Raw genomic sequence first — 346829 nt, 5'->3', positions numbered from 1 at the left:
GTAAGGACATTGCGGCTCATGCTGCCACCTAAGCCCTTCCAGATAATCTATACAGACTTCCTGACTCGGAAATCTTGTAAATACTTCTCCTACATTCATTTACCTTAAATATACACATTTTTTATGTCTATTCATGGGCTATTACTCTCGCAAGGGCATAAGGTTCTATCAATTATATCGATTTCGTCCAATCCGTATGCCCAGGAAAACCATAAAGATCATTAACAATGCCTGTACGCCACCTGTCATTAAAGATACCATCGGCGATTCCCCATAAAAAAGGCCGGTGACAGGCGGAGACTCTGTGCTTTGTATTGTCGACGTTATCGAAGGTGTTGGTTTATCGGGCGGAAATTCGAAAGTCGATAAATTTACGGTTGTTCTTTGTAAGCTAAAGATAATCAATATGCAGCAGGCAGCCAGAATGTATAGCGTGTAGTTATTACGGAACCTCGTGATGATAGCCCTTATTGAAAATACTACAAAAACCAGTTTTACCCAGGCTGAGAAAATAGTTGTGGATATAGAAGGCCAGCCGCCAATATAATAAGTGTCGTGCGCATTGATATCGTCTATCATGAGTTTGTCGCGCACAAAAACGTAGATGCCGGCCAACAATAGAAGAGCACCCAGCCAGTAGATTTCTTTTATGATGCTGCTTTTCATTTCGACGAATTAATGCGGGTTAAAAAATCAAAGCGGCAATAGGTTCTTTAAACAAATATAGTATAGTGACGATTAATCCTGTTATGACGTATGATTTCGCCCTGGCGAAATCTTTCTTCCTGACGTTCAGGCCGGTGAGTACGGCGATAATCAAGAGCGCCAGGATTAGTGCGCCGTATTGAAAGAGGAAAGCATTCAAGGGCTCTTCGGCGATACGATCGCCAACGGCCCCTTCGCCAAGTATGCTCCAGTAAATAAGTGGCACCACGAATATATAACCTAAGCCAACGCAAAAGCAAAACAGCACCAGCCTGATGACCAGGTGCCAGTACAGCGTTTTGGCAGCGAATATGCTTTTTACGGTGTGCATTGGGTTTATTTGAAAAAACTCGTCATTGCGAGGAACGAAGCAATCTCTACACAGGCAGAGCCACTGAGCATGTCGATTCTCCTATCGGGAGATTGCTTCGTGCCTCGCAATGACGCGGTGGAGAGTTTCTTCTGTCTTGTCTCTTGATTCTAATCTCTTACTTCTTACCTCACTTCATCTCATTCAGCACCGCAAACATCTTCGCCCTGATGCCGCTGCCCGAGCCGTTGTAATTGTTCACCATAATAGAGAAGCAAAGTTCGCGGCCCTTATTGGTTTGGAAACCGGCATAGGCTTGTACGCCGCTGATGCTGCCGCTTTTCATCTTCATGTCGTTGTAAACGGGCAGGCTCTCGTAAAAATCGCCGAACCATTTTTCCTGATGGGCGGCCTGCAAAATGTGGGCGATGGTAGATGAGGTTATCCTGTCCTCGGGCGAGAGGCCGCTGCCATCGTAAATGTTCATAGCGCGGTGGTCTATGCCTTTGGCCTCCCAAAAATCCTGCATGGCTTCTACGCCGTCGCCGGTAACTGAGCCTTTGCCCAATTTAGTGGATATGGTGGCCAGCAATTGCTCGGCATACAGATTTACACTTTTTTGGTTAAGCCAGTAAACAATTTTGCTTAGCTCGGGCGATTTAATAACGGTTAAGCTGCCGGTGGCAGCAGGCACAACTAATGATTTTTCCTTTAAGGATAAGGAGGAAGCCGGTTCGGTACTTACTGTTATGCCTATCTTCTTTAGGGTATCGCTCAGGCGCAGGGCCGCATCGTACGCAGGGTCGGGGATGGCGGCAGAGATAGTTTTCTTGCTTTGATCGATAGCGTAGGTGCCGCGCAGGTACATGGTTTTGCTGTTGAAGCCCGGCAGGTAGGGGTAAGCCAGGTCGCCGGTGTGGGCTGCGCCGGTGGTGAGTTCGCTTTTGTATTGCAGGTAATAAGTATCTGGAACGGTGCCTGCAACGGTAATGGCTTCGCCAACGCTGCCGGTGTTCAGCTTAATGTCGAACTGGTTCTCGCGCCAGCAGAGGCCTGCAATGCCTGCGCCATAGTAGGTACCCAGGTCCTGCCATATCCAACCATCGGGGATGCTTTGGTGGTTGAATTGGCCGTCGTCGCCGATGATCTTGCCCTGTATTTTTTTGATGCCTGCCTTTTTGATGGCCTCCACCATGCAGTTCAAAACATAGCCCTCTTTGGTAGTGGCATAGCGCCAGCTACCCAGGGTAGGGTCGCCGCTGCCTTTGATGATGATATCGCCGGTGAGGGTGCCTTTATTATCGATGCTGCCGGTGTAGCCTACAGTAGTCTCGAACTGGAAATCCTTCCCCAGAACAAAAAATGAGGTGATGCTGGTAACCGTTTTTAAGGTAGAGCCGGGTGCCAGGCCCATATCCGGGTTGGCGGCGAACACCTGCTCGCCGGTTTTGGCATCAAGCACGGTTAGAGACAGCGTGGCGTATTTGCACTGGCTATCCTGCTGCAGCTTGTTAAATGCGGTTTGCAGTTTTTGCTGAAGGGTTTGGGCATGAAGCTGACCGGCTACGGCAAGCAGGCCAAATATTGCCAGTGTTTTTATTTTCCTATTCAAATCGTCGATTTTTTTTGCACGCAAAGGCGCTAAGCCGCAAAGAACAAAACTTTACATCTTAGCGCCTTCGCGGCTTTGCGTGAAACATAGTATTCTATTAAACTACTGCGTCGCGCTCGGGTTTAACACCGGCCTGCGATATAAAGTAAATAGGTATGCCTATCAGCACGATAATTAAACCGTAAACCGGGTATTGCCATTTGTAAATGCAAAGCAGCACACAAAATGCAGCACCCATTAATATATATATAGCGGGCAGCACCGGGTAACCGAAAGCTTTGTATGGCCGCTCGGCATTGGGCAGTTTGCGGCGCAGGATGTAGATGCCCCCAATGGTCATGATATAAAATATCACCACCACAAAGGATATCATATCCAGCAGGTCTCCGTAACGACCGCTCAGGCAAAGCAGCGAGGCTACTACAGCCTGTATCCATAGGCCAAACTCCGGCACGGCGTTTTTATTTAAAGTACCTGTGCGTTTAAAGAACAAACCATCCTTGGCCATGGTATGGTAAACCCTTGCACCTGCCATAATGAGGCCATTGTTGCAGCCAAAGGTAGATATCATGATCATCACGGCGATGATGATGGTGCCTTCCTTACCAAATATTACGCTGGAAGCTGCCACGGCAACACGGTCTTTTTCGGCGGTAGCAATATCATGCAGCGAGAGCACGCCTGTGTAAACCACGTTGGCAGACACATAAATAATGGTAACGATTATGGTACCCAGGGCCAGGCTCAGTGCCACGTCGCGTTTAGGGTTTTTCATTTCGCCGGCTATAAAGGTAACGCTGTTCCACGAATCGCTGCTGAAGATAGAACCCACCATCGCGATAGATATAGCACCCAGGGCCGCAATCATGGTATAATTAGTACCGGTGCTTACACCTTCGGCAGTCAGTTGGTGCAGGTTCCAGGCATCTGTCCAGTTGGCGCTCCATATTTCGGGTTTGAATGCTAAAAATCCAAAAACTATCAGGCCGAATAAACTCAGCAGCTTAGTTAACGTAAAAGTGGTTTGTATAATTTTGCCGCTTTTTACGCCTTTTGTATTTACAAAGGTCAGGAAGAAGATGAGCACGATAGAAACCACCTGGGCTGCGCTGATGCTCAAAGTTTCGCGTACCTCGCCTTTTGCCAGGTAATGGTTGTAAGGGAAGAGGATATGGTCTTCGCTGACGGGCTTATATAAATAAGCCGCAAATTTCGAGAACGCCACACCCACGGCAGCTATAGTACCCGTTTGTATAACCGCAAAGAAGCTCCATCCGTATAAGAAAGCCACTAGTTTGTTGTACGATTCTTTTAGGTACACATATTGTCCGCCCGCTTTGGGGAACATGCCGCTGAGTTCGCCGTAGCTGAGGGCCGCGGTAAGCGTCATGAAACCGGTGATGAGCCAAACGGCTATCAGCCAGCCGGCCGAGCCTACGTTGCGGGTAATATCCGCGCTTACGATAAATATACCGGAACCGATCATAGAGCCCGCTACCAGCATGGTGCCGTCGAGCAGGCTCAGTTCGTGTTTCATTTTAGGTTGGGAAGTATCAGATGCCATTAAGATTTGGTTTAAGGGCTTAAAATAGGAATAATTATTATTATTGACAATGCAATTCATCAAACTTAACTCCGATTTGAATGCATAGCCAAACTTACCGGAAGAGAAGATAGAGATAGCTGACGATATTGATTTTACCTCAATTGCTTTGTGTATAACGGGCTTAAGAAAGTGCTAAAAAGGGAGGCTAACTTTCAGGGGATGCCATATCCGCTTAAGTCGCATGCGAAGCCGGCGGGCTAATGAGCAAACAAATAGGCAGGTAACAAACCCTACTTTCAATTCAATGATTTGTAGTACTTGTTACAAAGTTCTAAAGCTTCCGCATCGTCATTAATCACAGTTACCCAGTGTTTGCAAGCCTCTTTTATGTTTCCCGCCTCAAAATAGATAAGCGCCGAATTCATTACTGCTTTTACGTTGGTTTTTTTAATAAAATCGGATGCTACGAAATCAAGTGAGGGGTTATATGTCTCCGTCGAGGCTATACAATTAAAGAGCCGCGCGCACTCTTTGTAGTATATAAGTGCTTTGCTTTTATCTCCCGATTTATGATAATCACTGCCCATTGTGAATAGTGCCGTAAGTAATTCCTGGTAGTTCTTTGCTTTTAAACTCCGGGCAAATGCCGACATCCTATAAATGTCCAATTCTACTTTCATCTTCTTTTTTACGCCATTCAATTTTCCCGGTCTCCACTTTTTTGCAGTTGCCAAAACCAAAACTTCAATTGCCTTATATACTGAATCATGTATGGTGATATTTTTAACAACCATGCTGTCAAGCCCTCCGGTTTCATCAATTCTAAAAGAAACCCGATAAGTTTCCGAGGTGTCATTTGCCGGAAAGGACAACAAAGCTTTATCAATGGATTCCCGCAAATTACCTTTAAAAACGGGCGGCTCGAGGCGTTTGGGACTTACATCTTTTAAACTTTTTACGCTTTGTATTTTAGTGAAAAGATAACTCTTCCCTCCAGATGTTAAACCAAGCTGTGTATCGGTCAATAAGGTTATTGCATACGCCTTTGAAAAAAAGTTATTTTGGATGCGCAGCGTACTATCTTTTATCTCGTATTTATCATCTTTAAAACGTATGTCTCCGTTAATAATAAACCATTCGTACGCCCTTACAGTGGAATCGTTGGAATTGCTGAACTCTAACCGGGAATATCCCATGTCATACCTCATAGGAATCCCTGAAATAGACTTTGTTTCAACCGGTATCCAAATGCCTTCTACACTTAACGTGCCTTGGCTATATGAACGAAATGCGAAGAAGAGAGGTAATAAGAATAGGATTTTTAACTTCATGTTTAAAATGCTGATAATAGTTTAGGAATTAGGCTGAAGATTTAAGAGACTTGATAATATGGCACTTCGAATCAGGTGCTCAGTTCGTGTTTCATTTTAGGTTGAGAAGTATCAGATGCCATTAATTTTAGTTTGTGGTTAATATAGGGGAATAATCGTTAATTTAGAAATTAAATAAATCTAAGCATCTACCGCCAAAAGTAATAACCTTTTACAATGCGTAATAAAATTATCACATTCCTGTTGGTTTTCTCATCGTCGGTCGTTTTAGCACAAAATCTCGAAATTGACATCCATGGGCGTAAATTAGGCTATTTTATAATGATAGAAAATAAGCTGAAAAGCGAAGTTTTTACGAGCCGGCATCCTTTTTCTTCAGACCCCGATTTGCCGCCGCCGGTGATCTATAGGCGGAAAGAGAAAAACATCCCCGATCTTTTAGTTTATTATTTTTACAACGGAGCAGATTCTACCATCAATCGAATTATTTATGTATGGGACACAAATAATTTCCCTACTGATAATCTAACTGATAAAAAGATTGCGCCAAAAAGTAGAGCGGCACTGGTGGAGCGATACAGGCGAATTTGCAGGCAAGTCGAGCTCAAATATGGAGCAAGTAAAAGTAGCGGGAATGTTAAAGACTTATCAAAAGTTAATTTAACATCCGCGTCTCGGTCGGACGATTGGCTTCCGACTGATTATACACGGATAACAGCATACCTCCACCTATCAGATGAGGACGAAAAGCATGGCAGCATTACTATCCCCGCAGCAAATAACGTAAGGCTTTTTGTTTATGACTTTACGCCTTAACGTCTACAGGTTTTTAAACCCGGCAAAGGCAGTAGCAAGGTAGCCGACGGCTTGTTAAAAACATTGGTAAAAGCGCTCCAAGCGGGCGATTTTGCCTCCAACAGGATATTATCGGTGCAACGAATCAGGCCCTGACAGGAGCTTTAAATCCAGCTTAAAACTTTATAATAATACATTCTATTGTAAAGAAATTAATTTTACTATTTTGCGCTAACCAATTATAGCACGTCCCCGCGTGTAATTTTAAAAAGCACACTTATAACCAACTATTGAATATGGATTTTTTGAACAATTACTTAATTTATTTAATTCCCGTTTTTGGCCTTGTGGGGATACTCGTTATGGCCATTAAATCGGCCTGGGTAACCAAACAGGAAACCGGCGACGCATCTATGAACGAGCTGGCGGGCTACATTGCCGATGGGGCAATGGCATTCTTACGCGCCGAATGGAAGATACTGGGCTACTTTGTAGTAGTAGCGGCCATATTGCTGGCCTGGAGCGGCACCACAGTGGCCACATCCGACCCGATTATTGCGATTTCGTTTTTAATCGGTGCGTTCCTCTCGGCATTTGCCGGGTATCTGGGCATGCGCATAGCAACTAAATCTAACGTACGTACTACGCAGGCCGCCAAAACAAGTCTGGCGCAGGCGCTTAAAGTATCGTTTACAGGCGGTACGGTGATGGGCCTTGGCGTTGCCGGTTTGGCCATCATAGGCTTAGGTTCGTTATTTATCGTTTTTTATACTTTGTATGTTAAAAACGTTGTAGGTGCCGATGTAAACGGCGAAGCTATGGCGAAAGCGCTTGATGTATTGGCGGGCTTTTCGCTGGGTGCAGAGTCGATAGCTTTATTTGCACGCGTTGGCGGCGGTATATACACCAAAGCGGCCGACGTAGGCGCGGATTTAGTGGGTAAAGTTGAAGCAGGCATCCCCGAGGATGACGTACGCAACCCGGCTACCATTGCCGATAACGTGGGCGATAACGTAGGCGACGTGGCCGGTATGGGTGCCGATTTGTTCGGCTCTTACGTGGCAACGATGCTGGCTACCATGGTTTTGGGTAGAGAAATCGTATCGCATGATGCATTCGGTGGCATAGCGCCGGTATTATTGCCGATGGTGATAGCCGGTTTAGGTTTGATATTTTCTATTGTAGGCGCTTCGCTTGTTAAAATCAAAAACGAAACCGATAGCGTGCAAAAAGCACTGAACATAGGCAACTGGGCTTCCATCGTATTAACGGCCATAGCTACTTACTTTTTAGTACAATGGATGCTGCCAAACGATAGTTTCCACATGCTACGCGATGAAGATGCCGACCATGCTGTTAAGGCAGGTTCGTTGGTGTTTACCAAAAACGGCGTTTTTGGGTCGATAATGGTAGGCTTGGTTGTAGGTACTTTAATGAGTATCATCACCGAGTACTATACCGCTATGGGCAAACGCCCGGTAATGAGCATTATCAGGCAGTCAGCAACAGGGCATGCTACCAATATCATCGGCGGTTTGGCCGTGGGTATGGAATCGACCGTATTGCCAATTTTGGTGTTAGCTGCCGGTATTTATGGTTCTTACTTTTTTGCAGGTTTATACGGCGTGGCTATTGCCGCGGCTGGTATGATGGCTACTACGGCTATGCAGTTGGCTATCGACGCTTTCGGCCCTATTGCCGATAACGCCGGCGGTATTGCCGAAATGAGCCGCCTACCCGAAGAAGTGCGCCACCGTACCGATAACCTGGATGCAGTGGGTAACACAACTGCCGCAACCGGTAAAGGTTTCGCTATTGCTTCTGCAGCGTTGACTTCGCTGGCCTTGTTCGCTGCCTTTGTGGGCGTAGCAGGCATCGAGCATATTGATATTTATAAGGCTAACGTACTTGCGGGCTTATTTGTGGGTGGTATGATACCATTCATCTTCTCGGCATTGTGTATATCGGCAGTGGGCCGTGCAGCAATGGCGATGGTAGAGGAAGTTCGCCGCCAGTTCCGCGAGATACCGGGCATTATGGAATACAAAGCCCGCCCCGAGTATGAGAAATGCGTAGAGATATCTACCAAGGCTTCTATTCGCGAGATGGTTGCACCGGGACTTATCGCTTTGATTACGCCAATTATTATCGGCTTTGTTTTCGGTCCCGAAGTATTGGGTGGTTTATTGGCCGGTGTTACCGTAAGCGGTGTGCTGATGGGTATATTCCAGAGCAACGCAGGCGGTGCGTGGGATAACGCCAAGAAATCGTTCGAGAAAGGCGTAGAGATAAACGGCGAGATCTATTACAAAAAATCAGAACCGCACAAAGCATCCGTAACCGGCGATACCGTAGGCGATCCGTTCAAGGATACCTCCGGCCCGTCGATGAACATCCTCATCAAACTGATGTCTATCGTGTCGTTGGTTATCGCACCGCATTTAAATGTGAACCACGGAGGCGTTAAGACGGCTCAGCATCAGGATAAAGCAAAGACTATCACCGTACAGGTGGATAAGAAATTGTAATTGAACTTTTGAGTTTTGAAAAGCCTTCTGATGAAAATTGGGAGGCTTTTTTATTTTCGGAAGATATAAGTAGCTTTATAGCCATGCGTCGGCTTGTTACCTTAACCATCCTCTATATCCTCTGCCTGTACGATATTTATTTATACCTGCCCGATGTGCTGGGCCTGTTCCATATAGATTTTTACCCGCCCGATCCGGATGTGCTCACTTACTTCGATGCCGCTATGATGCTCTTCGGCGGTATAGCGCTGGGTGTTTTCCTGCAAAAGACCGGCGGGAAGTTCAACAAGGCCTTAAGCATCCTGATGATACTATTGAACATGGTGCTTACCCCGCTGTTTTTGTATAAAGCTCTACCATGATGAAGCACTGTTGTTTATCGAAAATGCGAATTGTAAATTTGTTATATGAAGGTATCAGTTACTCCACAGAATTGGCTTAGGCTCCAAGTTTTATAATGCGGTTACTGGCAAGTTAAACCGGATTGAAACTAATCCATTGCATTACAACGTGAGATTCTCTGAAATTTATCGTGTTGCTAAAGTTAAAGGCTTTCCTTATCTGATAGTGTGCAGGGTGAATCAAAGAACGAAGTTTGTTTACGTGATTTCAATTTTCCATACAAGCCGAAATCCCTGCGAGATTTTAATACAGAACTATGCTACCCGTACATCCACAATATCTAAAAGATAGCGACGGTAATAACTCGTTTGTAGTACTTACTTTTGATGAGTTTGAGGCTATAGTGGAAAAGCTGGAGGATTTGGAAGATGTGCGCCTTTACGACGAAGCAAAAGAGAAGACGATGGCGAACGAATTTCTATGGAGGACGCTTTTAGGATGATTGAAGCAAAGCGAAAGCCTTGAGTGTTTGAAATACGTCCGTAAGTCCGCGTCACGAGTCGACTCCCCCGGTCTTTGCTATGCTCGCCCCCCTGCTCTGCGCAAAGAAGGAGAGAAATTGAGCTTATTTCTTTATATATTTTCTTCACCCTCTTTGCGAAGCAGAGAGGTTCGACGCACGCGCATGCGGGCCGTCGGGGTGAGTCAAATCGCCACGCGGAATATCCACAAATCCCTCCCCCCGTCCAAAATTCCCACAGAATTGTATTACACCTTTACGCCCATAGCACATGAGGCAAAAGCCGTATATTTTATATTAAATGAAACACCTACTCTACCTGTTTGCTTTCCTTGCCATCGGCAGTAGCTGTTTCGGGCAAACCAAAACGCTGGATGGGTACCTGCAGCAAGCGCTTAAGAATAGTCCGCTGATCAAAGACCTCAACAACCAGGTACTCTCGGCACAGATAGATAGCGTACGCATCCGGGCGGGCTTTAAACCGCAGGTTTCCCTGAATGCGGGCGGACTCTACGCCCCCGTTATAAAAGGCTACGGCTATGCCCCGGCCATCACTAACGAACATTCGCTCAACGGCCTGCTCACGGTCAGCAAAACGTTCATAGGTAAAGATTATCTCGGCAGCCAGTTCGCAGCTATCGGCCTCAGCCAGGATTCGTTGCGAAACAGCATCAAACTATCCGAGCAGGATCTGCGGCGCACCATCATCGGCCAGTACATCACCGCTTACGGCAGCCTGCAACAGCAGCAATTCAACCAGGAAGTGGTAGACCTGCTCAAGGGCGAAGAGGACCTGCTTAAAAAACTCACCCGCAACAACGTGTACCGCCAAACCGATTACCTGGCCTTTTTGGTAACGCTGAAGGGTGCGCAGTTGCAGCTATCGCAAAGCAAGCTGCAGTACAAAACAGATTATGCTACGCTTAACTACCTCAGCGGTATTGCCGATACCACCATCACCGGGATTGCCAAACCCGAGCTGCAGCGAGCTGTAATTTACGACCGCAGCAATAGCATTTTCTTCAAACAATACCAGTTGGATAGCCTTCGCCTGGCCAATAGCCGTAAACTTATCGATTATAGTTATCGCCCCAAACTAAGCGCCTTTGCCGACGGGGGCTACAACTCTGATCTGACCAGCCAGTACTACAAAAACCTGGGCGCCAGCGTGGGCTTTAGCCTTACCATGCCTATTTATGATGGGGGGCAAAAAAAGCTGGCCTACAAAAAGCTGGCGCTGGAGCAGGAAACGCAGCAGGTGTACAAAGCGTTTTACTTTAACCAATACCGGCAGCAGATAAACCAGCTTAACCAGCAGATTGACGAATACGACAAACTGATTACCGAGATAAACGAACAATTCAAATACGCCGAGAGCCTGATCAAAGTAAACACCCAGCTAATGCAAACCGGCGACCTGAAAATTGCCGACCTGATACTGGCCATAAACAGCTACCTCAGCATAAAAAACCAGCTGGCGCAAAACGTGATAAGTCGGCTGCAACTTATAAACCAACTCAATTACTGGAGCAGATGATGATGAAACGATATTTAAAACCCATTACCGTTTTACTGGCCTGCGTGGTAGCCATGGCGGCATACAGCTGCGGCGGCGGTGCCCCGGCAGACGATGAAGAGGAGGTTGCCAACCCCCAAACACCCGTAACCGTTACCACCGTCGCCAACAGCGCCCTGGCCGATTCTATCGAATTGAACGCTACCTCTACCTTTATGCAAAAGAATTACGTAAAGGCCAACGCCATCGGTTACATACAGCAGGTTGCCATACAGCCGGGGCATTATGTAGAAAAAGGGCAGCTGATGTTCGTGATAAAAACCAAGGAGGCGCAAAGCATAGGCAACACCATCAACGTGCTGGATACCACTTTCCATTTCTCAGGCATCAACCGTATCAGGGCATCGCGCAGTGGCTATGTAACCGATTTAACGCACCAGGTAGGCGATTACGTGCAGGATGGCGAACAACTGGCCACCATCAGCGACAAGGAGAGTTTCGCCTTCGTGATGCAGTTGCCTTACGAGCTTAAGCGTGTAATGGCAGCCAATCAAACGCTTACGCTAACCTTGCCCGACGGCGAAAAACTGATTGGGCACGTAGCATCTTCCATGCCATCGGTAGATACCCTTTCGCAAACGCAGGGCATCGTCATAAAAGTTGGCAGCAGCCACCCCATCCCCGAGAATTTGGTGGCCCGCGCGCTCATCATCAAAACCGCCAAAAGCAGCGCACCGGCCCTACCCAAATCGGCCATCCTTTCCAACGAAACGCAGGACGAGTTTTGGGTGATGAAGCTGATTAACGATACCACCGCCGTAAAAACAATGGTTAAAAAAGGCATCGAATCGGGCGGCAGGGTAGAGATACTCTCGCCCAGGTTCAACACTAACGACAGGATAGCCGTTACTGGCAATTATGGTTTGGCCGATACCGCGAAGGTTAAAATAGTAAAACCATGAACGAGCTGGAAAACTACTTCATCACCCATAAAAAGCCCATAAGCCTGGTGCTCTTTATTGTGCTGCTGGGCGGTATATTTTCCTACTCGCGCCTGCAAACCTCGCTCTTCCCCGAGATTACTTTCCCCAAGATAAAAATCATTGCCGATGCGGGCCTGCAGCCGGTGAACAAGATGATGGTAACGGTGACCAAGCCGCTGGAGAACGCCATTAAACAAGTGCCCGATCTGCATTACGTGCGCAGCACCACCAGCCGAGGCAGCTGCGAAATATCGGCCTATATGAACTGGGATGCCGATATCGACCTGAGCCAGCAACGCATAGAAAGTCGCATAGCACAGATAAAAAACGATATGCCTCCCGATGTAAACGTTTCGGTGGAGAAGATGAACCCATCGATACTACCCGTAAGCGGCTACACTTTGGAGAGCCATAACCTATCGCCCATAGAACTGAAGCAACTGGCCACCTATACTGTAAAACCCTTCCTTTCGCAGGTGGATGGGGTATCGGAGATTAGGGTGATAGGTGGCAAAACCAAAGAATACTGGCTGGTGCTTGACAGGCAGAAAATGAGCGCGCTTGGCCTTACGCCCGATATGATCAGCAACACGCTTACGCAAACGGCGTTCATCAAATCTAACGGGTACCTGGCCGATTATAAGATGCTGTACCTTACCGTTACCGATGCCAGCGTAAACACAAGCGAACAATTGCAGAACCTGGTGCTGAGCAATAACCGCAAGCGGGTAATACAACTGAAAGATATCGCCGAGATACAGATAAACCCCGGCGTAGAATACACCAAAATAAACGCCAATGGCCATGAGGGGGTGCTGATAGCGGTTATTAAACAGCCCAACTCCAACCTGGTGGATTTATCTGCCGCCATGACTGCCAAGGTGGCCGAGCTGCAAAAGGTGCTGCCCAAAGGCGTAAGCCTTAAGCCTTATTACGTACAGGCCGACTTCGTGAACGAATCGGTAAAGAGCGTAAGCGACAGCCTGTGGATAGGCCTGGCACTGGCCATCATCGTGGCCATCATCTTCCTGCGTTCGCTCAAGGCCAGCGCTACGATACTCATCACCATCCCCATAACGCTTTGCCTTACGCTGGTGGTGCTGTATGCCTGGGGCTATACGCTCAACATCATGACGCTGGGTGCCATAGCGGCGGCAATCGGTTTGATTATAGATGATGCGATAGTAGTGGTAGAACAGATACACCGCACTCACGAGGAGCACCCCGAAGAGCCGACCCTCACCTTGCTGAAAAAAGCTATCGACTATCTGTTGCCGGCCATGATAGGCTCGTCTATCAGCACCATCGTAATATTTATCCCTTTCCTGATGATGACAGGTGTTGCCGGCGCCTACTTTAAGGTGATGACCAACACCATGATCATTACCCTCGCCTGTTCCTTTTTGGTAACCTGGGTGGGCCTGCCGGTGATATACCTGCTGCTTACTAAAGAAAAACCCGCAAATAAACAGGCCAAAGAAGAAGCACACGAGGTAAAGCAGCAACGCTGGGTATCGTTCTTCATCCTCAATCCCCTAATCAGCATTATTCTGATTGCGGGCCTGGTGCTGGTTATCGTATTCATCCCCGGCAAACTGGAGACCGGCTTTTTGCCCGATATGGACGAGGGCAGCATCGTGCTGGATTATACCTCCCCTCCCGGCACCTCCCTGGAAGAAACCGACCGGATGCTGCGCGAGATCGAAAAACTCATTATCAAAGAACCGGATGTGGCCGCCTACTCGCGCCGCACGGGTACCCAAATGGGCTTCTTTATTACCGAACCGAACACCGGCGATTACCTTATCCAGTTGAAAAAGGGCCATGAGAAAACGTCTGAAGAAGTAATAAGCGATTTGCGCCTACAGATAGAAGCATCGCAGCCCGCCCTGCGGGTTGATTTTGGGCAGGTAATTGGCGATATGCTGGGCGATTTGATGACCTCTACCCAACCTATCGAAATAAAGGTTTTTGGGGATGACCAGGCAAAACTGCAAGGCCTTGCCAAACAGATAGCCGATATTACCACCAATGTAAAAGGCACTGCGGATGTGTTCGACGGCATAGTGATAGCGGGGCCATCGGTAAACATCGTGCCCGATTATAGTAAGTTGGCGCAATACAACCTTACGCCCGCTGCCCTGCAAACACAAGTACAATCCGCCCTGGAAGGGAACGTCATTGGTAACCTGTTCGAGCGGGAGCAGCAGTCGCCCATACGCATGGTGTACCCGGGCAGCCGCCTGCAGGATGTGGCGGGCATCAAAAATCTCAACGTATTTCTGGCGGATGGCCGGCTGGTACCGATTACCTCGCTGGCCACAGTAGAGTTGCACCCAGGCGATGCCGAGGTGGAACGCGAAAACCTGCAGGCTATGGGCGTTATCAGCGCCCGTTTAGAAAATGCCGATCTGGGCAGCGTGATGCCCGCCATACAAAAAGGCATCCGCGATAAGGTGAACCTGCCGCCCGGATATCATGTGGAATATGGCGGCGCCTACGCCGAGCAGCAGCAATCGTTCAAAGAGTTGCTGATGATATTGATTACCTCCAGCCTTTTGGTGTTCGGGGTGATACTATTCCTGTTCCGGCAATTCAGGATAGCCTTGCTGATTTTGGTGGTAGCGGTGCTGGGCATCGGCGGCAGCATGCTGGCCCTATACCTTACCCAAACCCCGCTGAATGTGGGCAGCTACACCGGGCTTATCATGATCGTGGGTATCATTGGCGAGAATGCCATCTTCACTTTCTGGCAATTCCGCGAGAGCGCAAAAAACAGCAGCATAGATGATGCGATCGTGTACTCCATCTCCACCCGGCTCCGCCCCAAACTGATGACCGCCCTGGGTGCCATTATTGCCCTGGCTCCGCTGGCCCTCGGGATAGGTGCGGGAGCGCAGTTGCACCAGCCATTGGCCATCGCCGTTATCGGTGGTTTCCTGGCTGCGCTGCCTTTGTTGCTCATCGTTTTGCCCAGCATGATCCGCGTTTTTTACCGAAATCACTCGTTCGCCAAAAAAGCCTAAAAACAGGCGCAAAAAATGGCGCTGAAAACATAAAAACGCCCCCTTTTTTGCGCCATTGTAGCAAAAACACGGAAGTTTTCGCAAGTAATTTTGCGTGTTTTAAGGGATTTAGTCTACGCCGTCGGCCTTTAATTTATTCAACAATTCGTCGAGGGATACCTCCGCAAAAGCGGTCGAGGAATCGGATACGCCGTATGGGATGATGAGCTTGTTGTTATGTACGATAGCCCCGCAGGAGTACAGCACGTTGGGTACGTAGCCCTCTCGCTCGTCGCTATTGGGAATCAGTAAAGGCTCTTTCAGGCGGCCGATTTCTATGGTCGGGTCATCAAGCTGTAACAAGCTGGCACCCAACACATAACGCCGCATTGGACCCACGCCGTGAGTAATCATCAGCCAGCCCTCGCTGGTCTCTATGGGCGATCCGCAATTGCCTATCTGTATAAATTCCCAGGTAAACTTGGGTTGCTGCAGCAGCACGGGTTTTTCCCAAATGTTTATCTTATCCGAGTACATGATGTAGTTATTGCATCCGTCTATCCGACTGATCATCACATATTTACCATTCACCTTACGCGGGAAGAGCGCCAGGTTCTTGTTCTGGGCACCCGCACCGTACAGGGGCATTATCTTAAAGTTATAGAAATCGTTGGTTTGCAGCAGCTTAGGCATAATCAGCGCACCATCGTAAGCCGTATAGGTGGCATAATAAACCGAAGTACCATCCTCGTTTACGAACTGTACAAAACGGGCATCCTCTATGCCTTTGCGCTCATACTCCGAGATGGGGAAGATAACCCTGTCGGAGATGTCGGTATCCAGCGAAAACACGATCTCGTAGTACGAATCGGCCAGCCAAAGCACTTTATCGTACTCCAGTTTCTTCATATCGCTCTCCTGCAGCCGTTGCGAATCGAGGATGATGCGGCGAAGGTTAGAGTATTCAAAATGATGATCCAGCTTGCTTTCCAGCTCGTGCAATACATCGATGTTGATTTGGGTGATGGCCGCCTTATCGAAAAAAAGCTTTTTGTTATAAACGGCGTTGCGCACGATCTCGGCTTCGTCGATGTAATTACCGGCTGGTAAAACACTGATATTGTTGTACTTATCTATCAATGCCCGACGAAAGGTGATGGAGGAGATGTGCCCCTCGCCCACCGCCCTGAAGCTGATGATTACGCGGCGTTGCCCGTCTTCCATCTCGGTTTGGTCGGGATCCGCTACGATGGAAGGGTTAAAAAACGCAGCAGACTCGATAGAATATTCGTGCGTAAAATACGACCCGATGAGCAGTTTGCGATAGACGGTAAGGCTATCAAAATCTATCCCCAACTCCTCAAAAAGTGGCTTAAGCTTACTGCAATGGCGGTTAAGTACCCGGGTAATATTGCGGTGGCGTTTAGAATACTCTTGCAACAGGGGCGATACAATGCCGAATGCTTCCTCCTCTGTGATAGCCATTACGCGCTGTAAAACTTCCTTAGCCCTGTCGTTCCCGTTAAAAAAGAACCTTGCGATAACGCGCCTCGGGTCCGGATTCACTCTTATTGGTTTTCGCTCTATCGAAAGTCTCATCTATGGATATTTTATAATTAACACCTGTGCTGTTAAAATGATTTGGGCAATTCAACAAAAGCCGCAAGGCCCTATAACGGGCAAGGCCGGGCGATATTGCCGCGGCGAAACTCTTAATAAAAGCGTTAGAACCGCGAATTGTTTAGTAAATGTGAATTTCCCAGGGCTTACAGCATGCGGTTGCGTTTGATGAGGTACTCGTTCAGGATACCGTTGTAACCCTGCGCAATATCGGCATCCACCAGGTCGATGTGGTACTGGGCGCATTTAAGTTTCAGTTGGTGGCGGTACTCGTTAAGCGAGGCGATATAGCTATCGCGGATCTTGTTGGGGTGCACGCGCACCTCCTCGCCGGTTTCCATATCTACGAAATGGTGCGGTCGGTTATCGAAATCAAAGTCGACCTCCTCTTGCTTGCTGGTGATGTTGAAGATAACTACCTCGTGCTTTTTATACTTAAGGTGCTGTATAGCTGCAAAAAGCTCCTGCATTTTTTGCGGGTTGAGGCTGTTCTCCAGCATATCGCTAAAGATGATAACCATCGAGCGCTGGTGTATCTCGCCCGCCAAATGGTGCAGCACGCCCGATATATTAGTGGCCATATTGGCCTTCGGGTTATTATAGGCTTTCTCCAGCTGGGCGTACAGGTAAAACAAGTGTGCCGAGGTAGAGCGCGCCGGACTCATCCAGTCCATCGTGTCCGAGAACAAGCAAAGCCCGAACGCATCGCGCTGTTTTTTGAACAGGTACATGAGCGAGGCGATAGCATATACCGAAAACTGCAACTTATTAGTACCCTCTGCCGGGAAATTCATGGAGGAGGAAGTATCCAGCAGCAGGTAACAGCGCAGGTTGGTTTCTTCCTCAAATTGCTTTACGAACAACTTATCGGTCCGCGCCAACAGTTTCCAGTCGATATTCTTTACCGATTCGCCGTTGTTGTACAGCCTGTGTTCCGCAAATTCTACCGAAAAACCGTGGAAGGGGCTTTGGTGCAATCCGGTGATAAAGCCCTCAACAACCTGCCTGGCAAGCAGTTCCAGATTGGCCAGCTGGCGCACATGTTGGTTGTTGTTTAATTGAGGCATAGGGCAAGGTAGTAATTAGATATTGGTGTAACGGCTAATCATTCTCTTTTAATATAAGATCAGCCGGAATTTTCATCTGCTTTTTTTTGTAATTAAACTCATGTTCGGTTAACGGCCCTAACACAACATTATCTTTCTTAATGATAATCCAATAATTAACACTGTTCTTAAGGTCATACTTAAAATATGGGTCGTTTTTTACCAAACTGTCTGCAATTAAATCCATCTTTTCAAAACTTGTTTGGTTGTCCGGGAGCATCACTTTGATCACGTTCCGGTGAATGTTAGTATCCATCCACAGGTGTGAATTCAAAAATCTAACTTCATCAATACCGTGAGGGTACTTTCGTGTTGTATCAAGCATTTGGTTATACCGTTCTCTTAAGTCCTGCGCTAATAATCTACGATAACCTTTAAGAGTGGGCCGTTGCAGCGCAATTATGAACTTATTATCAAACGCATAGTTAATTATGTTAGGATATATGCCATTTTTCATAATGTAATCGGCCCTTATCCATGCATCACCACCGTCTACCTCAAAAAAATATCCGTCACCTAAATCAGTCGTGCTATCGCCTAAATTGGCACAAGAGTTAAATAGTAAAAAAAATGCTAACACCAATATATTATTATTTTTCACGAAGCAATATATCTAAAACCTCGTATAAAAAGCTGTTTGCACAACATGGTTCACCGTGTAGGTAGTTGCCTGCTTACTGTATTGGTTAAGGTAACCAACCTCGGCATCGAACTTTTTGCTGAAACGGAAGCCGATAGCACCGTAAACACGGTTCTGGTCGAAGAAGTGCTTATTCACTTTATTCTTGTTCTGAATATTCACGAAAATTTCGTTCTGCAAAGCCAGGAAGGGGCCTTTCTTGAATACCGAATCGCTTTTGAATGGAATAACCGACCGGGCAAAATAACGCAGGCGCTGCGCAAAATAATGGTCATTAGCCGTTGATGAGGTGTTGCCCAAAAAGCGCTGTTCTAATCTGAAACGGTGCTGCAGAGTAGTGCTGCGGCTTATTTTATGATTGTAGATGAACTGTTCCCATATCCGGCTCTCGGGGCGGAAGGTTGATGCCCCGCTTGCTGAACGGCCATTGGTAGCCACATAAGCATACCCCAATGCGCCTATTTTGTTATTGGCGAAGTAATAATTAACCGCCGGGCGCAGCAGTACGTTGCGCAAATAATCGAACTCATCTGCCGAGCGCAATTGCCCATCGAACGATATGCCCCAATGCTGCGAGAACCTTTGCGTGTGAAACAGTGCCGCCCAGCCCGAGAATTGATTATCCTGCGCCAACAGTTTGCAAGGCGCCAAAAAAGTTGAAAGCAGCAAAAGCTGAAAGATTTTTTTCTTCATAAATGATAGCTATGCACTATAAAGTGCGTTAATGAAAATGGTCAGCCTGAGCGTGGGGGGCACAGCTTTTTGGTGGCTAACGGGGCAAAAATAGCATTTTTGGTGTTAATTGGTCTTTAAATTTTGAGGAGGTTTTGTGGCGGAATTCATAACCCGCTATAGGATTTTTAGAATTTTACAGTAGAACGCGGCAAGAAAAAACCCTTGATGCAATTCGGGTTCCTTATGCAAATCTGCACATGGTTTTTCTCTCTAAACCCTGCATTTGGATAAGGAAATTCTCCCTCGGTAAACATCCCTCTTACAGAATCATAACGATTAGCAAGTTCATTATTATTATGAATGGTTTCTATTACTGCACAATCCAAATGCCGCATCAGTAATTCATTCGATTTCCCTATCTTAAGGTTTTCAGGCAGTTGCAAGCCTTCAGTATCCAACAATTCCTTTAATGTCTCGTATCCGCTTTTTAAAATTTGGAGGTTTGAAAATTCAGTAAGGTCAAGGCAGTGTTTTAAATCGATAATTGCCCCAAGAACAGCGGGCGTTTTGATTTTTTGAGTACGTTTTGTTGAATTTCTCTGCAAATCTTCCGCAAAGTCAAGTGCCCTGTTGGGACTGTTTTCCCAAAAATAGATACCATTTCCCAGCCAGTCGTAAGAGTTAGTGCTTCGCTTAAGTTGTTCTGTCCCTAAAATAACTTTGTCTCTTAACTCAATGTCGCAGCCGTGAAAACCAAATACTAATCCTGGCCTATCGGAATACATACTTCTTTATATGCATTTGAAACATTCCCGGATTTGGTTAAAATGCCTAATTTTTTTAGAAAAGCCGTCGTTTTAGATTTATCCTTTGAAATCTCTTTACCATTCTTCCTTATAGACAGAGCTACTGTTTTTATTTCTTTATCACTCATTGTGGAAGTTTATTTATCGTAATACACAAATATAAAGATATTAAACAATAATCAACGGGATTGATTAGGCTACTCCTTAAATTTTGCTATCCGTTTCCGGCCCAAATCATACATCAACCTAAAAGCTTCCTGATTGCTGCCGCTGTTGAGGGGCGTCTGGTGGAAACTGAGGACAAACTGCCCCGTCAGGCCCTTGTATAAGAAAGGGGTGTAAATAATATCCAACCTGTTGTAGGTTTTGTATTGGTAATAAGCATCGCCGTAGGTTACATTGTGCCCATCGCCTTTGTAAAATTCATCGTACAGGGCAAAGCGTTTGTAGCTTAAAAAGGCATTGGCTACAAAGCCCGTGGGCTTCTTAAAGCCTGAAACATTACGCTCCCGTTCGAAGGACATCATACCGCCCGCCTCGATGCTCAACGAATCGAGAAAGGTTTTGTGGCTGAAATTAGCGCCAAGCTTTACCTGAATCGCACCATTGTCGCGAATGTGGTCGTCGGGGATGGGGATAGCCGGCCCGGCATCGTGCAGCAAAAAGAAATAGTGCGAAAGGTAGAACGGCCCCTTTTCAAATGGCTGATATTTACCCGAAAAGCCGAACAAAAACTGCTCGCGCTCGGTATCGGTTTGGCGGCTTGTCCAATCAATCCAAACGGTTTCGTTAAAGTTATCGGTATGGTATTTGGCCAGTAAACCCTCTATGTTTGGGCGGAAATAACGGAGCGTATCGTTCAGCAAAGCGCGGGGGTAATCCGTCAACAAGCCCTCTCGTGGGAACTCGCCCGCGTTGAACAGCCAGCGTTTGCCGGTGTGGTTAAAATAAGCCACGGGGTTCACCTTTAAAAAGTATGGCTTGGCACCAAATTCATGCAGGCCGTTGGCCCCAACGATGAATCGGTTGGCACTATCCAGGTTCAAACCAAAATCTAAAGCCAGGCGGGTGCCGGAGTAAGTGCGCGAGCGTATCAACGATTCCTTGTACTCCCGGTTATCAAAAAACACCGACCCGTTAAAATGCGTATCTATGGTTTGGGCAGCGGCAGCGCGGGCAATTAAAACAGTAATCAGGAACAGGTATATCTTTTTGTGCATCGTATCCAATTATTATTCCACTTTAAATTTTATCAAACGGCTGTTCTTGCTCCCACGGAAAGGTTCGGTACGTATGGAGAACATCAGGTAATAAGTGCGTTTCTCTTTCGGTGCGGTCACTTCTGTATTGTAAGCCGTGCTTTCGCCGGATTGCAGGCTGATTTTATTAAAACCTGTACCTGCCTGTTGCACTTCCGCAATATCCGTGGGCCCGGTAAAAAAGCAGCTTTCTAAATACACAGGGTGCTTATAGCCAACGTTGGTAAAATTAACATCGTATGTGTAAGGGTTGGTTATATTCAGGTCAAATTGTATTTTTTGTCCGGGATGCGCAGTAACCGCAGTTGTTTTGGTTTCGATGGCGATTTTTTGATAGGTACGCGCATCTTCTACCCAGGTGCCATACCAATCGCCCTGCTCGTTTTTGATGGTATCGCTTTTATAGCCCTGCAGCGGTTCGCTAAGCAGCAGGTACACTTTTTTGTGCTGGAGGCTATCCTCCATGGGCCAGATATCGAACATGGTGCGCCCGTAATACCGCGAATCGTAAGCGAAACCCTTCAGCGTATGGTTATAAAAATCATATTTGGATGGATTCTGGAAGCCATCGTCCATCATCATCCAGGCATCGCCAGCTTTCTCATGCACTTTGGCAGCCCAATCGCGGAAGCCGAAGTAGGTGCGCAAGGCAATAACTTTTTTAACGAAGGGCAGGCCAAGCGCGAGGGACAGCCGCAATATCAATATCAGCACGACATTGGCAATGCCCAGGCGGAAAAGCCAGCGTGGGTAATTATTATTCCGCTGCAGGTTGATGAGTACAAGCGCAACCAATGGTATAAAAGCAATGAGCGTATAATGCGGCTGCACATTGGCAAAGCCGGTATTCACCAAAAAGAAGCCGAAGGTACCGATGGCGTTGAACACCAGCGCACGCGTAAACACATCGGTAATTTTGGTTGTAAATCCTTTATAAAACAGGTACCAGCTGATAAGCACGCCGCCCAGCAATAACTGCCCCGATAGGTATTCAATAGTGGCCGAAATGCTGTAAATCTTATCAGACGAACGTTCGAACAGTTGGTAATTTACCGCCGGGAAGCCATGCTGCGATTGCCATAGGATGTGCGGTACATAACAAATAAACCCAACGATAATAGCCACGTAAAACGATGGCCGCGTAAACAATTTTGGGTTGGATAATATGGTGAAACCCACCAGCAGCACCCCGTGATACTTACTGTATAGCAAGCAGGCGACCACCAAACCAATGATAAAACCCATGCGCCAGCTATCTTGCCCGGCGTACTTTTGGTAGCAATAATAAAACAGCACGGCAAAGAAAAACAGCGGTGCATCGGGCGTGGTCGTAAAACCGTACACATGGAAAACCAACACGCCGGATACCAGCAATATGAACCATTTGGCACTAACTGCGTATTTTTTGAGGATGAGCCACAACAGGTAAATTGCCAGGCCATTGGTAAGCACGGTAACCAGCCTTGCGCCAAGCTCGTTTTGGAAAAGCGCATACCCGATTTTGATGAACACAGCCATCATGGGCGGGTGATAAAAATACCCCCAATCGGGCTTTTGGGCGTATAGCCAGTAGTAAGCCTCGTCGCCATGCAGCTCAAGTAGGTAGGCTTGCAGCAGGTTCAACACCGTCCAGCAGGCTATGAAATACCAGATGGGTTTGTCGGTTTGCGCGGGCTTGCTTATCGTGTTGGCCATTTAATAATCAAAGCTGCAAAGGTATGATAAAAGCATTAAGGCACACCTTGCGGGCAGGCATCATTATTTTGAGAAAGCCCCATGTAATTCACGTAAAATTTGAATATTTGATCCATGATAGCCAAACAAATAGAAATTATGCGGCAGCCCCGCATCAAGATATTGAGCGTACTGGAAGCGTTCAGCCTAGATCAGTTGAACACCATTCCTGCCGGGTTCAATAACAACATTTTGTGGAACCTCGGCCACATGATAGCCGCCCAACAAGGTGTTTGCTACAAACGCGCCGGTTTAGATACATGGGTTGCCGAGAGCTTTTTTCAGGCGTATAAACCTGATACCAAGCCCGAAGGTTACATTGGCCAGGAGCAATTAGACGAAATAAAGGAATTGCTGATGACCAGCCTGGACCAATTACAAGCCGACCTGCATGCCGGCATTTTTACCAACTACCCCGCCTGGACAACCCGCTACGGCGCAGAGATACGCGATATTAACGATGCCATTGCGTTTTTGCCATTTCACGAGGGGCTGCATGTGGGGTATATCATGGGTTTGAGGAAGTTGGTGTAAACTTGCCCCTAACCCCCTGAAGTTTAAATTTGTTGAGTAGTTGTTATGAGAAAGCTGCTTTTACTGATGATGATTATTCTCGCATCCTGCGATTACCCGCAGGCAAAGTTTAATAAAGCCACTTGGCAAGAGAAAATAGACTGGGATTATCCATATCGAAAATTTATTCTTAAAGATTTGTTGGAGCATCATCAAATTAAAGGTTTAACCAAAAAACAACTTATCGATTCTCTCGGAACGCCCGCTAATTGGGGCAATCCCAATATTATGCCTTATGAAATACTTACTGATTTTGGAAGTGATGTAGACCCAGTGTACACAAAAACTTTAGTTATTTCTTTAAACAAGGATTCTATTGCAACCGGATTTAAGGTTGTTGAGTGGAAAAAATAGCTTAAACGTGCTCCAACTCCCTTGCAATGGCTAAATCATAAGCAGATTGCAGGCCCAACCAGTATTCAGCACTAATCTCCAATACCTTTTCAATTTTAACTGCAATGCGGGCGTTAATGTGCCTTTTGCCTTTAAATAAGTCACTTAAATTACCGGGCAATAAACCGATGCTTTTTGCAAATTCGGCTTTTTTTAAACCCCTTTCTTCTATTTCTTCCAAAAGGAATTCACCAGGATGGAACGCAACAGGCGTTCTTAACTCATTTCTTTCTTTATCAAATACGTTTCCCATAATGCGTTATTTAGCGTAGTGGTTATTCATTTCTTCAATAGCAATTATTTCGATGCGCTTATCTATACCGTCATTTTCTATCCTGAAAATCAACCTAAAACCATCCTTTACCCTAATAGAATATTTCCCTTTTAAATCGCCTTTAAGTAATTCAAGATGAAGCGATTTGATTTGGCGCAAAGTATTCGTGTTAGGCGCTTGTTCAATTTGAACTACTCTTCTTATGAAAGACTGCTCTATTTGATTGCCATACTTAGGCTTTCCAGGACTCTTTCCTTTGTAATATAAATCTGCGAGGTAGGCGTCCTCAATAATAACTTGCATTAATTACGTTGATTATATAATCAAAAGTAAACAATCGAAATAGAATTACCAAATTTTGATAATAAAAGTAGTGATTCTTGCTTATCCCAACCACCACATCTTAATCTCTCCGCAGCCTGTACGCCTCAACAATCCGCACATCTGAAATCTGCACATCTTCATATCCGCACATTTGCATATCTTAGCATCCTTTTATTAAAGCTATGAACAGATTTTACGGGACAGGGGTAGCAATGGTGACTCCTTTTCAGCCCGACGGCGAGGTAGATTACCCTGCGCTCGAGAGGCTCATCAACCACCTCATTAATGGTGGTGTGGAATATTTAGTGTCGTTAGGCACAACCGGCGAAAGCGCTACTTTGAGTAAGGACGAGAAGAAGCAGGTATTTGCCTTTACCGCCAAAACCGTAAATAAACGCGTGGCCCTGGTGGCCGGCATAGCTGGCAATAACACTTTAGAGGTTGTTGCCGAAATTAAAGCATTCGATACCGATGGCTACGATGCCATTCTATCGGCAAGCCCGCATTACAATAAACCAACGCAGGAAGGTATTTATCAGCATTATAAAGCTATAGCAGAGGCATCGCCCCTGCCAATAATTCTGTATAACGTACCCAGCCGTACCGGTAGCACAGTAAGTGCCGAAACCACCGTAAGGTTGGCGAACGATTTCAAGAATATCATCGGCATCAAAGAAGCATCGGGCAATTTCGATTTAATGAACCAACTGATGCGCGATAAGCCGGAGGATTTCCTGCTGATTTCCGGCGACGACCCTATTACGCTGCCCATGATAGCCATGGGTGCCGTGGGCGTTATCTCGGTAATAGGCAACGCATTGCCGCGCCAATTATCAGATATGGTGAGGTTATGCCTGCAAGGCGACTTTAAGGCGGCCCTACCCTCCAATTACAGCCTGATAGAGTTTACCCGCCTGATGTTTGCCGAGGGCAGCCCGGCAGGCGTGAAAACAGCTTTGAAGCAATTAGATATTTGCGGCGATACGCTGCGCTTGCCGCTGGTGCAGGTTAGTGAAAGCACTGCGGAGAAGATAAAGGAGCAGATAGGGGTAATTGGATAAACCCTTATCCCACAACGTCATTGCGAGGCACGAAGCAATCTCTAAGTAGGCAGAGCGACTTTGCAAATCCGCCCTGCTGATAGGGAGATTGCTTCGTTCCTCGCAACGACGCGGGTATAAAAATGGCAATGGTTTAAAATGTACCCCAACAAAAAACCCGGTGTGGCTGCACCGGGTTTTTTAATGAAGTAAATAATTTTGCCCTGGGGACTTACTCTTTGTTTTTGGCTTCCTGAACTTCCAGGCGGATGGCTTGCGCTAAATTTTTAAGGTCTTGCATACCTTTACGGACACGGGTGCCGGCGGCACTATTGCCCTTGTTGTAAAATTTGTCGGCGTCGGCTTCCAGCGATGCGATCAGTTCCTTTACTTCAGTAAATTTTTTCATTGTGAACTTTTTTTAGTTTATTGAGGCTTATTGTTTTAATTAAAGCTAATCTAACTTGTTTTTTTTTAATTAAGAACTTTTAAATAACAAAAAAAGTGGCTTTAAACTGGTTTTTTTCCACATTTTCGCCATCTAAGTTTTAAAAATCCAGGCAACTCACAAACGAAGAAATTAGTCGTTTTTAGTATTTAGTTAATAATTAAATCACATTTAATTCAAACGACTCGAAATCATTCATTATTTCAACAATATTGCCGTCGCTATGCCTTATCCACTTGCTATAGCTACGGGCATAAAATAAAACGAAAAAGCCCCACGGTGTCCGCAGGGCTCATCTATGGCGAAAAATCCGTTTGCCTATTGCTTAGGCAATCGCCATTTTTTGCTCTTTATAGTAACCGGCTTTCAGTTTTTCGGCTACCTCACTAAAGGCATCCAGCGTAAGTGCTACATCCTCCAGGGTGTGCACGGCGGTAGGTATCAACCTAAGCTCTATCAGGCCTTTAGGGATAACCGGGTAAACTACGATAGAGCAAAATATGCTGTAATTCTCGCGCAGGTCCGTAGTAAGGCTGGTAGCTTCGTTCAGCTCGCCTTTCAGGAAAACCGGGGTAACCATGGTATCGGTAATGCCTATATCAAAACCATGCTCAACCAGTCCGTTCTGCAGGGCTTTGGCAATTACCCATAATTGCTCGCGCAGCTCTGGATTTGACTTTAGCAGTTCGAAACGTTTCTTTAGTCCCAGCACCATCGGCATAGGTAACGCTTTGGCGAAGGTTTGCGATCGCATATTGTAGCGCAGGTAATTGATGATTTCGTTATCCGATGCCACGAAAGCGCCTATCCCCGCCATCGATTTGGCAAAGGTACCGAAGTACACATCCACCCCCTCGATGCAGTTCTGCTCTTCGTGCGTACCGGCGCCGGTTGGGCCCATGGTACCAAAACCATGCGCATCATCTATTAATAATCGGAAGTTATATTTTTCTTTAAGTGCAATAATTTCTTTTAGCTTGCCCTGCGCGCCCGACATGCCGAAAACGCCCTCCGTAATCAGCAATATGCCGCCACCGGTTTGCTCGGTTAGCTTTGCAGCGCGTTCCAGCTGTTTCTCGCAGCTTTCAATATCGTTGTGCTGGTAAACAAAACGCTTGCCCATGTGCAGGCGCACGCCATCTACTATACACGCATGCGATTCGGCATCGTAAACAATCACGTCGTTCCTGTCAACCAGTGCATCTATGATCGATACCATGCCCTGGTAGCCGTAGTTCAATAAAAAGGCGGCATCTTTTCCCACGAATTCGGCCAGGCCGTTTTCCAGTTCTTCGTGATGTTTGGTGTTGCCGCTCATCATGCGGGCACCCATAGGGTAAGCCATGCCGTAATCGGCAGCAGCTTGCGCATCGGCTTCGCGTACTTCGGGGTGGTTGGCCAAGCCGAGGTAATTGTTAAGGCTCCAAACCAAATGCTCTTTACCGTTGAACATCATATGCGGATGAATCTCCCCCTCAAGGCGCGGGAATGAAAAATACCCGTGCGACCATTTCTGGTGCTGCCCTATAGGGCCGCCCATATTCTTATTTATTTTATCAAACAGATCCAAATTGCAAATCTTTTAATGTTCGTGATAGATTATTGCAAATATACCTATAAAACGACCCCCAACAAACGTTATTACTTTTTATGATAGTTTATAACAAGGAGTAGTTAATGGTTCATAGATAATAGTTCATAGTAAGAACTGCAGATAAAATTTAAATGGCTCGGGCACCTCAAATAAAAAGAGGCGCGAATTTCGCACCTCTCTCGTTTTACTATGAACCATCAACTATGATCCATGAACTAAACTCAATCTACATTATCGTGCAAAAACGAGTTGTTGTTCTTTATTTCTGTTTTGCCGTCGCTATCTATAGTCAAAGAGAATTTCGATATCTGGCTCTCGTCCGACTGTGGAGTTTGCTGCAACGCTACTTCCTTACGTTTGTAAGCCGGTACGTTCTCCATCTCCTGTATGTTGCCGTTGCGCAGTTTCATACTCAAATCCTTCAATCGCATAATGCGCTCACGCGATTTACGCAATTGCTCTTCTATAGATTCGTCGGTTTTGTTTTCGTCCGCATTCACTATCGGTTCCGGTTCGGGTAGTTTTGCTTCAACAACCGGTGGCGGGGTAAAATCCATTATGGTTTCGCTCACCTTGAATACGAAACCGCCATCATCTTCGGGTTCTTCCTCCACCTTAGGCTCCTCTTCGGTTAAGTTGAAACGCACCACTTCGCGCTGTTCGGCTTTGTCTTGCTCCTCTGCCTTGGCAAACAAATCGAACAAGCCGGTTTGTTTGGGCGCTTCCTTCATTTTGATATAAGGCTGCGTAGTCATGCCTGCATCAGGTTTCACCGCATTGATGAACTCGTTCACCGGCTTTACCATGGGAGCCGGCTCGGGCATAAGCATGCTTACTACCTTTTTGTTGCTGTGCTCTTTTTCTCGCTCGTCTTTAGTTTGGAACCCGGTAGCAATAATGGTTACCGATAGTCCCTCGCCCAGGTTTTCATCCTTACAATTACCCCATATCAGGTCGGCAGCCAGGCCGGCTTCTTCCTGTATGTAATCTGTAATTACGGTTACCTCATCCATGGTTACCTCGTTCTCGCCCGAAGTGATGTTCAGCAGGATATAGCGTGCGCCTTCAATCTCGTTATCTTTCAACAATGGCGATGCCAGTGCGCCTTCCACCGCTTTTAAAGCGCGGTTGTCGCCTTCGGCGGTGCTGCTGCCCATTATACATACGCCGCTATCTTTCATAACGGTGCGTACATCTTTAAAATCTACGTTTATATAGCCTGGTAAGGTGATAATTTCCGCGATGCCTTTTGCAGCTGTGGTTAAAATATCATCGGCCTGCCCAAATGCCGAACTCATGGTTAAATTTCCGAATATCTGGCGCAGCCTGTCGTTAGAGATTACCAGGAACGAGTCTACGTATTTCTTCAGTTCTTCCATGCCTTCCTCAGCCTGCATACGGCGGCGTTTGCCTTCGAATGAGAACGGCGTGGTAATGATGCCTACAGTCAGGATATCCAGTTCGCGCGCAGCTTTGGCTATGATGGGGCTTGCGCCTGTACCTGTACCGCCACCCATACCTGCCGTAATGAACAGCATTTTGGTGTTTGCGCCCAGCATTTGTTTTATATCGTCGATATTCTCGATAGCCGAGTTTTTGCCCACTTCGGGTATAGAGCCTGCGCCCATACCTTCGGTTAAGCTGGCACCCAATTGCACCTTGTTGGGGATTGGGCTAAGCTCCAATGCCTGCGCATCGGTATTACATATAATAAAGTCGACACCCTTGATACCTTGCCTGTACATGTGGTTTACCGCGTTGCCGCCACCACCGCCAACACCAATTACCTTGATGATTGCCGATTTTTCTTTTAACATCTCAAACTGCATAATCCTTGTTTTTCAGTTGTTTGTGGTTTGATGATTAGATAGATTTCACTAATGTAATAATAGGGGTTTTTCCACATAGTTTATCCACATTTGTGTATAATGTGGATAAGTTAACTCATGTGAATAAAAATTAACTGGCCTCACCCCAAACCCCTCTCCAAAGGAGAGGGGCTGTAAAAGCGCATTGCTACCCTCTCCCTTGGAGAGGGTAGGGTGAGGCTTCCTTCCCCCTATTTCAAATAATCCTCATCTTTTATATCATCCTTAATAAATTTCTTGCCCGATTCCAGTATCTTGCCCAACAGGCCAAACTTACGGTCGTCGGTATATTTGGCTTTCTCTATTTTGGCGGGCACCGGCGCTGCCTGCGTTAAGCCGTTGTATTCTGCCTTTTGTATCCCTTTTATCAGCAAGCCTATACCTGTTGCGTAGGTTGGGCTTTGCAGGTCCTCGTAAACAGCCTTCGGCAGGGTTTCGTTCTTGGCCAGGTGCTCGTTGGGGTAACCAATGCGGCAATCCAAGCCGGTTACGAATTCTATCAGCTGGGTTAAGTGCTTTAACTGCGCACCGCCGCCGGTTACTACTATGCCACCTATCAGCTTCTTTTCGTAGCCCGATGATTTTATTTCGTAGTAAACATGCTCTATGATCTCCTCCATACGAGCCTGTATTACGAAGGCCAGGTTCTTAACCGATATTTCTTTTGGTTCGCGGCCGCGCAAACCGGGCACGCAAACTATCTCGTTCTCTTTGTTCTCTTCTGCCAGTGCCGAACCGAACCTTACTTTCAGTTGCTCTGCAATGTTGCGCATCACCGAACAGCCTTCGCGGATATCCTCAGTAACGCTGTTGCCACCGAAAGGGATAACCGCCGTATGGCGGATGATGCCTTCGTGGAAGATGGCCACATCGGTAGTACCGCCGCCGATATCAACCAGTACGATGCCGGCTTCTTTCTCTTCCTCGCTCAGTACCGATTCTGAGGATGCCAATGGCTCCAGTATCAGTTCCTGGCTTTCCAGCTGCGCCTTGGTTACGCATTTTACGATGTTTTTGATCGCCGTAACCTGGCCCGATATGATATGGAAGTTGGCTTCTAAACGCACGCCTGCCATGCCTATTGGGTCTTTGATGCCCGGCTCGCTATCCACAGTGAACTCCTGTGGCAACACGTGAATTATCTCCTCACCCGGAGGCATCACCAGGTTGTACATATCCTCAACCAGTTTATCTATATCCTTGCGGCCTATTTCGCTGTTCAGATCCTTACGGGTTATCAGCCCGCGGTGCTGCAGGCTTTTGATGTGCTGCCCGGCTATGCCTACGTTTACTATCCTTATCTCTACGTTTGATTGCGCGCCGGCTACATCTACCGCCTGCGTAATGCCCTGCACGGTTTTATCAATATTTGATACCACCCCGCGCGTTACCCCTGCCGATTCGGCCTTGCCTATACCCAGCACTTCAATCTTGCCGTTTTTGCTTCGGCGGCCAACAATAGCACAAATTTTTGTTGTGCCAATATCCAGCCCCACTACAATTGGCGAACTTTTTTCTTGTGTTGAACTTTTGTCCATATCCCTTGATTTTAATAGATGTCTCTTCCCCTTATTTCTTCTTCTTCTCTGCCTGTTTCTTGCCGGCAGTTTTTTTGTTAGCCGCCGGTTTTGCCGGAGGCTTGCCCGTTTTCAGCTTTTTATCGGCCGTTTTGTTTGCGGCCCCTGTGTGTGCCGCCTTTTTGTTGACAACGTATCCGGCTATAACATCTTCCGGCGTTGGCTTATGTGCCGCAGGCTTAACCACTGCACGCACGGTTGGCTTCGCGGTAACCGGCTTTGCTATAAGCAGTTTTACCGCCTGGGGCTTTGCCGCTTGAGGCTTCGCAACCGTAGGCTTTACTACCACCGGGTGCTCGTCAATCGGCCTTTCTGCATCATCTGTTATGGCGGGCGCGGCTGTCGAATCGCGGCGCACCCTGGTGGTGCCTGCTGCAAGCGCCGAATCTGCCGCCGCCTTTTTTGCCTGGGCTTTCACTGCAGCCAACGAATCGACCAGGCTTTGGTTTTTTACGCCGATTACCTGGTTGCCATATTTGATGTTGATTACCTTATAAGCATCCCAACCAACCAACGGCAGGGCTTTTTTGTAAAAAGCCTTCAAGTTGCTGAAACGCAGATCGAGCGAGTCGGCGTTGCCCAGCAATATCCGCTGGCTGCCTACGCGTGGTATCAATTCTATCTCGTGCGCCTGGTTTACGTATATCTGCGATATCTGCGCGTCCCATAGCGAATCGTTGCGGATATAGTCGGCCGTTTTGTATAAATCAATGGCCAGCGCATTATGCAAAGAGTCTACCCGGTTGGCAAAAAGTTCGTCGATAAAGCCATTGGCCACAATTACCCTTGCGGTAAAACTCTGTGATAGCGGCATCTTGAGGCCGTGCTGATCCACATAAAAATCCTGCCCGAAACGGTTCATCACCCGCAATATGGGCTGGCGCTGGCTCACTTCTACCTGTATTACACCATCCATATCGGCATATACATTGGCCGATTCGATGAACGGGTTATTCTTTAGACGCCGCTCCAGGGCATACAAGTCTATATTTTCTATGCGGCGGCCAATCAGCGTGTGGCTGTCCATCTGCAAAATATGATCAACTTCTTGCCTGTCTATAAAATAATGGCTGCCGGGTATATACACCTTGATGGCTGTACACACTACCTCAGATTTTTTTATGGATATGAAACTCATCAGCACCACCAAACCGGCCAGGCTGATGGTCCAGCCTAATCCAATTAACAATGGTTTCCAAATGCGTTTCTTAAACATGCTCCAATATCTCTTTAAGCGGGTTCACTAATGTATCTATGTCGCCTGCGCCAACGGTTAGCAACAGTTCCGGCTTTTCGGCCTTAACTATTTCCAGGGCCTGTTGTTTACCAACCAGGCGCTTGTTTTCCAGTTTCATCAGGTTCAGCACCATATTGCTATCTACCCCCGGTATCGGCAACTCGCGGGCGGGATATATTTCCAACATCAACAGTTCATCAGCCATATCCAGCACTTCGGCAAAGCCATCCACAAAATCGCGGGTGCGGGTAAACAAATGGGGCTGAAACATCACCGTGAGTTTCTTATCCGGATAAAGCCTTTTTACCGATGTAATGGCGGCCCGCAACTCTTCGGGGTGGTGCGCATAATCATCGATGTATATATGCCCGGTATTCTTTACGATATACTCGAACCTGCGCTTTACACCTTTAAAAGAACCCAGCGCTTCGCGGATGGCATCTGCGGAAATCTCCAGCCTTAACGAAGCTTCGATAGCTGCAACGGCATTCTCTATATTGTGCAACCCTGCTATGCCCATCCGAATGTTGGGGATGGCTGTCGAACCGTTATCGAAATCGAAATGAAAGTTGCCATCTTCGATACGAATATTGCTACCCATTGCGCCTGCTTCGCCATTTACCGTGTAGGTAAAACCCTCGGCCAGCGGCAAACCTTTTTTGTATATCAATATGCCGCCCTGCTTTATCTGCGAGGCAAACAAACGGAACGATTCCTCCAGGTGCGAGTGGTCGCCGTAGATATCCAGGTGATCTGCATCCATGGAGGTGATGATAGCCGTATCGGGGTTCAGCGTTAGGAACGAGCGATCGTACTCGTCAGCTTCTACCACCACGATATCGTTTTTGCCATACAGCACATTGGTTTGGTAATTGGATGATATACCGCCCAAAAATGCAGAGCAATCTTTGCCCGAATCTTTCAGGATATGCGCTATCATGCACGAGGTGGTGGTTTTGCCATGCGTGCCCGCCACCGCAATGGTGAACATGCCGCGACTGATGATACCCAGCACCTGCGAGCGTTTTTGCAAATCGAACCCTTTGTTTTTAAAGTAATTCAAAATAGCCGAATCCTTGGGGATGGCAGGCGTAAAAATCACCAGCGTACCGTCGCCCGGCTGCTGGAAACTCATGGGAATCCAGTCTGTACGGTCTTCAAACACCACGCGGATGCCTTCGTTGTGCAAAGCATCGGTTAAAGGCGTGCTCGTTTTATCGTATCCACACACCACGCAACCCAAATGATGGAAATAACGCGCCAGGCCGCTCATGCCTATGCCGCCTATGCCTACCAGGTAAACCCGCTGTATGTTCTTTAGTTCCATTGTCTTCATTTAAAAAAAGGCTATCCCCGCGTTCTGCGGGGATTAGCCGATTTAACTGTTGTTTGTTATTTGGATAACCTCTTTCGCTATAACTTCATCGGCATTGGGCATGGCCAGCTTGCCTATGTTATCGCTTAATTTCTTTTTCAAATCTTTATCGTTCAATAGCTCTATCGCTTTATCAACCAGTTTGGCCTCGGCATCGCGGTCGGCTACGAACAGGGCCGCGTTCTCTGTTACCAGGGCCAGCGCGTTTTTGGTCTGATGGTCCTCGGCCACGTTTGGCGATGGCACCAGTATTACCGGTTTCTTTATCACACAGAGCTCGGCAATAGTACCGGCACCTGCGCGGGAAATAATCACATCTGCAGCGGCAAAGGCCAAATCCATACGGCTTATGAACTCTACCACGCACACATTAGGGTGTATGTTATCGCCCAGTTGCTCCATTATGCTTTTGTAATAGAACTTGCCTGTTTGCCAAATCACCTGCACATCAGCTGCTATTATTTTATCCAGACCGGCCAGCAGGCTTTTATTCAAAGTACCCGCACCAAGGCTGCCGCCGGTTACCAGTATAGTTTTCTTACGCGATGATAACTTATACAGCTCCAGCGCCTGCATCTGCTTGCCTGCTATATCTACCGACTCCTTGCGTATCGGGTTCCCGGTTTTGATTATCCTGGCCTTGGGGAAGAATTTATCCATCCCATCGAAGGCCACGCATATCTTTTTTGCCTTTTTGCCCAGCCATTTATTTGTTACTCCCGCATAGGAGTTTTGCTCCTGTATTAATGTGGGTATGCCCATTACACCAGCTGCGTACAACAGGGGGCCGCTTGCATAGCCACCCACGCCCACGCAGGCATCGGGCTTAAAATCTTTGATAATCTTGACGGCCTTGCGCACGCTGCCCAGCAGTTTAATGGGGAACATCAGGTTTTTCATGATGGATTTACGCTGGATGCCCTGTATATCCAAACCGATGATCTCATAACCTGCTGCGGGCACTTTTTCCATTTCCATACGGCCGCTGGCGCCCACGAACAATATTTCGGTAGCAGGATTTAGCTTCTTTAAAGCATTGGCAATAGCAATAGCCGGGAAGATATGCCCCCCCGTGCCGCCACCGCTGATAATGATGCGCGGCTCCCTGGCCCCCTTAAGGGAGAACTTAACATCTTTAACACCCTGGAGGGGGAGTTTTGGATTGGCTGCTATGTCTTGGTTCCTGCTCACGATATTTATTTTATTTCACCGATTTCATTGATTAAAATGATTGCAGCGATTTATTTTTTTTGTCTTGCTTCTAACTCCTGCTCCCCCTTCAGGGGCCTGCCTGCCGGTAGGCAGGGCCAGGGGGCTTCGCTATTCAGTTATCTCCCCTACCATCACTTTCTTCGGTTCATCAATATCGCGGCTTACGGATAGGATAATGCCGAACGCAATGCTGGTAAACAATATAGATGTACCGCCCATGCTTATCAGCGGCAACGGTACGCCCGTTACCGGGCCAAGGCCCACCGCCACCGCCATATTGGCAAAGGCTTGTATGGTGAGGCTAAAGCTTAGCCCCGCCGCCAGCAGCGCCCCGAACGCTTTCGGCGCTTTGGTTACTATCTTGATGCACCTGTACAACAGGAAAAGGTAAATACTGATCACTACTATGCCGCCAAACAGGCCATATTCTTCTACTATGATGGCGAATATCTCATCCGAGAATGCCTCGGGCAGGTAGTTACGCTCTGTACTGCGGCCGGGGCCTTTGCCAAAGAAGCCGCCTGATGCTATAGCTATCTTAGCGTGGTTGCCCTGAAAAAGCTTATCCTGATCTGCCAGCTCGGGGTGGAAGAATGCTTTCACCCTGGAGATATGCGTTGCCCGCCTCCCGCCTAAAAACAGCATGCCCGCCAGCAAAACAGCGCCGATAAGGCATACTACCGATATCTGCTTTACGCTGATACGGCCCATAATGAGCAACAAAATGCTTACGCCGAAGAGCATCAGCCCGGTTGATAAGTTGGCCGGACCGATGAGCGCGAACACCAGGCATACAGAGCCCATGATGGGTATAAACGATTCCTTTACATCCTTTATATTCTCCTGCTTGCGCGATAGGATGCGTGCCAGGTAAGTTATCAAAGCCAGCTTAGCCAAATCCGACGTTTGGAAGCTTAGGCCTGTACCCGGGATGGCTATCCACCTGCTTGCGTGGTTGATGTGCGAACCAAAGAACAGCGTGTATATCAACAAGGGGATGGTGATTATCATCAGCAGTTTTGATATGCCGGCGTAATACCGGTAATCTAAACGATGCGAAATGTACATCAGCCCTATACCCATCACAATCATGAACACATGCTTGGCCAGGATAGATTCTACCCCTACGCCCCTGGTGTAAGCCAAAGTACCTATAGAGCTATACACGGCCAACGTAGATATCACCGAAAGCATAATCACAATCAGCCATATCCAGCGATCGCCTTTCACGTTGGCAAGCAGCGCGCGAGCCCCCCCCGCCCCCTGAAGGGGCAGCTTTTGAGTAGCTGTATTGTTTGATTCCGTTTCCATGTTTTCTATGATTTCACCGATTTTCACCGATTACTTCTTTTGTCTCTTTTTATTCACCATTTGCACATCTGCATATTTGCGTGCTGCACATTTTTTTAAAGTTCTTTAACGGCTTCTTTGAACTGACGACCACGGTCCTCATAATTCTTAAACAAGTCGAAACTTGCACAAGCCGGTGATAGCAATACCGTATCGCCTTTTGTGGCCAGGTGGTAAGCTACCTGGGCAGCTTCTGCAGCCGAGCCTGTATTTACGATGATTTCGGTATCATTCTCAAATGCATCGTGTATGCGCTTGTTGTCTTTACCTAAACATACAATTGCTTTTACTTTTTGCCGTACCAGCTCGTTTAGCATGGTATAGTCGTTGCCTTTGTCTACGCCGCCCAATATCAATACCACCGGCGTGCTCATGCTTTCCAGTGCATACCAGGTGGAGTTTACGTTGGTAGCCTTAGAATCGTTGATGAAGGCGATCCCCGATATCTTGGCCACGAACTCCAGCCGGTGCTCGATGCTGGGGAAGGTACCCATACTCTCGCGCATGGTTTCGTTACGCAGCTCCAGCACTTTAGCCACGATACCTGATGCCATTGAATTGTAAATGTTGTGTTTACCCTGCAGGGCCAGTTCGGTGATCGACATTGTAAAATGTTGTTGGTGTATGTTTATGACAATATTGTCTTTATCGAGATATGCTCCCGTTTCAATCGTTTTTTCTATAGAGAACGGCAGCTGCTGCGCGGCTAGCGTTTTGCCTTCCATTATCTTAAGGGTTTCGGCATCATCGGCACAGTAGATAAAATAATCGCCTGCGGTTTGGTTCTGCGTAATCCTGTATTTAGAGGCTGCGTAGTTCTCCAGTTTATAATCGTACCTATCCAGGTGGTCGGGCGTAATATTTAGCAACACGCCTATATCTGCCTTAAATTGGTACATGTTATCCAGCATAAAGCTGCTGATCTCCAGTACGTAATAATCATAGTTTTCGGTAGCTACCTGGTAAGCAAAGCTTTTGCCTATGTTGCCTGCCAGCCCCACGTTCAGCCCCGCATTCTTCAATATGAAGTAGGTAAGGCTGGTGGTAGTCGTTTTACCATTGCTGCCCGTAATGCATATCATTTTAGCTTTAGTGTAACGGCCTGCAAACTCAATCTCGGATATTACCGGGATATTGGCCTCTACCAGCTTCTTCACTACCGGTGCCTTATCGGGTATGCCGGGGCTTTTCACCACCTCTGCTGCTTTCAGTATTTCCTCGTAGGTATGCCCGTTTTCTTCAAAGCGGATACCCCAATCCTGCAGTTGCTTCTTATAATGATCGGCAATCGCCCCAAAATCCGACACGAAAACATCGTAGCCCTGCTGCTGCGCCAGGTATGCCGCACCCACACCGCTCTCGCCTGCGCCAAGAATGGCGAGCCTTTGGGTTGATATGTTATCCTGTTCAGTCACTTTAATTTTCTGTCTTTATTCTTTTGTCTTGTCTCTTGATTCTAATTTCTTTCCTCTATCTCAGCTTCAGCGTTATCACCGTTATAATGGCCAGCATAATACAGATGATATAAAACCTGGTCACAATCTTCGATTCGTGGAAGCCTTTCTTTTGGTAGTGGTGATGCAGTGGTGCCATCAAAAATACTCTGCGCCCCTCGCCGAAGCGTTTCTTGGTCCATTTGAACCAGCCCACCTGTATAATTACCGACATGTTCTCTACCACGAAAATGCCGCACAGCACCGGTATTAGTAATTCCTTGCGTATCATGATCGCAAATACCGCAATGATGCCACCGATGGCCAAACTGCCGGTATCGCCCATAAAAACCTGAGCCGGGTAAGCGTTGTACCATAAGAACCCTACGCAGGCCCCAACAAACGCACCGGCAAAAATCACCAGCTCGCCCGAGTCGGGGATGTACATGATGTTGAGGTAATCGGCAATGAGCGTGTTACCCGATACATAGGCCAAAATGGCCAGCGTAAGCCCGATAATGGCCGATGTACCCGTCGCCAACCCGTCTATGCCATCCGTTATATTCGCCCCGTTGGAGATAAACGTAATAATGATAATGGTAAAGAACATGAATACTACAAGCGCATAATACTCGTAACCCGGACCAATAAATTTCAACACCTTGCCGTAATCGAACTCGTTGTTTTTATAGAACGGCATGGTGGTTTTGGTAGATTTGATATCCTGCGTAAGCACCTGCTTATCGCCACGTAGATGATAATTAACGCGCCCATCATATAATTTAGCCGGCGTTACTTCCTGCCGTATGGTAATGCTGGTGTTGAAGTACATCGTCCACCCAATGAAAAGTGCCAGCCCTACCTGCCCGGTTATCTTGAACCTGCCCGCCAGTCCTTCTTTGTTCTTTTTGAATACCTTGATATAATCATCCAGGAAACCTATGGCACCCAGCCAAACGGTGGTTACCAGCATCATGATGATGTAGATGTTTTCCAGCTTAGCAAATAACAGCGTCGGTACCAGTATGCCCAGCAATATGATGATGCCGCCCATAGTAGGCGTGCCCGATTTTTGCATCTGGCCTTCCAGCCCCAGGTTGCGCACGGTTTCGCCTACCTGTTTAAAACGCAGGTAATCTATCAGCCGCCGGCCGTAAACGGTGGTAATCAACAACGATACAATTACCGCCATAGCCATCCGGAAGGTGATGTACTGGAACACACCTGTACCAGGGATACTGTAATTTTTATTTAAATAGCTAAACAGGTAATATAACATGCGCTTCGCTTGATGTGCAGATATGCAGATGTGCGGATGTGCAGATGAGGAAGATAGATTCCAGATGTGCAGATTGCAGATGTGCAGATTTGCTGTTTATGTTTTAATTATTCTTGTTTATATTAATCGGTTATCCTATTCTTAGTCTTTTTCCTTTGCACTTTTAACTCAATTCTTTGAATTGGGTTAAAATCTCTTCCATATCATCAAAATGGTTCTTTACACCACCGATGTCCTGGTACTTCTCGTGGCCTTTGCCTGCCAGCAGAATGATGTCTCCGGGCTGGGCAAACATACAGGCGGTTTTTATCGCTTCGCGCCTGTCGGCTATGCTTACGCAATGGCGTTTGAAGGCCGGGTCGATACCTGCTTCCATATCTTTGATGATCTGGGCGGGGTCCTCGGTGCGCGGGTTGTCTGATGTCAGTATCACCTTATCGCTCCACTCGCTCGCAACTTTTGCCATTACGGGGCGTTTGGTTTTATCCCTGTCGCCGCCGCAGCCTATCACCGTTATTACCTTTTCTTTGCCCTTGCGTATATCGTGTATGGTGCTCAGCACATTCTGTACAGCATCGGGCGTGTGCGCATAATCAACAATGCCAATTACCTTGTTCGGCGAAACGATGTACTCGAAACGGCCTTCGGCACCTGTCAATTTGCTCAGGCTGATAAGTACTTTACTCCTGTCTTGCTCCAGCAATAATGCAGCAGCATAAACCGCCAGCAGGTTGTAAGCATTGAAAGTACCCACCAGCTTAAACCAAACCTCTTCGTTATCTATATTCAGCAGCAAGCCGCCAAACTGATTTTCTATGATGCGTGCCCGGTAATCGGCCATGCTTTTTAAACCGTAGTTCTTTTTATGCGCCGCGGTATTCTGCAGCATCACGCTGCCGTTCTTATCGTCGGCATTGGTTAGCGCAAAGGCACTTTTCGGCAGGTTATCGAAGAAAGTCTTCTTGGCTTTCAGGTAGCTGTCGAAAGTTTTATGATAATCCAGGTGGTCGTGTGTAAGGTTGGAGAATATCCCGCCCGAGAACTTCAGCCCCTCTATCCTGTATTGCGCTATAGCATGCGAACTTACCTCCATAAAGCAATAATCGCAGCCCTCTTCTACCATATCGGCCAGCAGCTTGTTCAGCGCCACCGGATCAGGTGTGGTATGGGTTGATGGTATAATGCGACCATTCACCTGGTTTTCTACCGTAGAGAGCAGCCCGCATTTATAGCCCAGATCCCTAAACAGCTTGTAAAGCAGCGTAGCGATGGTTGTTTTGCCGTTGGTGCCGGTAACCCCAACCAGTTTTAAGTTGGATGACGGGTTCTCGTAAAAATTAGCGGCAAGCGTGCCCAAAGCTTTTGCAGAATTGTTCACCATCAAAAAATCTACCTCGCCGGTAACATGGGCGGGCAGTTCTTCGCATATAACCGCAATAGCACCGTCTTTTACGGCTTGCTCTATATAATCGTGGCCGTCTACCACGGTACCCTTAAGTGCTACGAATAACGAACCCGGCACTACCTGCCGCGAATCGAACACGATGGCAGATATCTCCACATCGGCACTACCCTGTAATTCGGTAAATGCTACTCCCTCCAATATATCGCTCAGGTATCTCATTCCAGTTCTATTGTTATTTTTGATCCTTTTGGTATCAGGCTGCCGCCTGTAACGCTTTGGCTGCTCACTGTGCCACTGCCATGCACCGTAACCTTATACCCCGCATTACCCATAAAATACAAAGCATCATTAAGGCCCATGCCTACTACGTTTGGCACTGTACCGGCCTTTGTTTTATTATCCTCAAAAGCAATGCCGCTACTGGTATCTACGCTGTTATTCAGGGATGCGTATAATGGCTTAAGGCTAAGCTGTCCATACACCTGTTTAAGCGCCTTGATGTTCCCCACCTTTGTTTTGGGCAGGGTAGTGTTACCTACGTAGCGCACCGGCGCGCGGTCTATACCCAATGTGCTGGCGTAAACCTTATCGGCAATTTCTTTGAAGGCCGGGCCCGCTACCTGCGCACCGTAGTAACCGTTCTTGGGGTCGTTGATTACCACAATGAGCGAATACTTTGGATGATCTGCCGGGAAGTACCCGCAAAACGACGCCTGGTATTGTTTTTTGGCAGTTTTATAGCCTCCATTATTATCTGCCACTTGCGCGGTGCCGGTTTTGCCCGCAATTTTGTACACATCGCTGCGGATGATGTTTTTGCCGGTACCCTCGCTTACAACGCCTTCCAGCATCTCGTGCATTTTTTTGAGGGTGAGGTCTGAGCATATCTTATCGCTGATGGTGCGCGCATGGAAACGCTCTATGGTATTGCCTAAACGCCTTATCTCTGTCACGAAAATGGGCGATATGTATCTGCCATTGTTGGCTATAGCGTTGTAGAAACTCAGCATCTTCAAAGGCGTCATCTGCATTTCGTATCCATAGGCCATCTGCGGCAGCGTAAGGTTTTTGTTCCAGCTGGCGTTTTTTGGGTTTTTTATTACCGGTGTTGCCTCGCCGGGTATCTGCAGGCCCATCGGTTCGTTCAGGTGCCAGTTGTACAAGTGATTAGTAAACCTCGCCTGGTTACCGGTATAGGCTCTATTTACCAGGAAAGCAACCGCCGCGTTTGACGATTCTTCGAACGCCCTTTTTACCGTAACCACCCCAATGCTGCCGTGCGAGTCTTTTATGACATGGCTATTGCCGGGCACTTTATATTCGCCTGTATTTACCAGGGTGTTGGTATCAACCATCCTATCCTCCAGCAGCGCCATGTACGATGCCACCTTGAAGGTAGACCCCGGATCCTGGTTGCCGGCTATGGCGTAGTTGTACTTCTCTTTAAAAGTACCATCGGGCATGCGGGTAAAATTGGCGACTGCCTTAACAGCGCCGGTTTGCACTTCCATCAAAATAACGGTACCATGCTCGGCATCGGCTTTTATCAACTGTTTTTTGAGGGCGTTCTGCGCCACATCCTGAAAATTAATATCGATGGTGGATATGATATCCGCACCCTCCTTTGGCTGTACGTCCTGGTCCTCGTCTACTGGTATCCAAACGCCGCCGGCCAATCGTTGCTCCAGCCGCTTGCCGCTTTCGCCTTTTATATAGTTGGCGTATGCCCCTTCAAGCCCTACCGGGTTCTTGATATTCTCGTTATGATAGCCAATGGTACGCGCAGCCAGCGAACGGTATGGCAGTATGCGGTTGTTATGCAGATCTACTATCAAACCGCCCTTATACCTGCCCAAACTAAACACGGGGAACTTGCGTATAGCCGCCAGATCCTGGAAACTAACATTTCGCCTAACTAACTGGTAACGCGATTTTTCTTTACGTGCCTGGCGGAATATGCGCGAATATGCGCTGGCCGGTTGATCTTTGAAGAATTTGGACATCTGTGCCGATAACAGCTCAATCTGCTCGTCGAAAGTCTTATCATCGGCAATGCCTGCGGCCATCATATCCATATGCAGTTCATACTCGGGCACCGATGTTGCCAGCAAGCTGCCATCAGCAGAGAATATGTTCCCCCTGTCGGCCTCTATGATTTTTACGCGGGTAGAGTTCTCGTGCGCCATGGCCTTCCACTTATCGCCCTGCACCAGCTGCACGCGGCAAAGCTGCACCACCACTGCGCCGGCGAACAAAAGGATGAACCCGAAAGCGATGTACACATTTAACAGTATGCTTTTCTTTATACTCATTGCTCATCCCCCTCCTTTACTGTAATTTTCTGCGGCGGCTGCTCAGATGCGTGTATGCCCAGCGAATCCGTCTCGGCCTGCTTGGCTACCTCGCTAAGCGTTGTTTTAAACGCCATCGCGGCTTGTATGCTTTTATATTCGGCACTCAGTTTCTTCACTTCGTTGCCCACCTTGTCTATCTCGCGGATGTTGTTATCAGTTAAGTGCCTGGCACCTATATACACCATGCACAAAAAAGCGATGTAAAAAACAAAAGGTAACGCACTTATAGCGTCATCTGAAGTGATGACCCCATTTCTCAGGAACCTGGTAAAGAAGTTATCGGGCAAACCCTGTGCGGGTTTGTCGTCAACGATAAGCTCCTTCTCAGCTTCTTCTTCCTGAATTTCTGTGCGGAAACGGTTGCTCATTTTTTTACAGCTATCCTTAATTTGGCACTACGTGCCCTGTTGTTATTTGCTATCTCTTCTGGCGATGCAATGATAGCCCCACGGCTCACCGCATCCAGCGGTTTGTTATCGTTACCATAAAGATCTTTCTCCACTTCGCCGCTAAACTTGCCTTTGGCGATGAAGTTTTTCACCAGCCTGTCTTCCAGCGAGTGGTAGCTCATTACTACCAGCCTGCCCCCTACCGCCAGCACCTCTGCCGATTGTACAAGGAAATCTTTCAAGGCTTCCAGCTCCTGGTTCACCTCTATCCGAAGCGCCTGGAAAACCTGCGCCAGGTATTTATTCTCTTTCCCTTTGGGGATGCGGTTGCTGATGGCGTTCTTCAGATCGGCCACGGTTACGATGGGGCCATTGAGCCTTGCGGTTACGATGGTATTGGCCAACGATTTGGCATTCTGTATCTCGCCATACATGCCGAATATGCGGTGCAGATCAGCCTCGCTGTAGGTATTTACTACCTCTTTGGCGCTCAGGTCCGATTGCTGGTTCATGCGCATGTCCAATTCGGCATCGAAACGGATAGAAAAACCGCGTTCGGCCTGGTCGAACTGGTAGGACGACACCCCCAGATCTGCCAATATGCCATCCACAGGTATAGCCCCGTGCAGGCGGCAAAAATTCTTCAGGTAACGGAAGTTCTGATCGATGAAGGTAAACCTGTCATCATCTATCTTGTTCTGCTGCGCATCGGCATCCTGATCGAAGGCCAGCAGTTGCCCATCCTCGCCCAGGTGCTTCATAATTTCGCGCGAATGCCCGCCACCGCCAAAAGTTACGTCTACATAAGTACCGCCGGGCTTTATCTCTAAAGCCTCGATACATTCCTGCAGCATAACGGGGGTATGGTAATTACTCATCTACGCGCTTTTTTTAGTACCCATTACTTCCTCGGCCAATTCGGCAAAATTCTCTGGCTCGTTGGCTATCATCACTTTGTGCGCTTTAGCGTCCCAAACCTCTATCTTATTCAGCATGCAGGTAAGCACTATATCGGTGCTGATGCCGGCATGCTCAAACAAATTCTTCGGCAGGTTCACCCTCCCTGCGCTATCCGGCATCATTACCGTAGCGCCCGCCGTGAAATAACGCACGAACTGGATGCTTTTCCTGTCGAATTGATTAAGTTTGCTTAGTTCATCCAATTTATTGTCCCATTCTTTTTTGGTGTATATCACAAGATAGTTCTCCAGGCCGCGATTGATCACAAGGCCCTCAGCATCAGCTTCGGGAAGCTGCTTTTTGAGGCCCGCAGGGATCATCAGCCGCCCTTTGGCGTCTAACTTGCATTCGTACTCACCTGTTAAATAGGACATTCTTATTGGTAAACTATTTTAGTAATGTAAAAGTAGAGTTTTCTCCACTTCTTAACACTTTTTCCCACCAAAAAGTTTTCAACATTTTCGTGGCCTTTTTTTGCCTATATTTGAGTTTATGAAACCTAAATCGATATGAATAAAAGACTAATACTAAGCGTTTTAGCAATTACCCTGCTTAGCACCTGTAAAAAAGAGAAAACCGCTGAAATTGATGCAGTTGGCACCTATACATTATCTTCCTATCAGACCATTGGCGCGAGTGCTTTCACTACTGCAATCAATCCCTGCCTGGCAGATAATCTATTGATTTTAAAGGCTGATAACGCCTCCTGGGCCTTTTATAAAGGCTCATCTCCTTGCACTTTATCAAGCGGCGTAATCATGGGCACTGCGGATACCATAAAATCCACCTGGAGCATCAAAAACAACAAGTTCTACTTCCGTGGCAAGCAAAACGGCGAGGTTGCCACTGTTGATGGGAAACTGCAGCTAACGCTAAGGGATACCATAACCCTGGGTGGAAGCGCTATCACGGTAAAGGTTTTTAAAAAGCAATAGGTCCGGGTTATTTCGGCAGGTGGGAGATAGTGGGAGGGATTTGGCGATTTGGACACGGTTTTATCGATTTTATGGAGCGGCAGCATAATTTAGCTGTGATAACAATTCCATTAATCCCAAAAAATAGCGTAATTCGGAGCGGGCAGGATAAGGCGGGGCGGCTTAATTAAAGTAGACTCTTAAATGATCATAGTAATACAATGCACCGACCGCATAGGGTTGGTGGCGGCCATATCGGGCCTGCTTTCGCAAAAAGCTTTCAATATCATCTCTATGCAGGAGCATGTGGACAAGAGCGAGCAACTCTTTTTCATGCGCATAGAAGTCGACCGTACCGATGATACCATCGAACTGGAAAATGATTTGCGGGATTTATTGCCCGATGGTGCCATCATCAAGATAAACCCCGATGCAGAGAAGAAGATCATCGTGCTGGTTACCAAAGAGTACCACTGCCTCGCCGATATACTGGTACGCAACTATTTCAAAACCCTTGGCGCCAGCGTGCAATGCGTAATTGGCAACCATACCATCCTGCAGGATATCTGCCTCCGTTTCGATATCCCGTTCATCTACATTCCCTTTGTTGGCGATAACCAGGGCTTTGAGGAAAGCATGCTCGATTGTATTGCGGACTATGAATATGATTACCTGGTGCTGGCGAAATTCATGCGGATACTCTCGGCGGGTTTCGTGGGCAGGTTCGATAAGAAGATCATCAATATCCACCATTCGTTTTTGCCCGCATTCGCAGGTGCCAGCCCCTACCGGCAGGCGCACGAGCGCGGCGTAAAGCTGATAGGCGCAACCGCCCATTACGTAACCGATCAACTGGACGAAGGCCCCATCATAGCCCAACAAATTATCCCGGCCAGCCACTCGCATACCGTGCAGGACATGGTAAAAGCCGGTAAAGAAATAGAAACAGCCGTATTAGCTAAAGCCCTTAAGCTGGTATTCGACGATAGGGTGTTTGTTTACAAGAATAGGACGGTGGTGTTAGAGTAAACTAAGAACAGGGGGCACCTACGGAGCCAAAATTTCTATTTTTTATACCTATAAACAGGATACTCCTAACGGAGTGTTCAGAAATCATCGCGTTTCGGCTCCAACGGAACCCCCTGTTTATAGAAAACCTACAACAAATTCCGGGCTCCGTAGGTGCCTCCTTATCACACTAAACTCAGCTACCAAATCGATTTCAGCGGCGTTATCTTGACATCTTTTATTTCCCCTTTTACGGTTAGGATGCTGAGGTGATTGTACGGCTTGGTGGCAAAATAGGTGCTGGTAAGCACGCTCAAACCGCCATCGGCAAATAATTCCACGGATGATGCGTCTACTATCAACTCTACCGAAGAGCCTTTACCTGCGGCTAACCTCGGCGCGAAGCTCCATTTGGCAAATTCCTTGTTAAAATCCACCTTGCCCGATTTTTCGCGGTTGATGAAGTAGCGGTCGGCTTTTTTGTTGTAGCCTATCACCAGCGATTCGCCGGTATCGTTATTCAGGGTAATGAAATAGTCCTCCGCAACATCCATCTTGAATTTAAGGCTGTAAAGCGCCGGGAGTTTAATAGATGAGGCAATATCCCTGCCGCCTTTTAAGGCCGCTGCGGGCACATCGATAGCTTTCGCAGCAATACCCGATAACTCTTTAACGGGTGTAGAAGCCAGGTATATATCGCCATTAACTTGTTTCAGGGCCAGGTCTCGCGGGATGGTGGTGGCGCTGCGCCAGGTTGCCGTTGGCACCTGGTTGGCATACTGCCAGTTGGCCATCCAACCCAAAAATATCTTACGCGCCCCGGTGTTAGACCAGGTGATACCGGCGTAATCATCGGGCCCTTGATCTATCCAGCGGGTTTTATCGTCTATTGCGGTAAAAGCATTGCCATTGAATTGCCCTATGAAATACTGTGTACCCGAGCCGCCGTTCGGCGCACCGGAACCAATGCTTACAATGAGCACCCAATACTCCTTACCATTCAGTTTTAGCGGGAATAGATCCGGGCATTCCCAAACGCCGCCATGGCTGCCTTGTTTTTCGCCAAACTCGCTTTCCTTTTTCCAGTCCTTTAAGTTAGGCGAACTGTAAAACGTTATGCGGTCTTTGGTGGCCAGGGTCATCACCCATTTATGTTGCGCGGCATACCAGCTCACTTTCGGGTCGCGGAAATCGCGGATACCGGGGTTCTTCACTACGGGGTTACCTGCGTACTTGGTCCAGGTCTTTCCTTCGTCCAGACTGTAGGCAACGCTTTGGTTCTGGAAGTTATCGGTATTGGCTTTCTCTCCCACCGGATCATGATGCGTAAATATAGCCACCATGGGCACCTGCCCTTTTTTGCCGAAGCCCGAGGTGTTGTTTACATCAACCACGGCGCTTCCGCTGAATATGTAGCCCAGTTTATCGGGATAAAGAGCAATAGGCTGTTGTTTCCAATGGATAAGATCCTTGCTGGTGGCGTGGCCCCAGTGCATAGGCCCCCAAACGATGTCCTTTGGGTAATACTGGAAGAACAAATGGTAGGTGCCTTTATAATACACCATGCCGTTAGGATCATTCATCCATTTGGCGGCCGGCGAAAAATGGAATTGCGGGCGGTATGGTTCGTGGTATAGTTTTGATTTTTGCGCGTCGGCAGTAAGACCTGCCAAAATACAGCAGGCAATAAGCATTCCTTTAAAAGTACTCATGAATAGCGGTTTACTATGGTAATGTTACGGTTTAACAATTAAACCACAAAAAGGATTGCGCATTTTATTAAGCGCACGCCACCATTTACTCGAACACGATATTATCCGCCCCGGATACTTTACCCACGTGGCAATTGCACCCGCCGGATACTTTGATGATTGCGGTTACCATTTTGTTGGTGGCCGCATTGGTAGCGGTTATCCTGAGGTCGTCGCCCTCAGTGCTTAATTGTTTTTTGTTGGCATCGGTAACAAAGGTGTATTTGCCGGGCTGGCTCACCATGCTACCCATCCCCTGCGCTAAAATTGCCACGTTGGTGCGCAGGTTGAGCACCTTTACATCTTTTACCGTAACGGGGTTCCCGGCCTTATCCACAAAATTCACGCTGAGCGTGGTAAATATCATGGTACATACCTGATCGGTAGGGCAACCAGCCGGTTTAAGCTTTTTGCTGCAGGCTGTAAAGCCTGCTACAATAATTATTGCTGCAAGTATTTTTAGGCAGAGGGTGCGTTTCATGGGCATCGGCTTTTTAGGCACAACACCAAAACACGGCAATTGTTGGCGGCACCGCGCCGCTTAATCAAAAACAATACTATCCGGGCCGGATATTTTGTTAACGTGGCAATTGCAGCCACCGGATATTTTTACCACAGCCGATTTAACCTGCCCTGTAGTGCTATTGGTTGCGGTAATGCGAATATCATCTCCATCGGTAGAAAATTCGCTTTTGGTATCATCAGAGGCAATCATCGTGAAGCCTGCAAAAAATTCGACACCCGGTGGATAAGGCGGCGAGGGGATTTCTTTGTTGGTGCGCAGGTTTAGCAGTTTCACATCTTTAACGGGTGCGAAACTTCCGCTTGCATCCTGAAACTGAACGCCAACGTAGGCATATACCGCGGTGCAGCTTTGCGTGCCGCAAGCAGAGGTGCTATTTTTTTCGCAGGCGGAGAAACTCGCAGCGACTAATAATAGCAATATCAGGGGTATTTTTTTTAGCATAACAAAGGAGTTTACAGATATTACGATTGGGCTATCGATAACGATACAGAACGCCGAAAATGTTGGAGCTAAATACGAGCCCGTCAGAATACTATTTTATCCGGACCTGATATTTTGCTCATGTGGCAATTGCAGCTTCCGCCACTGATTTTAACAATGGCGAATGCCGTTTTATTGGTAGCAGTGCTGGTAGCCGTTATCTTCACCTCATCGCCTTCGGCAGAAAAATCGTCCTTATTGCTATCGGTGGCAACAAAATAAATATTTGGCGAGAAGCCGGGGTCGAGCACGTTCCTGGCCACAACCGGTTTGTTTGTGCGTAAGTTGACAACAGTAACATCCTTTACTGCAACGTTATCGCCTGCACTATTAACAAATTGGATTCCGAATGACCTAAATTCCTCGGTGCAGGCCTGTTGGATATTGCAAGCGGTATTTTTGCTATTTTTGGTGCAGGCGGCTATGCCAAAGGTCGATAAGCATAGCAGCAGGGTTACTTTCTTAAGCATACAATCTATTTTATTATCATTACGCTGCAGCCTGGCAAAGTGCTACATCCGCCCGCTATTAAAGCTGCTACAATACCTGGTTAAACTCCAGCCGCTCGCCATCGGGCCCGGTGATGTTGAAATACTTGCAGCCCCGCTCCCAAAATTGCAGGAAAACGGGTTCCGGCTCGATGATGTTGAAACCTGCCTGTTTAATGACTGCGTATGTTGCGTCGATATCCGATACATCGAATGCCACATGGTCGATATGGCCGTTGCTCCTTGTTTTTATCTCTGCCAATTCGGTTTCGGGCAATTGGTAAAGTTCTATCACCATGCTTTCGCGCTTCATCATTACACAAGTACCGCGTGCGCCTTCAGTACCAAAGCCAGCCTGCATTACATTGGCAAAGCCAAGGCGCTCATAGAAAGTCTGCGAGTTGGCAATATCAGTTACCGGGATGCCGACGTGCTGGATAGCATTGATTTTTAGGTTGGTGGCTGTTTGCATAATGATGAATAATAAAGGTTAGCCTATTTTTATAACTTAGGCAAATAAACCCAAACGTATGAAACTTATTGCACAGATACTGATAAGCCTGGTAGCCATAGAGCACATTTATATTTTATGGATAGAAATGTTCGCGTGGACCACCAAGGGCAAAGCCACCTTTAAAAGCTTCCCCGAGGATTTGTTCGAACCTACCAAAACGCTGGCCGCCAACCAGGGACTTTACAATGGCTTTTTAGCGGCAGGCTTGATATGGTCGTTGCTAATAGGAGATGTCGTTTGGAGTAAAAATGTGGCCCTGTTCTTTTTAGGATGCGTAGTCGTGGCCGGCTTGTATGGCGGACTAACCGCAAGCAAAGGAATTTTAATGAAGCAATTTTTGCCTGCGGCGACTGCTTTGGTGGCGTTGTTGGTGTGGATGTAGGATGCAAAAGTTGAGGGTTGAAGCAGCAACCTTTTTGCGCCAATGTAGCAGATAGTAACCGCAGTAGTGGTGGCAGTATTTTGACACCACTTTAAAATCTACAAAAACCTGATTACTAACTATTTGCAAACGTTCACGATGTTCACGCGCCACACCGTGAACACTTGCCGGGGCTTTGGCGCGTTGCAGGCAGCCAAAAAAAGGAACAAAAGGGGCAGTATTGTAAACCCTTACATCACCCGCACCTTCAAAAAGCTTGGATGCGCTTTGGAGGTGTACAGCCGGTGCGTCTGTTTGGTAAAGTCGGTGTCCTTGGCTTTCATAATATCCTGGAACTGCTGGGTGTTCCGGTCTATCAGCGGGAACCAGGTGCTTTGTACCTGTATCATTATACGGTGTCCCTTTTTAAAGGTATGCAGTACATCCTGCAGCTCAAAGTTTACCGGGGTTACCTTGCCGGGCACGAATGGCTCAGGTTTCGAAAAATCATTACGATACTTACCACGGATAGGTTCGCTGCGCACCATTTGCTCATAACCGGCCATGTTTACATCCTTGCCCGTGAACTGGTTGGCGGCGGCGGTATCGGGGTACACATCCAATACTTTCACCACCAAATCAGCATCGGTACCTGTGGTGCTAAATTTAAGGTTCGCCCATATGTTGCCGGCGATGGTAACATCGGCATCCAGCACATCGGTTTTATAAGTAAGCACATCCGGGCGGCGTTCGGCGAAGCGCTGGTCGGCTGTCATGTACTCGCGCTTCATGTCGAAATCGACACCATCGATGAAGGGTACCGGGTTCATGGGGTCTGATACCCATTCCTTGTAATCATCCGAGGCAGCCGTTGGTGCCGTAAAAGACAACTTGCCACCCGGCAACAGGTACAGGTTCTTGTCCTCTGCCTCTTTTGGTGGCCAGGTGTTAAAGCTTTTCCATTGGTTGGTGCCGGTTTGGAAGGTAGATACCTTAGGGATATCCAGCGGCGTACCTTTTAGATAATGGCTAAAAAACGCGAATTCAATTTTGTCCCTATAATACGGTCCGGTTGGCCCGCCGAAGCTGACGTCGCCCAAGTGGTCGCCATTGCCGCGTGCCCAGCCGCCGTGCACCCATGGGCCCATGGCAAAGTAAACAGGTGTTTTGGGGTTCTTTTGGGCCAGTGTTTTATAAGTATTTATAGCTCCGTACAAGTCTTCGGCATCGTACCAGCCGCCGGTTACCAGCACGGCGGTCTTAATATCGTGCAGATGGGGCAATACGTTGCGGTCTTTCCAATGCTGGTCGTAATCGGGGTGGTCCATCATCTCGTTCCACAGGCGGATGGTGTCCTTAAAATATTTATCGTTTGTGTTTTTCATGGAGCCCATATCCATAAAAAACTTAAAGCCATCATTGGTGCCAGGGTTAAAACGGCCGCCGCGGCGTTGGGTGGGTTTATCGTCCTGCCGGTTGGTAAAGCCGGGGTAAAAGCCAAAGTTGGCCACCAGGAAAAACGCGCCGTTGTGCCAGCCATCGTCGCGCCACAGGTCGGCAATGGGGGCCTGCGGCGATGCTGCTACCAGCGCAGGGTGGCGACTAAGCAATGCCGTAGTGGTATAAAAACCGGGATAGGATATGCCCCACACCCCTACTTTACCATTATTTTGGGGCAGGTTCTTCAGTAACCAGTCGATAGTGTCGTAGGTGTCGGTACCTTCGTCTACATCCTTATTCGTTTTGTGCACCTCCTTTTCGGGCATCATTTCTTCATACATCCCCTCGCTCATCCAGCGGCCGCGCACGTCCTGGTAAACAAAAATATAGCCATCTTTCAAAAAAGCCGGAGAGGGGCCAAGGCTTGTTTTATATTTATCTGCCCCATATGGTGCCACGCTGTAAGGCGTGCGGTCCATCATAATGGGATATTTCCTGGCTTGATCCTTCGGCACGTATACCGAGGTGAACAGCTTTACGCCGTCGCGCATGGGTACCTGGTACTCATACTTGGTGTAGTTGTCTTTTATGTATGCTGCGTCGCCTTGCGCAAAGACGGATAAGGCAGACAGGGTAAAGCATAAAGCTATGAGGGCGTATTTTTTCATCAGGTGCAAAATTTCGACGCTTTAAAAGTAAGCAATAAAATAAAAAAGCCCCTTAAACATTGGGGCTGATATAAATATGTTACGTTGGGGTGGTTACGGCCTTATTGGCTGATATAGTTGCAAGCCCTTTATAAATTTATAATCTTTTACGTTGTAGGTGAATAAAGGAAACCCGGTATACAGGGCAGTGGCAGCAATGAAAGCATCCGGGAGCGCAAGGCCATGACTGAGGTTGTAAGTTTCAATACATTCTATGGTTAGTGTAGTGATCTCTGTTTTAATTAATAACAGTCCAAATCCGACAAGATTTTTATTTACTGTACGTAAGTCGGACTTATTTGTGGCACCAGCTATCAATTCAATTTTTGTGATTGCCGAAAGGAGGACGTTGTCCAAACCTATCTGCTCTTCAATAATTTGTTTCGTTAATTCATGACGACTATTTTTTTCATCCAAATAATCTATCATTGCATCTGTGTCACAAATTACTTTTTGCGCTGCCACAATTCGCTCCTTAATTTCTTTGCATCAATATTTTTACCGGTAAATACGCTATGCAACGCCGATATATCTGCATTCTTATCTCCGGGAATTAAAATATCATCAAAAGATTTATTTTCTTTTGATTTATTGGATACCTTAAAATCAAAATACTTTGCCAGCCCTTTCAATACTTTCAGGGTCTCGGGCTTCTTGTATGTAATCGTTACCTCGGGCATGTTTTTATTTTTATATAAAGTTACATATTTCCCCAACAAAAAGGTGCCAACAATTATGCCGGAGATGGCAGTTGCGGATTGTAAGATTTACTTCCATTCCCAATCCAAGTCCCTGATGAGGACAATTTCCGGCCTATCAAATATTGCCAGCAACTCTTCTCCAAAGTCGGGATTATCAACTGCGGTTTTGGGGATGATTAAACCATCATCGCTCTGTAGTTTTACGAAGTAATGGGTGTTGATTTCAATTATCTCTGCAACCTCGCTAACGTTGAACTTGCTCTCCCCGGTAACATCTTTTGTTTCGATAACATCGCTGCCGAAATCGATAGTGCTTTCTTTGCCGATGCGATAAGACAGATTATCTGCTACGAATTTGCGATAATGTTTCTTGTAAGTATATCGCTGGTAAAGCGGGTACAGAAATAAATTCAATACCGCTAAGCCAAAAAAACAGTAACTGTAAAAGCTATCTTTTCCGTAAAAAAAGTAGCCGATTACCAAAAATGCCCCTGTTATAACCAACCAGGACCGCCTTCGATTGGCCCTGCTGCGTTTACTTCTCGATGCCGAATATAGCAGGTAGGTTAAGTAATCTTCCTCCTGCAAAACTGTTTGTACTATCATTCTCAATTTAGCCCGCCTGGTTTGGTTACTGCGCGATGTTTGTACCGTGTTTTACGTCGAACACCGAGGCATCTGTTTTTTGGTTGATCAGCCAATCTACCACTTTCGATTTCATCGTCCGCCCCTCACCCATATCGGCTATCATTACCATAGGTATCAGGCAGCCATTAAAAGGTTTGTAATCGTCCATATAATGTTTGTGTCCCTTTTTATCGATAATTTTCAGCAAGCCGGTTGCTTTTTCATAGTAATTGATATTTTGTGAACCATTTTTTGAGGTAAGCACCACCACATAATATTCCACCCCGTTTATAGTATCTATGCCAAACATCTCCCGCTTATAATTCAGCAGTGCGTAACTCATATCCGGCAATATTTGCGATTGAAGTTCGTAATGATCCAATTGCTCTATGTCGGTTACTTCCTCTTGCTTGCCATTGATAATATTGTAAGCCTTGCCATTATTATAAACCTCTTTTATCTCTATGCCGCTACCAATAAGGCTTTGGTAATATTTCCCGGGACCCAGTTTTATTACCAGTATGTCCAACGGCTGCCCTTCAAACGTTGTCTTTACATGAAACTCCGATGTTTTTATGGCCGCCCAACGGGCTTTGCCGCCTATTACTTCAACATACCTGGCTAAAACGGAATCTGCCGAAGGGAAATCCTGCGCAACAGCCGGGGCCGATAACAGGCAGGTAAAAAAACAAAGCAGCTTGCATAAATTTTTCATCGTTTAATATTGTGCCCTCAATATAAACAAAAAAGCGGCAGGTAAAACCCACCGCTCCTTTATTACAAAGAATAATTTCTTATTCGTTTATCGCCTTTACCCCCGGTAGTTCTTTGCCTTCCATGTACTCCAGCAATGCACCGCCACCGGTAGATACGTAGCTTACATCCTCTGTCATGCCAAATTTGGCAACTGCTGCTGCTGAGTCGCCACCGCCTATTAGCGAGAATGCACCATTATCAGTAGCCTTGGCCACCGCTTCAGCAACAGCTTTGGTACCGATCAGGAATTTCTCCATCTCGAATACGCCCATGGGGCCGTTCCAAAGGATGGTTTTCGATTCCTCTACTACCTTGCTAAATAACTTCACAGTCTCGGGGCCGATATCCAGACCCATCCAGTTGTCAGGAATTTCGCCGGTTTTGGCTATATCGGTATTGGCATCATTGCCGAATTTATCGGCAATAACGTTATCAATCGGCAATAACAGGTTTACGCCTTTATCTTTTGCCTTTTGGCGCAGGCTAAGCGCAAGTTCCAGTTTATCGGCCTCAACAAGCGAGGTACCTATGCTGCCGCCATCGGCCTTGGCAAAGGTGTAAGCCATGCCGCCGCCTATAATCAGGTTATCTACCTTATCCAGTAGTTTTTCTATCAGTTCTATCTTATCAGACACCTTAGAGCCGCCCATAATAGCCGTGAAAGGCTTAGGTGCATTATTCAGTATCTTTTCGGCATTAGTTAACTCTGCGGCCATCAGGTAGCCAAAGTATTTTGCATCGGGGAAAAACTGTGCGATGATAGCGGTAGATGCGTGGGCACGGTGAGCGGTACCGAATGCATCGTTCACATAGATATCGCCCAGTTTGGACAGTTTCTCGGCAAATGCAACATCGCCTTTTTCTTCTTCTTTGTAAAAACGCAGGTTTTCTAACAATAAAACCTCTCCTTTATCCAGAGCCTTTGCTTTTTCAACAGCCTCTGCACCGATGCAGTCATCAGCAAACTGAACCTGTTGACCCAGCAAATCTGACAGATGGGGCACGATATGTTTCAAAGAGAATTCTTCGGTAGGGCCATTTTTGGGCCTTCCCAGGTGCGACATCAATATCACGGCGCCACCATCGGTCAAAATCTTTTTGATGGTTGGCAAGGCTGCGGTCATCCGGTTATCATCGGTAATGGTATAGTCTTTATCCAAAGGGACGTTAAAATCTACGCGAATAAGGGCTTTTTTACCGTTGAATGTTATCTGATCTACTGTTTTCATATTGTTAAAGTATGATTTGATGAATGGGGCGCAAATTGAACATTTTTATTAGAAATGCCAACCTCAAAGTTAAAAAGGCGTGCGCGTCAGCTTAAAACTTCATTGTATCTTAACATACATTACATAATGCGGCCCTATGCCGGGCACATCAAACACAGGTGATATCACCTCGAAACCGGTGCCCATATAAAATGGTACGGCTACTTTACGCGCATTGCACCACATGTAATTTACCTTTTGCCCCCGCAGGTAGGTAATGGCAAAGTTGACCACCATATTGCCCATTCCCTTGCCACGGTGCTGCGCAGCAGTGGCCATGCCGCGCAGTTGGTAGGCTTTGCCCTCATACCCTTCGTAACCTTTAGGGTGGAACGATGCTACGCAAGCCAATTCTTCCCCCGCGTAATAACCCAAGTGGAAAGCTTCTTCGGCATCATCATTTGGGAAACGGCATTCGTTAAGCGTAAGCGTGCCTTCGCGCAATACCTCGTTGCGTAACGGCAACACATCATCGGCGGTTATAAATTTTATCATTTGGGCAAAAGGCTGATTTTTTCTACCAAATCGGCCAGGCGGGCCGAGTAACCGCTCTCGTTATCGTACCAGCCAACCACTTTTACCAACCCGCCTACAATAGAAGTTAGCTGCGCATCAAATATGCAACTATGCGGATTATCCAATATATCAACAGACACGATGGGGTCCTCTGTGTACTCTAAAATGGTTTTCATTGGGCCATCAGCAGCTGCTTTAAAGGCCGTGTTTATTTCTTCCACAGTAGGTAATTTCTTCAAGCTGCAAGTAAAATCGGTAAGCGAGCCGTTCAGTACCGGTACGCGTATGCCTGCCCCTCCCAGCCGGCCCTCCAAATGCGGAAATATGTTCGTAATAGCCTTTGCCGCCCCGGTTGTGGTTGGGATGATAGATGCGGATGCCGCCCTTGCCCGCCGCAGATCTTTATGTGGGGCATCGTGCAGATTCTGGTCGCCCGTCATAGAGTGTACGGTGGTAATGTAGCCATCGGCTATCCCCCAGTTGTCATCCAATATCTTTACCATGGCGGCCACGTTGTTGGTGGTGCAGGAGGCGTTGGAGAGGATGGGCGAGCGCAAATCAACTTCGCCATCGTTAACGCCCAACACTACTGTAGGCACGCTCCTATCGGCAGGCGGGGCAGATATGACAACCTGCTTTGCACCAGCTTGAAGGTGCTTGCCGGCACCCTCGGCAGAAATAAACTTACCTGTAGATTCTATAACCAAATCCACTCCAAGTTGCGCCCAGGGCAAGTTTACCGGGTTTTTTTCCTGATAAATTTTTATCGCATTGCCGTTTATGGTAAGGGTATCTGCGGCAGATGTAACCGTTCCCTTAAAGCCAGCGTGAACAGAATCGTATTTAAAAAGATGCGCGAGGGTTGGGGTATCGGCAAGGTCGTTTATGGCTACAACCTCTATATTTTGTTTCTGGAGTACGGCTCTTAAAAAAACACGGCCAATACGGCCAAAACCGTTAATTGCTATCCTCATAATTGTATGACTAGGAATGCAAAACTAAGCAAAATTAAAACGAGGAAAATCGGGCGAATGCCATTTTAGGCAAACAGGTTACGTAGGGCGAAGCCTTCGCGTTCTTTGCTGCGCAGGCAGATGGTTATGCCCCAGTTAAATACCAGCGAGTTCAGCAATATCAAGGTCATCAACACAAAATTGCCCATGCTGGTAAAAAACAGCACAATAACGATAGTCAGAATATTGACGCCCACCAATATCAAGGTAGTTTGCAAATGCGTAAAACCTAAGCGCAATACGCGGTGGTGTATGTGGTTGCGGTCGGCTGTAAAGGGCGATACCCCTTTCATGATGCGCAGGATAAAAACCCTCAAAGTATCAAATATCGGCCCGATGAGGATTGCAAACGTTAAGGCCGGGGCCGAGTAGACAGCTAAGTTGTTGTGCGTAGTTATTTTGTTTACTTCTATAAACCTAACCGCCATAATAGCCGATATAAGGCCGATGAGCAGCGAGCCTGTATCGCCCATGAATATTTTGGCGGGTGTAATATTGTAGCGCAAAAAACCTATTACTGCGCCCACTATCGCCAGCGAAATAGCCGCTAATTCATAATGCTTAATGTAGATAAACAAGATTGTAAACGTGCCATTCACCACTATGCAGGTGGTACCGGCGAGGCCATCTATACCGTCTATTAAATTGAAAGCGTTTACGATGAGCACAATGAATAAGATAGATATAATGGCGCTTGCTACGTAGCTGATATCGTACACGCCAAAAATGCCATACATACTGGTAAAGCGAATATCGCCCAGCAGCACCAATATGGCTGCTACAAAAAATTGTATTAAAAATTTGGTGCTTGAGTTAACGCCCGAAAGATCGTCTTTAAGCCCCATTGCAAATAGTACGATACTGGAAGTGAGCAAATCGCTAAGCGGCAGGCTTTTATCAATCATGCTAAATAGCAAGAGGGTGATGGTAAAACTGGCAAATATGGCTACGCCGCCCAAACGCGGGATACCATGATCATGTTGCTTGCGGAAATGGCCCACATCGTCATACAAATGGCGGGTGCGCGCAACATGTAAAATTGAGGGGATTGACAGCCATGTTATCAAAATTGAGAACAAGATTATCAAAGCGTAATAAATAAAATATGTATTTATATATTCTGGCATGTATAGTTAGTGAGGGGGCACTTAATTATCGCTGCATTGCTGCAAATATCATTATATATCCTATAAATTAGAAAAATTGCTTAATTTTTTTTAACCGTTTGTAAATCAAAGCGATAATTGGAAAATCTATCTGGCTTTCTCGCATCGCCTTCAAATCCAAAAATAATACTTTAGCACGCCCGATAAGGCTATTATTACTAACACCGCCCGCAAACATGTTAACAACTACCTTTTTCAGGTAAAAAACGTTCGCTTTGTTTACATGTATAAACCTAAGCATCAACTCGTAGTCGGCAGCTGTACCATATTCGAGGCTATAATCCCCAAAACGGCCAAACAAGCCTCTCTTGCAATAAAAGGTAGGGTGAGGGGGCATCCAACCTTTATTAAACATCCCGTGTTTGTAAACCCCTGACCTCCATTTACGTAAAATATCCTTATTTTGTTTCAAATAATCGAGGTCGGCATATAAAATATCTGTTTTATGTTCTTCGAATGCGGCCGCTATCTCGCTTATTACCCATTCGCCGGCAAACACGTCATCAGCATTCAACATTCCCACCACATCGCCCGTTGCCAGGGCAATTCCCTTGTTCATGGCATCGTATATCCCGTGGTCGGGCTCAGAAACCAAAATGTTGATTTTGTGTTTGAAACTATTGATAATAGTTAACGAATCGTCGGTAGACCCTCCGTCGATTACGATGTATTCGATGTTATTGTACGATTGGCTGATAACCGATTTTATGCAGCGCTCTACAGTGTCTGCGGCGTTGTAGCAAACCGTTATGATTGATATTTTTAATTCGCCCACTTTGGAAAAAAACAATTATTTAAGCGCAAAATATGTATTTTTGACATCGTCGTCTAATATATCAATAACATTGGCGGCAATGTGTATGCGTGTAATATATTCTGTTTGCATAGTTGTTTTACTGTTTTTTGCTTCCTCGTGCTCGTATAAGCAAAGCCATATGCTTTTTAAAAACGCAAAGGTAACCAGTGCAGCTACAGATACCGCCATTTTAAAAAACTTCCCGGTTGCAAGTACCTATCGCATACAGCCAAGGGATGTACTGCAAATACGCAACCTGCAAAACATTAAATATATAGTTGATGAAGTGCCTGCTTCGGCAGCAGGTTCGGGCGGTGGCTCGCAAGGGGGGTCGCAAGGGCAAACCTTTGAGGTTGACGAAGATGGCACTGTGGCCCTGCCGGCTTTAGGTCACATACCCATTGCAGGCCTCACCCGCCCCGAGGCCGCGAAAAAAATCGAAGGCCTTTACCGCTCCACATTACTGAAAGACCCCATATTTGACATAAAGGTGGTGAACTTAAAGGTGACACTTTTTGGCGAGGCCGCATCGCAAGGCAATTTTCCGCTATTGAAAGATAATACCACCCTGATTGAGCTTATTGGCCAGGCAGGTGGGCTTACCGCTGGTGCTAACGAAACAAACATCAAGATCATCAGAACCAATGGCACGCAAAAAACCGTAATTGAAGTTGACTTGGGCGATGTAAATTCAATAACAGACCCACGCGCCATACTACAAAATGGCGACGTGATATACGTTGCCCAAAATAAACGAGCCATTCGCGCTGATAAGCTTCAAAATTTAAATACGATAATACAGCCGGCCTTAATTGTACTGAATACGGCGTTAATTTTACTTACGCTTAGCAGGTTATAATGGAAGAAACAGAAAATCTCCAGAAAAAACTTCCTAACCAGGAAGTGGATTATTTCAAGATTGGCAAGATATTAATAAGCAGGTGGTATTGGGTGGCTGGCTCGCTGGCCGTTTTTGTTTTATGGTCGTACATTTATGTCTGGTACACCCCAAAAACTTTTGCTACAGGCGGTATCATGAAGCTGGAGGAGAAGAAATCAGAAATTGCGGACCTTTCGAACGTGCTGGCCACGTCAGACAGGGGACCCTCACGTATACAAAGCGAAACGTCTGTTTTGCAAAGCCCTGCCGTTATCTTAAACGCCGTAAACGACCTTAATTACCCTATCAGCTTTTTTGTAGAAGGCCGTGTGCGCACCAGTGAGCTCTATCCGCAAAAACCGCTCGATATAGAAAAAGTTGATTTCGACAGCCTTAATTTTTACCGCGACATCATATCGTATAAGCCTTTGAACCAAAATAATTTTTCGCTTACCTACAAAATAGCGGGGAAAGAAACAGTAAAAAATTGCAGTTATAATAAGCCCATAACCCTGGGGCCTACTACTTTCATGATAAGGTACCCGGGCGATATCAATAAAAGTTCGGTTATCCTGTTCAAATTTAATGCGCCCGAAGATTTTGTATGGCGGATACGCGGCGGCCTGCGCGTTGCAGAAACCGCAAAAAACTCAAACGTATTGGCTATACAAGTTACCGACGCCAACCCCCAATTTGCTGCAGATGCACTAAACGCGGTTATGAATGAGTATTTGATATACGATCGCAACCGCAAAACGCAATCTGCCACGCAGATGATCGATTTTATAGACAGCCAGCTAAAATACCTTTCTGAACAAGTAAAAGGCTCAGAAAAATCGATAGAGATTTTCAGGCAGAAAAACAAGCTGATGGAAGTAAACGCCGCTGCCGATGCCGCCCTTACCAAGGCAAAAGAGCTGGAAGCCCAGCAATCCATCCTGAAGCTGCAATTAATAGCCATAAACGACGTAAAAGACAAAATAAGCAAGGAAAAAAACAACCTGAACCTGAATTTCGATGCCGGTGGCGGGCAGGTAGACCCCAACTTAGCGGCGTTAATTACCAAATTAGATAATTTGTTGAACGCGCGCACCGACTTATTAAAAACTTATACGTACAATTCTCAGCCTATACAAGCTATCAACAAAAACATCCTGGAGATAAAATCGTCGGCCCTAAACAGCCTTACTAATACTTACACTACCGTTAAGCGGAATATGGACTTCCTTTCCTCGCAGCTTGCCGTGGTAAACAAACAAATATCCATGTTTCCAGGTGCCGAGCGCGACATGATTAGCTTAAGGCGCGATTTTGAGATAAGCGAAAAGGTGTATTCTTTTTTATCCGAGAAAAAGTTGGAGGCGCAGATAACAAGATCGGGCATATTGCCGGGAGCAACTATCATCGAGAGAGCGCAACCTAATTTCTCGCCGGTATCTCCGGACGAGCACGATATCCACCGCACGGCCATCATTTTTGGTTTAGCAGTGGGCCTGGGCCTTATTATCCTGATTAGGGTATTAAACCCTTACATCTACGATAAAGAAACCATAGAGAGCCTTACCGCCATACCCATCATCGGCGTAATAAGGAGATTCCCCGACACATTAGACGAAGATAATACACAAGTGCTGGCTATAAGCAAGCCCAAATCGATATTTGCGGAATCTGTACGTTCGGTGCGCACCAACCTTAGTTTTATCGCGTCCGAAAAGAAAAGTAAAATTATCTGCATCACATCAGAAGTAGCGGGCGAAGGGAAATCTTTCGTGGCGGTAAATTTATCCAGTACGCTATCGCTTATAGATAAGAAAGTTATTTTGATAGCCGGCGATTTGCGCCGCTCTAAACTGCACCGCACCTTTGGGGTACCCAATGATACCGGGCTTAGCAGTTATCTTGCGCACCAAACTGCTTTGGAAGATATTATTTCCCATTCCGAACAGGAGAACCTCGATTTCATTGTATCGGGGCCTGTGCCGCCAAACCCATCAGAATTGCTGCATTCCGAACGGATGAAAGAAATGATTACCGCGCTACACCTGAAGTATGATATTATCATGATAGATACGGCTCCTATCGGCCTGGTTTCAGATTCTATCCCGCTTATCCGTATGAGCGATATTAATATATTCGTAATACGTTCCGGCAAATCTAAATACTACTCGGCAACTATACCGCAACGCATTGCGCAAGAGTATCACCTGGATAACACGGTAATTGTTTTGAATGCTTTTGCCGAAGATTTGCTGCACTCCCGGTATTACACCACCAGGTTCACCGGCGACTACAGCAACCGTTATTACTATTACTCAGACTATAGCGGCAATTACGAATCTTCGGGCTACTACATAGATGATGAAAAGAAAAAATGGTGGAATATAAAACGTTGGTTTAAATAAATATTTCGTTTTTTTACACGCATGGTTTTAAATAACGATGCCGGAAAGCAACGATGGTTCCCGGTGTACACAAACCCCCGGGCAGAAAAAAAAGCCTACGCTTCTCTAATAAGCAAAGGTGTAGAAGCTTATCTGCCGCTGCAGAAACGCTTAAAGCAGTGGAGCGATCGCAAGAAGTGGGTGGAGGAGCCACTGCTAAAATCTTACCTATTTGTACATATTGCAGAAAACCAGCAAGCCGAAGTTTTGATGACAAAAGGCGTAGCTCGTTTTATTTATTTTTCGGGCCGGGTAAGCGCCATGCCCGATAAGCAAATTGAAGACCTGAAGTTATTGCTGGCAAGCGCCTTAGAACTGGAAGTAACCGAAGAGCATTTGCAACCCGGAGAAAAAATAAGGATAAAGGCGGGCCCCCTAAAAGGCCTAGCCGGCGAGATGATTGCCTACCGCTCGCAAAAGCAGTTATTGCTTCGGTTAGAAAGCCTGGGCTGCTCCATAGTAGTAAACATGGCAGCCTCTTTCGTTAACAGGGCGTAGAGACGTAAGCAACAATAGCGTGCAAGTTTGATAGTGCACAATAAATAAAACAATAAATATCAATAAGTTACAAATAAATAATGTGACTTACGGGGCGAAGCTGTGCCCGACCGGATAAAATATGTGCCGTATAGCAGGAATAGTTTCAACCAAGGCCGGTAAAGGGCAATCAAAAGCACTGGTAAACACCATGTGCAACGCCATGCAACACGGCGGGCCCGATGATGCAGGCATTTTTGAGGATGAAAATGCAAGCCTGGTTTTTGGGCACCGCAGGCTTTCGATAATAGACTTAAGCAAGAATGGCCACCAGCCAATGGCCGATAGCGCCAAAAAAGCCTGGATAGCCTTTAACGGAGAAATTTACAACTACCCGGAGCTGAAGCAGGAGCTTAAAAAGTTAGGCGCCCAATTTAACTCCGAAACGGATACAGAGGTTATCATACAAGCTTATTTATATTGGGGCGTATCCGCTTTCGATAAATTAAGGGGCATGTTCGCGTTCGCTTTGTATGATACCGCCGGGGAAGAGGTTTTCCTGGTGCGCGATTCGGGCGGGATAAAACCGCTCTACTATTCCACCATAAACGAAAGCCTGGCATTCGCATCAGAAATAAGAGCATTTAAGGCAGCCGGCATAGCGCCAGAAACAGACCTGAGATGGCCTGTTTGGCTGTTGGCCTATGGGCATATACCAGAGCCACATACAACCTTAAAAGAGGTATCAAGCCTGCCAAAAGGGCATTACCTGCACAGAAAAAAAAATGGCAACTATACCCTACACAAATTTGTTGCAGATAAGCCCGCCTTTAGCATAACAGACAGACACGCTGCGGAGGAAGGCATTTACCAAAATTTACAAAGTGCGGTTAAAAGGCAGCTGATAGCCGATGCTCCTCTCGGTGTTTTCTTAAGCGGCGGTATCGATTCTGCCATCATCGCATTGCTGGCCAACTCGCAAAAACAGGAGCTTAAAACCATTTCGATATTCTTCGACGAAAAATCTTACGATGAGCGCTTGTATCAAAACACGGTAGTAAACCATCTCAATGGGGAGAACTTTAACCATCTGGTTAAAAAACAGGATTTTGAAGAACATTTCCCCAATATCCTTACGGCAATGGATATGCCTACTACCGATGGCATCAATTCGTGGTTCATCAGTAAATACGCACACGACAACGGGTTGAAAGCCGTACTATCCGGCGTGGGGGCCGACGAGCTTTACGGGGGGTACCCGTCTTTCGAAAGGATAAAATGGATAAGATACCTTAGGATGCTTCCCAAAGCCGTGCTAGCCAAAGCAAGCCATATCCCGGCAAATAATTACAAACGACTGGCGTATTTGGCGCACGAACACCCGGCAGCAGATTACCTGTTCCTGCGCGGACTTTATACTACGGCAGATATTGCGCAAATACTCAACATGAGCGAAGGGCAGGTAAACACCATTTTATTCGGTTCAAGCCCATTACCTGCTATCGGCAAATACGATGGCTTGCATGCGTCGTGGTTTGAAACCAACATGTATATGCAAAACCAACTACTGCGGGATACCGATGTAATGAGCATGAGCCACGGGCTGGAAGTTAGGGTGCCTTTCCTGGATGAGGACCTGGGTATTTTTACACAGCAGATAAACCCTGAATTACGTTTTGCGGGAGATAGGCCGAAAAAGATATTGATTGATAGTTTTAAAGCGCTATTGCCCGAGCCCGTGTGGAACAGGCCGAAAATGGGTTTTACCTTCCCGCTGCAGCAGTGGATGAAAAATAATCGGTATATTGCGGATGAAAGTTCTTATCAAGGCAAATTCGCCAAAGCAATAATCAACAATTTCAAACAAGGTAAGGGGCATTGGTCAAAGGCATACGCTCTTTATCAAATACAAAAGAATGCCTAAAAACATCCACCTTTTAACTTTACAAACTTTTAGCGCCACGGGCGGCATACAAAAAATGGCCCGCACACTTGCTTTTTCGCTGCAGCATATATGCCAAAAAAATAGTTGGGGCCTAAAACTCCACTCGCTTTACGATGCAGATGCCGATTTGCAACGGCAATATATCCGGGCCGAAAACTTCAAGGGTTTTGATAAAAACAAAGCTTCTTTTGTTTTAAGCGCCTTGCTTGATGCCGGCAAGAACGATACGGTTATTTTGAGCCATATAAACTTTGCTGTAATTGGGTTGCTTATAAAAACCCTAAAACCTAAATGCCAGATTTGGTTGATAGCCCATGGCATAGAGGTTTGGCGCCCGCTTGGTTTCCATAAAAAATTGCTCTTGAAGCATTGCGATAAGATAATTTGCGTAAGCCAGTTTACCAAAGATAAATTGATAAGCCTGCATGGTGCCGATGGCAGCAAATGCGAGGTATTGAATAACGCTATAGACCCTTTTATAGAATTGCCCGCCAACCTGGCTAAGCCCGATAGCCTGTTAAAACGCTACGGACTTACCCATGCAACCCCCGTTATTTTTACGCTGACACGCCTGGCATCTACTGAAAAATATAAGGGATACGATAACGTAATTATTACAGTAGCAAAACTGAAACATCGGTTCCCCAGCATTAAGTACATCATCTCCGGCAAGTACGATGAATTTGAAGGCCGGCGCGTTAAACGCCTAATTGAGGCAAACGGCGTTACTGACAATGTGATACTCACCGGTTTTATAGACGAAGCAGAATTGGCGAATCATTTCCTGCTGGCCGATCTGTTTGTTTTGCCAAGCAAAAAGGAAGGTTTCGGCATAGTGTTCATCGAAGCTCTTGCCTGCGGCCTCCCTGTGATATGTGGCAATGCGGATGGCAGCGTGGATGCCGTTAAAAACGGCGAACTGGGCACCGCGATAGACCCCGATGACAACCTGGAGCTTGAAAAGCAAATAGCAGAGCATTTATTGCAGCCCTTAACGGTGGCTGCCCGCAAGGCACTTCAGCAAAAATGCCTGCAATATTTCAATGAGCAAGCTTATGCAGAAAACCTGCAAAAATTACTGTCAGATTGATGGCATACACAACTATTCAAAAACATAACGGATGCCAAAGGTAATACAGGTAGAGAACTTATCTAAAGCCTACCAGTTAGGCACTTTCGGCACAGGGACCATATCACACGACTTGGAGCGCTATTGGGCGCGCCTGCGCGGCAAAGAAGACCCATTTTTAAAAGTGGGTGAAGTAAACGACAGGACCCAAAAAGGCACCAGCAATATCGTTTGGAGCCTTAAAGATATCAACTTTGAAATTGAGCAAGGCGATGCCGTGGGCATAATTGGCCGTAACGGGGCGGGAAAAAGCACGTTGCTTAAGATACTGAGCCGCACCACCTCGCCTACCACCGGCAAAATAAAAATGAAAGGCCGGGTTGCCAGCCTACTGGAGGTAGGCACCGGCTTCCATCCGGAGCTCTCGGGTCGCGAAAATATTTTCCTTAACGGTGCCATTTTGGGGATGCGCAAGGCAGAGATAAAGCGAAAATTCGATGAGATAGTAGATTTTTCAGGCGTGGAACGGTACATTGATACCCCTGTAAAAAGATACTCATCAGGCATGTACGTGCGACTGGCCTTCGGCGTTGCGGCATACCTGGAGAGCGAGATATTGATAGTAGATGAAGTGTTGGCCGTAGGCGATGCAGAGTTCCAGAAAAAATGCCTCGGCAAGATGAACGAAGTAAGCAAGGGCCAAGGCAAAACGGTGTTATTTGTAAGCCACAATATGGGCGCTGTGCAAAAACTATGCAAAACGGGGATATATTTAGATCAGGGGGTTATAAGTTCAGTTGGTGCCACACAATATATCATATCAAAATATCTTCAAAACTCCAATTCCAAACAAGCAGTGTTCAATCTTGATGCTCCGCACAACGCCGATAGCATCGATGCCTATGCCACCAAAATACGAATAGAAGATATTGGTGGAAATTTGACCCATGAAATGCCTGTTGGGACCCCCTGGAACATAAGGGTGTCTTTTAAACTAAATAAACCAGTAAAGCGGTTTATTATTGGAATGGGAATGACCAGTTCTACTGAAACGCCGATTAGAACGACCTGGAGTAATGAAACAGATTTAAACGCCGGTTATTATGAAGCAGTATTTCAAGAAAGCACACTCATATTTTCTCCCGGTTCCTATAATGTGATAATTGGCCTATCCAGTTATGATAGGTCTATTCAATATATCGACAATGCAGCATGTTTTAATATATCCGAAATAACTGCCCCAACCCTCGACAAATCTATATTAGTTATCAACAATGTGGGGCTGCTACTCAATCCAATGCCTGTGAAAATTAAAAGTATATAATGTTGATTATCGCTAATACGGAATGAGTAACTCAACACGGCAAGCTTCAAATTATTAACCCGACAATTAATAAATGAATCGCGACAATTATATACTTGAATCTATCCCGATTGAAAAAGAATTAGAAATCTTGTTTAGGCAAAAAGCAGACATCACAATTTTTGAAATTGGGGCGTGCGAAGGCGAAGACTCGATCAGGTATTCAAATTTATTCCCGCAAGCGCGCATTTATGCATTCGAACCATTACCTTATAATATTGAAAGAATCCACAACAATATAAAGAAATACAACAAGCAGAATATTGCGGTTCATCAGTGCGCACTTAGCAACTTTGTTGGCTCATCGATGTTTCATGTTTCGTCAGGAGCCCCTGAAGGAATAGGAACCAGCGATGATTGGGATTACGGAAATAAATCCAGTTCGCTTTTACCACCAGATAAGCATCTCGAGATGTTTAGTTTTATCTCTTTTGATAAACAAATCACAGTCAATACGTCAACAGTCGATGTATTTTGTAAAGAAAAAGGCATCACCGCTATTGATTTTGTTCATTTGGATGTACAAGGCGCAGAATTGATGGTCTTAAATGGTACTCATGACCTGTTGCCAACTATTAAAGCAATATGGTTAGAAGTATCTAAAGTAACATTCTATAAAGACCAACCATTAATTGACGAGGTTGATGAGTTTATGCTTGTAAACAACTTTGTTCTGGTAAAAGATGCCACAAACGCAGTCACCGGAGATCGTTTGTATGTTTCAAACCTGCATTATTCAGATCCCAAAAAGCTTCTTGCCAATAAAAAAAAGGAGACGATGTTTGACTGGCTCATTGGAAAATTGAAAAAATAGTTGATCATATTAAAGCTATTCGGAGGATTAGGCAACCAAATGTTTCAATATGCATTTGGAAAAAAAATGGCGTTGCTGAACAACACCACGCTTAAATTCGACTTATCTCTTTTTCAGGAAGAGATATCTTACAGGAAATATGAACTTAACCATTTTGAGATACTTCCACAAATTGCAACAGCGCAAGAAATTGAATTGCTATTAAGTAAGGAACAATCACTGTTCCATAAACTGAAAAAAAAAACTTTCAACGCCAAATCATACTACATACACGAGGGTTCACTAGCGTTTGACAAACGGAATTTTCACTTAAAAAAAGATGCGTATATAGATGGTTACTGGCAATCTGAAAAGTATTTTATCGATTCGGCTTTACAAATCCGGAAAGATTTTCAATTCCCGGAAGAATCAGACGCATCCAACCTTGCGTTGCTATCTGTAATTGATTCGGATAATTCGATAAGCATTCATATCCGGCGGGGCGATTACGTGCAAGACGACGCTATAAATCAAGTACATGGCACCTGTTCGTTAAGTTATTATGAAAATGCCATTCGGTTCATAGCGGGTAAAATCAGCAGCCCTGTTTTCTACATTTTTTCCGACGATATCATGTGGACGCAGCAAAACCTCTCCATCAGTTTCGCACATCATTTTGTTCATATCAATAATCAATCGTCGGCGTTTAAGGATATGAATTTGATGAGCCATTGCAAACACCACATTATAGCAAACAGTTCTTTCAGTTGGTGGGGCGCCTGGTTAAACCCACGGGAAGATAAAATTGTAATCGCCCCAAAAAAATGGTTTAAAAACGAAGAGTTGAACTCCAAAGCAAAAAATATCACTCCTGCAAATTGGATAAAACTGTAATAACGCCATCTATAAGCGTTATCATGCCGGTTTTTAATTGTGCAGGTTTTATTGCCGACGCTGTAACAAGTATCCTTGATCAAACTTATGCCGATTTTGAGTTTATGATTATTGATGATTGCTCTACAGATGATACCTGCGCTATTGTAGAACGCTACGATGACAAAAGGATAACGCTCATAAAAAAAGAAACGCATTCCGGCCTCATCAACAGCCTAAACTTAGGCCTTAGCATGGCAAAGGGTGAATATATTGCAAGGATGGACGGCGATGACATCAGTTATAAAACGAGGTTCGAAAAACAGGTTGCTTTTTTAAATCAAAACCAAAATATAGCCCTGTGCGGTACCTGGTATCGTTTCATGCACTCCCCTGATATATTGGAATACCCGGTCAGCAATGGCGACATTAAAATCGCGCTATTAGATTACTGTTGTTTTAGCCATCCTACCATGATGATCAGGAACAGCTTTATTAAAAAGCACAAATTTAGCTTTGATGCCGCCTTTATATCCTGCGAAGATTATGACATGTGGACAAAAATGGCGCCTATAGGAGAACTAGCCAATATTCCCGAATGTTTACTCACCTACCGTCTTCACGCAAACCAAATAACTGCAAAAGATCAGTTTAATCAGGTAAAAAATTCCAACCTGTGCCGTGTACGCATGATGTGTTACCCGCTAAAAAAAGTAACAGAATTTGACAAAGAGATTTGCACCATAATCGTTGAAAAAAAAGCTGCAAAAGATATATTGGCCTTAAAAAAAACACTTTATTGGCTCGACGGGCTATCATCAGCCAATCAGGAAACTTCGTTTTACCCGCAAGCGCAACTCGACAATTATATCTTCAATAAAAAATTAATTATTGCCAGGCGCTTTTACTTAAACGAAACGGTTTACAATCCGCAGGTATTATTCGGTTTTACCAAATCGTTCAGGTACCTGAAAATATACTTCAACCCAACTGAGCGCAGCAAACTGGCTTTGAAATGTTTGTTTTTTTGGAACGTTCGTAAACGGATTGAGGATTGAAAAAACACATCGTTATTGCCAAACTATTTGATTCGGGCGGCAGCAACGAACATCTTAAAACACTGATAAAATACCTGGGGGAAGATAATGTCATCCTGATCCTCGAAGATTCGCAGCAACTAACATATTTCAACAAAATTGATACGGGGAATTCGTATAAGGTGAAAGTAAAGCAGGATTTACTTTCTTATGCTCATTTAAATTATAGGTTTACCACCAATGTAAAAGAGTTGTTTTTTGTACTAAAATCGCTTCTTTACATATTACTGTTAAGCTTGCGGTTTGGTGCAGCGCCTGTTACCGTCTCAGTTGTTGAGCCCGAAAAATTCCTGTACCTGCTGTGGTTACCCTTTATAAAGGTAGTTTACATATTACACACGCAGCCGCACCCGGCAATGAGCACATTTACACCATTTACATGTAACAGCGTACTCGGCAAAACAAAAAAAATCATTACGGTTTCGCAATCGATGCAGGAGATAATCGTCCGGAATTGGGCTTTAAAACCTGCTAAGTCGCGGTATGTAATAGTCATTCACAACAGCATTGCAGAAGATAAATACAACACGTCTGAACCACCAACCGGCTTTGGCAAAAAACAGTTAGTTACCACTGCGGGCCATGTAGCCGACCGTAAAAACCCTCATATTTGGTTACGGGTGGCAAAAATCATTACCGCTACGCGAAGCGATGTAGAATTTTTATGGTTAGGGAACGGCCCTTTGCTCGAAAAATTTACCGAAAACACCATTAACGAACCATCAATCACCTTTTATGGTATAACCGACAACTGCCAGTCGTTTTTACGAAAAACTTCGATTTATTACCAGCCAAGCATTGTAGAGCCGCACGGAATTGCGGTACTGGAAGCGATGTACAATGGTATCCCCTGCGTTGTATCTAATGTGGGCGGTTTAACTGAATCGGTAAAAAACGATTACAATGGCTTGTGGGTTGACCCTAATGACGCCAATGAGCATGTTAGAGCAATCAGCAAACTTCTGGATAACAAAAAAGAAAGAGAGCTATACGGCCAGAACTCGCTCAAAAGGTATAACGACTTATTTACTTACGATGCCTTTAAACGCAAAATGGACGAAGCATATGCGTAATCCATCCTCCTCGAAATGGCAATAGGCGTATCTATAATCATTTGCTGTTACAACAGCGCCGAACGGCTACCCGAAACTTTAAAGCATCTGGCAGCGCAGCAAGTGCCGGCAAATATCCAATGGGAAGTTATTGTGGTTGATAACGCTTCTTCCGATCAAACCTCCGATAAAGCAATTGAGGTATGGGAGACAAATAATATCCCCAAGGTTGGGTATTCGGTTTTGCAGGAGAAGTTACCGGGTAAAAACAATGCGCTCAAAACGGGCATTGCGGCAGCACGATACGAATACCTGATCATATGCGACGACGACAACTGGCTAAACCCAAATTACATCGCTACGGCATTTAATGCCATGAACGCCGATAGCTTAGTTGGCATCATAGGCGGCTGCGGCTCGTTTGAGCCCGAGCTACCTATTAAACAGGCAATAGAAAACCTTAAGGAATATTACATCAATGGCCCGCAACACTGGGCCGAAGAACAACATTGGGTTTATGGCGCCGGAGCAGTTTACCGTAAATCAGTCTTCAGCCTGTTCGCCAATGGCAAATGGCCGCTTATTACCCCGGGTAGGGTTGGCGGCAAACTGAACGGCGGCGAAGATGCAGAGATGTGTTTTATAGCTTACCTGTGCGGCTATAAGGTAATCGCAAACGACGCACTTACTTTTAAGCACTTCGTACCGGCAAAAAGGCAAAATTTAGAATATATACTTGATATAAGATATTGGATGAGTTATAGCAACGTGTTGTTGTACAGTTATTTTGCCATCATCAACAACGAGCAAAAGCCAATCGAAAATGTATTAAGCGGCTGGCGCACTTCCATTAGCAAAACCCTGCTTAAACAAAGTCTTTTACTTAGCTTTCGCACTTTAAAAGGTTTAAAGATGCCTGCGCTGGAGCAGAAACTTTCTTTAAGGGCTAACCTGGGGACTTTTTATTCGTTATTACATAATAGCAGGAAAATAGCAAAGCACCACTATAGCATCAAAGCAGCATTATCTCAAATAAGCAAGCCGCAACATCCCATTATACAGGTACAGTAATTGCAAACGTCAGTCCTTTTTTTGGTATTCAACCGTCCTGAGCTTACTCAACAGGTGTTCGATGTAATGAGGCAGGCTAAACCTACGCAGCTCTACATAGCTGCCGACGGGCCAAGGGCAGCAAACCCGACAGATGTCGCATTATGCAACCAGGTTCGGGCCGTAGTAGGCAGAATAGACTGGGATTGCGAAGTTAAAACCCTTTTCAGGGATGAAAATCTGGGCTGTAAAACTGCAGTAAGTAAAGCCATCGACTGGTTTTTTGAACATGTAGAAGAAGGTATAATACTTGAAGACGATTGCCTGCCCGATATTAGTTTTTTCGATTATTGTACTGAACTGCTGAGTCGCTATCGCGATGATGAAAAGGTGATGTCTGTTTCGGGCTCTAACCTGCTGGGCAGGCCCTGGAAATACGACTCACAATCTTACTTTTTTGCTCACGGCGGCATATGGGGTTGGGCAACATGGAAACGCGCCTGGATACTTTATGATGAGGGCATGAAAGACTGGCCGCTGGCCGAAACTAAAAAAGCAATCAGGCAAAACATACAAACACAAGATTGGTATGGCTTTTATCTGCCTATGTTCGAGGCATCGCATAACGGCACGCTGGATACCTGGGATATCCAATGGTTTTATACTATCCTTATCAATAATGGACTGGCGATAAATCCGGCGGTAAATCTGGTGAGGAATATCGGCTTTGCAAGCGGCACGCATCTCAATTCTGACGATAACGCCATTGCAAGGTTGGGGAGCCAACCGATAGCCTTCCCATTGGTGCCCCCCGTTGAACAAAAAGCGGATATAGCATACCTGAAACTGATTTATAAAGTGGTTGCAGGAAGCCCGGCTGCGCAAAGTTTTTTGCCGGGCAGGATAGTCCGTTACCTGCTTAGGGCCTTCACGCGTAAAAAAACAACACCGGCACAATCATGAAAAAGCTTATAAAGGCAATACTAGTTTGGTTTGTTGATAAAACCAACCTGCATCATATTATTGAGCAGGTTAAAGAAGCCAAACAGGTACAAAATATCCAATACAATATCACCAACAATGGTGCTACCTTTTACCCCGAAGCAACAGTGGTAAACGGGCAGGACAAAACTAAAATCGTAGTTGGCAGCAATACGCACGTACGCGGTATGCTCAATGTTTTTAAGTACGGCGGCAAGATAACTATAGGCGAAAATTGCTACGTTGGCGATCATTCGCGCATATGGTCGGGCGAATCGATTACTATCGGTAACTTCGTGCAGATATCACATAACGTGAATATCATAGATACCAACGCGCACGAATTGGATGCCCTGGAGCGGGCAGAGCGGTACGTAGACCTGATGCAGCACGGGGCCTGGGCCGACAAAGGCAATGTGCTCACCGCCCCAATTATTATACACGATTATGCCTGGGTAAGCTTCAACGCCACGATTTTAAAAGGCGTTACCATTGGCGAAGGAGCCGTTGTAGGTGCCTGCGCCGTTGTTACCAAAGACGTACCTGCATATACCCTGGTAGCCGGAAACCCGGCAAAGGTTATCAAAACCCTCAATAAATAATGAAGATACTGGTAATAGGCAGCATGGGGTTCATCGGCAAAGCCTGCGCAGATTTCCTGAGGAAACAGCCCGGCGCGGATGTTTACGGAGCCGACGTAACAACAGTGTATGATGACGACAAATATTTCCTGATTGATGCCAGCAATGCCGATTTCAAATCGATATTCGGCGAGCATCAATTCGATTGGTGCATTAACTGCGCCGGCGCCGCCTCCGTGCCCGATTCTTTTAAGCATCCACTTAGGGATTACCTGCTTAACGTGCACCTTGTAGTAACGCTGTTGAACGCCATAAAAGACGATGCCCCTACCTGCAAATTCGTCCAGCTATCCAGCGCGGCTGTCTACGGTAACCCGCAGGCGCTACCTATTTTGGAAGACCACACGCTTGCCCCGCTTTCGCCCTATGGTATCCATAAAAAACAAGCAGAAGAATTGTGCGCATTGTATCACCAATACTTCAGCATAGATACTTACGTACTGCGCCTGTTTTCTGCATACGGTCGAGGGCTTAAAAAACAACTATTTTGGGATCTGCACAAAAAATCGGCAGCAACGCAAAACCTGGTACTGTTCGGCACGGGCAACGAAACACGCGAGTTTATACACGTGCAGGATATTGCCAACGCTATTTGGGCCTTGATTACATATCCACAACCTGCGCAACGGATTTTTAACGTTGCAAACGGCAGGGCTACTACCATAAAATACGCCGCCGAATTGTTCCTGCAAAACATGGGGTTCGGCGGCACGCTAAACTTTAGCGGCCAAAACCGCGAAGGCGACCCACTTTATTGGCAGGCCGATACCACATTATTGAACAACCTGGGCTATCATCAAACCATTAGTTTTGAAGATGGCCTTACAGATTATTGCAATTGGCTGAAAGAATAAGGATAGCTTTAAGTTACACCTACAACGAGCTTTGGATAGGCGGATCCTACTATATCGAGAACTTAATTAGCGCGTTAGATACGCTCCCTGATACGGAAAAGCCACATCTGGCAATACTGGTGAGCGGCGAGGCTGATGCACGCGTGGCAAAAAACAAGCTGACCTATCCGTATATCAGTTTCCAATTAAGTTCCGGCGAAAGCAACAGATTTTTCAGGTTTATGAATAAGGTTACGGGCAGGTTGCTCAGGAAAACCATATTCAATCAAAAGATAAAACGGCTCGATGCCGCTTTTCCTTATTACGATTGTGTGCAGCAATCGCTAGCTGCAAAAAAAATATACTGGATTGCCGATTTTCAGGAAAGCTTCGCGCCTGAGTTTTTCACGCCCGAAGCAATAGGTACCATTAAAAAACATCAGCACACCATACAATCCTCGGCAGAAACTTTAATTCTGAGCAGCAACGATGCATTGGCTCACTTTAAGGCGCTGTACCCTGCCCATAAGGTAACGTTGCACGTATTGCCGTTTGCGGTAACCCATCCGCCTTACCGGCAATTAGATATTCTATCGCTGCTTAATAAGCACCAATTGCCCGCTCGATTTTTCATCTGCCCCAACCAATTCTGGAAACATAAAAACCATCTTACGGTACTTAAGGCCGTAAATAAGCTTAAACAACAAGGCACAGAAATTACGGTTGCCTTCACCGGCAAAACCAGCGATTACCGCCATCCTGATTATTTTGTTTCCTTAGAAAAATACGTGGCCGATAATGATTTGGGAGGCAACATCAAATTCCTGGGCTTTATCGATAGGAAGGAGCAACTGAAACTGATGACGGAATCAATCGCCATCATCCAGCCGTCCTTTTTCGAAGGCTGGAGCACCGTTGTAGAAGATGCCAAAGCCATGAACAAAGCGCTGATAGCATCAGCCATCAACGTGCACCAGGAACAGCTTGCCGGCAGCAGTGCGCAACTCTTCAGTCCTAACGACACGGATGAACTGGCCGCCTTGCTTAACAAGGCAGCCAATAAAGCAGCCTTGGCCCCATTATACATAAGCGATGCATACCAAAGCTATATCGAAAAGTTCGGTCGCGATTTCTTAACCATCTGCAAATCATGACCCTGCCAAACCTTAAATTATACCGACAGGAGTTTGCGGATAAAGGGGTTGATTATCCCCTGCCTGCTTCGCCCGCTGCGGCTGAAGGGCTGTTGGCCCGATTGCCAAAAGCAGCGGGAAAAGGCTGGCCTTTCGATTCGGAGACCAGTCCCGAAGTGTACAGCAAGGATATCGATTGGCCTAAAATCACTATCGTTACGCCATCTTATAACCAGGCGGCGTATCTCGAAAAAACCATCCGCTCGGTATTGCTGCAAAATTACCCCAACCTGGAGTATATCATTATCGATGGTGGAAGCACTGACGATAGCCCGTCCATCATCAAAAAATACAGCCCCTGGCTAAGCTATTGCCAAAGCAAACCCGACCGCGGCCAAAGCCATGCCATCAACATGGGTTTCAGCCTCGCGTCCGGCGAATATTACGCCTGGATAAACAGCGATGATTATTACCTGAAGGGTGTGTTCCATTTGATAGCCACCACTTTCGGCGGCAGCGAAAAGCCCGCTTTTGTTTATGGATATGCCTACGATTTGGACGAGCGCCAAAACCTCAGCTTAATAAAAGTGGCCCCCTTCCCCGATTATTTTATCAAGATACCTACGCTTGCCCAGCCATCGTGCTTTTGGCGTGCAGCCATCCATCAGCCCATATGGGAAGAAATGCATTGCGCGCTCGATTACGAGCTTTGGCTACGGTTGGTAAAGGGCCACAAACGCAGTAGGCTTAGGCAGCCGCTATCGGTAGCGCACGTACATCAAAATGCAAAAACAACCAACCCTGCCATGGCGGCTAAATGGCAGGAAGACCATGTAAAAATGTGGTCGGCCGATGCCCACGGGCCGGTGCACGAGTGGAAAAGAATCAACTTCCTCAACCGCATCCGCATGAAATTATATCGCCTGTTAAAACTTATCTAATCACATCTGAACAAATAAATGAAACAATTAATCAGAAAAGCCTTCAACTTACTGGGCTACTCGCTGGTAAAGGACATTAAACCCATTACAGAGGGCACTACTACCGTAAAAGTGGGCAAGTTTGAGGTGCGGATATTCAACCGCAGCGGCCTCAAAGAGTGTTACCTGTATTTTAAGGAATACGGCGCATCGCTTACCCGGCTTACCACCGTATTAAGCAAACACTATCCCGATCTTTCGGCTATAGATATCGGTGCCAACCAGGGCGATAGCGTGGCCCTGATAAAATCGGGCGCAGACATACCGGTGATAAGCGTAGAAGGCGATGGCACGCTGGCCGAACTTTACGCCAGCAATATTGCACAGTTTAAAAATGTACAGTTGATAAAAACCTTCTTGTCTGACCAGGACGTGGAAATGGATTGCACTTTCACAAAAGTAGGGCATAACCTAACCATTATCCCAACCAAAAAAAGCAATAGCTCTACCCTCACCAAGTTTTCCAGCATCGACCACCTGTACAAAAACAAGGTTTTGAACGATACCTGCAAACTATTGAAGATAGACACCGAAGGTTTCGATTTAAAGATTATACGTGGCGGGGATAAGTTCATCGCTGCAGTAAAACCGGCGATCCTTTTTGAATTTAACCGCGAAAACCTGGAAGCCGTAGAAACCGATCCGTTCAGCATTTTCCCATGGTTGCTTAACAAGGGATATAATACCATCCTGTTTTATGAAAGTGACGGCCGTTTTATGTTTTCATCTACGCTGAGTAACCAAAAATTCATGAAACAGCTATTTGATTATGTAGATGGCAAAAACGCCAAAGTTTATTACCTGGATATCATCGCGTTCCACTCAGATGACGACATTGCCGCCGATGCGCTGGTAACGGTAGAAGAGGAGCACAGGTTAGTTGCCAATTAAATTGATAGGCGAAACACCAAGGCTTCAGTATATCGATTCGTTACGCGGGATAGCCATCCTGATGGTTATTATGCACCATTCTCACCCTTATTATGCTTCTTTAGGCAACTACAGCTTGCCGCCAGTTATAGATACCCTATTGGAAAACGGCGACAAAGGCGTTACACTGTTTTTTTTGATGAGCGCATTTACCCTGTGCATCTCCTTAAACAGTAAACAAAAAACAGAACACCGCCCGATACGAAACTATTTTGTCCGCAGGTTTTTCAGGATAGCCCCTTTGTATATTTTCATCATAGGGCTAATCTTGCTTTCGGGGATAAATTCACCAACTGCAGCTTCTATCGTGGCAAATTTGTTCTTTGTGCATGGGTTAAATGCCAACTGGGTAAACTCCACGGTACCCGGCGGCTGGTCGGTTGGTATTGAAGTGTTGTTCTATCTCATATTCCCTATCCTGTTTTTCAGGGTCAAATCGGTTTATAACGCTATCAATATCACCTTGGTTTGCATGGTGATAGCTAAGGTTTTTACCGGCTTTATGTTTAAGCACCCGCTAATAAACGACGGTATTTTATGGGGTGTTTATACTTATGAAAACATCGTATCGCAACTGCCAGTATTTTTAATTGGCGTATGCCTTTTCCACCTGCAATACACCGAAACGGACCCGGCAAAACGAAAGCAATTATACCGCTGCTGTTACTATATAGCCGGGGTAACAACAGTACATCTATTAGGCGGCAATATCTTTAAACCGCACTACCTGTTTGCCATAGCCTTTGCTGTACTTGCCTACGCGTTGGCACACGTGCCCATCAAATTATTGGTGAACCGGGTAACTTTATGGGTTGGGCGTATAAGTTATAGTTTATACCTGATGCACTTATTGGTAGCCAATATGCTGGTTAAATACCACCTGAATATGTATAGCGCAAATCCGTTGGTAGATATTGCTGCCAGGTTTTGCATCATATTAGCCATAAGCGCTCCGCTAGCTTATTTAACTTACCGGTTAATAGAGCTGCCTTCCCAGCGGTTCGGCAAGCGATTAATCACCCGGTTAGATACCAGCCCGCAGCTTTAACAGGGCCGGGCATTGCCCTTACTAACGTTACCCTTCCATTTTGCTTACAGCTATAAAAACGATTTTATCTACCACAAAAAAGCTGTTTCGCTATGGCATACCCTCTCATATACTATCCTTTGGCGATTCGCTCGGAGATAACCTGCTGCTTACTACGTTGGCAGCATCGTTGCACCAAAACGGCCACCAAAACATCTGGATAAAATGCAATCATCATTCCCTTTTTGCCGGCTGCCCTTACGTAAAACTGGTGCTGCCGTACAATACACTGTTATCTACCACCATACTTAAAGCGTTTAAGGTGCGGTTTGTGCGCCCTCAGTACACCAACTACGATAAAGAAACCGACGGGGACGATATGCCCGAAAAACACATCATCCTTAAAATGGCCGATTGCCTGCCATTAAAAGGCCCTATAAGCAACAAACCCACTTTAGTTTTAACGGCAGAGGAAATAGCAAAGGCTGGTTTTGCCAAAAACCATATCGTGATTACCTGTTCTACATCGGGCGCGGTAGTGCCCATGGGCAACAAAGAGTGGATTACAGAACGTTACCAACAAGTGGTAGATTTGCTGCATGGCGATTATCAATTCATCCAGCTTGGCACCAAAAACGACCCGCTGCTGAATAACGTCACCGACCTGCGGGGCAAGCTATCCGTTAGGGAGAGTGCAGCCATCTTAAAAAACGCCTTGATGGCCATAACGCATGTAGGCTTTACGATGCATTTGGCGCGGGCTGTAGATTGTAGGGCGGTCATTATTTACGGCGGCCGCGAAACGCCTGCACAATCGGGTTATAGTTGTTTCAACAATATTTATAGTGCGGTGCCGTGCTCGCCCTGCTGGCTACACAACAGGTGCGATTACGATAAACGATGCATGACAGAAATTACCGCCGAAATGGTGAAGGATGCCGTGCTGGAAGAGGTGAGGCTTTACGGCCAACTTTTAAATGTAGATGTTTTAGACAATGCCTGATAAGCTATCGGTAATTATTGCTACCTATAATCCTGACAAAGACAGGCTGAATAAAACGCTGGATGCTCTGCAACAACAAACCCCGCCACTAAACCAATGGGAGCTCATTATCGTCGACAATAATTCTACGCAGCCTATAGACGCTGATTTGGGTTGGCAGCCGAATAGCGTGGTGGTACACGAAGCCCGGCAGGGTCTCACCTATGCGCGCCTCAAGGGTTTCGCTACGGCAAACAACGATATCGTTGTTTTAGTAGATGATGATAACGTGCTGGATGCGGCATACCTGCAAAATGTGTTGCAGATTTTCGGGCAACATCCGGCTTTGGGTGCCATCGGCGGTAAATCGTTGCCTTTGTTCGAGCCCCCCCCTCCATCCTGGCTCAACGAGTTTTATGGCAGCCTGGCCCTGCGCGATATGGGCGACGAAACGCAGATACAGGCTTGGGAAAACAACTACCCGCAATATGCGCCCATCGGAGCGGGCATGGCCATCCGTAAGCAAGCCCTTGCATCGTATATTAAAAAAGCGAAAAGCCAACAAAATATGATTGCCGACCGCACCGGCACTTCGCTGGCATCGGGCGGGGATAACGATATTGTTTTAGAGATACTGAAAAGCGGCTGGCAGGTGGGGTACTTCCCGCAATTAACCTTGCAGCACATTATCCCGCAGGAGCGCATGCAGGTAGCTTACATGGCGCGTCTACAAAATAGCAGCAACAACTCCTGGGTAAAGTTGCTACATAGCCATGGAATATGCCCCTGGAAAAAAATTGCCCCATGGACGCTCCCGCTGCGCAAAGCAAAAGCATGGTTTAGCTTTAAAGCTGCGCTGAACCAAAGCGGTTATATCAAATGGCGCGGATACTGCGGTATGGTTGACGCTTTAGCAGAAATTGACAAATGATAACCATTGAGCCGACAGGCGGGCTGGCCAACCGGATGCGCGTAATTGCCTCCGGCATATGGCTTAAGGACCAACTGAGCACCGGCCTTACCGTAGTTTGGAATTTAAACGATGAGCTTAATTGCCCTTTCGGGGATTTGTTCGAGCCTCTGACCGGCGTTAGCATAATCGCCAAACCAACCAAATACTATCGCCTCAGGCGCAGCAATCAACCGACCGGGTTCGCCCAATCGAAAACAAAAGCGATAAATGCCTTGCTGGGCATTGATTACTGTATACAAGAAATAGATTTCCATGAATTGATTTGGCCCGGTAAGCTGGATATATTGGAAACGGCAAAAAAAAACAAGCACCTCTACATACAAACCTGCCAGGAATTCGGCGATAATTTATACGCATTTAAACTGTTCAAGCCCATCTCCCAGCTTTTGGCGGGCATACAAAAAACCACCGCGAGTTTTGGGCCGGATGCTGTGGGCGTGCATATCCGCCGAACGGATAATACTTTCTCGATACAGCATAGCCCGCTAGATCTTTTTACAGAAGCGATGCAGCAAGCGATAGATGTCAGACCGGAAACCACCTTCTACCTTAGTTCCGATGATGCCGAGACCAAAGCAACGCTTATCGAAATTTTTGGTGAACGCATTATCACACAAAACAAAAAAACCGACAGGAAATCCGTAGCAGGCGTGCAGGATGCCATTTTAGATATGTACTGCCTGGCAGCAACGCAGAGCATATTAGGCTCGTACTGGAGCTCATTCTCAGATGTTGCCGCACGGATAAATAATATCCCCCTCCGGGTGATGAAATCAGAAGCATAATGTTGCAGCAAATCATCAATATAGTTTACCGTTACCCTAAATCGAGGCTTAAAACCTACAAGCGTTTTGGGGGCTACCTTAACTATCGCTCGGTAATGCACAACAGCAAAAGCATGGCAAAAGCATCATTGCAATTGCCTCCCGTGCAATCGTATGCCGATGGCTTACCCGTTTACTTCCTTACAGGAGTGAAATACCTATACCAAACACTGTTCTGCATCCAATCGCTGGCGAAGGCAAGCACCCGTAAGTTTCGGTTTATATTGGTAGATGATGGCAGTTTCGACGATGCCCTTATCACCCAAATCAGCAAAAGCTTGCCTGGCGCCGATATTGTTACCCAGGCGCAAATAGAACAAAACCTTAGTGATTTATTGCCTGCTCTGCGATATCCCGTGTTACATCACAAACGCAAGGTTTACCCACATATCAAAAAATTGACGGATGTGCACACCATCCCGGGCAATAACTGGAAACTGGTATTAGATTCGGATATGTTGTTTTGGCACGAACCAACGGCCCTTATCCAATGGCTCGAAACCCCGGATAAGCCCATCAATATGCTCGATTGCGTGCCTTCTTATGGCTACTCCACGGCCCTAATGGAAGATCTTTGCGGCAGCAGCGTACAGCCACTATTAAATGTTGGCGCAATCGGCCTCCACAGCGGGGCTATCGACTGGGATAACCTGGAAGCCTGGACCAAAACCCTCGAGGAAAAAGAAGGCGCAAGCTATTACCTGGAGCAGGCATTAAGCGCCATGCTTATAGGTAATAAACCAACTATCGTATTAGCGGCCGACAGTTACATCGTAAACCCGGGCCTTGCGCTTGTTAAAGAGCGCAAAGGGATGTTGCATCATTATGTAGACCTTTCGAAGGAAATCTACTTCAAATCGGCCTGGAAACATTTCGTTAATAAGCTTTGAGCAAAAAACCCGAACTCAAAATAAACTTTAGCGGCTTTTGGTGGTCGCTGGATAAAACGGATAACCTCTTTTATCACCTGCTTTCGAGGCGCTATGAGGTAACTATTTCCGAAGAGCCCGATTTACTATTTTATTCAACCGGCGGTGCCGACCATAGTAAGTATCGCTGCACCAAAATATTTTATACCGGCGAAAACGCGACGCCCGATTTTATGCTGTGCGATTTTGCTTTCAGTTACCAATACAATACTGCGCGCAACTATCGTTTGCCCTTGTACGCTTTGTGGGAAAACGTGCTCACTTTAACCAACCGTAAAATAGATGCACGGAAAATATTGGATGCTAAAACGGGTTTCTGCTGCGTTGTAGTGAGTAATGGCGCATGCACAATCCGCAACGATTTCTTCGAAGCACTTTCCAAATACAAACGCGTCGACTCGGGCGGGCGGTTCATGAATAATATCGGCCACGCTGTCGACAATAAATACGATTTTATCCGCAATTATAAATTCGTGATAGCATTCGAAAACACCTCTTTCCCAGGCTACACTACCGAGAAAATATACGAACCTTTTGTACAACATTGCGTGCCCATTTACTGGGGCGACCCAAACGTTTGCAAAGATTTCAACACCAGAGCATTCATCAACAGCCACGATTACCCTTCCTTCGAAAAAGTGATAGAACACATTATCGAGGTGGATAATAACGACGCGCTTTACATGCAATATCTGCAACAGCCTGTTTTTACGAACGACGAGCCCAACGAATGGGTAGATGAGCAAAACATCCTTAAACGGTTGGACGAGATTGTAGCTTACCATTTCAACGGGAAGCGTAAACTGCGGCAAGCTATCCGGCCGCTGTATTACCGGTTTTTATTAGCCTTTGATGCGGCAAAAGCAACAACGCGCCGCGTGTCCCGCATACCGGCAGCTGTTATTCGGAGATTGAAGAAACAAAAGCAAAATGGATAGTATGCCCCTGGTTTCCGTTTGCATGCCTGCTTACAATGCCGAAAGGTATATCATCGCGGCGATAGAATCGGTATTGGGGCAAACCTACCCGCATATCGAGCTCATTGTGATGAACGACGGCTCTACAGATGGCACGGCAGCTGAGCTGGAGAAGATGGCCGATAGCAGGCTGAAGGTGCTTCATCAGCAAAACAAAGGGCAATGCGCAGCTGCCAATGCGGCCTTCCGGGCATCTACGGGAGACCTGATAAAGTTCATGGACGCGGACGACCTTATTTCGCCCGGGTTTATGGCGGCACAGATAAACCGCCTCGGCAGCCGTACCGATGCCGTAGCTTCGGCCGCCTGGGGAAGGTTCTATGACGACGACCTGGCCACCTTTAGTTTGCGGCGCGACAAAACCTGGCGCGATTTGCCCGCAACCGAATGGCTAGTACAATCATGGGACGATGGTAGCTCGATGATGCAATGTGCTCTCTGGCTCATCCCGCGTGGGGTGCTGGCCAAATCCGGCCTGTGGGACGAGAGCCTGAACCTGATAAACGATCTTGATTTTTTTACGCGTGTACTGCTAAGCGCCGGTGATGTATTGTTTGCAGGCGATGCCGTGTTATACTACCGCTCGGGCATCAGCGGGAGCTTGTCGGACACCAAATCTGATGAAGCGCTCGATTCGGCTTTCCGCTCGATGGATAGCGCCCTCCGTAATTTGCTTGCGGCGGCAAATACCCCGCAAACGAGGTTGGCCTGCGCCAATATGTGGCAAAATTTTATTTACATGCTTTATCCCCGGCAGCCGGCGATGATTGAATACGCCGAACGGCACATAAAAGACTGGGGCGGTGCAAACATCCCATTCCCCGCCGGGGGCATAACCCGGGCTTTACTGCCATTTTTGGGCTGGAAACTTATCAAAAGGGTAAAAAAAACATATTTCGATTTCCGTAAAGCGTAACCCAGATTTGAAAATCCTCCTCTCCTTTTTGCAGGATACCGGCCAACAGCCCCATGATATACCGGCCTATCGTTTTTGGCAATACTATATCAAAAACGGTATAGAAGAGGCGGGCATGCAATGGTTGGAGGTGCCGGATGCAGACTGGGCGGAAGGCTTGGTGCATGCCAAAGGCTCTTCAGGGCTAAAGGATTGGAACAGCCGCACATGGGATGCCACCCTGGCCTTCGTTAAAAACAACCTGCACCGCATCGATATTTTCCTGTGTTATTTATACCCGAGGCAAATAAATACCGCCGCTATCAGGGACATACAAGCCCTGGGCATTCCCTGCATAAATTTCTATTGCGACAATGTGAGGCAGTTTACCAAAGTGCCGAGCGAATTTAAAGTATTCGATTGGGTTTGGGTGCCCGAGTACGAGGCCCTCATGATGTATAAACAAGCCGGCATAAACTACATCAATTTACCAATGCCCATGTGGGTAGAGAAACAGTCCCGCGAACGCATCATCCACGAGCATCCGAATCTGGTCACATTCATCGGTTCAAAAGATGTCCTGCGCCAAAACTTATTGGGCGAAGCCATAAGCAAGGGGCTTGATATTACCGTACGCGGTGCCGGATGGCTACCCCAACCCTCAACGCAAGCGGCTGCTCGAAGCACGCTATCAGAAAAAATTGCTAACCAATTCAGTTTTATAGAGCAGCATGGCTTAAGGGACTATGCCATCAAAAATCTACAGCAATTTAGCCGCCCAACCTCCTACGAAATTGATGCAGCGCACATACAACCAAAACCCGGCCCCGAGGAGTATATTCAAATTACCCAAGGCAGTGCGATAACATTGGGCATAAACCGGGTGCCTACTTTTAAGCGGCTCGATACCAACCCGCTTACCTATTCGCGCTTGCGCGATATTGAGGCCCCCATGCTGGGCGCCTGTTACTTAACAGAGCATTGCGAAGGCTTGGATTTGTTGTACGAGCCTGAAAAAGAAATCTACACGTATAAAACAGCCGACGAGCTGGTGCACCAGGCCAAACGCCTGCTAGCCGACAAACCCACGCGCGATGCGCTAAGGGCTGCCGGCCAAAAAAGGGCCTTAACAGAACATTCGATACCCGCGTCGCTGCAAAAACTTAAAGCCACTATTTTCAAATAACCGCTTTGGAGACTTCCAAACCACGCATCTGCATCATTACCCAATCGCATCTTTGCCGCAACCCAAGGGTATTGAAGGAGGCGGTGACTTTGGCACAAAATGGCTACGATGTACATATATTAACCTCCATTTATTCAGGCACTTTACTGGAGCAGGATAAACTGGCCATTACCAACACGGGCATAAACCTACATATCATTGCCGATAATTCGCGAAGCGATATGCCGTCGCTCATTCATCGCGCTGTCAACAGGGCTGCTAAATTATTGGTAAAGTACGGGCTGATGCAAATAGCCCAGGCATTGGGCCATGGTTACTGGCAGTATATCAAAAAAAGCAAGGAGCTTGACGCAGCCTTGTATATATGCCACCAGGAAATGGCTACCTGCGTAGGTGCAGTTTTGCTAAATCAAGGCTACAAAGTGGCCTTCGATTTGGAAGATTGGTATTCGGAGGACTTACTGCCCGAGGCGCGGCAGAAACGCCCCATACAGCTATTGAAACAGGTTGAAAAGATAGCGTTGGATAAAGGGGCATACGTGGTTACTACCTCCCACGCACTTGCAGGTGCCTTGTACCAAAATTATGGTGGCCGCAAGCCGCAGGTAATTTATAACGTATTCCCATCGCCAAACCTGCCCCTTGCCGAAAAAGCTTTTACCGCTCCCGTGAAACTGTTCTGGTTTTCGCAAACCATCGGGCCGGGCCGCGGGCTCGAGGCATTTATCGCCTTAATTGCCGGGTTCAAAACAGGGCTCGAACTCCATTTGTTAGGTGCGGTGACGGCAACATATCAGGCACATTTGAGCAATCTGCTGGCGGTGCAGCATAAATTGTACTTCCATTCTCTGGTTCCCGAGAATGAACTGATAGGGAAAATCGCCAGGTACGATATAGGGCTGGCGCTGGAAGACTCCCAACCGCCAAGCCGCAACTACACCGTCACCAATAAATTCTTCCAATACTTACAGGCGGGCCTGCCTGTAATAGCTACCGACACCGCAGGGCAGCGCGAGGCTTTCGCGGAATTCGGTCCGGGTATTATGCTTGATGAGCAAACCTTGGCGAACAACGCGTCTGCCTTGGAATTATGGTTGAACAACCCCGCCGGGCTGGCTGCCGCCGCTCAAAAAGCCCGTGAAGCGGCCTCAAAGTACAATTGGAAAACCGAATCGGTAAAATTATTGAAATTCGTTGCCGATGCCATCAAGTAATAAAGTAAGCCTGCAAATCAACCTAGCCCCGTGCGATTATCCGCATGCAAGGCACATCCTCCCCCATCAGCTTAAGGTACTGGCGGGCCAGGTAGATGAGATATTGCTAATTATAGATACTAAGGCAAGCAAAGGCCGGTTCGCAGCCAATTGGGAAGAAAACAAGGGCTTGATGGATGAGCTGTTGCAAGAGATAAAACAAGCCTATCCGGTAAAGATAATCCCTGTTGATTATAGCACAGCGGTTAAACAGCAAGTTGCCGATTACTTTTTCGGTGGGCTACATATCCCGGATAAGGACTACCGGGGCGGGCCGTTCTACGCGTATTTCTTCGGGTTGTTTATGGCCAAAAACAACTACGTTTTTCATCTGGATTCGGATATATTCCTCGGCGGCAGCAGTAACACCTGGGTGGCAGAATCGGTTGATATGTTTCAGAAATACCCGGACTGTCTAGTCACTTCGCCCCTGCCTGGGCCACCTCACCCGCAGGAAACCTTGCTTGGACAGCACATCATCAAAAAAATATCGCCGTATGCCTATCAACTAGAAGGCATGAGCACGCGTTTATTTATGATGGATAAGGCAAAGTTTCAATCGAAGAAATTGGCGCTAACGAAGCCTAACTTACGCAACCAGCTAAAAGCGATAGTACAGGGCAACGCCAACGCTCAACTGCCCGAGATTTTAATAGCCGATTACATGCAGCAGAATAGCTTGATTAGAATAGATTTCCTTGGCAGCGGGCAAGGCATGTGGTCCTTGCATCCGCCGTATCGCACCGATAATTTTTACGAGGACTTACCTCAATTGATAAAAAAAATAGAGCGTAACGACCTACCGCAACAGCAGCAAGGCTTTTATGATATTATAGACGAAGTTTGCGACTGGACAGAAGCCCGCGAAAAACTAAGGACAAACAGATGGTGGAAAATGAAAAACAGTTGGTAACAGTCGGCGGGGATAAAGACACCATCGTTTTGATGGTATCCATAGGAAACAGGAACCATCTAACGGCCTATGGGCAGCTATCCTAAATTCTTTGCCGGCATCCATAAATAACGTGAAAAAGCTGCTCATCATATCGCCCTACTTCCCACCGGTAAACGCTGCAGACATGCATCGCGTACGTACCAGCCTGCGATATTTTATCGAAGAGGGCTGGGAAGTAGAGGTAGTGACCGTTGACCCGGCATACGCGGATATGGGCCGCGACGAACTATTGCTACAAAGCATCCCGCAAGGCATCAAGATACATCAGGTTAAAGCGTTCAGCAAAAGGCTCACCGCCAAAATCGGTTTGGGCAGCATCGCCCTGCGTTCGCTTTGGTATTACCGCAGGTACGTGGACAAGCTTTTGGCCGGGCAGCGTTTCGATTTGATTTACTTCTCTACCACCCAGTTCCCGGTTTTGGTCCTCGGCGCACACTGGAAGAAAAAGCATGGCGTGCCCTACGTAATAGATATGCAGGATCCCTGGCATTCTGATTACTATCTCGACAAACCCAAAGCCCAGCAGCCGCCCAAATATTGGTTCTCCTACCGCCTCAACAAATACCTCGAACCTATAGCGCTTAAAAAAGCTTCAGGCATCATCAGCGTATCGCAGGATTATATAAACGACCTTAAAGCCCGTTACCCGGTAATACAAAACATCCCGGCCGCTACCATCACCTTCGGCATGTTTGCGCCGGATATGGATATTGCGGCGGATCACCAAAGCGAATTTGCGCAAATACTGAACCCCGGCTTTACCAATATCGTTTACATTGGCCGTGGCGGCAGTGATATGCATAAAGCTATTGCGCCGGTATTCGAGGCCCTGAAAGCTATGCCTAATGAAGGTGCCATCAACAAAAAACAGCTTAAATTCTACTTCATCGGCACAAGTTATGCACCACAGGGGCAGGGCAAAGCCAGCATCATGCCATTGGCAGAACAATACGGCCTGCCGGATTTAGTAACCGAGATAACCGACCGTATTAGTTATTATCATACCCTGGCGACGCTGATGCGGGCAGATGCACTGTTCATCCCCGGATCCGACGATGCCAAATACACCGCATCAAAAATTTACCCTTACATCCTCACCGGGAAACCTTTGCTGGGCATATTCAACCCCAAAAGTTCGGCAATAGATATCATCAAAGAATTCGGCATCGATACCGTTTACGGGTACGATGCGGTAACCGCAGCTGATATCCATCGGTTTATAGTGGGCGTAATCGATAAAACATCGGTAACGCCTGCATTATCGCCACATGCCATGGCAAAGCATTCGGCACAAACAAAAACAGGCTTGCAATGCAGCATTTTTAACCAGGCCATACAATATGAAAAGTCATAAAATGCGCAGGTTGGCTATCATAACCACTCACCCCATACAATACTACGCGCCGCTGTTCCAGTTGCTGCAGCAGCGCAACCATGTTGCCATAAAAGTTTTCTACACATGGGGGCAGTCCGCACTGCCAAAGCACGACCCTGGTTTTGGCAAAGCAATAGAATGGGATATCCCCTTGTTGGATGGCTACCCCTATGAGTTCATAGAAAACACTTCTGCACAACCCGGCTCTCACCATGGCAAGGGAATCGTCAATCCAATGTTGATACCCAGGATAAGCGAATGGCAGCCGGATGCAGTGCTGGTATTCGGCTGGCTGTATGATAGCCACCTGAAAGTCATGCGCCATTTTAAAAATAAGATACCGGTACTCTTCCGCGGCGACTCTACCCTTCTGGATGAGAAGCCAGGCATCAAAAGCATGCTACGTTTTTTGTTTTTGCGATGGGTGTACCGCTTTGCAGATTACGCTCTTTATCCGGGCAGTAACAACAAGGCTTATTTTAAAAAATACGGCTTTAGCGAAGAACAGCTTGTTTTTGCGCCGCACGCCGTAGATAACGAACGTTTTGCAGCAAGCCGTGCCGATGAGGCGCAATTGCTAAGGTCCCGGCTAGGATTAACAGCGAATGATGTGCTGATACTTTATGCAGGTAAGTTCGAAGAAAAAAAGGCTCCGGCGCTGCTGGTGGATGCGTTTATCGAATTACAAAACCCGAACTGCCATTTATTGATGGCAGGCAACGGCGAGTTGGAAACGATTTTGAAACAAAGCGCAGCCGGTAACCCCAACATCCATTTTATGGATTTCCAGAACCAAACCTATATGCCGGTACTTTACCAGGCCTGCGATTTGTTTTGCCTGCCCAGCAAAGGCCCCAACGAAACCTGGGGCCTTGCCGTAAACGAAGCAATGGCCAGCAGCAAGGCTGTCTTAGTATCAAACAAAGTAGGCTGCGCAGCCGATTTGGTGCATCCCGGCCAAAACGGCGCCATTTTTAAAAGCGGCGATAAGAGCTCGCTGTTAAATACCCTGAAAGCGCTCACCCGGCAAAAAATAACATTAACTGTATTGGGCAAAAATTCCGGCGAAAAAATAAAAGACTGGAATTTTACGAAAATTGCCGAAGCGATAGAATACCTTGCGGCAAAACCAAAAAATTAATGCAAAAGCATGAACGAAAATAAGGGCTTAGAACGATTTATAGTCCTGTTTATCCCCTGGATATTGGCAAGCATACTCCAGTCGGATGCGCTACTGTCTTATTGGGTGGCCTGGGGTGGCTCGTTGCTTATATTTTTCCTTACGCTTACCGGCTGGGTTAAGTCGATACCAACCGACAGACCCATGACCGAGCAGTTGATGCGGCCCATGTTTATCATGCACATTATTTTTGCGGGCTACATGGCGTGTACATCGGTATTTTACATGCTGAATGCGCTAGGTTACGAAAACTTCGTCAGATCGCCGGTAACCCTGATAGACGCGCAAAAAATAGCGGCTATAGCACAGTGCCAGCGTTATTATTGCCTTGGCCATGCGGCATTCATAACCGGCGTACTGATTTTCATGAAATACCCTGCCAAAAAGAAATACCGTATAGAAAATACCGTACTGGCCGATTTGCTGATGAAAGTTGCCTTGATTTCTTTGCCGGTTTCCAATATACTCATGCGCACTCCGGGGCTTTCGCAGCTTTCATTTCAACTAAGTTCGCTTAGCTTTATAGCAGGTACATTGGCCCTCGCGTTTGCCATACCGCTAAAAAAGCCGGCGAATACTATTATTTGCAGCCTGCTGTACGCCTTTAACTTTTACTCGGCCCTAACATCGGGCTTTAAGGAACCTATTATCATCAGTATATTGGTATTGGGCCTCTTTTTATATCCAAACTACAAGAAATTCGTACTCATTACATTTGCCCCTCTGCTGTTTTTCTGCTTTATGGTGCTTCCTGCATATGTGAATAGCTTTAGGGCGGTTGCCTGGTCAGACGATCTGGATGCCGATGCGGCGGCACAACAATCCCTGGACGTTGCCCTTGATGGCGAAAACGACAACTGGGACTTCCTCACGTTGCGCTTAAGCGAGATAGATATGTTCATCACGTTTACGCAATCTACCCCCTCAACCATACCCTACTACGGCACCAAATTGCTCGGCCAATCGCTCATTGTGGTGATACCCCGTATATTTTGGCCCAACAAGCCGATTACCGAAGCCCTGGTTATGGAGCGGGTGTACGATGCGGGCGTAGTAAACCGCCTTTCCAACGTATCGGCCAAGCCGGCATATATCGTAGATGCCTACCTGTCCGGCGGCGTGCCGGGTATTTTCATAGCCTTATTTGCATACGGCGCGATAGCGCAACTCATATCTATAAAAGCCGAGGAACTCTTCGGCGGGTATATATTGGGCACAGCTTTGATATTCAGTGGTTTGTTTCAGATATTCTGGCGCGGGCTTAGCTTCGAGTTTATCATCAACGCCGTATTCTGGAGCTACATAAGCATGCTCATCATTTTCGCGATACTTAAAAAACAACGCATATTAAAACCGGTTTAAAAATACTGCACATTACCCCGGCTTATAAGCCTGCCTACATTTACGGCGGGCCAACCATGTCTGTAGCTACCTTGTGCGAAGAGCTGGCCAAAGCAGGTGTAGTTATAGAAGTTTTTACCACCACTGCAAACGGTGCCCAAGAACTCCCTGTAGTGCCTGATACTGCATTAATGGTGGATGGCGTTCAAGTTACGTATTTTAAGCGCATCACTAAAGACCATACGCATTTTTCGCCGGCCTTGCTCAAAGCGGTGTGGAAACAGGTGCGGGCTCACGATGCGGTACATATACACGCCTGGTGGAATTTGGTATCCCTGCTGTCCGCAGCCATTGCTATTGCGCGTAAGGTACCGGTAATCATTTCTCCACGCGGGATGCTTAGCCCCTACTCGTTCAACAACAAGAATATCGGTGCAAAAAACATCATCCATAAAGTCTTCGGAAAACGCCTGCTGCAAAAAAGCCATATCCATACCACATCGGCGCACGAGAGCCGGGCGGTTACACAGCTGGTGCAGCCGCTTGGTATAACGGCGGTCCCCAATTTCGTGAAACTGGAGACCGCAGGCATTAAAGGCAAGCCTCCACGTGGCCAAGTCCTGAAAGTGCTATTCTTTTCACGCATCGAAGAGAAAAAGGGGCTGGATATATTGATAGAGGCCCTTCGGTTGCTCACAGTGCCCTTCCATTTAACCATTGCTGGCAGCGGTGCGGATGGTTATATCGGCCAATTAAAATCGCTGGCTGTTGGTCTGGAGGACAAGATTACCTGGGCCGGTTTTTATGGCGACGATAAATTTATCCTGCTGCAACAGCATGATGTAATGGTGCTGCCCTCGCACGATGAGAACTTTGGCAACGTAGTAATAGAAAGCCTGAGCGTAGGCACCGCGGTACTGATTAGCGAACACGTTGGCCTGGCCGATTACGTACGCGATAACGGCTTCGGCTGGATATGCCAAACCAACGCTGCATCGGTCGCGGATGCCATAACTGCCATAAGCCTGGAAGATACCGGCCGGTTGGAAAAAATAACGGAAACGGCTCCGGCTGTCATAAGGCACGATTTTACCGGATACGCATTAACGCAAAAATACATTAACCTTTACCGGCAAATAATAAACGCATGAGCGATTATAAAGAGTACAACTACCAAAGCAGCGCCATAACGCATAACTTTAAGTATATGCTGCAACCGCTGCTCAGCATGCTGGATAAGGATAAGAACCGCTGCATCCTGGACTTGGGCTGCGGCAACGGCTACCTGGTAAACCACCTGATATCCTTAGGTTACAACGCTTACGGTACCGACGCATCTGAAAAAGGCATTGCCATTGCCCGCGAGCAAAACCCGGGCAGTTTCTTCATGCAGGACCTTTCTACCGATAAACTGCCCGAAGGGCTGCAGGGGCTATCTTTCGATACGGTTATCTCTACCGAGGTGATAGAGCACCTTTACGACCCGGAGGGCTTCATAGATTTTTGCAGGCAGGCACTTGCACCCGGCGGGGAAATCATTATCTCTACCCCTTACCATGGCTACCTTAAAAACCTGCTCATCAGCCTGGGCAATAAATGGGATACGCACCTGAACCCTGTTTGGTTGGGTGGGCATATCAAAATGTGGTCGGCCAAAACGTTGAGCGGCCTACTCACTGCAAAAGGCTTCACTGTAACCCGGTTTGAAGGCTGCGGGCGCATTCCGTATCTTTGGAAATCGATGATTGTTAAAGCAACGCTTAATTGAATACCCAATATTCGTTTATCGTACTCACTTTTAATGAAGAAATTCATTTACCCCGGCTGCTGGCTTCTATTGCCGGACTGGATGCAGCCGTTTTTGTTTTGGACTCTTTCAGTACAGATGGGACCGTTAACCTAGCCGAATCGGCAGGGGCTGTAATTTTGCAGAATTCCTTCGAAAACCACCCAAAACAATGGGATTTTGCCCTGAAAAACTTCGATATTAAAACGCCATGGATAATTTGCCTGGATGCCGATCAGGTGGTAACGCCTGAGTTGTTTGCACAGCTGCAAAAATTCGATACCAACGATTACGATGGAATCGACGGTATTTACTTCAACCGCAAGAACTTTTTTAAAGGGCGATGGATAAAACATGGTGGATACTACCCGTTCTATCTGTTAAAGATGATACGCTATGGCAAAGGCTACTCGGACCTGAACGAGAATATGGACCACCGCTTCATCGTACCGGGCAATACCCTAATCTGGAAAAAGGCGCATATCATAGAAGAGAATCTCAAGGAAAACAACATCCGTTTCTGGATAGAGAAGCACAACAAATACAGCGACCAGCTTGCCGTAGAAGAAACGGAGCGCATACTGGGCATACGCAATCAAACCATTAAACCGCGATTTTGGGGCTCGCCCGATGAACGTACTGCCTGGCTGAAACAATTATGGTGGCGTTTGCCGCGTTATGTTAGGCCGATGCTGTATTTTACGTACCGCATGCTATTTAAACTGGGGATACTGGATGGCCGCACCGGAGTGATATTCCATTTTTTACAGGCCTTTTGGTTCAGGCTGGTTGTGGACATCAAAATAGACGAGATTATTAAACAACGGGATGATGCTAAATAAGCTTAGGGAAAATACCGCCTTGTGGTTCAGCATTAAGTTTGCGGGCTTGTTCCTGCTGTTTTATTATTTCAATATATTCTATTTCGGCCTTATCACGCCCGCTAATAACTACAGTGCGTTCTTAGACCATCACCTCAATTATATCGAGTGGCTGCGCTGGCTGCTCTTGCACACCAGCAGCACCATCCTCAATGCGTTGGGCTTCACTTCCATAGTGGGCAACAACCAATTACTGGTAGCGGGTCATGGCATCATCGATCTGATATACACTTGCCTGGGGCTGGGCGTAATGAGCTTCTTCGCGGCGTTCGTAATCGCCTATCCTAAAAAACTGAAGCCTAAGCTGATATTCCTGTTCGCGGGGCTTTTGGGCATACAAGTGCTTAACATCATTCGGCTGATGCTACTGGCATTGTATTGGAACAAAAGCCGCAACCGCATCATCGATCATCATATTATCTTTGATGTAATTATTTATATAGTTATCATTTTCGCCCTGTACAAATGGGTAAACAATAAAGCCACCAATACCGATGCCGCAAACTAACCTGGCCGTATATAACAATCATCCTTACCACCCCGGGGGCAATGCGTTTAAACGGCTGCTTTGGTATTATGTGAATGCCGTGGTTTTCAAAAGTGCCTTGTTCCCCATCAATGGCTTAAAAAGCGGCTTGCTGAAGTTATTCGGCGCGCAGCTGGGTAAGGGAGTGGTGGTAAAACCCGCGGTAAATATCAAATCGCCCTGGTTTTTAACCATAGGCAACCATACCTGGCTAGGCGAAAACGTATGGATAGATAACCTGGTGATGGTAAACATAGGCAGCAACGTGTGCCTTTCGCAAGGGGCTATATTACAAACCGGCAGCCATAATTATAAAAAGAGTACGTTCGATTTGATTACCGGCAGCATCGTACTGGAAGATGGCGTATGGATTGGCTGCGGGGCTATCATAAACCAGGGCGTTACAGTGGGCAGCCATGCGGTACTTACCAGTGGCTCGGTTGCTACAAAAAATTTAGACGCATATAGCATTTACCAGGGTAACCCTGCAGTAAAAGTGCGCAGCAGAGAAATTGACGAATGATGTTGAAGAATACTTTTTTACCCTTGTGGATTTTTGCATTGATGGCCGCTTTTTTGATTGCAGGCTGCAAAAATAAAACCGTTACCAGCAACGCCGACCCACGGGAGGCTAACAGGGTAATAGATAGCCCAAGCATGGCCTATATCAAAAAGTTAGATAAAGAAAATAAGGGGGTGGTATTCGTATTCACCAAAGATTATCCCGAGTTTAAGAAACTCAGCAACCGTAGCATCATCCTGAAGGCCCTAAACCAAGACCTCAGCATCGATTTGAACGAGTACCAGCATAAAGATTTTATGGGCCCCGTTTACATCCTGCTACCTGCCTACTACGTAGGTATCAGGGCATCAGTCATACTCAAATGTTTCCCGGCGTATAAGGGTTTTACCTTTACACAGCCGAGCGACGAGTACGTGGTGTATCACACCAATACGAAACGGTAGGTATTACCGGTTTATCTCTTTCCAAAGCAGGTCCTTCAGTTCGGTAACGTTCTTCTGCGCTACCGACGAAATGAACACGTAAGGGATGCCCTCAGGCACTTCCTTCTCCATCTCTGCCTGCAATTCCTCATCCAGTAAATCGCTTTTGGTAATGGCCAGCACACGTGGTTTGTGCATCAGTTCCTCGTTGTATTCGCTCAATTCATTCAGCAGGATTTCGTATTCTTCTTTTATCGTCCTTGCTGTATCGGCAGGCACCATAAATAAAAGTACCGAGTTGCGTTCGATATGGCGAAGGAAACGGATTCCCAATCCCTTGCCTTGCGATGCACCCTCTATAATACCCGGTATATCGGCCATCACAAACGATTGATTGCCGCGGTAACCAACGATACCTAAATTAGGCACAAGCGTTGTAAAGGCGTAATCTGCTATCTCCGGCTTAGCGGCAGATACAACCGACAGCAGTGTTGATTTCCCCGCATTTGGGAAGCCTACCAAACCTACATCGGCCAGTATTTTTAGTTCGAGGATGTTCCAGTCTTCCTGGCCGTCTTCGCCTGGTTGGGCAAAGCGGGGGGTTTGCCTGGTTGCCGTTTTAAAATGCCAGTTACCTAAACCGCCACGGCCACCATTAGCCAATATTTTAGTTTCACCATCGTGGGTTATCTCGAAAAGGGTTTCACCGGTTTCCGCATTTTTGGCGATTGTACCAATAGGCACTTCCAGTATTTCGTCGCGCCCGGTTTTGCCGCTACGCTGCGAGCTGCCACCGGCATCGCCATCGCCGGCTATAACATGTTTGCGGAACTTAAGGTGAAGCAGTGTCCACAACTGGGCGTTACCTTTAACAATCACGTGGCCGCCACGGCCGCCGTCGCCGCCATCGGGGCCGCCCATCGAGGTTAAGATATCCCTGTGCAGATGCGAAGAACCTGCCCCCCCGTGGCCGGAACGGCAGCATATCTTTACGTAATCAACAAAATTCGAACCCTGCGACATAATCTTTCCTTTAAACAGAAAGTCCGAAGCTTAGGGTTTTGACGCTCCTAACCTGCGGACTTTACAAACTTACACTTTTATAAATTACTGAATTTATCAGTCTTTATTTACTTTTTCAGCCACTTTTCTATAATGGCACATATCTGAGCAAAAATCTCGTCCACCGAGCCAATGCCATTGATGCTTTCGAACTTACCCTGGCCTTTGTAAAAACCAGCTACGGCAGCCGTTTTATCATTGTATTCTTTTATCCTTTTACGGATAACTTCTTCGTTCGCATCGTCAGGGCGACCTGAATCTTTGCCGCGAAGCAATAAGCGACGCAGCAATTCGTCATCGTTTACTTCAAGCGCAACCATGCCTGATATAGCGGATTCCTTCGACTCTAACAAAGCATCTAAAGCCTCGGCTTGCACCACTGTGCGCGGGAAACCATCGAAAATAAAGCCTTTGGCATCTTTGTTGGCATCCAGCTTGTTGCTTATCATTCCTATCACAACGGCATCGGGCACTAATTTGCCATCGTCCATCAATTTCTTTGCTTCCAGACCCAATTCGGTACCTTGTGCAATTTCGCCACGCAGCAAATCACCTGTAGAAAGATGAATTAACCCGAACTTCTCGATAAGTTTTTGTGATTGGGTACCCTTCCCTGCTCCGGGGGGACCAAACAGTACTAAGTTAAGCATCCCTTATTATTAAAAATTAAAAAAGCCCATGAACACTATACTCAAAGGCTTAATTTTTGGGCACCTGGCGGATGTCGCAGTTCCGGGACAAGTGGTTGAAATATGTGCACTTGTAGGGATTCGAACCCCAAACCTTCTCATCCGTAGTGAGATGCTCTATCCAATTGAGCTACAAGTGCATTTTCCGTATCGGGTTTTGTATATCGAAACCGATATAATCCCCTTTTTTAACGGACTGCAAAAATAGAACTTTCTTTTTAATTCGCCTACTTTTTTTGAAAAAAATAGGCGGACAATCTTCGGCCTCGCCCCTAATCAAAACAATTCAAACAGATTAGACGCTTTTTTATACCTTTAAAGGTTTAATAATTATTGGTTTGATGAAGCTTTTTAGCGCCGAAAGCCTTTTTTCCGAAATAAAATCCGTCCCTGATGTGCTGGCGCAAAAAACCTTCCCAAGCCTTAACGGCCTGCGGGGTATATCCATCCTTATGGTTGTGGCTTATCATATTGTAGACCTATATAACATTCCCGTTTATGGCAACCTGGGCTTTATGGGCCCGCTTGGCGTGGATATATTCTTTGTTATCAGTGGCTTTCTAATTACCACCCTGTGTGTAAAAGAAAAGGTAAAGTACGGGTCTATATCCCTTAAAGCGTTTTATATGAGGCGTGTTTTGCGGATCGTGCCGGTTGCTTACCTTTACATTATCTCACTCATTATACTCAACCATTTCTATCACCTCAATATATTCCCGGTTACATTTTTGGCTTCGTTCTTATTCATCATGAACTTATCCATCTCGCGCCTGTCGCAGGCTAGCTGGTACCTGGGCCATTATTGGTCGCTCTCGGTAGAAGAGCAGTTCTACCTTTTTTTCCCCGTGCTGCTCAACAAAAGCTGGAAGCTGTTCATAGCCGGTTTGCTCTTTACCATATTTGTAGTCCCCATTATTTACTATTTCCAGATAAACTCGGGCTTCTTAAACTATGGCTTGTGTACTGCGGCAATCCGTTATTTTATCAAGTTCCAGGGCATAGCCATCGGCTGCCTGTATTCAGTAATGCTTTTTAAAGGTTATTTCAACTTCGGCAAGCTCAAATTGCCCATAACGCTGCTATCCATTTTCGTTATGTTTTATCTCAAATACAGCCAATGGCTAAACCCGACCGCGATAAGCACCAACCTCATTATTTCTTTGTTCCTGGGCTTTATTGTGGTGAATAACCTCCGTCAATCCAAAAATGTGATTTTCAAGCTATTGAACACCAAAGCACTTAGCTTCATCGGCATACTGTCGTACAGTATTTATATCTGGCAGCAGGTGTTTTTATCCAACGATCCAAATTTACCTTTAAGCAAGATGCCTATCAACCTGCTGTTCCTGGTAGTTGTGCCGCTATTGTCGTACTTCTTCTTCGAAAAGTTCTTCCTCAAATTCAAGAAAAAATTCCAACGCATCAAGGATACTAATAACCCTGCATAGCAGATATTACTTCACCACTTCTGCAATCGCTGCAAAATCGGGCAGGTCGCCGGCATTTTCAAGCACTTCTGCATAGATGATATTTTGCGCTTCATCTATCACAAAAGCAGCGCGTTTAGACACGCCTTTCATGCCGAAGGCAAAGGTTTCATATAAGGCACCGTAAGCTTCAGAAACATCTTTGTTGAAATCAGATAGCAGCGGGAACTGGTAAGCGTTCTCTTCTTTAAACTTACCCAGGGTGAAAGGCGAATCTACCGAGATGCCCAATATCTGCGCGTTTAACCCATCGTAATAGCCAAAGCTATCGCGCATGGTGCAAAGCTGCGTGGTGCAAACACCGGTAAAAGCCAAAGGGAAAAAGTGTAACACCACTTTCTTGCCTTTAAAATCGGCTAAGGAAACTTCTTTAAGGTCTGACGAAGTGAGTTTGAATTGCGGGGCGGCTGTGCCGGTTGTTAAAGCCATGTTGTTTGTTTTTGTGCAAATGAATGACATTTTACGGAAAGTCTGTTACTCACCGATTGAAAAGGTGAAATTTTACAAAAAAATAATTATCCAAAAATTTGGATATTACAAACATACAGCTACATTTGTAGTGTACTACTTAACTAATACACTATGATACAATTCAACAATTTGTCTTTTGGTTATTCGCGCAAAAAGTTGCTGTACAAAAACCTTTCTCTTTCCATCGAAAATGGAAGCATCTACGGCCTGCTTGGGAAAAATGGTGCCGGTAAGAGTACCCTTCTCAAAAATATGGTAGGCACGCTGTTCCCGGTTGAAGGCAATGTATTTATAGACGGCATGGAACCTAAAAGCCGCAAGCCATCGTTCCTGCAAACCATTTACTACATCGCCGAAGATGTGTATGTTCCTGCGCTTACAATTAAGCAGTACCAAAACCTGTTTGCGCCTTTTTATCCGCAGTTTAATAAGGAAAGCTTTTATAAATACCTGCTAGAGCTTGAGGTAAGCGTAGATGGCAAGCTGAATAAACTATCCTTTGGGCAGCAAAAAAAGTTTGTGATAGCTTTTGCGCTGGCCTGCAATACCAAGGTGTTACTAATGGATGAGCCCACAAACGGGCTTGATATACCATCCAAAGCTCAGTTCAGAAAGCTTATCGCTTCAGTGATGAACGACGAGCGCATCATCTTTATCTCCACCCACCAGATCCGCGACCTGGAGAATATGATAGATAAGGTAATGATTGTAGATAACGGCAACCTGTTGCTGCACTCTTCAATTGCAGATATCGCCGAAAAGCTTTGCTTTAAAACCGTAACCGAAATACCTGCAGGCGTAAAAGTGCTTTACTCCGAAAAAATGCTGCGCGGCACATCGGTTATTATAGAGAATGTAGATGGTGAAGACTCGGCGCTTAACCTGGAGCACCTTTTTAACGGCATTACCGAAAACCCGGCAATGGCCAAACAATTATTCCCGATAAATTAATACTAATTACCATGAATGATACCTTTAGCCTCAGCAGATTTGTGCTGCTATTAAAGAAAACCATATTCGAGCGCTCGATGCAACTAATTGGCGCACTTGTAGCTGTAATGGCATTTACATTTTTACTTTATACGCTTGTGCTTTATGCATTGGATTGGGGGCCAGCCCAAAACCTGTCATTTATTTGGGGCTTTATTGGTGGCGGGGTGGTTTTATCTTCGGTAGTATTTAGCTACTTTACTACTAATGCGGGTGGGGCAGCCTATCTTACATTGCCTGCCTCCTCGCTGGAGAAATGGCTCTGCGGTATATTGATATCGGGCTTGTTATTTTGCATTGTTTTTTTAGGCTTTTTCCGGCTTATGGATTACACCTTTGTAACGGCCTATCATAACGGATTAGACCGAACCAGCCCGCTGTACCATGCCTTGTACAACCATGTGTACTTGTACGCATTTGAAGATAATAATGTATTTGTTAAGGCAACAATATTGTACACCAACTTTGTTGGAGCCATGATGGTAGGCACGTTATACTTCAACCGGGTTGCTCTTGTAAAGGTGGCGCTGGTGGTTTGCGGTGTGCTGGCTGTTATCTATTTTTTAAATCTGGCCATTGTTAGCCTATTATTTTCTAATGTCGATATTGCGTTCCCGTACTTTACGGTATTGATAAAAGTAGATTCTGAAGTTGGGAATATCGAGCTTCCGCATTACGCTTATGCTATCGCAAATAATTTTCTTCAGTACATATTGCCGGGCACTTTGTGGATAACAGCTTATGTAAGGTTAAGGGAAAAAGAAATTTAGAATGGAGTTTAGAGAAAAACAAGCAATTTATTTACAAATAGCAGAATACGTTTGCGAGCAAATATTGCTTAAGCAATGGCCGCTGGAAACAAAAATATTAAGCATTCGCGACTTGGCGGTAGCAATGCAGGTGAACCCTAATACGGTTCAGCGCGCCTACGACTTTTTGCAGCAACGCGAAATTATTACCAATAAGCGCGGCGTGGGTTATTTTGTAGAGAATGAAGCTATGCATAGAGTAGTTGCCTTCAGGAAAGAGCAGTTTTTAGAAAATGAATTGCCCCTATTTTTAAGAAGCATGTATTTGCTGGATATTCCGATGGAAGAAATTGAAATACGCTACATGAAATTTATTGATGAAACTTTTAAAGAGAAAAAATATGAAGACTAAAACAAGTACAATTATACTGAGGATTTTATTCGCCGTGATGTTGTTAGGTGTCGTAGTATCCGATCTGGCATTTAAAAACGTTTACGACAAAGTTGATAAAAGCGATACCTATTGGAATTACAACAAGGTGCTGGAACAGCCTTTTAAATACCTGAAGATTGAGGGTGGCAATATCACGCAAATAGTTTTTCAACAAAGTAAACACGCATCGGTAAGGGTGCTCAACTATTGGGACGCCTATAAAAAAGATGTAACGTTTAAGGCCTATGTAAAAAACGATACGCTGCACTTAGTGTTTCCTAACAAATACAAAAATGAGGGCGAAAAAAACTGGATGCAAAACCGGGTGCTGGTGCGGTTGTTTGCTCCCGAACTGTTATCTGTAGATGGTGCCGATACCAACTTTGAGCTACAGAAATTAAGGCAGGCAAACATATCTGTAAATTTAAAAGGGAAATCGCGACTGGAAGTAGAAAGTTATAATCAAAGTTTCGACACACTTCGGATAACACAGGCAGATTCAAGCCAGGTTTTATTTGAAATGGCACCAGAATTAAAGGGATCTAAAAATATGCACTTTGGCTACGTAGCAGCAAATCTTAAAGATTATACCATACTAGACATTGGCCACGGCTTTGCTGAAAAGGCTGATTTAGCTATTGCTGATAGCTCGGCTATAATTCTTTCAGGGAAATCTTTAAAGGCAATGCATCAGTAAAAGGCAATAGGCGTTTGAAATAACTAAATATTTAGTTATACATTTACTTATTCTTCAACAACAAGTAAATTGATATAACATGATAAAGAATTTGATCAAAACGGCTTTCCGCAGCCTGTTAAAAAACAAAGGGTTTACGTTCATCAATATCATCGGGCTGGCACTGGGCTTGGCTACCTGCCTGCTGATCATGCTCTATGTGGTTGATGAGTTGAGTTACGATAAATTCAACACCAATCACCAGCGCATCTACCGCGTAAATACCGACCTTAACTACGGCGGCACGTTATCATCCTTTGCCATTGCTGCCCCACCAGTTGCAGGCGCTTTAAAGGCCGAATTGCCGGAAGTGGAAAATGCGGTGAGGTTATCCGCGGCACAAAATATCCGCCTTAAAAAAGGCGAGGAGGTAATTAATGAGAAGGATGTTTTCTATTGCGATTCGTCCATATTTGCTATTTTCACTCTGCCGCTTATAGAGGGCGATGCCAAAACCGCTTTAACCACACCCAACAGCATCGTCATATCCGCCGCCGCTGCCAAAAAGTATTTTAATACCACAGCCGCGCTGGGTAAAACCTTAACCATCCCCAACGACAGCGTTCCCCGCCGAATTACCGGTGTAATGCAGGATATGCCAGCCCAATCGCACTTTAAGGCAGATTTCCTGATGCCGCTATCTGCCGAACGCGATAATAACTGGGCACGCTTTACCTTTAACACCTATATCCTGCTAAAGCTAGCTGCAAATACCGCCGGGCTGGAAGCAAAAATGAACGCCTTGCTGGTTAAAAACATTAATTCTGCGGCTTTTAACTATCAAAAGTTTGCAGCGGGTGGTAACTACATTAAACTTAACCTCACGCCCTTAACGGGCATCCACCTAACTTCCAACCGCCAACGCGAACTTGGGCCAAATGGCAACATCCAGTACGTTTACATTTTTATGGGGATAGCCGGCTTTGTCCTACTGTTGGCGTGCATCAACTTCATGAATTTATCCACCGCGCGTTCTACAAACCGTGCGCGGGAGGTTGGCGTGCGCAAAGTTTTAGGCGCCAAACGCAGGTTCATCATTGCCCAGTTTCTGGCCGAGTCGGTATTGGTTACGCTGGTAGCTACCCTGGTTGCTGCTTTTGCGGGATGGGCCTTACTATCGCTGTTCAACCAAATTTCGGGCAAGGTCTTATCTGTTAGCTGGCAAAACCTTAAATGGGTATTACCTACGCTGTTGCTTATTGTTTTTTCGGTTGGGCTGCTGGCCGGCTCGTACCCTGCCTTTTTCCTGTCGCGGTTTAAACCTATCCAGGTATTAAAGGGCAAGCTGTCGGTGGGTTTTAAGGGCGGCGCCTTGCGTAACGCTTTAGTGATTTTCCAGTTCGCCATTTCGATATTTCTCATCATAGGCACATTGGTGGTATACAACCAGCTTAATTACATCCAAAATAAAGACCTTGGCTTTAATCGCAACCAGGTATTGGTGCTAAAGAACGTTTCCACAATAAGCAACCCTGTATTGCTAAAGCAATCTGTTCAACAGCTGCCGGGCGTGGTTGATGCAACGCTTAGCAGTTACCTGCCCACCGGCACTACCCGCTGGCCGAATAACATCACTGCGGCCGACGGTAAATCGTTACAAACGGAACTTTGGCCGGTAGATGCCGGTTATCTGCACACTATGGGCATGCAGCTGAAAAGCGGCCGTGATTTTTCGGAGAGCAACCTTTCCGATTCCTCTTCTATCATTATCAACCAAACGGCAGCCAATATGCTTGGCTACACAGGCGGCGCTTTCGAGAAAATAAAAAACGGCGGGCGGGAATACACGGTGATAGGCGTCGTAAGGGATTTTAATTTTAGTTCCTTGCGGGATAATATCAGTCCGCTGGTGCTGGTCATGAACCGGGATTTCATGGCCTCGCTCAGCATCAGGGTAAATACCAAAAACCTTGCAGGCATAATGGCGCAGATAGAAAGCAAATGGAAAGCCCTCTCGCCAAACCAAAAGATGGAATACACTTTTATGGATGAAGATTTTAACGCCATATACAGCAACGAACAACGCATGAGCAAACTGTTCGTGCTGTTCACCGCGCTCGCCATTATTATTGCCTGCCTTGGGCTGTTTGGGCTGGCTGCCTATGCGGCAGAACAGCGGAGCAGGGAAATAGGCATCCGCAAAGTGCTGGGCGCAGATGTATCGAGGATTGTTGCTATGCTCTCTGCCGATTTTGTAAAACTGGTGGCCATTGCCGTAGCTATAGCATCGCCGTTGGCATGGCTGGCCATGCACAAATGGCTGGATGCCTTTGCATACCGCGATAGCATCCATTGGTGGGTATTTGTGTTGGCCGCCGCAGCGGCGTTGGCTGTTGCGTTGCTAACTGTTAGTTATCAGTCTATAAAGGCAGCTATCATTAACCCGGTGGAAAGTTTGAGGAGCGAGTAGTTGGCGTAAAGCAAAACATCCCCAACCAATTAAGGTTATTTATGCTGATATTACCAATAATGAAAGCCATCATCATCACCCACCCCGGCGCCCCCGATGTATTACAATTTGCAGAGCGCCCTATACCCACTTACGCAACTGGCGAGGTTTTGATAAAAGTAATGGCTGCCGGCATAAACCGCCCGGATGTATTCCAGCGGAAAGGCAATTACCCGCCTCCTGATGGTGCACCAAAAGACATCCCCGGACTTGAACTTGCCGGCATAATAGCCGAGGTTGGTGCTGACGTTAGCCGATGGAAAATAGGTGATAAGGTTTGCGCACTAGTTATCGGTGGCGCATACGCCGAATACTGCGCCGCTCCTGAAGGGCAGTGCCTGCCCGTTCCCGGTAACTTAAGCTTTGCCGAAGCTGCCTCCCTCCCCGAAACCTTCTTTACTGTTTGGAGCAATGTGTTCGACCGTGCAAACCTGCTACCCGGCGAAACCTTGCTAGTGCATGGCGGCAGCAGCGGCATAGGGGTTACAGCTATACAAATGGCAAAAGCTTTAGGCAGCAAAGTTTATGTAACTGCAGGGAGTGATGAGAAGTGCAAATTCTGCGAGGCATTGGGCGCAGATAAGGCCATCGATTATAATAAAGAAAATTTCGGCGACACCATCCATCAGCTTACCAATGGCAAAGGCGTAGATGTGATACTGGATATGATAGGCGGCGATTACACCGCCAAAAACATACAGTGCCTGGCAAACGATGGTAGGCTGGTGATGATAAATGCCATGAAAGGCAACAAGGTAGAAATCAACCTATCCGAAGTAATGCGCAAGCGCCTCGTGATAACCGGTTCGATGCTACGTTCGCGCGAGGTTGCATTCAAGAGTGCTATCGCCCAAAAACTGGAAGAGCACGTTTGGCCGTTGCTTGCTTCCGGGCAAATAAAGCCCGTTATCTACAAAATATTCCCCGCCGCCGAAGCCTCCAAAGCCCATGAGCTGATGGAAACCAGCGAGCATATGGGGAAGATCGTAATCAGTTGGCAGTAGGTAGTTTGCATACTTCGAAGCCTCACCCTACCCTCTCCAAAGGAGAGGGTTCTAAAAATATTAAAAGTCCTCTCCTTTGGAGAGGATTTAGGTGAGGCTCTGTGCAAACCGCAAACCGCCCACTGCTAACTGGTTAAGGGAACTTCACCCCGTTATAAGCCGATACGTTCGCCTTAGGGATATTTGATCCGTATTTCGCGTTGATGGCTTTAATAAATTCGTTGGCTACAATAGCATAGCCCCTTGGCGTTAGGTGGATGCCATCCAGCGAAAATACTCCCCCGCTAATGTAGTTTGAGCTTAGGCTTACTCCATCTATCACTAAACCATTTGCCTTTAAATTATTAAGGAAGGTAAAGGCATCAAACACCGCTAAGCCTTTTGATGCAGCTGCCGCTTTGATGGTGGCATTGTACGAATTTACGCAACCTTTGGTTAAAGCTATTTCATTAGCATCCAGCACATACTGGTTTTCGATAGGCGCGTATGGCGTTAAGCCGTAAGGCACGGTACCAGCCGGCGAACTTACAGGCTGGCCTATTTTGCTGGTAGGGAAAGTCAGTACCACCAAATCAGCTGCGGTAGCAGCACGTGCAGCATAAGTTGTGGTTAAAGTATCGACACGTGCATTGATATATAAAGCGGCAACCGCAGGATTAGCCTTTTGCACACCTGCTAAAATAGCGCCAACAGTTACGGTAGTAAAGTAAGGCACCGAAGTAACATCGGGTACGGTAGCTACGGCACCTTTTTGGCCAGCTGCAGTTAGTTTCGATATCGAAAGGTTGTATAGAGCTGTAAATGTTGCCTTATCTGTAAGTACATCTCCGGCACCACCTGTCGAAGCATATAGCAAGGCATCATTACTGCCCAGCCAGTTGGTAAAGAAGGTAAAAGGCTTGGCTGTGGCAAAATCTATATATGTAGTAGAATTTGTACCTGCGTTGCCCGGCAACATCCTTTCAAAATAGCCGTTCAGGTTACCGTAAGGTGCATATGTTATTTGCTGTATTTTAACGCCCGGCACACCATAGTTGTTTATTTCGCCGGTGTATTTGGTGTATAAAACCACCGTACCGAAACCCGGTATGGTGGCCGTCCCTCTCACCGCAAGGTTGGTCGTAACCGGCGCGGTAATGGGCGAGCCGGTGGCAGTAAAGCCCGTTAGTTTGATGTAACCCGAACCATTCGATTGATCGGCGTTGAACAATGGCTGCGCAAAGGCACCGCCGCCCACCTGTGCCATTTGCTTGGCAATGATGCTTGGATATGAATTTAGTTGCCCTTCCAGATATAACCCCCCATCGGCGTAACCTGCGGTTAAGGAGTTACCTACAGAAATATAACGGCTAAAATCTGCCGCGCCTGACGTTGGTTTGGGAACGTCTACTGATGGTTTGCAGGAAGCCAGCAACAGCAAGCCCGCAGATATGTATATGTAATTTTTTATCGATTTCATGTGCTTAAATACTATAGGTTACCAATGATAAGAAAGGGCCACGCCTGGGATGTACACATTGCTGTGGAACGTTCCGGATAACTGCGTTTCGATATTTGTTTGGGTGCGGGTAAACAAGTGCTCAAACTCAAAGGAAAGGTCTATATCTAAACGTTTGGCCAGTTTGTAACCCAGGCCGCCGGTTAAGTAATAACGGTTGGCATCCGGCACCTCGGGGGTTACATAGCCATCCTTAACAGGCGTAGTAGCATAGCCGCCGCCGAAACGCAGGGCCAGTTTATTGTTGTATTTATACTCCGCACCGGTACGCAGCGCAAACGCGTTCTCGTAGTTACGTGGCGAATAAGTGTCTGCAAGTGTTGAAGTGTTGGCAGCATAATCAAATTCCAGCGCTTTAAAGCTGCTCCAGCCAACAAAGTTCGCGTCGAAGCCAACGGTCCATTTTTGGGTTGGATAAAAGCCGAGGCCCAATGAGAATGTTCCCGGCAACGGTATGCCCGAGCTAAAGGTATTTGGCTGCGGGAAGTTTGCCTGTACCGATGATGGCACGGTAAATATCGCGTCGCCGTTTTTTAGTTTGGTATTCACCTTAGAGCGGTAATCAAGCCCCGCGGTAAACGATTTTGTTTTCAGGAAGATGCCGGCGTTCCAGCCGTAGCCTTTGCCTGTACCTTCCAGTTTCGCTTGGCCGGGGTTTCCGTTAGCATCTGCCAATGGTATCGCCCTCCTCAAGTCCACGCTGGCATGGTTGTAAACAAAGCCTGCGCCGATGCTTAAAGCATTAGTTAATTTGTAGCTAAAAGTTGGTTGGATAAATATTGCTTTCAGGTCCAGGCTCTGCACCGAATATTTACCGGCCCAGGTGGTACCCCAATCGGTAAGGCCGCCAAATGGCGTATAAACGCCAAGGCCAAATTTCCAGTTAGCCGATTTTGGCCCCCAAACCGCGTAAGCCTGTATAGGCGTTGCTACGCGATTTGCTGTAAAATACTTGTCATTGGTACCCGATGGGTTGAAGCCGGATTTAAACCACAGCGGGCTGATACCGGCAGAAACTGAATTTTGGGGCAACATAGCAACCGCGCCGGGGTTAAAGAAAATAGAGGCCCCATCCTGCAGCAGCCCGGTGCCCGTATGGCCCATGCCTATTTGTTTCTGGCCGCCCAGGTTAACCTGGAAACCCTGCGAATAAGCAAAAACAGGGGCACACCACATCAATAGCAGTAAAAGTTTTTTCATTAATTAAGAATTTGCGTACAGAAAATTTGGTTTATAATTGGGCGTCAAACTTACAGAAATTGTATTAATAAAAACGCCAAAAAAATCTTACCATAACTATTTAAATATTTGGCAATAAACCTTAACTTTGCGCCTCTGAAATAGTGCCTTTACTTTAAAACAAAGGTTCCGTTTCATTTTAAATTTCTTTAAAACACCAGGTAATATATGCCAAACATTGGAAAAATATCAAGGATCATCGGTCCGGTAGTTGACGTAAGTTTCGCTAATGACGCACATCTTCCTAAGATTTACGATGCGCTTGAGATCACTAAAGACAACGGACAAAAAATCATTTTAGAAGTTCAGCAGCACTTAGGCGAAGACCGTGTGCGCGCGATAGCGATGGACTCTACCGACGGTTTACTGCGCGGAATGAATGTTTTAGATACCGAAGCTGCTATCAAAATGCCGGTTGGCGATGCCATTAAAGGCCGTGTATTTAACGTAGTTGGTGATGCTATCGATGGTATCCCTAACCTTGATAAAACCAATGGTCGCCCTATTCACAACACGCCTCCGCGTTTTGAGGACCTATCAACCGAAACTGAGGCCCTGTTTACAGGTATCAAAGTTATCGACCTTTTGGAGCCTTATGTAAAAGGTGGTAAAATTGGTTTGTTTGGTGGTGCCGGTGTAGGTAAAACAGTATTAATTCAAGAGCTGATCAACAACATCGCGAAAGCTTATGCAGGTTTATCTGTATTTGCAGGCGTAGGCGAGCGTACCCGTGAAGGTAACGACTTACTGCGCGAGATGCTTGAATCGGGCATTATAAAATATGGCGATGCATTTATGCACTCCATGGAAGCTGGCGGCTGGGATTTGACAAAAATCGACGCTGAAGCTTTGAAAGAATCAAAAGCAACCTTCGTTTTCGGCCAGATGAACGAGCCTCCCGGTGCACGTGCACGTGTGGCATTATCAGGTCTTACCCTTGCAGAGTACTTCCGCGATGGTGACGAAGAAGGCAAAGGCCGCGATATCCTTTTCTTTATCGATAACATCTTCCGCTTTACCCAGGCAGGTTCTGAGGTATCGGCATTGTTAGGCCGTATGCCATCTGCGGTAGGTTACCAGCCGACTTTGGCAACAGAGATGGGTACCATGCAGGAGCGTATTACTTCTACAAAACGTGGTTCTATCACATCTGTACAGGCCGTTTACGTACCTGCGGATGACTTGACTGACCCTGCACCGGCAACAACATTTGCCCACTTAGATGCTACAACCGTACTTTCGCGTAAAATTGCCGAGTTGGGTATATACCCTGCGGTGGATCCACTGGATTCTACCTCACGTATCCTTAGCGCAGCTATCCTGGGCGATGAGCACTACAACACCGCTCAACGCGTTAAAGAAACTTTACAGCGCTACAAAGAACTTCAGGATATCATCGCCATCTTAGGTATGGACGAGCTTTCTGAGGAAGATAAGTTAACCGTATCGCGCGCACGCCGTGTTCAGCGTTTCCTTTCTCAGCCATTCTTCGTGGCAGAGCAGTTCACCGGTTTACAAGGTGTATTGGTTGATATCAAAGATACCATCAAAGGTTTCAACATGATTATGGATGGCGAAGTAGATGAATACCCAGAGGCAGCATTCAACCTTGTGGGCAGCATTGAAGACGCTATTGAAAAAGGCAAGAAATTATTGGCAGAAGCTAATAATTAAGATATGAGATTTGAGATATGAGATTTGAGACAGCTCAAATTTCATATCTCATGTTAAAACGGAGAGGTTGTAGGTTTGACAATGAGTTAATCTCATATCTCACATCTCACATCTCAAATCTAAAAGAACATGACATTAGAAATCCTTACTCCTGATAAAAAAGTTTTCGAAGGCGAAGCTACTTCGGTAAGCCTGCCTGGTACTTTAGGTTCTTTCGAGATCCTGAATAACCATGCGCCTATCATCTCTACCCTTAACGACGGCAAGCTGGTTGTAAGGGAAGGCGGTAAAGAAGATACCTTTTTTATTAAAGGCGGCGTGGTGGAAGCTTTAAACAATAAAGTAACCGTACTGGCAGAAGGCATTACCCACAAGTAACAGCTTTTTGTACGATATTGAAGAGGCCCGAGCAGCGATGTTCGGGCCTCTTTTGTGAGTATCAGTGCTGCCATCCAGCATTCTAAGAATCATAAATGTCACCTACAGAGGGCATCTGCTTTTTCTGGAATTACACCAGCGCGTAAATTGCCAATAGCAATAGAACGAACATCAACCCTGCCATTTGCTGTCCTGCCCGCTCCATGCCTTTTTTGAATTCATCCTCCTTGTCATACTCCATATAGTAAATATTTCTGAAAGAATAGGCTTTTGCCTCCGGGTGGGTTATTTGCTTGAAGTATCCCAATGTAAAAAGCACGCAAACACCTATAAGCCTAAAGAGGCCTGCTATCCAGCTATCTAAAATCAGGTGTAGCATACTGTCAGTATTATTGAATGATTGCCATCTTTATCAACTCGTATGGTCACACACAATCTTCCACTGACCATCAATCTTTCTGAACCACAGGGTAAAATAACCTCCTGGTGCGTCTTTCTCTCGTTTGAGGCTCCAGGCGCCCATTACAAAGGCATCGTTCTTGCCCAGCAGTTCTATTTTATCTAACCTAAAGGTAAGCTCGCCCATGGCGGCTTTATCCGGGTAGCCTTTTTTATAATTATCCAGGGTAACCTGCCAGCCGTAAGCCGGCCCACGCTTGCCGATGAACATTAGTGAATCAGACTTCCAGTAGCCTTGCATAAAGCCCTCCAAGTCGCCTTTGCTCCAGGCGATTTGCTGGTCGGCCATGAGTTTTGCTATGGCTTGCTTGTCTTTGTCTTGCGCTATAGCGAAGCAGGAACACAGAAGCAGGAGAAAAGAGAAGAGAATTTGCTTTTTCATTCAACTAATATAACGCTTCCGAACCATGATTAAAAGATAACACGATTAAAGGATTTAAGGATTAACAGGATTAAAATCAATCCAGCTATCCTTTTCTGAACCATGATTTGCCTGTTTAAAGGATACCCCGATAATATTTCGCAATTGGAATAGTCCTATAATCCGGTAATCAAGCAAATCATGGTTCAGACAATTAAAAAAATCCTGTCAAATCCTTCAATCGCTAAATCGTGTCAAAAAATATTTTAGCTTTATCCTTTCATCAATCAGCTCAAAAACCAATTTATGAACAAACAAATCTTGTGCTTCGGCGAAGTTTTATGGGATGCCTTTGGCGATGTTAAAAAAGCGGGCGGCGCGCCCATGAACGTAGCTCGCCACCTGGTGCAGCAGGGCAACAATGTATTGTTTGCCAGCAGCGTAGGTACCGACGCGTCCGGTGTGGAGCTCACCGGCTTCCTGCAGGAGAACGGCCTTCACAGCGAGTTGATACAGCGCGACGAAAAGCTGCCTACCTGTGAAGTAACTGTACAACTGGATGAAAATAACACCGCCACGTACATTATACCGCAACCTGTATCCTGGGATAATATAGGCTTTACCGAACCTTTAGAAGCTACATCAAAAAAAGTAGGCGCCATCGTTTTTGGCAGCCTGGCCTGCCGCGAGCAAGCTTCTTTCGAAACCCTGCTAAACGTGCTTGATGAAAGCGACGCGCTTAAAATATTCGATGTGAACCTGCGCCCGCCACATTTTACCATGAACACCATCGAAACGCTGGCTGCCCGTGCCGACGTAATAAAGATGAACGAAGAAGAAGCTGAGTTGCTTATACACGGCAGCAGCGGCGACCTGAAACAAAAGATAGAAGAGTTCCAAAGCAAGTTCCACACCAAAATCATCTGCGTAACCCGCGGCGAGCATGGTGCCATCATTTGGAACGATTACCAATATTACGAGCACCCCGGTTGCAAAGTTTGCGTGGTGGATACTGTTGGCGCGGGCGATTCGTTCCTGGCAACGTTTATTACGGGCTTGCTTAACGGCACCCCCATGCAAGCCCTGCTGGAAAAATCCTGCGCGGTAGGCGCTTATGTAACCACCCAGCGCGGCGCTAACCCGGTTTATAATGTTGATGAAGTGGTGGCACAGTTTTCATAACGTGTGGGCTTGATACAATATAAGTCATTTTATATTTTGATTTTCAGTTAGTTACAGATTTATCTGAGATAAATAATAAAATCTATAGGAATTGTAGTTTTTATACCTACTTTTGTGATGTAATCGTTCTTTAAAAATACTTATCCAGAAAGACAGAGGGAAAGGCCCTATGATGTCTTAGCAACCTGTACCGGCTTCGCGCCTGGTGTAAGGTGCTAATTCCTGCTCCGCCAATGCGGAGACAGATAAGCTGATTTAAAAGACAAACGGCGTTCGTAATGATGCCGTTATCTGCCGGCGGCTCCCCTTTCTTCCTCAAATTTTATTGGATAAGTTTTACTATTGATTAACCGATAGCGTAATATTGCTATAAAAATATTAAAATTAAAACTTACAACTATGAGCTTACGAATTGGCGATGAGGCCCCAAACTTTAAAGCACAAACATCCCTTGGCGACATTGATTTTTACGAATACCTGGGCGATAGCTGGGGCGTATTATTCTCCCACCCTGCAGATTACACCCCTGTTTGCACAACCGAACTAGGCAAAACGGCTTCCCTGAAGGATGAGTTCGAGAAGCGAAACGTAAAGGTTATTGCGCTGAGCACGGATAACACCGAATCGCACAAGGGGTGGATAAACGATATCAACGAAACCCAGGGCGTGGAAGTAACCTTCCCAATTATTGGCGACGAAAGCCGCGAGATATCCCTCGCTTATGACATGATACACCCCAACGCATCGCTTACGGCTACCGTGCGCTCGTTGTTCATCATCGGCCCCGATAAAAAGATAAAACTGATCATCAGCTACCCCGCATCAACCGGCCGCAACTTCCAGGAGATACTGCGCGTGATCGATTCATTGCAGCTTACTGCTTACCACAGTGTAGCCACCCCGGCCGATTGGAAAGACGGCGAGCAGGTAGTGGTGCTGCCATCCATCAAAACAGAGGATATCCCAGCCAAGTTCCCCAAGGGCTTTGTAGAGGTGAAACCCTACTTACGCTTAACACCACAGCCGAATAAATAACAGGAAAAGCATAAAGTCGCGTGGCCGAGAGGATAGGCATAGGTCTGCAAAACCTTCAACGGTAGTTCGAATCTACCCGCGGCGTCAAATAAAAAGTGGCTAATTTAATTTTCAGAAAGCGACGGGCTGGGGAGCCTGTCGCTTTTTTATGTTTGCCTCGCCAAACTTGATTTAAAGCTGGCAATACCCAAAATTGAAGCATCGGTAACACACCAAACCATGGCAATAGAAATACGCAAAGCTACACCCGCAGATGATGACGGCATCTGGGAGATATTTTCGACCGTAATAAAATCCGGCGATACCTACGCGTTTGACCCGGCAACCACACGCAAAGGCATGATGGAATACTGGCTCGCACCCAATATGGAAACCTTTGTAGCTATTGAAGATGGCAGGGTTGTGGGGACTTACTACCTTAAGCCTAACCAGCCTGGCCTGGGCAACCATATGGGCAATTGCGGTTATATGGTGCATCCCGGCGCAAGGGGAAAAGGCGTAGGCAGCATGCTTTGCCGGCATTCTGTAGACACGGCCACGGAAGCGGGGTACGTGGGTATCCAGTTCAACTTCGTGGTATCAACCAATGCAACAGCGGTAAAGCTTTGGCAAAAACAGGGGTTTTCCATCATCGGAACAACGCCAAACGGTTTTCGGCATCAGCAATTAGGTTTGGTAGATACCTATATCATGTATCGAGCGCTATAAGATATGTGCATCACCTGCATCATTTTTCCTTACGCACCAGGTGGTCATGCATCGCAGGTTTTGTACGTTGGTGGTTTTTATCGGCTCGAATAGCTTCCCGCCGAGTACCTGGGTGTATTCCAATAATATTTGTTCATTTACCAGGAAACGCTCGCTGCCATCGGGCAGCAGATAGCGGCTATTGCCCTGCGATATAACCAAGGTTTCTATACCTATATCCGATGCCAGTCGCGCAAACAAGTAACCGCCGGGCCTTAGCACACGCCACATGGAACGTAGCATGGCATCGAAATGGTTGCTATCCTGCGCAAAGTGCAAAACCGCGCTGCTGATAACTAAATCGAATGAACCATCGCCGAAGGGCAAGTCCTCAGCCGGGAAGCAGGTAAAATTCCCTGCGGAATTAGCCGGGGCAAGCTTTTCAGATAAGGCGCGCGTCTCGGCCAGGGCATTGGGGTTCGGGTCGACACCGTAAACCTCGAAGCCGTTCTGCAAAAAGTAAACAATGTTGCGCCCGCCACCGCAACCTATATCCAGCACCTTATGGCAGTTATCGAACCGGCCCTTCAGTAGCTGGTCGAACAGATAGATATCGATATTGCCGTATAGTTGTTGCAGGTTGTTTTGCATAAGGTAAAGGTAGCGGATTTTGTCTGAACTCAAATTGAACGAATTTAAGGAATGGGCAGAATTAATCTATAGCAGTTCAAATTCTGCGCATTCAATTAATTCCTTAAAATTCGAGTTCAGAAAACGCGCCAGGGATTGTAAGGGTTTAGCCCGAAGGGCCGGAGCGATCCCGACAGTCGTTGGGACTGAAAAGCCCGGCCTACCTGCCGGCAGGCAGGCCCGCTGGGGGCGCCATAGTTGTTTGTCTGAACTCGAATTTTAAGGAATTTAAGAATTCAACAGAATTTCAAAACGAACCAGACCGCGCCCCGAAGACATTGCTCTTCCAACTTTTCTAACCCTTTTAACTATTCTAACCTTTTTAACTTCTACCAACCCCTCCAATCTTTCTTTTCCAACCACTCACCCATTCAACCACTCACCATTTACCACTCAATAAACCACAATCCCTACCAAACTAACCGTCATTTTTATTATTTTCGTGCCCGCACATGCGCAATTAATAAAATGGACTATCAATTTAAGGAAATAGAGAAAAAGTGGCAACAGTTTTGGGCCGATAACCACACCTTTAAGGCCGAAAATAAAACCAACAAACCCAAGTACTACGTGCTGGATATGTTCCCTTACCCGAGCGGTGCGGGCCTTCATGTTGGGCACCCGCTGGGCTATATAGCTTCTGATATTTTTGCGCGTTACAAACGCCTTAAAGGTTTCAACGTATTGCATCCTATGGGATACGATAGCTTCGGCCTGCCGGCCGAGCAATACGCCATACAAACCGGGCAGCACCCGGCAGTGACCACCGAGGCAAATATTGCCACCTACCGCCGCCAGCTGGACCAGATAGGCTTCTCGTTCGACTGGAGCCGCGAGGTGCGCACCAGCGAAGCCGGTTATTATAAATGGACGCAGTGGATATTTATGCAGCTGTTTAACAGCTGGTATAATAAAGATGCGGATAAGGCAGTGGCTATTGCCGACCTGGTTGCTCATTTTGAAAGTAAAGGTAGCGCGGGTATCAACGCCGTATGCGATGAGGAAATATTAAGCTTTACCGCCGACGAGTGGAAAGCATTCACCGCACAGGAGCAGCAAGCCGAATTGTTGAAATACCGCCTCACTTACCTGCGCGAAAGTACCGTAAACTGGTGCGCCGCCCTGGGTACAGTATTGGCTAACGACGAGGTAAAAGACGGCTTTAGCGAGCGCGGCGGCTACCCTGTAGAGCAAAAGAAAATGATGCAGTGGAGCATGCGCATCACCGCATACGCACAGCGTTTATTGGATGGTTTAGATACCATTGACTGGCCCGAGCCTTTAAAGGAAATGCAGCGCAACTGGATAGGCAAAAGCGTTGGGGCGAGTGTGAAGTTCCCATTGGATAAATCAACTCACCTTGCTGGCTTAAGTGCCGACTATATCGAAGTTTTCACTACCAGGGTTGACACCATTTTCGGTGTAACTTTTATGGCGATAGCACCCGAGCATGAATTGGTTGCTGATTTGACCACGCCGGAGCAGAAAAAGGATATAGAAGAATATATTGCCAAAACCAAAAAGAAAAGTGAACTGGACCGAATGGCTGATACTAAAACAGTATCGGGAGCTTTTACTGGCAGTTACATATTGAATCCAATCACGAAAGTCAAAGTTCCTATTTGGATTGCAGATTATGTATTAGCAGGATACGGAACGGGTGCCGTTATGGCCGTGCCTTCTGGAGACCAAAGAGACTATTTATTTGCAAAGCATTACAGCTTACCAATAATTCAAATACTCGATACGCAGAACATAGAAGTCGAAGCTGACCCTACAAAAGAAGGCAAATACGTTAATTCTGATTTTATAGATGGCCATGAATATAAAGATGCCACCTATATGGTTGTTAAAGTATTAGAAGGAATTGGCGCGGGTAAAGCCAAAGTGAACTTCAGGATGCGGGATGCTATTTTTGGTCGCCAACGCTACTGGGGCGAACCGGTACCGGTTTACTTTAAGGATGGCCTGCCCTACTTAATTGATGAAAGCGAGTTGCCATTGATATTGCCCGAGATTGATAAATACTTACCGACTGAAACAGGAGAGCCGCCTTTGGCGAGGGCAACGGATTGGAGCTACAAGAATCAAGAATCAAGAGACAAGAATCAAGAAGAAGGCTTTTCTTACGAACTCTCCACCATGCCCGGTTGGGCGGGTAGCAGCTGGTACTGGTACCGCTACATGGATGCCAACAACAACGAAGAGTTTGCATCTGAAGAAGCGATTGAATACTGGAAAGCGGTTGACCTGTACATCGGTGGCAGCGAACATGCTACCGGCCACTTGTTGTACAGCCGTTTCTGGAACAAGTTTTTGAAGGATATCGGCAAAACGCCCGAAGAAGAGCCTTTTAAGAAATTGATAAACCAGGGGATGATACAGGGGAGGAGTAATTTTGTGTATCGCCTGATTGACGAAGAAGGCAAAGGCACCAACACCTTTGTATCTCATGGTTTAATTAAACAATACAATACTTCGCCTATACATGTCGACGTGAACATTGTAGAAAACGATGTACTTAACTTAAACAAGTTTAAAGAGTGGAGGCCTGATTTTGCTGAAGCCGAATTTATCCTCGAGAATGGCAAATACGTATGCGGTGTTGAGATAGAGAAAATGTCTAAACGCTACTATAACGTGGTGAATCCGGATGACCTTGCCCAGCGCTACGGCGCAGATACACTGCGTATGTATGAGATGTTCCTTGGTCCACTGGAGCAAAGCAAGCCATGGAATACCAACGGCATTGAGGGCGTGTTTAAATTCCTGCGTAAATTCTGGAGGCTTTTCCATGATGCCGATTGGAACTTTAACGTAAGCCAGGCCGAGCCAAGCAAGGCCGAGTTGAAATCGCTGCACAAAATCATCCAGAAGGTGGAACAGGATGTGGAACGTTTCTCGTTCAATACTTCTGTGTCTAGTTTTATGATAGCGGTAAATGAATTAACCGACCTGAAATGTAACAAACGCGCCATCCTGCAAGATTTGGTGATCACGCTGGAACCATACGCTCCGCATATTTGCGAAGAGCTTTGGGTATTGCTGGGCAACCCGGCAGGTACCATATCCTACGCCGCGTACCCTAAATTCAACCCCGCCTATTTGGTAGAGGATGAATTTAGCTACCCTATCTCTATCAACGGTAAAATGAAAACCAATATCCCGCTATCGTTAAGCCTCGGCAACGAGGAGATTGAAGCCACCATACGCGCCCATGCCGATGTACTAAAGTACCTGGATGGCAAAGAGCCTAAAAAGGTAATCGTAGTAAAAGGCAGGATAGTGAATATCGTGGCATAAAAGCTTCTGAACCGGGATTATACGAATTTAGAAAAGTGCCTGCGTCGCGAGTCGACTCACCCCCCGCCCCCTCTCTGCTGCGCAAAGAAGGGGAGACATTGGCGCGATTTTTTCTATTTTTTATTCTTCACCCTCTTTGCGGAGCAGAGAGGGTCGGGCAGCGAAGCGTACCCGGGGCGAGTCAAATATGCGAGCGACAGAAACCGTCTCAATATTTAGTGAATTAACAGAATTAAAAGCATTCTGTTAATTCGGCAAATTCGCCTAAAATTCGAGTTCAGACAAAATCAAGGTTCAGAAAATTCATACAGCCCCGTAACCGTTTGCATCAGCAAACAGTTATGGGGCTGTTTGCTGTCCGGTCCGCATGCCATTACCCGCAGCCTTTGCGTATTCAATACACTAAGTAACCTATGCCCGCACCTGTCACCACCCCACTGAGGGCCTTTTTACTTGTCGTTTATACAGCCATTTTTACGCCCTGCTTATTTCATCGCCTTTTATCAAAAAAAAGCTACCAAGTTCTAAAAATCAGTTCAAAACACTAATAACGGGCCTTTTTATAGCTGAAATTAATCTATTATTTATTTTTTATTAATGAACGCCTATTCTTTTGTAGCATAATATTAAACCAATTATCGCGCTTGCAGCCCCACCATTGGCAGCAGGCGATGTATCAAACCAACTATACAACTATGTACAATTACGACCTTAACCCCCCGTAAGTAAATTGCTGCACGCACAATTTATTGCCCCAGCCAGGCAAACCAACCCAATCAATCCTAAACATTAACGAGAAAAATATGAAAAAATTAAAATACTTAATTGTACTTCTCCTCCTTTCACCGCTTAGTTTGTTAGCCCAGCAAACTACTATTAGCGGGAAAGTGACAGACCTTGCCGACGGGGCCACACTTCCGGGGGTAAGTGTAAAAGTAAAGGGCACCACAACAGGTATCGTTACCGATGTGAATGGTAAATATACCATCACCGTGCCCAGCACCAGTGCAGTGCTACAGTTTACTTATATAGGTTACACCACCCAGGAGATTCGGGTAAGCGACCTCAAAGACGGATCGGTTGCACTAAAAACCAGCAACAATAACCTCGATGAGGTTGTTGTGGTGGGTTACGCCACACAAAAACGCGAAACCATCACCGGTTCGGTATCTACCCTAAAAAGCAAAGAACTGGTACTTACCAAAAACGAAAGCGTTGTAAACATGCTTAGCGGTAAAATACCTGGCGTACGTATTGTACAACGCACATCAGAGCCCGGCGGTTATGCCAACAACTTAAACATCCGCGGCTTTCAAACAGCGCCTTTAATCGTAATAGACGGGGTGATCAGCGGAAACGATCAGGCAATTTTAGGCCGTATGGACCCTAACGAGATAGAGAACTTATCGGTACTGAAAGATGCTGCGGCCTCTATTTACGGTATCCGTGCATCGGGTGGTGTTATTTTGGTTACAACCAAAAAAGGCAACAAATCGGGCAAATTCGATCTTAACTATTCGGTTAACCAGCAATACCAACAATTCGTTGGCATGCCAGAAGGCGTTGGCGCGGTCGATTTTATGCTGCTCACCAACGAAAAAGGTAAACACAACTTTGATAACAACTTTGTAAGTGTTGCCCCCCCGGTTTATTCATACGCCGATATTCAACCATACCTGGATGGCACCCGCAAATCATCAGACTGGATAGGCCTGGCTTTTAAAGAATGGGCGCCGCAAATACAGCATAACCTCAACATCAACGGTGGCACCGAAAAGATAAGCTACTTTTTCAACTTCGGTTACCAGAAACAGGATGGCGTGTTTAAATCGGGCGATATTAATTATAACAAATACAACTTCCGCTCAAACGTTACCATGAATATTGCCAAAGGCCTAACCGGCCAGGTGCTTGCCAGTGGCTGGATGGACGAGAAAAACCAACCCTACCAGGATCAATGGACCATCTACAAATATGCATGGAACCAAATCCCTATCAAGCAGATATTCGCTAACGATAACCCCTTGTACCCTGCTGTTATAGACGATAACATGAACCCTGGTGTAGTAACTGATTCAGATAAGGGCGGCTTCCGCAAGTTCAAGAAAAAGAACTTTACCGGCCAGATGAACCTGCAGTACCAGATACCCGGCGTTCCCGGCTTATCCGCCAAAGCGTTGTTCAACCTTGATTATGGTAACGATGACAATAACATCATCCGCCGTTCGTACACGCTTTATACCTACAAAGCCGATAACGACAGCTACATACCAACCATAGCACAGAGCCCATCGCAAATACACCGCGAGTACTACACCAGGCAAAACACGCAAAGCCAATTATCATTAAACTATGTAAACACATTTTTTACAGATCATAACGTATCGGCTGCCTTAGTTTACGAACAAAGCCACCAAACAGGTGACGACTTTTACGCACAGCGCGATACCGAGCTCCCTATCGATTACCTTTTTGGCGGTTTAGCCAACAACGCCCAGCAAGGCGGTATGTACACCGGCGGCTTGTATGATATTGGCACCCGCAGTATCATAGGTCGTTTTAATTACGATTACAAAGGAAAGTACCTGGCCGAATTCATCTTCCGTCGTGATGGTTCTAACAAATACCAGCCTGGGCCAGATCAGTGGGGATTTTTCCCTGGCGTATCACTGGGTTGGGTTGTTACCAAAGACCCGTTCTTTCGCCAACTGGTATCAGAAAACATAATTACGAGCTTAAAGTTAAGAGCATCATGGGGCCAAACCGGTGATGAGCGCGGTAACCCTTTCAACTATGTTAACGGGTACAACTACCCGGTAGGCTCTTATATATTTGGCAGTGGCGCGGTTAACGGCGCTACACAAAAATTGGGCAACGCCGGTCTAAGCTGGGCTGTAAACACCAAAAAGAACATCGCGGTAGACTTTACCTTGTTCGGAGGTTCTGTTGATGGCAGCTTCGAAGTATTCCGCAGCGACCGTACCGGCTTAGAGGCTACCCCTGCTACCGCCCTGCCTGGTACCGTAGGTGCCGATGTACCACAAATAAACTTTAACAGCGATAGGGTACAGGGTTTAGATTTCAACATTGCTTACCACCAAAAATTTGGCCAGGTAGGATTGAACCTTGCCGCTAACGTGAGCGCCACCCGCGGCCAGCGTCGCACCATTTTACAGGGCAACTTTGGCAATGCTTACGAAAACTGGAAAAACAACCAGGCAAACCGGTACACCAATATATGGTGGGGCCCTACTTACGAAGGCCAGTTCACCAACTACGATCAAATTTACAACTACCCTGTAAACACCGGCGGTGGCAACAACGGCGTAGTCCCCGGCGATTACTATTACCAGGACTGGAACGAAGATGGCCAGATAGATGGCAAAGATGATCACCCAATAGCTACACAGGATATCCCGCTTTATAACTACGGCCTAAACATTGGCGTAAACTACAAAAGTTTCGATATCAATGTTCTTTTGCAAGGTGCCAGTGGCATATACGTGCAATATGGCGAACAATTTGCATCTCCGCTGATGTACAACCGCAGCGCGCTTACCCGTTTCCTGGATAGCTGGCACACTGCCGACCCAACAGCCAACATTTACGACCCTAACACCGTTTGGGTATCCGGTTTTTACCCTGCAATGGGTTCGCCTGATGCAAAAGGCACCAAGGCGATACAGAATGCCAGTTACCTGCGTGTAAAATCGCTTGAGCTGGGTTACACCCTGCCAACAAACCTTTTGAAACGCGTAGGTGTGAAAAGGCTGAGGGTTTATGCAAACAGCTACAACCTGTTCACCTTTACCGGCCTTAAAAACTACGACCCTGAGCACCAGGGACCAAGGCCGGGCGAAGATTTCGGCGTAGCCTTAGGCGGGTACACCTACCCAATGAACAGAACATTTAACCTGGGCGCAAACATCTCTTTTTAAATTATTTGACATATGAAAATTATACATAAAATAATCACAGCGGTAGCTATCTGCGCGGGGGTGTCAGTAACCTCATGCCAAAAGTTAGATATACCGCCCACCAACATCGTGGGCTCTGATGTTATTTTCGGCAGCGAAGCGGGTGTGAGTTCAGCCTTGGCCAGCATCTACAGTGGCCTGCCTATCGAAGATTTTAAATACCGCCCCGATGGTGGTTTCCGCACAGGCGGCAACGATTGGGAGAACTTTTACAATTCCGCTTCGGTAACCGGCGAAGAAGTTGGGCCATTCGGTGGTTTCGACATTGGCGGCGGCTTCGGCTACTGGCCATACGGCGATATCCGCAAGGTAAACACTCTGCTGAAAGAAATCCCCGATCATGCCGGCGAACTTACCCAAACCCGTGTAGACCAAATCATCGGCGAAGGCCACTTTTTAAGGGCTTACTACTACTTCGGCCTGGCCAAACGCTACGGTGGCGTACCTATCATCACCGAGCCGCAAGACCCCGGCGCACCGCTGGAAGAATTACAGGTACACCGCAACACGGAAGAACAAGTTTGGGATTTCATTGGTGCCGAGCTTGATTTAGGCTACCAGATGATGGCCGAAACCAGCGTTGCCGGCCGCGCAAACAAATATGTTGCTGCTGCCTTAAAATCACGTGCCATGCTTTATGCGGCTACGATAGCCAAATACGGCTCGGTAAACTTTGTTGATGGCGCAGCACGCTCAGGCGGTTATGTAGGCATAGATGCAGGCAAGGCAAACGGTTACTTCACCAAAGCTTTCGAGGCAGCCAAGCTATTAGAAGGGCATTACTCGCTTTACAACAAAAACCCAGATAAAGTTCAAAACTACATCGACCTGTTCCTGAAAACCAGCGACAGCCCCGAGGCTATCTTCGTAAAGCAATACTCTATCGCTACCAACACCGCGCACAGCTGGGACGCTACCATGTCGCCCCGGTATATGACGGCTAACGCGCTTTCACGCTCCTACCCTACGCTTGATCTGGTTTCGCTTTGGGGCGACCTGCCTATTACCAACGGTGATGGCACGCCAAAACGCTTCAACGATCGCGCCGAACTGATGGCCGGGCTCGAGCCACGCTTATTGGCTACTGTATATTTCCCTGGCGCTACACTACGTGGCTTAACCTTCGATATGCAGCGCGGTATCTACCCATCGTTCAGCGGCACATCTGCTGCAGAGGTGGCAAAAGCTACCAATTCTCGTAGCTACATCCTATCTGGCGATACCAAAACCCTTTATAATGGCAAACAGGTTATCGGCTTCACAGGCTTATGGACAGGCGGCGACGAGCTTACCCGTACCGGCTTTTACGTAAGGAAATACGTAGATTACTCCAAAGCACAGGCCGCTGTAGACCTTAACCGCAGCGAGCAGCCATGGATGGACCTGCGCTACGCCGAAGTATTGCTTAACCGCGCCGAAGCAGCCATAGAGCTGGGCAACGCCGGCGACGCATTGACTTCTATCAACCTCATCAGATCAAGGGCCGGCGCAACAACTTATGGTTCTATCGATCTGGAGAAAGTGCGCAAGGAACGCCGCATGGAGCTTGCGTTCGAGAACCAGTACTATTGGGATCTGAAAAGGTGGAGGATTGCCGACGTAGTGCTGAACAACGCCCGTTTCAAAGGCCTGATGCCTTACTACGTTTTCAACGAGAACAAGTACATCTTTTTGGCCGAGCCGGAACTTTACCAGCGCAACTACAACTTTGATAAGCGCTTCTATTATGAGCCTATCCCGGGCGGCGAGCTGGGCAAAAACCCCAACCTGTACCCTAATAACCCTAATTACTAACGCTTAAAATTGATAGATATGAAAAAACTGATCAGTAGGATGTTGTTAGGCTTAACCGTAGTGGCGGCCACAGCATGTACTAAAATTGATAATTACGACGGGCCGGATGCCTCTTTAGAGGGCAATATCATATCATCCGAAGGGGGCAATTTGCTTACCTCGCAGGGCAGCACCCAAATAAGGCTGGAGCAGATCAGCTGGAGCGCTACGCCATCGCCGCAGGAGATACCTAGCAAATTCGATGGTACGTTTAAGGATACCAAACTGTTCAAAGGCAAGTACAAGATTATACCCAAGGGCGGCGCGTTCTGGCCAATTTATGATACCCTTACTGTGGATATCAACAAAGGCACCAGGCAGGATTTTACCGTTACGCCGTACATCGTGATCAAAAACTTCACGGCTACGCTAAACGGTACCACTTTAACCTTAAAGTATGATATCACAGCGCCGATCGGTGCAGGTATGCCCACCATTATAGAAACGCAACCATATATCAATACCACCAAGCTGGTGGGCGCGGGTGCTTCTATCAGGGACTACTCTGATGTGTACAAAAAGAGCATCAATAAAGAGTGGGCCGATATGACGGCGGCGGATAAGTCGATTACGATAGAAGTGCCAAACCTGGTACCAGGTCGAAAATTCTTCGCGAGGGTAGGCCTTCGTGTGAACGACAGCTTCAAAAGCTCGAATTTTTCGGACATCATAGAAATAAACGTTCCGCAATAATTAAAAGCAAACAGGCATGCCAAAACGCATGCCTGTTTTATAAACCTTTTGCCAAATACATATTGTAAGGGATGAAGAAGTTCAGCATAATATTCTCGGTAATAGCCATAGCGGTTGCTGTATCAGCATGCTCAAAAAAGAGCACGCCGGATGAAACCGGACCGGTTACGCCACCTGTTACCAATACCGATAAGGTTTATGACCTTACCGGTCTGCAATACAAGAGCTATACAGGTTTGGTAATGGCCGGCTACCAGGGTTGGTTTGCCGCCGAGGGCGACGACTCGCACCGCGGCTGGTATCATTACCAGGGCAACGGCGGCTTTTTCCCGGGCAATACCAATGTAGATTTCTGGCCGGATATTACCGAGTACACCAAACGTTACAAATCGCCATTCAAATTTGCCGATGGCTCGGATGCTTACCTGTACAGCCCCTACGACGAAGAAAGCGTAGACCTGCACTTTAAGTGGATGAAAGATTACGGTATAGATGGCGTGCATATGCAACGTTTTGTGGGCGAGATAAAACCCTCCAATGCAGCAGGCAAAAGGCATTTTAACAAAGTGTTGGCCAATGCACTGAAGGCAGCCAAGAAATACGGCCGCGCCATAAGCGTAATGTACGACCTGAGCGGATGCAGCAGCGCCGACGTTGCCTACGTGGAGCAGGACTGGAACGAATTGCTGACGACCTTTAAACTGGCCGACAACAAGGAAAACCCAACCTACCTGTATCACAACGGCAGGCCTATGCTTACCATATGGGGCGTAGGTTTCAACGATGGCCGCAGCTACACTATTGATGACGTAAGCAAGCTGGTTGGCAAGCTGAAGGGCAGCGACAACAAGTTCTCGGCAATGCTGGGCGTGCCTTATTACTGGCGCACCCTGGGCGACGATACCGAAAAATCGGCCGCGCTGCACACCCTCATCAAAAAATGCGATGTGGTGATGCCCTGGGCCGTTGGCCGCTTCAATTCGGCAGGCTACAAGGCGCAGAACGTTTACGATGATATCCAGTGGTGCAAAGCCAACAAAGTAGATTACGTGCCGCTGGTGTTCCCCGGTTTTACCTGGGGCAACATGCACAAGGATCCGAGTATCTACTACGCCATCCCGCGCTTAAAAGGCGATTTTTTATGGCAGCAGATAGCCGGGGCAAAAAACACCGGGGCAAAATCCTTGTACGTAGCCATGTTTGATGAGATAGACGAAGGCACCGCCATTTTTAAGGCAGCCAGGGAAGCCGATGTGCCGCTTAACGGCAGCACGGGGTTAAAATTCGTAGGCATAGAGAACGAGCTTGCCTCTGATTATTACCTGTGGTTAACCGGGCAGGGAGCAAAATGGTTCCATGGCGAGGGTACGTACACCGGCGCTAAGCCGGCGAGGTAGCAGCGCTAAGTAAAAGAACAACAGGCATGCCTGCATAACAACAGGCCGGCCTTAACCAATTTTTAAACTTTAAAACTTAAAGGAAATGAAACTAATAAAAACTACGATGGCATGCGCCATCTTTGTTATGGGGCTTGGGGTAACAGGCTGCCAAAAAGAGAAGTTTACATCAAGGGATACCTCGGGTGTGGTGCCGCCGCCGCCGCCACCACCGCCGCCTGTAGTACCGGTAGACCCTTCATTACTACAATATACAGCTGTAGATGCTAAGGACGGCTGGCAAACCGTTGGCGACCCGGTTATCGAAACCACTGGCCAAAAAGAAGGTACCGGTTACCTGAAGAACAGCATCAAAAACGGCGACGATTTTATGCAGTTTATCTACAAACCTGCTGCCGCGTTCGATACCAAATTAACGGCAACAAACGGCCAGTTTATGTTTTGGTGGTATTTATCAGACCCGTCTTTACTTAAAGCCGATGGCCAGATAGAAATTAACAGCGTTGGCGATTTTGATCACGAAGAGTACGGCTGGTCTATTGCCGCTTTAAAACCAACCCTAAAATCGGGCTGGAACGAAATCCTGCTTAACTTTAACAAGGCCGATAAGGCCGGCGGCGACTTTAACCCCGCCAGCCTGAAACAATTCCGTATATTCTTCTTTACAGATGGCAAAGACCACGCAGAGCTGGTTTCTGGCGTAGATGACCTGCGCTTCCGCATAGCACCGCCTGCACCGGCAGTTTCTTTCGACCATGCCGACGAGCCTGCGGGCTGGGAAACCGTTGGTACGCCTTTCTTCGAAACTTCGGGCAAGAAAGAAGGCACCGGTTACCTGAAGAACACCATCAAAAACGGCGACGATTTTATGCAGTTCATCAAACAACAGGCAACGCCAATCAACACCACCTTTACCGAATCGAGCGGCAGGTTCAAATTCTGGTGGTACATCTCCGATGTTTCCTTGCTGAAAGAAGATGGCTCGATAGAGATTACCAGCTCGGGTAAATCAGACGATCACGAATCGGCATGGGATGTAGCGCCTTTGATCCCCAGCTTAAAGAACGGTTGGAACGAGATATCGCTCGATTTCGATAAATCGAACAAAACGGGCGATGGCGGTGCCGATTATAAGGCTATCGACCACTTCCGCATATTCTTCTTCACCAAAACAAAAGACCACGCCGACCTGGTTACGGGGATAGACGATCTGCGTTTCGAAGAGAAAAGATAACCTTACCCAAACCTTAATACTAATCCTTTTAAACAAAAGCAGGGGAGAGCAACCCTCCCCCTGCTTTTTAATAAACCATAGTATCATGACTACTCCTATCCTATTAAAAGCATCGCCGCAAAAAGGCAAGTGGCTTAAAGCAGCCGCCCTTGCCGCATGCTTCGGCATCATATCTACCGTAAATTGCTTGGCCCAGCAAGAAACCGCGGCGGCCGTGGGCAACCCTTTCGCAACCGATATGTACACCGCAGATCCATCGGCCCATGTATGGAAAGATGGCCGCCTGTATGTTTATCCATCGCACGATATTTTCCCCGCACGCGGCTGCGACCTGATGGATCAGTACCACGTATATTCTACCGACGATATGGTGCATTGGAAAGACCATGGCGAAGTCCTTCGCGCCAGCGATGTAGACTGGGGCCGCAAGGAAGGCGGCTTTATGTGGGCGCCGGATGCTGCTTACAAAAACGGCATTTATTACTTCTACTTCCCCCACCCTAGCGGCACCGAATGGAACGCTACCTGGAAAATAGGCGTGGCCACCAGCAAAAGCCCGATTGGCCCCTTTAAATCGCAGGGCTACATCAAAGGCCTCGAATCGTTGATAGACCCCTGCGTTTTTGTTGACGACGACGGGCAGGCTTACTTCTATTACGGTGGCGGCGGCACCAGCAAAGGCGGCAAGCTGAAAGCTAATATGATGGAAATAGATGGCGAGATGCGCAAAATGGAAGGCCTGGAAGATTTCCACGAGGCAACCTGGGTGCATAAGAAAGATGGGGTGTATTACCTCTCCTACTCAGATAATCATGATGTAGATGGCAAGCACAATCAAATGCGCTATGCCACCAGCAAAAGCCCGCTAGGCCCCTGGGCGTATCAAGGCATTTACATGGACCCAACCGATAGCTACACCAACCACGGCTCTATCGTAAAATTCAAAGGGCAATGGTATTCGTTTTACCACAACAGCGCAATCTCGGGCGAGGATTGGCTGCGTTCGATATGCGTAGACAAGCTTTACTACAATGCCGATGGCACCATACAAAAAGTAGTGCCCAGCCCTTATAAAAAAGTTATAGCTGATATTAAGGTCAACTAAAAAACCATGAATGAGTCTCCGCAGGGTCTCTTTGAAAAAGGACCCTGCGGCAGCTTGCAGAGCGGATATGCCAGGCGGATATGCTGAGCGGGAATGTCCTCGTGCCGCAGGGTCCTTTTTCAAAGAGACCCCGCGGGAACGGAACCAAACGTTCCGATGGAACGTCGTCGGGTTATTGTGTTTTCTACCAACCAAACATCCCGATGGGATGAGGAAAGCAATTGCGTTCCATAGGAACGTCTGGTTGGTAGCAGGAATAAAAAAGGGCTTTTACGTTCCATCGGAACGTTTGGTGATTTTGCCTAATGATAGGCTATTACGCTGTGAGGGATAAAAATTAAGACGCTACAGCCAAAAAAAATAAAAATGAACAAGAAACTCATCAACGCCCTGCTTTTGGCGGCCCTTGCCTTAGGTGCCTGCTCTAAAAAAGGCGGAACAGATAATAAACCCATAGCGCCGGTGGTGGTAGAGGATCCTAAGGGAGATGGCCTCAAAAACCCCTTCGTTACCGATATTTTCACTGCCGACCCATCCGCACACGTATGGGCCGACGGTCGGTTATACGTGTACCCCTCTCATGATATCGCCCCGCCCCGCGGCTGCGATCTGATGGACCAGTACCATGTGTACTCCACCGCTGATATGCTTACCTGGCGAGATGAAGGCGAGATATTCCGCGCTACGGATGCAGAATGGGGCCGTAAAGATGGCGGCTTTATGTGGGCACCTGATGCAGCCTATAAAAACGGCACTTACTACTTTTACTACCCGCACCCCAGCGGCGACGAGTGGAACACAACCTGGAAAATAGGCGTAGCCACCAGCAAAAGCCCCGCAAAGGATTTTAAATCGCAGGGCTACATCAAAGGCCTCGAATCGTTGATAGACCCTTGCGTGTTTGTAGACGACGACGGACAGGCCTACTTCTACTACGGCGGCGGCAACATCTGCAAAGGCGGCAAGCTGAAGGATAACATGATGGAGATAGATGGCGAAATGAAAACCATGCAGGGCCTCAACGATTTCCACGAGGCCAGTTGGGTGCATAAAAAGGATGGGGTTTATTACCTCTCCTACGCCGACAACTTCAACGAGGCCGGCAAGCATAACCGCCTGCGTTACGCCACCAGCAACAGCCCCCTTGGCCCATGGACCTATCGCGGCATCTACATCGACCCTACGGATAGCTTTACCAACCATGGCTCCATTGTGGAATTCAAAGGCCAGTGGTATGCCTTTTATCACAATAGCTCGCTATCGGGCAACGATTGGCTGCGCTCCATCTGTGTAAACAAACTATACTATAATGCCGATGGCAGCATCCGCAAGGTGATACAAACCAACCTTACGGGCGCAAAAAAATAACCGGAAAGCAATCATGAAACGCTATATAACCCTTTTTGTAATTGTTTCGCAGGTGATTGCCACGCAGGTGATTGCGCAGAAATTATCGGGCAAGCCAACGGCACTTTTAACAGCCGACTTAAAATACTGGGATACCTTTTTAGGCGTACCGCACACCAGCGTTGCTTTAGACGGCTACCCCAAGGGCGATGGCATGAACGGCACGCCGATAGGCTTGAATAAAGACCCGCTGCACGTATTCACGGTAGAAATGATAGACGGGCAGCCGGTATTGCACATTAGCGGGCAGATGTACGGCGGCCTAAGCACTAAGCAAGAGTTTGAAAACTATCACCTTAAGGTAGAATTTAAATGGGGAGAGCAAAAATACGAACCCCGTTTGAAAGATAAACGCGACAACGGCATTATTTACCACGCCATCGGGCCGCACGGCCAGTTTTGGAATGTTTGGATGCGCGGGCACGAATTCCAGGTGCAGGAAGGCGATATGGGCGATTACTACTCGCTGGCGGGCGTGGGCATGGATATCAACGCAAGCATAAAACCAAATCCTGCTAAAAAGGAGTGGGTTTATGACCCTGCCGGTCCGCCGGTGCAATTCACGTCTAACCGTACGCCTGCAAGCACCTGTTTGCACAGCGGTAATTACGAAAAGCCAAACGGCGAGTGGAACACCCTGGAGCTGTATTGCTATGGCGATAAAAGCATCCATGTGGTTAATGGGCATGTGGTTTTGGTATTACAAAACTCGCGCTTATCGCCAAATGAAGGGCCTGAAAGCGGCTATTCGAAAGGTAAAATACAGATACAATCAGAAGGCGCCGAGGCATACTACCGCAACATCACCATAACCAGGTTAACTAGCCTGCCCGCGCTTTAGCAATACACCAATTAGCCAAATCATCAACCAAAATATAAATAAGCAACCATGAGAAAAAGCACATTCAATACCCTGATACTGGCCGGCCTTATAGCCGCCGTAAGCAGCTGCTCTAAAGGCAGCAAGCCCGATCCTACGCCAACCCCGCCTAAGGACACCACCAAGGCAGATATTACCCCATCGCCTCCGGGCGACGTGGTGGGCAAGGTAATCGTTGGTTACCAGGGCTGGTTCGCCGCCATTGGCGACGGCTCGCCCATCAACCGTTATTGGCACTGGAGCAACACCTGGGAAGAGCAGCCTTCAACAACCAATAAGGCTATTTCGGCCTGGCCCGATGTGCGCGACTATACCAGCACCTTCCCTACCAAGTTTGGCAATTTGGGCAATGGGCAGCCGGCTACGCTGTTCTCGTCGTTTAGCGATCAAACCATCAATACGCAGTTTAAATGGATGAAGGATTATGGCATTGATGGCGCGGCACTGCAGCGTTTTAACCCAAGCGGTTTGGAAGGCCCCGTACGCGATGCCATGGCCGCCAAAACCAGGATTGCCGCCGAAGCAAATGGCGTTAAGTTTTACATCATGTACGATGTAAGCGGCTGGAACAGTATGCAAACCGACCTGAAAACAGATTGGACCAACAAGATGTCGGCCTTAACGGCCTCGCCTATGTATGCCAAGCAGAACGGCAAACCCGTGGTATGTATATGGGGTTTCGGCTTTAACGATAGCAACCACGCTTTCTCAGCTGCGCAATGTATCGATGTAATCAAATGGTTTCAAAGCAAAGGCTGTTATGTAATTGGCGGCGTGCCAACCAACTGGTTAAAGCAGGAAAGCGATTCGCGTCCATTGTTCCTGAGTGCTTATAAGCAATTCGATATGCTGTCACCATGGATGGTGGGAAGGATTGGCAACGCCAACCAGTCCGACGGTTTCTATTCAAACATCAACCGGGCCGACCAGGGTTATTGCAACGCCAACGGTATAGATTACCAGCCCTGCGTATTACCCGGCGACCTATCGGCCCGCCAGCGCGCGCACGGCGACTTTATGTGGCGCCAGTTTTACAACATGACGCGCCTTGGTGCACAAGGCATCTACATATCGATGTTTGATGAATACAACGAGGGTAACCAGATAGCCAAAACAGCCGAAAGCCAGGCATTTGTACCAACAGGCTCCGGCTTTCAATCGCTCGACGAGGATGGCACCCCCTGCTCTTCAGATTACTACCTGCGCCTTACCGGCGATGGTGCCAAAATGTTCAAGAAAATAACGCCGCTAACGGCAACCCGGCCAACCAAGCCCGTGGAATAAAGAGCCTGTGCTTCACAGTTAATTGGTTATACTTTTGAGAGAGAGGGGTAAGTCGAGAGGCTTGCCCCTTGTTTTTTCGGGTCCCGTATAAGATTTTTCGCTATCGCTCAAGAGATAGTTTCTCTCCGCCCCGCCCCCTTTCACGAGCAATAGCCCATCACAGACAGAATCACCAAACGTTCCTATGGAACGTAAGCAAACCGACATTTTTTATTTCTACCAACCACACGTTCCTATGGAACGAAATTGCTTTCCTCATCCCTTCGGGATGTTTGGTCGGTAGAAAAACGCCAAAACCCGATTACGTTCCATAGGAACGTTTGGTGATTCATCGGCCTGTTAATTCATGGGCCATTACCCTGTCACGGCCCTCCCTTCTGTTCGTAGACATGGGTTTATACCGGTTGCACGCAGAAGCTTTCTCCTCGCCCTCTTTCACTGCCCCACGCTTCCGGTTCGTCGAGATAACAAAATATTTAATTAGCAAACGCCAAATTAAACGCCACCAGCATCACATACTGCAGCACCAACACACCATCCAGGTAAAAGAAATAGTAGTACTCGTTGCGCTCCCATTTAGAACGGAAGATGAGCCAGCCCATGAGGATGGCTGTAATGGTGAGCGCAAAGAAATCAATACTGAAGCCGTTGTTACGGAACATGAACAGCAGCACCACATAGCCGGCAAGCAATACCTGGCAAAACAGGTAGGCGTTCCGTTCGCCCCAGGCAACAGGGATAGTTTTAAGGCCCGATTGCCTGTCGTGAAACAAATCGCGGATATCGAATGGTACCGTAAGCGCACCGATAAACAACGACCGTTTGGCAATAAGAATCATCGTATCACGCAGGGACACATCGGCAAGGTGCAGGTTTTCGGCTTCCAAAATCGGCAATAAAACGCAGCTCAACGCCCACACCAATGTAATGAGGATGGGCTTTAGCCCGGGGATATTGCGTAAGCCGAACTTATGCTCGCCTATAGTAAAAAGCGGGATGCTGTAGCAAAACGACAGGATGGAAAGGAATACCAGCAATATCCTGGCTTCCATCGATAACAAGAAGAACAAAGGGATAAGCGACAGCAACGATACGATGGTGAAAGTCACCATCAGCCGGTAATGCGCAAAAAACCAGCGTACGCGGCGGTAGGGAGAAGCCTCGGGTTTAGCGGGTTTGGTAAGCAGTATGCTGAAATTGTAGATGCCCAATGTGGAGGTAAACAACAGCCAGGCCACAGCCGGTATAGGTTTTGAACCAATCAAGTGGAAGGTTACCATCGCCTGCGCCACCGCACAAAGCGACATGAACAGGTTACTGAACAGTAAGAAATCGAATACAGAACGGGCAATGTTTTTCATTGGCAACCATTGAGGCCAGGCCCTGGGGTAGTTCTTAGGCTTTTAAAGATGGATCGGCCCCGACTTTTAATGTAAAAATAGTAATCTCCGGCAATATTCCAATCCGGCCGGGGTAGCCTAAAAAGCCATAACCCACGTTTACGTAGATCTGCTGATGCGCTTCGCGGTACAGGCCGGCCCATTCGGTGTACACATATTCTATCGGGCTCCACTGGAAATCGGGCGTGCGCACACCAAACTGCATGCCGTGGGTATGCCCGCTGAACATGGCATCTATCTGCGGATACTTGGGTATTACCTCAGCCCGCCAATGCGAAGGATCGTGCGAGAGCAGCAGTTTTACCGGTAAATCGTCGGTGTTGACAACGGCTTTTTCCATATGTCCGTATTTTGGGAAGCGGCTCATCTCGCCCCAGTTGCCTATCCCCAGAATACCGATTTCTTCGTTGCCTATTTTAAGGCGGCGGTTTACATCAACCAGTAAATCCCAGCCCAGTTCTTTGTGGGCGGCTATCATATCGGCGTTATTTTTGACTTTATCGGCAGGGCTTGGCCATTGGCCGTAGTCGCCATAATCGTGATTACCCAAAATGGAATACACGCCCAGCGGCGCACGTACTTTGTTAAACACGTCTATGTAGTGCTTAACCTCCCAGGTTTGGCTGTTCACCAAATCGCCGGTAAAGAATATCACATCGGCTTTTTGTTTCAGCAGCATTTCTACCCCGGCTTTCATTTGCCATTTGCTATGGAAGCTACCCGAGTGTATGTCTGATATCTGCCCTATGCGCATGCCATCGAAAGCTTTGGGCAGGTTGGGCAGGTAAAGATCTACGTTTTGCAGCTGGTAATCGTACAGCCCCTTGCTCATATTGTGCTTGATGCCATACAAGGGTATAGCGCCCGCAAGCAGACCCGCTTTCATCAGAAACTCCGAACGTGGGATGGATTTGAATGTGGGCTCTTCGGGTGTGGCAGTAGCAGTTGCAGGAGCGGTAGCAGTTGCAGCGGCTTCGTTAGTGGCAGTAACGGTAGCAGTGGCAGTATCAGGGGAGGCGGTAGTGGTATCCTGTCTTTTGTTTTGGCGAATGAGGTAGACCACAAACCTGCGTACATCGTCAACCAAAATAAACAGCACGTAAAATATCTTGAAGATAAAGGTGATGAAGAACAGGAAGAGTAAGGCACCCCGCAAGCCAACCCCGCCCATCTGTACGTAAATAGCAGAGAACAGTGCCGTAACCAAAAATATCGACGAGCCCCAGTAGAAACGGTTAAACCACCTCTTGTGGATAAATTTTGTTTTCTTGAACGCCGTTTGCAGCCCCCGCAAGATGTAATAGTCGATGGCTAAAAGAACGATGATAATCAGAATGGTAATAATCGGGCCCTGCATTAATTTAAAGCTGGTAAACAGTCGGGTTAGTAGCGGTCATCGTCGATATCCAAATCGTCGTCGGGCTGCAAGTTAAACAAGCTATTGAACATATCCGAGAAAGCAAAGCCATTATCTAAAAATCCTTTGTTTAGCTGCGAAAACTCGGCCAGGCCATGCAGAATAAATTCTTGTAAAAGTAATGATTGGTTCTCGCTAAGGCCCGGGTGGAATTTCTTCACGATATCCTTCAAGCCAGGCACAGCGTTCAGCAGTTTTTTGTATTCCTGTGCGGGCAGGCCATCCACTAAGGCAATGCTGTTACCATCGCCAAACCAGTTGATAATTTCGGCGTAAGGGTTTGGTGCCTTTGCTTTCTTGGTCTTCTCCGGATCGGGGAAGAACTGCAGCAGCAACGTTTTGATGGCCTTGCCGATAAGGATATTGGCCACTTTGCCCGGGCCTTCCAGCTCGCCCTCGTAAACCAGTTCTATCTTACCCGTTATTGCCGGGATAACGCCCAGGAAATCGGATATCCTCACGAAGGTCGATTTTTCGCCATTGATAATCATCCGGCGCTCGGCGTTGCTGATGAGGTTCTCGTAAGCCGATATAGTTAAACGCGCAGATACCCCCGATTTCTTATCGATGTATTCTGATGCGCGGGCTTCAAAAGCTATTTGCTCTACCAAATCTTTCACCAGCCCATCAGCCTCCACATTACTGCGCTGCTCTTTGGTAAGCATGGCTTCCTGCTGGGTTATCTTGCGCGATATTTCTACCGTGCGCGGGTAATGGGTAAGTATCTGGCTCTCTATACGGTCTTTCAACGGCGTAACAATGGAACCACGGTTGGTGTAATCCTCGGGGTTGGCCGTGAATACAAATTGCAGATCTAGCGGCAGGCGCAGCTTAAAGCCACGTATCTGTATGTCCCGCTCCTGCAAAATATTGAACAGCGATACTTGGATGCGAGCCTGCAAATCGGGCAATTCGTTTATCACGAAGATGCCGCGGTGCGCGCGGGGTATCAAACCGAAGTGGATAACGCGCTCATCCGAGTAAGTCAGCTTCATAGTAGCGGCTTTGATGGGGTCCACATCGCCAATCAAATCGGCAACGGTAACATCGGGCGTGGCTAGCTTTTCAGTATAGCGTTCGCTGCGGTGTACCCAGGCTATAGGGGTATCATCGCCTTTCTCTTCAATCACATTATGGCCGTACCAACTGATAGGCGCCAACGGGTCGTCGAACAATTCGGAGCCTGCTATATACGGCACGTACTCATCCAACAGGTTCACCAGTAGTCGCGCGATGCGCGTTTTTGCCTGCCCGCGCAAACCAAGCAACAATATGTTGTGGCGCGAAAGGATGGCCGTCTGCAAATCGGGGATAACCGTATCCTCAAAACCTACAATGCCTTCAAAACCGCCTTCTTTATTTTGCAGCTGGGTAATCAGGTTAGCCCGCAATTCATCCTTAACCGACCGGCTCACGTAGCCCGATTGCTTTAGCTGTCCAAGTGTTGTTATATCTTTTTTACTCATTCTTCGTTTTGTAATTTCACCGATTACTTTTTGATTTCACCGATAACACCGATTCTTTTTGATTTTATTGTCACCGATTACATTTGATTAAAATGATTTCACCGATGGGTGTGATTTCTTGTCTCTTGATTCTTGTCTCTTGCCTCTCGAGCTTACCTCACATTCTTCCTTCTGTTCTTCGCGTAGTCCTCAAAAATGTATTCGCCAAGATTATTCAGCGAGCTGTAAAAGGCCTTGCCGCCGTTGGTTTCGGTAAATTTGCGTACGAACTGCTGCAGGTAGGGGTCCTTCGCTATCATAAACGTGGTGATAGGGATCTTTAGCCTTTTGCATTGCGCCGCCATGTTCAGGGTTTTGTTAACCACCTTCCTGTCCAGCCCGATGCTGTTCTTATAATACTTGGTGCCCTCCTTTAAGCAGGTGGGCTTGCCATCGGTTATCATAAATATTTGCTTGTTGTGCGTTTTACGGCGGCGGAGCATATCGGTGGCCAACTCCAGGCCTGCGTGGGTGTTGGTATGGTAAGGGCCAACTTGTAAGTAAGGCAAATCCTGCAAAGTAATGGGCCAGGCATCATTGCCGAATACCACGATGTCTAAAGTGTCTTTAGGATATTTGGTGCGGATAAGCTCAGCCAGGGCCATCGCCACCTTTTTGGCAGGGGTTATACGGTCCTCGCCGTAAAGGATCATCGAGTGCGAAATATCGATCATCAGCACGGTAGAGGTGAGGGTTTTGTAATCCATTTCCTCCACTTCCAGGTCGCGCTCCGTCATCATAAAATCGTTGCCGATGCCATGGTTCACCTGCGCATTCTGGATAGATTGCGTCATGTCTATCTGGTCCAGGCTGTCGCCGAATTCAAATTCGCGGCGTTCGGCGTTCTTTTCGTCGCCCTGCCCGCTTTGCGGCGAGCGGTGGTTACCCTTGCCCGATTTTTTCAGCTTGCCGAAGATTTCTTCCAGGGCAGATTGACGTATGCTTTGCTCCGTTTTGGCTGTGATCTTGAACTCGCCGTTCTGGTTGTCCTCATTCAGATAGCCTTTTTGCTTCAACTCGTCGATAAAATCGCCCATGCCATACTCATCGTTGGTGAGGTTGTATTGCTTGTCGAGCTCATTAAGCCAAGCCAAAGCTTCGCCGGCATCACCGGCGGTGTAGTTAAGCAATTCTAAAAATAACTTCAGTAATTCTTCAAACCCGCCTTTGGGGATTTGGTTGGGCGTGAACTTCGAAAATCCGTAACCGCGCATGTTTTACCCTTTCTTGAATATAAAGTAACGGATAATTTAATTCAAAAGTTTAGGCGCGGCGGCATTTAAGCGCAATTGTTATGCTGATATGACAAACACTTGTTGGTAAGGAGAAAGCCATGATATTTGTGTGTGTGCATACCGGCCATTGCTTTATTAACCGGCACACGCGCATTTATCGATCAGCCTGGCGCCCCCTTTGGGCCTTTCTGCCGACATGCAGGCCGGGCTTTCCGTTTATACGCCTGCAGGCTTTACGCGCAATGGCTCCCCACAGCTGTGGGGACTGCAATCCCTGGCGCACTGTCTGAACCATGATTCATCGGATTAAACGATGAGCTTGATTTTGAAATTCCAAAGCTGGAAATTCCTGGAAACCTATAGCTAAAATCAGCGCAAAAGCTGGAAAAAGCTGGAAATTGAGATCTTGCCTGATAAATAACAACTTATTGAAAATCAGTCATTTGAAAAAATAATGGCATTTTCTACCCCTTTCCGAAAAAAGTTCGAAAAACTAAGAAAAACACCGAAAAACCAAAGAAAAACTACGATTTTTAAAGGTTTTTTGGCAAAATCAAGCATCCTTGCACGTTGCTTGATTTTTAGAATTTCTATAAAATAAAAACTGGACAAAATCTACCACCTCAATCCGGCGTTCAGCTACTCTGTAACCGTTAGGTTGGCAAACTCCCCGTCGGAGGTATTGCCCACCCAAAGGCCCAGCTTGCCGGTTTTGGCGGTACCGAGCATCTTTACAGAAAGGCTTGGCCGGGTGTTGCCGTTTACATAAACGCTTACCTGCGGGTATGCCACTACAATTTTCGCATGGAACCATTCATCGGCTTTAGGCGCGGGTTCTATCCCTTTTTCGTATTGGCCGTTGGAGTTCTCGCGCAGGTACTCCCAATCGTATTTTGGTAACGATACATATTGCACGGCATGTATCTTCCGCACCGGGTCGGCAGCCCTAAAGTTGAACGGGCGGAAGTAGATAACCTCCGCAAGGTGCCCCGTATCTGCGCCATGGAAGGCTATACCTACAAAGCTATGCTGCAATACATCCTTACCTTTAATATCCAGCTCTATGGTGCCATCGGCAAAGCTTACACCATCCAGCCAGGCAAAGCCATCATCGTCGCGGGCAGATAACTTTATGCCGGTTTTAATGCCATCCACAACAGCAGATGCCTCCCGGTTAACTACGTTGATTTTCTTATCCGCAAGCAGCCGTAGCAAATCGTACTTTACTGTTTTTTGCTGCGCCAAGGCGTATTCCCCGGCGCAGATCAAGATAAAGCAAACCAATAACCTCTTCATAGCGTTTTATTTGGCGTTCAGTTTTTTAATCAGGTCAACCTCTTCCTGGCGGTAAGGCGTTCCGTCTTTCCTAAAGATATCGTGGAACCATTCTTTCGGTTCGCTGCCATTGGGGATGGGGTTGTCCCAGGCGTATATGGTGTTGGTTTTACCCATCACAAAACCCCAGTTCAGCGCGCCGACGTTTTCTGTCTTTAGCATAGGCATCACGTTGGCAAATTTGCTGCCGCGGGTGCGGGCCATATATTCGGTGCAAATGAGCGGTTTTCCGTGGCTTTTAAGCAACTGTATAGTTTTAAGGTGCGATTTCTCGTCGGTATAATCATGATAGGTAATCACATCCGAGTTAAGGGCCTGGTAGGCATTCAACTTCTCGTAGCTCCAATCCCACAAGCCGGCAGATACTGGCTGATCAGGGTTTACCGCACGCGCCCAGGCAAATACCTTAACCAGCAAAGGCATCGATGCCTCGCGCTTGCCGGAGTTGCCCGGCTCGTTGAACAAATCCCAAAGCAGTATGCGTTTATCGTGTTTAAAGGTGGTCATTATGTCTTTCACGTACGCTTCCAGTTCGGGGAATATCCCTGCGTCTTTAATCCTGTTGCCGGGATCCTGCAGCCAGCCCGAATTGTGGATGCCGGTTTTTGGAGCAGGCTGCTTGCCAATTTTGGCATCGGCGTTCCAGCAATCGTCAAAAAAAACGAACATGGTTTGAATATGGTGCTTATTGGCAATAGCCAGATATTGATCCATGCGCTTTTTAAAGCCCGGTTTATCTTGTTTCCACGCAAGGCTGTAGAGAAACACCCTCATGGTGTTGAAGCCAAGGCCTTCGGCGTAGCCCAGCTCTTTATCTATGGTAGCCGCGTCGAAGGTATCGGCCTGCCACATTTCCAGTTGGTTGATAGCAGTACTCGGGATAAAATCGCTGCCGCTCATCCATTTATGCTGCGCATACCAGGCATTGGCCTTAGCGGGTGTCCATATTTTTCCGGCGGGCGCTTTTTGCGCGAAAGCTGCAACAGAAGTTAGGGCGGCAATAAACAATGCCGAGAGGAATTTATAGTGTATCTTTTTCATAAAATATAATTGGCACCGCTAAATATATAATTTTAGTTGAGAGTTAACTTCGCGTTATAGTCTCATTTTTAAAAACGATACAAATACGCTAACAGATATACGGGAGCCCCTACTGCTGCCGGTGTTGCCCTGCTTTTAAATATGTTAATTACGCGGCAAATATTTAACCATTTGGCAATGGAACATTGCCTATGGGTACCACTCATAATAATTACAACTCTTATTACTTTCCGCCGTATAAGTGTTTTACATACTTTTTAAAGTATGTTTATATTTAGTGATATAATGCTAATAATAAGGCATATAAATTATGATATAATTGATAATTTAGCAGCCCTATAAGTATCATACCAATTAAAGTAAAGTCTATATTACATAAAGAGATTGCAACAACGCTGAGTTGTATTGAGGGCTAAGGCCCTTTTTTGGCATGTTTATTCGTATTAATGCTATTGATTTTAAACAGAACAGGGAACTAAGTACAGATGAGTTTTTTTGAGTGTCATAATTTCTTTGGAGAAAGCCCGGCTCATCTTGCGCGTTTAATAAACAATATTAATACCGGCGTATGGGAGTATAACACCGTTACCAAAAAAGCAAAATGGTCTGACGGGTTCTACGCTATTTTAGGATACGCCCCCGGAGAAATCGAATGCTCATACCACAACTTCTTCGAGAACATCCTTTACTACCACGATAAGCAAACCTTTTTAAAAGCCACCCATTACACCGGCCCCGGCCCTACCCCAATTGCGCATATCAGGCTGCTTACTAAAGCGCAGGGCTACCAATGGTTCGAAAGCTCGGCCCTTAAGCACGATGAGGGCGACGGCCAGTTTGTGTACGGCGTGTTGAATAACATCAATAACTACAAGGTTGCAGAATTTAAGGCTGCGCAAGCCGAATTCATGTGCTCTGAAACGGGCCGCATTGCCCGCCTGGGCGGCTGGGAGATAGATGTATCTACCATGGCACTGCATTTATCGCGCGAGATATATAATATTTACGAGCTTTATGGCGACGTGAAACTGGATATAGAGGAAGCCCTTAGCTTTTTTGAACCGCAGTATCGCCCCGTTGTGGCCAAAGCTATTGAGGATGCTATACACCTAAGCAAACCTTACGATTTGGAGGTGCTTTTCAAAACGGCCAAAAACAATGTTATTTGGGTGCGTACCAAAGGCTTGCCTGTTATTGATAACTACGGCAAATGCATTGCCGTAAGGGGGATTTTCCAGGATATAGATATCATCAAGAAAAGCGGGCTAAGCATGCAATCATCCATCAACCTGTTGGATGACCAGAACAAACGCCTGCAAAACTTCGCCTACATCGTTTCGCACAACCTGCGCTCGCATGCTGGCAACCTTAAGTTTATGGTAAACCTGTTCGAAGAAACCAGGCTGGAGAATGATAAGCAGGAGATATTTTCGCACATCAAAACCATAAGCGATAGCCTCAGCGCCACGATGGGCCACCTGGATGAGATTGTGAAGATACAATCTGAAATTGGCAAAGAACGCAAACTGGTAGCGTTCCGTACCATCTTCGATAATGTTAAAGCCATCTTAAGAGCAAATATCGATGCCACGAATGCGCAAATAACCGCAGATTTCAGCGATGCGCCGGAGGTAAGCTATATCCCGGCCTACCTGGAGAGCGTTTTTCAGAACCTGCTTACCAACGCCATAAAATATAAACATCCCGACCGCCCCCCTATAGTAAACTGCTACACGCAAAGAGACGATAAACACACATACCTGATATTTGAAGACAACGGCATTGGCATTGACCTGAAACGCCATGGCGACCAGCTATTTGGCATGTACCGCACCTTCCATCAAAACAAAGATGCCAAGGGCATTGGTCTTTTTATTACCCGTAACCAGATTGAGGCCCTCGGTGGCACCATCGACATAGACAGTACTGTAAATATTGGCACAAAATTTACTATAAGGCTGGTATAAAATTTATATAACGGATGATTTTTGAACGACAAATGGTGACGGCCTGTATAATTGATGACGACGATATTTTCATTTACGGCTTCAAAAAATTCATAGAAATAAAGGGTGTTTTTGCGCATATCCTTCATTTCAGTAATGGCAAGGAGGCCATAGACTACCTTAAAGACCCAAGCTACTCCGGCAGCCTGCCCGATGTAATATTCGTGGATATCAATATGCCGGTGATGGATGGTTGGGAGTTTACCCAAAATTTTGAGGAAATAAAATCCCTAATCGGGAAAAAAATCTCCGTGTACGCAATAAGTTCTTCGGTAGACATTAAAGATATTAACCGAGCCAAAAATAATCCGGCGATAAAAGATTATATCCTGAAGCCGATAAGCGAATCGCACGTTGCAGAAATTATCAACTCTTATCAGCCCAGGCCTGGATTCGGTGGTTTAAACTAATTTTGTTTTGGGTGCTCCCCAACCCAAACAAAAAAAGACGCGGGGTTAGCGCGTCTCCGTAAAGTGATGAGAAGCAAGCGCGCAGGCGCTTGCCATTAAGCCAATTTATTCAATATAACTTTCCAGTATCTTGAAGCCGGTAGTGGTTGTAAGTTCTACCGTATCTATAGTTTTTGGTAACAGTATGCACTCGCCCATTTTTACCGGATATGCGGCACCTTCATGCGTAATGGTGTACTCGCCTGCCACGCAAACGTGTATCACGAATGAATCGAGGAAGGAGTAATCTTTTGTTACCCCCTCAGTGAAATCCATGATGTTAGTAGTAAAATACGGGCAGCTTACTGCGCGCACCGTTTCGTCTTTCTGGGGAATGTAAAGCGTTTTGTACTCGTCGTAATGCTTATAGTCGATTGCTGCTAATGCTTCCTGCGTGTGCAACTCGCGTTTGTTGCCCTTATCATCTACCCTATCAAAATCGTAAATGCGATAGGTGATATCAGATGTTTGCTGTATTTCGGCAATAAGCAAGCCTTTGCCAATGGTGTGCACGCGGCCGGCGGGTAAAAAGTAAACATCACCCGCAGCGACCTCTTCTTTGTTGAGTATATCCATAATGTGGCCGCTGTTTAAGGCATCCATATACTCCTGCTCGGTCATTTCGCGGTTAAAGCCGGTAATGAGGGTGCTGCCAGGGTCGGCTTCAATCACATACCACATCTCAGTTTTACCGAAAGAGTTGTGGCGTTCTTTGGCCAACTCGTCATTAGGGTGCACCTGTACGCTCAGGTCGTCGGCAGCATCTATAAATTTAACCAGCAGCGGGAAGATGTTGCCGAAATGCGCATACACCTTATCGCCCACCAACTGGCCCTGGTATTGCTCCAGCAAGGCAGCCAGCGATTGGCCCTCGAGCGCTCCGCCATCCACTACAGATACATCGGACTTTACGCCCGATATTTCCCAGGTTTCGCCGCAATTTGGCAAATTACCAATATCTTTATGCAGGTAGGTTTGTATTTTGTGGCCACCCCAAATTTTGTCTTTGTAGATGGTTTTGAATTTTAGCGGATATAATGCTGACATGGGTATGCTTTGTTAGTGACGGCTAAGTTAAAGATTTTGATGAAGCCCCAAACAAGGTTTTTCTAAAAACCAACACAACAACAGCCATCAACGCTGTGTGCAGGTAAATAAAATCGGCTATGCCTAAAAGGTGGGCCTGCGGAAGCACTCCGGCCTTTATTACCTTACCCAACAAAATAAATTCATACAGCATCATGATAATTAATGGCAACACGCAAAATGCAGCCAAAACCCAAACGCGATGTCTATCTGCCAGCCTTTTATAAACCATGTACAGTGGCGGAAAAGCAAGAGAGAAAACGAGTGCAAAACCAAGCCCTTTTATAAGCCACATCGACTGTCCGCTCAGCAAAACCTTCAATACCGTGGTTTCATCTCCCCCACCCATGCCTGCAGTAAGTATGCGTGCAAAGGCTACGTTACCAATAACCAAAGCAAAAGCAGTTGGCCAAAGGTTTTTGTTATCAGACCGTAACATAAAAAACCCTACCCACATACATAGGTAGCTAAATACCGGGCCAAATATGGTTGGTAGGTAGGCTGACGGTGAACCTTCGCAATCCTTGCTCAAGGTCCATAAGTTAAAATCGAGTTGTATGCCTGGCTTGCTGCAAACCCAATAGGCGGCGGTTAGGTGTGCTATTTCGTGCAATTGTCCAAACACAAAAACAAAAGCCATAAAGGCAAGGCAATATTGCCAGATAAAGGGAATTTTCATGCCGGCTGAGACGTAGGAGGTTAAAGGCAGGTTACAACCAAAAAAAGCCCATCCTTTTTCAAGGACAGGCTTCCAAATATTTAAAGCGGATAATTACTTACCCAGCTTCTTTTTCAAATTTTCGTCGATAGCTTCCAAAAACTCTTCGGTGTACAGGTAATCGGTACCGTGTTCAACCTTTGGTTTTATGGTGATGGCCAAATCTTTGGTCATTTTGCCGCTTTCTACGGTTTCTATACAAACTTCTTCCAAAGCCTTGCAGAAATCAATCAGTTCCTGGTTGCCATCCAATATACCGCGGAACTCTAAGCCGCGTGTCCATGCAAAAATAGATGCAATTGGGTTGGTAGATGTTGGCCGACCGGCCTGGTGCTCGCGGTAGTGGCGGGTTACGGTGCCGTGCGCTGCTTCTGCTTCCATTACGGTTCCGTCAGGAGTAACCAGGGTAGAGGTCATTAAACCGAGTGAACCAAAACCTTGCGCAACGGTGTCTGATTGTACGTCGCCATCGTAGTTTTTACAAGCCCATACAAAGTTGCCGTTCCATTTAAGGGCCGATGCAACCATGTCGTCGATAAGGCGGTGCTCGTAAGTGATGCCTGCTTCGGTAAACTTAGTTTTGTAATCTGCCTGGTATATCTCTTCGAAGATATCTTTAAAACGGCCATCGTATTTTTTAAGGATGGTGTTTTTGGTAGACAAGTATAACGGCCAGCCCTTCATCAACGCCTGGTTAAAGCAAGCGTGCGCAAAGCCAATAATAGATTCGTCGGTGTTGTACATGGTTAAAGCCACGCCATCGCCTTTGAAGTTGAACACCTCGAACGATTGCTCGGGGCTGCCGTCCTCGGGCGTAAACTTAACGGTAAGCTTACCTTTGCCTTTAGTTAAAAAGTCGGTAGCGCGGTACTGATCGCCAAAAGCGTGGCGGCCAATGCATATAGGGGCGGTCCAGTTAGGTACTAAACGCGGCACGTTGCTCATCACTATCGGCTCGCGGAAAACGGTACCATCTAATATATTACGGATAGTGCCGTTAGGCGATTTCCACATCTGTTTAAGGCTAAATTCTTTCACTCGATCTTCATCGGGCGTAATGGTGGCGCATTTTATGCCCACACCATATTGTTTAATGGCGTTTGCAGCATCGATGGTAACCTGGTCATCTGTCTCGTCGCGATACTCGATACCCAGATCGTAATATTTTATATCCACATCCAGATAAGGGATAATCAATTTATCTTTTATGAATTTCCAGATGATGCGTGTCATTTCATCACCATCCAGCTCAACTACCGGGTTTTGTACTTTAATTTTAGACATACCTTACTATGGTTATTATTTTGATTTAACGGTTTCAAACTTACATAAAATTTTATTTGTAAATTTTCACAATACCGCCATAATTTTAAAAAAGCCGCGCTATGTAGGGGCTTTGTTTAAATTATTTGCAATTGCCCGGGGTGAAAATTCGTTTTCCCGATAAGCAAACAATAAAATAAATAGTGTATTTTAACCCCGGCAATTAATTTAGTGGCGGTGTTGCCATATAAGTTGTAGCCGCTAAGTTTTATAAAAAATTTATTATCCGCTATTTTACCTGTAGCATTGCTGTTATATTATGATGAAGTTGCTTTTCAAAACAACATTTTTTACGCTTTTATTAACCTCTTTCGCGCTACTGTCTAAAGCTCAAATTGGCTACGATTATGCCCAGTACGATTTTAGCCTGGGCGGTTCGGTCAACAAAGTTTATGGCGATGCAGAAACCCTTAAAAACAAAGTGGGCATAAATGTTGGCTTCACTTACAACGCAACCCCATTCGTAAATTACATTGTAGAGATACAGGTCGGGAACCTGGAAGGCGGCGATCCGATAACGAAATCGGGCAGGTATTTCAAAAACAGCTACACTGCTTTTTTATTCAGGGGCCAATTACAGGCAGGTGAACTGATAGATTATTCGCGCAGCGGTTTTATGAACGCCGTCAAAAACCTTTATATATCGGGCGGGCTGGGTTATATCATGAACGATATTAAGGATATCCACCGTACATCTGAAATCACCCCCGGTTTTTTTACCGATGGCCTGGATAAAAGCAACGAACTGTTGATGCCTTTGAGGCTGGGTTACGAACTGAAATTCTTTAGCCAATACAACGAGCCATCGTTTAAGGTGGATATTGGCGCATCGTACATTCACGATTTTGGCGATAATATGGACGGCTTCGCCGCCGGCAAAAGCAAAGACTTGTTGATACAATACAGCGTATCTCTTAAATTTGCAATAGGCGGCGTTACCTCATACCGCAAACAAATACGTTATTGATCCCTGCGTTGTAAACACGGGCTTTTTGGCAGGGTTTTTAATGTATAATAGTGTACAAAACAAAAACCTATGATAGCCAACGACGAAAACAACGGACAGAAAACCGACCCTGAATACAGGGACGAAGACCTGGAAAACAACGCAGAGGATACCGCCGATAGCGACGACCTTAATTTTAACGAAGCCGAGGACAGCTTTGAATACGATGTAAAAGGCGACGACCCGGATTACGACCACCCCGACCCCTACGACACAGCCGTAAAAAACGGCGACGATATCAACTCCAGCTACGACGAGGCAAACCCTTACGATACCAAGGGCGAATATGATGCCGTACGATCTATAGAGACGGACGCTGAAAGCCTCGGAATGCATATAGACAGCGGCAAAATAGTAGAAATAAGCCAGTTGGATGCCAAACTCGCCCACACGCCAGAAGATGATCGCGACGACCTGGACGAAGAAGGTTACCCTAAGAATGATAAGTAAGTTAGGGGAAGGTTGAAGAAGTTAGAAAGGTTGCCAATCAAAAATACGAGAACAAAAGGGATGGCTTTTATGAGAGCCGTCCCTTTTGCTTAATTCGCGCCAACCTAATCGAAATCTAAATTAAACTTATTCTTCAGATCCATCAGCTGCGGGTTTTTGGCAGCCATGTGCTGAAATTTCTCCAGCGAGGTGTAAGGTTTACGCACTACCGTTGTTTCTTCTACACGGGCGTTTACCTCTATATCGAAGTTGCGCAGCGTGGTACGTAAAAAGTTAAGCACGTTGGGCCGCTCGTCCCTAAAATCTTTTTCCTGTACTTTATTGGATACAAGCACCTCAAAATTCCCGGGCGATAGCACCCTGGGGGTAACCGATGTAAAAATATTATACAAACTGGCCGATTTACCCTCCGCTTTCAGCTTTGCGCCGTGGTTGGTCCATAGCTGCAAAAACTCGTCGATGGTGAAAGGTTCCTTGTCCTCCCCTTTTAAGTAAGGGTCCTCTTCTATCGCCAGGGCCTCTTCTACCTGTTTACCCAACTCTTTAAAATTGGGTATTTTGGTGGTTGCCCCCCCTGCATTAAGATTGGCCATAAGAGATACTTTGGCTTTCCCGGCTAATGGGGCAGTCTCTATCGGTGCGGCAGCAACCGATGCCTTAGCGGTTTCCTGCGGCGGCATACGGTTAAAAACAGCGGGGGTATCGCGCAGCAAAGGTACCTCATCGGTGTTTGCAGGCGGTAAAGTATCGCTTTTTGTTACTGTATCAGGTTTTTTTTTTAGCTCCCCTTGCGGGGCAGCTACTGCCTGTGGCATTGGCGCAGTGGCCAAATTGAATACCGAGAGCAGGTGGCACATCTTCAACAACGCCAGCTCTACCTGCAAACGTTGGTTTTTGCTTTGCTTGTAACCAATATCGCACTGGTTGGCGATATTCATGGCCGAGAGCAGGAAAGAAACAGATGCCGCCTGCGATTGCTGCAGGTAACGCGCTTTTATAGTTTCGCTCACCTCAAGCAATTTGATAGTAGCAGTATCCTTGCCCACCAGCAGGTTGCGGAAATGCTCAGAAAGGCCGGATATAAAATGCGCACCATCAAATCCTTTAGATAATATCTCATCAAAAAGCAGCAGGGTTTGGGCGTTATCCTCGCCCAGCAGCCTATCAGTTATGCTGAAATAATAATCGTAATCAAGTATGTTGAGGTTATCAATAACCGAGCGGTAGGTAACATTGCCACCGCTGAAGCTCACGATTTGGTCGAACATGGAGAGCGCATCCCGCAAGCCGCCATCTGCCTTTTGGGCGATGATGTGCAGGCCGTCGTTTTCGTAGCTGATGCTTTCTTTTTGCGCGATGTTGGCCAGGTGCCCGGCCATATCCTCTACCCGTATGCGGTTAAAATCGAATATCTGGCAGCGCGAAAGGATGGTTGGCAGTATCTTATGCTTCTCGGTAGTGGCTAATATAAATATAGCGTAATTAGGTGGTTCTTCCAGCGTTTTCAGGAAAGCGTTGAACGCCGCCTGCGATAGCATGTGCACCTCATCTATAATATAAACCTTGTAACGTGCAGCTTGTGGCGGTATGCGTACCTGCTCTATCAGGCTGCGGATATCATCTACCGAGTTGTTTGATGCGGCATCCAGTTCGTGAACGTTAAATGAGTTTCCGTTGGTAAAAGCGCGGCAGCTATCGCAAGTGCCGCAGGCTTCGCCATTGGGTTGCAGGTTGGTGCAGTTGATGGTTTTTGCCAGGATACGCGCACAGGTAGTTTTACCCACGCCCCTTGGCCCGCAGAACAAAAACGCCTGCGCCAGCTGGTTATTTTTGATGGCGTTTTTTAACGTATTGGTGATATGTTGCTGACCAACAACCGTTTCAAAAGTAGCCGGGCGGTATTTGCGTGCCGAAACAATAAAATTATCCACAGGTATAAAGGTAGCAAGAATTGGGCATTAAAAAATAGGGAAATTCACTTTCCGGGATGATGCGGGGAACAGTATTTGTTTTCAAACGCTTATATTTGAAAATAACATTTGCCAACGATGCAGCTATCAGATTTAGATATCAACAAAACTTATACTTATGCCGACTACCTTAAATGGACATTTGATGAGCGATTAGAACTGATTAAGGGTAAAATATTTAAAATGAGCCCTGCACCAAGTTCTGTACATCAAATTATTTTTGGTGCGGTATTTAATTCCTTATACAATCACCTAAAGGGCAAACCGTGTAAGGTTTTTTCAGCACCTTTTGACGTTCGATTGAAGAAACGCTCTTCAGACAATAAGGATATTACAACAGTAGTTCAGCCCGATGTTTGCGTGGTTTGCGACCCCGAGAAAATAGATATCCGCGGATGCCTGGGTGCACCGGATATTATGGTTGAGATACTATCGCCGGGCAATAACAAAAAAGAACTCCAAAATAAATATGAAGTGTATGAAGAAGCGGGGGTATCTGAATATTGGATTATCCACCCCGAAGAAAAAACATTTCTGAAGTACACCCTCATCGACGCTAAATATCAGGCATCAAAACTACTTACCATAGGCGACGAAATAACAACGCCGATATTGCCTGGCTTTGTTTTAACGCTTGATGAGGTTTTTGCCGAAGTTTGATATTTACCCCACTAAAACCTACTGCAAATCATCATCCGGCAGGTGATCGTCATCTTCCGGGTCGGGTTCGCGCACGTCATCGCCTACGCGTATCTCGCGCAAATCGTTCTTGCTTTCAATCTCATCGTCAAAGTCTTCGTCCTCTTCATCATTCCAGTCGCCTTCTAAAACTTCATCGTCTTCGTTTGGGTTTTGTAAGAAAAGCCTATCGTACATAAACCCCAATGTACCTGCATGCTGGTACCTGCTTTCTGAGAATTCCATAGTTGAAACTGCTTATAATATAGATACGCTTAAACGGGCGATAAGTTTTTTTGAAGCACGTATAAAAGCGTTAACAATTGTTAAAAAACCTTCAACTTGAAGAAAGAAGCCCTGCAACGGCGAAAATGCTGAAACGAGGCATTAATAATCATATAAATTACCTTATGGCATTACTTGCATAAGTACATTATTCTCACTACATTTGCAGCCCCGTAATAGCGGGTATTTAATTAAAAATCAAAGTATAACAATGCAACAGTACGAAATCGTGATCGTTCTAACCCCGTTGTTGTCAACAGAAACAGCTACTGAGGCTATTGCCAAATACAGCAAAATTCTAACTGACAACGGAGCCGAAATTGTCCAGGAGGATAATTGGGGTTTGAAGAAACTTGCGTACCCTATTCAAAAGAAGACTACAGGGTACTATCACTTAACTGAATTCAAGGCTCCCGGTGAAGTAATTAACAAAGTGGAAGTTGAATTAAGGCGCGATGAGCGTGTTTTGCGCTTCCTTACCATTGCTCTGGATAAACATGCAGTAGCATACAACGAGAAAAAACGCAGCGGCGCTTTCAACAAAAAGCCTGCAGCTAAAGTGGAGGAAAGCAAATAATGGCAAACGACCAAATTAAATACGTTACCGCTCCAAAGGTGGAGGATAACCGTAAGAAATACTGCCGTTTCAAAAAGAACGGTATCAAGTATATCGATTACAAAGACGCTAACTTTTTATTGAAATTCATCAACGATCAGGGTAAAGTATTACCACGCCGCTTAACCGGTACTTCGTTGAAATTTCAGCGTAAAGTGGCCCAAGCCGTTAAACGTGCACGCCACATTGGTTTATTACCTTACGTTACAGACTCATTAAAATAATCGGGAGGTTTACAAAATGGAAGTTATTTTAAAACAAGACGTTAAAAACCTGGGCGATAAAGACGATGTAGTAAACGTTAAACCAGGTTATGGCCGTAATTTCCTTATCCCTAAGGGTTATGCCATATTAGCCACAGAATCTGCACGTAAAGTATTGGCAGAGAACCTGAAACAGGCTCAATTCAAACAAGAGAAAATACGCAAAGATGCTGACGCTATTGCTGCACGTTTGGAAGGCGTTAAGCTTACCATTGGTGCTAAAGCAGGCGAAACCGGCAAAATCTTCGGTGCTATCAATACCATACAGGTAGCTGATGCCTTGAAGAAAGAAGGTTTCGAAGTTGACCGTCGCCGTATCACTTTCGATCAGGAACCAAAATTCGTTGGCGAGTACATTGCAAACGTAAACCTGCATAAAGAAGTAAAAGTTCAGGTACCTTTCGAGGTAGTAGCTGAGTAATTCTCGATTCCGATTTCGGATTTGAAGATATAAAAAGGTGTTTTGCATTTGCAGAACACCTTTTTTGTTTCATAGCTTTACGGCATAATGGCCCTTAATACCCGCTCTGCGAAAAATAAAACCCCTAAATCGAAGTTTCGGGCTCCGAAATCCAAATATGGAGGCGTGCTGCGCCTGGTACTCCGCATCGTAAAACTCTTATTTATAGCGTTTATAGGCCTAAGTCTTTTCGGCGTATTGCTTTTCCGTTTCGTAAATCCGCCGTTTACCTGGCTCATGGTACAACGTGGTTTTGAACAAAAAGCCGCCGGAAAACCATGGAAGGTTGACAAGGAATGGGTTGATTTTGAGGACATTGCCGACCCGATGAAACGCGCCGCCGTTGCCGCAGAAGACCAAACCTTTTTAGAGAACCACGGCTTCGATTTCAACGCCATACAAAAGGCAATCCAAAAAAACGCCAAAAGCAAAAAGCTTATCGGTGGCAGCACCATCACCCAGCAAACAGCTAAGAATGTTTTCCTTTACCCGGGTCGCTCGTTCATACGCAAGGGCCTGGAGGCATGGTTCACGGTGCTGATAGAGGCTTTCTGGAGCAAGAAACGCACCATGGAAGTTTATTTGAACGTAATAGAAATGGGCGACGGCATCTACGGTATCGAAGCAGCCTCGCAGGCTTATTTCCATAAACCGGCATCGCAACTTAACGCGCGCGAAGCAGCGGCCATAGCGGTAATATTCCCAAGCCCGCTCAGATGGTCGGCAACCAACCCGAGTACTTATTTAAAGCACCGGCAATACCTCATCAGACAAAATATGCGGAGGCTTGGGCCGCTGGAATTTTAATGTCGATTTTCGCAAAATTCACCTTCGGAAATCTCCGTGTTTTTACCACAATAGCATCAAAAAAGGTCACTTTTTTTGTTTTGTGGTTCCCGAATGATGCTTATTTCGAGCAGAAAAAAAACCAGGGATTCTATGCTGCGTGTCTACGCCTATCCGCGCAATCCCATAAGCATTTTTCTTCAACTTAATGGTGACAGTGTTTTGCTACTTATATTTCCAGTGCCTCGTCTTCCCCTCACTTATCCATTCCAGCCCTTCCTTCAAACGCTTCTCGCGCGTGGCTTCGCTTTTGGCATCTTCAAACCAGGTGATGTATTCCTTCTTTTGCGATGGGCTGAACTTTTCGAAGTGTTCTTTGGCGGCGGGGGTTTGGTCGAGCAGTTCGGCAAGGTAGGCCGGGGTATCCATGGCTACGGCTACAGTCTTGGCCGCAACCTTTTTTACCGCTGCGGGTTTGGCAGCCTTTAACGTGCCCTTTTGCGCTATGGCCTGGCGGATGTACCAGATCAGGATATCATCATCGGGCAAATCGGCAAGGGTGGTGAGCTTGCCTATGCTGCCAGCCGATTCGCCACCTTCGGTGTGGAGTATCTGGTGCGGGTCGGGCAACAGGTCCGCTTTCCAGAAACCGAAGCCGGCGTGTTGCTTAAAGGCCATCATAAAGCAAAGCACCCCGTTATACTCAAAAAACGGCGCACTCCATTTCATGGTTTCGGTAATCTCGGGCGAGGCGCGGTGCACCAGCTCGCGCAGGTGTTTTAAAATGGGTTTTGCAAAATCTGCCGATTTCTCAATATAGGCATCAACGCGGCTGTCGTACTTTTCCATATTGCAAGTTAACTACAAAATTGCAATTGCAAAGCTAAATACTGGCAAAACGGGTGATGAAGAATAGGAATTAGCTGGGATTTATGATAGCTGTATAAAGCGCGAAGAGTAAATTATCTTATGAGGCATTAGATATCTTTAAGGCTTAGCGGCTTAAGGCTACCTTCCTGCATCTGCTTAACTTCCTTTAACGCATCAATTATTTCTAAAGTAAGTTCGCTTTCTTTGGGAGCTTCGATTACTTTAGCTTTAAACTTCTTCAAAATAGTTAATATCAACTCGGCGTCGCTATCTTTTACTTGTGCGGTGAAAGTTGTCATAAACAAATTTAATAACTGTTACGCCACCACCAAATCGCCAAACAACTGCTTATGCCAGCTATCTTTAAAAGGAACTTCCCATTTGGTTTGCAGGTCGGCAATGGTTTGGGCCAGGTTGTTGAAAACGATGGTTTCTGAGGTAATTTTCCCTTGCTTCAGCAGCTCTTCAAACTGATTGCGGGGCACTGATAATATTTCTTCGCCGTTGCGGTAAGCCAGGTTGAACCTGTCGAAAAGGTTGATGCCGAACTGCTGCTCCATCTGTTTCATAAAGTTTACCGATTTATCTATCGAGCATCCGCTTGCGCCTGCCTGGCTTTCGTCTACAAACAAAATCAGGAAGCGATTGTACTTGATTTCGGCTTTGGCTTTCAGTTGGTTGCTATGGGCCGTCCATACGGTGGTGAAATTATCCAGCAATACCTGTATTTGCAGGGTTTCGGCATCGGTTAGTTTACGGTCGGACTGGTACACCCAAACCCTCGAATGTGAAGAAAATTCCATAAAGCAAATTTATTCAATTTATTAACTTGGGGATAGTGTTTGTTGTCATGCTAAGATCACTTCTACCAAAGATGAAAAAAGCATCCTTTATTGCCACCGCATTGCTCATAATGCCCCTGCTGTACGGCTTTGCGGCCATTATGGACGAGCAGGCATGGGTGAACTGGAGCAACAGGGCCTTAACGGAGGCCTATAATCCATCAGGCGAGCCGAACATAGCCCATTGGGAAATAACCCTCACTACCGACCATTTTATCCGCATCCGGAAAACTTATCAACAGGGCAACCAGGAGTATTATTCCTTCAATATCAAACGCGTCAAAGGGATAGATTATCAGCGCGCCGCTGCCGATACTTTGGCCGACAGCCTCCAGATTCGCACCCTTACCGATGATATCATCATCCAAACGTTTGATGACCCTAATGGCGATTTGGATTCGGTAGCCACATCGCTCAAAATCCCGGTAAGCAAATTTGCGCCCGGGAGATTGGATAGTTTGAAAGAAGCGATTACTTTTTTGAAGAGGAAAGCGTTATAAGGACGAATTAGCTCACCACCGCGTCATTGAGGTACGAAGCAATCTCCCGATAAGCATGGCGGCTATGCATGACCACTTGTCCTACGTAGAGATTGCTTCGTTCCTCGCAATGACGTTGGGGTGAGGCTGTGGTGGTAAGTTCCCCCTTACAACCCATTAGCCCTAACCGTTATCTCTGCAATATCCAGCACTTTTATTTCCTGCTCTTTATCCATGTGCTTTACGCCATCGCTTAGCATCGTCATGCAGAAGGGGCAGCCTGAGGCAATGACATCGGCTTTAGCCTCTAGCACATCAAGCATGCGCTCGTCGTTGATGTCTTTGTTGCCTTTTTCGGGTTCCTTGAACATTTGGGCACCGCCGGCGCCGCAGCAAAGGCCGTTGCTTTTGCAGCGTTTCATTTCTACCAGTTCGGTATCCAAAATCTCTAAAGCTGCGCGGGGTGCTTCATAAACGCCGTTTCCCCGGCCCAGGTAACATGGGTCGTGGAAGGTAATGCGGCGGCCTTTGAAGCTTTCGCCGCCTTCGGCTTTCAGCTTGCCTTCGTCAATAAGGCCCTGTATCAGCTGGGTATGGTGTATCACCTCATATTTGCCGCCAAGGCCGGGGTATTCGTTGGCAATGGTGTTGAAGCAATGCGGGCAGCCGGTTACAATCTTTTTAACCTCATAAGCATTCAGCAGCTCTATATTGGTCATAGCCTGCATCTGGAACAGGAACTCGTTGCCTGCCCGCTTGGCCGGGTCGCCGGTGCAGCTTTCTTCGGTGCCCAATACGGCGTAGCTTATGCCGGTATGCTGCAATATCTTGCAGATATCGCGGGTAATCTTCTGCGCCCGCTCGTCGAAACTACCTGCGCAGCCTACCCAAAAAAGTATTTCGGGCGTTTTGCCTTCGGCAGCCATTTGGGCCATGGTAGGCACAGTTAATATTTCGGATTTCGAAATTTCGATTTCGGATTTATTTGGGGTTTCTTCCATCTTCTATTTTAAAACTGCAAACTGGCAATCGATTACTCTTCTTCCTTTATATCGGCAATAAACTCGTTGATGCTGCTGTAGCTACTAAATTTTATGGCCGAATTGATTACGTTTAGCTGGTTGAGGATATCCAGCGCAATTTGTAGCGCCTGGGCCTCCTGTCCTATCATCCTTGGGTCCCAATTAGTCCCTATCAGCGTATCGTTCTCGGCCATGCCCACGCACCACTCCTCCAGGAAAAAAGCCAGGGGAATTTCCGTCGGCGTATAATCCTTCCAATCGTCGCGCGCGCTAGCCTTAGCATACGCCCGCTCCGACCAAAACGGTATCACATCCACCTCTTCATCCTCCGCCGACGATGAATTCGCCCAGCCCTTCTTATCCTTTAAACCCCAAACCAATTTAGAGGCTGCCACTTTTTCGATAAACAATTCGTAACCTTTTTCCATTTTAAAATTTCTTTATCAATTCTTTATTTGCATATCGTAAACTTAAGCTGCTTAGAAGCCTCACCTAAATCCTCTCCAAAGGAGAGGACTTTAATATTCTTAGCCCCTCTCCCTTGGAGAGGGGCTGGGGTGAGGCTACAGAGCGGGCCAACTCCTAAGTAAACGACATTAATCTGCACATCTGAAATCTGCACATCTGCACATCAACTTTTTTCCGCCCAGTTCAACCTATCAGCCTGGCTGTACTTCCAGGGGGCGCCATTATTCTCCATATTGCCGAACATGTTGTTGAGGCTGGCCGACGCCTGCGATTCTTCCATCACCACGTAGCGACGCATCTCGGTAATAATCTCCAGCGGGTTTATGTTTACCGGGCAAGCCTCTACGCAGGCATTACAGGTGGTGCAGGCCCATAACTCCTCGCGGGTGATGTAATTATCCAGCAGGGTTTTATCGTCGGTGTAATCCTTGCCGTGCTTATCTATATTATTGCCTACTTCGGTTAGCCTGTCGCGGGTATCCATCATAATCTTGCGGGGCGATAACAGCTTGCCGGTGATGTTTGCCGGGCAAACAGACGTGCACCTGCCGCATTCGGTGCAGGTGTAGGCCTCCATCAGATTTTTCCAGGTAAGGTCAGTAACATCCTTTACGCCGAAGCGGCTCACCTCGGTAGCTTCGGGCACAAAGGATGGATCGAGCATGGCCTTTACCTCGTTGGTTACCGATGCCATATTGCTAAACTCGCCCTTGGGCTTTAAATTGGAGTAATATACATTGGGGAATGCCAAAAGGATATGGAAATGCTTGGAATAGGGCAGGTAATTGAGGAATGCCAGTATCCCCACGATGTGGAACCACCAGCAACCGCGTTCGATGAATTCGAGCGGCGCCGCACCTGCGGGTAGCAAGGGCGCTATAAGGCCACTCACCGGAAAATTGCCCGCAGCAACGTAATGCCCAATGTGTAAAGCCTGCAGTTTATAGTCGGCAGCATTCATGGTAAGGAAGGCCGTCATCAGCAGGATCTCTGTAATGAGAATATAGTTGGCATCAGATTTTGGCCAGGCCGTCATCTCCGTGCCGCTGAAGCGTTTTAATTTGATGATGTTGCGCCTCGCCAAAAACACCACGCAAGATACCAGCACCAGCAAAGCCAACACCTCGAAACTGCCAATCAGCAGTCCGTACAAGCTGCCCAGCGGCCCGGAGAATACCCGGTGCGAGCCGAAGACACCATCAATCATAATCTCCAGCACTTCCAGGTTGATAATAACGAAGCCCACGTATATGAAAAAGTGCATCACCGCAGCCGTGGGGCGCTTTACCATTTTGGTTTGGCCAAGGGCTACTTTGGCCATAATGCGCCAGCGGGCCGCAGGGTTATCGCTGCGGTCGGCATCCCTGCCTAACAATATATTGCGCCTTACCTTTGCAACATTCTTACCAAACAGGTAAGCGGCGGCCAGTAGTATGATGATGAAAATCGCTTGTCCAATCATTATGCATGCATAGTATTAAAGGCTAAAGTATAAATTAGTTTGTGAAGATTGTTTAAATGTTGAAAGGTTGCAAGGTTTAAATGTTAAAAAAGTTATGAGAGGTTGGAAAAGTTAAAAGGGTTAAAGATGTTGAAAGGTTGGGGCGTTGTAAAGTTGAAAGATTAAAAAAAAGGAAGAACTCACACCGATAAATCCCTGAAAACCAACCTTGCAACCTTCCAACCTTCTAACCTTCCAACTCCTCCCCCAACAAAATTGAAAAAAAACTTTACAGGAATAAAAAAAACGCTACATTTGCAAACCTTAAACGGAACGCGGTACCATAGCTCAGATGGTAGAGCAATGGACTGAAAATCCATGTGTCACTGGTTCGATCCCAGTTGGTACCACAGAAAAAGTAGAAAGCCTCTTAGAGAAATCTGAGAGGCTTTTTTGTTAGCAGAGCAACAAGCATTTGTTGTGCTTTTTTTGTAAATTTGGTATAACCGTAATATCCTATGAAGCTTAACCGTAAGATTGCCATGGTAGCAAACCATGTAAAAATGGAAGATGAGGATACGCTCGACGTAACCTTTTGGTTAGCGCAAACGCCCGCCGCTAGACTGGCCGAAGTTTTCAGGCTACGCAAAAACTATTTTACATGGGCCAATGGTTCGTTCCCTCAAAAAATGGATAAAGTTGCTAGCCAAAGAAAAATGTAATGTTCGAACAGGATTTTATAGACTTTATTGCGCTCTTAAATCAACACTCGGTAGACTACATGGTAGTTGGTGCCCATGCTCTGGCTTTCCACGGTAGACCAAGGCATACCGGCGACCTGGACATTTGGATTAAACCAAGTGAGCAAAATGCAGCCAAATTAGTCGATGTATTAAAGGATTTTGGTTTTGCATCGTTAGGCCTTACAGAGGCAGATTTTTTGAAAGATAATTACGTTACGCAATTAGGGTACCCGCCATTGCGGATAGATATTTTAAATTCCATCTCAGGAGTTGACTTTGATGATGCATACACAAATAAAATCGAAGGAGAAGTAGATGGGCTTGATGTGAAATTCATCAACGTTTCAGAGTTTATCAAGAACAAGGAGGCTTCGGGACGACAAAAAGATTTAAGTGACATCGAGTCTCTCCAAAAGAAAAAATAAAATCCTTGCGTCGCTGGTTCGATCCCAGTACCACAAAAAAAATCGAAAGCCTCTTAGAGAAATCTGAGTGGCTTTTTTATGCGTTAAAGTGCCCTTAGAAGCTAAAAATGCAGTTTTTAATAAATTTGATGGTTAACCGGAAAAACCAATCAGATTGCAGCTTAACTGGGTATCAGCCATGAGTTTGTAGGCAAAACAAGAAAAAAACTCATCCACAACAAATAAAGCAAATTCCATTTATTGAACTTGTTCAATGTTTTTACGCATTGGGTAGTCGCACCTTTGCACAATCAGCTATTGCGGAATTCTTCAGAATTGAAAATAACAAAATAGCTGAACATTGGGACGTAATACAGGCTGCTCCTGATACTTCGGCCAACCCACACCCCATGTTTTAAAAACTAAATATCTACATAGAAAATTAAAGCTTTGAAAAGAAAACATTTTTTAACGAAAAGTCTTTGGGGGTTAGGCTCTATTATAGCATTACCTACTGTTATTTCGTCTTGTTCAAAAGATGATGATGCAACTGATCCGGCTACTTCGGGTGGTGGTAATTGTACTATTTCGCCAACCGAAACCAAAGGGCCATTCCCCATACAAACTCCAGCTCAATATGTAAGAGCAAGTATCATTGGAGACAGAACAGGTATTGCTCTTTTAATGACCCTAACTATACATGACCAAAGCAATGGTTGTGCTCCGCTTGCAAACGTACTTGTGGATGTTTGGCAATGTGATAAAGACGGATTATACTCTCAATATGCAACTCAAACTAGTGCGAATTATTTACGCGGCAGGCAAACCACCAATACAAATGGACAGGTGTCGTTCCTGAGCATATTCCCCGGTTGGTATCCGGGCAGAGCACCACACATTCATGTTGAAATATTAACACCGGGCGGAAGCTCACTTTTAGTAACGCAAATTGCCTTTCCGGTTTCCACTTACACGGCGGTTTATGCAACAAATGGTTACAACGGAGCTCCCGATACCTCAAACACGCAGGACAGTATATTTTCAGATAGCCTAAACGGAAACATGGCAGATTCAATTACAGGAAATAATACCGATGGCTACACCTTATTTAAAACAATTACAGTAGCATAGTTAAAACAAAAGTGACGCAGACTATTTCAACAAAACATCGGAAGCGCTGATAGCCGCGTTAACAGGTATGAGTAGAAAGTGATCTGGATAAAGGATCGATATTTTACTTTACACTGCATTTACCGGAATATAAAGCCTCTTAGAGAAATCTGAGAGGCTTTTTTATTTTTTTGCCTACAGCATTAGTTGCCGCTAATGAACAATAAGGCCAATCAGCCACACTTGCCTTAGCTGGTTTTTAACCAAAGGTTTTTAAAAACCAACCCATAACTTGATAACCTGGAATAGTGAAACACCGATTACCACTGTTACAACGATATATCTGAACAGCGTTTCGGAAGTATATTTTAAAATGACTTTTCCAATGTAACTACCTATTAAACTAATAACTATTAAGAAAGGTATTAATATCCAGTAAGATTGATGGAAGTAACCGTTACTAAGGTAAATCACTGCGCGACTGCTATCAACGCCAAGGTCGATAAGAGCAGATGTTGCTATAAAGATTGATTTGGGTAAATGAAATGCTGCCAGTGTAATTCCCCTGATTGCTCCGCCGGTTCCTGATAAGCCAGCCAAAAAGCCCGATGCGGCGCCACCGGTATATAGGTTAGCGTTAGTTTGTTTAATACGGCGATTAAAATTGCGTAAAAGGTAAATTGACAAACATACGAGCGCCGTGTTCATCAATATCTCCATCGGCTTTACAGGAATATAGGTAGTTAACCACGCACCAAGAATCACGAATAAAATAGCCGGGATTCCGAGCCTGAGTGCTATGTTCTTATTAACGCCATCGCGGAAAAGAAAGATTTTGGAGATGTTGCTAAAAACGTGGAAGATTGCTGTAATACCCAACACAGTTTTAAAATCGAAGAAAAAAGTGGCTAAGGGCACAAAGAGTATGGACGAGCCAAAGCCGGAAACCGTACCGATAATTTCAGATATCAGTGCCAAAAACATAAATAGGGAATACTTCTCCAACATGTTAAAGGTAATTTGCCCAATAATGCCCCGTGGAGATGTGCATCATTAATATTTATGATCTTCGGCATAAAAACATTAACTGCAATGATCTTCTACTTTTGTTGATGTTATCACCAACAAGTTATTGCGATAATATATCAAGGCTAAAAATGCCGCAAAAGTCAAAAACCTCTTAGAGAAATCTGAGAGGCTCTTTTTGTGCTTGATCCGTGATAACCCCGGTGGCTTGGTTTTATAAATCAATCTGGTGTAAACCAACCCTATTTCTCTATAAATACAGCGTCAAAAATAGCACCCACAGTTTCATTGATTCGATTAGTTCGATGTTCTAATCCGTCAAAATCGTTTTTTTGGGGCCTCATTAACCCAACCCTGCCATATCGATCCTTTGTACTTTAGCGATCATTTTTTCAAGTGCATCTATATCGAAAGGCTTCGCCAGGTAAGCATCAGCACCAGCACATTGAGCCAATATTTCAATGTCGCTGTTGGCAGAAAAGTAAACTACCGGCGTATCCCTAAAATCGGCAGAACCCTTTAGCACGCGTGTTGCTACGATCCCACCCTCATCGGGTATCCAATTATCCATAAAGATAACGCCGGGGCGAACACCGGCCAGTTTGTTTAAAATATCGTTGCAATCATTAAAAGCGTGCACTGTCCAACCCTGTTCGGTCAGGATATAGGAACAGACCGCGAGTATATCTTCATCATCGTCGAAAATCGCAACCGTTCTGTTTTGAAAATGCGTCATAAACTAAACATCATTAATGATAAAGCGTCTTTTACCTCATTTTTGGCATTGTGAAACGGAAACAAGTTCCTTTCTTCAATTCGCTGTCAACCCGGATCATGCCACCATGCGTGTAAACAAAATCTTTAACCAGTAATAGCCCAAGCCCACTGCCCCTTTCTTTAGCAGTACCTAACAGCGAAGCGGCGCTGGCATTTCCAAAAAGCATCGCCCGGGTTTGTTGCGTCATACCCACTCCGGTATCTTCTACACATATCTCCACCATGCCATCGGCTACGGAAGCGCTTACTGATACCACTCCGCCAGCCGGGGTGTATTTAATGGCGTTAGTAACCAGGTTTTGTAAGATAGAGCGGAACATCAGTGCATCAGCGTGAATATACAGTTCATCTGACGTCTGATTTTCCAGGCTTAATTCCTTTTGCTGCGCATTTTCCCGGAGCAGATCCAACGATTCATTGATGCATCGGCGAAGGTGCAGTTCCTGGGGGTCAAAATTTACCTTCTCGCGTTGCTCCTTAGCCCATTCCACCAATTCATTCAACTGGTCTAATATTTTATGGGATGTTCGCTGTATAATACCCGCGAACATCCTGATCTTCTCGGGCTGCAATGTTTCAGCATTCCTGGTTAGATTTTCTGAGGAGGCCAGCAGCGCTGTGAGCGGGTTACGCAGATCATGCGAGATCACCGACAAAAATTTATCCTTAGACAAGTTTAGTGCCTTTAACTCCTGGTTGAGGCCCTCCAACTCGAGCGTACGCTCCAAAACCCGCTGTTCCAAACCCTGGTTTAATTGGATCAGGTCCTGGTTTATTGCCTGCATTTTTTCCTCCTGCCTTTGCAGCAATTGGTTTTTACGATAGAGGTCGGTAAAAACAGCCGCCTTCGACCGCAACATTTCAGGATTAAAGGGTTTACGGATAAAATCCACCGCACCAGCCTTGTAGCCTTTAAATATGGCGGCTTCCTCGTAATCATGCGCGGTAATAAAAATAATCGGGATATGCCGCAACTTATCCCGTTGATAGATTAGTTCGGCAGTTTCGTAGCCATCCATGATCGGCATCTTTACATCCAACAGAATCAAGCTAAAATCATCGTCCTTCAATAATATCCGCAGCGCTTCCCTACCGGAAGTAGCTTTAGAAAAAGCATACTTTTCCTTTTCAAGCACAACCTCCATAGAAAGCAGGTTATTCTCATTGTCATCTACCAGGAGTATCTTAATCACAGGTTCTTCTCGCATTGTGCATTAGACTATGTGTAATGTTACTTGATCAGCCAAACCCGCATCAGGGCTAATAACTGGTCTGTTTTTACTGGCTTGGTGATATAATCGGAAGCACCGGATGAGATACATTTCTGCCGGTCGCCGATCATCGCCTTGGCGGTTACAGCAATAATGGGCAGGCTTTTATTTCGCTGTTCCTTCCTTATCATCTGAATCGTTTCATAACCATCCATCTCGGGCATCATGATATCCATCAACACGATATCAATGCTTTTATCCTTGTTCAGTATCTCCAGCGCCTCGCGGCCACTTTCTGCGGTTATTACATCGATCTTTGACCGTTCAAAAACGGCTGTGAGGGCGAACAGATTTCGGACATCGTCGTCCACAACGAGCACCTTTTTATTGTCGAGAACATCTTTGGTATCCCGCACACTGTTAATCATCTTCAGCTTACTTTCGCTGATATATTTTTTATCGATATGCAGCAACACGAGAATCTCTTCGAGGAGGTAGAGGTGGGATGAAGCCGTTTTGGTAATGATCTTATGATTCAACCGTTTCAGCTGGATTAGTTCGTCCTGGGTAAAATCACGCGCGGAATGCAGTAAGATCTTGGTTTGCGACTGTTTCAGCGAATTAATCTTATGCAGCAGTTCCATGCCGTTGGCATCCGGCAGTACATAATCCAGCACGATACAATCAAACAAGTCTTTTTTCAGTACCGACAGCGCTTTTTTGGCGGTAGTTGCACTAAATATTTCTATCTGGTCGTTAGTCAATAGTTCTGATACGCGCTTTAGTTCTTCTTCGTTATCCTCTATAACCAATACTTTTCTCTTGGCTTGCTGGTGGAAGTTAACGATTCCGGAAATCAGTTCATCCAGCGAAGTATTGGACAGCGGTTTGAGACTGAATGATCTGGCCCCCGACTTCAAAGCCATGAGCTTATTATCTTCGCCCGATATGATATGTACGGGGATGTGCCTCAAATTAATGTCTGCTTTAATAAGCTTCAGTATCTTCCAGCCGTTTGATTCGGGCATATTCACATCCAGCGTAATTGCAACCGGGTTATACTTAATGATACTATCGAATATTTCCAGATAGCTGATCGCAACCACCACCTTCAGGTTAAGATCATGCGCCTTATCGATCAGGATCTTGGTAAAGCGCAGGTCATCCTCTATCACCAACAGTACTTTGTCTTCCGCCACAATGTTATGACGGTCATCGTCAATGGCCAGTTCAGCACTATCAATCAGGTTGGTTCGTATATGCGCCGCGTGGTAAACATCTTTTACTTTAACCGGCACCGATTTTTCTTCTTTATATTTGAGCGGCAGGAAGAGCGTAAAGGTACTGCCCTTGCCCAGTTCGCTACCTACTGTAATGGTACCACCTAACAGCTCGGCAAAGCCTTTGCTGATAGACAGCCCCAGGCCGGTACCACCATATTTCCGGCTGGTAGAACCTTCGGCCTGCTGAAAGGCTTCGAAGATAATACCCTGCGTATTTTTGGAAATGCCGATACCTGAGTCTTCGATAGAAAAGGCAATGACAGAGTCATTCGGGCTAAGCGGATTTTCCTGCCCGGGTGCCGGCCTGAAAATACCCAGCTTCACCCGCCCTTTTTCGGTAAACTTGAACGCATTAGACAGCAGGTTCTTCAATATTTGGTTCAGGCGCTGCATATCCGTCTCCATCAGTTCGGGCAATCCATCCTCCATCTCAATCTCGAATTTAAGATTCTTGGCTTCAGAAATCGGTTTAAAGGTAGATTCGGCAAAAGCGGTGATCTCTTTAAAACTAACCGGCATAACATCTGCCGCAATCACGCCCGACTCTATTTTGGATAAGTCGAGGATATCGTTGATCAACTGGATCAGGTCATCCCCGCAGGAATGGATGGTTTTGGCAAACATCCGTTGCTTCTCGGTCAGGTTACCTTCCGGATTTTCAAAAAGCTGCTGTGCCAGTATCAGTAAACTATTCAGGGGTGTACGCAATTCATGCGACATATTAGCCAGGAATTCCGATTTATATTTAGAGGTGAGGGTTAGCTGCTCCGCTTTTTCTTCCAAAGAGCGGCCTTTATCATGCAATTCGTCATTCGCACGTCTTAACTCTTCCTGCTGAGACGAGAGCTCACTGGCCAGTGATTGCGATTGTGCCAACAGCTCTTCGGTGCGGGTATTGGTTTCGATGTTGTTCAATACGATACCAATACTTTCGGTCAGCTGGTCCAAAAAGTCGATGTGGGTGTCGCTAAAATTCTCAAAGGAAGCCAGCTCAATAACTGCCTTGATATTGTTTTCAAACAATACCGGCAAGATCACCAGATCAATTGGCGCAGCACTGCCGATGCCCGAACTGATCTGCAGGTATTCGTTCGGTACATTAGATAGCCTGATACGTTCCTTATCGGTGGCACATTGCCCTACCAGCCCCTCATTGAGCGAAAACTCCTGATCAATCAGCTTCCGGCTTTTTTGCGCGTAACCGGCAAATAATTTCAATTTTGGTTCATCCGATAGTTCAGGTTGCTCTAAGATGTAGAAAGCGCCGTATCGGGCATTTACCAGTTCGGCCAATTCAGATAATACCTTATTGGCCACCGCATTCCGGTCGCGCTGGCCCTGTAACATCTGTGCAAATTTGGCCAGATTGGATTTGAGCCAATCCTGTTCGTGGTTACGCAAAGTAGTGCCTTTCAGATTGGCAATCATCTGGTTAATGGTATCTTTTAAAGCCTCCAGCTCACCTTTTGCATCCACACGGATAGTACGGGTTAAATCGCCTTTGGTTACCGCCGAGGCCACTTCGGATATTGAACGTACCTGTACCGTTAGGTTTTGCGCCAGCTGGTTCACATTCTCCGTTAAATCCTTCCAGGTGCCTGAAGCGCCCGGTACGCTGGCCTGGCCGCCTAAGCGCCCTTGTACACCAACCTCACGCGCCACCGTGGTTACCTCATCCGCAAATACCGCCAGCGTATCAATCATTTCATTAATCGTATCCGTTAACTGGGCTACCTCACCCAAAGCATTAATTGATAAGCGCTGTTTCAAATTACCTTTGGCGATACCTGTGGCTACTTTCGCGATACCACGAATCTGCCCGGTTAAATTGGAGGCCATCTGGTTTACCGAATCCGTTAAGTCCTTCCAGGTACCACCTACACCTTTTACGTGCGCCTGGCCGCCCAACTTGCCTTCGGTACCCACTTCACGCGCTACACGGGTTACTTCTGATGCGAAGGAATTCAGCTGATCCACCATCGTATTAATGGTGTTCTTCAAATCCATTATCTCCCCCTTTACATCGATGATTACCGTTTTTGAAAGGTCACCGCTCGCTACCGCTTTCGTTACTTCAGCAATGTTTCGTACCTGCGATGTAAGATTACTCGACATCTGGTTTACTGAATCTGTTAAATCCTTCCAGGTGCCGGCAACACCCGGCACAAATGCCTGCCCGCCAAGGTTACCATCGGTACCTACTTCACGTGCCACACGCGTTACCTCAGATGCAAAACCGCGCAGCTGATCCACCATCGTATTAATGGTTTCCTTCAATTGAAGGATCTCGCCACGCACATCCACCGTGATTTTTTTGGATAAGTCTCCATTCGCTATCGCGATGGATACATCAGCAATATTTCTTAATTGGGCGGTTAAGTTACCGGCCATTTTATTTACCGAGTCGGTCAAATCCTTCCAGGTACCATCTACACCCGGTACATTCGCCTGGCCGCCCAATTGCCCTTCTGAACCCACCTCACGCGCCACACGGGTAACTTCGGAGGCAAAACCCCTCAACTGATCCACCATGGTGTTGATTGTATCCTTCAATTCCAGCAATTCGCCTTTGGCATTTACCGTGATCTTTCGGGAAAGGTCGCCTTTGGCTACTGCGGTAGTTACTTCTGCTATATTACGCACCTGCGATGTCAGGTTATCCGCCATTTTGTTTACAGAGTCGGTTAAATCCTTCCAGGTACCCCCTACGCCAGGTACATTTGCCTGGCCGCCCAGCTGCCCTTCAGAACCCACCTCACGCGCCACGCGGGTTACTTCCGAGCCAAAGGAATTCAGCTGATCAACCATGGTATTGATGGTGATCTTGAGTTCAAGCATTTCGCCCTGTACATCCACTGTGATTTTCTTAGACAAGTCTCCCTTCGCCACTGCCGTAGTTACTTCGGCGATGTTACGCACCTGACCGGTGAGATTACCTGCCATCTGGTTCACAGAGTCGGTCAAATCCTTCCAGGTGCCACCCACACCCGGCACATTCGCCTGGCCGCCTAACTGCCCTTCCGAACCCACCTCGCGCGCCACACGGGTTACTTCAAAAGAAAACGAGTTGAGCTGGTCAACCATAGTATTGATGGTGTTCTTTAACTCCAATAACTCACCTTTAGCATCTACCGTGATCTTTCGGGAAAGATCCCCCTTAGCCACCGCCGTTGTTACCCAGGCAATATTTCGTACCTGGTCGGTGAGGTTACTGCCCATCTGATTTACCGAGTCGGTGAGGTCTTTCCACACACCGCCTACCCCTTTCACCCGCGCCTGTCCGCCCAGTTTACCTTCAGTACCTACTTCCAGCGCCACACGCGTTACTTCCGAAGCGAAGGAGTTGAGCTGATCAACCATGGTATTGATCGTTTTCTTCAGCTCCAGCATTTCGCCTTTTACATCCACGGTGATTTTTTTGGATAAGTCTCCGTTTGCCACTGCCGTAGTTACGCCAGCTATATTCCGCACCTGCGAAGTTAAGTTACCCGCCATCCTATTTACCGAGTCCGTTAAATCCTTCCACGTGCCCGCAACGCCCGGCACTTTGGCCTGCCCCCCCAGCTTACCTTCGGTGCCTACTTCTAGCGCCACACGCGTTACTTCCGAAGAAAAAGAGTTTAGCTGATCTACCATTGTATTAATGGTGTTCTTGAGTTCCAATATCTCGCCTTTGGCCTCTACCGTGATTTTACGCGAAAGGTCGCCTTTGGCTACGGCAGTAGTTACTGCCGCTACGTTTCGCACCTGGGCGGTCAGGTTGCCTGCCATTTGGTTCACCGAGTCTGTTAATTCAGCCCATACGCCGGCCACGCCTTTTATTTTGGCTTGTTCGCCCAGCTTGCCTTCCGAACCTACCTGCCGTGCCACGCGCGTTACCTCCATCGAAAACAATTGCAGTTTGGATAGCATCTGGTTAGATTCTTTAGCAATGCGCAGGAATTCTCCTTTTAGCGGGTGTCCCTTAATCTCCAGGGGAATATGTTTGGATAAATCGCCGTTTGCTACCGAGTTGATCATGCCGGCGATCTCCAGCGTTGGTGAAGTGAGGTCTTCTATCAGGTTGTTTAGCGAACTGACGCCATTAGCCCATTCACCTTTGGCATCGGAAAGTTCAATGCGCTTAGACAGATTACCGCGCTTACCGATAGTTCTTTCTGCCGAAGATATCTCGGCAACAAAACGCTCGTTCATGTCAATAATATCGTTCAGCACTTCGCAGATCCGGCCGTTGATGCCCGCCTGCGTAACCGGCATTCGAACATCCAATCTGCCATTTTTGACAAGAGACAATACCTTGAGCAATTCTTTGACATCAATCGCATCGGTCTGGTGCTCATTAATCACCCGGGTACCGGCAAGAACTTCATTTAAAAGATCTTCTTTCATACAGTTAGGTTTATAAATTGTGATAGTAAAGTTTTTTCAATAAAGCAGATACTAAGCGTTAAAATTAAACAGCAAGAGCGCTAACATACCATTTCATGGTTGTGCCTAAATTATAAATTTAATTATATATTTACTTATAAGAAAATATGCGTTGTCCAGGGAGTTTCAGCAAGATAATGTTTCTTCAAACAATGTGTGTTTGAAAATGTTTAGAAAAAAAACTTTTTTTCTAAGGTAAAATACGATTCCGGTAATTACCTGTTGAACGCTGTTGGTGCCACTAAATCTACACCCTTGTCATGAGGCATCTTTGCTGCTGTTCAATGGGTATCACCGTCATAATAACCGATCCATAGCGAGACCGACCGAACAATGGGCAATTATTAAATAGACTTTATGTAATAAGCAAAATATCATTGTTTAACCTTTAATTTATGACATGAGTTTTATAGTATCCTCCCAATGTTGGAATGAAATTTATAAATCCAAATCGGCAATTAAACGCAAATCAGACCGAAAATAGTTCGAGACTTGCACAGTCGCCACCACAAAAAGAAGCCTCTTAGAGAAATCTGAGAGGTTTTTTGTTTTGGCCTCTATTCAACCGGCATCGTCCTGTAAAACCAAACTGTACAAGGGTGGCTTGGTTTTGCTTCGCTGTATAAGGTGCCGGGCTTCCAGATCGAGTTTAACGGTTTCGCCGTACCAATGCGCGTTCCCTAAAAAATGCCCCTTTACACGCTGGTAGATTGCTTGCATAAGCTCCGTATGATTTACCGGGCCTTGTTGCAGGATACCCAAAATAGCAGACCTGATTACCTCATATTTCTCCAGCGAAATAAGCTTGTTGGTTTTATCGGCATCGGGATGTAGAGTTTGGATTTTAGTGTCTTTCATGCTTTTGAAAACGGTTGTAAAACAAACAGGAAGTTCGGCAAATAAGCGAATACTTGCAAATGAATGGATAAACGGTTATTTACCCCCCGTCCGGATTGCGAGAGGTTCTCTGCGACACATTGGCTACATAATTCCTGACGACCATATTCCTACCCGCACTAACTAGCTCATGCGCAATCGCGTGCGCAACGCTTCGCGGTAACTGCTACCAATTGGGATCTTTTCGCCGCCCGCAATCAATTGGTGTACCTCTATCATGGTGATGTGACTGATGGCTACCACATATGATTTATGCACCCTCAAAAAGTCCGCGACAGGCACCATGTCAAAAATATTGTTCATGTTTTCGCGGATGAGGATCTGCTTATCCTTGAGATGGACGGTAAGGTAATTACCATCTTTTTCAAAATAAAGGATATCCGCCACTTTCACCTGGTGGGTTTGCGGCCCACTTTTAAAAAAGATGGTACTTCCCTCGGAAGAAAGGACCGCCGCAGCTTTATTTATGGCGATGAGGAAACGTTCGAAAGTGATGGGCTTGAGCAGATAGTCAAGCGCGTTCAACTCATAGCTTTCCACCGCATAATGGCTATAGGCAGTGGTAAAAATCACCATCGGCTTTGATGATAAGGTTTGGAGCAAAGCCATGCCGCTGATGTCGGGCATGTTGATATCCAGGAAAATCAAATCCACCTTTTCTCGCTGCAGGAACTCGATTGCCTTTACCGGTTCGCGGAACGAGGCCTTCAGGCTAACCTGGCTGGTTTTACCGCAATACCGCTCAATCACTTCCAGCGCCTTTGGCTCATCGTCAATAGCAATACAGCTGATCATCCAAGGGTAATTTCAAGGTTCACACCAAATTTTTCCTCCGTTTCCGAAAGGTGCAGCCGATGCTTGCCGGGGTACAACAATTCGAGCCGCCGTTTTACATTTCCCAACCCGATACCACTTTTTTCTCCATCCATTTTCCTGATTGCGTTATGGTTTGTGTTCTCGCAGGTAAATATCAGCGTTTTTCCGGATAACTGTATAGAGATGATTATGGCCGTGGTTTGCCCAATAGCTACCCCATGTTTGAAAGCATTTTCCACGAACGGGACGAACAGCATCGGCGCGATTCTGATGCCAACGACCTGCACAGGATAATCGAACCTTACGGTAGCCTCTTCATCGGCATAACGCAGTTTGTTCAGCGTAATACATTCCTCCAGGTACGTAATCTCTGTACCGAGTAAAACGCTTTCTGCATTACTGTCATAAAGCATATAGCGCATCATGCCCGAAAGCTTGGAAATGCCATCGGCCAGTTCATCGTTCCCTTTGGCCTGTGCCATCGAGAACAGGTTATTGAGCGTATTGAACAGGAAGTGCGGATTCACCTGCGAGCGGAGGAACTTGTTTTCGGTGCTCAACTGGATAATCTCGCTTTTGGCCCATTGCTTCAGGAAGAAGTAGGCGAATGATATCCCCAATATCACCAGGAAAGCAATAAGGATAACCGATTGCAGGTGCTGCCAGTCGCGGATCATGAAGTTGATTGTGCCGACACTATTCGGATCGGGCCCACGGGGAATATCTCGTCTTATCTGAGGGTCGAGCTTAGGGTGGTATTGTTTTTCAAGGATCTCGCGGATGGCTCGGGGTGGAGGTTCGACAGTCGGGTTAGCCTGATCGAACAAGGGGCCAACCGCAAGGTAATTGGCACCAAAAACCAGGATGAACCATGCGGCGCAAATAGCCACGCGAACAACGGCGCGTTTATATTTAATCGCTTTGGGGAATACCCAAAAGATATTGCCATAAAAAAGCACGGCAAGGAACACCCATATCATATACACGTAGGAAGAGATGTCGGTTGCATCAAACTGATCGCTGACCATACGCGCCGTTTTAGCCCATATATGTATGTGCGAACTATTCAATGAGGTAAGCACATAAAAAACACCCACCCAAAACAACAGGTGCAGCGGTATTTCTATCCAAAGTCTCTTTTTAAGCATAGAACAAATATAGCGGGCTGTCGCTCCCGTGGAAATATTTGGTATGAACGCGGGATTTTTGAAATCCCGGGATAACAAATAACCCCGCTTTGGCCACACTTAACCCTTGTTGGCACCAAAGTTTTCAGGAAGTGCTGTACCGAAAATAGTATTGCATAAAAATCAAGAATGATGAAGAAGCAATTACTACTGGCCACCACCTTGTTATTGGTATTTATGGCCGCCAAAGCCCAAAAATCCGATACGGCGCGGGTGCTGGTCCATTACAAGTTTACGCATATCGGTGACACTACCGACCGGGCGCATCCCTACACCGAAAACATGGCCTTGTTCGTTGGTAAAACGGCCAGTGCCTACAAAAGCTATGACGGGATGCTTGCAGATCAGCAGTTCAGGAATGCCTGGGCCGCCGCTGTAGCCAGCAGTCCGGACGGGCAACCGCGTATAAACCGACGCGGCGTAGGCTCGCGCACGCAATATTACCAATACCCCAATGCCAAAAAAATGTTAACCAAGGATAACCTGGCTATTAATGAGTACCTGGTTGACGGCCCTATGCCAGCGATTAGCTGGCAGATAAGCAGCGACACGGCATCATTCGGCGGTTTGCATTGCCAGAAAGCTACCGGCCATTTTAAGGGCCGTGATTACATCGTATGGTTTTGCCCTGATTTGCCGCTACCCGCCGGCCCCTGGAAACTGAACGGCCTGCCGGGCGTAATAGTAGATGCCCACGACACCAAAAACGAAGTGATATTTCAGTTTGATGGTTTAGAGAAAGTGGTTTTTGCAGAGGTAAAACCCATAGGCGGCGCGGGTGTCCCCGATAAAGATCTGCCGCCGATATTGCGGGGTTTGGATGATAACCCCAGCCTGATAGCGCCGCCGGCCAGAGCTATCAAAGCCACACAAAAAGAATTCGACGAACTACAGGCAGCCATTAAGAAGAACCCGAATGCCGTAGGGCAAGCGATGGTGGCGGGCAATCGCGCGGCCGGCGTTAAGACTGACAACATCAGGATTGCGCCAGGCCCTGGCCGTCGCGGACCGGTAACTAATAACCCGATAGAACTACCGGAAAAGAAATGAGGAAGCTGTTGCTCATGCTGACAGTGCTCCTATTTAGCGTCGGCATTTACGGCCAAACAATTAGGGGTACAGTGAAGGATACCGCTGGTAAGGTGGTTCCTTTCGCCACTGTAAACCTAAAGCGCAGCACCGCTATAGTGGCCTATACGCAAACCGACAGCAAAGGCGGCTTTATGTTGCAAGTACCTGCAGGCGTTAAGGACAGCTTAACCATCGAGGTGCGCAGCTTCGGATATCAGGCAGCAATCAAAAATATTGTTGGGTTAAATTCGGCTGTGGATTTCACGTTGTCGGCTGCAATGAACGAACTGAAGGAAGTGGTAATCAAAAGCAACCGCCCGTTTTTAAAGACCAATGGCGATACGCTCAGCTACAAAGTATCTGAGTTCGCCAACCCGCAGGATCGTACGATAGGCGAGGTTATCAGGAGGCTACCGGGCGTATCTGTTGCCGCCAACGGCACCATCAGTTATAATAATAAGCCCATCTCGGCTTTGTATATCGACGGCGATAACCTGCTCGATGATAAATACAGCATTGCCACCAACAGCGTTCCGCAAGGCGCAGTAAACCAGGTGCAGGTGCTCCAAAATAACCAGCCGATCAGGGTATTGCAAAACAAGGTGCCCAGCGAAGATGTAGCGCTGAACCTTACTTTTAAAAAGGGCGCAAAGCTGCATGTGATGGGCCAGGAAAGCATCGGCGCCGGGCTGCCGGGCAATTACGACGTGAATTTGAACGCCATGATGTTTAAGCATAATTATAAAGCGATCAATTACCTGGCGGGCAATAATACCGGTTATGATGTGCAGCAGGACCTGGCATCGCATAACCTGAGCGAATACAACCGACAGATAGATAATGCATTGCCTGCAACGTTGCTTTCGCTGGGTGCCGTAAACACGCCGCAACTTGCTCAAAACCGGTATTTTTTCGACCGCTCGGGCATCCTCAATATCAACAACCTCGTCAACCTCAAAAACGATGTGCAGTTAAGGGTTAATGCCTATTACATGCACGACACGCAAAAGCAGGAGTATAGCCAGCAAAGCACCATATACGTGCCCGGCGATACCATCAGGTACAACGAGGTACAGCACAACCGCAACGTGCCCGATATCTTTCATACCCAGCTTACGCTGAATATGAACCGCCCTAAATATTACCTGAACGATGCCTTGCTGCTGGATCATCAGAATACCACCGGTTACTCGGCACTAAATACAAACAACACCGCCGTTAACCAGCTATTTCAGGATCATTTATTAAACTTTTCAAATGAGCTCAATTTGATTAAAGCCTTAAAGTCGGGCCATATGATCCAGGCATATTCATATATCAGCCATTCTGCTGAGCCGGAAAAGCTGTCGATCGATCCGGGGTATAATGCGGCTATATTCAATAACAATGTGCCGTATGCCCAACTGGTTCAAAAGGTTAATATACCCAGTTGGTACACCAACAATTATATGGCGTTCCGGCTCCCGTCGCGCCTGTTCACCCAAAGCTACCGCACAGGCTTTAGCATGCAATCGCAAAAACTGACGTCTGAACTGAACGTGGTACAAAACAATAACAGCGTCAACTTACTTTCGGATAGCGCGCGGAACCGATTCGACTGGGTCCGGAAAAAAGTCTATGCCGAAGCATCGTACGATTTCCCCGGAGAGTTTTTAAAAGCGCACCTGGCTATACCGTTTACGTACCAGCAGATCGATTATTCAGGCAAGAACCTAAAACGCTATTACATAGACCCACAGCTTAGCGTGAAATACCAGGTAAGCGCAGAAAACTACCTCAACTTTAATTACAGTTATCGCAATATCATCGGTACTATCGCAGATGTTTACCCGGGCTATATCCTTACCGATTACCGCACGCTGCAAGCCAACAATGCCCCCTTAAACGAAAAGCAGATGCAGCAGATTGGCGGTAGCTTTAGCTACCGCAAAGCCATAACCCTGTTATTTTGGAGCGTGGGCGCGCTCTACAGCCATACGGCGTCTAACAACATCGCATCGAGCATAATCACCAATAACCTGCAGCAAGGGGTTATGCTCCCTTACCCTAACAGTACCGATTCCTGGATACTGAGCGGCTCCATCAGCAAATATTCATTTGCGCTGAGTACTACCTTCAGCAGCGCCATAACCTGGCAAAGCAGCCGCTCCGTACTCTTGCAGAATAATGTGTTGCTACCCTTCAACAGCACAACCGAAACATTTAATGCGAGTGCCGACACCAAGCTAAGCGGCACAGTAAATTTTAGCTACAAAGCCACCCTAACCCAAATGGCCAGTCATTCTTCAGTGGCGGCATCGGCTCATCGCATACAGCAGCTATTACAGCAAGCATCTATTAACTACGACCCTTCAGATGCCCTGCAATTCAGGTTATCCGGAGAACATTATTTTACCCGCCAGCAGGGCAACCCCAATCTGAAATATTTTTTTGCAGATGCATACGTAAAATTCAGGTCGATGAAATGGAAAACTGATTTCGAACTCAGCGCTGTAAATTTCGGGAACGTAAAAACTTACAACGCGCTTTACCTTTCTGCCAATGCCCTAATAGCCAGCTCATATACGCTGCCGGGGCGAATTATTATGATCAAAGCACTGTTCAACATCTGATCGGTTAACAAATTGTGCATGTGTTGCGTAAATTAAATCGGATTTTCACGATACATATTCGAAGCTTTTTGCACTTTTAGCTACACACAATATTTGTTGGGTATGGCTAAAGGTTTCATTACGTTAGAAAATGGCAAAGACTTCTCGGTCAGGTGGACCGGCTACGACGAAGTCATCAGAATTGCCATAATGGAATTGGATAAACTGGATGGCGGCATGGCTTTGCAGGCATGGCTAAAAACGCGCGTACCTAACGAAAGCGACCACGAGGGAGGTGCCTTATTCTACAACAAAAGCGGAGAAATGATTTTAAGGAGTATCGACTTGCGCGGCCTGACTCAACTTAACCGTCAACTTTTTTGGGCAGCGTTAGAAATGGGAGCCATCGCACTTCTAAAATTGGGGCGCGAATACAATGTATTAAACCCCATTGTATTAACCGATTTGCTGGAGATGCACCGCAATATTGCCGATACCATCCAAATTGTCGAACAAGACGAGCATTACATCGTTACCAACGATGATGTGATAGAAAAAACAGGCCCGGGCTGGGCAACCTGAACATCGCCGCTCCTAGTACCGCCAGCTCTTTAAATCTGCGCCCTTGGGTGCCCGCGATGCAATTTCGCTTACCCATTTCTTAATAAACATTTGATGATAACGCAGGCGGCTGATATAATTGGGCTGGGTATGGTCGCCGTTCCAGCAGTGCTCGGCGCGGTCGCCGTAATCTACCTGGCAGCCGCAATCGGGGTTGCTTAGCTTCTTCAGCATATCTTCGGCTGTATAAACTGCGTTGTTGAGGTAATAGCTGTCCATGTCGCCTACGTAGATGTGTATTTTCCCTTTAAGTTTATTGCCTATTTTGGGCCAATCGCGCTTAATGATGTGGGTAAGGTCGAAGTTATCCCTCCAATAAGCAGCTACAGCGGTATCTATAGCCCCGGTGTACTTATCGTAGATACGTTTGGGGTAGCCATCCTTATCCATGGGCGAAAACACGGCCTCCCAAATATCGAACTGGTCGCCGCTACGGCTGCGGGTGCCGAGGGCCAGTTCGCGCTGGTTTATCTCCTGCAGCGTGGCCGATACATGCCCAAGGTAATCGCGCATGCCGGGGCGCGGCGTTTTCTTAAAGACGCTGGTGGGGAAATAAGCATTCTTATCCTCGTAGATGTTCATGGTGGTGTAATGGTGAAAATCTACCGGGTCGGGGCAGGCGGCGTAGCTGCCGTTATACTCATCGGGGTAAAGCACTTGCACGGCCAGGGCTTCCCAGCCGCCGGTAGAGCCGCCGTAAACAAATCTTGCCCAACCCTTGCCTATGCCTCTGAAACGTTTTTCTATCTCGGGTATCAATTCATACGTAATAGCATCTCCGTATGGACCGAGATTCGCTGAGTTTACGGCGTACGAATCATCGTAGTACGGATTGGCGTGCTGTATCTCCACTGCAAGCACCCGCGGAAATTTCGGGCCGGTCCACTGCCTGTAAAAATCGTAGGCTTCTTGTTGTTCTATACGGTTGTAACCCGTGATATGGAACCGGGCCGAGGTATCGGGCTTTAAATTAGCATCCGGCACTTCGGTACGGAAGCCCTCGAAATCAGCCGGGAAATGCCCGTGGAAAATAGCCAGCGGGTATTTCACTTTAGGGTGCTCGTCGAAACCGCCGGGCAGCAAAATATTAGCGCCGATATACATCGGCCTGCCCCAAAATTCGGTAAGCAGCTTGCTTTGTATGCGGATGTGTTTGATGTATTTGGTATCGGCAGGTTGGGTAATCGGCGGGATGATCTTATCGATGGTGAGGGCAATTTCATTATTGTCCATCGGGTCGATATGGATTTTTACGGGCAGCGAATAAATGTTGCCCGGGGCAATATTCCAGTGCTGGCCCTCGCCCCTATCCATGGGCAGCTTTACGATTTGGCCGGTTTTAAGGTGGAAGGTTTCGTATTTGTGCAGCAATACCTGTACGTAATAATCGCCGGCGGGCATATCTTTCAACCGCTCTACGGGGTAACCAAAGGCCTGCACATCTACCAATTGGCTGGTACCGGGCTGCCAATTCTCTACATCCACGCCAAAAACCTGCTGGGTTTGCGCGTTATCGCCAATCTGGAAACGGGGTTCGGCTTTGTTATTATTCGAGAGCAGCAGCAATAGGCGGCCATCGAGCACGGCCTCTTTCAAAGACGGGTTTATGGTAACCCTGAATGTTTGGGCATGGGCGGAAACGGTGAAGAGCAACAGCAGGTAAAGCAGCTTTTTCATGATGGGCGGTTTTACCAAATATAATAATTGCGGGCTTGTTAAACCTTCGGCCCTAAAAATATTCCTACTGATATAAACACCACAATAATATATGAAACGAATTCTATCTATCGTGTGCCTGGCAATCGTTGTATTGACGGCATCATCCTGCGTTAAGGAAAACACAGTTGCACCCAACAATAACCTTACCATCCAAACAAGCGTAACCACCAGCGGCTGGATAACCCTTGATAACGGCAAAACCTGGAAACAATCTATCAGCGTACCAGAACTGGACAGCTACGCCAACGATAATGCCGGCGTGCTGGTTTACCTATCCTTCACCAATGGTGTTTACGAACAGATACCCGAGGTATTCAACGGCGTAAGCTACAGCTACATACATGAGCGCGGCTTGCTTACCATTTACGCCCAGGCCTACAGCGGCAATTTAACCACCCCTAACCCCGGCAGCGGCAACGTAAAAATCGTATTGGTTGATTCTAATCCCTGAGGCTCCACCAGTCTCCTATCGACGGAGGCTTCTATATATATGTTCAATAATTTTCAAAAAGGAAAAGGCGCCGGTTGGGCGCCTTTTCTGTGAGCCAGCCCCCTCTAAATCACCCCCGGTAGGGGAGACTTTTAAGAGCCGCTTATTCTTAAAGCCCTCCCTTCCGGGGAGGGTTGGGTGGGGCTTATTTTTCCATCTGCTCTATCACCGCCTGGGTAACACCGGTGTAAGAGAAACCACCATCGTGGAACAGGTTCTGCATGGTAACCATACGGGTAAGGTCGCTAAACAGCGTTACCACGTAATCTGCGCATTGGTCGGCATCAGCGTTACCAAGCGGGCTCATTTTTTCGGCGTAGTTTACAAAACCATCAAAGCCTTTAACACCGTTACCAGCAGTAGTACGGGTTGGCGATTGCGAAATGGTGTTTACACGCACGTGTTTTTTAACGCCGTACTGGTAGCCAAAGTTGCGGGCAATACTCTCCAGGTAAGCCTTGTTATCGGCCATATCGTTATAATCAGGGAATACGCGTTGGGCAGCAATGTAAGTCAGGGCTATTATAGATCCCCACTCGTTTACGGCATCATGTTTCATAGCTATCTGCATTACACGGTGAAAGCTCAGTGCAGATATATCAAGCCCTTTGTGGGTAAATTCGTAGTTATTGTCGGTATAAGGGATGTTCTTGCGCACATTTACACTCATGCCTATCGAGTGTAGGATAAAATCCACACCGCCGCCAAAATGCTCCATGCTTTTAACGATAAGGTTGGTAACATCCTCGTTGCTGGTAACGTCAGCCGGTATAACAGGGGCATTACATTCCTCTGCAAGTTTATTCAGTTCGCCCATGCGCAGTGCCAGCGGCGAATTAGTCAGAACTATTTCGGCACCTTCGGCCACGCAGCGCTGAGCCACCTTCCAGGCTATCGACTGCTCATTAAGCGCACCGAAAATAATCCCTTTTTTACCTTTTAATAAATTGTAAGCCATTGTTTTTGGATTTTTTAATGGGGCAAAGTTATAGTTTTTTGTTGGAAGTTTACATTATCTCCACATCGTCATTGCGAGCCGAAGCGGGGGGCGGTGTAAGGAGCGGCGTAGCAATCCCCGGCATGCAGGGCGGACTGGCAAGGCTTCTCTGCTTAGATATTGTTTCAGGGCTTGGACCAATTAATTTTTTATTCAGACAAAAAATTTGGGCGTTGCCTTCGGCCCGGGCTATGCGCTGCAACTCCTCATTCCGTGCTGCTGATAGAAGCAGCACTCCATTCCGGGGTTTCCGCTCCTATCCCTAACGCGGGCATCCGTACCTCGAAGGCATCCGTTCACGCGTATTCTCCGACGCTTGATGAGCTTGATTAACAAAGGCTGCCGCGAGATTAGCGAAAGCGTATCTCCTGGTACCGCATGCCGAAAGCATCCTGCTTTCGACAAATAGCAGCTAAAAGCTACGGTTTAGTTGAGTTTTATCTCAATTTTATTGTACCCCAAATATTGCGCGGGTACGTTAAAAGATACGTCATTGCCGACAACTGCCAAATGTGGGTCCATCCCAAAGCCTTTCATATCATCTTTAAAACTACTTGTCTTTTGCCCTACTTCGCTTTGGAACAACCGGCCTGCTATTACATCATAATCATAAATGCTGCTCCCGGCCGGGCGGCCCACCCTATTTTCCTTTGGGTAAATTTGTATATAATGCATCATACCATATTTGTCGAACTTTTTTAGGCTTAACACATAGCCATCATTGCCGTTTTTATAAACCAATATGCTATTGTCGGTACGGCCGTCGGTATAAACACTGGCGGGAATCGGCTTACCCAAACTCCTTGCAGTGCCGGTTGCCCATTTTAATGCTATTGGGTGGGTATTGTAAATCAATATCAACCCTCCCGTAATTATAGCGGCAATAACCGTGGATATGATAAGTAACTTGCGCATAACTGCTTATAAATGTAACAATTAATTTCCCAGGGCTTTTCCGTCGGACTAAATATATAGAAAACATCCCAGATAGAATAGCAACTGAAAGCTGCCACCATGCTATACCACGAGTTGAAAACTCGCGGCAGCGGAACTAAAAAATCATCTCTGCCGCGAGATTAGCGCAGCGTATCTCGTGGCGCGCATGGCGAAAGCATCCTGCTTTCGGCGTAATAACAACTGTAAACCTACTGCCCGAATAGACCAATTTTTACGCCCAACAGCTCCCTTGCATTTTGCAGTGCGCTTTCGCCCGGTTTATCGCCGCTGAGCATTTTGGCAATCTCCAGCACGCGTTCGTCATCGTTTAGTTTTTTGATGCGGGTTTTGGTAGCTACATCTGTATCGTCTTTATAAACAAAGTAATGGCTTTTGCCTTTGCCGGCAATTTGCGGCAGGTGGGTTATGGTAATTACCTGCAGGTTTTGCGCAAGGCGCTCCATCACCTGCCCTACTTTGTTGGCCACCTCGCCGCTCACACCGGTATCTATCTCATCGAATATGATAGTAGGTAAGGCGGTATATTCTGCAATAATCGATTTGATGCTGAGCATCAACCGGCTCAACTCGCCGCCCGAAGCCACCTTGCTCATATCCGCAAGGGCATGGCCTTTATTGGCGGAGAAAAGGAAGCGGATGCTATCGATACCATTAGGCCCAAGTGCCGTTCCAACCCCTGCTCCTACTTTAGGGGGCTGGGGGGCCAGGCTTTGCTGCTCAATCTCCAATACAGAGTTCCCCATACCCATTTCGGTAAGGTTGGCCAGCACTTTTTGGATAATAACCGGGATGGCCTTTTTGCGATTGGCGGATAGTTCGGCTGCTAGTTTTTCTAACTCCTGTTGTGCAGCGGCTATTTGTTTTTGCAGTTTCTCTACCGCCTCGTCGCCAAAAACCGCCTGGGCTATTTTCTCTGACAGGTCGGCTTGTATGGCGAGTAACTCCTCATTGCTGTTTACACGGTGTTTTTTCTGCAGGTTATACAGCAGGCTGAGGCGGGTGTTCACTTCTTCGGCGCGGGCATCGTTGGTAACGGTTCGCTGCTCGATGATTTCTATCTCGGCGGCAATATCCTTAAGTTCTATCAGCGTGCTTTTGAGTCGCTGGTGCAGCTCTTCCACCTCACTATCGTATTTTTCTACAATGGATAATTGCTGCCCGGCTTCGCGCAGTTGGATAATGGCTGATGCCTCGCCCTCGTGCATGAGGTAGTGCGCCCCAAGCAGGTTACGTTTTATTTCTTCGGCGTTATTAAGCGCGTAAAGCTCTTTCTCCAGGCCCTCCTGCTCGTCGCCAGCCAGGCCGGCTTTCTCCAGTTCATCAAATTGGAACTGGTAGTAATCCAGGTCGGCTTTGGCTTTATCGCTTTGCTCTATCAGTTGCTGTAATGCTGTGAGCGATTTACGGTAGGCTTTGTATTTGGTTTGATAACCGGCCAGCAACTCGTGGTGCCCGGCTACGCCGTCTACAACAAGCAATTGAAAGTCAGGGTCGTTTATTTCCTGTGTGGCATGCTGCGAGTGGATATCGATGAGCTTCTCACCGAACTGCTTCAGCAGGGTAAGGTTAACGGGGGTATCGTTGATAAACGCCCGCGATTTACCATCGCTCGAGATTTCGCGGCGCAAAACAGTATCGTCCTCATGGTCGAGGTCGTTATCTTCGAAAAAGGAGTTGAGGTGAAAACCCGTTATTTTGAACGAGCCTTCTATCACGCATTTTTTTTGCTGATTAAAAAAATAACGGCTCTCTGCCCGCTGCCCTAATATGAGCGATAACGCGCCCAGGATGATGGATTTACCCGCCCCGGTTTCGCCCGTAAGGATGTTGAGGCCCTTATCAAACCTGATTTCAAGGTTGTCTATCAGCGCGTAGTTTTGTATGGTGAGCTTTTGAAGCATAAAAAAGTACCCTTTTTTGGCAGCACTAAATTACGAAAAGATACTTAGCTACGCACTCATGCATTAAAATTACTAAAAATAATAGTAATAATATTCGAAAGAAGTTCTTACTTCCTGGCCAGGCGTTTCATGTATGCCCAGTTTACGGCTATCACCACAATCAAAATTACCAGGCCGAAGAATTCGCGGCTTTCTTCTATCCAGGGTTTTTCGGCTTTCATGGTTTGAACCATGCTTTCATGGTGATGTTCCTTAATCCAATCAATAACGCCGGTTTTATCAAAAAACAAGTAAGCCGCGTATGCGCCATAAACGATAACGCCGGCGAGGTACGCCTTAGGGTAGAATTTCTTTTGCGATGCGAAGTAGCAAAGCGCCGCGCTGTACAGGTAGATAGGCATCCAAATGTAAGGGTCCGGGTCGTTATATTGCAGGGCTGCAAAAACGATGAATATGAAAACGAATACGAGGTTAAAGATTTTCATTTTGATTTGGGGGCTTGTGGGTTTAATCTAGTTATCGGGAACGAATTTCGATAATTATGGCTGATTTATGCAAATAATAAAGCGGTGTTCACCGTGGTAATTTTCTTACAGTTTTTTGTAAATTCGGATATGGGGTACGGTAGACTATTCGGATTTGCAAAATCACGCTGAAGATGGTGATTGGGGCGGGCTTTCGGAACAAGAAATCGAAGGCATCAACGCAGGCCTAAAAGACGTAGCTGAAGGTCGGTTGCACACGCACGAAGACGCGATGCGCCGGATAACTGAGAAGCTAAAAATGTGCACTAAATAACCCCTACCCCTCCCTTAACTTCTTTTTCTCCCGCAACATCATCCCGTAATCCATCCTCCGCAGTGCAGCATTAACGGTGCTCGCTATCCTGTTAGTGCGGGTTTCTTCTGTTTTGGCATCGTTTATCCATTTTATAAAATACCCCTGGTGCGATTTGGTGAGGCTATTGAAATAATCTGCCGCCTCGGGTTCAAATTCGAAACATTCCTGCAGCTCTTCGGGCACCTCGAGCTTAAAATCGGGGTCGAATTCCAGGCGTACCCGCAGCATCGCCCCCCTGCTTTTACGGAAGCCCTTGCGCATTCCCTCGTTCAACGGCAATATAAAAGCACCATCGCCATGCGGCAGCAAGGATTTACCAACAATGGCAAATTCATCTAAAAACCCCCGCACCCTAAACGAGCGTTTATCGTTAGGTTTTAGCTGCATCGCAATATCGGGAGGGATGATAATGTAGGTCCACCCGGTTTTATCGCCGTAATCGCCAAACTGCAGGATGAGGGCACTAAAATCAACCATAGCCAAATATAGCGGATAGAAGGTGAAATTATCGGGGAATCGGGGTTTAAAAAAATGATGTGCGGCGGGAGCTTCGTTTGCTTAAGCTATTTAGTAGCCTCACCTAAATCCTCTCCAAAGGAGAGGACTTTTAGCCCCTCTCCTTTGGAGAGGGGTTGGGGTGAGGCTTCGACGGCAATTGTTAAATGTTTGTTAAATGGAATAATTTAACACTTGGAGGTGTAACACTTCGGTTGCTGGCAGCATCTTATGAGTATAAAATCAACCAAATAAATAGAAATCATGAAAAACCTAAAATCAATCGTACTCGGCTTAGCCCTTTTATTAATATGTGGTGCCGTTAACGCAAACCCAATCAACGAAAACGACAACCTTACTGCAACCCACGCCATAAATACCTATGTTGACGCCATCACCCGCGGCAAACTAAACGGACTTAACGACGTGCTTGACCAGTCGGTAAAGTTCAGTATGCTGCGCGGCACCAAAGTATTAAGCTTTGATAAGAAGCAGATGATGGAATTTTTTAAAGGCGATAAAAACGTAGAGCAGGCCTGCACCACCAGCACCGAAATTGTTACAAGCAATGCCGACGTGAAAGTGGTAAAGGTAGACATGAAATTCGACGGCTTTACCCGCAGCAATTACGTAACCGTTGCAAACACCGGCGATGGCTGGAAGATTACCAACGTGTACAGCGTTTTTAAATAATTTATTAGTTTAGTTTAGTGTTTAAGTGTGAGGCCCCGCAGTAATTGCGGGGCTTTATTATTTTACGTAGGGCTGCAATACGGCCTGCCATTTATCGTAACCGGTTTTGTTGAGATGCAGCAAATCGCTTTCAAACAGTGAGCTATCAGGCTGCATGGTTGTAGGCTTCAATATTGCCGATGCCACGTCGATATAATGGCCCTTCTTTTTGCCGGCCAAAAACGTCTTTATCTGTGCGTTGGCAATATTTACTTCGCTTAGGTATTTGGCCCGGCTTGGGCTGGGTTTAATAGCCATAAAATAAACCTCGGTATTGGGCAATTTACTGCTGATGATGGCCCAAAGTTTGGTAAACTCAGTGGCCACGAAGGCGCCCGATTTATCGGAGGCGATATCGTTCTCGCCCGCGTAAACGAATATCTTCTTTGGCTGATAAGGCAGCAATATATAAGGCGTGTAATAATCTACCAGCTGCTCCAGCGTGCAGCCGCCCACGCCACGGCGGATGATGGGCTTATCGCTAAAGCGTTGCTCCAGATCGGTCCATTTACGGATAGATGAGCTACCGATGAACAAGATTCCTCCTTTCGGCGGGAATTTGAGGCTGTCCTGATGTTTGAAATCGCGTATCTCGTTATCGAAGGGAAAACCGGTTTGCGCCCGGGCAATGCCTGTGGCCGCCAAAATAAAAAGTACTATGATCTTCATTTTCATACTGCCTGTGATAATCTATCCTCAAAAAACATGAAAGGCATCAGGCTGTGTACGCCATCTATGGCCCAAACCGGGCCGCCGATGCAATATAACAACATTTTAAAAGGGCTGTTTTGGCGTTTTTCGCATTCGGCCATTACCTGCAGGCATGCCCCGCACGAGGTTACGGGCTTAAGCAGTTCAAACTCGTCTGTCTTTGCGGTAACGGCCATAGCAACAATGGGGTCATCGGCATGTGCGGCACCCCAATGGAACAGGGCCACGCGCTCGGCGCACAGGCCGCTTGGATAGGCAACGTTCTCCTGGTTGCTGGCCTGGATAACTTTGCCGCTCTTAAGCAGCAAAGCGGCTCCCACCCTGAATTTTGAATACGGCGAATGCGACGAGGCCAGGGCTTTTACGGCTTCCAGGCAAAGGTTGTGGTCATCGGCGTTCAGCTCCTCAACCGTATCGTATTCTTTAAAGGCTATTTTTATTTCGTGTTCTGTCATCTTAGTAGCCCGTCTGAAAAAGAGGGGGATACAAGATAAGAAAAAAAACTAACGTTCAAAATATTGGGCTAATAGTAATATATTTAATTCCAATATGAAAAACCTCAAACCATTCGCAATCGCCGTTACAGTACTGTTGCTATTTTCCTGCCAGTTTAATAGCTCCTACGTTAATAGGGTAGAAGACAAAGACGCTGCGGAAAAAATAACGAACCAATATTTCGACCTGCTTAAAGCAAAAAAATACGACGAATCGTTCGCATTGTTTAGCGACAAGTTTTGGACAGTAACCTCGAAAGAAAAAACCAAAGAAATATTTACAGTAACGAACAAAAAACTTGGCGCATTGGTAGATATCAAACTAGACCATTGGGAAACAAGGCGAGTAGAAGGCACGAATCCGTCGGCGGAATATATTTTGTATTACGTAAATAAATATGAAAAATACGATGCAAAGGAAACGCTAAGCCTAACCAGAGAAAGCGATGGAAAAATAAAAATTATTGCTTTTAATATTAATTCTGAGGGCTTTTTCAAGTAGCTGATTAGTTTTTGAGATTGCAAAAACCAATCAGCTATATTCATTCTTAACTCGCTACCGGCAATTCACTGCTGTCCAAATGCCCGGCCACCAGCGGGTTTACGCTTTCGTCATCTTTCTCTACCCGCAGGTTGTTTACGATATGCATTTGGCGCGCCGGGGTATTCTTGCCCATAAAATATTCCAGCAGGGCCTTGATGTTGGCATCCTTTAGAAACACCGGATCCAGCCGGATATCCTTACCGATGAACAAGCCGAACTCATCGGGCGATATCTCGCCCAAGCCTTTAAAGCGGGTTATCTCTGGCTTATTACCAAGTTTGGCAATGGCGTTGCGGCGCTCTTCGTCGCTATAACAGTAAATGGTTTCTTTTTTATTGCGCACGCGGAACAGGGGCGTTTGTAGGATAGATACGTGGCCGGCCTTCACCAGATCCGGGAAGAACTGCAAAAAGAAGGTCATCAGCAGCAGGCGGATGTGCATCCCATCCACATCGGCATCGGTAGCAATTACGATGTTGTTGTAGCGCAGGTTATCTATGCCATCCTCTATATTCAGCGCATGCTGCAGCAGGTTGAATTCCTCGTTCTCGTAAACGACTTTTTTTGTCAAGCCGAAACAGTTAAGCGGCTTACCTTTCAAGCTGAACACCGCCTGAGTTTGCACATCGCGCGATTTGGTGATGCTCCCGCTGGCCGAATCGCCCTCGGTGATGAATAGCGTGGTATCTTGCTTACGCTCGTGGTTATCGTCGAAATGCAGTTTGCAATCGCGCAGCTTGCGGTTATGCAGCGATGCTTTCTTGGCGCGGTCGTTGGCCAGTTTCTTGATGCCGGCTATATCCTTGCGCTCGCGTTCAGATTGCAATATCCTTGCCTTTAATGCATCGGCCGTAGCCGGGTTTTTGTGCAGGTAGTTATCCAGTTCGCGTTTTACGAAATCGCCGATGAATGTACGTACCGATGGCCCATCCGGCCCAACATTTTGCGAGCCCAGCTTGGTTTTGGTCTGCGATTCAAAAACCGGCTCCTGTACCTTTATAGCAATAGCGGCAACAATGGATGCCCGGATATCCGAAGCCTCGAAATCCTTACCATAAAATTCTTTCACGGTTTTCACCACCGCTTCGCGGAAGGCAGCCTGGTGGGTACCGCCCTGCGTCGTGTTCTGGCCATTCACGAAAGAATAGTACTCCTCGCCGTACGATTGCCCGTGCGTCATGGCTATTTCGATATCGTGCCCCTTCAGGTGTATGATGGGGTAACGCAGGTTCTCGGCATCCGCGTTGCGTACCAGCAGATCGTAAAGCCCGCGTTCCGAAAGATACTTTTTGCCGTTGAAGTTTATGGTAAGCCCGGAGTTGAGGAACACGTAGTTCCATATCATATTCTCCACAAACTCCGGGATGAAGCGGTAATGGCGGAAGATGGTATCATCGGGCACGAAGTTGATGGCCGTGCCATTGCGTTGCGCAGTTTCTTTTTCAGGCTCGTCGCGTGTTAGCTCGCCTTTCTCAAATTCGGCAATCTTAGTGCGCCCGTCGCGATAGCTCTGTACGGTGAAGAAGTTAGATAGCGCATTCACCGCCTTGGTACCCACGCCGTTCAAACCTACCGATTTCTGGAAGGCCTTGCTATCGTACTTACCGCCGGTATTTATCTTAGATACGCAATCGATTACTTTGCCCAGGGGAATGCCGCGACCAAAATCGCGCACGGATACCTTATGCTCGCCCATGTTTATCTCGATGGTTTTGCCCGAGCCCATCACAAACTCGTCTATCGAGTTATCCACGATTTCTTTTAGCAATACGTACACGCCATCGTCATACGCCGAGCCGTCGCCCAGCTTACCGATGTACATGCCGGGGCGTAAGCGGATATGTTCTTTCCAGTCGAGCGACCGGATGCTGTCGTCATTATAATTACTCTCTGCCATAAATCTCTTTAAAAATCGGCGTGCGGACGCGCCTGTTGCAAAAATAAACGTCCCGCATTTAAATCCGTATCAAAATGCGCTAACTTATCAACATTCGTGTTACTTGAGGTTGAACTTGATGCAGTTACTGGCCCTATCAATGTTCTTGAAAAACTCCGGGCCTTTATCGTTGGTAAAGCACACGGCTATGATGGTGCCGGTATGGGCTTTTTGCAGGGTAATAAGCAAACCGTATTTGTAGTGTTTTGTGACGGCCATATCCTGCAGGTTGAGCAGGTACGATCGGCCTGCATCGGCACGATAGCGAGCCAAATACGACGCCGGGATGCTCTTCTGGAAGTAGCCGTTTTTATCGCCGGTGAAGCCCATGGCCTGCGCGGTGCCCATGCCCTGGTATAACGAATCGGGGTTATCCTGCCCGCTTTGCTTGCTGCCTATATTGCGCAGGTACGATGCATAGTTCTCTTTTTGCGATTTCACCTGGAACCATATCTCGAACTCCTTGCCCGGCAGTTCCATAGCGTAATCGAAAGAAAAATCTTCGTCATCGGGTGCGGGTATCTCCCTGAAGCCTTTCGGGAAAGTAAAAACCGCATTGGCGCGCCTGGCTATCTCCTTAAAATTCCTCAACTGGGGGCTCTCATATTGCCGTTTTGGGGCAACAGCAGTTTTTTGTTTGCCGATGGGATGCTTGTTGCCCTGTGCAATTGCGGGCGCAATGCAAAACAACAAGATGCCGATAAGCAATATTTGTTTAATTTGCCTCAAAATAGTTCAATCAAGCGGGTAACACAAAAAATCAACCAACGAATTTAATCGAATTTAAGCAGTATTTACAATTTACTTATAATATAAATTTAAAAAATAAACGATTAGATAAATGAGCATAAAGCCCAAATTGAGCCGCTTCGACCTTACCATGATCGTGATAAGCCTGGTAATTGGCATGGGCATCTTTGGCACGCCCAGCGATGTTGCCGTTAAAGCGGGCAGTACCTGGGTATTCTTCGGTGCATGGATATTCGGTGGCATCGTGAGCCTTTGCGGTGCCCTCACCTTTGCCGAAATCGGTGCCCGCTACCCCACTACCGGCGGTTTTTACAAGGTGTTTTCTTACTGCTACCACCCTGCGTTCGCATTTATGATCAACTGGGTGCTGGTTATCAGCAACGCGGCGTCGGTGGCGGCCGTGGCTCTTTTGGGTGCCGAATATATTAACCCCATCCTGCTGCCTGCGAGCCTGCAAAACAGCCTGGGTACCAAACTCACCACCATACTTACGGTGTTGATGCTATATGGGATTAACTTTTTGGGTATAAAATTAAGCGCGCGTACCCAAAATGTGCTTACCATATTTAAGGTGGGGATGATATTGGTGCTATGCGCCGCCATCTTCAAAAGCGATAATGTACCTGCGTGGTGGGCCACAACCGTTACTAAGCCACAAGATAACATCGTCACTGCTTTCGGCTTAAGCCTTGTGGCTGTGTTTTTCACCTATACGGGTTATGCGCAAACTATCAATTTTGGGGGCGATATCATCAATCCCAAAAAGAATATCCCGCGTTCGATTTTTATCGGCATTGGGGTGGTAATTGTGTTATACCTTACCATTAATTACGCGTATTATAAAGTATTAGGTATTGAAGGATTACAGCACACCCACACGTTGGCGGCGCGTATGGCGGGCATCATATTTGGCCCCCTTGGTTCCAAAATCACATCTATACTGATGTTTCTTTCGGTAGTGGCTTATGTAAATGTGAACATCCTATCCAGTCCGCGGGTGTATTACGCCATGGCCGAGGATGGCATGCTACCGGCTATTTTTAAACGGATAAACCCTAAAACACAGGTGCAGGAGTTCGGCATGAGCTTTTTCGTGTTGGCTATTCTGGTTATCCTGTTCTTCGTGGGCACGTTCAGCGATATGCTGCGGTATGTGATGTTTTTCGAGACCATCGGCGTATCCATTGCCGCAATGGCCATTTTTATCCTCCGCAAAAAAACAAAAGACCTGGACACCGCGGGCATTTACACCATCAAATGGTTCCCGTTGGTGGTGCCTGTGCTTTTTATACTGGCTTACTGGTTCGTTACCATCAACATCTTCGTTTCTTTTAAAGAAAACCCTTACGCCGCGCTATTTTGTCTGGCGGCTTATGCGCTGGGACTGGGGATATACTACATTAGCGTAAAAAAGAAACGGGAAGCGGCTTAAAGGGCATAAGGGTTTGCTATCTCTAAGCCTTTAACCCTGTCAAAATCTTTAACATTACGGCTTAGGATAGCCAAGCCATTGGCTAAGGCGGTAGCTGCAATTATTGCGTCAGGGGTTTTTAAGTTTGTGTGAAGCCGGATATCGATAGTTTTGTTTACAATTTCCGGGGTAAGGTAGTCGTAGACGGTTGCTGATTTAACAAAACTTTTTAGCTGTAATAATTCTGCTTCAGAAGCATTTTTACTACTGAACAATTCGATATGCGTAATAACCGAAATTATGGGTTCAATAGAAAATAATAGACTTTTGGCATCTTCCGGCAACCGTCCATTAAAAAAATCAATCAATACGTTTGTATCAATTAAATATCTCTGTCCCATTCGTTACGGCCTTTTTCTACTTGCTTATGTAATTCGTTAGCTGTTTCATCGCTAATGATTCCCCAAAAATTCGCCATTCCGCTTTTCTTTGGTTCCTCATCAATCAGCTCGTCAACAGCATACACCAGCACTTCCAACTTCTTGCCAACATACTTTTCAGGCACAGATATACTGATATCTGTTTGCTGTGGGGTGATGCTTGTTTTAACCATGGTTCTAATATACCATATAAAGATAAGTAATTAAAAAATGGTTTGGATTGATTGGCACAGCACAATTTAAATCTTTTTAAATTATTTTAATAAGTATTTTGTTTTTACAAATTAACTTTAGTAAGTTTGTAACAATGATGAATATCCTATCATTAAATATCGCGTACTACTGTTCCTCGTTAAGGGAATTAAATTTTATAGTTAATTGGTTGGTAAATCCCCGCTTCGGTGGGGATTTTTTTTGTGCCAATTTTTTGGGAGTAAAACACAAGCAAAATATATCGGAATTTTTATGGCAAGATTAAATTTACTGGAAGAGACACGGTACGAGAAGCTGCCGGTTAGCGTTTATGCCGACCAGAAAGCGGCATCGCTGGCGGTAGCGGCGAGGATAGCGGCTTTGATTCGCGGCAAGCAGGCTTTGGGGCAACAAACCGTTTTGGGTTTGGCCACCGGCGTTACGCCTATCGGCGTTTATGCCGAGCTCATCCGCCTGCATAAGGAAGAAGGGCTTTCTTTTAAGGATGTGATCACCTTCAACCTTGATGAGTACTACCCGATGAAGCCTGATGCCGCCCAAAGCTACGTCACTTTCATGAATGAGAACCTCTTCGACCATATTGATATCGATAAAAACCTGGTACATATTCCCGATGGCACTTTGGCACAGGAAGACGTCGCCGCTTTCTGTTTGGATTACGAAAGGCAGTTGTCGGAACTTGGCGGCCTGGATTTGCAATTACTGGGCATCGGCCGTACCGGCCACATCGGCTTCAACGAGCCGGGCTCCGCGCCTAACTCGGGCACGCGTTTGGTGACGCTGGACGACCTTACCCGCCGCGATGCTTCGCGCGATTTCGGCGGCAAGCAGAACGTGCCTACCAAAGCCATCACCATGGGCGTTGGCACCATATTCAAGGCAAGGGAGATCATCCTGATGGCCTGGAGCGCGAAGAAAGCATCCATTATACGTAAGGCCGTAGAAGGGGAAATTTCCGGTGATGTCCCTGCGACCTTCTTGCAACTATCCGACCATGTGGAGTTCGTGCTGGACGAAGGTGCAGCATCGGGTTTAACCCGCTTCGATACGCCATGGTTGGTGAAAGATTGCGTTTGGGACAACAGTTTGAAGAAGAAAGCAGTGATTTGGCTATCCTGCACCGTAGGCAAGCCGATACTGAAGCTGACCGAAGAAGATTACAACAACCATGGCATGGCGCAGCTGGCCGTAGAGCAGGGGCCTGTTTACGATATCAACATCGATATCTTTAACCAGATACAGCATACCATCACCGGCTGGCCGGGCGGCAAGCCGGGTGCAGATGACAGTCAAAGGCCGGAGCGTGCAGAACCGGCACGCAAGCGTTCTATCGTGTTCTCCCCACACCCGGATGATGATGTGATATCTATGGGCGGCACTTTTATTAGGCTTGTAGACCAGGGGCACGATGTGCATGTAGCTTACCAGACATCGGGCAATACCGCCGTTTGGGATGATGACGTACTGCGCTACGTAGAGTTTGCCATCGATTTCAAAGAAAGCGTTGGCGAGGATGCATCGGAACTGAAGAAATTATATGGCGAGATGCGCCACTTCATCGAGAACAAACTGCCCAACCAGATAGATACCCAGGAGATACGCAACGTGAAGGGTTTCATCCGCAAGACGGAGGCCATCGCCGGCGCAAGGTTCGCGGGCGTGCCCGACAGCAATATCCATTTCCAGGCTTTGCCTTTCTACGAAACGGGAAAGACCAAAAAGAACGCTGTTGGCGAAGAGGATATCCTATTAACCATGGAACTTTTGCAAAAAGTAAAACCCCAGCAGGTATTCGCCGCAGGCGATTTCGCCGACCCGAACGGGACGCATATCGTTTGCTTCAACATCATCCTGGCTGCTTTGACCCGCCTCAAAGAAACCGAGGACTGGGTAAAAGATTGCTGGATGTGGCTGTACCGCGGCGCATGGCACGAGTTCGCTACCCACGAAATTGAGATGGCGGTGCCACTTTCGCCTGCAGAGGTATTGCGCAAGCGCGATGCCATCTTCAAGCACCAATCGCAAAAGGACCGCCCCGTGTTCCCCGGCGATGATGCCCGCGAGTTTTGGGTGCGCGCCGAAGACCGCAACCGCGAAACTGCCGTTAATTACGACAAACTCGGCATGGCGGAATATGCAGCCATGGAGGCGTTTGTGAGGTATCATTACTAAGGAGAAATCAACTAAATCTCACATATATCCAAAGAGGCACGGGCAACCGTGCCTCTTTTTTGTTTTCCTAGAGACGCAATATTTTGCATCTCTACCTTTAAACCACCGTGTCATTGCGAGCGATAGCGCGGCAACCTCATAGGACATTCCGGCCTGCAAAGTTTGCCACCTGTCTTATGAGGTTGCTTCGTGCCCCGCAATGACATGGTTAAAAAATATTTATTGAAGACACAAAATATTGCGCCTCTACAAACCTATCTTCTCATTAACCAACCGAATTATTTCTGCCTCGGCAGCAATGGCCTGTTGCTCCAGATGCTCTCCCTTATTCAAAATATCATCCACGAATGCCTTATCCTTATAACCCGAAGCATTTATCTTTACATTCATAAAGGCACCCAATACTGCCGAACGGGCGCAAAGGGCGGCCACACCCGCATCGCTAACAGAATTTGGGTTACCTGTTTCTACCATTGCCTTTATCAGCGTCAAACTTTCAAACGCGGTTTGCATTACCTTAAAAGGTATTTCTATGGCATATTTGGTAGCATCCTGTATAGCTCTATCGCGGGTTGCCTTTTCTTCATCAGTACCTTTCGAGAGGCTGAATGCTTCCATAATTTTATTGAACGCCGCAGTATCCAGGTCAACCAGTCTTAACAATTCGTCTTTATAAACCTGCCCCTGCTCCGCCCAGTTGCTAAACTCTTCCCAGCGGTTATCCCAGCCTTTTTTGTGCGACGACAGGTTGGCCACCATCGTAGCCAGCGAAGCCCCCAACGCCCCCATATAAGCCGAAATGGAACCACCGCCCGGTGCTGGGCTTTCGCTCGCGGTTTCGTCGGCGAACGCAGTTAAGGTCATGCCTACTAATTTGCCCGCTCCGGCATCCTGCAATAAGTATTCAATAATACGCTCGCCCGGATTAAATGGCCCCAACTCATCCAGCCCCATCGATTTAATGGCTATCTTGATCAGTTCCGCCTCGCTCACCCCTACCGAGCGCTGTTGCTTCCGCAGGAAATATTTACCGGCATCCAGCATGGCCTTCAATGGGATCAGCCCCACCAGTTCGCTGCCGGTTACACGGATGCCGCGTTCATTTGCTTTTTTGCAAACTTCATCAAAGGCGATATGTATGGGTGTAACCTCGATATTGGTAAGGTTCATGGAGATCTGGGCCACGCCATATTCCTCAATATACCAGCCTATGGCTTTTACGCTTTTTAGCGAGCCGGGGATGCTTTTCGGCTTACCGTTCTCATCGCTCACAACCTTGCCGCCTTCCTGCATTACACGACCGGCTTCGCGCACGTCAAAGGCAATGGCATTTGCCCTGCGGGTGCTGGTGGTATTCAGGTTTACGTTATAGGCTATCAGAAATTCGCGTGCGCCAATTACGGTTGCACCCCGTTTTACATCATTCTCTGCCGGGCCAAAATCCGGTTTCCATTGCGGCAGTTTTATCTTCTTAAAAAAACCTTCGTACTCACCCGCCCTGATGATCGATAGGTTGCTGCGGCTTTTATCCGGCTGTGCATACTCATACAAATACGCCGGTATCTGCAATTCCTCACCCACTCGTTTGGCCAGTTGCCTGGCGTATTCGGCCGTTTCCTCCATCGTAATGTTGGCAATGGGTATCAGCGGACAAACATCCGTAGCGCCCATCCTGGGATGTTCGCCTTTCTGCTTGCTCATATCAATAAGCTCGCCGGCCTTTTTAATCGCCAAAAACGCAGCCTGTATCACCACCGATGGTTCGCCTACAAAGGTTACTACGGTACGGTTTGTGGCCTTACCGGGGTCAACATTCAGCAGGCGAACGCCCTCTACCGATTCAACCTCGTCGGTTATTTGTTTGATGATAGCCAGGTTTACGCCTTCGCTAAAATTGGGTACGCATTCTATTAGTTTATTCATTGGGTCATTGAGTCATTGGGTCATTGCTGCTGGTCCATACTGTGGACGGTTTCAATTTCCCCTGGTAATATAGTATTTCGCGGTAGTCGGCACAGGGGTAGGCTTGCATATCGGCAAGCATTCCTGGTGCTAATATACCACGGTTTGTTATTTTTAAAGCTGCGGCAGCGCGATAGGTTAATCCCGCAAATACTTCGGCTGTTGTTAATTTTTCGGAGGCGCTCATTATGGCCGCCTGCATCAGCAAGTCGCCCATCGGGGCCGAGCCGGGGTTCCAGTCGCTGGCTATGGCAAGGCAGGCACCGGCATCCAGCAGTTTGCGGGCGGGTGCGTACTGCATCCCCAACCCTAAGGATGCGCCGGGCAAAGTTACCGCAACGGTATTGGAATTGGCCAATTGTTTTATTTCGGCTTCGCCGGATGCTTCCAAATGGTCGGCAGATAGTGCACCGGTTTCAACAGCTACCCTGCTGCCGCCTGCTGTAAACTGGTCGGCATGCACGGTGATATCAAAACCCATATCTTTGGTTTTATTCAGGTAAAACAAAGAATTTTCTGCGCCAAAAGCGCTTTTTTCAATAAATATATCTACCCTCCCGGCAAGGTTTTCCAACTTTATTATAGGTAGTAATTCATTCAGCACATATTCCAAATACTCGCTTTGCGACCCATTAAAATCTTTCGGCACCATGTGTGCGGCCAGGCAGGTGGGAACCAACTTTGCTTTGGTTTTTAAAGACGCCGCCTTTATCGCACGCAACTGCTTTAGCTCTTCTGCCAAACTTAAACCGTAGCCGCTTTTTACTTCGATGGTGGTTACGCCTTCTGCCAGATGGCGGTTTACGCGTTGCGCCAATGAATCTTCCAGTTCGCATTCCGTTGCCAGCCGCGTTTGCCCAACTGTATCCCATATCCCCCCGCCGCTTTGAGCTATTTCCAAATAGGTTTTACCTGCTATCCGCATAGCGTAATCCTTCGCACGGTTACCGCCGAAACAAATGTGCGTATGGCAATCTATAAAGCCCGGGAGTAACACTTGCTGGATGATAATTTCTTCTATTTCTGCCCCGGGGTTTTGTTGCCGCAGCTGTTCAAAATCGCCAATTGCTAATATCCGCCCACCCTCCGTCAGCACACCACCGTTGCTGATAATATGCAATTGCTCATCCTTCAGCGCGCCTTTTAAAGGCATGCCGGTTAAGGGAAGTATTTGGGTAAATGGGCCTATTAGTTTTTTCATTTGTTATTCCTTTTCTCCGCACAGCGATGGGTTTGAAATCCATCGTTATGTTAATCAGCGTTATAACCACGCGTCATTGCGAGGTACGAAGCAATCTCTACGCAGCACCGTCCACTATGCAAGTCGCTCTTCTAATCGGGAGATTGCTTCGTACCTCGCAATGACGTAATGGCAAGTTCCGTCTTACGGACTTTCGGACTTCACACTTTCGGACTCTCAAATCACCACACCTTCAACCCAAACCTGTCTGCCCATTCGCTGGCTTTATCGTAACCTGCATCGGTATGGCGGAAGATACCCATCGCCGGGTCATTATGCAAAACGCGTTTCAGGCAGGTTGCGGCGCGGTCGGTGCCATCGGCAACTACTACCATGCCCGCGTGTTGCGAGTAGCCCATGCCTACCCCGCCGCCGTGATGGAATGACACCCAGGTTGCCCCGCCCGAGGTGTTCGCCATCAGGTTGAGCAACGGCCAGTCGGACACCGCGTCCGAACCATCTTTCATCGACTCCGTTTCGCGGTTGGGCGATGCTACCGAGCCGCAATCCAAATGGTCGCGGCCAATAACTATAGGGGCTTTTACTTTACCTGTCGCCACTAAATCATTCAGTATCAGCCCAGCCTTTTCTCGTTCGCCCATGCCCAGCCAGCAAATACGGGCGGGTAAGCCCTGGAAGGCGATTTGTTTTTGCGCCTTCTCCAGCCAGTTGATCAGCGGCTTATTTTCGGGGAAGGCTTCCATCAAGGCCCTGTCTGTTGTATAAATATCTTCCGGGTCTCCGCTGAGAGCAACCCACCTGAATGGCCCTTTCCCTTCGCAAAAAAGCGGACGGATAAATGCCGGCGTAAACCCGGGGAAATTAAAGGCATCCGGCTCGCCGCCCTGCCGGGCAAACTCGCGCAGGTTGTTGCCATAATCAAAGGTGATAGCGCCCTGCCTTTGCAGTTCCAGCATAAACCCTACGTGGCGGGCCATGCTTTTCAGCGAGAGACGTTTGTATTGCTCCGCGTCTGCTTTGCGCAGGTCCAGCGCTTCATCCAAACGTAAACCGTTAGGGATATAACCATTCAATGGGTCGTGTGCGGAGGTTTGGTCGGTAAGCATATCGGGCACGATGCCGTCTTTTATCAAATGCTCCAGCATATCGCCGGCATCGCTCACCAAGCCAACCGAAAGCGTTTCGCCTTTGGCCATGGCATCCTGTACCCAGGCAATTGCCTCGTCGTAGGAGTAGGTCAGTCGATCTATGTATTTACTATCTATTCGTTTTTGGATGCGGGTTACATCTACATCGGCACCTAAAAATACCGCACCCGCCATGGTGGCAGCCAGCGGTTGCGCGCCACCCATGCCGCCAATGCCGGCGCTTACAATAAGTTTGCCGGTTAGGTCACCGCCAAAATGCTGTCGGCCTGCTTCCACAAAGGTTTCGTAAGTGCCTTGTAAAATACCTTGTGTGCCTATGTATATCCAGCTGCCGGCGGTCATTTGCCCGTACATCATCAGCCCATCCGCACGCAGTTTATTAAAATGCTCCCAGGTTGCCCAGGCGGGTACCAGGTTGCTGTTGGCTATCAAAACCCTAGGCGCCTGCGGATGGCTACGGATGATACCCACCGGCTTGCCCGATTGTACCAACAAGGAATGCTCCTCGTCCAGTTCCAGCAAAAGTTCGATGATTTTCCTCAACGATTCGGGGTTGCGGGCCGCCTGGCCAATGCCACCGTACACCACCAGTTCGTCGGGGTTTTCGGCTACCTGTCCGTCGAGGTTGTTTAGCAGCATACGCAAGGGAGCTTCCGTTTGCCAGCTTTTGGCGTGCAGTTGGTTGCCTACCGGTGCTTTGTACACCGGGTGACTGGCGTATGTTTTAATAAATTCCGAACTCGTCATCGTTATTTAAATTGATGTTATGTTTTTTGGCTGCATCGTCGGCAACTGCCTGAAATTCGCCGCTTATAATGAGTTTGTGCAGGGCATTAATGTCCTCCGCAAAAATGCGGTCTTCGTTGATAAAGGGCACATGCTTGCGTACTAGCTGGTGGCAAGCCTCGATAACAGGAGTTGATAAAAGCGGCCTGCGGAAATCCAGTGCCTGCGATGCGTAAAGCAGCTCGATTGCCTGGATGTATTCGATATTATCCAGCACCATATGCAGTTTGCGCCCGCTGATGGAGCCCATGGAAACATGGTCTTCCTGCCCCAATGAGGTAGGCACACTATCGGCACTGGCCGGGAAACAAAGGGTTTTATTTTCGGTAACCAGCGCGGCGGTGGTGTACTGGGGTATCATCAGCCCAGAATTAAGCCCGGCGCCGTTGGTCAATAATTTTGGCAAACCGTAGCGGCCTTCGCTCATGAGGTAGCAGCGGCGGTCTGCTATGTTGCCTAACTCAGCAGCGGCTACGGTGGCATAATCCAACGGTAAAGCCAAGGGCTGCCCGTGGAAGTTGCCACCGCTGATGGTATCCTCCGCAGAAAAAACAACCGGGTTATCGGTAACGGAGTTGAGTTCTATCTCCGTCAATTCCTTTAAGTGGAGCCATGCATTGCGCGATGCGCCATGTACCTGCGGCATGCAGCGCAGCGAGTAAGGGTCCTGCACGCGGTTGCAATTAATATGATCCTTGTTAATAGCCGAGCCATCCAAGAGGGAGGCTAATCGTTGTGCTACATATTTTGTCCCTTTATACGGACGAATAGCATGCAGCCTCGCATCAAAAGGTCTCGACGAACCCATCAGCCCCTCCAGCGACATGGCACCTATCAGGTCGGCAACGTTTAAAGCATTGTTAAGGCGTTCCACCGCTTTAATGGCGAACGATAATATAAACTGCGTGCCATTGATAAGCGCGAGGCCTTCCTTCGGGCCTAAAATAAGCGGCTCTAAGTTATGCTGCTGCAGTATTTTGCCTGCGGGATGCTTTTCGTCGTCTACAAAAACCTCCCCCAAGCCCAAGAGGGGCAAAAACAAATGTGCCAGGGGTGCGAGGTCGCCCGAGGCACCTACCGACCCTTTTTCGGGTACTACAGGTATCGCATCGTTATCGATGTGCCATATCACCCGCTCCAAAGTTTTTGGGGAGATGCCCGAATAACCCTGCGCCAATGCCTGCACCTTGGTGATAAGCATTAGTTTGGCTATTTCCTTTGGGATGGGTTTCCCTACGCCTACGCTATGGCTTTTGAGGATATTGCTTTGCAGCAGGCTAGTGTCTTTTTCTGATATGCTGGTATCGCAAAGCGGGCCAAAGCCCGTGTTGATGCCGTAAACAGGCTTTTGTGCCTGGACTATCTTTTCTACTTCCTTCCACGACCCTGCGATTCGTTCCGCCGCTTCGTTATTAATAACGCCCTTCACTTTTCCCGAAGCGATATCAAGGGCTGTACCTATCGATAGGTGCGCAACGCCATAATTAAATTCATCCATGGCTTACGGGGTTTAAATTCAATTTTTCGCTTACAGTGTTCGCGAAATCTGCCGAACGGAATAAGTTTTCCATAGCGGAGATTGCAGGCAGCAACTGCACAGCGACGGCATCACTTTCTGCAAGTTCCATCATACTCGTATTAATAGCTTCCCAAATAGGGAGTATTTGATTAAGAATGGCCTTCCCTTTTTCGGTAAATTGCACCAACTGCCTGCGGCCGTCATCGGTACAAACCGAGGTTTCCACGATATTTTTATTCTTCAGGTTGGTAATCAGCTGGCTTGCCGCCGGGTGCGATACCTCGGTTTGCTCGCTTAATTCTTTGATGGAAAGCGACTCGTTCTTCGACAGTAAGTAAAACACCGGGAACCAGCTTGCCTCAAACTCGATTCCCTCGTTTTGATAAATACGGTTTATTTCCGCCAAAAAAGTTTCACTCATCCGCCGTAAGCGACTGCCTAAAACCAGGTATCCTAAGCTTTGGTACAAATTCATGATGCAATTTATATAAGTACTTATATAAATGCAAGGATTATTTATTAACAGCACGGTTAAATGTCTTAAATCAACCGTAAGAGGCTGCATTTACCCCACATCACCTAATCAATTAAATTGCATCTTTGTTATAATCAATTAAAATTCAACCTATGGAAAAGCTGACATTCGACGTTGAGATAAACGCCTTGCCTCAAAAAATTTGGGACGTACTTTTTACTGATGAGAACTATCCAAAATGGACCGAAGTTTTTTGTGAGGGCTCGCGCGCTGTTACCGACTGGCAACAAGGCAGCAAAGTACTGTTCCTGGATAATAAAGGCAGCGGCATGATTGCCATAATAGAAAAAAGCGAACCCGGTAAGCTGATGGTATTTAAATGCACCGGCGAAGTAAAGAATGGCGAGGAAAGCTATGATAGCGAATTCGCACAAATGGTGAACGGTGCAACGGAAAGCTACACACTGGAAAACCACGACGGCACAACCCTGCTCACCGTAGAATTGGCCGGCGGCAGCTTCCCAACGGGGGTGATGGATTTTTTCCGTGATGCTTGGCCAAAGGCGCTGGAAAAGGTGAAAGAGCTGGCGAGCCCCCCAACCCCTGAAGGAGGAGCTTTTGATTAGCAGTGAGCAAAAGCACTCACCAAATCGTCCTTGCGAGCGATAGCGCGGCAATCTTCGGCAAGCAGAGTCCTTTGCAAATCCGCCCTGCTTGCCGAGGATTGCCACGTCGCCCCTTCACCACAGCCCCCATCGCGACTCGCAATGACGTTGGGGTAAATGAGAAAGGCTTCGCGAATCGCGAAGCCTTTCTCATGAATCTTATAAACGTTCACCTATCAACCACCCAGTGCTGCTGCACCGCTTACAATTTCGGTAAGCTCGGTGGTGATGGCTGCCTGGCGGGCCTGGTTGTATGAAAGTTTTAGGGCTTTCAGCAAGTCGCCGGCGTTTTCGGTTGCCTTGTCCATCGCGGTCATACGTGCGCCGTGTTCAGATGCGTTAGAATCCAATACTGCGCGGTACAACTGTATTTTTATGTTTTTAGGTATCAACTGCTCTACTATCTCTTCTTGCGAAGGTTCCAGTATATAGTCAACCTGTGCCTCTATCTTGGCATCTTTTGTTTTCAGTACTTCTTCCTTCTTTGCTTCTGGTTTTGGTACAGGCAACAATTGCTCGGCTATCAGGTATTGCACGGCTGCGTTGCGGAAGTGGTTATACACCAATTCTACGCGGTCGTAATCGCCATTGATAAAACCTTGCATTATCGATTCTGTAATCTTCGATGCGTTGATGAAGTTCAAATCCAGGTACAAGTCGTTATTGTTGCCGATAACGTTGTACTTGCGACGCTGATAGTATTCCTGGCTTTTTTTACCGATAGCTACGATAGATACGTTGCCCGCTTTAAGCTGTTCGCTGTATTTCTCTGCTATCAGGTTATTGGCGGTTTTGATAACGTTGGTGTTGAACGCACCCGCCAAACCACGGTTTGATGATACAACCACAACCAATACACGTACCGGCTCGCGTTCCTGCAGGTATGGCGATGCACCATCCTCTAAACTTGCCGATAAGTTCGCTAACAAATCTTTCAACTTATTAGCGTATGGGCGCAATTGTACGATAGCATTGGTTGCCCTTTTCAGCTTTGCTGCCGAAACCATTTTCATGGCTTTGGTAATCTGCTGCGTAGAGCTTACCGATGATATCCTGTTTCTTACTTCTTTTAAATTAGCCATTCTTTTACGATGTGCAAATTTTAGATGTGCAGATGTGCAGATGAATGCAGCATTACACGATTTATTTAATGTGCAAATTTCAGGCGCGCATCATTTGCACATCTGAAATCTGCACATCTGAAATTAATACTTACCTGCCAGTTCTTTAGCTACTGTTTCCAGTACGCCTGTCAACTGCTCGTCGAATTTACCTGCTTTAAGGGCAGCCAACACTTCCGGGTGGCGCGCCTCTAACTGACTGGTGTATTCGCTTTCGAATTCTTTGATTTTATTAACCGGTACGTTACGCATCAGGTTTTTTGTACCTAAGTAGATTATCGCAACCTGCTTCTCAACCGTTACCGGTGAGTACTGCGCCTGCTTTAAGATCTCTACGTTACGTGCACCTTTATCGATTACGTTTTTGGTAGAAGCATCTAAGTCCGAACCGAATTTAGAGAACGCTTCCAACTCGCGGTATTGAGCCTGGTCAAGTTTCAAGGTACCGGCAACTTTCTTCATCGATTTGATCTGCGCGTTACCACCCACACGAGATACCGAGATACCTACGTTAATTGCGGGACGGATACCTGCTAAGAACAAGTTCGACTCCAGGAATATCTGCCCATCAGTAATCGAGATTACGTTAGTTGGAATATATGCTGATACGTCACCTGCCTGTGTTTCGATAATCGGCAATGCGGTTAATGAACCACCACCTTTTACGATGTGCCTGATCGACTCAGGTAAATCGTTCATTTGCTGAGCAATGTTATCATTAGCATTTACCTTTGCAGCACGCTCTAATAAACGGCTGTGCAGGTAAAACACGTCACCAGGATAAGCCTCACGGCCCGGTGGACGACGAAGTAACAAAGATACCTCGCGGTAAGCAACAGCTTGCTTAGAAAGATCATCATAGATGATCAAAGCAGGGCGACCTGTATCGCGGAAGTACTCGCCAATTGCAGCACCTGCAAACGGCGCAAAGAATTGCATGGTAGCAGAATCCGAAGCGTTAGCCGCAACGATGATAGAGTATGGCATAGCGCCGTTCTCTTCAAGCGTGCGTACAATGTTTGCAACGGTAGAGGCTTTTTGGCCGCAAGCTACATATATACAAGTTACCGGCTTGCCGGCATCATAAAACTCTTTTTGGTTGATGATGGTATCGATACAAACCGCAGTTTTACCTGTTTGGCGGTCACCAATAACCAACTCACGCTGGCCACGGCCGATAGGGATCATTGCGTCGATAGCTTTGATACCTGTTTGCAGAGGCTCGGTTACCGGCTGGCGATAGATAACACCCGGAGCTTTACGCTCTAAAGGCATTTCGTAAGTTTCGCCAAGGATCGGGCCTTTACCATCAATAGGGTTACCTAAAGTATCCACAACACGGCCAAGCATACCTTCACCTACGTTGATAGATGCAATACGATTGGTACGTTTTACGTTATCGCCTTCTTTGATATCGTCAGACCTTCCCAGCAATACCACACCCACGTTATCTTCTTCAAGGTTCAAAACGATACCTTGCAAACCGTTATCAAATTCAACCAGCTCACCTGATTGTACTTTAGTTAGTCCGTAAACACGTGCAATACCGTCACCCACCTGGAGTACGGTACCCACTTCTTCTAATTCAGATTCTGACTTGAAGCCTGCTAATTGCTGACGCAAAATTGCCGATACTTCGTCTGGCCTTACCTCTACCATTTTTCGAATTTATTTTAGAGTTTTAATTTAATATTATTTAGTTGCAGCTTGTGCAAAGTCTTTCTTCAATTTCTTTAAGCTGGTGGCAATGCTGGTATCAACCTGCCTGTCGCCAACCGTAAGCACAAAACCGCCTATTAGTTTAGGGTCAACCTTATCGGTTAACTTAACAGTACCGCCAATGGCTGCTTGTACATCGGCCAACATTTTAGCTTTGTTGGCTGCTGATAACGGCGATGCGGTGGTAACCCTTGCATTGGTAATGTGGTGTTTCACATCGTAAAGGCCAATAAATTCGGTAGCGGTAGTGTATAACACTTCGCCACGGCCTTTATTCACCATGATATTTAAAAACGCGATAGTTACCTTGCTAACTTTAGGGCCAAACACTGCGGCCAGTATGCTTACCTTTTTGCTGTGCGAGATGATAGGGTTAGCTAAAACAGCACCCAACTCGGGGTTTGCCTTTACGGTTTTCAGGAACAGCTCCATATCGCCCTTAACCGCTTCAACAGAATTCTGCTCTGCGGCTAAGTCAATCAATGCTTTTGCGTACCTTAATGCTACTGTTACTTCTGACATATTCTTTATTGAGATGTGAGACGTGAGATTTGAGATTTGAGACCAGAGATTAATTTCTTATCTCAAATCTCACATCTAATATCTCATATCTAACTATAATTTCACTTCCTTCAACAACTCGGCAACCAGGGCATCCTGTTTGCTGGCATCTTCGAATTGCTTGCGCAATATCTTCTCGGCAATATCCAACGACAAAGTTGCAACCTGATTTTTAACATCAGCCATTGCAATAGCTTTCTGGTTGTTGATTTCTATACGGGCAAGCTCTATCTGGCGGGCACCTTCTTTATGCGCAGCATCTTTAGCTTCGCTGATGATGCTGTCTTTTACCTTTTTAGCTTCTGCAAGGATGGCGTCGCGCTCGATACGGGCTTGTTTCAGCAATGCATCGTTCTCGCTGGTCAAACGGGCCATTTCGTCCTTAGCGGCTTCGGCTTTAGAAAGCGAATCTTCTATGAAACGCTCGCGCTCGTCGATAGCGCCCATAATAGGCTTCCATGCAAATTTGGATAATAGCCAAAACAATACCGCGAAAGATACCGTGGTCCAAACTACGAGGCCAAAATCAGGGGTTACTAATGGATTCATTTTTATATATAAAATGTTAAACTTTCAGTTCTTTTAAATTAACCGTAGCTGCGGCCAATCGCAACAGGCTACGGTTAAAGATTTTTCCTTTACGGGGTTGATTATTTCAAGCCCAGGAAAGATACAACCACACCGAACAAAGCAGCACCCTCAACAAGGGCAGCAGCAATGATCATGGCAGTTTGGATCTTTGAAGCAGCTTCGGGCTGACGGGCGATACCTTCTACGGCTTTACCACCGATTTGACCGATACCGATACCTGCTCCGATTACTGATAAACCTGCACCAAGTGCAGCGATACTTCCAATCATTGTATTAAAATTAAAGTGAATATATAGTATATAATTATTTACAAAATTAGTGGTGATGCTCTTCAATTGCGCCGCCGATGAATAAGGCAGTAAGCAAGGTAAAGATGAACGCTTGCAATGCTGCTACCAGCAACTCCAGCACATCCATAAAAATCACGAAAGCAACCGATACAGGCGCGATGTACACCGATTTGAACACGAATATCAGCGATATTAAGCTCAGTACGATAATGTGGCCCGCTGTGATGTTGGCAAACAAACGTATCATCAATGCGAAGGGCTTTGATATGATGCCCACCAGCTCGATAACCCACCATAAAGGCCAGATCCAAACAGGCACATCGGCCGGAATGAAGATGTGCGCCCAGTAATGTTTGTTGCCGTTTAAGTTTACTACCACCAAGGTGATAACAGACAGCACCAGCGTTACCGCTATATTACCGGTAAGGTTTGCACCACCCGGAAAGAAAGGCACCAGGCCTATCAGGTTGTTTATCCATATAAAGAAGAACACGGTAAGCAGCAGCGGCATAAAGCGCTGGTATTTGTAACCGATGTTTGGGCGTGCAATATCGTCGCGGACGAAAAGGATAAGCGGCTCCATAAAAGATTGCAAGCCTTTTGGCGCTTTGCCCGCACGTTTTTTGTATGCCGATGATACGCTGAAGAAAATAACCAAAAGTATGATAATACCCATCCACATACTTACTACGTTGCGGGTGATAGATAAATCATAAAGTTTGGCGGTGGCGGCTTCGTCAACCTCGCCGGCTTCGGTAGCTATCTTAATCTTATCTTTAATCAGTGCATATTTGTAATTTTTACCCTGGTATAAAGCAGCGCCCTCTTCGGCACCTTCGGCATGCTCGAATTTGGATGACATGAAAACTTCTACGCCTTTATCAGTATAAACAATTACAGGCAGCGGCAGGTGGGTATGGCCTATGATATGCAGGGAGTGCGAATCGGCAATGTGCTCTAAAATAACTTCACTTGGCTCAAACGGCTTTTCGGTGCCTTCAGCGTGGTTTTCTTCAGAAAATGCCGGTATCGAAAATGCGGTCAGTGTTAAAAAAACGGCACAAATTCGTAAAAGTGTAAATATTTTTATTTTCAAAATCGAGCTATTATACATCAAAATAAACTTTTCTACTTCAAATTTTGGTTGCGCAAGTTACGCAATAACACAGAAACTTCAAAGGCTGTATTTAAGAAATATAGGTAAAAGAAATCGCCCACAAAAACAGCCTTGTTTACCTTGATTTTCATGATAAAAACCACCATGAATGCCAGGACGGCGAGCAGCTTAAAAACGGTTGTTGCTAAAAAAGTCTGGGCGTAATTTTCGGGGTTTACTTGTTTGGTAATGATAATAGCCACCATCACCAAAAAGGTAAGCCCGGTGATAAAGGCATACAACAGCCAGAAATAGGGCACCAATAAATTGGCATGGCCTCCAAACTGAAGCCCTACGGCAGGGAGGGCCAATAATATGGCAAATATGATAAATGCTATGATTGCGGTTTGGGTCTTCATTTTCTAACGGATCTGATAACTAAAAATAAGGCGATAAATACGCCGGTGAGGGAGAGTACAGCGGTTACCCATTTGGTTGCGTGGCCAGCACTTTCGTCAATCTTGTACCCCGCGAAGGTAAACACGCCGATGACAACGATCATCTGGAAAGCGAGTCCTGTGTATTTGGCGTAAGAACCGGCCTCTTTAGCGCCTTCTTCTACGTCGTTCGGTTCATTTTGTGCCATGGCGCAAATTTATTAATCCTATTGCATACTATTTAGTAAATTAGCGATGCTTTTTATATTACTTGGTTTACGAGCAAATAACCTGGATTGACTGCTAAATAATTTCTCGTAAAGCCGCCAAGGCACATAGGGATATGAAAGGGAAACTGTTGCGCTTTTGTGGGAAAATCAAACTCGAAGTGTATTATTATAGCGTTTATTCGTTATAAGTTGGAAATATCGATACTTTAATGAAATCTAAACCATTAACAAAAGCCGACGTTAAGTTCCTTAAAGAACTAAAGCAGGCTGTCAAAGAAGTTAATCTATATAAAACTGGCAAACTTAAGGGCAAGCCGTTGAATACCTTACTGAACCAATTATAATCTATCTATAAACATCATCCTTTGAGGCGTACACCTACCTATATCTTATCAAAACGAAGCATCCTTGCCCTGTTTGCTCTTGCCCTTTTCGTCGCCGGCTGCACGCTTGAAAAGAAGAGCGCGGTTAACCGTGCCTTGCAAAACCTCACCGCTCATTATAATATCCTCTTTAACGCGCGCCAGATACTACGGGAAAAACAAGCGGGCTATGCTGCTGCTTTCGTAGATAATTACGCCGAACTGCTGGCCGTTTACCAGGATACCGTTGCCGGAGGCGGCGCGCCGGATAAAGACCTTGATGCCGCCAAACAAAAGGCCAACGCCATCATCAGCATAAAAGAGCAAAGCCATTACATACCCGATGCATATTTGGTGCTGGGTCAGGCCAATTACCTCAACAACAACTATTTCGATGCGGTAGAGTATTTCAACTACGTAGTGCTTACCGCCCGCCCCAAGCAAACCCAACTGAAGCAGGAGGCATTGGTTTGGAAAGCGCGCGCGCTGCTATACCTTAATAAAACCGCCGAAGCCAAATTGATTATCGATACCGCAATCCAAAGCATCAACCCCAAGAAAAGGGCGCCGGCCGATATTTATGCTACCCTGCTGCAGTATTGTATCAATATACAGGAATACCCCGCAGCCGAAGAAGCCGCCATAAACGCTATCAAATACAGCAGCGACAACCTGCAGCGCATGCGCTGGACTTTTATACTGGGCCAATTGCAGGAATTGAACGGCAAACCTGCCGATGCCGCCACCAGCTACGCCCGGGTAGCCAAAAGCAACGTAACTTTCGATATGGCCTTCAATGCCGACCTTAACCGCATCCGCATCGAGGACAGTCGCGATGGGGTAAAGATAAGTCGGCTCGACCGCCTGCGCTCCCTGCTTAAAAATCAGAACAATGCGGAGTTTACCGACCAGATCTACTACCAAATAGCCCAGTTGCAATACTCCGACCGTAAAACAGACGATGCCATAAAAAGCTACAAACAATCTACCGGTTACAGCCAGCGCAATCAAAACCAAAAAGGCTTATCGTACCTCCGGCTGGCCGATATTTATTTTAAGGACAAAGCCGATTATACCCAGTCCAAAACTTATTACGATAGCACCCTGGCTACCCTGCCACCCACCTATCCGGGTTACATCACCATACAGAAAAAAGCTGATAACCTGCAACTGCTAACTGATAACCTTAAGGTTATAGCCCGAGAGGATACTCTACAGATGCTGGCCGGTATGGACGAACCCAGCCGTATTAAACGAATTGACGAGATGGCCAAACGCCAGGCCATTCAAAAACAAGCAGCTGCTGCGCCTGTGGTAAATAATGGCGCAACCAATACCCTTGGCGATCCCTTTGCCGATACGCCTTCGCCGCAGGCCAGCGTACCCAATGGGGGCAACTTCTATTTTTACAATACCAACGCGGTAAGCCAGGGCTATACCGACTTCAAACGCGTTTGGGGCAATCGCAAGCTGGAAGATAACTGGCGGCGCAGCAACCGCCAGGGCAGCGACCTCACCACCAACACCCTCAACACCGCCAAAAACGTGGATGTAAATGCCCTGCCCGATTCTATGCAGCGCAGCCCCGCCGAGGTGGAAGCCAATAATTTCAAGCAGGATTTGCTACAGAATCTGCCGCTCACGCCGCCACAGCTGGCACAATCCAACATCAAACGCTATGATGCCTACCTGGCTATGGCCAATTTTTACCGTGATGTGCTGGATGATAAAAAGGAGGCCGCAGCAGCCTACGAAAAGATACTTGAGCTGTTTCCGAATAACGACAGCAAGGCAGCCATTTATTATAACCTGTACCGCTTATACAGCGAAAGCAACGTGGCTTTATCCGATAAATATAAGGCCCTGGTTTTGAAAGAATACCCCGAAACGGCATTCGCCAAAACCATCCTCGACCCTGATTATGGCAAACGCCTCAACGATGCCGATACCGGCTTCGGCGTGCTGTACAACCAGGTGTATGACCTTTATGCCGCAAAAAAATACGCCGAGGTAGTTACCTCTGCCGATGGCTTATTGCAAACTTATCCTAATAACAAGTATGCATCGCAATTGGCTTATTTAAGGGCCTTCGCTGCCGGCCACCGTGAAAAACTGGCCCCGTTTAAAGCCGAACTGCAGCAAATAGCTGCAAAATATCCCGATGACCAGTTGATAACGCCGCTGATAAAACAGCACCTGGCCTACACAGATGCCAACCAAACTGAACTGGCTGCCCGCACTTTCATGATAACGGATAAGGACATTAACGAAGGGTTATTTACCATACCTATAGTGTATCAGCAGGAAAGCCCTTACCGCGTGCCTTATACCGGTGGCCCTATTGCTATAGTGCCCGATGTGCGCAAGCCCGAGAAAAAACCGGTAGCGGCTCCCTTGGTAGTTGCTCAGCCTTTACCGCCCACCGTTAAGAAACCGGATACCGTTGCAAAGGTGGCGGTGCAGCAACCTGTTAAAGAGCCGGTAATCATTCAGCCGAAAACTGATACGGTAAAGGCTCAGCCGGTGGTTACGCAGGCAAAACCCGATACGGTGAAGGCCCAGCCGGTGGTTACGCAGGCAGCTCCTCCCATACAGGAGCCTGTAACGCCGGTTACGCAACCTGTTATTAAAAAGCCATCTATTTTTAGCCTGCGCGATAGTTCGCACTATTTCTTTGCCGTAAATGTAAATTCGGGTACAACTAACCTGGCTTCCTCACGTTTTGGTTTTGGGCAATTCAACAGGGTGCAGTACCAGGGGCCGGCTATCAACCACAAGTTAAAAAGTGTGGGTAACGCTAACCAACTGATATACGTTGGCAGTTTTGCCAGCCTCGAAAAAGCTAAGGAATACGCACGAAGTATTGTGCCGCTGTTGCCCAATATTATGAAGGTGCCGCAGGATAAATACAGCTTTTTTATTATTACCGGGGAAAATCTGGATAAATTAGCCGACTCAAAAACATTGGATAGCTATATAGAATTCTATCAGCAAAACTATTAAGGTAAAATGATCATCACCAACAATAACCGCAACAATAAAAACAAGCTTACTACGCAGGATATAAAACGTTACAACTGGTATATATGGCGTTTCATTATCGGCTGTTTCGCAATGTTCGTCATCCTTATATTGCTTGTTGCCTTCCAGATATTCGGGCCGTTGCCATCGTTCCGCGAATTGGAGAACCCTAAGAGCGATCAGGCTTCGCAGGTAATTTCTTCAGATAGCCAGGTAATAGGCAACTACTATGTAAAAAACCGCACCAGCGTTACTTACAGGCAACTATCGCCAAACGTTATCAACGCGCTGGTTGCTACAGAAGATGCCCGCTTTTACGAGCATTCGGGTATCGATTTCAAGCGCACGTTCAGCATCATACTTTATAACCTGATAGGCAAAAAGCAGGGCGGCAGTACTATAACCCAGCAATTAGCGCTCAACCTGTTCTCTGAGCGCTCGCACAACCCTGTAAAGCGCATCATCCAAAAACTGCAGGAATGGATAACCGCCGTAAAACTCGAGCGCAATTACACCAAGGAAGAAATCATCACCCTATATATGAATACGGTAGATTTTGGCGCTTATAACACTTACGGCATTAGCGCGGCATCACGCACCTATTTCAATACCACGCCAGATAAGCTTACGCCAGATCAGGCTGCACTGCTGATGGGCATGATAAACGGCCCCGGCATCTACAGCCCAATCAATCACCCCGATAACGCCATCAAACGCCGCAATTTCGTACTGCGCCGCATGTACGAGGAAAATTACCTGAGCCAGGGGCAGGCCGAAGAATTCAAAAGGAAACCCCTTGGCCTATCCTTTAAAATAACCGACCATAACGAGGGCATGGCCACCTACTTCAGGGCCGTATTGAAAAAAGAGGTGCAGAAGATATTGGTAGATAAATCTATCCTGAAACCGGATGGTGTTACCCCTTACGACCTCGACCGGGACGGTTTGAAGATATACACCACCATTAATGCCACCATGCAGCAATATGCCGAAGACGCGCAACAAGAATACATGCGTGATCTGCAAAACCAGTTCAACACCCACTGGAAAGGCATAAACAAGTATAAAGCTATCCCAACTTTCAAAAGTTTGTTGGATAAGGGCATGCATCGGTCTGACCGATACCTGAGCCTAAAGCAGCAGAATAAAACAGATGAGGAGATAAGGGAAGACTTCAACACCCCAGCCAAAATGAATATCTTCACCTGGCATGGCGATATAGATACGTTGATGAAACCCATCGACTCCATCGTTTATTGCAAAATGATGCTGCGGAATGCTCTGATGAGCATGGACCCAACCACCGGTTACATTAAAGCCTGGGTAGGCGGTACCAACTTCGAGCACTTTAAATACGACCAGGTAAAAATGGGTACGCGGCAGGTAGGCTCAACAGCTAAGCCATTTACCTACACGGTAGCTATAGAAAATGGCTTTTCGCCTTGCATGCAGGTAAACAACGTCCCCATCACCATCACCGGTTATGGTGATGATTGGTCGCCGCGATCTTCGCCATCAGAAACCGTACCGGGGGTTATTACGCTGCGCACAGCATTGGCCCGGTCGCAAAACTGGGTTACGGCTTATGTAATGAACGAGGTAAAGCCACAGCCGGTGGCTGATCTGATTAAAAAAATGGGCATAACCAGCACTGTGCCGCCCTACCCTTCAATATGCCTCGGCACCTTTGATGCATCGGTTTTTGATATGACGGGAGCTTACAGTGCTTTCGCCAACGAAGGTATATGGACTGAGCCCACCTTCCTGCTGCGTATAGAAGATAAAAACGGCAACGTTCTTTATACTAATACACCGCGCGTGGTGCAGGCCCTAAACCCGCAAACCGCGTACGTGATGACCTATATGCTTAAGGGCGTTATACAGGAAGGTACCGGTTACCGCCTGCAATCAAAATACAAATTGACCAACCCTATAGGCGGCAAAACCGGCACTACCAACGATAACTCTGATGGCTGGTTCATAGGCATAACCCCGCAACTGGTTACCGGCGTATGGACAGGCTGCGAAGACCGCGACGTACACTTCCGCAGCACACGGCTGGGCGAAGGTGCCAACACCGCGTTGCCTATATTTGCCGGCTACATGAAACGCGTTTACGCCAACAATAAACTCGGCATAAAAACCAACGTAGATTTCGTTCCGCCGAAAACCGGCGCAGCCATTACCTTAGATTGCGGTGCTTATAGCCAACAGCAAAAAGGCACCAACGAGGTGGATAAGAAGTTAGATTTTTAGCCGCCTAACCCCCTGAAGGGGGAACAATTATGGAGGCTATTTAATAATGATGAAAAGAATTCCCCCTTCAGGGGGTTAGGGGGCTAATGGACAAATTCGATTACCGCGAAGCTTTAAAAAATATACCGCATAAACCCGGCGTTTACCAGTACTGGGACGTTGCGGACGAGCTGATATACATTGGCAAAGCTAAAGACCTGCGCAATCGTGTGGGATCGTACTTTAATAAGGATACCCAGATAAATGCCAAAACGCGCGTGCTGGTATCAAAAATACGCAAGATAACTTTTACCATAGTTGATACCGAAGTAGATGCATGGCTGCTGGAGAACAGCATGATAAAAAAGCATCAGCCGCGCTACAATGTGATGCTGAAGGATGATAAAACCTACCCCTGGATCATCATCAAGAACGAGAATTACCCCCGCATTTACTGGACGCGCCGCATCATACGCGATGGCTCAAAATACCTTGGCCCCTACGCCTCGGTAAGTATGATGCATACCATATTGGGGCTGATAAAGGAGACTTACCCCCTGCGAACCTGCAGCCTTAACCTTACCCGCGAAAACATTGAGAAGGGTAAATTTAAGGTTTGCCTGGAATACCAATTGGGCAACTGCAAAGGCCCCTGCCAGGATTACCAGTCTGAAGCAGACTATGATAACAGCATCAACGAAATTAAAGACATCCTTAGCGGCAAGATAGGTGCCGTAGTGCGCAATTTAAAAGGCGACCTGGAAAAGGCCGTCAGCGAACTGAACTTTGAGCACGCGCACCGGCTTAAACGCAAATCAGAATTACTGGAGAACTACCAGAGTAAATCTACCGTAGTAAACTCCTCTATTACCGATGTGGACGTCTTCAGCATCGCATCCGAAGAGAAATACGCCTTCGTAAACTACCTTAAAGTGATGAACGGCACCATCACCCAAACCCAAACCATCGAACTGAAAAAACGGCTGGACGAAACCGACGAAGAACTGCTCACCATAGCCATCACAGAGTTCCGCACCCGGTACGAAAGCGATTCCAAAGAGATTATCGTTCCATTCGAGATAGACGTAGAAGATTCGAAAATAAAATTCACCGTACCTAAGCTGGGCGAGAAACGCAAACTGCTCGACCTTTCGCAAAAGAACGTGATGTTCTTTAAGAAAGAGAAGATAGATCAGTACGAAAAGCTGAACCCTGATGTGCGTACAGACAGGCTGATGGAACTAATGATGAAGGACCTGCGCATGAACCGGCAGCCCCGCCATATCGAATGTTTCGATAACTCCAACTTCCAGGGCAAGTACCCGGTATCGGCTATAGTGGTGTTTAAAGATGGTAAGCCATCCAAGAAGGATTACCGCCACTTTAATGTGAAAACCGTAGTAGGCCCGGATGATTTTGCTACCATGGAGGAGGCCGTACATCGGCGCTACCGCCGCTTGCTTGACGAAGGCACGGAGCTGCCGCAGCTAATTATTATCGATGGCGGCAAAGGGCAGCTATCTTCGGCTATGAAGAGTCTGAAATTGCTGGGTATAGAAAAGCAGGTTACCATTATCGGCATTGCCAAAAGGCTCGAAGAGCTCTTTTACCCTGGCGACCAGTACCCCATGTACCTGGATAAACGCTCGGAAACCCTCAAAATAATACAGCAGCTGCGCGATGAGGCCCACCGTTTCGGCATCACGTTCCACCGCAAAAAACGCGATAAGGGCACCCTGGCCACCGAACTGGAACTGATAGAAGGCATAGGCAAAACCACCGCCGAGAAACTACTGAAATACTTCAAATCGGTAAAAAAAATACGCGAAGCCAGCGAAGAAACCCTGCAGGAAGTAGTAAACCTTAAGCAAGCCAAAGCTATCACCCAATATTTTAATCCCGCTGTGAGCGATATTGGTGCTTAAGTTTGCGTAACTTGACACTATGTTAAGGCACTTGGGTACCAAACGCACATATGCGCATAATTTCAAACTAGCCTCCCTTTTAGGAATGACGGCCGGTTTTGTAAATGCAGCAGGTTTTTTGGCTTTCGGTGTATTAACTACCAACGTTACAGGGCACGCTGCGTTGTTTGCAGAGCGCATTGCGTTGCGCGACTGGACAACCGCCCGCGTTGTTGCGCTATGGATGTTTTTATTTTTAGCAGGGGCGTTTGTTTCCGGCGTATTTGTTTCGCGCGTGGGCCGTAATCAGCGTTATTCTTACGTTGTACCTATCGTAATAGAAATTTTAATTTTAACGGTAGTTGCAACCGGCGGTTTTCGCTACGATGGAACACTAATAGCAAAAGAGCTTTTCGCCGGAAGCTTGTTATTTGCTATGGGCCTGCAAAACGCGCTGGTTTCTATGGTTTCCGGTTCTGTTGTGAGGACCACGCATCTTACCGGTACGTTTACCGATTTGGGTATAGAGCTTGCCCACATCCTAAAAAAAAGCGATGCAGACAAGACTGTTATCAGAACCAGGATAAAATTACGGGTAGCCATTATCCTGTTTTTCATGGCCGGTGCCTTGGGCGGTGCGTACCTTTTTGGTTATTTCGGGCTACATTCTTTTTTTGTTCCTTGCGCACTGCTGCTATTTACGCTTGTATATGATATTTTCCGAATAAAAGTTGCACGCTATTACCGGCAACTCCAAAATCCGTTCAAAAAATCCCGGGAGCAAGTATAGCTCGACAACCACCCCGGCGGATATGGCAAATGCCTTAAAAAACAAAGCCCTCACAAGTAAAATTTGCAAGGGCTTCTATTTTTTTCGGCGCGTTAACTAATCTCTAATTAACCAACCGCTATTCTCTAAATTAGTAGCTCCACAGGTTGAGTTCCCAATCCATCAGTTTCTTTTTGATGTTTTCAGATTCGTATAGCTTATCTATGCCTTGTGCATAATCGCGGATACGCTCGTCTTTATCGTTAGATTGTTTTACGATATAGCTCGTAAACAGGCGTTTCATAAATACGTCGTCAAAGCTTAGGCCTGTTGCATCGTTGTTGCGGCTCACGGCTTCTTTAACGGCCAGTACTTGCCTTGCATCAGGGAAGTATATCCAAAATGCGGGTTGGTATTCGTTATTTACAACGCCGCCAGCAACTTTTACTTTAACCAATGGCGCTATGCCGATAATGCGTGGTTCGAAAATAGAACGCTGCTTGTCGAACACCCAATCCTCTTTAAGGCGGAACTTGATGAGGCTATCGGCTAAAAACTCGCCAGGCACTACTTTAGAACCTACTTTATCGCCTGTTTTTTTGTCGAGGCTATCGATAATGGTGGGTTCGGCAAGTTTGCCATGCGCCTGCGCGGCTGTCAATGGTTTAGAAAAACTATCGCCGTTAGGGTCGTCTACGGTACCACCTGTAGGGTCGAAGGCAGTTAGCTCGCCATTATCTATAGCTGCCAGCAAAACATCTATAAGGCGTTGTTTTGGGGAGTTGAGATATTGATTCATCTTCTCGCGCATGTCTATTTCGCGCCATATGCGTTTCGCAAAAGCTACGTCAGATTCGCGGAGGTTGGCATAAGGAGTAACCTTTGCACTCTGGATGTTGGTTTTTTTGTAGTAACCATCCAATGGCCTGTCAAAAGGCTTCACCGGGCCTGCTACCACTTTCTTGGTGGTATCAAGCACAGATGGTTGTTGCGAGCCACCGGCACCTGCGCCTGCTGTAAGGGTAGTGTTTGGTTTACGGCCTGGGGCGGGCTTCTTGTTAGCTGTCCTGACCGGCGCTTTTTTCTTAGGCGCGGTTTTTTTGTTCTGTGCGAATGATATGCTGCAAAGCAGGCAAAGCACGATAACTAAAAATCTTGTTTTCATCTTCTAATCCTTAATTAGCCGTTAATACTATTGCGTCCAGGCTACGCTGCGAGCCATCTGGCCCAACAGCCAAAATATTCTGTATTACTACCGTAGTGCCCGGCGTTACGCTATTCATTGCCGTGCGCATCTGAGGTGTCAACTCTGCGCTTGTTGAAGTGTAGCTTACTACATCCTGGCGCGGTTTCAGTATAATCAACGTAAACCTTATTACATCAAAAGTTGCATCGAATTCAAAATTCTCTAATTTGGCATACACCTTACTCTGAGACCTAAGGTTAGCAGCGCCGGTGCTACCGCTGCTGCGGGCAGCAAATTGCGGCTTAGGATCTGGTATACGTTTTACGCGAAATAAAGTTGAGCCTAATACCTGGCTTTTTCCGGGTGCCAATTCGCCGGAAACGGAAACCGTTGCCGTACCTGCGGTACTAACTGTAGCGGTGTACTTACCTCCACTACCGCTAACGCTGCCGCTAGAGATACTCACATGTAATTTCTCTTTGGCAATACCGGGCGCGGAAACCGAAATTGGGTTTGGCACGCCGATGTACAATACATTCATCTTATCCGGAGATACCACAGCCGATGGGCGTGCTACCTGGTAAGTTTGTGTTGGCGTATCGTATGTTTTTGTGCTGCCATCGGCCTGTTTTACCGTTACGTGGCCAACCCAGGTAAATATACCTTCGGCACCTGTATTTACCGAGTATTTACCCTTTCCATCAGACACCTGCAAGTTAGAGCCGTTTGCAGTTATGGTAGGTGTTGATTTTGAATCAGATGCCGTTAAAAAAACTTCTGCTGTATAAGGCTGGCCTGCTATTACATAGCTCGACGGCGCAACAGCAACCGCACTAAATTTATCAAGGTTAACTACGGCCTGGTCTACTTCTCCCAATATCTTCTTAACAATTTCGCTTTCGGCATTTTTTGTATCTGCCTTAATCTTGGCAAGGGTGGTTAACGTAGCACCCAATGGTATACCATCACCAAAATAGGCCTGCTGCCATGTTTTCTGGCCATCGCGACCAGGTTTAGGGTCCTCTGCAGTAAGCGAAAGATTAACGCCTTTGCGCTCTTTGTCGCTTAACAAAGCCATTAATTGGGTGCGGGCGATATCTATTTTCGCGCGCAGCTTATCGGCAGCGCCATTAGCAATCATTATATGCGGCGAAATGTCCAGATTATCCCTACCGTCTACATCTTGTATCTCAGGGTTAATGCCACCGCCGGCATCAATTAGCGTTTTAGTAAGCTCATCTATATAGTCTGTTAGGTCCTTCGATAACTTGCTTGCTTTTAATGCTTTTTCGTAAACAGGCTTTGCTCTTTCGGGCTGCTCTTTAAGTTTTGTTTTTTCGAACGCCGAGTAGGTATTATCGATACCTGTAGTTACGTTCTTGGTAGACGTATTTAAACTATTAGTAATATTCTTGAATGCATCGAGCAAACTATCCGGCACGTTTAAGGCAATAAGGCCTAAAAGCACCAGGTATAGGATACCTATCATTCGCTGTCTTGGGGTTTCTTTACCTCCGGCCATGCTCTTTTATCTATCTTATTCGGTATTATTAATAATATTGATTAACCGCGTGGCTGGTTCATGGCGCTAAGCATATTGCCGTAAACTGAATTCAGCGAAGCCAAATTCTTAGCCAAACGCCCAACCTCGTCTTTGAACTGGCGCGAATCGTCTAACGATTCGTTGAAGTTGTTCATGGTAGCCGACAGGTTTTTGTAGAAACTGTTCATGGCTTTTAGGTGCGCGCTCGAATCCTGCAACTCCAGTTCGTAAACGCCATTCAGTTCCGAAAGATTCATTGCCAGTTTGTTTACCTGATCGTGGTACGCTTTAGCATCGGTGTTCGAATCTGCCATCTCTGTGAGGTTAGCCGAAGCTTTATCGAAAGCTGTGCTTAAATTATCGTAGCTTGTAGTTGCTGCCTTAACTTTATTGGTAAAAGCAACGGTTGCTTCACCAGCATCAGTTACGCGTGATATAGCGTGTACTTTGTCGCCGAAATTCCTTAAGCCTTCTCCCAGGCTGCTGATCAGTTCGGGGCCTATCTTGGCTTCTTCCATCATCTTATCAAGCGCGGCGGTATTTGAGAAGCCATTGGTGGCCAGTGCCGGTTTTGCAGATGATTTTGGCAAGTCACCCGCAAAATCTTCGTCCAGCTCAGGGTAAACGCGTACCCAATTGATATCTTTATCCTCGCGTTGGAAACCCAGCATAAAGAAAAGCAAAGCCTCTGCCGATAGCCCCACTGTAATGAACTCGGTAGCGAATTTCCAGTGCTGTATCTTAAACAAAAGACCTATAATAACCACGGTAGCTCCCCATGACACTATGTTACTTATTCCGTAAGGTTTTTTCTTCCCAGCCATAAATTTTTAGTAAAGTAAATTTTAATGATTCTATAGTTTTTTTGATTAGCGCTTATCCCTGATGTCGCGGCCCAAATAATGGGTTACGCAACGGAAGCCAATGTAAGATTTTGCTGTATCCTGATACTCGTAAGTGCGGGTGGAGTTCTGGAGGAAATAACCGATATCTTTCCATGAGCCGCCACGCACAACCTTGCGTTTCAAAACTTCAGGGTCGTTTGGTTTAGCTTCGTAATTAAATGTAGGGGAAAGATCGTGTACGAATGTGGTAGCAGATTCGTCGTAGGCAGACATGGTCCACTCGGCTACGTTGCCGGCCATATTATATAAACCGAAATCGTTAGGGAAATACGAGCGCACATTTACCGTGTAAGCGCCGCCGTCATCCGTGTAGTTACCACGGCCCGGTTTAAAGTTGGCCATCAGGCATCCTTTTGCGTTTTTAATGTAAGGGCCACCCCAAGGGTAATCGGTACCAATCCTGCCGCCACGGGCAGCATATTCAAATTCGCCATCTGTAGGCAATTCAAATGGCAGGTTGGCATCCTCGCCGCGGGCATGTTTGGCACCTTCGCTAAGGCGGGTACGCCATGCGCTGAAGGCTCTTGCCTGGCGCCAGCTAACACCTACAACAGGGTAGTTGCGGTACGCAGGGTGCGAAAAATACCCTTCAACCATCGGCTCGTTAGCAGCGTATGAAAAATCGCTCAGCCAAACCAGGGTATCAGGATAAATAGGCACGGTATCGCGCAGGATGAAATCCGAGCGTTTTTTTGATTTGTCGTTTTTGTAGTTGGCAGCATCGCGAAGCACTACCATAGAGAAGTTGTATTTCAATAAGCGTACGTCGATCTCGTTGCGATCGAAAACGCGGTCGTCGCCCTGGTAGTACAATCCCTGCAATTTCTGCGCATTGGCGGCAGCGTTTTTGCCGCGCCGGCTGAAGATCGGGTTGCTGCGTACGTAGTTCCAGTTGATGTATTTTTTGGCGTTAGGATCTGGCGCTACGCCTTTTTTAGGCTGCAGGTAATATTTTTGGTCGCTGAGGTAGTTGCTGATGGCTATCGAGTCGCGCACCCACAGCACGAATTGCTTATATTTGGTGTTAGACAACTCGGTCTCATCCATAAAAAACGGAGATACAGTAACCTGTTTGGTTTGAGAGGTTTGCGAGAAGGTAACATCCTGATCAGTTTGGCCCATCAGGAAAGTGCCACCTTTAATATACACCATGTTTAATGGCGTTGTTGCCCTAAAAGCACGCTGGCGCACGCCAACAACCTCGCCGTTACCGCCACCACCGGTACTGCATCCTGCTAAAACGGAACCCGCTAAAACTACTATCAGAAAGTATAATTGCTTCATTTTTTATTAAAAATCGTTTACCTGCTATGAATTCAATGCATCGCAACGCACCTCCGAATATATTAAATATACTTCATTCCAATGCAAAAATGTTTTAATTAACCAAATTACAACCGTTTTTAATTAAAAAATTGGCAATAATCAGTCAATTATTTACGCGTCAATTAACATGCCGCAACACTTATTTATTTGTTAAATATTAGGGTGTTATACGCTAAAACTGAAATTTTGTTGCAGAGTGGATGCGGATTAAAAGAATTTATTTATTCACCTGTTTTACATACTGTTCTATCGCCATTGTCATGGATGGGGCGGCCGGGGTTGGCGCCGGGATATCTAGTATTAAGCCCGCTGCCAGTACGGCTTTGTGGGTGGTAGCCCCAAAAGCGGCGATACGGGTGTTGTTTTGCTTAAAATCGGGGAAGTTTTGGTAAAGCGACTGAATGCTGGACGGGCTGAAGAACGCAATAACGTCGTAAAACACTTCGGCCAGATCGCTAAGGTCGCTGCACACGGTACGGAACAGCACCGCAGGCGTAAAGTTATAGCCATTATCCAGCAAAAACTTCTGTGTTTCTTCGGCTGCTACGTCTGAACAGGGATATAGGAATTTCTCGCCCGAGTGCTTCTTAAGCACCTCGGCCAGGTCGGCAGCAGTTTGCTTGCCGAAGAATATCTTGCGCTTACGGTATTGAATATACTTTTGCAGGTAAAGGGCAATGGTTTCTGAAAGGCAAAAGTATTTCATCTCTACCGGCACCTCGAAACGCATTTCCTCGCATATGCGGAAAAAGTGATCGGCAGAGTTGCGGCTGGTGAAGATAACGGCAGTAAAATCGGCCAGGTTTATCTTCTCCTTACGGAAATCTTTCGCGGGCACGCCTTCAACATGAATAAACGACCGGAAGTCGATCTTCAAATTCAGCTTTTTAGCCAGTTCAGCGTACGGATTTTTATCATTCTCAGGTTTTGGCAAAGTAACTAATATGCTCTTAACCTTTTTCTTTCTGTCTTCCAATGCTATACGTTATAAAACCAACTACTTGAAACCTATATTAAGTGCCTTTACCAATATCAATATCGGGCAAATTTCGAGGGCACAAAGATACGTAAATAAATAAAATTTATGAAATCGAAAATTTGAAATAATACCCACGCTGCTTCGCAGATACTGCCATATAAAAATTATCACCGTTAATAACAGCGTAATGGCCAGCAGGTAAGGAAAAAACTTATCGGCAATTAAGCTAAAACACAAGGCCACAGGCAAAAAAACAAAGGTGATATTAAAATAAGTTAACGATAATGCTTTGATATACTCGCTCACCACCTTATTGATATCGAATACGAAGCCCAGGAATTTCAACACCATGAATTTCACTGCAAACAAGCCTATGATAGCGGCTGATAAGGTACCAAACAGCTGGAAACCGCTTATGGGGTAATAAACTTTATAGTAGCCAGTGGTAAGCAGGTACAAAAATATACCTAAAGTAAACCCGAAGAGCAGGAACAAGCCGATGAACGTCCAGGCGTTTATAGGGCTATCCTCCTTGCCGGCCTGGGTGTTGGTGCGTTTGTAGTAAAAGGCTAAAAACACGTTGCTCATATCCTTTGCCGAATAGATATTAAGCACCGGCACGAACAAAATTAGCACCACGATGACGGCAATAACCCATGGATCGCGCGAGGGCCGCACATGGCCATAGCCTTTTATACTGGGTTTGGTTTTTGAGGCTGATGCCAGATCGAGGTAATGGTTGCCATTGTAAACGGCACTTCTTAATATGCTATCTACGAATAAGTTGGTACTGTTGCTATCCGGCCGGCGCAGGTATGCCATAGAAAGCGAATCGCCGACGAATTTCTCTTCAAGGGCCATGGCGTGGGCTACGGAATCGAGCACCGTCATGGGCCGGGGCGTGCGGATATAATGCCGCGGGGTATCAGCGGGCGTGCTGGTGCTGTCCTGCTGTGCAAAAACGGCGGCGCATCCGGCAAAAAAAAGAAATATCGTACAAATAAACCCGCGCATGATATATCGCCTTGTTAAGGTGGTGCAAATTTACCTTATTAATTGGCGCTTATGCAAAGGTTATGTTAAATGTTTAAACAATTAAGCCTGGCATATTTGCTTAAGCGTTAAACTGGCGCAGGTGATGGTCGATGTGTTTATAGGCGAGCTGGCTAATTTGCTGATGTGTCATTTTACCGAAGAAAGGATGCACAATATCATTTAGAGGATTTGCAGCATTATAATTTACAAGTTCGATAAATCTGGCTTTTTCGGCGGCAAAATCCCCGGATGCGTCGTGTATTATCGTCTCCGGTGCCGATGGAGAGTTTCGCCTTATGGGCTCCTCATCTTTTAGCACAGCCTTTAATATTAGCTTTCCAATTATCCGCCCAATAAATATTCGCCTGGCCGGCAAAGTTCCGTTTGCTAACTCTTCCCAATATCTCAGATGCTTCATCATTTGATAGGCGTTCATTTTACCCCATTGGGCCGGGCTATTTTCGTTGAGCGTGTTGATGCGTTTGATTAAGTCATCTCTCGTTGCTTTATCAAGTGTGGTCTTCATTTATTGGTGGCGATTTAATTTGCTTAAGCAAAGCTACGGCATTGTACCGATTGCCGCACGCAGTAATACGACAACATAAGGGGGTAAATGCGGCAAAAATAATTTTTTAAGCGGCGATGATTTTCGATGCTAGGCTTATTACCTTGTGCTGCAGTAAACTATTAATTGCTAAATGTTTTACAGCCAACTGCCGTCGGCTTTCCTTGCCGAACACGAATCATAAATTAAAATGAACCACCCATCACGATTGAATATTGGCATTTTTACTTACGGCACCCGGGGCGATGTACAGCCTTACATCGCTTTGGCGCTTGGGCTAATGCAGAACGGCCACCAGGTTACCATTGCCGCCCCCGAAAATTTCAAAGAGCTGGTTGAGGGTTATGGGATAGCCTTCCATCCGCTATACGGCAATGCCGAAACCATGATGAATTCGCCCGAAGGGCAACGCGTTTTGCAAACGGAGAACACCATCAAACTGATGCAATACTTTTTTAAGGTATTGCATGATATCAGGGTGCCGTTACGCGAAAGCTACAAAGCAGGCTTCGATAAGGTAGATTATATCATTGCTAACGCAGCCACGCTGCCTGTTACCAGCGCACTTGCCGAAAAACAAAATAAAAAAATGGCGCTCACTTATTTTATGCCGCCGGTGGTGCCTACAGCCGAGTTCCCGCTGGGCGATTTTGATTTCCTCGATTTTCCCTGGTACAATAAACTCACATACAAGCTGGCGCATGGTTTCTTCTGGAAATTCGTAAAGCAGGAGGCCAACGAATTCAGACAAGAATTAGGCCTGCCCCTATTAAACGAAAACCTGCTGACCTACGTAGACAAACAAAAGCCAATCGATTTATATTGCATCAGCCCGACGCTTATCCCCCAGCCTAAAGACTGGGAAAGCCACCATAAAATAACAGGCTTCTTAACCGTGCCCGAGCAGGCGGCCACAATTGCGGATGATAACCTAAACAATTGGCTAAGTGAAGGGCCACCGCCCGTTTATATCGGCTTCGGTAGCAACGGCGTGGGCAATACCGGAAAGTTTGTGGCCATTATCAACGACATACTGCACAGGACTACCGAGCGGGTACTGTTTTGCACCGGCTGGTCGGTTTTTGAAGATTTGCCCCGACACCCCAACCTATTCATGACGAAGTATGTCGATCACGCCCAGGTATTACCACAATGCAAGCTGGGCATATTTCATGGTGGGGCGGGAACATTGAATACGATGCTAAGGCACAAACTGCCGGTAATCATCATATCGTTTTATACCGACCAGCCAACCTGGGGCAAAATTATCGAACGCAAACAATTGGGGGTACATATCCCGGTGAAGAAGCTGACGGCGGATAAGCTGATCGCCGCTATTGCAAAAGTACAATCGAGTGAAATAAAAGACAATGCTGCAGTTATAGGTGAGCAAATAAGAGATGAGAACGGGCTGGAGAGAGCGGTTAAAGAAATTGAAGCATTTTTTAGTTCTACCTCAAATTCTACCCCCTGATAGCCCAAAAACAGTGAAACGATTACCGTATCTCAGAAGTTCAAACCCTGATGAATCATCCTTAAACCACGCATCTTTTAACCAATTTGAACATTTCGCACTCTATTCGTTAACGTTTGTACCCCTTAACTCATTCCTTACTTCTATAGCTTTGCCTCCCAACCAAAAAACCAAAATTGTTAAATTTATCAGCGGCTAAGTTTTTGGCTTTTTTAACTACCGAATCAAAACTTTATAAGAAAATTAAAATGAAAAGCCTTTTTTTAGTTTTAAGCCTTTTTTTCAGCTGCGTGGGTTACGCCCAGGAAGTTATATCTCCTAATAAAAAAATTAAGATTGTTGTAAAAATGCAGTCCGTTGGCCCGAAAGGCTTAGGCCAGGCTTATTTTAAAGTGCTGTATAAAAGCAATGGAACCTACGTTGAAGTGTTGCCGGCTTCGCCGCTAGGTATTTTAAGGGAGGATCAGCAATTCGTATCAAATCTCAAATTAGTTGGCGGGAGCAGGTCTACCGCAGTTCATACCAAATATGAAATGGTAACCGGAAAACGGAAGTTTTGCGAAAATTTTGGTACCGAAAAAACATTCCACTATCAGAATGCCTCAAAACAGCCCATGGATATCACTTTCAGGGTTTATAATGATGGGATCGCGTTTAGGTACGCTTTCCCCAATCGCCCGGACTCCAATTTAAGCATCAAGGGTGAAGCCACCAGCTACGTTATACCTGAGGGTACATCCAGATGGATGCAGCCCTTTGCTTCAGCCTATGAAAATTTTTATTCGCTTAACACCGGTGCACATAATGAAAAAAATATTGGCGAATGGGCGTATCCTGCCTTGTACAAGGTTAATGACCAGCCTTTATGGGTACTTATCTCGGAAGCAGGTATCACCCGGCAAAACTGCGCGGCCCGGCTTAGCTATAAGCAAGGCTCAAACCAGTACCAGGTGATTTACCCTCCGGCAAAAAAAGGCTGGCATAGTGGTGCTGTTTCAAGTTTGCCCTGGAAATCGCAATGGCATGTTATGATAGTGGGCAAACTATCTGATCTGGTGGAAAGTACACTGATTACCGATGTAAGCCCCCCTTCTACCATTAAGAACACGAAATGGATTGAGCCGGGAAGCGTGGCCTGGGTATATTGGGCAAATAATCACGGCTCGAAGGATTATCAGAAAGTGATAGAATACGTTGACCTGGCCGTAAAAATGCATTGGCCTTATGTGCTTATTGATTGGGAATGGGATGTAATGGCAAACGGTGGTACACTAAAGGACGCGCTGGCCTACGCTAAAAGTAAAGGGATAAAAGCGCTTTTATGGTACAACTCTGGCACCGATTGGCTCGACCCTACACCGGTAGACAGGCTGTTGACGCACGAGAAAAGAGAAAAGGAGTTTTCGTGGCTGAATGAGATAGGCGTATCGGGCATCAAGGTTGATTTTTTTGCGGGAGACCAGCAGGGTATGATGCAATATTATATAGACATTCTGGAAGACGCATCAAAATACCATCTTTTGGTAAACTTTCACGGAGCTACTGTACCTCGCGGCTGGGCGCGTACCTACCCTAATTTGATGAGTACCGAAGCGGTGTACGGTGCCGAATGGTATAATAACGACGGCATTTTAACCAATATGGCTGCTTCGCATAACACAACTCTTCCGTTTACACGGAACATCATAGGTTCTATGGATTATACACCAGTAACGTTTTCCAATTCGCAGCACGAGCATAAAACCTCCTTCGCTCACGAGTTGGCATTGGCCGTGGTGTTTGAATCGGGATTACAGCATTTTGCAGACAGGCCCTCTGCCTATTATGACCTGGCCGACGAGCCTCGAAAATTCCTAACGGACTTCCCTACAACCTGGGATGAAACGAAACTAATAAACGGCTATCCGGGCGAAATGGTTGTGATAGCCCGAAGAAAAGGTAAGCTATGGTATGTTGCCGGGCTTAATGGAAAAGACACCTCGCAAACACTCGATCTTAGTTTTAATTTCCTGGGCAACTCAGCCTATTCTTTCCAAATATTTAAAGACGGGGCAGATACGAAGTCTATTACAAGCGACACCAGAAGTGTCAGAAGATCGGGCACGCTACAGATCCAATGCCTGCCCAGGGGCGGCTTTGCAGGAGTTATCAAAGAGGAGTAAGTAACACGATAGAAAACTCAGGTTTTAAAAACGGGCCATCCAAAATCTGCAAAACGTTACCGGCAAACAAATTAAAACATTCAACAGGTATTTAACTGATAGGCCGGGAAGGTTCGATGGCAATCAGCCTATAAACTGCGCCTTTTTTATACTATAGGCTTCCTCAAAAATGGATACTAAAATATCTAATTTCATAGGTTTTGATATATAGCTGTCCATACCCTCGCTTATGCAAATATCACGGTCTTCCGAAAGGGCATTTGCAGTCATGGCGACAATATATGGCTGTTGAATGTTGAGATTCCGAATATTTCTTGTGGCTTCCAATCCATCCATTTCGGGCATTTGAATATCCATCAATATCACGTCGAACGATTTTTCGCTTATCTTCTGCAATGCCTCACGCCCGTTGTTAGTAATATCTGCATTATATCCCAATTTAGACAATATGCGTTCAATCAATTTTTGATTAATCGGATTATCTTCGGCTACCAGAATGTTCATTGGATGTAACAAAGCGAAACCGGCATCAAGCGCATTACGCTGCTTTTCCTCAACCTTTTCAATTTTTGTGCGGTTTCCAAGCTCGGCACAAATACTCTTTAACAGCTGATTTTGCTTAGTCGGTTTGATCAATATCGCCGAAAACAATGCAGGGTACTTTTTCCTGCTTGTATCACCTATTGAACTTAAAAGAATTACCGGAACGGGATTTGGCCCGTTTTTTATTACCTGTGCTAAACCGGCGCCATCCATTCCGGGCATTTCCATATCAGAAATTACCAGGTTAAACCCCTTATCCGACGATAAAATTTCCAATGCCTTTTGTGCAGACGAACAGGTTACTGTTGCAAGGTTCCATCGCTCCAGCTGAGCTTTTAAAATAATGAGGTTTGTTTTATTGTCATCAACCAGCAATACCTTTTTACCATCCAGGTTCGAGATGCCTGGTAATAACGGGGGCGTTTCGGGTTGTTTACTGCTGTTTTTGGTTTTTATAGTAAAATTGAAGGTTGATCCCTCGCCAAGACAACTCTCAACCCATAATTTTCCGCCCATTAATTTAACAAGCCGCTCGCTGATGATGAGCCCTAAACCGGTGCCGCCGTATTTACGTGTGGTAGAGGAGTCGACTTGTGAAAATGCTTTGAACAAACTAGAGAGTTTATCGCCCGGTATGCCTATTCCGGTATCCTTCACACTAAAGCCGATCTCCAGTTCACTATCAGAAATTGCCTGCGAAAGAAATATCTTAATAAACACCTCGCCTTTAGCGGTAAACTTTATCGCATTATTAATAAGGTTAATGATTACCTGTTTAAGGCGCAGGCTGTCACCCACCAAATTACCGGGGAGGTTAAAATCTATCTCGTAAACTAATTCAAGGCCTTGTTCTGCCGCTCTGTGTGAGAACATGTCCATTATTTCCTCGATACTTTGGCGCAAATCAAAGTCTTCCTCTTCAATATCCATTTTGCCGGATTCTATTTTGGAAAAGTCGAGAATGTCGTTGATCACATTCATCAGGCTGTCGCCACAGTTTATTATCGTTTCCGCGTATTCATGCTGCTCATCGCTCAAATCGGTTTCTGCAAGCAGGGAGGCCATGCCAATAACGCCGTTCATAGGTGTTCTTATTTCATGGCTCATGGTTGCAAGAAAAATACTTTTAGCCTGGTTTGCTTTATCTGCTTCCTGGCGTGCAAGGTGTTCCTGGTTCTTTTGTTCTTCTAATTCTTCTGATTGCGCCTGCAGTTCTTCATTTATTGCCTGCAATTCATCCGATTGACGCATCACTTCTTCCGTGCGCTCCTTTACTTCGCGCTCTAATAATACCTTTTGATTAATGATACTATTAACCCTGAAACGGTATATGCCGTAAACACAGCCTGCAATAAAAATAATCAAAAGCGACCTGAACCACCAGGTTAGCCAATACGGCGGAACAATAATGACTTCTAAACTTAGAATATGGGGTGACCATACCCCTGCGCTATTCTGGCTTTTTACTTTAAAAACATAGTTGCCCGGCGGAATATTGGTATAAACAGCCGTGTTTTTATCCTCAACATAATTCCAACCTTTATCAAAGTCTTCCATTATGTAGGCATATCTCTTTTTATCCGGTGATAAATAATCCAGCGAAGCATATTCAAGTGATATAACCGATTGATCATGAGATAATGTTATCGATCTTGTTTCAGAAATATCTTGTTTTAACGGAGACGGATCCGTGCTGTTTTCCGCAACCTGCACATTTTTATTAAACAACTGAAAGTTTGTCAAAATCATGGGAGGATCGTAAGGTGCCCGTAATATCTGATCCGGAGAGAAAGAATTAAAGCCGTTTACCCCGCCAAAATAAAAAATGCCACTACGGCTTTTAACAGCCGAATGAGCTTTAAACGCGTCGGCCTGCAGGCCATCTTCGGTTGTAAAGTTTTTGAATTTTTTTGTTTGTGGGTCATACATCGAAATCCCCTTATTGGTACTTATCCATAAATGCCCTTTATCATCTTCCAGGATGGCTTGTGTATAATCGTTTGGCAAACCATCATTAGTTTTAAAAACTGTAAAACGACGGGTTGTTGGGTCAAAAAAATTCAGGCCGCCCAATGTGCATATCCAAATGTTGCCAAGATGATCCTCAAGCAGGTTTAGAACGGTATTATGACTGATGCTGTTTTTTTTGTTATCATCGTGTATGAACCGGGTGAAACTGTTCGTTTTCGGATCGAAAAGATTTAGTCCCGCATCATTGGTGCCTACCCATAAGTTCCCTTTGCTATCGCTCAGGAGCGAGTTTATTCTGTTGCTGCTGAGGCTTTTAGTGTCGTTTACATTATTTTTGTGATGTATAAAGCTATTTGATTTTGGCTCATACAAGTCAAGCCCGTCGCCAAAGGTTCCAATCCATATCTTTTTATCGCGGCCAAGTGTAATGGCGTAAATATTATCTCCGCAAAGGCTTGTGGCATCGGATGGATCATGTTTGAAAGACCTGAAGATGCCGGTTTTGGGGTTCATTACACTAATTCCGTTACCCCATGTGCCAATCCAAAGATTCTTTTGCGCGTCTTCTTTAATATCTAATACGTTATCGCCGCTTATGCTGTTTTTATTGGACTCCTGATGTTTGTATGTAGAAAACTTCCCTGTTTTTATGTTGAACAGGTTCAGGCCGCCGCCGTCTGTCCCCACCCAAATATTGTTACGGCTATCTTCGAAAAGACAGAGAACAAAGTCGTTAGAGAGGCTATTTGCCGACGAATTATGCTTGTAACGAGCGAAGTTACTTTTTGCTTTTTTATACAAATTTATACCGCCGCCAAACGACCCCAACCACATATTGCCTACATTATCTTTTGATATTACGTCAACAGAATTGCCGCTTAAGCTGCTGTTATCCATATCGTCGCGGGTATAGTTGTCAAACTCCCCGCTCAAAAAATTGTAGATGCTTAAGCCCCCGTTTTCTGTCCCTATCCATAAATTATGGTCAGCATCCCCGGCAATGCTCTGGATACTGTTGCCCGCCAGCGACTTACCGTTGCCGGGGTCATTCTTAAAATGCCTGAACGTACCTAACTTACTATTAAAAAGGTTCAGCCCATCCTGCCGCGTACCAATCCATAACCGGTGCTCGTTATCTTCAAAAATAGAAGTAACCCAATTGCCCGAAAGTGATTCGCCGGCGTTTTCGAGGTGTTTAAAATTTGTGAAGTTGTTGTTTTTACGGTCAAATAAACTCAGTCCGCCATTCACCGTTCCAATCCAGATGTTATTCCTGCTGTCTTTATAAATTGTGGCTATGTCATTATCGCCAATACTGCCCGGATGACGGGCATTGTACAAATAATGTGTCCAGCGTCCGGTTTGGGGGTCAAACAGATCCAAGCCTTTTTTTTCTGTGCCTACCCAAATTTTCCCGGAACTTTCAAAAACAATTTTATTCACAAAACTGCTCGAAATACTATTCCCGTTTTTTTCATGATGGATATAGCGGTGGAAACGATTGGTTTTCCTGTCTAACCTGTTTAGCCCACCGCCGGCTGTTGCTACCCATATATTCCCATTCTTATCTTCTGCTATATCCCGGATGTAACTGTTGCCAATACTCGTAGTATCCTTAACATCATTTCTGAATATTTTAAATTTGTAACCGTCATACCTGTTTAATCCATCCTGGGTACCAATCCAAATAAACCCACGGCTATCCTGTAATATACAGTTAGGGCTAAGCTCAGAAAGGCCGTCTGCGGTGCCAAGATGGTCAAAATGCAATTGCCGGGTTTGGGCTAATAAACTGAAGGATATCGCCAGCAATAGGATGGTTAAGGAATATTTTGGAGATCTAGGTATCACAAATCCGCTTATTTATTTATTTTAAGAGTAATTTAAGAATACACTTCTCAATAGCAGTTTATTGAGATGCCTGTACATCATGGCCTTATCAATTTCCTTATACGCAAGCTGCTTTTTTTTGTTTTGAATCTCGTGGAGTTAAATTCGTGCTCTAAACAAAGCTTAGCTTACCTTTGCCCCATGGCCGGCATCTACCTACATATCCCTTTCTGCAAACAGGCTTGCCATTATTGCGATTTCCATTTCAGCACCTCGTTGAAGTATAAGGATGAGATGCTGCAGGCCCTACTCAAAGAAATTACCCTCCAAAAAGATTACCTGGCAGGAGAAACGATTGAAACCATTTATTTTGGTGGCGGTACGCCATCGGTTTTAGCGCCCGGCGAAATAAACCGGCTGATAGATGCCATTACCGGCCTGCACACCGTAGCCGCCGATGCCGAGGTTACCCTTGAGGCCAACCCCGACGACCTCGACGGAGCTAAACTTAGCGGTCTAAGGGCTACACCTGTAAACCGCTTCAGCATAGGCATACAATCTTTTTATGACGAGGATTTGCAGTGGATGAATCGTGTACACCGCGCCGCCGAAGCCGAAACATCGGTAATGCGCGCGCAGGATGCCGGCTTCGAGAACATCACCATCGACCTCATTTACGGCTACCCCCTGCTTACGGATGCTAAGTGGAAGCATAACCTCGGCAAAGCATTCGAATTGCAGGTGCCGCACATATCGGCCTATAGTATGACGGTTGAGCCTCAAACCGCGCTGGCGGCTTTCATCAGCAAAAAAAAGCAGCCGCCCATGAGCGAGCAGCAAAGCGCCGGGCAGTTTACCCTGATGACGGATGCCATGCAACTCAATGGTTTCGAACAATACGAAATATCCAACTTTTGCAAACCGGGGCATTACTCGCGCCATAACTCCAATTACTGGCGGGGCGTAAAATACCTCGGGCTCGGCCCATCGGCGCACTCTTTCAATGGCGATACCCGGCAATGGAACATCGCCAATAATGCTAAATACATGGCCTCGGTTTTGCAGGATGGCCAACTGCCTGCCGAGGTAGAGCAGCTTAGCGAAGAGAACCGGCTTAACGAATACATCATGACCTCGCTGCGTACCGCCTGGGGCCTGGATACCAACAAGCTCGAGGCCATTGTCGGGGGCGCTGCCGCCATCCTGCTAAAGGCAGCGGAACCTTACTTCGCCGATGGCAAGGTACAACAAACGGATAGCATCATCACCCTTACCCAAAAGGGCAAACTGTATGCAGATAACATCGCCGCCGGGTTGTTTTTTTAACTTGCAGCGGGTGGCTGGCAGCCGTACTGACAGGATTTTGTCAGCATTCGCAAATTCTCAAATGACTTATAATAAGCACATTAATTATGTTCACGGTGTTCACGCGGCGGCGCGTGAACAGAACAAGGCGATATTTAGTAAAAAAACGGGGCCACAAACTGCATACTGCCCCCCGCAAACTTCAAACTTTTTTACCCGTGCCTGTGCCCAAACGTAAAGCCGTGCGATATCCTTAGGGCTATGATACTGAGCGAGGGATTGCCTGCACCCACAAAAACATGCTCGGCACGCAAGCTGATATTAAACTGCACGCTGCCCGATGGCTCGAACAAATAACCGAAGCCTATACCGCCTATGGGGCCCTTCACGCTTTGGTCTACCTGGCTGCCATCGGCTTTATACAAGGCGTTGCCGTTAGCATCCAACTTTTGTATATCCGTACCGCCGAAAGTATAGCCGGCTACTGGTTCGGCATAAAAACCAAAATCGTCCTGACCGAAAAACTGGCGGTAGCCGCCCAGCACCGGCGCAACGGCCATGTGGTAATCGTCTTTACTAAAAATGTAAACCCCGGCCTCTACAACGGCGGCACTGTTATCTGTTACAGGAATGCTGAAATTGAGGAACCCGCCGAAACCGAAGGGCGAGAAACCCTTGCTCGATAATTTGGCTACTTCTATCTGCGCGTGCGCGGCGGCATAAATAAACAAGGCTACACTAAGCAGCAGGATTTTTTTAATTGTGGGCATAACGGCTACGGTTTTTTTGTTACAATCAAATTTAAGATTTTATAGCATTAGGCAATAGGAAGTTCCGTTTTTAACAATTTCGTTACTTAAATAGCCGCATTATTTCGTTATTTTGTAAATTCGGGTATTGGTTACGGCCTGGTTGTAGCCATTTAACTACCCGATAGGTTACGATATGAGTTTTAAGCTAAGCCCGATTGATACGGTTGATACCATCTCTCCAGAAGATTTCCGCGAGAAGTACTTAAAGCCGCGCCGTCCGCTGGTGATAAAAGGCCTCACCAAAAGCTGGCCCGCCCGCGAGAAATGGACACCCGAATACCTCAAAGAAGTGGTTGGCAACAAAGTGGTGCCGCTGTATGATAACTCCAAAGCCGACCCATCTAAACCTATCAATTCATCGGCGAAGGAAATGCCCTTCAACGAGTATATCGACCTGATACGCAGCACCCCTACCGAACTCCGCATCTTCTTCTTCAACATATTCAAACAAGCCCCACAACTGCTGGATGATGTTGTTTTGCCAAAAGACTTAATGGGCGGTTTCCTGGAAAGCATGCCCGCTATGTTTTTCGGCGGCTCTAACTCGGTTACTTTCCTGCATTACGATATCGACCTGCCGCATATCTTCCATACTCATTTCGGCGGCCGCAAGCATGTGATACTGTTCGAGAATAAATGGAAACGCCGCTTGTACTGCATACCCAACGCCACTTACGCTTTGGAAGATTATGATGTACAGAACCCCGACGTAAAGAAATTCCCGGCGCTTGATGGCGTGGAAGGTATAGAAGTGTTCCTGGAACATGGCGACACCCTGTTTATGCCTACCGGTTACTGGCATTGGATGAAGTATATAGATGGCTCGTACTCACTTAGCCTGCGCGCCTGGGATGCCAGCATTACCCGCAAAGCGGCCAGCCTTTATAACCTGGCTATAAAAGGCGGCGTTGATAGCCTGCTGAAGATGGCCTTTAAAGGCAAGTACGCCAAATACCGCGAAGCCCTGGCTATAAAATGGGCCGAAAAGGAACTGGCAGAGGGGAAACCTTTGTAGGAGGGAAGTAATAAGCCGAAGCAAGAATAATAAGCGCAGGGTCATCCTGAGCCTGTCGAAGGGCGCGAGTAAAGGCCCGCCCGCTATGGTTCGACAAGCTCACCATGACCCATCGCACAAGACACGTCATTCTTGTTTCAGAACCCCATCATAAAAGTGGCCAAAAAATCAAATCGCATTGCATAATAGTAATCCTGCCGTGTGGGGTGCCGWAATAAATCGATATCATAGAATAGGGCAATAAAGTGCTTACGCGAGTGCCATCATCGTCTCCTTATTGGGGCCTCATATTGCTTCGGGACTTTGGAGGTTGTATTTCTTTTCCTTAAAAAACAGTGCATTTTTTTTTAAAAAAGTGAAATAACTATCATAACACCGTGGTATATTTAAGCTGATTTACATAAAGCCTATGCCGCGCCAGCTTATCACATTTATTTGGTTGTTATTTTTTTTACCCGGTTGCACAAGGCATAGCCAAACTGCTGTTAAGGAAAAAAATATTTACCGCGATACAAAGAATCCAGACAATTATAACGTTAGGATAAAAATTCCCGATGCCTGGATTGAGAAAGTTCGCCGGTTTAATTACAGCCGGAACACTCAAACTATAATACGTGAATTTGAAGGTTTTATAAAACCCGATACCATCCACAATCCGCATTCGCGACACATTGAGGAAGGGTATGGCCGTGTGCTCGACCCGATGTTTATGGACCTTGATGGCATCCCAGGGGAAGAAATGATATGTTTAATAGGCTGGGATGTAAGCTCGCCTTATCTTGGAGTGTTTAAACAAATCAATAGTCAATGGTACCTGTTGTACCTCGAAGACATTTGGGTGTTTAATGAAGGCACAGAGCTATCTGTGGCCAACAATTTTGCTGCAAACAAAGTTTTTTATTGCAGACATTTATATGCCAGAGGCACTTGTACCTATAACGATGGTTATACTTTTTATAAATTAATTAACGACAAGGTTTATCCCTGCCTCAAATTAGCAAACAAAATAAACTCTTGCGGTTGGTCGCCCTACCCAAACCAGGAAGTACAAACTACTTTCTATTTTGGCGGAGATGATGCGGACGAGATTGGAGTGGATTATGTTTATAATTTCTCTTATACCCCTAAACTTCGACGCGAAGCACCAGAAAATGAGGACGATTCCATTATAAAAGGGGAAGATTATGTTACTTACACATGGGATGCGAAAAGCCTTTCTTACAAACTAAATATACCCCACTTTAAAAAGGGGCCAGCGGATTTAACGGCAGAGAAAATCGCCTGTTTCGGCGTATTCGATAATACCCGGTTCGTAAAAGCTTTCCGCAGCGAAATTAATGACATTCTTAAAACCGGAACAACCCGGCAAAAAATTGCCTTAAAAGAAATTTCCGATAACGCGAATGAAGATAACAGGAAGTAATGTAGTATCTGTCGCAGTCACTTTATTGCAGCTTAGCCTATACGCTAAACTCTTGCTTAGCCAGCTGGCTTACCACTTCGTTGCGGTTTTTGCCATCTATCAACATCAGAAATTCTACCGGGCCACCTTCTGCGCCACAGCCCATACATTTAAAGTAATTACTCTGAGCAATAATCATCAGCGATGTAGTTTCATCGTTATGAAAGGGGCAGCGGCCTTTGAGTGCTTTGCGGCTTTGCTGTAACAGGATATGTTTGGAAGCGATTTCGACGAGGTCCATAGCCTGCAAACTTAAACACTGTGGTTTTGCCCTGCAATGGGTGTGGATAAGTTTAGGGGGGGATTACGGTGATATTAAAAATTGAAAAGCTTCTTTAAAAGACTACGGAAAGTGTTTTTATTTAACCCTTCTTCTTTTGGCAAAGATTGACCGATTGCTCCTTTAAATACTGACCACGATGTTCTTTCAAAATTTTCATCTGTCGCTACCCGCCCACCAAAAGAAGTTAAAAGATCTGCTATTTCAACTAAGCAGAAGTCAACTGCACTCCATTTGGGTGTTATTCCATCTGATGATAACACATTGGGATTAGCATTAGCTTTGAGCAACAATTCCACGGTTTCGATGTCGCCTCTCATAACCGCCCAATGCAAAGGAGAATTTCCAAGATTGTCCAGTTCATCTAAATCACAACCTTGAGTGATAGCATCTTTAATACCGTCTAGATCGGATCTTAAAACATGGTCATGTAGCAGATATTTCATTTAGTGTGATCCATTTGTGTGAATCGATTTCCTCTTACCCCAGCACCATCACCGCAGTATTGATAATATCATCGAAAACGGCCCTGTCGCAGGTTGATTTGGCCGTTACCTGTATGCCTTTGATGGTATTGAACATAAAGCGTGCAATGGCCCGTGCGTCTTGCTGGTTGCCTATCTCGCCGTTCTCCTGCCCTTTTTTGATGACGAGGTAAAAGGTTTCTTCCAGTTGCTGGTCGTTCTTTTGTATCATCCCGCTTACTTCCTTATCGTGCAGGGCCACCTCAACCTCGGCGTTTACCATAAAGCAACCCTTCTGGAATTTGTCATTCAGCAGGTTATCCACCACGAAACTCAGTAGATTTCTTATGACGGCTTTTGCAGATTTATCAGCATTGATAATTTCTACGAACATGCCCGAATTGGCGCACTGGTAACTCGCCAGGGCTTTCATAAACAGCGCATGCTTATCCCCATAGGTATCGTACAGACTGGAGCGGCTGATGCCCAGCCCGTCTACCAGGTCCTGCATCGAGGTGGCGCTATATCCTTTGAGCCAGAATATATCCACCGCCTTTTTCAGCACTTCATTTTCGTCGAAATCTTTTGTCCTTGCCATAACTGCGGATAGCCTTGCTTAATAATAAGCAAAGCTATCCATTTTTTTAATGTTTATTAAGCAGCTCTGATTACCCTGGGGGACTTTGCTTCTTTGGGATAATGCTAGGGGCCTGTGCGATTCCCCTCTTGAGAGGGGTGGAGGGGTGTGTTTGTACGTTATGCATACGTTATCGCATGACCGCGAACACACCCCTCCCCCGCTCGGTCCGCCCCGCCCCCTCTCAAGAGGGGAACCAGAAAACTAAAAGCGATTCCTTTTGATTACCTCACGCCACCACCTGCAAGCAGAGTTTCGTTGGTTAACCAACGCGAATCTTCAGATGCCAGGAACACCGCTATCAGCGCGATATCTTCCGGCTGGCCAATACGGCCAAGCGGGGTAGTTTTTACGGCTTCGTGATGGAAATCGCTGCCGATGAAACCCGCGGTGTGCGTGCCTTCGGTTTCTACCATACCCGGGTTAATAGAGTTCACCCTGATGTTTTTGGGGCCAAGTTCTTTTGCCAATACGTGAGTAATGGCATCAACAGCACCTTTAGTAGCACTATAAACCGCGCTGCCCACAGGCGTAATGTTACTTACTACCGAACCAATATTGATGATACTGCCACCGTTAGGATTAAAGCTGGCTACCGCACCCTGTGTAGCCAACAGCAAACCAAGCACGTTGGTATCAAACTGTTTGTGGAAATGTTCTTCGCTGATCTGCTCTATCTGGCCAAATTCATACACGCCTGCATTGTTTACCAATACATCTACCGGGCCAAAGGCTTTTGTTGTTTCTTCGAACAAGCGTGTAACATCCGCCGTGCTTGATACACTGCCTTGTACCGCAATGGCTTTGCCACCTGCGGCTACAATTTCTTCAACCACCTTATCGGCACCGGCTTTTGATGATGCATAATTTACTACCACCGATGCACCTGCTTCGGCAAGGCTTTTTGCAATACCGGCACCAATACCTTTTGATGCGCCTGTTACTACTGCTACTTTATCTGCTAACTTTTTCATTTCGTTTTTTTGATTAATTTTGTTTATTGGAATAATCGTTCCACAAATGTACAATCAAAATGGAACGAACGTTCCGTTATTTGAAATTATTAGTTATAAATGACAAAAGGAAAAGCTTTCGACTTTTCCTTTTTATTTTAAAATACTGAATATTAATTATTTACTTACTTCTTCCCGAAAGTGCTGTACTGCCAGCTATCCGTACGGAAAGGCGATGCAGGCAACCCGGCCCCGTTATACAGATTGCAAACCGGGTTATTGGCCCAGGCGTAGCGTACGGCTACGGGGTTTTTCACGTTCGGGCTACTCACGGTTACCTTATTGCCGTTTACCACGGCATCGGCCCAGTAGAACTTCTGGTCGGCACCCGCTATAGCGAAGCCGGTAAGTGCGCCGTCCTTAGCCTTCAGGCCATCCGCGTGCTTGAATTTTACGGCGATAGCATCGCCATTGATTTTAAAGGATTTATAAACCGGGCCTGAATAGGCATCCGCCTGCCCGTAATTTTTGGCCAGGGCAATCAGCGCAAGTCTGCGGCCTACCTCCTGCTTGTTTTTTGGGTGGATATCCAGGGCCTCGCCTACGTCTATCGCAACGGCCATGCCGGTGTAAGGCAGGGCTAAAGTGGCGGCCTGCACATCGCGCAATTCGGCCCAGGCCGATGGTACGGGTTGCGGACTAACCGGCATAAAATTGGCCAGCTGCACAAAATAGAAAGCCATTTTGGGGTTGTTCCAGTCGCGGCGCCAATCGTTTATTAATGCGGGGAACAGTTCGCCGTACTGCTGTGCACGGTCTGCATTTGCTTCGCCCTGATACCATATGGCGCCTTTTACTGCGTATTGGGTAAACGGGTTTATCATGGCGTTGTACAGCACCGAGGGTCGGTTTGGCCCATCGTTTAGCACAGGCGCTGGGAAGCCTTTTAAATCAACCGCTGCATTATACTGCCATGGCCCGTCTAACGGAATGCGTTCGCCGGTTTTGCTTTGCAAAAACATTACGTCTTTTTTACCCATGAAACCGCCGCCGCCGCCGGTATCAACAACGCGTACGGTTATAACCAACTGGCCTGCTTTTACTTTTTCTCCCGGGATAATGTAATTACGGGGCGCGGCATAATTGTTGGTCTCCCCAATTTTTTCACCGTTAACGAAAGTGATATCGTTATCATCAATAGCGCCAAGGCTAAGCGTAAGTTCCTTCCCTGCCATTGCATCGGGCACATTTATTGTTTTACGAAACCAAACAATACCATCAAAATTGGGCAGTGCAGCTGTTTCCCAGGCACCGGGTAATTGTATGGTTTTCCAGCCTGTCGAATCAATATTTGGCGCCGCCCAAACGGGTACGCCGTTTTGGTAGCCGCCATCCTTCGCTATAACCGCCGCTTGCCAGGCCGCCATTTCGGTGTTATACAGGGCGAGGCTCTGCTCTTTGTTCAGGCTTTTCATCGTGTGGTAAGCTTTGGCCAGGTCGGGCAATTGCTTCACGGTGTTCTCGCTGGTCCAGGCCTCTACAATAGTGCCGCCCCATGAGGAGTGTATCAAACCAATGGGAATGCCCGTTTTTTTGTAAATATCCCTTGCAAAAAAGTAAGCCACAGCAGAAAACTTTGCTACTGTTTGCGGGGTACAGGGCTGCCAACCGCCGCCGGTAATTTTGGCGTCATCAAGGGCAACGTTGCTGTTGGCCTGCTCTACCTGTAACAGGCGGATATTGGGGTACTGCGCATCGGCCAGCTCCTGCTGGTAATTAATCACCTGAAACCAGCCCGATACCGGGAACTCCATGTTAGATTGCCCGGACGCTACCCAAACCTCGCCTATCAGCACGTTTTTAAGGGTGATAGCTTCGCCATCGCTTACCGTAATATCATATGGGCCGCCATAGCTTGGTGTGGCCAGCATTATCTTCCATTTACCATCGGCACCGGCAATAGCTGTGTATTTTTTTGTACTCCAGGTAGTGCTAACCGACACGGTTTTGCCCGGTTCGGCTTTGCCCCAAATGGCAGCTTTTGTTTTTTGTTGCAGCACCATATTATCGCTAAAGGTGGAGGATAAAACAACTTTTGCATCGGCACAAAGGGCAGCGGCCAACAGCGTGATAAGGAGGAGGGTACGAAGGATTTTCATATATTTAAGGTTAGGGCAAATATTGGTTTTTATTTGATGAAATAAAAGGGCATTTCTATTGAGGAGAATCGTAATTGCTCCAGAGGAGTCACCTGTTTAAAGTAACTTCCCTGACAGATTTAATGAACCTATTAACCCACCAAAACAAATATGCTTAAACTCCTCGGCCCATGCGCGCCAAGCACTAAAGACTGCTCGATATCTGCAGTTTTTGATGGGCCGGCGATGAATGCGGCAAAGCCATGATCGCTGCCCTGGGTGCGGAGGTAAGCGGCATGCATATCGGGCACGATATCCGTAGCTTTTACAACCAATGCCAAATGCTGACAGATAAAAGGCAGCACGCGGGTGCCCATTTGTTTCTCGGTTACCCAGAGCGCACTGTTCTCAGCAACACCGAACTCCGCCTGCAAAATAGCCAGCTCGACGTTTTCCATTTCGTGCGGGGCATTATTGGCAAACAGGGCGGCATCTTTGGCTATATCCAGCAATTCGGGCAGGGAGGTTAATACCCGCGAACCCGGGGTAATTACCAGATGAGATTTCAAATCAGCGATACTATCAACCAGCACCAGCCTGCTGCCTACGTTACCGGCAACGGTTGCGAAAGTTTCCAGCAATGCGCCTTTAGCCTGGGCTTTACCTTCCCAAACGGCAATATCCGGCGCAGCTACCAATGGTGGCTGGTTGCGGCGTACGTCTGCTAATATTTTATCACGGGTGGTCATTTTATTAATATCGAATGTTCGATGTCGAATTTATTTATGTCTTGATTCTTGTCTCTTGATTCTTGATTCTTGTCTCTTGATTCTTGTCTCTTGTCTCTTGTCTCTTATTTCTTGGTTCTATTCTTAAGGTACCACTCCCCGAATGATTCCTTCGGCGCATCGGGCATATCCCGTTGTTTGTACCAAGGATTCAACGGATTGTTTACCGCGAAAGGCGCATGTTTGATTACCCAGCGGCCTGCTTTGCCTGCCAACCGGTAAACCTTTGGCGAGGACAGCGTATAGGCCATCGCCTGCATAGCAGCGGCTTTCTTTTTATCGCCGTACCCCTCTTTTACAATTACCTGCCGCCATTTATACAACTGCTCGTGGATATCGATCTTCACCGGACAAACGTTGCTGCACGATCCGCAGAGCGTAGAGGCGAAGGGCAAATCCGCGTATTGCCTCATGTCCAGATTTGGGGCCAAAATAGAGCCTATCGGACCAGCAACTGCCGTGTGATAGCTATGCCCGCCGCTGCGGCGGTAAACCGGGCAGGTGTTCATGCAGGCGCCGCAACGGATGCATTTTAGCGAGTTGCGGAAATCTTCGCGACCCAACTGTACACTGCGGCCGTTATCCACAAGTACGATGTGCATCTCCTGCCCCGGCCTTGGCCTTTTAAAATGACTGCTATATGTGGTAATGGGTTGGCCCGTTGCACTGCGGGTAAGCAGGCGCAGAAACACGCCAAGGTCTTTACGTTTAGGGATTAGTTTCTCTATCCCCATGCTGGCGATGTGTACATCAGAAAGATGCGCGCCCATATCGGCGTTACCCTCGTTGGTGCACACCACAAATTCGCCGGTTTCTGCTACCGCGAAGTTTACGCCGGTTAGGGCAGCCCTGCGCGACAAAAAGGTATTGCGTAGGTGGATGCGGGCCGTTTCGGTAAGTACCTGCGGGTCGGCTTCGCCTTTGGCGCTGCCCAAATGCTCGTGGAATATATCGCCTATTTCTTCCTTTTTTTTGTGGATGCAGGGCAGTACGATATGGCTCGGCGGTTCTTTGGCCAGTTGAACGATCAGTTCGCCCAAATCGGAATCCACCACGCTAATGCCCTGCTCTTCGAGGTAATGGTTCAGGTGGCATTCCTCGGTAAGCATAGATTTGCTTTTCACCATCTGGCTGATGCCATGGCGTCTGAGAATACTGTGAACTATTTGGTTATGCTCCTGGGCATCTGCCGCCCAATGCACGCGAATACCATTATTGTTGGCCTGCCGCTCAAACTGCTCCAGATAGTCCGCGAGGTTGGATAATACGTTGTGCTTTATTTGCGAAGCGGCTTCGCGCAGTTCCTCCCAGTCGGGGATCTGGTGCGAGGCTTTATCGCGTTTTTGGCGCACAAACCACAGGGTTTCGTCGTGCCAGTTTACGCGCTGCTCGTCTTTATTAAATACTTCAGAGAGTTCGGCGTGATCCTTCATGCTACAGGCTCCTTTACGCCATTTAGTATCTCGGCAATGTGTATCACCTTTACATTACTTTTTTGTCGCTTGAGGATGCCCTCCATGTGCATCAGGCAGCTCAGGTCGGCAGCGGTGATGTATTCCGCGCCGGCGTGGATATGATCTGCAACGCGGTCCTTACCCATCTTAGCCGATACAGCCTCCTCTGCTACGCAAAAAGTACCGCCGAAGCCGCAGCACTCATCGCTACGGGTTAAGGGTACCAGCTCCACTCCTTCTACCATCCCCAACAAGCTGCCGGGTTTGGAGTAGGGCGCGGCGGTCAATTCCGTCATTTGCGCCAATTTTAATCCGCGCTGGCCGTGGCAGCTTTGGTGCAGGCCAACACGGTGCGGAAATTTGGCTTCCAGCTTCTCAACCTTTAAAACATCGGTTAAAAACTCTGTAAGCTCGTATATTTTCTTGCGGATGCCGGTTGCGGCTTCCTCGTTATCGTGTGAATGTAAGTGCTCCTTAATGTGCAGGGCGCAGCTACCCGATGGCGATACCACGTAATCGTATTCTGCAAAATTATCCACAAAAAGGTCGTTACATCCCCCGGTTAAATGTTCGTAACCCGAATTGGCCATGGGCTGCCCGCAGCAGGTTTGCTGCGGCGGGTAACCTACCTCTACCCCAAGCTTTTCCAGCAACTCCAACGTCGCAATAGCCGCGTTGGGGTAAAACTGGTCGACGTAACAGGGGATAAACAAGCCTACTTTCATGTTACAAATCTGCAGTATATGTATATATTAACTGTCCTCTACTGTATGATTTATGCTTTTGCGTAAGCCACTACTTCCTGCCTCGAAGTTCCTAAACCGTCGATGCCCAATTCAACCACGTCGCCAGGTTTAAGGTACACGGGCGGTTTAAAGCCCAGGCCTACGCCTGCAGGTGTGCCGGTAGAAATCACGTCGCCCGGAAGCAAGGTCATAAATTGGCTGATATAGGAAATCACAAATGGCACTTTAAAGATGAAGTTAGAAGTGTTGCCATCCTGCATTTTAGTGCCATTTACAGTTAACCAAAGGCGCAGCGCATCTACGTCGCCGGCCTCATCCGGCGTTACCAAATAAGGACCCATCGGCGCGAAGGTATCACAGCCTTTGCCTTTGTCCCAGGTACCGTTACGCTCCAACTGGAACTCGCGTTCGGATACATCGTTGTGCAGCACATAGCCTGCAATGTAATCCGCAGCTTCGCTTTCATCCACATAAGAGGCTTTTTTGCCGATTACCACTGCAAGCTCTACCTCCCAATCGGTTTTTACCGAATTGCGGGGGATCATGATCTCATCATTTGGGCCTACCAGCGAGGTGGTGCTTTTCATGAAGATAATGGGTTCTGATGGCGTTGCCGCGTTGGTTTCTTTAGCGTGGTCGGCGTAGTTAAGGCCGATACATACGATTTTTGACGGCCTGGCTATGGGGCTGCCTAAACGCGTTCCTTCAGGAATCGGCTTTAGTTCGCTTTGGTGCGCTTTTAAGTAAGCTTCCAATTCGGCAACACCGCCGCGTTCAAAGAATTTCTCATCGTAATCGCTGTTCAAAAAAGAGGCATCGTAGTTAACGCCATTAATATGTATGCCTGTTTTCTCTTCGCCGGCGTTGCCAAATCTTATTAGTTTCATTTGCTGTTAGTTGTTTAAAGTAATAAAGCCACCATCGATAGGGTAATCGGTACCGGTGATAAATCCGGCTTCGTCTGAACATAGGTACAAGGCCAGCGAAGCTACTTCATCCGGTTTGCCCATGCGCCCAATGGGCTGGCTTTTGGATAGCTTCTCGAATATTTCCGCCTCTTTGCCGGCATAATTCTTTGCAATAAAGCCATCCACGAATGGCGTATGCACACGCGCTGGCGATATGCTGTTGCAGCGGATATTATCGGCCATATAATCGCGCGCTACAGAAAGCGTCATGGCGAAAATGGCGCCTTTGCTCATGCTGTAGGCAAACCTATCGGTAATACCCACGTGCGCCGCAATGGATGCCATGTTGAGGATAACACCGCCGCCATGTTGTTTCATGGATGGTACGGCGGCAAAAAGGCAGTTATAGGCGCCCTTTACGTTTACATTGTATATACGGTCCAGGTCGGCTTCGCCGGTGTTCAGCAGGCTGCCTACGTGGGCAATGCCCGCGTTGTTCACCAGGATATCTACCTTGCCTATCTTACCGAATACGCCTAATACCGCCTGCTGATCGGCCACATTGGCGGCGTGCGATTCAGCTTTACCGCCTGCAGTAGCAATCTCTTCCACTACGCCGGTTGCCGCATCGGCATTCAATTCGATGATGTGTACGGTTGCTCCTTGTTGGGCAAACAGCAAGGCGATGGCTTTACCTATGCCGCTGCCGCCGCCGGTAATGACGGCTATCTTATTTGCTAAGCTGAACATGCTTTATCTTAAGTTTATAATGAAACGCCTCTCTTCCAGGGAATGAAGTCGTCCTGACCCAATTGCACTGCCTTCGGCCTGATGTTGCCGCTGGCCACCTCCACCACGTAATCCAGCAATCGGTGCGTTGCTTGTTCTATAGTTTCTTCGCCCTCTATGATGGTACCACAGTTAAAATCGATGATATCGGGCATGCGATTATGTAATTTGGTATTGGTTGATAGCTTTACTACAGGCGCAATCGGGTTCCCGGTTGGCGTACCTAAACCTGTTGTAAATAGCACAATGTTTGTGCCCGAACCCACTACTGCCGTGGTGCTTTCCACGTCGCTTCCTGGGGTGCACAAAAGGTTGAGGCCTGGTTTGGTCACTTTTTCCGGGTAATCCAGCACGGCCGCCACGGGAGAGGTGCCGCCTTTTTTTGCCGCCCCGGCAGATTTGATGGCATCGGTGATCAGCCCGTCGCGGATGTTGCCGGGCGATGGGTTGGCGTAAAAGCCCGAGCCGTCTGCCTCGGCCCTGGCGGCATAAGTGGTCATCAGGCTCATGAATTTCTGTGCCGTTGGTTCGTCTATACAGCGGTCACTAAGTTCCTGCTCGACGCCGCAAAGCTCGGGGAACTCGGCCAGTACCACGCTGCCCCCAAGGGTTACCAGTATATCCGACAGATAGCCCAGCACCGGGTTAGCCGAGATCCCGGAAAACCCATCCGAGCCGCCACATTCCAAACCGATATTCAGTTTATTTAAGGCTGCAGGTTCGCGCTGTTGTTTATTCACTTCTATTAGCCCGGCAAAAGTTTGTTTCAAAGCTTCGTGTAGTAAACGGCTTTCGGTGCCCAGCTTTTGCTGCTCTAAAATCACTAAGGGCTTTGAGAAATTGGGGTCGCGTTTTTTTATCTCATCCTGCAAAATGCTGGCCTGTGCATGCTGGCAGCCCAGGCTCAATACGGTCGCGCCCGCCACGTTGGGATGCGTAATATAGCCCGCCAATAATCCGCAAAGCGCATCAGAATCTGTACGTGTGCCGCCGCAGCCCATATCGTGGTTCAGGAATTTGATACCATCTACGTTAGCGAATACTTTCCTCGATGATTCGCCTTGGGCCGTCATCTTTAAATCCGCCTGTAAAATCTCCTGAACTGATTTGCCCGTTTGCAGCATATCTATCAATTGGTCCACCTCGTCTTCGTAGCCGCGGGGCTTAGCGAAGCCCAGTTTTTCCAGCATGGCATCCTTCAATACATTGATGTTGCGGTTCTCGCAAAACACCAGCGGTATTACCAGCCAGTAATTGGCCGTGCCCACGCTGCCATCGGTACGATGGTAGCCCATAAAGGTCCTATCCGCGTAAGCGCTTACATCGGGCTGGTGCCATTGCGTTTTGCGGCTGCCCAGCTTAAAACCGTCGGCGGCGTGCAGGATATTTTCGGTAGTAATTGCTCCGCCCTGCGGTATGTGCTGACTGGCCTTGCCTACCAATACGCCATACATGTGTATCTCGTCGCCCGGCTGCAATGCCTCAAGGGTAAATTTGTGCTTACCGGCTACATCATTGGCCAATACCAGGCTGGTATTTCCGTGCTGTATAGACGTGCCTTTTGGCAAATCGGTAAGGGCCACCAATACGTTATCGGCAGGGTGTATCTGCAGGAAGGTAAGTTTCTCTTTTGTTACCATGGTAGTATTATTGGTTTGCTGCTATCGGATGGGGCTTATATTATCGGCACGTAAAATTAACCACCCGCTCTTTGTTTAAAATGGATAATATCCAAAAAAAGATGGACGATATCGCTATCCGATAAGCTGAGTGTTTTATAATTATTTATATTAAATTTAACATGGCTGGCTGACCCGAACCTATGAGAAGACTTACGCACAAAATAGGCCATTCCGAAAATACGCCAATCCGCATGCCTTACCCTTCCCGTTGCAAGGAATGAAATCGCCACAAGCCGCATTATCGCACGCTAACATAAGTAGCTTACAAAGGAAAGGCATGCATCTTAACAATGCTTAACCTTTATATGCCAACTATTAAGCGATATTGGGATAGTTATTAAGCTAAAACCTCATCTGCATTTTACCGGACAAGTTAAAACAAATCCCCGGTGTTTCCCATTTACTATCAGGCTACATATTAGCTACCCGGCATTTTTATGAACAACACACGCGTCGCTATAATTGGAGGGGGCCCAAGCGGGCTATTTATGTTTAAACGATTGGTTGATACCAGCGGTACCGGCATCAACATAACCATATTCGAGCGCAAAAAACAGCTTGGCGCGGGCATGCCTTACAGCCTCGAGGGCGCGAACGACGAGCATATCACTAATGTATCGGGCAATGAGATACCTGATTTGGTAACTCCCGTTGCCGATTGGATTGCCGCGGCACCGAAGGATTTGCTGGATCATTATCAAATCACCCCGCAAAGCTATAACGACTACAAAGTGCTGCCGCGCCTGCTTTTCGGGCAATACTTGTCGGCCCAGTACGATTTGTTGATGCAACAGGCCCTGAAGCTTAGCATAAACGTAGATGTTTATTTTGATAGCACGGTTACCGATATTATCGACAAACCGGACGAAAAGCAAGTTGCAGTAGAAGTGAATGGCAATCGCCTGCAACATTTCGATACTGTAATTATCTGCACAGGGCACAATTGGCCAAAAAAATACGAAGACAAGGTGCCGGGTTATTTTGATTCGCCGTATCCCCCTGCGAAGCTATGCATCAAAACAAACCATGCGGTTGCCATCAAGGGCTCGTCGCTTACTGCGGTGGATGCGATACGCACACTGGCACGTGGAAATGGGAAATTCTCGATTGAAAAAGACGGCACGCGTGTTTATCATCTGGGTGCCGATAGCCCTGACTTTAAAATCATCCTGCATTCACGCAACGGACTGCTGCCTGCAGTACGGTTTCATTTAGATAACCCGCACCTGGAGAATGATTCCATATTGAGTGAGGAAGAAGTAGATGAACACATCAAACACAATGATGGCTTTCTGTCGCTGGATTATATTTTCGAGAAGGACTTCAAAGAACCTATCCGCGAAAAGCAACCTGATTTTTATGCCCACATCAAGGATATGAGCATGGAGGAGTTTGTTACAGAGATGATGGAAAAGCGAGAGGAACAAGATGCCTTTGAGTTGCTGAAAGCTGAATATGTAGAAGCAGAACGTTCCATAAAAGCAAACAAATCTGTTTACTGGAAGGAAATGCTGGGCGTATTAAGCTTCGCGATGAATTACCCCGCAAAGCATTTATCTGCCGAGGATATGCAACGGCTGCAAAAAGTATTACAGCCGCTCATCTCTGTGGTGATCGCTTATATTCCGCAAAGCTCCTGCGAGGAACTGATGGCTATGCACGATGCTGGGATATTGGAAATTGTTTCAGTTGGAGAAGATAGCGAGGTAAAACCCGGACAACCGGTTGGTGCGATATATGAGTACACAGATGATACCGGTAAAAAAAACGCCGATCATTTTGAAACCTTTATAGATTCTGTAGGGCAGCCACACTTAGCCTATGACGACCTGCCTTATCCAAGCCTCATCAAAAACAAATCGGTAACACCTGCCACGCTGAAGTTCAGGGATGCGGAAAAGGGTAAGCAGGCAATAGAAAAAGACGCGAGGAAAGTTAAAACAGATGGTAAAGGCAATTATTATTTGATCGTACCGGGCATTGCCGTAAACGATAACTTCCAGGTAATAGATGAACGTGGCGCACACAACGACCGTATTTATATGATGGCCGTGCCGTATATTGGCGGCTACAATCCCGATTACTCGGGACTTGATTTTTGCGAAGCAGCATCAGGGCTAGTTATGGAAGCCTTGCTTAAAATCAAAGTATGAGCGCACAAACATCAACCGAAATGAAACTATACATGCTGCTACTTGGCTCTAAAGCGCCCGGCAGACATGTGGAGCAGCACGACTTTTTCTTTGGGATAGCCGCATCGTTAAAAGAACTGGTGCCCGATATCAAAACCTTCTGGAAAAACACCGGCAGCACCCTGCATGTAGATGGCTGGCGCGAAGTGGGCCATGTGGACGGCTACCGCATTAAGGTTATTTTGAAGGAAGAAGCAAACGTGCTTACCGAACACCGCCTGTTCTTCATTAACCTGGGCGGTTACCAATCTGGAAAACTGGAAGAGCAGCATTATACCATCTTAACCGTACAAACCGAACGCGCAGCCGCCATACAGCAATCCAAGAAAACGGTATTCTTCCGCAACAATACCATCGCCGGCATGAAGGGGGCTAACTCCCATATTGATGATAAGTACGGGATCGATGTGGATGATATCTATAATATCGAGGATATGCTATCATCCGAATTAAAAGAGAAATACCACATCGAGATAACACCCGCCGAGGGGTTGCCCGAGGATGAAGTACATTTAGGGTATTTTAGATTAGAGAAATTATGACCCGCCCAGCCAAACCGGCCGATGCTCCTGCCATCTCCCAACTCATACAATTGGCTATGGGTATGCCACTTGCAGGCAAATTCGCAAATAGTAACGACCCGCTAATTATCGATGCGCTTTTCACGCGCTTCGCTGGGTTAAAGGCCAACCAATACAGCTACGAGAACATTTTGCTCTATGAAGAAAACAACGCCATTTGTGGGGCAATAGTGGCTTATGATGGCGGCAAGCTTGACGAATTGCGCACCCCGTTTTTAACCTATACCCGCGCCGAACTCGGCTTCAGCGGCACACCCGAGGATGAAACCCAACCAGGCGAATATTATATTGATTGCCTGGCGGTGTTCCCGCAGTACCAGGGCAAGGGCATTGCTAAAAGCTTGATAAAAGCATTGTTTGAGCGCGCCGCTTCGTTAGGGCACCGTACCGTGGGCCTGCTGGTAAGCAAGGGAAACGAGAAAGCGCAAAAGCTCTATACGGGACTGGGCTTCGAGGTTGTGGGCGAGAAAGGACTGCTTGGGGGCAGGCATTATCATTTGCAAAAGCAATTAATATAGAAATTAATAACCCCGTCATGCTATCCTTAGGTCTCCCCCGAATGGCAAGACGGGCTATCAACGATTATCTATTTAACTGCCAATACTTGGTACGTAGCACCTTTCTTTGATATGAAGGTAAGCAGATAGCTGCCGCCATCGGGTTTAGACGTACCTACACCCGCAATTTTTACCGGCCAGTTACTGCGCAATTGACATTGCCCGCCTACTACCGATGTAACGGTGGCAGCTGTTAATTTATGCGCCTTCCAACTGATGCCCACCTCAAAGTTGCCGCGTGCCTTAAGGCCTTTCACGGTACCGCTCTCCCAGGTATCGGGCAGGGCGGGCAGCAGGTAAACATCGCCGGTTTGGCTTTGCAGCAGCATTTCGGCAATGCCCGCTGTGGCCCCAAAGTTGCCGTCTATCTGGAACGGCGGGTGCGCATCGAACAAATTGGCATAGGTGCCGCCGCCCTGAGCGTAGTCGGTTCCTTCTTCTCCGGTGAGGTGCAGCAGGTCGCGCACTAACTTGTAGGCGTGATTGCCATCCTGCAAGCGCGCCCAGAAGTTTATTTTCCAGGCCTTGCTCCATCCGGTGCCATCGTCGCCGCGCAATTCGAGCGTCTTGCGGGCAGCGGCCGCCAAATCCGGCGTGGTAAGCGGCGATATCTGCTCGCCCGGGAAAAGCCCGAACAGGTGGGATACATGACGGTGGTGCGGGTCGGTTTCGTCCCAATCTTTATACCACTCTACCAAATTGCCTTTTTTGCCCACATGGAAAGGCAGCAATTTAGCTTGCCGCGCAATAACGGTATCGCGCAACGCCTTGTCCAAATTCAATTTTTTTGATGCGGCAATATAATGCGCAAACAAATCGCGGATAATCGACATATCCATGGTGCTACCCAAAGCAACGGTGCCCACGTTGCCGTTCTCGTCCTTAAAAGCATTCTCGGGCGATCCGCTCGGCGCGGTAACCCAGTAGCCATCCTTATCTTTTACCAGCCAACCCAGGGTAAAATCTATCGCGCCCTTCATCAGGGGGTAGGCTTTATTGCGCAAAAAGGCTTCGTCTTTAGTGAACAGGTAGTGGTCCCAAAGGTGGCGGCACAACCAATCGCCGCCCATGGCCCAGTTGGCCCACATCGGGTCGCCAAAGCCATCGCCCACGGGGTTAGACAATGCCCATATATCGCTATTGTGGTGCACCACCCAGCCGTTCAAATTATAAAACTCCTTGGCGGTTTTCTTGCCGGTAACCGCCAAATCGGCGGTAAGGTGCAGCAGGGGCTGGTGCAGCTCGCTCAGGTTGGTTATCTCGGCAGGCCAGTAGTTCATCTGCGCGTTGATATTGGTGGTGTAGTTAGAGCTCCACGGCGGGCGCAGCTCGTTGTTCCATATGCCCTGCAAGTTGGCTGCCGTGCCGCCAGGTCGCGAGCTTGAGATAAGCAGGTACCGCCCGAACTGGAAGTACAGCGTTTCCAGCCCCACGTCTATATCGCCTTTGGTGTAGGCCAGCAAGCGTTGGTCGGTAGGCAGGGTAACGGTATCGGGGCGGCTGCCGGTTAGTTTCAGCGACAGGCGGTTGAAATAATGGTGATAATCGTTCAAATGCGCGGCCAGCAATGCGGCGTACGGCTTCAGGGCAGCGGCTGCGAGGTATTTTTTGCTGATGGCCAGCTCATCCTTACCCTGGGTAACGGGGCTTTTATCGAAGCCATTGTAGCTGGTTGCTGCCGATATGTATATGATAACCTCTGTGGCATGGTTGATGCGGATACCCGAAGTATCCGCGGCGATTGTGCCGCCTTTGTTTACCACTTTGGTAAGCCAGGCGTAGCGCACGCCCTTGGTAAGCGAATCATCGTATCGCAGCGGATCGCGGTGCAGGTTGATGTAGTTGGGGTCTACATGGGTAGGCGCTTTGCCCGCGATGAGCAGGGTATTGGGCGATACGACGGTCTTGGTATTCTTCAACTGCGTAGCGGTCAGCACTTTCAGGCTAAGCTGCCCGGGCTTATTGGCTGTGAGCCTGATTACCATTACCTGGGCAGGCGCCGAAGAAAACACTTCGCGTTTATAGGTAACACCATTGGCCGTAAACTTTGTGGTGGCGATAGCATTGCTGATGTCCAGGTCGCGGCAGTAGGTGCCAACCGTGCCCGTGATTTGTTTGATACGGATGTCGCCAAGCGGCAGGTAGCTTTCCGAGTAATGGCCCTGCATCTTCTTACTCAGCTCGATGGCCTTTCTATAATCGCCCGCGAAGATAGCCTCGCGCACCTGTGGCAGGTAGGCCGGTGAACCGGGGTTTACGGGACCAGATACCGGCCCGCCCGACCACAATCTACTTTCGTTAAGTTGGATAAGCTCATCCTCCGGCTTGCCGAATATCATGGCACCCAGGCGACCGTTGCCAACGGGCAGCGCCTGTGTCCAGCGTTTAGCGGGCTGGTTGTACCAAAGTTTGAGGGGTTGCTGGCACAGGCCGGCAATCGGCGCCGCAAGCAGCATCAAGGCAAATAGCTTCTTCATAGTTGGGTTATCGGTTATGACAATCGATTGTAATTAACCTTCTAAATAACACTTGTTTTGGCTGGAATCAAAACATTGGCAGGGATTTATTTTACGCAAACGTTGCCGTAGTGGTATTGCAGTTGTTCCCAAAAGTCCGGGATTTGGCTTCAAAAGAATTAACCCATTATCTTTTCGCAGCCCCTCTTATATAAATCTCGATTGGCTTCGTCGATACCATCACGATTAACATATCCGGGAATGCTGCTTTAAAGTAAGGCATTTCGCTGGCTTTAATTAGGATTACTTTTGTAACCTGTTGCCGATGGTTTAGCCACATGTGGGGCGGGATATAATAAGTTTACCTGCACCCGGCAGATAACACAAACAAATACCAATACTAACGTGATCAACTTATTCATCATCTTTCATAATTTCCTCCTATCATGCTGCACCACTGTCCTTTCCATAAATTTCATGTAAAATTCATCGGATAACTTGTATATTACGATACAAATCCTTTGGTTTGCTTTTGACAGGACGGGACAAACCGGGGAATAAAAGCCACATGCCGTATTGTCATACCGGGGATGACTAATTGCCCTGCTTAAATAAAAAAACAGGGTTTACCGGCAAGGCACTAAACTAATCCGTCAAAAACGCATCTCAACAATAGGTTTTTGCCGTATTTATATAAAAATCAAGCGGTTCTAAAGTTAAGAAAACAAAAGGCGCAATTATCTTATTCCGTTTAAGCAGGGTGTTTATCACCAGATTGTCTGTTTACGATTAAGATAAAAAACTGGCAACATTGTTGATAAAACTAAAAACTATCGCCTTGATTACTTAAAACAATTTTATAGATTAGGACGATCATAATCAGAAAGGTATATATGGAAGCTAAATTTTCGCCGCGTGTAAAGGATGTGATACAGTACAGCAGGGAGGAGGCGTTGCGCCTTGGCCATGATTATATAGGTACAGAGCACCTTTTGCTGGGCCTCATCCGTGATGGCGATGGCGTGGCAATCAAACTATTGAAAGGGCTCACTGTTGATACCGCCAAACTGCGCCGCGCCGTGGAAGATGCTGTGAAAGGCACCATAGGCACCAACGTGCATATAGGCAGTATCCCGCTGACCAAACAAGCCGAAAAAGTATTAAAGATCACTTACCTCGAAGCGAAGATTTTCAAGAGCGACGTTATAGGCACCGAGCACCTGCTGCTCTCTATCCTGCGCGATGAAGACAACATAGCTTCGCAGATATTGACGCAGTTCAGCGTTAATTACGAAGTGTTCAAAAGCGAGGTGGAATCGCACAAGAACGACGTTACGGACGAGATGCCAGGCTCATCTACCGGCGGCGACGACGATTTTAAAGAGGACGACAGCTTTACCCAGCCTAAAAAGGTATCAGATATCAAATCTAAAACCCCGGTACTGGATAACTTTGGCCGCGACCTTACCAAAGCTGCCGAAGAAGGCAAGCTAGACCCAATCGTAGGCCGCGAAAAAGAAATCGAACGCGTATCGCAGATACTATCCCGTCGTAAAAAGAACAACCCTATCCTTATAGGCGAACCGGGCGTAGGTAAAAGCGCCATTGCCGAAGGTTTGGCCTTACGCATCGTACAGCGCAAGGTATCGCGCGTGCTGTTCAATAAACGCGTGGTTACTTTGGATCTTGCCTCTTTAGTGGCAGGCACCAAATACCGTGGACAGTTCGAAGAACGTATGAAAGCGGTGATGAACGAGCTGGAAAAATCTCCGGATGTTATCCTGTTCATCGATGAGATACACACCATTGTTGGTGCGGGCGGCGCAAGCGGCTCGTTGGATGCCTCTAACATGTTCAAACCGGCTTTGGCCCGTGGCGAGATACAATGCATCGGCGCAACCACGCTTGATGAGTATCGCCAGTACATTGAAAAAGATGGGGCTTTGGACCGTCGTTTCCAAAAGGTGATGGTAGAACCTGCCACGCCTGCCGAAACGGTTGAGATACTAAACCGCATTAAAGAAAAATACGAAGAGCACCACGGCGTAACTTATACTGATGAGGCCATCAATGCTTGCGTTACCTTAACCACCCGCTACATTACCGACAGGTTTTTACCGGACAAGGCTATAGATGCATTGGACGAATCGGGTTCGCGCGTGCACTTAACCAATATCCATGTACCGCAACAGATACTGGATATTGAGCAGAAGATTGAGCAGATAAAAATCGAAAAGAATAAGGTTGTACGCAGCCAGAAATACGAAGAAGCAGCCAAGCTGCGCGATACCGAGAAGCATCTTTTAGAGGAGCTTGACCAGGCTAAAGCTGTTTGGGAAGCCGAAACGAAATCTAAACGCTACACCGTATCTGAAGATAACGTGGCAGAAGTTGTTGCCATGATGACCGGTATCCCCGTACAGCGCGTGGGCCAGGCCGACAGCCTGAAACTGCTGAACATGGGCGAAACGATTGCTAACAAAATCATCGGCCAGGACGACGCTATCAAAAAACTTACCCGCGCTATACAACGTACCCGTGCAGGTTTAAAAGATCCTAAAAAGCCTATCGGCTCGTTCATATTCCTGGGCCCAACCGGTGTTGGTAAAACCGAGCTTGCCAAAGAGCTTGCCCGTTTTATGTTCGATACCGAGGACGCCCTGATACAGATAGACATGAGCGAGTACATGGAGAAATTCGCCGTATCGCGCTTAGTGGGTGCGCCTCCGGGCTACGTAGGTTACGAAGAAGGCGGCCAGCTGACCGAAAAGGTACGTCGCAAACCATACGCCGTTGTGTTATTGGATGAGATAGAGAAAGCACACCCGGATGTATTCAATATCCTGCTGCAGGTATTGGATGAAGGCCAGCTGACTGATTCATTAGGCCGCAAGGTTGATTTCAGGAACACCATCATCATCATGACCTCAAACATTGGCGCACGCCAACTGAAAGATTTTGGCCAGGGTGTTGGTTTCACCACCGCTGCAAAAACTACGCAGGCAGATTCGCACTCTCGTGGTGTAATAGAAAACGCTTTGAAACGCGCTTTCGCTCCTGAGTTCCTTAACCGTATAGATGATGTTATCGTGTTCAACTCATTGGGTAAAGACGAGATATTCAAAATTATCGATATCGAGCTTGCAGCCCTGTTTGGCCGTGTGAACAGCCTTGGTTATAAAATAGAACTGACTTTGGCCGCCAAAGAATTCATTGCCGAGAAAGGCTACGATTCGCAATTCGGTGCCCGTCCGTTGAAACGCGCTATCCAGAAATACCTGGAGGACCCGATTGCCGAAGAGATACTAAAAGGTGAACTTACTGAAGGCGATACCATGGAAGTGGATTACGACAAAGATGCTGAGCAGGTGAAAGTGGTAGCCAAAAACAAAGCCGCCGGCGAAGACAAAACGCCCGAAGAAGAGCAACAGCAATAAGCGAAGCTTTTGAGATATTGCAAGCCCCCGGAGAAATTCGGGGGCTTTTTTTGTGGAGGTGATACGCGCTTATCACTTATCCACCACCGGCTCATAATCTACCGGCAGCAGTTGGGCAATACGGTATCGCCCCCAATCGCCTTCAAATAATACGTAGGCCGGGTTAGAGATGATGCCATTCTGATCGAAAAAAGCATAGTTGGCTTTTATAGTTAAAATAGTGGAATCCGAGCTCTTATATTTAATGTATAAACAATCGTCGAAGCCAATAGCATAAATACCGGACAAATCTGTAGGATGCAAAAAAGTTGAGGCGACAATGGGTACCTTCACCAGCGTTTGTATAAACTTGTTATTCAAACCATTTGCAGCCGGATTTGGCTTCCTTATCAACCGGTAAATTACAAACCCTTCCTGTGCCGTACTGTCTACAATTAACGAGCGCAAAAAGTGCATGGAGGAGCCAAGATAAGTTTCACGCCGTCTTTTTTTCCAGCGGCGTTTTTGGGTCGGCGAGCCCTGCATTTCCTCAAACGTAGATGAACCTTCAAAATACAACACGCCTGATTGTTCATTCTTTTCAAACTTGTTCAGCAGATACTTTATCCGGTAACCCAGGTACTTGTTTTCAATCACCAAAAAATCGTAGGATGAACCTGTTAATATGCGCTTGCGTTTATCATAGTCAAGCGAGAGGGCATCGAAGTCGACTATTTTACAATCCTGGGCGGCGGCGGATGTACCTAAAAAATCATCCTTAAATTTCTGAAGGTTATTCTCCCAATCGTTGTCTATTACTACCTTAACTTCTTTCAACTGGGTAGTTTTTGCCAAAAGCTTGATATCCGGCAGGCTGATAGCTTCGTTGGCCGCCCGTACTGTTTCACGGTAAGTATCAAAACCAACCACCGAAACCACGAACTCGTATTGGCCGGGTTTCACGTTACGCAAGCTAAAACTGCCATCTTCGGCGGTTTTATCGCCCACGGTAGCATTGCTTAAAAATACGCTGGCATTGGCAATGGGTTTGTTATCAGCAGCGTTTATAATCTTGCCTGTAATGGTTACCTGTGCCAGGCATGCAAAGGGAGCAAACAGAAAAAGTAAAAAGCAATATCTCATATGGTTTAGCACTCAGACGGTAAACGGAACTACATCCGATTTGAACACTTAGAAACAGAAAAGGTAATCAGCTACCCAAAGGCGGCTTCTTAAAACCGTTAATTACTTCCTGTAAACTTCATCAAAATTTTCATCGGGTATGATAGCTCTATCGGCCCGTCTTCCGTTTTTTTAACCTCTGCCGTCGCCGAGATATTTTTGGTGATTTGGCTTTCGGTAACCCAGCCGGTAACCTTATCTATTTTCATCCGGGCATCATAACTACCGGTTGGTTGCATTAGTCGTATAAAATAGCCCCCCGATTTTTTAAAGAGCGGTTCTTTATCAGACGTAATAACAGCAGCGCCGCTTACGTCGTAATATTTATCGGTAATGGCGTTCAGCGTGTAGGTGGTTTTTGTAGTTATCGAAATAGCCGCCGCCTCTATGCCGTTTGTGGTTGTCCAGCTACTCTTTACCGCAAGTGGCTCTTTTGGGAATATAACAAAGGTTTCCTGCAAGTTCCCCTTAATACTTTTCTCACCGAATGATTGCCTCATCTGCGTCATCATCTGTGCTACCTGGGCTTCACTCAGCTGTGGAAAGTCTTTTGCAATACCGGCAAACAAACTGTCGATATTTCTAACCTCCAAAATTTTTCCGCGTTTGCTCATCACAATAAGGAAGGGCTTGTTAAGCATGCTACGTACAAATTTCGATACCAGGTCCTCAGATTTAAGGTCGCTGCTGAATTCAATTACCTTACCACCAATCTCCATGTGCATGCCGAGCTTTTTATACATAACTTCCATTTCATATAAAGTATCCTTTATAGCGATTACTTTATGGGCAGTAGTACCGCTAATAGTGGTCTTCACCACTTGGTGCACGCCATTTATCAGCTGGTCTATGTCCATATCCGCATTCATGGTAAGATTATAAGTGCTGTCTTTTTGGAGGTTAAGTTCGAGTTTGGCCGTTTGCGCGTAGCTGTTTATGCCGATAAACAGCAGTAATAAGGTTAGGATTTTTTTCATATTTCTATTTGCAGTCAGTTAAAGATGCAGATAGTTTTTAGGAATAGCAAATGGAAAAGGCCAAAGTCAGGCGTTCAATCCTTGCGGCAACATTCTCAAAAAAGGCATCGCCTTACTGTAATCCAACGCCTCATACTCAAGGCCCAGCAACCTGATGTTCTTATAATAGGTAGCATGCTCGTCGTAATAATGTTTTTCCGATTGCAGGTACCAGGCATTTTCACCGAGTTTCTCCGCCAGGAACCATTTTTCCAACAGCCGTGCGGTACGGCCGTTACCATCATAAAAAGGGTGTATCTTCACAAAAAGCAAATGGATAAGAGATGCGAAATAAAAAGCTTCGGCCATGCTTAGTTCAACGACAACCAGCAACGCTATATCCTTATAAAACTTTTCCAACTCACTTTCTACTTCGGCGGGTAAACAGGCAACATATTCTATCTTACCATCAGTGGTTATCACGAACATGTTATCTGTACGTACTTTACCCCGCTGCTCATTTTGGAGGATGTGCCTGGTAAGCAAAACATGAGCCTGCCTCAGGGCCTCAGCGTTTAGGTTGTTGGCTTGCGCGAACAGGTATGCGTCGTACAGATCATCTATCTTCTGCGTGTAATCGGGCAGGAACTTTGCCCCGGATATTTTGTGTTTCACGAACGAATCAAGGTCTATCCGCTCACCCTCTATCTTAGACGAAAACACGGCAGAAACAGAAGTATAAAAACTGAAAGTATCAGCCGACAGGGCGCTATCTTCCAGTTGATCAAATTCCGTCGATATATTGGCAGGGAAACTATCGCAGTATTCCTGCAATAAGTTGGTAGGCAATATTTCGAGGTCAAGTCTGCTCATTCCTGTCGCTAATGGTACAATGTTAACTAAATAACATTTGATTAATGTATTTGCGTTATTCAAATTTAATAGACGAAATTTATCGGGTCATTCCACTAAATTTCCCACCTCCGCACCCCATTTCAGGCAGAATTTCGACAACTTATTATGCATGCATAAAAACCATACCAAATACCGTTTTAAACTTTGGTATAAGTTGTTAAAAATTATATTTTATTAATATGTATATTTAGCAAATTTTATTTCGATATAGAAATTAATAAAGTACAATATACTTTTTAAAAATATTTTTTTATTCTGTTGTTATTCGCGGGAGCTATATCTAACTTACAGAGACAGTTTAGAACCTAATTATCCGTCAACAAATTTACTGTTTACGTCAATCGTAAAATACAAAAAATGAGTTCATCATCAGATATTACCGCGGCTATAGAATTGAACAAGTATAGCAAAACCTTTACGCAGGACCCAACCCAGCCGGCTGCACAGGCTATGCTATACGGCATTGGCTTAACGGACGATGATATGCGTAAGGCACAAGTCGGCGTGGCCAGCATGGGTTATGATGGTAACACCTGCAACATGCACCTTAACGATCTGGCCAAACTGGTTAAACAGGGTATATGGAACGAGGATATGGTGGGCCTGATTTTCCATACCATTGGTGTAAGCGATGGTATGAGCAACGGTACCGAAGGCATGCGCTACTCTTTAGTGAGCCGCGACATTATTGCCGATTCTATTGAAGCTGTTACCGGCGCGCAGTATTATGATGGCATTATTACCCTGCCGGGTTGCGATAAAAACATGCCGGGCTCCATTATGGCTATGGGCCGTTTAAACCGCCCCTCAATTATGGTGTACGGTGGTACTATTAAACCCGGCCACTGGAAAGGCGAAGACCTTAACATCGTATCGGCATTTGAGGCCCTGGGCAAAAAAATGGCCGGCACTATTACACCTGAGGATTTTTTGGGCGTGATTAAAAATGCGTGTCCGAGTGCGGGTGCCTGTGGCGGTGTTTACACGGCCAATACCATGGCTGCCGCCATCGAGGCGTTGGGAATGAGTTTACCATATTCCTCATCAAACCCAGCCTTAAGCGAAGAGAAAAAAGCCGAATGCCTGGCAGCAGGCGCGGCCATCAAGATATTATTAGAAAAGGACATCAAGCCATCAGACATCATGACCCGCGAAGCATTCGAGAATGCTATGGTGGTTATCATGGTATTGGGCGGCAGCACCAACGCCGTTTTGCACATGATAGCCATGGGCAAAAGCGTAGGCGTAAAAATAACACAGGACGATTTCCAAACCGTAAGTAACCGCATACCGGTACTGGCTGATATGAAGCCAAGCGGTAAATACATGATGGAAGACTTACATAATGTTGGTGGTGTTCCGGCTGTGATGAAATATTGCCTGTCGCAAGGCTGGTTGCATGGCGATTGCCTTACTGTTACCGGCAAAACGATTGCGGAAAACTTAGAATCGGTGCCCGAAATGAGCTTCGATACGCAAAAAATCATCTTCCCGGTAGAGAACCCGATAAAAGCAACCGGTCACCTGCAAATACTTTACGGCAATATTGCCGAAGGTGGTAGCGTTGCCAAGATAAGCGGCAAAGAAGGCACTCATTTTGAAGGCCCCGCCCGCGTGTTCGATGGTGAATTTGAACTGATAGCAGGCATCCAAAGTGGCCGTGTACAAAAAGGCGATGTGGTGGTTATCCGCAACGTTGGTCCTAAAGGCGCACCCGGCATGCCCGAGATGCTGAAACCAACCTCGGCCATTTTCGGCGCAGGTTTGGGTAGTTCGGTAGCCTTGATTACAGATGGCCGTTTCAGCGGCGGCACGCACGGTTTTGTGGTGGGTCACATCACCCCGGAAGCATACGATGGTGGCGCAATTGCCCTCATTAAAGACGACGACAAGATTATCATTGATGCTACTACCAATAAAATCAACGTAATCCTGTCCGACGAAGAAATGGCAGCTCGCAAGGCAGCCTGGAAGCAACCGGCACTTAAGGTGACCAAAGGTTTATTATACCGCTATGCAAAAACCGTTACATCGGCTGCAGAAGGTTGTGTTACGGATGAGATGCCTTAAAAGGATTAAGGACGAAGAGATAAAAGACAAAAGAATAAACAAGCCACCTAAATCGGTGGAATCAAAATAATCAGTGTAATCGGTGTCAATATGGAAGTACAAACAATCACACAAGAAATCGGTGAAATCACGGCAGAATCTGTGAAATCCCAGGCAATTGAAGTTTCGGGGTCGGTAGCTTTATTAGAGGCTTTGATTGTGGAAGGTGTGGAAACCATTTTTGGTTACCCCGGCGGTGCTATCATGCCAATTTATGATGCGCTATACGATTATAAGGACAAATTAGATCATATCCTTGTGCGTCACGAGCAGGGCGGCATACATGCCGGTCAGGGTTATGCACGTACCTCGGGCAAAGTGGGTGTGGTATTCGCCACCAGTGGCCCCGGCGCCACCAACCTGGTTACCGGTTTGGCCGATGCACAGATAGACAGCACACCATTGGTTTGTATCACCGGTCAGGTTTTCGCGCACCTTTTAGGTACCGATGCCTTCCAGGAAACGGATGTGATCAACATCACCACCCCGGTTACCAAATGGAATTACCAGGTTACCGATGCTACCGAAATACCGGAAGTTATCGCGAAGGCATTCTACATTGCCAAAAGCGGTCGCCCGGGCCCGGTTTTGATAGATATCACCAAGAACGCGCAAATACAAAAATTCAGCTACGAGGGTTACGTAAAATGTAACCATATCCGTAGCTACCGGCCAAAACCTATTGTTCGCCCGCAGTATATACAAGAGGCCGCCGAGCTGATCAATTCGGCAAAAAAACCATTCATCATATGGGGACAAGGTGTAATATTAGGCAGTGCCGAGCAGGAATTTAAAGCCTTTGTAGAGAAAAGCGGTATACCGGCGGCTTGGACCGTATTAGGCGCAGGCGCTATCCCTACCGACCATCCTTTGAACGTTGGCATGCTGGGCATGCACGGCAACTACGGGCCGAATGTACTGACTAACGATTGCGACGTGCTCATCGCCATCGGCATGCGTTTCGACGACCGCGTAACAGGTCGCCTTGATAAATACGCTAAACAGGCAAAGGTTGTCCATCTGGATATTGACCCTGCTGAGATCGACAAGAACGTAAAATCAACCGTACCCGTTTGGGGCGATTGTAAAGAAACCCTGCCAATGCTAACTGCTTTGGTTGAAGGAAAACAGCACACCGAATGGCTGAACACCTTCAATGAATATACTGCGAAAGAAGTGGAAGCGGTAATCCATAAAGAATTGAACCCCGAAAGCGGCGAAATGACCATGGGCGAGGTTATCAAACAACTGAACGAGATTACCAAAGGCGATGCCGTTATCGTAACCGACGTAGGCCAGCACCAGATGGTGGCCTGCCGCTATGCCAAGCTCAATAAAACCCGCAGCAACGTTACCAGCGGCGGTTTGGGTACAATGGGCTTTGCCCTTCCGGCTGCCATAGGCGCTAAATTTGGTGCGCAGGAGCGCGATGTTGTCGCCATTATCGGCGATGGCGGTTTTCAGATGACCTTGCAGGAACTGGGTACCATTATGCAAAGCAAAGTTGATGTGAAAATCATCATCCTTAATAACCGTTTCCTGGGCATGGTTCGCCAGTGGCAGGAACTGTTTAACGAGCGTCGCTACTCTTTCGTAGATATCCAAAGCCCTGATTTTGTGATGGTGGCAAAAGGCTACGGTATTGATGGAAAATCAATTTCGGAACGCGAGGATTTGATCCCTGCATTAAACGAAATGATGAGCCACAAAGGCGCATTCCTGTTAGAAGTAATGGTTACCAAAGAGAACAACGTTTTCCCGATGGTGCCTCAAGGATGCAGCGTAAGCGAAATAAGATTAAAATAATAGCCCCTAACCTCCGCCGGCTGGCAGAGGAATAAACAAAGCGACATGGAAATTGCAGAAAACGAAAAGCAGGAATTCAATATAACGGTATATACCGAAAATCAGATAGGGTTACTTAACCGTATTGCTATTATATTTACCCGCCGAAAAATAAACATCGATAGCTTAAACACCTCGCCATCAGAGATAGAGAGCATCCACCGTTTCAACATCGTAATTACCGAATCTGAGGATGTAGTGCGCAAGCTTACCCGTCAGATTGAGAAACAGGTAGAGGTGCTAAAGGTGTACTACCATACCAATGAGGATGTGGTTTGGCAGGAAATGGCGCTGTACAAAATGAGCACCGACGTTATTGCCGAAAAGGTTAGCGTAGAGCGTTTATTGCGCGAGAACGGCGCCCGTGCGGTAGTTATCCGTAAGGATTATACCGTGTTCGAAACAACCGGCCACCGCGAGGAAACCGATAACCTGATCAAAATCCTTCAGCCATATGGGTTGATAGAATTTGTACGTAGCGCCCGTGTTGCCATCATCAAAAAAAGCGACGGCTTCAACAGCAAGCTCCGCGAATTTGAAAGGCTTGAACCAGGAGAAGACGTAGTAGAGAACGAATATTTGAATAAGGGGCAGAAAGTGTTTACGATGTAGTAAGCCGTCTGAACTCGAATTAAACGCATTTGCCGAATAGACAGAATGCTAAGCAATTCAATAAATTCTTAAAATTCGACAAATTCGAGTTCAGACAAAAGAATCGGTGAAATCATCTAAATCGGTGAAATCACAAATAATAGAAATCAGTCATAAATCAAAATACAATACAATCGGTGAAATCATCTAAATCGGTGAAATCACAAAAAATCAAAAATCAAAACAATGGCAAAACTAAATTTCGGCGGTAGTGAAGAAAATGTAGTAACCCGCGAGGAGTTCCCTTTATCAAAAGCTCAGGACGTATTAAAAGACGAAGTTGTAGCAGTAATTGGCTACGGTGTTCAAGGTCCGGGCCAGGCGCTCAATCAAAAAGACAACGGTATCAACGTAATTGTTGGCCAGCGTAAAAATTCAAAAACATGGGATAAAGCTATCGCTGACGGTTTTGTACCCGGCGAAACCCTTTTTGAAATTGAAGAAGCCCTTGAAAGAGGAACCGTTATTTGCTATTTATTAAGCGATGCCGCACAGATAGCTTTATGGCCAACCGTTAAAAAACACTTAACTCCGGGCAAAGCGTTATACTTTTCTCATGGTTTCGGTATTACTTTTAACGAGCAAACCGGCATCATCCCTCCTGCTGATGTGGATGTATTTTTGGTTGCTCCAAAAGGTTCGGGCACATCATTACGCCGCATGTTCCTGCAGGGCCGTGGCTTAAACTCAAGCTACGCTATTTTCCAGGATGCTACAGGCAGAGCTTTTGAGCGTGTTATCGCTTTAGGTATTGCTGTAGGCAGCGGTTACCTGTTCGAAACCGACTTCCGTAAAGAAGTGTTCAGTGATCTTACCGGCGAGCGTGGTACGCTGATGGGTTGTATCCAGGGTATCTTTGCAGCACAGTACGAAGTATTGCGTGCTAACGGCCACTCACCTTCGGAGTCTTTCAACGAAACTGTTGAAGAGTTAACCCAATCGTTAATGCCATTGGTTGCTGAAAACGGTATGGACTGGATGTACGCCAACTGCTCAACCACTGCACAACGCGGTGCGTTGGATTGGTGGAAGAAATTCCGTGATGCTACTAAACCGGTGTTCGAAGACCTTTACAAAAGTGTTGCAACAGGCGTTGAATCGCAAAAATCAATCGATAGCAACAGCAAAGAAGATTACCGCGAAAAACTTGATGCTGAATTAGCAGAATTACGCGAAAGCGAATTATGGCAGGCCGGCAAAACTGTACGCAGCTTACGTCCTGAGAACCAGGCTGTAGAAGCATAATACTCCAGTGGCAGTAGCAGTTGCAGTGGCAGTTAACACCACTGCAACTGCTACTGCCACTTAATACTTAAAAATATGGGACAGACATTATTCGACAAAATTTGGGATGCGCACGTCGTCAGTAGCAACGAGGGTTTCCCGGATATTTTATACATCGATACACATTTCATACACGAGGTAACCAGTCCGCAGGCATTTGATGGTTTGCGCACGAGAGGCTTACCGGTTTTCAGGCCAAAACAAACCGTTGCCACGGCCGATCACAACGTCCCCACATGGGACCAGCACCTCCCCATTAAAGAAGAACTTTCCCGCTACCAGGTTGACATGCTCACCAAAAACTGTGCAGAGTTCGGCATCGAGCTTTACGGTTTAGGGCATCCTTTCCAGGGTATCGTACACGTTATAGGGCCCGAGCTGGGCATCACCCGTCCCGGTGGTACCTACGTTTGTGGCGACAGCCACACCTCTACGCACGGCGCATTTGGTGCCATTGCTTTCGGTATAGGCACCTCGCAGGTAGAGCAGGTAATGGCTACCCAGTGTTTGCTGCAATCTCGCCCAAAAAGGATGAAGATTGAAGTGAACGGCAAGCTGCAAAACGGTGTTGGCGCTAAGGATATTATCCTGTACATCATCGCACAAATTTCGGCAGCGGGCGGTACCGGTTACGCGGTAGAATATGCCGGTGATACCATCCGCAGTTTAAGCATGGAAGGCCGCATGACCATCTGTAACATGAGCATCGAAATGGGTGCCCGTTGCGGTTTGATCGCGCCCGACGAAACTACTATTAATTATGTAAAAGGCCGCGAATTTGCCCCAAAAGGCGAAGCGTGGGACGAGGCAGTAGCTTACTGGCAAACTTTGTATTCTGATGAAGATGCAGATTTCGACAGTGTATTAAGCTTTAAAGCCGAAGATATTGAGCCGATGATCACCTACGGAACCAACCCGGGGATGGGCATAGGCGTTACACAGCACGTACCCGAAACTGCCTCCTTTGAGCAGAAAGAACAGGGTTCGTACAAAAAAGCCCTCGATTACATGGGGCTGCACGATGATGAGCAATTGCTGGGCAAACCTATCGATTATGTATTTATCGGCAGCTGCACTAACTCGCGCATTGAAGACCTGCGCCAGGTGGCCGAATTTGTAAAAGGCAAACACAAAGCCGATAACGTTACCGTATGGGTAGTGCCCGGCAGTAAACAAGTACAGGAACAAGCCATCCGCGAAGGATTGGACAAAATATTTGATGCAGCAGGTTTCCCGCTGCGCGAACCGGGCTGCAGCGCCTGCCTGGGCATGAACGAGGATAAGATCCCCGCAGGCAAATACTGCGTATCCACCTCCAACCGTAACTTCGAAGGCAGGCAGGGGCCAAACTCCCGCACCTTTTTAGCAAGCCCCTTAACAGCGGCAGCGAGTGCAATAACGGGGGTGGTGACGGATATCCGTTCATTCTTAAAAGAGGAGGAATTAGTATGAGTACCAAAATATTCAAACATATACAAACCAGCGTAGTGCCGCTGCCTATCGAGAACATCGATACGGACCAGATCATACCTGCAAGGTTTTTAAAAGCCACAACCCGCGAGGGCTTTGGTAATAACCTGTTCCGCGATTGGCGTTACGATAACGAAGGCAACCCTAAGGTTGATTTCGTGCTGAATGAACCTATCTACAGTGGTAAAATATTAGTGGCAGGTAAAAACTTTGGTTGCGGAAGCAGCCGCGAGCACGCCGCATGGGCCATTGCCGATTACGGTTTTGATGCCGTAGTAAGCAGCTTTTTTGCCGATATATTTAAAGGCAATGCCCTAAATAATGGCCTGCTGCCGGTGCAAGTAAGCGACGATTTTCTGGCGAAAATATTTTCTTCCGTTTTTGCCGATCCACATGCGGTGATAGAAATTGACCTGGTAGACCAGTTCATTAAAATTGTAGCCACCGGCGAGCAGGAAAGCTTTGAGGTAAACCCTTACAAAAAAGCCTGCATGACCAACGGTTACGATGATATCGACTACATCCTCAGTAAAAAAGAACTAATAGCGGAATTTGAGGGAAGGTAAAAGGGAAAAGGTCAAAGGCTAAAGGTAGCCAGCATCCAGTAATGAACTATTGAACCCGTGAACTAATGAACCAACAGAAGGAGATAAAACGCGAAGGCAAAGGCACCGCCAAACTATTCGATGAGCGTAGTTTAGAGGTTGACTATGCTACCCTGCCTCCCCTGCTGCAACCGGGCTGGAAAGTGCTGGATGTAGGCTGCGGTACAGGCGCTATCTCTAAAGGCATTGCGTTGGCAGTTGGTTCAACGGGCCATGTAACGGGTATAGATAACACGCCCTATTTTATTGAAAGCGGCAAGGAAACCTATGCAGCTATCGATAACCTGGAGCTGATCCATACCAACTTGTTTGATTACGAACCGGCGGAGAACTTCGACCTGGTAACATCGGCACGAACCCTGCAATGGTTAAGCACCCCGCAGGAAGCGGTTGTAAAGTTAAAATCGATGCTGAAGCCGGGTGGGATATTATCCATTTTGGATTATAACCACGAGGCATTGGAATGGCAGCCCGAGCCACCCGCAAGCATGCGCAAGTTCTATGCTACTTTTTTAAGGTGGCGCGGCGATGCCGGGATGAACAACCACATTGCTGAGGACCTGCCGGAGTATTTTGCCGAAGCAGGTTTAAGCGATATAGAAGTGCTGGAGGCAAACGAATCATACAAAAAAGGCGATGCCAATTTTGCGCATAAGGTAGGCATCTGGTCGTCGGTAGCGCAGATGACGCAGATGGTAGATGAAGGTTACATCAGCAATGAAGACCGCCTGCAAGCCATAGAAGAATACAATAACTGGATAGAAACCGACGCGGAACTGATGGTGATGAAGCTAAAAGAAGTACGCGGAGTAAATAAATAAAACACCACGTCATTGCGAGCGAAGCGCGGCAACCCTCGGCAAGTAGAGCCCTAAGCAAGGCCGACCTGCCTGCCGAGGATTGCTTCGTTCCTCGCAATGACGGGTAGAGATAAATGACGGATAGAAAATAGATATGGGAATCCAAAAACACATATTAGTAATACCCGGTGATGGCATCGGCCCCGAGGTTACCACCTGGGGAAAAGCTGTTTTAGAGAAAATTGCAGCCAATTTCGGTCACGAGTTTACTTTCGACGAGGCCCTGATGGGCCACGCAGGTATCGAGGCTACAGGCAATCCGCTGCCTGATGAAACCCTGGAGAAAGCAAAAGCAAGCGATGCTATTCTGTTTGGTGCCATCGGCCACATCAAATACGATAACGACCCATCCGCAAAAGTGCGCCCGGAGCAGGGTTTATTAAAGATCCGTAAGGAACTGGGCCTGTACGCCAACCTGCGTCCTATCATGCTTTTTGATGAGCTGCTGGATGCATCGAGCCTGAAACCGGAAATATTAAAAGGAACAGATATCCTGTTCTTCCGCGAGCTGACTGGCGACGTTTACTTCGGCGAAAAGAAACGCAGCGAAGACCGCAATACCGCATCCGACCTGATGATCTACAGTCGTTATGAAGTGGAGCGTATCGCCATAAAAGCTTACGAAGCAGCTATGGTGCGCGGTAAAAAACTATGCTCGGTAGATAAGGCAAACGTGCTGGAATCATCCCGCCTGTGGCGCGAAGTGGTGCAGGACATTGCCAAACAATACCCCGAGGTGGAAACCGAACACATGTTTATTGATAACGCCGCCATGCAACTGGTAAAAAACCCTAAAAAGTTTGATGTAGTATTAACCGCCAACCTTTTCGGCGATATCCTAACCGACGAGGCCTCGCAAATTGCAGGTTCAATGGGGATGCTGGCATCGGCTTCTATTGGTGATGGCACCGGCTTTTTCGAACCTATCCACGGTTCGGCACATGACATTGCCGGGCAGGACAAAGCAAACCCGCTGGCCTCTATCCTATCGGTAGCCTTGATGCTGGAAATCAGCTTCGGCCTGAAGGATGAAGCAAAAGCGATAACGGATGCCATAGACAAAACATTGAAACAAGGTTACCGCACCGGCGACATCGCCGATGCCAACACCGATAAAGCAAAAATATTAGGCACTAAAGCAATGGGCGAAAAGGTGTTGGAATACTTATAAGTGAGCCCCCCAGCCCCCTGAAGGGGGAGCTTTTGAAAAGCAAGACGAAAAAATCGGTGAAATCATCCTAATCGGTGAAATCAAAAAAATAAAAGCAATGAAATGGAACGCTGAATTATACGACGATAAACACGCCTTCGTATTTCAATACGGAGAGAATGTGTTGGAATTATTGGGCATTCAACCTGATGAGCGTATCCTTGATCTGGGCTGCGGTACCGGCTATTTAACCAGCCAGATACAGCAAAAAGGCGCGAAGGTAACGGGCATAGATGCTTCGCCGGATATGATAGCCAAAGCAAAGGCTACCTACCCGGAAGTTGAGTTTTTTGTGAAAGATGGTACCGATTTTCATTTCGATGAAAAATTTGATGCGGTGTTCTCTAATGCAACCCTGCACTGGATAAAAAACGCCGATGCGGCCATTAAATGTGTTTACGATGCCCTTAAACCGGGCGGCCGTTTTGTAGCCGAAATGGGCGGCAAGGGTAATGTACAGCAACTGATAGCGGCAACCCGCCAGGTTTTGCGCAAGCATGGCTACAACCGTCAGGCCGAAACCGAAGTATGGTACTTCCCATCGCTTGGCGATTATACAAGCAGATTGGAAGCTGCGGGTTTCCGCGTGGCTTTCGCATCACATTTCGACCGAAAAACGCCCTTGCAGGATGGCGACGAAGGTGTGGCCAAATGGATTACCATGTTTGCCCCGCTCTATTTGCTAGGCATCCCGCAAAGCGAAAAACAGGAACTATTAAAAGAAATTACCGCGCTGCTGGAGCCCGTTTATAACGAAAACGGACAGTGGTATGCCGATTATAAAAGATTAAGATTTATCGCCGTTAAAGAATAGGTATGAGACGTGAGACCTGCTTGTCGGCAGGCAGGTTTGAGATATGAGATTTAGCTCAAGCCCCCGTTTTAAATAATAAAAATGAATAACCCGATTTTAGATATCAGATAGCCACCCCAAAAGGTCTCAAATCTCATATCTCAAATCTCAAATCTAAGAGAACTATGTTACACGATCCCAACCGCGTTTATGTTTTTGATACCACGCTTCGCGATGGCGAGCAGGTACCGGGCTGCCAGCTGACAACCCCCGAAAAGATCGAGATAGCCCGCGAACTGGAAGCACTGGGCGTGGATATTATCGAAGCTGGTTTCCCCGTATCCAGTCCGGGCGACTTTATGAGCGTTGTAGAAATTTCTAAAGCTGTAAAAGAGCCTACCGTTTGCGCACTTACCCGCGCCAACAAAATGGATATAGATGTAGCTGTAGAATCGCTTAAATATGCTAAACACCCGCGTATCCATACCGGTATCGGCTCGTCGGATATGCACATCAAGCATAAATTCAACAGCACCCGCGAAGAGATTTTAGAACGCGCTGTTGAAGCCGTTAAATACGCCAAGAAGTCGGTTGAGGATATCGAATTCTACGCCGAGGATGCCGGCCGCGCCGATGTGGTTTACCTGGCCCAAATGGTTGAGGCTGTGATTGCGGCCGGTGCAACGGTGGTGAACATCCCCGATACCAATGGCTATTGCCTGCCGGATCAGTACGGCGCCAAGATCAAATTCCTGAAGGAAAACGTAAAGAATATCGATAACGCAATCATATCCGTACACTGCCATAACGACCTTGGCCTGGCAACCGCCAACTCCATTGCCGGGTTGCAGAACGGTGCCCGCCAAATTGAAGGCACTATCAACGGTATTGGCGAACGCGCGGGAAATACGGCCATAGAGGAAGTGGTGATGATATTGAAAACGCATGCTGTACTTGGCTTGCATACCAACATCGACTCGAAAAAATTCTTCGAACTGAGCCAGATGATCCGCACGCAGATGCGCATGCCGGTGCAGCCGAATAAAGCCATCGTTGGTGCAAATGCATTCGCACACAGCTCGGGCATACACCAGGACGGCTTCCTGAAGATGCGCGAAAACTATGAAATTATCCGCCCCGAAGATGTTGGCTTCCCGAGCGCAACTATCGTACTGACTGCACGCAGTGGCCGCCACGCCCTTAAATTCCACCTGGAAAGGCTTGGCCATAAGCTGGATAAAGACGAGCTTTACGACGCATATAAACGCTTTTTAACGCTTGCCGATGCCAAGCTGGACATCAACGATGATGACCTGCAACAACTGATGGCTTATAAGCTGGTAAAGAACTAAGAGAAATGGACACAGAAACGGAAAATCATTTGGATTTTGAAGCGGCATACGAACGGTTAAAAGGCGTTGTAAGGCACACCCCCCTGGAGCATAACGAGCGCCTCTCCGAAAAATACGAATGCGAGATATATTTAAAACGGGAAGACCTGCAGATAGTACGCTCTTATAAACTAAGGGGCGCGTACAACATGATCAGCAGGTTGAATACCGAGCAACTGAGCCGCGGCGTGGTTTGCGCCAGTGCGGGCAATCATGCGCAGGGCGTAGCTTTTTCATGCAAAAAGCTGGGCACCAAAGGCGTAATTTTTATGCCCGAGATTACCCCGAAGCAAAAAGTTAAGCAAACAGAAATGTTCGGCAATGGCAACGTGGAGCTGATTTTAGTAGGCGATACATTCGACGATTGCCTGCGCGAAGCTTTGATTTATACCGAGGCCCACGGCATGACGTTCATCCCTCCTTTCGATAATGAACAAATTATTGAAGGCCAGGGAACCGTTGGCGTAGAAATATTTGAGGACCTGCCCGAAGTGGAAGCTGTAATTATGCCCGTTGGTGGCGGCGGTTTAGCAGCTGGCGCAGGTACCTATCTGCGTGAACAGAACCCCGACATATTACTGATAGGTGTTGAGCCGGAAGGTGCCCCATCCATGTGGACGGCTATTGAAAAAGGCGAACCTGTTACCCTAAAAACCATCGACCGCTTTGTAGATGGCGCAGCTGTAAAACGCGTTGGCGAAAAAACCTTCTTGCTTTGCAGGGATGTACTGGACGACATGCTTACCGTGCCGGAGGGGAAGGTTTGCACCACCATACTGAAACTATACAACGAAGATGCCATCGTAGTGGAGCCGGCAGGCGCATTATCCGTAACCGCGCTGGATGCCGTTAAAGACCAGATAAAAGGCAAGAATGTAGTATGCGTAATTAGCGGAGGCAATAACGACATCGAGCGCATGCAGGAGATCAAAGAAAAATCTCTGCTGTACGAAGGTTTGAAACATTACTTCATCGTGCGTTTCCCACAAAGGCCCGGAGCATTGAAGCTTTTCGTAACCAACGTACTCGGCCCCGGCGATGACATCACCCGTTTCGAGTTCATCAAAAAAACATCTAAAGAAAACGGCCCCGCACTGGTAGGCATAGAACTTAAGAACGCCGAGGACTACCCGGCGCTGCTGGCTCGTATGGAAGAGCACCGTTTCGAGGTGATAGAAATCAACAAGGATGCTACGCTATTTGAGTATCTGGTGTAAGAGTTGGCTTTATGGCGACAAAAACAATCATTAGGTTCTCTTTATCACTAAGTATTGTGTTTGCCTGCATATTATATGTTTTTCTGCACGCCCTCCTCACAGGGCTCAGCCCATTTTTAGCTGTAGTGTTCGGCTTTATCTTGCTGCTTTTGCTGATTGTCAGCTTATTGGTTATAGTGAAAGCGGGCTCGCCTAAAACAAAAAGGATTTTAGTGTTGGCTTTTGTTATATGTGTGGCACTTGCAATTATCTTTTTTGTGATTAAAAGTCGCATCGGCAGTAATGAACTAAACAGAGTGCCACGAAAATACATTTCTTATTTACCTATTAATATTTAAGAACTTACAGGCTTTATTGTAGAGACGCGATACTTCGCGTCTTTTTTTTGCCTGATGATTTCCCTCGCCCCCGCTTATTCGGAGGAGCGCGTGGGCAAACGAAGCGTTTCACTTTGGGCTGAAAAAGTATTTCACTGTAAACCAAAACACGGACAAGACCCTTCCAGAAAAAATCAGGCCCGTTAGGTGGCTATAAATAGTAAGGAAAAGGTGCAGGCAAGCACCTAACGCAATTTCAAAGTAAATTTATGCTTAGCGCTTTGCAGCAATGCCACAGCTTGTATATTTGTTATGGCTTACCGCCAATTACCACTCAAAACATTTATTTACCATGATTGAAACTAAAGCTTATGCGGCCCAGGACGAGAAAACGCCTTTGGCCCCCTGGACCTTCGAGCGACGCGACGTTGGCCCGCACGATGTGCAGTTCGACATCCTTTTTTGTGGCGTTTGCCACTCGGACCTGCACCAGATAACAAACGATTGGTTCCCCGGCATATTCCCAATGGTACCCGGCCACGAGATAGTAGGCCGCGTAGTTAAAGTGGGCGACCACGTAAAAAACTTCAAAGTAGGCGACCTGGCTGCAACCGGCTGTATGGTTGATAGCTGCCAGGTGTGCGAAAACTGCAAACAAGATCTGGAGCAGTATTGCCTGGAAGGCAGCACCCAAACCTACAACAGCATGGAACGCGATGGCTCGATGCCAACCTATGGAGGCTACTCAAACACCATAGTAGTGCGCGAGGAATTCGTACTGCAGCTGAAAGAAGGGGTTGACCTGGCGGCCGTTGCGCCATTGCTTTGCGCAGGTATTACCACTTATTCGCCCCTAAAACATTGGGGGGTTGGCAAGGGCCACAAACTGGCCGTATTGGGCCTTGGCGGCCTGGGCCACATGGGCGTTAAATTCGGCGTCGCCTTTGGTGCCGAGGTTACCGTACTGAGTACTTCGGCCAATAAAGAAGAAGATGCCAAAAGACTGGGCGCGCACCATTTCGTAGTAACTAAAGACCCCGAACAGATAAAAGCGGCCATGGGCACTTTTGATTTTATACTGGATACCGTATCTGCACCGCACGATTTTAATATGTACCTGTCGCTATTGCGCACCAACGGCACCATGATATGCGTTGGCGTGCCCAACGAACCGGCTTCGGTTGCCGCGTTCAGCCTGTTGGGCGGCCGTAAAAGCCTGGCCGGATCGGGCATTGGTGGCATTAAAGAAACCCAGGAAATGCTGGACTATTGCGCCGAGAACAACATCGTATCAGACATCGAACTCATCGATATCAAAGATATCCACACCGCTTTTGAGCGTATGGAAAAAGGCGATGTGCGTTATAGGTTCGTAATAGATATGGCGACGCTGTAGTAACTTAAGAAACTCACCACCACGTCATTGCGAGGAACGAAGCAATCCCCGACAGGCAGAGCAGATATGCAAAGCGGCTCTGCTTACCGGTGGTTGCCGCGCTTCAGCAATGACGATGTGGAAATGCGACGGCGTAAAATTAACAACAGTCATCAGCAAAACTGGTGGCTGTTGTATTTTGGTGATATTCCGTCCCAAACCTACATATCTATAAAACAATGATTATGAAAAAAGCGGACATATATCACATCTACGACCATTTTAATAACCGCGACATCAACGACGTGTTCAAATCTTCCATCCGGAGGTAGCGTGGTTGCTGCAATCGAATTTAAATCCCCATTATAACAAAAATCGCCCCGAAGCTTGCAAGCCCGGGGCGATTTTTTTTATGCGGTAATGAATACTATTAATAAAATTGCGCATTGGTTTGCACCCGGCCAACCAACTTTTTAACATCCGTTGCCGATACAAGCCCCTGCAACGAGATGGTGTATAGCGCATTGCTGTTGAGGGTTACGTTTTCTATAGTGGCCAAAACGGTGGCGGTACCTGTTTGGCGTATTTCGAAAGTGTATTTGGCGGTACCGTTTATGGGTAAAAATTTGCTGTAGCCTTTAAAGCTCTTGTTGGCAACCAATACATCGCCGCTTTTTATGGCAAGATCTGCAGCCGGTGCATCGGGGCTAAGGTTTATGAACCTTATGCCAGCTTTAGAGCCATCGGGCCGGGCAATGGTATCGCTAAGCAGCAACAACTGCTCGTGGCCAACAGTGTTGGTTAAAAACAACGAGTAGTATTTGTTTTTACCCAGGGTAAGGGTATCAGATTTATAGCTGGTTTGGGTGCCGCCGACGGTAAAAGTAGCGGTGCGGTGCCCGGCGTAGGCCGCAATATAATCTATACCACTGCCGTAACCAAATGCATAGGCGTTTCCTTTATTTGCATCCAGATAAAAATCCAGCGCGGGCGCATCCGGCGAAGCGTTGATAACCGTTAGCGCTGCCGTATCAGGCGTAACAGTATTACTGTTTTTTAAGCACGAACTGAGCGTTACGGCCAGCAAACACATTGTCCCAACTATGCCTGCCCACCTCCTTGAATTGTGTTGAACGTTTTTCATTATATCATTATTTAGTAAAGTGTAATAACCCCATTACGCGGCTACTATAAAAAACGCTACTAATACTTAGATATTTTTTGAAGCAGACCCTTGCAGTTTATAATTACTGGCTGATCATCAACAATTTATCAATCGAAAAAAAATGCGCCCGGCTTAATTGGGTAACTTGGCAAGAATACTCTTCAGGTTTTCTACCGTGATGGGCTTTGCAATAAAGCCGCTTACTTCCTTGTATTTTTTTGCCCGGGCGTAATCGTCGGCGTCAATGGAAGAGCTTACGATGAAAATGCTAGTCTTTTTGGCCAGGTTGGGCACCAGCTTTACGTATTCCTCCAAAAACTGCCACCCGTTCAGTTGGGGCATATTAATATCCAGAAGAATAAGCTCGGGCAGTATCTCGCCTTTTTGGGCGTTAGCCCTAAAAAAATCAAGGGCCGAAGCGCCGTTATCGAAAAAAATACTTTGCTCTGCAATTTCTGCACGTGCGATGATCCGCTTAACGGTGAAGGTGTATATTTCATCGTCATCAATTATACAAGCTATCTTTACCTTACTATCCATTTAGTTATTGAAAATACGAGGCCGGCGGTGGTACGGTTTTCTAAAAAAAGCATCTATCTGCTATTATTGCCATATGTGCCTGCGATAAATATAGCTATATAAAATGCTGTCCAAAGCAGTGTGGTTGTAATTTAATTACGGTTTTAAGTGTTTTAAAGTATAGGTGCAAGCAAATTAATTGATACGCAATTCACGATGAATTTTATAGGTTTGGTGCGTTCGGCGAAAGTATCAACAAAAAAACTCCGGCAACAAGGGCCGGAGTTTTCTTTTAAAAGCGTTTGATGCGTTTACTGCGGTTCGGTATAGCCGCCGTTGGGTTGCGCTGCGGTTATCACTTGTTCCGTTTTCTCTTCGGCAAAACGTTTGGCCTTTTCTGCCCAAACAGATGCCTCATCGGTAATATCATCAAGCACAGAACGCCCGCTGGCATCTTTCTTTGTCAGGTAATTAATGCCATAACCAATGGCTGCGCCAACCGCTATAAATTTTAATAAGCCCATGTTTTGATATTTTAAAGGTAAATGTATATACCAGATGGTACAAGGATAGTGCCAACACGATTAAAGGATTGATGGATTATTAATCCACGGTCTTTAATCCTGTACAATCCTTTAATCCTTAAATCGTGTTAAATCTTGTACAATAGTGTTTAATCGCTCAATCGGGTTATCAGTTTCTTTGGCGCGCGGTCTTTCCAGGCCTGTATCAGAAGGCCCTCCAGCTCCTCCGGGGCGGCTTTGGGCATGCACACCAGCATATAATCGTAGTTGTAGTAATGTTCGGTTATAAAGTAAACCTCCAGGTTGGCCACCATCCATTTATCACGTTCCATGGTGTGCAGTACCAGGGTTTCGCCGTCCTCGCGTATGCGGGCAAATATCTTTTTATTCACATAAAATGCGGGCGTGTCAAAACACATTTTTTCGGTAACGCCGGGTAAAGGCAATAGAACATTGCGCAAAAATTGCAGGTAAATAAATACACCAGTATCCATACCATGCAAGTTAATTATAATAACCGTGCCTTAAAAACTACGGACGTCTATTGTTTTTTTGGTCATTTTACCGGCACTGTTAAAACCTAATTACCAATTTAAAGTTGTGTAGGCTGTTAAAGCATAAAACAGGCCCCCTATGGAAAATTTTACGATGCTGCAGTTTTTCGAATGGTACTACCCAGGCGATGGTGGCTTATATGAACACCTTAAAAACGATGCGGAAAGATTAAAAAACATCGGCATAGATGCTGTATGGCTGCCTCCGGCTTATAAAGGCGAGGCTGGCGGATACTCGGTAGGTTATGACGTTTATGATATTTACGACCTGGGCGAATTCGACCAAAAAGGCACTGTGCGCACCAAATACGGCACCAAACAACAATTGATAGAGGCCGTGCAAACCGCCAGAAGCAAAGGGCTGCAGGTGTATGTAGATGTAGTACTGAACCACATGGGCGGGGCCGACGAAAAGGAAAAGGTTACCGTGCGCAAGGTAAACCCCAATAACCGAAACGAGTTTACCAGCGAGCCTTACGAGATTGAAGCCTTTACCAAATTCACCTTCCCCGGCAGGCATGGCCAGCATTCGCAATTCGTTTGGGATTGGCAATGCTTCAGCGGGATAGATTATGATGCCGGGAATAACGAGTCAGCCATCTTCAGCATACAGAACCAGTATGGCGATGCCTGGGAGGACGTGGTGGGCGATGAGAACGGCAACTTCGATTTTTTGATGCTGGATGATATAGACACCCGTAACCCCGCCGTGCGCGATGAGTTGAAGCGCTGGGGCAAGTGGCTTCATGATACCCTGCAATTCGATGGCATGCGATTAGATGCCCTTAAGCATATATCTTACGAGTTTTACAACGATTGGCTGGATACCTTACGCGCCGAAACTGGCCGCGAACTATTCACCGTGGGCGAATACTGGAGCTACGAAGTTGGCCTGCTGCAAGAGTATATTACCGCTACGGAGGGGCGGATGTCGCTTTTTGATGCGCCATTACACCAGAACCTGCACGATGCCTCGGCTGGCGGCAAGGATTACGACCTGAGCAAGATATTCGAAAATACGCTGGTGGCGGTAAACCCCTCGCGGGCAGTTACGCTGGTAGAGAACCACGATACCCAGCCTCTGCAATCGCTGGCTTTGCCGGTTGAACAATGGTTTAAGCCCCTGGCCTACGCGCTTATTTTACTGCGCGAACATGGCTACCCCTGTGTTTTTTACGCCGATTTGTATGGCACAAAATACTCCGACAAGGGTGAGGACGATCAAGACCATGATGTGGAATTACCGGCCCTTGCCGAAATGGAGCCACTTTTAAGGGCGCGCAAGCATATCGCTTATGGTGCCCAGCGCGAGTACTTCGATAACCCTAACTGCATCGGCTGGACGCGCGAAGGCGATGGCGAGCACGAAAACTCGGGCTGCGCGGTACTGATCTCCAATGGCGATGAAGCCGGTAAACGCATGGAAATGGGCCAGGCCCACGCCGGGAAAGTATTTGTAGATTACCTGAACAAGCACGACGCCAAAGTTACCGTAGGCGAAGACGGCTGGGGGGAGTTTTTCGTCCGGGCCGGCTCGGTTTCGGTATGGGCGGTTAAGAAATAATTGCTATTTTTAGGGGCAAGTCTGGTTATCTCACCCGGGCTTGCCTTATCATGAAACAGATACCTCTGCCAAACATCTTTGCCGCATCATCATTTCCCGGCAACAGCTGCACCGCGCAGCTAAACACATCAAATTTAGATCTATTGTTCCGGGCAAAAATGGCAGGCATCTATGGCGTTACCGAAATGCCGGCGGGGGAAACGATGCTTCTATCGGCTTGGTTGTCCTATCAAAAATCGGGTATCCAGTCTATGTTTTTGGCAGCAGGAAATTGATTGCATAACGGCGCATTTTTAAGTGGGAGAAAAGAAACTAAAAAAGCATAAAAACCGACCTAAAAATCGTCTATTGTGATAAAAACACGGAGATTTTCGCAAGTTTTTTTGACGAAATTGACACCTTTTGCACCGAACGGACAAAATTAACGATATGAAGAAACTCTACCTAAGCTTATTTTTCCTGGCATTTTTCTCGCGGATTTTCGCAGCGCCGGCAATTTTTGTGAACCAGGTTGCCTTCGATAGCAATGGCCCCAAAGTGGGCGTGGTGCAGTTTGATAGTAAGCTCACCAAGGCTTTCAGTTTTAATCTGGTGAACATCGCTACCGGCAGGGTGGCCTACACGGGCATGCTTAGCGACCCTGAAACCATCACCGACTGGGCACCCGGCAAGCTCTTTTTTCAAGCAGATTTCTCGGCATTCAAAACGACTGGCAAATACAGGTTACGCATTAAATATGAGGGACTTATATATACATCTTACCCCTTCGAAATAGGTGAGAACGCCTTGGCCCGCAGAACATTATCGTCCATCATCCACTACTATAACAAGCAGCGGGCAACTACGCCCGGCGAACTGGCAGCCGATGCCAAAATGCAACTCTTCGGCAGCAACCAAAAGGTTGATATGCGCGGCGGCTGGTGCGACGCCTCCGGCGACGTAAGCAAATATTTCTCGCACCTGGCGTATGCCAATTTCTTTTCGCCACAGCAAACGCCGCTGGTTACCTGGAGTATGGCAAGCGCCGCAGAGGCCATACCCAACCTCCTCAAAAAATGGAAGCTAAAAGATTCACTTGATAATGAGGCACTTTACGGTGCCGATTACATGATGCGGGCGCTGAGCAAAGAGGGGTACTTTTACATGATTGTGTTCAGCTATTTTAATAAGGACCCTAACGCGCGCCGCGTGGTGGGGCTGCTGGCCAACAGCGTTACCACCAACCAATACCAATGCGCTTTCCGCGAAGGCGGCGGCATGGCTATAGCCGCGCTCGCCCGCATATCGCAATGGAAAAAGAACGGGGATTTTACTTCGGGGCAATATCTCGACGGTGCCAAACGCGCCTTTGCCCACCTGCTGGTAAACAACACCAAATACGACGACGATGGCAAGGAGAACATCATCGACGACTATTGCGCCCTCATGGCCGCCACCGAATTATGGATGGCTACGGATGAGGACCAATACCGCGACGAAGCCCGCAAGCGCGCGGCCAACCTGAATAACCGCATGACCATCGACGGCTACTTCATCTCCAACGATGCCAACCGGCCCTACTTCCATGCATCTGATGCGGGCCTCCCCGTGGTTGCCCTGTCGCGTTACCTGGATAAGGAAAAAGAAGAGGCCTACCGCGCCCCGGCCCTCAAAACCATCAAACAGGCACTTGATTATAACCTGTCGGTAACCAACAAAATAAGTAATCCTTTTGGGTATGCCCGGCAGAGCTTTTTGTATAAAGGCAAGGTGAAGGATGGCTTTTTTATCCCCCACGAAAACGAAACCGGCTGGTGGTGGCAGGGCGAGAATGCACGCCTGGGCTCGCTGGCTACGGCGGCAATTGTGGGCGGCAGGTTAGCCTACCCGGCAGAAGGAAATTGGGGAATAAAATCAACGCTTGCAGATTTTGCGGAACGTCAATTATCGTGGATAATGGGCTGCAACCCGTATGGCATGTGTTTTATTTATGGTTACGGAAAAGCCAATGTGCCGTATATGGCCTCCAATTATGGCCACGGAAGCGAGCGTGGGGGTATCTCTAACGGTATTACCGGGCACGATGGCAGTCCCGATGGATCCGGCATTGACTTTAAACAACAGGCCGGGGGCAATGAATGGCGCTGGACTGAACAATGGATACCGCATGCGGCCTGGTTTTTGCAGGCTGTTGCAGCAATGGCACAATCAGAGGGCATAAACAAGTAATAATTGTAACGATTGAATATTTTTTTTAGATATTTGAAAAAAAACAACGGTAAAAGCCCCTCTTTTAACTGGAACCTAAAACTATTATAATATGATAACATCATTAGTAACCGGCGGTGCCGGCTTTATAGGCTCGCATGTAGCGAAACATTGTCTTAACCTGGGGCATAAAGTAATCGTACTCGACGATTTGAGCGGCGGTTTTGAAGACCACGTACCCGCAGGTGTTGAATTTATAGTTGGTTCGATAAATGATTATGAATTACTGGAGAAACTTTTCGAAGAGCACAGGTTCGATTACGTTTACCATCTGGCTGCATACGCCGCAGAAGGACTTTCGCACTTTATCCGCCGGTTCAATTACAATAACAATCTCATCGGTTCGGTAAACCTTATCAACCTTTCGATATTATATAAGGTGAAATGCTTTGTGTTTACCTCATCCATAGCGGTGTATGGCGCAGGCCAGCTGCCTATGCGCGAAGCCCTGGTGCCACAGCCCGAAGACCCTTATGGCGTTGCAAAATACGCGGTGGAGATGGATCTGAAAGCCGCCCACCACATGTTCGGCTTAAACTATATTATCTTCCGTCCGCATAACGTATATGGCGAAAACCAGAACATCGGCGATAAGTATCGCAACGTAATCGGCATTTTCATGAACCAGATTATGCAGGAAAAGCCGATGACCATTTTTGGCGATGGCGAGCAAACCCGCGCCTTCAGTTATATCGACGATGTTGCGCCGCATATTGCCAACAGCCCCAATGTTCCGGCTGCCTACAACGAGGTATTCAACGTAGGGGCCGATAAGCCTTACACCGTGAACGAATTGGTGCAGGTAGTGGCAGATGAACTTGGCGTAGAACCCAAGGTAACCCACCTGGAGGCCCGTAAAGAAGTGATGCACGCGCACAGCGACCACTCTAAAGCAGCCGGCGTTTTCGGCAAGAGCGCCAATGTGAGCTTAAAAGAGGGTATCAGCAAAATGGCGGCATGGGCCAAGGTAGTAGGCTCCCGTGCAAGTGCTGAGTTCGAGAATATAGAGATTGAAGAAAACCTGCCGCAGGGCTGGAACAAAAAAGCAGTAAAAGCCTAAAAGGTTATCGGTTTTTCGGTAAACATTTATATTTTTGTGCCAAATAAAAACAACAGCGCTATGCAATCAATGGAAAATGCCAACAACGAGAGCCACTACAAATTTTTAATTCTTACCATTGCCGTAGGTTTATTAGGTTGCTTTTTACGCTTCGCCGATTTCCCGCACGCTACGTTAGTATCTAACATCATCCTGTTGTTCGGTTCTATCATCGCGTTACGCGCTGTTTTCAAAATATTAGACTAAGTTTTTAATAAGGATATATGGAAGCACTGCCTGTTTGGCGGTGCTTTTTTGTTGTTACGAGAAGCGGCGTGAGAGATTGCGCGGGTGCGCGACGTGGCAATCCTCGGTAAGCAAGGCGGATTTTCAAGGCGGCTCTTCCTGCCAGTGATTGCCGCGCTTCGCTCGCAATGACGTGATGGTTGTGTGTGGAGGCTTACCCCAATCTCCCTACTACCTTAAACTTCTCAAACACCGTCTCAGTATGCGGGGCATCGGCCAGTTCTTCTGTTAAATCTTGCCCGGCCCAGTGCTCATAATGTTTGCCATTGCGCCAAAGGCGACTCTCGGTAACATCGTAAATAATACCTTTTAATGCCACCCATATCTGGGGCTTATCCTGCCCGTTGCGCAAAGCAAGTTGAGATTTGGTATAAACAGGCAATTCGCTCATGCGGTTTTTCGGGATTTGAAGTGTTCAAAAAAGGCAACATTCATCAGCAACAGGGCCATGCTGTAAAAATGGTCCTCAAAGGGGATAGTGCCCACGCGCAGGTTCATATTCTGCGCATTGTTATATAGCACCACCGGCCAGGCAGTCAATACGCCGTTTACGATATAGAAGGGGATGAGTGATACCACGAATGCCATGTAAAACCTGCCTAACCAATCTGCCTTGATGAAATACACCAGGGCCACCAGCAAAACAATCAGCAAGCCAAAGGTAACGGCTGTGTATAAACGGGTATAATTATAAGCCAACAGCGATACCGATACGCCAATCAATAGGTTGGATATCATCCGCGTCAGCACAAATGGCGGTGCCCATTTTACGTAATAATTGAGGCAGGCGTAAATAAACAGGCAGGCAAAGGGCACCGTCAGGAAAAACAATATTTCCTCCAGAGGTAAGCCTATAAATTTGATACCTGTGATGTAGGCATCATTGAAACTCCACACGCCATAAACAGTAAACAGCACATCCCAAAACAAAAACACCAGCCCGGTGATGGCCATGCCCGGCCAAAGATACTTCCAGCTTTTGGCGAAAGCCACCCGCTTATCGAAGGAAAGGGCCACAGGGAATACCACGGTGAGCAGATTGATGATGAGGTAGGTATATTTCACGTTATAGCGCAGCTAAATGTTGGTGAAGGCGTTTCTGCTCGTCGCCCGTACAGCGTTTAGATTCGAGCATGAACTTGATGATGGTTTTCACCAATGCTTTATCGGCCGCAGCGTAGTATTTTGCGTCTAGCTGTTTAACCATCTCTAACCTATCGGCACCCAGATTTTTGGTATAACCCAAAAACTTGGGTACGTTATGTTCTATAGAGAAGCGCATAAAGCGTATCTCTATATTGTGCGGGTCGGCCGTCACTGCACTTTTAAAGGTCTTTTCGCAATCGTTGAGGTATTTGAATTTGCTATATGGGTTCCATGCGTGCTTGGCTTTAAGGGCCTCCAAAGTGCCCATATAGGCATTGATGAGCGCCGACCGCTCCTTTATTTCGCCCAGGCTTTTGTATAGCGAATCGGTTGTTTTCTTGCTTTCGAGGGCCGTTACTAGCAGTTTGCGTATCGCAGGCAGGTCAGGCGTGGGATCTATGGCCTTTTTCCCCAGGCCGAACGACATCAGCATACCAGCCAGCATTACGGATAGCAGGTATTTAGTAGAGTTATGTTTAAGCGTGGCTGGCATTATATCACTTTCATTTTTTGGTGGAGCCGGGCCTTTAGGTAAAGGCTCAGCTTGCGTGCATTAGAAATGCGAACCCGCTTATGCATGATTATGCCGGCTGGCGTGCTGCGTATCTTCTTGAACAATTGCAGGTAATACACATAAGCCACATACACGCCCAGGCGCGCTGCTTTGGGCAAAAGTTTTATACCGGCCAGGGCATCATCGAAATCCTTTTTGATATCGGCTTCTATGTCAATTTTATCTTGCGCAGTAAAGTTGCCGAAATCTACCCCGGGGAAATAGGTGCGGCCCCGTTCTTCGTAATCGGCTTTGATATCCCTCAGGAAATTTATCTTCTGGAAAGCCGAGCCCAGGCTGCGTGCCTTGGGGATGAGCAGGTTGTACAGCCCGCCATCATTGGCGCAGAACACGCGCAGGCACATCAGCCCAACAACTTCGGCCGAGCCGTATATGTACACTTTATAGCCGCCCTCGTCGTACGCGGTTTTATCAAGGTCCATTTTCATGGAGGTGAGGAAGGCATCTATCAGTTCGCGTTCGATGCCATACTGATTCACCACCTGCTGGAACGATTGCAGCACCGGGTTGGTGCTGATGCCCGCATTGATGGCCTTGAAAGTTTCGATACGAAAATCGTCGATGAGCTGGCGCTGGTCGTGTCCGTAAAAGGTATCTACTATTTCATCGGCATAGCGCACGAAACCGTAGATAGCGTAAACCGGATAGCGTAAATGCTTTTCGAAGGCCTTTATGCCGAGGCTGAACGAGGTGCTGTACTTCTCGGTAATCAGCTTGCTGCATTCAAAACACGTTTCGTCGAATAAGTTCATTTACCTGGTATCTTGCCCAAAAGTACAAATTCATTGCGGCATTGTTTTTTGGTGGATGCATTGTTTACTTTTGATTTGGATGAAAAGTAAGCATATTGTCGTTATTGGGGCGGGTTTTGCAGGATTGGCTTCGGCATGCGTGCTGGCAAAGGAGGGTTACCGGGTAACGGTACTGGAGAAGAACAGCCAGGCAGGCGGCCGCGCCCGTGTTTGGGAAAAGGACGGTTTTAAATTCGATATGGGCCCAAGCTGGTACTGGATGCCCGATGTGTTCGAAGATTTCTTCGCGCTTTTTGGTAAAAATCCGACAGATTTCTATGAATTGAAACGCCTCGACCCAGGCTACCGCATTTATTATGGCAAGGATGACGTGCTGGATGTGCCCGCCGATATGGGCGAACTGGAAGCCTTGTTTGAAAACATAGAACCCGGCAGCAGCAAAGGGCTGAAACTCTTTTTAAAACAGGCCGCCTACAAATACAAGGTTGGCATGGGGGAGTATGTTTTTCGTCCCTCGCATTCCATTACCGAGTTTATCGACTGGAACCTCATCCGTAAGAGCTTCAGCATGCAATTGCTCACCAGCATGAGTAGCCATGTGCGCAAGCATTTTAAAAACCCGAAGCTTATTAAGCTGCTGGAGTTCCCCGTACTGTTTTTGGGGGCGCGGCCGAAAGATACCCCCGCGATGTACAGCATGATGAATTATGCCGACCTGGCCTTAGGTACCTGGTACCCCATGGGCGGCATGAACGAGATTGTAAAGGCTATGGTAAGCATTGCCGAAAGCTATGGTGTGGAGATTAAACTGGATACGGCAGTAACCAAAATAGAAGTTGTTGATAAACGGGTAAGCAACATCCAAACCACCCAGGGCGATTTTACAGCAGACTTTGTGATAACCGGTGCCGACTATGAGCACGCCGACCAGCACCTCTTAGACAAGTCCCACCGTAACTACACCGAAAAATATTGGGATACCCGCACCATGTCGCCATCCAGCCTGTTATTTTATATCGGTACGAATAGAATAATACCCGGCATACAGCATCATAATTTATTTTTTGATGAGGATTTTGAGCAGCATGCCAACGAGATTTACAGCGACCCGCAATGGCCAAGCAAGCCGCTGTTCTATGTGTGCTGCACCTCTAAAACCGACCCTGATGCGGCGCCCGACGGCTGCGAGAACCTTTTCTTCCTGATGCCCCTTGCGCCGGGACTGGAAGATAGCGATGCCTTGCGCGAGAAATATTTTAACATCATGGTGGATAGGTTTGAGCAAGTGACTGGCCAACCGCTTCGCGATGCCATCATCCTGAAACGGAGCTACGCCATGGAAGATTTTAAAGCCGATTACCATTCCTTTAAAGGCAATGCTTACGGGCTGGCCAATACTTTAGCACAAACCGCCTTTTTTAAACCGGCCATGCGGGCAAAGCATATCAAGAATATGCTATACACCGGGCAGCTTACCGTCCCTGGCCCGGGCGTGCCGCCGGCGTTAATTTCCGGGCAGATAGCGGCGAAGGAGGCGATGAGGATGATGGAAGACCGAGTGTAAACCCATAACGGGATTAATCAACAAAAGACATCTTGCTGATGGGTGTTCCACTTTGGATGTGGAACACTTGTTTTTTAATTCGCGCTAATTATCAAATAGTTACGTTTTTTTATGGAGCACTTTGGGACACCCCTACCCGTTAGATAAACTACACAATTATCTTATTATTAATAACTTATATAAATAGAAGCAAGAGCCAGCGGAACACCTTTTTTGCTAAAAATCTACCCCACAATCTTCCGCTTCAGCATTTTGGCGGCCTGGGTGTAGCCACCTTCAGAACCGTCTACAAAATGGATATGATCGTCTTTTAAATCGCGCACGTAGCACGACATTACCGAGGCACGGCTGATGTGCAGTCCGTAGACGAGCTTACCATCCGCCTCCAGCTTATCCAACACATTTTGCAAGGCCAGGCGCTGTTTGGCCGTACCCGATATTACGGTGTTTATCTTTCCATCAATCACCAGCGTATCGGCCATTTCTACCAGGCTTTGCAGGTAGTGCTTGCCCTTATCGGTATGGAAATAGATGTAGCCAAACAGGCCTACCCCCCACTCCCAAAGTAATCGCAACCATTTTACTTTACCCATGGTAGCCCGCATCTCGGTACTTAACTTAGAAAACGTACTATTGAACTGCAGCTTAGCTACAGATATGGGCTGCCGTTTGTTCGGCGGGCCGTATATCTTATCCATGGCTTCCATCACCTCTTTAAATACGTCAGATTGCTTGTGCCCGCCATGTGCAACCACCAGCAGGCTTATTACTTCTTCTTTATTTTCGGGCGGGGCTATGCGGTCCCAGCGGCATTGCATGCCGGTAAGGTCGGGTTCTTCAGTTTCGGTTTTTACGCCCGAGAGCATGTAATCATCGCCTTTAATAATCTGCTCGGCGTAGTTGATGCCGTTGCCCAGCACCACGGGGATATGGAATACATCAGAGCTGCTATATTTAGCAATATGCAGCTGTCGGCCATCGGCGTATATCTTGGCTACGGGTAGCGCGCCCGTGCGCAATTCCAGCCCGAAATTCTGCTGCGTGCTCACCTTATAGGCGGCAAGGGCCTGCATTACCTTATCTATAATATCGGGCGGCACCAGAACGGTGGCACCATCGCCGCCGAAAAAGAAAGGCACCGTAACATGCATGCTAAAGGCAATATTAAGCACCGATACGATACTGCCCGTGGCGATAAGGTTAACGTTTTCGTGCGCGCCGCTCATCACCGCGCGGGTAGAGTTTTTGATATCCGTAATTACGATGTGCCAGTCATCGGGCACATCCGCAAACAATGCCTCGTTCGTCAGCAAATCGCCAAGCGGCATGCGGTTTACGGGCAGCAGGGTATAAAACTGGCTGTTGTTTGCAGGCATAACGATTTCCTTTATCAATGTATAGGCTAAAACCACATGTGGTGTGCGGTTGGCAATTGTTGCCTAAGTTACATAGCAAATGCGGTTTTCTTTTTAAAATGAGATAAAATAAGCCGGAAAAATTGAATATTTGAAGTATGCCCGGCTTCAATGTATACACCATCTTCTTCCTTTTTGCGGCTATGCAGGGGCTGTTTGTTGCTGCAGCCTGCGTGTTCCGTAGAAACGCCCACCGTTCGGGCAAGGTGCTGGCGTTTATCCCCTTTCTGTTTTCGCTGATATTGTTTGAGTACACCCTTTACTGGACGCATTACGATACTTATTTCCCCTACCTTATGGGCTGGTCAAACTGTATCATCTTCCTGTTCGGGCCGGTATTTTACCTGTATTTTGCTTCTGTTTTTAACCTGCGGGGCAGAGCAAATTGGCTGCATTTTATGCCTTTTGTTATTTCGGCACTGTACCTATCGCCACTTTTATTTGCATCTGCCAGTTGGAGACACGATTTGCTGCTGCAAAAAGTTAGGCTGGGCTTGCCTTATCTACGGTGGTATCCCTGGGCAAGTATAGCGCACATACTGGCGTACCTGTTCCTCATTTATAAAAGCTTTTACGCCATTAGCCTGCCCGCTGCCGAAACGGGCAAATGGTTTAAATGGCTGGCCGGTTTCTTCGCCGCGTTTATAGTTGCTTATAGCTCGTATTTTATATTAGTGCAGTTCCCGTTTTTTAACCCCGCGTGGGATTATGCCATATCGTTTTGCATGGCGCTGTTCATCTATTTTTTGGCCTGGATAGGTTACATGCAGCCCAAAGTATTTTCGGGCTTTAAGCTGTTCGAAAACACAACCGCCGCAGCAGCTTTACCCGGCGAAATAAAATATAAAAACTCACCCCTATCTGCCCTGACAGGTACCGAAATTATACAGAAGCTGAACGGCGTAATGGCCTCGCAAAAGCTATTCCTGCAAAACGATATCAGTTTAGACCGGCTCGCCGCATCGTGCGGTTTCAGCAAGCATTACATCTCGCAGGCTATTAACGAAAACCTGCGGATGAATTTTTTCGAATACATTAACCATCTGCGTATTGAGGAAGCAAAGGCATTGTTGCTGCTCCCAAAAGAAGAACTGAATGTTATCGACGTGGCCTACCGTGTGGGGTATAATAACAAGGTATCTTTTAACAAAGCTTTTAAAAACATTACGGGGCAAACCCCTACCGGTTACCGCGCAAGTTCAGTTAAATAAATTCCTGCATTTGGTAAACCTTTACCGGATTTTACCCTTTCCCATACGTGCCTGCCTATTTTCGGCTTAAATACAAACGCCCCTACAGGGCGAATATCAAACTTAAAATAAAACGGCATTATGAAATCTATTTACGCCCTTATCCTTATTTTCATTTCGTTCGCATCGTTGGCGCAAACAAACAAAACAACTACCGCGCAATACGCCGATTCGCTTTTTACAAAAAACAACTGGCAGGGCGCTATAAATGCCTACGAGACCATTTTAAAAACCGATACAGGCAACGTGCAGGTATGGTATAACATTGCCCAGGCCTACCAGCAGGTAAAGCAATACAGCAAGGCAATTGATGCCTACAATAAAAGCCTCAGCAATAAAAACATAGCCATGCCACGCGGCATCATCAGAAGTAGCCAGGCAAAAATATATGCGCTCACCAAAGACTCAACTAAGGCGCTTAATTTGCTTACTACCATGATTGGCAACGGCTACTCCAACTCGCCCGATATGGAAAAAGCACCGGAATATGCTTTCCTGAGGCAATCGCCGCGCTTTAAGGCGCTTGTAAAAAAGGCTACCCTTAATTCCTACCCCTGCATTAACAACCCGCAAAACCATGAGTTTGATTTTTGGATAGGTGAATGGAATGTATACCAAACTAATACCAATTACCAGGTAGGCAAAGAGAAAGTAGAACAGGCAGCAGGGGATTGCATGATAATTGAAAACTGGGTAGATGTTACCCAGCCCAATGATGGAAAAAGTATGAACTTTATTAACCCAAAAACACAGAAATGGGAACAGGTGTGGATGGGATCTGGCGGGGTGTACCTTAATTATTATAACGGGGTTTACAAAGACGGCGCAATGCGTTTCGAATCGGAATCGACGGATAAAACGGGCAATAAAACCCTATTCCATTTTACCTTTTTTAATCAGGGGCCTGCCCAATTGCGGCAATTATTAGAACAATCTTTAGATGGCGGCACCAACTGGACCATTGTTTACGACCTAACCTATAAGAGGGTAGTAAAAAAGGCCTGATAGATGTTGACATGTTTCATTATTAGACCATAACACCTGTACACAAAAACATCATCGAATTAATCGATGATGTTTTTCCAGCTTAACACATTGTATTTGCTACGCTGCTGGCTTTCGGTGCCTCCGTATATCAAGGTTTTGTTTACTTCCTCCGGCGAAACAAGGTCGGCAAAACGATCCAACTCTTTAAATAAAGCCGAGGTAACCGTTTGCGTTGCTTTAACTTCGTATATATCAAAGCCATTGCTGTTTTTCATTAGCATATCTACTTCGTGCCCGCTGCTGTCCTGCCAAAAAAAACATTCCTGGTGCAGGTATTGATGATGGTTCTTTTTCTGGTATTCGGCCAGCACCATGTTCTCGAAGATGTTGCCTTTAAGTCTGTTCCCGGCCAGCTCATCCGCAGACCGCACCCCTAAAAGATGGCATAGCAGCCCGGTATCATAAAAATACAGCTTAGGGGTTTTAACCAGGCGTTTGTTAAAATTTTGATGATAAGGCTGCAGTCGGAAAATGATATAACTGCTTTCTAAGATGGATAACCATGCCTTTGCCGTCGGCTGGGTGATATCGCATTCATTTGCCAGTGCGCTTATGTTGAGCAATTGGCCCGCACGGCCTGCGCAAAGGCTTAAAAAGGTGCGGAACTGCCGCATATCCCGTATGTTCAACAACTCGGTAACATCTTTTTCTAAATAGGTTTGGATGTAGTTGGCGTAAAAAACAACCGGATTGATATCGCGGTCGAAAATAGCGGGATAAAAACCCTTAAACGCAGCCGAGAGATAGTCACCTTCAAGCAGTCCATTCGAATTCAGTTCTTTAAAATCGAGCGGGAGTAGCTTAAAAAGGGCCACCCTGCCTGCCAGGGTTTGGGTAATGCTGGTTAGCAGGTGGAAGTTTTGCGAGCCCGATAATATGAACTGCCCCATTTGGCCGGATTCATCTACCCGTGCCTGTATGTAGGAGAATAAGGAAGGCACGCGCTGCACCTCGTCGAATATTACCTGGCTGCTGTATTGGTTCAAAAAACCAACGGGGTCTTCCGATGCAAATGCGCGTGTATCGGGGTTTTCTAACGAAAGGTATTTATAATCGCTGAATAGCTCCTTCAACAACGTGGTTTTGCCCGATTGCCTGGGGCCGGTAATAGCAAGCACCGGGAATTTGGATTGCTGCTCTTTTATCACAGGGGCCAATTCCCGCTGAATAAACTTATTCATAATCAGCTGTTTTTCAACTCAAATATAAGTGTTATTTTGAAATTACACGACTTCCATTTTGAAATTACATGAATTCTATTTTGAAATTGCACGACTTCTATTTTGAAATTACATTGAATTTTAAAGAGAGACGTCTTTACTGAGGTATGGCGGCTAATACGGGTACATGGTTTGCCCCGTAGATAAGCCAGCCATTTAATAGCAGATACGCCACCAGCAAAACCTGCGCGCAAAGAAAATCGAATTTTTTGGCCTGAGCCAGCTTCTCCAGCTTTACCAGCCGCAACGAGTAGGATGTGCAGATGATAACCGTTAGGATAAACCCGAGCGTTACGCCGTGCAGGCTATCTACCAATGTAAACGTAGTAGATTCGGGCAGGGTAGAATCGATGATGTACTTATTACCGATAACCGCAAATAAGGCACCTACACTTAGGCCAAAACGCGAATCGATACTGTCGGTATGGATGTAAAAACACATGTACGAGATAAGGAAAGCCACGTACATACCCAGGAACATCTTCCAGAAGAGGCCCATTGCGTCGCGGTCAATCTGCAGCCTCACCCTAAAGTTGCTGTACTCGGTATGTGGTTTTGCCAGGCTCTCGTCGCCAAATCCGGTTTCGTATTTTTTTACACCCGTTTTTACGTCCAGGCTATCCACCCGCCATCCCCGCAGGGTGAAACGCGGGTCGAAATGTTTACCCAAAGTATCGGCCCTAAACACCAGCGAGTGTGAATCAAACTGCGAATTTTCGATAGAGAAACGCAACTTCTGCTTATCGAAGGGGAAATTATCTATCGCCCAGGAATCCTTCATTACGCATTGCAACTTCATCAGCAGGTACACGCGCCCGCCGGTGCTATCTATAGTAGAGAACGAAGTGGTGTATGATTTTGCCTGCGGTATCTCCAGGTTATGCAAAAAATCGAAGTCCTTGTTTTTGTATTTGAGCCAAAGCCACAGGTTTACGCTGTACTCTTTATCCTTAAAATTGATATCGTGTATGCTGGTGATATACACGCCCGCCACAACGGTATCGGGTTTAGGTTTTTGAGCGTAGGCCGATGCGACCAAAATGAGCAGGGTTATGAAAGTTGTGAATAGGTTTTTGCCGTGTAGTTTTGCCATGAACATTTGTATTGGGGACCGGCTAAAAATAAGGATTTTTATCGGAAGATAATTACGACCTGCCAAGCGGGCCACATTCGTTAAAGCGCTAATACAATCCTAAATACCAATCACAATTAACCCTCGATTAATTTTATTGCACTTCAAATCTACTCCTGTGCAAAATTAAACCGTAGACCTTTTTTATGCCCCGCGATATTCCTAACAGGAATATGGAGTTTAAGCACCCGAAGAGGCACTATTAATTCAGGAGCGGCTTTGAAGCCGGGCAGCCTGCGTGCTGCGGCGCAACAAAACACAATCGGGGCATTGGTTTTGCATACTCCCTGCCGAATGATATTCTACATAAAAAATATGGTATGCATGAGCTGCCAGATGGTGGTAAAGTACGAACTGGAAAAACTGGGCTTGAACCTGCACGTGGTTGAACCCGGAAAAGTAGAAGTATTCGAACCCGTTTCTACTGAGCAAATCCTAATATTTAAACTGGCGCTTATCCGCGCAGGGTTGGAACTGATGGATAACAAAAAGAATATACTGGTAGAAAAAATAGTGTGCGCCATAACAGAAATGATGGATTACGCCCATGATGAGTTTAAAACAAATTTCTCTTTTCACCTGAGTAAAAAGTTAAACCACGATTATACTTACCTGGCCAATATATTTTCTGAAGCAAAGGGCACCACGATAGAACAGTTTATCATCCTCAAAAAAATACAGCGTGTGAAACAACTCATCTGCTATAACGAACTCAACATGACAGAAATATCATGGAAGATGCATTACAGCAGTGTTGCCCACCTATCTACCCAGTTTAAGAAGATCACCGGTATAACCCCCTCCCACTTTAAACACATGGGTTGCAACAGCAGCATAAACCCGGAAATGTGTGAATTATAGAACTTATTAAAAAAGTTGTGTAACAGCCCGGCCCCATACCGGGTGTAGGTTTGTAACGTCCGAAGTTTTGTCTAAAAAACCCGTGGCACTCATTCCTACTAAAAACGTTACATGAACAAAAAACCTACTTTCCCCGCCGGCGGCAATTTGATGCTTCCGCGCAAAAACTCCTCCGGCATATTCAAAGCAATCTGTATGCTGGCCTTAGCAGCTGCTTTTTTTACAGCCTGCAAAAAAGACGATTACAAAGGCGAAATAACCGGCGATTGCCCTGTGGTAGTTAGCACCGACCCGGCTGACAAAGCCGTAGATGTTGCCCTGGCCAAAGCAATTACGGTAACCTTCAATACGGCTATGGCGCCATCAACCATAACAGACAAAACCTTTATTATTAAACAGGGTGCCACGGTAATAGCCGGCACGGTTGCCGCCACTGCGGATGCTAAAGTTTACACTTTTACGCCTGCACAGCCCCTTTTACCTTTCACCGTCTATAATGGCACGGTTACTACCGGTGTTACCGATACGCTGCGTACCGCAATGGTTGCCGATTATGTATGGAGCTTTACCACCATCCCGCAGGTAACACTATCACTTAACCCGGCCGTTGGCGGTACAACTACTGGTGCAGGTGCATTTGCGCAGGGCTCTACGGTAACGGTTGCCGCTACACCTGCCACAGGTTACGCATTCACCAACTTTACCGATAACGGCACCGTAGTTTCCACAAGTTCCAGCTACCAATTCGTTGTGGCAGGCAACAGGACTTTGGTAGCCAACTTCGTACTAATCCCACCTGCGCAATTTGCGGTGGTATTATCATCCTTACCGGTAGCAGGCGGCACAACCAATGGCTCGGGCGCGTTCAACGCCGGCAGCACGGTAACTGTGAGTGCCAATCCTAACAACGGCTACACCTTTGTAAACTGGACGGATAACGGCAACGTAGCCTCCACAAGCTCCAGCTACCAGTTTGTTTTAACGGCTAACCGTACACTTATCGCACACTTCCAGGCAATACCGGCATCGCAATTCGCGCTGGTATTAAACTCCAGCCCGGCAGCTGGCGGTTCAACCACCGGTTCGGGCGCATATAACTCGGGGACCAACGTATCGGTAACCGCAACCGCCAATGCAGGTTACAGCTTTACCTCATGGAGCGGCGACGCATCGGGGTCAAACAACCCGTTAACCGTTACCATGAACGCCAATAAAAATATCACGGCGAATTTTGCACCTCTTGTGGTAAGCATACCGCCGGCATTAGGCGGCGCGGCACAGTTTGGCGCGTTCGGCGGCAACGCAGGTGTTACCAACCAGGGCTTAAACACGGTTATTAACAACGGAGGAATAGGCTCTACCGCGGCATCCAGCCTGATAACAGGCTTACACGATGGCTTAACCGGCGATGTTTATACCGAAACACCGCTTAACGTGGGCGATGTGAAAGGCGGCATATTTACTGCGCCACCAGCCCCGGGTACAGCAACTTCTTTTGCAGTTGCCACACAGGCACTACTGGATGCAACGGTTGCTTACAACAACATCTCCCCAGCCTCTAAACCAGGCGGCATAGATCCGGGTGCAGGCGAACTGGGCGGTTTAACCTTAGCGCCGGGCATTTACAAATCTGCCAGCGGCACTTTTAAGATCACCAATGGCAACCTTGTGCTTGACGCCAAAGGCGACCCTAACGCTACCTGGATATTCCAGACAGCAGCCGGGCTCACCGTAGGTATTGCAGGCCCGGCAGGTGCCCGCAGCGTTACCCTCATCAACGGCGGCCAGGCCAAAAACGTGTTCTGGTACGTAGGCAGCTCGGCCACCATTAACGGCGCGGGCGGCGGCATCATGACGGGCACCATCATCGCATCGGCAGGTGTTACTTTTTCTACGGCAGGTAATGCGGTACAAACGGTGCTGAACGGGCGGGCAATATCATTGGTAGCCTCGGTTACACTGGTAAACACCACTATCAACGTTCCGCAATAACATTCAATTTGATCAACAGGTACAAGCCCCTTCGGGGGCATTACCAAACCGTATTAAATAACACATTTTAAAAAGACATCCAATGTTACCCATAAATAAAATCATCCCAAAAGCCATCATTTGTTTACTGATGGTAATAATGGCCGGTACAACGGCTAAAGCACAAACCACGCAGCCTACCTGGTGGTTTGGCCTATCCGGCGCGGCCAACTTTAACATCTATAACGGCACTACCCAGCATTTAACCAATTCGCTCACCACCCCTACCGCCTTCCATAAAGGCAATGGCGTGCGGCCCTACGGCTCCATACTGATGGAGTACCGTCCTAAAAGCGTTTTAGGCTTGATGCTGAACGTGGCTTATGATGGGCGCGGCGGCAAATTTAAAGATGTAGTTGCCCCTTGTAACTGTCCGGCTACTTTAGGCACCAGCGCAAGCTACGTGGCTATCGAGCCCAGCATCCGCTTAGGCGGCCCTTCGGGTTTATACTTTTTTGCAGGCCCGCGTGTTGCGTTTAACCTAAACAGCGATTTTGCTTACACCCAACTTAAGCAACCCAATACCAATGGCCAGTTTAGCGCCATGCGTAAATCGCTCGTTTCTGGCCAGGTAGGACTCGGTTATGATATCATGACCTCATCGGCAGCAAGCCTCACTAAAGTGAGTATCTCTCCTTTTGTTTCCTTCCATCCTTACTTCGGGCAAGATCCGCGCAGCATCGAAAGCTGGAACATCAGCACCGTACGTGCGGGCATAGCGCTTAAATTCGGCAAGGCAACAAAAATTATCCCTGAGGCCACCACAACACCTGCCGCGATACACGATTTTGTGTTGAACGTGCGGGCACCATTGGCCGCACCGTTGAAACGGAGGGTAAGCGAAACACTGCCTTTACGTGCATCGGTGTTCTTCGATGAAGGCTCTACGCAGCTTTCGCCACGTTATGTTACTTTAACAAATGGGCAGGCAGCAGGCTTTAAAGAAAGCCAGTTGCAGGATGAATCTGCAGATATGGCGGGCCGCTCGGCAAGGCAGTTAAATGTTTACCATAACCTGCTGAACATTATAGGCGACAGGCTGCGTGCCAACCCCGACGCTACCATCACCCTTACCGGTGCAGCAAGCGAAGGCCCTACGGCAGGCAAAGTACTGGCAGAAAACGTAAAACAATACTTAGTTACCGCATTCGGCATCGACGGCGCAAGGATTACCACCGTGGGCCGCACCAAACCGCTTATCCCATCGGAGCAACCGGGCGGCACCAAAGAACTGGTACTACTGCGAGCAGGCGACCGCAGGGTAGATATTACCAGCGCATCGCCGCAACTGCTGATGGAAGTTGGCGGGAGCATGATGAGGCCTGTGCAGATCAATACCACGCAGATAAACCCTTTGGATAGCCAGGTGGTGCTGAACATCGATAGCGCAAGTCAATTGCTGAAATCTTGGTCGGTTGATGTTACAGACGATAAGGGTACCGCGCAACATTATGGGCCGTACACCCGCGACCAGGAGAGCATCCCTGCCGCAAGTATATTAGGCAGCAATGCATCGGGCGATTATAAATTGGTGATGACCGGCGAAACGCGCAAAGGCTTGCCGATACGCAAGGAAAGCACCCTGCACCTGGTGCGCCAGGATGAAGCGCCAACCGTTGGCCTTCGTTACAGCATTTTGTACGACTTCGATAAATCGGACGCGACCAATGCCTATGACAAATTCCTAACGGATGTAGTAGCGACATCGATAGCAGATGGTTCTACCGTAATTATACACGGGCATACCGATATTATTGGCGACGATGTGCATAACATGCAATTATCAAAAGACCGCGCAAACGACGTGCAGCGCATACTGGAAGCGGCCTTGATTAAAGCAGGCAAAAACAATGTAAAATTCAACACATTGGGCTTCGGCGAGGATACCGGCAACGCACCATTCGATAACAACATGCCCGAAGAACGCTTTTACAACCGCACCGTTATCATTGATATCGTACCGGTAAAATAAGCGGCAATAAATTTTACTATATACTAAAAAAAGGCCGGCCCTCAGGTAAAACTGAAGGTCGGCCTTTTCTTTGAATAGAAATTATCGGGACAAACGCCGAAGGGATAAATCGGCTCGTCAATAAAAAAATGCATTTGGTACTTACCGGCGTGCAGGTGGGCAATATAGCCGTTTTAGGAGTTTGCGCCTGATTATCTTAGGAGTATAATTACGCAGCACATCTTTAAAACCTTGAAAATGAGAACAAACCTATACACAATCACCATCTGCCTGCTGCTAATGGCTACTTGCTTCGCAAAAGCAGCTTCTCCATCCGCAGCGGATGGGGCTACGGCCAAAATCCTGAAAGCATCAAAGGCGCTTACGCTTGCCGAACAGGAAAGCGACCTACCGCTATTCCTGAGTTTTTATAAGGCCGATGCCATCAGCATGCCCGAGTATCAGCCCACGCTCACCGGTATCAGTGAAATAAGCGCTTACTACAAGGATATATTCAGCAGGCAAAAAGCCAAAACCATCCAACGGAATATAGAAGAAGTAATAAAGCTTGGGGATACTTTCATGGAGATCGGCACTTTTAAAAAGAGCTATACCGATGCTGCTTCTGCCGCCGTTACCCTCACCGGGAAATATTACAACGTTTGGAGGTTATTGCCGAGCGGCACCCCAAAGCTTAAAGGCGAATGCTATGGCTATTTTAGTCCGCAGGCCAAACCGGATGTTTTTGTGGTAAAAATGGATGGACAGCAGCAGGCAACCGCATTCTCTATAGATAAACAAGTGCCGCTGGATCTGAAAGCCTATAACGCCCTGATAGCAGATGATGTGCGCCGCCGCGACGGGGCAGGCCGCGCAGAGATATTTACAGACGATGCCCGTGTAATGCCCCATGCCGATTCTACCCGGGCGGGGATGGCCAGGATAAAGCCCTATCTGATTGCTTACAATAGCGGCAAGGTCACCATAGATTCTATAACCGTAGCAACCTATCACCAGGAAGGTTTTGGCAAATACATACTGGAGTACACCAAATTCAGCGTTGATTTTTCTTTGCCGCAGAGCAAGGGCCATATGAGCGGAAAAGGAATCCGCATATGGATACGCCAGCCCGATCATTCACTGCGATTATTCCGCGAGATAGGTACGCATGATCATATCCTGTTATAAACGATTTCGCTTCGGCTTACGACACCTTTTTCAGGCTGCGCTGCAATTGTTCGAACAAATCGTCGCTGCTGGCTTTCTGGGGTTTTAGTTTTTTCACTGTCGGCCGTTTGCCTTTCGCCTTCAATTTGATAATCTTCAGCAATTCGTCGGAGTATTGGTTCTTGAATTCGGATACGTCGAACTTACCGGCATATTGGTTGATAAGCGTTATGCCCATATCCAGTTCTTTTTTGGCCACGGTGGCTTTATCAGGCACGGTAACTTCATCAGCCGGCCGTATCTCTTGCGCAAAGCGGATGCGCGTAACCACCAACACATCCCCCACCGGATGCACTATGCAAAGGCTTTCGCTGCTGCGGAGCACAAATCTGGCCAGGCCGGCCTTTTTGGTTTCCTGCAGGGCTTTTACCAGCAGCGCGTAGGCCTTGTTATTTTTACCCTCAGGTTCTACGTAGTACGATGTTTCGTAATACATGGGGTTCACCTCGGCAATATCTACAAAGTTTTCTATGGCTATCTCGCGGCTCTTTTCGGGTGCGGCATCGGCAAAGTCCTGCTCGTCCAATATCACGTAATCATCGTCGAGCTTGTAGCCTTTTACTATTTTATCGTAAGGCACTTCTTTTTTGGTGTGTTCGTTTACCCGCTGAAAACGGATGCGGGCATGGTCGCGCGAATCGAGCATATCTAAATCGAGGCTGCTGGTTTGCGTTGCCGAATACAATTTTATGGGGATATTAACCAGCCCAAACCCAATCGACCCTTTCCATATTGCTCTCATGTTCCTTATATTTAATCGTTTAACAACAACCCCACGCCGCCCAAACAGTTTTACCCGAATATACTTTTCGCTTTTTTAAGCATTTTTTCCAGGTCGATACCCTTGCCCAGTACGCCTTTGAACAAATCTCCTGTTTCTTTAAGCCTGTCGGCTGCATTTAATATCGTGAAGTGTTTCATGGTTAAGCCGGGTTTCACTTCGTCCCAAAGCAGCGGCATAGAAACCGTTGCGCCGGGTTTCGGCCGCAGGGAATACGGACCTGCGATTGTAGCACCCGGCCGGTTCTGTAAAAAATCGAGGTACATTTTACCATTGCGTGCGGCTACCTTGCGTTCCAGGCTGGTATAATCGGGTATTTGTTTGTGCACGATGTTGACGACGATGCGCGCAAACATCTGCGATTGCTCATAAGTGTATTTAGCAGCTAGCGGAATATAAATATGCATGCCCGTTGAGCCCGAAGTTTTGCAATACGAAGGCACGTCGATAGCGTCCAGCACTTTCTTCACTTCCAAAGCGGCCTCAATTACCTGGTCGAAGGTGTTTTTGTCCGGATCGAGGTCTATCACGCAATAATCGGGGTTATCCGGAGACTGTACCCGACTGAACCATGGGTTCATCTCAATACATCCCAGGGAGGCCATCCAAAGCAGGTAGGCTTCATCAGAGCCCACCAGGTATTCTTTATGTTCACCCTCGCCGTTGGTATAGGGGAAAGTTTTGGTTACCCAGTCGGGCGCTTTGCCTTTTACGTCTTTTTGATAGAAACTCGGGCCATGTATGCCATTCGGGAAGCGATTGAGCGACATGGGCCTATCCTTCAGGTAAGGCAAAATATATTCCGCCACCTGGTAGTAGTAATTGAACATATCGCGCTTAGTGATGCCGTCTTCGGGCCAGTACACTTTGCTCAGATGCGTGAACTTCAGATCGTGCCCGCAAATCTTGCGCACCTGTGTTTCGTCTTTGGGGTTCAGCAGTGTTTTACGCATCTTATCGCCGGGTGGTGTTATGGCTTTGGCGTGGCTGCTTTCAGGTTTTTTTTCATCCATCTCGTCGACAATTGTTTCAGTATCTGCGGGCGTTTCTAAAACGACATCCTTGGCGGGCTTATCCGTGCGCATACCTTTGAAAGAAGCCTGCCGGAAAACACCGTCGCCGGTAACTTCTGCAAAGGCCACTTCGCAAACCAGCTCAGGTTTTAACCAGGTGGGTTTAGCCCCCATACGCTGTGGCCTAAAACGCGATGGCTTATCTACATCAGGCTCCTGCTCAAAAGCGCTTGTTTTGGTAATAAGCGGCTTAAACTGCTCCATCATCTCTTTCTGCAACTTATCCGAAAAGCCGGTACCCACCTTGCCTACGTACTGCAGTTTACCCTTGCTGTACACGCCCAATACCAGCGCGCTGAAGGATTTCGCCGTGCCCTCGTTTTTGGTGAACCCGGCAATAATAGCTTCCTGCCGCCTGCTTACTTTTATCTTCAGCCATTCTTTAGAACGGAGGTCGGACGTGTAGGCGCTATCTGCCTTTTTTGCGATGATACCCTCCAGCCCCATCCGGCCAGCCGCGTCAAAAAAAGCTATCCCACCTGTATCGAATACCTGGCTTTCGCGGATGCTGTCGTTATCTGTTGGCAAAACGTCCTTTAAAATCGCCTGGCGTTGGGCAAGCGGCAAATCCATCAGGTTTTTACCATCGTACCATAGTATATCGAAAACGTAGTACGCCAGGTTTCCATCCGCCTCGCTGCGCCAATTCTGCAGCGCGCCGAAATCGGATATGCCCTTATTGTTCAGCACTACTATTTCGCCATCTATAACCGCATCCATCTTCCAGGTTTGGAGTTGTTTGTTGATTGGGTAATATTTGTCGAATAAAAGGTTGTTGCGCGATAGTAACTCCGCTTCGCCCTTATTGATAGTGGCCAGGGCGCGGTAGCCATCCCACTTTACCTCATACAGCCAGCCGGGTTCGTCGAATGGTTCGTCTACCAAAGTGGCTTTCATCGGTTTGATGTTTTTAGGGATGCTGCCTTTTGGCGCTTTTTTTAGCAGCGCAGCAACGTTTATCTTTTCCGCGGGCCGGGCCTCGACGGTTTCTTCTAGTTCTTTGTCCACTTCATGCGTAGCCTTTTTCTTTGCGCCGTTCTTTGGTTTTTCCAGCGCTTCCTCGTGGCCGTGCTGCCATACGGTGTCGCTGGTTTTCTCCATCTTTTCGATGGTTTTGCCCGATATTATCGATTTATCTTTTTTCGTGATATCAGTTGCCGAAGCAAATTCGTCTTTATGTTTGATGAGCAGCCAGCCGTTTTCGCCCATGCCGTGTGTTTTCACCAAAGCATACTCGCCCTGTAGCTTTTCGCCATGCAATTTTATCTTGAGCGACCCCGATTCAAGTTGTTTAAGAAGATGTTTTTCCTGTGCTTTTTTGCCTTTGATTTCTTCTATCGGCTCATAGGCGCCCTCGTCCCAAACGATTACCGTACCGCCGCCGTACTCACCTTTGGGGATGAGGCCCTCGAAGCTGCGGTAATCGAAGGGGTGGTCTTCTACCATCATGGCCAGCCGTTTGTTTTTGGGGTCGGTGGAGGGGCCCTTGGGTACGGCCCAGCTCTTGAGCACGCCATCCATCTCCAACCTGAAATCGTAATGCAGCCGCGTAGCATCGTGCTTCTGTATCACGAAGACCAGGTGCTCTTTATCCTTGCTGCGCCCCGCCTTAGGTTCGCGGGTTTTGCTGAAATCGCGTTTTTTTGCATATTTCTCCAGTGCCATAGCAATCGGGGTTGATATGGTGTAACAAGCGGCGCGGGTAAATGGTTTGGACTGAGGATGTGTTGCAAAAAAGGCCTCACGGTATTCCGTAAGGCCTTTTTGTTTTGGTGGAGAATATCGGAGTCGAACCGATGACCTCTTGCATGCCATGCAAGCGCTCTAGCCAGCTGAGCTAATCCCCCTTGTGTTTCCCATTGGGGCTGCAAATATATTATATCTGCCAGTAAAAAAAAATTCAAATCTCAATTATTTATTAAACGGCAATTCATGGCCCCGGTCATAGTGTGGCTGCATCAAAATAATTTTTAGCTTTAATGTAGTGTTTCGGTTTTTCTACATACTAATTGGGTATAACAATCGAATTTTTTTTTAAGTATCATGCAAACTATACCGGGCGATAAATTCATTACCGACATCAACAGTAATATTGGCATCATTCATAAGATATGCAATATCTACTTTACTGATGCCGACGACCGGAAGGATGCCTACCAGGAAATATTGTACCAGTTATGGCGCTCGTACGCAGGGTTTAAGGGCGACGCCAAATTCTCTACCTGGATGTATAAGGTGGCGCTGAATACCGCAATCACTTATCACCGTAAAACCAACCGGCAGCATAGCACAAACATGTCGGCAGAGGATTTGGAAAAATTTGCCGGCAGCAATGAGCTGCAGCAGGTAAATGAGCAAATGGCTTTACTGTACGCTGCCATTAATCCGCTTGATGCTACCGATAAGGCGATAACCTTGTTGTATCTGGAGGATAACAGCTACGACGAAATTGCCGTCATAACCGGGCTCAGCAAAACCAATGTAAGCGTGCGGCTGGTGCGGATAAAAATAAAACTCAGGGAAAAACTAAAAAACATTATTTAACTAAAACACATATCAATCATGGAACCATTAGACGAGGTAAAAAACCTCTGGAAACAAAATACAGCACAGGCAACCGATGCAACTTTATTATTGAAAGAAGATGTTGCAGAAGTTATTAAAACAAGAATGCAAAAAGAGCAGAAGGGCATTGCCGAGTACTTTTGGCTGTCGCTAACGTTCCACATCATTATTTACGCCTTTGGCAGTTACCTCCTGATAAAGTATTGGGGCGATACACAAATTGCATTGTTAACCGCTATTGGTGTATTCCTGTACATCCCCTTAACCATTATTTTGATGAGGAAGTTTAAAGCCCTGTACAAACCAGCAACTACTGCCGACGATAATATCAAGGCGTATGTTGGCAAACAGTGTAAAACCTTAAGCGAATTCTTCAAATTCAAAAAAAGGTTCGACCTGGCCTCCGTACCGCTCACCTCCGTTATTTTAACCGGGATATTGTTTAAGCTATATGTACCGGGTGGCACCGGAGCGCATTTGCCGGCAGCATTGGCAAGCGGTTTAGCAATGATGCTGGCTTACGGACTGGGCGCATGGGCCGAAAATAAAAAGCACTTTACCATCCCGCTAAAACGCCTCCGCTTCCTGCTGGAGGATATGGAGAAAAATAGCTAAGTAGCTGCCTGGCTTGCATGTTCATCATGCCTTTAAAATGCCTGTACCGATGCAATACTTAATAATTGTAGTGCTTACGTTAGTGGCTGCCTGCTGTGCTGCGAATTTATAATCAGGCGGAAATTCCTCCGTCCCCCCTTCGGATTAAAAACAACAAGCTTTCGTAAACAGTAACGGGTATCTGTGTCTAACTTATATACGAAGGGTTTATATTACTATGTTTCGAACTTATTTCTAACTTTTTATTTCTCAGGTTCAACAACAGGTTAGTCGTTTTTTTAAGTCTATATTTAACAAAACTTTTCAAATGAATTCAGTAAAAGCAAAAGCGGTAAAACTTTTTGGAGGAGCGATATTACTTCTTTCATTTATAGTTCAAAATTTCTTGTACGATTCTTGGAATCAAAAATCCGAGGATTATTATAATTCTAATAAAGACTTTTCGGATATGAGCAGGTCGTCTTTATTGTATCTAAATCTATACTTCAACACCAAATTAGATGACGACAGCGTTGAACAGGTAGTAAAATACCAATATATTAATGCAGCTGCGCAAAAAGCGGCGCTTGGTCAAGTTGTAAATATCTTAGCGAGAGATACAGATAAAGTAACGAAAATAAATTTAACCAATTCATTGCTACAAAAAGCAAAATCAGTAAATGACTTCGATTCGTTTTTGAATTTTAACAAATATGCATCTGAAATTGATAAGTACTCTTTACAAGACAATATAGCATTTGTAAATAAGGTAACCCAAAAACGAGAAATGTATAGGTGGATTTTTTTAAGCGCTTATATTTTAGGAACAGGTCTTCTTTTATTCGGATTAAAATACGAATAAGTCCAATCTACCAAATATCACTTACAACAAAAATTATCTTCTCCATTTGTGAACAGACGATGAACTGCGATTATTGCTAACCGCAGATGCAATGTTCAAGCATACAAATGCCAGGAAATTTAAACTTTGCCCATATAAGTTCAAGAGTAGTATGCCCTCTTTCAATCACATACTTAGTGTATCGAAATTAAAAATATAAAAAAAATTACAAACAATAACTATTTGATAATAAGATAATTATATAGTGTGTAAAAAATACATTATGTAAATAAATATCAAAAAACACTTGCTTCTTAGTGTTTTTTAAGCCTAATTTTGGGGCAACCAATTATAAACTTTCAACCTTAATGAATACAAATAATAACCGGGTGCCCCAATTAGGGTATCTCAACCTGGCTAATGACCCCGCTGTTTTATACCAGCTCAACCCAGCGCAATTAATTGAGGCTGCCATCAAACGCAACGAAGGTATTTTAAGCGATTCGGGCGCACTTGCCATTGATACCGGCGCGTTCACGGGCCGGTCGCCAAAAGACCGTTTTATTGTTGACGACCACCTCAGCCATGATAACGTGTGGTGGGGAGCGGTCAATTTTAAATTCGACGGCGCGAGGTTCAATTCCCTCTTTAATAAAATGACCCGGTACCTGGCTCAAAAAGAAATATTTGTACGCGACAGCTGCGCCTGCGCCAACGAAGACTACCATATAGATATCCGTGTGGTAACCGAGACCGCTTACCAGAATTTATTTGTGCACCACCTTTTCATTAGGCCGGAGGTTGTCAACCCCGAAGGTCGGCCCGAATGGACCATTATCGCCGCGCCCGGTTTTACTGCCGACCCTGAGATTGACGGCACCCGCCAAAAGAATTTCACCATCATCAGCCTCAGCAAAAAAACCATCCTGATAGGTGGTACAGGTTACACCGGAGAAATAAAGAAAGCCATTTTTACTGTGCTTAACTTTACCCTCGCTCATGATAAACAGGTACTGCCCATGCACTGCGCCGCAAATACGGGCGTTAATGGCGATACTGCTATTTTCTTCGGCTTGTCGGGTACGGGCAAAACCACCCTCTCGGCCGACCCTGAACGCCACCTGATCGGCGACGATGAGCACGGCTGGAGCGACCATTCCATTTTTAATTTCGAGGGTGGTTGCTACGCCAAATGCTCGGGCTTAACTGCCGAAAAAGAGCCTCAGATCTTCCGGGCCATTACATACGGGGCCTTGCTGGAAAATGTGAACTTTACACCCGGTACCCGAACGGTCAATTTTGACAATATCGACAAAACCGAAAACACCCGCGTAGCTTATCCCCTATCAAATGTGAATAATGCGGTTATCCCGTCGGTAGGCGCATCACCAAAAAATATTTTCTTTTTAACTGCAGATGCTTTCGGCATCCTGCCGCCTATCTCTAAACTGACTGCGGAGCAGGCTATGTATCATTTTATCTCGGGCTATACCGCTAAAGTGGCCGGCACTGAAACCGGCATTACCGAACCAAAGCTTACGTTTTCGGCTTGTTTTGGCGAGGCCTTCCTCCCCCTGCACCCGGTGGCCTACGCCAACCTGCTGGGCAAAAAAATAAACGACAACCAGGTGAATGTATGGCTGGTAAACACCGGGTGGACAGGCGGCGCCTACGGCACAGGCCAGCGCATTAAGCTCTCCTACACCCGCGCCATGATCAGTGCCGCTATAAATGGCGAGCTTGACGATGTGAACTATCACAGGCACCCGGTATTTAAAACCATGATGCCTGCCACCTGCCCCAACGTACCTGATGATGTGCTCGATCCGAAAAATACCTGGCAGAGCGAAAACGAATACGAAGAAAGCGCCAACAAGCTGGCGGAGGCCTTTAATAACAACTTCCGCAAATACCTTAACGATGATACTGTGCACCTGTTAGCAGCAGGCCCGGTTACCGTACAGGCGGTTTAAAAGATCCATCAACCATACACTAAAACACATTTATGCCAAAGGTTACTACTTTAGGTCAGTTTATTATTGAAAAACAAGCCGATTTCCCTTATGCCAAAGGGGAGCTATCACGCTTACTGAGAGATATTGCCATAGCCGCCAAAATTGTGAACAGGGAAGTGAACAAGGCCGGTCTAATGGATATTTTGGGGCAAGCAGGCAGTACCAATATCCAGGGCGAAAGCCAGCAGAAACTGGACATTTTTGCCAATGAACAATTCATCTCGGCACTTACCAGTGGCGGCGAATGCTGTATCGTCGCATCCGAGGAAAATGAGGATATCATTATTATCGACCCGAAAGACAGGAAGGCCGGCAAATACGTGGTAGCAATCGATCCGCTCGACGGCTCGTCGAACATTGACGTTAACGTACCCGTGGGTACCATTTTTTCTATTTACCGGCGAAAAGATTTTGATACCGCGCCGGGGCTTGCCGATGTACTGCAAAAAGGCACCGAACAGGTTGCAGCGGGTTATATTATCTACGGATCATCTACCATGCTGGTTTACACCACTGGCAGGGGTGTAAACGGTTTCACGCTCGATCCATCCATCGGCGAGTTCTGCCTCTCCCACCCCGGGGTGCGGGTCCCCGAGGATGGCACCATCTACTCCATCAACGAAGGCTATTACATGCATTTCCCTAAAGGGGTTAAACAGTATATTAAATATTGCCAGGAGGAGGACCGGTCTACAAAGCGCCCCTATACCTCGCGCTATATTGGTTCCATGGTGGCCGATATTCACCGCAACCTTATCAAAGGCGGTATTTTCATCTACCCACATACCGCCGCCACGCCATCGGGCAAACTACGGTTGGTGTACGAGTGCAACCCCATGGCCTTTATTATTGAACAGGCAGGCGGCAGGGCTACCAATGGCACTACACGTATCCTAAGCATGGAAGTTGAGGAACTACACCAGCGCACCCCGGTTTTTATCGGCTCAAAAAACATGGTGATCCATGCCGAAGAATTTATGCGCGAAGCTATCGAACTCTCTTTTGCTTATGATGAAAGCCAGGGCTATCCCTTCGCGGCAGATTAGATCGGTTTCTGCCGGGGAGGTTGTCGCTTTCAATTGCATGCACAACAATTAAGTGCCTATATTTGAAACGGGCACCGCCCGGCAATTATTAACCCGCTCATGCCCGTCATGAAAAAAAAAACCATTATGCTCATCTGCCTGTTCGCCGCTTTTGCCACTGAGGGACAAAGCCCTGCTACGCCCTTCGACAAAGCGCCCGAATGGAGCAAAAGCGCCATCTGGTATCAGATATTCCCCGAGCGTTTCCGCAACGGCGATAGCAAAAATAACCCCAGGCCGCAGGATATTAGCATCCCCCCCATGGGTCAAATTGCCCCCGAGGGTTGGACCGTAAACCAATGGACCGAAGACTGGTACGGCCAACAAGGCTGGGAACTGAACCGGGGCTTTAACGATAATATGTACTACCGCCGATACGGTGGCGATCTGCAAGGTGTTTTAAATAAGCTCGACTACCTGCAAAACCTCGGCGTTACCGCCCTGTTCATGAACCCGCTGAACGATGCCCCATCGGCGCATAAGTACGATGCCCGCAACTATCACCATATCGACGTAAACTTCGGGCCCGACCCGGAGGGCGACATCAAGCTCATCGCTACTGAAAACCCTGCCGATCCCGCCACCTGGAAATGGACCGCCGCCGACAAGCTGTTCCTGAAATTGGTGCGCGAGGTGCACCGCCGCGGCATGCGCATTATTATGGATTACTCCTGGAACCACACCGGCGTTATGTTTTGGGCCTGGCAAGATGTACTGAAGAATCAGGCGCACTCGGCTTATAAAGATTGGTACGAGATAAGCTCCTTTGACGATAGCAACACCCCGCAAAACGAGTTTGCATACACCGGCTGGGTGGGCGTTGCCAGCCTGCCCGAGATACGCAAGGTGGATGTTAGCACCCACCGCCAAAACGGTCAGCCTTATGAAGGCAACATAAACGAGGGCGCCAAAAAACACATCTTCGCCGTAACGCAACGCTGGTTGGCGCCTAATGGCAAGGCTACTGACGGTATCGACGGCTTCCGCCTGGATGTTGCCGACCAGATAGGCCTCGGCTTCTGGCGGGATTTCCGCAGGGAAGTGCGAAGCATAAAACCTGATGCTTATTTGGTGGGCGAGATTTGGTGGGATACCTGGCCCGATAAACTGATGGACCCGACACCCTACACCCAGGGCGACGTGTTCGATGCTGTGATGTTTTACCAGGCCTACCGCCCTGCACGGTACTTTTTTGCCAAAACAGATTTCCCGCTGGATGCGGCGCAGTTCAGGAACGAGCTAGAGCACGAGTGGAACCGCCTGCCCGAGGATAAGCGCTACGCCATGATGAACGTATCGAGCACGCATGACACCCCCCGCCTGCTTACCGATTTTTACAATACCAATAAATACAAATTCCAGGCAAACCCTCGCGATAACCCCAATTACCACACCGGCAAACCCGACGAGGAAACCTATAAACGCCTGCGCCTGTACCTGGTACACTTGTTTACAAGTATCGGTGCGCCCCAAATTTGGAACGGCGAGGAAATGGGCATGTGGGGTGCCGATGACCCCGACCCGCGCAAACCCCTCTGGTGGCCCGATTACCAATTCGCCGACGAAACCCGCAACAATATTCAGCCAGGCGACAAACAATACGATAAGGTAGGCTTTAACCAGCAGCAATTCGATTGGTATAAAAAGCTCATCGCCATACGCAAGGATAACCCTGTGCTGATAAATGGAAAGATAGAGTTTATAATGGCGGAGGGCCATACCCTTATCTATAGAAGGTACGACAACCAAAACGAGGTGCTGGTATTCTTCAACCTGGAAGAAGGGGCGCTCAATCTCCCGCTGCCTGAGGGTACAGTATATAACACCTTGTTATATGATACCGCCATCAGTGGGGTGTTGCATTTGGAGCCGCTGGAGGCAGCTATCTTGGTAAAGCGGAAACAATAGGCTTGATAAGCACATTTGGCGGATTAGTTTTGTCCCCTTTTTATTTGATAGGAATGTTGGACAAACACTGCGAAATTGATCCCTCTTCAGGTCAGTTAAGAATTTTATTCCCCCAAAAAATAAAGCTGCCGGAATATAAGCTATACCCGGCAGCTCTGATAACCTTACTGGTTTAGTTTAAATGATTCCCAGCCACCAATAGTGGCGCGGTTGCAGGTCATGGCCTGTGTGCCATTCTCTGATGAGATGTATTTACCGTTATTTCCGCGAAGGGAAATTGTGCCATCGGCATTGTTCAGCCAATCAAACTGCTCCCAGGGGCCCACCGATGTGCGGTTACAGGTGATAGCCTGTGTGCCGTTTTCTGATGATACATATTTGCCCTGGCTTTGCAATGCCACTTTGCCGCTGCCCGCACTTACTACCGTAAAATGCTCCCAGCCACCGGCGGCAGCGCGGTTACAATTCATGGCTTGCGTACCATTCTCGCAGCTTACATACAAATTATTGCTGGAGCCTTTAAACGTTACCGACTGCCCTATGGGCACGGTACCTCCCCCGCCAACCACAGGCTGGGTTGGCCTTGTAGCAGTAAGCGCAATTTGGCCCTTGAGCATTTTACCCCCATCGCCGGTAAGGCGCAGGTAATAATCGGCAGAGCATACGGTGCCGTCTTCATCAAGCGATAAAAAGTTGGAACCGGCCGGTACAAATGATGAGTTTTCTGAAGTTTTAGCGATTTGGTTCCCTTCGTTATATTCATCAAACATCGAGATGTAAAGGCCTTGCGCACCGCCGCCTATCAAGTTGTAAAATTGCCTCCACATCAAATCGCCGTGCGCACGCTGGCGTAATTGCAGGTCGCCCGGTAATACGCACGGTTGGTAATCAATGCCGTTTGCATTGCAATAAGCCTGGTCGCCAACCTGGGTGTTGGTGTAAAAGCTGTTGGCATCGGCAATACTGCCTATTTTGCCTATCATCCAGGGCGATATCATGTTCAGCGCGTTGTAGGTAGCCAAAAAGCCGGGCCTTACTTCGCTGGCATTAGTATCGCGCCAGTAGGCAGGTACGCCACCTATTACATAACAACCCTGGCTTTTAAACCAGTTAATTACATCTAAACATACCGCCGCCGACCATGGGTGGCCTACATCGTTAAACCCAAAACCCCAAATGCACACAACAGGTTTGCCGTTTTGCTTTGCATAGGCAGAAGACGATGTGTAGGCCGCCATCTTGCTTGTCCAGTCGGTTTTAATTTCCGATTGCATGTTTGTCCAGTAGCCAACATCGTACATAATGTAAAATTTACGGCCGGTAGCTTCGGCAGCGGTTCTTACTTTTGCGGTTATGGCATCGCGCACAGGGCCTTCGCCGCCTGTTGGGTTAAAACGCTGCAGGGCGGCACAATCAATACCGTTTTGCTGCATCCATAAAAACTGGGTATTTACGGTTTGGTCAGTAAAAGAGGAGAATAGTTTTGCCGGCTGCCCGTTATTAAGGTTTGCAAAAGCCGTTTGATAGGTGCTGGTGTATTCGCGTACATCCGGCCACGATTTTATGCGGATGCTGGTTGAGTTTGGCGCCTGGTTATTCGGGTCGGCCCAATGCCACCAAATGTTTATCGGCGAGCCGTCGCCAATGGCAGCAAACCAGCCCTGGTAGCCAACGGTTACTTTACCAACCACATCGCCGGCCGGCGATGACATGATACTCAGCTTTGGTTTGGGTTTCGAATCGGTGACGTTTAACGCTTCACTTACTAATTCTTTTTTCTGGCAGGCGCTTATAACGCTAATGGCAAGCACACAGAAGATGGTGTAAATGTTTTTGATTTTCATAATTAAATGGGTTGGTGGTTGGTAAAAGACTGGTTAAATAAAGTGTGCGTGCCGGGGCCAGGGCGGCTTTAATGCATATTTTTTCATATATAAATATTGGTTTATAATACCGGCACCCGGGGAAGGCACCTGGTAATTATTGGTTAGCGAGCAAATAAAGAGTTGCCTATTAAAAAATACTTAACAAAAGATTAATGATTGTTCTAATGGTTAAGCAACTGACCGCCTTTGGTTTATCAATAAGTATTTGCCGAGTGAACAAACGCAAGACGAAAGAATTGGCATGCAGGCGATGCTGTTGCCATCACGCACGGATAACCCGTACTGATAAATGGAAAGATAGAGTTTATAGCTTCGAAAGGCCATACCCTCATCTACAGAAGGTACGACGACAACAACGAGGTGCTGGTATTCTTCAACCTGGAAGAGGGGGCAATTGGTTATACTTTGCAACCTGGTACGGCGTACCACAATGTTTTAAATGATGAAACCATCAGTGGCGTATTGCGCCTTGAACCATTGGAAGTTGCCATTTTGGTGAGGCAGAAGAAATAAATACAAATTCGGCTATACGTAAGGCGAATATCACAATCAACTATACTCCGCAATGGAATATAAATTGCAACAAATTCGCTAAAACTCCGTATGAGTGGGTATCAGGTTAATCGAATAAAAGTTCGAGGGATTGGCATTATTACCTGCCGAAACCTGTAGTACTATTTTACCGCTGTAATATTTATTTTTACTTAAACATCCGGTGGGGCAGTTAAAAAATCATTTGCAACAAAATCACTAATGCGATAAAATGAAGCGAATATTTCTTTTTATTTCGTGTTTATGCCTGCTTAACCCCGGTTTATCTTATTCGCAAACCCGCGACCTTAAATTCAAGCAACTTTCTACAAACCAAGGGCTTTCGCAAAGCCATGTAAGCGCCATTTTGAAAGACAGCAGGGGTTTTATGTGGTTTGGCACAGAAGACGGTTTGGATAAGTATGATGGTTATAAGTTTACCCATTACAAACACAACCAAAATAACAAAACCACCATTATTGATAATTATGTTTTAGCGCTAACGGAAGATAGTGCCGGTAATTTGTGGATAGGCACGGAAAGCGGGCTCGACAGGTTCGACCGTGCAACCAATACATTTATCCATTACCCAAACAACAATTTAGCACTTTCGGTTAAGTCTGTTTTTTTGGATGCGCAAAAAAGGATATGGCTGGGGACCAGTATGGGGCTGTATTTATTTAATGCGGCAAACGGTACGTTTAAGAAATTTACGCACACCAGTGAAAGCACACACCGGCTAGCCGACGATTTTATATACCAGGTTACCCAGGATAATAATGGCCTGCTTTGGATAGCAACGGATAATGGCTTGTATCAATTTAACCCGCAAAATGGCAAGTTTATCCGCTTCGCACACGATCCGGCAAATAAAAACAGTATAGGCGCCAGTTGGGTAAAAGCTGTTTATAAAGATAGCAAAGGGAATATTTGGGCCGGCACGCATGGTGCCGGGCTGGCGTTATATAACTCAAAAAACAATTCGTTTACAAATTTTAAGCACAACCCTAATAACCCCAACAGTATCAGCCATAATGATATTCTTTCGATGCTGGAAAGCAACGACGGCAAATTGTGGGTTGGGACCGAGAACGGTGGGCTTAATGTATTTGACTACCGCGCCAATAAGTTTAATGCCTACACATTTGACGCGAACGACCCATCCAGCCTTAGCAGCAACTCGGTTTATTGCCTGTATAAAGATGATGTCGGAAATACGTGGATAGGTACGTATTCGGGCGGCGTAAATTTTTCACCCCGGTTTGGCAATAAGTTCAACACCTACAGCCAAATCCCCAACAATCCCAATAGTTTATCAAATAACAACGTGCTATCCATATCGGGAGAGGGCAACAGCGACAATATTTGGATAGGCACCGATGGCGGCGGCCTTAATTTATTCAACAGGAAAACAAAAACCTTTGTGCATTACCGCCAAAATAGTAACAGCGCCCGCTCTATAAGCAACGATTACATAATGGCCATTGTGCAAATAGATGAAAACCTGATGGCACTGGGGTACCACATTGGCGGGTTCGACCTGTTCGATAAAAGAACGGGCATTTTTAAGCATCACATGCCGCAGGCAAACAACCCGAACAGCCTCTCCCTGTCGGATGTTAACAATTTGTATAAAACCCGCGATGGCAATATATGGATAGGAACCTGGAAAGGGGGGCTTAATCATTACAATGTTAAAACTGGTGTTTTTACACACTACCGCAATAAACCCGGAGATAGCACCAGCATTGCAAGCGATATCAGCAATATTATATTTGAGGATAAGCAAGGCAATATATGGGTGGGTACCGATAGCGGGCTGGAAATGCTGAATATTAAAAGCGGCCGCTTTACACATTATAAACATGATGAAGGAAATAAGCACAGCCTATCAACCAATACTATAGAAGCTATTGCCGAGGCAGGCAACGGAGATATGTGGGTAGGCACCAATGGCGGCGGTTTAAACTATTTAAACAGGCGCACCCAAACATTTACCGCATACACCGAAAACGATGGCTTACCCAACAATACGATTTATAACATTTTAAAAGACCGTAAAGGTAATTTATGGCTAAGCACCAACAAGGGGCTCTGCCGGTTCGACCCTAAAACAAAAGCAACCAGGAACTACGGTGTTTCTGACGGGTTACAGGGAGATGAGTTTAAAGGGCATTCCAGTTTTCAAACTGAGGATGGTGAAATGTTTTTTGGCGGTGTAAACGGTTTCAGCACCTTTTATCCCGATAGTTTAAAAGACAATAGCTTTATTCCACCGGTATATGTTACTAATTTTGAGATATTTAACAAACCGGTTGTTGCCGGCGGCGAAAAATCGCCACTGCAGAAAGATATCAGCGAAACAAGCACTCTAAACTTATCCTACAAACATTCGGTATTTACGTTTGAGTTTGCAGCCCTTAATTATACCTTCCCCGAAAAGAACCAATACGCTTATAAGCTGGAGAATTTTGATAAAGACTGGAATTATGTTGGCAGTAAACGCACAGCCACCTACACCAACCTCGACCCGGGGAATTACATATTTAGGGTTAAAGCCTCAAATAACGACGGTAAATGGAACGACAAAGGCACAGCTATCAGGATCTACATAAAACCTCCTTTTTGGCTTACCTGGTGGTTTAAATTAGCCGCGGGTTTACTATTTGCTTTTAGTGGGCCTGCGTTTTATTTTATTCGTACACGCGCTATTCAGAAACAGAAAACCGAACTGGAGCGCCAGGTGAAAGAGCGTACAGAGCAATTAGCGCGTGCAATAGAGGTTGAAAAAAAATTGGCCCTGGAGGCAGAAGAAGCCAATAAGGCTAAAAGTATATTTTTGGCTACAATGAGCCATGAGATACGTACACCGATGAACGGGGTGATAGGCATGGCGGCCTTACTTGGCGAAACCCCTTTGGATGACGAGCAGCGGGCCTTTGCCGAATCTATACAAACCTGCGGCGAAGACCTGCTGGCGGTGATCAACGATATTTTAGATTTTTCTAAAATAGAATCGGGCAATATGGAGCTGGAAGAAAAGGATTTTAGCCTGCGTACCTGTATTGAAGAAGTTTTTGATGTATTTACAGTAAAAGCGGCGCACTTAAAGCTGGATTTGGTTTACCAGATAGATTACAATGTGCCTGCCCAAATAATTGGCGACAGTTTAAGGCTTAGGCAGGTACTCATCAATTTAATAAGCAACGCTATTAAGTTTACAAAAAAGGGAGAAATTTTTGTGAACGTGCGCTTACTTAGCATCTCGCATGATAATCAAATTGAACTGGGTTTTGATATAAAGGATACCGGCATTGGTATCCCTGCTGATAAGCTGCACCGCTTGTTCAAAGCATTTTCACAGGTAGATTCGTCAACAACACGGCAGTACGGCGGCACGGGTCTTGGCCTGGTTATAAGCGAACAATTGGTAAGGTTAATGGGCGGCCAAATTAGCGTAGAAAGCGAAATTGGCAAAGGAAGTACGTTCCGGTTTGCTATCCGCTCGCAAAAAAGCATGCTGCCCGAGCCAACCCATGAAAATTATGACATGAACGGTTTTGCCAACTTTAAAATTTTGGCTGTTGATGATAATGATACCAATTGCCGCATTTTAAAAGGCCAGTTAGAACAATGGAAATTAAACCCGGTGATTGCAAAATCGGGCGAACAGGCACTTAAAGCATTAACTGAGGCGAACGATTTTAAACTGGTAATTACCGATATGCAAATGCCCTCGATGGACGGCATACAACTGGCAACCATAATCCGCAGCGAATACCCCGAATTACCAATAATGCTGTTAAGTTCGGTAAACTATATTTTGCATAAAGATCATCCCACACTTTTCTGCTCCATATTAACCAAGCCGGCAAAGCAGCATATTTTATTTAAACACATCGTAAAGGAACTTAGCAGGCAGGTAAATTCAACTGTGAGCGATCATCAGCAGCCAGATACGCCTAAACGGGCGTTACCGGAGAACTTTTCGGAAATGTATCCCTTAAATATTTTGGTAGCCGAAGATAACCAGATGAACCAGAAATTGATTATGAAAGTTTTGAGCAAACTGGGGTATGAGGTCGACCTGGCTGCAGACGGCCTGGAAGCCCTGGATTTTGTGAATAAAAAAACATACGATGTTATTTTAATGGATATACAAATGCCAAAAATGGATGGCCTGGAGGCCACGCAAATAATAAAAAAACGTTTCCCAAACCGGCCGGCTATCATAGCTATGACAGCCAACGCGCTGCCAGCCGACCTGAAGATTTGTATGGATGCAGGTATGGACGATTATATAAGCAAGCCCTTTAAATTGGATGATCTGGTTCAAAAACTGCAAAAATGGGCAGTTGCGGTTTAGCGGAAGTAATTGCATTATGCGACGCGACTTCTCCCCTTCTACATGATAAACACATTCTGTCTGAACCGCTGATTTTAATGATTACGTTGATGTCGCTGATTAATCGTCTGCCCCTTTGGATTCTTTTATGAAATAAAATTATAGCCAAGCGCTTAATTAAAGTGATATTTTGCAGTATAATAAGTAATGTTGTAAATAAAACATTATATCCTAATCCTTTAGACGCAAAAAGCGCATTAAACTAATTATCCGAGGTTGAACACCATCGTATTTATCGATACTGAAATTAATCCAGAAACCCAGAAGGTTTTGGATATTGGCGGCATAAGGGATAATGGTAGCCATTTCCACAAGGCGTCGCTACCTGCATTCGCCGATTTTATCGCCGGAGCCGATTTTATCTGCGGGCATAATATCTTCAATCATGATATAAAATATATTGGGGAGGCGCTTAAAGGTGCCGGAATCCATCCTAATAATATTATCGATACCTTATTCCTTTCACCTCTTCTGTTTCCCACAAAGCCGTACCATGCGCTGCTTAAAGATGATAAACTTCAATCCGAGGATTTGAGCAATCCCCTTAACGATGCCATAAAAGCCCGTGATTTGTTTTTTGATGAAGTTGCGACATTCAGGCAAACAGACGATATACTTAGGCAAATATTTTTCTTACTCCTGAACCCCGATAGACGGTTTAGTGCTTTCTTCAAATTCCTCGATTTTGCAAGCATCAACACAAATGTTGAAGCGCTTATCCGATCCAAATATTACGATGATATCTGCGATGATTCAGATTTGGGACAAATAATAATTTCAACCCCCGTAGAACTTGCCTACTGCTTATCCCTTATAAATGCGGGCGACCGCTACTCCATCACACCGCCATGGGTATTAAAAAATCATCCCCACGTAGAAAATGTGATGTTCTTATTAAGGAGCAAGCCATGCCTCAAGGGTTGTTATTATTGCGACAGAGCCTTAGACCCGCACCTTGCGCTGAAAAGGTTCTTCGGCTTTAATGCTTACAGAACTTACGGCGATGAACCTTTACAAGAAAATGCCGTTAGGGCGGCTATCCAAAACAAATCATTCCTGGCGGTATTCCCAACAGGTGGGGGCAAATCCATCACGTTCCAGATACCGGCATTAATAAGCGGCGAATGCACAAGAGGGCTGACCGTTGTGATATCACCCCTGCAATCCTTAATGAAAGACCAGGTTGACAACCTCGAAAAGGCTGGCATTACCGATGCGGTTACCATCAATGGCTTGCTTGACCCTATAGAACGGGCAAAATCCTTTGAGCGGGTTGAGGATGGCTCTGCATGTATCCTGTATATTTCGCCCGAGTCCTTGCGTTCAAAAACTATCGAACGTTTGTTATTAGGACGGCAAATCGCCCGGTTCGTTATCGACGAAGCGCATTGTTTTTCTTCGTGGGGGCAAAACTTCAGGGTAGATTACCTGTACATTGCCGATTTTATTAAAGCACTGCAGGACAAGAAAAACCTTGCCGAGGATATCCCTGTGTCCTGTTTCACAGCTACCGCTAAGCCCGAAGTTATAGAAGATATCCGCAGGTATTTTAGTCAAAAGCTGGGTTTGCAGTTGGAGTTGTTCACCTCAACAGCATCCCGCACAAACCTGCATTATAAAGTGCTGGCCAAAAACAGCGACGACGAAAAATACCAGGCCACACGCGATTTGATATCCGAAAAAAATTGCCCGGCCATTATTTACGTCTCCAGAACGGGTCGTGCTGAAATACTCGCAAAAAGGCTTACACAAGATGGCCTGCCGGCAAGCTTTTTCCACGGCAAGCTGGATGCAAAAGTAAAAATTGCTAACCAGAATGCTTTCCTTGCCGGCGAGGTAAAAATAATGGTGGCTACCTCAGCCTTCGGGATGGGGGTTGATAAGAAGGATGTAGGCGTGGTGATACATTACGATATTTCAGATTCCCTTGAAAATTATGTTCAGGAAGCTGGCCGCGCCGGTCGCGACGAAAAAATAGAAGCCGATTGTTACGTATTGTTTAGTGAAGAGGACCTTAATAAACACTTCATAATGCTTAACCAAACCAAATTATCTATTAAAGAGATACAACAGGTTTGGAAAGCCATAAAAGAGATTACCAAATTCCGTACAACCGTTTCTAACAGTGCTTTGGAAATTGCACGGAAAGCTGGCTGGGACGATACCGTTGCCGAGATAGAAACCCGCGTAAYTACCGCAATTGCAGCGCTGGAAGAGGCAGGCTATTTAAAACGCGGGCAAAACTCGCCAAGGATATTTGCCAATAGCATCCTCACTAAAAACGCGCAACAGGCAGTAGATAAAATAAACGCTTCGGCACGCTTTACCGAAAAGCAAAAACAGCAGGCCATAAGGATAATCAAAAAGCTTTTTTCGGCCAGAAGCCGCAAAAAGGTAAGCGAGGATACGGCCGAATCAAGGGTGGATTATATCAGCGACCATTTAGGGATAGTAAGAGAGGAGGTAATTAACATTATTACTCTGCTTCGTGAAGAAAATATACTGGCCGACACTAAAGATTTGGCCGCGTTTATCAAATTTAACGACATCAAAAATAAGTCGTTGGCCATTGTGGAAGCGTTTGGCAAGATAGAAAAGTGCCTGTTACCCCTGTTAAGTGAACAGGAGCAAACGCTCAACTTAAAAGAGCTAAATGAAGATTTTGAACGGCAGGATTGCGCCGATGCAACACCCGATAAAATCAAGACCATCGTCAACTTTTGGGCTATTAAAAACTGGATACGCAAAAAATTCCATCAATCATCCAAAAACAACTTCAGCGTTATTGCGGTGCTGCCGCAGGAGGTTTTAACCACCAAACTGGAGAAGCGGCACGAACTGGCGCGGTTTATGGTAAACTTCCTGTATCGTAAAAACAACGGCTTAGCAGCCATAGAAAATAATGCCGATGAAAAAAGGATTGAATTTTCGGTACACGAATTAAAGGATGCTTACCTGCAAAGCAGTGAGCTTTTTAAGCAGGAAGTTAGTATCGATGACATAGAGGATACGCTGTTTTATCTCTCGCGGATTGAAGCGATAAAAATTGAAGGCGGCTTTTTGGTTGCTTACAATCGTTTAACTATTGAGCGGTTGGAGAGCGACAATAAGAGGCGCTATAAAGTAGAGGATTATCAAAAGCTGGGCGATTTTTACCGTAACAAGATTGAGCAGATACATATCATTGGTGAGTACGCCAAAAAAATGATAGAAAATTATCGGGATGCCCTGCAATTTGTAGACGATTATTTCCACTTGAATTACTCTTCATTCCTCAATAAGTATTTTAAGGGTGCCAGGCGAAACGAAATCCGCATAAACCTTACGCCCACAAAATTCGCGGAGTTGTTTGGACAGCTATCGCCCACACAACTGGCTATTACAAATAATACTGATGCTAAATACATTGTAGTCGCGGCCGGGCCAGGTAGCGGCAAAACAAAAGTATTGGTGCACAAGCTGGCCTCACTGATGCTGATGGAAGATGTAAAGCACGAGCAATTGCTGATGCTGACTTTCTCGAGGGCGGCGGTAACCGAGTTCAAAAAACGGTTGCTGCATCTAATTAAGAATGCAGCCAACTTTATCGAAATAAAAACCTTCCACTCCTATTGTTTCGACTTATTGGGTAGAGTGGGGAGCCTTGAAAAATCTGACCAGATTTTAAAGAAAACAGTATCCAAAATAACGAATAAAGAAGTTGAACCCAGCCGGATGACAAAAACCGTTTTGGTAATTGATGAGGCCCAGGATATAGATGAGGATGAGTATAACCTGATATTGGCTTTGATGAACCAAAACGACGACATGCGTGTAATTGCCGTTGGCGACGACGACCAAAACATCTACGCGTTTAGGGGCGCAAACTCAAAATATCTGGAACAGATTACGGAGATGGAGGGTGCCGTTAAATATGAACTTGTTGAAAATTATCGCAGCAAACACAACCTGGTCAATTTTGCCAATCAGTTTGCAACCGGCATAACGCGGCGCTTAAAAACCACACCTATTATTGCCAGGCAACGGGATGCGGGTAAAATAAAGATAGTGCGGCATCTGTATAATAATCTTATTACGCCGCTGGTAAACGACGTGATAACTACTCCCCTCATCGGCACTACCTGCATCTTAACCAAAACCAACGAAGAAGCGTTGCAGATTACGGGCCTGTTGCTGAAAGAAAAAATGCGGGCAAGGCTCATACAAACAAACGATGGTTTTAGCCTGTACAACATGGCCGAGTTACGGTTTTTCCTGGAAAAGTTAGACTTGGGCTACCAGATGTTTGTTATTCCTGATGAAGCATGGGCAAACGCAAAGCGGGAATTGAACATAATATTTAAAACAAGCCAAAACCTGGAAATTTGCGAAACGCTCATCCGGGATTTTGAAACTATAAACACAAAGTTCAAGTATAAATCGGACCTGGAGGTGTTTATACGCGAATCGAAATTAGAAGATTTTTACCCACCCGGAAACGACACGATATTTGTATCAACCATACACAAAGCAAAGGGAAAAGAATTTGACAACGTTTTCCTGATGCTGGAAAATTTTGTGGCCGTTACCGATGAGGAAAAAAGGCAGTTATACGTAGCCATCACCCGCGCCAAACAAAACCTTATTATCCATCTGAATGCCGATACCTTTGAAAACATTAATGCAGATAACACCGTAAGGGTTCAGGATAAAGAATTGCATGCCCCACCTGCGTGGTTAGCAATTCACCTAACGCATAAGAATGTTCAGCTCGATTTCTTTTTCAAAGTGCAAGGCCCTGTTTCCGGTTTAAAAGCCGGCGGTGAATTGATTATCAACGGTGATGAGTGTACTAACCAAATGGGCCAACCGGTTTTAAAATTCTCTAAACTGTTTTTGGGCGAGTTGGATAAGATAACTGCTAACGGTTACAAATTAAAAAGCGCCAAGGTGAACTTTATAGTTTATTGGCAAAAAGAAAACGTGCCGCAGGAAATCATGATTGTTTTGCCTACACTTTATTTTGCGAGATACTAATAAGGCGGCCCACTACACTAAAATCACGGTCATCCCAAAACCCCACAAATCAAGGTTCAGACAAACCATCAACTAAATCCTAAAATCAAATATATCAGCGGTCCAAATTCTTGTAAAAAAGTAAAGCCCCTGATGGGCAGGGGCCTTTACTAACCAATTATAAACCTAAATTATGAGAAGACTATTTTATGTATCAACCGACTATGTCGTTGTTGATGGTGTAAAAGTAACACTTAGTTTTGAATTACAAAGAATTTATTTGTAATTTTTTTGTCATCCTTATATCAATGTACTTTTTTCGTTATTGTATTATCAAAGATAACGCAAATTACTTGAAATATTTTCAATTTTTTATGAATTTTTGCTGACGGAATGTTAAAAATACTTTAACACCTTTGTCAATATCCTAAAAAAATGGCCGTTACAACACATAAGCCCGAATTAACCACTACCACCCTCTGGGTAATGACAATTACCACCGGGCTTGTTGTGGCCAACCTGTATTATAACCAACCCTTGTTAGAAGATATGGCCCAAACCTTCGGCGTGAGCAACGGTAAAGTGGGTCAGCTATCCATGCTTACCCAGCTGGGCTATGCTGCGGGTATCTTTTTCGTGATCCCGCTTGCGGATATGGTGAAGCGTAAACGTTTGATGCTTATCGAATTTGCTTTCATCGTTTCGGCCCTGCTGCTAACTGCCTTTGCACCTAACATACATATACTATTATTATCGGGGTTTTTGTTAGGTGCCGCATCCGTTATGGGTATGCTGCTGGTGCCCATGGCCGCGCATTTGGCCAGTCCCGAGGAAAGGGGCAAAAAAATCGGCTTCATCATGAGCGGTTTGTTGATAGGCATTTTGCTGTCGCGCACGCTTAGCGGTTTCGTGGGCGCTCATTCCGGCTGGCGCAGCATGTATTTTATAGCTGCGGGCATCATGATAATGATGTGGCTGCTTATTTACCTGATGCTGCCCGAGATTGAACCCGACTACAAAGGCAACTACCGCCAGTTGATGCAGTCGCTGGTAGATCTGGTGAAGAACGAACCCAAGCTGCGCCTGGCTGCCCTGCGCGGCGCGCTTTGTTTCGCCGCCTTCAGCGCATTTTGGACCACCCTGGTATTTATGCTCAAACAAAACTTTAACCAGGGAAGCGATGTGGCCGGTGCCTTCGGGCTCGTGGGCGCTTTCGGTGCCATCGCCGCCGGGATGATGGGCCGCCTGAGCGATAAGATGGATGCCTATAAATTATCAACCATTACTTTGGCACTGGTATTATTTTCGTTCGTCATCTTCTGGTTTTCGGCATACAGCATCGCGGGCTTAGTTATCGGCGTTATTATTATGGATATGGGCGTACAGGCTACGCACATCTCTAACCAGGCTATCATTTTCTCGCTTAACCCTGCGGCGCGTAACCGCATCAATACCGTGTACATGGTGGCCTATTTTATAGGCGGTGCCACAGGTACCTTCCTGGCTACACGTGTTTGGGGCGTTTACGGTTGGCCGGGCGTGTGCGTTATCGGCATCATCTTATCAGCCATTGCTATCGTTATACACCTGGCAACGCGCAAAACCATGCAGCGGAGCGTCTGAAAACGGACACCGTACACTTTTACCGAACACTCGCTGACCACCAATTACCACACCCTGCACTAATTTTTTGTACAGCATCCGTAGGGCATCCCCTTAAAACAGCTTAAAAAGGCCCATTTTCTACTTTTTTTGTACTTAACGTAAAAAAAGATGCTGCCTGCAGCCATTTTTTTTTGGCGCTGCGGGTTTTTTGGCACAGAGTTGGAATAAGTATAATCAAACGGAGACATCATGGAAATCGAAAAGAAACCAGAAGCGCCGGCAGAACAAAAGGAATGGGAGAACCCGGTAGCCCCGGAAAAACCAGCCGACCACAGAGAAGAAGAACAACTGGAAAGGCAAATGAGGGAAGCGAAGCGCAGGCACGACAACCTTGAAGAAAACCAGGACGAAGCAACAGACAACGAAACAAAAAACTAATAATTTTAAAATATTGACTATGAAAACTTCAACGAAAAACACATCGGTAAGCAAATTGGTAACCCGGTTCGACAAGGAATTGAAAGTGATCTTAATGAGTGATTTAAAAGCTATCAAAGCCGTAAGAGACCAAATGATGGCCATAAACGCCAACCGTTTAAGCATAGCCTAAGTAAAACTAATCTTGCAAACACCTTATAAAGCATCTACCTATGAAAACCTACAAAAAACCAGCCACCAGCAAACTTTTTGCACGATTTGATAACGAATTGAAAAACTTATTAATGGAAGACCTGAAGGCTTTAAAGGAGAGAGCCCTATTTACCACCCGCAACAACCAGACTGCACAACAAACTTTGTCGGCCGCCTGATCTACATATATTCTTTATCTATCTAAAACAGTCCTTTGAGAAAAAGTGAGGCTCGGCAGCAATGCGGAGCCTTACTTTTTTGAGGCATATTTAACGATAAGCGCAGCCGTTTTGGCGGATGCGCCGGGCGTGCCCATCCGCTCGTCAAGCAGGTCGTAGTTGGCCAGCATCTGTTGGCGGTAATCATCCAGCCCTACCAGTTTATCCAATTCGTTGGAGATGCTGTGAGATTCGCAGTCCTGCTGTATCAGTTCCTTTACTACCGCCTTATCCATAATGAGGTTTACCAGCGATATGAATTTGATTTTTATCAGCATTTTGGCAATACCAATGGTAACCGCATTGCCTTTGTAAACCACCACTTGCGGCACATTGAGTAGAGCGGTTTCTAAAGTGGCGGTACCCGAGGCCACGATAGCGGCTTCGGCATTGGCCAGCAAATCGTAAGTAGCATTGAACACCACCGGGATATGCATACCCCCGATGTATTGGCGGTAATAATCGGCATCGAAAGTGGGTGCGCCCGCAATCACAAATTGGAAGTTGGTAAAGCGTTCGGCAACTTTGGCCATATCGGGCAGCAGGCGGCTAATTTCTTGCTTGCGGCTACCGGGCAGCAAGGCAACGATCTTTTTGCCCGAAAGCAGCATATTATTTTTTAGGAAATCGGGGTTGGGCGTAAAGGCGGCCACGGCATCCAGCAGGGGGTTGCCCACATAATCGATATCCATACCCCAGCTTTTGTAAAACTCCACCTCGAAAGGCAGTATGCAAAACAGGTGGTCTACCGCTTTTTTTATCTTGAGTACGCGTTTCTGGTTCCAGGCCCATACTTTGGGCGAAATATAGTAACAAACCAACAGTCCCTTCTTTTTGGCGAACTCCGCTATCTTGAGGTTAAAGCCGGGGAAATCTATCAGTACTAAAACATCCGGCCGATAAGCCAGGATATCCTTTTTGCAGAGACTCATGTTTTTGAGGATGGTGCGCAGGTTGGCCACCACTTCTACAAAGCCCATAAAGGCCATATCCTCGTAGTGTTTTACCAGGGTGCCGCCCTCTGCCTGCATTAGGTCGCCGCCAAAATAACGAAATTCAGCTTTGGGATCTTCCACCTTCAGTGCCTTCATCAAATTTGCGCCATGCAAATCGCCCGAGGCTTCGCCCGCAACCAGGTAATATTTCATGCTGCAATGATAATAAGTAATATATTGTTTATCGACGATTGAATCGTTAATTTAGTTTTCACGATGATTGATTTAGCAACAATTAATAACCGAAAAGTTTTTCATCAAAGCTACAGTACTGAACTTCCCTGGAGTAAAAATTTCCCTACAGAAAACTGGCTGGCTTTTGTCATTGTAGCCAACAAAAAAAACACAGAATTATTCGAGATATCCAATAAAGTTATTAGTAATAATGCATGCTACGTTTGTTGTACCGGCAATCAGGGTGAATTGATGCACGACATCGTGGATGAAGATATTGCCTACCGAGAAGTCGACATCGATTACGAATATGATTATTTACCGCCTTTCGATATCATAACCACATGGCACAATACTATAGAAGAAGGTTTGTGGTTTGCTATCTATGCTGCTTGGAACGGCCCTATTGAAATTGATAAGATAGTATGTTTAGATGCAAGTGAAAGTGGTAATGAACCAGATATTCGCGAGCTGCTTTTAAAATTCAACTAGGGTTACATTCCCGATTAAATCATCGGGTGTGTATCTTAAACAAAAAAACCAGCAGCATAAAAGCAAAGGTAAACATCATCACGCCTTTACCGGTATCTTCCATATTATTCCTGAAGCAATAGCGCAGCAGCACTAAGTTCAGGCCTACGGCAATAAGGTAAGGTACCGCAGGTTTATCCATAATAAAGGCATCGTTGTGCAGTATATACTCAAACAGCACCCAACTCAATACAGGCAAAATGCTTCCCAGCACAAGGCCCGTGCCTACACTATTCTTATCAAACATTAAAATTCCAGGTGTTTAAAACGGGGATGGCGTGATGCGCCGTCATATCAAACTGAACGGGCACTACCGAGGCATAGTTATGCTCCAGCGCCCAAACGTCGGTGTCCTGGCCCTGGTCGTTATTTTGGAAAACACCGGTGAGCCAGTAGTAAGGGCGTTTATAGGGGTCCATTCGCTGGTCGAATTCCTCGGCCCATTTGGCGTTGGCCTGGCGGCATATCTTAATGCCTTTTATATCATGCGTGTTCGGGAAGTTCACGTTGAGCAGTGTGCCAACGGGCAGGCCGTTTTGCAAAACCTGCAGGGCAATCTCTTTGATGAATTTTTCACAATGCGCAAAATTGGCCTGCAGGGAGTAATCGTCCAGCGAAAAACCGATAGACGGGATACTTTCTATAGCGCCCTCTACCGCCGCCGACATCGTACCGGAGTACAACACATTGATAGAATTGTTCAACCCGTGGTTGATGCCCGATACGCACAAATCAGGCTTTTGGCCCTTGAAAACTTTGGTAACGGCCAGCTTTACGCAATCTACAGGGGTGCCGCTGCAACTATATATTTCGATGCCTTCGTAAAGGTCCACCTTATCTAAACGGAGCGGCTTGCCAATGGTGATAGCATGCCCCATACCCGATTGCGGACTATCCGGCGCCACCACCACCACGCGGCCCAGTTCTTTCATCACATGCATCAGGCTTTTGATGCCGGGGGCGGTTACGCCATCGTCGTTTACAACAAGTATGGTGGGTTTAGTGGGTTTTGTCATCGACAGCAAAAATAACCATTTGTGTAGCAGGAGGACGAATTAAAATCGCTTAAGTTATCAGCGTGCGTACTAAACCACCCTATTCACCCCCGGTACCCTCACCACCAGCAATCCCAGCAAAAAGCTACCGATAACCGCCAGCGGCGCTACTACCAAAAGTTTCAAGGCCGGCTCCATAACCCAACTATGCAATGCCACTGAGAGGCCTATCAGTATCAACGGATGGAAGATGTAAACTGCAAATGTGCTGCGGGAGAGCAGGCTTAAAAACTTAGATGGCCCGTTCCATTTTGTTTTGCCGATGCATAGCAGGGCGACAACGATGCTGAAGCCTACCAGTTGCTCCCATGCGGCATACCATAAGCTTTGCCAATGACCACCAACGTTATAATATTCTACCGGGAAACCCAATAATTGCCGCGTTACGAAAAACAATGGAAACCCGATGAACACCAAACATAAGGCAATGGTCCGCATGGTTTTGCCGGTTTTATAATCGGCCTTGCCTATCCATTTGCTGCGCGATGCGATGAGACCCAATATAAACATGGCGATATATTGCGGAAAATGCCCCGGCTGGAAACCCAGCGGCTTCAGCACCCACCCTACCGGGAAAACAATGCGCACGAAATAAGTTATCACGCCAAGGGTGGTGGCAAAGAGCAGTATTTTTACTGCGGATGGAAAAGTTTTTAAAACATGCCTGTCATCCATAAACGTTCGGAACAAAGCGTAGGCGAGGGTAAATATCAACAGGGCAGCCACAAACCACAGCACGCCGAAGTTAATCCAGCCATCAAACCCGCCGAGGAATTGCGCATAGGTTATCTGCGGATGCGTGCCGGTATAGTTGTACACCAAAAAACTAAGGAAGGGCGATAACACGAAGGAGTAAAATACCAATGGCAGGCCCAACCTTAGCAGTCTGTCGGCAAGGAATTTGGCCGGCCCTTTTTTATCGTACGATGAGGGGATAAACAATGCCGACAGGAAAAAGAAGAAACCCATAAAAAAAGCCTGGTTAACGGCAACGAAAGCCGTCATGGGTACAATTGCCCCTAGCAGGGTTGTTTTCTGGCTGTAATACCAACCACCCGGCGCGCCGTAAGTGATAAAGGCATGGTGCATTATTACCAGCACCGTCAGTACCACTTTGAGGTGGTCGATATAAAGTATTTTACTTTTGCTTTGCTCGGGCGTTATTGCAGATTCAGGCATTGGGATTTCGTTTGGGTGCTGTAAAATACAAACTTTAATCTATTTTCACCTTAATGCTGTTAACCCACAATGCAGCCCTATCGGCATTACGCTGGAAATTATCCAAGAGATAAGCCTTATCGGCCTTCACCATGCCTTTGAATACCTGCTTCCCATTGGCTATTACAATAATGGGCTTTTTCAGGTCTGCCATCTTTGGGCTTATCTTCAGTTCCGCTTCGGTAACGCCCGATGTTTGCAGGGTGAAAACATTATTACTGTAACTGGCTTTAACAGCGGCGCTTTTCAGCGAACTATAAAAGTGACGAGTAAGCCATGTCTTCTCGCGTTCAAAGAAATATTTTTCGATAATCTCAAACGGCTGGTGCCATGATGCAGAATTCAAAGTAGTATCGGCCACAATCTTTATCCAGTCTATAGAATTATAGGGACTATCTTGCATGGTTTCCCAGTAGAGGTTTGTCTGATAAGGGTTACGCACCAGGCGCTTCATGAATTTATCCGCAAAAGGTTCGTCTATACTGAGGTGCTTATCGTAATGCTCGTAACCTGCGTATTCCTTATAAAAGATTTGCTTGCTAAACCGCTTTATAGAATCTACAATTTGCCTGGTAACTGCTATTCGCCGCAATTGGTCCTTATCAGAATGCACTTCGTAAAGGGGCAGGTTTTGAATATTACGGATGTAATAATCATGCGCGAAAAGATTATAAAACATGGTGTTATATGCAACCACACCGGCAAATTGGTCGGGCTTGTAAATGCCGAGACCAATAGCACCGTCTGCACCATCTGAATGGCCAAAACTATATACTCTGTTATCATCAATGTTCAACACCCGCTTCAGCTCGATAAGCATCCGTGCCAAAATATCATAAGACCTGTTCCATCGATAAGCTTCTCCATAATGTTGGGTCTGCCCTCCCCACGTAAACCCCTTTACTTTGTCGCCTATCGGCTGTATGATGATATAGCCCTGAGTCTTTAGTGGGTCTACCAAAATGTCTTCGTCGGTATTGCCTAGGGTATCAATATCTGTAAAATGGCTGATACCGACCGCGCCATGCAGTACCAATACGCAGGCATTGGGCTTGTTGTTATTGTAGGCCGGCGGGATAAACACCCGCAGGGGAATAACACCGATGCGTTCATCATTGTAATAAAAGAGGTAATTGATGCCTTTGGTCTTTATTTCGGGATAACGCTGCCAGCGAGAGAGCAGCTTTGCGGCAGAGTCAGCATCGATTTTCGGGTCGGCTTTAATCCGGTTAAGTTCAAGGGATAAATCGTTAGACGAGGGCAAGGCAGTCAGTTTGGACTGAGCCGAAACCAAAAAAGGAAAAATAAGGAAAAGGAATAGGTAGCTATGCTTCATAAGGTGTTAATAGTTTAGTTAATCGACACCTGTTTGTGCCAAACGTTGCTTCCGCCCGGAAATAAAAAAAGCCCCGCTATGCAGGGCAATATTTAACTAATTTCTAACCTCCAGCCACTAACCACTAAAGACTCTTTATCCAGTCTACCAGCTGCTCGCGGGTTTTGCCTGTTTTTTTCTGGATGCGGCCAAGCGTTTCATCGTCTTTGCCTTCTTCGTGGGCCAGGTCGTCGTCGGTCAGGTCGCCGTAGACTTGTTTTATCTTTCCTTTCAGCTCGTTCCAGCCGCCCTTTATTTCTAACTTATCCATGGTATGTTTCTCCTTATTTAGATGTGTAAGGAGAACAGGTGAAGAGGGATTTGGTTTGCCTGTTTACATCACATTAATGTTCAATAGTTAACCCGCTATATTAATACAGTATCCAAAATGTCGGGAGAATGTCGGCAATAAATACGGCGGCATTTATTGTATATTGGTTGTGTTAATAATAACATTGCCTCAGAATTTTACATAACCATGCAACAACCAAGCTTAGGCAAAAAGATTGCGAAACTTAGAAAAGCCAAAGGGTTAACACAGGAAGAACTTGTCGGAAAATGTAATTTAAGCATACGTACACTGCAACGGATAGAAGCAGGGGAAGTAACGCCAAGGAGTTATACGATAAAGCTGATCTTCGCAGCTCTGGGTCAGGAAGTTTACAATTCAACGCCGGGAATGGCCGATTGGTTAGGTAAAACAACGGATACTATTCGCGATTATATCCGGAAACTCTATAGTTACATAATTGATTTATTTAACCTAAAAACAAATGCAATGAAAAAATTAACCATTTTATCCTTCGTCTTTTTTGCATGCTGCACTTTTATTTTTTCGGCATGCCTCAGTTCAAAAAGAGCAATTACAGATCAAAAAGCTTTAATAGGCACCTGGCAAATTATGCAGAATGGTGTTGTTGACACTAACTACGCCGGGCAGCCCGGCCAGATCAGATATCAGACTATTACGGGCGACAGATTTTTAGTTACCGATATACAATACTCAAAAAAGCAGGTCAACGCAGCCTTCTCAGGGTCGTACAAGCTAGACACCCAAAATAAGACTTACTCTATATTGATAGAAGCTATTGGCGGACCCGGGTACGCCCAGTATATGAATGGTAAAATAGGCACCTTTAAATACCGGCTTACCGATTCGCTATTTTATATAAAAGGGAATGGCTACGACGAGGTTTGGAAAAGAGTGCAATAGAGAATAGCCCGGGGGGTAATTAGTTTTTTATTTGTAGCCGGAAATTACAGCACCGATTCATCCCCGGGCTCCCAAAGCTCGATGATGTTGCCTTCAGGGTCGAGGATATGCACGAATTTGCCGTAGTCGTACTCGGCAATCTCGTCTACGATGGTTACGTTCTCGCTTTTCAGTTCCTCCACCAATGCAGCCAGATCCGCCACGCGGTAATTAATCATAAAAGGCTTTTCGGAAGGGTTGAAGTATTTGGTATCGGCAGGGAAAGCGCACCAACTGGTAGATCCTTTTTTAGAGGCATCGTCCTCGTGCAGCCATTCGAAGGTGGTTCCGTATTGGCCAACGGGCAATCCCAGATTTTTGGTGTACCAATCATTCATGGCTTTAGGGTCGGCACTTTTAAAAAACACGCCGCCGATGCCGGTTACTTTTTTCATAGATGTAGGTTATTTAGCTGTGTGAATCCAATTGCAATTTATGTTTTATTCCTGACCTTATATAGATGCCGGTGCCAAAATTTCTTCTTTAACAATCCTTTCAAACTCTTCAAAACACTCCGTATGCGGAAAATGCGCAGCATCCGGGAAAGTATAGAAACGCTTTTTGGGTGCACTTAGCTTTTCGAAGTAATCTTTAGCCCCATCATAATAAGTATGATGGTCATGCTTCCCATGGAAAAAATAAACGGGTATTTGGTATTCGGTTACCTCCTCGTTGATATTGGTATTGATGATTGTATCCCATAGCTGGTTAAAGCTAAGCGAGGAGCCTTTCATGTAGTTTAGCTTGTCTTTAAAAGTATATTCTTTGCAGGTTAGCAGTTTCCAGATCGCCAATAAAAAAATGTTCTTTTGCTTCATGCTGCCGCGATATTTTGCCACCTGCCATCGTTGAAAGTTAAAATACCTGAACCAGGCTTTCGCGCCGGCATCCCGGGTGGGTACCGTCCATTTTTCCAATTTTCGGAGCACGCCCCTGTCCTTACGGATCGTGGCTTGCTGTTTTACAAAATCATAAGATTCCTGCTCTGATAAATACTGGTTAGTGACCTGCCCCACGCTCAGGTATGCATGGAACAAAGCCTGCTGCCGGTGCACCAGATACGAACCCAGGAACGTACCCCATGACTGCCCGAGTACATAAATTTTATCCTGCCCGAATTTTTGGATAAGATACCGGCTTACGGTTTCGGCATCCGCTACCATCTGCTCCAGCGCTATGGATTCTGTATCTTCCAGCGTTTTGTATGACCTCCCCGCTCCGCGTTGCTCCCAATAGCAAATGGTGAAAAGCTTTTCCAAGGGCCTTAGTACCTCCGCTGTAAAACAAAAATCCGGCGTTCCCGGCCCGCCATGCAGGTACAGTAACACCGGATTATCGTGGCTCTCGCCACGGATTAAAATATATTGTTGATTGCCGTTGATGATGGGGGTATCGGTCATAAAGCTTAGGGAAACACTTTATAAACATCTTTTCGTGGCAGGATTCGAACTAACTCAACAACCTCGTTTTGGAAGTAAAAACAAATACGATGATCTTTAAGGCGCATTCGATAAGCATTTACCGCTTTTTTGCCACCTTTTAACGATTTAACATTGGGAATATCCGACAATTTTTCTGCGCTGACAATTACCGCGATTGCATCCGCAAGGCTTTCCTTCAGCGTATCCGACAGCTTTTTACTGTCTTTTGTAAAAGTTGCCCGGATCTCTAATTGCATTATTTAGATTTCAGCGACGAAATAAAATCCAATTTTTCCTGCTCTTTCAAAAGCGGCGACTTTCGTCCCTCTTCCATTGCCGCTAAATAATATTTGTCATCTTCGGCAGGCTCCGATAATTCTATTTTGAGCGTTTTTGCTAACTCTGCAATCAGAGGCAAATGCTTTTTTTGAACGTTTTTCAACACAAGTTCCATAATCAAATTTAAGATTTTCCTGTTTAAGAAAAAAGTCCGTGGCAAATATGTTTGTCACGGACTTTTTCGTAGCAAATACTTTTGCCTCCTTCTTACAACGCTCCCGCCTTTATTTCCTCCACAACAGCCGGATCCAACAAGGTGGATGTATCGCCTAAATTGCCGGTATCGCCCTCGGCTATCTTCCGCAATATCCTGCGCATAATTTTGCCCGAACGTGTTTTTGGCAGGCCGGTTACAAACTGGATTTTATCGGGTTTGGCTATGGCACCGATGATGCGGGCCACGGTCATTACGATATCCTTACGGGTGAGGTCCTGGTCCCCATGCTGATTGGGGCATACCACAAAGGCGTAAACGCCCTGCCCTTTTATATCGTGCGGGTAGCCCACCACGGCACTTTCTACCACTGTGGCGTGCATATTAATAGCGTTCTCTACCTCGGCGGTACCAATACGATGGCCCGATACGTTCAGCACGTCATCAACTCGGCCGGTAATGCGGTAGTAACCATCCTCATCGCGCAGGCAGCCGTCGCCGGTAAAATAGAGGTTTTCGTAAGTGGCAAAATAGGTGGTGCGGCAGCGCTCGTGGTCGCCATAGGTGGTGCGCAACATGCCCGGCCACGGGAATTTGATGCAAAGGTTGCCGCTTACGCCGTTGCCATGTATCTCCTTGCCGTTTTCATCTACCAATACAGGCTGTACGCCGGGCAATGGTAAAGTTGCATAGCCCGGCTTGGTTTTGGTAACGCCGGCAATTGGCGATATCATAAAGCCCCCGGTTTCGGTTTGCCACCAGGTATCTACAATAGGGCATTTACCCTGGCCTATCTTTTCATCAAACCAGTGCCATGCTTCCTCGTTTATAGGTTCGCCTACCGAGCCCAGTTTTTTCAGCGAGCTGAAATCGCGACCCTTTACCACGTCATCGCCAAAGCTCATCAGCGAGCGGATGGCGGTTGGGGCAGTATATAATATATTTACTTTGAATTTCTCTACGATATCCCAAAGGCGGCCAGCATCCGGCCAGGTCGGTACGCCCTCGAACATCACCGAAGTTGCCCCTTGCGTAAGCGGACCGTAGGCGATATAAGAGTGACCGGTTATCCAGCCGATATCTGCCGTACAAAAATAAACCTCGCCCGGCTGGTACTGGAATGCATTGCTAAAGGTATAACCTGTATAAACCATGTAGCCCCCACAGGTATGCACAACGCCCTTCGGCTTGCCGGTAGAACCCGATGTGTACAGGATAAACAGCATATCCTCGGCATCCATTTCTTCGGCAGGGCAATCTGGGTTGCCCTGGGTCTCTACTTTTTTAACTTCATCTTCCCACCATACATCGCGGCCCTTTATCATAGATACAGGCGTGCGGCTGCGGGTTAAAACAATTACTTTTTTGATAGACGGGCACTGCACCAAAGCATCATCAATGATAGATTTCAATGGTACTTCCTTAGTCCCACGAAAACCGCCATCGGCCGTGATCACAATATTGCATTCGGCATCCTTTATCCTGTCGGCTATAGATTGCGCCGAAAAGCCCCCAAACACCACGGAGTGGATAGCGCCTATTCTCGCACAGGCCAAAACGGCAATAGCCAGTTCGGGCACCATAGGCATGTATATACAAATGCGGTCGCCTTTTTTAGCGCCGTTGTTTTTAAGCACGTTGGCAAACTGGCAAACTTTATCGTGCAGTTGCTTATAAGTAATTATGCGGTGGTCTTCGGTTGGGTCGTTAGGTTCCCAGATGATGGCGGTGGTGTCGCCGTTCTTTTCCAGGTGGCGGTCCAGGCAGTTCTCGGTAATGTTCAACTTGGCCCCTTCAAACCATTTTATTTTTGGTTCTTTAAAGTTCCATTCCAAAACCTTATCCCACTTCTTTTTCCATAAAAAATTATTGGCGATGCCTTCCCAAAACTGTTCAGGCTGTTCAACACTCAGACTATAGGCCTGCTGGTATTCTTCAAACGACTTAACTTGCATAGCGATGTATAATGGTGGCGTAAATTAGTAATTTTTGTGTTAAGCGGGTAATAAATTTATAGCTTTTTAAAATATTTTAAAAAGTAGAGTCAACGCGTATTAATCGATTTAGCAAATTGGCAATTTAAACACGGAGGGCGCAAAGACTTGCGACGCGGTGAGACGCAAAGTGCGTGAAGCTTTTATAGTTTGCCGGCCGGTTTCCTGCAAAGTCGCAAAGTTCTCTTTATCAACTTTCAGAGCTCTGTGAATCTCTATGCCTTCTCCGCAAACTCGGTGGTAAAATAAAAGAACAATGCGTATATTACACCATTGCATCCACACCAAATCAATGAACCTAAATCTTAAGTACTTTAAATTACTGATGGCGTTTATCTCCTTATGCTTCATGTCGTGCAAACAGCCGGTAACAAAAACATTTTACTATGAGAATGAGAAGTTTACCGAGGTACTGAACGACAACGTAAAGCAAATATTTACCGGCGACCCGAAAGCAGATTTCGACAAAGTGGAATTTGATGGAAAAGGTAACATGCAAAAGCTTACCCGGCGTTACGTGCAAAGTAGGACCTGGGAAGATGACAGCTATACGCACATAACCGAATACATAAGCAGGTATTCCTTCGGATACGGTATCGATGGCCAGAAGATGACCGTGTTCAAGCTAAAAACCTCCTACCCCTTCGGGAAAAATCTTAAACCCGAAAAGTATGCCGATACCTTAAAATTCGATATCGATAACGGCCACCTTGTTTTCCGGAGCATAAGCCCGGTGCCCTGGGTGGTGGCAACGACCCACCGGTACCTGTACGATAAGGAAGGCAGGGTGGTAAAATCTATCCTCGAGTTTACAGGCGAGCACTGGCAACTGAACGAGAACGAATATAAATATGACCAAATGGGCCGGGTTATAGAAGATATCGAAACTGTAAATCATTTCCCCTGGTCGAGAACCAACACTAAATATACCCTGCACGATTTACACCACAACTGGCTTCAACGAGTCAGCTATAGGCAATTTCTGGGCCGCACAAAGCAAAAACCAGACACTATTACCACAACGCGCATTATAACGTATTATTGATTAAATGAAGATGAACAAATACCTATGCATAATCATTATCCTATTTATAACAGCCTGTAGGGAACAGCCCAAGCCTATATCTAAACCAGAGGTTGTCACCATCTTCGACGCTAATTTTGAGATTCTGAATGGGAAGGTAAAACAGCTTACCGAAATTGCTCCTGCTCCTTATTCGGGTAACGAAACTACTGTCACCGGTTTTGACCTGCACGGCAACGCTACTCAGACAATTAACAAAAGCTCTCTGGAAGACGATTGGAAATATGCTTATAAATACGATAAGAATGGCAAGAAAACTCAATTGACAGCGTATGGGAGTGGGCCGCATCCGGAATTTAAACAACGGCTTTATAAATACGATACTACAGTCCACATTATTGAAATGAGTTTCCCTATTAAGCAACTGCGGGATGATTCTGACACCGAACTAGCGCGACGGATATTCCGTTATCAATACAACATGGCAGGAGACATGGTACAAATGGAGGGCTATGGAGAGAAAAAACATCAATTTACCAAAAGGTATTGTTATAACCCTCAGCATTTTTTGATTTTGATAGCAACTAAAGATGTTGGCGGCCAGTTTGGCGGCCAAATAAGTTACAAATATTTATCGGTAGATAAGCAAGGTAACTGGCTTAAAAGGATAGCCATACCCTCGTATTACGATGCTGGGAAAGCTGATACCATAACCCGCAGAATCACGTATTACTAAAAAGCAGATTAAATGAAACCAATCCTATCTTACCTCTTCCTTGTATACTTTGGGATATGTGTTACCTGCCTGTCTTTTAAAAGCATCCCTCTCCCCTCCACAACCATATTTTTCTATAACGGCAACTACGATGAGCAGGTAGAAGTAATGCGTGGCGCGGTGAAAAGCATATCCATTGGCGATTCTTTATCGGCAGCCGACTACTACCATGTAGATTTCGATAGAAAGGGGAACATGGTTCGCTCATTCGAAAAGGACAAGTTTTATGGGGATATTTACCATATTTCGGCCCGCTACAAGGTATTGCACAATAAAAAGGGCATAAAAACAGCCATGACAGCCAGCTACAATATTAGCCCTGCCGGGATTTGTGATTGCTTCGGCCGCTCTGCAAAATGGAGATTCGACCAATCCGGGCAGATTATAGAATTTGTGCCTAAACGCCGTAGCGGCTATACCGAATATGAATACAACGCCCTGGGCCGAGTGTTGTATCAAAAAACATGGGGAAAGCTTGATGTACCGGAAATAAGCAAGTATAGGTATGACGAGAATAACCGCCTTGTTGAATTACAAAATTACGAACCCGAATGGGAAAGCGGCGACTACGAGGGCGGCGGGCGCGTAAAAGAATTGCACGAACGGGTGGCCTTTGACTACCCGGCGTTTGACACACACCTTAACTGGACAAAGAAACAAATGCGCTTCTTGTCAACCCGCCCTAATGGGGAAAGCTATACCGAAAGAACTCGTACTATAACCCGCAAAATCACCTATTATTAACCCTACTCCCCACCCCATAAATCTTTTTGAAATATTTTTAAAATCCCTATTGCCTATTTGCTTTAAAAACCTGATATTTGCAAACTCTTTTTAGGAGAAGAGCGAGAATTAAAAAAATATTTGTCATGTCAAGAATTTGTGATCTAACAGGAAAAGGCTACATGAACGGTAACAGCGTATCAAACTCGAACGCTAAAACCAAACGTAAGTTCTATCCAAACTTACAGTTGAAAAAGTTTTACATCCCTGAAGAAGATAAATGGATTACTTTAAAAGTATCTACTTCTGCTGTTAAAACTATCAGCAAACTCGGTATTACTGCTTGTATCAACAAGTTCGTAAAAAAAGGTTCTATTTAATAAAGCATAGTTTGGGCGAAAAGTGCTGAGTAATATCAACGCCTAACGCTCAAAACTCAAAACAATACACACGATGGCTAAGAAAGGCAACAGGGTTCAGGTAATTTTAGAATGCACAGAGCATAAAACCAGCGGCATGCCGGGTATGTCTCGCTACATTACCACCAAAAACAAAAAGAACACAACCGAGCGTTTGGAAATGAAAAAATTCAACCCGGTTTTACGTAAAGTAACCGTTCACAAAGAAATTAAATAATAATTGGCTGATAAGTCATGGGTGTAGTTTTTAAATCACTCATTCGCTAAATCAATCATTCAAAATTAAAAAGACATGGCAAAGAAAGTAGTTGCAACGCTGAAAGTAGCAGGTAAAGGCAAAGAATATTCAAAAGTTATTACAATGGTTAAGTCGCCACGCACTGGTGCTTACTCATTCAAAGAGCAAATTGTACCTAACGATGGCGTTAAGGATGCAATTGCCGGTAAATAATACCCGGTAAAACTTTTGCTAAAATATTAAAAGCCGTCTTGTATCTTACGAGAGGGCTTTTTTATTGATGTGCAAATTTCAGATGTGCAAATGTGCAGATGATTTAAAATGCCTAAATTGGCCTTTATTGATTTTTGCATCTGCACATTTGAAATTTGCACATCTGAAATCCGCACATCTGCACATCTACATATGGGATTATTTGATTTTTTTAAGAAAAAGGAAAGCACGCAGCAAGAGCAGCAGGCGCTTGATACCGGGCTGGAAAAAACCAAGGACAATTTCTTCTCAAAATTAACCAAGGTTGTTGCCGGTAAATCAACCGTTGACGATGATGTGCTGGACGATTTAGAGGAAGTACTGGTAACATCAGACGTTGGCGTAAGCACCACCCTCAAAATTATCGACCGAATACAGGCCCGTGTTGCCCGCGATAAATATGTTGGCACCAATGAGCTGAACGGCATTCTGAAGGATGAAATACAAAAGCTTCTTGCCGAAAACAACAGCAACGATTTCCAGAATTTTGAATACGGCAACCATAAGCCTTATGTAATAATGGTGGTTGGCGTAAATGGCGTAGGCAAAACCACCACCATCGGTAAGCTGGCCCATAAGCTGAAACAAGCCGGCAACCAGGTAGTGCTTGGCGCTGCCGATACCTTCCGCGCGGCCGCTGTGGACCAGATAAAGCTTTGGGGCGAGCGCGTAGGCGTAAAGGTTGTAGCACAAGCCATGGGCAGCGACCCTGCGTCGGTAGCTTTCGACACCCTGCGTTCGGCAGTATCCAACGGCGACGATGTAGCAATTATTGATACCGCTGGTCGTTTACATAATAAGGTAGGGCTGATGAACGAGCTCACCAAGATCAAGAACGTAATGCAAAAGGTTATCCCCGGTGCCCCGCACGAAATATTGCTGGTACTGGATGCATCAACCGGCCAAAACGCCATTGAGCAATGCAAACAGTTTACGGAAGCAACGGCAGTAAATGCATTGGCTTTAACTAAGCTGGATGGTACAGCAAAAGGTGGTGTAGTGATAGGGATATCGGATCAGTTTAAGATACCTGTAAAATATATAGGTGTAGGCGAAGGGGTTGAGCATCTGCAGTTGTTTGATAGGACGTCCTTCGTCAATAGTTTATTTAAAAGTTAACACCGATTTCACCGATTTTTTTGATTTCACTGATTAGGGATGGCAGAGTTTGAGAAAGATATACTGACTGAAAAAATAATCGGGTGCTGCTTTGAAGTCCATAAGCATTTAGGGCCTGGGTTTGCAGAGAAAGTTTATTCAAAAGCTCTTCAATATCAATTAGAATTAGAGGGCTTGTCGTTTATAGCAGAAAAAGAATTTAACCTTTACTTTAAGGAAAAATGTGTTGGCAATTTCCGGTGCGACTTTTTTATTGAAGGCAGAGTAATTGTAGAAATAAAATCGTTTGGCGGTATTTACACACCCGTAATATTTCAAAAACAAATTCTGTCTTATCTTAAAGCTGCAAAAATTAAAACCGGCTTACTTATCAACTTTGGTAACGTAAGCTGCACAGTAAAACGATATTCCGTTTAATGATTCATCGATAAAAAATCATTTTTTCGGTGAAATCAAAAAAATCACTGAAATCGGTGAAAAAGAAATAATAATGAGAACTAAAGAAATCAGTCAGCCAAAGAAGTTATTGAAACCCCGTGTAAACGTGGTTACCCTTGGCTGTTCAAAAAATATTTACGATAGCGAAGTGCTGATGGGCCAGCTGAAAGGCAACGCCTGGGATGTTGTACACGAAGCCGAAAAGCTGCGTAACAACGATATCATCGTTATCAACACCTGTGGATTTATCGATAATGCCAAGCAGGAATCTATCGATACTATCCTGCAGTACAGCGAACTGAAAGAACAAGGTAAAGTAGGCAAAGTGATTGTTACCGGTTGCCTTAGCGAACGGTACAAACCCGAACTGGAAGCCGAAATTACTAACGTTGATGCTTACTTCGGCACCAACGATTTGCAGAATATCCTCACTAACATTGGTGCTGATTATCGCCACGAGCTGATTGGCGAGCGCCTGTTGACCACCCCTTCGCACTTTGCATACTTTAAAATTGCAGAAGGCTGTAACCGGCCCTGCTCGTTCTGCGCCATCCCTTTGATGCGCGGAAAGCACGTAAGTACGCCGATAGACCAGCTGGTAAAGAACGCCGAGAGCCTGGTAAAAAACGGCACCAAAGAGTTGATACTGATTGCGCAAGACCTTACTTACTACGGTCTCGATATCTATGGTAAACGCAACCTCGACGAACTGCTGCGCCGCTTAAGCGATGTAAATGGCGTGGAATGGATCCGCATGCAATACGCTTACCCGGCAGGCTTCCCGATGGAAGTTTTAGATGTAATGAACGAGCGCGATAATATCTGCAAATACCTTGATATGCCTTTGCAGCACATTACCGATAACATGCTGAAATCGATGCGCCGCGGATTAACCAAACAGAAAACCATTGATGTGGTGAACGAGATACGCGACCGCGTACCTAATATTGCCATGCGCACCACCCTTATCACCGGTTACCCCGGCGAAACTGAATACGATTTTGAAGAAATGCAGCAATGGGTTGCCGATACCAAGTTCGATCGCCTGGGTTGCTTCACTTACTCGCACGAAGAAAAAACACATGCCCACTCTTTGGTTGATGATGTGCCTGAAGAAGTAAAACAAGAGCGTGCGGATGCCATCATGGAAATCCAACAGGGTATAAGCTTCGACAAAAACCAGGAAAAAATAGGCAATACCTATAAAGTACTGATTGATAAGAAAGACGGCGGCTACTTTGTAGGCCGTACCGAATACGATTCGCCCGAGGTAGATAACGAGGTGTTAATAGATGCCAGTATTGATTACGCAGCCGTTGGCAGCTTTGTTAACGTAAAAATCAACACCGCCGAGGACTTTGACCTTTATGGACAAATTGTAAAATAAGCCCATTTTTGCAGCACGGTGTTTGAATTAGGATTTTAAAATCTAAATTCGACATCCAGATAAGCGATATCGGATTTGCAACCCAAATCTAAAATCGTAAATCTAAAATCGTAAATCCAATGGACGCTGCCTGTATTGACTATAAAGAAACGGGATACTTTTCCCAAACCGTTATCGACTACCTGGACGATGTGCCGGAGTTAAGGTCCTTTTATAGTCACCGCCCCACGCTTAAAGGCTTTGCCGAATTATTCGAGCATAAAAAAGTTATTGCCGACCGGCAATTGTTGGTAGAGGTTTTAACCGAGCAGTATTTTGGCAAGTCCGGAAGTCCGAAAGACGGTAAGTCCGAAAGTAAGAATTTTCCTGAGTTAGAAGCTGCCGAGTTCGTCCGCAAGAAAATTGAGTCACTGGCTTCGCCCAATACTTACACCATTACCACCGGGCATCAGCTCAATATATTTACCGGTCCGCTTTATTTCATTTATAAGATAGTAACCGCCATTAAGCTTTGCCGCGAACTGAAAGAAGCACATCCGGATAAAGATTTCGTTCCTGTTTACTGGATGGCTTCTGAGGATCATGATTTTGCCGAAATCAACTATACCAACATCGGCGGCAAAAAAGTGCATTGGTGGTACGAGGCTTCGGGCGCAACGGGCCGCATCAATCCCGATACCATGCGCCAGGCGCTTAACCAGTACAAGGGTGTGCTCGGCATCGACGGGCACTCCAACGAGTTGGGCGAAATGGTAGAAACCGCCTACACCGCCTTCGATAAACTGGCCGATGCTACCCGCTATTTGGTGAACGCCCTGTTTGGCCGGTACGGACTGGTTATTATAGATGCCGACGACCATCGCCTTAAGCAATCCTTCGCCCCTATTATCGAGCGCGATATCATCCAGCAAAACAGCTTTAAAAATATCAGCGCCGTTAACGAAAAACTACAGGCCCTTGGCGTTCATATACAGGTAAATCCGCGCGAAATCAACTTCTTTTACCTGAAGGAGCAGCTTCGCGAAAGGCTTGTATTTGAAGATGGCCTGTACAAAGTAAATAACACCGGGATCAGCTTTACCGAAGCTGAACTAAAACAGGAAATAGCCGTCGCACCCGAGCGTTTTAGTCCCAACGTGGTAATGCGCCCGCTTTACCAGGAATGCATCCTGCCAAACATCGCCTATATCGGCGGTGGTGCCGAGGTGGTTTACTGGCTGGAACTGAAATCTAATTTCGACCATTACGGGGTAGATTTCCCTATCCTTATCCTCCGCAATTCGGCCCTGGTTATCCCGAAGGAAACTGCCGCAAAAATAAAGAGTATGGAGCTTGCGCCCGCCGAACTATTCAAAAGCACCGACGAGATAAAAAACGGCTGGGTAAAAAAACACAGCAACCACGACCTTACCCTTACCGAAGAATGGCGCGAGATAGAGCGCACCTTCGAAAAGATAAAACTACGCTCGCATAAAATAGACCCTACCCTCGCCCCTTCCGCCGCCGCCGTACAGGCCCGGCTGAAACATGCGATGGATAGCTTCCAGAAGAAACTGGTAAAAGCCGAAAAGCGCAATTACCAAACCCGCCTGGAGCAAATAGAACACATCAAAACCGACCTTTTCCCCAAAAACAGCCTGCAGGAACGGCAGGAGAACTTCGGCCTCAGCTACGTAAAATGGGGCCAGTTATTTATAGATGAGCTCATCCGGAATTTTGAGCCGCTGGACTTTAAGTTTACGGTATTGACGGAGTAATAGCATGGAAGGAGTAACCTACATAGATGGATTTTCAACTCACGCCGACGACACTTTTAAGCATCTAAAAGATACAGTCTGCTGGGATGAACGCATGAGCAACCGTAAAACGGCCAGTTACGGCGTAGCTTACAATTACTCGCAAATCAGCTATCCTTTTTATCCTTTATTGCCCGAATTAGTACAACTCTGCACTGGCATTGAAGCACAGCTTGGCTTTATGCCGAACAATTGCCTTATCAATTATTACCCCAACGGAAAATCGAAGATGGGCTTTCATTCCGATCAAACGGACATACTGGAGTCGGGTACAGGAGTAGTAATTATTTCTTTGGGACAAGCCCGCATTTTACGGTTTAGGGAAATAAACGATAAAACACAAACCATAGATTTTGAACTATCGTCGGGCTCACTGCTTTATATGACCCAGGATGTTCAGGCAAAGTGGGAACACGCTATCCCGGAAGCCGCTACCGAGGGAGAAAGAATGAGCTTAACATTTAGAAAAATCAAGTAAAAAAGCTATCTTAAGGTTATAATTTTCAACCCATGACCTTTAACTCCACCATTCTGATCATCCCGGGCCTTGGGAATTCCGGTCCGCAACATTGGCAATCGTACTGGGAAAACACTTATGGTTTCACTCGGGTACAGCAACAAGATTGGGAGACCCCAGATTGTAACGACTGGATAGAAACGCTTAATCAGGCAATTAATGCTTTTGATCCAGCCAATGTAATATTGGTTGGCCACAGCCTCGCCTGCTGTACCATAGCTTATTGGGCACAAAAATTCGGCACAAAAATAAAAGGTGCATTATTAGTTTCCCCAAGCGATACCGAAGCCGAAAGCTATCCTGCAGGCACTACCGGCTTTACCCCGATGCCTTTAAATAAATTGCCGTTCCCAACCATAACCGTAGCCAGCACCAACGACTTCTACGTAACACCCGCCCGCGCAAAACAATTCGCCGATGCATGGGGAAGTACGTTTATCACCATTGGCGATGCGGGGCATATAAATACCAGCTCGGGCCATAGCCAGTGGACGGAAGGATTGGCTTATCTACAAGATTTAGACAACGCGGCGAATGCCATCGTTTAGTACGGTTCGGAATCAATCATTATCGCCAATAAAACTCACCAATAATGGAAGAAGATTTAGCCCCGCATCCAACCGCGCGTATGTCTACCATACCTGACAGGAGTTTTTGGGTATATTGGGCCTTATGCCTGGTTTTTTACATTTATAACCACTTCGCATCCCGGCCGTATGCCGACAAAGTTGGTAATGCAATGGTAGGCGCAGGTATGGTGACATGCGTTTTTTGTACGCTGTTCTTGTTCCTTATCGGGCAATTTATAACGGGTGCGCGTGCTGCCAGGATATTCAACAAGTTCTGCTACGTATTTCAGGTAGTTACGTTGTTGAGTATTATATATGGCGTGTTTTTCTAGCCGGAAAAATTAAACATTCCCGCTTAAAAGTCCCTTTAATGCGAAATGCCGGCTTGTACCGGCATTTCAATTTTATGGAAGGTATTTTAGTCCGTTATTTCCGCGGTGAATTTGCCTTCGGTGATAATTTTTGTGTGAGGAGTGCCCGGGCCAACTATAAATTCCTTAAGTGTACCCTGAAAAGTGCCTGAAACTTTGTTCCCGGATACACTGGTAATGGTAACACTAAACATAGTTGAGGCGCTGGCATCGCCACCAAGCTGGTAAAGGTCGTCCGATTTTGTGGTGTATGCCAAAAAAGCGTCCCCATCAAAAACTGTCGTAGCAGAAAATGTTTTACCCGCTACTAAGTCGCCATATATGGTTAATGCAACGCTGTTCCCGGCGGCATCCGTACCTTCAATGTTCGTGAAGGCTGCGCTGTTTGCCGTACCCTTAAAGCCAAGGATATTGTTGTTGAAAGCTGTAGCGGTACCATCAACCTTAGCCGAGATACTTAAGGCTGGTTGGTTGTTTGAGTCCTTTTTGCAGGAGCCAAATGCAAGTACGGCAAAAGCGGTGGTAAAAAGTAAAATTGATTTAATTGAGTTTGTGATTTTAAAGTGTTTAGGCATGATTTTCAATATCATTGATCTGACCAATTTCAGTTCTTTTCAAAGATAAGTAAACGAAGTGTTATCTTTAACTGACAGTGTAAAAAATTAATCAAAACACTATCTATTACCGCACCATGCTACTTCACCGCCCCATACTTCTTCAACAACCTCATCACTGCATCGTGCGGCAGTGCGTAAGAGGTATTGCCATTGGAATCATGCGTCCGGTATGGGCCCACCGTACATCTTGTACTGTGGGCCCATAATCTGTAGGTGCTGTTCAAAAACCCGCCGTAAGTTTGATGTAATGTAATATAAGCATATAGTTCGATAGCTGTAACAATATCCAATATATAGCATTTTTGCTTTGTAAAAGCCATGGTATTCTCTATTTTTGTTGCACTAAATCTTATGCATATCACTACCCAACACTACGTATGAAAAAACTGTTACTACCTATTTTTGCTATTGTGGCAATAAGCGCCACGTTTTGTTTATTTACCGGATGCGGCAAAGGCGGCAGCACACCCGAGCCAACGCCACCGGTTGCTGCAAAAATAACTTCATTGTCCCCAGCCTCCGGCACGCCTGGCACTATCGTTACCCTAACCGGCACGGGCTTTAGCACCACCGCAGCCAACAATAAGGTTTTATTTAACGGCAAGGAAGCGGCAATTACTGCTGCAACCTCAACAGAGCTTACCGTAACCGTACCCGCCGATGCAGGTACCGGTGCAGTAACTGTCTCCGTAAATGGAGCCACAGTAGCTGCCGGGCCGGTATTCACCTACATCGAACCGGCGAAAATAACATCCATTGATAAAACCGAGGGGGCATACAATAGCATTATAATAATAACAGGCACCGGTTTTGGCAATGGTCCCGACCAAAATAAGGTTTACTTTAACGGAAAAGAAGCGACAGTTACCGCAGCTACGGCAACGCAACTAACTGTAAAAGTACCGCTCGGCGCAGGCACGGGAATTATAACACTTTCAGTAAATGGTGCACCAAGTATTACCGGCCCGGCATTCGCTTATAAACTCTCTTACGTCATTTCACAATTTGTTGGCGGTAACGGGGCTGTAACCGGCTTTGTAAACGGCGATGGTCCCTCCGCCCGGTTCAGCGGCATTCAAGCACTTGCCTTTGACGCGTCTGACAATCTTTTCATGGTAGATAATGGTAACCACATGATAAGAAAGGCTACACCATCTGGTATAGTGAGCAGCTATGTGGGCAGCAATGATTTTTATGGAGCAGCTTACAAGGGCTCACTTAATTCGCACTACTTGGATTATCCAGTTAGCTTAGCCTTAGACCCAACCGGGAACGTTTACATTGGAGAATCTTTTTTCTACATTGAAAAAGTTACAGCTGCCGGTGCATACTCAACTATAAACTTACCCTACTTAGGCACGCCTCCTAATATGGGTGCTGCTTCAAGTTTATGTTCAGATGCCGAAGGCAACATTTTTGCCACCGACTACCAAAACAACGTTATTTTAAAAATTTCCCCTGCAGGTGCGGTGAGTGTTTTTGCAGGATCACCAACAGGTGCTGCAGGACATGCAAATGGAACAGGCAGCGCAGCCCTATTTGACAGCCCTGAAGCAATCACTATAGATAAAAACGGCAACCTATATGTTACTGATAACGTAAATCAGAAAATCAGAAAGATAACCCCTGCCGGCGTTGTTTCTGACTATGCATCATTAGCGTTTTATGCAATAAACTCAATAGCGGTTGATACAGATGGCAATGTGTATGTCGGCAATGCCTCGTATCTTGGCCGTAGCGCTGTTATGAAAATATCTCCCGACATGCAACAAACAAAGATATTGGATATTTATTCAGATATTACTGGTATCGCCGTGAACAAAAACAACGAATTATTTTTTTCAGGCAACAATAACGTGTTCAAAGTGGCCTACCAATAAACTGCTTGCTTCCATGCTCGTATCCGAACCCAAACTTCGTCAATTCACCCAAAACATCTTCCTGGCTATGAGCTGCAGCGAGGCACACGCTGCATTGGCTGCCGATGTACTGCTGAAATCTGACCTGCGGGGTATCGATTCGCACGGCGTGGCACGGCTTAGCGGCTATATACGCCTCTGGGAGAAGCAGCGCATCAACCCTACACCCAACATCCGCATTATCCACGAAACGGCCACCACGGCCACTATTGATGGCGACGCCGGGCTGGGGCTGGTAGTTGCCCCATTTGCCATGAAGGTGGCTATAGAAAAAGCGAAAACTTATGGTTCGGGTTGGGTATCGGTACGCAATTCCAACCATTTTGGTATTGCGGGTTACCATGCGCTAATGGCCGTCGAACAGGATATGATAGGCTTCGCCATGACAAACGCCAGTCCGCTGGTTGCCCCTACCTTCTCCGGCGAGCGGCTGCTAGGCACCAACCCCATGTGCTACGCCTTCCCGGCAGGTAAATACCCGCCTGTAATTGTTGATATGGCCACATCTGCTGCCGCTAACGGCAAGCTGGAAATTGCCCAACGCAGCGGCAAGCAAGTACCCGAAGGCTGGATACAGGACCAGCAAGGCAACCCCACTACCGACCCGCACGCCCTCAAAACAGGCGGCGCGTTACTCCCCCTCGGCAGCGACCGCGAGCACGGTAGCCATAAAGGTTTTGGATTGAGCGCTACAGTAGACATCTTATCCGGCGTGTTATCGGGCGCAGGGTTCGGGCCATGGGTGCCGCCATTCGTATCGTTTTTAGAGCCGCCGGTAAACCCGCCCGGACAGGGCATAGGTCATTTTTTGGGTGCTATGCGGATCGATGGTTTCCGCCCTGCGGATGCGTTCAAGACCGATATGGATATCTGGATTGAGCGCTTTAAAAATGCTGCAACAATCGACCCCAACGAAAAGGTCATCATCCCCGGCGAACCCGAACTGGAAGCCGAAAAGGATAGAATGCAAAACGGCATCCCGCTGGTGGATGCCGTTGCCAAAGATTTAAATGAGTTGGCGGTGAAGATGGGCGTGAGGCCGCTTGGTGAATAACGCTGTTTACTTCGCTTTTATCACCACCGTTGCCGTTGCCAAACCTGCCGATGTAGCCGTAAGTGTTATCGTACCTCCCTGCTCCTTGCTTTGTATTATCGCCAATGCCAGCCCGTGGAAAGCTTTGCGGTAATTGGCTTTAAACGGATCGTGGCTTACCGGGTCGCCATTGTCTACGCTGGCTATGGTGCCCACACCTGTTATTTTAAAGTTTACCAGGTTATCGGCATTGGGCACCAGGTTGCCGTCTTTATCTAAAACCCTTACGGTAACGAAAGATAAATCCTTGCCATCGGCTTTAATATTGCTCCTATCCGCAACCAGCTCAATTTTAGCGGGGGCACCTGCGGTACGTATCTCTTTGGTTAAAACAACCTTGCCATTCTTGCGCGATACTGCCTTCAGCGTGCCCGGCTCGTATTTCAGCCGCCACATTACATGCAAGTCGTCGCCGGTTTTCTTTTTAATGCCTACAGATTTACCGTTGAGGTAAAGCTCCACCTCGTCGGCATTGTTGTAATAGGCCCAAACGTCTACGGTTTTGCCGGCTTCCCAGTTCCAATGCGGGAAGATGTGCAGTACGGGTTTGTTTGTCCACTCGCTTTGGTACATATAGTAAACATCCTTCGGGAAACCAGCCAAATCTATCACCCCGAAGTAAGAGCTGCGCGATGGCCAGCTATACGGCGTTGGTTCGCCCAAGTAATCGAAACCCGTCCACACGAACATGCCCGATAGCATTTCGTATTTTTTGATCACCTTCCAGGTAGCTTCATGGGTAGAGCCCCATGGTGGTCGCACGTTATCAAAAGCAGAAACATTATTGCCCTCGCGTTCAAACGGCTTATCCCCTTGTGGGGGCCATATCCGGATACTATCTGACGGCATATCGTAATACCCGCGTGTTTCCAGCCCCGAAGTGGTTTCGGTAGCTATGAACTTCTTACCGGGGTACCGTTTATGGAAACCTGCGTACTCGTTTTCGTGGTAGTTATAACCAATCAGATCCAACGCGCCCGAAGCAATGATGTTGCTGGTCACACTCGGGTCGTTATTGGCAGAGGTAATAGGCCTGGTCTTATCCAGCGAGCGCACTATAGCCGCCAACTCGCGGGCTATTACCCGGCCAACGGTATCGGTTTTGCTGTACTGCTCGCCAATTTCGTTACCAATGCTCCAGATGAATACCGAAGGGTGGTTACGGTCGCGCAGTATCTGATCCTCCAGGTC

The 346829-nt window shown here is 46.7% G+C and carries 312 protein-coding genes, 4 tRNA genes, 2 pseudogenes and 1 riboswitch (1 of these 319 cut by a window edge); of the genes and pseudogenes, 163 read left to right on the top strand and 155 right to left on the bottom strand.

Annotated elements, in window-relative coordinates; all coding sequences use genetic code 11:
- Nucleotides 1-168: 168 nt before the first annotated feature.
- From AC1DYT_RS02615 to AC1DYT_RS02595, 5 genes are all read right to left on the bottom strand, one after another.
- Entirely contained in the window at nt 169-666 is a 498-nt protein-coding gene (locus AC1DYT_RS02615) for a hypothetical protein (protein ID WP_477468085.1), read from the bottom strand.
- 19 nt (nt 667-685) lie between these two features.
- Entirely contained in the window at nt 686-1036 is a 351-nt protein-coding gene (locus tag AC1DYT_RS02610) for a hypothetical protein (protein ID WP_477468084.1), read from the bottom strand.
- 169 nt (nt 1037-1205) lie between these two features.
- A complete protein-coding gene (dacB, locus tag AC1DYT_RS02605) occupies nt 1206-2627 on the bottom strand; it encodes a D-alanyl-D-alanine carboxypeptidase/D-alanyl-D-alanine endopeptidase (protein WP_477468083.1) in 1422 nt (473 codons plus the stop codon).
- Between the two features lie 97 nt (nt 2628-2724).
- Nucleotides 2725-4164, bottom strand: a complete 1440-nt coding sequence (locus AC1DYT_RS02600; protein ID WP_477468082.1) for an APC family permease — start codon at nt 4162-4164, stop codon at nt 2725-2727.
- Between the two features lie 305 nt (nt 4165-4469).
- Nucleotides 4470-5504, bottom strand: coding sequence for a hypothetical protein (locus tag AC1DYT_RS02595; RefSeq protein WP_477468081.1), 1035 nt, complete (start codon nt 5502-5504; stop codon nt 4470-4472).
- A gap of 216 nt (nt 5505-5720) precedes the next feature.
- Between AC1DYT_RS02595 and AC1DYT_RS02590 the strand changes: the two genes are divergently transcribed.
- The 8 genes from AC1DYT_RS02590 (at nt 5721) to AC1DYT_RS02555 (ending at nt 15214) form a co-directional block, all read left to right on the top strand.
- On the top strand, nt 5721-6320 hold the full coding sequence (locus AC1DYT_RS02590) for a hypothetical protein (RefSeq protein ID WP_477468080.1): 600 nt from the start codon (nt 5721-5723) through the stop codon (nt 6318-6320).
- 275 nt (nt 6321-6595) lie between these two features.
- Complete coding sequence (locus AC1DYT_RS02585) at nt 6596-8827, top strand: sodium-translocating pyrophosphatase (protein WP_477468079.1); 2232 nt, start codon at nt 6596-6598, stop codon at nt 8825-8827.
- 83 nt (nt 8828-8910) lie between these two features.
- On the top strand, nt 8911-9189 hold the full coding sequence (locus tag AC1DYT_RS02580; RefSeq protein ID WP_477468078.1) for a hypothetical protein: 279 nt from the start codon (nt 8911-8913) through the stop codon (nt 9187-9189).
- A 70-nt stretch (nt 9190-9259) separates the two neighbouring features.
- On the top strand, nt 9260-9520 hold the full coding sequence (locus AC1DYT_RS02575) for a type II toxin-antitoxin system RelE/ParE family toxin (RefSeq protein WP_477468096.1): 261 nt from the start codon (nt 9260-9262) through the stop codon (nt 9518-9520).
- Nucleotides 9486-9671: a helix-turn-helix domain-containing protein gene (locus tag AC1DYT_RS02570; protein ID WP_477468077.1), complete on the top strand. Its 186-nt coding sequence runs from the start codon at nt 9486-9488 to the stop codon at nt 9669-9671. The genes AC1DYT_RS02575 and AC1DYT_RS02570 overlap by 35 nt, the downstream gene beginning before the upstream one ends.
- Before the next feature lie 319 nt (nt 9672-9990).
- Nucleotides 9991-11226: a TolC family protein gene (locus tag AC1DYT_RS02565; RefSeq protein ID WP_477468076.1), complete on the top strand. Its 1236-nt coding sequence runs from the start codon at nt 9991-9993 to the stop codon at nt 11224-11226.
- Entirely contained in the window at nt 11223-12167 is a 945-nt protein-coding gene (locus AC1DYT_RS02560) for an efflux RND transporter periplasmic adaptor subunit (protein WP_477468075.1), read from the top strand. Before AC1DYT_RS02565 ends, AC1DYT_RS02560 begins: the two co-directional genes overlap by 4 nt.
- Nucleotides 12164-15214, top strand: coding sequence for an efflux RND transporter permease subunit (locus AC1DYT_RS02555; protein WP_477468074.1), 3051 nt, complete (start codon nt 12164-12166; stop codon nt 15212-15214). The genes AC1DYT_RS02560 and AC1DYT_RS02555 overlap by 4 nt, the downstream gene beginning before the upstream one ends.
- A gap of 108 nt (nt 15215-15322) precedes the next feature.
- Here AC1DYT_RS02555 and AC1DYT_RS02550 read toward each other — a convergent pair whose 3' ends face one another.
- The 8 genes from AC1DYT_RS02550 to AC1DYT_RS02515 form a co-directional block, all read right to left on the bottom strand.
- Entirely contained in the window at nt 15323-16792 is a 1470-nt protein-coding gene (locus AC1DYT_RS02550) for a glycoside hydrolase family 130 protein (RefSeq protein ID WP_477460859.1), read from the bottom strand.
- Between the two features lie 167 nt (nt 16793-16959).
- On the bottom strand, nt 16960-17880 hold the full coding sequence (locus AC1DYT_RS02545) for a DUF58 domain-containing protein (protein ID WP_477468073.1): 921 nt from the start codon (nt 17878-17880) through the stop codon (nt 16960-16962).
- A gap of 34 nt (nt 17881-17914) precedes the next feature.
- On the bottom strand, nt 17915-18520 hold the full coding sequence (locus AC1DYT_RS02540) for a hypothetical protein (protein ID WP_477468072.1): 606 nt from the start codon (nt 18518-18520) through the stop codon (nt 17915-17917).
- 12 nt (nt 18521-18532) lie between these two features.
- Nucleotides 18533-19252, bottom strand: coding sequence for a DUF2490 domain-containing protein (locus AC1DYT_RS02535; protein WP_477468071.1), 720 nt, complete (start codon nt 19250-19252; stop codon nt 18533-18535).
- A gap of 167 nt (nt 19253-19419) precedes the next feature.
- Nucleotides 19420-20019: a hypothetical protein gene (locus AC1DYT_RS02530; protein ID WP_477468070.1), complete on the bottom strand. Its 600-nt coding sequence runs from the start codon at nt 20017-20019 to the stop codon at nt 19420-19422.
- Entirely contained in the window at nt 19995-20168 is a 174-nt protein-coding gene (locus AC1DYT_RS02525) for a hypothetical protein (protein ID WP_477468069.1), read from the bottom strand. Before AC1DYT_RS02525 ends, AC1DYT_RS02530 begins: the two co-directional genes overlap by 25 nt.
- 69 nt (nt 20169-20237) lie before the next feature.
- Nucleotides 20238-21260, bottom strand: a complete 1023-nt coding sequence (locus tag AC1DYT_RS02520) for a hypothetical protein (RefSeq protein WP_477468068.1) — start codon at nt 21258-21260, stop codon at nt 20238-20240.
- A gap of 12 nt (nt 21261-21272) precedes the next feature.
- Nucleotides 21273-22994 carry an ArnT family glycosyltransferase gene (locus tag AC1DYT_RS02515; protein WP_477468067.1) on the bottom strand — a complete coding sequence of 574 codons (1722 nt, stop codon included), beginning with the start codon at nt 22992-22994 and terminating at the stop codon, nt 21273-21275.
- Between the two features lie 114 nt (nt 22995-23108).
- Here AC1DYT_RS02515 and AC1DYT_RS02510 point away from each other — a divergent pair, with 114 nt between their 5' ends.
- Both AC1DYT_RS02510 and AC1DYT_RS02505 read left to right on the top strand, forming a co-directional pair.
- Nucleotides 23109-23567 (top strand): DinB family protein, encoded by a 459-nt coding sequence (locus AC1DYT_RS02510; protein WP_477468066.1) that lies wholly within the window; start codon nt 23109-23111, stop codon nt 23565-23567.
- 45 nt (nt 23568-23612) lie between these two features.
- Nucleotides 23613-23960, top strand: a complete 348-nt coding sequence (locus tag AC1DYT_RS02505) for a hypothetical protein (protein ID WP_477468065.1) — start codon at nt 23613-23615, stop codon at nt 23958-23960.
- A 1-nt stretch (nt 23961) separates the two neighbouring features.
- On the opposite strand, the gene AC1DYT_RS02500 is transcribed toward AC1DYT_RS02505, so the two are convergent.
- Together AC1DYT_RS02500 and AC1DYT_RS02495 are read right to left on the bottom strand one after the other, a co-directional pair.
- Entirely contained in the window at nt 23962-24252 is a 291-nt protein-coding gene (locus AC1DYT_RS02500) for a HigA family addiction module antitoxin (protein ID WP_477468064.1), read from the bottom strand.
- Between the two features lie 6 nt (nt 24253-24258).
- Complete coding sequence (locus AC1DYT_RS02495; protein ID WP_477468063.1) at nt 24259-24576, bottom strand: type II toxin-antitoxin system RelE/ParE family toxin; 318 nt, start codon at nt 24574-24576, stop codon at nt 24259-24261.
- A gap of 203 nt (nt 24577-24779) precedes the next feature.
- On the opposite strand from AC1DYT_RS02495, the gene dapA reads away from it, so the two are divergent.
- Nucleotides 24780-25658: a 4-hydroxy-tetrahydrodipicolinate synthase gene (gene dapA, locus AC1DYT_RS02490; RefSeq protein WP_477468062.1), complete on the top strand. Its 879-nt coding sequence runs from the start codon at nt 24780-24782 to the stop codon at nt 25656-25658.
- 211 nt (nt 25659-25869) lie between these two features.
- On the opposite strand, the gene AC1DYT_RS02485 is transcribed toward dapA, so the two are convergent.
- The 15 genes from AC1DYT_RS02485 to mraZ all read right to left on the bottom strand — a co-directional run bounded on the left by AC1DYT_RS02485 (nt 25870) and on the right by mraZ (nt 44492).
- A complete protein-coding gene (locus tag AC1DYT_RS02485; protein ID WP_133229478.1) occupies nt 25870-26046 on the bottom strand; it encodes a histone H1 in 177 nt (58 codons plus the stop codon).
- A 364-nt stretch (nt 26047-26410) separates the two neighbouring features.
- Nucleotides 26411-27655, bottom strand: coding sequence for an aminotransferase class I/II-fold pyridoxal phosphate-dependent enzyme (locus tag AC1DYT_RS02480; protein WP_477468061.1), 1245 nt, complete (start codon nt 27653-27655; stop codon nt 26411-26413).
- Between the two features lie 245 nt (nt 27656-27900).
- A complete protein-coding gene (gene ftsZ, locus AC1DYT_RS02475) occupies nt 27901-29508 on the bottom strand; it encodes a cell division protein FtsZ (protein WP_477468060.1) in 1608 nt (535 codons plus the stop codon).
- A gap of 230 nt (nt 29509-29738) precedes the next feature.
- Nucleotides 29739-31085: a cell division protein FtsA gene (gene ftsA, locus AC1DYT_RS02470; protein WP_477460849.1), complete on the bottom strand. Its 1347-nt coding sequence runs from the start codon at nt 31083-31085 to the stop codon at nt 29739-29741.
- Between the two features lie 31 nt (nt 31086-31116).
- Nucleotides 31117-32340, bottom strand: coding sequence for a cell division protein FtsQ/DivIB (locus tag AC1DYT_RS02465; RefSeq protein ID WP_477468059.1), 1224 nt, complete (start codon nt 32338-32340; stop codon nt 31117-31119).
- On the bottom strand, nt 32333-33688 hold the full coding sequence (gene murC, locus AC1DYT_RS02460; protein WP_477468058.1) for a UDP-N-acetylmuramate--L-alanine ligase: 1356 nt from the start codon (nt 33686-33688) through the stop codon (nt 32333-32335). Before murC ends, AC1DYT_RS02465 begins: the two co-directional genes overlap by 8 nt.
- 51 nt (nt 33689-33739) lie before the next feature.
- Nucleotides 33740-34831 carry an undecaprenyldiphospho-muramoylpentapeptide beta-N-acetylglucosaminyltransferase gene (murG, locus tag AC1DYT_RS02455; protein WP_477468095.1) on the bottom strand — a complete coding sequence of 364 codons (1092 nt, stop codon included), beginning with the start codon at nt 34829-34831 and terminating at the stop codon, nt 33740-33742.
- Nucleotides 34832-35056: 225 nt separating this feature from the next.
- On the bottom strand, nt 35057-36259 hold the full coding sequence (locus tag AC1DYT_RS02450; RefSeq protein WP_477468057.1) for an FtsW/RodA/SpoVE family cell cycle protein: 1203 nt from the start codon (nt 36257-36259) through the stop codon (nt 35057-35059).
- Nucleotides 36260-36354: 95 nt separating this feature from the next.
- The gene (gene murD, locus AC1DYT_RS02445; RefSeq protein WP_477468056.1) at nt 36355-37713 is read right to left on the bottom strand and encodes a UDP-N-acetylmuramoyl-L-alanine--D-glutamate ligase; all 1359 of its coding nucleotides are present in this window, start codon (nt 37711-37713) and stop codon (nt 36355-36357) included.
- A 55-nt stretch (nt 37714-37768) separates the two neighbouring features.
- Complete coding sequence (mraY, locus tag AC1DYT_RS02440; protein ID WP_477460843.1) at nt 37769-39010, bottom strand: phospho-N-acetylmuramoyl-pentapeptide-transferase; 1242 nt, start codon at nt 39008-39010, stop codon at nt 37769-37771.
- A 163-nt stretch (nt 39011-39173) separates the two neighbouring features.
- Nucleotides 39174-40634 (bottom strand): UDP-N-acetylmuramoyl-L-alanyl-D-glutamate--2,6-diaminopimelate ligase, encoded by a 1461-nt coding sequence (locus tag AC1DYT_RS02435; protein WP_477468055.1) that lies wholly within the window; start codon nt 40632-40634, stop codon nt 39174-39176.
- Complete coding sequence (locus AC1DYT_RS02430; RefSeq protein WP_477468054.1) at nt 40631-42727, bottom strand: penicillin-binding protein; 2097 nt, start codon at nt 42725-42727, stop codon at nt 40631-40633. The genes AC1DYT_RS02435 and AC1DYT_RS02430 overlap by 4 nt, the downstream gene beginning before the upstream one ends.
- Nucleotides 42724-43137: an FtsL-like putative cell division protein gene (locus AC1DYT_RS02425; RefSeq protein WP_477460840.1), complete on the bottom strand. Its 414-nt coding sequence runs from the start codon at nt 43135-43137 to the stop codon at nt 42724-42726. The genes AC1DYT_RS02430 and AC1DYT_RS02425 overlap by 4 nt, the downstream gene beginning before the upstream one ends.
- Complete coding sequence (rsmH, locus tag AC1DYT_RS02420; protein ID WP_477468053.1) at nt 43134-44036, bottom strand: 16S rRNA (cytosine(1402)-N(4))-methyltransferase RsmH; 903 nt, start codon at nt 44034-44036, stop codon at nt 43134-43136. The genes AC1DYT_RS02425 and rsmH overlap by 4 nt, the downstream gene beginning before the upstream one ends.
- The gene (gene mraZ, locus AC1DYT_RS02415; RefSeq protein WP_477460838.1) at nt 44037-44492 is read right to left on the bottom strand and encodes a division/cell wall cluster transcriptional repressor MraZ; all 456 of its coding nucleotides are present in this window, start codon (nt 44490-44492) and stop codon (nt 44037-44039) included. It abuts the gene before it with no gap.
- Nucleotides 44493-44627: 135 nt separating this feature from the next.
- On the opposite strand from mraZ, the gene AC1DYT_RS02410 reads away from it, so the two are divergent.
- Together AC1DYT_RS02410 and purU are read left to right on the top strand one after the other, a co-directional pair.
- The gene (locus AC1DYT_RS02410; protein WP_477468052.1) at nt 44628-45053 is read left to right on the top strand and encodes a hypothetical protein; all 426 of its coding nucleotides are present in this window, start codon (nt 44628-44630) and stop codon (nt 45051-45053) included.
- Between the two features lie 183 nt (nt 45054-45236).
- Complete coding sequence (purU, locus tag AC1DYT_RS02405; protein WP_477468051.1) at nt 45237-46061, top strand: formyltetrahydrofolate deformylase; 825 nt, start codon at nt 45237-45239, stop codon at nt 46059-46061.
- A gap of 179 nt (nt 46062-46240) precedes the next feature.
- On the opposite strand, the gene AC1DYT_RS02400 is transcribed toward purU, so the two are convergent.
- From AC1DYT_RS02400 to AC1DYT_RS02380, 5 genes are all read right to left on the bottom strand, one after another.
- Complete coding sequence (locus tag AC1DYT_RS02400; protein WP_477468050.1) at nt 46241-47752, bottom strand: glycoside hydrolase family 32 protein; 1512 nt, start codon at nt 47750-47752, stop codon at nt 46241-46243.
- An 85-nt stretch (nt 47753-47837) separates the two neighbouring features.
- Nucleotides 47838-48272 (bottom strand): hypothetical protein, encoded by a 435-nt coding sequence (locus tag AC1DYT_RS02395; protein ID WP_477468049.1) that lies wholly within the window; start codon nt 48270-48272, stop codon nt 47838-47840.
- 60 nt (nt 48273-48332) lie between these two features.
- On the bottom strand, nt 48333-48758 hold the full coding sequence (locus AC1DYT_RS02390) for a hypothetical protein (protein WP_477468048.1): 426 nt from the start codon (nt 48756-48758) through the stop codon (nt 48333-48335).
- A gap of 83 nt (nt 48759-48841) precedes the next feature.
- Nucleotides 48842-49267, bottom strand: coding sequence for a hypothetical protein (locus tag AC1DYT_RS02385; protein ID WP_477468047.1), 426 nt, complete (start codon nt 49265-49267; stop codon nt 48842-48844).
- Between the two features lie 67 nt (nt 49268-49334).
- Nucleotides 49335-49757 carry a VOC family protein gene (locus tag AC1DYT_RS02380; protein ID WP_477468046.1) on the bottom strand — a complete coding sequence of 141 codons (423 nt, stop codon included), beginning with the start codon at nt 49755-49757 and terminating at the stop codon, nt 49335-49337.
- Nucleotides 49758-49815: 58 nt separating this feature from the next.
- Between AC1DYT_RS02380 and AC1DYT_RS02375 the strand changes: the two genes are divergently transcribed.
- On the top strand, nt 49816-50181 hold the full coding sequence (locus AC1DYT_RS02375; RefSeq protein WP_477468045.1) for a DUF1304 domain-containing protein: 366 nt from the start codon (nt 49816-49818) through the stop codon (nt 50179-50181).
- A 230-nt stretch (nt 50182-50411) separates the two neighbouring features.
- Here AC1DYT_RS02375 and AC1DYT_RS02370 read toward each other — a convergent pair whose 3' ends face one another.
- The 10 genes from AC1DYT_RS02370 to AC1DYT_RS02325 form a co-directional block, all read right to left on the bottom strand.
- Entirely contained in the window at nt 50412-52268 is a 1857-nt protein-coding gene (locus AC1DYT_RS02370; RefSeq protein ID WP_477468044.1) for a CocE/NonD family hydrolase, read from the bottom strand.
- Nucleotides 52269-52361: 93 nt separating this feature from the next.
- Nucleotides 52362-52772: a PIN domain-containing protein gene (locus tag AC1DYT_RS02365; protein WP_477468043.1), complete on the bottom strand. Its 411-nt coding sequence runs from the start codon at nt 52770-52772 to the stop codon at nt 52362-52364.
- The gene (locus AC1DYT_RS02360) at nt 52754-52987 is read right to left on the bottom strand and encodes a hypothetical protein (protein ID WP_477468042.1); all 234 of its coding nucleotides are present in this window, start codon (nt 52985-52987) and stop codon (nt 52754-52756) included. The genes AC1DYT_RS02365 and AC1DYT_RS02360 overlap by 19 nt, the downstream gene beginning before the upstream one ends.
- A gap of 87 nt (nt 52988-53074) precedes the next feature.
- The gene (locus AC1DYT_RS02355; RefSeq protein ID WP_477468041.1) at nt 53075-53614 is read right to left on the bottom strand and encodes a hypothetical protein; all 540 of its coding nucleotides are present in this window, start codon (nt 53612-53614) and stop codon (nt 53075-53077) included.
- A 25-nt stretch (nt 53615-53639) separates the two neighbouring features.
- Entirely contained in the window at nt 53640-54350 is a 711-nt protein-coding gene (locus AC1DYT_RS02350; protein ID WP_477468040.1) for a hypothetical protein, read from the bottom strand.
- A 79-nt stretch (nt 54351-54429) separates the two neighbouring features.
- Entirely contained in the window at nt 54430-55620 is a 1191-nt protein-coding gene (locus AC1DYT_RS02345) for a phosphoglycerate kinase (RefSeq protein ID WP_477468039.1), read from the bottom strand.
- Nucleotides 55621-55719: 99 nt separating this feature from the next.
- Entirely contained in the window at nt 55720-56154 is a 435-nt protein-coding gene (locus tag AC1DYT_RS02340; RefSeq protein WP_477468038.1) for a GNAT family N-acetyltransferase, read from the bottom strand.
- Nucleotides 56151-57149 carry a type I glyceraldehyde-3-phosphate dehydrogenase gene (gene gap / locus AC1DYT_RS02335; RefSeq protein WP_477468037.1) on the bottom strand — a complete coding sequence of 333 codons (999 nt, stop codon included), beginning with the start codon at nt 57147-57149 and terminating at the stop codon, nt 56151-56153. The genes AC1DYT_RS02340 and gap overlap by 4 nt, the downstream gene beginning before the upstream one ends.
- 65 nt (nt 57150-57214) lie before the next feature.
- Nucleotides 57215-58276, bottom strand: a complete 1062-nt coding sequence (locus AC1DYT_RS02330) for an MraY family glycosyltransferase (RefSeq protein ID WP_477468036.1) — start codon at nt 58274-58276, stop codon at nt 57215-57217.
- 106 nt (nt 58277-58382) lie between these two features.
- Nucleotides 58383-59144 carry a glycosyltransferase family 2 protein gene (locus tag AC1DYT_RS02325; protein ID WP_477468035.1) on the bottom strand — a complete coding sequence of 254 codons (762 nt, stop codon included), beginning with the start codon at nt 59142-59144 and terminating at the stop codon, nt 58383-58385.
- Between the two features lie 145 nt (nt 59145-59289).
- On the opposite strand from AC1DYT_RS02325, the gene AC1DYT_RS02320 reads away from it, so the two are divergent.
- The 35 genes and pseudogenes from AC1DYT_RS02320 (at nt 59290) to AC1DYT_RS02150 (ending at nt 95744) form a co-directional block, all read left to right on the top strand.
- Entirely contained in the window at nt 59290-60009 is a 720-nt protein-coding gene (locus AC1DYT_RS02320; protein WP_477468034.1) for a polysaccharide biosynthesis/export family protein, read from the top strand.
- Nucleotides 60009-62432 (top strand): GumC family protein, encoded by a 2424-nt coding sequence (locus AC1DYT_RS02315; protein ID WP_477468033.1) that lies wholly within the window; start codon nt 60009-60011, stop codon nt 62430-62432. The genes AC1DYT_RS02320 and AC1DYT_RS02315 overlap by 1 nt, the downstream gene beginning before the upstream one ends.
- 21 nt (nt 62433-62453) lie before the next feature.
- A complete protein-coding gene (locus AC1DYT_RS02310; protein WP_477468032.1) occupies nt 62454-62969 on the top strand; it encodes a UpxY family transcription antiterminator in 516 nt (171 codons plus the stop codon).
- A gap of 121 nt (nt 62970-63090) precedes the next feature.
- A complete protein-coding gene (gene asnB, locus AC1DYT_RS02305; protein ID WP_477468031.1) occupies nt 63091-64872 on the top strand; it encodes an asparagine synthase (glutamine-hydrolyzing) in 1782 nt (593 codons plus the stop codon).
- A complete protein-coding gene (locus tag AC1DYT_RS02300) occupies nt 64865-65983 on the top strand; it encodes a glycosyltransferase family 4 protein (protein WP_477468030.1) in 1119 nt (372 codons plus the stop codon). Before asnB ends, AC1DYT_RS02300 begins: the two co-directional genes overlap by 8 nt.
- 31 nt (nt 65984-66014) lie before the next feature.
- Nucleotides 66015-67286: an ABC transporter ATP-binding protein gene (locus tag AC1DYT_RS02295; protein WP_477468029.1), complete on the top strand. Its 1272-nt coding sequence runs from the start codon at nt 66015-66017 to the stop codon at nt 67284-67286.
- 73 nt (nt 67287-67359) lie between these two features.
- A complete protein-coding gene (locus AC1DYT_RS02290; protein WP_477468028.1) occupies nt 67360-68139 on the top strand; it encodes an FkbM family methyltransferase in 780 nt (259 codons plus the stop codon).
- 66 nt (nt 68140-68205) lie between these two features.
- A complete protein-coding gene (locus AC1DYT_RS02285) occupies nt 68206-69012 on the top strand; it encodes an alpha-1,2-fucosyltransferase (RefSeq protein ID WP_477468027.1) in 807 nt (268 codons plus the stop codon).
- Nucleotides 68997-70049: a glycosyltransferase family 2 protein gene (locus AC1DYT_RS02280; protein WP_477468026.1), complete on the top strand. Its 1053-nt coding sequence runs from the start codon at nt 68997-68999 to the stop codon at nt 70047-70049. Before AC1DYT_RS02285 ends, AC1DYT_RS02280 begins: the two co-directional genes overlap by 16 nt.
- Entirely contained in the window at nt 70046-71161 is a 1116-nt protein-coding gene (locus AC1DYT_RS02275; RefSeq protein ID WP_477468025.1) for a glycosyltransferase family 4 protein, read from the top strand. The genes AC1DYT_RS02280 and AC1DYT_RS02275 overlap by 4 nt, the downstream gene beginning before the upstream one ends.
- Before the next feature lie 15 nt (nt 71162-71176).
- Nucleotides 71177-72211: a glycosyltransferase family A protein gene (locus AC1DYT_RS02270; RefSeq protein WP_477468024.1), complete on the top strand. Its 1035-nt coding sequence runs from the start codon at nt 71177-71179 to the stop codon at nt 72209-72211.
- Nucleotides 72212-73153 (top strand): nucleotide-diphospho-sugar transferase, encoded by a 942-nt coding sequence (locus AC1DYT_RS02265; protein WP_477468023.1) that lies wholly within the window; start codon nt 72212-72214, stop codon nt 73151-73153. It abuts the gene before it with no gap.
- Nucleotides 73150-73773, top strand: coding sequence for an acyltransferase (locus AC1DYT_RS02260; protein ID WP_477468022.1), 624 nt, complete (start codon nt 73150-73152; stop codon nt 73771-73773). Before AC1DYT_RS02265 ends, AC1DYT_RS02260 begins: the two co-directional genes overlap by 4 nt.
- The gene (locus AC1DYT_RS02255; protein WP_477468021.1) at nt 73773-74666 is read left to right on the top strand and encodes an NAD-dependent epimerase/dehydratase family protein; all 894 of its coding nucleotides are present in this window, start codon (nt 73773-73775) and stop codon (nt 74664-74666) included. Before AC1DYT_RS02260 ends, AC1DYT_RS02255 begins: the two co-directional genes overlap by 1 nt.
- On the top strand, nt 74651-75799 hold the full coding sequence (locus AC1DYT_RS02250) for a glycosyltransferase (RefSeq protein WP_477468020.1): 1149 nt from the start codon (nt 74651-74653) through the stop codon (nt 75797-75799). The genes AC1DYT_RS02255 and AC1DYT_RS02250 overlap by 16 nt, the downstream gene beginning before the upstream one ends.
- Complete coding sequence (locus AC1DYT_RS02245) at nt 75796-76719, top strand: glycosyltransferase family 2 protein (protein ID WP_477468019.1); 924 nt, start codon at nt 75796-75798, stop codon at nt 76717-76719. The genes AC1DYT_RS02250 and AC1DYT_RS02245 overlap by 4 nt, the downstream gene beginning before the upstream one ends.
- Nucleotides 76720-76737: 18 nt before the next feature.
- Complete coding sequence (locus AC1DYT_RS02240) at nt 76738-77649, top strand: FkbM family methyltransferase (protein ID WP_477468018.1); 912 nt, start codon at nt 76738-76740, stop codon at nt 77647-77649.
- Nucleotides 77639-78736: an acyltransferase family protein gene (locus tag AC1DYT_RS02235; protein ID WP_477468017.1), complete on the top strand. Its 1098-nt coding sequence runs from the start codon at nt 77639-77641 to the stop codon at nt 78734-78736. Before AC1DYT_RS02240 ends, AC1DYT_RS02235 begins: the two co-directional genes overlap by 11 nt.
- A 40-nt stretch (nt 78737-78776) precedes the next feature.
- A complete protein-coding gene (locus AC1DYT_RS02230; RefSeq protein ID WP_477468016.1) occupies nt 78777-79718 on the top strand; it encodes a glycosyltransferase family 9 protein in 942 nt (313 codons plus the stop codon).
- Nucleotides 79711-80628 (top strand): glycosyltransferase, encoded by a 918-nt coding sequence (locus AC1DYT_RS02225; protein WP_477468015.1) that lies wholly within the window; start codon nt 79711-79713, stop codon nt 80626-80628. Before AC1DYT_RS02230 ends, AC1DYT_RS02225 begins: the two co-directional genes overlap by 8 nt.
- Nucleotides 80625-81455 (top strand): O-fucosyltransferase family protein, encoded by an 831-nt coding sequence (locus tag AC1DYT_RS02220; RefSeq protein ID WP_477468014.1) that lies wholly within the window; start codon nt 80625-80627, stop codon nt 81453-81455. The genes AC1DYT_RS02225 and AC1DYT_RS02220 overlap by 4 nt, the downstream gene beginning before the upstream one ends.
- Nucleotides 81455-82384 carry a hypothetical protein gene (locus AC1DYT_RS02215; protein ID WP_477468013.1) on the top strand — a complete coding sequence of 310 codons (930 nt, stop codon included), beginning with the start codon at nt 81455-81457 and terminating at the stop codon, nt 82382-82384. Before AC1DYT_RS02220 ends, AC1DYT_RS02215 begins: the two co-directional genes overlap by 1 nt.
- Nucleotides 82381-83361: a glycosyltransferase family 10 domain-containing protein gene (locus AC1DYT_RS02210; protein WP_477468012.1), complete on the top strand. Its 981-nt coding sequence runs from the start codon at nt 82381-82383 to the stop codon at nt 83359-83361. The genes AC1DYT_RS02215 and AC1DYT_RS02210 overlap by 4 nt, the downstream gene beginning before the upstream one ends.
- On the top strand, nt 83354-84316 hold the full coding sequence (locus AC1DYT_RS02205) for a glycosyltransferase family 2 protein (protein ID WP_477468011.1): 963 nt from the start codon (nt 83354-83356) through the stop codon (nt 84314-84316). The genes AC1DYT_RS02210 and AC1DYT_RS02205 overlap by 8 nt, the downstream gene beginning before the upstream one ends.
- A 7-nt stretch (nt 84317-84323) precedes the next feature.
- Nucleotides 84324-85481, top strand: a complete 1158-nt coding sequence (locus AC1DYT_RS02200) for a glycosyltransferase family protein (protein WP_477468010.1) — start codon at nt 84324-84326, stop codon at nt 85479-85481.
- Nucleotides 85482-85486: 5 nt separating this feature from the next.
- Nucleotides 85487-86695: a glycosyltransferase family protein gene (locus AC1DYT_RS02195; RefSeq protein ID WP_477468009.1), complete on the top strand. Its 1209-nt coding sequence runs from the start codon at nt 85487-85489 to the stop codon at nt 86693-86695.
- Complete coding sequence (locus tag AC1DYT_RS02190) at nt 86682-87647, top strand: hypothetical protein (protein ID WP_477468008.1); 966 nt, start codon at nt 86682-86684, stop codon at nt 87645-87647. Before AC1DYT_RS02195 ends, AC1DYT_RS02190 begins: the two co-directional genes overlap by 14 nt.
- A 112-nt stretch (nt 87648-87759) precedes the next feature.
- Nucleotides 87760-89043 carry a glycosyltransferase gene (locus AC1DYT_RS02185; RefSeq protein ID WP_477468007.1) on the top strand — a complete coding sequence of 428 codons (1284 nt, stop codon included), beginning with the start codon at nt 87760-87762 and terminating at the stop codon, nt 89041-89043.
- Nucleotides 89030-90205 (top strand): glycosyltransferase family 4 protein, encoded by a 1176-nt coding sequence (locus AC1DYT_RS02180; protein WP_477468006.1) that lies wholly within the window; start codon nt 89030-89032, stop codon nt 90203-90205. Before AC1DYT_RS02185 ends, AC1DYT_RS02180 begins: the two co-directional genes overlap by 14 nt.
- A 9-nt stretch (nt 90206-90214) precedes the next feature.
- Entirely contained in the window at nt 90215-91606 is a 1392-nt protein-coding gene (locus AC1DYT_RS02175; RefSeq protein ID WP_477468005.1) for an exosortase Y-associated Wzy-like protein, read from the top strand.
- Nucleotides 91591-92736, top strand: coding sequence for an XrtY-associated glycosyltransferase XYAG1 (locus AC1DYT_RS02170; RefSeq protein WP_477468094.1), 1146 nt, complete (start codon nt 91591-91593; stop codon nt 92734-92736). The genes AC1DYT_RS02175 and AC1DYT_RS02170 overlap by 16 nt, the downstream gene beginning before the upstream one ends.
- Nucleotides 92733-93353: a class I SAM-dependent methyltransferase gene (locus tag AC1DYT_RS02165; protein ID WP_477468004.1), complete on the top strand. Its 621-nt coding sequence runs from the start codon at nt 92733-92735 to the stop codon at nt 93351-93353. Before AC1DYT_RS02170 ends, AC1DYT_RS02165 begins: the two co-directional genes overlap by 4 nt.
- A pseudogene (gene xrtY / locus AC1DYT_RS02160) lies at nt 93350-94760 on the top strand (exosortase Y). The gene AC1DYT_RS02165 and the pseudogene xrtY overlap by 4 nt, the downstream one beginning before the upstream one ends.
- Nucleotides 94747-95301, top strand: coding sequence for a WcaF family extracellular polysaccharide biosynthesis acetyltransferase (locus tag AC1DYT_RS02155; protein ID WP_477468003.1), 555 nt, complete (start codon nt 94747-94749; stop codon nt 95299-95301). The pseudogene xrtY and the gene AC1DYT_RS02155 overlap by 14 nt, the downstream one beginning before the upstream one ends.
- Before the next feature lie 41 nt (nt 95302-95342).
- Entirely contained in the window at nt 95343-95744 is a 402-nt protein-coding gene (locus AC1DYT_RS02150) for a hypothetical protein (protein ID WP_477468002.1), read from the top strand.
- Between the two features lie 3 nt (nt 95745-95747).
- Here the strand turns inward: AC1DYT_RS02150 and obgE are convergent, their stop codons facing one another.
- From obgE to AC1DYT_RS02135, 3 genes are all read right to left on the bottom strand, one after another.
- Nucleotides 95748-96746 carry a GTPase ObgE gene (gene obgE / locus AC1DYT_RS02145; RefSeq protein WP_477468001.1) on the bottom strand — a complete coding sequence of 333 codons (999 nt, stop codon included), beginning with the start codon at nt 96744-96746 and terminating at the stop codon, nt 95748-95750.
- 107 nt (nt 96747-96853) lie between these two features.
- A complete protein-coding gene (locus AC1DYT_RS02140; RefSeq protein ID WP_477468000.1) occupies nt 96854-97435 on the bottom strand; it encodes an adenylate kinase in 582 nt (193 codons plus the stop codon).
- Between the two features lie 105 nt (nt 97436-97540).
- Nucleotides 97541-97614, bottom strand: a tRNA-Arg gene (locus AC1DYT_RS02135).
- A 201-nt stretch (nt 97615-97815) separates the two neighbouring features.
- Here AC1DYT_RS02135 and AC1DYT_RS02130 point away from each other — a divergent pair.
- Nucleotides 97816-98922: an acyltransferase family protein gene (locus tag AC1DYT_RS02130; protein WP_477467999.1), complete on the top strand. Its 1107-nt coding sequence runs from the start codon at nt 97816-97818 to the stop codon at nt 98920-98922.
- Between the two features lie 6 nt (nt 98923-98928).
- Here AC1DYT_RS02130 and AC1DYT_RS02125 read toward each other — a convergent pair whose 3' ends face one another.
- Nucleotides 98929-99390, bottom strand: coding sequence for a redoxin domain-containing protein (locus tag AC1DYT_RS02125; protein WP_477467998.1), 462 nt, complete (start codon nt 99388-99390; stop codon nt 98929-98931).
- A 153-nt stretch (nt 99391-99543) separates the two neighbouring features.
- On the opposite strand from AC1DYT_RS02125, the gene AC1DYT_RS02120 reads away from it, so the two are divergent.
- From AC1DYT_RS02120 to AC1DYT_RS02095, 6 genes are all read left to right on the top strand, one after another.
- Nucleotides 99544-100383, top strand: a complete 840-nt coding sequence (locus tag AC1DYT_RS02120) for an ABC transporter ATP-binding protein (RefSeq protein ID WP_477467997.1) — start codon at nt 99544-99546, stop codon at nt 100381-100383.
- 11 nt (nt 100384-100394) lie between these two features.
- Nucleotides 100395-101192 (top strand): hypothetical protein, encoded by a 798-nt coding sequence (locus AC1DYT_RS02115; protein WP_477467996.1) that lies wholly within the window; start codon nt 100395-100397, stop codon nt 101190-101192.
- A 1-nt stretch (nt 101193) separates the two neighbouring features.
- Nucleotides 101194-101583 carry a GntR family transcriptional regulator gene (locus AC1DYT_RS02110; RefSeq protein ID WP_477467995.1) on the top strand — a complete coding sequence of 130 codons (390 nt, stop codon included), beginning with the start codon at nt 101194-101196 and terminating at the stop codon, nt 101581-101583.
- Complete coding sequence (locus AC1DYT_RS02105; protein ID WP_477467994.1) at nt 101573-102301, top strand: hypothetical protein; 729 nt, start codon at nt 101573-101575, stop codon at nt 102299-102301. Before AC1DYT_RS02110 ends, AC1DYT_RS02105 begins: the two co-directional genes overlap by 11 nt.
- A 79-nt stretch (nt 102302-102380) precedes the next feature.
- Entirely contained in the window at nt 102381-104750 is a 2370-nt protein-coding gene (locus AC1DYT_RS02100; RefSeq protein WP_477467993.1) for an ABC transporter permease, read from the top strand.
- Between the two features lie 41 nt (nt 104751-104791).
- Nucleotides 104792-105793, top strand: a complete 1002-nt coding sequence (locus tag AC1DYT_RS02095; protein WP_477467992.1) for an NAD(P)H-quinone oxidoreductase — start codon at nt 104792-104794, stop codon at nt 105791-105793.
- Nucleotides 105794-105926: 133 nt separating this feature from the next.
- Here the strand turns inward: AC1DYT_RS02095 and AC1DYT_RS02090 are convergent, their stop codons facing one another.
- Nucleotides 105927-107252, bottom strand: coding sequence for an SGNH/GDSL hydrolase family protein (locus AC1DYT_RS02090; protein ID WP_477467991.1), 1326 nt, complete (start codon nt 107250-107252; stop codon nt 105927-105929).
- Nucleotides 107253-107270: 18 nt separating this feature from the next.
- Nucleotides 107271-108491 (bottom strand): OmpP1/FadL family transporter, encoded by a 1221-nt coding sequence (locus AC1DYT_RS02085; protein WP_477467990.1) that lies wholly within the window; start codon nt 108489-108491, stop codon nt 107271-107273.
- Between the two features lie 207 nt (nt 108492-108698).
- Between AC1DYT_RS02085 and atpD the strand changes: the two genes are divergently transcribed.
- Together atpD and atpC are read left to right on the top strand one after the other, a co-directional pair.
- Nucleotides 108699-110204: a F0F1 ATP synthase subunit beta gene (gene atpD / locus AC1DYT_RS02080; RefSeq protein WP_477460769.1), complete on the top strand. Its 1506-nt coding sequence runs from the start codon at nt 108699-108701 to the stop codon at nt 110202-110204.
- A gap of 129 nt (nt 110205-110333) precedes the next feature.
- A complete protein-coding gene (atpC, locus tag AC1DYT_RS02075) occupies nt 110334-110582 on the top strand; it encodes an ATP synthase F1 subunit epsilon (protein WP_477460768.1) in 249 nt (82 codons plus the stop codon).
- Between the two features lie 130 nt (nt 110583-110712).
- Here the strand turns inward: atpC and AC1DYT_RS02070 are convergent, their stop codons facing one another.
- Nucleotides 110713-110961 carry a hypothetical protein gene (locus tag AC1DYT_RS02070; RefSeq protein WP_477467989.1) on the bottom strand — a complete coding sequence of 83 codons (249 nt, stop codon included), beginning with the start codon at nt 110959-110961 and terminating at the stop codon, nt 110713-110715.
- Nucleotides 110962-110994: 33 nt separating this feature from the next.
- Nucleotides 110995-111423, bottom strand: a complete 429-nt coding sequence (locus AC1DYT_RS02065) for a YybH family protein (RefSeq protein WP_477467988.1) — start codon at nt 111421-111423, stop codon at nt 110995-110997.
- A gap of 285 nt (nt 111424-111708) precedes the next feature.
- Here AC1DYT_RS02065 and AC1DYT_RS02060 point away from each other — a divergent pair, with 285 nt between their 5' ends.
- The 4 genes from AC1DYT_RS02060 (at nt 111709) to AC1DYT_RS02045 (ending at nt 114327) form a co-directional block, all read left to right on the top strand.
- Nucleotides 111709-112584: a carbohydrate kinase family protein gene (locus AC1DYT_RS02060; protein ID WP_477467987.1), complete on the top strand. Its 876-nt coding sequence runs from the start codon at nt 111709-111711 to the stop codon at nt 112582-112584.
- A gap of 137 nt (nt 112585-112721) precedes the next feature.
- Nucleotides 112722-112836, top strand: a riboswitch (SAM riboswitch).
- Between the two features lie 147 nt (nt 112837-112983).
- Nucleotides 112984-113619 carry a peroxiredoxin gene (locus tag AC1DYT_RS02055; RefSeq protein WP_477460761.1) on the top strand — a complete coding sequence of 212 codons (636 nt, stop codon included), beginning with the start codon at nt 112984-112986 and terminating at the stop codon, nt 113617-113619.
- Nucleotides 113620-113633: 14 nt separating this feature from the next.
- Nucleotides 113634-113704 (top strand) — tRNA-Cys (locus AC1DYT_RS02050).
- 134 nt (nt 113705-113838) lie between these two features.
- Nucleotides 113839-114327, top strand: a complete 489-nt coding sequence (locus AC1DYT_RS02045) for an N-acetyltransferase family protein (RefSeq protein ID WP_477467986.1) — start codon at nt 113839-113841, stop codon at nt 114325-114327.
- On the opposite strand, the gene AC1DYT_RS02040 is transcribed toward AC1DYT_RS02045, so the two are convergent.
- Complete coding sequence (locus tag AC1DYT_RS02040; protein WP_477467985.1) at nt 114322-114990, bottom strand: class I SAM-dependent methyltransferase; 669 nt, start codon at nt 114988-114990, stop codon at nt 114322-114324. The genes AC1DYT_RS02045 and AC1DYT_RS02040 overlap by 6 nt on opposite strands.
- Before the next feature lie 474 nt (nt 114991-115464).
- Here AC1DYT_RS02040 and leuS point away from each other — a divergent pair, with 474 nt between their 5' ends.
- From leuS to AC1DYT_RS01990, 10 genes are all read left to right on the top strand, one after another.
- Nucleotides 115465-118299: a leucine--tRNA ligase gene (leuS, locus tag AC1DYT_RS02035; protein ID WP_477467984.1), complete on the top strand. Its 2835-nt coding sequence runs from the start codon at nt 115465-115467 to the stop codon at nt 118297-118299.
- 803 nt (nt 118300-119102) lie between these two features.
- A complete protein-coding gene (locus AC1DYT_RS02030; protein ID WP_477467983.1) occupies nt 119103-122237 on the top strand; it encodes a SusC/RagA family TonB-linked outer membrane protein in 3135 nt (1044 codons plus the stop codon).
- Between the two features lie 12 nt (nt 122238-122249).
- Nucleotides 122250-124070: a RagB/SusD family nutrient uptake outer membrane protein gene (locus tag AC1DYT_RS02025; protein ID WP_477467982.1), complete on the top strand. Its 1821-nt coding sequence runs from the start codon at nt 122250-122252 to the stop codon at nt 124068-124070.
- An 18-nt stretch (nt 124071-124088) separates the two neighbouring features.
- Nucleotides 124089-124802, top strand: a complete 714-nt coding sequence (locus tag AC1DYT_RS02020; protein WP_477460755.1) for a DUF3823 domain-containing protein — start codon at nt 124089-124091, stop codon at nt 124800-124802.
- 71 nt (nt 124803-124873) lie between these two features.
- Nucleotides 124874-126199 carry a glycoside hydrolase family 99 protein gene (locus tag AC1DYT_RS02015; protein ID WP_477467981.1) on the top strand — a complete coding sequence of 442 codons (1326 nt, stop codon included), beginning with the start codon at nt 124874-124876 and terminating at the stop codon, nt 126197-126199.
- Nucleotides 126200-126284: 85 nt separating this feature from the next.
- A complete protein-coding gene (locus tag AC1DYT_RS02010; RefSeq protein ID WP_477467980.1) occupies nt 126285-127433 on the top strand; it encodes a hypothetical protein in 1149 nt (382 codons plus the stop codon).
- Nucleotides 127434-127518: 85 nt separating this feature from the next.
- Nucleotides 127519-128538 (top strand): family 43 glycosylhydrolase, encoded by a 1020-nt coding sequence (locus tag AC1DYT_RS02005; protein WP_477467979.1) that lies wholly within the window; start codon nt 127519-127521, stop codon nt 128536-128538.
- A 366-nt stretch (nt 128539-128904) separates the two neighbouring features.
- Complete coding sequence (locus tag AC1DYT_RS02000; RefSeq protein WP_477467978.1) at nt 128905-129906, top strand: family 43 glycosylhydrolase; 1002 nt, start codon at nt 128905-128907, stop codon at nt 129904-129906.
- 13 nt (nt 129907-129919) lie between these two features.
- A complete protein-coding gene (locus tag AC1DYT_RS01995) occupies nt 129920-130786 on the top strand; it encodes a 3-keto-disaccharide hydrolase (protein WP_477467977.1) in 867 nt (288 codons plus the stop codon).
- 48 nt (nt 130787-130834) lie between these two features.
- The gene (locus AC1DYT_RS01990; RefSeq protein ID WP_477467976.1) at nt 130835-132109 is read left to right on the top strand and encodes a glycoside hydrolase family 99 protein; all 1275 of its coding nucleotides are present in this window, start codon (nt 130835-130837) and stop codon (nt 132107-132109) included.
- A 476-nt stretch (nt 132110-132585) separates the two neighbouring features.
- Here AC1DYT_RS01990 and AC1DYT_RS01985 read toward each other — a convergent pair whose 3' ends face one another.
- From AC1DYT_RS01985 to AC1DYT_RS01960, 6 genes are all read right to left on the bottom strand, one after another.
- Nucleotides 132586-133470 carry a UbiA prenyltransferase family protein gene (locus AC1DYT_RS01985; RefSeq protein WP_477467975.1) on the bottom strand — a complete coding sequence of 295 codons (885 nt, stop codon included), beginning with the start codon at nt 133468-133470 and terminating at the stop codon, nt 132586-132588.
- A gap of 34 nt (nt 133471-133504) precedes the next feature.
- A complete protein-coding gene (locus AC1DYT_RS01980; protein WP_477467974.1) occupies nt 133505-134866 on the bottom strand; it encodes a metallophosphoesterase in 1362 nt (453 codons plus the stop codon).
- A 26-nt stretch (nt 134867-134892) separates the two neighbouring features.
- Nucleotides 134893-136392: a sigma 54-interacting transcriptional regulator gene (locus tag AC1DYT_RS01975; RefSeq protein WP_477467973.1), complete on the bottom strand. Its 1500-nt coding sequence runs from the start codon at nt 136390-136392 to the stop codon at nt 134893-134895.
- Between the two features lie 152 nt (nt 136393-136544).
- A complete protein-coding gene (locus AC1DYT_RS01970) occupies nt 136545-137645 on the bottom strand; it encodes a vWA domain-containing protein (protein WP_477467972.1) in 1101 nt (366 codons plus the stop codon).
- Nucleotides 137646-138305: 660 nt separating this feature from the next.
- Nucleotides 138306-138962: a 3-keto-alpha-glucoside-1,2-lyase-like domain-containing protein gene (locus tag AC1DYT_RS01965; protein WP_477467971.1), complete on the bottom strand. Its 657-nt coding sequence runs from the start codon at nt 138960-138962 to the stop codon at nt 138306-138308.
- A gap of 6 nt (nt 138963-138968) precedes the next feature.
- Nucleotides 138969-140042 (bottom strand): glycoside hydrolase 5 family protein, encoded by a 1074-nt coding sequence (locus AC1DYT_RS01960; protein ID WP_477467970.1) that lies wholly within the window; start codon nt 140040-140042, stop codon nt 138969-138971.
- A 485-nt stretch (nt 140043-140527) separates the two neighbouring features.
- On the opposite strand from AC1DYT_RS01960, the gene AC1DYT_RS01955 reads away from it, so the two are divergent.
- Both AC1DYT_RS01955 and AC1DYT_RS01950 read left to right on the top strand, forming a co-directional pair.
- On the top strand, nt 140528-142009 hold the full coding sequence (locus AC1DYT_RS01955) for a PAS domain-containing sensor histidine kinase (RefSeq protein ID WP_477467969.1): 1482 nt from the start codon (nt 140528-140530) through the stop codon (nt 142007-142009).
- A 14-nt stretch (nt 142010-142023) separates the two neighbouring features.
- Nucleotides 142024-142458, top strand: a complete 435-nt coding sequence (locus AC1DYT_RS01950; protein ID WP_477467968.1) for a response regulator — start codon at nt 142024-142026, stop codon at nt 142456-142458.
- Between the two features lie 105 nt (nt 142459-142563).
- On the opposite strand, the gene AC1DYT_RS01945 is transcribed toward AC1DYT_RS01950, so the two are convergent.
- The 3 genes from AC1DYT_RS01945 to AC1DYT_RS01935 all read right to left on the bottom strand — a co-directional run bounded on the left by AC1DYT_RS01945 (nt 142564) and on the right by AC1DYT_RS01935 (nt 145585).
- A complete protein-coding gene (locus AC1DYT_RS01945; RefSeq protein WP_477467967.1) occupies nt 142564-143544 on the bottom strand; it encodes a type I phosphomannose isomerase catalytic subunit in 981 nt (326 codons plus the stop codon).
- Between the two features lie 22 nt (nt 143545-143566).
- Nucleotides 143567-144223: a hypothetical protein gene (locus AC1DYT_RS01940; protein ID WP_477467966.1), complete on the bottom strand. Its 657-nt coding sequence runs from the start codon at nt 144221-144223 to the stop codon at nt 143567-143569.
- 132 nt (nt 144224-144355) lie between these two features.
- Nucleotides 144356-145585, bottom strand: a complete 1230-nt coding sequence (locus tag AC1DYT_RS01935; protein ID WP_477467965.1) for an NADP-dependent isocitrate dehydrogenase — start codon at nt 145583-145585, stop codon at nt 144356-144358.
- A 298-nt stretch (nt 145586-145883) separates the two neighbouring features.
- Here AC1DYT_RS01935 and AC1DYT_RS01930 point away from each other — a divergent pair, with 298 nt between their 5' ends.
- Entirely contained in the window at nt 145884-146591 is a 708-nt protein-coding gene (locus AC1DYT_RS01930) for a hypothetical protein (RefSeq protein WP_477467964.1), read from the top strand.
- A gap of 69 nt (nt 146592-146660) precedes the next feature.
- Nucleotides 146661-147080, top strand: coding sequence for a hypothetical protein (locus AC1DYT_RS01925; protein WP_477467963.1), 420 nt, complete (start codon nt 146661-146663; stop codon nt 147078-147080).
- Nucleotides 147081-147184: 104 nt separating this feature from the next.
- On the opposite strand, the gene AC1DYT_RS01920 is transcribed toward AC1DYT_RS01925, so the two are convergent.
- Nucleotides 147185-149011, bottom strand: a complete 1827-nt coding sequence (locus AC1DYT_RS01920; RefSeq protein WP_477467962.1) for a DNA polymerase III subunit gamma/tau — start codon at nt 149009-149011, stop codon at nt 147185-147187.
- A 117-nt stretch (nt 149012-149128) separates the two neighbouring features.
- Between AC1DYT_RS01920 and AC1DYT_RS01915 the strand changes: the two genes are divergently transcribed.
- Nucleotides 149129-149710 (top strand): Uma2 family endonuclease, encoded by a 582-nt coding sequence (locus AC1DYT_RS01915; RefSeq protein WP_477467961.1) that lies wholly within the window; start codon nt 149129-149131, stop codon nt 149708-149710.
- 18 nt (nt 149711-149728) lie between these two features.
- On the opposite strand, the gene AC1DYT_RS01910 is transcribed toward AC1DYT_RS01915, so the two are convergent.
- A complete protein-coding gene (locus AC1DYT_RS01910; protein WP_477467960.1) occupies nt 149729-149974 on the bottom strand; it encodes a hypothetical protein in 246 nt (81 codons plus the stop codon).
- 250 nt (nt 149975-150224) lie between these two features.
- Here AC1DYT_RS01910 and rpsF point away from each other — a divergent pair, with 250 nt between their 5' ends.
- The 4 genes from rpsF to mtgA all read left to right on the top strand — a co-directional run bounded on the left by rpsF (nt 150225) and on the right by mtgA (nt 152159).
- Nucleotides 150225-150590 (top strand): 30S ribosomal protein S6, encoded by a 366-nt coding sequence (gene rpsF / locus AC1DYT_RS01905; protein ID WP_477467959.1) that lies wholly within the window; start codon nt 150225-150227, stop codon nt 150588-150590.
- Nucleotides 150590-150853: a 30S ribosomal protein S18 gene (gene rpsR / locus AC1DYT_RS01900; RefSeq protein ID WP_067054791.1), complete on the top strand. Its 264-nt coding sequence runs from the start codon at nt 150590-150592 to the stop codon at nt 150851-150853. The genes rpsF and rpsR overlap by 1 nt, the downstream gene beginning before the upstream one ends.
- A 16-nt stretch (nt 150854-150869) precedes the next feature.
- Nucleotides 150870-151313 (top strand): 50S ribosomal protein L9, encoded by a 444-nt coding sequence (rplI, locus tag AC1DYT_RS01895; RefSeq protein WP_477460731.1) that lies wholly within the window; start codon nt 150870-150872, stop codon nt 151311-151313.
- An 87-nt stretch (nt 151314-151400) separates the two neighbouring features.
- Entirely contained in the window at nt 151401-152159 is a 759-nt protein-coding gene (gene mtgA, locus AC1DYT_RS01890) for a monofunctional biosynthetic peptidoglycan transglycosylase (RefSeq protein WP_477467958.1), read from the top strand.
- A gap of 204 nt (nt 152160-152363) precedes the next feature.
- Here mtgA and AC1DYT_RS01885 read toward each other — a convergent pair whose 3' ends face one another.
- The 3 genes from AC1DYT_RS01885 to AC1DYT_RS01875 form a co-directional block, all read right to left on the bottom strand.
- On the bottom strand, nt 152364-152987 hold the full coding sequence (locus AC1DYT_RS01885) for a YdeI/OmpD-associated family protein (RefSeq protein WP_477467957.1): 624 nt from the start codon (nt 152985-152987) through the stop codon (nt 152364-152366).
- Between the two features lie 128 nt (nt 152988-153115).
- Nucleotides 153116-153307: a hypothetical protein gene (locus AC1DYT_RS01880; protein WP_477467956.1), complete on the bottom strand. Its 192-nt coding sequence runs from the start codon at nt 153305-153307 to the stop codon at nt 153116-153118.
- Between the two features lie 18 nt (nt 153308-153325).
- Entirely contained in the window at nt 153326-153811 is a 486-nt protein-coding gene (locus AC1DYT_RS01875) for an ABC transporter ATPase (protein ID WP_477467955.1), read from the bottom strand.
- Nucleotides 153812-153882: 71 nt separating this feature from the next.
- Here AC1DYT_RS01875 and AC1DYT_RS01870 point away from each other — a divergent pair, with 71 nt between their 5' ends.
- Nucleotides 153883-154350, top strand: coding sequence for a hypothetical protein (locus AC1DYT_RS01870; RefSeq protein WP_477467954.1), 468 nt, complete (start codon nt 153883-153885; stop codon nt 154348-154350).
- A gap of 146 nt (nt 154351-154496) precedes the next feature.
- Here AC1DYT_RS01870 and AC1DYT_RS01865 read toward each other — a convergent pair whose 3' ends face one another.
- The 3 genes from AC1DYT_RS01865 to AC1DYT_RS01855 form a co-directional block, all read right to left on the bottom strand.
- Nucleotides 154497-155330: a (Fe-S)-binding protein gene (locus tag AC1DYT_RS01865; protein ID WP_477467953.1), complete on the bottom strand. Its 834-nt coding sequence runs from the start codon at nt 155328-155330 to the stop codon at nt 154497-154499.
- Between the two features lie 32 nt (nt 155331-155362).
- On the bottom strand, nt 155363-155779 hold the full coding sequence (locus AC1DYT_RS01860; protein WP_477467952.1) for a DUF2750 domain-containing protein: 417 nt from the start codon (nt 155777-155779) through the stop codon (nt 155363-155365).
- Nucleotides 155780-155982: 203 nt separating this feature from the next.
- Complete coding sequence (locus AC1DYT_RS01855) at nt 155983-157281, bottom strand: 4Fe-4S dicluster domain-containing protein (RefSeq protein WP_477467951.1); 1299 nt, start codon at nt 157279-157281, stop codon at nt 155983-155985.
- Between the two features lie 316 nt (nt 157282-157597).
- Between AC1DYT_RS01855 and AC1DYT_RS01850 the strand changes: the two genes are divergently transcribed.
- The 4 genes from AC1DYT_RS01850 (at nt 157598) to AC1DYT_RS01835 (ending at nt 159538) form a co-directional block, all read left to right on the top strand.
- Nucleotides 157598-157670 (top strand) — tRNA-Phe (locus AC1DYT_RS01850).
- A gap of 108 nt (nt 157671-157778) precedes the next feature.
- A complete protein-coding gene (locus AC1DYT_RS01845) occupies nt 157779-157982 on the top strand; it encodes a hypothetical protein (RefSeq protein ID WP_477467950.1) in 204 nt (67 codons plus the stop codon).
- The gene (locus tag AC1DYT_RS01840) at nt 157982-158428 is read left to right on the top strand and encodes a nucleotidyltransferase (RefSeq protein ID WP_477467949.1); all 447 of its coding nucleotides are present in this window, start codon (nt 157982-157984) and stop codon (nt 158426-158428) included. Before AC1DYT_RS01845 ends, AC1DYT_RS01840 begins: the two co-directional genes overlap by 1 nt.
- A 429-nt stretch (nt 158429-158857) precedes the next feature.
- The gene (locus AC1DYT_RS01835; protein WP_477467948.1) at nt 158858-159538 is read left to right on the top strand and encodes a dioxygenase family protein; all 681 of its coding nucleotides are present in this window, start codon (nt 158858-158860) and stop codon (nt 159536-159538) included.
- Between the two features lie 252 nt (nt 159539-159790).
- Here AC1DYT_RS01835 and AC1DYT_RS01830 read toward each other — a convergent pair whose 3' ends face one another.
- The 7 genes from AC1DYT_RS01830 to AC1DYT_RS01800 all read right to left on the bottom strand — a co-directional run bounded on the left by AC1DYT_RS01830 (nt 159791) and on the right by AC1DYT_RS01800 (nt 171103).
- Nucleotides 159791-160525: a sulfite exporter TauE/SafE family protein gene (locus AC1DYT_RS01830; protein ID WP_477467947.1), complete on the bottom strand. Its 735-nt coding sequence runs from the start codon at nt 160523-160525 to the stop codon at nt 159791-159793.
- Between the two features lie 361 nt (nt 160526-160886).
- Nucleotides 160887-161279, bottom strand: coding sequence for a response regulator (locus tag AC1DYT_RS01825; protein ID WP_477467946.1), 393 nt, complete (start codon nt 161277-161279; stop codon nt 160887-160889).
- Between the two features lie 31 nt (nt 161280-161310).
- Nucleotides 161311-162513 carry a hybrid sensor histidine kinase/response regulator gene (locus AC1DYT_RS01820; RefSeq protein WP_477467945.1) on the bottom strand — a complete coding sequence of 401 codons (1203 nt, stop codon included), beginning with the start codon at nt 162511-162513 and terminating at the stop codon, nt 161311-161313.
- 38 nt (nt 162514-162551) lie between these two features.
- Nucleotides 162552-168203 (bottom strand): HAMP domain-containing protein, encoded by a 5652-nt coding sequence (locus AC1DYT_RS01815; protein WP_477467944.1) that lies wholly within the window; start codon nt 168201-168203, stop codon nt 162552-162554.
- Between the two features lie 600 nt (nt 168204-168803).
- Entirely contained in the window at nt 168804-169100 is a 297-nt protein-coding gene (locus AC1DYT_RS01810) for a DUF6958 family protein (RefSeq protein ID WP_477467943.1), read from the bottom strand.
- Nucleotides 169101-169262: 162 nt separating this feature from the next.
- Nucleotides 169263-169934: a LytR/AlgR family response regulator transcription factor gene (locus AC1DYT_RS01805; protein ID WP_477467942.1), complete on the bottom strand. Its 672-nt coding sequence runs from the start codon at nt 169932-169934 to the stop codon at nt 169263-169265.
- Nucleotides 169931-171103 carry a sensor histidine kinase gene (locus AC1DYT_RS01800; protein ID WP_477467941.1) on the bottom strand — a complete coding sequence of 391 codons (1173 nt, stop codon included), beginning with the start codon at nt 171101-171103 and terminating at the stop codon, nt 169931-169933. Before AC1DYT_RS01800 ends, AC1DYT_RS01805 begins: the two co-directional genes overlap by 4 nt.
- A gap of 171 nt (nt 171104-171274) precedes the next feature.
- Here AC1DYT_RS01800 and AC1DYT_RS01795 point away from each other — a divergent pair, with 171 nt between their 5' ends.
- The 3 genes from AC1DYT_RS01795 (at nt 171275) to AC1DYT_RS01785 (ending at nt 175386) form a co-directional block, all read left to right on the top strand.
- Nucleotides 171275-172192 (top strand): GLPGLI family protein, encoded by a 918-nt coding sequence (locus AC1DYT_RS01795; RefSeq protein ID WP_477467940.1) that lies wholly within the window; start codon nt 171275-171277, stop codon nt 172190-172192.
- On the top strand, nt 172189-174825 hold the full coding sequence (locus tag AC1DYT_RS01790) for a carboxypeptidase-like regulatory domain-containing protein (protein ID WP_477467939.1): 2637 nt from the start codon (nt 172189-172191) through the stop codon (nt 174823-174825). The genes AC1DYT_RS01795 and AC1DYT_RS01790 overlap by 4 nt, the downstream gene beginning before the upstream one ends.
- Nucleotides 174826-174927: 102 nt before the next feature.
- On the top strand, nt 174928-175386 hold the full coding sequence (locus AC1DYT_RS01785; RefSeq protein WP_477467938.1) for a hypothetical protein: 459 nt from the start codon (nt 174928-174930) through the stop codon (nt 175384-175386).
- 12 nt (nt 175387-175398) lie between these two features.
- Here the strand turns inward: AC1DYT_RS01785 and AC1DYT_RS01780 are convergent, their stop codons facing one another.
- Nucleotides 175399-177102 carry an alpha/beta hydrolase gene (locus tag AC1DYT_RS01780; RefSeq protein WP_477467937.1) on the bottom strand — a complete coding sequence of 568 codons (1704 nt, stop codon included), beginning with the start codon at nt 177100-177102 and terminating at the stop codon, nt 175399-175401.
- A gap of 91 nt (nt 177103-177193) precedes the next feature.
- Here AC1DYT_RS01780 and AC1DYT_RS01775 point away from each other — a divergent pair, with 91 nt between their 5' ends.
- Nucleotides 177194-177595, top strand: a complete 402-nt coding sequence (locus tag AC1DYT_RS01775; RefSeq protein ID WP_477467936.1) for a hypothetical protein — start codon at nt 177194-177196, stop codon at nt 177593-177595.
- A gap of 184 nt (nt 177596-177779) precedes the next feature.
- Here AC1DYT_RS01775 and AC1DYT_RS01770 read toward each other — a convergent pair whose 3' ends face one another.
- The 5 genes from AC1DYT_RS01770 to AC1DYT_RS01750 all read right to left on the bottom strand — a co-directional run bounded on the left by AC1DYT_RS01770 (nt 177780) and on the right by AC1DYT_RS01750 (nt 182806).
- On the bottom strand, nt 177780-178592 hold the full coding sequence (locus tag AC1DYT_RS01770; protein ID WP_477467935.1) for an enoyl-ACP reductase FabI: 813 nt from the start codon (nt 178590-178592) through the stop codon (nt 177780-177782).
- Between the two features lie 465 nt (nt 178593-179057).
- Nucleotides 179058-179546, bottom strand: a complete 489-nt coding sequence (locus tag AC1DYT_RS01765; protein ID WP_477467934.1) for a hypothetical protein — start codon at nt 179544-179546, stop codon at nt 179058-179060.
- A gap of 230 nt (nt 179547-179776) precedes the next feature.
- Nucleotides 179777-181489, bottom strand: coding sequence for a DNA repair protein RecN (gene recN, locus AC1DYT_RS01760; protein WP_477467933.1), 1713 nt, complete (start codon nt 181487-181489; stop codon nt 179777-179779).
- Between the two features lie 107 nt (nt 181490-181596).
- Nucleotides 181597-181974, bottom strand: coding sequence for a transmembrane 220 family protein (locus AC1DYT_RS01755; protein ID WP_477459708.1), 378 nt, complete (start codon nt 181972-181974; stop codon nt 181597-181599).
- A gap of 316 nt (nt 181975-182290) precedes the next feature.
- Nucleotides 182291-182806, bottom strand: a complete 516-nt coding sequence (locus AC1DYT_RS01750; protein WP_477467932.1) for a YdeI/OmpD-associated family protein — start codon at nt 182804-182806, stop codon at nt 182291-182293.
- A gap of 282 nt (nt 182807-183088) precedes the next feature.
- On the opposite strand from AC1DYT_RS01750, the gene AC1DYT_RS01745 reads away from it, so the two are divergent.
- Nucleotides 183089-183517, top strand: coding sequence for a nuclear transport factor 2 family protein (locus AC1DYT_RS01745; RefSeq protein WP_477459704.1), 429 nt, complete (start codon nt 183089-183091; stop codon nt 183515-183517).
- Between the two features lie 57 nt (nt 183518-183574).
- Here the strand turns inward: AC1DYT_RS01745 and AC1DYT_RS01740 are convergent, their stop codons facing one another.
- On the bottom strand, nt 183575-184225 hold the full coding sequence (locus tag AC1DYT_RS01740) for a GDSL-type esterase/lipase family protein (protein WP_477467931.1): 651 nt from the start codon (nt 184223-184225) through the stop codon (nt 183575-183577).
- A 2-nt stretch (nt 184226-184227) separates the two neighbouring features.
- Nucleotides 184228-184722: a cytidine deaminase gene (locus AC1DYT_RS01735; RefSeq protein WP_477467930.1), complete on the bottom strand. Its 495-nt coding sequence runs from the start codon at nt 184720-184722 to the stop codon at nt 184228-184230.
- A gap of 94 nt (nt 184723-184816) precedes the next feature.
- Here AC1DYT_RS01735 and AC1DYT_RS01730 point away from each other — a divergent pair, with 94 nt between their 5' ends.
- Nucleotides 184817-185263: a DUF4019 domain-containing protein gene (locus tag AC1DYT_RS01730; RefSeq protein WP_477459701.1), complete on the top strand. Its 447-nt coding sequence runs from the start codon at nt 184817-184819 to the stop codon at nt 185261-185263.
- A gap of 46 nt (nt 185264-185309) precedes the next feature.
- Here the strand turns inward: AC1DYT_RS01730 and AC1DYT_RS01725 are convergent, their stop codons facing one another.
- Together AC1DYT_RS01725 and AC1DYT_RS01720 are read right to left on the bottom strand one after the other, a co-directional pair.
- Nucleotides 185310-187202: a DNA topoisomerase IV subunit B gene (locus tag AC1DYT_RS01725; protein WP_477459699.1), complete on the bottom strand. Its 1893-nt coding sequence runs from the start codon at nt 187200-187202 to the stop codon at nt 185310-185312.
- 99 nt (nt 187203-187301) lie between these two features.
- On the bottom strand, nt 187302-187970 hold the full coding sequence (locus tag AC1DYT_RS01720; RefSeq protein WP_477467929.1) for a hypothetical protein: 669 nt from the start codon (nt 187968-187970) through the stop codon (nt 187302-187304).
- A gap of 112 nt (nt 187971-188082) precedes the next feature.
- Between AC1DYT_RS01720 and AC1DYT_RS01715 the strand changes: the two genes are divergently transcribed.
- Complete coding sequence (locus tag AC1DYT_RS01715) at nt 188083-189423, top strand: APC family permease (RefSeq protein WP_477467928.1); 1341 nt, start codon at nt 188083-188085, stop codon at nt 189421-189423.
- Here the strand turns inward: AC1DYT_RS01715 and AC1DYT_RS01710 are convergent.
- Both AC1DYT_RS01710 and AC1DYT_RS01705 read right to left on the bottom strand, forming a co-directional pair.
- On the bottom strand, nt 189420-189803 hold the full coding sequence (locus AC1DYT_RS01710) for a type II toxin-antitoxin system VapC family toxin (protein WP_477467927.1): 384 nt from the start codon (nt 189801-189803) through the stop codon (nt 189420-189422). The genes AC1DYT_RS01715 and AC1DYT_RS01710 overlap by 4 nt on opposite strands.
- Nucleotides 189785-190015, bottom strand: a complete 231-nt coding sequence (locus tag AC1DYT_RS01705) for a hypothetical protein (protein WP_477467926.1) — start codon at nt 190013-190015, stop codon at nt 189785-189787. Before AC1DYT_RS01705 ends, AC1DYT_RS01710 begins: the two co-directional genes overlap by 19 nt.
- A 292-nt stretch (nt 190016-190307) precedes the next feature.
- Between AC1DYT_RS01705 and AC1DYT_RS01700 the strand changes: the two genes are divergently transcribed.
- Nucleotides 190308-192227: a glucosamine-6-phosphate deaminase gene (locus AC1DYT_RS01700; protein WP_477467925.1), complete on the top strand. Its 1920-nt coding sequence runs from the start codon at nt 190308-190310 to the stop codon at nt 192225-192227.
- A 246-nt stretch (nt 192228-192473) separates the two neighbouring features.
- On the opposite strand, the gene ftcD is transcribed toward AC1DYT_RS01700, so the two are convergent.
- The 5 genes from ftcD to AC1DYT_RS01675 all read right to left on the bottom strand — a co-directional run bounded on the left by ftcD (nt 192474) and on the right by AC1DYT_RS01675 (nt 199318).
- Nucleotides 192474-194150, bottom strand: coding sequence for a glutamate formimidoyltransferase (gene ftcD, locus AC1DYT_RS01695; RefSeq protein WP_477467924.1), 1677 nt, complete (start codon nt 194148-194150; stop codon nt 192474-192476).
- Nucleotides 194151-194154: 4 nt separating this feature from the next.
- Nucleotides 194155-195390 (bottom strand): imidazolonepropionase, encoded by a 1236-nt coding sequence (gene hutI, locus AC1DYT_RS01690; protein WP_477467923.1) that lies wholly within the window; start codon nt 195388-195390, stop codon nt 194155-194157.
- Nucleotides 195391-195611: 221 nt separating this feature from the next.
- A complete protein-coding gene (gene hutU, locus AC1DYT_RS01685; protein WP_477467922.1) occupies nt 195612-197285 on the bottom strand; it encodes a urocanate hydratase in 1674 nt (557 codons plus the stop codon).
- Complete coding sequence (gene hutH, locus AC1DYT_RS01680; protein ID WP_477467921.1) at nt 197263-198822, bottom strand: histidine ammonia-lyase; 1560 nt, start codon at nt 198820-198822, stop codon at nt 197263-197265. The genes hutU and hutH overlap by 23 nt, the downstream gene beginning before the upstream one ends.
- Nucleotides 198815-199318 carry a MarR family winged helix-turn-helix transcriptional regulator gene (locus AC1DYT_RS01675; protein WP_477467920.1) on the bottom strand — a complete coding sequence of 168 codons (504 nt, stop codon included), beginning with the start codon at nt 199316-199318 and terminating at the stop codon, nt 198815-198817. The genes hutH and AC1DYT_RS01675 overlap by 8 nt, the downstream gene beginning before the upstream one ends.
- A gap of 152 nt (nt 199319-199470) precedes the next feature.
- On the opposite strand from AC1DYT_RS01675, the gene AC1DYT_RS01670 reads away from it, so the two are divergent.
- Nucleotides 199471-199944 (top strand): SRPBCC domain-containing protein, encoded by a 474-nt coding sequence (locus AC1DYT_RS01670; protein WP_477467919.1) that lies wholly within the window; start codon nt 199471-199473, stop codon nt 199942-199944.
- A gap of 215 nt (nt 199945-200159) precedes the next feature.
- Here AC1DYT_RS01670 and atpG read toward each other — a convergent pair whose 3' ends face one another.
- From atpG to AC1DYT_RS01630, 8 genes are all read right to left on the bottom strand, one after another.
- Complete coding sequence (gene atpG / locus AC1DYT_RS01665) at nt 200160-201065, bottom strand: ATP synthase F1 subunit gamma (protein WP_477459687.1); 906 nt, start codon at nt 201063-201065, stop codon at nt 200160-200162.
- Nucleotides 201066-201188: 123 nt separating this feature from the next.
- On the bottom strand, nt 201189-202763 hold the full coding sequence (gene atpA / locus AC1DYT_RS01660) for a F0F1 ATP synthase subunit alpha (RefSeq protein WP_477467918.1): 1575 nt from the start codon (nt 202761-202763) through the stop codon (nt 201189-201191).
- 33 nt (nt 202764-202796) lie between these two features.
- Complete coding sequence (atpH, locus tag AC1DYT_RS01655; protein WP_477467917.1) at nt 202797-203345, bottom strand: ATP synthase F1 subunit delta; 549 nt, start codon at nt 203343-203345, stop codon at nt 202797-202799.
- Nucleotides 203346-203438: 93 nt separating this feature from the next.
- A complete protein-coding gene (atpF, locus tag AC1DYT_RS01650) occupies nt 203439-203933 on the bottom strand; it encodes a F0F1 ATP synthase subunit B (RefSeq protein WP_477467916.1) in 495 nt (164 codons plus the stop codon).
- A 101-nt stretch (nt 203934-204034) separates the two neighbouring features.
- Complete coding sequence (gene atpE, locus AC1DYT_RS01645; RefSeq protein WP_299502200.1) at nt 204035-204244, bottom strand: ATP synthase F0 subunit C; 210 nt, start codon at nt 204242-204244, stop codon at nt 204035-204037.
- Nucleotides 204245-204290: 46 nt separating this feature from the next.
- Entirely contained in the window at nt 204291-205361 is a 1071-nt protein-coding gene (gene atpB, locus AC1DYT_RS01640) for a F0F1 ATP synthase subunit A (RefSeq protein WP_477467915.1), read from the bottom strand.
- Between the two features lie 32 nt (nt 205362-205393).
- Nucleotides 205394-205780, bottom strand: a complete 387-nt coding sequence (locus tag AC1DYT_RS01635; protein ID WP_477459681.1) for a hypothetical protein — start codon at nt 205778-205780, stop codon at nt 205394-205396.
- On the bottom strand, nt 205777-206007 hold the full coding sequence (locus AC1DYT_RS01630; RefSeq protein ID WP_477467914.1) for an AtpZ/AtpI family protein: 231 nt from the start codon (nt 206005-206007) through the stop codon (nt 205777-205779). The genes AC1DYT_RS01635 and AC1DYT_RS01630 overlap by 4 nt, the downstream gene beginning before the upstream one ends.
- A gap of 386 nt (nt 206008-206393) precedes the next feature.
- Here AC1DYT_RS01630 and porW point away from each other — a divergent pair, with 386 nt between their 5' ends.
- The 4 genes from porW to AC1DYT_RS01610 all read left to right on the top strand — a co-directional run bounded on the left by porW (nt 206394) and on the right by AC1DYT_RS01610 (nt 214340).
- Nucleotides 206394-209393 (top strand): type IX secretion system periplasmic lipoprotein PorW/SprE, encoded by a 3000-nt coding sequence (gene porW, locus AC1DYT_RS01625; protein WP_477467913.1) that lies wholly within the window; start codon nt 206394-206396, stop codon nt 209391-209393.
- 6 nt (nt 209394-209399) lie between these two features.
- Nucleotides 209400-211667, top strand: a complete 2268-nt coding sequence (locus tag AC1DYT_RS01620; protein ID WP_477467912.1) for a penicillin-binding protein 1A — start codon at nt 209400-209402, stop codon at nt 211665-211667.
- An 86-nt stretch (nt 211668-211753) separates the two neighbouring features.
- Complete coding sequence (gene uvrC, locus AC1DYT_RS01615; protein WP_477467911.1) at nt 211754-213571, top strand: excinuclease ABC subunit UvrC; 1818 nt, start codon at nt 211754-211756, stop codon at nt 213569-213571.
- A gap of 19 nt (nt 213572-213590) precedes the next feature.
- Complete coding sequence (locus AC1DYT_RS01610; protein ID WP_477467910.1) at nt 213591-214340, top strand: YoaK family protein; 750 nt, start codon at nt 213591-213593, stop codon at nt 214338-214340.
- A gap of 130 nt (nt 214341-214470) precedes the next feature.
- On the opposite strand, the gene porN is transcribed toward AC1DYT_RS01610, so the two are convergent.
- The 7 genes from porN to AC1DYT_RS01575 form a co-directional block, all read right to left on the bottom strand.
- Nucleotides 214471-215484 carry a type IX secretion system ring subunit PorN/GldN gene (gene porN / locus AC1DYT_RS01605; protein ID WP_477467909.1) on the bottom strand — a complete coding sequence of 338 codons (1014 nt, stop codon included), beginning with the start codon at nt 215482-215484 and terminating at the stop codon, nt 214471-214473.
- Nucleotides 215485-215494: 10 nt separating this feature from the next.
- Nucleotides 215495-217027 carry a type IX secretion system motor protein PorM/GldM gene (porM, locus tag AC1DYT_RS01600; protein WP_477467908.1) on the bottom strand — a complete coding sequence of 511 codons (1533 nt, stop codon included), beginning with the start codon at nt 217025-217027 and terminating at the stop codon, nt 215495-215497.
- A 41-nt stretch (nt 217028-217068) separates the two neighbouring features.
- Entirely contained in the window at nt 217069-217872 is an 804-nt protein-coding gene (porL, locus tag AC1DYT_RS01595; RefSeq protein WP_477467907.1) for a type IX secretion system motor protein PorL/GldL, read from the bottom strand.
- A 45-nt stretch (nt 217873-217917) separates the two neighbouring features.
- Nucleotides 217918-219237, bottom strand: coding sequence for a T9SS ring complex lipoprotein PorK/GldK (gene porK / locus AC1DYT_RS01590; protein ID WP_477467906.1), 1320 nt, complete (start codon nt 219235-219237; stop codon nt 217918-217920).
- 259 nt (nt 219238-219496) lie between these two features.
- A complete protein-coding gene (locus AC1DYT_RS01585; protein WP_133230417.1) occupies nt 219497-220261 on the bottom strand; it encodes a uroporphyrinogen-III synthase in 765 nt (254 codons plus the stop codon).
- Between the two features lie 15 nt (nt 220262-220276).
- Complete coding sequence (locus AC1DYT_RS01580) at nt 220277-221272, bottom strand: DUF4271 domain-containing protein (protein ID WP_477467905.1); 996 nt, start codon at nt 221270-221272, stop codon at nt 220277-220279.
- Between the two features lie 100 nt (nt 221273-221372).
- Nucleotides 221373-221819, bottom strand: a complete 447-nt coding sequence (locus tag AC1DYT_RS01575; RefSeq protein WP_477467904.1) for a DUF1569 domain-containing protein — start codon at nt 221817-221819, stop codon at nt 221373-221375.
- 229 nt (nt 221820-222048) lie between these two features.
- On the opposite strand from AC1DYT_RS01575, the gene AC1DYT_RS01570 reads away from it, so the two are divergent.
- Entirely contained in the window at nt 222049-223332 is a 1284-nt protein-coding gene (locus tag AC1DYT_RS01570; RefSeq protein WP_477467903.1) for a glycosyltransferase, read from the top strand.
- A 248-nt stretch (nt 223333-223580) separates the two neighbouring features.
- Nucleotides 223581-225494, top strand: a complete 1914-nt coding sequence (locus AC1DYT_RS01565) for a glycoside hydrolase family 97 protein (protein WP_477467902.1) — start codon at nt 223581-223583, stop codon at nt 225492-225494.
- Between the two features lie 123 nt (nt 225495-225617).
- Here AC1DYT_RS01565 and AC1DYT_RS01560 read toward each other — a convergent pair whose 3' ends face one another.
- Complete coding sequence (locus AC1DYT_RS01560) at nt 225618-229859, bottom strand: hybrid sensor histidine kinase/response regulator (protein WP_477467901.1); 4242 nt, start codon at nt 229857-229859, stop codon at nt 225618-225620.
- A gap of 180 nt (nt 229860-230039) precedes the next feature.
- Between AC1DYT_RS01560 and hemW the strand changes: the two genes are divergently transcribed.
- Nucleotides 230040-231164 carry a radical SAM family heme chaperone HemW gene (gene hemW / locus AC1DYT_RS01555; protein WP_477467900.1) on the top strand — a complete coding sequence of 375 codons (1125 nt, stop codon included), beginning with the start codon at nt 230040-230042 and terminating at the stop codon, nt 231162-231164.
- A 191-nt stretch (nt 231165-231355) separates the two neighbouring features.
- Here hemW and AC1DYT_RS01550 read toward each other — a convergent pair whose 3' ends face one another.
- Complete coding sequence (locus AC1DYT_RS01550) at nt 231356-231913, bottom strand: hypothetical protein (protein ID WP_477467899.1); 558 nt, start codon at nt 231911-231913, stop codon at nt 231356-231358.
- Between the two features lie 175 nt (nt 231914-232088).
- Here AC1DYT_RS01550 and AC1DYT_RS01545 point away from each other — a divergent pair, with 175 nt between their 5' ends.
- Nucleotides 232089-232970, top strand: a complete 882-nt coding sequence (locus AC1DYT_RS01545; RefSeq protein WP_477467898.1) for a cupin-like domain-containing protein — start codon at nt 232089-232091, stop codon at nt 232968-232970.
- Nucleotides 232971-233409: 439 nt separating this feature from the next.
- Complete coding sequence (locus tag AC1DYT_RS01540) at nt 233410-234393, top strand: hypothetical protein (RefSeq protein ID WP_477467897.1); 984 nt, start codon at nt 233410-233412, stop codon at nt 234391-234393.
- Nucleotides 234394-234430: 37 nt separating this feature from the next.
- On the opposite strand, the gene AC1DYT_RS01535 is transcribed toward AC1DYT_RS01540, so the two are convergent.
- The 11 genes from AC1DYT_RS01535 to AC1DYT_RS01485 form a co-directional block, all read right to left on the bottom strand.
- Nucleotides 234431-234673, bottom strand: coding sequence for a CHC2 zinc finger domain-containing protein (locus AC1DYT_RS01535; RefSeq protein ID WP_477467896.1), 243 nt, complete (start codon nt 234671-234673; stop codon nt 234431-234433).
- A 74-nt stretch (nt 234674-234747) separates the two neighbouring features.
- Nucleotides 234748-235158 carry an ankyrin repeat domain-containing protein gene (locus AC1DYT_RS01530; RefSeq protein ID WP_477467895.1) on the bottom strand — a complete coding sequence of 137 codons (411 nt, stop codon included), beginning with the start codon at nt 235156-235158 and terminating at the stop codon, nt 234748-234750.
- 34 nt (nt 235159-235192) lie between these two features.
- Entirely contained in the window at nt 235193-235774 is a 582-nt protein-coding gene (locus AC1DYT_RS01525) for a TetR/AcrR family transcriptional regulator (protein WP_477467894.1), read from the bottom strand.
- Between the two features lie 263 nt (nt 235775-236037).
- Nucleotides 236038-236787 (bottom strand): SDR family NAD(P)-dependent oxidoreductase, encoded by a 750-nt coding sequence (locus tag AC1DYT_RS01520; RefSeq protein WP_477467893.1) that lies wholly within the window; start codon nt 236785-236787, stop codon nt 236038-236040.
- A gap of 164 nt (nt 236788-236951) precedes the next feature.
- Nucleotides 236952-238925, bottom strand: coding sequence for a sialate O-acetylesterase (locus AC1DYT_RS01515; protein WP_477467892.1), 1974 nt, complete (start codon nt 238923-238925; stop codon nt 236952-236954).
- A 131-nt stretch (nt 238926-239056) separates the two neighbouring features.
- Nucleotides 239057-239653, bottom strand: a complete 597-nt coding sequence (locus tag AC1DYT_RS01510; protein WP_477467891.1) for a LutC/YkgG family protein — start codon at nt 239651-239653, stop codon at nt 239057-239059.
- Nucleotides 239654-239757: 104 nt separating this feature from the next.
- Complete coding sequence (locus AC1DYT_RS01505) at nt 239758-241125, bottom strand: lactate utilization protein B (RefSeq protein WP_477467890.1); 1368 nt, start codon at nt 241123-241125, stop codon at nt 239758-239760.
- Nucleotides 241122-241871, bottom strand: coding sequence for a (Fe-S)-binding protein (locus AC1DYT_RS01500; RefSeq protein WP_477467889.1), 750 nt, complete (start codon nt 241869-241871; stop codon nt 241122-241124). The genes AC1DYT_RS01505 and AC1DYT_RS01500 overlap by 4 nt, the downstream gene beginning before the upstream one ends.
- Nucleotides 241872-241921: 50 nt before the next feature.
- Nucleotides 241922-242779 carry a fumarylacetoacetate hydrolase family protein gene (locus tag AC1DYT_RS01495; RefSeq protein WP_477467888.1) on the bottom strand — a complete coding sequence of 286 codons (858 nt, stop codon included), beginning with the start codon at nt 242777-242779 and terminating at the stop codon, nt 241922-241924.
- A 6-nt stretch (nt 242780-242785) separates the two neighbouring features.
- On the bottom strand, nt 242786-243550 hold the full coding sequence (locus AC1DYT_RS01490; protein WP_477459650.1) for an SDR family NAD(P)-dependent oxidoreductase: 765 nt from the start codon (nt 243548-243550) through the stop codon (nt 242786-242788).
- Between the two features lie 14 nt (nt 243551-243564).
- Nucleotides 243565-245229 (bottom strand): UxaA family hydrolase, encoded by a 1665-nt coding sequence (locus tag AC1DYT_RS01485; protein ID WP_477467887.1) that lies wholly within the window; start codon nt 245227-245229, stop codon nt 243565-243567.
- A gap of 479 nt (nt 245230-245708) precedes the next feature.
- Between AC1DYT_RS01485 and AC1DYT_RS01480 the strand changes: the two genes are divergently transcribed.
- Genes AC1DYT_RS01480 through AC1DYT_RS01470 form a run of 3 tightly spaced genes read left to right on the top strand, consistent with a single transcriptional unit; the run spans nt 245709 to nt 248562 of the window.
- The gene (locus AC1DYT_RS01480; RefSeq protein WP_477467886.1) at nt 245709-247424 is read left to right on the top strand and encodes an FAD/NAD(P)-binding protein; all 1716 of its coding nucleotides are present in this window, start codon (nt 245709-245711) and stop codon (nt 247422-247424) included.
- Nucleotides 247421-248005 carry a DUF1543 domain-containing protein gene (locus tag AC1DYT_RS01475; RefSeq protein WP_477467885.1) on the top strand — a complete coding sequence of 195 codons (585 nt, stop codon included), beginning with the start codon at nt 247421-247423 and terminating at the stop codon, nt 248003-248005. The genes AC1DYT_RS01480 and AC1DYT_RS01475 overlap by 4 nt, the downstream gene beginning before the upstream one ends.
- Complete coding sequence (locus tag AC1DYT_RS01470) at nt 248002-248562, top strand: GNAT family N-acetyltransferase (protein WP_477467884.1); 561 nt, start codon at nt 248002-248004, stop codon at nt 248560-248562. The genes AC1DYT_RS01475 and AC1DYT_RS01470 overlap by 4 nt, the downstream gene beginning before the upstream one ends.
- Nucleotides 248563-248630: 68 nt before the next feature.
- Here AC1DYT_RS01470 and AC1DYT_RS01465 read toward each other — a convergent pair whose 3' ends face one another.
- On the bottom strand, nt 248631-251078 hold the full coding sequence (locus AC1DYT_RS01465; RefSeq protein ID WP_477467883.1) for a glycoside hydrolase family 95 protein: 2448 nt from the start codon (nt 251076-251078) through the stop codon (nt 248631-248633).
- 872 nt (nt 251079-251950) lie between these two features.
- On the opposite strand from AC1DYT_RS01465, the gene AC1DYT_RS01460 reads away from it, so the two are divergent.
- Entirely contained in the window at nt 251951-254494 is a 2544-nt protein-coding gene (locus AC1DYT_RS01460; protein ID WP_477467882.1) for an ATP-dependent Clp protease ATP-binding subunit, read from the top strand.
- 72 nt (nt 254495-254566) lie between these two features.
- Here the strand turns inward: AC1DYT_RS01460 and AC1DYT_RS01455 are convergent, their stop codons facing one another.
- The 3 genes from AC1DYT_RS01455 to AC1DYT_RS01445 all read right to left on the bottom strand — a co-directional run bounded on the left by AC1DYT_RS01455 (nt 254567) and on the right by AC1DYT_RS01445 (nt 257484).
- Complete coding sequence (locus tag AC1DYT_RS01455; protein WP_477467881.1) at nt 254567-255616, bottom strand: carboxypeptidase-like regulatory domain-containing protein; 1050 nt, start codon at nt 255614-255616, stop codon at nt 254567-254569.
- Between the two features lie 98 nt (nt 255617-255714).
- On the bottom strand, nt 255715-256632 hold the full coding sequence (locus AC1DYT_RS01450) for a DUF6263 family protein (protein WP_477467880.1): 918 nt from the start codon (nt 256630-256632) through the stop codon (nt 255715-255717).
- A 66-nt stretch (nt 256633-256698) separates the two neighbouring features.
- Entirely contained in the window at nt 256699-257484 is a 786-nt protein-coding gene (locus tag AC1DYT_RS01445; RefSeq protein WP_477467879.1) for a Fic family protein, read from the bottom strand.
- Between the two features lie 399 nt (nt 257485-257883).
- On the opposite strand from AC1DYT_RS01445, the gene ilvD reads away from it, so the two are divergent.
- The 12 genes from ilvD (at nt 257884) to AC1DYT_RS01385 (ending at nt 272674) form a co-directional block, all read left to right on the top strand.
- On the top strand, nt 257884-259596 hold the full coding sequence (ilvD, locus tag AC1DYT_RS01440) for a dihydroxy-acid dehydratase (protein WP_477467878.1): 1713 nt from the start codon (nt 257884-257886) through the stop codon (nt 259594-259596).
- A gap of 90 nt (nt 259597-259686) precedes the next feature.
- Complete coding sequence (gene ilvB, locus AC1DYT_RS01435) at nt 259687-261441, top strand: biosynthetic-type acetolactate synthase large subunit (RefSeq protein WP_477467877.1); 1755 nt, start codon at nt 259687-259689, stop codon at nt 261439-261441.
- A 45-nt stretch (nt 261442-261486) separates the two neighbouring features.
- Nucleotides 261487-262092, top strand: coding sequence for an acetolactate synthase small subunit (ilvN, locus tag AC1DYT_RS01430; protein WP_477459637.1), 606 nt, complete (start codon nt 261487-261489; stop codon nt 262090-262092).
- 225 nt (nt 262093-262317) lie between these two features.
- Nucleotides 262318-263376 (top strand): ketol-acid reductoisomerase, encoded by a 1059-nt coding sequence (gene ilvC, locus AC1DYT_RS01425; protein WP_477467876.1) that lies wholly within the window; start codon nt 262318-262320, stop codon nt 263374-263376.
- Between the two features lie 75 nt (nt 263377-263451).
- The gene (gene leuC / locus AC1DYT_RS01420; protein WP_477467875.1) at nt 263452-264867 is read left to right on the top strand and encodes a 3-isopropylmalate dehydratase large subunit; all 1416 of its coding nucleotides are present in this window, start codon (nt 263452-263454) and stop codon (nt 264865-264867) included.
- Nucleotides 264864-265451, top strand: a complete 588-nt coding sequence (gene leuD, locus AC1DYT_RS01415) for a 3-isopropylmalate dehydratase small subunit (RefSeq protein ID WP_477467874.1) — start codon at nt 264864-264866, stop codon at nt 265449-265451. The genes leuC and leuD overlap by 4 nt, the downstream gene beginning before the upstream one ends.
- Before the next feature lie 65 nt (nt 265452-265516).
- Entirely contained in the window at nt 265517-266311 is a 795-nt protein-coding gene (locus AC1DYT_RS01410) for a methyltransferase domain-containing protein (protein ID WP_477467873.1), read from the top strand.
- Nucleotides 266312-266450: 139 nt separating this feature from the next.
- Nucleotides 266451-267521 carry a 3-isopropylmalate dehydrogenase gene (gene leuB / locus AC1DYT_RS01405; RefSeq protein ID WP_477468093.1) on the top strand — a complete coding sequence of 357 codons (1071 nt, stop codon included), beginning with the start codon at nt 266451-266453 and terminating at the stop codon, nt 267519-267521.
- A gap of 97 nt (nt 267522-267618) precedes the next feature.
- Nucleotides 267619-268374, top strand: a complete 756-nt coding sequence (locus AC1DYT_RS01400; protein ID WP_477467872.1) for a class I SAM-dependent methyltransferase — start codon at nt 267619-267621, stop codon at nt 268372-268374.
- A gap of 164 nt (nt 268375-268538) precedes the next feature.
- Nucleotides 268539-269705, top strand: coding sequence for a 2-isopropylmalate synthase (locus AC1DYT_RS01395; protein ID WP_477467871.1), 1167 nt, complete (start codon nt 268539-268541; stop codon nt 269703-269705).
- A 5-nt stretch (nt 269706-269710) separates the two neighbouring features.
- Nucleotides 269711-270961: a threonine ammonia-lyase IlvA gene (ilvA, locus tag AC1DYT_RS01390; protein ID WP_477467870.1), complete on the top strand. Its 1251-nt coding sequence runs from the start codon at nt 269711-269713 to the stop codon at nt 270959-270961.
- Nucleotides 270962-271630: 669 nt separating this feature from the next.
- Entirely contained in the window at nt 271631-272674 is a 1044-nt protein-coding gene (locus AC1DYT_RS01385; RefSeq protein WP_477467869.1) for an NAD(P)-dependent alcohol dehydrogenase, read from the top strand.
- Nucleotides 272675-273083: 409 nt separating this feature from the next.
- On the opposite strand, the gene AC1DYT_RS01380 is transcribed toward AC1DYT_RS01385, so the two are convergent.
- From AC1DYT_RS01380 to AC1DYT_RS01365, 4 genes are all read right to left on the bottom strand, one after another.
- Nucleotides 273084-273797: a DUF4397 domain-containing protein gene (locus AC1DYT_RS01380; RefSeq protein WP_477467868.1), complete on the bottom strand. Its 714-nt coding sequence runs from the start codon at nt 273795-273797 to the stop codon at nt 273084-273086.
- A gap of 153 nt (nt 273798-273950) precedes the next feature.
- Nucleotides 273951-274358: a response regulator gene (locus AC1DYT_RS01375; protein WP_477467867.1), complete on the bottom strand. Its 408-nt coding sequence runs from the start codon at nt 274356-274358 to the stop codon at nt 273951-273953.
- Nucleotides 274359-274648: 290 nt separating this feature from the next.
- A complete protein-coding gene (locus tag AC1DYT_RS01370) occupies nt 274649-274861 on the bottom strand; it encodes a YtxH domain-containing protein (protein WP_477467866.1) in 213 nt (70 codons plus the stop codon).
- A 149-nt stretch (nt 274862-275010) separates the two neighbouring features.
- Entirely contained in the window at nt 275011-275355 is a 345-nt protein-coding gene (locus tag AC1DYT_RS01365; RefSeq protein ID WP_477467865.1) for an MmcQ/YjbR family DNA-binding protein, read from the bottom strand.
- A gap of 139 nt (nt 275356-275494) precedes the next feature.
- Between AC1DYT_RS01365 and AC1DYT_RS01360 the strand changes: the two genes are divergently transcribed.
- From AC1DYT_RS01360 to AC1DYT_RS01340, 5 genes are all read left to right on the top strand, one after another.
- Nucleotides 275495-276979, top strand: coding sequence for an alpha-amylase (locus AC1DYT_RS01360; protein WP_477467864.1), 1485 nt, complete (start codon nt 275495-275497; stop codon nt 276977-276979).
- Nucleotides 276980-277029: 50 nt separating this feature from the next.
- Complete coding sequence (locus AC1DYT_RS01355; protein WP_477467863.1) at nt 277030-277254, top strand: hypothetical protein; 225 nt, start codon at nt 277030-277032, stop codon at nt 277252-277254.
- Between the two features lie 154 nt (nt 277255-277408).
- On the top strand, nt 277409-279187 hold the full coding sequence (locus tag AC1DYT_RS01350) for a glycoside hydrolase family 9 protein (protein WP_477467862.1): 1779 nt from the start codon (nt 277409-277411) through the stop codon (nt 279185-279187).
- 91 nt (nt 279188-279278) lie between these two features.
- A complete protein-coding gene (locus AC1DYT_RS01345) occupies nt 279279-280286 on the top strand; it encodes an NAD-dependent epimerase/dehydratase family protein (protein ID WP_477467861.1) in 1008 nt (335 codons plus the stop codon).
- Between the two features lie 60 nt (nt 280287-280346).
- Nucleotides 280347-280532 (top strand): hypothetical protein, encoded by a 186-nt coding sequence (locus AC1DYT_RS01340; protein WP_133230385.1) that lies wholly within the window; start codon nt 280347-280349, stop codon nt 280530-280532.
- Between the two features lie 193 nt (nt 280533-280725).
- Here the strand turns inward: AC1DYT_RS01340 and AC1DYT_RS01335 are convergent, their stop codons facing one another.
- From AC1DYT_RS01335 to AC1DYT_RS01320, 4 genes are read right to left on the bottom strand one after another with little or no spacing between them, the layout of a single operon-like run.
- Entirely contained in the window at nt 280726-280962 is a 237-nt protein-coding gene (locus AC1DYT_RS01335; RefSeq protein ID WP_477467860.1) for a cytochrome b5 domain-containing protein, read from the bottom strand.
- On the bottom strand, nt 280959-281636 hold the full coding sequence (locus tag AC1DYT_RS01330) for a lycopene cyclase domain-containing protein (protein WP_477467859.1): 678 nt from the start codon (nt 281634-281636) through the stop codon (nt 280959-280961). The genes AC1DYT_RS01335 and AC1DYT_RS01330 overlap by 4 nt, the downstream gene beginning before the upstream one ends.
- Nucleotide 281637: 1 nt before the next feature.
- Nucleotides 281638-282210, bottom strand: coding sequence for a hypothetical protein (locus AC1DYT_RS01325; RefSeq protein ID WP_477467858.1), 573 nt, complete (start codon nt 282208-282210; stop codon nt 281638-281640).
- On the bottom strand, nt 282210-283043 hold the full coding sequence (locus AC1DYT_RS01320; RefSeq protein ID WP_477467857.1) for a phytoene/squalene synthase family protein: 834 nt from the start codon (nt 283041-283043) through the stop codon (nt 282210-282212). The genes AC1DYT_RS01325 and AC1DYT_RS01320 overlap by 1 nt, the downstream gene beginning before the upstream one ends.
- A 79-nt stretch (nt 283044-283122) precedes the next feature.
- Here AC1DYT_RS01320 and AC1DYT_RS01315 point away from each other — a divergent pair, with 79 nt between their 5' ends.
- Nucleotides 283123-284607, top strand: coding sequence for a phytoene desaturase family protein (locus tag AC1DYT_RS01315; RefSeq protein WP_477467856.1), 1485 nt, complete (start codon nt 283123-283125; stop codon nt 284605-284607).
- 224 nt (nt 284608-284831) lie between these two features.
- Here the strand turns inward: AC1DYT_RS01315 and AC1DYT_RS01310 are convergent, their stop codons facing one another.
- Nucleotides 284832-285983, bottom strand: a complete 1152-nt coding sequence (locus tag AC1DYT_RS01310) for a DUF3095 domain-containing protein (RefSeq protein ID WP_477467855.1) — start codon at nt 285981-285983, stop codon at nt 284832-284834.
- Between the two features lie 137 nt (nt 285984-286120).
- Here AC1DYT_RS01310 and AC1DYT_RS01305 point away from each other — a divergent pair, with 137 nt between their 5' ends.
- Nucleotides 286121-287233 (top strand): helix-turn-helix domain-containing protein, encoded by a 1113-nt coding sequence (locus AC1DYT_RS01305; RefSeq protein ID WP_477467854.1) that lies wholly within the window; start codon nt 286121-286123, stop codon nt 287231-287233.
- Nucleotides 287234-287353: 120 nt separating this feature from the next.
- A complete protein-coding gene (locus tag AC1DYT_RS01300; protein WP_477467853.1) occupies nt 287354-288277 on the top strand; it encodes a tetratricopeptide repeat protein in 924 nt (307 codons plus the stop codon).
- 59 nt (nt 288278-288336) lie between these two features.
- Here AC1DYT_RS01300 and AC1DYT_RS01295 read toward each other — a convergent pair whose 3' ends face one another.
- Together AC1DYT_RS01295 and AC1DYT_RS01290 are read right to left on the bottom strand one after the other, a co-directional pair.
- A complete protein-coding gene (locus AC1DYT_RS01295; protein WP_477467852.1) occupies nt 288337-289500 on the bottom strand; it encodes an ATP-binding protein in 1164 nt (387 codons plus the stop codon).
- 136 nt (nt 289501-289636) lie between these two features.
- Nucleotides 289637-290632 (bottom strand): ligand-gated ion channel, encoded by a 996-nt coding sequence (locus AC1DYT_RS01290; protein WP_477467851.1) that lies wholly within the window; start codon nt 290630-290632, stop codon nt 289637-289639.
- Nucleotides 290633-290965: 333 nt separating this feature from the next.
- On the opposite strand from AC1DYT_RS01290, the gene AC1DYT_RS01285 reads away from it, so the two are divergent.
- The 4 genes from AC1DYT_RS01285 (at nt 290966) to AC1DYT_RS01270 (ending at nt 296702) form a co-directional block, all read left to right on the top strand.
- Nucleotides 290966-291532 carry a helix-turn-helix domain-containing protein gene (locus AC1DYT_RS01285; protein WP_477467850.1) on the top strand — a complete coding sequence of 189 codons (567 nt, stop codon included), beginning with the start codon at nt 290966-290968 and terminating at the stop codon, nt 291530-291532.
- Between the two features lie 111 nt (nt 291533-291643).
- Nucleotides 291644-293524 carry an ice-binding family protein gene (locus AC1DYT_RS01280; protein WP_477467849.1) on the top strand — a complete coding sequence of 627 codons (1881 nt, stop codon included), beginning with the start codon at nt 291644-291646 and terminating at the stop codon, nt 293522-293524.
- 82 nt (nt 293525-293606) lie between these two features.
- Nucleotides 293607-295535: an OmpA family protein gene (locus AC1DYT_RS01275; protein ID WP_477467848.1), complete on the top strand. Its 1929-nt coding sequence runs from the start codon at nt 293607-293609 to the stop codon at nt 295533-295535.
- Nucleotides 295536-295772: 237 nt separating this feature from the next.
- Nucleotides 295773-296702, top strand: coding sequence for a hypothetical protein (locus tag AC1DYT_RS01270; RefSeq protein ID WP_477467847.1), 930 nt, complete (start codon nt 295773-295775; stop codon nt 296700-296702).
- A 16-nt stretch (nt 296703-296718) separates the two neighbouring features.
- Here the strand turns inward: AC1DYT_RS01270 and ku are convergent, their stop codons facing one another.
- From ku to AC1DYT_RS01255, 3 genes are all read right to left on the bottom strand, one after another.
- A complete protein-coding gene (gene ku, locus AC1DYT_RS01265) occupies nt 296719-297483 on the bottom strand; it encodes a non-homologous end joining protein Ku (RefSeq protein ID WP_477467846.1) in 765 nt (254 codons plus the stop codon).
- A 50-nt stretch (nt 297484-297533) separates the two neighbouring features.
- Complete coding sequence (ligD, locus tag AC1DYT_RS01260) at nt 297534-300260, bottom strand: DNA ligase D (RefSeq protein WP_477467845.1); 2727 nt, start codon at nt 300258-300260, stop codon at nt 297534-297536.
- 105 nt (nt 300261-300365) lie between these two features.
- Nucleotides 300366-300442 (bottom strand) — tRNA-Ala (locus AC1DYT_RS01255).
- 196 nt (nt 300443-300638) lie between these two features.
- Between AC1DYT_RS01255 and AC1DYT_RS01250 the strand changes: the two genes are divergently transcribed.
- The 6 genes from AC1DYT_RS01250 (at nt 300639) to AC1DYT_RS01225 (ending at nt 307603) form a co-directional block, all read left to right on the top strand.
- Nucleotides 300639-301139, top strand: a complete 501-nt coding sequence (locus AC1DYT_RS01250; RefSeq protein ID WP_477467844.1) for a sigma-70 family RNA polymerase sigma factor — start codon at nt 300639-300641, stop codon at nt 301137-301139.
- A gap of 18 nt (nt 301140-301157) precedes the next feature.
- Nucleotides 301158-301775: a hypothetical protein gene (locus AC1DYT_RS01245; RefSeq protein ID WP_477467843.1), complete on the top strand. Its 618-nt coding sequence runs from the start codon at nt 301158-301160 to the stop codon at nt 301773-301775.
- A gap of 307 nt (nt 301776-302082) precedes the next feature.
- A complete protein-coding gene (locus AC1DYT_RS01240; protein ID WP_477467842.1) occupies nt 302083-302616 on the top strand; it encodes a hypothetical protein in 534 nt (177 codons plus the stop codon).
- A 347-nt stretch (nt 302617-302963) separates the two neighbouring features.
- Nucleotides 302964-304568, top strand: coding sequence for a phosphoenolpyruvate carboxykinase (ATP) (gene pckA / locus AC1DYT_RS01235; protein ID WP_477467841.1), 1605 nt, complete (start codon nt 302964-302966; stop codon nt 304566-304568).
- Nucleotides 304569-304600: 32 nt separating this feature from the next.
- Entirely contained in the window at nt 304601-305656 is a 1056-nt protein-coding gene (gene fbp, locus AC1DYT_RS01230) for a class 1 fructose-bisphosphatase (RefSeq protein ID WP_477467840.1), read from the top strand.
- Between the two features lie 108 nt (nt 305657-305764).
- Entirely contained in the window at nt 305765-307603 is a 1839-nt protein-coding gene (locus AC1DYT_RS01225) for a glycoside hydrolase family 13 protein (RefSeq protein WP_477467839.1), read from the top strand.
- A 164-nt stretch (nt 307604-307767) separates the two neighbouring features.
- Here AC1DYT_RS01225 and AC1DYT_RS01220 read toward each other — a convergent pair whose 3' ends face one another.
- On the bottom strand, nt 307768-309447 hold the full coding sequence (locus tag AC1DYT_RS01220; RefSeq protein ID WP_477467838.1) for a hypothetical protein: 1680 nt from the start codon (nt 309445-309447) through the stop codon (nt 307768-307770).
- 402 nt (nt 309448-309849) lie between these two features.
- On the opposite strand from AC1DYT_RS01220, the gene AC1DYT_RS01215 reads away from it, so the two are divergent.
- The 7 genes from AC1DYT_RS01215 (at nt 309850) to AC1DYT_RS01185 (ending at nt 321834) form a co-directional block, all read left to right on the top strand.
- On the top strand, nt 309850-310002 hold the full coding sequence (locus tag AC1DYT_RS01215) for a hypothetical protein (protein ID WP_477467837.1): 153 nt from the start codon (nt 309850-309852) through the stop codon (nt 310000-310002).
- Between the two features lie 250 nt (nt 310003-310252).
- On the top strand, nt 310253-314386 hold the full coding sequence (locus tag AC1DYT_RS01210) for a hybrid sensor histidine kinase/response regulator (protein ID WP_477467836.1): 4134 nt from the start codon (nt 310253-310255) through the stop codon (nt 314384-314386).
- 255 nt (nt 314387-314641) lie between these two features.
- Complete coding sequence (locus AC1DYT_RS01205; RefSeq protein ID WP_477467835.1) at nt 314642-319441, top strand: RecQ family ATP-dependent DNA helicase; 4800 nt, start codon at nt 314642-314644, stop codon at nt 319439-319441.
- Between the two features lie 414 nt (nt 319442-319855).
- Nucleotides 319856-321043 carry an MFS transporter gene (locus AC1DYT_RS01200; RefSeq protein ID WP_477467834.1) on the top strand — a complete coding sequence of 396 codons (1188 nt, stop codon included), beginning with the start codon at nt 319856-319858 and terminating at the stop codon, nt 321041-321043.
- A gap of 231 nt (nt 321044-321274) precedes the next feature.
- Entirely contained in the window at nt 321275-321463 is a 189-nt protein-coding gene (locus tag AC1DYT_RS01195) for a hypothetical protein (protein WP_477467833.1), read from the top strand.
- Nucleotides 321464-321482: 19 nt separating this feature from the next.
- Nucleotides 321483-321635, top strand: a complete 153-nt coding sequence (locus tag AC1DYT_RS01190; RefSeq protein WP_477467832.1) for a hypothetical protein — start codon at nt 321483-321485, stop codon at nt 321633-321635.
- 40 nt (nt 321636-321675) lie between these two features.
- The gene (locus AC1DYT_RS01185) at nt 321676-321834 is read left to right on the top strand and encodes a hypothetical protein (RefSeq protein WP_477467831.1); all 159 of its coding nucleotides are present in this window, start codon (nt 321676-321678) and stop codon (nt 321832-321834) included.
- Nucleotides 321835-321905: 71 nt separating this feature from the next.
- Here the strand turns inward: AC1DYT_RS01185 and lpxB are convergent, their stop codons facing one another.
- Nucleotides 321906-323021: a lipid-A-disaccharide synthase gene (lpxB, locus tag AC1DYT_RS01180; protein WP_477467830.1), complete on the bottom strand. Its 1116-nt coding sequence runs from the start codon at nt 323019-323021 to the stop codon at nt 321906-321908.
- A 63-nt stretch (nt 323022-323084) separates the two neighbouring features.
- On the opposite strand from lpxB, the gene AC1DYT_RS01175 reads away from it, so the two are divergent.
- Nucleotides 323085-323534, top strand: a complete 450-nt coding sequence (locus AC1DYT_RS01175; RefSeq protein WP_477467829.1) for a DUF7684 family protein — start codon at nt 323085-323087, stop codon at nt 323532-323534.
- A gap of 19 nt (nt 323535-323553) precedes the next feature.
- Here the strand turns inward: AC1DYT_RS01175 and AC1DYT_RS01170 are convergent, their stop codons facing one another.
- From AC1DYT_RS01170 to AC1DYT_RS01150, 5 genes are all read right to left on the bottom strand, one after another.
- Entirely contained in the window at nt 323554-323820 is a 267-nt protein-coding gene (locus AC1DYT_RS01170; RefSeq protein ID WP_477467828.1) for a hypothetical protein, read from the bottom strand.
- Nucleotides 323813-324589 carry a 5'/3'-nucleotidase SurE gene (gene surE, locus AC1DYT_RS01165; protein ID WP_477467827.1) on the bottom strand — a complete coding sequence of 259 codons (777 nt, stop codon included), beginning with the start codon at nt 324587-324589 and terminating at the stop codon, nt 323813-323815. The genes AC1DYT_RS01170 and surE overlap by 8 nt, the downstream gene beginning before the upstream one ends.
- 69 nt (nt 324590-324658) lie before the next feature.
- Nucleotides 324659-325807, bottom strand: a complete 1149-nt coding sequence (locus AC1DYT_RS01160; protein ID WP_477467826.1) for an acyltransferase family protein — start codon at nt 325805-325807, stop codon at nt 324659-324661.
- Between the two features lie 34 nt (nt 325808-325841).
- Entirely contained in the window at nt 325842-327182 is a 1341-nt protein-coding gene (locus AC1DYT_RS01155; protein WP_477467825.1) for a hypothetical protein, read from the bottom strand.
- 124 nt (nt 327183-327306) lie between these two features.
- Nucleotides 327307-327492 carry a CsbD family protein gene (locus AC1DYT_RS01150; RefSeq protein WP_477467824.1) on the bottom strand — a complete coding sequence of 62 codons (186 nt, stop codon included), beginning with the start codon at nt 327490-327492 and terminating at the stop codon, nt 327307-327309.
- Nucleotides 327493-327699: 207 nt separating this feature from the next.
- Here AC1DYT_RS01150 and AC1DYT_RS01145 point away from each other — a divergent pair.
- A pseudogene (locus AC1DYT_RS01145) lies at nt 327700-327861 on the top strand (helix-turn-helix domain-containing protein); the annotation flags it as partial.
- A gap of 138 nt (nt 327862-327999) precedes the next feature.
- On the top strand, nt 328000-328434 hold the full coding sequence (locus AC1DYT_RS01140) for a hypothetical protein (protein ID WP_477468097.1): 435 nt from the start codon (nt 328000-328002) through the stop codon (nt 328432-328434).
- A 44-nt stretch (nt 328435-328478) separates the two neighbouring features.
- Here the strand turns inward: AC1DYT_RS01140 and AC1DYT_RS01135 are convergent, their stop codons facing one another.
- The 5 genes from AC1DYT_RS01135 to acs form a co-directional block, all read right to left on the bottom strand.
- Nucleotides 328479-328868, bottom strand: a complete 390-nt coding sequence (locus AC1DYT_RS01135) for a VOC family protein (protein ID WP_477467823.1) — start codon at nt 328866-328868, stop codon at nt 328479-328481.
- Between the two features lie 57 nt (nt 328869-328925).
- Complete coding sequence (locus AC1DYT_RS01130; RefSeq protein ID WP_477467822.1) at nt 328926-329873, bottom strand: alpha/beta fold hydrolase; 948 nt, start codon at nt 329871-329873, stop codon at nt 328926-328928.
- A gap of 5 nt (nt 329874-329878) precedes the next feature.
- The gene (locus AC1DYT_RS01125; protein WP_477467821.1) at nt 329879-330151 is read right to left on the bottom strand and encodes a type II toxin-antitoxin system RelE family toxin; all 273 of its coding nucleotides are present in this window, start codon (nt 330149-330151) and stop codon (nt 329879-329881) included.
- A complete protein-coding gene (locus AC1DYT_RS01120) occupies nt 330151-330348 on the bottom strand; it encodes a hypothetical protein (protein WP_477467820.1) in 198 nt (65 codons plus the stop codon). Before AC1DYT_RS01120 ends, AC1DYT_RS01125 begins: the two co-directional genes overlap by 1 nt.
- 92 nt (nt 330349-330440) lie before the next feature.
- Entirely contained in the window at nt 330441-332342 is a 1902-nt protein-coding gene (gene acs, locus AC1DYT_RS01115; RefSeq protein ID WP_477467819.1) for an acetate--CoA ligase, read from the bottom strand.
- A gap of 331 nt (nt 332343-332673) precedes the next feature.
- On the opposite strand from acs, the gene AC1DYT_RS01110 reads away from it, so the two are divergent.
- The 13 genes from AC1DYT_RS01110 (at nt 332674) to AC1DYT_RS01050 (ending at nt 341970) form a co-directional block, all read left to right on the top strand.
- On the top strand, nt 332674-333426 hold the full coding sequence (locus tag AC1DYT_RS01110; protein WP_477467818.1) for a hypothetical protein: 753 nt from the start codon (nt 332674-332676) through the stop codon (nt 333424-333426).
- A gap of 4 nt (nt 333427-333430) precedes the next feature.
- A complete protein-coding gene (locus AC1DYT_RS01105; RefSeq protein ID WP_477467817.1) occupies nt 333431-334141 on the top strand; it encodes a hypothetical protein in 711 nt (236 codons plus the stop codon).
- 12 nt (nt 334142-334153) lie between these two features.
- The gene (locus tag AC1DYT_RS01100; protein WP_477467816.1) at nt 334154-334924 is read left to right on the top strand and encodes a hypothetical protein; all 771 of its coding nucleotides are present in this window, start codon (nt 334154-334156) and stop codon (nt 334922-334924) included.
- 125 nt (nt 334925-335049) lie between these two features.
- On the top strand, nt 335050-335283 hold the full coding sequence (gene rpmB / locus AC1DYT_RS01095) for a 50S ribosomal protein L28 (RefSeq protein ID WP_067187494.1): 234 nt from the start codon (nt 335050-335052) through the stop codon (nt 335281-335283).
- 73 nt (nt 335284-335356) lie between these two features.
- The gene (rpmG, locus tag AC1DYT_RS01090) at nt 335357-335539 is read left to right on the top strand and encodes a 50S ribosomal protein L33 (RefSeq protein ID WP_067063463.1); all 183 of its coding nucleotides are present in this window, start codon (nt 335357-335359) and stop codon (nt 335537-335539) included.
- Nucleotides 335540-335614: 75 nt separating this feature from the next.
- Nucleotides 335615-335773: a DUF4295 domain-containing protein gene (locus tag AC1DYT_RS01085; protein ID WP_477459579.1), complete on the top strand. Its 159-nt coding sequence runs from the start codon at nt 335615-335617 to the stop codon at nt 335771-335773.
- A 192-nt stretch (nt 335774-335965) separates the two neighbouring features.
- Nucleotides 335966-336931, top strand: a complete 966-nt coding sequence (gene ftsY, locus AC1DYT_RS01080) for a signal recognition particle-docking protein FtsY (RefSeq protein WP_477467815.1) — start codon at nt 335966-335968, stop codon at nt 336929-336931.
- A 39-nt stretch (nt 336932-336970) separates the two neighbouring features.
- A complete protein-coding gene (locus tag AC1DYT_RS01075) occupies nt 336971-337348 on the top strand; it encodes a GxxExxY protein (protein WP_477467814.1) in 378 nt (125 codons plus the stop codon).
- Between the two features lie 73 nt (nt 337349-337421).
- Nucleotides 337422-338756, top strand: coding sequence for a 30S ribosomal protein S12 methylthiotransferase RimO (rimO, locus tag AC1DYT_RS01070; protein WP_477467813.1), 1335 nt, complete (start codon nt 337422-337424; stop codon nt 338754-338756).
- Between the two features lie 119 nt (nt 338757-338875).
- Nucleotides 338876-340513, top strand: coding sequence for a bacillithiol biosynthesis cysteine-adding enzyme BshC (gene bshC, locus AC1DYT_RS01065; protein ID WP_477467812.1), 1638 nt, complete (start codon nt 338876-338878; stop codon nt 340511-340513).
- Nucleotides 340514-340517: 4 nt separating this feature from the next.
- On the top strand, nt 340518-341030 hold the full coding sequence (locus tag AC1DYT_RS01060) for an alpha-ketoglutarate-dependent dioxygenase AlkB (protein WP_477467811.1): 513 nt from the start codon (nt 340518-340520) through the stop codon (nt 341028-341030).
- A gap of 32 nt (nt 341031-341062) precedes the next feature.
- On the top strand, nt 341063-341617 hold the full coding sequence (locus AC1DYT_RS01055; RefSeq protein ID WP_477467810.1) for an RBBP9/YdeN family alpha/beta hydrolase: 555 nt from the start codon (nt 341063-341065) through the stop codon (nt 341615-341617).
- A 44-nt stretch (nt 341618-341661) separates the two neighbouring features.
- Nucleotides 341662-341970, top strand: coding sequence for a hypothetical protein (locus AC1DYT_RS01050; RefSeq protein ID WP_477467809.1), 309 nt, complete (start codon nt 341662-341664; stop codon nt 341968-341970).
- An 86-nt stretch (nt 341971-342056) separates the two neighbouring features.
- On the opposite strand, the gene AC1DYT_RS01045 is transcribed toward AC1DYT_RS01050, so the two are convergent.
- Nucleotides 342057-342584 (bottom strand): hypothetical protein, encoded by a 528-nt coding sequence (locus AC1DYT_RS01045; RefSeq protein WP_477467808.1) that lies wholly within the window; start codon nt 342582-342584, stop codon nt 342057-342059.
- Nucleotides 342585-343003: 419 nt separating this feature from the next.
- Here AC1DYT_RS01045 and AC1DYT_RS01040 point away from each other — a divergent pair, with 419 nt between their 5' ends.
- On the top strand, nt 343004-344506 hold the full coding sequence (locus tag AC1DYT_RS01040) for an IPT/TIG domain-containing protein (protein WP_477467807.1): 1503 nt from the start codon (nt 343004-343006) through the stop codon (nt 344504-344506).
- 13 nt (nt 344507-344519) lie between these two features.
- Complete coding sequence (locus tag AC1DYT_RS01035) at nt 344520-345599, top strand: Ldh family oxidoreductase (RefSeq protein ID WP_477467806.1); 1080 nt, start codon at nt 344520-344522, stop codon at nt 345597-345599.
- 6 nt (nt 345600-345605) lie between these two features.
- Here the strand turns inward: AC1DYT_RS01035 and galB are convergent, their stop codons facing one another.
- Nucleotides 345606-346829: the 3' portion of a beta-galactosidase GalB gene (galB, locus tag AC1DYT_RS01030; protein WP_477467805.1), read on the bottom strand. The gene runs 1203 nt beyond the window's last position; 1224 of the gene's 2427 nt are visible here — the last part of the coding sequence; its start codon lies off the right edge, out of view — the gene reads right to left on this strand; the stop codon is at nt 345606-345608.

The sequence above is a fragment of the Mucilaginibacter sp. P1_D10 genome, from assembly GCF_056406215.1.
The sequence above is the reverse complement of the archived record's forward strand: the minus strand, read 5'-3'. Positions and strand labels throughout refer to the sequence as shown.

Excerpts from the sequence above, each read along its gene's own strand:
- atpE (WP_299502200.1), bottom strand. The coding sequence starts at position 204,244 with ATGATTGGAAGTATCGCTGCACTTGGTGCAGGTTTATCAGTAATCGGA.
- AC1DYT_RS02150 (WP_477468002.1), top strand. The coding sequence starts at position 95,343 with ATGGCCGCTTTTTTGATTGCAGGCTGCAAAAATAAAACCGTTACCAGC.
- ligD (WP_477467845.1), bottom strand. The coding sequence starts at position 300,260 with ATGGCACTGGAGAAATATGCAAAAAAACGCGATTTCAGCAAAACCCGC.
- AC1DYT_RS02065 (WP_477467988.1), bottom strand. The coding sequence starts at position 111,423 with ATGAAAAAGCAAATTCTCTTCTCTTTTCTCCTGCTTCTGTGTTCCTGC.
- AC1DYT_RS02370 (WP_477468044.1), bottom strand. The coding sequence starts at position 52,268 with ATGAAAAAATACGCCCTCATAGCTTTATGCTTTACCCTGTCTGCCTTA.
- AC1DYT_RS02595 (WP_477468081.1), bottom strand. The coding sequence starts at position 5,504 with ATGAAGTTAAAAATCCTATTCTTATTACCTCTCTTCTTCGCATTTCGT.
- AC1DYT_RS02205 (WP_477468011.1), top strand. The coding sequence starts at position 83,354 with ATGGATAGTATGCCCCTGGTTTCCGTTTGCATGCCTGCTTACAATGCC.
- AC1DYT_RS01670 (WP_477467919.1), top strand. The coding sequence starts at position 199,471 with ATGGAAAAGCTGACATTCGACGTTGAGATAAACGCCTTGCCTCAAAAA.
- AC1DYT_RS02585 (WP_477468079.1), top strand. The coding sequence starts at position 6,596 with ATGGATTTTTTGAACAATTACTTAATTTATTTAATTCCCGTTTTTGGC.
- AC1DYT_RS02055 (WP_477460761.1), top strand. The coding sequence starts at position 112,984 with ATGAGCTTACGAATTGGCGATGAGGCCCCAAACTTTAAAGCACAAACA.
- AC1DYT_RS02350 (WP_477468040.1), bottom strand. The coding sequence starts at position 54,350 with ATGAAAAATTTATGCAAGCTGCTTTGTTTTTTTACCTGCCTGTTATCG.
- AC1DYT_RS02515 (WP_477468067.1), bottom strand. The coding sequence starts at position 22,994 with ATGGCCAACACGATAAGCAAGCCCGCGCAAACCGACAAACCCATCTGG.
- AC1DYT_RS02115 (WP_477467996.1), top strand. The coding sequence starts at position 100,395 with ATGAATGATACCTTTAGCCTCAGCAGATTTGTGCTGCTATTAAAGAAA.
- AC1DYT_RS02060 (WP_477467987.1), top strand. The coding sequence starts at position 111,709 with ATGAACAAACAAATCTTGTGCTTCGGCGAAGTTTTATGGGATGCCTTT.
- AC1DYT_RS02020 (WP_477460755.1), top strand. The coding sequence starts at position 124,089 with ATGAAAAAACTGATCAGTAGGATGTTGTTAGGCTTAACCGTAGTGGCG.
- AC1DYT_RS02290 (WP_477468028.1), top strand. The coding sequence starts at position 67,360 with ATGAATCGCGACAATTATATACTTGAATCTATCCCGATTGAAAAAGAA.
- AC1DYT_RS01270 (WP_477467847.1), top strand. The coding sequence starts at position 295,773 with ATGAGAACAAACCTATACACAATCACCATCTGCCTGCTGCTAATGGCT.
- AC1DYT_RS01610 (WP_477467910.1), top strand. The coding sequence starts at position 213,591 with ATGTTAAGGCACTTGGGTACCAAACGCACATATGCGCATAATTTCAAA.
- AC1DYT_RS01975 (WP_477467973.1), bottom strand. The coding sequence starts at position 136,392 with ATGAGTAAAAAAGATATAACAACACTTGGACAGCTAAAGCAATCGGGC.
- AC1DYT_RS02550 (WP_477460859.1), bottom strand. The coding sequence starts at position 16,792 with ATGAGACTTTCGATAGAGCGAAAACCAATAAGAGTGAATCCGGACCCG.
- lpxB (WP_477467830.1), bottom strand. The coding sequence starts at position 323,021 with ATGAAATATTACCTGGTTGCGGGCGAAGCCTCGGGCGATTTGCATGGC.
- atpG (WP_477459687.1), bottom strand. The coding sequence starts at position 201,065 with ATGGCTAATTTAAAAGAAGTAAGAAACAGGATATCATCGGTAAGCTCT.
- AC1DYT_RS02430 (WP_477468054.1), bottom strand. The coding sequence starts at position 42,727 with ATGAGTATAAAGAAAAGCATACTGTTAAATGTGTACATCGCTTTCGGG.
- AC1DYT_RS02590 (WP_477468080.1), top strand. The coding sequence starts at position 5,721 with ATGCGTAATAAAATTATCACATTCCTGTTGGTTTTCTCATCGTCGGTC.
- hutH (WP_477467921.1), bottom strand. The coding sequence starts at position 198,822 with ATGGATGAATTTAATTATGGCGTTGCGCACCTATCGATAGGTACAGCC.
- AC1DYT_RS02225 (WP_477468015.1), top strand. The coding sequence starts at position 79,711 with ATGCCTGATAAGCTATCGGTAATTATTGCTACCTATAATCCTGACAAA.
- asnB (WP_477468031.1), top strand. The coding sequence starts at position 63,091 with ATGTGCCGTATAGCAGGAATAGTTTCAACCAAGGCCGGTAAAGGGCAA.
- AC1DYT_RS01520 (WP_477467893.1), bottom strand. The coding sequence starts at position 236,787 with ATGAAAAAGTTAGCAGATAAAGTAGCAGTAGTAACAGGCGCATCAAAA.
- hutU (WP_477467922.1), bottom strand. The coding sequence starts at position 197,285 with ATGACGAGTTCGGAATTTATTAAAACATACGCCAGTCACCCGGTGTAC.
- AC1DYT_RS01825 (WP_477467946.1), bottom strand. The coding sequence starts at position 161,279 with ATGACGCATTTTCAAAACAGAACGGTTGCGATTTTCGACGATGATGAA.
- AC1DYT_RS01785 (WP_477467938.1), top strand. The coding sequence starts at position 174,928 with ATGGCTAAAGGTTTCATTACGTTAGAAAATGGCAAAGACTTCTCGGTC.
- AC1DYT_RS01190 (WP_477467832.1), top strand. The coding sequence starts at position 321,483 with ATGAAAACTTCAACGAAAAACACATCGGTAAGCAAATTGGTAACCCGG.
- mraZ (WP_477460838.1), bottom strand. The coding sequence starts at position 44,492 with ATGTCCTATTTAACAGGTGAGTACGAATGCAAGTTAGACGCCAAAGGG.
- AC1DYT_RS01210 (WP_477467836.1), top strand. The coding sequence starts at position 310,253 with ATGAAGCGAATATTTCTTTTTATTTCGTGTTTATGCCTGCTTAACCCC.
- AC1DYT_RS01200 (WP_477467834.1), top strand. The coding sequence starts at position 319,856 with ATGGCCGTTACAACACATAAGCCCGAATTAACCACTACCACCCTCTGG.
- mtgA (WP_477467958.1), top strand. The coding sequence starts at position 151,401 with ATGGCCCTTAATACCCGCTCTGCGAAAAATAAAACCCCTAAATCGAAG.
- AC1DYT_RS01725 (WP_477459699.1), bottom strand. The coding sequence starts at position 187,202 with ATGGCAGAGAGTAATTATAATGACGACAGCATCCGGTCGCTCGACTGG.
- AC1DYT_RS01710 (WP_477467927.1), bottom strand. The coding sequence starts at position 189,803 with ATGGGACAGAGATATTTAATTGATACAAACGTATTGATTGATTTTTTT.
- AC1DYT_RS01985 (WP_477467975.1), bottom strand. The coding sequence starts at position 133,470 with ATGAAAAACATTGCCCGTTCTGTATTCGATTTCTTACTGTTCAGTAAC.
- hutI (WP_477467923.1), bottom strand. The coding sequence starts at position 195,390 with ATGAAAAAACTAATAGGCCCATTTACCCAAATACTTCCCTTAACCGGC.
- AC1DYT_RS02485 (WP_133229478.1), bottom strand. The coding sequence starts at position 26,046 with ATGAAAAAATTTACTGAAGTAAAGGAACTGATCGCATCGCTGGAAGCC.
- AC1DYT_RS01455 (WP_477467881.1), bottom strand. The coding sequence starts at position 255,616 with ATGAGATATTGCTTTTTACTTTTTCTGTTTGCTCCCTTTGCATGCCTG.
- AC1DYT_RS02155 (WP_477468003.1), top strand. The coding sequence starts at position 94,747 with ATGCCGCAAACTAACCTGGCCGTATATAACAATCATCCTTACCACCCC.
- AC1DYT_RS01160 (WP_477467826.1), bottom strand. The coding sequence starts at position 325,807 with ATGCCTGAATCTGCAATAACGCCCGAGCAAAGCAAAAGTAAAATACTT.
- ftsZ (WP_477468060.1), bottom strand. The coding sequence starts at position 29,508 with ATGCAGTTTGAGATGTTAAAAGAAAAATCGGCAATCATCAAGGTAATT.
- leuD (WP_477467874.1), top strand. The coding sequence starts at position 264,864 with ATGAGTACCAAAATATTCAAACATATACAAACCAGCGTAGTGCCGCTG.
- AC1DYT_RS02570 (WP_477468077.1), top strand. The coding sequence starts at position 9,486 with ATGCTACCCGTACATCCACAATATCTAAAAGATAGCGACGGTAATAAC.
- AC1DYT_RS01135 (WP_477467823.1), bottom strand. The coding sequence starts at position 328,868 with ATGAAAAAAGTAACCGGCATCGGCGGCGTGTTTTTTAAAAGTGCCGAC.
- AC1DYT_RS01730 (WP_477459701.1), top strand. The coding sequence starts at position 184,817 with ATGAAAAACCTCAAACCATTCGCAATCGCCGTTACAGTACTGTTGCTA.
- rpsF (WP_477467959.1), top strand. The coding sequence starts at position 150,225 with ATGCAACAGTACGAAATCGTGATCGTTCTAACCCCGTTGTTGTCAACA.
- AC1DYT_RS01570 (WP_477467903.1), top strand. The coding sequence starts at position 222,049 with ATGAACCACCCATCACGATTGAATATTGGCATTTTTACTTACGGCACC.
- AC1DYT_RS02425 (WP_477460840.1), bottom strand. The coding sequence starts at position 43,137 with ATGAGCAACCGTTTCCGCACAGAAATTCAGGAAGAAGAAGCTGAGAAG.
- AC1DYT_RS01195 (WP_477467833.1), top strand. The coding sequence starts at position 321,275 with ATGGAAATCGAAAAGAAACCAGAAGCGCCGGCAGAACAAAAGGAATGG.
- AC1DYT_RS01225 (WP_477467839.1), top strand. The coding sequence starts at position 305,765 with ATGAAAAAAAAAACCATTATGCTCATCTGCCTGTTCGCCGCTTTTGCC.
- surE (WP_477467827.1), bottom strand. The coding sequence starts at position 324,589 with ATGACAAAACCCACTAAACCCACCATACTTGTTGTAAACGACGATGGC.
- leuS (WP_477467984.1), top strand. The coding sequence starts at position 115,465 with ATGGACTATCAATTTAAGGAAATAGAGAAAAAGTGGCAACAGTTTTGG.
- AC1DYT_RS01185 (WP_477467831.1), top strand. The coding sequence starts at position 321,676 with ATGAAAACCTACAAAAAACCAGCCACCAGCAAACTTTTTGCACGATTT.
- AC1DYT_RS01750 (WP_477467932.1), bottom strand. The coding sequence starts at position 182,806 with ATGGTTGATTTTAGTGCCCTCATCCTGCAGTTTGGCGATTACGGCGAT.
- AC1DYT_RS02615 (WP_477468085.1), bottom strand. The coding sequence starts at position 666 with ATGAAAAGCAGCATCATAAAAGAAATCTACTGGCTGGGTGCTCTTCTA.
- AC1DYT_RS01845 (WP_477467950.1), top strand. The coding sequence starts at position 157,779 with ATGAAGCTTAACCGTAAGATTGCCATGGTAGCAAACCATGTAAAAATG.
- AC1DYT_RS01535 (WP_477467896.1), bottom strand. The coding sequence starts at position 234,673 with ATGGACCTCGTCGAAATCGCTTCCAAACATATCCTGTTACAGCAAAGC.
- murC (WP_477468058.1), bottom strand. The coding sequence starts at position 33,688 with ATGGAACTAAAGAACATACAGCGGGTTTACCTGGTAGGCATAGGCGGC.
- AC1DYT_RS02090 (WP_477467991.1), bottom strand. The coding sequence starts at position 107,252 with ATGAAATCGATAAAAAATTACATATACATATCTGCGGGCTTGCTGTTG.
- AC1DYT_RS01340 (WP_133230385.1), top strand. The coding sequence starts at position 280,347 with ATGCAATCAATGGAAAATGCCAACAACGAGAGCCACTACAAATTTTTA.
- AC1DYT_RS02030 (WP_477467983.1), top strand. The coding sequence starts at position 119,103 with ATGAAAAAATTAAAATACTTAATTGTACTTCTCCTCCTTTCACCGCTT.
- AC1DYT_RS01620 (WP_477467912.1), top strand. The coding sequence starts at position 209,400 with ATGATCATCACCAACAATAACCGCAACAATAAAAACAAGCTTACTACG.
- AC1DYT_RS02015 (WP_477467981.1), top strand. The coding sequence starts at position 124,874 with ATGAAGAAGTTCAGCATAATATTCTCGGTAATAGCCATAGCGGTTGCT.
- ilvC (WP_477467876.1), top strand. The coding sequence starts at position 262,318 with ATGGCAAAACTAAATTTCGGCGGTAGTGAAGAAAATGTAGTAACCCGC.
- AC1DYT_RS01470 (WP_477467884.1), top strand. The coding sequence starts at position 248,002 with ATGACCCGCCCAGCCAAACCGGCCGATGCTCCTGCCATCTCCCAACTC.
- rpmB (WP_067187494.1), top strand. The coding sequence starts at position 335,050 with ATGTCAAGAATTTGTGATCTAACAGGAAAAGGCTACATGAACGGTAAC.
- AC1DYT_RS01155 (WP_477467825.1), bottom strand. The coding sequence starts at position 327,182 with ATGAAGCATAGCTACCTATTCCTTTTCCTTATTTTTCCTTTTTTGGTT.
- AC1DYT_RS02175 (WP_477468005.1), top strand. The coding sequence starts at position 90,215 with ATGAACGAAAATAAGGGCTTAGAACGATTTATAGTCCTGTTTATCCCC.
- AC1DYT_RS02180 (WP_477468006.1), top strand. The coding sequence starts at position 89,030 with ATGAAAAGTCATAAAATGCGCAGGTTGGCTATCATAACCACTCACCCC.
- AC1DYT_RS02140 (WP_477468000.1), bottom strand. The coding sequence starts at position 97,435 with ATGCTTAACTTAGTACTGTTTGGTCCCCCCGGAGCAGGGAAGGGTACC.
- AC1DYT_RS02110 (WP_477467995.1), top strand. The coding sequence starts at position 101,194 with ATGGAGTTTAGAGAAAAACAAGCAATTTATTTACAAATAGCAGAATAC.
- AC1DYT_RS01840 (WP_477467949.1), top strand. The coding sequence starts at position 157,982 with ATGTTCGAACAGGATTTTATAGACTTTATTGCGCTCTTAAATCAACAC.
- AC1DYT_RS02375 (WP_477468045.1), top strand. The coding sequence starts at position 49,816 with ATGAAACTTATTGCACAGATACTGATAAGCCTGGTAGCCATAGAGCAC.
- AC1DYT_RS01965 (WP_477467971.1), bottom strand. The coding sequence starts at position 138,962 with ATGAAGAGGTTATTGGTTTGCTTTATCTTGATCTGCGCCGGGGAATAC.
- gap (WP_477468037.1), bottom strand. The coding sequence starts at position 57,149 with ATGAGGATAGCAATTAACGGTTTTGGCCGTATTGGCCGTGTTTTTTTA.
- AC1DYT_RS02345 (WP_477468039.1), bottom strand. The coding sequence starts at position 55,620 with ATGAAAACAGTAGATCAGATAACATTCAACGGTAAAAAAGCCCTTATT.
- AC1DYT_RS01550 (WP_477467899.1), bottom strand. The coding sequence starts at position 231,913 with ATGCCCACAATTAAAAAAATCCTGCTGCTTAGTGTAGCCTTGTTTATT.
- AC1DYT_RS01375 (WP_477467867.1), bottom strand. The coding sequence starts at position 274,358 with ATGGATAGTAAGGTAAAGATAGCTTGTATAATTGATGACGATGAAATA.
- AC1DYT_RS01780 (WP_477467937.1), bottom strand. The coding sequence starts at position 177,102 with ATGAAAAAGCTGCTTTACCTGCTGTTGCTCTTCACCGTTTCCGCCCAT.
- rplI (WP_477460731.1), top strand. The coding sequence starts at position 150,870 with ATGGAAGTTATTTTAAAACAAGACGTTAAAAACCTGGGCGATAAAGAC.
- AC1DYT_RS02165 (WP_477468004.1), top strand. The coding sequence starts at position 92,733 with ATGAGCGATTATAAAGAGTACAACTACCAAAGCAGCGCCATAACGCAT.
- AC1DYT_RS01675 (WP_477467920.1), bottom strand. The coding sequence starts at position 199,318 with ATGAATTTGTACCAAAGCTTAGGATACCTGGTTTTAGGCAGTCGCTTA.
- AC1DYT_RS01245 (WP_477467843.1), top strand. The coding sequence starts at position 301,158 with ATGGAACCATTAGACGAGGTAAAAAACCTCTGGAAACAAAATACAGCA.
- mraY (WP_477460843.1), bottom strand. The coding sequence starts at position 39,010 with ATGTTATATTACCTGTTTAGCTATTTAAATAAAAATTACAGTATCCCT.
- AC1DYT_RS02535 (WP_477468071.1), bottom strand. The coding sequence starts at position 19,252 with ATGAAGAAAAAAATCTTTCAGCTTTTGCTGCTTTCAACTTTTTTGGCG.
- AC1DYT_RS01805 (WP_477467942.1), bottom strand. The coding sequence starts at position 169,934 with ATGATCAGCTGTATTGCTATTGACGATGAGCCAAAGGCGCTGGAAGTG.
- AC1DYT_RS01075 (WP_477467814.1), top strand. The coding sequence starts at position 336,971 with ATGGCAGAGTTTGAGAAAGATATACTGACTGAAAAAATAATCGGGTGC.
- AC1DYT_RS02100 (WP_477467993.1), top strand. The coding sequence starts at position 102,381 with ATGATAAAGAATTTGATCAAAACGGCTTTCCGCAGCCTGTTAAAAAAC.
- AC1DYT_RS01380 (WP_477467868.1), bottom strand. The coding sequence starts at position 273,797 with ATGAAAAACGTTCAACACAATTCAAGGAGGTGGGCAGGCATAGTTGGG.
- atpH (WP_477467917.1), bottom strand. The coding sequence starts at position 203,345 with ATGTCAGAAGTAACAGTAGCATTAAGGTACGCAAAAGCATTGATTGAC.
- AC1DYT_RS01120 (WP_477467820.1), bottom strand. The coding sequence starts at position 330,348 with ATGGAACTTGTGTTGAAAAACGTTCAAAAAAAGCATTTGCCTCTGATT.
- AC1DYT_RS01175 (WP_477467829.1), top strand. The coding sequence starts at position 323,085 with ATGATTGATTTAGCAACAATTAATAACCGAAAAGTTTTTCATCAAAGC.
- AC1DYT_RS02220 (WP_477468014.1), top strand. The coding sequence starts at position 80,625 with ATGATAACCATTGAGCCGACAGGCGGGCTGGCCAACCGGATGCGCGTA.
- AC1DYT_RS01350 (WP_477467862.1), top strand. The coding sequence starts at position 277,409 with ATGAAGAAACTCTACCTAAGCTTATTTTTCCTGGCATTTTTCTCGCGG.
- AC1DYT_RS01040 (WP_477467807.1), top strand. The coding sequence starts at position 343,004 with ATGAAAAAACTGTTACTACCTATTTTTGCTATTGTGGCAATAAGCGCC.
- AC1DYT_RS02255 (WP_477468021.1), top strand. The coding sequence starts at position 73,773 with ATGAAGATACTGGTAATAGGCAGCATGGGGTTCATCGGCAAAGCCTGC.
- AC1DYT_RS01815 (WP_477467944.1), bottom strand. The coding sequence starts at position 168,203 with ATGAAAGAAGATCTTTTAAATGAAGTTCTTGCCGGTACCCGGGTGATT.
- rimO (WP_477467813.1), top strand. The coding sequence starts at position 337,422 with ATGAGAACTAAAGAAATCAGTCAGCCAAAGAAGTTATTGAAACCCCGT.
- bshC (WP_477467812.1), top strand. The coding sequence starts at position 338,876 with ATGGACGCTGCCTGTATTGACTATAAAGAAACGGGATACTTTTCCCAA.
- AC1DYT_RS02450 (WP_477468057.1), bottom strand. The coding sequence starts at position 36,259 with ATGGAAACGGAATCAAACAATACAGCTACTCAAAAGCTGCCCCTTCAG.
- AC1DYT_RS02390 (WP_477468048.1), bottom strand. The coding sequence starts at position 48,758 with ATGCTAAAAAAAATACCCCTGATATTGCTATTATTAGTCGCTGCGAGT.
- AC1DYT_RS02530 (WP_477468070.1), bottom strand. The coding sequence starts at position 20,019 with ATGTATTCCGATAGGCCAGGATTAGTATTTGGTTTTCACGGCTGCGAC.
- AC1DYT_RS01870 (WP_477467954.1), top strand. The coding sequence starts at position 153,883 with ATGAAAAAAGCATCCTTTATTGCCACCGCATTGCTCATAATGCCCCTG.
- AC1DYT_RS01635 (WP_477459681.1), bottom strand. The coding sequence starts at position 205,780 with ATGAAGACCCAAACCGCAATCATAGCATTTATCATATTTGCCATATTA.
- purU (WP_477468051.1), top strand. The coding sequence starts at position 45,237 with ATGATCATAGTAATACAATGCACCGACCGCATAGGGTTGGTGGCGGCC.
- AC1DYT_RS02565 (WP_477468076.1), top strand. The coding sequence starts at position 9,991 with ATGAAACACCTACTCTACCTGTTTGCTTTCCTTGCCATCGGCAGTAGC.
- fbp (WP_477467840.1), top strand. The coding sequence starts at position 304,601 with ATGCCAAAGGTTACTACTTTAGGTCAGTTTATTATTGAAAAACAAGCC.
- ku (WP_477467846.1), bottom strand. The coding sequence starts at position 297,483 with ATGAGAGCAATATGGAAAGGGTCGATTGGGTTTGGGCTGGTTAATATC.
- AC1DYT_RS01490 (WP_477459650.1), bottom strand. The coding sequence starts at position 243,550 with ATGTTCAGCTTAGCAAATAAGATAGCCGTCATTACCGGCGGCGGCAGC.
- AC1DYT_RS02355 (WP_477468041.1), bottom strand. The coding sequence starts at position 53,614 with ATGATAGTACAAACAGTTTTGCAGGAGGAAGATTACTTAACCTACCTG.
- AC1DYT_RS02095 (WP_477467992.1), top strand. The coding sequence starts at position 104,792 with ATGCTGATATTACCAATAATGAAAGCCATCATCATCACCCACCCCGGC.
- AC1DYT_RS01320 (WP_477467857.1), bottom strand. The coding sequence starts at position 283,043 with ATGAACTTATTCGACGAAACGTGTTTTGAATGCAGCAAGCTGATTACC.
- AC1DYT_RS02520 (WP_477468068.1), bottom strand. The coding sequence starts at position 21,260 with ATGCACAAAAAGATATACCTGTTCCTGATTACTGTTTTAATTGCCCGC.
- AC1DYT_RS01100 (WP_477467816.1), top strand. The coding sequence starts at position 334,154 with ATGAAACCAATCCTATCTTACCTCTTCCTTGTATACTTTGGGATATGT.
- ilvD (WP_477467878.1), top strand. The coding sequence starts at position 257,884 with ATGAGTTCATCATCAGATATTACCGCGGCTATAGAATTGAACAAGTAT.
- AC1DYT_RS01055 (WP_477467810.1), top strand. The coding sequence starts at position 341,063 with ATGACCTTTAACTCCACCATTCTGATCATCCCGGGCCTTGGGAATTCC.
- AC1DYT_RS01765 (WP_477467934.1), bottom strand. The coding sequence starts at position 179,546 with ATGCGCAAGTTACTTATCATATCCACGGTTATTGCCGCTATAATTACG.
- AC1DYT_RS01280 (WP_477467849.1), top strand. The coding sequence starts at position 291,644 with ATGAACAAAAAACCTACTTTCCCCGCCGGCGGCAATTTGATGCTTCCG.
- AC1DYT_RS01485 (WP_477467887.1), bottom strand. The coding sequence starts at position 245,229 with ATGGTAACAAAAGAGAAACTTACCTTCCTGCAGATACACCCTGCCGAT.
- AC1DYT_RS01510 (WP_477467891.1), bottom strand. The coding sequence starts at position 239,653 with ATGACCACCCGTGATAAAATATTAGCAGACGTACGCCGCAACCAGCCA.
- AC1DYT_RS01385 (WP_477467869.1), top strand. The coding sequence starts at position 271,631 with ATGATTGAAACTAAAGCTTATGCGGCCCAGGACGAGAAAACGCCTTTG.
- AC1DYT_RS01755 (WP_477459708.1), bottom strand. The coding sequence starts at position 181,974 with ATGAAAATCTTTAACCTCGTATTCGTTTTCATATTCATCGTTTTTGCA.
- AC1DYT_RS01795 (WP_477467940.1), top strand. The coding sequence starts at position 171,275 with ATGAAGAAGCAATTACTACTGGCCACCACCTTGTTATTGGTATTTATG.
- AC1DYT_RS01930 (WP_477467964.1), top strand. The coding sequence starts at position 145,884 with ATGATGAAGTTGCTTTTCAAAACAACATTTTTTACGCTTTTATTAACC.
- AC1DYT_RS02000 (WP_477467978.1), top strand. The coding sequence starts at position 128,905 with ATGAACAAGAAACTCATCAACGCCCTGCTTTTGGCGGCCCTTGCCTTA.
- AC1DYT_RS01955 (WP_477467969.1), top strand. The coding sequence starts at position 140,528 with ATGAGTTTTTTTGAGTGTCATAATTTCTTTGGAGAAAGCCCGGCTCAT.
- AC1DYT_RS01220 (WP_477467838.1), bottom strand. The coding sequence starts at position 309,447 with ATGAAAATCAAAAACATTTACACCATCTTCTGTGTGCTTGCCATTAGC.
- AC1DYT_RS01150 (WP_477467824.1), bottom strand. The coding sequence starts at position 327,492 with ATGGATAAGTTAGAAATAAAGGGCGGCTGGAACGAGCTGAAAGGAAAG.
- AC1DYT_RS01365 (WP_477467865.1), bottom strand. The coding sequence starts at position 275,355 with ATGGATACTGGTGTATTTATTTACCTGCAATTTTTGCGCAATGTTCTA.
- AC1DYT_RS01770 (WP_477467935.1), bottom strand. The coding sequence starts at position 178,592 with ATGGCTTACAATTTATTAAAAGGTAAAAAAGGGATTATTTTCGGTGCG.
- AC1DYT_RS01250 (WP_477467844.1), top strand. The coding sequence starts at position 300,639 with ATGCAAACTATACCGGGCGATAAATTCATTACCGACATCAACAGTAAT.
- dapA (WP_477468062.1), top strand. The coding sequence starts at position 24,780 with ATGAACAGATTTTACGGGACAGGGGTAGCAATGGTGACTCCTTTTCAG.
- AC1DYT_RS01500 (WP_477467889.1), bottom strand. The coding sequence starts at position 241,871 with ATGAAAGTAGGCTTGTTTATCCCCTGTTACGTCGACCAGTTTTACCCC.
- AC1DYT_RS02525 (WP_477468069.1), bottom strand. The coding sequence starts at position 20,168 with ATGAGTGATAAAGAAATAAAAACAGTAGCTCTGTCTATAAGGAAGAAT.
- AC1DYT_RS01345 (WP_477467861.1), top strand. The coding sequence starts at position 279,279 with ATGATAACATCATTAGTAACCGGCGGTGCCGGCTTTATAGGCTCGCAT.
- AC1DYT_RS01305 (WP_477467854.1), top strand. The coding sequence starts at position 286,121 with ATGCCCGGCTTCAATGTATACACCATCTTCTTCCTTTTTGCGGCTATG.
- AC1DYT_RS01875 (WP_477467955.1), bottom strand. The coding sequence starts at position 153,811 with ATGGAATTTTCTTCACATTCGAGGGTTTGGGTGTACCAGTCCGACCGT.
- obgE (WP_477468001.1), bottom strand. The coding sequence starts at position 96,746 with ATGTCGCAGGGTTCGAATTTTGTTGATTACGTAAAGATATGCTGCCGT.
- porL (WP_477467907.1), bottom strand. The coding sequence starts at position 217,872 with ATGGCTGGGAAGAAAAAACCTTACGGAATAAGTAACATAGTGTCATGG.
- AC1DYT_RS02465 (WP_477468059.1), bottom strand. The coding sequence starts at position 32,340 with ATGTTTAAGAAACGCATTTGGAAACCATTGTTAATTGGATTAGGCTGG.
- AC1DYT_RS01700 (WP_477467925.1), top strand. The coding sequence starts at position 190,308 with ATGGCAAGATTAAATTTACTGGAAGAGACACGGTACGAGAAGCTGCCG.
- AC1DYT_RS02610 (WP_477468084.1), bottom strand. The coding sequence starts at position 1,036 with ATGCACACCGTAAAAAGCATATTCGCTGCCAAAACGCTGTACTGGCAC.
- AC1DYT_RS01545 (WP_477467898.1), top strand. The coding sequence starts at position 232,089 with ATGAGTTTTAAGCTAAGCCCGATTGATACGGTTGATACCATCTCTCCA.
- AC1DYT_RS02310 (WP_477468032.1), top strand. The coding sequence starts at position 62,454 with ATGGTTTTAAATAACGATGCCGGAAAGCAACGATGGTTCCCGGTGTAC.
- AC1DYT_RS01050 (WP_477467809.1), top strand. The coding sequence starts at position 341,662 with ATGGAAGAAGATTTAGCCCCGCATCCAACCGCGCGTATGTCTACCATA.
- rsmH (WP_477468053.1), bottom strand. The coding sequence starts at position 44,036 with ATGAGTAATTACCATACCCCCGTTATGCTGCAGGAATGTATCGAGGCT.
- leuC (WP_477467875.1), top strand. The coding sequence starts at position 263,452 with ATGGGACAGACATTATTCGACAAAATTTGGGATGCGCACGTCGTCAGT.
- AC1DYT_RS02105 (WP_477467994.1), top strand. The coding sequence starts at position 101,573 with ATGAAGACTAAAACAAGTACAATTATACTGAGGATTTTATTCGCCGTG.
- AC1DYT_RS02270 (WP_477468024.1), top strand. The coding sequence starts at position 71,177 with ATGGCAATAGGCGTATCTATAATCATTTGCTGTTACAACAGCGCCGAA.
- AC1DYT_RS02240 (WP_477468018.1), top strand. The coding sequence starts at position 76,738 with ATGAAACAATTAATCAGAAAAGCCTTCAACTTACTGGGCTACTCGCTG.
- AC1DYT_RS02315 (WP_477468033.1), top strand. The coding sequence starts at position 60,009 with ATGGAAGAAACAGAAAATCTCCAGAAAAAACTTCCTAACCAGGAAGTG.
- AC1DYT_RS01810 (WP_477467943.1), bottom strand. The coding sequence starts at position 169,100 with ATGAAAGACACTAAAATCCAAACTCTACATCCCGATGCCGATAAAACC.
- AC1DYT_RS02190 (WP_477468008.1), top strand. The coding sequence starts at position 86,682 with ATGCCATCAAGTAATAAAGTAAGCCTGCAAATCAACCTAGCCCCGTGC.
- AC1DYT_RS01800 (WP_477467941.1), bottom strand. The coding sequence starts at position 171,103 with ATGCTTAAAAAGAGACTTTGGATAGAAATACCGCTGCACCTGTTGTTT.
- AC1DYT_RS01505 (WP_477467890.1), bottom strand. The coding sequence starts at position 241,125 with ATGAAGGATCACGCCGAACTCTCTGAAGTATTTAATAAAGACGAGCAG.
- AC1DYT_RS02320 (WP_477468034.1), top strand. The coding sequence starts at position 59,290 with ATGCTTTTTAAAAACGCAAAGGTAACCAGTGCAGCTACAGATACCGCC.
- AC1DYT_RS01860 (WP_477467952.1), bottom strand. The coding sequence starts at position 155,779 with ATGGAAAAAGGTTACGAATTGTTTATCGAAAAAGTGGCAGCCTCTAAA.
- AC1DYT_RS02360 (WP_477468042.1), bottom strand. The coding sequence starts at position 52,987 with ATGCCCGAGGTAACGATTACATACAAGAAGCCCGAGACCCTGAAAGTA.
- AC1DYT_RS01715 (WP_477467928.1), top strand. The coding sequence starts at position 188,083 with ATGAGCATAAAGCCCAAATTGAGCCGCTTCGACCTTACCATGATCGTG.
- AC1DYT_RS02295 (WP_477468029.1), top strand. The coding sequence starts at position 66,015 with ATGCCAAAGGTAATACAGGTAGAGAACTTATCTAAAGCCTACCAGTTA.
- AC1DYT_RS01910 (WP_477467960.1), bottom strand. The coding sequence starts at position 149,974 with ATGGAATTCTCAGAAAGCAGGTACCAGCATGCAGGTACATTGGGGTTT.
- AC1DYT_RS02085 (WP_477467990.1), bottom strand. The coding sequence starts at position 108,491 with ATGAAAAAACTTTTACTGCTATTGATGTGGTGTGCCCCTGTTTTTGCT.
- AC1DYT_RS01940 (WP_477467966.1), bottom strand. The coding sequence starts at position 144,223 with ATGGCTTTTGTTTTTGTGTTTGGACAATTGCACGAAATAGCACACCTA.
- AC1DYT_RS01990 (WP_477467976.1), top strand. The coding sequence starts at position 130,835 with ATGAGAAAAAGCACATTCAATACCCTGATACTGGCCGGCCTTATAGCC.
- AC1DYT_RS01110 (WP_477467818.1), top strand. The coding sequence starts at position 332,674 with ATGAACCTAAATCTTAAGTACTTTAAATTACTGATGGCGTTTATCTCC.
- AC1DYT_RS01105 (WP_477467817.1), top strand. The coding sequence starts at position 333,431 with ATGAAGATGAACAAATACCTATGCATAATCATTATCCTATTTATAACA.
- AC1DYT_RS01335 (WP_477467860.1), bottom strand. The coding sequence starts at position 280,962 with ATGAGCGAATTGCCTGTTTATACCAAATCTCAACTTGCTTTGCGCAAC.
- AC1DYT_RS02245 (WP_477468019.1), top strand. The coding sequence starts at position 75,796 with ATGACCCTGCCAAACCTTAAATTATACCGACAGGAGTTTGCGGATAAA.
- uvrC (WP_477467911.1), top strand. The coding sequence starts at position 211,754 with ATGGACAAATTCGATTACCGCGAAGCTTTAAAAAATATACCGCATAAA.
- AC1DYT_RS02125 (WP_477467998.1), bottom strand. The coding sequence starts at position 99,390 with ATGGCTTTAACAACCGGCACAGCCGCCCCGCAATTCAAACTCACTTCG.
- AC1DYT_RS01315 (WP_477467856.1), top strand. The coding sequence starts at position 283,123 with ATGAAAAGTAAGCATATTGTCGTTATTGGGGCGGGTTTTGCAGGATTG.
- acs (WP_477467819.1), bottom strand. The coding sequence starts at position 332,342 with ATGCAAGTTAAGTCGTTTGAAGAATACCAGCAGGCCTATAGTCTGAGT.
- AC1DYT_RS01745 (WP_477459704.1), top strand. The coding sequence starts at position 183,089 with ATGAAAAACCTAAAATCAATCGTACTCGGCTTAGCCCTTTTATTAATA.
- AC1DYT_RS01290 (WP_477467851.1), bottom strand. The coding sequence starts at position 290,632 with ATGGCAAAACTACACGGCAAAAACCTATTCACAACTTTCATAACCCTG.
- AC1DYT_RS01855 (WP_477467951.1), bottom strand. The coding sequence starts at position 157,281 with ATGATTGGACAAGCGATTTTCATCATCATACTACTGGCCGCCGCTTAC.
- AC1DYT_RS01045 (WP_477467808.1), bottom strand. The coding sequence starts at position 342,584 with ATGCCTAAACACTTTAAAATCACAAACTCAATTAAATCAATTTTACTT.
- AC1DYT_RS01395 (WP_477467871.1), top strand. The coding sequence starts at position 268,539 with ATGTTACACGATCCCAACCGCGTTTATGTTTTTGATACCACGCTTCGC.
- porM (WP_477467908.1), bottom strand. The coding sequence starts at position 217,027 with ATGGCCGGAGGTAAAGAAACCCCAAGACAGCGAATGATAGGTATCCTA.
- AC1DYT_RS02380 (WP_477468046.1), bottom strand. The coding sequence starts at position 49,757 with ATGCAAACAGCCACCAACCTAAAAATCAATGCTATCCAGCACGTCGGC.
- AC1DYT_RS01300 (WP_477467853.1), top strand. The coding sequence starts at position 287,354 with ATGAAATCTATTTACGCCCTTATCCTTATTTTCATTTCGTTCGCATCG.
- AC1DYT_RS01565 (WP_477467902.1), top strand. The coding sequence starts at position 223,581 with ATGAAAAGCCTTTTTTTAGTTTTAAGCCTTTTTTTCAGCTGCGTGGGT.
- AC1DYT_RS02600 (WP_477468082.1), bottom strand. The coding sequence starts at position 4,164 with ATGAAACACGAACTGAGCCTGCTCGACGGCACCATGCTGGTAGCGGGC.
- AC1DYT_RS01960 (WP_477467970.1), bottom strand. The coding sequence starts at position 140,042 with ATGAAAAAGATACACTATAAATTCCTCTCGGCATTGTTTATTGCCGCC.
- AC1DYT_RS02025 (WP_477467982.1), top strand. The coding sequence starts at position 122,250 with ATGAAAATTATACATAAAATAATCACAGCGGTAGCTATCTGCGCGGGG.
- AC1DYT_RS02410 (WP_477468052.1), top strand. The coding sequence starts at position 44,628 with ATGAATAAAAGACTAATACTAAGCGTTTTAGCAATTACCCTGCTTAGC.
- AC1DYT_RS01445 (WP_477467879.1), bottom strand. The coding sequence starts at position 257,484 with ATGAGCAGACTTGACCTCGAAATATTGCCTACCAACTTATTGCAGGAA.
- AC1DYT_RS01325 (WP_477467858.1), bottom strand. The coding sequence starts at position 282,210 with ATGCCAGCCACGCTTAAACATAACTCTACTAAATACCTGCTATCCGTA.
- AC1DYT_RS02560 (WP_477468075.1), top strand. The coding sequence starts at position 11,223 with ATGATGATGAAACGATATTTAAAACCCATTACCGTTTTACTGGCCTGC.
- atpC (WP_477460768.1), top strand. The coding sequence starts at position 110,334 with ATGACATTAGAAATCCTTACTCCTGATAAAAAAGTTTTCGAAGGCGAA.
- AC1DYT_RS01580 (WP_477467905.1), bottom strand. The coding sequence starts at position 221,272 with ATGCGCGGGTTTATTTGTACGATATTTCTTTTTTTTGCCGGATGCGCC.
- AC1DYT_RS01865 (WP_477467953.1), bottom strand. The coding sequence starts at position 155,330 with ATGGAAGAAACCCCAAATAAATCCGAAATCGAAATTTCGAAATCCGAA.
- AC1DYT_RS02435 (WP_477468055.1), bottom strand. The coding sequence starts at position 40,634 with ATGAGATACCTGAGCGATATATTGGAGGGAGTAGCATTTACCGAATTA.
- AC1DYT_RS01915 (WP_477467961.1), top strand. The coding sequence starts at position 149,129 with ATGCAGCTATCAGATTTAGATATCAACAAAACTTATACTTATGCCGAC.
- AC1DYT_RS01295 (WP_477467852.1), bottom strand. The coding sequence starts at position 289,500 with ATGAATAAGTTTATTCAGCGGGAATTGGCCCCTGTGATAAAAGAGCAG.
- AC1DYT_RS01705 (WP_477467926.1), bottom strand. The coding sequence starts at position 190,015 with ATGGTTAAAACAAGCATCACCCCACAGCAAACAGATATCAGTATATCT.
- AC1DYT_RS01880 (WP_477467956.1), bottom strand. The coding sequence starts at position 153,307 with ATGACAACTTTCACCGCACAAGTAAAAGATAGCGACGCCGAGTTGATA.
- AC1DYT_RS01130 (WP_477467822.1), bottom strand. The coding sequence starts at position 329,873 with ATGACCGATACCCCCATCATCAACGGCAATCAACAATATATTTTAATC.
- AC1DYT_RS02495 (WP_477468063.1), bottom strand. The coding sequence starts at position 24,576 with ATGCAAGTTATTATTGAGGACGCCTACCTCGCAGATTTATATTACAAA.
- ftsA (WP_477460849.1), bottom strand. The coding sequence starts at position 31,085 with ATGGACAAAAGTTCAACACAAGAAAAAAGTTCGCCAATTGTAGTGGGG.
- porN (WP_477467909.1), bottom strand. The coding sequence starts at position 215,484 with ATGAAAACAAGATTTTTAGTTATCGTGCTTTGCCTGCTTTGCAGCATA.
- AC1DYT_RS01035 (WP_477467806.1), top strand. The coding sequence starts at position 344,520 with ATGCTCGTATCCGAACCCAAACTTCGTCAATTCACCCAAAACATCTTC.
- AC1DYT_RS01925 (WP_477467963.1), top strand. The coding sequence starts at position 146,661 with ATGATAGCCAACGACGAAAACAACGGACAGAAAACCGACCCTGAATAC.
- AC1DYT_RS02045 (WP_477467986.1), top strand. The coding sequence starts at position 113,839 with ATGGCAATAGAAATACGCAAAGCTACACCCGCAGATGATGACGGCATC.
- AC1DYT_RS01060 (WP_477467811.1), top strand. The coding sequence starts at position 340,518 with ATGGAAGGAGTAACCTACATAGATGGATTTTCAACTCACGCCGACGAC.
- AC1DYT_RS01515 (WP_477467892.1), bottom strand. The coding sequence starts at position 238,925 with ATGAAAATCCTTCGTACCCTCCTCCTTATCACGCTGTTGGCCGCTGCC.
- AC1DYT_RS02505 (WP_477468065.1), top strand. The coding sequence starts at position 23,613 with ATGAGAAAGCTGCTTTTACTGATGATGATTATTCTCGCATCCTGCGAT.
- AC1DYT_RS01775 (WP_477467936.1), top strand. The coding sequence starts at position 177,194 with ATGAAACGAATTCTATCTATCGTGTGCCTGGCAATCGTTGTATTGACG.
- porK (WP_477467906.1), bottom strand. The coding sequence starts at position 219,237 with ATGAAGCAATTATACTTTCTGATAGTAGTTTTAGCGGGTTCCGTTTTA.
- AC1DYT_RS01460 (WP_477467882.1), top strand. The coding sequence starts at position 251,951 with ATGGAAGCTAAATTTTCGCCGCGTGTAAAGGATGTGATACAGTACAGC.
- atpA (WP_477467918.1), bottom strand. The coding sequence starts at position 202,763 with ATGGTAGAGGTAAGGCCAGACGAAGTATCGGCAATTTTGCGTCAGCAA.
- AC1DYT_RS02300 (WP_477468030.1), top strand. The coding sequence starts at position 64,865 with ATGCCTAAAAACATCCACCTTTTAACTTTACAAACTTTTAGCGCCACG.
- AC1DYT_RS02070 (WP_477467989.1), bottom strand. The coding sequence starts at position 110,961 with ATGCTACACCTGATTTTAGATAGCTGGATAGCAGGCCTCTTTAGGCTT.
- AC1DYT_RS02340 (WP_477468038.1), bottom strand. The coding sequence starts at position 56,154 with ATGATAAAATTTATAACCGCCGATGATGTGTTGCCGTTACGCAACGAG.
- AC1DYT_RS02260 (WP_477468022.1), top strand. The coding sequence starts at position 73,150 with ATGAAAAAGCTTATAAAGGCAATACTAGTTTGGTTTGTTGATAAAACC.
- AC1DYT_RS02545 (WP_477468073.1), bottom strand. The coding sequence starts at position 17,880 with ATGCCTCAATTAAACAACAACCAACATGTGCGCCAGCTGGCCAATCTG.
- AC1DYT_RS01285 (WP_477467850.1), top strand. The coding sequence starts at position 290,966 with ATGATATTCTACATAAAAAATATGGTATGCATGAGCTGCCAGATGGTG.
- ilvB (WP_477467877.1), top strand. The coding sequence starts at position 259,687 with ATGGAAGTACAAACAATCACACAAGAAATCGGTGAAATCACGGCAGAA.
- AC1DYT_RS01370 (WP_477467866.1), bottom strand. The coding sequence starts at position 274,861 with ATGGGCTTATTAAAATTTATAGCGGTTGGCGCAGCCATTGGTTATGGC.
- pckA (WP_477467841.1), top strand. The coding sequence starts at position 302,964 with ATGAATACAAATAATAACCGGGTGCCCCAATTAGGGTATCTCAACCTG.
- AC1DYT_RS01450 (WP_477467880.1), bottom strand. The coding sequence starts at position 256,632 with ATGAAAAAAATCCTAACCTTATTACTGCTGTTTATCGGCATAAACAGC.
- AC1DYT_RS01945 (WP_477467967.1), bottom strand. The coding sequence starts at position 143,544 with ATGTCAGCATTATATCCGCTAAAATTCAAAACCATCTACAAAGACAAA.
- AC1DYT_RS02510 (WP_477468066.1), top strand. The coding sequence starts at position 23,109 with ATGATAGCCAAACAAATAGAAATTATGCGGCAGCCCCGCATCAAGATA.
- AC1DYT_RS02555 (WP_477468074.1), top strand. The coding sequence starts at position 12,164 with ATGAACGAGCTGGAAAACTACTTCATCACCCATAAAAAGCCCATAAGC.
- AC1DYT_RS01995 (WP_477467977.1), top strand. The coding sequence starts at position 129,920 with ATGAAACGCTATATAACCCTTTTTGTAATTGTTTCGCAGGTGATTGCC.
- AC1DYT_RS02215 (WP_477468013.1), top strand. The coding sequence starts at position 81,455 with ATGTTGCAGCAAATCATCAATATAGTTTACCGTTACCCTAAATCGAGG.
- ilvA (WP_477467870.1), top strand. The coding sequence starts at position 269,711 with ATGGACACAGAAACGGAAAATCATTTGGATTTTGAAGCGGCATACGAA.
- atpF (WP_477467916.1), bottom strand. The coding sequence starts at position 203,933 with ATGAATCCATTAGTAACCCCTGATTTTGGCCTCGTAGTTTGGACCACG.
- AC1DYT_RS02010 (WP_477467980.1), top strand. The coding sequence starts at position 126,285 with ATGAAACTAATAAAAACTACGATGGCATGCGCCATCTTTGTTATGGGG.
- AC1DYT_RS01575 (WP_477467904.1), bottom strand. The coding sequence starts at position 221,819 with ATGAAGACCACACTTGATAAAGCAACGAGAGATGACTTAATCAAACGC.
- AC1DYT_RS01360 (WP_477467864.1), top strand. The coding sequence starts at position 275,495 with ATGGAAAATTTTACGATGCTGCAGTTTTTCGAATGGTACTACCCAGGC.
- AC1DYT_RS02500 (WP_477468064.1), bottom strand. The coding sequence starts at position 24,252 with ATGGGAAACGTATTTGATAAAGAAAGAAATGAGTTAAGAACGCCTGTT.
- AC1DYT_RS02130 (WP_477467999.1), top strand. The coding sequence starts at position 97,816 with ATGAAGCTTTTTAGCGCCGAAAGCCTTTTTTCCGAAATAAAATCCGTC.
- AC1DYT_RS01310 (WP_477467855.1), bottom strand. The coding sequence starts at position 285,983 with ATGCCTGCAAACAACAGCCAGTTTTATACCCTGCTGCCCGTAAACCGC.
- AC1DYT_RS02395 (WP_477468049.1), bottom strand. The coding sequence starts at position 48,272 with ATGAAACGCACCCTCTGCCTAAAAATACTTGCAGCAATAATTATTGTA.
- AC1DYT_RS01085 (WP_477459579.1), top strand. The coding sequence starts at position 335,615 with ATGGCAAAGAAAGTAGTTGCAACGCTGAAAGTAGCAGGTAAAGGCAAA.
- AC1DYT_RS01465 (WP_477467883.1), bottom strand. The coding sequence starts at position 251,078 with ATGAAGAAGCTATTTGCCTTGATGCTGCTTGCGGCGCCGATTGCCGGC.
- AC1DYT_RS02580 (WP_477468078.1), top strand. The coding sequence starts at position 8,911 with ATGCGTCGGCTTGTTACCTTAACCATCCTCTATATCCTCTGCCTGTAC.
- AC1DYT_RS01830 (WP_477467947.1), bottom strand. The coding sequence starts at position 160,525 with ATGTTGGAGAAGTATTCCCTATTTATGTTTTTGGCACTGATATCTGAA.
- AC1DYT_RS01980 (WP_477467974.1), bottom strand. The coding sequence starts at position 134,866 with ATGCAGGGCCCGATTATTACCATTCTGATTATCATCGTTCTTTTAGCC.
- AC1DYT_RS01400 (WP_477467872.1), top strand. The coding sequence starts at position 267,619 with ATGAAATGGAACGCTGAATTATACGACGATAAACACGCCTTCGTATTT.
- atpD (WP_477460769.1), top strand. The coding sequence starts at position 108,699 with ATGCCAAACATTGGAAAAATATCAAGGATCATCGGTCCGGTAGTTGAC.
- AC1DYT_RS01790 (WP_477467939.1), top strand. The coding sequence starts at position 172,189 with ATGAGGAAGCTGTTGCTCATGCTGACAGTGCTCCTATTTAGCGTCGGC.
- AC1DYT_RS02385 (WP_477468047.1), bottom strand. The coding sequence starts at position 49,267 with ATGCTTAAGAAAGTAACCCTGCTGCTATGCTTATCGACCTTTGGCATA.
- AC1DYT_RS01525 (WP_477467894.1), bottom strand. The coding sequence starts at position 235,774 with ATGGCAAGGACAAAAGATTTCGACGAAAATGAAGTGCTGAAAAAGGCG.
- AC1DYT_RS01480 (WP_477467886.1), top strand. The coding sequence starts at position 245,709 with ATGAACAACACACGCGTCGCTATAATTGGAGGGGGCCCAAGCGGGCTA.
- AC1DYT_RS02285 (WP_477468027.1), top strand. The coding sequence starts at position 68,206 with ATGGCGTTGCTGAACAACACCACGCTTAAATTCGACTTATCTCTTTTT.
- AC1DYT_RS01885 (WP_477467957.1), bottom strand. The coding sequence starts at position 152,987 with ATGGAAAAGTACGACAGCCGCGTTGATGCCTATATTGAGAAATCGGCA.
- AC1DYT_RS01630 (WP_477467914.1), bottom strand. The coding sequence starts at position 206,007 with ATGGCACAAAATGAACCGAACGACGTAGAAGAAGGCGCTAAAGAGGCC.
- AC1DYT_RS01240 (WP_477467842.1), top strand. The coding sequence starts at position 302,083 with ATGAATTCAGTAAAAGCAAAAGCGGTAAAACTTTTTGGAGGAGCGATA.
- recN (WP_477467933.1), bottom strand. The coding sequence starts at position 181,489 with ATGCTTCAAAAGCTCACCATACAAAACTACGCGCTGATAGACAACCTT.
- AC1DYT_RS01740 (WP_477467931.1), bottom strand. The coding sequence starts at position 184,225 with ATGAAGATCATAGTACTTTTTATTTTGGCGGCCACAGGCATTGCCCGG.
- AC1DYT_RS01735 (WP_477467930.1), bottom strand. The coding sequence starts at position 184,722 with ATGACAGAACACGAAATAAAAATAGCCTTTAAAGAATACGATACGGTT.
- AC1DYT_RS02120 (WP_477467997.1), top strand. The coding sequence starts at position 99,544 with ATGATACAATTCAACAATTTGTCTTTTGGTTATTCGCGCAAAAAGTTG.
- AC1DYT_RS01410 (WP_477467873.1), top strand. The coding sequence starts at position 265,517 with ATGAACCAACAGAAGGAGATAAAACGCGAAGGCAAAGGCACCGCCAAA.
- AC1DYT_RS01140 (WP_477468097.1), top strand. The coding sequence starts at position 328,000 with ATGAAAAAATTAACCATTTTATCCTTCGTCTTTTTTGCATGCTGCACT.
- AC1DYT_RS02005 (WP_477467979.1), top strand. The coding sequence starts at position 127,519 with ATGACTACTCCTATCCTATTAAAAGCATCGCCGCAAAAAGGCAAGTGG.
- rpsR (WP_067054791.1), top strand. The coding sequence starts at position 150,590 with ATGGCAAACGACCAAATTAAATACGTTACCGCTCCAAAGGTGGAGGAT.
- AC1DYT_RS02400 (WP_477468050.1), bottom strand. The coding sequence starts at position 47,752 with ATGAGTACTTTTAAAGGAATGCTTATTGCCTGCTGTATTTTGGCAGGT.
- AC1DYT_RS01530 (WP_477467895.1), bottom strand. The coding sequence starts at position 235,158 with ATGAAATATCTGCTACATGACCATGTTTTAAGATCCGATCTAGACGGT.
- ilvN (WP_477459637.1), top strand. The coding sequence starts at position 261,487 with ATGGAAATTGCAGAAAACGAAAAGCAGGAATTCAATATAACGGTATAT.
- ftsY (WP_477467815.1), top strand. The coding sequence starts at position 335,966 with ATGGGATTATTTGATTTTTTTAAGAAAAAGGAAAGCACGCAGCAAGAG.
- AC1DYT_RS01125 (WP_477467821.1), bottom strand. The coding sequence starts at position 330,151 with ATGCAATTAGAGATCCGGGCAACTTTTACAAAAGACAGTAAAAAGCTG.
- AC1DYT_RS01935 (WP_477467965.1), bottom strand. The coding sequence starts at position 145,585 with ATGTCTAAAATTAAAGTACAAAACCCGGTAGTTGAGCTGGATGGTGAT.
- AC1DYT_RS01475 (WP_477467885.1), top strand. The coding sequence starts at position 247,421 with ATGAGCGCACAAACATCAACCGAAATGAAACTATACATGCTGCTACTT.
- hemW (WP_477467900.1), top strand. The coding sequence starts at position 230,040 with ATGGCCGGCATCTACCTACATATCCCTTTCTGCAAACAGGCTTGCCAT.
- AC1DYT_RS01170 (WP_477467828.1), bottom strand. The coding sequence starts at position 323,820 with ATGTTTGATAAGAATAGTGTAGGCACGGGCCTTGTGCTGGGAAGCATT.
- AC1DYT_RS01495 (WP_477467888.1), bottom strand. The coding sequence starts at position 242,779 with ATGAAACTAATAAGATTTGGCAACGCCGGCGAAGAGAAAACAGGCATA.
- AC1DYT_RS01950 (WP_477467968.1), top strand. The coding sequence starts at position 142,024 with ATGATTTTTGAACGACAAATGGTGACGGCCTGTATAATTGATGACGAC.
- AC1DYT_RS01970 (WP_477467972.1), bottom strand. The coding sequence starts at position 137,645 with ATGCGCGGTTACGGATTTTCGAAGTTCACGCCCAACCAAATCCCCAAA.
- rpmG (WP_067063463.1), top strand. The coding sequence starts at position 335,357 with ATGGCTAAGAAAGGCAACAGGGTTCAGGTAATTTTAGAATGCACAGAG.
- ftcD (WP_477467924.1), bottom strand. The coding sequence starts at position 194,150 with ATGAATAAACTAATAGAATGCGTACCCAATTTTAGCGAAGGCGTAAAC.
- AC1DYT_RS01355 (WP_477467863.1), top strand. The coding sequence starts at position 277,030 with ATGAAACAGATACCTCTGCCAAACATCTTTGCCGCATCATCATTTCCC.
- AC1DYT_RS01275 (WP_477467848.1), top strand. The coding sequence starts at position 293,607 with ATGTTACCCATAAATAAAATCATCCCAAAAGCCATCATTTGTTTACTG.